We start from the raw sequence: 441,565 nt of genomic DNA, 5'->3' as shown, positions 1-441,565 counted from the left end.
AGCTGGTCCATCATCTTGCGGAACAGGTCGCGGTCTTCAGCGATATCGATGGAATCGATGCTGGTACCGAGAATCTTCACGCCTTCGTCGCTGAGAGCGCGGGCGATGTTCAGCGGAGTAATCTTTTGGACGTTCCCCGCGCTCCGCACGGGTCGGGCTATATTTTATGGGTTGTCCGGTTCACTCCGCAACCACCGTGATCATATATAGCAAACTAATTATCATATTGCAGACAAAATAAAATTTTTTTTCGTATCTCATTTATACAAAATGTCCACTCGTCTAATTTGAGTATTTCTTTATACAAAAAGACCAGCTTTTTTCAAGCCGGCCTTTTTTCATTTGGATGCATAATTTAACGTACAAATCCCAGTCTGCCTTCCCCGCTCTGCAGATATTGATTCATATAATCCTTTGCAATCTTGCAGGCCTCGGGCAGAGGCTTACCTAGAGCCACATTGGCAAGAATGGCAGAACTCAAGACACAGCCGGTGCCGTGCTTTCCACAGCCAGGCAAGCGGGGACTTGCAAACTTGTATTCGGCACCATCCATAATCAAGGTATCTACGGAATCAGCGCCTTCTGCATGTCCGCCCTTCAGAAGAACGGCACAGTCCTTCCCCATCTGAATTATGCCCTTTTCGTGAGCGGCCTCCAGACCAAGAAACTTGTATTCAACGGCATTGGGCGTCACAAGGTCAATCATCTTCATGACCGGCAAGAATTCTGCGGCATCACGCATAAAATGGAATCCAGCGCTGGCGCTAGCAATGGGATCCCACACAATAAAGGCGTCCGGCGACTTTTCACGAACAAACTCCACAATACGTTTCAGAATCTTGGCCTTTTCTACCAAACCTATTTTCACGTACTTAAAAGTATGCTTTCGGAAGAGCGTTTCCAACTGGGCTTCGATTCGTTCCCAGATAACCCAACCAGGCGCCACAAACTCATCTTCATTCTGTTCGGTCAGAGCCGTGCAGACAGCCTGGCCATACACCCCAAAATGAGCCATGGTCTTAATGTCAGAAATAAAACCCGCACCGGCGCTACCGTCAAAACCGGCAATGGTCAAAGCATAAATCATATCGTTATTTTCAGCCATGAAATCCTCGAAAAGCATTCCTAACGACAAGTAAGATAAATAAAAAAAAGCCTAACAGGCCATATTTTTAAAAAGGAGAAGAAATAAAAAATATTTATGCAGACAAGAATTTCATATTGTGTAAAGAAATGAATTATAAATCAGTCTGCCGCTAGAAATAAACTGCAATCAAGGCAGCCGTCGTCACACAGATCAGCACAACCGCAGGCACAATAGGCTTGCGCATGCTCTTGGCCCCAAGGAAGAATACCAGGCCACCCTTAGTCAACGTGTTGGCGAGACTGGCAAAGAGGAACGCCAGCACCAGTTCCCGTACAGGCAATCCAGACTTCAAATGCATATCGATTACGGAGAATGCCACCGCATCCATCTCGGCGGCACCGCCAAGGAAACTGCAGGCCAAAAGAGCACCGGCCCCCAGATAGACTCGGGCGGCATTAGCCACAAACATCACCGCGGTAAATACAACGCCAAACTTAATAGCCGGCAAAAGTTTGAAGGGATTAGAAAATCCAGCGGAATGTTCCTGGCGCTTACGGCTGGTACGCAGTTTCAGGAACAGCGCATAAGCCAAGCTGGGCACCACAGGAACCAGCAACGGCAATGCCAAGGGGCCAGCAAGGCTTCCACTCAAGGCAATGCAAATCAAATACAGACGCACATACATCACCGACCAGCTGAGAACGATTCCCAAGGTAAAGTCAGACGCATACGCTTCGTTTTCGCGACTGCGGCCTGCCAAATTCAAAGTGAGAGCCGTACTGCTGGCAATGCCCCCAAGAACTCCGGTCAGCCAGATTCCCTTACCCGGGCCCACAATCTTGATAAGCACGTAGCCTACAAAACCGATGCCAGAAATAAACACCACAAAAAGCCAGATGGTATGGGGGTTCAGAACTTGCAGTCCCGCAGGCCCATAAGCCTGATTAGGAAGGAAGGGCAACACCAGCGCAGAAATCACAGCAAACTTTACCGTGGCTAGCACATCTTCGCGGGAAAGTTTTTTCGCAAAATCATGAAGTTGCTGTTTAACCGTAAGAATCCAGAGCATCACCACCATAATGACGCAAGATTCCAACAGTTTGCCGTACCAGCACAAGGCCCCAAGCAAATACACAATTACAAGAGCCACGCTGGTGGTAATGCCCGCCGCAGGGGCAGCACCCCCTTCAGAACCTACAGACGATTCCACGTGATGGCTCAGTCCAAAAGCTATATGGGACGCCACCAGCAAAAGACCAATCACAATAAAGCCTGCGACAAAGGGTGCAGCACTTTCCATCAGGCCACACAACATGGCCACCATGGCACCGCCGAGCCCTACCAAAGTAAACGTACGAACACCCGCCGGATGACGATCCGTCGCATCGAAATAGGTATGCTCGCGCTGCAAGCCAATAATCAAGCCGATACCAATAGCAGCCACGAGTTTGTAGAATACGTTAAACTCAAGCATAATGCTAATCTATATACGGCCTTCCAAAAAAGGAAACCATGTCATATAAAAAAAAGGACTTGCCTTAAACAATCTGGGCAAATCCTTAGTCCAACTTGAAATAAGAAATCTATCGACGGATCAAATCCGACTTCATGCCGACCTTCATGGCATACATTTTCTTATCGGCAGCGGAGTACACCCCACTTGCACTCATGGGGCCGCATTCGCTGCGGTACGCCACACCGTAAGCCGCTTCCAGAGGAACTGGCAAACCGGATTTTCCCACAAGCATCTTATCCTTCATAGAGTTGATTGCAAAATCGATATCTTCCAGATGTTCTTCACGGACAATGGCAACAAATTCATCACCACCCATACGGATTGTCGCACCCACACCTTCAAAGGAGCCTCTCAAGATATTCGCAAAGACCTTGATCAGACGGTCACCCGTGCTGTGGCCATACTTGTCGTTCACATACTTCAAGCCGTTCATGTCGATGCTGACAATGGCGAAATCTCCGTCGGACCTATCCAGCACATCAAAAATCTGTTGGCACTTGGCGCGGTTATAAAGCCCGGTCAGGCTGTCGATATACACCATGGCGGCAAGCACTTCCTTTTCGGTCCTGTCGGCCACCAGTTTATACAAATAAACCAAATAGCTCAAGACCAAAAGCATCACAAAGCTCAAGGTTCCCAGGGGAATCCAGGTCACGTCCCAGCGAAAAGATTCAATAGCCAAATACTTAAAGACGTTGTATCGGATCAAGTCCGCAAAGGCCACAACACCAAAGGAAAGAACACCCCATGTCAGGAACTTTCCAGACAGGTCCGTCTTCTTGCTGTAGACCACGCCACTGAATGCCATATACAGGAAAGCAACACCCACATAAATATGGAAGGGCAACAAGGTCTGGGGGAAATGCAGAACGTTGGTAAAATGCAGAATAGAAGTAACCAGGGCATAGCAGGCGCCAAAGGCAACCAGCGTTACCAAGCCCCACCACCTCCAGGTCTTAATCTGACCACGACGCATATCCATCAGCAGGAATCCCAACGGAATCGGGGACATATACAAGCTGAAATATTCAATGGTGGTGTTAAAGGAAAAGTTAAACGAAAAGACCTGAATCAATTTTGTGTAGCAGAGAGTCCATGTTCCCAGGGATAGGGAAAGCAAACCGATCATCTGGAATCTGAAATAACCGGTACTGAAAAAACTGACTACAGCACAGATAACCACCGATAGCAGTCCGAACAGAATCAGGAAGATACCCACAAACAAGGCCAGCGCATGTGACGCAAAAAAGTCCGTATTGGCATAGCTAGATGGCAGGATATCGATGGGAGAGAAATTCGAGAAGGCTCCGTCTTCGGTAGCCTGAATGGAGATACGAATACGCTTGCCGGCAGAATTGGGACCAAGATACACATAGTGCATACCGCTTCCCACAATGCGGTTACTCTCGTAAAGTTTATCGCCATAGGCATAGATCAGTTCTTCATCTTCGAAGACCTTCACCACACTATGGTAAACCTTGAAGCGCATAACCGAGCGAGGGAACGTATTGCTGGGGAGCTTGCGCTCCAAAACAACTACTTCATCCTTATCCACCGTCTTGGGCAATATGTGTCCGGCGATTTTCGGGACATGCTTAGTTTCCCCATTTACAACAAGAGTCCAGTCATTGTCCAGGGACATGACGAGGTCAGAGACACCGCTATCCTTTGTAGCATTAAAGAAGAAAAAGGTCAGGATGATCATCGCAATGGTCACCGTGAACGAGATAATCTTGTTTACCTTCTTCGACATTTAATCCTACAAACCTATAAAACTAGCGTTCCCACACCTCGAACGTGGTCACGAAGTCGTTCTTTTCGTCGGCCGGGAAATCTTCAGAGCTAACCTTGCGCCAGCCCTCACCCCAGTCCGGGAAAAACACATCTCCATCCACATTTGCGTGAACTCTAGTTAGATATAACTTTTTTGTAAGAGGCATGGCAGCATTATATATAGCCACCCCCCCAATAATAAAGCATTCTTCCTCTCCTGCAGCCTCTGCAGCCTTAATAGCGGACTCCAAATCGCCGCAAACGACACAGCCAGGAGCAGCAAACTCAGGATTTCGAGTCAATACATAGTTCGTACGATTCGGCAGAGGTCTCCCGATATCATCGTAGTTCTTGCGACCCAGTATGATGGAATGACCTGTTGTAATCGCCTTAAAGCGTTTCAAATCAGCAGACAGATGCCAAGGCAAATGACCATCACGGCCAATCACATTGTTTTCGGAAACAGCGACAATAGCAGAAATCAACATAGGAAATAGTGGCTAGTGGTTAGTGATTAGTGGTTAGTGATTTGTAGGTAGCGTCAACTATTTGCTGACAACTGTTTACTAACCACAGACCACTGATTAAACGGCGATGGGAGCCTTAATGGTGGGCCACGGATCGTAATCAACCAGTTCGAAATCCTCAAACTTAAAGTCGAAGAGGTCCTTGATTTCGGGATTCAACTTCATGGTAGGCAGCTTGCGAGGTTCGCGGGAAAGCTGTTCCTTTACCTGTTCGAAATGGTTGGAATACAGATGAGTGTCACCCAGGGTGTGGATGAATTCGCCCGGTTCATAATCGCAAACCTGAGCCAGCATCAAAGTCAACAGAGCATAGCTGGCAATATTGAACGGAACCCCCAGGAAGGTGTCTGCGCTACGCTGATACAGCTGACAGGAAAGCTTGCGCTTGCCAGATGCGCCAACGCCACCTACATAGAACTGGAAGAGGCAGTGGCAAGGGGGCAAGGCCATCTTATCCACTTCGGAAACGTTCCAGGCACAAACCAAGTGGCGGCGAGAGTCGGGATTGTTCTTCAGACTGTTCACCAGGTTCTTGATCTGATCGATGTGTCCGCCCTCAGGTGTGGGCCAGCTGCGCCACTGATGACCATATACCGGTCCCAGGTCGCCATTTTCATCAGCCCATTCGTCCCAGATGGTCACCTTGTTATCGTGAAGATATTTGATGTTGGTGTCGCCCATCAAGAACCACAGCAGTTCGTGGATGATGGAACGAAGGTGGAGCTTCTTTGTAGTCAAACAGGGAAAGCCCTTGGACAAGTCGTAACGGCACTGACGACCAAAAACGGAACGGGTTCCAGTTCCAGTGCGATCGGAGCGGTCAACGCCGTTTTCCATAATGTCTTTCAGAAGATCGAGATATTGCTGCATAGAGGGTAACGCGGAAAGGTTAAAGGTTAAGAGAGGCGAGAGACGAGATATGAGTTGTTATAATCGCGCCGGGGGCGCCTTACTTTAACTCACTGTTCAAAACTCATTGTCCACAGCTCAATTCACTGTTCACTATTCACTGCCATTTGTTCGTTGCCGAAAAGTTCCAGTCGCTTGTAGGGCTTCGCACCTTCGACTTCCTTTTCTACCAGCAGGCGGTTCAGGGCATTCAAAATCAAGTCCTGCGTATGGCGGGGAACGGGCTTCTTGCCGAGGCGAGCCTTCTGCACCATCTTATGGTTAAGGTGTTCAGCATCCATTTCCACCAGGTCATGGTTAGAAGCTTCAATAGCAGTCAAAATTTCATCAAGCTTTGTCATAACATTAAAGATAACAAAAAAGCCCCCGGACTTTTTGTCCGAGGGCTTCATTCGCTAATATCGCGTTGTTCGATTACGGAACGTAGTTGCTATGGCAGCTCATACCGTCATCGTCCGGGCTTACGAAGACCATTTCGATACGGCGGTTGTTTTCACGGCCATCAGCAGTGCTGTTGTCGTCGACCGGGCAAGTCGGGCCCATACCAATTGCCTTGATACGATCCTTCTTCACGCCAGCCTTGGTCAGTTCCTTCATCACGGATTCTGCACGCTGCTGAGAAAGCTTGGTGTTGGTCTTTTCCTTACCAACGTTATCGGTATGACCCTGGATAACGATTTTCAGATCCTTATACTCGTCATTTTCGACAAGCTTCTTAGCGATGCTCTTCAAGATCTTCTTAGCGTTGGATTCGAGGGTAGCCTTACCGGACTTGAAGGTAACACCATCAAGCTTTTCAGGAGCCTTCTTGGGGCAGCCGTGACCATCGTCGCCAGCCACATCCGGGCAGCGGTCGATGCCGGTACATACATCCTTGAACTGATCCAGGAGCTTCTTATCGGCAACCCACTGAGAGCAGATGCCATCCTTATCGGAGTCCGGATCGTCGTCAATCGGGCAACCCTTATTCCATTCCGGACCTGCTTCATCTTCGCAGCGGTCAATACCGTGGCAAACATCCTTGAACTGTTCGAGCATACCCTGCTTCTTCACCCACGGAGAGCAGAGGCTATCCTGGTCGGGGTCCGGATTTTCAGCCGGGCAGCCCTTATTCCATTCCGGACCTGCTTCCACCGGGCACTTATCGACGCCGTGGCAGATATTTGCAAAGTCCTTCTGCATACCCTTTTCAGTTACCCAAGGTGCGCACAGAGAGTCACCATCGGCATCCGGATTGTCCATCGGGCAACCCTGAGCGAAAGCTTCACCGGCTTCAGTCGGGCACTTATCGATACCCTGGCAGATACCTTCGTACTGTTCCAGCAAGCCCTTCTCAGTTACCCAAGGATCGCAGAAGCCATCCTGGTCGGTATCCGGATTACCCAGCGGGCAACCTTCGTTGTTTGCCGGACCGAATTCGGTGGGGCACTTATCGATACCCTTACAGGTCTTTTCAATGAAGTATTCAGCCTTCAGGTTTTCATCTTCAGCAGCCTTTTCGAAGTAGTAGCCCATCTTCTTCTGAGTTACCCATTCGTCGCAAAGGCCGTCGTTATCGGAGTCCGGATCATCCCACGGGCAGCCCTTATTGGCCTTAGTACCAGCTTCGCCCGGGCACATATCGTAACCCTTACATACGTCAGCAAATTCGTTCAGAACGCCTTCGTCAGTTACCCACGGAGAGCAGAGACCGTCATTATCCGGGTCCGGCTGCTTGGTGGGGCAACCGTTGAATGCAGGAGAACCGGCCTGGTTCGGGCATTCATCGATGCCGTCGCAAACATCCTTGAACTTCTTCTGCATCTTTCTCTGAGATACCCAAGGATCGCAGACACCATCTTCATCCGGGTCCGGATTACCCAGCGGGCAACCATCTTCGCCTTCACCCGGTTCGTTGGGGCACTGGTCTACGCCTTCGCAAACTTCGGAGAATTCATCCAGGAAGCCCTTTTCGGCAACCCAGGCATCGCAAACGCCATCTTCGTCAGCATCGGGATTACCCAGCGGGCAACCCTGGTTCAGACGATGACCGTAGTCATCCGGGCACTTATCTTCATCATCCACGACGCCATCGCCATCGCGGTCCTGGGCAAGCAGGAAGCCGCTCCAGGTAAGACCACCGTAAACGGTGTATTCCGGATTCACGCGAGTAGGCATGTAGTTAACCTTGTTGCCATTTCCATCCTTGTTGGGGATAGAGACGACAACACCCTTTTCCCCACCCAGGTAGTAAGAAGCACCCATATGGAGATCCAGACCAACAGGCAGATGGAACACCAGGGCACCGGTCAACTGCTTGGAGTCAAATTTCTGATCTTCCACAGGCCAACCACCAACATTCGTGGTTATACCATCCAACTGGATATCCCAGTGATATTCCAGGAACAGGGACAGGAAGTCCAGGAAGTAAATTTCTGCGGCAGCATTCAAGTAAGGCAGAGACAGATATTCGCTATTAGTTGTATAGCGGTAGCCACCATTCAAGTGGAGCAGGAACGGATAGGCGTCAGTCTTTTCAAGATCCATGGTCACGGCAAGGCCGAAGTCCAGGGTGGTATTCTTGGTACCATACGGATAGGCAACACCAGTGTTCTTGTTTACGTATTCCGGATAGCGAACCCAAAGGCCCTGCTTCTTGGCATCAGCAGTACCAGCAGCGACACCAGCATAGACGGCCACGTCCATGGGCTGATCTTCGGGAAGAGGGAAGCGAGCCTTCAAGTCACCCTTCAGGTTACCGACATAACCCATCTTTTCCATGTCGCCGTTTTCGCCACGCTTGTACTGGTCATAGTACACAGGCAGGGTAACGCCCAAGTCAAAGTAATGCCAGATACCGATGGCAAAACCCACATTAGCGTTGATACCCGTAAAATCAGCAACAGGAAGTCCGTCTGCACCTGCAGGGAACATGTTGTTGCCAAATGTGGCATCACCCAAAAGGGTAAACACCAGCTTGGAATGTCCAAGAGACTGGGCAGACTGGGTGTTATTCACACCGACAAAGCCTTCCTTATTGATTGTCTGGGGATGACCTGCAAAGGCAGAAGCCGCCAAAGCGAGGGCAAGACCCATAGCTACTTTTTTCATAGCATCTCCTTATGAGTGGGGCGCCACCAAACACGGCACCCAGAAATTAACTAAGTAAAATATAGTTTCTTGACAAAAAAAACTTATAAAAGCATTAGCCAAAATGCGATTAAAAACACACAAAAGGGGGGGGCGCAGCCCCTTTGTGAACAAAGATTTACATACAATTCGGTGTTGCGAAAATCACATCACAAAAGCACTCTACATTTCCATACCCCGTTCAAACAGTTCCGAGTGGAGCCGACAAATGCTGGTAAACCCCTTACGTCCCACTATAATATGATCCAGAACGGGAATCTGGAGAATTTTTCCCGACGCACAGAGAATCCGCGTAATGGAAATATCTTCCTGACTGGGAGACGTCGAACCCGAAGGGTGATTGTGGGCGAAAATAACAGACACGGCACGGTCTTCGATTGCACGGGCAAAAGCTTCACGAGGATGAACCGGAGTCTGATTCACAAGCCCGGTCGTCAATTCATGAACGCGGATGACGTCGTTGGAGGAATTCAGCGTCACCAATACAAGATGTTCCTGTTCCTCATACTTCATATAGGAAAGCCTAGGCAGCAAATCTTCGGGCGAAGAAACGGAGCTCACGTTACCACTGAGGATATAGCGCCCCGACAATTCAAGGCAGGCAAGGACCTGGGATGCCTTTACACGGCCCAGCCCCTTGATCTTACGCAGACGCTGAAGCGAAGGAATCGTCGATTCAGAAGAAAGAAAATCTGCCAGATGCCTGGACAATTCAAAAACATCGCAATTCTGGCAGCCGCTACCGAGAATCAGCGCAAGCAGTTCCTCATTGCTCATAGCCGAGGGACCAAGCCGTTCAATTTTCTCGCGAGGAAGAAGCGACGAATTTTCAACAGGGACCTGATAGACCAAGGCACAATCCTTTACAGAAATCGCATTATACGGAACCATAAAACTCCTTTTTTGAAAGGTTCTCTCTTATACACGAGTTTTTCAAAAAAAGATTCGCTTACATTTTGCTTTCATTTATAATTCCGCATTCAAGGAAAGGTTTTTCAGTTCCCAAAAGGCATTCAAACCTTTTATTTTCACGGTTCCTCAGTCCAAAACGTTCATTTTCAGCGAACAAAAAACAACATGAGGCAACATTTACAGAAATAAAAACGTGTTTTTAATCAAACAAAAGACCAATTTTCCCAAATTTGCATTCAAAAACCATCATTTTTTCAAAATAATTTCATCAAACTCTTACCATTTACCCTATGTTTGACTATATTTTCGCCATATTATAAAAGTTATAAACCATCCGAAATAGGAAATTTTATGGCAAATAAAACCTTAAGCGGCGCAGAAGTGATCATCGAATGCCTCAAGCGTGAAGGCATCGACACAATCTTCGGCTATCCTGGTGGATCCGCAATTCCGATGTTTGACGCAATTCTTGATTCCAACATCAAGGTTGTCCTCACCCGTCACGAACAGGGCGCAACTCACATGGCTGATGGCTATGCTCGTCAGACCGGCAAGGTCGGCGTTGCCCTCGTTACTTCCGGCCCGGGTGCTACCAACACCTTTACAGGCATCTACACTGCCCTCATGGATTCCAGCCCCATCGTTGTGCTGGCCGCTCAGACCACCACTCCGAACCTGGGTAAGGACGCCTTCCAGGAATGCGATACCAGCGGTATGACTTTCGCTGCCGTCAAGCACTCCTACCTAGTGAAGGATCCCAACGATCTTCCCCGCATCATGAAGGAAGCTTTCCACATTGCACGTACTGGCCGTCCGGGCCCCGTGCTCATCGACCTCCCGAAGGATGTGACTGCCGGCGCTTGCACCGCACCGTTCACCGATCAGATGGACCTTCCCGGCTACAAGATTCCTACCTACGCTCCTGCAGAAACCGTAGAAAAGGCTGCTGAATTCCTGAAGAAGTCCAAGAAGCCCCTGCTCCTCGTTGGCCACGGCGCTATGATTTCTGGCGCAGCCCGTCAGGTTAAGGAACTGGCAGAAAAGCTCCAGGCTCCCGTAGCTTGCACCCTCCTCGGCCTCGGCACCTTCCCCACCGACCACGAACTTTCTCTCGGTATGCTGGGCATGCACGGTACTGTTTACGCAAACAAGGCTGTGCTTGACTGCGACCTGATTCTCTCCATCGGTTCCCGCTGGGACGACCGTATCACCGGTAAGCTTGAAGTGTTCTGTAAGGACGCCATCAAGATGCACATCGACATCGACCCCGCCGAAGAAGGCAAGGTTCTCCAGCCGGATGTGTTCATGTGCGGCGATGCCAAGATGGTTCTGGAACAGCTCCTGCCCCTCGTTTCTAAGCTGGACTCCGCAGAATGGGTCAAGACCTGCCAGACTTGGAAGAAGCGTTTCCCGCTGACCTACCCCAAGCAGGGTGGTCTCCGTATGCAGCACATCGTGCAGACCGTCAGCGACCTTACCCAGGGTAAGGCAATCGTCACGACCGACGTGGGTCAGCACCAGATGTGGGTTGCACAGTTCTTCAAGATCAACAACCCCCGCCAGCTCCACTCCAGTGGCGGCGCAGGCACCATGGGCTTCGGCCTGCCCTCTGCAATCGGTGCAGCATTCGGCAACACCACCGGCTGGCCCGTCTGCAGCTTCAGCGGCGATGGTGGCTTCCAGATGACCGAATTTGAACTTGCAACCGCAGCAATCCACAAGCTGCCCATCAAGATTTTCGTTCTCGACAACAAGTACCTGGGCATGGTGCGTCAGTGGCAGGAACTGTTCTACGACCACCGTTACTCCAGTGTCGACATGCAGGGCAACCCTGACTTCGTCAAGCTGGCAGAAGCCTACGGTATCCCGGGTCTCCGCATCAAGCGCGCTGCCGATGCAGAACGCATGATCCAGAAGGCTCTGGACTACAACGACGGTCCTATCGTTATCTGGTGCGAATGCGAAAAGGAAGACAACGTGTTCCCCATGATTCCGGCAGGTGCACCTTTGACCTCCATGATTACTGAACAGCCCAAGGCTCAGCTTGAAAAGCCCACTGGATCGACCTAATCACGGAAAGGAGATAAAAAAATGATTTCTACAGCTCATTCTATTAGCTTGTTAGTCGCAAACCGCCCGGGCGTGCTCGTTCGCATCGCTCTGGTGTTCTCCCGCCGTGGTTACAACATCGACTCCCTGGTCGTGTCCCCCACGCTGGACCCCAACTTCAGCCGCATGAACATTGTGGCTCACGGTAATCCCGAAATCTTGATGCAGATCATCAAGCAGCTGGAAAAGCTGGTTGACGTTGTGCAGGCCAAGGACCATACCAACATGAACGTGGTGGAAAAGGAACTTGCCTTGATCAAGGTTCGTTGCGCTCCGGAACAGCGTACCGAAATCCTGCAGCTCTGCGATCACTTCAAGGCTGTTACCGTTGACATGACCGAAAACTCCATGATCATCCAGATTACCGGCAACACCGATAAGATCGATGCCATGAAGAGCCTGTGCCAGAAGTTCGAAATCGTCGAATACATCCGCACCGGTAAGGTCATCATGCTCCGCGGTGAAGACAAGACTTAGTTTTATTACGCTTTGTTGACCAATTAAGAAAGCCCTCGGTTCACATTCACCGAGGGTTTTCCTTATTTCATTCTTAAGACTTTTTTAGCCAGGAGTATTTGTCAGCCAACTCAATCACGGACCTAAACAGATAACAAACTGGTGGAATCTTCAAAAGTTTGCGAAGAACGGGAATGTATTTTTTGCACTTCTGGCGAAGTTCCTCCCCCGTCATCTTCGATGCGGTAAGCGAAGCAGCAGCGTGATCCCAGCCTGCGCGAGCCCGGTCAGAATCTTCTTCTAGAATCGCCAACATCTCATCAAGATTTTGCCCAAGAGTATTGAGTATTTCTTCTTGTCTATCGGGAGATTTTCCTTTATTCATAAAGTCTCGAGCCACCTAAAGGCGTCACTTTGCCAGAACTTTTTCGATTTCAGCAATGTACAAGGTGTGCATTGTATCGTTTGCGTACCAGCGATCAAGAATGCTCTTGTCGATGAAGCTTTGTTCATCAAACTTCTGGGCGAAAAGTATCTTGCAGACCAAAACCTTCAATCATCTTGATCGGATTCTTTTGAAGTTCTTCTGCGGTAATTACATTGTAATTCATATTAAAATCCTATAACAGCTTCTGAAATTTCGTTAGCTTCGTCAGAACCATCGTCTGCGTATTCCGGGTTAAATTCTCCCCAGCCATCACTGGTGCCACAACCTACGCCTACATCAAGGCTAGCCCACTTAAAGGCTCCGAAGACTTTCTCGAAGCGTTCCATCAGTTCAGCAAAGAATTCCTCGGGCAGTTCATCTTCCACAAAAATGGATCCGTCCATGGCCATCAGGGCGCTTTCAGGCAATTCCTCAAAACGGCATTCATACTCGTCCATCATGACGTCGTCTACAGAATACCATTCGCCGCAGTCTTCACTTGGGAGCTCTGCATCAGGGAAACTTTCCATAATTTCGTCATAAACACCAGAAAGTTGGTCCGTTTCGCCTACAAAGCGCATCAAAATTCTACAACTCATATCTTCTCCAAGAAATTTTTCTGCTAATAAGACAAATATAATCGAATTGCATTGTGATAAAAATAACACTCAAAAAAAATTTAACCACTTTGAGTTGCCAAAATTTCACGGAGATTACTATCTTAACAATCAAGAACTCTTTGTTCTCCTCCTAACCCCCCAAAAAAACACCCAGCCGCAAGGTTGGGTGTTTTTGTTTTCGTTTTACTTTTTCTTAACGATGCGGAAAATACCCTGACGGTTAAATTCCGGTGAATCCTTGGGGAAGGGATTCTTGGTTTCAAGACGTAGGACATAAATACCGTCTTCTTCAAGATCCACTTCAGAACCGGATTTTGCCGGAATGCCATCACCAAACAAGGCATCTGCCACAAAAAGCAACTTGCTCTGGGCATCTTCTTCGGAAGCTGAGACACAAAGATCCGGCAAGCCAAAGCAGGCCAAGCCCAGGGTATAGAGAAGGTCTCCATTTTCTACGAAATTAATCCACGGGTCCATGGGATATTCTCCATCCCCCACTTCTTCGCGGAACCCCTCGACACTCCAGGCGGCACCGGATTGCTGCATGTAAACGCCCAGGGCGCCTGCAGAAAACATCTTGAGAATTGCCATGTTCACCTGATTCACTTCGTCAACATTCTTAGCCTCTCCCAGCAGGAACAGCAAGGATTTGTGAGCTTCGATAGCGGAAGCGGCATCGGCAGAAATATCCTGGTGTTCCCTGAAGATTCCAGCAAGTCCATCAACATGTTCCTTGCGAACCACATTAAACATGACCGTACAGCCAGGGATAATGGCAGACTTGGCATCGGCGGCCAAGGTTACATTTTCGTTGATAACCACCGGAGCGGAAGCTTCGCAGGTCATGGGAAAGGCTAATACAAACTGAGGCATAAATTCTCTTTTTATAAAGTTAGACTTTTTTATTACGGTACCAATTTTTTTATCAAACTCTTTTTCTAAAGGATTGCAGAACGGCCTGTTTCAAAAGTTCATTTTTTGGGGTATCAGGGAGCCGAACGTCATCCGAAGATTGAGAGATCATTTGCAACAAACTACGGTCGTCAAAGTTCTTTTCATCAATAGTCAACGCAGACCTGGCTTCCGCTAAATCACGGGCAAGAACAACTTGTTCGTATTGTCCGGGAGTCGGAACAAAAATGCACTTCGCCTTGAGAACGGCCATATCCATAATGGTCGAATATCCTCCACGGGAAACAACCCAATCTGCAGATTGAATGGTTTCGGCAAAGGCTTCATCTTCCAGGTGGGTAAAGAAATCCACATTCCCTTCGTTCCAGCTCTTTACACCCAGAGCGGGACGTCCCATGATAATTGCGTGGCGTCCTTCAATTTTTGAAAAAGCCTCTTTCAGCATATTTTCAAAACGGCTTCGGGCCGGTTCCACGCCAGAAACCACGGCAACAAACTTGTACTTCGGCGCAGCCTGTTCTTTTTGTCGAGTCTCCTGCCCCGCAAATCTAGACAGGGCCCCCACAAACTTTATAGGACGGGGCACAAGGGAAACGTGAGACATTCTTCCGGCAAAGCCCGGATATTCCGGCAAGTCAGGAACCCAGACTTCGTCAAAATGGCGCATGACGGCAGCATGCCACAAGATTCCCGTAGGTTCAAAAGCCGATAGCATCGGAGGGAACGCAATACGGCGCTGATGCGTCATGTAGATCGACTTCGCCTTCCTGCTGTAAAAACCAAATCGGTTATCAGAAACAAGGACGTCGAAGCCATGGGACTCCACCATTTTTTCGGCATACATCCGTTCAAAACGAATCACCTTATTTAGATGGGCTCCATTTTTCAAAAGCCACAGCCCCATGTTATAGCCATGTTTCGGATATACAATATTGTAGCTGGGAGCCAGATGCTGACGCAGGTTCGGAAAGATCCGACGCAGCAATCCCGCGTTGGACTTTACCACAGCCAGTTCGACCTTGGCGCCCTGACGCAGGAATTCACGAATAACGGGCACGCACCGAGTGGCATGCCCAAGGCCCCAATCCAAAGGAGCCACTAGGACTTTCACTTAGCCTTCTCCAGCCAGATGTTGGCCCAGTCACCGTGGTCGCAATCCTTGTTTCCGCCCATGTCGATTCCCAGCACAATCGTTTTTACGCCAGCGACGTCCACATCGATAGACTGCTTTTCTGTCGGGTACAGACGCTTGCTGCGGAACAATTCACGCCCGTCGCCTGTAATGATGAAGCTGGCACCATCACCGCAAGCACTTTCGTCATCTAGACCAATAACGGAGTGCAGCACGCTATATGATGCAGGCAGCTTGAACACGATGCTGGAATTTGCATGGGAACCGATACCGTAGCGGAAGACTTCTTCATCTAGCGTTAGACGATGATGTTCTACGGATTCATTAATCTGGGGAGAGCCCCAATCCTGAGAATAACTATCAATCTTGAGGGATGAAAGAAGCAGAACATTAGGATCTTCGATAAAGAAGTCCTTAAGCACACGCATGGTGTCGTTATCGGGCATCAGACATTCAAGGCTAGCGCGGTTCATACCGGCCCTGATTTTTGCAGAATCAAGCTGCAGCGTATCAGAATTCAGGGAGACCACGAGATCTTCCTGCAGTTCGCCGTTCAAGCTATACTGGCAGGTAATGGACTCGGGGAACATCTTGCTGACCACGAAGCTGTTGTTTTCCATTTCGGAGACAAACATATTCTGCTGGTAAGCGGACACGCCCTTCTTGGCAATGATCTTGTAAATCGCCAGAGGATAGCCAAACAGTTTAGGTTCCAGCAGGACGCGTTCATTCTTATAGTCGTTAAGGATGCCGTCAATCTGGGTCGTAGTCTTGAAGCCAACCACTCGGCTCTTGCGGTTCAATTCACCATAGCCGTCCTGGCCTCGGACCAGATAGATATTGCCATTGGAAACCTGGGACCACTTGGCGAATGTTTCAGTATCCCACCCCATGAAGGTTCGTTCGCTAAAGGCGCTGTGACCAGAAGCCAGCATCTGCCAGGGACGAGAATAGATGAAAATTGACTTTTCGGGATACGAGGCCAAAGCCGTATTCAGGTAATCTTCTTCGCCCAGCAATTTGTTCTTGTAGTAAAGCATATTGCTGCGATAGCTGTTTCCGTGATAGACCATCAGCCCCACAGACATAAGGCAAGCGATCAAGGCGACAATCTTGCCTGCGGCATCGAGACGCATTTTAGTTGCAAACTGAAGAGCATCGAAAAGGCCCAAAGCCATGATCAATGCAAACAGCGGCAAGGCGACAAGTACGTATCGCTGGTTGATGTCGATGGTAAAAGTTCCAGACACGTTAAACATGATTACGAAAATCTGGAGACAGAACGTTAGACCGAGTAGCAATCCCTTACGGTAACGCTTAAAGGCAACTGCACGAACCAGAAGCCACACCGTTGCCACCAACAGGATAATGGTAAAACTGGTATAGAAGGGGTTCATCATAATGCCGCCGAAGGAGGGGTCTTCCTTCAGGTTCAGCATGACTTCAATATTAGTCTTCAGATTGAACCACAAGTTTTCAAAGGAATGAGCGGCGTGCTCCCCACCCTGGAAATCATAACCTCGATAAGCGGCCATGGTATTTACAGAGGGCCAGCTGACAGTAATTACCGCCAGAACAAAGAGGGGCAGACGATGTACCTTTTCCAGGAAATACTTATGATAATAAAGGGCAAAGGGAATAAACGCAAAAACGGTTTCCTGACGGGTCTGGGCAAAGAAGCCCAATAAGGGAACAGTCAGCATGAAATGTTTCCAGTTCACCTTGTTGGCGGGAACAAAGGCGTACCAGGCCATAAGTACCGAGAGCAGGAAAATATAAAGCACTTCGGTAGAAGCGGAACGGGCCTGCAACAAGTATATAGGCATACCACCCAGGAATGCTGTTGCCGCCAGGGCCGTCCAGCCATTCTTAAACCATTTTGATAAAGCCAGGAAGAAGAACAGCAGGCTTAGCAAATAGAACGGATAATTGACCAACAAGGCCGTATCGCGATTCGGTTCTGCAAAGTTAAACACCAGGGAATAGACAAATCCTAGAGCCTTGCCCTTGAAGTTATTTACTTCATTCTTGCAATCCAGAACGTCGCCATTCCAGATACCTTCGTTGCAAATTCCCCCTGTATGCTGGAAATACATCTGCAGGCCCATAGACTCCCAGCTAGTTTCATCACTGAGGACCCGGTGGGTATTTCCGATGTTTCCAAACATGAAAACAGAAAAAATCAAGGTCACCAGGACAAAGCCGCACATAGGCTTTCCTGAGGGCAGGAACGACTTCAAATGCTTTGAGGTCGAAGGGATGTTTATAACGACACCGACCAACAGCAAAATGAAGGTCAACAAGATGGAATAATAACCCCAGTCAATATCCCAACGTCTAGCGAAAGGAACTGTCAGGTTGTTAAAAATCAAGAAGGCTACAACCATAACCGCAAGCGTTGCTGCAGCAATGGATGCTTCCTTCTTCCCAAGGTTAAGGGAGGCGAACCATTTTTTCATGGACCCAAATCTAGAAAAGATTGGATCTTATCTAATCACGAACTTGCGGATGACTTCGGCAATTCCGCCATGATTGTTGTCTGCTTCGGTAATGTAGTCTGCCTTGGACTTGGCAATTTCGGATCCGTTGACCATGGCAACGCCAAGACCGGCGGCCTCGATCATGGGACAGTCATTTTCTTCGTCACCGCAGGCAATCGTATCGGACAGAGGGACTTTATAGAAATCCGCCATGAATCGAACAGCGTCACCCTTGTTGGATTTCAGGTTTGAAAATTCCAGCATTTCAGGTTTGCTAAAAACGTCAAACAGGTTGCCGGCAGTGGTTTTACGCATTTCGGTTCGGAATTCTTCGAGGCTTCCGTGTCCGAAGGGGGTAATGACGTTCACCTTGATGGGAGACGGCTTTACGACCACGTTGATAGGGACTGCGGGGGCAACCGGAGCCGTTTCACTTTCTAGAGAGGCGAAGTACTCCACAACGTTGTCTACAACGAGGTAGTCCATCATCATCGTTTCGCAGTACTTTTTCAGTTGGTCCGTCTCATATTCTGAAATAACCAGGTCACCGGCATAGGTATGGGCGTGCATACCACAGGAATGGGCGGCATCCATAATGGACTTGACGGATTCTACGGGAATACGTCGGGTAAGGATCGGCTGCTCGGTGGCACAATCGTAAATAAGTCCGCCATTAAAGCTGACCAGGAAAAAGCCAGGTTTGAAGAATCCATACTTCTTGGCCAATTTTTTAGCACTTGTCAGTGGACGTCCAGTCGTAATAAGGAACTTGTTTCCCTGATCCAACATATGCTGAATGGCAGCCATATCCTCGTCAAGGATAAGCTTCTCGTCGGTCAGCAAAGTACCGTCTAGGTCAGAGAAAAGGATTTTCATACAGGCCCCTTAAAGCTGGTCCAGGAAGCTTTCGGCATCCATTTCATCCAGTTCCTTCTGGAGGGCCGCCAGGGATTCGTCGGTAATGGGAGCCTTAGGTTCCGGTTCCCTTTCTTCGGCGATAGCATTGGAAGCATCCACCATCTGACGGAGTGCATCGGCAACTCCAGCCAGGGAGCCATCACGGCTAACGGCGGCCTCTATGGCGCGACTTAACTTTTTGCGCAGGTTTGCAAATTCATCGCGATCCAGTTCGCCCACTTCCCCGTGACAGTACATCAGGGGTGTTTTGCATTGGGCACAGCAAAAGACCATCATATTAGCCTTTTCGCCCTGAAGTTCAACATCAAAAGAGGCGCCACAGTGAGGGCAATCAATATGCAATTTTTCCATAGAATACAATTTAGAAAAATAACAGAACGAACAAATGTTTTTAAATTTGACCTACCTATTTGATGTGTGTATGAGGACCCGTATTTTTTCTTTTTTTGTAAAACAGTTTTTTGTTAACTGATAACTGAATTATGCTTTGCCAGTGGCTTTATCACTTAACCAGCATTGATCTTTTCGACGGCCGTCTGTTCCGCGCAGGTGTTGCCGCCATGCTTTCCATCATCATGGTCATGGTTTTCATGCCCATTTACATCCGCAAGTTGCAGGCGCTGGATGCCACTAGCGACTTCGACAAGGACGGAAAGAGCAAATCTCCCCCCATTATGGGCGGTCTCCTTCTTGTAGTCGTGGTAGAAATTGTCTCCCTCCTCGTTTGCAAGATGAACGGCTACACCATTTCGACTCTGGCCGTGCTGGCCGCCTTCTCTGCGGTTGGCGCCATCGACGATATCGCCAAGGTACGAGCCAAACGACTGATCAAGCTGGGCAAGCTCACTGCAGCCGACTATATGGACAAGGCCGACGGCATTTCCAGTTCCCTGCGTCTGTTCCTGTATTTCCTGTTTAGTCTGGTGGTGGCAATTTTCTGCTATAAGTTCATTCCCGAACTTAAGGGCGACCTGACCATCCCCTTCTGCCCCATCAACGTTTTCCAGATTCACCTGCCCAACTGGATTTTCGTGGGCTTCATGACGTTCGTCATTGCGGCTTCCGCCAACGGAACCAACTTTACCGATGGTCTAGACAGCCTTGTTTCTGTGCCTATTCTTTCTAGCATGGTTTTTGTCGGTCTGGTGGCCTACGTCAGCGGAAACTTCATTTTCAGTAACTACCTGCACGTTCCCTACCTGCCGGGCTGCGATGAACTGTTCCCCCTGGCCATGTCCATTGCAGGCTCTCTGCTGGCTTACTTATGGTTTAACAGCCCTCCGGCAGAAATCTACATGGGCGATGCCGGTTCCGTGGGCTTCGGTGCAGCTATTGGCATTATGTTCATTCTCGTGCAGGCAGGTCTCTTCCTTCCCATCGTCTGCATCATCATCATTGCTGAAGCCTGCTCCGTGCTTCTCCAGATTACCTGGTTCAAGATTACCAAGAAGGCCTTTGGTGAAGGTCGACGCATTTTCCTTTGCGCCCCTCTGCACCATCATTTCCAGAAGAAGTGGGACGGACGTTTCCCCAGCAAGCCCCTGATGAATTCCAAGATCGTGTGGAGAATGCACTTGATCAGCATCTTCGCCTTGATTGTCAGCATGGTGATTTTCTTCGGTATTAGGTAACTTGATAATGGCAGATATTATTGAAGTTTTGAAGGCAGCCGGTCAGGACGACCTGCTGAAGCATTTGGAAACCCTGAGCGGCGATGCCCGCAAGAATCTTGAACGCGATATCGCAAGCCAGGACTGGAACGAACTGAAGGCCCTGCACGCAGAAAAATCCGCCGCTAACTTAAGCGACAATGTTTCTGCAGACCTGCAGCCTATGCCTTTCAAGATTGCAGCAGATGACTTACGCTACGACTTCTGGAAGGAAACGGGCGAAATTCTTCTGGGCAAGGGTCAAGTAGCCGCATTCCTGGTAGCCGGTGGACAAGGTTCCCGCCTTGGCTTTGAAGGTCCCAAGGGCATGTTCGACATCGGCCTCCCCAGCCACAAGAGTCTGTTCCAGCTGCAGGCAGAACGTCTGCAGAACTTGGCAGCCCAGGTAGGCCATCCCATTCCCTGGTGCATTATGACTAGCCCTCTCAACCACGAGGCCACAGTCAACTTCTTTACCGAAAATAATTTCTTTGGCATGGACCGCCAGAACATCCGTTTCTTTGAACAGGGCACCATTTGCGCCTTGACTCCCGACGGAAAGGCTGTGCTGGATGGCGAAGATCATCTGGCCCTGGTTCCCGATGGAAACGGAGGTTGCTTCCGCGCCCTGGCCCAGAGCGGTTCTTTGGCATGGCTCATTGAGCGTGGAGTTCGTTACGTGTTCCTCTACAGTGTCGACAACGCCCTCTGCCGCATTTGCGACCCTGCCTTTATTGGCGCTCTCGCCAGCGAAGGCCGCAGCATGAGTGCCTCCAAGGTCGTTCCCAAGGCCGGCCCCAACGAAAAGGTTGGCATTTTTGCCTTCCAGAACAAGAAGCCCGGCGTCGTGGAATACAGCGACCTTCCCGAAGAATATCGCGACATGAAGAACCCCGACGGAAGCTTGACTTTCGATGGCGGAAATATTGCCGTTCACCTTTTCAAGTTGGAAGGTCTTCGTAAGCTGCAGACCAGCAAGCTCCCCTGGCACACTGCCCGCAAGACCGTTTGCGGCATTGAACAGTGCTGGAAGTTTGAACAGTTCCTGTTTGACGCATTCCCCCAGCTGGGAACCATGATGCCCTTCGGTGTTATCCGCGAAGAGGAATTCAGCCCGGTTAAGAATGCCGAAGGAAACGACAGTCCCAAGACCGCTCGTATCATGATCGGTAAGCTCCACAAGGAATGGCTGAAGAAGGCTCACTGCGAAGTGAAGGCCGACAAGCTTTACGAAATCTCCCCCACCCTTAGCTATGCCGGCGAAGGACTTTCCCGCCGAGTTTTCGAACGCGAACTGGGTAAGAGCATCCTGGAGTTTGACGAAGAATAAGCCCCGCAAAAGTGAAGCTGACCTTTTACAAAACAGCCTTGAATATTTTGCTGCGAATGCCGAACTGGTTTTTCGCAGCTCTTTTTATTGTGGCATTTCCCATATACAAGGCTCTTCACCAGAAGCGGGCTTACGGGAGAACGGTCGCGCATTTGCAGAAAGCAAGAGCCTTTAGGGGTTTTACAGCAAAGTGTACCGCAGACGATGTTTTCCGGGGAATCTACTGGAACGCCATCGATTCTTACCGCGGGCTAGCACGACTTAAGCGAACCACAGACAGGATCGTCTACGAAAACGAAAACGTCATGATGGAAGCCTTGACCCGCAGTAAAAGTTCTGACGGAACGCCCCTGCCCCTTGCCGCAATCAGCATTCATCAGGGAGCCTTTGAATTATTGCATCGCAGCCTTTGCCGTTACAGCGACAACGTCCACTTGATTACGGATTCCGTCGGTGACGAAGCAACGCGACAACTTCTGAAGGAACTGCGCAGTGATGAACATCTGACAGAGTATCACCCCGACGAACTGTCCCAACTGTTGCGGAACCTATTTGCGCCGCCAGCAAAGTTGAACAAGAAAGGAAATGCCATTCTCGCCATGGTGGTGGATCAAGGGCGCCATACCAAAGGCTGTATGGAAACGCTATTCGGAATGCCAAGTACGCTCTACCTGCGACTACCCGAAAAAGTAAACCAGATGGGTGCGGGTATCGTCACCTTCCGCACCTTCACCCGCGCAGCAAGTAACTGCGAAGGGTTCCGCGAAAAAGGGTGTCGCGGCAATCAACACCGCGGCAAGAACGAAATCGTCATCCGTTTTGAAACGTACTATCCTCCGAAATTTGATCAGCGGAATAATTCCACGGATCAAATAAAAATTAGCGGTACCAGCCTAACGTCCAGTATCGCCAAAGAAATTGAAAATTGGATTTCTGAAAATCCGTCGGAATGGAGCTGGAACTACCACGGAAATTTTCGCGTGTAATTCACAGCATTCTTAATAAGTCAAGCCGAAGCCGTAAGGGAACAGGCCCTTCTTTCCGTCGCCATCGTTAATGGGAATTTGCTTGGCGTCTTTGGGCCAAGTGTGAGGCAACTTGCCCGTAGGCTTTACATCACCGAAAAGAACATCGGCAACGCCAGCACCTTCGCTACCCGGAAGCCAAGCCATCACGAAACCATCAACGGCATCGATCAACTTGGTAATAGGCAACGGACGGCCAGCCACCAGAACGAGAATCACCTTCTTGCCAGCAGCCTTCCAAGCCTTGATTTCCTTGAGGTTCACGTCGGTACTTTCAAAGTGCGTGGTGTGGGAACGTTCCGTTGTAAACAACTTATTATTAAAATCCTTTTCACGGAAATCGCCGAACCATTCAGCATAAGGGGATTCACCAATCACATAAAGAACCGTATTGGCACTGTCAGCAGATTCTACACGAGCGCCCTTAGCCACCTGATCTACGCCAGCCAAAATGGAAGTTGCACCAGGAACTTCGCCACGGGTTCCCTGCCAGCCCAAAGTCCAGGCACCACTCTGAAGACCCGTATGGTCGGCATGAGATCCGGTCACAAAAATCTTGCCATCCTTAGCCAAGGGCAGAATGCCTTCGTTCTTCAGAACAACAAGACTCTTCTGCACGGCTTCACGGGCAATGGCGCGATGTTCTGCGCTACCGATATTTTCGACAACGCCCACATACTTTGCAGGACCATTGGGATTTTCCAGGCGGCCTGCGCGAATCTTCACGCGAAGAATTCTACGGACAGCATCCTTAATACGATCTTCGGAAACCTTCTTATTCTTCACCAATTCCGTCAGAGTGCTTACGAACGATTCCGCAGAAGACGGAACCATGGCCAGGTCAATGCCTGCGTTAACGGCACGGCGAATAGCCTCTTCGCTGGAAATATTGGTAATCTTACCAGAGTAATCCCCGGCATTGCCCGGAGTAATGGAATGCTGAATGCCTTCCCAGTCAGCAACCACAAAACCGTCAAAGCCAAGTTCCGTTTTCAGCCAACCTGTAAGGCGCAGGGAATCCACATGCTGATGAACTCCGCGCACCGTATTGAAGCTGGCCATCACACTCTGGGCGCCCTGTTCTACAGCAGCAATGTAAGGCGGCAAATGGGTTTTACGAATCTGGGCGTCAGTAGCCTTAACGTCGCCGCGATCCCATCCCTTGGCCGTACCACCGTCACCAATAAAATGTTTGATGGTTCCAGTAACACGCCATTCTGCGTCAAAATGATCCCCCTGCAAACCGCGAAGGTATGCGGACCCCAGTTCAATGGCCAATTCCGGCTTTTCGCCAAAGCCTTCGTAAGTACGGCCCCAACGTTCATCCTGAGGAACGCTCAAGGCAGGAGCGAAATTGTAGTCAATGTGAGCCGCCCACATTTCTTCTGCGGTAGCCTGGCCAATACGGCGAACCAGGGCAGAATCTCGAGTAGCGCCAAGACCAATGTTATGGGGGAACACCGTGCCATTAATAAGGTCAGCGGCACCATGAACGCAATCCTTTCCATAAGTCACGGGAATCTTCTGAGCCCAGGCATTCTTGTAGAATTCAGCAGCGTAAGCGCCACCGCCCTGAAGAGCAGAACCGCAAATGCTATTACCACAATTTACATGAGGAACCAAGGCCTGAGTCATCTGGGCAATCATGTCATCGATGGTCATGCCAGACATCAAAGAGTCAATCTGGTCTTCGATGGGATCGCGCTTCAAAATAATCTTGGCCGGGTTCTTGGGATCGACGACAGCGGCCACAGACAAAGTTTCCGGCAAGAAACCGGTCTTGCGGACAATCAAAACCTGAGGATCGGCAACCTTGTCCTTGATAGTGAACTTACCCTTAGCATTGGAAAGGGTGCGGGCATCGGGTAAAAGATTGGGCAAGGTCTTAATGCTAACCACAGCATCCTTAATGGGAGCTCCCGATTCATCAAATACAGAACCTTGAACAGCAGCGTTGGCTGCTGTGCTCAAAAACAAGGTAATAGCAGCAGAAAGGAGACGATTTTTCTTCATATCCTAAATTTAAGCAAAATCAGGTCTAAATTCACTAAAAATACACCAAATCAAGTGTACAATTGAAAACAAGTGAATCGACGCTCCATTTTTTTGGGTATATTGTATAAAAAGGTGTAATTATGGGATGTTTGAAGAATTGGTTATTTGGCGGATTAGTGTTCGCTCTTTGCGGCACGTCCTTTGCAGACATTGTCTATCAGGGAAAGCGAGTTCAAGCTTGGCCCGACGAGGCAATCACAAAGTTTGACAACTCGCGAGGCGCCTGGAAAAATTCAGGGACGACAAGCGTGATGTTTGCTCCACCAATGGAAAAAAGCCACTACTCCTCCCCCAAGGGGAAAATCTACGGCCTCACCCTATTGGTGGACTTTTCAGACCAAACCGCCCCTGTCACCAAGGAAGAGATTTCTGACTGGCTGAACAAGGAAGGTTTCAACCGCGATGGTTGTAACGGTTCCGTCCGCGATTACTATCTGGATGTCTCCAATGGCCAACTGGATTTTACCAACGAAGTCTTCGGCTGGTATCGAGCAAAGTATCCCAAGTCTTATTACGAAGAACTGGAAGGATATTCCGGTTCCGATGTTTTGGTCAAGGAAATATTCGAGTACTTCGATTCCCAAGTGGATTACTCCCGCTACGACAACGACAAAGACGGCATTACCGAAGCCATCAATATCGTGTACGCTGGTCCCGGTCTAACATGGGGACAGGGACTTTGGCCTCACGCCGGCTGGTCCAACGAAATTCGCGACGGCGTCCGCCTGCAAAAGCACCAGATGACCGACATGCCGGGCAAATTTTCCATCTATGTTTTCATTCATGAAAATGGACACATGGTCTTTGGCTGGCCCGACCTTTACTGGTACGGTGACTACTGCACCATGGGCAACCGCGCAAACGACTGGAATCCGGTTGCAATCAACGATTTCTACCGCGCAGACCAAGGCTGGATTCCCTTTGTAGATGTAACCGCAGAAGATCTCGGCAAGATTTCTACAACTGCAGGGGAACAGTGTTACCGCTTCAAGAACCCCGCCCGCCCCGACAAGGAAGGCTTAGTCTGGTCCTACGTTAAAAACGATGGACGAAACAAATCGCTGACAGGCAGCGGCATTCTGATGCAGCACTACGACTTTTCCATCTCTGGGAATTCTGCCGCAGATAAACTGGGGCTGCGAATTGTACACGCAGATTCCAAGGGCAACAGCAGCGATCCCGAAAACGACCAGTGGCCCTCTCCCGGCAGCAGAACCAGCGCATTCTTTAATGCTACAAATTCCTACAGTGCATTTTCAGATGCGCTCTACCCGGCAATCCGCTGGTACAGCGGTGCAGAAACTGGGCTGAAATTTACAGATGTCAGTGTCAGCGGAAACAGCCTCAGTTTCTGCCTCGGTGGCGATTGCACCGATTACAATGCAGAACCTTTCGTAGAAACCGAAATTACCCTCGCCACCGAATTGCCCATCAGCGACAGCTACGCCCCCGTGACCGTCGATTTGCAGGGAGCAAAGGTCGCCGAAGCACTCGGTATCGCACAAAACGAAATTGCAACCAAGGCTAGTTTCTACGCCGTTGAACCCAATGGTTACCTGAACAGCGAAACCACCGGCGAAGGCACCGGCCACTGGTTTGATACCAAGGGCGCCGTTGCCAAGTGGAATACGAACGGCCCCAGTATCGTATTCTCCAACGTAAATCTCAACACCATGACTACCAAGGTTGGACACATGCCTAACCTGGTAAAGCCGGGTGACACCTTCACCATCAAGCAAGCCTTAGTCTACAAAAACAAGCAGGTGACATTCACAATTACCATAAAAATTCCCGTCGAAGAAACCGGCAGCGATTCTGGCGAAAATTCTGGCAAGGATTCTACAGTTGTTTCAGACTCCAGCACCACAGCCATCGCCCAGCTTCGCCACAATTCTCTGGATTTGTCCGATGCCACAATCCAGTACTTTGACATGAACGGAAACGCCCTAAAGGCGTCCCCCAAGCAGGCCGGCGTCTACCTAATGCGCGTAACAAAAAACGGAAAGGCACTGCGCCAATCCGTCATTCGAATCCGTTAATCCACCAATTCAAAGAACATTAAAAAAGGGCCGCACCAGCGACCCTTTTCAAGTTCGTAACGACAGTGCCGGCTACTTCTTGATGGCCGCCAGGAAGTCCTTTAGGCGCTGGTCCTTGGGATTGTCAAAGATTTCAGCAGGAGTGCCGTCTTCCTTGATAATTCCGTCAGCAAAGAACAGCACGCGATTAGCCACTTCACGGGCAAAGCCCATTTCGTGAGTCACCACCAGCATGGTCATGCCGGACTGAGCCAAGTCCTTCATAATCTTCAGAACTTCGCCCACCATTTCCGGGTCCAAGGCGCTGGTGGGTTCATCAAATAAAATGGCTTCGGGATTCATGGCGGCGGCGCGGGCAATAGCCACACGCTGCTGCTGGCCACCAGAAAGCTGAGCGGGATAATGATCCCCACGGTCTGCCAAGCCTACACGTTCCAACAATTCCTTGGCAAGTTTTTCCCCTTCAGCCTTAGTCACACGACCAAGCTTTACAGGAGCAAACATGATGTTTTCCAAGGCAGTCATATTCTTGAACAGGTTGAACTGCTGGAACACCATGCCTACACGGGCGCGGATAGTGGGCTTAGAAACCTTCTTGTCAAGAATGCTCTTGCCGTCCAGCAGAATATCGCCACTAGTAGGCTTTTCCAGCAAATTCAGTTGACGCAGGAAAGTGGACTTACCGCAACCGGAAGGTCCGATAATGGCCACCACGTCACCCTTATGAAATTCAACATTGATATTCTTCAGGATCTGCTTTTCGCCGTAGGACTTACAAAGATCCTTCACTTCGATCATTACTTGCTTTTCACTCATTGTCGCACCTCCTTAACGTTCGTTCTTCTTCAGTCTCTGTTCAAGACGGGAGACGCAAGCGGAAAGGCCTGCCACGATGATGAAGTAAACGATAGCCACAGAAATCAACGGGAACATGGCTTCGTAAGTCAAACTACGGATAATGTCGCCGCCGCGGGTTAAGTCAGTCAAACCGATGTAGCCGCAAATAGAAGTTTCCTTGATGAGGGAAATAAATTCGTTAGTCAAAGCCGGCAGAGAATTCTTGAATGCCTGGGGATAAACCACATGGATCATCACAGTTCTAAACTTTAGACCAAGACTGCGGCCAGCTTCAATCTGCCCCGGATCCACAGCCTTAATGCCACCGCGGATAATTTCAGAAACGTAGGCACCGGAGTTAATACCGAAAGCGATAATCGCCACCAGCAGCTTATTCACGTTCACAGAAGCAAACACGATGTAGTAGATAATCAACAGTTGGACCATCATAGGCGTACCGCGAATCACGGCCAGGTAAGCCTTGCAAATCCAGTTGCCAATCTTGCACTTGCCGTTAAACTCGTGGTTCACGCGGACCATGGCCACAATGAAACCAATCAAAATACCGAGAAGTGCTGCACAGAAAGAAATCACCAAAGTATTGCGGAGACCTTCGCCAATATACTTCCAGCGGTTATCCTTGATGAAGTTCTTGTGGAACTTTTCGCCAAAACTTTCCTGGGAGGCTTCCACTTCGCCAGTACGGACCAGAATCACCACCTTGTTGTCCACCAGCTTATCGGTGAAGTTAATGGACTTCTTACGTTCTTCCGTAACGGTAAAACCAGAAAGACCAATGTCTGCCTTGCCAGAACTTACTGCATTAATGACCGCATCAAATTCAATGTCCTGGATTTCCAGCACGCGGCCCATCTTATCGGCCAGGTAGTAAGCCAACTCGATTTCAAGACCGACGATGAATTCACCTTCATGATATTCATAAGGCGGGAACTGGGCGTTGGTAGCCAGCACCAGAGGTTTTCCTTCCTTCACCTTCTGGGCATAATGGTAAGAACCGGTGCCGCCAATATATGTAGCCATCAAGGAATCAAAAATGCCGTTTTCATGCATTTCCTTCAAAGCCAGATTGAAGGTATCCAGCAAGCCCTCATTACCCTTGGCAATAACACCTGCGTAAGTTTCCTCAACGAAAGCTTCATCCAAAACACGGAGAGTGGGATTCTGCTTCACAAAGAAAATAGCCGGCTGATCATCCAGAAGAACAGCATCAATCTTGCCCTGCTTCAAAGCCTGAACAGCATCGGCCAACTTGGTGAAACGTTCCACATCGATCTTGGCAGTATCGCCACCATATTCAGAAGCATAAATATCGGCGGTGTTACCAATCTGCACACCCACCTTCTTATGACCAAGATCGCTAACTGCAAAAACCTTATTGTCAAGTTCGCTAGCCTTAACATCGCTGCGAACCATGACGACCACCTTATTATCCACCAGCTTGTCGGTAAAGTTAATGGACTTCTTGCGTTCCTCAGTAACAGTGAAACCAGACAAGCCAAGGTCAGCCTTGCCAGAACTTACCGCATTGATTACAGCATCAAATTCAATGTCCTGGATTTCCAGCACGCGACCCATCTTATCGGCCAGGTAATAAGCCAACTCGATTTCAAGACCGACGATGAATTCACCTTCGTGATATTCGTAAGGCGGGAACTGGGCATTGGTAGCCAGCACCAGAGGTTTTCCTTCCTTCACCTTCTGGGTGTAATGGTAAGAACCGGTACCGCCGATATAAGTAGCCATCAAGGAATCGAAAATGCCATTCTCGTGCATTTCCTTCAGCACCAGGTTGAAGGTATCCAAGAGACCTTCGTTACCCTTGGCAATAACGCCAGCGTAAGTTTCCTCGACAAAAGTCTCTTCCAGAACGCGGAGAGTGGGATTCTGCTTCACAAAGAAAATTGCCGGCTGGTCATCCAGAAGAACAGCGTCAATCTTGCCCTGCTTTAGAGCCTGAACAGCATCGGCCAACTTGGTGAAACGTTCCACATCGATCTTGGCAGTATCGCCACCATATTCAGAAGCATAAATATCGGCGGTGTTACCAATCTGCACACCCACCTTCTTGTGGGCCAAGTCAGAAACCTTGTGCACGCGGTTTGCCAAGGCATCATCACCACCAGCCGAGCAGCCCATAAAAGCCACAGAAGAAATGGCCAAGGCAAGGGCCACCACCATCTTAAAAGCGTTACGAACCATAATCCGATTCCTATGAAAAAATAACGCCTCAAATATAAGTAATAAGAACAGTCTTCTTTATTTATTTGATGGACGTATAATTTAAAAACGCTAACTAGAATAAAAACATCCAAAAACATTTGGGAAAAAAACGTTTGTTTTCTACATTTGGTGCCGCTAAAAAGAAGGGACGCACTTATGGATCTGAACGAAGATGAAAAGTTTCAGCTAGAATGGATCATGAACCACCGCATGGAAGACAAGGACAAGGCTCGCCAGCAGGCAGAAGAAGCTGAGCTTGCCTCTCGCCCCCAGACCCGCGGCCCCCGCGGCAAGAAAATGCGCCGCAGCCCCTCCAGCAGGGATCTTCCCGTCCCCGAAGACGAAATCGACCTCCACGGAATGACCTCCGACGAAGCAGCAGCAGCCGTAGAGCGCCGCATCGATGACCTGCTCATTGCCGGTCTCAGCGTCCTCCGAGTCATCCACGGCGGCGGAAACCCCGAATACGGCAACGTCAAGCATATTATCGACCGCAAGGCCCGTTCCGAATGGAGCAACCGCATTACCCTCTACAAGGTAGAACCCGACAACGCCGGTTCCAGCATCATAAAACTAGGCAAACCCACCCCAAAACTCAACTCAAAAGGCAAGCCCAGGGCAAAAAAATGATTTTTTTACCCTAAACCCCTTTAAAAAGTTCCTGACACATTCTATATTTGGTCTCACCAAAACGGAATATAGCTCAGTCTGGTAGAGCGCTTGCTTCGGGAGCAAGAGGTCGTGAGTTCGAATCTCGCTATTCCGACTAGAACGAAGAAGACCACTCAAAGAGTGGTCTTTTTTCGTTTTATACCGCAGGATAGCGAGATGCAGGAGGACTCACGAAGTGAGTTCGACTGCAAGCGAACCGAGTGTCGCAAAAACGAACTTGCTCGTTTTTATGACCGAGGTGAAGCGTCAGAGGCTACGAAGTAGCCTCATCTCGCGCCGTTCAGTTAGCAGTCCACCCCTACTTCACGCATCTCACCGAAAATCCGAATTCCTTGGGTTTGCTCATATACCCAAAGGCCATGCTCTTGCTGGTCAGATACCACACACGGGCACTCCCCGGAGCAATCCCTTCCAGCTTATCGTCGCTGCTCCAGAAAAAGGCAAACTTCATCATATTGCCATAAGTCTCATCGTCAAAACGATTCCCCGCCGGCATGGCACTAAACTTTAGAGTATCGTTCCCATTGGTATCGCCATTCCAGCCGTAATCCGTCTTTAGCAGGTAGCCTGCGTTAAAGTCGGCACCGGCCGCAGTCCACAAGCTTTCAAAATCTTCATGAGTTGGCAGACGGAAGCCTGCGGGGCAGGCCTTCTGAGCAGCCTCCCAAGTATACAAGCGTCCATAAGCCATGCACTGATCTTCTTCATCCTTGTAGCAGAAACTGCCCTCGGTCTTAAAATTCAGGTTGTCGGCCATCCATACGCGGTTATCCACCGTAATGGTGCGGTAGCTCTGCTTATCCCGCTTATCCTTGATTTCATTTTTCTTTGCCTTTGGAGCGGCAAAAGATGTTCCCACAAGCATAAGGCAAATCACGCCTACGACAAATCCACGAAATTTCATACTGAACCTTAAAAAATTAGACTTTCAAGTCCCTCAAATTTACCTAATAAAACAGCACCTGGCTTCCGGCGCTTCCTTATTTCCAAAACGTCTTTCAGGATTGGGGCAATGCTGTTCCGAGCCGTCGGTCAAAACCCACAATTCTTCTGCAAAGGGGCAAGTTCCCGCCTCAAGAGAATATCCGCGGGCGTTCTCGCCAGAGGTCAAGGCAAATACACTACCCTCGTTTCTCAGCGAACTCCCGCACATTCTGCAGCAATTTAAAATGTATTCCCGCAGTTCGCCTACACTCCGGTCCAGCTCAAATTCACGCCGCAACCGAACATCGGCCTCACTCAGGAAAACCACCATATTCCACTTGATCCGTTCAACGCCAATAACGGTCGCCCAGGCAATCAATTCGGGAATCATCATCAGATTTTTTCGATGTAACGTCACCTGAATCGAAACGGAGGCCGCCTTAGGCAAGCCCTGCCGAATTTTCAACAGACGTTCCACATTCCGCTTCCAGCCATCAAAGCATTCCGAAGCAAGACTGCTAACCTTGATATCGCTGCAACCCTGCAGCAAGCGGATCATGTTGGCGTTTTCATTCCACATTCCAGGAAAGGTCCCGTTTGTGGTCAAGTTCATGGGCACCCCCAGGGAACCGCACAATTCCAGCAGGTCCTCAAAGCGGGAATAAAGCAAGGGCTCGCCCATGGTGCTGGGAATTACTTCTCGTAAAATCCGTTTGCCGTTTTCATCCTGCGTCAACCCATATTTTTCAATGGCCGCCTTGGCCACGTCAAAAGGCATCTCCCCGGTAATTCCAGAAATTTCACCGAAGGTCGCCCTCCGCTGATACAGGAAACACAGGGGGCAGCGCAAATTGCAGACGTCCGGATTAGTCAGCAGGGTTATGCGACGAACGGCAACCAAGGCTGAATCCTAGCGGTTTTCCCTAAGGTACTTGATAGCAGCCATTGCAGCGCGAGCGCCTTCGCCCACAGCCACAGAAACCTGCAAGATGCCGCCGGTGCAATCGCCAGCCGCATAAAGCCCAGGAATCGTGGTCTGCAGATCTTCGTCCAGCACAAGCTTGCCCTGGTCAAAAGCGGCGCCAGCCTTCAAAGCCAGATCCGTCGCATTGGCACTTCCCAGCGCAACGAACAAGCCGTCAAATTCAGCGGTGGAGTCATCGTCAAAAACGACACCCTTAAAGGAACCTTCTCCAGTTAGACCTTTCAATTTGCGGTCAACCACCTTCACATTTTCAGGGAAGTTTGCCGTCAGGGGAACCCCATTGGTCAGAAGGGTCACGGAATTCACCACGTTCAAAAGTTCCATGGTTTCGTGCAGGGCATACTCGCCGCTTCCCATGACAGCCACGTTTTTCTGTCTGTAGAAAAAGGCATCGCACACTGCGCAATAGCTTACGCCATGGCCTTCCATTTCGGCCATTCCCGGCAGGGGCTGTTTCTTGCGGGCAGCGCCTGTGGCCATGATACAGACCTTTCCGCGATACTCGCCGTTCAAGCCCGTGGCCACAAATTCGGAACCGTTGAACATCAGGTCGGTCACTTCATCTTCGGCAATTTTGGCACCCAGATCCAGCGCCTGTTTTTTACCAACCTGGAGCAATTCTTCACCGGTCAGAGGTTTCTCCAAACCGTAATAATTTTGTATCAAATGAGCCTTTCCAAGGGCCCCACTATCCTTACCCACCAGTTGAACATCCAGACCTGCACGCAGGGCATACAGGGAAGCGGACACACCAGCCGGGCCATAACCCAAAATCAATACATCAGACATAATACCTCTCATTTTTCTATCCATAATTTATTTATTTTGAAATAAAGTTTTTGTTTTACTTCAGTAGGATAGGACGATGGAACGTAATAAACCTAGAGACATGTTTGTAGAGGCAGGCTACGGCCCAAACTTTGCAAGGCAGCTTATACAGAATGCCTATAGCAAGCTCTTTGAAGGCGATCCCATTGACGAACGAATCTGCTTCGACGCTTCCGACGACATGAGTTACATCATCGACATCGGACACGACGATATCCGCTCCGAAGGTATGGGTTACGGCATGTTCATTGCCGCACTCACCGGTCACGAAAAACAGTTCGACAAACTGTGGAACTTCACCAAACGTTACGTCCGAAACAACAGCGGTCCCCACGTCGGTTATTTCTCATGGCAGCTGTCCACCATGAACTTCGGCATGATCGACCCCGGTTCCTCCCCCAGCGCTGAACAGTATTTCGCCATTTCACTTTTGATCGCCGCCGAAAAATTCGGACGCCCCGACCTTAAGGATGAAGCCGTCGACTTGATCAACTGGCTCATTCACAAACCCCATTGCGAAAACGTGGGCCCCATCATCGACCCGAACCAGAAGATGATTCGCTTCTCTCCGGTAGACGGAAACGACTTTACCAATCCCAGCTACCACGCCCCCGCTTTCTACCAGGCTTTTGCCGAGGCCTCTGGCGACGACACCTGGCTGACCATCGCTGAAAACAGCCGACAGTTCCTCAAGAAGGCCGCCCACTTTGAAACAGGCCTCTATGCAGACTACACCGAATACGACGGAACACCGGTATCCAAGCCCTGGCATACCGAAGCCAACTGCTACAGCGGCGACGCCTGGCGTGCGGCGTTGAATTTGAGCTTAGACTATGCGCTGTTCAATGGCGATCCAAGCGAAAAGGACATTTGCGAACGCCAGCTGTTCTACTTCGAAAGCAGGAGACCTTACCTGTCCGACTACGCAGTCGACGGCGGAGACTACCCTCGTCGCGGTCGCCCTGCCACCCCAGGTCTAATTGCCATGAATGCGGCCGCCACTCAAGTTCTCAATTCCGGCGATTCCCTGATCAAGCCCTTTGTAAAAGACTTGGCAGCCCTGTCCGTCCCCTTTAGATTTTGGCGTTACTACGACGGCATGCTCTACATGATTGGCCTGTTGGCCACCGCCGGAAAAATTTCATTTTAAGAAAGAGAAAAATCGAGACAAGTAAAAATCAAACAAAAAAAAGGGAGTTAGAATGAACATCAAGAGAATCGCTTGCGTTGCAATCGCTTCGGCACTCTTTTCCATTGGCCTTACAGCATGTGGTGACGACATCCGCGTAGAGAAATATCCTAGCGGTAAGGTTCGCACCGAAACCACCTACGTCAACGACAAAAAGCAGGGACCAGAAAGAGAATTCTACGAGAACGGCAACCTCAAGCGCGAAGTCAGTTACGTCAACGACCGCAAGCAGGGCATTTCAAAGGAATACTACGACGACGGCTCCCTGCAGGCCGAATACAACTACGAAGACGGCTATATCGATGGTATGGTTGTACGTTACCACAAGAACGGAAACGTATCGTCCAAGGCCGAATACAAACAAAATAAGCAAGTTGCATTCGGGGAATACTTTAACGAAAAAGGCGAACCTCTCACAAGCGGAAGCTATAAGGACCCTCGTGATGGTTACGCCTACGAATGGATTCGCATCGGTTCTCAGCTCTGGGTTGCCGAAAACATGAACTACGCAACAGCCAGCGGTTCCGTCTGCGCCCAGTGCAATCATTGGGGCCGCCTCTACAATTTCGAAAACGCCAAGAAGGCATGCCTTGATGGCTTCCACCTCCCCACCAAGGAAGAATGGAACATCCTGTTGACCTACGCCGGCACCGGCAGCAAGGTTGGCACCGCCCTTAAGGCTGGCTACGGCTGGGATCCGCTGAAGGGTACCGGCATCTACGGCAACGGCAAGGACGAGCTGGGATTCGGCGCCAAGGCTGGTGGCGGACATTTCGCCAAGAGCGACGTTCCCATGAAGGATCGCAAGTTCGAAGGAGCCGGTCAAAAGGCTTACTTCTGGGTTTCTAACGGCGAAGTGGTGGTTCTCTTCCACGACAAGGATACCGCCAAGTTCGAAAAGTTCAACCCCGAACACGGCGCAAGCCTCCGTTGCATCAAGGATTAAACCTAACGAAATTCCTGAAACGATTTTTACTCCTGGATTTATCCAGGAGTTTTTTTGACACTAAAATGTCAATTTGAAAATTTAGATTTTGAAAGAACGTTACAAGGAGGATCGTCTTTATGGAAATTGCAGCAATCATCATCGGCTTAATCATCGGTGTATTCCTGGGAATAACCATCGGGATCTTGATTTCAAAAAGTAAGCAGGCGGTCCTGCAAACCAAATTGGAAGCAGCCCATCAGCTGAGAATGCAATCCCTTCAAGATCAGCAGATCCGATTCGACGAAACCATCGCCAAAGTCCAGGAACAGCTTAAATCCACCACCAACGAAATGCTGAAACAGCGCCAAAAGGAATTCTCAGAATCTAGCGGCCAAAGCATAGAACAGATCGTCTCCCCCCTCAAGGAATCCATCAAAAAGATGGAGCAGGCCATGAATAATTCCGCCAGGGAACAGTTTCAGCTGGGAGGAATTCTAAAGAATCAAATCGAGAACGCCATAAAAATGAGCGAATCTGCAAAGGCAAGCGCCGAAGAACTGAGCCGGGTTTTCAAGCACGATTCCAAGATTCAGGGCGACTGGGGCGAAACCGTCCTCAGCAATCTTCTGGATGGACAGGGTGCCCATTACGACACACAGGAAACCCTCCGCGACGCCCAGGGTAATCTCATCAAGACTGAAGATGGCCGCAGTTTACGCCCCGATGTCATCCTCCATCTCGATCACAAGCGAGACGTCATTATCGACTCCAAGGTTTCCATGACCGCCTTCATGAATTACGTCAACGCAGAAACCGATGATGAGCGCAACGCAGCCCTTACAGCCCACATCGCAAGCCTCAAGAAACATGTAGACGAATTGGCCAAGAAGGATTATTCCTCCTACGTCAAACCGCCCAAGGTAAAAATGGACTATGTCATCATGTTTGTCCCTCATTCCGCAGCCCTGTGGACCGCATTGAACGCCTCCCCCACCCTCTGGAGCGAAGCCATGGCCAAGCGGGTCTACATCGTTGACGAACAGACTCTCTACGCCGCCCTCCGTATCATTGACCTGACCTGGACTCAAATCGCCCAGGCTCAGAATCACGAAAAGGTCTACGAACTAGCCAACGAAATGATCGATCGCGTAGGTCAGTTCATGAAAAAATACCAAGCCCTGGGAAGCGCATTGGCTAATGCACAAAAGGCATTTGATGATGGCGAAAAGAAGCTGGCTCCAACAGGTCAGAGCGTTCTTACCACATGCGGAAAACTCATCAAGCTAGGGGCAAAGCAAAGCGAAAAGAACCCCATCCCGGAGCTGGTAGACATAGAAGACGCCCTAACAGAAATCCAATAAAAAAAAGAAACCCTCGATCAAATTGTCGAAGGTTTCTTTTTGCAATTAGAAATTACGCGATGTATTCCTGCATGTAATTTCTGTAGCCGGAGGTTTTATCCCTCTGACGAACGACAGAAATTTCTCTGAGTGTACGCGCTGTGTTCCTGCGTGTAATTTCTGTAGCCGGAGGTTTTATCCCTCTGACGAACGACAGAAATTACGTTGTATATTCAGCGTTGATCTTCACATAGTCATAGCTCAAGTCGCAAGTAAATGCGCTGGCGCTTGCATGACCAATGTTCAGTACCAAAGTCACCTTGTATTCGCGCTGACGGACAACAGCGTGGAGTGCATCCTGCTTTTCCTTAGACAGAATCACCGGACGGCAACCATCCAGAACCTGGACGTCACCGAAGAACAGGTCGGTATGTTCTGCAATCATGTTGCAGCCGCTGGAACCAGCAGAGCTCAGGATACGGCCCCAGTTGGGGTCTTCACCGAACATGGCGCACTTGGCCAGGTTGCTGGTACCGATGAAACGAGCCATCTTCAAAGCTTCTTCGTGAGATTCAGCCTTTTCGATGCAAAGTTCAATAAGCTTGGTCGCACCTTCACCGTCGCGGACAATGTCCTTTGCCAGGGACTTCATCACCAGCATCAGAGCGGCGCGGAATTCACCCTGTTCAGAAAGGGAAAGATCTTCGTACTTGAGACCGCTCATGCCGTTTGCCAGCATAATGCAAGTATCGTTGGTGCTGGTATCGCCGTCAACGGTAATGGCGTTGAAGGAGTCTGCAATGTTTGCACGGAATTCAGCAAAGAAATCAATGGGCAGAGCCAAGTCAGTGGTAATGAAAGCCAGCATGGTAGCCATGTTGGGGTGAATCATGCCACTACCCTTGCAAGCACCGCCGATAGTCACCACACCCTTTTCGGTCTGGATTTCAACGGCATGGGACTTCAGAGCAAGGTCGGTAGTCAAAATAGCACGGCCAAATTCTTCGGAAGCATCAGCATGAAGACCTTCAACCAGGCGAGGAATACCGGCTTCAATCTTATCCATGGGCATCAGGTGACCAATGACACCAGTACTGCAGACAAGAACGCTCTTGGGAGTGAGCTTCAGAGCTTCTTCGGTAAGGGTAGCCATGCGTTCTGCATCAGCCAGACCCTGTTCACCAGTACAGGCGTTGGCGTTACCGCTGTTCACGATAACAGCAGTAGCAAAGTGAGCATGTTCCAGTGCAGCCTTATCGTACTGAACCGGAGCGGCCTTCACCTTATTGGTTGTGAAAACTGCAAAGCAACGGGCAGCCTTTTCGCTCTTGAGCAGGGCCATATCCGCATTGCCGCTAGCCTTGATGCCAGCGCAAATACCAGAAGCGGTAAAGCCCTTGGGGGAGCAGACGCCGCCTTTTTCCAACACAGTGTACATAGTGTCTCCTATTGTTTTTACGCGCTAAATATACAACAAAAAAAGCGACTAAACTAGACCTTTCCTAGCATTGCCCCCTAAAAAAATTCTAATTTAAGGCCATGGCAAAAACACCCTGTACTCAAGAAACATACGACAAGCTGGTTGAACGTTACAATTTCCTTAAAAAGACGGAACGTCCCCGCGTTGTCGACGAAATGGAAGAAGCCCGCAAGCAGGGCGACCTGAGCGAAAACGCAGAATATCACGCCGCCAAGGAAATGCTGGCACATATCGATTCTGAACTTCCCAGACTGGAACAGCAGATTGCTGATTCCATCATCATCGAATTTGACGCGAACTCCGACACCGTCCGTTTTGGCGCCACCGTTACCGCAAAGAACCTGGCAACCAAGAAGGAAGTCGCCTACCAGCTGGTAAGCCCCGAAGGCGTCGACCCCATGAACGGCAAGATCAGCTTCAAGAGCCCCATGGGTTCCGCATTCATGGGCAAGAAGAAGGGCGACATCGTCGAAGTCGTTACCCCCAAGGGTAAGAACCGTTTCGAAATAGTCGACTTCAAGTAAGCGCTATGATTGTAGCCCTCATTGGCAAAGACCAGTTTTCCAAGGACCAGCAGGTAGAACAATTCCTGCAGGAAGCCCTTGGCGAAAACAAGGATGACCCGCTGTCTAAGCAGGTCGTGTTCGCTACCGATACCAACATATCCTCTGTAGCAAACGTCATCATGGAATGCTGCGGTACGGTGTCTATGTTCGCACCGGAACAGGCCGTCGTTGTCCGCAACGCCGAAGCCATGAAAGCCGATGACACAAAGACTTTGGCCCGCTGGCTGAAAGACGCTCCCGAGTGCAAGCTGTTGCTTGACTTTGGCGAACTCAAGGCCAGCACAGAACTTTACAAGGTTCTTGCCAAGGTGGGCAAAGTCGAAAAGTACGAAGAACCCAAGCAGTACAATATGCAGAAGTGGATCGCTACAATGGTTCCGGCCCACTTCAAGAAGCCTATTGAACCCGCTGCAAGCCAGTATCTGGCCGACGCCCTTGGCACCAACACCAAGCTAGTTAGCGAAGAACTGGAAAAGGTTCTGCTGTACCAACCGGATTGCACCAAGATCACATACGATCTCGTAAAACTGCTAATCATGCCCCAACGAGAAATTCCGCCCTATGAGTTGCAGAATTTCTTTGGAATGCGAGACGCCAACGGTTACACTAAAAAGCTCCACGAAATCCTCTACGGCGGAGGCGATGCCATCCAGGTCGTCAACTCCCTTTACAAGCATGCCGTGGACCTTCTAAACTTCATGTCCCTTACCGCAAAAGGCATGAGCCAGGCAGAAGCAGCCCAGGCCATCGGCAAGAACGAATACGTTTTCGTAAAGCAGGGGAACGCCGCTGCCTGCTGCACCCGATGGGGCAAGGCCAACCTCTGCAGAGCCATCCGCAGACTGGCAGACCTGAGCTACGAATTCAAGAGTTCCAGCTGGACCGTTATCAGCCAGGAACTGGCCTTGGCCGCCCTGGTCGTCCGTTAAGCTACACTCAGTTTAACGTCCTAATTCCGCAATAATTTCCCACATTTTTTAAGCAAAAAGGCTCCGCAAAAGCGGAGCCTCTGTCATACTGTTTTACAAGGCGTTATTCCCAGTCATCTTCATCTGCAGGAGCCGGAGCTTCAGGAGCAGAAGCCGGTTCGTCCATCAGAGATTCTTCGACCGGTTCATCCACAACAGTTTCTACCGGAGAGGGCTGAGGAGCGCTCTGCTGAGCTGCGGGAGCGGCCTGCGGCTGGGCAGGAGCTTCAGCAGGCTGAGCCTGAGGAGCGGGCTGAGCCACCGGCTGTGCTACGGGAGCGGGCTGGGCGGCCGGCTGTGCAGCAGGAGCTGCCTGAGGAGCCTGAGACAGATCCACATTGCCAATGTAGTTGCGAATGATTCTCGGAGTAACGAAGATTACCAGGTCCTTCTTCACGACGGACTTACGAGAATACTTGAAGAGGTTACCCAGCAGCGGAATATCCTTCAGGAACGGAATACCACGTTCAGATTCCTGAGTTTCGTTACGGGTCAAACCACCGATTACCACAGTTTCACCGTCAGCCACAACGACCTTGGTTTCAGCTTCCTGGGTACTAATCACAACTTCACCCTTGGAGTCATAATCGTAGGAGTTGTTTTCGGGATGGAGGTCAAGCAAAATGCGGTTGTCGCCAGAAACGTGAGGAGTAACAGTCAGCTTGATACCAGTTTCCACCATCTGGGTAGAAGATTCACCGCTGTTATCGATAACGCGGATAGAAACCTTATCACCCATGAAGACCTTAGCTTCGGTATTATCCAAGGTAGAAACCTGGGGGCTAGCGAGAACTTCGGTAGAAGCGTCACCCATAAGGTTGCTGATTGCAATCTGGAGGTTATTATCCAAGAGGCTAGCAGTAATAGCACCGGAACCAGAACCCACAGCCGGAGAAGAACCGTTGGGGAAAGACTGGATAACGGCACTGGTACGAGAAGCACCGGCAGCACTACCAGTTGCAGCGGCAGCGGTACCCGGAGTAAGAGCGGTATTACCCATGGTAGCAGTCCAGTCCACACCAAGTTCGCGGGCCTTTTCGCTGTTCACCACGACCAGCTTAGCGGTAATCATGATCTGCAGGGTTTCAACATCAAGTTCTTCCAGAGCCTTTTCCATCTGATCAATCTTGGTATCGGTATCGTAGACGATAATGGAATTGGTACGTTCGACCGTGGTAATACGGCCACGGTTAGACTTCATGCTTTCAAGCACCTTGACCAGTTCGTCAGCCTTGGCATGATGAACCTGGAAGTTCTTTCGGACCAGAGGAGCATTCTGTTCAGCCTGAGCTTCTTCATCGGCAATCTTCTTCTGTTTTGCCTGATAGGTAGCCAAGCGCTGAATGGTAATGTACTTATCCTGAATGACCCAGGTCAGATCATTCATGCTGCAGATAATGTCCAAAGTTTCCTGCCAAGTCTTCTTGGTGACGCGAAGGCTTGTCTTACCCTTTACATCGGGAGCCAGCAAAATGTCCACACCGGCAATAACGGAAACAGAACGGAATATGGCTTCATAGTCCATGTTCACGAAATTGAAATCATACAATTTCTTGTTCGGAGCAACAGAACCTTCGGCAGGGGCACTCCAAGATGTTGCGATACCGGCAACAAGAAGAAGAACAGTCAGAATTTTTGTCAACTTTTTCATTACTATTTACCCCCAAACTTATCGGGAAGGCCCATGGAGTAGCGACGGCTCACCCCGAATTCCTGAATCAGGAAGAGAACGTCAGTTTGTGTAATTTTCAAGACTTTACCATTAAGGATCTTATCGCCTTCCTTAATAGTGTAGGAAATAGCAGGATTCTTAGTTTCAACAAGAATTGCCATCGGAACGTCAGATTCCCAAATAATACCAACCAGTTCAACCTGGTCAATATTGATACCTTCTTCTACAAGGCCCTTAATTTCGACGAAGGGATCTCGACGACCAAAGGAGCTATAGGTAACGCGATCTTCATACAGACCATCAAGCTGGCTACCAGGAACAGTACCGGGATTTTCACCATCACTGCCACGATCCTTATCGACCTGCTTAAGACGCTCCATCTGTACAGCAGACAGTTCATCAAAGAAACTTACTGCACGGCGGTTCACATAACCGATACGATTACCGAACTGCACCTTGCGATACAGACCAGTCATATCCAGGCTAACCAGGCGGTCACCAAAAATGAGACGCTGAAGAACCTGAGCATTTTCGTTAGGTGCAGCGTAGAATTCAATTTCATCGGCAACAACGATCAATTCGCGAACGACAGGACGAAGGTGGAATGTCTGGGAACCAGAAACAATCTTCTTGCTATCCTTTTCCAGCTTCTTCACGAAAGTTTCAAAGTTAGGCTTTTCTTCGTTGGCCTTCATCCAGTCACGAATGAAGATACCTGTGGGCTGAGCAGACCAGAAGATAAATCCATCCTTCTTGACAGCAGTTTCAGCAGCCTGAAGAATCAAGGCGCCATCCTGCACCAATACCACCGGGTTCACACCAGTCTGCAACTGAATCTTGATGCCATTAGCACCCCAGGTAACGGACTTCACCAGAGAACCGGCACCAATCTTGAACACAGGGGATTTCTGAGGACCAGGCAGTCCAACGGTAATGGCGAAAGCCTTGTCCGGATTAGAAACGTTCTTGATATTGATCGGAGTTTCGGTAACCAGACGGAACTGTTCCATACCCGAACCAATCAAGACGGTCATTTCCTTGATGCCAGGGAGAAGGGCAGATATTGCACCGCCTTCCTTAATAGCCTTGTCCAGCAGTTTCTGCTGTTCGGCAACAAGCTTTTCCTGTTCCTTGGCAGCCTTTTCGGCAGCCTTCTTGTCAAGGAGAGCCTGCTTTTCGGCAGCCTTCTTTTCTTCGGCAAGACGCTTCTTTTCTTCAAGGGCGGCCTTAGCAGCAGCCTTCTTATCCAAGGCGGCCTGCTTTTCAGCAGCCTTTCTTTCGGCAAGAGTCATCTTCTCGTTAGCCTTCTTCTCGTCAGCCAAGCGCCTCTTTTCTTCAAGGGCAGCCTTTTCTGCAGCTTTCTTGTCAAGAGCGGCCTGCTTGTCTGCAGCCTTCTTACGTTCAGCAAAAAGCTTAGACAGAACCCAGGACTTACCGCCCTTATTCTTGAACTTAACCAGGAAGCTGGACTTGTCCAGAGAAATATCGTTCTTGTCAGAAGAAATGGAATTACCAACAGAAAGTTCAATTTTCAAGAAATTGGTTCCGCGGAAATTCTCTCTGTATACACGCATGGCCTTCACGAACTTGGAATCGGCATCCACATCGTAGGTACCTTCACCAAGGGCAAAGCTCGTTTCAGAAAAACCAAAAGTCAGTTTCTTACCGGCGGCATCATACTTCTGATAAAACGTCGGCAGATTCTTGTCGGATGCAAAGGCAAATACCATCTGGCAGCCCTTACCATCGCAAGCAAAACGAACATCCTTAATCTGCGCAGCATAACTAGCCGCAGCGGCTACTAGGAACAAAACAAGGAATTTCAGCTTCATCATCTTCCCACCTTCTTGGATGTATAAGTGGTCAGGTTAAAAGACACGGACATGGTAATAGGAGTCCAGCCATGGGATTCAGCCTTTTGGATTTCCGCAGCAATTCCAGAATAGCGATTCAATCTCAGGTTAGTGATTGTCGTAGGATAGTTGAAGTTTGCAATTTCCGCAAACAGGTATCCCAACATATGATAACCCGAGTTGACAGCGATGGAATAACGGTTCTCGATATAATGTTCTCGTTCAGAACGGCCTTCCGGATTAAACTTCTGAATCTGGACGCCAGAACTGCGGAGCACAGAATACAGATCCTGCAGTCGGAGAGGGACCTTTTCCTCTTCGGGGAACATTTCCTTCAGCTTTTCAAAATCCTTTTCTGCCTGGACAAGCATCATTTCCAATTCCTGGACACGATGCCTCTTGGCATTGATTTTGTCTAGTTCGGACTGGGCTGTGTTCAATTCGCTTTCAAGGTTACTACGATCCTTGACAAACGGATTCCACACGTAGTCATAGACATAATACCCGGCCAAAAGCAAAATTGCAATAATCGCAATGGCGTATATGTTCTTTTTATCTTTAAAATCAATATTACCCATACTAGCCCTCCCCTGCGCCAAGGTTTCTATTCAAGACAACCTTGATAGTAAAGTTATAGGCTTCTTCACCATCTACCTTAGTGGTAGAAATAGTCACCAGGGAAACATTCTGGACACTGACCTGCTTTTCCAACTTTACCATGTATTCGGCAACTTCAGAAAAGTCATAAGTCATACCCTTCATTTCGAGGTCATATTCACCCATCTGACCAATACTGGTCACCCACATGTTGGGCGGCAAGACAGAGGAGATGTTCTCGAAAAGAACGATCCAGCGTTTTTTGCTAACCTGAATAGACTTCAGTGCGTTGATTTTCGTGTTGACGACACCCTGCTTTTGTTCAAGATCGCTGATCTTTGTAAGCAACGGACGTTCACGTTCAACTTCGCTCTTGACTCTAGCAACTTCACTCTGCAAGGCAGTTATCGTTTCGGTAGTAAACGTGTAAAGCATGCCAATACACACAAATGCTGCGATCAGGAGCAACGTCGGCCAGATAACACGTCGGTCGGTCAGCCAAGTGAAATCTTTCTGCTTCTTGCGATATTCCGGAGGAAGCAAGTTAATAGAAATGGCCAAGGCATTTCTTGTGGGTTCTTTTTTCTTAGACGCCATTAGAACTTCCTCATAGCCAAGCCCAACGCAGGAGCATAGATGTTAGACAACGCAACCGAAATACCGTTCGCTCCAAAAATCTTGGCATCGCATTCAGCCTGTCGGAAAGGATTAACGGTATCGGTTTCTACACCAGAACGTTCAGCAACAAATTCTTTAAGGCCCGGAATAGCGGCACCGCCGCCACCCAGTAATATTTTATTCAAAGACTTAGAATCTTCAGAAGAAGAGAAGTAACGAATACCGATCTCGATCTGGGCCATCAGGTCTTCGTAGGCAAGTTTCAGGGCAGCTTCCACTTCGGCTTCAGAGAATCCATCCACAATAGCCAGATCGCCCTTGTCAAAGATTTCGTGGCACTTTTCAGCATCGATATCCAGGTTCATGCAAGTCTTGCTGATCACCATGTCCAGCGAACCGCCGGCCATGGAACGCATTGAATGGAACTTGCCATCCTGGAAGAATGCCACACTCATTTTCTTTTCGCCGATATTGAAGATTGCCACGGTAGACTCGGCATCGGCAGGATTCATCGTAACGGTATAGGCATTCAGGAGGCCGAAAATATCCACATCCATAGCGGAAAGCTTTACGCCCTTTCGAATAAAGAACTTTGCCCAGGAGTCCAGAAGTCCGCTCTTGGCAGCAACGACGTTCGCCTTGACATCTTCATTTTCACGGGAATAGACTTCGTAGTCAATCACGTTATCCTGATCATCGAAGGGCGGACGGGACTGTGCAGTCTGAAGAATAATGGCGGCTTCATTACCGTTCTTGGGAACCTTGGCAGACAAATGGTCAACCAGCACGCCACCGGCACCGGCACCGCAATTCACAGAAACGACAACATCACAGGAATCGTCGATAGGATGACGCAGCAAAAGCTTGTTCAAGGCTTCGCCAACGCCCTTCGCGCCAGAATTCGATTCATTCTTTTCGGCGGATTCGGCATTTTCTTCTGCCGCGACAATTTCGCCATTGACGATAGCACCATCCGGCACCCGTTCTAGGTCGGCATCCACCACAATCTTGCCACCGCGAGAATTGTGCAAGACTTTGACCAGTTTGATGCTGTAATGGCCAACATCAATCCCGACAGTCTCGCGCTCACCGCGAATTTTTGCAATCAGTCCTAAAGCCAAAATAAACTCCGATTGGAAACAATACCTTGTAAATTCTACCTTTATAAGTGGTAAATGTCAAGCAGCTTTTCAGCTAACTCATTGAAAATTAAGTAGTTACGCACTCTTTTCTGCATTCTCCGACTCTTTTTTCAACTTATTTACCTCAAACAGATACTGGAGAACCCTCTCCTGGGTCCAACCAAAAGCACCTGTAAAGGAAGCCGTTAAACAGTTATATTCCGGATAATCCTTGTTCCGACGTCCCAAATTACGTCTTATCTCCACATCCACAATTTCTTCGCCAAAGCTAGGCAGGTCAAACCTTAGACGCACCTGCTGGCCCGAAAAACAGTCAGAAGGAAGGCCCAACATAATACCACCAGCAGACAAATCCAAGAGCATTCCACCACAAGCAGTACCGTCAAGGAAAGTCGCCTCAACAGGAATCTCAACCGGTTCACGAGCCCAACGACGAAGCTGTTTCTTATCGAGCACAGACGAGTGAGGTAGAATCAATCGCCCGGGAATACAGGAGCGCACCACCAGGTTGGTCGAGTAAACGGCATCATCGGGCCTAGTCCAACGGACCAGGACTTCTCTTTCAACAAAGTATTCCGCAGGGCCGCAACTACCATCGTAAGAAATAGCCCAATCTCGTTCATTCCTTGCAACAATCATGGAATGCTTGAACACCGACCCTTCTTCAAGATAAAGATCGATGCGGTCGCCAACATTAAACTGTCTTGTAGAACAAACTTGCGTCAATGAATTCGACGCCGTAAAATCCATTTTTTTTCGAATGCTTTCTACGGCGGCTACAGTTTCATCGCGAACGGTAAACACATCACGAAAGTCATAGAAATTCGTTACCGCAGCTTCAAAAAGTCCAGACGAATTAAGAACCGCATCCTTATTTTCAAAGGATGAAGCTCTAACCAGTTTCTCTAAAGTCCGGCGCTCCTTGTCTGTGAGTCCAAAGGCTTTCACCTTTTCATCGAACTCATTCGCCCCGAAAATTTCTTCGTTTTCTCGGCGATAATTGATGCGATGGATTTCCAACAGCACCAACAAGATAAGCACCAGGACTACGACAAACGCAATCCAGACTAATTGAATCGGTAAAATCATTCAGTCCACACACCACCGATGTAGGAGCCGATGATAGTCGCAGGAACTTCCTTGCCAAGGAGCGGCGTGTTGCAGACATGGCCAGCAATTTCAGAAGCCTTCACCACGTGAGACTTTTCGGAAAGTACAACCAAGTTCACACGCTTTGCGTCCGGTTCTACGCCAGCAATCTTTGCCGGAGCGGTAGAAAGAAGTTCAATAGTCTTAGCTTCTCCAAGACGGGCCACCAGTTCCTTCCAGATGGCGGGCAGGGCCACTTCCAGAGAAACGGCGCCAGGCAGGGAATCTTCGAAGTTCACATCCTTATCCTGATGGAGGATCGGAGTGTGATTCATGCTGATGGCGTTAACGGTACCGTCGGCAAGACCAGCCCACAGGGCTTCGCGGTCTGTGGCGGCGCGGAACGGCGGCAGCACATGGTAAGCAGAATCCAGAGTAGTCAGGATGGAATCGTCAAACATCAGATGATAGATGTTCACGTCGCAGGTTACGTCGATGCCCTTCTTACGAGCGTCGCGGATCAGGTCCAGAGTTTCGCCGCAAGTCACCTGCTTGAAGTGAACGGGAACCTGCAGGAAGCGGGCCAGTTCCAGAACGGTGTAAGCGGAAATGGTTTCTGCAATACGGGGAATGCCCTTCATGCCAAGCATGTCGGAGTAAGCCCCTTCGTGAACGCAACCGCTCTTGCGCAAAGTCTTGTCCATGGGCTGGAAGAAGAAACGCTTGCCGGTCATCTTGCCGTATTCCATGGCGAGACGCATAAAGCGGGTAGACGGAATGCTTGCGTTACCATCGCCGAAGCCAGCCACGCCACATACATCCAGTTCTTCGGAACCTTCAGCCAGTTCCATCATTTCAGCCAAATGATCGCTGCCGAATTCAACGCTATAGGCGCCAAGAACAGCAAACTTCAGGTCCTTGCCTGCCAGACGGTTTTCAAGAGCGGCCAGCTTTTCGCTGTCATCCACCGGGTTGGCAGCACTTTCATAGAGGGCTCCGTAGAAGCCTCCCTTACGCATAGCATTGATACCATCCTTGATGGTATAGACGTCATCGCGGAGCGGTTCCTGGAAATCCACACCCAGAGCAAACAGGGCGGGAATGGCAAGAGCGCCTTCGCAATCCACAACAGCGGCAGGTTCACTTGCGTTATCGAAATAATTCTTGTCGGCAAGATAGCCATCGGCAATGGCCACCTTATCGTTCATCACGAACTGCTTGCCGTCCCACATGCGGACGTTCTTCAAAACAACATTATTCATAACATTAGGCTTGTTCATTTGCGCGACCTCCAGCCAACAGGAAGAGTACGGCCATACGGACAGCAACGCCGTTGGTCACCTGATCAAGAATTACGGAATGTTCACCATCGGCGATGTCGGAATCCAGTTCCACGCCACGATTGATGGGACCCGGATGCATAATGATCACCTTGTCCTTACAGCAGGCAAGAACTTCTTCCGTGATACCGAAGAAGTTGCGGTATTCACGCATGCTGGGGAGAAGAGCGTCATCCATACGTTCCTTCTGGAGACGCAGGGCGATAACAGCATCGGCATCCTGAACAGCCTTCTTTACGTCAGTTTCCCAGCTGACGGAGCCAGCCAGTTCGGGATACTGGAGAAGTTCAGTATTGCGGGGAACCAGAGTGGAAGGGCCGCAAAGGGTGACATGGGCACCCATGGTGGTCATACCCCAAATGTTGGAACGGGCCACACGGCTATGGCGGATATCACCGATAATCGCCACCTTCTTGCCTTCAAGTGTACCCAGCTTTTCTTCGATGGTCAACATGTCCAGCAAGCCCTGTGTGGGATGTTCGTGGGCGCCATCGCCAGCATTCACGACAATTGCATTGCTATGGTCTGCCAGGAACTTGGGAACGCCAGTACCCTTATGACGGACAACCACGATATCGATCTTCATGGATTCGATATTGCGGAGGGTGTCCACCAGAGTTTCACCCTTCTTCACACTGGAGCTTGCAGTAGTGAAGTTCACAGTGTCAGCGGACAGACGCTTTTCGGCCAACTCAAAACTGGTGCGGGTACGGGTGCTGTTTTCGAAGAACAGGTTCACCACGGTAAGACCGCGAAGGCTGGGCACCTTCTTGACGGGGCGTTCCAGAATTTCACGGAACTGTTTTGCATTATCCAAAATGGTGCGAATGTCCTGCTTGGACACGCCCTGGAGCCCGAACAAATGCTTGATTTGCAAAGCGCTCACTTTAAGCCTCCACTTCTACGAGAGTAACAGAATTTTCTTGGTCAATAGGTTCAATCTTTACGCGGACTTCCTGATTCTGGGCGGTTTCCACAGCCAGGCCCACGCAATCCGGAGCAATGGGAAGTTCACGGTGGCCGCGGTCCACCAGCACACAGAGACGAATTGCAGCAGGACGACCCAGGTCCAGAATAGCACGCATGGCAGCCAAGGTAGACCTGCCAGTATAAAGAACATCGTCTACCAGGATAACGGTCTTGCCTTCCACGGAGGCAGGCATTTCGGTAACGCGCATTTCGGTGGAAACGTGGTTGCGGAAATGGAAGTCATCACGGTAGAAAGTAGCGTCCAGGCTACCGAATGCGACAGGGCTACCAAACTTGGCATCCAGACGGGCCTTCAGCTTCTTGGCCAGGGGAATGCCACGACTAGCCATACCGAGAATCACCAGATTGTCGGCGGCAGGATGGATCTTTGCGATCTTTGCAGCCATCTCGTCCAGGGCAAATTCCATGGCCTGGGCAGACAGCAGTTCACGAATAATCTTGCAGTTGTCTTTCATAATATTAGTAAACAGTGGTTAGTAGACAGTGGTCAGTTTTTCGCGGTTCTGTAATGACATTCTTACCAGCCACTAAACACTAACCACTAATCACTTTTTTCATGAAATTAGCATTTTCAGATTTTTTTGGCGGATTTTATATTAGAAAAGGCGGTTAAATTGGCACCTAATAATGTATATTGCGTAAAAAACAAACCTCTCGAGCCTCAAACCAGGGGCTTCGAACCTAATCAATAGGAGATATTCCATGGCTTTTAATCAGCTGGACAAGCCCCAGGCAGGCGAAACCATCGCCATTATGACCACCAACCACGGCGTGATGAAGCTGCGTCTTTTCGAAGAACGTGTCGGCGAATGCGCTACCAACTTCATTGAACTGGCCAAGCAGGGCAAGTACGATGGCGCTCCGTTCCATCGTATCATCTCTGGCTTCATGATCCAGGGCGGCGACTTCACCAACCGTAACGGTACCGGTGGCCACGCTGCAGGCGGTCCGGGCACCACCATCGGCGACAAGTACGATCCGTGCCTCACCCACATGCGCGGCGCTCTCAGCTGGGCAAAGACCATGATGCCCCACTCCATCGGTTCCCAGTTCTTCATCGTCCACGGCGAAGATGTCCACTTCCTGGACCACCCGGCAAACGGCGGCCCCGCTGAAGGTTACTCCGTCTTCGGCCAGCTCTACGAAGGCTTCGAAGTCCTGGATGAAATCGCAGGCGTAAAGACCGACCGTCGCGACGCACCGTATGAAGACGTGATTATCGAATCCGTGAAGATCGAGAAAGCGTAAAGCGGAAAGGATAAAGGTTAAAGGACGCAGGGTAATACCTGCGTTTTTTTTGCATTCACTTATGTTTTCTCATAATTCGTAATTCATAATTGCAAAAAAAATCAATTTTTTTTGCATTCCCCCTTGACAACTTCAAAATAATTTTCAATATTTGGCGTACCTGAATGGGGTTATAGCTCAGTTGGTAGAGCGCCTGCATGGCATGCAGGAGGTCAGGAGTTCGAATCTCCTTAGCTCCACTAAAAAAGACTCGCAGAAATGCGGGTCTTTTTCTTTTATACCACATTCGATGTTTACCGGGAGAAACGGATTTTCCACCATCCCTCCCCTACGCCTGTTGCAGTCATTGTAGCAAATTTGTATCTTTCCTGTCACTATGAATAAGGTTAGGTTAACGACAAACAATTTTCTGAGAGGAGCCCTGGTCCTTGCGGCCGCGCTACTCCCCATCCACGCATTCGCCGAAGAATGCAACGAAGAAACCATGGACGCCTTCGCCTACGAAGATTGCGTCAAGGAGCAGCAGGGAATCTCCGTCAATAACGAAGATTTCAGCAGCACCGCCGCCCTGAAGGCCGAAAAGGAAGAAAGGGAAGCCGCCGCCAACAAGGTCGAACCTAAATACAATCCTTTTGGACGGGACGCCTACTTGACTTCAAGTTTCGGTGAAAATCGCGGAACCCGTTACCATGCCGGTCTGGATTACTCCACCCAGATGGAAGAAGGCTGGCCCATCTACGCCCCCGAAGACGGCGTGGTCAAGGAACTGAAGGTCTCCCCCTTCGGCTACGGCAAGGCCATGTACTTCCAGGGTCGTAGCGGCAAGACCTGGGTATTCGCCCACCAGAGCAGCTTCGGCGTGTTGGACGACCTGGTATCCAAGCAGCAGTACGCCACAAAGAAGAATGATGTAACCGTCAGACCGGGAACCGCATACAAGAAGGGCGACGTCCTGACCTATTCCGGAAGCACCGGCATCGGCAACCCCCATCTTCATATCGAAACCCGCCTGGACAACGACCGCGTCATCAACCCGGCACTGTCCAACATCGAATTTTCGGACACCATCGCCCCCCAGATTTTCGGCGCCGCCGTCTGGCAGGACAATGAATTGGCATTCACCGCCCCCGAAGCCATCGAAAAGGGCTGCATTGTCACCCCGGTCAAGAACGAATTCAATTTAAATCTGGCGGTAAAGATCGCCGACTACAGCCGCACTCCCAAAGAAAATCCCATGTCAGTCCGCCGCATCACCATGTGGCGTTACGACGAAAAGATTTTCGACGAACGTCTGGATACCTTGCGTTTCAGCCGCATGACCAATATCCGCAATCAGCTCCTCTGGACAGAAGAGGCGGACACCGCAGGCGACTGGCATTACATCAACGCAAAGATTGCCCCCCTTTCCACCTACACCATGGAAATCGAGGACTTTGCAGGAAACGTCACCAAGAAGAAATTCAGCTTCCGTTCCAAGTGCAAGGACAATCGAGATTTGCAGTTGACAAAGACCCAGACAACTCCGTTGTTCACAGCCATTGCCCGCCCCATGATCGATTTCTTTAACTGCAAGAACGGCATGCAGTTCTCCGCCATCGGAAAGGACGGTGTCATCGCAGAAGACCTGTGCAAAGTCTTTGAACACAAGCCTATCGCATTGGCCAAGGTGGTAGACACCTACCCCAACATGACAACCATCCACTATTCCGCAAGCGCTTCTCAGTCTGGCGATGGCAAGGCTGTTGACGAAGACATCCAGCTGTTCACCTACAAGAAATACCAGACCAGCATCAACTGGAATACCAAGCTGGGCAACGTAGCAATCAGCCAGAAGATTTCCGGCATTCCCGTTGCAGGCGATACCGCCATCCGCGTCTTGGCAGTCACCCGCAACCACACCGACAGCCTGGACTTCATCGAATTCCACCCCAAGGGATTGCAGCTGAAGAACTGGAACGTCTGTATCGAAAACCCCGACAATTCCGCTCCGCTCTACTGGCTGGGCGAAACCAGCCGCAACTGGTTCATTTTCAGCAAGCAGAACAAGGGCAAGAAGCGCTGCGCCAGCGCCAACGAACTTCGCGACATTGCCAACATCGACAATCCCGACGCACCCACTCTGGGCTTCCCCTACTGGGCCGACATGATCATCAGCGGCACCCGCCAGACAGCCCTCAGGATTCCCCTGATGTATAAGTACGACGGCATTGAATCCGGCAACGATATCACCGTCAAGGCAGGTAACAGGTGGATCGCAGTCGAATATGATTCCGAACCTCGCGAAATCGTCCTGGAAAGCGAAAAGCTCCCCGACGCCGGCGAAGACATCACCATCCAGATCAAGGATGAAGCCGGTCACAAGGCCAGCTACACCATCACGATTCCCGGAATGTAACGTAGCGACCATCGCAAAGTTAAACCTATAAAAGACCTCTCCGGAGGTCTTTTTTGCATTGTAAAGCCCTACAACGTTTTTCATTAGTGCAATCATTTTTCCATTGGCAAACCACCCACCAACAGCATATATTTTCCGTACACGTTTAGGGAATTATAAAGGAGCCTAAAAGAATATCAAGGGAATCTCTTCTATCGTCGCACTGGCTGCAACTTTCGGACTTGTAGCTTGTGGCGATTCATCCACCTCATCCTCTGCAGAAGAACCAGAAGTTTCAAGTTCCAGCGTCGAACCTGCGGAAGACCCGAACCAGCCCACTTCCTCTGCAGACGCAACCGACCCGGCATCTTCTGCTGCAGAAGCAGATACTCCGGCATCTTCCGCCACTCAGGCCGAAGAAAACCCGAGCGAAAACAACAAGGACGAAGGCAATAAGGGCGACAACCCCATTGGGGACTTTGACCCAAGCACTCTCGACTCCCTCTTCAACAACATCGATACCACGGGCTGGGGCGACTTCGCAAACCAGTTCGAAAACATGCCGGAATGCACCGCCGCCAATGAAGGCGAAACCACCTCCACGACCATGATGGGCATGGAAATAACATACATCTGCAAGGACGGCCAATGGGGCATCGATAACTCCTGCACCGAGGGCGCAACCCAGGAAATGATGGGATTTTCGATGGTCTGCAAGGACGGCGAATGGCAACAAGGCGATAACTCCTGCACCGAAGATGGCGCCACCAAGGAAGTGGACACCGGCCTGGGCATGAGCTTCACCTACGTCTGCAAGGATGGCGAATGGACCATGGACTTGAGCGGCTGGGGATTCGGCGGTGACGGCGACAACAGCGGCTTTAACTGGGGCGAAGGCTCCTGGGGCGGATTCGGTGGCGATGACGCAGAAATCACCCCGGTTGTGGATCCCGCAGAATAAAAAAGTCTGACATTAAAGAAAAGGCCTCGTTTTTTGAACGAGGTCTTTTTTTTGCGGGAAATTATCGCTAGATCCTTCGATGCCTTACGGCATCTCAGGACGACACCTAAAGGCGACCTTTAGGTGGGAGCGAGGCCGTTCGCGGTTTATTTAGCAGCAGCAGTCAGCAGCTTTGTAATTGCTGCTACATACTCTGCCGGGTTAGGCAGCGGGCTACCTTCAGCCAAGAGAGCCTGACCGTAGAGAGCCTTGGGCCAATCACCCAGATCGGAACCAGCTTCAGCCTTAGCCTTCAGCATTTCGCAGATGGGGTGCGTCGGGTTGATTTCCAGGATACGCTTGGACTTAGGCACGTTGGCCTGGCCCATGGCCTTCATCATGCGTTCCATCTGGGCGCTCATGGCATCGTCGCTGGTGACGAGGCAGCAGGGGCTGTCCTTCAGACGGCTAGACACACGGACTTCCTTGATGTCTTCGTCCAGAACCTTCTGGAGGTTTTCGCAGAGGCCCTTGAAAATACCCTTGTTGGCTTCTTCAGCCTTCTTTTCGTCTTCAGTTTTTTCGAAGTCCACATCACCGCGGGAAACGTCGTGGAACTTCTTGTCGCCGAATTCCATCAGAGAAGACATCATGAATTCATCAATGCCATCGCTCATGAGAAGCACTTCGTAGCCCTTGGCCTTGAAAGCCTCCAGCATGGGGTTAGACTTCACGGCGTTCTTGTCGCCAATGAGGTAGTAGATTTCCTTCTGGCCTTCCGGCATGCGGTCCACATATTCCTGGAGGCTAACAAGCTTGCCTTCTTCGGTCTTGGTGCTTTCAAAGCGGAGCAGCTTCTTCAGTTCATCAAGATGTTCCCAGTTCATGTAGAAGCCTTCCTTCAGCACCATGCCCAGTTCCTTCCACCAGGCAGTGTACTTATCGGCTTCCTTGTCGGCCATGTTCTGCAGAGCGTCAAGAACCTTCTTGATCACATGCTTACGGATGTTGGTGACAATCTTGTTGGACTGCAAAATTTCGCGGCTCACGTTCAGCGGCAAGTCCTCGGATTCCACCACGCCGCGGACAAAGCGGAGCCAAGGCGGCAAGAGGTCCTTGCAGTCGTCCATGATGAACGTCTTCTTCACATAGAGCTTCAGACCATGGAGAGCATCGTTCTGCCAAATGTTGTAGGGAGCCTTAGACGGAATGTACACCAAGCTCCAGAATTCCAGGGAACCTTCGGCGTGGCTGTGGCTCCAGCAAGCGGGTTCGCCACCATCGTGACCGATGACCTTGTAGAATTCCTTGTATTCTTCTTCCTTCACTTCCTTTTCGGACTGACGCCAGAGAGCAGTCTTGTCATTAAGACGTTCTTCTTCCTTGACTTCAATTTCGCCCTTGTCGTTCTTGGTTGCTTCCGGGTGGAAGTAAATACCGTAGTTCACAAAGCCGCTGTACTTCTTGACGATGTCCTTGATCTTCCATTCGCTGGTGAAGTCTTCAGCGTCTTCGTCGTCCTTCAGGTACAAGGTAATCTTGGTACCCACTTCGTTACGGGGGCATTCGGAAATTTCAAATTCGCCGGTACCTTCGGAGCTCCACAGGTAACCCTGAGTTTCGCCAGCCTTGAGGGTCAGCACTTCAACCTTCTTGGCCACCATGAAGATGGAGTAGAAGCCCACACCGAACTGACCGATGAGATCCACGCTGGACTTATCGGAATCCTTCAGGTTCTTGATGAAGTTCTTGGTGCCGGAACGGGCGATGGTGCCCAGGCAGTTGATCAAGTCTTCCTTGTTCATGCCGATACCGTTATCGGTAATGGTCAGCTTCTTCTGCTCCTTGTTTACATCAATATCGATGCGGAGCTGGGTACCATTGGGCAAAAGGCTTGCATCGGAGAGGGACAGGAAGCGGCGCTTGTCCAGTGCGTCTGCAGCGTTGGAAACCAGTTCACGAAGGAAGATTTCCTTGTTGCTGTAAAGGGAATTGATCATCAAGTTCAGCATGTCGCGAACTTCAGTTTGGAACTCCATTTTTTCAGTTGCCATTTTTATCTCCTAGTAGGTCGCACTTCGTGCTTTCAGCACGCTTCGCTTTCAGGTGTGAGGTCGTTCCCCCTACGGGGTCACTTTGAGGAGTGAAGCCGGGAAAACAACCTTCTGTTCATTTTTATACAATTTTACAGCAGTTTGCATTTCATTTTGAAACAAAACTGCCGTTTTTCTTTGTTTTCGCAGGTACAATTGCAAGAACCGTGCCAAGATTAGCAGAAAGCGGAAAGGAGAAAGGATAAAGAAAAAAGGCCGCCGATGAAGCGGTCCTTTTCGCGATTCCCCGCACTTGCGAGGGCCTTGCAGCAAACTACTTAATAAAAATCAATCCCAAGATACCGGCAGCCCACAGGTAGTAGCTGAAGTAGTGGAACTTACCCTTCTGTACAAAAGCCATGAGCCACTTCAGGGCGATAATGCCGAAGATGAAGGCAACAATCATGCCCACCAGAAGTTCCGGAGTAAAGCCGCTGGCATCGGCGCAGGCCAAGGCCTTTTCGGGCTTTTCGATAGCATAGCGTGCTACGGTTTCGGGATCCTGGCACTTCACCCACTTGATCACATCCAGGAGGGCTGCGCCACCCACGGCGGGGATGCTCATGAGGAAGCTGAACTCGCCGGCATACTTGCGGTTGACACCCAGGAAAATCATGCCGCTGATGGTAGAACCGCTACGGCTGATACCCGGGATGCAGGCGATTCCCTGAACCACGCCGGTCACCAGAGCGCGCCACCAGTTCATCTGGACTCCTTCGCATTCCGGATGCTTACTGCCGGTCTTACCCCACTGGGAAACGAACAGCAAGGTAGCTGTCACCAGCAAGGCGCAGCAAACGGCGCGGGGATTTTCAAACAGGCTTTCCAGAGGCTTCTTGAAACCGATGCCGATAATGGCTGTGGGAATGGAGGCCAGCACGATGTAGCCCACTTCCTTCAACTGAGTCTTGTCGCGGCGGATGCAACCTACGATCATGTCCACAATCTTCTTGCGGAACACAACGAAAATGGAAAGGAGAGTTCCTGCGTGAAGCATGATGTCAAAGAACATGCCCGCTTCTTCCATGCCCAGCAATTCCTTGCCGAGAACCAGGTGACCCGAACTAGAGATAGGGAGAAATTCTGCGAGGCCCTGCAACAGACCTAAAATGATAGATTCAATCATGGACGGAAATATAGTTTTTATTATCTTAGAGCCATGGCCGCAAAAAAATTTCTTCTGTGCTTTCACGATTTTAGCGTCTGGAACTACCAGACCGTCATGCCGATTCTAGAAGACTTAAAGGAATTCGTCGGCGCCCCATTCAGCGTACTGGTCATTCCCGACACCGAAAACGCAGAAGAGCCCGCAACCGCAGGCTTCAAGGCAGCACTCGCCCAACTAAAAGACGAAGGCTTCGAGCTTGCCCTCCACGGCTTTAAGCATAAGGCCGAATTCAGCCAGGGCAGAAGCTACGCCGGTCTTGCCGCCATGTCCATGACCAACCGCGAGGCGGAATTTGCCGGTCTGAGCGAATTTGAATCCAGCAGACTTCTGCAACAAGGCCTCGCCGCATGGAACAATCTATTTGAAACCGCGTCGGGCACCCCGACCAAACCGATCGCTTTCGTGCCGCCCACCTGGTGGAGCAACAAGTACCTACACCTGCAGGTCCGCGGCGAAGGCATGCTCTACGAAGACCGATTCTCCTTGACCAACAAGAAGGGCAAGCGCTACGCCTCCCCCGTGGCAAGCTTTGCAGGCATCCCCGACTTTGCCGTAAACCCCATGTTCAACCTAGGCGAATTTTTCACAAAGATTCCCGCCGGAATTTTGCGAATTGCGTTGCACCCCACAGACTTCCCAACTCACCAAGCCCGTATAAAGCACTTGATCCGAGCCGCTCTAGGAAATGGACGGGTTTTAACGCGATACGAGAACCTCTAATTTTTTATTAAAAAATATAACGTAAAGAAGGTGGCTTGCAAAGCCACCTTTTTCTTCTGCCTAAACCCAAATTGGGCACTTCTTGGACACTTCTTGGACACTTTAGAAACGAAAAAAGCCCTGCAACCTAGACGGTTACAGGGCTCAAAGTCAGATTAGACTACTTGCACTCTACGAGTGCAGTAATCTGCACCTCGGTCATGCGAACACAAGTGCTCGCGCGACGCTCGGTTTACGATTACTTGACGTCGAAGTAACTATCAAGTAAACGCCAGTCACTCGTAGACACACTTTTTGCCAAATTTCGTTTTTTTCGCCACTTTTTAACGGACCACGATGTTATATTAGAGACAGGATTACACCTCGTGGTCACGTTTTGGTCACGCACAAACATAGGGGACACACATGCAAAACGGCGATAGAATCACACTATCTGCCCGTCCATTAAGGACTGGCGGCAAGTCTCTGTACCTTGATTACCGAGTAGACGGAAAACGCATAAGAGAGAACCTTCAGATTTTCTTGGTCCCCGAAAAAACCGCGGCAGACAAGGTCAAAAACCAAGAAGCCTGGCGACTGGGAAAGGCCCTTCGAGACAAGCGAGAATCCGAATTGAACATGGCGGAAGCAGGGATCAAACTTCCTCCCCGTCCTCAAAGAACATTATTCGCCGATTACTTCCCCAAAGTATTAAAAGAATACAAGAATCCACGCACCAAGTTCAATATGCAGGACTGTGCACGAAAGGTTATCGCCTATCGTCCAAACGTTCTCGTCGCGGGAATTGACAGAGAATTCATGCAGGGTTTCATCAATCATCTCCACGAAGAATTAGGACTACAGCAGAATTCTATTGCCATAGCCAGTTCTCAACTAAAAACCTACGTACATAAAGCCGTTTTAGAAGGAATCATCCCCCAAATGCCCGATTTTTCGGGTCTTTCACCCAGATTTCTTACAACGATGCTGGATTACCTCTCCCTAGAGCAGCTAAAAGCGCTAATAGACACCCCCTGCTCCGTACCGAGAATAAAGAACGCCTTCCTGTTCTCCTGCTTCACAGGGATCAGATTTTCGGACATCAAACGCCTATGTCCGGAAATGATTGAAGACAACCAAGTTGTCTTACGACAATACAAGACCAGTATCCCCGTCCGCGTCCCAATAAGCAAAAACGCAAAGAAATACCTCCCCAAAACCCCAGAGAAAAATAACCTCTATTTCCCACTAGGATCCAACAATTCGGTAAATGAAGTCCTAAAACGCTGGAGTCAAAAGGCATTGGGAAAAGACATTACCTTCCACCTAGGACGTCATACATTCGCAACCCTAGCCCTAAGCCACGGAGCGGATTTATTCACGGTCAGTAAAATTCTAGGACACACCGATGTCAAAACAACCCAGGTTTACGTCAAAGTTCTTGACGAGGGTAAGAAAAAAGCCGTGGAAAGTATTCCTGAACTTTAATTAGGAATACACCTCGTTTCACAAACGAAAAAAAAGCCTCCCCTTAAAGGAGGCCTTTTCTTCGACTTTTCATTGTCCGCTAACGCCAATTTACGGACAATGAAGGCAAAATCACCCCTTTAAAGTCAAGAGCACTTCAAAAGACTCCAATTTACCAAACAACTTCTCCAAACCATATGATTCAGCCTTGATCCACTTGAAAATATTGTCGTTACGGCTCCAGCGACATCCACAGCTTCTACAGGCCAGCATAAAGTTCTGTGGCGTGGGATGGTCACTTAGCACGGCTTTCTGTCCACAGCAAGGGCATTGCTGTGCGACGGCAATCAGCTCGTTTGCGTTCTGTAGCACCTTGATTTCCTCGTCGCGTGCCTTACGGAAGGTCGGGAGGTCGTTCTTCTTGATTCTATCTGAATGCTCTTTCTGATTGACTGCGGTTTCGAACCTGGATACATCATACTGGTTGAAGAGATTGTCTCCGATGACAAATTCCTTGATGAATCGGTTTTGCGGTATCTTTACAGGATAGCCTGCAATAAACATAGGCCACGCCCACTGAAGCAGTATCCGCTGAATCAGTAGCTTGGAAAAAACGGACTGCGGGGATATGGCGAGCAACGAGAATGTACCCCATTGCGGTAGTTGGCTACCGAACATCGATGAAAGCTTTGCGAGGCTATCGTCGTTCCCATCCAGGTAGGGAGTTTCCTGAGGATATACAAGGATGGAGATAGTGTTATCTTCGCCGTGGACACAGTCCAGTCCGGATACGTAGGCGTCGCTTGGCTTGGATGTTGCGAACGCGAACCGTAGTCTCTTTCCTCCGCACTCCAGTTCAATTCCAATTTCACTTGTAGTCACCGTTGGCTTTAGTAGGCACCAAAATGACTGACGTTCGCTCGCGAAATCGTCTATGCAGCGTTTGACGTATCTGATTTCATTAGCCAGCAAGAGACGCTGTTCTTCAAGTTTCTCCTGCTTAGATCGCTCCTTGGAACAGTAGTTGACTATTTCCTTCTGAATCTTGGGCAGGTACAGATAGTGCTGGTTATTCATCAAGATGTTTGTCATGATGAATCGGTTGATGTCCACCTCGACGTTTGAAATTCTTTTCAGGTTTCCGAACAGCTGCGAGTTCCAGAAGGAGCCTATGGATTGTTGCAGGCGCTTAAGAAATTCAATGGTCTTGCTTAGCAGCTCCCTGTTCTCATCGACTTGGTCACTGCTATAGTTGACCAGAAGCCGGTCGACCTCGTTCTGCATCGCATCGTGATCGACTGAATTGACGATCTCGTAGTACCGCTGGATCTCTCCATAGGCATCGTCAACGCCTCTCAGCTCCCTTAGGCGCTGGTTTATCAAGGTGTTCAGCGTCCTGCAGAGAGTGTACAGCAGACGGTTCTCGTAGGTTTCCCACTTGTCCTCGCGAACGAGGGATAACAGCTGCTGCGGATGTACACCGACAAAGGATTTATTTCTCCAGTCTTCGGAATGGCTTGCGAGATACTCCAATGCCCTTGGAGCAAACTTCTTCACCCTGCTGGTGGGTTGCTTGATTTCGTCCTCTTTCAGGTCCAGAATCGGCCTTGAGACAATTTCCTTCATATGTACGAGGGGATCCTTGCGGGAGACCTTGTCTGGATCGCCTTGTAGATACTTCTCGAGTTTGTTTCTGTCAAGTTTCTCCGGATCGTCACACAGGGAGAAGAAACTCTCTTCGTCGTTGGCTAGGAGATAAAACGCACTCTGGATTTCCTGCGCGATAGGGGACGAATCCTTTATTTCGGATTCGCCGTAATGGAACAGAAGGTCCTCCCTGTGGACCGGATCTACCATCTTTGAGTAGATTCCCCCACAGTCGGGACTTTCCAGGTTCGTTTCCCTTTGCAAGAAGACGTCAAACATTATGCGCCTCGTTCCTTGGCGGCGATGTCTTGTTCAAGCAACTTTATGGTCTGAGAGTTTGGCGTCAGGCCAATCCCGGTGAGGATTTCGTCGCGGAGGGTCTCCAGCGATTCCTTCTGGACTCCGAACAGGCCAGTAATCTTGCCTCTACGGATAATCTTGGTGGCAATGAGGTGGTCAAGGGCGAGTTCCTTTGTTCCACCGGCGGCACAGACAACTGGAACAAAGTTGCCGATTTGGCGTTCAAGTCGATTACCAAAGGATACGTCGAATTCCTTCTTCAAGACATCCTTGAGCGAGTCAAGTTTGGTCTTTACCCAGTCAGCCTTGCTCTTGCCGTCAGTACTGTTCTGTGCGTTGTCGAAAGCCTCTCTCAGGTCCGATGCAGCCCAGTGAGCGGCACCCTTTCCGACGCGGGTGTAGTTCGGCTTCTGTGTATTCTTGTCCATCACCATCACGTGGGCGCGGTCGTAAGTTTTGTCCGCAAATTCCATGGTCGTTTCGTCGTGGTTTGCGGTACCGATAAACCAAACGTTCGGCGGGACGACAATGCGTTCCTTGTTGAGGAAGAGAGGCCAGCGGTTCTTGTCTTCCATGATCTCGTTCGGAATGCCGGACAGCAAGTCGACCTCAAAACTGTCGCTCACTGAATTGGCCTGTTCCATTGCCGAAATGAAATCGGCAAAGTATTGTTCCGGGTGGGACAGGTTCATTTCATCAAGGATGAGGAAGAATAGACGATTCTTGAAGGCCGGCGTGGAGGCTGCGTACAGCCCCTTCGAGAACGGTTTCTCGTAGAATTTCTTTTCGAACGCATTATAGTAACCAAGTAGATCCTGGTTGTCGCGCCAGCCAGCCTGCACCGGAACGATGCAGCTGCATCTTTCCTGTCCCTTGAACGGCTGCGAACCGTCAAGATTGTCACCGACTATGGAGGAAAATGCCTGGGCAAGCTTAGTCTTGCCAGTGCCGCTGATACCCTGAAGCAGGATTAATCGGCTCATTGCGAGGCCACCGACAAACAACTGCAAGGTCTGCGGAGTATAGAAGAGGTTCGGCGTGTATTGGCTCAGCTGATAGCCGAGCGCATTGACGAATGTCTTCAGGTTTCCGTCAGCTTGCGAGAATCCATTGTACGGTGTCGAACAGCGAGCGTCGATGCCGCGGAACTCGGCGAAGATATCCTTGTTGTTATCCTTGGAGGTCAGTTCGTCCAGCTTGTTTTGCAGCTGGTTCTGAGCCTCAGCCAAAGCCTTGTTGTGAGTTTCGAGGGTCTTGTTCAGAGCCTTGAGACCATCGACATCGAAAACCTTCTTTCGCAACTGGAGAAGTTTTGCGTCAAGTTCGTTCTTCTCTACGGTCAAGGCTTCACATTCGTCCTTGTACTGCCGGACCTGCTCTTCGAGAGTCTGCTGGAACTCCGCACTGCCGACGTTCTGGACTTCCAGATTCAGCCTTGTCACCTCGGCTTTCAAACCCGAAATAATCTTGTTAATTTCCGAGGCTGAATGTCCACCGAGTTCTGCACGAATGTCGCTGAACTGGGAAATCTGCTCCTGCAAGGCAGCATTTCTTTTGTCTAGTCGGTCGTACTGTTTCTTGTAATCCGCTTCGTAGCTGCTCAGTATTCGGTCGTATTCCGCCCTCAGGTCAGCAACAGCATCTTCGTGTTCTTTAACAAGTCTGTCTTCGGTTTCCTTGAGTGCAGCCTTCTTGGCTTCGTAGGCGCCTAGTTCCAGACGGCATTGCTCCTGGTCCTTGACAAGTTGGTCGTGATCGGCATTGTACTGGTCACGTTTGGTTTTCAGGTCATCCCTGATAGCCTGGAGTTTTTCGTTGAGCTTATCCGCGGCATCCTGTTTCCAGATTGCTTCCTTGGCGATGAAACCGGCATCAGCCTCGGCTTCGCGCTTGGCGACATCAGCCTCTCTGGTATCGATGTTGCGTTCCCTGTCGCAGATGGATTCATCCCTTGCGTTCAAGCTGTTTTCGCGGTCTTGCAGGGATGTTTCACGATTGGATATGGACGTTTCACGATCGGACAAGGAAGACTCGCGGGTATCCAACGATTCCTTTCTTTCTTCCAGCTTGAATTCTTTGTCGTCCAAAGTACCCGAACGTTTGTCAAGTTCGGCATTCCTAGACTCAACAGAGCCTTTGGCCTGCTTGTATGCGGCGATGGCGTCCTTTAGATCGGCAAAAAGCTGGTTAAGGGTATTCTTATCGTCTTCCGGCAAGAACTCCTTTGTAGCATCCAAGGCTGTGGCATTTGCCAGGATTTCCTCGATTCTCGGCTGGTTCTCGGATTCGATATCCTTGGGTGCGGAGCCGACTACATCTTCAGCCTTCTTGGCGAAGATATCGTTTAACGAAGATACAGATATCGGCGGAGGAGGAAGCTTACCTTTCTTGCCATCTTTCTTCTTTTTGTTAGACATTAGTATACCTCGTTAATAATTTCAAGTTGCTTTTCCACGATACCGAAAAACTCGTCGTAGCTATATGGTAGTCTCTGCCTGTTGGCATGGTAATGCTGGTACGTATTTCTTATCTGAGCCATATCCAAGATAAACATCAAGGTTTCATTGAATACACCTTTGCTGGCCAGCTGGGTTATGAACCATGCGTCATTCTGGTTTGCATAGAAATAAGCCAATAGATGACGAAGTACCAGAGACTTTAGCGAAGCTGTATCAACTTCGACATCACGCCAAACTGATTTCGGCGTCAATAAACGCAGGGTATCAGCATCAAGGGACAGGTTCTTGCGTAATAAACCATTCTCCAATGCATTTTTGGGCCATAAACGTTTATTGGAAACGTCGTCCAGCAAAAGTCCAACGCCATCTGAAACAGGAATAACATCCCTTCCTCTCAGTATGCATTCATACAGTGACTGAAATCTAGATAGCAGAAGGTCGTCAATACGGTCTTCGTCCTTTGCATTTTCATCAACCTTGTCCTTCAGCGTCAGCAATCGGCATACCTCGTTGACCACGTCATCGGTCAAGTTCGGATACTTACTGCTAATCACGTCCACCAGTTCAAGAGGTATTTCGATTTCCTTCAAGCCGAGAGAAACGGCTATGCCTTCGTTATTTTCCATACACATCTTCAGTTCCCTAGTAAGGAAATCCATCGATATGCTTGTCGTTGGTTCAAGGAGATCGACGCATTCAAAGCCCTCGTCTTCGGCAAAGGTGTTCACCTTCACCAGCAGATAGTCTACGGAGCTTTCTTCCACGGACCGTCTCGTCACGGAAACAATCCTTTCTGGCTGTTCGATATATTCTGACTTGATTCCGTCATAGTCCGATATGGCAAGTTCGCTGTCGTTGTATTCGTATTCGTCCCACATCGTGTCGATGTCGTCCGCCGTGACGTCGGGAAGCTGGATATTTTCTGGAAAAATCATGTAGGGACTGATTGTGCTGGGCTTACCTTTTGTCCCGCCACAGATCTTCGGACGGCCCTTCTCGTTGATGTCGTAGTCAAGAGCAGTCAATGCGTTTCGATGAACCGGATGCGGAATCAGATGCCCCGTCACCATGGATTGCAGCACCGTCACCCTGGACCTTACAATTTCGACGACATCGGATGTCGCGTTTCCCTTCAAGTGCAACTTGTCTACGGTTTGTGACACGACCTTTTTCAGATCGTGATCCAGGATATGGCGGATAAGTCCCTCGTCCAGATTGGTAAGGTCGTGAAGTTCCTTGATTGATTTATCACCGACGGATAGGATCTTTACGATCAATTCGGAAAAGTAGTTCTTGGGGATTGCAGCCTTTTCAACCACGATGTCCCAGGCGATTACCGGAAGGGCGACGTAATGTCCCTTTGGCAGATAGTCAGAATTACAGAATAAGGCACCTATATTCATACTAGACCTCCGAATCCGCAAGGTCAATGAATGCGTTCAAGGCGGGTACATTCTCCTTCGCCTCGCCTGAGCTGAACATATTGCGGCTGCCGACAACTACAAGGAGTTTCTTCTGGCGGGAGAAAGCCACGTTGAGTCGGTTGTCCATGGTAAGGAAGCCGAATCCGGAGTGGCTGTTGTTCCTGACCACCGAGAAGAAGACTATGTCGAACTGCTTTCCCTGGAAAGCGTCGATTGAGCCGATTTCCAGTTGGTGACGGGCCACAGCATCGCTCAGCACGGGCGTTTCCTGGACCATCTTCTCGATGAGTCTTACCTGGGCGCTATAGGAGGCGATTACACCAATGGTTTCATTCGTCTCCTGAACGATTTCCTTCAGGCGCTCCACGATTCGTGAAGCCTCTGCTTCGTTCTGCTTGCTCTTTCGTCCGGATTCCTTTCCGTCCACATCCTCCCATATTGCACACTTGCTTTCGCCATTAAGCTTCTTGTAGCGGGATACGAAATGTTCGCAGTCAAGAGGATTCTTGCTGGTCAGGATTTCCTGCCCCTCTCCATAGAAATACTTGCTGACGAAATCGCCAAGCTTCTTGGGCATACGGTACTGCACATTCAACGTCACGGTTCGTTCGATGCCATCGTTTCTCTCGTTCTTGAGATAGTTCCAAAGAGATTCGAACAGAGACTGCTCCATGGACAGTTTCAGCTCTGCCAACTTTTCGGTCTCGCCTTCCATCTGTTCCAGGATGTTCTGCTCAACAAGTTGAGGGAGCTGTCTGTGGTCGCCGACCAGAATGACCTTCTTTCGGGCCAATGTCATGGGGATGAACAGGTCCAGGGGATTTGCACGAGCCGCTTCGTCTACAATCACGTAGTCAAAGCCGAAATTTTCGTTGCCTAGCATATTGATGAATGCGTCGCTCTTGGACTGCTGAGTCGTTGCCGCGAAGGTAACTGCATACTTCATCATTGCGTTACGGATGGACTTAAATTCTACGGATTCACGGTACTCCTTGAGTACCTGCATCATATGGATGTCGCTGTGTTTGACTCGTTCCTCGATGTTCGGGATCAATGTCTTGTCGATATAGTTCTGAAGCATCCGGAGTAGGGTCTTGTCCAATGACCCGATCGCCTCCGGGTTCACCTGGTTCACGCACTCGTTCCTTAGGTCGTGTAGCCATGTGTAGTCGGCCTGACTCGGTTCCGAGTCGGCAAAAGTCTTCAGTCGGTCGTATTCACGTTCCAGTGCAGGACAGACGATGGCGTCTCTTCGTAGATCATAGTACCGTAGTAGACGGGATATGTTGACCTTGCCGTCGTCCTGAAAGCTGGTGGGGGAAATGCGGATGCCCATGAGAAGTGAGTACAGGGTTTCGTCCTTCTTGCTGTCCGAGAATCTCCGTTTCCACTCCTGCAGGTTCTGGACCTCGTCCTGAGCCAGGAAATTTTCGTTCTCAGCAAGTTCCAGGACTTCCGAGAGAAGGGATCGGATCTCGTAGGCGGATTCGGCGTCTTTTGCACAACGCAGACTCCGCATCAGCTTTTCGTACTCCGCATATTCAGCATCGGCCTGGAGGGAGTCTATCTGCTTGTCGACGGCAGCGGCAGTCTCTGTCTGCCAGGCCTTCAGACCTTCAAAGACCTGTTCCCTGTCCTTCTTGGCGCCATAGAATCGAAATACCGGCAACCCCCAGATTTTGCTTCCGGAGGCGACATTGTCTACAGCCACATGCTGGAAGCTTGTCAGAAGAATGCTGGGTACAGACTTAGAATGCCTCGGATCGGCTGTCAGGAGGACGTTTTGGAGCGCACGGATGACACTCGTCTTGCCGGTGCCAGGAGGCCCCTGGACCAATGCGATATCCGGAGACGTAAGGCAAACCTTTAGTGCGCGGAGCTGGGCGTCATTTGGCTTGTTGTCGCCGAAAGCTTTGCGCAAACTCAATTCGCTTGGGATTCTGTTCTTGGGCAGCTGGGAGTCAAATGTGGGTACCGTGGTCTTGTTGAGCAAGTCCGTAATGGCTGGAATAGGTATGTTTCTGGACTTGATTGCGTCCAAAGCATCCTTTCTTCTCTTGGACTGGACTGCCCACGGTTTGAAATCAATCCTGATTTCGACGTCAGTAAGCCTTTCGTGCGGGAGCCTGTCCTCCCATTCCCAGGAAATAGTTCTCTGTTCGCTATTGAAGACAACATTCTTTACCTGCAACGGGTCCTTGACGGATGGGGAACTGACAGAGATTGAGTAGTCTTCCTTCAGTGCCTCATACACACCCTTGAAATTCTCGATGCTCTCGGAACTATTCTGGATATTGGCGCAGGTCTTTCCATCCTTCTTGAAAAAGCTATCTACGCGGAGTATGCCGGAGATTTCCTGTTGGCTCTTGAGGATGCCCTCGTCGGCGTCGTTGTAGCGCTGCCACAGGTTGATGATGGAATTCGGGTCGGAAGAACTCAAGGCCAGTTGAGCCTTGAATATCGGATTTGCCTCGACAGCGTTCTTTTCATCGACGAAGCGGATCTTTGCACAGCCTCGCTGTACGTTCATCGCTTTCTGCGGTGATTTCAGCAGACGTTCGACTACTAGATAGTCCGTCTGTCCGATCCTTTTTTCCACGACTTCAGCAAGCCAGTTTCTTCCCAACCAATAACCATCCTGGGAACCGTTTCCACCGACTACACGGAAGAACATGGATTCTTCATTGCCCAGATCGAATAGGAATTCAGTCTTCAACCAAGAAACCATCGTGTTAACGCTGGTGACCGGCAGGTTCTTGGGCAACCTCTCCATCAGTGAATCGGTCACTACGACATCCTGGACGATTTCGTCCGCACCCATGATGGTTTCACCGCCAAAAGTCCAGTTGATCAGCTCGACCTTGGTCTTTCCATTGACCGACTCGGCTGATTCGACGATGTAAAGCGAATCTGCATTGAAAGTCTCGTTTGTCGATTCCGGCCACAGAGCTATGTCCCGTGCACGGATATTGACAAAGGCGCCACTTGACGTGTATTCCAAGATGTCGAACTTTTTTAGCTGGATCGAATCTCCGTCAAAGACGATGTCAGTGTAGCAGGATTCGTTCGCGCAGGAACAGGCTATGTTGTAGAGTTCGCTGTTAACCATTGAGGCCTCCGCAGGTGAACCTTAGAACTCCCCGAGCCTTATTGCCTTCGCAGAAGGCGTACTCAGCAAACTGAAGGAAGTTGTCTTCCTTGTTTAGGACGGAAAGACCGATTGGGGTGTTGGGACGTAGAACGACCTTCTTTCCCGCACCAATGGCTTTGATTGACCATTCAACCGTAATGTCCTCGTCGCCAAGCTGCTTGATATAGACTTTCTTCGAATTGGCGTCCAGCCTCACTTCCAGTTGAAGCATCCTGTATTCGGAAATGGAAATTTCGACTTTCACGGGCGAGTCGACCGCAATAATTGGGGCGTCATACTGGCTGCAGGATAAGTCGTGTCGAATCATCTTGCGACAAACGACGAATGGCTCGATGGATTTCTCGTCGCAAAATGGACACTTGTCAACTCCCTTGTATTTCAGGTAAACAGAGCCGCAGGTCTTGTTGGCGCACTTTACAAACCGATACTCCCAGTTCTGGAACTCGGCGATCCACTCCTGGAGTACGGGGCGCGAACTCAGTGACGAGTCATTGCCAAATGCCTTCTGGAACAACTGCTGCAAGGCCGGGGATTCCATCACATCCTTGGGCAGAGCATGTGCGGCGGCATTGTTCTGGTCTTCGTCGATGAAGGGTAGTTCTCCTGCTTCGGCCTTACGCTCCAGCTGAGATAGTTCCATCGTCCCTGCGTCCATGACCATCTTGCCCTGGAAAGGCATTGCCTGTCGAAGGGTGTAGAAAGCAAGGACAGCATAGCTCCAGGAATCGGTAATGGAACTGTTCCTTGCCATTCCCTTGAGTATTTCCGGAGCGCCGTATCCTGGGTAATAGATGAACCCATCATAGTCCGCGGCAACCATCAGGTTGTCGCAGTCGATCAGCTGAACCTCGGTATATGCAGGGTCCTTCGAGATGAAGACGTTATTGGGATTCAGGTCGCCGTATACATAGCCGATAGAGTGGATGCCGTCCAGTATTTCGGCAATCTTTCGAAGGATGACGTACATCCGCTGGATACCACCCATTCGGCTTATATATGCCGTGGGGTCTTCGCCATTCTTGCGGAAGAGGGAATGGAGCGAAACCATGTCCTCCATCATTTCCATTACGTATCCATAGACGATGAATCCATCCTTGACTACGGGGGTGATTTCACTGAGGGGTTTTGCCAGATACTGCGGAAGGTCGCGACGACCCCTTAACGAACCATAGCGCCTATACTTTGCCTTGATGACGTCATCGGCACCTTCCTTGGCGATGCTGAGTTTGACAAGAAGGTTCTTTCTTTGCGTCGTGTAGACCGCACCCTGGCCACCTTCGCCAATGCATTCGACAAGCTTGAAGACTTCCGAGTTTTCAGTCCCTACTTGTGTGAGCAGCATCTTGTCCAGAATATCCTTCATCGAAATCATAATCTACCTATACTCAATGGCTACAATGGTCTTGTCGTCTAAGTGGTGTGGGGTCGGCCAGTTAATCAGTTCCTTGGTAAGTTCGTTCTCTCCACTGGACCGGGATTTTCCGAAAAATAGGTCGAACGTGGATACGAATTTCCCTTCTGCCTGTGGCAATATGTCCTCGCTTATCCCGTCGGTCATTATCAGCAACCTGTCTCCCGGAGAGGACAGGTCTACCTTGCTCTTTCTCCAGTACGGCTGAAGATTGCAATCTCCCATAGCGACAGTTTCGTTCCCGTAGCCACTCTTTCCCTCGGTGAACTTGCTGATTTCACCGTCGTGGCAAACTAGGGTCATTCCATCTCCCAGTTGCGCAGTCCACCCCTTGCCCTTGGGGTTCAGGATGGCAAGTTGGCAGGTGCAGCCACAGGTATCTACGCCTAGGCTTCTCACGCGGATCAGCCAGCGAGACTGTAGCAGTCTCAGGAGGTCGTCAATCTTGTTAGGTCTGTACTTGCTCCACTCAAGAAAGCATTCCGGAAACAACCCGCAGAGTATCTTCGCACCATAGTCACTATGTGAATGGGAACCAAGACCGTCACATACCATCACAAGCAGAAACTTGCCTACAAAACCGACAAAGGCGCAGTCCTGATTGGGCTTGTCATCCTTGACATGCCCCGGACCACGCACGGATGCGGTTAGGAGTTTCCACCGAAACTTGGCTAGAAGCTTGGAAAGCAACGACTAATCCTCGAAAAGTCCACCGTCGTCATCGGCCAGGATTTTCACGACCTCCCCGGCAGCAATTTCGCCCGGTCTGGCGGATTGGCTGGACTTGATGGCGGACATAGTCACGCACTTGAAGAACTTGCGAATTCCGTCGACTCCGGTTGCCTTGAATACCGGGATTTCCTTGTTGTCTACGAACTTTTCCAGCATAGAGTCGTCCGCATCGGCGCCAATGGACAACGCAAGACGGGTTGCCTTCTTGCCGCGTTCGCCGGAAAGAAGCTGCTTAAGCGGATTTTCCCATTCATCGTTGGGCATGCCGTCGGAGGCAAGTACAAGGAACGGGCGATATGCACGGGAAGGATATGATTCCCTGTGTTCAAGCATGTCGACGAGCTTAGTGAGGGCAAGGCCAAGGGGGGTGTTGCCGCTGGCCTGCATACCATTGATTGCGTCCAGCAAAGGTGCGCTGTCGGCAATTTCGCTTGCGGACTTGGGTTCAATGACCATTGTTGCCTTGTTATTGCCGAAAGACACCACTGAAACATAGATTTCAGCTTCCAGGCTGGAGGATGAAGCACCCTTGAATGACTTGATCATGTCAACAAGTGCATGCTTGAGCGAGTCGAGCTTTCCATCATCGGCCATACTGCCGCTATTATCAGCCAGAATAATGACCGGTAACGGACGAGCCTGGGTGCAAACAATACTATCAAATGCGCTCATATAATCTCCTTGTTTTATACTTAATATAACACATATTGTAAAAAAAACGCGACCGAGGTTGTATCATATATATATATATCGAGATAAAAGGAAAAATTGTCAAAAAAAATATATTGCAACCACTCCTTTTTTTGAACCTCAAAAAAAGACTATGGAATAAAAAAAGGAGCCTACCATGGCAAAGAAAAAGCCCTACATAAGGCAAAAAAAAGAAAGATACAGACGAGATTGAGCTTCTTTCAAATCGAAACATAATCGGAGCGATTTTTTTTGATTACGAGCATCGCAAACAGCGCCATCAAGATTCCGGTTACCAATGCCAGCGTAACACTTCATGTATTTTCCTTTTTGAAAGAAATCTTTATCCCAAAGCCCTTTCAATACGCGCTTCGCTCTCACTTCGAGCCCTTTCTAGACTATGAACGTAAATAAGAGTCGTATTGATATTGCTATGGCGAAGCAGCTGCTGAGTTTCCTCTAAAGAGCCACCATTAAGCAAATTGAGTGTCGCCGCAGTATGACGAAGGCTGTGGGCAGTCAGACGCGGACTATCCAAGCCAGCGCGGAGCAACGCAGTCTTTTCAATTCTGCTAACACTTCTTGTTGTCAGGCGTCCTCCATGATTACGATTTGCGCCACTAGAAAACAATGGTGACTCGGGAGCAACATGTCCTCGAGCAGCAAGATAGTCTCTAATAGCCTCCTCCGCTTTAGGCGTCACTTTCACAAATACGGATTTTTCCACTTTACCCTTGCCTTGAACATACAAAGCTAAATCGTCGCCCACCGTACGAAGATCTTCGACATTAGCCCTAGCAACTTCTATTGTTCTTAACCCCGTTGTTAAGGACAATCGGATTATCGCATAATCTCGTTTCTGTTCAACCGTTTCACGAGGCATGATTTCAAGAAGTCTGCGAGCTTGATTCGAGGTTAGATAATCCTTTTTAAACGAATGATCCAACTTACACCCTTTGACTCTCTGGGTGATATTCTTGTAAATACCTTCCTGATCCAACCACTGAAAAAACACCTTGACCGCAGTCAAATACAAACGCATCGTAGAAGGTTTCTTTCCCTCATCTTTCATCTTGTTTCTATAAGCCACAACATCACTTCTTGAAGGGGCTTTTATACCACAATCGGAAAGATACGCAAGAAATTGTTTAATTGCCTTTCTATATGTATCAGAACTTTTTGGAGCTATTTCCTGAAAAGCCAAGAACCTTTCATAAAGCAAACTAAAGTCAAGGCCTTGATAATCTACTACCGCACCACCTTGCGGCATGTTCACGTTATTGACGAGGCTAACGATAGGTTCCATAAGCCCCTCCCCTATGTCTAAATGAGTCTGCACACCACTTTCAACAAGAACAATCCTTGGTGTTCATCATAAATATATCTGGGAAATCGCACAAACTCAAGTGTTTTGAAAAACTTAAGAAAAACGACAGTATTGCTATTCGTCCTTAAACCACATTGTTTCTGCACAGCACTCGCTTAACGCTTCTTGCCAATCTTCAAAACGAACTAGTTTGAGCCAATGGCGCCTATCTGGTTCAAATCGATCACAACAGCAAGCCTGTGTGGAATCGCACCTAGAATGCGTGGCGAAACAATATATAGGTTGATTGCTGTTTTGACTTCTGTACTTATTATCTGTCATGTGCCTACACAGAAAACAACTTTTCACAGATGCTCCACCAGCGAAATAACCCACTGAGGCCTTATACAACATCGCATTGAAGATATTTGGATCGTCCCATTCCACGAACTCAACCTTTCTTTTGAACTCGTCTACATTTACCAATATGTAACTCAAGATTCCTGACTTTACCTGCTTAAAGAGTTCATACACCTGCGGGAGATGATTTTCCTTATACGCTTGAATACCTTCATCTTCACGTTGGACAATAAGAATGTATTCACAGTCTTCACATGCTCTGCAAGTTCTACTTGATGTAAAGTTGAAATACTTAACTCGGTCAAAATCACCTTTTAAAACATCGTCAACAAGGTATTGTGCCGCTTGAACGCCTTCAGGATACTGATTTCGTTCATTGAATTTAAATACCATATCAATCTTTAAGCGCTTTCGACCATTAGTCAAAACAAGCCCATTCGTTTCATCGACGTAAGGTAACGCCTCTGTCAAATCAATATTTTTATGAGCTTCATAGCAGGAGCAACCGGGTTGTTTAAGAAAAGGACACTCCTTGTCCGGGCATATATGCTTTATTGTGTACGGCAGCAATAGTTCGGTATTACTTTTGACGCTTCTCTGGTGCTCATCACGAAAGGCGATCCTAGCCTTTTCAACTTTTTCTGTACATGTAGGGGGAACAACTACCGGTTCCGATGGGGCATTGTAGAACTCTATTTGCGGATTATCCACATCCGCCATAGCCTCATCCGAAATAACATTTAAGTCTTCGTCAGATTGGAGCGAGAATTCAATTATAGGAACTCCGTAATTGATTTTCTCTTCCGAGCAAGGATGAGTTACAAAAATTTCTATAAACAGGGTTTCGCCAGCTTCATTTGTCAAGCGAATATCGGGTTTATAGATTTCATCCCATTCTTCCTCGACTGCCTGAGAATACCTGGGATAGAGTTCATACATTTCCACAACGGAATTACGGCAAGGTTCCGTCTGCCCATAGGGACAATCTGAAACATCACACACACTAGGGCGCCTAAATGCAACGGCCATGCGTGTTCCGTTTGCCTTATGCAGTTGGTACAGTTCCAGAAACTTGCGTTTTCCAAGCTTATGGAGATAAGTTTCTTGATTACATTGGCGTTCAGCATCGGAATTTTGATGAGCAAAATAATGCTCACGTACCTTCCCTAGCCCTGCTCGCATCGAACAACCACATCCAACACAGAAGAAATTGGTATTCTTTCGGATATCCGGAGTAACGTCCTCTATGTCATAGAGGACACCTTTATCATTCCTTGCATATCTATACTGCGCCATGCTAGTAAAGATATATTAGGCCCAATGTCAATAGATGACAATTTCATTTTTTCGTCAAAAAGAAAATTTGAAATTCTGTTGATAAGCAGACAAGGCTAAATCAGTAATTTCAGCCAACTTTTTCAAACACCCTCCAAGCAACAAGTGCTCATTCTCCAAAAGGGCTTTTCTACGACGTTTCACCTTCTTGCAGAAATTCAACAACCCCGATATATCCAAAGCATCCTTTTCCAAGTCATCTATGTCAGCATACGTTGTAAACGAATCATAGTCATCAAAATACTGTAGGGTCAACGCGGTTTCAAGAAAATCAATCCATGCATCCATCAAATCTTTTTTATCCAAAGTTCTAAAAGAACCATACATAAGTTGATTCAAGAAAAAGAACTTTTTCATCACTTCATTGGCTTCCTTCTCTCGATAATCTTGCTCTACCAAGGCCTCAAACTTGTTTTGACCATTATCGGTACATAAATCATTTTCCTCAGGGACATCTATATTAACCTTTTCAACCAAGCCCCAATCAGTTCCACGAAGTCTTTTTTCGATATACTTTTGTAACCACACATAATGGATTTTCTGATCCAAGTGAGTCACATAAACAAGAAACATCGGTATATTGAACAAATTGGCATATCCCAGTGTAGCCGTTTTAAACGAATAAAATTTACACAATCCATTCTTGGGTGAAAATTTTTTTTCAGCACCCTTTACTTGAAGTAGAACATACTGACCTTTAGGCCTTTGTTTTCCAGCATTTAGCGGATCGTTTTCAAACAGTTCTAAAGTCAAATCAATTCCATAATCACGTTCTTCTAAATTTCGGACAATCCATTTATCAGGAATTTTCGAAATTATTAGACGAAGAGCCTTCGTATCACTAATATGTTGAGCAGTTCTCTGCGGAAGCATTATTATTCTCCTTGCGCCAACCCTTTCAAGCGCATTTTCGTTGTACAGCCAAGAAACTATATCGTTTGCACGATATAGTTAGGTAAATTCGTGTAAACTTTTCGATTACAGTCTACTCCACCCCGAGAGCCTTGAATACGGCGTCCTCGGCCGTGCTATAGAAGATGAGATTGAAGCAGCCGACAAGTTCCGGTGGAACCGTTCCTAAATCGGCGGCAGAGGTGATTGGCAGCAGAACCTTCTTGGCACCACTATCCAAGCATACCTGGAGGGCATTTGCAAGGTTTTCCACCTTCATCAGGGTGCCGCTCATGCTAATTTCACCCAGCACAGCCATAGTGCCGATGGTCGGCTTGTCCAATGCAATGGAGCACAAGGCAATCAACGAAGGCAGAGCCAGCGTGGATGTCATTCCAATACCCTGAAGGTCCTGATAGTTGATGATATAATCCTTGGAGGTCGTGCTAATCGAGCCACTAATACGGTTGCCATTTGCCTTCAAGAAGTTAAACGCAGCACTAGAGGATTCCTTGGCATCGCGCTCGCTACCGAGACCCGTACGTTCAAACTTGCCATTGCCCGGAAGCATTTGACTCTCTAGGCGGAATACGCCCAGCATGCCCGATTTTCCTAGGCTAACCGTGTAAACCTGACCGGGATTGCAAACTCCATCGGGAATCAACTTTCCACCACCCTGCTCGGGCACGGACACATAATGTTCCTCAAAGGACTCATTATCGATGTAGGAGAAATTTACGTCATAGAATTCCATGCCACCCAGCTTCTTCAGCTGTTCCTTGACGCGGCGACGCATTTCCAAGGCGAATTTAAGGATTTCCTCTAGCTGTTCCTTGGAGAACTCTCCATCAGGGTAAATCAGTTTCAACAAGCCACCAACAGTTCTACGGACCGCAATGGTATCACGCTGGTTAAGGTTCTTGCCAAGATGGAAATAACGGTCCAAGGCATCCCCATACTGCTCTTTACGCAACTCGCGGACGAATGCGGCCAAATAGTCGGTAATGAAGCCGTAGTCCCCAGTGAAGTGTTCCGGACGGAACTTAGGGATTTCCCAACCAGGTACATAACAATGGATTCTATCCAAGAAAGCCGTATCAGTCCCCATTTCAGGCGGGAACGGATCAAACAGGCTGGATGTCTTAAGAAGAACGTCCACGCTTTGGTTGATATTGCCAACGAATACCATAGAAGCACTGGCGGCCTTCTCTTCCTTGCCACGGGCAAAAGAACCTGAAGCCATGTAGTCCTTCATGATCTGAACACCATCCTTGTCCTTGAAGTTGATTCCTGCAACTTCGTCAAAGGCGACACAGTCCCAAAGGCCAACAAGTCCCACGGTTTTACGACCCATATTGTAGAAGAGGTTTGCAACAGTGGTTTGACCACCAGACACAAGGATACTATTCGGTGAAATTTCCTTGTAAATATGGCTCTTACCGGTGCTTCTAGGGCCTAGTTCGCAAAGGTTATAGTTGTTCTCCACTAAAGGCAGCATACGAGCCATCAGGAGCCACTTTTCGCGATCCGTGAGGGAATCAGGCTCCATACCCGTGGAACGGAGCATAACATCGATCCATTCTTCCTTGGAGAACGCCTTACGCCCAGCCTTCAATTCGTCAATGTCGATTCGAGGCATCTGTATCGGAGTCACTTTGCGGATTCGGATAGGGGTCACCCCCTTTTCCTCTTCAACGAACTCATAGTCAAGCTGAACAATGCACCAAATTCCACCACAGAGCAGTCGGTCGTACTTTTCAGGATACTCGTCGGGAACAACAATCCCCTCCGCAGTGCTGAAGCCCAAGTTCGAAAACTCGGCAAAGTAGCAGTCATTTTTCGTATTGAGCGTAACCGAGAGTTTGTCAATTACAGTATAGGTTCCCTTGGTGCGAAGACGCGACTTAATTTTTTCCGCTTCATCAGGGCGCACGAAGTTATCAGCAAGGATTTTCTTAACCTGCTGAACCCCCTGTTCAATGATAGTCTCGTCATCGGAGCTACAATACTGACCTAGAAGGAACTCAAGGACATATACCGGAACGTTCGCCCCTTCCTTAATCTTCTTCGTAAGGTCCTTACGGACAATCTTACCCGCAAAGTTTTCACGGAGCTTCACCTTAATAGTTTCACGAACGTCACTCATACCATTACCTAATTAAGCAAAGAAGTTAAAGTCGTCTGTAGCAAAGGGTATATCGATTTGGAAGTTAATTCTGTTAACTTCTAGTCCCTTATCGTCTGCAATGACCAAATAATAATCATCCGTATTATTGTACTTGGCCTGTTTCAGTTTGAAATTGACCTTAAAGGGCTTAAGTTTTTCATCCTCGGTCTTCTTGTCTGCAACAATCTTCTGTTCCTCGCAAATTTTATTGCCAGCAGAATCCACGAAATAGACCTTATATTCAGCCTTTTCTCGATTGTCACATACCAGATTTTCCTGGAAGAAATCCAGCGTAAAGATCAAGTTGCTTACCTTGCGGCCAGTAGAAAGCAAATTGATTGACACAGGCTTAGTTTCGTACTTAGAACGATTATTCACCAGTTCCTTGTTTCCTCCACGCAAGAAATAGCATTCTACCACCGGAACAACCATTTCTTGGAGGCTGACGCCGCCATGTACAAAATTGCCGTCATTACCGCGCATCTTTATGCGGGTATTTTCACGAGGAGCAAAAGCCTCCATATCGTCATTATAGAGGAACTTGACCGGCATCAGATAATCCGGAGTCGCCCCTTTCTGCATAATGGCATAACGGCGTCCATATTCAACGTCCATGGAATTGTCGGAGGTTTTATCCACCTTTTCATCTTCAGAAAGTGCGCTACGGGTATATAGGAAGCCATGGTCCGCAGTAACAATGACACTAGGTGCAGTGAACATGTTGAAAATACGCTTCATCAAGTCCACAATTTCTTTAACGGCAACATCGCAGGCTACGGATATATCACCCTTATGACCTGCCTCGTCGATTGTATCGTGGTATACATACACAACTTCCATACCTTCCACAATCTGACGCAGGTCCGAACGGTTCATAGCTTTAAAGTCGTCAGCCTTCATGGCAACACTCTTGGCATTACCATTCTTTAGAACAGCATCTCTGTTGCCAGCGTCCGTAGACATTCCATCTGCAAGAACAGCCAAATGTTCAGTCTTATCAGAGCCCTTAACCTCTACAGTCAAATTGCTATGAGGAAGCAAAGCTGCCATACCGAACTTGGTAATGGTCGGGAAAACAGCCTGCATGTTGCTCATTTTCACCTTGCAGAGCGATTCCCTCTTTAACTGTTCTTCCAAGGATGTTGCAACACCATAACGTAGGGCGTCAGAGATAATTACAATGACTCGGCTCTTCGCTGAGGCCACATATCGATTATAGAAGTCGCACTGACGATCAATCCCGTCAATATACCCCAACTTGCCCAATTCCTCGGCAGCGGAATTGGTCCAGTTGGCACCTAATTCGCCCAAGAACCAATTCTTGTAAAGGTTCTCAACCTGATCCGCAACCTTCTTAAACAAATCGTCAAGATCGGCATTATAGGAATACTCCGCAAAATTCTTAAGGAAATTGCGGTAATAGGTATCCATCTTGTAATACTCTGTGGTATAGGCTTCCCAAATCTTCTTAGGCTCCACAATATGGAAGCCCGCAGCAGCATGAGCCTTATAGAACGCCTGCATATTGGACACCTGCAGCAAGCCCTCGTACATAGGGCGCCAGGAATCGTACCATACGCAGGTACGGCGTTTTTCAACGGCACGTCTGATAAGTTCTATATCCACGTTCTGGTCAGCCACGTCCACCATGATCTTGCCGAGAATAACCTCATCAATGCAGGGCAGACATTCTGTTCCCAGAATATCGTCAACATCCAGCTTTCGAAGGATATTGGTCAAGTCAGTAACCTTTTCGACCCGATCCGCAATTTCCTTCAACGATTCAATATCATCAGAATGCATCCATTCCGATACGATTTCATAGCAGGGCTGCTGATGCGGCTCGGATACATAGTTCTCCAAACCAGCCAAATTGTCTGGATCAATGGACTGGCTTGCAGCGGTAAGCAGGATATGGCAAGCAAGATGTTCCAGGTTCAAGTCCGTCTCGCTATAGCCTAGGTTAGCTATAACTCTCGCAAAGTCGTCATCAACCCCATATTTGGAGAACTCTGCAATAACATCGTTCTCGCCCACATTCAAACCGGCCATGAGAACCTTGCGAATGACATACTTTGCATTTGCAGAACGCATATTGCCAATAGCCGCCATTACAGCAAGGATTATCTTACTGGGGGAACCTAGGTCAAAACAATATCTTGTAATGCGGTCTCGGCGTTCCTTAGAACCAAAGAACTTTCGGTAACGCTTGACAATTTCACGTAAGGTCGGATTGTCTGCGATATGGAGTTCCTCCATCCATATCGACACCATATCGGCACGGAATTCTTCGCCATAAAGTTCGATATCCAGAAGCCAGTTATCGTCCGGATTGTCGTACGCAATCGGATTATAGAGCAGGATATTGCTATCCGGATCATCTACGGACAGGAGTTTTCTTACGGCAAAGTTGTTGTTGCCGGTCAGCTTGACCACCTTGGCGTTATCCAAGGAGAGCTCATCGACAGCGTCCTTGAATTCCCCATCGGCATCGTTCCACACGATAATACGACGGCGGTAGAACGTCGGCAGGGGCTGTGCAAACCTTTTATTCAACTCTAATACAATCTGCTCTATATCCATTTAAGACTCACGCATTAACTTGGGACATAACTTGGGACAATTTCTCGTAATCTTTCGTATTTTCTCGTAATTTTTCGTAATCTCTCGTAATTTTTACGAGGCAAAAACGCCTTTTTTGAGCAAAATTCAACAATTCTAGATAAAAAGTATCAAAAAAGCTCGTAAAAGTCTCATCTTTTTCTCGTAAAATTAACTTGGGACACGACTTGGGACAAGGCCTACTCGACTTGCTCAAAATGGGCCAAGAGCTCATAAGCCGAGTCCGTCAACTTATACTGCTGATTGCGGCTATTGGGCTTATCTGGGATCGTCATTTCAATCAAGCGGAGCGTCAACAGAGGCGTCAACATCTTATTCCTGAAACGGCTCCTATTGCTCTCATGGGCAGCATGCATAAGACTTACGATAGGCATAGCCCCTTCCATGGAGAAAACCAGTTCCGCCATACCAGCAATATCTTCAGAGGAAACCTTTCCTAGAATTTCAAGTTCAGTTTGACTAAACACCGGGATATATTTAGGTTCTTCACCACCACCAAAGTTACGGATGATAAGCAGATTATTAACCTGGAGCATGTACCCCTTTAAGCACTTCAACAGGCGCTCACGACTAAAGCCCTTACTTCTCAAATAAGCCTTGTAGAACTCCGGATGACACGGAATATCAATCAAGAAATAAGTTCTTTCATCATCAGTGTCTATGGCAGCCTTTCCAGAGCCATTCAACGCCAAACCGCGTTGGATAGTGGGAATACCCGTAGCACGACCTTCAGTCAGTTCCAATTCCTTTAAGAACTCACCCAATCTGCGATTTCGGTACCTACGAGACCTCAAAACCTTAGCTTCCTTGATAGCCTCCCTGGAGATAGACCGATCAGGTCCGGAATGACTCAAAATGCTAATCTTATCGGGTTCAATTGTTATTTCAACAGGCTCACGGTCCTTATAGTCTCTATGGAACAGGGCGTTAACCACAGCTTCTTCAAGAGCCTGATAAGGATAATTGAAATACCTTAAAGAGAGTTCACTATCCTTTTGCTTGACCACCGCCTCCTTGACCACATTGGTCTTAAGGTAGGTTAAGGTATCGGCAATCATCTTCGTGACCGGTCCCTCAATAGGCGACAGTTCAATGATATTATCTGGATTCTGTTCACGACCATCCGGGAAAATGACAATCTCAACCCTAGACACGGGGAAGAATTGCTGAGGATTTTCGCAAAACATCATTGCGGCAACATTCTTAATGGCCCTGTTTTCCACAGGTCCATCAAAAAGGTTCATTTGCTCTAAGATAGACTGCATATCCGACGGTTGAGATGCAGAAACCAACTTGCTGCCGACTTTGCGCAAGTAGTCATAAACAAGCACAGGAGAAATGTCCGTGAGCTTAACGGACGGGTTTCCTCGTTCATCGAAAGGAACGCGACTTGCCATATCGCGCAGTTCATCAAGAACCTCCCCCTTAGCCTCAATGGAGCTGGTTCCCGAGCGAACATAAAAGGCCTTTGGGCAGTTCTTACTAACGGTTACATGCGTCGGTATCTCGTACGGTCGATTCGCACCCGCTGGAGCCCATATTACAAAGACATTCTTCCCATCCACCTCTTCTACAGATGTTCGAGGAAGATAATAAGGATCAAACTTGTTATTGAAACCCGTCATGCTTTTTTGGATTTCATCCAATTCATCCAGCTGCACCCCTAATACAGGGCGTTCAGCAACGCCATTAACCTCTTTAACACCAACAAGGATATAGCCTCCTCCTAGGTTGTCAAGATCATTGGCAAAGGCACAGATGGAATGGTAAATCGCATCGGGATTCCAGCCTTCCTTGAATTCCACTCGGTTACTTTCCACCTTCTGTTTGCTCAGCAGGTTTTCTATGTCTATCATTAGTGCCATATACAACTCTACTTAATCTTTGCAAGAACGTCTTTGAATTTTTCGTAGTTGACCTTAACTCCATCGTCCAAATCGATGGAGATCATTTGGTCGGCCAGGTGATGGATTTTTTCTTCATAGGTATGAACCTCTTCCTTCTGTGCCATGAGCTTGGCAAGTTGCTTTTTAAGGCGAACCTGTTCACTGGAAGAAATAACCTCGTTCAGACGGGAGTTGATACCGTCAATAGCGGTATCATAGCGGCTCTGCTGCTCGTGAACATAATCGGTACGGATTCGTGCAATGGTATCGGATTGATAGCGGTGCATATAGATGAGGCACTTGAAGCCATTCTTTTTGCCGCTATCGAAAAGCCAGTAGATGGGGCGTTTACCAGAACCGGTTACCTGATAGGTATTGCAGTGATCCTTGAAGAAATCATTGAGGAAGTAACTGCGAATAATGTCGCGAGGCGTACCCTTGCCACCAAGAGCGTCAGCGATAAACTTTAGGTTATCCTCTAGTTGGTCTGCGCCATACGCAACTTTAATGAACTCAACAAAACGACCGACAATATCATCAGAGAAGTATTCATCGTCGCAAATAGGAATGATGTTATCGGGATCAGCCTCAAAGGATTTATACTCAGCGAGATTCCATTCACCACCAGCATAAATCAAGCCTTCCCTATCCAAGCTGTAGCGACCAAACATGCAGCCAACAGCATAGCTGATGAGGCTCTTGATGTCTCGTTCAAGATCAGCCTTACGAATAGTGACGTCCCTGTCTTCCACGTCTGGCGTCAACTCATCCCGAAGGCCATAGATGTCAATGAAGATGCGATTCAGCTCTTCTTCATTGGATTTGAGAGTATTAAAACGAGACTCACATTTTCGTTCCCAGCGTTCATAATTCCACAGGATAGAACCCAGCTTTGTCAAGCGGTCTTCCGCAAACTGAGACATAGCGTTTTCTGCCAGCTCATCGCGAGATGGAACCAAAGGGTGTTTATGAAAATCCCACGAAGTTTCGAAAGAATCCCAATCAGAACGGGAAAGCAAAACATTTTCTTCAACAAAACTATTTACATTGTCTTCTTCTGCAAATTTCACAGGCATCTTAGCAACAACGCCATTACTAAAATTGATTGTAGGATTTATTATGCGCAACAAATAATCAGCAACTTTTGAACATAAACATCCAAGTAACCAATTCAAATTGTTTTCTGCAAACATTGTTGAACCAGCAACATCAAATAAACAGCCTTGGTCAGACAACCGTGCTCCAAAATTTCCCGTGCTAATCCACGTCCATGTCAAACCTGTTCTAAAAGAATAATCAAGATTTCTCAAAGCAGAGCGCAATTTTCCTGATTTGTCGGTAAAATGCTTCAACGCATAACCATCATTATCCCAATCAATGACAAAATTATTGTTACCATACCATTTTCGGAAATCCCCGCCCTTTTGGTACGGGAACCATCGGCACCCAGAACCAACGGCATTTTGCGTATTTTTACAACCAAACCCTATTCTGTGATTGCCAACCTCAAACCACAACCTTAAAAATCTGTTATTATCAGCGGTTGCTATTCCCTGCTTTGGTTCAGCGACACTAATCATCTGCGGGAATGAAGAAAATGCGGTTAAAGTGCCTTCACCAACCCAAAAAGCAATCGGAGTTCCAGGAATTTCCTCATACCGAGACTGCTTCTGCAAAAAAAGATTTGTACGAGACAAAAATTGAGCAACCTTTTCTTCCCTATTATGGGTTAACAAGCGAAAATATTGACCAACATAATTCACCATCGATTGCTTTTCCAACACAAAAGATGCCGTCTGGACAATATCATTACCTATTTCATCAAAAGCCTTTATTCCTAAATGAAGCAGACTTTTTATCGTATGAGCCTCAACTAGCTTAGTACGTAAACGTTCATAACTACTCAAAAACATCCACGACTGCATAGTTATCATCGCTAAAAGGCCATTTGATTTAAGTAAATCAAATCCTTTTTCTATAAATACAGCGAATAAATCAGCTTTGCTATCAGGATACAAAGATTTAATGTATTCAGAAAGCACTGCAGCCATCCCATTCGCACCCATATATGGCGGGTTTGTTACAACAACATCATACTTCTGAGCCATTACTTCAGCAACTTGCACAAACGGCAAAAGAAGCGCAATCACAGGCAACTGATAGATGCTAGACTCATTCCTGATTTCTTCTATACGAGAATAAATTGCGTCAAAATCAACTTGATGTACATTTAAGATGGAGCCATATTCCTTCGCATCTTTCAAATCATTCACCAAAGAAGAAATCGACCTCTTTAGGGATTCATTCGTACCAACAAAATAATCAAGCATCGATCGATCAAGATCGTTGCTCTCCATTATGGAATAGACACGAGGCTGTACACCGCGGCTAAAGAAACGACTATCATACTGACGGGCCTTCATCATCACGGCAAAGTAAGCAAGCTGCGCAGCACGATCATCTATATCTAAGCCAAACAAGTTGTTCTTCACAATAAGCGATGCCGCATCTTTAGGATCATACCCATATGCCTGATAAATTTGCACCAGAACTTCGAACATATACACAACGATATGTCCACTACCCTCGCAAGGGTCAATGCAACGCAAATCCTGTGGTTTCAATTTCGCATATTCTGCTCGAATAGCAGCAAGCTGTTCCTTAACGGAATCTTCTTGTTCGGCTTCATCCAAATAGTATTTCCACTTAGGTTTCAAGACCTCTGCATGTTGAGGATGGCCTTCAAGCCAAAGGCGACCAAGGCTATTCTCCACCATATAGCGAACAATCCAATCGGGCGTAAACAGCTGTGTCGCAGCAGGTATCTTTTCCTTGGTAATCTTGATATTCTTTTCGAGGTCCTTAAATACCTGATCTTTGGGTTCCGTATTGTAATACTGATATAGCCAGCCAATAATCTGTACGGCATCCTTCCAATCCTCTTCAGGAATGTCTGTAACCAGCCTACCCACAGCACTGTTGGGTTCTAGCAAGTAATCGGGGAACAGCAATTCCGTATAATCAGCAATACGCTGAAACATTCCAGGAAGAACTTTATTCAACGCATTGCATTGGGTAATCACCAGGTACTTGAAGAGTTCTCCATCATTATCTTCATTCTTGAAGGCATAAACCTTGCTCTGGTCAAGACCATCTATTTCCAAGTTAATGGCTTCCGCCATAATCTGCGGTTTGAAATCACCTTTGTCATCACTGAATACGCGAACATGGCTAGGCAGGTAATCGTTTACCTCCATAAAGCGAAGGGCGCAGAAGCGATTGAACCAAGTATAGGCAACTTCTTCCATCACCTGCTCATAACCTTCTTTACGGATTTTCGCAATCAATGCGGCACGCTGCAGCTTCTCAGACTCGGAAAGCACCTTGCCATTCACGGTAGGAACATTAGCTGCTGAATCACTATCGGCATCAATGCCATACTGCAAAGCCTTCTGACTCACTCGAGAGATGAGTTCTCTGCGAGCCCACACAGCATAATTCTTGATTGCGTTCTTATCCATAGCTATACCAAATCCGTTACTTGTTCAATGCAGAAATATCAAAGCCAGTAGCCTTAAGTTGGTCAATCAAAGCCTGCTGTTCCGCAGTCACAGAAAGCTGCGCAACAGCACCTCCAGCGGCATAGTCCTTACGCCAACCATCAAGGATTGAGACTACACTTTCGGCTACAGCAACATCACGTTCAATGATGGAGTCAAGGCCCCAAACCTCCAAGGACTCATTTTCACCAATAGCTTTGGTTACAGCCACTTTGGATTCCTTGTACAAGTCCTTTTTCTTGGTGAAGTAGTTGTTACCGGCCTCAATGTTCAACTTCTTTTCGAAGGGGACCTTATTTCCAAGGTGTTCGATTTTTTCCTTAACTTCCTCGTCAGGATTATTCGGGAAATAGCCTTTCTGCCACTTCTGCGGCAAAATGTGTTCAATTTCCCATTTGGAAGGCAGAAGAGTATCCTGCTCATCATAGGCAAGAAGCTTCAGCAACATACGCACAGCATTGCTATGGGGCGTCTTAGACTGTTTACGAAGATCATCATTAGAGAATACGTTGAAGTCAAACGTCGGCTTATCACTGGATATGATTGCAGTATTAAGCTTCAAAATACCCGTCTTAACCGAGTTAATGGTATGGGTTTCCAAATACTTCGGCAACAGTTCTACAATCATCTTGCGGATAAACAACAAGAACTTCGCTGCAAAGTCATCGCTACCACGGTATTTGAGGTAGTAGGTCACCACTGGATACTTCCAAAATTCATTGGGGTAAGAAGACAGAACGTCCAAGGCTTTGAGCACGCCCATATCGGAACTCCAAGCTTCACCCTCAACGACAGCCTGAGAATTGACCACTTGGAACAAGCCCAATACGGCCTTGAGGTTACTCATCAAGTCTTGCTTATGGAGCCTATCCTTCTTTTCCTCGAGATAATATCTACGAACACCCGGCGTGGTCGTGTCTACATCAGACTCCAACGCACGTAAATAGAACATATAGTAGTAGAACAAGCGCTGAATACTCTCGCCAGCCTCTTCGGCATCCTTGGAAAGTTCCTTCCAAGACTTGATAAAGGCCTCCTTCTTTTCCGCATCAGGCAAGCGATTGTAAATCTGAGCCTTGAAGATATCAGCATCAGACAGAGGACGGCCTCGGTCATTCAACGTCGTAAATATGGTGAGAGCAGTCTCCTGAGTATCAGCCGTTATAGGCATCACGATGACCTGATTCAGCAAAGCGTAGATGAAGTCATATACCTGAAGAGCATCATCCTTAGAGGCCTTTTCATACAGTTCTACAAACTGATTGTAATTCTTGGAATACTTGTCCGTTGCGCCTTCGGGTGCGACACCAGTCCGCAGAATCGTATGGAGGGACTCTCGATCCTTGTCGCTGATAACCTTGGATTCCAGCAAAATAGCACTGAAGTCTATCTTGCCATTCAACTTGTTCTTCAGCCAAAGTGTCGGCTCAATTTCGTTCCTAAAGTTGGCCGCATTTTCGTCAGAAGAAGCCTGCAACTTGGTGTAGATAGCACGAAGCAGTAACGTGAGGGAGGTTATGCGCTGCTGACCATCAATAATTTCCTGCTTGCCATCCTTGATGTATGACACCACACAACCAAGGAAATAGGTTGCTTCACGGGTCGATCCACCACGAGTCTTGGCAAAGTTCCATACGTCGTTAAACAAGGTATCCACTTCATCAGAGGTCCAGTCATAAGGGCGCTGGTAATCAGGTATAAGGAACTGCTTTTCCTTACCCGTTTCAAGGAAGGCCTTTACACACTGTTTGTTAACGTTAATTGATGTATCTGACATAACTCCTCCTTAATTCAGTTCAATACCGTCGTTACCCTTCAGCAAGTTCAACATCTGCTTACGGATTTCTTCTACGTAAGCATTCACCTCAGACTCTGTTTCCAAATGTTTCGGGCGGAACACCTGCATGCGAGACACCTTCACATACTTCTTGGGCGCAGACTTCGGCTGTTCTGGGGAACAGGGAACATCCGGAGCGGGAATAGGTTCTGCGGTCTGCCTAAGAGCATCCTCGATACGCAGGCAAAAACCATCCACCTTACTTGATATTTGAGGAAGGAGGGCGTCCAGAAGAGCCAAATTAGCCAACTTATCCGCGTATTCCTTCTTAGCTTCCAGGAAGTTATAGGCTTCGTTTACCAAATAGGCAACCTTGCCACTTTCCTCGGCGCCAGCAGCCTGCTTCACAAGTTCCCTACTTTGAGCTATAGAATTTATCACAGCACTACGCTTGGCCTTCAACATCTCGCTATGTAGAGTCTTAAGCCTGGAAATCAATTCGTTAAGTTCGGGAATACGGCCATAGCAGTAAGGTTCCCCTGCAGGGATTTCAATAATGCTATTGAGTTCTTCCAGTGCTCTACGGGCCTCGTTATTTTCATTGATGTATTCCTGGTCATTCTTAAGGTCCTGAGCCAACTTGACCGCAGAATCGAATAGAGAATACTGGGTTGTCAAGAAATTGCTGACCCGCTCCATTCGCTCGCGGCTATCAAGAAGTTCGTCCTGTTTTTCAAGGAGACGGTCTACCAGGGCAATGTTATCGGACTTCTGGGATGTAATGTTCTCCATCAGTTCAATAGCCTTGCAAACAATTCCAAAATCCGGATAGGAACGACCGGTGTAACGAGCCTTGTACTGAGCGTAATTGTTGCGTTGGAGATCCAGGTTATCAAGAATGAACTTTACAAGACCATCTTCATCGGTGGGGACAGACATTGCATGCAGGTATTCACGAAGGAAGCTAACTGCATTTTTCATCTTCATCGAGGACACCGATAGACGCTTGCTAACAATCGTCTTGCCGGTTTCGCTTTTGCGACGGAGCATATCAAGCATTTTGGCGTCATTAGGCTGTACAGTATTCCCAGCATACTTGATGGTAACCTTCTGCTTGTAAATCAAGTAGGCAACAATGCCGGCAATATCAATTTCGCGCCAGCCGTAGGGTTTCTCACCATAACGACGATGCAGGTCAGCCATGGACGTAGTAGCCTTCATACGGTCCTGCATGTCAAGGTATTCCTCAACCTTGGTCATTGCCTCCACATTGGGTTCAGTACCGTCAAAGGAAGGAGCTTCCCCGTTTAGAATCGATACAATATCCAAATCAGATTCGTAATTACGGGTTACCATGCCGAGATTCTTGTAGATGTGGGCAACAAGGACTTCCAGGGCCTGGTTCAGCCTCTTGCGAGCGTCCCCAGAACAATCAATCTTATTACCGTCAACATAGTAGACAGCACCCTCAATGGCCTTTGTGAGGAGTTCCTGGGCGTTTGCCTCAAGAGATCCAGCGTTGTCTATCTGACCGCGAATAATATCCTGCACCAGCTTGGAGGACTGGGCTACATTACGCTGCTTCACGTACTTGCGAATTTTCATAGCACGTTCAAGCTGTTCGTAATACTTGACGTCAGGCAAAACAACAATGGCTCGGCCAACGGAGTTGTTCATCAAGATGGCATCGCGCTTATCCGCAGGATCCGTGGCAGCAGTCAAAATTTGCAAAATCATGCCACCCGAGCCACCAGAAATAGTCTGATTATCGACTATGCGGTCAAAGTCAAAATCGTACTTGCCATTTCCGTAACGGAACTTCCTGATATCGTAAATCTGGTCAAAAATAATCGAGCCAATTTTAGAAACCACATCGGAAGTATCGACTACAGTGTCATTTTCAATGGCACGCTGAATTTCCTGCTCTTCATTGGTAAGGAAGTTGTATATCTCACCATTGCGGCCAATGTAATTCTGAGAAAGAAGCCTATCCAAGCTGTGCTGGATTTCTTCTCGCTTGCTAATCTTATCCAACTGGATATTGTCGGCCATAAGGACAATGATATTATCCAGATTAGCCTTAATATCATCTACGTATCGAATCAAGTAGAGCAATTTGAGGACATCAACATCCTGAATCTCAATACCGTTTCCATTTTCAGCAGCTTCCCTACAGCGTTCGATTACTCGGCGAATATCGCTGTTGAGGAAGGAGCAAACCGTGTCATAAAACAGATAGAAGGGCGCCAGGGCAAACTCATTCTTCTCCTGGATCTTCACAGCAGCTTCCTGGAAGCCCGAAAGCATGGAACGTTCACCACCAGCCAAATGAGTGCCGGAGTTTCCATGCTTACGAATTTCGCCAAAGACCTTCTGCAAAAGACGGAACTGATAAGGGACAAAGGGGAAGTTGCGGGTAAAGTCCTCCGCACCAACATACCCCTTGATATCAAGTACGCAGTCCTTAAAAGTAAACAGGTTTCGAAGAACGGAGTCATTTGTCTCATAGACCTGGCGAAGAGCATCTGCTGCTTCGTCCTTCTTCTTTAGAATACGTTCCTGGATAACTTCGTCAGCAGCACTAGAGGACAGAGACAAACGTGTCTTGAAACGAGCCTGAATTCGGGAGAATTCGTTCACTCGGGCCTTGATAATCTCGTCAATAGCTTCCTGACCGGTACAAACCACCCAGACCTTGCCTTGGCACTTACTACCAATTTCTTCAACCACAGACTGAAGATTCAAGAGAAGATCCGTATCGGCACCCACATACTGACCGACTTCATCCACCATGAATAGAAGACGATAGTCCTTGGGCTTCTTGGATACGAACTTGCTTATCTCACTTACCAACTGCTTGATGGAGGTCTCCACATTTGCCTCGCCATCAATCCACTTGTAAGCATCCTCCTCGGTCATGTCAAGAACCTGGGACATAGCAGTTGCCACCGCCGCAGGGGAAAAGTCCAGCGCAGTAGCACGGAGGTCAAACCAATCCCTATTTGTCGCCGCACGGAAGGCGTCATGGAAAGCCTGGGTTTTGCCCTCAGATTCAAGATGCTGTTCCAGTCGGGCAACCTTGAGATCTTCCCCATAGAAGCCCCGGAAGTTGTAAAACACCTTGGCAAAGACCTTGAGGACGGCGGTTTTATCCTTTGACGCGAAGCCTTCAATGTCAATGTTAAAGAGAATTGTATCCGTAGGTGCCTTGGTTGACTTATCTACGTTCATGAAGGAGCCTGCATCGGCCCACTTTTCACGGAACACCTCTACAGCCTTTGTACCTCCAAATTCGCAATTTGCCAAAATGAAGGAAAGCATCTTGAGGAAATGAGATTTACCAGATCCAAAGAAGCCGGAAATCCATACGCCGACATCGTCTGTCGGCGAGTCAAAGGCATCTGCGTAGGCGCTAAAGAAATCCGAAAAGTGCCTGCGGAGCTCGCGGGTCACGACGTATTCGCTCATTTCCTGGGCAAGAACGGAATCGGTAGTTTCGCCCACCTTGACAACACCACCAATTTTGCGGTTAATGTCATCACGGAACATACTTCTAATGATCATAGCCATCGTGACCTACCTTAGATAATGTTAAAAGCTCGGTAATAGGAGTTAGGAATCAGCTTGTCAAACAACTTCAAGCTTCGACCGTCGAACTTACCCGGATACATAACGACCACCGGGATATCGGAAAATTCAGGCTGGATAGCCTCCAGCAGGGAATGCATGCGCATGTACGGGTAAACCTCCCCTACACCAGTCAAAAGCAACACATCACCCAGTTTATGATCCGGGTACTGCATTTTGGCCACAAAGGACTTATTGTTGGCAGCACGCTGCAACACTTTCAGCATGTGCTCGCGTCCACGCTTAATTTCAACATCAGGGGCTCCCGCCGTAATTGCAAAGTCATCGCAAATAGAAAGGAAAATCCTGTACAGGTTGCATTCTTTCAGATTGCATTTAGAAGCCAAGGATGCGTCAGACAAAGCCTGAGATACAAAATGGCGGACGACCATTTCATCTTTCGGGTCATAGCAGAATATGTTGATATTAACCTCATTGGCGAGGCCATGGCCCTGTAGAAAGTCCGCATTTTGGAATTTCTTACGAAGTTTATCCAGTCGTTCAGTGATATCACCTTTCATTGCAAACCTACACAAAGCAGTTAAAAGCGGATAAATATGTCATGTCACCGGCAGCACGTATAACATTCTCTACGGACGGGTAAATTGTCACAGGCTCGATGCTTGAGGCTTTTAATCCGGACAAATAGCCAGTTTCCATCAACGTCCTCACCAGAACGCGACGAACTTCCCTCGTGGTAGACTCGCTCCATTCAGCAACCGACTCGTTCTGCTCCCTTAATCGGGTCAAGAAATTGTGAGCCTCACTAGGCCCCCAGGACAGGTCCATCGTGCGGAACTTCTCTCCAACCACCGTGACCATAAAGTCCAAAACCAACCGATATTGCCGCATCAAAGCATACAGACAAGCCTGTTTAGCCTCATCCACAAGACCAGAGGCGATAATCGGGACCAGTGCCGCATCAGGCAAGAATCCTATACGAGCTAGGCAAGCCTTCGCCATACGCTGTGAGGAGCGTTCCGTCGGATACTGGAACAGGTTCTGCTTAGCAATCGTTTCAACAATGCTGGATCGGTCCATTCCAGTCTCCAAAAGGCGACTCACTGTACGCATTTCGTAGAACAGGAAAGGCTCTCTAGTCAAAGAGGATTTATACAGAACTTCAGGCATCAACAAAAACCTCCCCTAGAGCGAGGGGAACATGCCACAAAAGGGCTTACCACAGTGGTAGCCCCGGCACAATTCGCAGGTGCGACAAACAGCGTACTAAACATCAATGTACCATAAGCAATATAACTAAAAAGATTTCCATGCAAGTCTCGTCTTTTTTGATATCAACAGATGCTCGACGTTTTGTCAAATAAAAGCATAGCAAAAGGCGTTCGAGAGCCACGATACGCACGAGGCAACGACCTAGCCCACACAAGAGTAGGGCCCCCGAGAGTCGAGGTAAGCTAGTTCTCGGAGAACTCCTTGTAGCGTTTGTAGAGCAAGTGGCACTTCAGCATACTCGTGCAAGTTTCAGTGGAGCCATCAAACGCCTTCGCCTGACGGTCGCAGGGGCCACCGTTTTCCTTGGCAAAGGGGCAACGATTAGAGTCAGAAATGAAGTGGCCGACCATAGCCTCAAAGGCTTCGGCAGGCTTCATAGATGCGTAATCGGGCTCAGGCTCGGGCTCGGCGTCATCGCATTCCTTTTCGTACTCCCAATCCTCTTCGACATCGCTCTTGGGGATATCGAAGTCCCCGAGCCACTTGCCGACAGTCTCGGCCTTGAAGCGATCGATTTCGTCCCAGTCGCTGCGAACGATGTAAATCAGGTATCGGAACTCCTGATAGAACTCGTGGTCGGTCTCCTCAAAGAACTCCTCGTAGGAACACCCGAGTCCGTCAACGTATCCGTTTGCATTCAGTTCCTCGAAGAAGGCTTCGTCAATCGGGTCCTCGAAATGCTTGTCGTAAGTGCTGGCTGAGGTCTTGTACATATTCGGGATGCCGTCGCACTCTGCAAGGGAAAGGAACAAGGCTCCCCCAGCCTCCGACTGCAACTCCACCTCGGCAACGACCACGCTGGGGCCAGGTCCACAAGGACCTACACCACCATCGACGACACCACACTTCACATCCTTAATCAGATATCTAGCCATTGTAACCTCCATTTGGTTTCCTACGAATATATATCGTACCCGATGCCAAAAGTTGTCAATCAACAAAAAGTTATTCTTCCGCCCATCCGTACTGTTCTTCGCGCAAGTAGCCAAAGGACCTGACGAGCCTCACCACTCGGGAGGCCATCTCCACCACGGCAGCACCATCCTCCGACTCGGGAAGCATATAGCCCTTGCAAGTCTTGGACAAGAACTTTATCTCATAGGTGGCCCCATCAAGGATATCCCAGCACTCGGCCTGAGCAGGCAACGCCATAACCTCGGTTCTATGCACCAAGAGATAGGCCTTGACCTTCTGCCCCATCTCTCGGCACGTACCCAAAAGGCGGTAGGCAGGAAACCCAAAGGAAATCCTAGGCTCGGGTGAAGAGCTCGTGACCTCGTAGAGTCTACCATCTGTATAGAGCAGAACGCCCGAGTTACTCCCGAAGTAGCCGCCATCATTACGAGACTCGTAGATAGTCCGACCTCGGGGTTTCTCGTAGACAAGGGACTCATCGTAGGTAACCTCGTATGTTCTAGCGACCATCGCCTTTTCGTTCACCGAGACCTCGGGGTACTCGGAGATATAACGAGCAAGGAAAGCCTGAAACGTATAGGGGTCCCACTTGGAGATGTAGGCACACACGAATGAGAGGAACTCGCGGGGAGTCCCGAGGTCGCTCTTGCAGGCGTGTAGTTCAGCCATCCACACACGAGCCTTGTACTCGTCACGGAACGGACATTCGTCCTCTCCGTGGTAATGCAAGCAGAACTGTGTATCGACAACGTTGTTATCCATAATCACCTCCGAGTATTCTACGAGTCGTAGGTATAATATACTTCGGGAGTCGTATCCCGAAGTCGCTTAACGAGCGACATTTGCTGCAACTTTCCAAAGTATCAGCAACGCGAAAGCCCCGGGAACTTCCGTGGGGAACGCGTAAGTCCGGGAACGGGAAACGCTCCCGATGCACGGACCCGTAATCCCGCGGGGAACGCGGAGTACTCCAATCCCCGGAACAAAGGCTTCATCGTAAGAAACGCTCCGCGTGAACGCGGAACCAAGAGCCTCCGTTTACAAAGCAGGTCCAGGATAACTCAGTCCCGAAAGCGTTCACACACGAATCTCCCTTAAAGACGAAAAAGGGTTATGGCTCCGGCCCGCCGCGCCCCGGCATATATTCCGATTTATACGCCTTTCTATGCACTCAAAACAACCAATACAAGCCGTGATCCCTTATAACACAAGGGCTCATAAGCGGCACCCCTCCTCCTTGCGTTCTAAAGTCAGATTGCAATTTCCTAGAAAAAAGCCCTTTTCATGCAGATTTTAGCGGATACTAATAACGAGAAGAATAGCCTATTCTCGCAGAAAATCGGATTATTTCGCCAAATTTGCAATCTGGCAAATCTCATATTCTAGGATCGTGAAGCGGAACGTGAAACGGAACGCGAAGCGCGGGAACGGAACACGCCCGGAAAATCACGAGGCACGTAGCTCACGGAAAGCAACTACCATTTTTCCTTCATTTCATTAGGCCTTATAGAACCTTCGTCATCCGGCTCTTTTCCTTGAAGGATTTCTTCAACAAATGCCATCGATAAAACCAAATTCCGCAACGGGAACAAATCACGAATACTGTATAAGCGTTCTCCATTTTCGGAGATTTTGTATTCTAGCAATCCCTCGTTACAGCAATCATCTAAGAACAGCGAAGTAACAGAAGGAATTACACCTTGTGCCTCAACAGCATTCACGAACCCTCCTTCTGGATCTTCGTTCCTCAACAGAGATTTTGCTGACACAATGTTTTCCTTAAGGAGCATCCTTGTCCGTTCTTTTTCGACACCAGACAAAGGCGTCTTATTGAATAGCAATCGATTAACGGACAACTCTATTTGTTGCAAATAGGCTCCTAGCCCACGCACATTTTCAGACTCTCTTTGAAACATTCCGCAAGTCCACTCGTATACAATCTGCGGATTTAACACATTGAGGCGATTAAAAAATTCCCCTCCCGTTTTATAGTCAGAGCCAACATACACAGCTTTCTTGAAGGACGCCATTAATTTTTTAACGTAACCGCAAGCACGATTTTCAGTCTGTTTGTACACAGTCAACTGGGAGGAAATAAATCTTCTGTAGGCTCGTTTGGCGTCAACGGCATCCTTTTCCTCATTGTTAAATAGTCGTAAAGCTTTCTTTCTTGCCTCTGTGAGTGCATTCTTATTTAGCCGTCCATTGAAAACAGACTTACTACCGACAACTCTAAGTGTCTCTATTCCGTTACCTAAAGAATAAGGGGCAACAACGATATTCTCTAAAAAGAAGTCGTGATAGTTTACTATTGGGAGATTTGTGGACTCCTTTTCATAGACAATCAGCCCCAAAATTTTTAGCAGGTGAAAAAGATATTCGTGAGGTTCTTTTCCAATCACAAACCCTTCGCGATCTACACCAAAAAAATCAAACAGGAGACAATTTTCATAAACGGAGGATACAGCCTCGAAACGGGGCAACTTAAAACGCCGGACATATTCAAAACGTCTTCCTGGATTGAGTTCAAGGAACAGGGTCAAATCCTTGGCATCATAAAAGCCAAGTTCGATCACTTTGAAAGACAATCCCTGCATACAACCCTCAAAAAAGTTTAAACATTTTGGGAAAATACCCCCGGGGGCATTTCCTAAATAAATATACCCGTTTTTTTTCAAAACTGTCTTTTTTAATTCAAAATCATCTTTTCTACGTAAAAAGCAATGTTTTTTGCTACAAACAGCTCTTTTTCAAAGCTGTTTTTTCCGTCTCCAAAACAAGGTACATTTGTTTCCATCGAGTTAATTCAACGGGAAAACGAGATGCAATTCACCTCAAAAGACTTTGATGCCTCCTTCTGGAAGGAACTGCAAAAGATTGTTCTTCAAGTTTTGCAGGATCACCTAAACAAGAAGGATTCACCCGAAGTCCTTGATGTCGAGGGAGCGGCTCTGTACACAAAGCTTTCAAAACGTACTCTGTATCGAATGGCTTCGAGCCACGAAATTGCCTCCGTCAAACTGAGAAACCGACTCGCATTCAAGAAGGATGATCTGGATCAGTACATAAACTCAGTCAGACGAAAGTCAGACTACGAATTGTACCAATCCAGTTAGCCCTCATTTCAAACACCCACAAAAAACAACCTGCCAACAAAGCAGGGGTTTCTAGCCATACACCATAAAAAAGAGACTTTTATGTCATCTGATATCCAACATGACTATTTCATTTGCGACAAAGGAATCTGGATGCAAATCGATTTTTTTCTTAACACAAATAATAATTTCATTCTTTCGTTTACAGTCACCCCCGATAAAAGTGCCCGCATAACTGCAGAAATTATAGCCGAATTTAGCATTAGGAAATACAAAATTGAATCGCTTCTGCCATACGCAATCCCACAGGCAGAGCCCACAAAACGCTGTGTTTTTGTAGTTGTATTTGAAAATTTCAATGATGCGCTTAAATACATGTTCCGTCTATATGCAGATAACGGGGAATTCAAAAACAAACGTTTCTGTTTCATTTTCATCTACAGTTCCATCAATTCCTCTAATGTAGGCCCCTGGTTAAATTATAAATATAGCGGTGCCAGATTCTGCTCCGACATGCTATTCTTTAGTATTGAAGAAATCAGGACACAAGAGCGTCTTCAAAAAAGACTTGATGACCTGCCTCCATATACGAGCATCAATCTCCTCAACAAAAACGGGTCAAAAGTTCTTTCAAAAGAAATAATCTCTGAAAACGTTATAGAGACCGGCTTTTTTTTTTGAGAATATCATATAGCACAAGGCCAATATTTATCCTCTCGCGACTACACTCAAATGCCGAAGACTTCCCGAAAATTGAAAAAAATGAAGAAAGCAAAAACGGAACCACCGCTGGGTTTTCTTGTTATTCGAAAAAATGGGAAGAATTCGGCATTCAACGTTCACAAAATACCAAACTACGAAACGCTCAAAACCCTATTTAAGACACCTCTTGTAGGAGACAAGGAAAAAGCGCCCCTATTCCAAATTGGATTCTGCCAATGCAACAAGTGGAAGAGCCAAGATAAGGATACCATGACCGCCATAACCTTCGTCATTATCGACTACGACGACGGCGTAAAAATTCAAACCGTTAGGAACTTCTTTAAGAATTACGACTACTTCCTTTTCACCACTTTCAAGCACTCCTTTACCAATCCTAGATTAAGAGTGGTTCTAAGGCTAGACGCCCCAATTCCGGCCGTCCAGCGCACTCGCGCATTTGAGAAAAACGCAGAATCAACATTCACAATTGAAGGAATTAAGCCAGACTGTTCTTGCTTCCGAAATCATCAATTCCAATACATGCCCGTGGTCAAGGACAAGTATGGGTTAAAACTATTCAAATTCATAGACAACCCCACTGGGATACCATACCCTACAGCACACCTCCTGAACGATGTAGTTCCCGCAGTCCCACCAATAAACATTCACGAGCTCGAAAAGGAAACCTTCCAAACCCAAAGCAGCATTGCATGTGAGCTGATAACAGTCGCAGAAAAAGAAATAAAGGTTGCAGAAAATAGGATCCTAAATAACATCTCCGCCTTCCGGGGTCAACCTGTTGAAGACGAAATTCTCAAAAATTTCAAAGCCTATACATCCAAAAAGATTAGCTTGACCTTTGATAAGTGGCTATCCGAGCCCTTCGCAAATAAATTCGACGCCATTATTAAGTTAGGTCCCCTTGTACTCCGCCATATCCACGAGAAAAAGGACTACAGGTACGCCAACTACTACTGGCAGGAAAAATATCATGAGCCCCTAGAAGGAAAATGGCGAAAAAAACTTGATGACTGGCTTAACCTTCTCGCCGCAAAAAAGAGACTTCAATGAGTAACCTAACAATCGTAGCGATCCTTATCGAACGTCCTACACCATATCAAGACAAGTACGCCCAAAGGCAATACATCGACTGGGAACAACGTGCTCGTAAAGTCTATGCTCTCGCATGGAACGGAAAGACAACCGAGCGCTTTTCCATGGGCTTCCAATATGTGTCCGACGAGGGGAATATCCTGATAAAGGTATCCTGCGCCAACAAGAGCTCTATGTTCTTTAAGCTGTATCGTGCGGCCTACGGTTTCCGTGAAACTATTCACCTCTACCGAAGCGTAGTGCACGGCATTTCTTCAATTCACGATCTTATGTTTCCCCTTCTAGGAAAATCCTTCACTCGAAGAGCTCCCCCAGGGAAACCACAAAAGGGGCAAGAAAAAACTAAAGCAAACTCATTTGACTACTATAAGTCCCCCAAAGCCACTAAACCACCTGCCTGTATTGACTTCACCCTCTATGGTTATGAGTTTGCATATCTTGCCCCAGGCATTGTTCTAGTAAACCTCTATGAAGACCAAATTGGCTCATGGAGTCAGCAAACGTAATGAAACAAATCAAGAGCGCCCGCATAGGTAGCGGGTGCTCTTTCGTTACACAATCAGCTTGCGGTAACCACTATCGCTACAAAAATCAAATTCAACCAAAAGCAACATTTAAGAGACTGCGGCGCGCAAATGGCAACAATAAGCCACACGGCCCCCATATTCAGGGATAATTCACGTACAATATCCCCCCTTACTAAAATATACAAACGTCAACAAAAAAAGCGACCAGACAGCCAAGTCCGGTCACGTTTTGGTCACACAGAGAGTACTAAAAAATCCCTGCAACCTAGACGGTTACAGGGTTCAAAGCGATTAGCTATTACTTCACCTCGAAGTAGTAGGTCTGCAGAGTCTTGCCGTCCTGAGACAGCTGGATGATCTGCTTGCCTGCGGGCAGGTTGCCCTTGACTTCGAACAAGTTTTCAGCCTTGTATTCAACAGTCAGAGCAGTGCTCTTGGACTTGTCAACAAAGAGACCGTTCTTTTCGTCGGCGCCAAAACCCTTACAGTCAGCGTGGTCAGCAATCTTGCCTTCAACAGCGGCGAAAGCAGTAGCAACCAGCGGAGAGGTAACGGAGCTTGCGTTCACATAGTAAACGTCAAGTGCGCTGCCCATGGCCAACGGAGCGGGAAGGTTAGAAACCTTAACAGCCTTAGCCGGCTTCTTCTTCTTGTCCTTCTTGCCAGGAACCTTGCCAGCATCGGTATCGATGGGCATGGTCAGACGATAACCAGCAACAGATTCGTTACAGGTGGTAGAGTAGATCACCCACTGGTTTTCAATCTTTTCGGGACCTTCGGTGGTACCAGTCTTGTACAGACCCGGCTTAACCTGATCGCTGTATTCATACAGGGTCACGGAAATGTTCGGGTTTTCGTCGGCGGTAGCAATGCGCTGCTGGCCGAGGATGTACTTAGAACGACGAGCCTTGATCAGGTAGCTGCCAACGGGAACCTTTTCAAACTTGAACTTACCTTCCTTCAGTTCACCCTTGTACGGATACTTGGGATTCTGGGTACCGTAGATGGTAGAGTCCATCCAAACGGTGGGCATTTCGATAGCCTTGCCAGTAAACGGATCAAGGACAACACCTTCGATGGTGCCAGTCTTTTCGCAACCGGTCATTGCCATGGCAATGAGAGCAGCGGCGCAAATTGTGAGTTGCTTCTTCATAACAATCCTAGTTGAGTTTATTGATAAATCTTATGGTGCTGCAAAATTAAAAAAGCCTCCCTTTGTTTGGAAGGGAGGCAGCGGAACAAGTCCAATTATTCAGCGTCAGCTGCCGGGCGTTCTGCCTTGCGAGTCTTGCGCTTTGCACCAGTGATGTTGCCGGCGAAACGCTTGTTGAAGCGATCGATACGGCCAGCGGTATCCACGCGATGCTGCTTACCAGTCCAGAACGGATGGGTATCTGCAGTAATTTCGAGAGAGATCACACTGTACTCTACACCATCGATAGTCTTCTTTTCGGCGGAAGACTTCGTGGAGCGGGTGATATATTCTTTACCCGTATTCGCATCGACGAACACGACCGGTTGATAGTTAGGGTGGATACCTTCTTTCATTGTATAACTTCCTGTGAAGTAGTTGTTTAGAGAACCTAAATTTAGATGTTTTTCGCCATTTTGGCAAGGGAAATTAGTATTTTTGAACCCATGAAACGATTTTTTACAGGTATTTTGCTGGCTGGATCCGCCTTTTTCGTAACCGCAAACATGGTTGCCTGCGGAAATGACACCCCCATCGCCAAAATCATCGTCATTAACCAGAAGATGCCCCTAGTGGAGTGGCCTGACAGCACATACATCGCTAACCTGGAAGAAATCCTGTCACAGGAGCCGGTCAAACAGAAAAAAGAGGCCGAAGCCAACATTTCCATGAACACTTTCAAGGCTCCCGTGTTCCAGTTGCCAGGTTCAGTCACCGGCAAGAAGGAACCCAAAAAGGGTTTCGCAAACCAGGTTGCCAAGAATTCCGCCAAGAAGAACAACAACGTCTTCGCCAATAGCCAGAGCGCCGGCGCCGAGAACTTCGCCAACAAGTTCAGCGAAGCCCTCTCCAAGTTGCAGTCCGACCCGTCTAACTCCAGCCTTTACAAGACCGTTACCGCAGCCGACGGCGACGATTTGTTCAAGCTTCTCAAGAAGACCTATGGTGCCGGAGTCCAGAACCTCCCCCGCTTCTACGTACTTTCGGCCCTGCAGTCAGTAAACGCAGGCGTCGCATTGGAACACCTGAACGCAGGCGACAAAGTCAGAGTCCCGAAGATTTAGAGGGCGGAGCCTGCGGCTCCTTTCAGCGGTGAGTTTTCAGTTGTGTGCTATGAGTTTTTATAGTCGCGCCGGAGGCGCCTGGCTTATTAATTCGTAGAAGGCTTGCGGGCGAATGCCGCAAGCCTTCTTTGCTTTAATCTTTTAGTTCTTTGCTCTCTTACAGCACGCCCTTGGAACTGGGGACGCCTTTCACGTTGCGAGAGGGAGCCACAGCCATAGCCACGGAACGGGCAAATGCCTTGAAGATGCTTTCGAGGCAATGGTGGTTGTCGTTACCATAGAACAGTTCCACATGCAGATTCATACGAGCATTTTCGGCAAGACTCTTGAAGAAATGTTCGAACATGCTAGCTTCGATACCACCGGCGGTAGGACCAGGGAGCTTCACATTCCACACGAAACCGATGCGGTTGCTAAAGTCAATGCAAACGCGGCTCAATGCTTCGTCCATGGGAACAAAGTAAAAACCATAGCGTTCAATACCCTTCTTGTCGCCCAGGCATTCAACCAGAGCCTGACCAAGAACAATGGCGATATCTTCCATGCTGTGGTGCATGTCCACTTCGACGTCACCCTTGCAGGTCAAATCCAGGTGGAAACCACCATGGCACTGGAACAGATTCAGCATGTGATCCAGGAAGCCATTACCGGAACTAATCTTGCCGTGGGTGCAATCGTCCAGGTTCAAAGTCAAGGTGATGTCAGTTTCGTTAGTCTTTCTAGAAATAGAGGAAGTACGCATAGGAATCCTTTACTTTACGATTCTGCCACCAAACACGCGGAAACGGGTCACGCGGCCAAACTTCATTTCGGGCAGGGCCGTTTCAACGCCATTCAGATACATCTTGGCAATAGCCTTGGGATCGCCAATGGTAACGCACAAGGTATCAGTAGTATTGTAGACCATCTTGACACCGGCGCGGGAAATGTTGGCTTCCTTCAGGAAGGCGTTATCGCTTTCACGACGCTTGAGGCCAACCCAGGAAAGGGATTCACCGGAACCCACCAGCAGGAAGTTGGTCTTCTTGGTCTTGGGGGCCTTAGCTTCTTCTGCAGCGGTCTCTTCAACCTTAGCCGAATCAGTCTTGGAATCAGAAGAGATAAAGATGGTTGCAGAGGCGGGCAGGTCAGACTTCTTTACAGCTTCGTCAACAACAGCCTGACTTACAACATTTGTCTTTTCGGTAGAATCAACAGCAGCGGAATCCTTCTGCAGGGAATCAGCGGGAATCACCTCGGCACCATCAGGAATTTCCTGAGAATCGGTGGTGTCTTCAACCACGACTGCAGTAGCCGGTGCCGGAGAAGAAGCCTGCTCGGCAAGAGCTTCCAAATCAAGGAAACGAGAGGCGACTAGGAATGCCAGTACGAGCAAGAGAATAGCGATAGGCACGGCCTTACTCTTTTTCCTGGTTTCCGCTTCAGTCACCGGAGCAATTCTCTTTCCGTCAGAAACATCGGCAAAATCATTGCTCAGCTTGGCACCGCTTTCGGCAGCATAGCTAGACAAAACCTGGGCGGAATCCAAATTCAACTTAACGCTAATGGAATTCAAATAACCGCGTACATAGGCAGCCACCGGGAAAGCCTTCCAGTCACCGGCTTCAATAGACTTCACATAAGACACAGCCACCTTGGTAGCTGCAGAAAGTTCTTCAACAGACATGCCGCGAGATTCACGAACTCGCGCAATATATTCGCCCAGACGTTCTTCAGGTCTCTTTTCTTCAACGTTCATAGACTTCTCTACACCTCAACCTTCAAATCACTCAACATCTGCAAGGTCCGCGCCACAGGCAGACCCACAACGTTGTAATAACATCCGTTAATACCTTGTATAAGTCGGGCGCCTGCAGTCTGAATACCATAAGCACCAGCCTTATCCATAGGGTCTCTAGAATTTACATATTCTTGAAGCTCTTGTAATGTGTTGTTTCTAAAAACAACCTCTGTTTCCTCTTCAGATGCCGCAAGAAGTTTTCCATCACGAGCGATAGCCACCCCGGTAATCACCTTATGGCCACGACCGTTCAACTTTGACAACATATCAAGAGCATCCGCCTCGCTCTTCGGCTTTCCAAGAGGAACCCCATCAAGGAACACCAAAGTATCAAAGCCAAGCACCACCGCCCCCCTTTCCATACGGGAAACCGCAAGGGCCTTGATGGTCGCATTTTCCCTGGGGAATTCCAGAGGATCGGTAGACTTGGGATTTTCATCTTCGTTGGAAACCACCACACGAAAATCTACACCGATCAGCTTCAGAATTTCAGAACGGCGGGGAGAACCGCTACCTAGCACAATCTGACTTTTCATATAAACTTACCAAACAGTTATTTTGACGTTTCCGTACTACCGGCATTCAGCTTCAGGTCAGGCAAATCACGCACATAAATGGAGAAGCTCCATCCAGCCGCAGGTCCCGTGGGAGTCCAGCTAAAGTCAAGTTGCCAGCAATGCAGTACACGGTTAAAGGTAAAGCTATGGGTCACAAAGCGGCCTTCGTTATAGTTGTAACGGGTGCTATAAGTCATTTCCCAGTTACGCGTCGGCTGAAGGCTTGCGCTAATGCCTGTAGAATGGGTCACCTGATCCTGGAACAAATCCCTAGAGACTCGGCTACTGCTAAAGGAATAACTGTAATCGAGGCCAAAAGTCCATTTCAGCATTTCATACTTTTCCATCTGCGACGGAAGACCACCGTTGAATTCACCACTCCAGCTAAAATGCTTGGAGAAGTCATAACCCCAGTAAGTCAACTCAGGCACCTGGACCTTATTAGGTTCCTCGGTATACTTGTGATAGAAACTGTGACGGGTATTGATGGTAAACAGGTAATCCGGCAGAATCTGGAAGCCAAAGCTAGACGTAATATCCGAGAAGTTCAGGGAATCTGCGGCAAAGTTGTAGGACACGTTATGGCGAGTCGTCAAGAGACGACGGGTACCATACTGATCTTCAACAGCCTTGGCGGTATCGCCCTTTGAAGTATCGGGCTTGTAGCCAGCCACCTTCAAGTACTTAATGTCAAAGTCATTATTCAGGCCAAAGCCAACCGTTTTCTGCTTAGTCTGATAGGGAGTCTGCCCCAGCAACGGATGAGGAGCGAACTTCTTGACCGTATCGATTTCAGGAGCGTAAGTGTAAGAAACGCTGGGAGAAAGCACATGACGCACACCGGTAAACCGCCCAATTTCGGGAACCCAGATACCATAGAGTTTCGTATCGGCAGTAATGCTGTAATTGTGATTGTAGGCGAACTGACCGTAGTCATCGTGTTCGGGATCCAACAGATAACGCTTGCGGTACTTCAGGGAATCTTCGGGATTGATCCAGCCCGTACCCGTCCAATAACCCGTGAAGGTGGCGCGAGGCGTCAGGTTGATTACGTCGAAAAGATGACCGGAATAGTCTAAAGAATAAGTTCCCGTGTAACCCACATACTGAGCCGTCGTATCCGTCTCGTTGATGGTATCCTGGGCCCTGCGGGTGTAGTAGTTAAAGCGGTTGTTAAAGCTATAGTTAAACTTTTCCAGGTACGACTGGATAGATCCATCTTCGGCAGCGATTTCGTCTTCGTCGACTTCGAACTCGAAAAGCTGGCCGCTCATGCGGTACTGCACGTCAGGAATCTGACGTTCCATAAGGTCCGTCACCAAGTTGTGCTGTTGGCTAGCCTTTACCGTCAAGCTCTTGTTGGTTCCGAATTTTCCGGAGTAAGTCAACTGGGCGTTGGCCTGCTGGTTCAAGATTGTTTCGGCATCCAGGGCGTTATCCTTACGGACACTCTGGCTACTGACGAAGGAGCCGGAACCGCTCAAGGTGTGCTTGCCATCGGGCGTCAAGTTCTGATTATGACTGAAGCGGATATCGTAGCCGCTATTTCCAAAGTCAAACTCTTCCAGGTAAGACGTATAGGAGATGTTTCCATCCAGCACATAACGCTTCCTGTATCGGACTTCCCCGGTCAAGGTTGAACGTTCAAATCTTGCTTCTTCACCTTCAATAATATCGCCCTTCACCGTGGCATCCCAGTAGTCGTTGGGCGCGTAGTAGAAACCCAGGTTACTCATGTAGTAGCCCTGCTTCTGGTCGCCACCGAACTTAGGAGTCAGAATACCGGATTTACGGCCACTCTTCAGGGGAGCCACAATCATTGGGAGTACGGCCACAGGCACGTCGGCAATGTTCAGCACCACCGGTCGGGCAGTAATGGTTTCCTTGGGTTTCACCACCATTCGACGTCCATAGAAATAGAAGTGCTGGTGCGTGGAATCGTTACAGGTACTAAAGTCGCCACGGGCAATCTGAATTCGCTGGTCGGGCAAACGTCTCACTTCCATGCCGTTCAGCTGCTGGTTATCCTGGTATGTCGTAGCGTAATAGATTTCACCGATGCGGCTCTTCATGTTGTACTTCAACCGCATACCCGACAAGGAGGGATTCTTGGTCTCCCTCAGCACCGGATCGCCGCTGGCCATAAGCACCGCATTTTCCTGGTCGAACATGATGGTGTCTGCATCCAGGGTGGCCGTCCTATACTTCAACTGGGCGCTGTTGTTCAAGTTGAACGTTGCCGTTTCCACATTATATTCCAGGTCCACGGCTCGATACTCAATGGTATCCGTCCCTGTGGTATCATTCATCCAATCCACTTCTGTGGTGTCTTCTTCCACCTGTTCCCGCTCCTCCAGTTCAAAGCGGGTCAACTCCTGACCGAACACGGCAGGAGCCAAGGCTGTCAAAAACAACAAAACAGCCCACAGAATTGCACTAAAGTGCCTATGGGTTCTAGATAAAATCACTTCGGCGGGGAAATTTAGAATAATGGAAAAAAAGAAGTTTTTTACGATATGAAAAAAGCCTGCGAATTACCGCAGACTTTTATTGTTAATTTGTATAAAAGCAGATTGTCTAAGCAGAAATTACTTCAGCACGGCATTCTTACCGCTTACAGAACCATTCAGTTCGATGGTCACCATGTAACGGCCAGCCGGGGTAGCTTCGCCATTCCACTTCACGGTGTTGAAGCCCTTCACCACGTTTTCCTGGAGGCGGGCCACTTCGGCACCATCGGCATTCATGATGGTAATGTTGGCAGTACCTTCAGACTTAACATTGAAGCTGATTGCAGAGCGGGTAAAGCCCTTCAAGGCAGCAGAGCCAACCTTGCCGGTAGAAGCCTTGACCTTGGGAGCAAATTCGTTTGCCTTTTCTACATAGATGCCGTTCAGGTTGGTGGCGTTTACCTTTTCGCCGGAACCGATGGCATTACCATGCTTCAGCACGGCCACCAGCTGCTTGTCGGACTGACTTGCGCTGGCGTAGGTTTCCAATTCGGCAGCTTCGAATTCAGTCTTGTTGCCATACCAGGCTTCTACGTTCTTGGAGTCCAGATCCTTAACGGTAATCTGGGCACGGCGGATGGTAGCGGTATAGGTTTCGCCTTCGCTGATATAGGTGATTTCAAGAGGCTTGTTCACCTGACCGCGGAGCTGTTCCTTAGAAAATTCAATGTCCTGACCCTTCAGGCTGACACCGTCTACAGCAGTAATCACATCACCGGCCTGGAGCTTGGTTTCGGCAGCGGGGGTTCCCGGAATCACTTCGGCAACCTTAACACCATCGCGGAGCTGATAAATGGTAACGCCAATACCACCGAAAGATTCACTTTCGGCGAAAGCGGAAGAGGCTGCCATACCGAATGCGGCAGCAAACAAAGAAGCCTTGATAACACTCTTCATAAAATTCTCCTTGATTAAACTTTCTCTACAGATATATATAAAAAACTACTTGGATGGTCAACAGCACCTAGGGCTATTCCATCATCATCCCCTCTTCTTCTTCGCCATCATCGTAATCATCCATGGTCTTTTCGCCAGGAACGATCACCAGACCCAGGGTAACAGGTTCCCCCTTGGAGTTTAGGTAAGCTTCCAGGTACAGCGAACTGGATAGACGGAGCAGTCGCAGGTCCAGCATTTTGCCACCCTTATGGATGCTCTTGGGATTCAGGTCAAAGAAAAGGAAGGTGTCGTTGATATATTCGAAGCGGTCTTTCTCGTAGTTGATGGACCATTCCGTGTCGCCATCGTTTTCCTGACGGTAAACACACTTGTCATGGTCGATGTCGCATTCAAAGCTGGCGCTTTCCTGATACTTCTTGTTCCATTCACGGCTAAAAGAACAGGACTGCACACGGCCGGCGCCGTTGCGTTGCTTGTTCAGCTGGTCGTTAATGACAACATAATCCATCTTGAAGTTCTTTACCTGTTCATACACATTGCGAAGAATGATGTAGGCGTCGATATCCTTGGGGCACTTGCCAGAAATGTTCACATCTTCGTGGGCCTTCAGCAAGGTCTGCTGCATATCGATATCGATGGCATCGGGAATCTCGCTTTCCTTGATTTTATCCAGCACCTTCTTGGGCGGAATCACCACCACCTTGTCGCCCTTCTTGACGGCATAGCCCAGCTGGTCGCGAACGTAGTCAAGGCACTGCTGCACGTGGATATGAACCGTATTGGAACCGCCAGACACAAAGTCCACGCCAATGCTCACATTCCATTCGCCGGCGGAACTGCCGGAGTTCTTGTCCAGGTTACAGAAAGGTTCTTCGCGGATACCGTCAATGTAGATCACACGGGCGTTCAGCTTGGTCACCAGGGAGGCTTCCTTATCCATCATACCGCCCAGGCTCCAGAAGTTAGGATTCAGGCGGAGCACTTCGGCAAAAGCCTTGTCGCCATCCAGGGCCGGCAACAGGGAATCGTTGCGGGCATTCTTCTCTTGCAGCAATTCGGAATACTCGGTCTTGACGGTCATGTTGCTGAAGCCGTTACGAGAAGCAGGTTCCGGAAAGGCCACCGCAGCCGCAATGAACAGCGAACAATGAGCCACCAACAGAGCAAAAAACAGACTTGACTTTTTCATTTAGAACTCCTTAAGCCCTACGCAATTTCTTTACGGCAAAGTGAAGCGCATAAACAAGGACGCCACAGGCAATGATTGTCGGCCCCACCACAAAGTTCAACTGGCAGGCCAACATAAGCCCGGTCACCACAAGGACCAGCGAAAACACCACCGACATGACCATCATCTGGGCCAGGTTCTTGGCGTAGCATTCCGCAATGTAGGCGGGAATGGTCAGCAGGGCAATCACAAGAATCATGCCCACAGCCTGCACCGCAATAACCACAGTCAAGGCAATCAGCGCAATCAGGGCCATATAGTAAGTCAGCACAGGCAATCCCTGCACCCGGGCAAATTCAGGATCGTAGGAGATGGCCAGGAACTTCCGGAAGTTGACCACCACGGCCACAAGAATCACCACAAGGAGTGCCACCATCCAATACAGCAGTTCCAAAGGTACCGTCAGAAGACTACCGAACAGAAAACTCATCATTTCGCCACTGTAACCGGGAGTCAAGTCCGTGAGGATCACGCCCAGGGCCATACCGCCAGCCCAGATGACGCCAATAAAGGTATCGGAGTTCTTTCGGTCTCGCCAGGTGAGAATGCCCATGAGCATGGCACAGGCCACCGCAAAACCCAGGGAGCCCAGCATAGGAGAGAATCCAAGTAGAGCCGCCAGACCCACGCCGCCAAAAGAGGCATGAGCCACGCCCCCAGCCAAGGAAGTCAGGCGGTTCACCACCACAAAAGTTCCCATGACGCCGCAAGCCACAGCCACCAGGACTGCCGCCACCAAGGCGTTCTGCATAAACTCCATCGACAAAAGTTCAAGCATATTACTTCATTCTCTTTGCCAATTCCGGCAAGATACTTGTCAAATGCAAAAGGGAGGGAATATAGAAGTTCACCCAGCTAGGCACGTCGGGAACAGGGTTCACCAGAATGGTGGTCCAGCCGCGACGATGGGCAGGTTCCAGATTGCGGACAGAATCGTCCAGCAGTACAATCTGGGAAGGATCCGCCGGAGTGCCGTTGGCAAAGAACATCTCGGGGACCTTCTTGGCCAACCAGCGTTCCGCCTTTTCGTAGGCGCTGTCGTGGGGCTTTCCAATCCAGTCCATCTGCTTCAGGTCGAAAACATCCTCGAAGCACTGACGCACACCCATATGTTCCATGCCCGCTTCGCTCCAGTCCCTGCGGCCATTGGTAAACACGAAACGGTGTCCGGCAAGCCCCATAATCAGGTTCGCCTTTGCCGGAGAATGCTTGGGGTAAGTCAGATATTCCGGTTCATGAATGAAATCGAAAAAGGTTTCCGGATCCACACCGTGCATAGCCTGGAGGCCCGCCAATGTGGTACCAAAACGCTTCAGGTAATCCTTACGGATCTGGTGAGCCGTTTCAAAGTCAGTACCGGTTGCCTTCTGCACCATCAACGAAATGCGATGGTCCAGGGAATCGATGACATTATGTTCATCGGCACCATAAATGGTAAGGTCATAGTCAAATAGCCAAATCATAACACACTCTTAGTAACCCATGGCCAAGCCGCCAATCTGGCGTGCCAAGTAGGTTGCATAATTATCGGTCATTCCGCTGACAAAATCCAGCACCTGGTGGTAAGCTTCGGCGGCCGTTACGCTCTGGCCGATTTTCGCCTGGCCGATCAGACGTACAATTCGGTCTGCGCGGTAGGAATTCTTACCGTTCTTGCGGAAGTCATAAACACCATTGATGAAGGCGTCCAATACGGTACTCAGGGTGGTATAGCTACCCACTTCCAGTTCCGTCTTGCGGCGGTCGGGATAAATTCGTTCTACGCCCAGGCGCTTGGCAATCTTGATGCCGTCCATCACCTCGGACTTAGACAGGTCCGTCAGATGTTTTACCGGTTCGCCATTCATGATTTCTTCGTAATGCTTTACGAAAGTCACAGCCACATCATCAATCAGATTCTGGATGGCCAGGCCGCGGATACTGCTGAGGAAGTCACGGAAGTTCTGGCCGTTTTCCTGATATTCGCGGTCAATATCTACGTCCGGTCCACACAGGTAGCTGAACATTCCCCTGACGTCACCGAAAGTCAAAATGCCAAGTTCAATGGCGTCTTCCACGTCCAAAATACTGTAGCAGATATCGTCGGCCGCTTCCATCAGGTAAACCAGCGGATGACGGATCCACTTGCCCGTTTCCAGTTCCGGGAGGCCCAAGGTGTAGGCCGTCATGCGGTAAAGATCCGCCTCGGTAGAGAAAAGGCTGGTGGGAGTTCCAAACTTGGCCAACTGGGGATACTTGATCATGGCTCCAATAGTCGCATAAGTCAGGCGCATACCACCATCAAGGAAGTGGTATTCCAGCTTGCTCAAAATGCGGTGGCCCTGGGCATTACCGTCGAAGTTTTCGAAGTCGGCGATTTCGTCGGGTTTCAAATCCTGCATGGCCGGGGAATGGCGGTTCTTGCGGAACCATTCGCGAATGGCGGCTTCACCGGCGTGACCAAAGGGAGGGTTGCCAATATCGTGGGCAAGACAAGCTGACTGTACAATGGTACCGAACTGGTATTCGTTAATGTACTTGGGCAGGTACTTCTTGATCAGGTGATAAACTGTAATGGCCAGGCTACGGCCAACGCTACTGACTTCGATACTGTGGGTCAGTCGGCTGTGAACATGGTCATTTACAGAAAAAGGATGCACCTGGGTCTTGCGGCCCAACCGCCTAAATGCCGTAGAAAAAACAATGCGGTCATAATCGCGGTGAAAATCAGAACGGTTCGGGTCCTGATCAGCAGGGTGCCCATAACGCGTAGCAGAAAGCAAAGTATCCCATTGTAGCATGGAATACAATTTAGAAAATTACGAAGTACGGATTATGATGTACGAGAGTAAATTAGTCGGCTACGCCGAGATTTTCCATTTCGTAATTCGTAATTCATAAATCATAATTTTAAAGTTCCCCGGTTGCGACTATTCAGGAAAAAAATCACACCGAAATCAACGAGAATAAAGGTCAAGAGCCACATTACGGTTCCGCTTTGGAAGCCATAACTATGAAGCCCAACACCCAGCAAGTTAATGCCAAACCAGCAAAGGAATGTGATAATCACATTAAAGCTATTCAACAGAGCGAAGGTCCGTTCGCCAACAAGGCGACCGCCACGAAGATGCAAGGTCAGCATGGCCCACAGGCAAACAAAAAGGGCTCCGCATTCCTTAGGGTCAAAACCCCAAAAACGCCCCCAGGCATAATCCGCCCACACGCCACCAAGCAAGGTTCCCAAAATGGAGAATCCTGCACCGAAAACCAAGGTACCGAAAAGCAGTTTGGAAATGTTCTGGATTTTTTCTGTAGCCTCAGGATATCGAGTCTGGCGGAACAGCGCCACATGGGCTACAACGCCAGAAAGAATCATTCCCGCAAAGCCCAATGCAATGGTAAAAACGTGAAGGGTTAGGAACACACCGGAATTCAAAACAGCAGGAATGGGCTGGAACAAATCGCCCGGTTCCAAGATAAACTTAGCGAAGAACAGCAGAACCGCAGCCATCAAGGTCACGGGAATAATTAGGGAGAACGTTCGCTTTTTGCAAAAAATGAACGCACCAAATTCAAAGGCTTCCAAAAGCAAGGCCACCAACAGCACGATTTCATACAAACTAGAAAGAGGCGGACGGTTGGTTATGTAAAGACGCAAAGCAAAAGCAATGGCGAGAGTCGCAGCTACAGCAGCAGCCGCAGAATTCGCCGCAATATCAAGGGCGCGCTTTTTGAAAAGGGAATTGACTGCAGCCAAGACACAACCGATGAAAGCTAGGATGAACGCGATCAAGGCAAAGTTGGCGTGGTTGTAGAAAACTTCCGCCTTAAAGGTTTTCATTTGTTCGGGAGTTGCCTCGGCTTTCTTAAAGTCGCCACGCTGGATGGCTTCAAAAAGTTGCACGTTGGCAAGCAAACGCTTCATTTCCAATGTGGCAGGATGATCATCATTGCGGCTTGCATAAATTTCCAGTTGAGAACGGGAGGCATTCAAATCATTGTAGCTGACATAACGTTTATTTTCAGGCAGATGAAGCGCCTGCAACACATCGCTGCGAAGAACCTTAAAAAGTTCTTTTTCTTCAGAGGCACGCACATAAATAAGTCCAACCATATAAACCGCATCTTCATCATCGCAGTCATCCTCTACGCAGTACTTAAAAGTAACCTTGCCATAAAGATCGTTGACAATCCCGCGAGCAAAGGAGTCAAAGGGGCGCACAACCCCATTGACCATTACAGGGTCTTCAGGATTCCAAGGCAGTTTTTCCGCAATAGAATCTGGAATAGCAGGAGGAAAAAGGGTTGTTGCATTTGCAGAAGGCGTAAAAAACAGGCCTGCAAAAACCAAGGCAATCACACTTATAAAGTTCTTTTTATTTGCAGCAGACCCAGCCCGCACCTTAACAGCATAATGAAACGCCGCACTGAGCAAGAACAAAATCATGAACACGTACGGCACAAATTTGAAGGGATCATAGGTAGCGGTATAAAGATCCACCTTCATGCCGAACATATCCACCTGGCCCTTGTAGAACGTAAAATAGGGATAGCCCTCCCCTACCCCCACCGCACTTGTATTCAGGCTATCGTCAACAGTGTAGAATGTAATGGGCTTTGAGGATTCAGCAGCGCGAAAACCATTGTATTCCTGGCGGAACTCAGAACCCACAAGGCTACCCACCAAAAGAACCAGCAGGGCAATGTGCATCCCATAAAGCCCTAGGTTACGCCAACCTGAGGGAACAAGCCTGCCCGAGTCCACCCGAGAGAAAATCCGCGGCATGCGGTACATCATGGAGGCAATCAGGTGCAACGCACTCACAACGGCCAGCGACTTAAACGCAGGCAGCGGCACCACCCCAAGCACCCACAGGAAATAACTTCCAAAGAATCGGTCCGCCGCAATGGCAGCCCCCTCGTTCCCAGCAGCAGCCTGCCCTAAAGTCCCCCAGAAAGTCAGCAACAAAAAAGCCACCAGCAAAACGCAGGTTACCTTCAGGGAGGCAAATTTCCTTAAAGCGGCGGAGATGCGGGTCATCGTCCGACCCACACGAATTTAGATTCGTCCAGCTTCTGTTCCCCGTCGAAGCGGTAGCAGGCCAGCCGACCATTTCCAAGGTGCCCCGCGATACTAAAGTCCAGGCAGCAAACGTTGTGACGAATCAGGCGGGGTTCACCCGTCAGCCAATAATGTCCAAAGAATACAGGGCGTTCGTCCTCCCCATAAAAGCCGCGAGAACGAATTTCCGGTTTTACGTCACAACCCTCGGGCATGGTCACACCCGGCTGTAAACTCAATTCTTGCAAAGAGGCCTTAGCAGGGTCCACCCACCAACGCAAGCGGGTCCTGTAACGCTTAACATTTTCACCATCAAAGAAGAACTGACGGTTAGGCAGTTCCATTTCCGGTCCCTTCAACAGCATATCGATAGGCCAGAAAAGGGAATCCCCATATTCATTGTCTTCATCATTGGCACGGAAAATCAATTCGTCAAAATTTCCGTCGGCAAAGCAATGGATGCCCGCAGCCTTCAGCAGCTCAACAGCCCGCGGATGAAAACTGGCGTGCTGAGCCCTGAAACTTTCCGTTTCCAGGTAGAAGGGCAAGGTCTTGGCGAATTCCTTCATCTCCTTGAATTCATCCTTGCGCCCCACAAAATCCGTCACCGTCCTGGAATGAACCGCCACCTTGTTGAAGGTATGCTCACGAAGATAATTCTGCCCCACCTTTTTCAGGTAGCGGGGCCCTTCGTTCTTCTGCCAAAAACTGAGCATGTTGAATTCATGGTTCCCCATAAGGGCAATGGCAGAACCCGCATCCCGCATGGCCCGCACCAAATTCAGCGTGGAACGCACATTTGGGCCGCGATCCACATAATCCCCAAGGAACACCACCATACGTTCATTGCCCGGGTAACGGAACGCACCCGCAGACTCCACATAGCCCAGCTTTTTCAGCAAGGCCTTCAGACACTCACAATGCCCGTGGATATCACCAATGAAATCGAAGGAATTCTTACAAGTCACAAGACAAATATAAGAGTTTTGAGAAAAGAGCCAGCGGGATTTCCCGTCTGGCTCCTTGTTTTGAATGTCGGATTATATTTTAGTCCTTGACGCAATCGGGCATGGTTTCACCCTCGTCACAACGTTAACAAAGATTAAGGATTTCATCACACCCTTAAACAACTTTGTCTACGATTCCGAGGGAAATCTCATCGAGGACCGTTCCAAGTCCCTGAAATCTCCTATGATTGGATCTATGGACTACTTCGGCGCCCGTTATCTCGACCCCATGCTCGGATTGTAGACCAGCGAGAGAAGAACGTTTTGACAATTGCTTTGAAACATACCCGGTGTTTCCCCCTTTTGATGTGCTATTGCACAGATATATTCCCATGTAAAAGTTCTGCAAATTCACTATTGCACTTATGCATTGCCATGTTTTCATGGGTTGAGCCCACTATTGCACTGATACATACCCATGTGTTCATGGCTAGAAAGCAGATACGAGTTATCAGATACCAGATATGAGTTATCATAATCGCGCCGGAGTCGCCTAACTTTATAATTCGTAGTTCATATCTCATAATTCATATCTAAGTCCCTGGATTCTTCGACTCCGTGCTTCGCACTCCGCTCAGAATGACGCCACACTCTTCACCATTCACTGTCCACTATTCACTAATTCCCCTCTCTTTTCTAAATTTGCGTTCATGTTTCACCCTATCCGACATTTCATTACCATCACAAGGCACAGGAACGAAGTGATTCGCCTCTGCTTCAAGGCGGGTATCGGTTTCCAGGGGCTTTTCCACGATCTTTCCAAGTACAGCCCCACGGAATTCATTCCCGGTTGCAAATATTATACCGGAAAGGAATCGCCTAACAATGGAGAGCGTCGGGATACAGGTTACAGCCTGGCCTGGATGCATCACAAGGGCAGAAACAAGCATCATTTTGAATTCTGGTACGACTACGAAATGGCAACGAAGAAAATCGTGCCCATGCCGATGCCCGACCGTTACATCAAGGAAATGTTCTGCGACCGCGTGGCCGCCTCCAAGACCTACGGCGGCAAGGATTACGACCGCACCGCACCCCTGATGTACTTGACCAAGAGTACTGCCCGCGAAAAGATGGAAGAGAACACCTACAAGAAACTTCTGTACCTCTTGACCATGCTTGCGGAAAAGGGCGAAAAAGAAACACTGGCTTTTATTAGAAAAAACAGAGTACTCCCTACGGATTAACGAATCCATCAAGAGGAAAACATGAAAGAAAAAATCGCAAAAATCGCCTTTGTCGCATTAATTCTTGCAGCCTGCTGCCCCTGCGTAGCATCCTGGATGGCCCTCATGGCAGGTATCGTCTACGCCTTTGTTTTTGGCGGTCCAGCCTTCCCCAAGTTCGCCAAGAAGACCCAGAAGTATCTGCTTCAGGGTTGCGTGGTTGGCCTGGGCTTCGGCATGAACCTGCAGGCGGCTCTCGCCAGCGGTAAGGACGGCATGATGTTCACCATCATCTCTGTGGCCACCGTCATGGTTCTGGGTTTTGTCGTAGGCAAGATCATCAAGGTGGATTCCAAGACTTCTTACCTGGTCAGCAGCGGTACAGCTATTTGCGGTGGTTCCGCCATCGCGGCAGTCGCTCCCGTTGTAGACGCCGACGACAAGCAGATGAGCATGTCCCTGGGCACCATCTTCGTGCTGAACGCCTTGGCTCTCCTCATCTTCCCTCCCCTGGGCCACTTCTTCGGTCTCGATAACCAGCAGTTCGGCGAATGGGCTGCCATCGCCATCCACGACACCAGTTCCGTGGTGGGTGCAGCAGCAGCCTACAGCGACGAATCCCTGCAGGTGGCCGCCATGGTCAAGTGCACCCGCGCTCTCTGGATTTTGCCCCTGGCTCTTGTTACCATGCTGTTCTTCCGCAAGAACGCCGGCAAGGGCAAGCTGAATGTGGTCCCCTGGTTCATCTTCCTGTTCGCCATCGCCATGGTCATTAACACCTACCTGTTCCCGGCCATCGGCGTTCCTGCAGCAGTCGGCACCACCATCGTCGCCATCGCCAAGCGTGGCTTTGCCGTTACTTTGTTCCTTATTGGTACAGGCCTCTCCAAGGCTGCTCTCCAGAAGTGCGGTCCCAAGCCCTTTATCCAGGGCGTGATCCTGTGGCTCGCCATCGGCATCGGAAGCCTTCTGGTAATCAAGGGATTCTAATTTTCAGAAACCATTCCTCTTGATTTTAAAGAGAGTTTAGATGGGTAAAGCGAAAATTTTTCTTAAAATAATTTAAAACAAAGGGTCGCGCCATTATTGGTGCGACCTTTTACGCTTTTTAAGAATTTATATTACAGGGCTTTTATCTCTTCGGGGGTAAGGCCTGTTTGTTTGGCGATAACTTCTAATGAAATTCCCGCATCACGAAAGCCCTTGGCAAGTTCCTTGCAGGCCTCGGCACGGCCCTCCTCACGACCCTCTTCACGACCCTCTTCACGTTCGTCTTCAAGCATGTCTTTAAACGTCATGTAGTCGCTCCTTGTCTTAGGGTCCTTGTGGTAGAAATCCACCTTGTCGCTGATGGCTTTCGTTGCTGCAGATGAGGCTTCGTCGGTTGCGAAATACTTGAGGTAGTCGCGAACGGATTCATCGGTTACAGCGCCGTACCTGCTAAAATTACAAAAATATTTGTAGGTGAGATCGCCCAAAGTCAAGCTAGGATCGTTCTTCTCACGATTTTCGAATTCGTAGATGGGACGTTCCTGTCCGAAGATGTCCGTAGGGCACAGAAAAATAATGTATTGTTCCTTGAGTTCCTTGTACTTGTGAGTGTTTCCCATGGTTTCAGTATCGCTAATTCCCTGGTAGTATCGAGCTCTCAACGGCAATTCCTTGGTATCGACCATCTGCATCTCCAGATCGAAAGTGCGACCAATTCCATTGCACTCCTCCTTGACCAAAACGTCGAAGCGGATGTATTTCTTGTTCGGGTCGGCCTGCTGGTGGGCCTCGCCGACGACACTTACGCGTTCGATCTCAATTTTCAGAAGAGCCTTTAGGAAAGGCTTTGCAATCGCCTCGTCGCTGAAAACTTTCACAAACATGAAATTGTCGCGAATGGTGAGTTCTTCTAGAGGCTTGTATTTCTTCTTTTTGCAGTCCATTTTTCCTCCACGTTAAAAGTTCTGCATACTATTAACACGCAGGAAAATTCCTGATGACTCAGTTTTTTGTAGAAAAATTTTGTTTACCTGAATTATCTGAAGAATGCAATTTCCTATGATTGGAGAGTCATGATTTATGAATTAAACGCATGATGCTCTTGGGAGAAGTCTTTAGTGAAAAATTCAAAGAGACGAAGACAAAGTTTTCCAAGTTGGGTATATCCGTCGGATTTACTTTTTTAGCGCCACCAGGTCCGTCTTTTCGTAACGGTTATGTCCGATTAAAGACTTCTTGTATTTCCAGCAACAGACGGCATCTTCCAGGGAACGGCCCTTGTTGTCGGCAAAGAAGTCGCGGATGTAGGCGTTGTATTCCTGCAGGTTTCCTACAGGAGACTTGTGATCTTTCTTTTCTTTCAGGATGCGTTCGTAGGCGCAGATGGCTTCCTGGTAGGTGCGGCCCGCATTGGACTTCAGCCAGTTCTGGAACTGCACGTTGAAAGAGAATGCCTTGCCAATATGCATCTTGAAAAAGGCGCGATGCTTTTCGGAGCAGACAAAATCGTCTTCGATAAAAGTCTGCAGGCCGATGGTTTCCACCGCAGGCTTTGCGGTGCGCACACGATTCTGCGCCGACATTCTTTCTTGAGCTATTCTAAGTTCCATTTGTTTTTACCACCTAACACTCCCCCACCTCATCTAGGAAGGGGGCGCCAAATATACTATATTTTGTAGAAGTCGGCTGTGAAATATCACAGTTGCAACAAATAAAACTGAACGGAAAGGCTTTTTTATGGATCTCGGAAGATATAACCGTGCCCGCGTAGAAGAAATTACCCCCCAGGGCTACTACCTGGAACTGGAAAGCGGCGACCGCGTGCTGCTCCCCGGCAACCGCGAAAAATTCACTCTTGAAGAAGGCGAAATCCTGGACGTGTTCGTGTACACCGACAGTGAAGACCGCCCCATCGCCACTTTGGAAAAGCCCTACGCCCAGGTAGGTGAATTCGCCGTGCTTGACGTCAAGGACGTAAACCGTTTCGGCGCCTTCCTGGACTGGGGTCTGAACAAGGACCTGTTCCTCCCCTTCAAGCAGCAGCTGGGCGAACTGCAGCGTGGCGACCGTTGCGTGGTGTTCATTCTTGTTGACGACAAGAGTAACCGAATCGTGGCCACCGAAAAAATCAAGAGCTTCCTGGATCCGGACACCAGCGAACTTCATGTGGGTCAGCGCGTCCAGCTGGCCGCCTACGAAGTCACCAAGGACCACGTAGACTTCCTGGTGGATTACCGCTACACCGGCCGCCTCATGCTCACTCCCGGCATGGAACGTATCTACATCGGCGACACCATGCCCGGCTTTATCCAGCGCTTTACCGCCGACGGAAAGATCACCTTGAACCTTTCCCCCATCGGCTACAAGGGCCTTATGAAGAGCGACAGCCCGGCAGCCATCCTCCGCAAGCTTGAAGAAGCGGGCGGCAGCCTCCCCTACGGCGACCACACCGACCCCGAAGTGATCCGCCAGGAATTCGGCATGTCCAAGAAGACTTTCAAGAAGCTTCTGGGCACCCTCTTCCGCGATGGCAAGATTTACATCAGCGAAGACGGAATCAGCCTGGTTTAAAAAGCAGTCTATAAAACAGCTTATAAAAAGACGAAGGACTTCCCATAAGGAAGTCCTTTTTTAATGGTTAGACGTTCTGACCCGAAGTCAAAAATAATTCTTGGAAATTATTCTTCCGAAAGAACCACCAGTTCGATACGGCGGTTGGCCTTGCGACCTGCTTCGGTGGAGTTGTCGGCCTTGGGCTGGCTGGAACCATAACCGTTAGCCTTGAGGCGACCTTCGGAAATACCCTTGCTCACCATGTAATCCTTGACGCTGTAGGCGCGTTCCTGGCTCAGGCGATCGTTCAGTTCGTCGCTGCCTTCGGAACTGGTATGGCCCTGGATTTCCACGAGGGCCTTGGGGTTGCGCTTCAGGCCTGCAATGGCTGCGTCCAGAGTCTTGAGAGATGTGGGCACCAGTTCGGCACTGCCAGCCTTGAAGGTGACGCCAGTCAGTTCGGCACGGGTATCGTCGAAGGTAACGGTGATGCCGCCGGAGCTTGCGGTCTTGGAAACATAAGGGGTATTACCGCATTCGAAGGGGCCGGTCAAACTTTCACAAAGGATGGTGTAAGTTTCTTCGCGGGGAATGTGGAAGCTGGCTTCGCCATACTGGTCAGTGGTAATGACAAGCTTGTTCTTGGGATTGTTCTGACCGACGAAAGTCAGCTTCTTGTGAGACTGGGGAACATCGTCGTAATTGGTGTAGGTCACGTTCAAGACAGCGTGAGTCTTGTTGGGAACAAGGTCCCTGGCAAAAGCGGCACCAAAGCCAACCAGAACGGACATCGCAAGAGCAAAAAACTTCCTATTCATAGCACATCCCTTTAAATGTATGCAATTCCATTTTGCGACCCAAATTTAATTAATTCTTGAGGCAAGAACTAGGCTTGAACCCTTGCAAATGTTATTGTAAAAGCTAATTTTACCATCGAAAATTTTTCGCCTTATTATAGGAGTTCTTATGAAGTTCAACAAGATCGCAGCAGCCCTCGTCATGAGCCTTGCCGCAAGCACCGCAGCATTCGCCGCCGACGCCACCGACAACATGAGTCTCAAGGGCAACGTCCAGACCCAGGTCACCAAGTCCATCGCCGACGAAGACAACAACTTCAGCTCCGGCTGGATCCGCGCCAACATCGGCGGCCAGTACAAGAGCGAAAGCCTTGACGGTTTGATCATGCTCCGCATCTTCGCTCCGGAATTCGGCAACAAGCTCTCCAACGGCGAAAAGGCCTCCAACTACGACAAGATCCTGGCAGACCTCTACTGGGTAAACTATAAGTGGGCTCCCACCGCCAACGACAACGTCAACCTGAAGATCGGTCGCTGGAAGACTGACTGGTCTCAGTCCACCAACTTCGGTACCTATATCGACAAGGACCTGACCAAGCGCGGCCTCTGGATGCGCGATTACAGCCACAACGCTGTTGAACTGGGCTGGAAGCACGGCCTGAACCAGTTGAACGCCATGGTCGCCACCAAGAACGGCACCGCCAACCAGGGCTACATTCGTGTCGAAGACGACATGAAGTTCACCTTCCCCCTTGAAATGAAGGTCGCTTACCGTTCTAACCTCATCGACGTGGTCCAGAACACCGCCGCCATCACCCACCGTGTTGCAGCATACGCCAGCTACACCTTCGCACCCAACCTCCGCCTCTACGGTGAATACGCCTGCCTCTACACCGAAGACCAGGACATCAATACCGCCGTCGAAAACTACATCGCTCCGGAATCCAAGTACTTCACCCAGGGTGACTACGTCCAGCCCTTCTACGCCGGCGTTGAAATTCCCACCTTCGGCATCCTCAGCAACCTGATGTTCGAAATGGAATACATCAAGGACCGCGAAGAAAAGATCCACTTCGCCAAGGACAACAAGATGGATGACCTGGCATGGACCGTGGCTCTCGTGAAGAACATCGGCAAGTCCAAGCTCCAGTTCAGCGTCTACAGCGAAGACGAAGTGAGCGACGTGGGCCTGGCATTCCGCCTGACCAGCACCATCAAGTAATTACAAGCCGAGAGTCGCGGGCAACCCGTGAATCGAAGCAGGCCGTGAATCGCGGCGAAAAGGAGTCGGTACCCCGGCTCTTTTTTTGTTTCAGAATTAAACAGCCTTTTGTTTCAAAAGTGAACATTTACTCCATATATAAGGGCTGCAGCCCCCATTTACGGCATTGGCACAAAAATTGCTAAATTTGGGCGAAACAAAAAAAGGCCCCCAAGGCCAACAGTTTAAACAATAGGGTTTCCCGAACGTGGAGCCCGCAACAAAGGACAGAAAAATGATCAAGCCTTTAGCAGATCGCATCGTTGTAAAGCCGGCTGAAGCCGAACAGAAGACCTCCTCCGGCCTCTTCATCCCGGATAACGCCAAGGAAAAGCCCATGCAGGGTAAGGTCGTGGCAGTAGGCCCGGGCCGCAAGACTGAAAACGGCGAAACCGTTGCTATGGAAGTCAAGGTTGGCGACGTGGTTATCTACGGCAAGTACAGCGGCACCGAAATCTCCGTCGAAGGCGAAAACTACCTGATCATCAAGGAATCCGACATCTTCGCAACTCTTTAATAGAAGCGAGGTCGCTTCGCTCTGAGGTATGAGGGCGCATTCCTGCGGAATGCTTTGAGGTTAAAAGGCTATAAGCCGCAATCATAAACCTCCAGGCGCGAAGCGCCGACCTCAAGCCCCAAAGTGCCGCAGGCACGACCCCATCCCAAGAATTTTAAATAAGGAAAAAGAAAAATGGCAAAACAGTTGAAGTTTGATGTGGCTGCCCGTGAATCCCTCATGAACGGCGTCGATAAGCTGGCAAACGCAGTTAAGGTTACTCTCGGCCCCAAGGGTCGTAACGTCATGATCGCCAAGGCATTTGGCGCACCCAACGTCACCAAGGACGGCGTTTCCGTCGCTAAGGAAGTTGAACTGGAAGACGCTTACGAAAACCTGGGCGCACAGATGGCCAAGGAAGTAGCAAACAAGACTTCTGACACCGCTGGCGACGGCACCACCACCGCAACCGTTCTCGCTCAGGCAATCACTCGCGAAGGCCTCAAGAACGTTGCCGCAGGCGCAAACCCCATGGACATCAAGCGCGGTATGGACGCTGCAGTTGACGCTGTCATCGAAGAAATCGGCAAGATGGCTGTGAAGATCAACGGCAAGGAACACATCGCTCAGGTTGCTACCATTTCCGCTAACAACGATCCGGAAATCGGCGACCTCCTGGCCAACGCTATGGAAAAGGTCGGTAACGACGGCGTTATCACCATCGAAGAATCCAAGACTGCAGAAACCATCCTCGACGTCGTCGAAGGTATGCAGTTCGATCGCGGTTACCTGTCTCCCTACTTCGTCACCAACACTGACAGCATGGAAGCAGCCCTCGAAGCTCCTTACATCCTCCTTTACGACAAGAAGATCTCCACCATGAAGGACCTCCTCCCCATGCTGGAATTCGTCGCAAAGCAGGGCAAGCCTCTCCTCATCATCGCTGAAGATGTTGACGGCGAAGCTCTCGCAACTCTCGTTGTGAACAAGATGCGCGGCACCCTGAAGGTGGCAGCCGTTAAGGCTCCGGGCTTCGGCGACCGTCGTAAGGCAATGCTGGAAGACATCGCTATCCTCACCGGCGGTATGCTGGTTTCCGAAGACACCGGCGCTAAGCTGGAAGACGCTCCGGTTACCGTCCTCGGTCAGGCAAAGTCCATCGTTATCACCAAGGACAACACAACAATCGTCGAAGGTGCTGGCGACGCCGCTTCCATCAAGGGCCGTATCGCCCAGATCAAGAAGCAGATCGAAGCTACCACTAGCGACTATGACCGCGAAAAGCTCCAGGAACGTCTCGCTAAGCTCGCTGGCGGCGTTGCAGTGATCAAGGTCGGTGCTGCTACCGAAGTTGAAATGAAGGAAAAGAAGGACCGCGTTGACGATGCTATGCACGCTACCCGCGCAGCCGTCGAAGAAGGTATCGTTCCGGGTGGTGGCGTTGCTCTCATCCGCGCAGCCAAGGCTGTCGAAGCCCTCAAGCTCACCAACGACGACCAGAAGACTGGTGCCGCTATCATCAAGCGCGCTATCGAAGAACCTCTCCGTCAGATCGTCGCAAACGCTGGTGGCGAAGGCTCCGTCGTTGTGAACAAGGTTAAGGAAGGTAAGGACGGCTTCGGCTACAACGCCAAGACCGATACTTACGAAGACCTGATCAAGGCTGGCGTTATCGACCCGGCTAAGGTTACCCGTACCGCTCTCAAGAACGCATCCTCCATCGCTTCCATGATCCTGACCACCGACTGCGTGATTACCGAAAAGAAGGAAGCCAAGCCGGCAGCACCCGCTATGGATCCTTCCATGGGCATGGGCGGCATGATGTAATAAAGCCTTCTCGCGGGGTCTCCCCCGCGATCTAGGATTTTTTCCCCTTTACGAACAAAGGGCTGCGGTTTAAAACCGCAGCCCTTTTTCTGTATGCTTTGTTCTTTCTGACTACTTCTTCTTAAGCCATGCCTGGCAAAGGAACATGGAGAATACCACGCTGGTAATCAGGAAAATGAAGATGCCTAGGCAAGCCAGGTCACCGATGCCCTTCAGGCCGCGATGGGTGGTAAAGAGGAAGCCCACGAAGCCGGCGATAGTGGTCATGGAGCTGGCCATCACGTTACGGCCGGTGTTGTCCATAAGCTGGCGGAGGGTCATGTTCTTGTCGGACATCCAAGAGGTAATGAAGTGGATGGTAGCGTCGATGCCGATACCCAGGGTCATGGGAATGACGATCACATTATAAATGCTGATCTTGCCGAAATCCAGGAAGTGGGTCAAGGCGCCAAGTACGCCCAGAGTCAGCAAGGTGCCCATGCCGAAGGAAATGCAGCCGCTAATGAAGAGCTTGGGCTTGCGGAAGGACACGGCCAAGGTTCCGAAGATCACCAGGATGATGGCCAGGGCCAGGCGGAAGCTGTCCTGCTTCACGGATTCAATCACGTCAGAGAGAATGAACTGGGAAGAGAAGGTGCGCAGGTCTTCGCCGTCGAAGTTCCAGTGGCCATAACGTTCCTGGAAGCGGTGCAGGGCGTGGGCATCCCAGCTGGGGAAGTCACCGTAGATAAAGCCGATCTTGCCATAGGAGCCATCCTTTTCGCGGAGGAGGTCCAGAGTCCAGCTAGGAACGTCTTCGGGAGTGAAGGATTCCTCGACCTTGGCCAGCTGACGGAGAGAAGCGATGTTTGCGGAATCCTCGCCTTCGGCGCGGTCAAAGACACGGGCTTCTGCCAGGTCGCGAATTTCCTCGATGATTTCGAGGCGGGCCTTCTGGGAATCCATAGGCGGCACAAAGCTCTTCAAGGTCAGGAAGCTACCCAGGGTAGAATCCTTTTCCACATGGAGTCGGACCATCAAGGTATCGTACAGCATATCAAGCTGTTCGGGCTTGGAACCCATGACGGCGGCCGGAGTGGATGTCACGGCACGGTTGGTGGCACGGGTCACCTTGGTAGAAATCTTGTTCTTGGAAGTCTTTACCGTGGTAGAAACGCGGCGCAGGTTGCGCATGTTGTGTTCGAAGTCCACATCCTGGGCAAAGTACAGGGAGATGCCACCAAGAATGAAGCCGATAATGGCCGCATACTTAAAGAAGTTAAAGACTTGCTTGTCGCTCCAGGACTTGGGAAGCAGACTGTTATTAGGTGCAGCGGGAATACCGCCCATGCATCTGATAAATACAGGCAGCACCAGCAAGGAGGTCAGCATACTGAACAGCACACCGCAAGAAGCCACCACGCCGAATTCATAGAAGCCGCGGAAGTGTGCAGCAAGCAAGGTCAGGAAGGCTGCGATGGTGGTGAAACTTGCCAGAATGAAAGGCTTCATCATTTTCTGCTGGGCCATTTCCAGCACTTCTTCCAAAGAGGCGTTCTTGCTCAGCAGCTTTTGTGCCGTACCCAAAATATGGATGGAGTAGTCAATACCGATACCCAAGATAATGGAAGCCACAAAAACGGTAAAGGGGTTCATCTTACCGTACAGCAGGGCGGTAAATGCCAGGGTAGGAATGCAGGCGTACAGCACAGAGGCAGTCACCAGCACAGGGCCCTTCACGCTGCGGAAGAACACCATGGTCAAGATGAAGATCAGGACAAGGCTAATGCCGAAGGAGAAGATACTGTCGTTAGCCACTTCATCCACTTCCTTCAGACCTTCGTAAGTACCTTCAACAGTAAAACGGGTAGGCACGGGGTAAGTCTTGGAACCGAAGTAGCTCAACAGGGAATCGGTGCTTGCCAGAATATGGGTCACGAATTCATAGTCGGTAGAAGGCTTGATCAGTTTGGCGTTCACCACACCGTTAAAGAGGATCTTGCCATCATAGTCTTCCGGAGGAGGAGTGCCGATCAGGCGAGTTTTCAGATGAGCCGGCAAGAAAGCCTTGGGATTCCATTCTTCGCCAGACTTTGCCTGCTGTAAGGTATCATCCTTGGCCTTCTTCTTGAAGAAGGAATCAAAGGCGCTAACCGCTTCTTCGGGGAGGCCCAGTTCCTGCGGGAGGTTGGCGTCAAACCAGACACGTTCTTTCTTTTCGGCAGAGGCAGAACTGTCGGACAGACCATCCATCAGGTCAACCACCAGAGGACCATTCTTGCGGCCGATTTCCAGCTGCAGATCTTCAAGATTGTCGCGGATGCGTTCCAGATGCTTCGAAGGCAGGTAAAGCAGGGCGTTATCCTTGAAGAACTGGTTGTCGTTATCGACCTGAGTCGAGACGAAATCGCCAGTCCAGTTCTTGTGGATGTATGCACTGATAGAATCCTGCAGGGCGGCAACGAGTTCGACGTCTTCGCTCTGGATGGCAATCATGAAACGGTCCGTACTACCGAAACGGCTGAAGGATTCCTGCAGAGCCTTGACGCTAGGCGTATCTTCCGGCAGCAAGTGGGACAAGTCCGCATCCAGCTTAAGACCAGGCTTAAACAGGATGGGAATGGCACAGAGTACCGCCAACACTAGGTAGAAGGCCAGAGCCTTGAACTTGTTTCTGCAAATCAGCGGGATATACCAGCCAGAAAATTTTTCAGTAAACGATTTCTTATTCATTTTACCATCCATCAGAAGACCTCCTATCCTCTTCTTTTCAAACACTTTTCCTAGAACATCTTGCGGGCTTTCTTAGCCCCACCGGCGGACGTGGCCGGGCTGCTTACCGCACCCTTGTTACTAAAGAGGGTGGCATCGTCAGCAGACTTGGTCTTCACTTCGAAGTGGTTACCGTCGCAAGTTTCAGTAGGAGCATAACCAGCGGTATACAGGCAGACGGTCTTTTCGGAGCAGAACTCACCGGCAGCCTTACCCGTGTGGTTGCAAACGCCCTTGCTTACAACGCCGGAGGGAACCGGGAAGGGCTTGCGGGGCAGATCCTTATGCAGTTCCTTCATCACGGCAATCCAGACAGGCAGGGCATCTTCAGTACCGGTATGACCTGCACCCAGGGAACCCGGATTATCGGAGCCAACCCAGACACCCATGGTGTACTGCTTCGTGAAACCGATATACCAGCAGTCCGTGTAATCGTTTGTGGTACCCGTCTTACCACCACTGGGATGGGTAAAGCCGTTGGCATACACACGGGCGGCAGTACCGCGAATGTTCACGTCCTTCAGAATGTCCACCATCAGGTAGGCAGAAGCCGGGCGCAGCACTTCGTGTTCCACCTTGGAGTTACGTTCGATCACTTCGCCGTTGCGGTCCACGATAGATTCGATCATGTAAGGTTCAATACGGTTACCGCCATTGGGGAACACTGTATAGGCAGACGTCATTTCCATCAGGGTTGCACCCACGGAACCCAGAGCCAAGCTAGGCACAGCCATCAACGGAGCGCGAACGATACCGAACTTGCGGGCGTAGTTCACCACATTGTTCAGGCCGTACTTCATACCCGTCAAAATAGCAGGCAGGTTCTTGGAACGGTACAGGGCGCGGCGGAGCGTCATCATACCTTCGAAGTCATGTTCGAAGTTGGCCGGACGCCACACCTTGTTGGGGTTCTTGTCATCCGGGTCGGGAATGCTCACAGGCTGGTCGTTCACGGAGTCGCAGGGGCTTGCACCGTTATCCATTGCGGTGGAATAGACGATGGGCTTGAAAGAGGACCCGGGCTGACGCAAGGACTGTACGGCACGATTCCAGCGGGAGGCGTTCCAGTCGCTACCACCCACCATGGCACGGATTGCGCCCGTCTCGTTTTCGATAAGGATGGCGGCCACTTCGGCATGATGATAGCGGATACTATCCGGATAACGGCGCTTGGTCAAGTCGGCAGCGGTATCGGCAGCCAGATAATTCTTCTTGAAATCGGCATAAATGCTGTCGAAGTGTGCCACCACGCTATCTTCGGGCATATCATACTTCTTGGTCAAGAGCAGACGGCGTGTGGTGCGGTACTTGACGCGGCGGCGAACCTTTTCCACCTGCACGCGGGCAACGCTATCGGCATAAGCCTGGATGGCCGGGTCGATGGTACTATTAATAGTCACACCATCGGCATAGAGGGAGTTTTCGCCATACTTCTTTTCCATGTACTTACGGATTTCTTCGTAGAAGTACAGGCCGGCATCGTTATTCACTTCCTTCTTGGCCAGGGTGATCGGAGTTTCGATATACTTATGATAATCATCATTATTGATGTAGCCGGCATCGCGCATGGCATAGAGCACCGTGTTGCGGCGTTCCAGTGAAGCCTTGGGATGACGGTCGGGGCGGTAAGCTTCCGGACGCTGGAGCATACCGGCAAGAACAGCATATTCAGGAATGGTCAGACTGTCCAGGGGGCGACCGAAGTAGAACTTGCCTGCAGCCTGGAAACCATAGTTACCGCCAGACAGGTAAACTTCATTCATGTAGAATTCAAGAATTTCCTTCTTGGTATAGGTCTGTTCGATGCGGATGGCGGTCATCATTTCCTTGATCTTACGGGAAATGGTTCGTTCCGGCGTCAGGAACAGGAGCTTGGTCAGCTGCTGGGTCAAGGTAGAGGCACCGCGGAGCTTCTTGCCCGAGGTCGCACTTTCCAGAATGGCAGACGGAATCGCCCACACGTTCATACCCCAGTGATCATAGAAGGCACGGTCTTCGGTAGCCATCACCGCATGGATCGCATCTTCCGGAATCGAGTCGAAGGGAGTCCATTCGCGACGTTCCACGAAATACTCGTGGGCAATTTCGCCGTTCATGTCGTTAATCTTCGTGACCAGCTTGGGATTGATCTGCTCCAGCTGAGAAAGGGAGGGCAGCTCCGGCGCAAAGTGGTTGTACACCGCCACAACCGTCACAAAAGCGATAATCACCGGCAAAGCCAGGATTCCGAGCCAAATCAGCACCTTTTTATCGGTGAACCAGCCCTTCAAAATCTGAAGGACATTCATTAGGACAGCTTTAACTTTATTCATTATAATATATAAGGTTAAAAATTTGGGGACAAAGATAGCTAATACGAGAACATCATACCTTTAAGGAACATGAAAAGAGGGGTCTAAAGCCCCCCCATAAAAACTTTTTTCAAAAAAAATCATTTTTTTTAGGAATTACCCTTGACAAATATCGTGAATAATCTATCTTTGTGCGCGTTGAAAGACGAGAGTCAAACAACAAAACAAAAACGCGGATGTAGCCCAACTGGATAGAGCGTTTGGCTACGAACCAAAAGGCTCCAGGTTCGAGTCCTGGCACCCGCAGAAAAAAGCAGTAAGAGAGATCTTACTGTTTTTTTCGTTTTACACCTCCCCAGACATTTTGTTTCAAAAACTTTTCAAACTGTCCTTCATTTTGCAAACAGTTGTTTGCACGGCGCGTTTAATTTTATTCTAAATTTACATACAAGGTTAAAAACAGGAACACATTATTACCCATACCACGCCGTGGAGGAAAAATGATCTACAAGCAAATCATCTTATCGAAAGTCATCCAGCACATTTTTCTCGCCAAACGTCAAAAAACAGGGCTAACCCAGCTGGGACTCGCCCTCAAATCCCATATTACCCGCCAGTTCATCTCCCAAGTCGAAAGCGGCAAGAGAGCCCCCTCTATTTTCACCATGAGCGTCCTAGCCACGGCCTGCAAAATGACCCTGACCGAACTATTCCAGGAAGTGGACAAACTGTACAATTTTTACGAAATGGAAGACAATTGCAGGGCTTCGGAACCGGCCAAGATCGCAGCTTCGCCAAACCGTTGCAACGACTACATCGAAAACATCAGACACAAGTCACAGCCGTAATCTACGACCCTTAACAAAAAGGCTATTTTTTACTATCTTTGCGACCTATGGAATGGCCGCGCAACATAAAAACACTTACCACAGACGAACTGAAAGCTTGGCTTAGGGACGTCGACGAAAAGCCTTTTAGAGCAGACCAGATTCAGAAATGGCTGTTCTGCCAGCAGGTCCGTTCCTACGACGAAATGGTGAATATTTCACCCGCACTTCGCGAAAAGTTGGCAAACCAGTTTGAGCTGCGCTCCCTCAAGGAAGACCAGCACATGGTTTCCGTAGACGGAACCGTCAAATGGTTGTTCGAAACCCATGACGGATATCACATCGAAACCGTGATGATCCCCGCCAACGGTCGTTTTTCTGTTTGCGTTTCTACCCAGGTGGGCTGCGCCATGAACTGCGCATTCTGCCGCACCGCCAAGATGGGCTTCTTCCGTAATCTCGAAGCCGGCGAAATCCTCGAAGAAATCCTGAACGTCAACTGGTACCTGAAAGACAACAACATCTTCAACGAAGAAGGTCAGATCGCCCAGGTCACCAACATCATCTTCATGGGCATGGGCGAACCCCTGAACAACCTGGAAAACGTACACCGAGTCTGCTGCACTCTGCACAACCAGAAGCTGTTCAACATGGGCTCCAAGCGCATGACCGTCAGCACCAGCGGCGTCGTCCCCCGCATCAAGGAACTGGTGGACCGCAACACGCCCTGCTGCCTGGCCATCAGCCTGAACAGCACCAATAACGAATACCGCTCTTCCGTCATGCCGGTAAATGACCTCTGGCCCATCGAAAAACTTTTGGAAGCGGTAGACGAATATATCCGTAGAACCGATAATTATGTGACGTTCGAATTCGTTCTGATCCAGAACATCACCTGTACGCCCAAGGCCGCCAAGGAACTGATCCGCATTTGCGCTCCCCGACGCGTCAAGGTGAACGCCATCATCTTAAACGATGGCGACGACCCGAACCTGCACGCCCCTACCCCCGAAGAAGTGGACACCTTCCTCGCCGCGGTCCGAGCAGCCCAGGTCCAGATCACCATCCGTACCGCCCGTGGCCGCGACATTCTGGCCGCCTGCGGACAGCTGGCCTACAAGAAGAACAAGGACAACCAGGAAGCATTTGAAAGAGGCCACAGCCTCCCCGACGCAAAGCCCAGGCAGGACTGACAAGGTTCGGCACAGGGCTCCAGGACGGAATCAAATTTGGAATTAGGATAAGTAATTAGCAAGAGAAACAAACAGGAAGGTAAATAATGTTGACACAAAACCTCCCGGAATTTTGGGATAATCTTTACGCAGAAGGCAAGGACTATTGGAACACCAAGAAGGCTACCCCTGCCCTGCTGGAATTTTTCAAGAACCCCTCCTGCCCCGCTACCGGCTCCGTGCTGGTTCCTGGCGCAGGCTTTGGTTACGACGCCGAAGCATGGGCCATGCGCGGCCATGACGTTCTGGCAGTAGATTTCGCAGCAACCGCAGTCGATGAACTGGACCACTTGAGCCGCAAGCACAAGAACCTCCGTTCCCTGGACCTGGACTTGTTCACCCTTTCTCCCAAGGATCAGAAGCGTGGCGGCCAGCAGTTCGATATCGTGTACGATTACGGTACCTTCACTGCAATCCATCCGGGTCGTCGCGACGAATTCTTCGAAGTCTGCTACAAGATGCTGAAGGACGACGGAGTGCTGATTTCCCTCATGTACCCGCTGATGAACGGCAAGACCCTGCAGGGTCCTCCGCACTGCACCAGCGAAGGCGAACTGATGGCTCGTCTCGGCGGCGTTTTCGATGTGGTTGAACGCATCCCGGCCGTAAACAGCCTCCCCGACCGTGCAGGTAAGGAAGAATTCTGGATTCTCAAGAAGTGCCTGTAGTAGCATAAAGGTTATAGGCGAAAGGATAAAGGAGCGCGGTCATCCCGCGCCTTTTTTTTTCGCCGTAAACAGCCTACCGCCTTTAAACTTTAAACTTTATCCTTTAACCTTTTTTCTATCTTTTTCGCTGTAAATTTTTCACACTTTTAACGAGGTTATTATGGCTCAAGATTTATGCCCCTGTGGTTCCGGTAAAGAATATTGCGAATGCTGCGAACCGGTCATCAAGCAGACTGCTCTCGCCGCTTCTCCCGAAGCACTGATGCGTTCTCGCTACACCGCTTACGCCAAGCACGAAATCGCATGGCTCAAGGAATCCCTGGAAGCTACTCAGCGTTCCGATTTCGACGAAGCTAGCGTCGAAGCATGGAGCAAGGAATCCGAATGGCTGGGCATCGAAATCAAGCAGACCAAGACCGAAGAAGAAAAGAACATCGGCTGGGTCGAATTCGTAGCTCGCTTCAAGCAGGGCAACATCACCCGTAACCACCACGAACTGGGCGAATTCCACAAGGTTGGTGGCGCATGGTTCTTCTATGACGGCCGTGCAGTCAAGCAGGAAACCGTGAAGAAGACCGGTCCGGATGTCGGCCGTAACGATCCGTGCCCCTGCGGTTCTGGCAAGAAGTACAAGAAGTGCTGCGGCGCTGGTAAGTAACGACGGTATGAGGACGCACCTGCGGTGCTCTGAGGCATGAGGGCGGGCCAAAGGCCCTTTGAGCTAAGGAATAGCGGCTTCGCTGCGACAATTTAACTTACCTCTAGCGAGCACAGCGAGCGACCTCAAAGCGACATCGTCGCGACCTCATCCCTGATTTCCTAAGGAATAAAAGCAATGTTCAAGATTTTTGTTGATGGCGAAGCTGGTACCACCGGTCTTCAGATTTATGATCGACTCGCAAAGCGTAACGATATCGAAGTTCTGCGCATTTCCCAGGAACTGCGTAAGGATACCGCCGAACGCCAGCGCTTGATCAATGAATCCGACGTGACTTTCCTGTGCCTGCCCGATGCAGCCGCCGTGGAAAGTGCAGCGCTCTGCACCAATCCGAACACCGTAATCATCGACGCTTCCACGGCTCACCGTGTGAACCCGGACTGGACTTACGGCATGCCCGAACTTTCTGCAGAACAGCGCAAGGCCATCAGCACAGCAAAGCGCATTGCTAACCCCGGTTGCCACGCCACAGGCTTTATCCTTGGCGTACACCCGCTGGTCGCAAGCGGCATTCTCCCCAAGTCCACAAACTTGGCAGCCTACAGCATCACCGGCTATTCCGGTGGCGGCAAGAAGCTCATCGCCGAATACGAAGACGAAAGCGCTCTTGGCCACAAGGCAGGAGAATCCCTCCCCATCATGGCTCCGGCACCTTACGCCCTGGCCCTTTCTCACAAGCACATTCCCGAAATGAAGAAGTACTGCGAACTGGAAAACACGCCCTTCTTCAATCCGGTGCTTGGCCCCTACTACAAGGGCATGGCCGTAACCGTAGCCCTCTTTGCAAACCAGCTTAGCAAGAAGGTTGGACCTCAGGACCTGACCGACATCCTCAAGGAACACTACGCAGGCTCCAACTTCGTAACCGTCATGCCTTACGAAGCAACCCCTGCAGAGACTCCGGCACTGATCAACGGCCGTCTGAACCCCACCATCTGCAACAACACAAATAATGCTTGCATCCAGGTTTTCGGTAACGAAACCGTCATGCAGGTTACAACAATCATCGACAATCTGGGCAAGGGCGCCAGCGGTGCCGCCATCCAGAACATGAACATCGCTCTCGGTCTCGACGAAACGTTAGGACTCTAACCCTGCGGCGAAGCCGCCTAACTCAAACTCAAAGGAGCGAAGCGACGAGCTCATACCTCGGACCTCGAAACCTGTTATGTTTTTAGACGAAAAATCAATCGAAGTGCGCTCCGGCAAGGGCGGTGACGGCATCTGCAGTTTCCACCGTGAAAAGTTTGTACCTCTGGGCGGCCCCGATGGCGGAGATGGCGGCCGTGGCGGTCACGTTATCCTCCAAGTCAACGAACAGTATTCCACCCTGCTGGACATGGGTAACGCACGTCTGTACAAGGCACGCCCCGGTCAAGCCGGCGGCGCCAAGCGCTGCACCGGCAGATCTGCAGAAGACCTCATCGTAGACGTACCCAAGGGAACTATCGTCAAGGATGCCGAAGGTCGAATTCTTGCAGACCTTACCGAAGACGGCCAGCGCTGGATTGCTGCCCGTGGCGGCAAGGGCGGCATGGGCAACCAGCACTTCGCCACCCCTTCTAACCAGGCACCTCGCAAATGCACTCCGGGCGAAGCAGGCGAAAAGCGCGAACTGTTCCTGGAACTGAAGCTCATGGCAGACGTCGGTCTGGTTGGCTTCCCCAACGCAGGCAAGTCCAGTCTGGTGAACAAGATTTCCAGCGGACGTCCCAAGGTGGGCGACTATCCCTTTACCACTCTGGAACCGGTGCTTGGCATCGTGCAGATGAACGGACATAGCTTTGTGGTGGCCGACATTCCGGGTCTCCTGGAAGGCGCCAGCGAAGGCAAGGGTCTGGGTCACCAGTTCCTGAAGCACATCGAACGCACCCACACTCTTTTGTTCGTAATTGACGGTTTTGCAGAAAACGCCTACGAACAGTTCACGGTTCTGAAGGGAGAACTGGCGGCATTCCACCCGAAGCTAGCCAAGAAGCCCTACGTAATCGCCCTGAACAAAAGTGACCTGGGCATCGAAGAGGCCATCAAACAGTTTGCGGAACATAAGGAAAAGGTTATCATCACCTCTGCCTTTACCGGTGAAGGTTGCATGGAACTCCGTGACGCCCTGGATCAGGCAGTCCCCCACGTCCAAAAGAAAAAGGTGGGCTGGGAAACCAGGAAGGTAGAAGCACCTGTCAAGAAGGCCGCCGCAAAGACTGCTGCCAAGGCAGAACGCAAGGCAGCATCCAAGACCGCAGCCAAGCCCGCATCCAAGACCACAAAGGCTCCTGCCAAGAAGGCTCCCGCAAAGAAGCCTGCCGCAAAAAAGTCCAAGTAAGGTAAAAGTCCATGGCAAAAAAGGAACAGTCAACACCCGTCATCCAGAATAGAAAGGCAAACCACCTTTACTTCGTGGACGAAACCTTCGAGGTGGGCATCATGCTCATCGGTTCCGAAGTCAAGTCCATTCGCGACGGCAAGTGTACCATTGGCGAAGCCTGGATTGACATTGACGAAAAGAAGAACGAGCTCTGGCTGGTAGGTGCCCGCATCGACGAGTACCTATTCGCCAACCGCTTCAACCACATTCCTGCAAGACGCCGCAAGCTCCTGGCCCATGGCCACGAAATCGAAAAGATGCGCAAGGCCAAGGAACAGAAGGGCTGCACCCTGATTCCTCTGAAGTTGTACTTCAAGAATCGTCGCGCCAAGCTGGAAATGGGCATCTGCCGCGGTAAGGACCAGCACGACAAACGTCAGACCATTATGGAACGCGACGCCAAGATGGAAATGGATCGCGCAGCAAAGGCACACAAGTAATGAACAAGGTTTTGTGGGTACTGCTTTTCTGCCTAGCAACCGCCTCTGCGGTGTGGGCCGGTAAAACGGACGTAGAGAATTTCGCCCAAAGTAAGGGCGCCTCTTTCCATTGGTATCCCGTTCAAAAAACGTTCACCCTAGAAAGAAACAAGGACACGGTCAAGTTCGCCATCGGCCTCCCCTACGCAAGTCTCCACGGCAAGACAATCAACCTTGCAGCAGCTCCAGTTCTTTCTGCAGGCCGCATCCAAATTGATTCCGTCGACGCAGCAAAATTTTTTGAGGCAGAACAAACCGCAAAAAGTTCCGCCCAACAGGCAGCCGTTTCATCAAGCAGTGTAAAGGCAGCCCCCGCAGCAACAAATACAACAACCACAGCCCAAGCACCCGCCCCCGCAAAAAATGAAACCGCAGGCACCCGCGAAGTCAAGACCATCGTTATCGACCCGGGCCACGGCGGCAAGGACTCAGGCGCCATCGGTTCCAAGTCTCAAGAAAAAGACATTGTCCTTACCGTAGGCAAGCTCCTCAAGAAGGAATTGGAAAAGGAAGGCTTTATCGTCAAGATGACCCGCGACAAGGATTACTTTGTCGAACTGGGCCAGCGGGCCAATCTAGCAAACCAATGGGATGGCGACCTCTTCATCAGCCTCCACTGCAACGCCGTTGACGCCACTCCCGAACGCAAGAAGATTATCAAGGGCTACCACGTCTACGTACTCCGCGCTCCCGAAAGCGAAGAAGACAAGGCCATCGCCCGCCGCGAAAACAAGGTGGCCACCCTCTACGGCGAAAAGAACGCCAAGGAAGAACTCTCCCCCATCGAATGGTTTAAGCTGGAAGCCCGCCTCGAAAAGTACAAGCAGAACAGCTACATGTTCACCGAAGAAATGTTAAAGGCCATGGACGGCGGCAAGATCCGTCGCCAGGCAGGTGGCGTAGGCGGTGCAGGCTTCATGGTCCTGGTGGGTGCATTAATGCCCGCAGTCCTTTACGAAATCGGCTTCATCAGCAACCTTGAAGACGAAGCCTACATGATGAGCGACGCCGGCCAGAAGGATATCGCAGAACGCATTTCCAAGGCAGTCACCAGCTACAAGGAAGCCGTTCACAACTACCGCGAAACCCTGGGCAGGTAAAGGTTAAAGGTTAAAGTATAAAGAGAGGTGACTCCGGTGGAGTCGCCTTTTTGACAAGTCCGCGGCACCTATTTTTTACGTCGTATGAGTAAAAAGTCCTCGGTCTAAACCGAGGACTTCTCAAATTCGCGAAGTTCGCTTTATAGGTTACAGAGGATTACTCAGCGTCCATGTCAGCTTCGTCGATTTCAGCGTTGTGGTAAACGTCCTGAACGTCGTCGTGATCTTCGAACTTGTCGATGAGCTTGAGCAGCTTCACAGCGTCGTCGTGGCCCAGCTTGACGGGGTCGTTAGCGACGTAGGTGATTTCAGCGCTCATCATTTCGATGCCAGCACCTTCAAGAGCGCGGGTAACGGCGTCGAATGCTTCCGGAGAGGTGGAAACTTCGTGGATGCCGTCTTCAGTGCTCATGTCGTCTGCACCAGCTTCCAGAACCAGGTCCATAACCTGATCTTCGCTGTACTTTTCTGCATCGATAACAATCATACCCTTGTAGGTAAATGCCCAAGTAACGGAACCGGTTTCGCCCATGGCGCCGCCGTTCTTGTTGAAGATGTTACGGATTTCAGCAACGGTACGAACCTTGTTGTCGGTCATGCACTGCACCATGATGGCAATGCCTGCAGGACCGCGACCTTCGTACAGCGGTTCGGTAACGTCTGCACCACCGTTAGCGCCAGTACCCTTGGCAATAGCACTTTCGATGTTCTTGGTGGGCAAGCTCTGAGACTTGGACTTGATGATAGCAGCACGGAGACGCGGGTTTGCATCCGGGTTGCCGCCGCCAAGCTTAGCAGCGATAGAAATTTCCTTAATCAACTTGTTCCATGCCTTAGCACGGGCAACGTCAGTCTTAGCTTTCTTACGTTTGGTGGTGGCCCATTTGGAGTGACCGGACATAAATTACCTCATATAGGTTGCAAAAGTTTCGGGTCAAAAAATAATTTTTTTTTGGACGTCTGTCCTTAAATTCCGCAAGTTTTATATAAAAAATCAAGAAAAAAGCCGCCACCCTTCTCTACGAAAGGCAGCGGCATTTATAAGTTTCGAACTACAAAGAAGATTATTTCTTCTTACGCATAGCGCACTGGCGCTTTTCCTTGACGCTCAGGCTCGGATCATCGCAGCCATCACCAGAAGAAACCTTCTTGTGCTTATTCTTCTTGACAGGAGCCTCATCCTTTACAGCCTTGCCCTTCTTGGCCGGCTTCGTAACGGGAGCTTCTTCAGCTTCTACACGACGCTTGCGGGTAGAAATGGTTCCATCGTCATCAGAAAGTTTGCGGTTTCCGTTCTTCTTCTGAAGAGCTTGCAACTTCTTCTTGTCCATAGGATCAGCGGAAGCCTTGGTAATGGCGCGGTCATACTTACCGCCCCACACGTTACCAATCAAGGAACCGGATTCCAGAGCATCCTTCAGAATGCCCTTAGCCCATTCATCGTTGGCCGGAGGCAACAGCTTGAACTTCAGGTTACGAATACGGGTAGGTTCTTCTTCATAATAAAGCATCATGTCAAAGAAACCAACCTGATATTCCTGACCGTCGGTACCAGCAGCCGTAGAGGGAACGTATGCGAGAACCGCATAAAGTTCACCGTCAAAGAGACCGGTAATCAAGACGTCGCCGTCTCCACCCGGAGCCTGGACTTCACCCGTAGCCTGGAAGGCCCACGGAGCGACATCCACCGTCAACTGGAACTTGTGGAAACCCTTTTCAACCTTCTTCAGTTTAAGCAGCGCCCCAGAGAAAGCCTGGAATTCAGGCTTCAGGTTCTGAGCAGAGCAAACAACTGCAAAGGCCAGAAAGAGAAATGCAAGTAACTTCTTCATAATTCTAATCCTCTTTTAATTCGGGTTAGAAACCCAATCCACTAATCAAGACTTAGTTCTTGTAGAACAGAGCCTTGGCTGCTTCGAACATGGGATCCTTTTCATCCGGGTTGCGGCATTCGGTATAGATACGAACCTTGGGTTCGGTACCGGACGGGCGAACCAGCATCCAGGAATCGTCTTCGAAAATGATCTTCACGCCGTCGAGAGTGAGCAACTGCTTAACGGTCTTTTCGGTGTTGCCCACCATGACCTTAGCACCGACCTGTGCGGCTTCGGCAACAGCGTTCACCTTGGCGATGAGCGGAGCACCGACCAGGGACTTGTCCACTTCGAAACCAGCGCGGCTGGGGTAGAAGCGGCCATATTCAGCATAGAGGGCATCCAGGTATTCACCCAGGTTCTTGCCGGTGGTAGCCATGATTTCGAGAGCGATGAGAAGGCCGAACTGAGCATCCTTTTCCAGGGTGTTGTTGAGGCCGGAAATACCATCAGATTCTTCGAAGGCGACCAGAGCCTTATCCTTGGCATTGCGAGACAACCAGGGGCGGAAGTTCTTGAAGCCCACCGGAGTTTCCATAACGGGAACGCCCAGCTTTTCAGCAATGATGTTCACGAAGTTAGAAGTAGCAACAGACTTTGCAACCACGCCCTGTTCCTTGCGCCAGGTAGCCATGTAGTGGAAAGCGATTGCGCCGAACTGGTTCATGTCGATTTCGCGAGAACCATCGTAGAAGCGGATACGGTCACCATCCGGGTCAAAGATTGCGCCCAGGCGGAAGAAGGACTTGCTTTCGTCCAGAGCCTTGCGGACCATTTCCAGGTTCTTGGAAGACGGTTCCGGAGCAACACCGCCGAACAGGCTGTCGTCTTCGTTACGGATGGTAACGAGGCACTGGGGATTGTCCAGGAGAGCGGCCGGACGACGACGGGTAGAACCGTGAACGTGGTCGCAGACCAAAGTCAGACGATCCTTCTTGATGAAGTCCTTGATACGGTCAAACTTGATGGTGCCCTGCTTGATCAGGAATTCCTTGTAGATCTTCAGGGAGTCGATGATTTCCCAGTCAACCTTGGAGACCGGTTCGAACTTCCAGGTGCTCATCATTTCGTTAGAGAGCTTGGTAATCACGTTGGTGATTTCCGGACCTGCAGGACCGCCGTCTGCGGGGTTGAACTTGATGCCGTTGTAGTGGCTGGGGTTGTGGCTAGGAGTCATGTTGATGGAGCAGGCAGCACCCAGCATTTCGATTGCAGCGGAGAATTCCGGAGTCGGCATTTCGTTGCCGTAGTAAACCTTCACACCGGCCTTGGCGAACTGGTCAGCCACAGCTTCGCAGAATTCGTGACCCAGGAGACGGTTGTCGTGGCCAACCACAACGCCGCGCTTCTGAAGTTCAGCGAAGTCCTTGACGCCAAGAGCTTCGAACATGGCAGCATCAGCTTCCTTGTAGAGGCGGACGATAGCTGCGCCTACGACCTGCAGATTACGGAGAGTGAATTCAGAACCGATTTCGCCACGCCAGCCGGAAGTGCCGAAGCTAACCTTTGCCGGTTCCTGAGAGGTGAGAGCCACCTGCTTGACCTGTTCTACCAGAGCCATGTCGGTAGCGGGGTTAAATTCGGGGGACTGGATCTTCTTCCAAATCTGAGTAATGTTTTCCATAGTGGTTCCTATTTTAAAGTTTTCGGGCATTAATTTACAAAAATTTTGTTACAAACGATACCCCTCCCCACCAAAAAGGGGCTTATCTCGCCCCTGTATATTTTAATGTTATTTTTTGACATAAAAAGAACAGCATACGGTAAAAAGAAAGGTAAAAATCCAGGTCATTACGTCCTTAAAGGCACCAAATCCCCCGTTTACACCGATTTTCGCGAAAAATAATGGGGGTAAAGCGACATTTGCAAGGTCCAAATCTTCATTTTATAGCTATTTTTAAGGCATGCAAATTACAAAAGCTTCTCAACTTACTGGTGTTTTTCCCGCATTGTTCACTCCGCTGATGAACGATGATCCTAAGAACCTTAACAACTCCATCGACTACAAGAAGATGGAAAAGATGATTGACGACCTCATTGCCTCTGGCGTTTCCGGTATTCTCCCGGTTGGCACCACTGGTCAGAGCGCCACCGTCACTCACAAGCAGCATCTGGACATCATCAAGTTCACTCTGGACTACGTAGGCGGCCGCGTTCCCGTTATCGCAGGCGCAGGCTCCAACTGCACTCGTGAATCTGTGGAAATGATTCAGGAAATCCTGAAGATTGCTGAAGTTCCCATGCTCTGCGTGACCGGTTACTACAACAACCCGTCCCAGGAAGGCATCGAAAAGCATTTCAAGACCTTGAGCGAAGAAACTGGCGCCAAGATCATCATCTATAACGTTCCGGGCCGTACCGCTAGCTACGTCCACCCCGACACCCTCATCGCCCTTTCCGAAGACAAGAACATCATCGGTCTCAAGCAGGCAGTTGACTTCCGTATCGGCGAAAAGTTCCACGAAGACACCAAGCGCGTCATCAACGAAACCAAGAACAACGACTTCGCCGTTCTCTCTGGCGAAGACGGATTCTTCATCGATATGCTTGAAATGGGTGGCCAGGGCCTGATTACCGCTACCGGTAACATTCCCGAAGCTGCAAAGATTTTCTCTGACCTTTACAAGGCATACGCTGCTGGCGATGCCTCCAAGGCCAAGGACCTGCAGAGCGCAGCCCGCGACTACGTGGAAGCAACCTTCTGCCGCAAGAACCCCATTCCTCTGGGAACCATGTTCAACAGCCCGTTGTTCCAGCCCATGACCAGCGTCAAGGACACCGCCCGCGGCGAAGAAGCCGTAGAACGCATCATGAAGCTCATCAACGAAAAGGCAGAAAGCCTCAAGAAGTATCACGTTTAATAGGTTTGAGGGCGCACCTTCGGTGCTTTCAGGTTTGAGGACGGTCCTTCGGACCTTTGAGTTAAAGTAAGGCGGCAAAGCCGCGATCATTTGACTCATACCTCAAGCGAGCACTGCGAGCGACCTCGAACCTCATACCTCACAAGGAGAATATCATGGCTAAGAATCAGAAAGTTCAGAAGTCCATTAGCGACGAAGTCTGCGCTTACATCAGCAAGCAGAAGCTCCTCCCCATCCCCGTTCAGACCCTGAACGAAGAAGTGGAAGCAACCCGCTACTTTGGTGGCGACCTGAAGGAATTCATCGAAGCCGCAAAGTCCCTGGGCGCAAAGAGCATCTTTGTCGAAACCCTGTACCTTGAAGAAGACGAATTCTTCTATGACAGCGGTATGGATGACGAAGAATATCTGGAAACCTACGGCGCCGACTGCAATTGCGGTTGCCAGTGCGGTTGCTGCTGCGAAGACAAGGCCGAAAAGAAGGCAGACAAGAAGTCCAAGAAGGCAGCTAAGGTTGAAGAAGAGGAAGAAGATGGCGTATGGCTGGAACCGGAAGACCTGGACGGCCTGGACCTGTCCCTCCTGAAGCCGGAAATCGCTTCTTACATGGACCGCGTTGGCGAAAGTTGCGGCGTCCGTCTCACCGTTCCCGGTGTTGACCACCTGGAAGTGGAAATCTTCGCAGACTGGTACGACGAATTCGCCGAACTGGTAGACGAAGCTTCCGAAATCATCGAAGACGATCCCGTTGGCGCTCTGGAAGAAATGCAGGCCGCATTCGACGAAGCTGAAGCTGCAGCCGAAGCCGAAGAAAAGGCAGCACTCGAAGCCGAAAAGGCCAAGGGCACCAAGAAGATTGCAGCTCACCCCCCGAAAAAGGCTAAGTAATATCAGACTAACGAAGCTTTAAAGAACGACCGGTTTATGCCGGCCGTTTTTTATATTGGTTATCATGAAATCCGTAAGCACAATCTTGTTTATTCTCCTACTCGCATTAAATTCGTTTGCGGCCACCCCTATTGTAACGCATGAATCTAGAATTGTGCAATCCATTCCTACTAATATAGAGAATTACGTCCACGACACAAATTACGACGGTGATTATTCCGATCACAGCCCTTTTTTGAGATTTATGGGTTACCTTTATTCTGTCGCAGGAATACTTGGCGGAATTATGGTGATTGGTGTTGACGTAGGTTTAAACAGTGGTAGTGCAACAGGCATCGGAGCTGGAGCAGGTCTAATCGCCCTTGGTACCACAGGAATTGTTTTACTTTCATGGTAACTAAAAAGTCTCGGATTACTCCGGGACTTTTTTAATTGAAATCTGTGCGACGATAAGCCGAAGCTTTAAAGCGAAGGATTACCTTGCTTAGGTATGATACAACTTGCTAGTCTGATAATTCGGTTCAGAGGTCAAGTTCACACCCAGGCGGCGGAACACGCCTACATCAACCTGAGAGAGGATGACGCTGGCATGGACTTCGCAGTGGCGGAGTTCCGGAAGCTTTTCCAGAGCGATCTTTGCGTTGTAATCCGTGAGGGCGCAGACAGAGAGAGCCACCAACACTTCGTCCATGTGGAGACGGGGATTGGTGTGGCCCAGTTGCTTGGTCTTCAGGCTCTGAATAGGTTCAATGACCATGGGAGAAAGCAGACGGACTTCATCAGGAATACCAGCCAGGTGCTTGAGGGCATCCAGAAGCATGGCAGAGGACGCACCCAGCAAGGAAGAAGTCTTTGCGGCAATCACAGCGCCATCCTGAAGTTCAATAGCAACGGCGGGGCCGTTAGTTTCTGCGGCACGCTTGAGAGCGGCAGCCACCACCGGACGGTCGGCGGTGCTAATGTGAGCCTGTTCCATGACCAGCTGCTGCTTGTAAACCTGATCCTGATCAGCGTTGCCCTTACGGACATCGCAGAGGGTGTTGTAGTAGCGGCGGATGATTTCCTGCTTGGCGGCTTCGCTAACAGCGTCATCATCGATGATGCAGTTACCAGCCATGTTCACGCCCATGTCAGTGGGGCTCTTGTACGGAGATTCACCAAGGATGCGAGTGAACAGAGCGTTCAGAACCGGGAACACTTCAACATCACGGTTATAGTTGATGGTGGTCTTGCCGTAAGCTTCCAGATGGAACGGGTCAATCATGTTCACATCGTTCAAGTCTGCGGTAGCAGCTTCGTAAGCCAAGTTCACCGGGTGCTTCAGAGGAATGTTCCAGATGGGGAACGTTTCGAACTTTGCGTAACCGGCCTTGACGCCGCGGGTATTTTCGTGATAAATCTGGGAGAGGCAAACAGCCATCTTTCCACTTCCCGGACCCGGGGCGGTCACCACCACAAGTTCGCGGGTTGTTTCAACAAACTGGTTCTTGCCGTAGCCGTCATCGCTCACTACCAGAGGAATGTTGTTGGGGTAACCAGCGATGGGATAATGGCGGTAAACCTTCAGACCTAGACCTTCCAACTTCTTCTGGTAAGCCAGGGCGCTAGGCTGGTCCTGCCAGCGAGTCAGCACCACGCTGCTCACATAGAGACCGTAACCGCGGAAGGCGTCGATCAGACGGAGAACGTCCTGATCGTAGGTAATGCCGAGGTCGCCACGGACCTTATTCTTTTCGATATCGTTGGCATTGACGGCGATAATAACTTCGGCCTTGTCCTTCAGCTTTTCGAGCATGCGGATCTTGGAATCTGGGGCGAAGCCAGGCAGTACACGGCTTGCGTGGTGGTCATCAAAGAGCTTTCCGCCAAATTCAAGGTAAAGCTTTCCACCGAACTTTGCAATACGTTCGGCAATCTTCTCGGACTGCGTTCTCAAGTACGCGTCGTTATCAAATCCAACTTTGAACATATATGCTCCACATGCATAAAATTTATCGGGTCAAAAATAAAAAATTGGAGCCGTCTCCCCTAGGGTTGTAATCTAAAAAAAAGACGCAATTCACAAGGAATTGCGCCTTTAAGGTCAGACATTTTACATAGAATGAAATAATTATTTCTTATTCCCCACGGTCATCAATCCACCACCATGGTGGCAGATCCATAGGCCTTGACAGGGCGACCATTTTCATCAAATTCCGTGGTATAACGGACATGGAACGGGATCCTCTTTTCGGTCAACGGAATGATGCCTTCCACACTAGCGAGGCCAGCGTCAATCTTTCGATGCCATTCACGGTACATATCCGCAAAATCCGCAGGGAAAAATCCATTTTCAATAACAGGCTCCGGATAATTACGAACCAAGGGAGGCAAGCCAAGGTCACGCTGACAGCGGAAACAGGGGCGCATTTCCTTGGTAGCCACAGAGTACTCCCAGAAATAAATATTAGCCTGTTCACTGGCGGCCTTAAAGCGACGCTCTGCAGCCTGCATCTGGAGCAGCATATTCTTTTCGACTGTAATGTTTCTTATCGTCACAAAGAAGAGACGGCTAACCTTGCTCACGCCAATCAACTGAATGCAGCTACGCACGCAAAGCCGTTCAAAGCCGCAGCAGGCCGAGCGCACATTTCTCCAGGTTTCACATTCCTGTTCCTCTCTCTTTTCTGCCGCCTTTTCCAGACACTCCATATAGATCTTCATGTTAGAAGCATCCATCGTCTTGACCGGATTCGAGTTCACCAAGTCTTTTTCAGACAAGTTCATACCCATTTCGCGAAGGAACTTAGGATTCACCCGGAGAACTTCCAGAGAATCGCCACGCTGTTCAAGAATAGCGGCGGCTCCCACAAAGTTGCTGAAAATCAAGGTTTCAAGAGAATCAGGATCCCAGAATTTACCCGCATCCAGGACACTGTTCAAATTCATCTGCGGTACAATGGAGCCCACAGAATTGCCATTCAAAAGTTTCTCATATTCAGAGATAGGAACAGGCTTGGAGTACAGAAAACCTTGTACGTAATCGCAACCGACACTCTTCAAGAAATCGGCCTGTTCAACGGTTTCAACACCTTCGGCAATTACAGGAAGCTGCAGCCACTTGGCCATACGCACAATGGAGCTCAGGATCGTTCCGCCGCGTTCGTTACCGATACTTCCCGCAATAAATTTCAGGTCCAACTTGAGAACGTCAAAATCAATATCCTTCAGCACATTCAGCGAAGAATACCCACTGCCAAAATCATCCATTTCGACAGTGTATCCCAGTCGATGCAATTTATCGATGGTATCAATGATAATCTGGGAGCCCGAAATTGCAGCCGTTTCTGTCAATTCCACATGAATGAGCTTTGTAGGAACATCATACTTGCAACGGAGGGCTTCCATTCTCTGGATGTAATCCTCCCGCAAGATATCATTTCGGGACATGTTCACCGAAATGCGAACTAAAGGCAAATTAGAATCTATGCTATGGCGAAGAAATCTGCAGACCCGTTCAAAGACATAGAGATCAATCTCGGGAATACGTCCCTGCTCTTCAAGAACAGGAATAAAATCAGCAGGAGAAATAAAACCGAACTTAGGAGACGCCCAACGAACGAGCGCTTCCGCACCAATCAGCATCCCAGTAGAATGGTTATACTGCGGCTGAAAATAAACTTGAAACTCCTCGCCGGCTATAGCCGAGTCCAGATTCTCCAAAATTTCTTTTGAACTGATCATAGCACTTAACCCAAAAAATTCCCTATGGTCTAAACTACAATAATCCCACCTAAAAAAAAATAGTGCACAAGGACTTTCTAAAGGTTCTTTATATTCCAATCAGGAATATACGTAACCAAAACGAAACAAAAAATCCCGCTAGGCAAAACCTAACGGGACATAAAATCGTTAACAAACGAATGTTGGTATTACACCACGCGGGTCATACCACTCATTCTGGCTCTCAGCCAAGCCCCGATTTCTTCAACCGGGTGCTTGCGGATGCTTGCATTGACCTTGATGAGTTCTTCGTTATCAACAGCGGTGGACTTGCCTTCGCCGAAGATAGCGCCGATATCTTCCTTAGTGACTTCCTTAGCCATGAAGTCCTTCAGCAGAGGCACGCACTTGTTAGCGAACAGGTAGCAGCCGTATTCTGCGGTGTCGGAGATAACGCGGTTCATTTCGAACAGCTTCTTACGAGCGATGAGGTTTGCAATGAGCGGAGTTTCGTGGAGAGATTCGTAGTATGCGCTCATGGGCTTGATGCCGACGGAGCACATGGTTTCGAATGCCAGTTCCACACCGGCCTTGATCATAGCGACCATGAGGACGCCGCGGTCGAAGTATTCCTGTTCGGAGATAGCCTTGTCGGTAGCTGCAACCTTTTCGAATTCCAGTTCGCCAGTAGCTGCACGCCATGCCAGGAGGTCCTTGTCACCAGCTTCCCAGTCGATCATCATGGTAGAGGAGAACTTACCGGAGATGATGTTGTCCTGGTGTTCCTGATAGAGGCCGCGCATGATGACCTTCATCTTTTCGGAGAGTTCGTTTGCACGAACCTTAGCCGGGTTGGAGAGACGGTCCATCATGTTGGTGATGCCACCGTGCTTCAGGGCTTCGGAAATGGTTTCCCAACCGTACTGGAGGAGCTTGGTTGCGTATGCCGGTTCAACACCGAATTCCTTGACCATCTTGTCGTAGCAGAGGATGGTACCGGTCTGGAGCATACCGCAGAGGATGGTCTGTTCGCCCATGAGGTCAGACTTCACTTCGGCGACGAAAGAGCTTTCGAGAACGCCCGGACGGTCAGCGTGGAGACCAGCGGCGTAAGCCTTAGCATAGTCCCAACCCTTACCTTCGGGGTCGTTTTCGGGGTGGACAGCGATCAAGCAGGGCATACCGAAACCGCGAACGTATTCAGAACGGACTTCGGAACCCGGACCCTTGGGAGCCACCATGATAACGGTGATGTCTTCACGGATCTGCTGGCCTTCTTCAACGATGTTGAAGCCATGGCTGTAGGAGAGAGCTGCGCCCTTCTTCATGAGCTTCATGACAGCGGGGATCACGTTGTGGTGCTGCTTATCCGGTGTGAGGTTGCAAACCAGGTCAGCAGTGGGGATCATTTCTTCGTAGGTACCGACGGCGAAACCGTTTTCGGTAGCGTTCTTCCAGGACTGACGCTTTTCAGCGATTGCTTCCGGACGGAGGGTGTAGGAAACATCGAGACCGCTATCACGCAGGTCGAGACCCTGATGGAGACCCTGAGCGCCGCAACCGACGAACACGATCTTCTTGCCCTTGAGGGCTTCTACACCGCGAGAAAATTCAGAAGAATCCATGAAACGGCAGTGACCGATTTCTTCCAGCTGACGACGCAGAGGAATGGAATTGAAGTAATTGATACCCATGATTATTTAACCTCTTTTGAGTAGTATTTAAAGTTTTTACGGGGGTAAATATAATAAAAGGCGAGTGATACGGCAAAATGCATTACGTTTTTTGGGCGTTCCAAGCCGATTCCTCTACTTTATTTTTTAAAATCTGCGTTCCCGGCCCGCATTCCCCATATTTTTTCCTATAAATGGGTGAAAGCAAAAAAGGACTGCATACAATATGGAAAACAAAGAGGAAATTCGGGAAATCAAGGTCCACGGAATCTATAGGCACTTCAAAAATCGTTTTTACATCGTAGAAGGGGTGGCCAAGCATTCCGAAACTCAGGAAGATTACGTCATTTACCGCAAACTTTACGGCGACAACGCCATGTGGATCCGCGAAAAGTCCATGTTTTTAAGCGAAGTGGACCACGAAAAATACCCGGAAGTCAAGCAGAAATACCGTTTCGAGTTGGTCGACCTCTCTGAAAAATCATTTTAACTTCAACAAACTTGCTTTTCTACAAATTATTAGATAGTTTTGGGAGTCAAGAGGACAAAAGATTATGGGAAAAACTTTACTTTGTATCGCAGTATTGGGATTAGCTCTTCTTTGCGGATGTAGCGAATCCAGTTCTTCAGCATCTGCCACTGGAACGCAAACTTGCGGTAGTGGCAAGGCTTCTGTCACCATGACCTGCGACTTCGACCTTTGCGAACAGTACGACGCCTACCGCAAGGAAGCCAACAACTCCTTGCTAATGCAGACAAGTCCGGACCTGTTCGCCGGCCGATTCATGGAACGAATGACCGCAGCCGGTTGCACCAACTAGGCTTTTCTAATTCTTATCCAGCACATGGCGCCGCCACTTGCCGCTCTTCCAGCGCAAGTAGAACAGGACTGGCGCCGTGCTATACACGCACACCACGATAATCCACGCATAATGGGGCGGCACTTTTATGATATAGGCCGCTACGTATAGGGCTATGGTGTTAAACCAGTTCATAACGGCACAGGCGCACATGACCCACACCGTGTCTCCAGCGCCGCGCAGGGCACCACAGTAAACTACCAGCAGTACTTCCACGAAGATATACAATGTTGCAAAACGCAGCATAAAGATCCCCATGGGACGGGCAGATTCGAATATGGCTATAGCCTCTGCAGAGGCGGTCACGTCGGGCCTAAACACGTCGGCCAGAACGCCTGGCAAGAATATCAAAAGGACAGCAATCAGCAGGGAATACCCCCACCCCACCTTTAGACCTGAATACGTAGAGCGGGAGGCCGCGGCAGCACTTTTTGCACCAACATAACGTCCGACCAAACTGGTAGACGCTACTTCCAGACCCATCAATGGCACATAGGCCACCATATCCCAGTTAAACATGATGGAGGCCGCAGTGGCCGCTTCGGCACCAAGGCCGTGGAACAGCAAAATCATCAGCTGGAACGCCGCCATATTCAGGAACATTTCTACGCCTGATGGCATGCCTCGTTTAAGCAGTTCCTTCACCTGAGCCAGATTAAATTTTAGGTTCGACCTTGTTCCGTAAAGCGAATGGTACCGCTTGCCAAAATAGACCACAAACAACATCACCGTCGAGACGATATTACCAATGACTGTACCATAGGCCGCTCCCGCCACACCTAGACGCGGACACGGGCCCACACCGAAAATCAGGAAATAGTTACAGACAATATTTACCAGCATACCCGCAAAGGCAGCCTTCATGATAATCTTCGTCTCACCGATTCCGCTAAAGAAACAAGGAGCCGCATTTCGAACCAGAGAAACAATTCCGCCAATCATCAAAATATTAAAGTACAGTTTCTGATAAGCCAGCTGGTCCGCCGCCAATCCCTGCTGTTCAAAAATCAGATGCCCCAGGGGGATCATCAAATAGAGAAAGGGCACGCAGGCAAGGGATAAATACACGGCCTGCATGAACACGCTGGCGCATTCCTGCTTCTTTCCGGCACCAAAACGCTGGGCAACCATTGCCGTCGTATAGCTGATCATACCCGTGAAAAAAGTGATCAGGACAAGATTCATGCCGCCCGCACCAAGGCTGGCGTTCATTTCGGCAGGACCCAACCGACTCAAGAAAAGACGGTCTACAAAGGTCATCAAGGTATCAAAGGACATGGAAAGCAGCATGGGCAACGCCACCACCAGCACATCCTTGATGTCGCCGTTCTTTCTGAACTTGATCTTTGGAGTTTTTTCGATATGTCCGGTAAATTCATCAATCATGAGACCGTCTCAAAGCAGGTGCACAATTTAGCAATAAACTTTTGAACCAACCATATTTTTTCTAAAAAATCAGATTTTACCCTCCCCCTCTCTCGTAATTCGTAACTCGTAATTCATCTCATAATTCATAACTCATAATTCATAATTACTATATTTGCCCCCACTATGTTTTCACAGTTGACTGATTCTCTAGAAAATACCCTCAAGAACCTGCGTGGCCAGGGCAAGCTTACCGAAGAAAACGTTGCGGAATCCCTTCGCGAAGTCCGCCGCGCCTTCCTGGAAGCCGACGTAAACTTTAACGTAACCCGCGACTTCGTGAAGGCCGTCAAGGAAAAGGCCCTCGGCAGCGAAGTGCTTACCTCCGTGACCCCGGGTCAGCAGATTGTGAAAATAATCCACGACGAACTTGTTGCCGTCATGGGTGGCGAAACTAAGGAAATCAACCTTTCCGCCCCCGCTCCCGTGGGCATCATGATGGTGGGCCTTCAGGGTTCCGGTAAGACCACCTTCGCAGGAAAGATCGCCCTGTGGATGCGAACCAAGAAGAAGCGTAAGCCTCTCCTGGTGGCAGCCGACGTATACCGCCCCGCCGCTATCAAGCAGCTGCAGGTGCTGGGCAAGTCCATCGGCATTCCCGTTTACGACGAAGGCCAGGGCAATCCCGTAGAAATTATCAAGCATGGTTACCAGTACGCCAAGGACAACGGCTTTGACCTGGTAATCTACGATACCGCAGGCCGTCTGCAGATCGACGAAGAACTGATGCAGGAACTGGAACAGGCCCAGGAAGCCGTCCACCCCGACGAAGTGCTCTTCGTTGCCGACGCCATGATCGGTCAGGAAGCCGTAAATGTCGCCGAAACCTTCTGGCAGCGACTGAAGTTCACCGGCGTCTGCCTTTCCAAGATGGATGGCGACACCCGCGGCGGTGCAGCCCTGTCCATCAAGAAGATGACCGGCGTACCTATCTGCTTTATCGGTGTCGGCGAAAAGCTCCCCGAAATCGAACTGTTCCATCCGGACCGTATGGCAAGCCGTATCCTCGGCATGGGCGACGTGGTCTCTCTCGTGGAAAAGGCACAGCAGGTCATCGACGAAAAGGACGCCAAGGACCTCAAGAAGAAGATCCTGAACAACACCTTCGACCTGAATGACTTCTTGAACCAGCTCCGCACCATCAAGAAGCTGGGCCGCCTCAAGGACATCCTGGGCATGATCCCCGGCCTGAACAAGCTGCCCATCGACCAGATTGACGAAAAGGAACTTGTCTACGTAGAAGCCGTCCTCAGTTCCATGACCCCCAAGGAACGCAAGAACCCCAGCATCCTCAACGGCAGCCGCAAGGACCGCGTGGCAAAGGGTTCCGGCACCGAAATCGGTCGCGTGAACGCCGTGCTCAAGCAGTACGAGACCATGAAGGAAATGTTCAAGAAGGTTGGCGAATTCGCCAAGAGACAGAACGGCGGCGCCCAGATCGGCTCCAACTACACTCCCCCCAAGGATAAGAACAAGAAGAAAAAAAAGCACTAAGGTGAGAGAAGCGAAAATGAGGTAACTCATTTTCATTTCCGAGCCGACGTTTTTGGGTCCGAAGGACCAAAAAACACTAATCTTTTTCTTTTAAAGTCTGACTATGTGAAAAGGAAGTCGCCTAGGGCGACTTCCTTTCTTCTCAACCACCAAACTTGGCTAAAGGCGAGTCTAATTAAACAAGGAAGATGTAGGAGCAGAAGCCCACTACGACCAATGCTCCCCAAATGGTTTCAACAATAGGAGCATACATCTTTACAGTTTTCTTTTCCATATCCAAAACCTCGTTTTAAAGTTTACCGCGGCACCACCCGCTTACACTTATAATTTACCCACTGGTGTGAGAATTTTCACACAGACAAATCCATGTCTTGTTGATAAAAAATCAACGAGTACTAACCGTTGGAATATTACACCGGGTAATATTACGCAATGGAAAATTCCAGCCTGGAACAATGGTTTTCGTCAGAAAAGCAAGGTCAAACCATAAAAAACATGCTGAAAACGCACAGAAAAACGTCTGAAAAGAATTCCTGCGGCTAGTCCGACAGCAAGGCGTTTTTCCCACACAAAAACCCAATTTTTGAGCGAATTTCGCCAATTACCAGCTTAAACGCCTCAAAATCATCTCCATCCAATAAATACTTTGTATGCAAAGAACGGATTTTTTTTCGTTGCCGTCCTTTACACACAAAAGCAATGTTACTATATTTGGCCAAAACAATTGAACAACCCCGTTTCGGCAGGTTCATCCCCGAGACAATATTTAAAGAGGTTAAAATGGCAACCGCTATCCGTCTTTCTCGCTTTGGTAAGCGTCACAACCCGATCTACCGCGTAGTCGTTATCGACAGCCGTAAGGCACGCGACGATAGCTTTATCGAACAGGTCGGTTTCTACAACCCCAACACCAAGACCCCCGAAATCAAGTTCGATCAGGAAAAGGCTCTCAAGTGGCTCTCCACTGGCGCTCAGCCCTCTGACACTGTTCGTAACCTGATGAAGCAGGCTGGTATCATGGAACTCTTCCACGAAATGAAGGCTGGCCGTTCCATCGAAGGTAAGGTTGCTGCTCCCAAGGCTGTTAAGGAAAAGAAGGCAAAGCTCGGTCCTAAGGCTCTCGCCAAGATCGAAGCTGAAAAGGCTGCCAAGGCTGCTGCCGAAGCTGAAGCCGCTGCCGCTGCTGAAGCACCCGCAGAAGCACCTGCAGAAGCTTAATTCAAGCATTTTGAAAGGGTCTCGTGCAGTGAACCTGCGCGAGGCTTTTTTAAACGGAATCGAAAGGTTCCAGCCCCTTTGCAATCACCTTCCATAAACAGTATCCGCTTTTTAGTTTACTGTAGTCAGATTCCCACCCACGTCTTTAATGTCTGAATCCGAAGCACAAGAAGAGTTCATCACCGTCTGCCAGCTCATGCGCACACATGGCGTAAAGGGCTATATCAAGGCGATGCCTCTGACTCACGACCTTACCCGTCACGAGAAGCTCAAGGATGTGATGCTAAAAAAGACCAATAGCGAACTGGTTAAACTGACGGTGGAAGATTCCAAGCTGGCAAACAACTTGTGGTTGCTGAAATTCAAGGGGTACGACACCCCCGAATCCATTACCCACTTTGTCAATGGCGACTTGATGATTCCTGAATCCGAGCGCATTCCCGCCCCCGAGGGCGAATATTACATTGACGACCTGGAAGGATTCCGTGTCAAACTGGAAGATGGCAGAGAAGTTGGCGAGGTCATTGAGGTTCAAGAACTCCCCACCGTCTATGCCTTTCAGATCAAGTTTGATCTGGAGTACCAGAAAGAGTTTTCCGCTCAACCCATTCTAGCCCCCTGGGTCGACGACTGTGTTGTAGAAGTCGACGAAGAGGACGAGAGCATTACCTGCGACGCAGACTACCTCAAGAGCATGTGTCCGGGGGAAAAATAGTCCAGTTATGAAAATTGACTGCATCACCATTTTTCCGGAAATGTTCACCCCCATGAAAACTTCTATCATGGGCAGGGCTCAGAATAAGGGGCTTATGGAATTCAATACAGTCTACCTGCGAGACTTCGCAATCAACGATTATGGTCAGGTAGACGACGTCCCCTACGGTGGCGAACCGGGCATGGTCATCCGACCGGAACCCCTGGCAAACGCAATCCGCAGTACAGGCGTCAAGGAAGACGGCGGCAAGGTCATTTACTTGACTGCAGACGGCGTTCCCTTTAACCACAAGATGGCCCAGGAACTTTCGAAAGAAAAGCACCTGGTCCTGATCTGCGGACACTACAAGGGAATCGACGACCGCATCCGCCAGTCCGAAGTGGATCTTGAAATTTCCATAGGCGACTTCGTTGTCAGTGGTGGTGAATTGCCCGCCATGCTGGTAACAGACGCAGTTGTCCGCCTGATTGACGGCGCACTGGGTAACAGAGAATCCGGAGACACCGATTCTTTCGCCCAGGGAGTCCTCGGCTGGCCGGTTTACACGCGTCCAGAAGTTTTTGAAGGGAAAAGAGTTCCAGATGTGCTTCTCTCGGGCCATCACAAGAACATAGCGGCTTGGAGGCGTCAAGAATCGTTAAAAAGAACGGAAGAAAGGCGCCCAGACATCTTTAAAAATCTCGAAAGAGATACTAAATTTGGCATCAAATAATTAACGAGGTACATTATGTCCCTGAATATCGAAGCAATCCAGAATGAAAACGTGAAGACCGACCTCCCGGCATTCCGCTCTGGCGACACCGTCACCGTGAACGTCAAGGTTATTGAAGGCACCAAGGAACGTATCCAGCCGTTCAAGGGCGTCATCATCCAGGTCAAGAACTCTGGTATCTCCAAGACCATTACCGTCCGCAAGATGTCCAACGGTGTTGCCGTTGAACGTATCTTCCCGGTCAACTCTCCCCGTATCGCTTCCATCCTTCTGGATCGCCCGGGTAAGGTTCGCCAGGCTCGCATTTACTACATGCGCGACCTCCGCGGTAAGGCTGCTCGTATCGACGAACGCCAGTAATCGCAAGGCGTATTTAAGGCGCGTATAGGCGGTTTTCTCCATGAATTCCAAGAAATCAGGAGATTCCCGACAGCAAATCATCCCGCCCACCCGTTTAAACGTGGAGGCGGGATTTGTTGTATATACTCCCAACGGACCCAATCAAGTTAGCGTTGCCGCAGGCTCTTCTGACGTAAACCCTAAAAAGGAACCCGAAAGGAGCATCGTCATCCTCAATGACGGGGAACTTATCGCAAGAGAGAAGGACAGCCCAGAAGACATCGTATTTACAATGCATCCAGGTGACCTCGTTGGCGTGGCCGCCCTTTTGGAGCGTGAACCGTTCAAATACGAAATCGCCGCCACCCAAAAGTCCGACATCACTCTAGTGAACGAAGAGTGTATGGAATCAGAACTAAAACGCCTTCCCCTATGGCTCCTTGCCGTAATCAAAAGTCTGTCAAGCAAGACTCGACGCCTTAAGCAGGCCGCCCAGCAGCCCCGCGTCGAAAACTCAATAAAGAGTCTCGCCCTATTCCTAAGCAAGAAAAAATCAAAAAGTTCCAACGGTCCTATTTTACACAACGTTGCAGAACTGATTCAGGAATTTTGCTGGATTACAAAATTAGACTTTACCACGGTCCAGCTAGACTTTAAGAGTCTCTTCCGTCGCCACCTCATTGAAATTTCCAAAAAAGAGGGAGTCGTCGTCTGCAAGATTATAGACGCCGAACTTTTGAGGATATTCGTAGACTTCCAGGAAGTAAGTGACGCAGGTCAGCCATTTGAGCCCTATAAACTGACTCTGTACCAGAAAAAGATGCTGGTTCTTCTTTCGGCCATGTCCGAAGACACCCTTATGGACAGCCCCGGCTGGCTTGCGTTCATCAGAAAGCACGACACCAACGCCGACGTTTCGGAATGGATCCGTCTGCAGAAGTTAGGCTGGTTCAAGCCTGCAGGCAATCAACAGTATAGCATCAATTTAGGGACGATTAAATACTACCTGAAGGCCCTGCGATACGAAACCAATGTTCGAGGAGTTCTATAATGATTCTGAACGCTGGCGAATATCTATGCACCGAAGGCGACAAGAACAATACCCTCTTCATTGTCAAGAGCGGCGAATTGGAAGGATCGTCTTCTAAAAAGCCCAAGATCCGGCTATACGGACCGGGTTCTATCATTGGCGAATTCAGCCTGTTGGAAGGAGCCGCAGCCAAGGAAACCCTCAAGGCAAAAACACAGTGTGAACTGCAGGTCATCAACCCTGCGGGACTGCAGGACGCCCTGGCCAAGGAACCCAGCTGGCTTATGTCCATCATCACCTTCCTGGCCAGCAGAACCCACATCGCCAAGAACAACCTTATAAAGAGCAATAAGGTAAAAGCTCTCCCCGCATTACTTTATCTACTAAGCTCCCGAGGTACTGTCACACCGGTGCAGGAAATCTGCGAAGAAGTCCACCAGCTTTTCAATATCGATGACGACGAAACAATGGGACTACTGCAGACTCTGCAGAGCATAGATGTCCTCAAGGTCTTAGGCGACGAAATTCGTATTGAGAGCCCTCGCGTCATTTCTCTGCTGTATAAGACCATCTGCTACCGAGCCATCCATAAGAAGGTTTCGCCTAGCATCCTATCCATGACCGAACAGATGGTTCTTACCGCAGTTACCAAGACGGTCCAGGAAAGCAGAGACCCGCTGAAAAACGGAACATTCACCGTACAGACCGAAACACTGATGTCTATCGCCAAGAAGTCACTTCATCTGACCTTGACCTTGCGGACCATACAGCCCTTGATTCAACGCGGTCTTCTCATTCCCTCTGCACAGGTAGCCTCCCCGAATTCCGATGACCCCCTGGAAAGCATCCAGTCCTTTAGAGGGGACTTCGAAAAGGTTCTGGATTTACTGGAACTCAACCGCATTTTCCCCATGCTAGACAAACATCTAGTTTCTTAGTTTACTATCTTTTCAATGAATAATTCAACCATCAAGGAAAGGTTTCAAAAATGAAAATTTCTGCTCTTCTCGTTACCCTCGCTTCCGTTGCCGCATTCGCACAAGACGCCGCTGCAGAACAGCAGCAGGGTGGTCTCGCCAGTTTCCTCCCCCTGATTCTTCTCTTCGTCGTAATGTGGCTGTTCTTCATCCGCCCCAAGAATAAGGAAATGAAGCAGATGGAAGCCATGCGCAAGGCTCTGAAGAAGGGTGACAAGGTTATGACCACTGCAGGTATCATCGGCGTCGTCACCAACATCGACGAAACCTCTACCACTGTTACCGTACGTACCGGTTCCACCACCCTTATCGACTTCGAAAAGGCTGCAATCATGCGCGTTCTGAACGCCGAAGCCAAGCCTGTCGAAAAGACCGAAGAAAAGAAGTAATCTATGGCATTGCTCTCTATTAGAACTTATGGCGATCCGGTGCTTCGCAAGAAGTGCACCCCCATCACCGAAATCACTCCGGAGCTGCGCCAGTTGGCAAAAGACATGCTGGAAACCATGTACAAGGCTCCCGGCTGTGGTCTTGCCGCACCGCAGGTCGGTCTGAACATCCGACTGGTGGTTATCGACACGTCCATTCCCGACGAAGAGGAACCCAACCCCTACATCATGTTCAACCCGGAATGGGAAGCCGAACCTGACGCAGAAATGGTGGACTATGACGAAGGTTGCCTCTCCGTTCCCGACATCTTCTGCAATGTGGTTCGCCCCAACAAGGTGTGTGTCCGCTTCTTCGACATCAATGGAGAAGCCCAGGAAATCCATAACTGCGACGGCCTTTTCGGACGCTGCATCCAGCACGAAGTGGATCACCTGAGTGGCGACCTGTTCGTAGACAAGATTTCTACAGCAGACCGCACCATGACCCAGTCCAAGCTGAAGAAGATGGCCAAGGACACCCAGGCAAAGCTCAAGGGCAAGCATTAAATAACAGAGGGTTTGTTGGCCAGACTGTTGACATCCCTCTGGTTTGCAGCCAGCCTGCTAAGTTCCGTTTATGCGGAACCGCAGGCTGTTTCTGTATCCGACGGTTTCGATCTGCCAGGAGATGTAGAAGAAACCGAAGTCATACGCTTTGTTCCCATCGAAGCCTCCAACACTGCGGAAGCCCAATTTTCTAGTTCAAGCCTCGCTGCCAACTCGGCAGGTAGTTCCGCAGCAAATTCTATCGCCAGCTCAGCCAACATGGTGGCCAGTTCAGCCAATGCCGTCAGCAGTTCCGCCAGCGTAGCAACAAGTTCCCCATTCGTCCCAATTTCCGCAATTTCCACCGAAGGAACAGATCCCCTTCAGGAGACCGCGGTAAAATTCGAAGAGCGCAAGGTTCCCCAGGATTTAGACCGCCCTCTCCGAGTCGGGGTGCTTATTGGAGCCAAGGAAGCCTACCTAAAATACGCCGACGAAATTATCAAAATTACCGCCAGCGGGAAAAGCATAAAACTTTCCAGCAAGGGCCAGTCCATGGAAATGGAATCCCGTGAATTCGGCAACGAAGACGGATCCTGCATCGCCTTTGCAGCAGATACCAAAAGTCTTCAGCGGGCATGCTATCCGGGTACAGTCCTTTTCAGGGCAAGCAACGGCAAGGTAGATGCTATCAACTCCGTAGACGTAGAAGATTACCTACGCGGCGTCATTCCCTACGAAATCGGCAAACTTGACAGCGGTCGCATCGAAGCCCTGAAGGCCCAAGCTGTCGCAGCCCGCACATACGCCTACAAGCATTACAATAGCCGCGAAGCCCAAGGGTTTGACGTCTATGCCGACACCAAGGACCAAGTCTATAAAGGACTAGAAGGCGCCACCCCCCTTACAGACGCCGCCGTCAAGGCCACCGCAGGCGTTACCATGATGTACAACGGAGAATTCATAATCGCCTATTACCATTCCACCTGCGGCGGAACCACAGAAACCCTAGCCACCTGGAATCGTCCAAACCTCCCCTACCTCCAGAGCAAGCCAGACCGTCGTAACGATGGCACCCCCTTCTGCAACGAATCCAGCTACATGAAATGGGAACGCCGTTTTGCAGACAAAGAAATCGCCGACCTAATCAAGCGCAATTTAACCGAATCAAAAGCCAAGCTATCCTCCGTCGCAACCAAAGATTTCAAGAAAGTCAAGGAAATCACGGTCAAGAACAAACTAAAAAGCGGTCGTATTCAGACCTTGGTTGTAAAAACCGACAAGGGCGACATCGAAGTTCTTACCGACAGAACCCGCTGGCTCTTTAAAAAGAACAACTCCATCCTCCCTTCATCATTCTTTACCATCAAGCAAAGCGGCAAGGAATGGATCCTCACAGGTACCGGCTTCGGCCACGGAGTCGGCATGTGTCAGATGGGAGTCCGCGCCCGTGCTCAGGCAGGACAATCCTACCAGGAAATCCTCACCCACTACTACCCGGGAATCACCCTTGAAAAATTCGACCGATAAACCAACCCTTTCCGTCATTAGCCAGGGATGTGCTGCAAATTTTGGAGAGGGCGAAAAAATCGCTCGACTTTTTGACAACGAATTTAACGTCACCTTTGGCCTCCCCAAAGAAGGCCTAGAACCAGCCGCATTTATCCTGAACGTATGCACGGTCAAGGGGAATTCAACGGCACTAAAATTACTGCGCGAGGCAAAAGCCATTGCACCCCAGGCAACTTTCTTTGTAACAGGCTGCGCCCCTAGGGATCTGCAGGAAGAGGTTCGCAAACTTTTTGAGGACGTCAGATTTACAAGCCTCAACAAATTAAGCAAAGAAAGAACATCCCAAGAAACACTTATCCTCAAGCCGGGAACCGTTCTTCGCGAATCCCCTCTCGTAGGTATCGTCAACATCGAAGAAGGCTGCCTAGACGCATGTGCCTACTGTTCCACCCGCCTAGTCAAAGGGCGACTGCGTAGCTTTTCTGCAGAATCTATCGTAGAGCAGGTACAGCGACTCGTTTCTGACGGTTGCATCGAAATACAGCTTACAGGCCAGGATTGCGGTTGCTACGGATTTGATTTTGCAGGGAACTCCCGCGCAGAATTTCCCGCCCAAAACCTGGCTGAACTGGTTCAGCAGATACTCGTCAAAGTTCCAGGCGATTACCGCATCCGCCTAGGCATGGGCAACCCGCGGCACATCAAAAGCTACCTGGAACCGCTCATGGAATGCTTCCAGGACGACCGTGTCTACAAATTCATCCACCTTCCCGTCCAGAGCGGATCCGAGCACGTTCTGCAGTTGATGAACCGCAAACATACCGCCAAGGATTACCTGGAGCTGGCAAACGAGTTCAACAAGCGATTCAGCTTGTTCACCCTCAGCACAGACCTTATTGTCGGCTTTCCCGGCGAATCGGACCAGGACTTCAAGGACACCTTAAACATCCTCCAGGAAACACACCCTACGGTCTGCAACATAACCCGCTTCGTCAGCCGCCCAGGTACGGTAGCAAGCCGTCTAGAGCCAATCGTGCCCGACACCGTTAAACACAGTCGATCTGCAGAACTGGCCGCCGCATTCCAGGCTATCGCTACAGAAAATAACGCCCGCTGGATTGGTCAGACAGAGCGTGTGACCGTAGAAAAAGCAGGCTATCGCCAAGGCACCATCATCGCCCGCAACGACGCCTACCGCCCAGTTGCTCTGAGCGAAGGTCTTCAACCAATAAAAACTGGCACCCGCCTACAAGTCAAAATAACGGCCGCCGAACCATTCGCCCTCATTGGTTCTATAGTTTAATTCCAACATTTTTGCATGTCTGCCAGAAGGCTTTTACGGAACTACCGGCTACGCCGGTAGTTTTCTCTATACAAAAAGCCTCGGCATTGAGCCGAGGCTTTTTAAACTTTGCTAACCGCTATTACTTATTCTTATGACGGCGGTAACCGAAACGATAAGTATCAGAGGTACGCTTGTAAGTGTTGGTCTTGATCTGACCAGCTTCGTCAGCATCGCCGCCCTTCACGCAGTACTTGTAGTCTTCCTGAATGAAGGTAACCTGGTAGATGTACGGGCCAGTTGCAATCATACGGCCGCTCTGAGAAACAGGATACATCTTGATAGTCATCCAGCCCAAGCCAGTAGAACCGTACAGCGGATATTCCTCGCCGCAGGCGCCAAGCTTAGCAGTTTCGCCACCCAGAGCCTTATGAATTTCGTCAGCACTCATACGCTTCTGGTACTGGCTAACAAAATGGCCCATATGGTCGAACACGCGAACGTTAAGGCGGAACGGACCAGAAACCGGATAAGAAATACTTGTGCAGCTTTCAACACCAGATTCATCGCTGAAGCACATAGAAGATGCGCTTGCCTTACCACCGACGTAAGCCACAGAACCGGCACCAACAGTACCATTAGCACCAGCCTTAGAGAAGGAGCTCTTATCTTCGTTGGACAGCACCAGCGGGTTACCATTACCAGCAGAAGTGGGGATAGAGGTAATGATCAAGTCAGCGGTAAAGTCAGCAGGCAATTCACCACTGTTGTTCTTGGCAACTTCGGTCAATACAGCAGCCTGCTTATCAAATTCAGGACGGTCAATATTCTTGTCAAGAACGAAGGTTTCGACGTTGGGGTTACCCACGAACTGAGTAACAGACCAATCGCTAGGAGTATCCGGGAAACCAATCACCTTCTTTCCAGAAGAAGACTTGATATCGAAACCAGCGGCGTCCATCTTCTTGGTCCAGGAAATCATCTGATTCCAAGCATCAAGACCCACAGTAGACACATAAGCAGCCTTCAGTTCTTCGTCGTTGGCAATTTCGTTTTCAGGATCGCGGAAATTGAATGCAATCTTGTCGTTACCGGAAATGCCAGAAGTCATAACATTACCATCAGCATCGACCAAGATACCTTCCATATCGTACTGAATACCAGAAGAACCAAGGTTAATACCATCAGAAATAGAGGTAATGTAGTAGCCATAAACCTTAGTAGAAGAAGCACCGGTAGAATCATAGACCGTTCTCATCACCAGCAAGACCGGAGCGGTGCCTGTTGCGGCAGCGTTTCTGATGTTAATCAAGGAGGATTCATCCAGAGTAGTATTCAGGGTCACGCTGACAGTCTGCTTACCAGTACTGTCGGTAGTCACCACAGACTTACTTACAGAGGGCTGACCATAGCGAGACGGAGCGAGTTCAGAAAGAGAACTGCGGATACGGAGGTTAGAACCATCGGTCTGACGGTCAGCATAGAAGAAGTGGATATGATGCCAGGAGCCATCCTTCCAGGTACCATCAGCATCAAGCTTGATAGAGCAGGAGTCAGCCTGTTCCAGAGGATCGCCCGGCCAGCAACCATGAGCAAAGCCACCTAAACCGGCGACACCAAACTTCTGACCAGAAAGGTAGTCCATGTCAGCCTTACCAGCTGCAGCCAAGTGAGTACCACCCAGGTCAACCACCAGAACGCCGTCCACGTAAATCCACATGTCATCGTCACCAGTGAATTCGAACACTTCACCAGCACCCTTCTTGTACTTAAATGCGGCGTAACCCATCATGGTAAAGCCATAGTTGCGCAGGTGACGCAGGCCAATTTCAGAAGTGGCAGCAGCCTGATATGCGGCAGCACCAACCTTGGGACCACCATTACGCTTCCAGGCATTGCAAAGTTCTGCAGTATTCGAACCCTTAAAGTCGGTCTGGTCCTTTGCATATCGATATTCATAAGGCGGGCAGAAAATGGAAAGAGACTGTGCGCCGTACTGATTCGGATACTGGGGTTTGGGTCCCAGCCAGGTAAATTCGCCATCATCAGAAATGGAATCCAGCGGGAAGTAACCACCATTGTTCCAGTTCTTATCGATTTCAAAGTACTTCGGATCACTAGGATCCTGATCCAGGATCAAGGTGGTATTGGTACGCAGGTTGACATTATCTACATCCGCATACCACTGGCTGAAATACTGGTTATCACACCCTTCACGCTTAGCGGAAATTATGGGAGAATACATGTCCAGACCGCCGTTAGGATCGTTGGGATCCTGAACGAACTGCAGGTTTCGTTCAACAAGGCCCGGAGTCACGTACACAATCTGTGACCAGGAGTGACCCTTACAGACCTTACCTGCGGTACACTCCTTTTTGCTGTCGGCCATATTGGCGGCCCAAGTCGAAGAAGCGTCGGAGCACAATTCAGACACAAGACCACGCATAGTCTTTAGGCTAAGGGGATTCAGCTTAGCATCGTAAGAGCAATCCTTGAATTCACCGTACCAGGCATAACCCTGGTTTGTAACTCTAGAAATAGCGGTAATATAGTCGGGAACCGTAGAAACGGCACCGGACTTGGTCATCACGGAACCATCGGCGTTAGCCTTGGGATAGCCTTCGGTACCTACGGGGAGACCGTAATCAGGAGTCTGGGTATTACCGCAACCATATTTACCATAGTTAGATCGACGACCAGTCCACGTCGGATCCGTGCTGTATGTAGCCAACCAGGAACTCGGCTTAGCATCATCCTTGCCAGAAAAGATGCTGTAATAAGCTTCTTCCTGGAAGTTTTCAAAGTCGGGATGACCCACGTCAAAGTCGCGGACAACAATATCCAGTTCTCTCTGGTTATCTTCAACAACCGCAAAGGACGAAACCACCCCAGCGAGTCCAAACATCATCGCGGTAAGAGATATCCGTTTAAAACGATCCAATTTCATATAGTCCAATCTCCACCTGTGCACAGGTTATGAATATTCAACGCTAAATATACACCATTTTAGACTATATATTAAAAACGAAAATTGAAAAATATCTGTAAAAAAGCAATAAGGAACGTTCAAAGCCATAAAAACACACCTTTTTTCGCCCACAGCAGGAACTTTCGTTTCAAAAAAGGCATTTTCCCCCTTCATTTTTCTAAAATAGCACCCATTATGTCATTTACCATTATTTTACCCATCATAACCGCACTAATTCTATTGAGAATTTTTTGGCTTCGCGTCAAGGCAGCTAACGCACATAACGAAAATTTCAAAAAGTTGCCTTCTAAAGATCAGCTAGCCGTGCTAAAGGAATGCCTCCTGAACAATCCGTCAGAATCAAATCTGCGTAATCTTGGGAATTTTCTGAAAAAAAACGGTCTAGACCAAGATGTGGAGTCTTACCGTCCCTTCCTAAAAAAGCAGCTGGAATTACGAAATAAGGCAAACGCCCTGGAAGAAGACAACCAACTGTTCGAGCAAGAAGCGGACTGGCTAGACCAGATAACGCCCCCGGAATTCAGCGAAGCCGACCAAGAACGGCAGAACGGCAACAAGGAAGCACACATCTGCCTTTGGCTAGAAGGAATCAACCGGCTCTATTCCGACAAGGCAATCCAGGAACGCCTATCAAGCCTCATCCCCCACTACCCTAAGGCGGAACTCCTGGCAAGGCAGTACACTGAATTAGCCGAATTGAGAGACAACAGCGCCGCAGATGACGCCTCCCTAGAAAAGATCCGCAAGGCTAAGGACGCCTGGATTCAGGAATTATTAAATTACGAACCGTAAAAAATTTGCACCATATAAGAAGAAGGCTCGCCGAAGCGAGCCTTCTTCTTATATCTATCGGATTCTCTAAATATTAGAACCAGCGCCAGGTCAGACCGAAGAGCACCATGTTCTTAACCTGAGCATCTTCATCCTGATCCAGGTCGTAAGCCATATCGAAGCCAACCTGCAGTTCGATCAGCGGGGCAATCAGAACAGTCAGCAAGTTTTCCCAACGACCGTCAATTGCGTTGACACCTTCAAAGTTGGTGAATGCCCACAGACGGCTCTTGAAGCTAACCACATCAGAAAAGCCGTACTTGAATTCAGTAACGGATTCCAGACCCGGTTCATCCTTCACGGTCTTAAGATGGTCGCGTTCGCCACGAGCAATCTTTTCGGCACCGTGTTCATCAGCGTAGCCGTAGCCGTTAGAAATGGTCATGCGGTTTGCAAAACCGAGACGCTGGCTAAACATATCATTGGGGATATAGGCAAGACCGGCAACCTGAGTTTCGTAAGCAGGGTCCATAAAGCTGGAGACAGCCTTCTTGACTTCGTTACCATCTTCATCTTCGCTATAGGTGTAGCCGGCAATCATCTGAGTTTCAAAACGGTTTCCGACGTAGGGCTTCAGCACTTCGGTCATGTTGAAGTCAAGCATGGATTCCCAGAAAAGACGGTCAGAGGACTTACGACGGCCCTGGCCATCGGTCCAAGTCTGTCCGAGATCGATATCCACCAGGTTACGCCAGTTGGCAACCTTCCACTTACCCTGCACGTCTGCATCAAAGGTCACCAACCAAGTGTAGTTGGAAGTACCATCCTGCTGCCAGTTGTGGAAGTTGTAATAGTTATACTTGACACCGGCAACAACATCAGCAGTCCAGTTTTCGGGCAGAGCGCCTTCGAACATGCCACCTTCTGCCATAGCAGGAGCAGCCAAAGCACATGCTGCAACGCAAGACATAAAGAAATTCTTCAACTTCATATGTTTTCCTTTTTTTTGAGCCTGGCATACGCCGCGGCGGTTAAGTTAACGAAAAGATAGAACTTTTATTTTTATTATAAACCCCATTTTTTTATATCAACGCCCTCATTTGTGCAAATAATCACGAGGTTTACTATAATTGTCAGTATGAATCTCCTCCCCAAAATGATAATACCTTTCGGATTAACCCTTTTGGGGGCGGTTCATTCAGGCGCTGCCGAAGCACCCAAACAGCCCTCCGATATAAAAATCGAAGTTGGGATCGGCACACGGAACCAGGCTCCATTGGTACTGGTCGCAGGCCTTGACTTCAGAAGCCTTGCCTTTAGAGTGCAGGGCATGGGCATGCATTACGGCGAAAATGATTTTTGGGCCAGCATCAGGGGAAGCCTCCTCTGGACTTGTTTTAGCGAACTCCCCTTCAAATTCGATGTCGGCATTGGCGCAGGCTACGAATACGCCGAAGCCCCCAACAAGATGCACCAGGCCATAAACAACGCCAACAAGAAAAAGTACGCGTACCCGTTCAACTACAAGGAAGAACTGGACATTTCCATGGAAATGTGGGTCCACATGTACGGTCTATATACACAAATCAGCGTGCCGTTTTACCAGTTCAAGGATCACGACGCCCCAAATGTACTGTGGGGCGTAGGCTTTACCTACACCCTTTAAATATAGACGAAGCCTCAAAAGGACAACGCAAACTTTTTGGAAATAAAAAAAGAGACTCCCAAAGGGAATCTCTCTTTTTTTCGTTGAGTTACCAGGATTCGAACCTAGACAAACAGAGTCAGAATCTGTTGTGCTACCGTTACACCATAACTCATCGTCGGTGAGCCAAAGTTAACTAATAAAATTAACCTTGGCAAGGGGTTTTATTCATTTTTTTCAGAAAAAATGCTGAGATTGATTGGACTATAGGTCATCCACTGTACCTGTTGGACACTTCCCTCGGGCAAAGACACCGCATTCTGGGTCACATAGTACATCATGGGGACCTCCATCTCACGCAATTTTGCCACGACCTTGGGGTCGCCGGAATAGAGAATCACATCCTGTACGCCCATAGGCAGATCCACTAGAGAAGCCTCATCGTAGCAAGTGACGTCGCGAACAAAATGGGATGTACCCTTAATACCCACAACAACGCTATTCAGCATGCAGTCACTAGACTGGGTCGTATCTTCGCGGTCAACAACCAGGGCAACACCATAAGACAGTCCCGACGGCTTGCTCAACGTGTCTACACCGACATCCAGCGTGTCCTTCAGATTCTTGACTTCACCAGCCATCACATAGCGGGACACGCCAACCTGGACCGGGAAGCCATCCATCATCAATCGATATTCAACTCTGAAGGAATCTTCGGGAACGGATTCCGGAACAGGCAACCACCAGCGGCCAAGGCTATCCGTCTTCGCATTTACAACAAATTCAACAGAATCACCTTCGACAAAGTCAAAGCCGTACAGATCCGTAATCAGCATGACTTCCACACTGTCACAAGGCTTGCCGCTCTTGCAAATAACGGTACCGCTAATACGGGATACGACCTTAGCGACTTCTTCCTCTTCCTTGATCAGGGAATCCACGTCAGACTTAATGCTCCAGATGAACGGTCCCTGTGTAACGGTATCTCCGGCAGCAACAGAGTCCTTCAGTTCCCAGCGGCGATAAATCAGGCTGTCCGCGACACCGGAATCCTGCAGCTTGGCAACAATCTCCGGGTCCCAGGGGAAGAACGACATCCAGCCAGTACCAGCGGGAATCATCAAGCTGAACGAATCGCCAGCAAATACGCTCTGGAAGAAGGGCGTTCCTGTCAGGCTAACAATAAAGTGGGAGCCAACCTTCACTGCAGAATCGGCTTCTTCATAAAGGAGAACGCCGTTAAACAAGGCGGCCTTTTCTAGCCTGATGGAATCGTAATCGTCAGACTTCGAAGTCGTATACGGCAGGTAGAAAATTTCAGATGCCAAGGAATCAAAAACAGCCAACTGGAAGGTGTCAGCCATTGCAACGGCAAAGGCGAACCGACCTGCAGAGTCCGTCACAGTATCCCTAGACTCGGGGATTTCATAAGAATCTGCCTCAGAGCTTGCCAACCTGGCCATCCTGACAGTAGCGTTCACGGCAACAGAGCCATCGGCACGATGGACCACGCCGGCCACTTCAGCTTCAGTTGTAGCAATGGTATTGCCCGTATCAGTCACAGTTCCTGCAGTACTGGAGTCACTGGAACAGGCACTCACGAAAGCGAGCCCGGCGACGCAAAACGCCACCAGCATCAAACAATTCAAAAAGCGAGTCCTCATGCATCCTCCTCATCAGGTTCCGGAGGCAAGGCAACCTTTTCCTTACTCAGCGGAAAGAACTGAATATTCATCTGGGCAATCATAGTCTCGCCTTCGTCGGAACGGACAATGTCGACAACTTCCTTGCGGAACAAGTCAATCTTGCTGATAATACGTTCCAGACCTTCGGCAGACACGCTCATTGTCATGCAAGATACATTTCTACGTTCGGTGCTGTAGTGATCCAGGGCATCTTTACCCAAATCAATCATCTGTTTCTGGAACTGATGAACGAACAGCGGAGCGATTTCGGACCCACTGAAGATGGCCTTGTTCACAGAACGATAGCAACCGGTAATATCCAATTCGATCAACTGCAGGTTCAACAGGAGCTGAATAGCCTGTTTTGCCTGCGGGAGCGTGATCTTCGGGTTCAGGAACAGCGCCAGTTCCTGAATATTCTTCTCGCCAATATTCAGCACGGAAAGGGCTTCGCGAACAGCCACATAATACCACTTGCTGTAGTATTCCTGCTGGTTCTTGGTCAAAGACTTGATGGCACTGGGCAACAGAGCAGACATCTGCTCGAAGATAGCCTGCTTGGATGCCGGAGTAGTAGCATGAGTAAAATCAACCATCAAGGTAAAATAGCGGCCTTCCTTCTCGTTCAGTCCCAGCGCCGCAATAAACTTCGGCAGCATCTGGGGCGTAAGAGACTTACGGCCACGAATCAGGTCTAGATAGAATCCAGAAGACGAATACCCCGCCTTCTTGGCAAAAGACCTATAGGAAAAATACCGCTGGACAGACTTCCGGTAGTCATAATAGTCCTGCAGGTACTTCCTGTAATTGTAATATGCATAAACGTTCATCAGCAGGAAATATAATTTTTTCGGACATTTTTGGGAACACCTTCTTTGTAAAAAGCACCCCCTTGACGATGTAAAAAAAGCCGCTTTACTACTAGTATCAGCCTAGAGAACACCTAGAGAACACTTTCGTGAACACCATGCATTTTTCCTATACCCACCTTAAAAAAATTAGCCTATATTTAGGGAACACCCAATCCCATCCCTCGGACTTCCGCTTCACTCCAAGCGGAAGTCCTTTTTTCTTTATAATTTTCCTTGTAAGATTCCATACGGGAACAGTCCACGTCCGTATACAGAACTTTATAAGTTACTTTTATTATTTCATCCTTATTTTTCTATCTTTGTATACATGAATTCGTTCAATCCATCATCTATAAAGGGCTTTTTCCTTAGAATATTACGACTTTTAGGTGCTCTCGCCCTCATTTACTGCAGCATGGTATTCTACCTTGCACTTACAGAACGCCAAATCGCATTTCCGCGGGCAATTACCCACAAAGAAGCCAACGCAGCGATTCAGGGCAAGGCAAAACAGATTTCCTGCACGCTGGAAGACGGCAACATTTTAAGCGGTTGGCAGCTCGGTTCGGATAACAAGTCCATTCTGCTCTATTTCCCCGACACAGATGAAGATGGGGCCCAATTTCTCGCCGAAGCGGGAGAAAATGCACAAAGCACGCTAGTCACATTCAATTATAGAGGCAGCGGAAACAACAAGGGAACCCCCTCCTCAGAGAATTTTCTAGATGACGCCAGGCAAATCACCGCTTGCGCAAGCCAAATTACCGGCAGGGCGCCTGAAATAGTCGCCGGAAGGGGAATCGGAGCTATTTTAGCCGCAGAACAACTTAAATACACAAAAAAAAGCAGTTTATTTTTAATTGACCCCATCAGCAGCATTGCCGACAAGATCAACGAAAAATACAGACTTCTTTATCCCAAATTTTTGATACGGACAAAAGTCGACATGCCCGACTTGAACGAAATAGCTATTCCAGAACAGGTTATTCTCATTCAGGATAGACAAAATAGGCAAGAAAGCAACTTGATTTTCGAAAAAGAACACCCCAATTTCAAAAAAATCAAGGCTCAAGGCAGTCCCTTAAGTAATAAATTAAACCAAGCCTTACAACATCTTACTGCCCAAACAAGGTAAAAAAAAGGCGTTTTTCCCCAGTTATCTATGTGATTTACCTTACATAATGTAGCCTTCACAACAAGCATTATTGTTTTTTTTCTTATAATCATTGCATTTAAGGTTTAAAAATTGTTAATTTACAAGCAAAACAACAAATAAAAGAGGTGTAATAATGGACGGAATTATTGTTAAAATGGACATTCGTGGCTTCATCCGCTTCCCGGCAGAAGCTATTCGAACCATGAAACTCGACAAAATGGCCAAGCAGACAACTGGTCCCCGTGGCGAAACAATCGATGTTGGCCCCTATGCAGATATCGAAGTTGACCCGGTAGGCAAGCGCGTGGCTATCACTCCCGTTAAGGAAGCAAAGGCTACTTCTTTCCGCTTCATTCTGGGTGTCAACGGTTCCAAGTCCAAGTTCCTGTATTTCAAGGGTGCCCTTAACGCCATCGGCGAAAAGATCGTAACTGGCCCCTACATCCTGGAAAAGGAAGGCAACAAGTACATCTTCACCAGCAAGAACGCCTCCTCCAAGAAGAAGGGCGAATGGAAGCTTATCGCATGCCGTAACTCTGTTGCAAACAAGACCATGCTCTCCATCGACTCCCGTGGAACCATCATTTTCGACCGCAACTCCAAGAATGCAGTCAACACGGCCGTAAACAAGACCATGGTTGCAGAATACGACAAGACCAAGAAGGTGTTCTCCCTGACTTTCAGCAAGGACAAGGGATTCATCAACGTTCGTACTATCGCTAGCCACGCAAACGCCTCCTTCATGGGAACTCTTTCTTCTCATGGAATCGCTCTCCCGAGACAGAGCTACCGCACCGAATGCAAGATCGAAGGCAAGGTCCTGTCCTTCAGCGTTGCCTCCCTGGTCGCAGAACAGAGAGCGGCAGCAAAGGCTAACAAGAAGTAAGCCTTAAGCGAGGGGATCGTCATGATAGATGTTCTTAAGGCATTTTATACCGTACACTATAACTTTGGAGCCATTTGCGTGCTCCTCGCGCTTCTTTGCATCTTTTTTCTCACGAAAAAGAACTTTAGAGGCGCACTTATAGCCCTCGCGGTTATTATCGCACTGAATGTTTTCATTTTCAAGAGGACCGACGGAAACGCCTGGACCATAACTATAGAGCTTCCCGAAGAAACCAACAGTTATGGATTTTCCAGCAAGCCCGATCCGATTGTGATGACTTTTTCAGCGCTCAAGAATTGGACTATCACCGACGCCAAGGGCGAAGTTCACCATTGGTGCTGGGTAGACGCTTACTGGGATAGCTTTGCTAGCATGGATCTCGTCGCCAAGATTTGGGGTTCAAACTCTAGCAAGAAGATGATGCATTCCACAGAGAGTCGCGCAGACGCCTTCAACGGGAACTAAGCCCCTACAAAAAATCCTTTAAAACTAACTCACCTGCTTCCATCTGGACGTAGGTGAGTTTTTTCATCCAGTCCCCGGCAGAAGCGACAACACCATTCTTAACAGGCCATACTCCCGCTATATGGTGATGCCCCAGAACGCAGTAGTCACAGCAGTTCTTTTTCATAGCGCCGCCGGCCCATTCCAGATACTCGTCCATATTGATGACTCTTGTTTCGCCAGCCTTGCGGCTACTACTGCCAACAAATCGAGCGAGACTCATCCCCCAATCCGGATGGATCAACTTAAAAAGTTTGCGGTTTAGCGGAAAATCAAGGATTTTTCGCATGACGCGATAACCCTTATCAGACTTGGCAACGCCATCGCCATGGCAACAGAGGACCCTTTTCCCCTGAACCTCAAGAATAACCTGCTTATGGACTTGAACGCCCAGCGTTTTGGGGAAGAAATCCTCATAGGCAAAATCATGATTTCCCTGAAGAAGATGAACTTCCACACCGGATTTCACCAATTCCCGAAGAGAAAAATACAGTTCAAAATGGTTTCGGCAAACGTAATCTCTATACTCAAACCAGAATTCAAACAGGTCGCCCGCAATGACCAAGTGAGAAATTTTACCGCGTAGCTGATTTAAAAACTGCACAAGTTTCTCTTCGCGATTAGCAACACAGAACGGAGTGTTCACACCCAGATGGGCATCAGATATAAAGACTACTGGTAAATCCATATCCGCAATTTAATAAAACAATAGGAACTCCCATACTTTTGTATCTTTACAAATGATGTTTTACACGAGAAGCAAAAGAAAAATCAGCGTTTTGATCGCTACGATACTGTTGGCCTTTTTATCGGGCTGTTCCGTAAATCTGCAACAAGGAAATCTAGAGAACATTCCCTTAACTCAGGAAAAGTTCAGTTTCTTTGGAAATATTCCCTTCGTTTATGGCGGAGACAGCCTGGAATTAAGCCAAGATTTGCTACGTGCTTACACGGCAGCGGCAACGCCAGAGGATTATCCAAGAAATTCGTGCCGAGGCAACGCCGAAATCATCGCATCAGTCAAGCAGGAATCGGCCCCGAGTTCATGGACTTTGGGAGCCGTGATTATCCCCTTTTGGCCAATCCTCCCTGTAGATGAAACCTTAAGCTTTACCCTCCGCGCCCGCATTTTCTGCAATGGCACTCTGGTCAAGCACGTTGAATTTTCGGAACAGGAACAGATCAAGGCCACCGTATACGGCCGCATGCGAAGCGACCTGATTAACAACGCCGCCAAGGAAATGCACCGCAAATTAATTCAGAGGCTCCGCTTCGAGTTACAGGGTTCCCGTCAAGCAGATTTAAATTCCGTACTCAGCTACAACACCTCATTATAAAGATTTTTACCATGGCTCATACACTATACATTGTCGCGACTCCCATCGGCAACATGGAAGACATCACCTATCGAGCAGTCCGTATTCTCAAGGAAGTTCCTCTGGTTCTGGCAGAAGATACCCGTCACAGCCGAATCCTGTTCGATGCCTACGGCATCAACACGACCATGGAACCTTATCACGATTTCAACAAGGAAAAGGTCACGCCCAAGTACGTTGAATTTCTAAAAAACGAGGGCGACATTGCGCTGATAAGCGACGCAGGAACCCCAGGCGTAGCCGACCCGGCATTTAACCTAGTTAGAGAATGTGTCCGTGAAGGAATCGACGTTCGAGCCATCCCCGGCCCCTGCGCCATGATTACCGCCCTGATCAGTAGCGGTATGCCTACCGACCATTTTGCATTCCAGTATTTCTCCCCTAAGAAGAGCGCCCAGCGCATCCACTTACTAGAAAAACTGAAGGATGAGGAAGCGACCCAGATTTTTTACGCCAGCCCCCACAACATCGACAAGTTCGTCGAAGAAATCAAGCTCGTATTCGGAGACATCAAGATCGCCCTCATGCGAGAATTGACCAAGAAGTTCGAGGAACATCTTATTGGGACGCCGACAGAAATTTCTGCCCACTTTAAAAGTCATCCGCCCAAAGGCGAATTCGTATTAGTTTTCAACCCTCAGGACAAGAGCGGTCTTTAACGAGTTTTTTCATGGAAAAGGTCAAACGATATATTTGCGAATTGCCGAAAGCCTACAAGATTTACGCTGCGGTAACCTTCATTGCTGAAATCATTATTTTTGCAGCAAGGGCTGACGAACCTGGACTCTACACCCAGAACATCCAGTGTATTCCCTTTATATTGGCACTTCCGTTTCTTTTTGTCAAAACAATCCGAAAGAACTTTACTCGTTGGATTTACACGTACAGCGTCCTATCCTTTTTAAATCTGGCCATAGACTACAATACTGCCAACTATAATGGAGCCGGCCATGCTGGTATCGTCCAGATCGCCATGACGTTCTGCCCAGTCGGCCTGTTCTGGCTAGTCAATTTTTTCCGCTGGAACATACGCAGAATCAAGGAACAGGATTCACGAACCGCCTTGATGCTATGTACTTTCTCCTGGGGACTTTATGCGTTCGCCTACCCACCCATGCCCCTTGGCCCGGCAGCGTTATTGCAGCTAGTTCCCTGGTTTATAGTCCTTAACCGTTACGGAAGGCAACAGGCCCTGTTCGCCACATTCTGGTCAGCCATCCTATACAATACAATCAACTACTACTGGATTTACAATGTAATGCATGTAGAAACAGCTCCGTCGGGATTGATATTGTTCGGACTGTTCCTACTCATCGCCTACTTCAGCATATACAACGTTCTTGCCGCGTACGTCTACACTCTAGCAGCAAAGGCCTCCATCAAAGGCCATCGTTTACTGCTCCCCCTTTTCCCCGTATTTTACGCAGGTCTTGAAATGACTCGTACCCGAGGGGATTTCAGTTTTCCATGGAGCCACCTAGGTTACACCTTCGGAAACCATCTGGAACTTCTGCAAATGCTCCCTTGGGTCGGCATCTTTGGTTACACGATCATGGTCGTTGCCTCCAACCAGGCCGTCGCCCATGCCTTGGCCAACTGCAAAAATCTCAAAAAGGCACTTCCCATTTTCTCGGTTCCCGCAGTCATTTTCATACTGCTTCTAATTCAGGGTTCAATTGTTCTTTCTTCAAAGGAAGCCCAACCTTTCAACAACGCTGATTCCCCCGAAAATCCATCAATTGCCCTGGTCCAGCCCAGTATCGCCCAAGGTGCCAAATGGAGCAAGGACCGTTTTGACTCCATCGTCAACAAGACAATCGGCATGGTAAACGACAGCGTGCGTGCGGGAGCAAACCTTATCGTCCTCGCAGAGACCGCCATTCCCGACCACATCAGAAGGCAGCCCGCAGTCATCCGACTCCTCAACAAGACGGCCACACTGAAAAACGCACAACTGATGACCGGAGCCCTAGATTATAAAAGAAACCCTCCTGGCAGCATTCGCAAGTTTGACATTTATAACGCCTCTTTCCTGTTCAGACCCGGCGAATCGGGATACAGCCGATATATCAAGAAGCATTTGGTACCTTTCAGCGAAAGAATCCCCTTTGACGATATATTCCCCATTTTGAATTATGTGGACCTGGGCGAAGGTGATTTTGTTCCTGGCAAGGAAACCCCCGTATACGGACCTTACGACTGGACTCCATACATTTGCTATGACGCCATTTTTGGTGATTTAATTCGAGAAGCCATCCGCAGCGGTTCCCGCCTTATGGTGAACATCACCAATGACGGTTGGTTCGGCAGAAGTACGGCCCCCTACCAGCACTTGAACCTGGTTCGCTACCGCGCCATAGAAAATGGAATGCCCGTAGCAAGATTGGCCAACAGCGGTGTTTCTGTATTCATCGACCAATATGGGCACTTCGATCTAAACACTAAACTTTTCACCGATGCCGTCATACAGAGAAAGGTACCTCTTAAAACAAGAGATACCTTATATAGCCACATCGGCGATCATGTAGAAACAGGCCTTTTAATATTCTTCCTGGCGTACTTGATTATCGCCCTGACATTAAACTGCCGTTGCTTTCGTAAAATTAAAGCATAAGCATCGGAGGCCAATGGCCGGCCTTGGGGCGTTCCTTAAATTCAGCATTGGGCAAGAATTCTTTCAAACCCAACGTCAAACTAGGTAAGACGGCCTGGTTCATACGTCCAAACAGGACCTTTGTTTCTCCGTTATCTTCAATTTTTGAATCAATTTTATTTCGCACAAGATAATTCAAGCCATCACCAAGTGCGTTTTTATCCATTTTCAAGGCGGCACTGAACCATTCATCCTGCCATTCGCCAAACTCATTTTCCAGGAACTCCATAAAAGCATTCAAGGTCGGTTCAGCAGCATTTCGAACCTGCCTGGCCATAAAAGTCAAAGTTTGATCGGTCCAGTTGCTTTCTTCATCACAAAAATCTGCATAAGGCGACAAAAGAATCCACTTCTGACCGCAAGGCTTATTCTTGGCATCCTTAAGCAAAGCCAAGGCGCCAAGCCCCCAAGCGACAACAGTTGTCGCCTCGGAAAGACCCTTTAGGCCATACATTCCGTCTAAACAGGAAACCATGTCTCCATACGAGACAAAGACGTGTTCAGCCTCCGGATTTGCACTGATAAGATCATCCTCCCACAGACTCAAATCCGAAGCCCAGTCGGGAAGCCAAAACCATTTTTCCATTATAGCATCCTCATGCAACGTCTTTATTAAACCATTAAACCTGTTTTAAATATATAGTGTTTTTAGGGAATGGTATACTTGTCATTAAAAAAACGCATTGTTCATTAAAAAAAGTTTACTTCCACTTTGACATATGCCAAATGATTGGGTAATTTTATTCATATGAACTTTGTAAATTACGCAATTGGATTTCTGGTACTTTTTGCATCGATTGCCGCAGCAGATAACGGCACGGTTTCTACACGTAAGAACGCAAATTCCGCATATAAGGAATTAGACGGCTCCTCAACCGCCAAGAAAAGCGGTGGAGAAATCAAGCATACAGATCGCTATTCCCAATATGAGGGAAAATACGCTCCCAAGGATCAACCCCAGAGTCAGCCCCAGGTCATAACATCCATTCCCGAAGATTTTCCACATCCGGTCATTATGGTCATTCCCGCCTTAAATTCTAAGGGGCTAAGCGGTCTTCAAGTTGTAACAAACAATCCCCTTGCCAGGGCGGCCATGGACGGAATTAACGAATACTTGACTCAACGTCGGTATGAAGTCAAGTATCTAGAAGGAAATGAAGCGCTAGATAAAGTCATCCAGGTACAGAACAGTCTGGCCAGTTCCGATGAGGATTTGGCCTACTTGGCCAGTCTCGTGCTCAATGCCGATGTCTACATCAAGTTTTCAGGCTCTGTAGACCGCCGTGGTATTGTTACCGTAGAATTGAACGCCTACGAGTCTTCAACGGCTAGACTTCTAGGAACCCAGAACTCCACAATCGACAGCCACGGCAGAATGGAGAAAATTGACCAGCAGGCAAATTTGAAAACTGCCGCGAAAAAAGCCATGCCCGGACTGGAATCCAAAATTTACGCCTACTGGGCCGATGACCTTCGAGAAGGCAATAAATACAAGGTCATCATGAACATCCGCGGCGATTACGACGACAGCCAAATTGAGGATGTTGAAGAGGACATTGTCCAGAACGTGAAAACCAAGTTCAAAAAGGCAAAAGTCAACACCATGACTGCCAAAACCATCGACATGGTTGTCTACAGCGACTCTGACGACGTAAACGACGTCTATAGCCAAATTCGCAAAGCCGTAAAATCAACCGCCTCCACAAAGAAGATCAACATCACCAAGAAGCTGATCATAATGGATGTTCTATGAAGACTCTTAAAATGGTAGCGCTGTGTACTATGCTTGTCGCCTACGCCCAGGCAGGCAAGATTATTACCTATACAGCCACTTCGCAGGAATCCCAGGAAGAGGCAAACAATGCCGCCATCGCAGGCGTTGCAAAGCAAATTTCTGCACAAGTCAAAGTCAATCAGACTTTAAACAAGGAAGAAATTACATCTGGAAAAGAGAGTTCCTTCAGCGAAAGTTTTCTCTCTAACAGCAAGGTTTCCAGCGACATCCAGGTTAAGGGAGTCGTTGTAAAAAAGGAACCTGCCGCCAAAGGTTTCAAGGCTACGGCGACACTGGACCTTGATGAATTCACCGCAGACATTCAATTCAAGATGAAATCTATCCAGTTAGACGTTACAAAACTGGAAGAAACGGCAAGGGACGCACTAAACAAGGGAAGGTTCGATAGTGCAATCGAGGCCATCGAAAAAGCAAAACCCCTTCCTGCGCAATACAATGTCCTGGTCAATGAACTGGGCAAGGTATACCCCATAAACGAAAGTCATCGTTTAAAGCATGACCTCCAGGGAATAAAATCAGACATCGTCCGTGAACTTTCCAAATTAAAATTTGAAGGTCCTAGTCAACCGCTACAACTGTCAAAACCTGAAATTTCGCCCCTTGAAGTAACGGTATCTAACGAAAAAGAATTCATCGAAGGTTTCACGCTCGTCGCAAAACAGGGGCGAACAGTTCTAGATGAAAGACGAACTCAAAAGGACGGAACCGCAAGATTCAACATAAAAAACATTGACATCGACAAAGGTCCCTTTGTCATTGTAATCGAGCCAAACCTGCCTGAAGATTACCTCACCGCATCTGGCTTACGCAAGAAAATTGAAATCGATTTCAAGGTTTCCCAGACCCGCTGCAACATAAATGTTCAATGTAAGGAAGACGCAACGATTTGCAGTGCCCTTGAAAAAGGGTTGGCAAAAAAATCAATTTTTATTGATTCCGATGCAAAATCACCCATTCTAAAATTAAACATTTCAACAAGTGCAGGAAAACCCATAGAATATGTTCCGGGAAAGTTCACAACACCTTATGACGTGAATCTGTCCCTAAAGGGAGACAATATTACTTTCCTTACATCGGGCCATGAAAACGGCAAACGAGAAATGGATGCCACTATTGCTGTCATAAAGAAGATCAACTTTACGCCGTTAAAGAAACAATTAGACGATTATTGTAAATAAGATAAAAAACACATTTAAACGCAAAAATACACCCTACATTTTTGAAAAAAAAAGTTCATGGTCTAACATCAGTCCATGAACTTTCTATTTTCAAACCAATGAGAAAGAAGAGTTCCGTTTCATCAATAGCAATGTGGGCGATACTTTTATGTATAGCCCTGGCCTCAACTGCTTTTGCGGGGATCGGCTTAAAAAACGGCAGCGATAAAGAACTGCCAGCCCGTCCTGTAAACAGCTATGTCTACGACGAAAATCGTTTAATGAGCGCACAGGAAGTGCAACAGTTCAATCTGATTGCAGAAGAATTATACAGGAAGGCCGGTGTAGGGTTAGCGGCCGCCCTTATGAACGACATTGGGAACAACGACTACAGGGACTTCGCAGTCCGTACGGCGCAGAACTGGGGCGTCGGTGGAAAATCCAATGAAGGAATTTTGATTTTCGTCGCCCAGAAGCAACGTCGACGTAGCGTGGAAGTCGGTTATGGAGCCGAAGGATACCTGCCTGACGCCCTTGCAGAAAGGTTGCAACAGGCAACACTAGTTCCTGCATTTAGGCAACAAAAATACGGAACGGGAATTTTAGCTCTAGCCTGGGAAATTGCACAAGTCATCGCAAAAGAAAAGAACATCCAGCTAAATATCGGCGAAAACCCAGTTCCCGAAGAAAGCGGAGTTCCTGCACGCATGGTGCTGTTCATCATGTTTGTCGCCTTTATGCTGATGATGGCCAAGTTTAGTGGAAGCCGCGGAAATGGTTGCCTCTGGTTTATGCTGGGCAATGCCATCGGTAACGCTAGCCGAAACAGCGGAAGCCGCGGTGGCTTTGGCGGAGGATTCGGCGGTCGAGGAGGCTTTGGTGGCGGCTTCGGCGGAGGAGGCTTTGGTGGCGGCGGTTCCGGCGGAAGCTGGTAATAATTTAGCGCGGCACAGGCAAAACGCCCCATATGATTTTTGCAATCCATAAATGGATATAACTTGAATTTTTAGATAGGCATTTGATATATGAAAAAGAACTTGAGCGTCATCGAACTACAGAATTCCGACTGGCCCCGCCTTCTGCAGGAAACTTTAGGCGACAACCTGATTTCGGCTTTCGCCCACGGCGACTGTCTGATGGAAGGTTTCAATTCCATGGAATCCCCCTGGACTATCAGCTTCATTCTGAGGGACAACTCCAGCGAAAAGATCGCCCCCCTGCAGAACCTGCTGAAAAAGGCCAAGAAAGAAAATATTGAATTCCGCTATTACTTCACCCTAAAGGAAATCCAGTCTTCAGAAGACGTCTTCCCGTTGGAATTTCTGCACATCGCCCATCGCAACGCAGTCATTGCCGGTGCAGCTCCCCTCCCCAATTACGAGCCCAACATGGAATGTCTGCGTCTGGAATGCGAACGCGAGTTGCGCGGTTTGCTAGTCCATCTGCGCAGGGCCTTTACCTACCTCAAGGAAGATCGCAACCCCCTGGGATTCTTCGTACGGGCAAGTTCCACCATGCTTCCTACCATGTACGGAGTATACTACCTGAACCACAGGGAATATCCCGAAAATCACCAGCAGATCTTTAACGACTACCCAGCCTTGCAGACTCCCATCAGCAGCAAAAACGAAAAACTGTTCCTGGACAGCGTGAATAGCTATATTAGTACCGTCACAGAAATAGTCAACCTCGTCGACACCATGGAGGTGGTATGAAAAAGGTAATTATCGGCACTCTCGTTTCCGTCATCTTGCTTGCAGCAATCATTGTTGGCAAGTCCGTTAGCGTCTATAACAATATTATCGCCTTGGACGAAGGCGTAAAGGCCCAGTGGGCTCAAGTCGAGAACACCTACCAGCGCCGTTTTGACCTGGTTCCCAATCTTGTGGCTACCGTGCAGGGTGAAGCCGACTTTGAAAAGAGCACCCTGACTGCCGTTGTGGATGCCCGCAGCCATATGGGCGGCGTCGTTAAAGTTGACGAAAACGTCCTGAACGACGAAGTGGCCATGAAGCGCTTTCAGGAAACCCAGGCTACCCTGGGCGGCGCCCTGCAGCGTTTGATGGCTGTCAGCGAAAACTATCCGAACTTGAAGAGCAACACCAGTTTCCAGGAACTGCGCGTGCAGCTTGAAGGTGCAGAAAACCGCATTGCCGTGGAACGTAAGCGTTACAACGAAGTGGTCATGCAGTACAACACCACCATCCGCATGTTCCCCAACAGTCTGATTGCCGGATTTGCAGGAGCCAGCCCCAAAGTGCAGTTCTCTGCAGACGCAGGCGCAAGCACCGCTCCTACAGTAAAGTTCGACACCAAGTAATTCGAGTTTTGCCCAATGAAATGTACCCGAATTTTAGGCACAACCCATCACGGCAGCTATAAGAAAGTCATCGACGTCCTCTTTACCAAGGAAGAACTGTCGATGCGAATGAATCGCAAGACCGCCAGGGACGGAGTAGAAATCGAAATTGAAGTTTATGAAGACCTGCAGGAAGGTGATATCATTGCCGAAAACGACTCCTACGCCTATGCGGTAAAGCTATACGTGCCTAAATTACCCAAAGAAAATCTGAATCCTGAAATAAGAGTCAAAAATTACCTCTAGCACAAAAACTCCCGCGGATTAAATCCATGAAGAGGCCTTTTTTGTAAATTGAGGTACAGGAGTTGTTTATGGAAAAGTCTTTTCAGAAAAACATTTTAGTCAAATGGTTCCTGGCAATAACCTTTGCACTCATGACCTTCTCGGGAAGCGCCGAGGCGGCAGACTATTCCGCAGAGGAATTGGATACATTGGTCGCAACCATCGCACTTTATCCAGATCCGCTGTTGGCCCACGTTTTAACGGCATCAACCCACAATGACGAAATTCCATCGGCAAGCCTCTGGGCAAACGCCCACAAGGGTTTCAAAGGTGAAGCACTCACGGCGGAAATGCAGCGCGCTGGCCTTGATTACGACGCCAGTGTTCTAGCCCTGATTCCCTTCCCGACGATTCTTGCCACCATGGCAAAATACTCCACCTGGACATCTCAGCTGGGCAGAGCCGTAAAGAATCAGAATGGCGAAGTTATGTTTGCAGTCCAGCGTATGCGCCACGCTGCTTATGACCACGGGAATCTGAACTCTGACCAATACATAAAAGTCGAACGGGATGTATACATAACAATTGAACCGGTGAAAAAGGAATACATTTATGTTCCTGTCTATAACCCCTCTGTAGTGTATTATGTTCACACAGACCGTTATGTACCGATGCACTATGGCCATGTGGTCTGGACTGGATACTGGTATAACGATTGGGTTTGGGGCGACACCTGGTTCGAATGGCATAGCCACACCATCCGTCACCATCCGCGTCCACCTAGACCGCGCCACCATTACAATGCACAGCCCCCAAGGCATGGCGGACATTCCTACGCACCGGCCCCATCCCAGCCCCAGAGCCATCATCGCCTTCCTGTTAGGGAAACTAGTCCCAAGCCTTCAACAAAACCGCAGCCTGCAAAGCAGGAACAACAAAGACCTACATACACGAAAACAGAAAATGTACATCCTCAGGAAGAATATAGACCTGTCAGCAATCCGCAGAACTTGACAAGAAACAAGAAGACGAATTCTTCCCAGAGTTCAACCTATAACGACGACCGTAAATATGACGATCGCCGCAACGGAGATGATCGTTCACGAGAATCAAACAGCCAAGGTAATGGCGGTTTCCGCAGAAGCATTCGTCGTTAGATTTTCCTTTTTCCCAATTATCACTTGGTAACCAGATGTCACTATACAACAGCATTCTTGAAACTATCGGTAATACCCCCCTTGTCCGCATAAACAAACTGAATAAGGGTGATGCCGAAGTCTACGTCAAACTTGAAATGTTCAACCCCCTGGGCAGCGCCAAGGACCGTGTGGCTCTAGAAATGATTGAAGCCGCAGAAAGGGAAGGCAAACTGAAACCCGGCGCTCTGATTATCGAACCCACCAGTGGAAACACCGGCGTAGGCCTCGCCTATGTTGGAGCCGTAAAGGGTTACAAGGTTGTGCTGACCATGCCCGACTCCATGAGCATGGAACGACGCATGCTGCTGAAATCCCTGGGAGCAGAAGTTGTGCTTACCGAAGGTGCCAGGGGAATGGCCGGCTGTATCGAAAAGGCAAACGAAATTGCGGCAGCAAATCCTGGGAGCTTTATTCCCCAGCAGTTTGAAAACCCCGCCAATCCCGACGCCCATTACAAGACCACCGGTCCCGAAATCTGGAGAGATACCGAAGGCAAGGTGGATGTATTTATCGCTACGGCAGGCACAGGCGGAACTGTCAGCGGAACCGCAAAGTACCTCAAGGAAAAGAATCCCAACCTGCATGTAATCGCTATCGAGCCCGACGACTCCCCTATGATTTCCAAGGGCGTTGCTGGCCCCCATAAGATCCAGGGTATCGGGGCAAACTTCATCCCCAAGATTTATGACCCCAAGGTGGTGGACGAAGTCTACCTGACCAGCACCGAAAAGGCTGGCAAGGCCGCCCGCGATGCAGCGGCAGAAGAGGGAATTTTTGTGGGTATTTCTTCCGGTGCAGCCCTGGAATGCGCCCTTACCGTGGCAAAGCGTCCTGAGTTCAAGGGCAAACGCATTGTGGCCCTGCTCCCTGATACCGGCGAACGCTACCTCAGCACCTGGCTGTGGACAGAAAAGTAAAGGGATTTTTCTACATTTTTCCCGTAAAATTATGGCAAAAACCTAAAAGGTTAGAAAATGGACATTCCTGAATCTTCGAATTTTATTCAAGACATTATCGTCAACGACTTGCAGACCGGTAAGCGCAACAAGGTGCTGACCCGTTTCCCGCCGGAACCTAACGGCTACATTCACATTGGCCATGCCAAGTCTATCTGCCTGAACTTCGGCACCGCCCAGAAGTTTGGCGGTTTCACCAACCTCCGCTTCGACGATACCAACCCCACTAAGGAAGATGTGGAATATGTGGATTCTATCCGCGAAGACGTGAAGTGGCTCGGTTTCCAGTGGAAGGAAGAATTCTTTGCTTCTGACTACTACGACCAGATTTACGCCTTTGCAGAAAAGATGATCGAAATGGGCAAGGCTTACGTTGAAGACCTGACCCGCGACGAAATGCAGGAATACCGTGGTAACGATGCTGGTAAGCCCTCTAAGCCCAGCCCCTACCGCGATCGTAGCGTTGAAGAAAACATGAAGCTGTTCCGCGAAATGCGTGACGGCAAGTATGCCGATGGCGAAAAGTGCCTCCGTGCAAAAGTTGATTTGGCTAGCCCCAACATGAACATGCGCGACCCGGTGATTTACCGTACCAAGCACTGCACTCACCACCGCACTGGCGACAAGTGGTGCATCTACCCCATGTACGACTTCGCTCACCCCATTAGCGACTGGATCGAAGGCATTACTCATTCTATCTGTACTTTGGAATTTGAAGCCCATCGCCCGCTGTACGATTGGTTCCTCATTGAACTGGGTCTGGAAAACCGCCCCCAGCAGATTGAATTCTCCCGCCTGAACTTGACCTACACCATGATGAGTAAGCGTAAGCTCTTGGAACTGGTGGAAACCAAGGCAGTCCTTGGCTGGAACGACCCCCGTATGCCCACGGTCTGCGGCTTCCGTCGTCGTGGTTTTACTCCCAGCTCCATCCGCGAATTCTGCAGCCGCATTGGAGTGTCCAAGGCTGAATCCATGGTGGACGTGAACCTGCTTTACTTCTGCATCCGTGAAGAACTGAACCAGAGCGCCAAGCGTGCCATGGCAGTCATCGACCCGGTGAAGGTTGTCATCGACAACTGGGAAGACGGCAAGGTGGAAATGGTTGAAGTTGAAAACAACCCCAACGATCCGAACGCAGGCACCCGCATGGTTCCGTTCTCCAAGGAACTTTACATCGAAGCCGAAGACTTCATGGAAGAACCTCCCAAGAAGTATTTCCGCTTGAAGCCGGAAGGCGAAGTTCGCTTGAAGGGCGCCTACTTCGTAACTTGCAAGAGCGTCGAAAAGGACGCAGACGGCAAGGTGACCGTCATTCACTGCGAATACGATCCTGCCTCCAAGGGTGGCGAATCTCCTGACGGTCGTAAGGTGAAGGGCACCATCCACTGGGTGAGCGCCGCTCATGCTGTAGATGCAGAAGTCCGTCTCATCGACAACCTGTTCACTCTTGAAGATCCGTCTGATGTTCCCGAAGGCGAAGATTGGCACAACTACCTGAATCCTGAATCCATGGTCATCAAGCAGGCTAAGCTGGAACCCAGCCTGGCCGACGCCAAGATGGAAGACCGCTTCCAGTTCCTGCGTCTCGGCTACTTCTGCCTGGATTCCGACGATTCCAAGCCGGGTAAGTTGGTATTCAACCGCACCGTTGGCCTGAAGGACAGTTTCAATCCTGCAAAGTAATTTGCGGAACGATTCTACGTTCTTGAAAAAAAATATAAGAGAAATCCATCGGCTTTTTCGCCGATGGACTTTTTTTTGTTGGAAGAAAAATCCGTACAAATTATCTGGAAAGCATCTTCCCGTTAAGGATAGCGATCCAATGCTTATTCTGAGCCTTGGCAGGAACCTTCATGGATGTAGAGCCCACCTGAATTCTAGTCTTGTAAAGAATAGCTCCGTTCAAATCCATAATGGCGAATGTGCCGCCAATATCTGTTTGAATTTCCAGGTTTGATCCGTTTACGACAAAGAAATTCGTGGGAGACAACCGGCTGTAATCCACAGCCAACGTCTGCGAAGATACAGTATCCTTCTTATCTTCGATGGTGGGAATATGAATCACCGGTTCCGTCACAATGGGATTGGCGGGTTCGGTGAAACCGAGCTGTTCATCCATCCAGGCCATACGTTCCTTCATCTTCTTGCGAAGGTGCTCCACTTCACCGTCCCAAGTGTCAGCGTTGTAACCACCCATGGCCATTCCCATGCCTCCGCCAGATTGATTGCAGTACTTCATAGGCTGAGGATCATTATCGTTCTGACCGCTAGACTTTCCTAAATTCGGCCAACGTTCAAAGTTACGGTCGGCAGCATTTTTCAAGTAGACCTTCATGGAATCCAGATAGGCATCCATAGTCTTGGTATGCCATACGCCACTACGCAATTCGGCCCAGCGTTTTTTCAATTCGCTTTGGTAACTCTGATTTTTCCACATGCTGGTAAGCCAACGAGGAGCCTTCAGGGAACTTCCTCCGAAGCCACCCCACATGCCGCCACCGCCATTTCCGTCGGCAATTTGCTTACTGCTGTTTTCGATTTGCCAGCCCGTGGTTCCCGAACTTCCGAAACCACCCATGCCACCGAAACCACCCATGCCACCGAAGCCGCCCCACATACCGCCGCCATTGTTCTGGCCTTCGGGAGAGGTACCGTTGCTCATCGCCAAGTTGAAGTCCCAGGGAGGACCTAAAGTGACCTTGCCGCCCTTGCTATCCTTATCTTTATGCAAGAAGAAGCTACACCAGTAGGAGTCGGCATTGTTCGTAACTTCTTGATGAAGGACGTAATCGACAGCGGACCCTACATCCACGTAGTTCTCGTAGCCAGAGCCACTCTTTCCGTCCTTGAAAAGACCTTCAAGATCGTTCAGGTACTTCTTCAGGTAATTTTCCTGCTGCTCCTGGATATTGTCTTTTTTAGGATAGTGGAGAATGACATTCAAACCGTCTGAAGTACTGAAACCTTCGTTATTGACATCACCGCTGCCTGCGCCGCCGGTGTTAGTGCCGGTCTTGTCGAATGCCCAGATGTAACCACCGGTCAATTCATCACCTTCAATATCTTCTTCCTTGAGTTTGGCCACATCCACACGGTACTTACCACGCTTGATTTTTTCAATTAGCACATACACACCGCGGTAAACACCATTGATATACAAGTCAAAATGCATGGTACGGGGGCTATAGCGGCCGGCCTGCCTAAAAAGCCAATGGGCCAGGGAGTTACGCATCATGCTCTTGTCCACGTAGGGACCATGGAACACCCAGTCGTCTGCTGCGGGGAGACCTAACATGCTTACATCGATTTCTCCACCAATGGAATCACGAACTTCAACACTATAACCCGGCTTTGGGAACAGGGCGGAAGATTGCCCTCTCACCTTAATTCCGATATCATAGAGTTTTCCCTTGGCGCTATCAGCTACAGAATTTGTAGCAGCATCCAAAACCCTCATAGTGGCAGGAATTTTTTCGGAAACGTTCTTGTCCAGACATTTTTGCTTTGTATCCACAAAGATAATGGGCAAGTCGTAGGTCTGGGCTATAGCCGCATTAGCAACGACCAAGCCAAACATACCTGCAAGAATTCGATTCTTGAAGTCCTTTTTCATTTTATTCTCCCAATAACAACATTCCTACCCTAAATTTAAAGTTTGTACAAAAAAAAGATTAATCGAATTTCGTTTTCGCGTTGTAAGGAGAAACAACGGCATTTTTGGAAAAGGAAACCGTACTTCAGCCATTTTTCATGGAAAAATACCCTATAATGTCTAACCAATCACTTTCTGTAAATTTCTAGTAAAAAAATAAGCTACATTAACTTTGAGTATTTTTTTGAGTTTGAGGCTGCCCTATGGAAAGCGCAAGAAAAATAATTAATCAGTTTTTGAAAGGTAAATTCAGCGGAAACGAACTAAAGGCCGAACTGTATAAGGCCGGTGTTGCCGCCATGGAAGAAGAATGGACCTTTATGGACGCCAGCTTCCAATTGGGTGGCAAAGCTCGCGATGAAGGCATGGATGGCGACGAAGTCGAACAGACGCTCCGTCGAGCATTCTCTGCAGAAAAACGTTCCTCTGAACGCCCCGCAGAAGCGGCACCCGCAGCAGCTCCGGTAGCACAGGCCCCTGCAGTGGAAGGTGGAGCAGCACCGGCCACTCCCCAGACTGTAGCCATGCCCATAATCTCCCCCCTTTCGGCGGGAATGATTTCCATGGAACAGATGCTCGCCATGGGTCTGGACACCCAGTCTCTTGAACTTCTGCAAAACTTCAAGATTGACCCCGAAGCCCTTTCCATTCCCTGGCCTGCAGCCGACTGGCGAAAAGACTTGGCCAAGTTGCTGGAATCTACTTTCGAACAAGATGAAACCATCGAGTTCAAGATTTCCAACACCTCCAACAGTACCGAAGAACTGGTGTCCAACATCGTTGGCCAGGATGACGCCATTAAGAAAATAATGAAGAGCCTGGACAGTCCTGAAGGCGCTCTTCTGTGCATCAATGCCGTTAAGGGTGGAGAAGATGCCTCCGATGAATCTTGGCATTACCGTTATGTCGTCGTCGACAACCCCAAGATGAGTCTTGCCAAGCAGTTGGCTTACTACAAGGCCTTGAACCTGCCTTGTGCCGCCTTGGTCAACACAGGCGCCAACTCCGTGCAGGCCTGGATCAAGATTTTTGCAAATGACGAAGAAGAATATAACGAACGCGTAGACTTCCTCTTCAAGACCTTGGATTCCCAGGGCTTTAAAGTAGATTCGTCCAACCGAAATCCCCATATGATGGTCCGCATGCCGGGCGTACTTCGTGGCGGTAAGCAGCAGTACCTTATCGGACTGGAACAGGGCGCCAAGAACTTTAAGGAATGGCGTGAATGGGTGGAATATTCTCTGGATGGCAAGCCGCTGATTGAGCTGGCTAGCGACAGTGAAGAAGCGCCGAAAAAAGACCAGACCATCGTGGAAAACATGCTCCGCGCAGGCGAATTCTTCCTCTTTACGGCACCTCCCAAGAGCGGCAAGTCTCTTGCATTGATGGACCTTGGTCTGTCCATTTGCTACGGGGAAGACTGGTTCGGTAATACCACCACATCCAGTGACGTTCTCTTCATTAATTTCGAACTTACTAAATCGGTGTTCCTCAACCGCCTTCACCTGTTGGGATCTAAGCGTGACCTGAATGCCAGCACCCCGAAGTTCGGTTTCCTGAATCTTCGCGGAACTGCACTTTCTCCGATTGAAACAGCACAGCTGATTGCCAAGAGAATCCAGGGGGCCAAGAAACTGGAAAACCACGATTACCGCGTTGTCGTGATCGACCCGATTTCTTCTGTGTTGCACAATCCCAAGTCTACCCGACTGAGCGGCTCTCCCCATCAGATATTGATGCAGATGATCGATACAATCATTGCACTTACCGGATGCGCCGTTGTATCCAGCTGCAACATTGACGAATTCCCATACCTGGAAGCCCGTGCAGACTCTGTCATGAAGCTGACCCCGGTTGAAGGTAGCCTCAACTTGTACCAGATTAACGGAAACTTCAGAGAATTCCCCAAGATGGTCGCTCGCGAATGCTCCTGGATTTATCCGCGATTCCTGGTATAAGCTCATACTTTATAGAAAAGATTTAACAAAAAGATATTGACATGTACAAGCCGCAAAGAAAGCCCTTTAAGACAAATGAAAGACGCGAAACCGTAAGACGTCCTGCCGCGCCTCTTGCCAACAAACGTGTTGCTGCCAAGGCCACGGTTGACGAAGAAGTAAAACCGGCAAAACCCGTCGAACGAGTCATTCCAACTTTCGAAGATCTTAAGCGTCAACTCGCCGCCTGGGCAGAAACCGAAAAAATTCCTGGAAAAATCCAAGCCTGGTATACTGCGGAAACTCCTGCAGAAAATTGCGACTGGCGCATTGTAAAAATCATCAAGGGCGCAAGCGAAAAACTCGTTATTGAAGCTCCCGTCAAGGACATGGAACGTCCTGAAGTCGTTACACGAGTTAATGAACAGCTGAAAAAGGACCACCTCCGTATTTTCGGCAAGGCCCTCCGTCAAATTTGCTTTAGGGCTACAGGAGACGGCCAGTTCGCCCTCTTGGTCCAGGTCAATCTCAGAGGTAGAAATTCCGCACACGGCTACAAGACATTTGTAGACTTCCTGGAACGTTCCTGCCCGGAAATTATCAGTTGTCACCACGTCCAGTGCACTCCGGATTACATGTTCGATCCCACCGGAACCACCCCCATGAAAGTTGAAGCCAAGAGCGCCTTCGGCAGCGACTTCATTTCTATTGGCGGAACCGGCATCTATATGCATGTGCTCGACTGGGCTCCCAAGGCAAGGAATGCATGGATCGGCCTTCCCATGCGAATCGAGAGTGCCATTCACCCGAACCAGGACGACTGTTTCTTTGAATTCTACTCGGGTTGTTCCTTTGTCAGTGCCTCCCTGGCAAACCGATTCAAGAAGGTGGCCTCGCTGGACTGCCGCGAATACGCCATGCAGTCTTCACGTTTGAATGGTCGAAACGTCCCCGACGAAAACATGCGATTCTATCGCGGTCATGTGGATGCGGATTTTTTCACCAAGTTCTTTAACAAGGAAGAAAACGAAGGTCGTTGGACGTTCTATTTCAACCTGCCCGGAGACGAGTCCCTGGCCTCCAATGTGGAACAGATGGCAGCCCAGTCCAGGCCGGAACGAATTCTTCTGCAAACATCTAACCTGGAAGTGGCAACCAAGGAAATCAAGCATTTCCGTCGTGAAGGTTATATGCTTCGCAAGAGCATCCCGCTGTACCTTGAACCGGGAAGCGGTAAATTCGAGATACTGTTCCTGTTTGTGCCCGACAGAGCCGGAATTCTTGGACAGAACCCGGCACAAAAGGCAAAATCTCGTAATGTTCAGCGTCCTCAGGAACGTGTAAACCGCCAAAATAGCGCAGAAAGGCCGCATTTTGCCCAAAGTGCACCCACGTTCAAACAGAGAAAAGGTTAAATTTCAATAAAAAGCTATTTCAGCCTGCAGGGTTTTATATGCGTTTTTCAAATATGCGTCTTTTGAAGTATCTAACAATCGGCTTGGGATTTTCAGCCCTTGTTGCATCCGCCTATATCGTCAAGGAAGGCGACACCCTGTGGGACTTGAGTGACGAATTCCTGAAGGATCCCTTTGCATGGCCCGATCTCTGGGAAAACAACCGCCACATCCAGGACCCGCACTGGATTTACCCGGGTGACTCCATTTACCTCGGCGACAGCACCCGCGAAGAAGCGGTTCTCCACATTGACCCTGCAATGAAAAAGTATCCCTGCGACGCTGCAGTGGCCGACTCCAACCTGCCGAAAGGAATTACTTCTGCAGGCTGCGATGACGGTGACGAAAGAAACGCAGACTTCGAAAGCATGTTAGGCGATCTTCGTAGCAAGAACAAGAAGGAAAAGAAGCAGAAACCTACAGATTCCTACTACTACAAGCAGCGCCCCGAACCCAAGCTGTTCAATGGATACTACCAGATTCTGGCACCCGAGATCTACACCCTGGACTCCCTTAAGAAGGACAGCGCCTTCTTCTCTATCCGTTCTGGAGAAAAGAAAGAACCTCTGATCCACCTTCCCGAAAGCGAAGTTGTCGTAGGAATCGGTAAAAAGACCAATAGCAATCTCAAGAAGGGAGACCTCATTGAAATTGTCGATGCCAAGGCTATTGACGTTCCCGCATCCAAGGGAAGAAGTTTTGACAAGTTCGCCTTGTTGAGACTGTCAGGCATTGCAAGAATAACCGCTATCGGCGACACCTTGTCTCGTGCCCAGATTGTACAAAGTTTCCGCGAAATCAAAATCAACCAGTCTAAAGCACGTCTGAAGCAGCCTCTTGCACCCATTAACGTAACAGGTTATACGGCAGAAAAGACAGCCCAGATGGATTCCCTTGCCATTATTCGTTATTCCATGGACCCCATGCTGATTATCGGAGCTTATTCTTACGTTCTGATTGATGGTGGTTTCGCAAAGGGATACAATACCGGCGATGCTGTGGCAATCTGGGAAGAAGACAAGTCTGATGCAAGCATGCCTCCTCGCCTTCTCGGTAGAGGCGTCATCGCTCGCGCAGCAGAAAACGAGTCCTCGGTGCTGATTCGCGAAATTTATTCCAACAATCGCCGCGTCGAAATGGGACATAAGGTTTCTGTTACCCATAGGGCAAACGTAATCAAGTGATTCGTCCGCTATTGTCCATCTCCCTTATTGCAATTGCCTTGCTGCTCCTGCTAATGGCAGGAAGCTTGGTCGTGTTGCAGTTCCCGGGATTGTCAGTATACCTTCCGCTATAAAAGAAGCTTATGCAGGTTTCCCGCAATAATCTGCTATTTATCCTCTTATTTGTCGGAGGCATCATTCTACCCACCGCCATCCTGGCGGTGCTCAGTTTTCGTAATATTCAAAACGAAATCTTTCTGGCGCAAAAGAATTTCAACGAAAACAGGACTGCATTTCAGAATGACGTTGAAGAAAGCGTTCTAAAAGAGCAACACAAGGTCTTTCTAGAAACAAAGAACGCATCACTTTTTCTCTATGAACAGCCCCAGCGACTTCTAGACTTTGGTCATGCGTCCGAATTCAAGTCTGTCGACGGAATTGAAGCCATATTCCTTTTCAATCAAGGTGCGCTGATCTATCCCGACATTTCGTCAAGGCACTTTTTCAAGTCCACAAATTTCTCAAACAAGGTCGCCACCTTAAAAGAGAAAAAGTTGTTCAGCGAAGAATTCTCCGGACTTACAGAAGAAAACAGCCGAAAGAACTACATCAAGAAGCGTTCAAAATCGCTTAGGCCCAGCCTCTATTTGTTCGACCCCTCCGAACAGACCCAGGATTTATTGGGTTTGATCCGACTGTACTACAAAGAAAAAAAATATGACGACGCCTTAAAGCTAGTGGAGTTTCTGGAACAAAATCCCCACCAGCAGGGCTACCTTCACGCCGACCTTACATGGTCGGTCCGACTGTTGCACTTCGAGATTCTTGTCAAACAGAAAAAGCATCAGGAAGCCCAGGACTACTGCCTTGCCGTGCTGGCAGAATTCTTTGAAGGGTCCAGTCTAGAAAATATTGCATCATCCAGATTTTTCTTTGAATCCGCCTTTACACAGATTCTGTCATTTGAAAAACTTCCCCAGGACAAGCGCGAAGCCTTCTGGAATTTACGTGAAAATTTCAACAGGCAACTTGGATACATGGACATCCTCTACAAGCACAAGGACCAGTTCCAGGACATCCTAGAGAATACCCCCGCAAGTAAGGACGGCATATCGTTCAAATCCAATGAAGATATCATTCTCTTCAAGATGTCATACCCCTACCTTTCTGGGGACCAGGTCGTCATTGCCAAAATTGACAAGGAATCCTACAAAGACAGAATCCTCGGCAAACTCAAAAGCGTAGCTCAAAGCTGGAAGAACATCCCCTTCTCCGTTATTGACAAAAACGATCTTGTCCTTCTGGGAACCGCCCTCGACAGCACAACGATAATCAACCAAGTACACCTGGAAGACGCGCTCGGTCTTGAGTTGATCCTTTACGAGAAAGACATGCAGGATATTCGAAAGGAAACCCGCCATCGGATGTTCCTAATGTATGGTTTGATGCTATTCGCCCTGATTACGGTAATATTCGGATCTTTCTTCATGTTTAAGTTCATTACACAGGAACGAAAACTCCTGTCCATGAAAGCAAACTTTCTCTCCAGCGTTTCTCACGAACTGAAAACACCGCTGACCTCCATCAAGATGTTTGCCGAAATGATGGCCAGGGGACGAGTTCAAAAAGTGGAAAAGGTACAAGAATACTCAAACCTTATTGGTAAGGAAGCGACCCGACTAGAAAACCTCATTGGGGCTATTCTCAACTACACCCGCATGGAACATGGAACCGGAGCATTCAAATGGGAACGGTTAGACTTTTCTATTTGCGCCAGAAAAGTCTTTGACGCCGTTGAAGACATCGGAGTCGAGAAGGGACTTACGTTCCACACCATATTCGACCCTAACGTATTCGTCATGGGCGACTACACCGCATTATATAGTCTCGCACAAAACTTGATCGAAAACGCAATCAAATATACGAACGCTCCCGGAGACATCACAATAAAAACCTACACAGAAGATTCATGGTCCGTTTTTTCTGTAGCAGATACTGGTGTCGGCATCGCTAGTTCAGAACAAAAAAATATATTTAATGATTTCTATAGAGTTGGTGACGAAATGACTCGCAGTACCAAAGGCTCTGGCCTAGGTCTTGCCATTGTAAAAAGAGTGGCAGAAACTCATCGGGCCACAATTTCTCTCGTCAGCAAACCAGGGAAAGGATCCACATTCACCATAAAATTTAAAAGGGCGGAGTAAGAATGGCACAAAATTTTAAAATTCTCATTGTTGAGGATGAAGAGATTATCCGATTTGGTTTGCAAGACAACTTCGAAATGGAAAATTACGAAGTAGAAACAGCCTGTGATGGAGAAGAGGCCATCGAAAAGACTGATTCATTCCAGCCGCAGTTGGTTCTGCTTGATTTGATGATTCCCAAGAAAAGCGGCTTTGAAGTATGCCGCTATATCCGCAACAAGCATCCGGAATGCTATATCATCATGCTCACGGCAAAAACCGAAGAAGCCAGCAAAGTTGCAGGCCTGGAAATGGGCGCAGATGACTACGTGACCAAGCCGTTTTCTATTCTGGAATTGCTGGCTAGAGTCAAGGCTTTCCGACGTCGAATCGAACCCCAGGCCGGTAACGGAAATGTGGTGCCGGACGTTCTTGAATTTGCAGACTTGAAAGTGGATATCAAGAAATTCTCGGCCGTCAAGAAGGGCGTACCCCTGGACCTTACAACCAGGGAATACCAGATTATCAAATATTTCTGGATGCACCGTGGTGAAGTTGTTGAACGAGAAGACCTACTCAAGGACATCTGGGGTTATACAGATGAGAACATGCCATCTACAAGAACGATCGACAACCATATTGGAAACCTGCGTAAGAAAATCGAAGACGACATGACAGACCCCAGAATCATAATTTCTGTTCGAGGAGCAGGCTACAAGTTCGATGTTGAATAGATTCAAACAATTTGCCGGTTCCGCACTCATCCTGCAGCTTATGGTCATACTGACCTTAAGTGTCTTTTCTCATGCAAGTAAAATGGAAAGCTTGATACAAGAAGCCGTTTACATGTTTGAAATGAAAGGGGACGTGACGGAAGCTATCCGCATATTGGAAAATGTAGCCGCAGAAGGTGATCAGGAAGATCAGGAATCCGCCTACTTCTATTTGGGAAAAATCCAGGAATTGTCCGGAAACAATTCCTCGTCGAACTTCTATTACAAGCAAAGTCTATCAAGAACCAACGAAACAACTAAATCTTATTGGCTAGCCGAACGTGATGCGGCCACCAGCAAACAGATTGAAAGTTTCCTACTCACCCCAATCAACTTAAGAACCCGCATCAAGAGGTTTTTTGGAGAGGGGCCAACTTACTGTCTATTCCAGGACGAAACGGTTGGCAGAATAGACAACGGGAAGATAATCCCTATTCCGACAACACTGCCCGGCGCCTCTCAGATACTATTTATTACCGGCAAGGGTATTTGGTATCAATCCGCAGATGGAGACAGCCTGCATTTTCAGAAATTCCACGCAAGCGTGCCTCAAGTCAGCTACGGCATAGCCAAGGCAACAGACTACCTGTTCCTTGACAATCACGCCATCATTCAAACCAATACGCAACTGTACATTATCAATAAAAAAGGTATTGTTGCCAACATCGCTGAAAAATACTCAAACTGCACTATTGAAGGCTTCTACAAACCGACAAACGATTTCATACTCAACTGCGCCGACAATGCGCTTCATTTTGTGTCTTCCGAAACCGGAAATGAAAACATCAGCATAGCCCAATTTGACGTTATTAAGCAGACTATCATCAGTAGGGACTTGCTATTCCTCGTTTCAAACGGAAACCTTTATTGTTACGTACCCAAAAAAGGAAACAATCCCATTTGGAAAACCTCCATTAACAACGTGGAGTCCATGTTCAGCTTTGAACGCAACATTGTCGTACTGGAAGCTTCAGGCAAGGTTTCCCTTTTTGACCAATTAAGCGGCTTCACCCGGGCGTCAATCCGTAGTGACGCAACCAAGATTTATCCCCTCGCCAAGGGAACCTTAGGATTATTCAGCGAAGAAGGTACAATTACAGCCGTAGACACTTTGTTGTACCCTCTTTGGAATTTTAGCTTCACCACCCCGATTGACGCACCCCCCGTCCATACTGAAGACGGAATCTTCCTTTACTTTGGCGAACGAAAACTGTACCCCATTCAACCCCGTTACTACGGTAAGAAAATTCTTCGTTCCGAAGTATTCGCAAACAAGGCCATCGGCCTTTACGAAAGGGGCATGTGGGATTCCCTGGCCCCCGTGCTAGACACTCTATTCAGCCTGGAACCCGGCAACGCAGAAGGTTGGTTCCTAAAAGCCCTCTACCTCGAAAACAAGAAGAGCAGCAATAAGGAAAAGCAAAAAGCCTGGTCAGAAGCAGTACGACTTTCGGCCAGCAATCCTCGCGCTACAAACCTTATTCTGAGCCAGTACGGGAAATCCATTGGAGCAAAACACATCAACCTGCTTCCGATTTCACCGAAAACCCGCTACCCCCAACTTTTCGGCAACAAGAAGGACCTATTTACGATAGATCCTGCAGCCGATAGACTATTCTGCATCAACACCGAAAACGGGGAGCTGAAGTGGTCTAAGAAAATCAGCCATCTTGAAAATACACCTGTCATCGCAAGCGATGATAGGAACCTAGTGGTTGCCTCCGGCTATACAGTCAACTTTTTCGAGTTCAGTAAGGAGTCTGTACCCACAAACATCCAGCTTCCCGGGAAAGCCTTCGAAGCCAAGATTCTCGACCAGGCAACATACATTACTACATGGAACGGATTTATTCTCAAGGCAATGAAACCCGACAATAAGCTGGCCTGGTCAAGAAAGATTTATTCCACCCCCTTCTTTGCCGTTAAGGATCACAATTACCTATACACCTGCAATCTGGAAGGCGAGTTCAACGCGTTGGATGACGCATCGGGGCAAATCATCAGTGGATTCTCCAGACGGATCCAGGGACCTGTTTCCCATATGGTCACCGCCGATTCAATAATGGCAATAGCCTCTAGCAACAATAAGCTGATCCTTTTCAACCCCCATCAAGGAGAAAAACAGCCTGTCCAAATTTTGGTGGAAGCCCCTATCGTTTCGCTACAATCGATAAGACATAATGATGAAAGCAAACTGATTATAGGTTTGTCAGACCAGACTCTAATGCTTTATTCCAAGGAGGGCGCACCCATATGGAAATACAAGGGTGAAAACTCCATTTTCACGACCCCATTTGTCAAAGATGGAGAAATATGGATCGACCAGGGAAATGAAATTGTTTCTATTTCGTTAAATGACGGGAAATTCATCCGAAAATTCAATACCCCCGGAGGTGCAGGAACCCCGTTTGTCATGAATCAAACCCTGTTCAGCGCCTCCCCGAAACGCATATTATACGGTTTTTCTCTGTAAATTTTTTAGAAACATCCTCTAAATAGCCCAAATTTTAGGACTTGTAAACAAAATTTGATAACTTTTTCATAAAAAACTCACTAAATTTCTAACGAATATTTCTTATGGGCATTGGAAGATGAGCAAACTTTTAAAAACTAGCGTTTTCTCTGCATTCGCAAAAACGATCATGGCAATCGCCGCGGTCGGTTTGGTGGCCTGCAATGAAGACAAGAATGAAGTCGTAGAAACAGAATCCTCAGAATACCCCCGCAGCGAAACGCTCTATATCGGCGGCTTTGACTGGGCCCCCCCGTCCACCTTCAATCCGCTGGATTACGACCCCAACTTCCCGATTGACGGAAACTGCAGACTTTCCTACGAGGCCCTTCTAGCCTATAACCAGCTTAGCGGCGAACTGGAAGCCATGCTTGCCGACAGCTATAAGAGCAGCGAAAATTCCATTTCTGTTCACCTGGACCCCAGGGCCAAGTGGAGCGACGGTACACCGGTTACAGTCGATGACGTGCTCTTCACGTTCCGCATCGACTCCCTGCTGCCCACTCCTAGACACGGCAACTGGAACTTCCTGAGCAAGATTACCGCAGACGATAAGAACAATGTGACCTTCCACTTCGGCAAGAACAAGAACCCGCTCATCATCTTGAACGCCATTGCGGAAACCTCCATTCTTCCCAAGTCCGTATTCGAACCTCTGATCAACTCGGCTAAATCCGGCAAGGATTATGATATGGCCAAGATTACCGAGTTCAAGAATGATGATCAACCTGTTGTTTCCGGACCGTACAATCTGAAGGCCTACTCTCCCGACCAGATTGTCCTGGAACGTAATGACAACTATTGGGGCAACGCCAAGTATAACAACCAGAAGCCCACGCCTCGCTATATCATACATTCCCTCTACAACGGCAACAATCATTTCAACAGCGCCATGACCAAGGGCAACCTGGACATCTCGTCTGTGTTCCTGCCGCGCATTTGGGATAAGGCCCGCGATAGCATCCGTGCCTGGAGCAGAAACGAACCGTATCACCAGCCCGGGTCCATCACTACCCTCCTTATCCAGCAGCAAAGCGCTCCGTTTAACGACGTTGCACTTCGCCGTGCCATGATGCACGCCATCAACTTTGAAAAGATCAAGTCCAGGGCAGTTTCCAACTATACCCCCGCCGTTCAGCCCGGTTTCATCCTGCCTTTCGGCACCGAATCTAAGTATTTCTTCAAGGAAGACGCCGACAAGTACGGTTACTACTACGATATCGAAAAAGCCAAGGCCATTCTCGCAGAAGCTGGTTACAGCTGGGACGACTCCGGCAAGTTACTGGACAAGAGCGGTCAGCCCCTTAGAAACTTCACTATCGAATGCCCCCAAGGCTGGACCGACTGGGAAGACGTCATCAAGGTTTCCGTGGAATCCCTCAAGGAACTGGGTCTGTCTGCAGAAGAAAAGTTTGTGGACTACAGCACTTGGGACAAGGACCTCCGTCTCGGAACCTTCGACCTGGCCATGAAGACCCAGACAGCAGAAATGTCCGCAGCTTCCCCCTGGAACCGATTCGACCAGATTATGGGTAGCGTTTCTTACAAGCCTGTGGGAGAAGAAGCCTTCGCCAACCAGGGTCGTTACAAGAATGCCGATGCAGACAAGTTAATCAGCGCTATTCCTGCAATGACCGACGAAAAGGAACTGACCGAGGCATACAGAGAATTGAACAAAATCTTTATGGAGACCATTCCCGCCCTGCCGGTTATGTACCGCCCGACCCAGTACTACCAATTCTCCACAAAGCACTGGACCAACTTCCCCAGCGAAGAAAACCCCTACGCTCCGCCCCAGATTCTGGTGATTGCAGCAGGCGTCAAGGCTCTTTGGGGAATCAAGCCCGCCAAATAAGGCGTCAAATACGATTTTTTTCAGAAAACGTTCCCTCGGGAACGTTTTTTTTCGTAAAATGGATAAAAAATAAGCTATTTTTCAGCCAGCACTTTTATAGTGGAGGATATAATGGGAAAGACTCGTTTCATTTTGCCTAACGCATTCACCAGTATGAATTTTTTGCTGGGAGTATTCGCTGTTTGTTGGGCAACGGGTGCATTCAGTTCCTTTACCACAGCAGACCCTATCCGTATGGGTGGCTATTTTATCGTTCTTTGCGTTCTGCTGGATAAGCTGGACGGTTTTGCCGCACGTCTGGTTAACGCCAGCTCCGAGTTCGGCGCTCAGTTCGACAGCCTTGCAGACCTTATCGCTTTCGGCGTCGCCCCGGCATTCACCGTGTTCTTTGCCTATAAGAACTGCGCTCCGGAATGGTTCCAGACCAACGCCGTGCTTTTGATTGTGACTTTCTCTATTTACGTATTGTGCGCCGCTATGCGTCTGGCCAAGTACAACGCTTGCGACTCCGACACGTTCCACCACCACTTCTCTGGCCTTCCCTCCACTTTCGCAGGTGCTGTTAACGCCATCCTGGTGGTCTACCTGAAGTCTAAGGGCGTTTTTGCAGATCCCAACGGCGCTTTCATCTTCGTGCCGATCCTGGTTATGCTCGTTACCGGTCTTCTGATGGTGAGCCCCCTGTTCCTCCCCAAGCTGCAGCCCCGCAAGAGCGTCGCTCTCAACTTGTTCCAGGCAGTTCTGATTGTACTCACCTACATTAGCGGTTTCTTGTTCGTTTCTGAAAAGATTCCGTTCATTACCGAATACCTGTTGCTCTTGATGAGCCTCTACATGATTATCGGTTTTGCTCTTGGCCTTGTGCAGCGCAAGAAGATTATTGCAGAAGCAGAAGCACAGAAGTAATTCTTATAAAAGGTTTAATGCGAAAACTGCGAGTCCATGACTCGCAGTTTTTTTTCAATCTAACTTTTAATATTTGCTTTCCAAAAATTCGGCAAGGGACGTTCCAAACCGGTCAAAAAGTCCCTCCAGGGACATTCTAGGCAACTCCAGCGTAACGCATTGTTTCGGGCCGCCAGACGCCATATTTTCTTTGCACCAGGTTCCTAGGCTGCCGGGAGTGGGATAGCCAATATCGGGCATCCAGGGAAGGTTAAAAACGTTGCACAGACCTTCAACCAGAGAAGTGCGCTCAGGTGCATCGACGCAGCCAATGGGCGCATGCATCGAAAGGATTTCTTCCGGTTTCAGCTTTTCTAGCAGATCCAGCAAGCCAAGGACTTCAGGTTCTACGGGAAATCCATCCGCACTGCAAGAACGTAAAAGCGTATCTCGGGGAGCCTCCAGCACGGAACGGGAATAGACATAGCCTTCCGGCTTTACGGATACGGGAAAGTTTCGATTCAGGTCCACGCCGTTATAATTCCCTCGGGTGCCCAAGGTCATGCCATCGGGATTGGCACAGAGGACAAAGGCGGCGCGTTCCAGGGGCGCACTTATCAAGCGCAAAACACGACTGAGCAAAAAAGTCGTTTCAGGTTCTTCACCGTGAATTCCCGCAATGACAAGCAGTTCGCATTTGCCTTTGCAAGGGACATATCGAAGATCCGTCCCCAGAACTGATTTGCCGTAGGTTTCCAGCGGTAGCCTGAAAAAACCGCGAGTCCGTTCATCCAGATTCATAGCACTACACAAAATAGGGGTAGATATATTCTTGCGCCAGCTTATCCAGATTATCTAAAAGAGCGGACTTGCAGGCGATTTCTGTCTTCTCGTAGATTTGCTTGAGGCGGTCTAGGGAGAAATTTTCAAGGTAGCGTCTGGATGTGGGCAAATGGGCGATATGCCACATTTCGGGCTGAATCTTGCCGCGGCCGGGAACGAAAACCCGCTGGAAGCCGGCGGATTCCTCGGAGTCCATCAATTCCGTCAGACGTTTATGGAAGGGGGCGAACATCCCGTTACATTCTGCAGGAGTCAGCTCCACTTCATAACCTGGCGGGCAGGCGTTACCATCGACAACGTCCAGGTCGGTGCCTAGGTGATGGCGGCTGGCGCCCGGCAGGGCGGACCAGGTCAAGATGGCATACATCAGCTGTTCTTCATCCTGGGGGCGTTCCATGGGGATTCCGTTGGCGTCTAACAGCTTTAATTCGCCAGAGGCCTTGCGGTTCCAAATGCTGAGCTGACGTTCAAAGGGGCGGTATGCGGATTCCAACCGGAGTAAAAAGCCTTCCTTCGCCAGAGTTTCTTTTAATTTATTGTAAGCGGGAAGGACGTTCTTATCCATCATGTATCCTTCCATTTCTATAAAGTCAGACGAACCGGCCTCACGTAATCCATAACAAATTAAATTTTCATTTTTACAACTCATTGGATCGTGCCTCCCATTTTCTCAATCAGGTCCATCCACTGTTTGGTAGTCGCCTTTTTCTTTCGGCTGGTCAGGGATTTCTTCTTGCCGCCGGCACTCAGGATCGCCGTAGACATGGGGCTCGGATTGGCGTGGGTCCAGGCAATGGCCAGGGCATCGGACGCATCCAGGGGAAGGTCACTTCCAGAGATTCCCAGGCGGGCAAAAATCATGTTTGCGACCTGTTCCTTTGCGGCACTTCCATCTCCGGTAACGGCCTGTTTAACCACCTTGGGCGGGTATTCACTGTAGGAAAGTCCACGCTTGCGGCAGGCCACCAAAATTGCGCCACGGATGTGGCCGAGGACAAGGGCACTGCGGGCATTTTTCGCAAAGAATACGCCTTCCATGCTCAACGCATCGGGGCGATATTTGTCTAGAAGAACTTCCAGTTTAGAGACAATATGCAAAAGGCGGTCTTCTAGTTCGTGGTCTGCAGGCGCATGAAGCACTCCATATTCCAGAACTTTCAAGTTTTTGCCGTCTGAATCTAAAAAAGCATAGCCGGTAGTGATAGAACCGGGGTCAATCCCAAGGATAATCATGTCTTGAAAGTTAAAAAAATCTAGATTGTCTTTCTAGAAAGTAAGAGGTATACAATGCTTATCGATCAAGAACGCATGGGTATGATTATGCGGGCGAAAACTCATCCCCGCCAGCTAGGAATTCCCCTGTCTCGTTGGGGCAGGAACCTTATCGCCTGTTGCCCCTTCCATTCTCCGGAAGAGACATCCCTGTTCTTTTACGATGCCTTGGGTTATTGGCGTTATCGTTGCCTGCAATGCGGTAGCGAAGGAGACCTTGTTGAATTTGTAATGCGCAGCCGCTTTAACGGTTTGGATGAGCAGGCCGCCAGAACTGAAGCGCTAGACTTTTTAGGTACGTTGGAACAGGAGCACGAAACCCAGCCTGATGAACACCCATGGATCAAGGAAATCGGTGGCGAGAAATCCAAGGTTCTGGAAAATTTCGTTCGATACTGTCACTGGGCCGCTTGCAAGAGTCCCTCTTCTGCAGAATTTTTAGCTTCCCGCGGCTGGAGTATCGGACAGGCCCAGCTCTATGGTATCGGTTACTATAGTGGCGACCCGGAACCGTTCATCAGCTACTGTATGCTCTCCGGTATCGAAAGACACCAGATTAGTTTCTACCTGGACAATCTGGAAGCCTACCACGAACCCCGCATCACGATTCCGGCCCGCAACTCCAAGGGTCTGATCCATTCTGTTTATGGCCGTCTGATTGATGATGCAGAGGCTACTCACCCGTATGTGTCCTACGCCTCGGGTCCCAGCGACATTCCTTTCAACATCCAGTCGGAAATTTCTAAGCCCGTCATTGTCGAAGGATTCTTTGACGCGCTGACTGCAGACTTGGCCGGCATTCCGGGCGTCGTGTCCACCATGTACCAGGAACTGAGCCTAAGCCACCTCTATAAGTTGAAGGCTTGTGGTGCGGATGCCGTTACGGTTATCCTCCGTCGTGAGCAAGACCGTCGCGAACAGGAATTCCGAATTCAAAAGTATCTGAAGATGGCCGAAGAACTGAATTTGAAGTTCAAGTCCATCGTCCTTCCTGCAGGCGAAACTGTAGACCAGGTGGTACGCAAGAACGGTGCCGACCAGCTCATCTCTCTTGTGGACCAGACTGAAGAAGATACGGTCCATACCCACCGTCGTTCCATGCTCCTGCAGGACATCAAGGAAAACTTTGATACTGCCATGGGTTGCCCGCCGGAAGTCTCCGTCGGCTACACGCTGAATACCTTCCCCAAGCTGACGAGAGAAATCGACGGTATCCAGTCCGGTTGCTTCTACGTTTCTTCTAAGCCCTTCGGTTTGAAGACCACCCTGCTTTCCAGCATCGGTCTAGACCTGCTCCAGAGCAACCCCAACTTGAAGTTGATTTATATCGCCCTGGAAACGCCCCGCCGCCAGATTTTTGACCGCATGGTGGCCATGATGATTGGCGAATCAGTCCTTACCGTTCGTAAGCAAAACGAAGACGAAGCTATTAACCAGAAGATTCTGGAAGCCACACGAGACTTGATGGGATTCGTCCGCAACAACCGTCTGGAAATCTGGGAAGACCAGCCTACCCTCGACAACATCGAGTTGGCAGACATCCTTAAGGACGAAGTAAAGGAACACCCGAACCTGGTAGTCATCATCGACGGCATCGATCACCTGAAGGTTTCTACCCATATGGACCTGTCGGATATTTACCAGAGACGTTCCTCCGTCATTCTGGACCTGTACAAGACATTGGACATTCCCATGTTCCTTGGCGGCGAGCTGATCGATTCCGATGGCGAACTGGTTGGCCCTCGCGCATACCTCCGCGATTCCGATGCGACCTACTGGCTGGAAGAGAAGGGTGCAGACATGGTACTGAGTGTGGATTCCAAGCGTCTCGGTAACAACAAGCTATATCAGGGCAACCTGCACATAGACCCTCTTTCTAACCGTATGGAAGAGGAACCGTGTTTACTGTAGTCGACTTCAACAACTTTTGGAGTCCCTCGGGAGGCGGCGTTCGTCGTTACCATCTGCAGAAGATGGAATTCTACAAGCAGCAGAAAGATGTTCTTCTGGTGTTTGTGATGCCCGATGGGAAAACGTATACAGAACAGGTTAGCGACAGTCTGATTATCGAACATGTGGAAGCCTATAGATTCCCAGGCAACTGGGAATACCGCTTCATGTGGAGACAGAGCCAGATTCAGCCCGTACTCAAGAAGTACATGCCCCAGGTCATCGAAGTTGGCAGCCCCTACATACTGCCCACCGTCGTTCGCCACGCCGCAAAAAAGATTTGCCCCAAGGCAGCCCTTCTCAGTTTCTGGCATGCGGACTTCCCCGTTACCTATGTGGGCCGCCCCGTCGCAAATAAACTGGGCAAGGCTTTAGGTTCCGTTGCAGAAAAGATTGCCTTCTGGTACGCCCGCCGCGAATTCACACGCTTTGACGCAGTAGAAGTTTCTTGCAAGGAAGTAATGGAACGACTGGAACGAAACCATCTGCCGCACCCCTACTGGGTTCCTCTTGGTTGCGACATCCGGATGTTCTCTCCCGAGAAGCATGACGCTACGTTAGCTGCCGATTTTAAAGGCGGCAATTCCGATCGTCTGACCATATTCTTCCCACACCGTTTTTGCGAAGAAAAGGGAATCGAACTTTTACTTGGTGCCTATGACGAATTGACCGCAGAACTTGGTGTGGAACCGGAATTGATCCTCGCAGGAACAGGGCCCTACTTGCCGCAGGTGCAGGAAGCGATCAAGACCCACCCCCATATCCGTTACGTGGGATTTATCAAGTCTATCGACGAAATGGCCCGCCATTATGCAAGCGTTGATTTAGGCCTAGCCCTTTCTGGCTGGGAAACCTTCGGTCTCTCGATTCTTGAAAGTATGGCCAGCGGGAACGCCCAGATTGGAGCCGCTACAGGAGCCGCTTGCGAGCACGTAAAGGAATCCGGAGCGGGAATCATTCTTGAAGAAAGAACGCCTCACGCGCTGGCCCAGGCGATTATCAAACTTTACAAGTCTGACCTGACAGACAAGAAACTCAAGGCCCGTCAGTACGCAGAAAAATTCAGTTGGAACGATTGCTTTAAACGTCAGTTGGACCTGTATAAAGAAATTTCAACAAATAAGAACAACTAAAAAAAGGAAATAACATGATCAGACATATCGTTTGGTGGAAGTTGAAGGCCGAAGCTGAAGGTGCAACCGCTAAGGAAAACGGCGAAAAGCTTGTTGCCGCCTTCCACGCCCTTGAAGGTAAGATTCCCGGTCTCGTCAGCATCGAATCCGGTTTGAACTTCAACAAGAGCGAACTGGGCAACGGCGACATTGAATACGATATCGCACTGGATACCACCTTCCGCACCAAGGAAGCTCTGGACTTCTACCAGGGTCATCCGGATCACCAGGCTATCGTAGGCTTTGTGAAGAAGGTTGTTGTAGAACGCCGCGCTGTCGATTTCGAATATTAATTCATAAAAAATGGCAATTATCATTTCTTTACTGAATAAGATAAAGAGCCATATCCAGAGTCACAGGAATCTCGTATTCCTGTCTCTGGCTTTTTGGGTGGCTCACATCATTCTACGCGTTTTACTTCTGTTTAGAAGTAACCCCTACGGATTCCCTTTTGTTAGCAAGCCTGACTGGTACATTTTCCATGCCGTTTGTCTGGACTTTATCTGGATTTCCAAAGCCCTTGTCATATTCCTTGTTATTGCAGGAATCCTAAAGGCGATCAAGCCTCAAAAGAATTTTTCAAACGTTCTGCTAGTTATCTACGCAGTTTTTCAGTACCTGCTTTTTGACCTGACATTATTTGATAACGAAGTTCAACGATTCCTTGGATGCCACCTGACTTTCGGCATCGCAAATACCTACAAGGACACATCTTCGCTGGTCATGCTCTGGGACTATGTCGCCAACGACTATTCCATTCCCTTTTTGCAATTCATTCTCCCCTTCGCCATCATCCCATTCATTTTTGTCATCTACAAAATACTAGGCCGTAAGGCAGAACAAAAGGTAAAGGGCATTTCCATCGGAATGGTGATATTCTTTATTATGTCCTCCCTGTTCATCAATGTCATATGGACAGGAAACGCCCGCATGACAAAACTTCGCCCCGTTGTAACCTTGATTTATAACGAAATCGTTTCGGACCATCATCAAGGTTTGACGTACAATGACATCAAGGCCTACAGCAGGTTCTATCAAAATTTATGGACACAGGTAGAAGGCGATTCCCTCTGGAATTTCACAAATGACGAAAAGGGCAATCCCCTTTACCGCACCCCTTCTAACGAACTTCTACAAAGTGAAAAGTTGCAATCCCAGCGAGCCCAAAAGCCAAACTTCATCTTGGTCTTTATGGAATCTCACCGTGGTTGGAATACCGGTTTCCTGAACCAGGGAAAAACATCCCCTACCCCCTATTACGATTCCCTGGCACAGCACTCCCGCATTTGGGAAAGAATGCACACCAGCGGGCTTCCCACGACAGGTGGCGTACTGACAACCCACATCGGCATTCCCCACCATTCAACGCTAGCACAGGCAACAGATCTGGCACACATCACCTTGCCTAGCTTCGCCTCGACCCTGACGGATTCCGGATACGCAACCCATTATTTCTCGGCAGCCGACCCGGCCTGGGATAATCTGGGCGTATGGATGTCTAAGTGGTACACAGCACAGCATTACGACAGAAACCGCGAAGACGACTCCACCTTCTTTGATCACGCCACGGAATACGTTCTGGACACACTTTCAAAACAAGGGAAGCCCTTCCTGGCCACATTGATGACTCGATCCAACCACTACCCCTTCAATTTTGCAGCGGGTATGACGGATGAACAAAAGCAGCTGCCTCTAACCGAGCGCATCAACGTCACCATGAACTACGCCGACCGTCAGCTGTCCCATTTTATGCGTGCCGTAGAAAAGCAACCCTGGTTCGACAACACCTATGTCATCATCATGGCAGACCATGGATTCCCCCTAGGCGAAAACGGAGTTTCTACAATGAATGGCGGAGCCTATTCTAACGCCACCTGGATTCCGTTCCTCATTTACGGCAAGGGCATCGAACCGGCAAGAGACACGGCAACGACAGCACAAATGGATATTGCCCCCACCATTCTTGAATTGGCAGGTATTGCAACGCCAAATATTTTCATGGGACACAACTTGCTTCGCGGTTACGGCGACGGACTTTCTCTTGGAGCCTACGCAGGAGTCGCTGCAGTCGGTTACGAAAATCGCAGACTTATCGAAAAACTGCCCCTGGGCACCGGTGACGTACAGGGCCTTTTTGCAGAAGGCGATACCCATCAAGAAAAGAACCTGGCCGATTCCGAAGCGCAGACGACTTCGAGACTGAAAGCCATGCTGGACTCCCTGATTACAATTTCTGACTACTCTCTGGAACATGGAATTTAACTTGAAAAAACTGAATCCCTTTGTCATTATAACAGCCATAGCTCTTGTAATCCAGAGCTACATGCTGGTGCTTTTCTATAGCCTACCCGACCCGCTGGGACTCTCCCTTTCGGAAATGTTTTCGGGTCGCACCATTTGGCAGATTTGCATGGCATTTGGCGCCGTTCTCGTAATGTCATCCATTTTCACCTTCCTGAAGAAACCCCGGGCAATGGTGATCTTTTACGTGTTCTATTTCTTCATAGCCATTGCCGACTACGAGGTTTTCAGATTTTCACACCAGCGACTTTCCTATTCCTTTATACGTACTTATTTTCACCTGTCCAACATCGTTGACGAAACTACAATCACAACCTTGGGTGGCGACCTAAAAGGAACCATCCTGTGGGTAGGTCTGTTATTATTGATTGTGCTGGGCGGTACCGCATACTGTATATACGAAACATTAAAAAGAAAGAAATCCAAGAAGCAGGGAACGCTAGTCGAATACAGTTTTACAAAAAAACTTCCTATCAGTTTCCTTACATCAGGTCTGATTCTTTCGATTATACCGCTCATCTTGTTCCTGACTGGGGCTCGCGGCGAATACACGATTCCCGTCATCAATACAAAGGTGGACATCCGCTTTACCTTAGGCAAGCATACATTAACAGCACCAATCCTTCACATTGCCGCCGTGGAAACCTTTGAATTTGTCCGCGACAACTACAGCATTACAGACGAACTCATCGATAACCTGGATTCCTTTTTGCCGGCAGATTTCAGCAAGTCACGTCAAGATGCAGAATTCCCCGGCTATAGAAAGACGCCAGCCCACGCCTACAAGGCCCAGCACCCCTACAACATCGTTTTCATATTCGGCGAATCCTTCAAGGGCCGCATCATCAACCAGATGTTAGAAGGGGATACAACACTCGCCCCAAGCCTCTGGGATCTCGCCAATCGCGGTAGTTTCTGGTTCAAGAACGCCTTTAGCGGCGGCTACCCAACCGTTCGCGGAACTATGGCAACCTATCTGGGATTCCCCTCCCACCCCAACCGCGACTTGCCCAGTTTCTACGCTTCAAACCATTTTACCGGATTCCCGGAACTGCTGGAAAACTACACCCGATACTACGTCACCGTATCGAACCCTGTTTTTGACCACACGCTACCCTTTGTAGAAAAATTCTTCGGCGACAACTGGAGACTCCCCGAAGACACGAAAATCCCAGGAACAACAGACAGCCTCGGCGTAGACAAGGCCATTGAAGTTCTAGACAGCCTTCCTACAGATTCCCGTTGGCTGCTGACATTCAATACCATCGCCACCCACATCCCCTTCTTTGGCTACCCGGATGAATTCGCCCCGAAGCCTGACGATGCCATGGAGCGTTACCGCAACGCCTTGCGATACACCGACCAGCAATTGGGACGTTTCTTTGAAAAGCTTGCAACTCGTGAGGATTACGAAAACACCGTCGTAATCATTCTTGGTGACCACGACACACCGGTGGACTCCATTGACTACGCTGTTCCCCAGCCTCTGGGCGTTGCCACCACGCGAATTTTCATGGGAATTTTCTCTGCCGACACAAACTTAGTACAGGGTCTGAACGTTCGCGAAGACGTAGCCTCGCAACATGACGTAGGCCCCACCATTATGGACTTGGCCCAAGTTCGCAAGCCCAACCACTACTGGGGTTACGATTTGCTGGCCCAGGAACGCCCCGCAAATCAACCGTCTATGTTCTTCTCCCAGAACTCCTACTATCTGGGATTCCGGGACCATGTGATTATGGGCGGCCTGGATAACGAAGAAGTTTATCGCGGCGAAAAGGAACACTTTGCACAAACCACCGACAAAAACGATTTGGCCTGGAAAACAAAAGCTGTGGGAGCCAGCAAGGTTTTACGTTCTCTGCTGCGCAACGATACGATGCAGCCCAAGGAATAAAGCATACAGAAAATAAAACGTAAAGGGAGCGCCCTAGGGCGCTCCTTTTTTATGTTCTTTTTTACCGTATGCGGTTTACGTTTCTGACTTCAAAATCCAGGAAACAGCCTTTTGCAAATCATCTTTCTGACGTTTGCTCACCTCGGCATAACGCTTCAGGGCACGCTCCGCATAAAGGCTGTAAATGGATCCGTCCAAAAGTTGGATCATGCGGTTTTTCATTTCGCTCACAGAATAAGGATCGAAATAGAGAGCCGCATTGTCGCAAATTTCGGGAATGGACGTAGAACCGCTGGCTGCCACAGGCACGCCGTAACGCATAGACTGCATGGGAGGATAGCCAAAGCCTTCGTTCAAACTGGGGAATATAAAGGCGTAGGCATTCTTGTGTAAAAATTCCAGTTCCTTGGATTCCACGTAACCCAGGAGTACCAGGCGATCCTTGTGCCTGACATTTTTCAGATAGACTTTAGGATTGGTTGCTCCAGTAATGACAAGCTTGAAATCAAAAGCTTCCCCTTGCGATTCCATCATGGAAACCAGCTGGTCGAAAGCCTTTACGGAACGCAAGTTATTCTTTTCCCAGCGGGCACCACTAGTAAGCAAGAAATACTTCTTGGGCAAAACATTCGGCGGCAGGAATCCTTCCGGTTCGTATTCGGTCATGGGGCTGTAGAATACGGGAATTTCCTTATGGAGCAGTTCCGGGAAGAAGGACTTGATAGACGCACGGCTGTGTTCGCTGACGGTTATGGTATCGACACCGCCTTCGGCGATGCATTTAGCTAGGGCCTGATATTTAGGCTTATAGTAGTACTTTTTCCACCATTCACGGTAGCGGAAAAGGGCCTCTACCTTCTGGGACAACTTCTTGGCAAAGGCGACACCCTGACATTCGTAAGGCATTTCCAATGCACGAACGCCGTGCCAGGTAAACACAAAACGTTTAACATTCACCTGCCACTTCGGACTCAGAGAATAGAGCGGAGTGTAAAAATCAGTAATGTTATTTTCGTCGATAATCTGCTGAGGAGAGCTGACGCTCAGATCATAAAGCGGAACGCCATTAGATTCGCAGGCGGCAAGGATATCGGGAGACAGGTATTTACGGCTGTCATAAATACAGCTGAATTTCGCACCTCGATTCACCATGGCCCAGAAAATCACTTCGCCATAGGAGCCCCCGCCATGAAACTTGGCGCTGTGAATGGGCTGAACCGCTTCCAGATTGAAAAGCAGACTCATAGGATCTTACCAATCAAGGAAAGCAACGGCAAGACAAAAGGCATCTTCTTGTACACAAAACCCAAAGACTTGGCAAATGCGTAGGAACGGATAATATCGGCGCCCAATTTACCGGCATGCTTTGTCTGATAGAGGAAAGCATCCTTGGCATGGGCAATGACGTCATCGTAATATTCGTTGATGGTAATGCTCTTGTCGGCATTGACCTTCACGGGAATATTCTTCAGGTCGGTGTAGAAGTTCTTGCGCAGGATCTTGGGCAGGAACAGGTCCATGCTATCGGGAACCTTACGGCCACAGGTGTTGATAATGCGAGATCCGAAAAAGTGGAACACCTTTCCTGTGGGAATGTAATCGCGGGCATAAGCCATCTGGCAGTTCCATTCACCCGGCATTTTCTTGGTGACATAATTGAACTTGAAGTTGGCTTCGGCCAGAGAGGCCATGTCATAGGGGAAGTTCTTGGTCAGGCAATACAGCCACAGTTCATGCCACTTTTCAAAGAAGGCTCGAGCCTCGGGCGTATCGCTGGCAAACATGACGCCACCGTTGAAAATCTCATCGTTCAGAATCGGAGAGAATCCCAGCATCTTGGCATTGTTCAGAATCTTCTTGCGATTAATGGCCTTATGCAAATTGGTGTGGAAGTCAAGCACCGCATAAATTCCGCCGCGCCATTCATCAGGAATGGAAAGGTCGCCCACAATGGCGATGTCAGAATCCATATAGAGGAAATCGCCATCCACCACGTTACGCATCACCGTCTTCAGATAACGGGAACGCATCATGGGAGTAAATTTTTCATCGATTTCCAGAGCCACCAGTTCGTCTACAGCCTCTTTCAGGGCGGCTCGGGGGCCAACGAGAGTCGCTGCAGTTCTGTCGTCAGTCAGAAGCGTAACAAATGCTCCCGGGTTGTGAACACGCAAAGATGCAATGGCCACCAAAGTCTGTTCGCAGAAGAAATCCTTCTCGGAACTGGTCAAAACAAAAAGATACTTTGTCATAGACTTAATACTTGATCAGGCTCTTAGATTCGTAATCATTCAGGGTTTCTTCGAGAGACTTATTCTTTTTACCGATCTTGCAAATAATAATCGGCAAACGTCTAAAGAATCGCACGATACGATGAGTGAAAGGTCTCCAGCTACCACTGGTTACATGAATCGCATACGGTTTAAAATTCGTTTCATCGCAGCTGGGCAAGAAGACCTTGCTGGGCAAAATCATCATGTTATTTTCAAGCTGCTGCAACTTATCCTTGTACACAAAACCGAAATCTTGCGCCGTATGGGCATACACATAAGGTGCAATATTTTCGATGTTCAGCTTTCCGTTAGGCAAGATGAACTTTTCTCGTTCATAGTAAGCCATGGCCTTCTTCAAGAAGGGATGATTGGCCTCGGCACCAAAAATGGCAGCCTGCAAGGCAAGTCCCGGAAGGGGAATCTTGTTGGGATCCTTTTTCGTGCCATCTTCGTTCAGCATCTTCCAAGACTTATTTCTCTTAAAATGAGACGTAAATTCAATATTGGTAAAGTAGCCGTTACTTAAAAATTCATCAAAGCTCTGGTAGACAAAAACGTCACTATCCAGATACACGCCACCTTCTGTATAAACCGCATAAAGTCGAATGTAGTCACTTGCGAAAGCCCACTTAGACATGCTAACCGCTTCGCGAACAAAAGGAACCGTATCAATAATCTTTTGGCAACGAGCCATATCCCAATGGATGATTTCATAATCGGGACAACGGCGCTTCCAGCTATCAAGGCAAAGTTTTGCAAGAGGAGGCAGCGGATCGTTAGAAAGCCAAATGTAATGTATCTTTTTCGGAATCATATCAACAATATACCTAATTCACGAGGTGGACTAAGATTTCTTTTTCTTACGAGACCCCATTTCGCCAGCAAGCCCCTGTTTAAAGAAGGTCAACACAATCAAAAGAATGATGCCTACATAAATGGCGGCCTTTATCCAAAGGGAAGGAGCCCAGACCGTATTCAAGACAACGTAAGAAATAATCAGGAGCAGGATCCAGGCAATCTGAATCAACAGGTTCAGCCTAAAGGGCCAATATCCCATTTTGCGCAGGTACAGACACATCCAGACATTCTGCAGAATTTGATAGGCCATAGAAGAAATGGCGGCGCCAGCAATGCCAAAAATGGGAATACACATACGGTTCATGATCGTGGCAAACACCAGGGAAACCATATTCATGAAGAGCATAAAACGGCTCTTGCCCAAGGCGTTGATTACAGATCCGGTAAGGCCAAAGAAACCATTTATCAAGTTACCGATAATCAGGATGCCAAGTACGGCAACCGGGTTTTCGTCGGTCACAAAAGACTTTCCCGCAATCATCATGGTCTGCTCGGGGAACAGCACAATGAAAAAGCCAATGGTCAACTGGATCAAGGTCACCATGGAAACGCAATAGGAAAACACCGGCTTTAAGTCCGTGTCAAGGCGTTCCTTGGACATTCCCGCGACCACAGGTTGCAAAATAGGATCGTAACTACTGCGAACTGTCTTGAGGCCGTTAGAAATGGTAACCATCACCGCATAGACACCGGCGGCTTCAGGTCCAATCAAGGCCAGCACCATCCACAAGTCCATGCGCAAAAGGAAGGAAGCGACAATTTCTGTAACACCCAGGGGAATAGAAAACTTCAGAAGTTCCGACGGAATCTTATCCTTGATAAACCAGCGGATCTGGGTAAACTGTCTATTGATCAGGAAGATGTAGGTTATAACGCCAAACAGGTTAGAAACAAAGAATCCCAAGGGCAGGGCCAGCTTATCCTGGAATCCGGTAAAATGCAAAGCCAGGGCAATAACAGGAGCGAGAGTCGTTACAGCAAACTCATTGATAAAAATCTTGTATTGCGGACGACGGTTCCCTTCGGATGAAGCAGCAAACAAAAGCAAGGACGTGTAGGGAATGATAGAAAGAACATAAAGCGAGATTTCTGCCGACGAAAGCATGGCCAGGCCCGTGGTAATCCGCTGCAGGTCAAAGGCGGCACCACCCCACATGACCACAGAAATCACCAAGGCGAAGAAAAGCGTACGCCACAAGGATTCAATAATACCCTCATGCTCCGGACGACCGCAAACCTTGTTTTGCGGAATGTATCGCAGCATGCCTTTATCAAGGCCAATCACCGCAACACGACTAAGGCTCAAGATCAAAAGCTGAGTAGAAACATATATTCCGAATATTTCCTTACCAAAAACTCGTGCCACCACAATCGTGAGGACTGGAGCGGCAACCTTCAAGGCGGAACCGGCAAAGGTAAAAAGGGTACTTTTACGTAAAAATTTTTGATCAGTCTGTACAGAATTCATTTCGGAGGTACAAGATAGCTTTTTGAAGAGAAATTCCCAACGGAGCCAAAAAATTTACTACATTACGGGTCATGGTACAATTCAGTCAGACTTCGTGGCAAGAATACTCTCTCGCAAACCTGCTAGAGACACTTAGTTGCGCCCCTATGAAAGTGGCTGTAGGTACCACTCCTGTCATCTACTATACCCTTCCCGAGACTCTGGAAAAGGGTGATGTGGTCAAGTACACTATGATGGTGGGATTCAAGAAAATCACTTGGACCGGCCTCATCAGTGCCTTCAGCGACAACAAGTTAACGATTCGCCTGGGCAACGGTCCCTTCCGTGGTTTTACGGCAAAGCATGAGTTTGTCGCAGACGGAAGTCTGACCCGCTGTTTCGACAGTTTTGAATTCCAGGGTTTTATCGGCGGTCCCGAAGAAGTTTTTTCAGGTCTGATAAACAAGGCTAACCTTGTATATGCTGTTGCTAGCCGCAAGGAAGCCATCAGCATCAAGGCAGCCATCGTCGCCAAGAAGCAGACCCAGAGTTTCAGCGCACTAAATCAATCCTCTACCGCCGGTTAATACCGAAGATCGGGGTTCCCATGTACAAATCCCTTGAGCAGGCTCTGCTGGACTTAGAAAAGGCCGGCATGTTGAAGCGCATCCACCAGGAAGTGGACCCTAATCTAGAAATGGCAGAAATTGCCCGCCAGGTTTTTGAAAACAATGGTCCCGCCCTTCTTTTTGAGAAGGTCAAGGGAAGCCCTTTTAGAGCGGCCTGCAATATTTTCGGGACCCAGGAAAGATTGGACTTCCTATTCCGCAAAACCATAAAGGGAACCCAGACGGCAGTCCAGTTCAAATCTAACCCCGTCCAGTTCTTCAAGAACCCCAATCCGGTCAAATTGCTGAGAGCGGCCTGCACAGGCATTAATGCCCTCCCCCGCCGCAGCGGATCCATCAAGGATTTTGAAGAATGTACCCTGGCGGACCTTCCGCAAATCAAGAGCTGGCCTTTAGATGGCGGCGCCTTCATTACGTTACCGCAGGTAGCGACCCGCCCTAGCGAAAACGCAAGCGTCATGACCACCAATGTCGGCATGTACCGAATCCAGATTTCCGGAAACGAGTACGTTCCCAACGAAGAATGCGGCCTTCACTATCAAATCAAGCGCGACATCGCCAGACACCACCGGAATGCCATTGAAGAAAATCGCCCCCTTAAAGTCAGCATCTTTATAGGCGGCACTCCGGCGCAAACTGTAGCCGCAGTCATGCCCATGCCCGAAAACCTTTCTGAGCTGGTTTTTGCAGGGATGCTGGGAGGTAGACGTTTCCGGTATTTCATTCACGATGGTTACTTGATTTCTTCTGATGCCGACTTCTGCATTCTTGGCGAAATGGAACCGGAGCTGAAACCCGAGGGACCTTTCGGCGACCATATCGGATACTATTCCGACAAACATGATTTCCCCTGTCTTAAGGTAAAAAAAGTCCTTTGCAAGAAGAACGCCATCTACCCCTTTACCGTCGTAGGCAGGCCCCCCAAGGAAGACACTCTTTTCGGCAGCTTTATCCATCAGATAACAAAGCCTATGGTTCCCGCATCGATTCCGGGGCTTCACGCCATTCACGCTGTAGATGACGCCGGAGTTCATCCCCTTTGCCTAGCATTGGCCAGCGAACGATTCGTGCCCTACGCCAAGGAGCGGGAACCCATGGAGCTGCTGAAAACCGCCAACGCCATTTTAGGGTTCAACCAGGCAAGTCTCAGCAAATACCTTTTAATCGCCGCCAAGGAAGACAACGCCAACCTGAACGTCAACGATGTACCCGCCTTCTTTGCCCATGTGCTGGAGCGCCTGGATTTCAGCAGAGATCTGCATTTCCAGACCGCCACCACAATCGACACATTGGACTATACAGGAGGACGTTTAAACCACGGTTCCAAATTGATTATGGCTGCCGCCGGAGAAAAGCGTAGGAATCTTCGCCATGATATGCAGGACATAGAATTTCTGCAGTTACCGGATGCATTTACCAATTCACAAGGAAAGACGTCAAGAAATCTTATCAAGATGCCCATGGCAGGAGTTCTTATCATTCAAGCGCCTGCGTTTGACGAAAATGAAAGAGAAGCCATTTTCATGCAACTGGAATCCGCCCTGGACAAATGGGAGTTTAGAGAGAATTATCCCTGGATTTCAATTGTCGACCAGGTATCCGAAATCGACAACGAACGTCTGGATGGAAGCAAGCTACCCGACTTCTTGTGGTTAACGTTCACCCGTTCAGACCCGGCCCGTGATATATTCGGCCTACAAAGTTTCATACAAAATAAACATTGGGGTTGCCATGCGCCGATAATCGTAGACGCCCGAGTAAAACCTCATCACCAAAAAAGTCTGACGATTCCCAACGAAATAAAAAAACGTGCAGCTGAAATTCTTAAGCAGGAACTCTAACATGATTGCTAGATACATCGCAACACTTCTGTTTATTGCAATGGTGCTTTGTACATCTGCATATTCTCGTAGTGTCTGCGGAACAGAATTGATGATCAAAAATCGTCATGGTCAAAGCCTTGCAAAACCGTCTGTTCAATCAACATCAATTTCACTCTGCAACAGCGAAGACCTCTACGACAGCGTCTATACAAGAACGACAGACCACTTCCAGATTTTCTACACCCTTTCTGGCCCCCACAAAACAACAGCCGCCTTTGTAGATTACTTGGCGAGTTATGTGGAAGAAGCACGAAAATTTCACACCGAAAAAATGGGGATGCAACCCCCTCAAGGTATTTCAGAAACGCATCATTACCAGAAACCCGTAAAAGAGGGGCTCTATCCCGTTGAAATTTTGGACATTTCTCTTGTGAGAAATTCACATTCCGTTTTCGGGCAAATCTGTAATGAATGCTATGGAGCAACATATTCTCCCGAAGAAAATAACGAGAGCGAATTGATGATTGAAAACGATTTCCGTCATCAGCCTTCCCTCCAGGTTGCTTACGACACCATTTCAAAAGACAATCAAAGTTGCGTCTACCCCCGTCCCACCGTCGAGTTCGAAAACAAGGCTCACGGTTACTCCTATGCCGAACATTGGAAAGAAGGCATCCGGGTTACCGTCATTCATGAACTGTACCACGCCATACAACTCGGGTATCACCCTTTCACAAAGGAAACCTTTTGGTTCGAAGCATCAGCATCGGGAATCGAAGAAATCGCCAACCCCGATATCGATGATTACTTCAGCTACCTTTCCTCCATGTCAACCAAGGTAGGAACGCCACTTAACCAAATGGGCCAACCCTACGGCGCAGGCATTCTACTGATTTACCTCTATAATTTCGTCGACAAGAAAATTGACAAGGCCATATGGGAAAACTACAAGAAAAATCCCAACAAGCTTTTCCCCGAACAGCTCAAAGCGGTGATTGATCAAAAGAAACTTTCTGTAGATTCCTTGTTTCAGGACTTTGCGACAAGACTTTCTTTTGCAGGGAACCGCAGTACATTCATAGACTCCACGGAACTCATTTGCAAGGATGAACCCAGGTGGCCAGAATTCTCATACATCCAGTTAAAAACCAACGGCGACAACAAATCGGTAAAGCCCGCGATCAACGACCTAGCCTATAAATTTTACAGCAATGGCTCCCCCATTTTAGAAGATTTTCTGGGGCAGGTTTCTGCAGTCGCTTACCAGGGAAAGTCCGCTCAAATTGAGAATTTTAAGACAACCAACGATGCAGATCTATTCTACGCCCAAGCCTCGGCAAATTCAAGCATCGATTCTATCGCGTGGATCTTTAGCAATTTCAATAGTCAAGAGTACCTCCCCACCGTCCTCAAGGATTCTACCCTGCGAGCCTATCCTGTTCCCTGGCGAGAAGGTTATCTGTGCTTTACCCCGCTCCCCCACGACAAGCACTTCATAGAAATCCGCAATCGTCGCGGAAACCTGATTTCCCGAGAAAAATATGAAGGTTCAACACTCTGCCTCGAGGAATCCCGAGTGAGAGAGTCGATGGCTCCAGGAGTTTACCGCTTTAGAGTCGGAAACAGCGGGAAAACAAAGGATTTTATTATAATCTATTAATTAAAGCCAGCTAAAGATGCAGTCATCCTTTTCCAACTTGGGAAGGATAGACGAAGGCGCCAGCTTATCAGAATTCTTGAGCACAGCCTTGCAGGCTTCTGCAAACAGGGCATGCCCATTGTTGTAATGTTCATCAAGACGGCGGCGGGCATAGCCTTCCGCAGAATGATTGTGGATCATGAAAGCCCAGTCAGAAGACTGGAACAGCATCAGTTCACGTTCCATCTGCTTGATATAACGGCTCATCAATTTGCCGTTCTTCTTACCAAGGGCACCCATTCGTTCCTGAATAGATTTCAAATGCTGAATCATGGCGCGAAGACGATAGGACTGCGGATAATACTGATCCGTTTCGCCGTTAATCCATACGGAACCAAAGCCTCCTTCACCCCAGCTAGAAAAAGCCGGTTCATGAACTTCGGGATCTGCAGACGAAGTCATCACCTGATCAGCACCAGCAAACTCAATCACATTAGACGAGGCGGCACGTTCCAGCATCGCTTCAAGGAACAAGGGACCTTCAAACCACCAATGGCCAAAAAGTTCAGCATCGTAGGGGCAAAGCATGCAAGCCTTATTTCCTTCCATGTTCACCAGCAACTCAGAAATTGTGGCTTCGCGATTAACTACGAAAAGGTGGGCGTGATCGCGAGCCAGACACATGGCATTCCAAGGCCTATAAAGTTCCTTGTTTTCGGAACCCGTAATTCGATTGTACTTAAAACCGGAATCAATGGGTGTTTCACCGGCAAAGAAATAATCCCCGAGATAATCCTTCGGACGTTCCTGAGCGATATCCTTAAAAAATTCGCGGTATTCAGGATGCCCCGGATAACCAGTTCGGCGACTCCACACTTCCATGGAGCTCTTCTGCTCGCGGCCCATACAATACAGGCCCTGAGTGGTTTTAAGCGGAGTAAAAACGCCATACTTAGGAGGCGGAGAAGCAAGCAGGGCACCGTGAGTTTCCAGGAAGAAATAGCGGATACCGAATTCAGCCAGGTACTTATCCAGTCCCGGGAAATAACCACATTCCGGAAGCCATACACCCTGCGGCTTACGGCCAAAGGCCCTTTCAAAACATCTAACAGAAACATCTAACTGTAGACGAATCGATTCAGGATCGCTCTGGTATGCCGGCAGGAACGGATGCGTTCCTACGCAGGTCAGCAAATTCAGTTTGCCCGCATTTTCCAGTTCAAGAAATTCACCCAGCAAGTTACGGTTAATACGGCGTTCCCACGTATCAATCAAAGTTTTCTGACGTTCCATATAGAACTTCGACAACGATTCCTGGGGTTTACCTTCGTTAAGGCGAACTTCTTTCTGAATGAGTTCCAACTGCTTGTTGAGATGTTCCGAAAACTTATCTATGAGACGTTCATTGGAAAGCATCTCGATCAGCGGTGCCGAAACACTCAAGTTCAAAGTCCCGGGAACCCCCTTTTCCAGAAGACGACGCATAGCCTGAACCAATGGCAGATACGTTTCTGCCATAGCTTCAAAAAGCCAGTTTTCTTCAAAAAAACGATCGTATTCAGGATGATGCACGTAGGGCAAATGAGCGTGCATCAAGAAGAGGATTTTACCAGGAGCAGACATAGACAAGTACGAGTTATAAGTTATGAATTACGAGATCTTATAAGGCGGCTAAACCACCGTTACAAATCTCATAATTCGTACTTCTTAATTCATAATTAAGCCGCAGGCTTACTCCGTGCGCTTTACAACGATAGGAACGATTGTAGTGGGGAAATCGCCATCCTTATCGGTAGCAAAGACAGGAATAACCTTGGTCACATCGGGCAGGTCTTCTTCAAAGCTGAAGGTTCCATCCGGATTCAGGGGGAAGTCTTCGCCGCGAACCTGGAGATGGGCGTCGGGACGAGTGCCACCGTAAACGATGAGACGAGTCTTTACCCACAGGAAGAAATCCTTACCGTAGCTAACGGAATCCTTAGGAGCGGCAATGGAAAGAGAACCGTTGCTCTGGAGGGCAGCACTGGAAAGTGCGCCAGAGAACATGGATTCAGAGGAGCTACCAAAGTTTTCGCTCAAGGACTTGAGCCAGGATTCAGCAGTCTGGCTAGAGAAGCCGGAACTCATGAAGTTGCCCAGAGTATTGCCGCCCAGGGAAGCCTTGGCAAAAGCATCATCAGAAGCGGGAGCTGCTGCAGACTTGTCGAAAGTCATGACCGGAGCAGATTCCACGATAGGCATAAAGTTGTTGCCCTGAACAGCGCCAAGAACGGCGACGCAGGACTTGTTGGACGGATTTTCCACGTACCAGCTGCGAGCATCAGCAGGAACTTCGATATCGCGGAACTTGCGCTTCTTGCTACGCTGGACAGTCAGGTCGGAAGCAATGTCGAACAAACGGAGGACCAGCTTTCTCTTGCCCTTCTTGGCCTGCTTGATACGGTTTTCGGAAACTTCCCAGAAGGCATGCATCCAGTTAGGATCCTTCTGCATGAGAACCAGGTATTCAGCGTCAAAGGACTGAGCCATGGAAGCAACGTCAGCAGACTTTTCAGAAGCGTTTTCAACTTCTGCAGAAGCGGCCTTGGCCTTTACACTTTCTGCGGCAGCCTTAGTTGCCTTAGCAGTCTTTGCAGTGGCCTTAGTAGTCTTTGCAGCGGTCTTGGCGGTTGCAGCCTTGGTAGTCTTGGTAGCCTTTTCAGTCTTTTCAGTCTTTTCTGCCTTAACGGAAGCCTTAACAGCCTTCACCTTAGTTGCAGCAGCCTTTGCCACCTTGGAAACCTTTGCCACGACCTTTTCAGCCTTGGCTTCAGCTTCCTTCAGGGTATCGACGGTAGCCTTGGAGGCAGCCTTTTCCCCTGCAGCCTTCTTGGTCGTACGAGTTTTCTTAACTACTTCAGCAGTCTTTTCAGCAACGCTCTTCACAGCGCTCTTGATCTTAGACTTTACTTCTGTTTCTTTCTTAATTGCCATTTTCGGCCTCCTTCATAAACACTTCTATCTGCGAGTCTGACCCCAGTTTCCAATACCGGTCAATCCAATTCGAATGGCAAAGAACGTTTCGTCCCATTCGTTATTGGAGTCAGCAAATCGCATGCCACCCTGGAACGCCAAATCTAAAGTCGTTCCCTTGCGGCCCAGGGGGAAACCTGCTCCCAGAGAGCCCCCTGCTTCATAAACATCCTTAATGTACCAGCTCTTGTACCATGCACCTACACGATAATTGATACGTGTCCAATACGGGTCATAGAACAAGGGACTTCCATCACACTGATAACCTACCGATGCCATAAAATCACTCTGGGTATCGGTAACCTTAGTCATGTCCCAACCGCCAGCAAGATTTTCAATTTCGCTATCCCAGGCGCGCCACTGCAGGTCGAACATGACATTGTGGCGCTTGTTCAGACGGTAGTTGATACCCGTGGCAAACATAGCCGGCACGTCAATTTCGCGAGTATAATGGGTGGTTGCCAAAGTGTCGTTTTCATTGAATCTGAAATCATATTCCAATGCATTCGACAAAGTGTAACCGGTCGTATAAGAGAAGAAATAGGATGCGACACGACCACGATACTGCAATGCCATCGTGTAATAGGCCGGATGATCCTTAAGTTCCCAGGAGCCTTCGACATAGTCAGTCAGGGTATAACCACGAGCACCCCAGACATCCTTCTTTTCGAGGTCACCTGTATCGGTGTTCAAGGTTAGACTGCGAGAGTTGCTACCCATAACAAAGTGAGCGGATCCACCAAGAGAAATAGATCTCAGGAAAGGCAGTCTAAGAGCATAAGTGGGAACCAGCTCATACACGCTACCCTTGTACTCGATCTTCGCGGTGTTTTTATCATCATCCGTATATTCTTCATTCATCGTGGCGGCATAGTGCTGCCACAAAGAAAGGCCCATTGCGCCAAAGCCTCCCATGGGGAAAGACAAATTGAACGAGGGCATAGAAAGATTTCTGCCGATGTAGCTGGCACCGTCGTTACTTGCGGCATCCATTTCCAGGAGGAAGTTCAAGTTGAAGACAACCTTGGTATCGAAAGCAAGGCGGGCCGGGTTCACCACAGAAAGGCCTTCGGCGTCACCCGTTTTGGCATTGCCGGCAAAACCACGACCAGCAGCGGAGGCTGTTCCTCCCATAACCTGTTCTTCGCCCAGGGCATCCATACCGATCATGGAACCAAAGGACAGTCCTGTCAAAACGCAAAGTGTACTAATAAGCTTTTTCATTATTCATCCCCCCGCTTAGTAGCCAACCAAAGTTTCAGCGTTGCAGGACTCTTCATAGAAGTTCCAAAATCGTAGCGGGCGTAATCCATGTAAGGCAGATACCTGAAGGAAGTATCCTTTGTAGTCTTGTTGTAGTAATCCAGGTAAGTGGGATCCTTTTCCTGCAGGAACGGATAACCCATACGAATCATCATCTTGAGCGTTCTGCCATCGCTGGCCTTATTGATGAAATCACGAACGCCATAGGAAATCTGCAAGGTCAAGGAATCCCCTTCGTGGAAAATCAAGTTCTGGTGACCACGGTCCTTGATGGTTGCAGAATCCAGACGGTATTCTTCCATTCGACGAACCTGGCCGTCTGCACTATCCACATAGGAGCCAACCACAACCTGAATAGGAAGTCCTAGTTCACTGCTCCCCTTGGAGTCATCACGGGCGAACGTCATACGGGCAAGAATAACAGCTTGACGGACGTCGTTGCTGTCCCCCGTCACAAACGGGAACTCGTCACCATAAAATTCAGACAGTGCCTTGAGAATTTCTGTAGAGGGGTATTCCACCACCAACGAGTCAAAAACACCGCCATGCAGCACAAGGGCATCCTCATCTTCCAGGTTAGAAATCAGAGAAGCCATTCGGAAGGGATAGAAATCCTTGTATGCAGAATCAGACAAGGTCCTTATACGCCAAATCGGAGCATGCTTAGAGGAGCTTGCACCGTAGAAACGATAGATTCTGGAAGCTTCCGGTGCAGAAAGACGGAGCTGCAAGCGGCAGGCAGGGCCGACCTTCTTCAGACGTTCCACAAGGGCAATCGGCAGGTCGATCTTCAACACGGTATCCTTCTTGCCCAAAGAAATGGAATAAGTCGTGTCGACGGTAGTATCGGCATTCCAGCTGGCCAGGTTTTCGTACCATACGGAAGCAGAGACTCCACCGATGCTGTCCACAAACTTTTCAGAAGAACCCTTGTGCAGAATCCAGCTGACATCAAGGTTCAATTTTTCCTTCAGCGGCAGGGAATCCTTCGGGAAATTCTTGTTGTTGTAGAATTCAAGCAAGGGATACAGCGCAATAAAGGAAGCTGCAGAATCCGACTTATACAAATCAGCAAAGAATTCCTTGTTGTGGAAAGCGAAATCAAAAACCAGATCATGAACCAGGTTAGACTGTTTTCCCAGAACGCCATAAGTATTGGCTGAATGGGCAGAAGTATCCAAAAAAGTTTCGAAAGCCACCGGGGACAGGCCATCAACGCTCAAAGTCTTGACCTTATAGGAAGAAGGCATTCCGTGGTCAGACAACCAGCTATTCAACCCATTATCGTCAGATTCAAAAAGGCAGGACGTCAAGACAAGGGCAAGAACACCCAACAATCCGCTAACAAAAATGCTTTTTCTCTTTTTCACTCGGAACTCCGAATACAATCTATATAACATCGGTTATTAAAACTTCGTGACCAAATATAGCAAGTTTAGGGTAAGCAAATAAGAACATCTAACGATACAAGGCACCCATAAAGGGGCTACATCCTGTACGCAGCACCAAATATTTGTTAAATTTGCATACGTTAAAATTTAGAGGAAATTATGACTCAGTTCAACGCTCATTTTAGAAACATCAACGGCGACGATACCTACCCGGTAACCGACGTTATTTACCGTTCCAAAGTCGACAACAGCCTGCTGGAAGTGGAACACGACCGCAAGGCCCTGGCAGAACGCAGCCCCGAAGAATGGAAGAAGCTGTTTGCCGAACGCCGCATGAGCTTTGAACCGGCCGACCAGAGTGGTATCTGGAGCAAGCGCGAAATGGTTCTCCCCGATATGCCGGTGGAAGACATCGTCACCATGCGCGAAGGTTGGAGCCCGCTGTTCGACGCCGCTCCCATCGCCAAGGAACTGGGCATCAAGAGCCTGAAGGTCAAGCTTTGCGGCAACTCCCACACCGGTTCCTTCAAGGACCTGGGCATGACCGTTCTGGTAAGCCAGGTGAACCACATCATCAAGAAGAACATTCACCCGATTGACGCCGTCGCTTGCGCTTCTACCGGTGATACTTCTGCAGCCCTTTCCGCTTACTGCGCCAAGGCAGGCATTCCCTCTATCGTGTTCCTGCCCGCAGGCAAGACTAGCGTCGCCCAGCTGATCCAGCCCATCTCTAACGGTAGCATCGTTCTCGCCTTGGACACCGACTTCGACGGTTGCATGAAGATCGTTCAGGAAGTCACCAAGGACAATCGCATTTACCTCGCCAACTCCATGAACAGCCTCCGCGTGGAAGGTCAGAAGACCATCTCTCCGGAAATCTGCCAGGAACTTGGTTGGAAGGTTCCCGACACCGTGATTATTCCGGGCGGCAACCTGGGTAACGTTTCCGCTCTCGCCAAGGGTTTCGAAGACTGCAAGGCTATGGGCCTCATCGACCGCATTCCTCGCATCATCGTGGCTCAGGCAGAAAACGCCAATCCGTTCTACCAGGCATACGAACGCGGCTTCGACCAGCTGGTTCCCATGCAGGCTAAGAAGACTCTCGCTTCCGCAATCCAGATCGGTAACCCGGTCAGCTACCCCAAGGCAGTCCGCGCAATCCAGAGTACTAACGGCATGGTCGTTAGCGTTAACGAAGAAGAATTGGCAAACGCAGCACACCGCGGCGACCGCATCGGTCTCTACTGCTGCCCGCACACCGGTGTTGCTCTCGGTGCCCTGGAAAAACTCTGCGCTGCAGGCAAGATCGACAAGGACGAAGACGTTGTTGTCATCAGCACCGCTCACGGCCTGAAATTCACCGAATTCAAGGTGGGCTACCACGAACAGAAGCTGGAAGGCATCTGCAGCAAGTACGCAAACCCCATCTTCAAGGCTCCCGCCGAAATCGGCCCCGTCATGGATATCCTGAAGAAAGAGATGGCTGCAAGAAAACGTTAGTTTTCGGGAGCCATTGGCGCGGTCGAAGGTCGCGCAAATGCTTTTAAGAAAGCGCTAATTTTTCGCGGACCGGTTCCGCGCAACACAATAAAATTGAAGAAGCCTCGGAGAAAATCCGGGGCTTTTCTATCTAAAGACGTTGCAAAAAGACCGCACTATAGATGAATCAAAATGCCACCATTAAATTCATTCCACCACCAGCATGAGCAAAGTCTATGGTAGGAACAATACTGACACTAACTGCATTAGGATTTCCGGCAGCCCTACGACGCTTGTAGGCATTTTCAGATTTCAAATACTCATCAAGTTGTCTAGCATGAGCACGATGTTCATTCAAGTAATAGATATTATACCCTAAAATCGGGCCACCAACAAGCAACAGCGGAACAGAAGCAACCAAAGATACCAAAAACATTCTGGCCATAGCGGGCTTCGGGAATTTCGTTCAAAACCAGCTGACGATAAATTTCCGTACTATCAATGCTCCAGTCCATTGGCGAGAGTTCCAACAACTGTTCATCCGTCAAAGTGTCTTTTGCGGAGGGATAAACAGACGGTCCATTCTTCCCAACCGCATTCTGCTCATGAGCAAAAACCAACGAAACAAAAAGAAAAGCGAACAAAAAAACTCGCATAATGATCCTCCTATACGCACCCAAAATACATTCATTTCCAGAAAAACACAAAAACGAGTGCAATGTTAAAAAATTTCCCAATATACGTACCAGCCGAGTGTCGCGGGAGGTCGCTTGCGGACTCACCGAGGCGAAGAACAAGCTTGTTTTGGAGGGGTTCGGCCATTTGGGCCCTTAGTCTTGTTAAAGACTAACCCGCAAGGCGAGCGAAGCGAAAATGAGCTTGCTCATTTTCATTTCCGAGCCGAGGGTTAGCTTTTTTGATGGGGCTACAAGCCCCATCAAAAAAGAAAGGGCTCCCTAACGGGAACCCTTTCCTAAGAAGGAGAAAATATGAGCGGAATCCGGAACCTTGAACTTACCAGGAGGGGAGCAATGATAGAGTTGTTTGAGGATTTACCCTTCTCCCGTTCACGATTCTAAATATACCATTCTTTATGCAGTAGAGAACTACCAATTATCTTACTTTTAATTACATAAAATTATTAAGAATAAGCATATTTTTTCAGTCATCTTTACTGCAATAAAAAATAAGCCGTTTCCAACAAACTAGTCGTACACGGCTTATTTTAAGAATCGTTTACGCTACAGGATTATTCTTCGCGGAAAATAATCTTGCACTTCGGAACAAAGCGGAAACCGCCGCGGCGATGACGTTCAATTTCGAAGAACTTCTTAACGCCTTCAGTCGGCTTATCCGGATCATCAGAACCGTTAATGTGAGCAATCACGCGGTTCAGACGGCTTTCAAAGTTGGGGCGCAGCGGATCCATGCAGATTGCCGGATCTCGCTTGAATTCACGGTTTTCGTATTCTTCACGACCGGTAGCAGTATATTCGCGAAGCAAGTTGCGGAGGATTCGAGCAGGAACGTTACGCATCAAGTGCTTGCTGTTCACAGAAATGGAATCATCGCTCTTGTAGTAGATAATGGTCACGGAGTCGTTCATGGCTTCCAGGAGCTGTTCCTGAGCGCGCTGGATGGGCTGCCAGGAATCAAATTCCTGCTTAACAACAGCGCTCATCAGCTTGTTGAAAGGCTCCGGTGCAACAACGTTTGCCTTATAGTCAAGGAAGACCACACTTGCCGGACAGCCGTAGTAGCAGTCCTTGTGGATCAGTACAGCACCAGTCTTTTCGTCCACCACGTCTTCGATAGCCTTGATACAAGCCATCTTAGTTTCGGCTTCGACTTCCCATTCCAGTCCGTACTCGGACAGGCAGTCGCCAAAGGTCATGTACTTACCGACCTTGATACCAGAAACGTAGATAAAGCCATCATCGCGCATTTCTGCGGTGGCACGGTTTTCAAGAGCTTCAATGAAGGAGGTCTGTGCAGCCTTGAACTCAATGTGTTCGTAAGCCGGAGTGTTCAGGAGGATGGGGCCAATCTGGACGAGGCCGATAAACCAGCGCATGGGGTTGGTCACCAGAACACCCGGAGAGTCAAAGCGGAAGGAGAAGTATTCCTTGCGGTTGCCATCAACGAGTTCACGACGCAGGAACTTTGATTCGTTCAAAAGCGGATAACGCTTGGGAATGATGTCGAGGCAGAGCTGACGGACATCTTCGGTAGCGTAGAACTGGGAAACGTACGGGAGGTAGGAACGGAGCACGCTACGAGCCGGAACAGCTTCGAAGGCGGCGCAGCGGTCGATGATGCGCTGAACGAAGGTATCCGGATTTTCACCACGTTCGTACAGCCAGCTCACCACATTGTTCATAACCAGGCGATGTGCACTTTCATCTACGAAGGAATCTTCAAAGTAGATGTCATTAAGCATCTTCACGTTAAAGCGAGAGTCCCGCTTAACGAGCGTAAGAATATCCTTCACAGGATAGGAAATCAACAGTTCGATATGAGTAAACTGCAAAAATAGATTTGAAAGCACTTTTAACCTCACTCCAGTGGTTTCTTTCGACTAGATGCACAAAATTCCAGTTGGTTCCACTAAATTAGCAAAAAAAACAAGATTCATCACACAAATGGCTATATTTTGGGCATGAAAACCGCCGAAATCCACTTTTTGCCAGACGAAATCATCAATAAAATCGCTGCAGGTGAAGTTATTGAGCGTCCGGCATCCGCTGTAAAGGAACTCATCGAGAACGCAATTGATGCGGGAGCCACCCGTATTCAAGTCACTATCGAAGAAGGCGGAAAGAAAAAAATCCAGGTTTCGGACAACGGGAAGGGCATGAGCAGCGCCGACCTGGACATCTGCTACCTGAGGCATACTACATCTAAACTAAACAATGCCGACGATCTTTTTCATCTAAGAACAAACGGTTTCCGAGGCGAAGCCGTGGCTTCAATCGCCGCCATTTCTAAGCTGACAATCACCAGCGCCACAGACGATGGCGAAAGCGGACGTCTCATTCTTAAAGGAGGCGAACTGGTAGAAAAACAGGATATTCAGGCAAGTCGCGGAACAACCTTCCTGGTAGAAGATCTTTTTTACAACACTCCAGTCCGTCGAACGTTCCTGAGTAGCGAAACTTCAGAAAGCACTCGAATTTTTGACGTCATCCTTAAGACAGCGATCGCCCACCCGGAGATCCGCTTCGATTATAAGGTTGGAGGCAAATCCGTATTTACAGGCGTCCCCGGAGAGCTCCGAAGCAGAATCGCCGAAGCCATCGGTTCTAAAATTGCAAAGGCGCTGCTCCCCGTGGACTACACCGAAGCAGGCATCCACGTCACAGGCTTTGTCTCCCCCACGACCGAAACAAACGGCAAGCGCAACAACCAGTATTTGTTCATCCGCAACCGCCCCATCGAAAGCAAGATGGTCAGCAAGGCGGTTACCCAGTCCTACGAGCCTTACGGTGCCCAGTGCAAACCTGTATCGGTACTCTTCCTGGACATGCCCGACATGGAGTTCGACGTAAACGTTCACCCGGCCAAGCGAGAAGTCCGCTTTGCCAACGGGAACCTAGTCTTTCTGGTCGTCCTCCACGCCATCCGCGAAACGTTCAAGCAGGACATGGAAGCAAATTCCCCGTTTATCGACTTGAGCGATGAAATGAGTTCGCCCGCCCCCGCAGCGTCTTCGTTTGCGGAGACTGCGGCACCGACCAGTTCCTTTGCCCCTCCCTTACAGTTTGCGGCACCTGTCAGCGAACCCACACCCCCTACAAGTTTCAAGGATCCTGGCCCTAAGCAGCCTTACACGCCCTCTTACACGCCCCCTTCGTTCAGCAAGTCCTGGATTTCTCCTAAGCCGGTAAAGCAACAGCGCGAAGACGACTTGAACCAGGACTTGTTCAGCACCCCCGAAGCAGGAAAGGTCATCTCCCTGGAAACAGAGAAGAAGGCCGAGGTCAAGGCTCCTCCCGTCTGGAATCCCCCTGCCTTTTTCCAGATCGCCAACACCTACATTGCCGGCGAAGACGTCAACGGTTTGCTCATCATCGACCAGCATGCCGCCCATTCCCGCATCCTGTACGAACAGGCTCTGGAGACTTTGCGAAACGGTTCCGCCCTGGACAGCCAGGAACTTCTGTTCCCGGAACATCTGGAACTCAGCAAGATCGAGGCCCAGGTTCTCAGTTCTGTCGAAAGCCAGTTCCAGCAGTTGGGCTTTTACATCGAACACTTTGGCGGAGACACTTACCAGATCCGTTCTATCCCCAGCGCATTGCCGCTGTCACGAGCCATCAAGGCGGTACGAGACTTTCTGGACAGCATCGACGGCAACAGCGAAGGCGACATGGTAAAGGTGCAAGACATTATCGCCAAGGCCTGGGCAAAGACCAACGCCTACCAGGCAGGAGACAAGTTGAAACCAGAAGAAATGGCCACATTGATGGGCCAGCTCATGACCACCGACGAACCGTTGAAATCCCCCTACGGAACGCCGACCCTGATGCGTTTGACATTAGAAGAACTGAGCAAGAAATTCAGACATTAACTGTTCTGACGACAGTCCTTCAGACAAATTATTCCGCAATTCTGATTCCAGTTTTGCGGATTTTTTTTCGCGTAATGACATGGCCGACTTTAAGGCTTCGGCGGCCTGTTCGTAAGACGAATCATTCCAACGGTACTTTATAAATTCAGCAGTACTCGCTTGCGATAAAACAATATTAGGGAGAGAAAAATAGGACGTCCTGACAAGACGTTTCCCTAGGGCATAGGTCAATGCATCCGGCTTGGTACAGACGACCAGGGGAACCCCGGACAAGGCAAGTTCCAAGGTAGCCGTTCCCGGAGCAGAAATCGCCCCCTGGGAATTTCTATAGAAAGCACACCGTTCCTGGGGCAGAGAGGGAGCCTCGACCACCTGAATCCAGGAGGGAACCTTTCCGTGGAAATAACGGTTTAGGCAGTCTTGAATAAGGGCCACCAAACTTTTTCGGGCCGCGACGAAAGCAAAATTTTGATCCTGGAACTTCGATGCAATCTTCAGGAAAACAGGAATATTGCGCAGAGTCTGCCCCTTACGGCTACCCGGCATCAGCAGGATTTTTTCGTGAAGATTTTTTTGTTCGGAAGAGTTCGTCACTTCTTCATGGGTGGATTCTGCAAAAGGGTGTCGCAAACGAGAAACGGAGCATCCTTCCATCTCATAAGGGGCTTTCTCAAATTCAAAAAACACAGCCAGTCGTGTCTGAGGAACAACCGCCAACTGCTTGGCACGTTTCGCCTTCCAGGCCCACACCTGGGGCGGCGCCACATAAAGGCTTGGTTTTCCGAGACGCCCCGCCAGCTGGACTAGCTTCATGTTGAACCCGGGATAGTCAATGGCCACCAGCCCCTTGCAGGCAGGATTAGCCAACACCGTTTCCAGAGTCTTATAGTCTCGACGAAGTTTCAGATACTTAGGAAGCACATCGCCAAAACCGGATACCGGCAAATCCTCATATTCCACAAGAGCGCGCAGACCCGCCCCTTGCATGCGGGGGCCACCTGAGCCCAAGGCATCAAACTGATGCGCCCCTTTTTTGAAAAAGGCAGAGACTAGGCTTTCACCAATGCAGTCTCCAGAATCTTCACCCGCACAAAAGAGGATGTACGGTTTACCTTCTTGCATTGCTAGAAACCCACACCTTGATAGCGCCGAGTTCTTTACGAAGTTTTCCAAGAAGTTCCGGAGAATAAACCACCTTGCTCTTTTTAAGAGCAAGCACATGCACGTTGCCAGATTCAGATTCCACATGACAAATCAGGTCACAACCCCGTTCTCCTTCTTCTACGAAGGGGGCGTTACGTTCCATCAAGTCCTGCAGTTTCTCGGCAAATTCTTCATCCACCATGTTCGAGAGAATGGCCATATGGATGTATTTCACCATATCGAAGCGGACACGATCCAACTGAATGACTTCCTGCACAACAAGCTGGAGGCCATCAGACATTCGTTGCGGTTCCAGGGAGCCTTTCATCAGAACGCGGTCATCGATGGTCACGGTATCGCGGAACTGTTCCCACATATCCTTCTTGAAGAAGACATCCAGGTCTCCGTGGAAATCCTGAATGGTGCCAACACCAATGGTATCGCCCTTCTTCGTTTCGATGGACTTCAACTTGATGACCACACCGCCAACGGCCACGGCGGCATCACCCACATGATGGCTCAGCTCATCTTCAGCCAGGGAACAGGTGCTAAAGCCCTGAAGTTCCGGACGGAATTCATCCAGCGGGTGGCCCGACAGGAACAAGCCCAGAATATCCCGTTCCTTGTTGAGCATTTCCATGGCGGTCCATTCTTCCGCTTCTTCAAGAACTTCGGCGGAACTATCCATAGCCGGTTCGCCACCGCCCATATCGAACAGGGAAATCTGACCGCGGTCACGGTCTTCCTGCTTTTTCGCAGCCACGTCCATAGCTTTGTCTACAGAGGCCATCAAGGCGGCGCGGCTTCCAGGGAAATCGTCCAACGCACCAGCCATCACAAGGCTTTCAATCAGGCGTTTGTTCATGGGCGGGCGTTTTTCTTTCTGGGAAGCCTGATATTCTACAACGCGTTTGCAGAAACTGAACAGATCGGTATACTTGCCGCCACGTTCACGTTCTGCAACGATGTCTTCCACAACAGCGGAACCCACATTGCGGATACCTGCAAGGCCAAATAAAATTTGACCTTTTTCATTAGCGATAAATTCACCCACAGAAGCGTTGATATTAGGCGAAACCACTTCAATATCCAGGCGTTTACATTCCAAAATGATGGTCACGATATCTTCGGTCTTACCCATCTTGGAAGTCATGGATGCGGCCATGTATTCGGGGCCGTAATGGGTCTTCAGGTAAGCGGTCTGATAGGCAACGTAAGCGTAGGCAGCAGCATGGCTCTTGTTAAAGGCGTATCCGCAGAAGGGAAGCACGGCGTTCCAGACCTTCTGAATCATGGCCTTGTCGTAGCCCTTGTTAACGCACTTTTCGAAGAATTCCGGTTCAAGTTTAGCCATCTTCTCGGGCATCTTCTTGGCCATGATACGGCGGATATTGTCAGCGCCACCCAGCGTGTAGCCACCCAGAATCTGGGCAAGCTTCATCACCTGTTCCTGATACACGATAACGCCGTAAGTTTCACCCAGAACTTCTTCCAAGTCCGGATGGTAACAGTCGATTTCTTCGTTACCCAGCTTACGGGCAATAAAGTGGGGAATCTGATCGATAGGGCCCGGACGATACAGGGCGTTCATAGCGATCAAGTCACCGATACGGTTGGGCTTCAGTTCACGGAGGTATTTCTGCATACCCGGAGATTCGAACTGGAACACCGTAGTGGTCATACCCTTACTCAAAAGGTCGAAGGTCGCCTTGTCATCCAGAGGGATATGGCTCATGTCCACTTCAATCTGGCGATTCTGCTTGACCATTCGGACCGTATCCTGAATGATGGACAAGTTGATCAGACCAAGGAAGTCCATTTTCAGAAGGCCGATGTCTTCTGCGTAATGCTTATCGTACATCACCACCGGAGTATCTTCGGGGGCGGCGCGATAAAGGGGAGCCAAGTTATAAATGGGGGTCGGCGTAATCACAACGCCGCAAGCGTGAACGCCTGTCTGACGGGGCAAATCTTCCAACATCAGAGCCGTATCCCAAAGGGTCTGATACATGGCGCGGGACTTGATCAGAGCCTGCAGCGGTTCCGGGCTATAATCATCTTCCAGGTTGTTACCCTTCTTGTCCTTACCGGTCCAGGCTTGCTTCAAACTGAAGTTCAAAGTACGCTGGGGGAACAGTTTCGTAACCGCCTTGGCATCGGCAGGAGCAATTCCAAGAACACGGGCCACGTCCGTAATTACCGCCTTGGACTTCAGCATACCGTAAGTAATAATCTGGCCCACGCATTCCTTGCCGTACTTCTGGGTCACGTAATCAATCACGCGGCCACGGTCACGGTCGGCAAAGTCCGTATCGATATCGGGCATGGACACACGTTCCGGATTCAGGAATCGTTCAAAGAGCAAGTCAAACTTTAGAGGGTCAATGTCCGTAATACCGATGATGTAGGTAACAAGAGAACCTGCAGCAGAACCACGACCCGGGCCCACGGGAATACCGTTGTTACGGGCCCAGTTAATGAAGTCCCACACAATGAGCAGGTAGCCAGCCACGTTCATGTTTCGGATACAGTTCAGCTCCTTGTACATACGGGCGCCCACGTCCGTCGTATGTTCGGGGAACTTGAAATTTTCTTCGGGGAAGCGCCACTTCAAGAAGCCATTACAAAGATGGATGATATAAATGTCAGAGTCAGAGCCCGGCTTACACCAGCGATGAACAGCCTTGTCCCAAGCCTTGTTATCATCTTCGTTAAAGAATTCGGGAGCCGACAGACGATCAATTTCAGCCTTGTCATCATCAGTTAGAGCGTCAGGTTCGATTCCCTTTTCGGCACAATACTGTTCCTGGACTTTTTTCTTCTTGTCCTTGATGACGCCCTTCAATTCGCGTTCACGAACTACGGGATATTCCGCATCGTATTCGGCTTTCATGATGGCCTTGATGTTCTGATATTCTTCACCTTCCAGGAAGTCCTTGGGAATGGCAAATCGAGGCCAGAATTCATCACCGATACCGGTCTTGACGGTATAGTTACAACGTTCTGCAATCTTTACGGTATTTTCGATGGCACCGGGAATATGGCCAAACTTGGCCACCATTTCTTCTTCGGTCTGATAGTAGAATCCATCGGTAGGGAATCTCTTGTCACCGGCATCATTCAAAGTCGTCTTTGTAGAAATGCAACGAAGGATTTTATGAGCCTGGGCATCTTCCTTGTTGATGTAGTGGACATCACCTACGGCCACAACCTCACGGCCTAATTCATTTGCCAGCTGAACCGTAAAATCGTTTACCAATTTTTGTTGAGGAACACCGTTATCGCACACCCCGAAATACAGATGGTCGTGATCGAAAATCTTATCGAGACTTTCCATGTATTCGCGGGCAACGGAATTACGACCTGCGGCAACACTTTGACCGTACTTACTGAAAAAGTCACCTGCGATGGCAATGATACCTTCCTTGAACTCTTCCACCGTCTCTAGGGGAACAGAAGGAATTTCAGCCCAGCGGTCACCATCTTCGTAACGGTAACTGACGATACGGAGCAGGTTATAATACCCTTTTTCATTTTCAACCAGAAGGGTCAGGCGTTCATATGTCAGGTTATCCTTGCTGGTTGCGCTGGGGGTATCAATATAGACATGGCATCCGTACAGAGTTTTCAGAGGAGGCTGGCCGTCACCCTTGCGTTTTTTGTTAAGCCCCTGTCCACGAGTCTGGAATTCCAGAATACCAAACATGGCACCATGGTCGGTAAGGGCGATAGCCGGTGCGTTATCTTTTGCTGCGGCAGCAAGAATATCATCAAGACGGGCAGATGCCTGAAGAACAGAAAATTCGGAATGGGTCTGAAGATGTACAAAAGCCATAGCCGCAATATAAAAAAAGCAGCCTCCCCTTTCGCGAAGGAATTCGCCGAATATTACTATCTTTAAAACTATGAAAAGAGCATTGATTACAGGTATTACTGGCCAGGATGGCTCCTATTTGGCGGAGTTTCTTTTGGAGAAAGGCTACGAAGTCTTCGGTTTAGTCCGTCGCAAGAGCAAACTGGACTTTAACAACGCCGAGCACCTCCAGGGTAAGGTAACGTTTATCTTCGGTGATATGACCGATTCCGCCTCCCTGCTGAGAGCCATGGAAATCGCCAAGCCCGACGAAATCTACAATCTGGCAGCACAGTCCTTCGTGACTACATCCTGGGAAACGCCCCTCTCTACCGCAGACATCAATGCCATCGGTGTTACAAAGCTTCTGGAAGCGGTACGTCTGTGCAAGCCCGACACCCGCGTGTACCAGGCAAGCACCAGCGAAATGTTCGGAAAGGTCCAGGCCATTCCGCAAAACGAAGAAACGCCGTTCTACCCCCGCAGCCCTTATGGCGTATCCAAGCTGTACGGACACTGGATTATCAAGAACTACCGCGAAAGCTACGGAATGTTCGCCTGCTCCGGCATTCTCTTCAACCACGAATCCGAACGCCGCGGAGCCGAATTCGTAACCCGTAAGATTACCATCGCCGTTGCCAAGATCAAGGCAGGCCTTCAGGATTGCGTCGAATTGGGCAATATGGACGCCAGCCGCGACTGGGGTCATTCCGCAGACTATGTACGCGCCATGTGGCTTATGCTCCAGCAGCCCACTGCAGACGACTTCGTCGTTTCTTCGGGCGTAACTCATACGGTTCGCGAATTTGTGACTATGGCCTTCAAGGCTGCCGGTATGGAATTGACCTGGCACGGACAGGGCGTCGACGAATTCGCCACCCGCAAAGACAACGGCAAGGTCGTGGTCAAGGTCAACCCTCAGTTCTTCCGCCCCGCAGAAGTAGACCTTCTCATCGGCGATTCCAGCAAGGCCCGCAAGGTTCTCGGTTGGAAACCCGAAATCAGCTACGAAGACCTGGTTTCCCGCATGGTCGCAAGCGACATCAAGCTTTTGGCCGAAGGTAAAATTTAATGGGCAGGGCTCTCATTGTCGGAGCAGCAGGTTTCGTGGGCAAATACCTGACCCGCGAACTGGAAGAAGCCGGGCACACTGTTTTTCCAACGGACATGCCCGAAATCAACCTTCTTGACAAGGCCAGCCTAGAAGCTGCCATCCGCAAGAGCAATCCCGACTACATCGTAAACTTGGCCGCCATCAGTTCTGTTGGTGCCTCCTGGAAAAATCCGACCTTGACAATGGACGTCAATGTTAAAGGTACGCTGTACTTGTTGGAAGCAATCCAGGAACTGGCCCCCCACGCCAAGACCCTCCTGATCGGAAGCGCCGAGGAATACGCCCAACAGGAATCCCCCCTCAAGGAAAGCGATTCCCTGCAGGCATCAAACCCCTATGGAATTTCCAAGATTGCCCAGGAAAATTTTGCAGACCTTTTTCGCAAGAAATACGGAATGCAGATTATCTGTACCCGTTCCTTTAACCACACTGGCGTAGGACAGGTAGAAGCCTTCGCCATTCCTAGCTTCGTCGGACAGGCTGCCCGCATCGAAAAAAGCGGCCGGGAAGGAACCATCAAGGTGGGCAACCTAAGCGCCTACAGAGATTTTTCCGATGTCCGCGACGTGGTTCGAACCTACCGTCTGCTTCTTGAAAACAAGAACGAATTCCACACCTATAACGTGGGGTCCGGAAAGGCCCATAAGGTCGAGGACTTGCTACAGACCATCGTGAGTTTTGCAACGGTCAAGATCAACGTAGAACAGGATCCCGAAAGGATGCGCCCCGTCGACATGCCCTACCAATGTGCGGATAACAGCCGCATTGTAAACGCAGGCTACTGGCGCGGCACTCCCATCCAAGAAACTTTGAAGTGGATGTTTGACAATGAAAGAAATGCCTAAAATCGCAATTGACGCACGCATGGTCAGCCGTTCCGGCATTGGCACCTGCATTCAGCATTGGCTGAAGGACGTCGGCTACAAAATCGCTCTGGGCGACCCCAAGGAACTTGCAGAATATCCTGAAGTTCCAAAGCACATCCCTTTCATCAGCGGCATTTACGGGTACAAGGAACAGTTGAAGTTCCCCTATTGCAAACTTCGCCGTGAAAAGCCAGACGTCCTGCACATTCCCCATTGCAATGTGCCCCTGTTCTACCGCGGCAAAATGATGGTCACCATTCACGATTTGACCCACCTGGTCTATCCAGAATTCCTGCCCTCAAAAATTGTCCACCTCTACTTTAAATTTATTTTCTGGTTTGTCTGCAAGCGCGCCAACCGTATCATTGTCGATTCCGAAAGCACAAAGAACGACCTGGTCCGTTTCTACAACGCAGACACAAGCAAGATTACTAAGGTTCTTCTGGCAGCCGGTAAGGAATTCATCCGCAAGCCCAAGGAAGACGTGGAATACCTTTACGAAAAGTTCAACATTCCCCGCGACAAGAAGATTCTCCTGTATGTAGGCAACCTTCTTCCTCACAAGAATTTGAACGGACTCCTTGACGGTTTCGCCCAGATGAAGGGCAAGGAAGATTGCCGTCTCGTTCTCGTAGGCAAGGCCTTTGCCGGGCGCACCAACGCCACCAAGGAATCTGACTTGGGAATCGCTGACCTGACAATTCACGCAGGCATGGTAAGCCAGGACGACCTGGTAAATCTGTACAACCTGGCAGACCTTTTTGTGCTCCCCTCCCTGTATGAAGGTTTCGGCCTTCCCGTTCTGGAGGCATTCGCCTGCGGTACTCCGGTCGCCTGTTCCAACACATCTTCGCTGCCTGAAGTTGGCGGTGACGTGGCCACCTATTTTGACCCCAAGGATCCTTCCAGCGTAGCACAGGCTCTCGAAAAATCCATTGACTCCAAGGGAATGTTTGACGACAAGATTGATGCCTGGGTGAGCCAGTTTACCTGGGAAAAGAGCGCCAGGGAACTTGCAGAAATTGCCGCAGAAGTCGCAGGGAAATAATCCATGCAGAGCCAATCCAACCTAAAGAAAAAACTGCTGAACCTGCTGAAGGTCGTTGTAAGTGTGGGCGGCCTTGGCTTTATCTTTTACAAGGTTCCCTTCGCAAAGGTCTGCAGCCATTGGACGGAACAGGCTCTCCCCTGGATTGGACTTATCCTGATCTGCACCGTTTTTAGCATGGCAATCCAAGCCAACCGATGGCGTTGTCTGCTTCTTGACGAAGGCAAGAAAGTCCCCTTCAGAATTTTTTACGGTTACATCGCCCTGGGCTATTTCTTCAACAACTTGCTTCCCAGCGGATTTGGCGGGGATGCCGTAAAGACAATCGCCTTCGGCAAGCGTTTCGGCAACACGGCAAATTCCGTCGCCGCCGTCGTCATATCGAGAGTGATGGGGCTTTTGGCCATGTTCCTCTGCTTCTTCGCCATGTTCCCCTTTGTCATTACCAGACTGCAAATTCCCGCCATTTACACGGGAGCGGTTTGCGGAGTGGCCCTCCTCAGCATCCTGATCATTACGGCCGGGCTATTTTCAGACAAAATAAAGATTCCCGACACACTAGGCCAGAAGATTCCATTCCTCCTGAAACTGCAAAACGCCTTCAGCATTTACCGCGGTTACAAGAAAGCCTTCATCCTTTCGGGTGTGGATTCCATCTGGCTGCAGATTTCTTCGATTCTAATCCACTACGCCTACTTCCAGGCCGTAGGCTCCCCTGTTGACTTGGCCACCATAACCATATTCATGACCATCACCATAACGGTTTCCATGTTGCCCATTTCCATCAATGGGATAGGACTTCGCGAAAGTGTGAACGTCAGCCTGTTTACAGGTCTGCTGGGAATTCCCGCAGACATCGTCCTGGCCGCGGCCCTGATCGGCTACATCCCCATGATTTTCCAGGCCGTGCAGGGGGCTGTAGCATTTGCAGTCCTCAAAGGGAACAAATAATCGCGCCGGAGGCGCCTGGTTTTATAACTCGTAATTCATAACAAAGCAAAAAAGTCCTGGTATTTCACCAGGACTTTTTGCTTAAGCTTTAGGGTGGAAGTTAGTTCCAGTTTTCGGCCTTCAGGTCACGGCCCCAAATTTCGTCGAAAACTTCCTTCACGGTCTTGCCACCAAAGAGCAAGTCGTAAACAGCATTCACGATAGGCATTTCGACGCCAAGCTTGTCGGCCAGAGCCTTGGTGCTACGGCAAGTGGGGACGCCTTCGGCAATCATCTTCATGCCGCCGAGAACCTGATCAATAGTTTCTCCCTTACCGATGTGTTCACCCACATAACGGTTACGGCTATGCTGAGAAAGGCAAGTCACAATCAAGTCACCCATACCGGCAAGGCCAGCGAAGGTTTCGGGATTGGCACCCATGGCACGACCCAGGCGGCACATTTCTGCCTGACCGCGAGTGAGGAGGGCTGCACGAGTATTGTCGCCAGCGCCAACACCATAAAGCACACCAGAAGCGATGGCAATCACGTTCTTCACGGAACCGCAAAGTTCCACACCGATAATATCGGTAGAGGTGTACACGCGGAGGTAGGAGCAGCTCATAGCCTTCTGCACCAGCTTTGCAGACTCTTCGCTAGTAGAAGCGGCAACGATTGCAGTCAGCACATGGCGGCTAACTTCTTCGGCGTGAGACGGACCGCTAAAGGCAACCATCTTGTCGTCGGTGAGCCAAGGAACATTTTCAAGAAGGACTTCGCTCATGAGCTGATTGGTACCTTCGAGAATACCCTTGGTAGCGCAAACCACCACCGGTTCCTTACCCTTTTCAGGGGTCCACTGACCAAGATTCTTGGCAACACCGCCCATGAACTGGGAAGGCACCACGATCATCACCATTTCTGCGCCTTCGAGGGCGGCATTCATGTCGGTGGTATACTTAAAGTCAGCGGGGAAAATTACACCGGGAAGCTTATCCTTGTACTGATGTTCAGTAGAAAGCAGATCGACTTCAGCCTGGGAATTGGTCCAAAAAGTAATGTCGTTCTTATTTTCGTAAATCACCTGGCCCAGGGTAAGACCCCAGCCGCCGGTACCCAAAACTGTAACTTTCATAATAAAAACCTCGTTTACAAAACAATCTACAAAATTAACGTTTATTGTTTGGGAGTCTTGCGCTTGCTACCAAAACCGTTTTCGGTACCATTCATCAAACGTTTGATGTTGGACTTATGCTTTACAATCACAAAGACAGCAACAATCACGGCAAGAATCATCTGACCGAGATTGATGGATTCCAGATAATGTTCGGGAACCAGGTAGCCGTACACAGACAGAAGACCCAGAACGGCGCAGCCGCCAATGCTCCCCACAGACACATACTTTGTAGAGAAGGTCAGGATAATCCAGGTGGCAAAACCGATAAGCACGGTAATGGGGCTAATGGCAAGGAACACACCCAGTGCAGCCAGAACACCCTTACCGCCGCGGAAACCGGCAAAACAAGTGAAGCTATGGCCAAGAATCACCAGAAGACCAGCAACCAGGGGAACCCAGCTAGACCAGTCGGCACCACCGGCTTCAACCTGGGCCTTGCACATGAGAGCGGCAATGAAAGGTCCAAAGAAACCCTTCAGCAAGTCCATGAACACAACCGGCAGGGCGGGCTTCCAGCCCAAGACGCGGAATGTATTTGTAAGGCCGGCATTCTTCGATCCGTATTCGCGGATATCGAAGTCCTTACCTTTCGCGATTTTTGCGATCCATATGGCGCTGGGTATCGACCCCAGCAAGTACGCTATTGGAAGACTCAGTAAACTGTTCAAGTTCTTCATCCTTTCTAAGGGTTAATTTCATATCGAAGTTCAAACGGAGAGGAGCGCCTTGCAGCTGGAATTCCTCAAAGAACTTCTTCATCAGGTAGCGCTTGTAAGACTCGGCCACCAAATCAGGGGTGCGGGTCTCGATAGCGATTACAGGGGGTTCCACCATGATCTGGCAGGCACGGGTCAGCTGAACCGTACGGGCGTTCTGGCTAGGCACCGGATTTTCTTCGATGAACTTAGCGAAAGCCTGGGCAACATTGTCGCGGCCAAGAACTCGGCGGCAGTTGGCATACACGGTCTGGATAGCCTGAATGACGCGGTTGATGCGCTGGCCTTCCTTGGCACTGATAGAGAGAATGGGAACGTATTCCAGCATGGGTTCGCGTTCCATCATTTCCTTAACCATGTGGTCAAAGGACTTTTCGGTCTTGTTGGGGAGAATGTCCCACTTGTTCAGCAACAGGACCAGGCCCTTGCCAGCCTTGCGAATTTCGGTGATGATGCGGAAATCCTGAATTTCGAGACCGCGGGTGCAGTCCACCATCAGCACAGACACGTCGGAACGGCGAATGCTTTCCAGAGTGCGCATGTTACTGAAGATTTCCACTTCGTCGTCGACCTTGGCCTTCTTGCGGAGGCCAGCGGTGTCGGTAACAACAAACTTCTTGCCATCTACAACAAAGTCGCAGTCAATGGAATCGCGGGTGGTACCCGGAATATCGCTGACCACGGCACGTTCTTCGTTCAGCAGGCGGTTGAGCAAGGTGCTCTTGCCGGCGTTGGGTCGACCGAGAATGGCAAACTTGATGGGGCGTTCTTCACGACGTTCACCGCGAACCGGAGTCGGAAGCACAGCGATGATTTCATCGAGAAGGGAAAGGCAGGCGTAACCGGTCAGGGCACTGATAGTGCGGGGCTGACCAAAACCCAGCTTCAGGAATTCATAGCTTTCCTGACGGTCGCCACCGTTTTCGCTCTTGTTGGCCACAAGAATCACCTTCTTGTCCAGCTTGCGGATCAGGCGTGCGAACTGCTGGTCCAGCTTGGTAATGCCCACACGGACATCCACCATGAACAGCACCAAGTCGGATTCATTGACTGCATTAAAAATCTGGGTGCGGACGCTATCGGCCAGCACATCGATGGTGTCGTCGGGCAGGAATCCGCCAGTATCCACCACGGTAAATTCATGACCCTTGAAACGGGCATTCTGGTAATGACGGTCGCGGGTGACGCCATCACGGTCACTAACCACGGCGGCACGACGGCCGAGAATGCGGTTAAACAGGGAGGACTTGCCTACGTTGGGGCGTCCAATAATACATACGATAGGTAACTTCATTATGGGGGAAAATATAGAATATTTATGCGCCTGTCTTAAGGTACTACAATGCCAATATGGCCTTCACCACCCCCACATCCGCAGGAAGCCAATCCAGACCATGAAGCTCCTGGGGCCCCAACCAACGAGACGCTTGGTGTTCTAATAAAGTAACACTTCCATTCACAATGGAACAGAAATAGCAATGCATGGTCAAGTGAAATTTAGGGTAATCATATTCCACCGTGGTAATGAACTGCCCCACCTCCACATCAACGGCCAGTTCCTCTTTTAGCTCTCGGGCCAAGGCCTGCTCAGGAGTTTCGCCAGGTTCCATTTTTCCACCCGGGAATTCCCACCCGCCCTTTTGATCGCCGTAGCCACGCTGGGTTGCAAAGAACTTTTTCGTCCCGGCGGATTCGTCGCAAATAACACCGGCCACAACTTCTATTGTTTTCATGAGAAAAATGTAATAAAGGTCAATCCTTTACGCAACGGACATTGGAGACATCGCCTTCACGTAGAACTGAGCCAAAGTGAAGAGACGTTCGTTGAGAAGCAAAAACCGCTCGCCAAACGTGATTGGGAACGTCATTTGTTCGAATCGAAGAATCCAATGTTGACGTCAAAAAGTACGCATACAAGCCATCATCCCTTCTCTTGGCGAGAGATGGTTGCATATTAAAACCGCAATCATCATACCCATTAGCAGAGTCTCCAGGGTTCAAAGGAATCCAGCCAGACACACTTTTCAAATGCAAGGCGGCATTCCCTGATCCATCAACACTTTTCCCAAGAATCTGCCATTCATCCATAGATGGCAAATGCCAGCCAAGTGGGCAGCTTGCACTGTCATACAGGTAAAAACGCCCCACAGTATTACAGCCATCCTCTTCAAAGTAGCATACGCTCCATGCCTCAGTCTTGTAATTCAGATTCTCGGCCATCCACACCTGGTCTCCGATGGTCGTGTACTTGTAAACGCGGCCGTCGCGTTCGTCGGTGAAAGTGCCGCGGTTCGGCATGCCATAGGCGTTCGTGCCGATGTCGGGGCACACCTTCTCGGCGCTCCATGCCTCGTCGGAGTCAGTGAGGCAAGAAGAGAAAAACAGTGCCAGCAAGGCGAACAAAAGCGAAGCCATTACCTTTTTCATAAGAGTTTCCTTTTTTCAGTTTCCTAGAATTCAAACAACTTATCCGGAAACTTGGCGGAGCTGCGGAGCGCGAGGATTTTCGTTACCACCTTCGTCTCGATACCCGAAACCATCACGGAGACCACCATGGATTTCAGGTTATTCTCGGAATCGTAGGCGAACGTCGTATGCACGGACTTTTCTGCATCATCGTTTTCAAGCTTTTCGATGCGTTTTTTCTGGGAATTGTAGTAAAGCGCACCCTCGGCACCCTCGATCTTGTATAAGTTTTCGGACACTCTCACCGGGGATTTCCATTCGCCGGCGTCGAGGGGGTTGAAGTTCGTGTACTTCTGGGCCTCCAAAGCCTCTCCGTTGTACGGCAAAATCTGGAACTTATTCGTGTTCAAGTCAATGACCTTCATACGAGAGCCGTTTACGATGCTGCGCTGGTTCATGAACGACGTCTTCATCTCGGTGTAGGTCTTGGAACGGCCCTTCTGAACCATGTAAATGGAAACCACCTGCCTGCCGGCGTGTTCACCGTGGTGCGGATGCTCATTTCCACAGAATCCTGCGAGAGGGCGCGGGACTTAAGGTCGGCACGCACCTGGTCAAGGGTAAGAGCGAAGGAGGAAACGGAAAAAAGAAGGATGGATAGCAAAAATTTTGGCATGATCAATCCTTGAGGCAACGGATGGAGATAAAATTATGCGATGTAAAAGCCATATTCCCAAATTCCATAATCATATTCCACGCATAAAGTTCGTTTTTAGCCGTCGTTGTTGCAAATGCAGATGTAATTGAAAATCGCTGCATTGCGCCATTCATAAAAAGGTATCCATTAAGTGGCACCGAATAGCCACAAGAATTATCTGGCCTTTTATACCATTTTTTCGTTTCCGAATCAAGTCTATCATAGGATTCTTCTTCTAAAAGTCTCAACTCATCATTTTGAACAGATTCCATCAAAACTTCCCATTCTGCTTTGGACGGCACACGCCACCCCTGCGGACATATCGTATCCAACAGAACCCTGTCCAAGAACCCCTCCTTTTCCCCATTTTCATAAAGGTTATAATACCTCCCAAATCGTTCGCAGAATTCGTCGGCGATGCATTCGTTTGTTGTGCAGGTGGTGTTCATGCGTTGGCCGATTTCGGCGAGCTTGGATGTATCTTCAACACATACTGTATCACCAATATCATCAAACTGAAAACGCTGTTTCCAATAACACGTCTTTTTGCCATAACACATGCTGTACGGATAAGGCAGTTCGTACTTTAAATTTTCGGCCATCCACACCTGGTCTCCGATGGTCGTGTACTTGTAAACGCGGCCGTCGCGTTCGTCGGTGAAAGTGCCGCGGTTCGGCATGCCGTAGGCGTTCGTGCCGATGTCGGGGCACACCTTCTCGGCGCTCCAGCTTTCACCCTCGTCGTCGAATATGCAAGAGGTAAGGGAAAAGGCCGCAAGCAAAATTGAGAATAGACAAACCAACTTAAGTTTCATCTCGATCCATCTTTTTTTATTTGAAAATCTGCCAGTTGAGAATCACGTTGCCGTTGCGCAGCACCAGGTAGCCGCCCTGCTTGAGTTTGTCGGCAGGGATCACCACCATGTGGGTGCCCTCGCCCCACTTGCCTTCGAACAGTTTCGCCTGCGGGGCGCCGACTGCATTCTCAATTTCAAGGGTGTAGTAGCCCTCGGCGTCGATTTCCACATAGACTACGTCGCCCACGCGGGTCACGCGGCTCTCCGAAACATTTTTCACTACCACGCTGTCCGCAAATCGGGGCTGCGGAACGCCGCCGTAGAGCAGGTTCCCGTTCCTGTCGAGCACCACTATGGAGTCGGCCACGGCAAAATCCCTGCCCAGGCCATGGTGCGACGGGTCGTCATTTGCATTGAATCCGTCACCCCAGTCGGAGTTGTGCAAAGCGAACTTCGCGCCATTGCCGAACGCATTGCGTTCACCCGGATTCAAGACAACATTTTTATACATAAACGAAATGTAGTAAAGGTCGCCGCCGGCCGCAACATGGGATGCCTTCGCGAAGGTGGTATCGTAGTATTCCGGGTCGGCCACGTCGCCCTGGGCATCGCGATAGTAATACAGGACTTCGAAACCATCGACAGCGACGGTGCCGTCATTTTCGACAACTACCTGCACCTCGTTCCTCCTGTTCAGCTCCCAAGACAAATCTTTGGCAAGAACACGCACCGAGGGCTTAGGCCGTTCGGCGGTTTTTCCGTCGTCATGGCAGCTCCAGTCGTTCAGCAGCCCGCCATCTTCGTCAAGGAGCGCCACCCCCTTCGCCAGCACATACCCACTCTCGGCCCCCTGCTCGTACGAAGGGTCGTCCAGGATGTTCCAGGGCTGATAATAGTCGGCACGGTGCAGGCCAAGCTGGAGCTCCCCCTTGCAATCTACGAGGAACTGAGCGCCTTCAAGCTTTACATGCTCGACATCGGACTCCTGGGAGCCATGGTAAATACCGAAGCGTCACAGGTTCTTATCGACGACAGTGTATTTACGGAATACAAGGGCGGCGTAACGGAGCAGTTTATTTATCAGCAAATCAAGTGCGAACTAAACACTCCGACATACTACCACACAACCGATGATTCCAGACTTGAGGTGGACTTTATCGTTCAATACAAAGGGAAAATGCTTCCTATCGAAGTGAAGGCCGGCAGAAATGTTCGCGCCAACTCATTGAGCATGCTCCTCGCAAAAACTCCAGACATGCGAGCCGTACGTTTTTCCATGTTGCCATACAAACAGCAAAGCCAACTGACAAACATTCCCTTATACGCAGCTCCGATTATGGAGTAAAAAAGAAAGCCCCAAGGAAAAAGATCCCTGGGGCGTTTATTTTAAGGTTTTACTTCGCTAGGCCTAGGCTTGGCGGCCCATCTTCAGTGGGTGCCTAGTTAGAGTCCCGGAGACAACGAACAGAGAATCCATTATCCACGCTACATCCCTCAATATTTGGCTCCGCGACATCAACAAACAGATTCAAACGATAGGCTTCGCCGCCATCAGCCGTAGAAGACCAAAAGTTGGCGTTGTTGCCAAGGTTGTTGAACTTCTTGTTGTTGCTGTTGTAGTTGCCAGCAGGGAGAGCGGAACCACAAGCCGTTTGAACGCAGTCGCTATTAAGAGGTTGCAGAAGGTTGCAATCGCCGAACAAATCCAGTTGACCTTGCAAGATTCCACCGCCGTTTTTCTACTCGCCCTCACACAAAACGTGTTTTAGGCAAGCGGACTGCTGGACTCTGAAACGGGACACTCCGGCAAACCTTGATTTACCGGATTCCGCCCTAAAAGGTTTTGAAGTTTGACTATAGCCTGATTTACAAAAATCCACTGCTTCTCGGTGACCTGCTTTAAATCCAGAAGCAAACGCAGCCGGATTTGCAACGTAACCAAAAATCGTTCAAGGCGAACGTATTCAAATGCAATTTTTGACTGGACGACACATTGCAAGTCGGCCAGAACAGATACACATTCCTCCCGCAATTTATCTCCCAGACCGAACTTAAAATTTCGATGAAACTTGCTAGTTAAACGACAAAGGTACAATGTGAGGTCATAGAACTCACGGTAGATGACAAAGAGCTTTTTCAAGGGAACGACTGTTTCCACAGTTGAAGAAAGCTTTGAAACATTCGTGGAGGCATTGCCTACAGACTGAACAATACCGGTTTTCCAGGCATCGTACGATTCTAATTCTGGCAAGCCACTGATTTCTATATGCCGATCATCGGAAATAATTTTCCACTCGTAGCCGGCATCCTGAGCCTCGGCCCTCAAACCATCAAGAACAGAATCAGGGAAGCCGAGATACACGACATCGGCACCGATTTTCTTCACGAACTTATGGTGAACCTTGTACTCACGGAGAAATTTTACAAAACGGAATGCGGACCTTTCGTACGCCTGGAAAAACTTACGATCACGAATCAAGTGAATGCTTGATTCGTTGTCGCTTTCCACGGTGTAAATTTCGTCTATAAGCAATATTTATAACCAAACAAAAAATTTCTCCCCGAAGAACTTTCGCAGCTGCGCTGCGTTGTTCTTCGGGGAGTTTCAAGGCTTTGCTTCGCTAAGCCTTGGCTAGGCTTCCCACCTTCGGTGGAAGCCTAGTTAGAGTCCTGGAGACAACGCACCGAGTAGCCGCCGAGCTTCTCGCTGCGGTCGTAGACGCCCGCGTGGCGGTCATTGATGTTCAGGAAGTTGGCGTAGGCGCTGTTGAATCTGTGCTCCGTAGAAGACCAAAAGCTGGCGTAGTCGCCAAGGTTGATGAACCGCTTGAGGCTGCTGCTGTAGTCGCCAGCAGGGAGAGCGGAAAAACCGAACTCATCAGCTCCGTTTTCCCAACTAGCAGCACGCAAATTTTCACGTCGTTCCTTACTTGAAGATCCAACATTACTCAAAAGAGTCTCAAATTCCTCCGTACTGGGCAAGTGCCAGCCGGTTGGACAAGCAGCCTTTGCGTCCTCCCAAGCGTACAGGCGACCATATTTTTTGCAATTGGAGAGTTTATTGTCATAACACATGCTGCCGCTGGTCTTATAGTTCAAGTTTTCTGCCATCCATACTTGGTCGCCGATTTTCACGGTCTTGTATGTTTTGCCATCGCGGGAATCCTTCATGGTTCCCGCCATAGAAAATGTAGCTAACAAGACTACGGTCACAAGAATTTTTCCCATAATCATTTCTTTTTTCATTTTTTCTCCGTTTAGATTTAAGGACTTTTGCCATTTCCTTAATACAGTTTAACTTCGCAAATGAGTTCTTCTACGTTCACAAATTCACCGAACAATTTGCTACATACATTTTTGAAAGCGGCACCTCTAAAGGTCATTTCAATCTTTCGGTTACTTTCAAAACCAGCAACGAACATTTTGACTAGTGGAGATTCTTGATCTAGAACGAATTTCGTTTTTGAATCAAGCATAAGAGCTGATGTTTTGTCACCTTTCACAAAGTAATTCAAACAACGTTCATTATTTTTCTCAGTGATTCTATGCAAATAATTTTCACAGCCCAGAATTTCAAATTCAAACTGCATCCCCATAGAAATAGATTTCACAACACATACAATGCCAAACCGCATTTGCGAAAGCATTAAAGAACAAAGCCTTTTCACTTCCTCTGGGGTTACATTGAAATTAGACTTGTCCAAGTTACAGTCATCCATTTCTTGTATTTTTTCAAGCCAATATTCTACAATGCTGCAATCTCCAAATTCCATTGCACACTCGCTCTCCTTTCCGTAATCAGAGAGTCTTTTTCCAACTTCTTTTTCATAAGTGCTCAATCGAATCTTTGCACTGTTTTCACTTTTTTCCTTCCACTTATCATAGGAAGAATCCGATGTTTTATAGTAATGATACAGGACAAACCATGTCGCACCCATACTACTAAGTTTATCTCCTCCAACAAAATTGAAGGAATGTTTTTCTTTGGTTATTGTCATGACATTCACCTTTTATTTTTCCAATCTCGTTCCTTTCCACATATCCGCATTCCAGCTCTGCGGATAGAGAATTTCCTTCAATTCATTTTCGGTTGCGTCACCCCAGACCTGAGGGATTCCACCGCAGTACGCACGAACATTCTCGGCACCGAAAATGGATATTACACTTTCTATAGCCTTAGCCCCATACGCATCGGCTTCCTTTTCGTAACGATGGGCATCTGCATAACATTTCAGTTCTTCGCCATACATCCATCGTTTTTCACCTTTATACCCCACAACCACGCTACAATACGCCTTTTCTTCGGAGTTTATTCGGCAACGAATGGCCTCTGTAAAAGTCTGTATCCACACAACATCATCTACAGGCAAGGAGTACCCCAGCAGAACCACATGCCGGCATTTTTCAAGGCCCACGCGAACTTCGCGCTGGACTTCTTCAAGGAACGATGTCGGCGTTCCCTTGATCATGGTCTGCATAATCATGGGCGAATTACTGGCAAAAGTCTTTGCCCCACAGGAAACACACTCTAGGGCATCCGATTGCAATGATTCGTTACGCCAGCGTTTTTCGTTTTCTGTGCGGTTAAAATTATCGTTTTCAAACAGAGGCACAGGCAAAGGTGGGTTCAAATGTTTTGAGCCATAGCCCCACTCGTCGCCAAGGTAATACATCATACGCCCGCAGGCGGGGCATTCACGCCAGTTGGAACTGCCGTGGGCAAAAAAGAACTTGCCTATACGCCCAACAGGTGACCCGGAAGCCTTGCATTCATTCTGCCTAAAGGCAACCACTTCGTCGTAGGAATAGGAGAACTTTTCGGACTTTCGATCTTCTGGTTTACTTGAAATTTTTCGGCTCTTGGTCTGGAATCCAAAATCCAGCCACTGCTCCACCTTTTGAGCCGTCTTCAAATACTTATCAAAGTGGTTCACTTCGCGGTTCGCATTGAACAGGAGCCACATGAAAACGGTTTCGAAATTGAAGGAGACAAAAGAGGTACTGAACTGGTAAAATTCGCGGCTTGTCAGGTCCGGGTATTTTTCGGCAAAAGCAAAACTTTCCTTTTGCATCAGGCGAGCGAATGTTTCTGCAAACTTTTTGTAGCTAGAAAACATCTCAGCCTTTTCGCCTTCTGCAAGATTTTTCCAAGATTTTGCGAAAAGGATTACCGTAAAACAGATAACGCAGGCGTACGCCCCCTTAAGCCTGCTGTAGTCTATGACAATTTCATCCTTATCGCCGATCGCCGCACGAACCTTGATGCCCTGCTTGGCGTTCATCTTTTTATCGAGCAGGGTATAGACATCACGAATCAGGTTGTCGTTTCCTTCGTCACAAGGGCAAATGGAAATGATCTGCTTAAGGGCCAGCCAGTCGTATGAATGGCGAAGTTCCAGAATCCTTTTTTTCAGGATTTCGTCTGGTGGAGTTACACCTGCGGAACCATAGGCCCTGCGCGCTGCGGCTAGCTCACCATTTGTAATTTCTAGCCAGCAATCTTCGTCTGTTTTGTCGTCCCCAAGCAGAATAAGAAAATCTTCAAGGCGATTCAGGTCGTTTTGCGCAAAATCATTCGTGAAATTCGCCAGGCTCTTACGACCACCGAATTTTGATAATTCTCGAAAAAATTTTGTTTGTTCACTGGTTTGGGGCATGCCAAGCAAGGCCGAAGCTCCGGCACCAATAAAAACGAGGGTCTCCGACCATGTAGAAGGCTGGCTCATAAGGCTAGATGAGGGTGATGGAGATTATCTTGGCTTCTATTTTTTCACAACCAGAAGTACCTGCAGTAGATTTAGACTTTGAGGGAGGTTCTTCAAATTTCAGGCGTACTTTTGTGTTTGATATTTTTGCTTGAATGAGCGATTGCGCAATTCCGTAACAAATGGTCGTCTTAAAATTCAAATCGTTCTTCACATTCAATAAAACAGTCTGTTTGCCACTCTCAATTTTTCCATCATCACAAGATTCATTTTTTTCCAGCATTTTTTCAGGGCAAAACACATTATACTCGTCGCTACCCTGTTTTAACAGATAGCCTTCCGTTCCCTTTACCTTAAGGGACGATACACAACCATTCACAGCCAAACCAACTTCTTGAATAACACATTCAATTTGATAAGCCATACAAACCTCATCTTTTTATTTACTTACACCTAAATGTAAACAAAAAAAAACAATGTCAAGTATTTTTGCCAAAAACGGCAAAAAACTTGAAAATTTTGGTAATCTTTCACGGAGAAATGCGGTTCTCCGCTTCATTTTGACACTTTGTGACAAGAATTTGTGTGTACATTTGATTGCGGCGAAATTCGCGCAGATTTCAAACCGATTTCTGATTTTTAGATAAGCAAAACTGATGCACAAAGCCGTCGCTTTTCAGCATGTAGCGACAGGAGGAACGATGAGTACACATGTAATGCACTTGACACTTTGTATCCGATTAGATACATTTGGGAGGGTAAGATGTTTTCAATAGAGAAAACTGAAACTTTCTCTAAATGGTACGCGAACCTTAAGGACAATCAGGCAAAGCAGAGAATATTCTCTCGATTATTGAGAGTTGAACTAGGAAATCTTGGTGATGTCAAAAACATTGGCGACGGGATATCCGAAATGCGATTCGATGTTGGACCTGGATATAGGCTCTACTACGCCATACGGGGACAGGTTGTAATCATTCTCCTATGTGGTGGAGACAAATCAACACAACGGCGAGACATTGAAAAGGCAAAGGAAATGTGGAGGACGATTCAAAATGAAAACAAGTAAGCTGGATTTATCAGAGCTTTTGGATAACGAGGAGGTTATCGCGGGAGTCATCAGCGACGCATTGCAGTCAAACGACAGCACCGTTTTGTTGAGGACCATTGGATACGTAGCCAAAGCTCGCGGCATCGCACAAATTGCAAAAGCAACAGGCCTCGGCAGAGAAAGTCTTTACAAGGCGCTGAATGAAGATGCTCACCCCCGTTTTGACACCATTTTACGCGTATTGAACGCACTAAATGTTCAAATGATCGCGGTTCCTAAAGTTCCTACAAAGAGAAAGGTTACCCGCAAACTTGCCGTGGCCGAAAAGAAAGCCGCTTACAAAGCTTAGGCAAATGTTTCGCCGAACTTAAACCATTTTTTGATAAATAAAACCGTAGCACAAAACCGTCGCTTTTCAGCATGTAGCGACAGGAGGCTAAATGACCAAAATACCGCTCGCAGATAGTACCATTATGGTACTTTTATATCTATATTTTCATTGTAACAGATTCTTCTGCTTTTGAGGAGGCATTCTGAATGGAACACCTCGGCAAAGCACACTATGACAACCGACGCTGACACAACTCTTTGGCAAGATGTATATCATTCAGTCGACACAAAAGCAGATGGTTCTTGCGTAAAGTTGTACATCAAAATTCAAATAACAAAAAATGGAAACGGAGTTGTCATTTCGTTCAAGGAGCTATAAATGATTATCAAAGAATGTCCCATTTGCAGCGCAAAAGTGAACCGAAAAAAAGTAAAAGAAACCTACACCTACAAGGGTAAATCCATCACAGTAAACAACCTTCCAATTTTCCATTGTACCGGATGTGGAGAGGAATTCATTGACGAGGAACGCGTCGGTCCCATCAACAAAAAGCTAGATGCTCTCTACAGGGAAGCGGAGGGCTTATTGCAGCCCCAGGAAATCGTAGAAATTCGCAAGAAGTTCGGTTACTCCCAGGAAGAATTTGCAGAAATCGTAGGTGGCGGACCGAAGGCCTTTGCCAAGTATGAAAAAGGAACCGTAACACAGAGCCGCTCCATGGACAACCTGCTTCGCATCCTGCGGGATTCCACAGACGCCATGGCCATTCTAACAAGTCAAAAAGCCCTCTGCGCCTGCGAAGCCCAAAGTACTTATCAGGCAAAAAAAGACAAGAGTTCGTCCTGTTCAAAAACATCTCGTTCGTGAAGTTCACTGTTTTTTTCTAAATTTGCCCGCATTAAGAAATTATTTGTGGAAGTAATAAATCATGGAAACACGTTATAATTCTTCAGAAGTTGAAGCCCGCTGGCATGAGACCTGGGCTGAAAAAAATAGCTTTGCACCTAGCGGTAAGGGCGAACCGTTCTCTGTCGTCATTCCGCCTCCTAACGTAACCGGCGCCCTGCACCTGGGCCACGCCTTGAACGACACCCTTCAGGATATTTTGGTACGCTACCGCCGTAAGACCGGTCGCGACACCCTGTGGATTCCGGGTACGGACCACGCCGGTATCGCAACCCAGGCTGTTGTGGAAAAACGCCTGTTCCAGGACGAACACAAGACCCGTCACGACATCGGCCGCGACGCCTTGGTGGAACGCATCTGGAAGTGGAAGGAAGAATATGAAGCTCGCATCACCAAGCAGCTGAAGAGCCTTGGCGTGAGCTGCGACTGGAGCCGTCAGCGCTTCACCTTGGACCCCATCTGCGCCAAGGCTGTTCGCCACGCCTTCTTCAACCTGTTCAAGAAGGGTTTGATCTACCGCGGTAAGCGTCTGGTGAACTGGGACACCAAGCTCCAGACTGCCGTTGCCGACGACGAAATCTATTACGAACATGTGAAGGGTCACTTCTGGACCTTCAAGTATCCTCTGGCCGATGGTTCGGGTTTCATTCCCGTTTCCACCACCCGTCCGGAAACCATCATGGGCGATACCGCTCTTGCCGTGCACCCCAGCGACGAACGCTATGCACAGTTCATCGGCAAGACTCTGAAGGTTCCTTTCGTTGACCGTGAAATTCCGGTGATCGCAGACGCAATTCTCGTGGACAAGGACTTTGGTACCGGTTCCGTGAAGGTGACCCCGGCTCACGACCCCAACGACTATGCTACCGGTCTCCGTCATAAGCTCCCCATGATCAACATCATGAACGACGACGGAACCTTGAACGAAAACGCTGGCAAGTTCCAGGGCCTTAAGGGCCAGGCAGCTCGTGAAGCTGTGGTTGCAGGTCTCGAAGAACTCGGCCTCCTCATCAAGGTGGAAGACCACGAAATGGACGTGGGCCACTCTGACCGTTCCAAGACTGTTATTGAACCGTACCTCAGCGACCAGTGGTTCGTGAAGATGGACGTTCTTGCAGAAAACGCAATGAACGCTGTGAAGTCAGGCGAAATCAAGATTATTCCGGAACGCTACGCCAACAAGTACTTGGATTGGCTTGGCGAAAAGCGCGACTGGTGCATCAGCCGTCAGCTCTGGTGGGGCCACCGCATTCCTATCTGGCACACCGACGCTACCGAAGAAGAACTGAAGGCCGTATTTGGCAACCGCGAAGACATCTTCTTCTACAAGGCTGAAAATGGTGGCTACCTGGTCTGCTCTCAGGAAGAAAACCTGGCAGAAGACGCAGTTCCGGGCCACGTTCTCAAGCAGGAAGACGACGTTCTGGACACCTGGTTCTCCAGTGGTCTCTGGCCCCACTCTACCATGGGTTGGCCGGAAAACACCGACACTCTTAAGAAGTACTACCCCACTTCCGTGCTGGTGACCAGCCGCGACATCATCACCCTCTGGGTGGCTCGCATGGTGCTGTTCAGCCAGGAAAACATGGGTACGATCCCGTTCCACACCGTTTACATCCACCCGAAGATCCTGGACGGCAATGGCATGACCATGAGTAAGTCCAAGGGTAACGGCGTGGACCCCATGGACATCGAAAAGAAGTACGGCACTGACGCGCTCCGCTTCGTGATGGCCAGCCTCTGCACCGACAACCAGGACGTTCGTCTGCCGGTGAAGAAGGAAAAGCAGGAAGACGGTACCGAAATCAACACTTCCGAAAAGTTCGAAATCGGTCGTAACTTCTCTAACAAGATTTGGAACGCTTGCCGCTTCCTCTACCCGCAGCTGGAACAGGCTGGAGCCCTTGCCGCCGAACTTCCCATGGACAAGAATTTGTTCGCACTGGAAGACAAGTGGATCCTTTCTCGCCTGCAGACCACCATCAAGGATGCCACCCGCATGCTGGAAGAATACCACTTCGCAGAACTTGCCGGCTTCCTCTACCGCTTCGTGTGGGATGACGTTTGCAGCCAGTACCTGGAAATCAAGAAGGCTGTGATCAACAGCGAAACCCTCACCGCCGAAAAGAAGAATGCTATGGCCATTCTCAGCTACGTGCTGAAGAACGTCCTTGACCTTCTCCACCCGGTAATGCCCTTCATCACTGAAGAACTGAACAGCATCCTGTTCCAGGGCTCCGAAATGGTGATCAGCCGCCCCTGGCCCACCGCTGATGAATCTCTCATCAACAAGGACATTGAAGCCGCCTTCGACCAGGCCTTCGCCGTTGTGGAAGCCGTTCGTGGTGTCCGAGGCCGCTACAGCGTTTCTCCCGCTACCAAGCTGAAGGCTGTTGTTTCTGTGGACGACGCAGCAACCGAAGCTTCCGTGAATGCATGCCTCGCCATCATCACCGAACTGGGCGGCATTGAAAGCATTACCGTTGGCGTTAAGGCTGAAAAGCCCAAGTTCAGCGCCAGCGCCGTTGTGCCCGGTGGCGAACTCTTCATCCCGCTGGAAGGCATCCTTGACCCGGCTGCAGAAATCGCACGCCTCGAAAAGGAAATCGAAAAGGCCAAGAGCTTTGCCGCATCTATCGAACGCAAACTTTCCAATGAGAAGTTTGTTAGCGGTGCCCCGGAAGCCGTGGTCAACGCCGAACGCGTGAAGCTCGCAACCCAGCAAGATATCATTGCCAAAAACGAGAAGGCTCTAGCTGAGTTGAAGTAAGAATGACAAGTACGTAAGCCGAGTGTCGCGGACAAATTCATTTGTCCATGACCGAGGCTAGTACTTGGTACATGAGCGTAGCGAATGTACAAACTGCTCTGCAGGACTTGCGATAATTTTCTAGACAAAAACCTTAAGGGTCAAGAAAGCTACTTAAGGTATAATCCATTTGATAAAAGAAGAGTCCTATAAACAGGACTCTTCTTTTATTCACAAAAAAACAGTTGAATTCTCAGCAATCAAAAGCATTTCCTTTGCCAAGATTGCATTGTTCGCATTTCGTCTCCAAATTATCGGCAATGGTTTCTCCCCCCTTCGACCACGGAATTATATGGTCTACATGTAATTTTACCCCCAATTCTGTTACAGGACTTCGACCACAAGTTTTACAAGTAAAACCATCTCTCATCAATATCTGAAAACGTAATCTATCAGAAATATTTCTTTTCGTTTTATGAACAACTTCTTCATTTTCTTTTGAAAGTTTCTTAACTTTGCAGTTAGATTCGTTATCTTTAGATTTATTTTCAATTCCGCTAGACACATATTCCACAAATTGCTTCAAAGCACTTCGAAAACTGCCAAACCTTTTTTCATATGTGCCGACAGAATATTCTGAAAGAGGTTTTCTCATTTCACAATATTTCGGTTGTCGTCCTAAACTAGTCCAAACCTTCTCTAAATTCGAAAATAATTTTTCTTCTGAAATGTTCAAACAACTCCGACTAGCATCTAAATTACACACTTCCATAACTTTAAACCAGGAACCAAATCTTCTTTGTAGCGTACTTGGATGGAACGTTCCATACAGCTCATATTCTGCTATCGTTACTGTATTTTTTTCTAGTTGTATGGCAACTTTCTTTACATCGGCAATAAGGTCTTCATCCGGCGTATTTCTTTTATAATCGCTTAAAACAAACAGATTTTCTATATCATCAGTAAACGGCATAAGAACGTTCCACTTTTAGATTGCACTTATATTTAAAATAAAAAAAAATGCGTTAGGGATAGTGACCCCTTGGGGCGGAGACTTGCGATGCAAGGCTCCGTTTTAGGAGGTTGGCGATAAGCGAAGCGCAGACGGCAGCCCCTAAAATATAGCCCGGCCTTGCGTAGGCAAGGGAACGCCCATAAAAACAAAATTCTTCGTGTGGGATGACGTTTGCAGCCAGTACCTTGACAAATGCACAAGCCGAGTGTCGCGGACAAATATATTTGTCCATGACCGAGGCTAGCATTTGGCGCTTGCGCAAATCAAGAAGGCTGTGATCAACCGTGAAACTTTGGACGCCGAAAAGAAGAACGCTATGGCAATCCTCAGCTACGTGCTGAAGAATGTTCTTGACCTTCTCCACCCGGTAATGCCCTTCATCACTGAAGAACTGAACAGCATCCTGTTCCAGGGTTCCGAAATGGTGATCAGCCGCCCCTGGCCCACCGCTGATGAATCTCTCATCAACAAGGACATCGAAGTTGCCTTCGACCAGGCATTCGCCGTGGTGGAAGCCGTTCGCGGTGTCCGTGGCCGTTACAGCGTTTCTCCGGCAACCAAGCTGAAGGCCGTTGTTTCTGTGGACGACGCAGCAACCGAAGCTTCCGTGAATGCATGCCTCGCCATCATCACCGAACTTGGTGGCATCGAAAGCATTACCGTTGGAGTGAAGGCCGCAAAGCCCAAGTTCAGCGCCAGCGCCGTTGTGCCCGGTGGCGAACTCTTCATCCCGCTGGAAGGCATCCTTGACCCGGCTGCAGAAATCGCACGCCTCGAAAAGGAAATCGAAAAGGCCAAGAGCTTTGCCGCATCTATCGAACGCAAACTTTCCAATGAGAAGTTTGTTAGCGGTGCCCCGGAAGCCGTGGTCAACGCCGAACGCGTGAAGCTCGCAACCCAGCAAGATATCATCGCTAAGAACCAGAAAGCTCTTGAAGAGCTGAAGTAATTCAACGCGGTCTTTAATGCGAAAAAGAGGAAGTTCCCAAGGAACTTCCTCTTTTTTATTTCAGGTTTGCGGTTTTAATTTCCGACTTAACCCATTTTATTTTTTGTCAGATTTTTTTGCAGCCTTTGCTGCAGGTTCCGCCGTTTTTACAGCAGTGGGTTCTGCAGTTTTCACAGCCGTTTCTGCTGGCTTTGCAGCCACAGGCTTTTCTTTCAGCAGCAGGCCTGCAACGCTGTGATCGCGGACGAAGGTCTTCTGGGCGGCTTCCTGCACAGAGGCGGCGCTAACCTTGTTCAGTTCGTCGGCCCAGGTGAGGTACATGCGATAGTCGCCGAACATTTCATACCAGGCCAGATTGGTTGCCACGTTTTCCATGTCGGTAAGGCTACGGACCAGGCCAGCGTAGGCACGGTTCTTCACCTTCTGGAATTCACGTTCGCTAACCGTTTCAGTCTTCAGTTTTTCCAGTTCTTCCCAAACGATAGCTTCCACCTTGGCGGGGTCGGCATCGGGGCGCATGTTCACGGTGACGCTGAATTCAGACACATACTTGTTGGGGCTGTTGCTTGCGCCAGCATTCACCGCCAGCTTTTCCTGTTCCACCAGACGCTTGTAAAGTTTGCCGCTGCGACCATTCAGCACGCCCTCGGCAATATCCAGAGGGTAAAGAATCGGGTCGCCCACTTCGGGAGTCTTGAACACCAGAGTAAACAAGTTGGGAGCATCGGGGCGCTTTACCGTCAGGCGCTTTTCGCCAGCCTGTTCCGGATCGCGGATGGTCAAAGGCGGAAAAGCTTCGCCGGCAGGAATATCCGCAAAATACTTCTTCACCATTTCCATGGTAGAGGTGGTATCCAGGTCGCCAGCCAACACCAAGATGGCATTGCGGGGCTTGTAATACTTGCGGTAATGTTCGTCGGCCATTTCGCGGGTCAGGTTGGCAATATCACTGGGCCAGCCAATGGTAGGCACGCGATAGGGGAAGGCCTCGTAAATCAGGGAATTCAGACTTTCGTAGTAGCGGCCCGTGGGCTTGTCGTCGTAACGCATGCGGCGTTCTTCGCGGACCACATCACGTTCGGAATAGAATTCACGGAGCACCGCATTCTGCATACGGTCGGCTTCCAGCCACATGAACAGTTCGATCTTGTTCTTGGGCAAGGTCACAATGTAAGCCGTCATCAAGTCCGTGGTAAAGGCGTTCAGCCCAGTACCGCCGGCGGCCTGGTAAGCGCCCCACAATTCATCCTTCACAAAAATCTTGCGGTGTTCGTTCACAATGGAATCGTGCTCCGCAGTCAACTTGCGGACCGTGGCCGTATCACCTGCATTCTTTGCCGGACGAATCAAGGCCTGCAGACTATCCTGCAGTTCCATAAAGCGGACATCGGCGATGCTATCCGTAATGCCTACCTTTTTGGTTCCCTTGAACAGTTCATGTTCCAGCAGGTGAGCCAGGCCAGACTTTCCCGGAACCTCGTGGACAGAACCCGTCACATAGAACAGGCGGCAGCTCACCGTAGGAGCCTGCTTATTGGGGTGCAAAAGAACCGTCAGACCGTTAGGCAAAACTTCCTTATGCACGGCAAGATTCACTTCGGCAAAAGCACTGGACACGCAGCAAGCCAAGGCTGCGCACACGGCAAAATTCTTGAACGAAAACTTCATACCCCGAAGATAGCATTTTTGATTGAATACGCCAAAGAGATACCCCCTAATCTTCCATATACAAATCAATAGTTACATCCGGAGTCATGGCGTACCAACGATTTTCATGAACAGACGCATAAACCATCTTTCCCGCATCCATCAAATTGGCCACCACAACATTATTTTTCCGGGGAACATAACCAAGCTTATTCCCTTGAGAATCCTTGACCATGATAGCATACTCAGCATGCCATTCTTTGAAGCAAAAATCAATTCCGAGGATTATATCGACTTACTGAAATCCCGAAAAAGTTAAGATGTTTCTTTAAATTTCAGGCATTTCCAGCAGCTGTTCCATATCGGCGGCACTGATTTCAAAGTCCAGGGCGCCGTTTTCGCGGATGCGTTCGGCGTGGGTAGACTTGGGAAGCGTCACCAGGTTCAACTGCAGGCAGAAACGGTTTGCCAGCTGGGGCACAGACACGCCATACTTCTTGGCCATCTCGCACACCGCAGGAACGTTCATCAGGCGGCCCGTCGCATTGGGCGAATAAGCCTCCACGCGGATTCCGTTGTAGCGGCAATACTCGATCAGTTCCAGAGGCACATGGCCAATGTGAACGCGAATCTGGTTCACCACCGGCTGGACCTTGCAGTTATCCTGGATGTTCTTGATATCGTCAATGCTGAAGTTAGAAACACCGAGGCAGCGGATTTTGCCCACGTCGTAGGCGGCTTCCATGGCGCGCCACACTTCCAGATTCTCGGCATTGTAAGAAGGCGCATTCGGGTCCTTCATTTCGATCCAGGGTTTGGGCCAATGGATCAGCATCATGTCGATATGGGGCGTAGCCAAACGTTCATAGCTTTCTTGAATAGACTGTTCCGCCCCCTTGTAGCTCTTGACTTCGGCGGGCACCTTTGTGGTCAAGAAAATACTTTCGCGGTGGATTCCCGTCTTTTCGAGGGCAGCCTTCAATCCGGCGCCAACCCCAGCCTCGTTACCATAAACAACGGCGGTATCGATATGCTTATAACCTGCATCGATGGCGGCCACAACAGCGTCGGCTGCAACATCGTTCGGGGTTTGCCAAGTGCCAAGGGCAACTTTCGGAATACGGGCACCATTGCTCAGTTTGAAAACTTCATCTAAAACCATGCACGACTCCTTTGAAGGCAAGTTTTCTAGAGAAATCTATACCATTTCGGGGCAATATGCAATTTGCACAGAAAAATTTTTTACTTGAAGGCCTTCTTGGGGTCGAAGGGGTCTACGTGGACCATGGCATCCACCACATTTTCGCCCGCTTCCAGGATTCGGCGCTCCACTTCTTCGGAAAGATCATGGGCAGCCAGGAGGGTCATATCGGCAGGAACCACAATATGCAGGTCCACATGAAGGTCACTACCCACAAAGCGGGTCCTGAAACCATGGATACTAATGACGCCGGGAGTTTCAAGGGCTAACGTTTTTAATTTCGTCGCCGTTTCCTCAGGGGCACCAATATCTGCCACCTGGTGAATTCCAGGCCAGGCAATTTCGTAGCCCGAATGCAGAATAAAGCAAGCCACAATCAGAGCGCCCACGGAATCCGCAAACCAAAGTTCCGGGAACAGGATGCCGATCCCCACCGCAATCAACACGGGAATAGAACTGTAGGCATCGCTGCGATGGTGCCAGGCGTTGGCTTCGAGAGCCTGACTGCGGATGTTCTTGCCCGCCTTGCGCGTATAACGGAACAAGCCCTCTTTAATGGCAATGGAGAGTGCCGCCATAACAGCAGCAATCCATTCCGGATGAGACGCGCCCTCTTCTCCCAACCGCAGGGTCTGAATGGCATCGTACCCAAGCCCCAAGCCAACAGCGCAAACCGCCACACCGATCCCCACAGAAATCAGGGTCTCGAAACGGCGGTGGCCATAAGGGTGGTTAGCATCCGGCGGACAGTTCCACAACTTGGAACCCGCAATAACGGCAATATCCGTCAAAAAGTCAGACGCACTATGAATAGCATCGGCAATCAAGGCCTGAGAACCACCGATAAAACCGGCGAAGAACTTGCCCACAGACAGAGCCACGTTCCAACCCAGGCCAACCCAGGTCACATGGCGCACTTCGGCGCTGTCATCTTGCTTAACGATGCGAGTCATACCCCTAATTTAGCAACCTGTTCAAAAAAAGACTAGGACTAAGGGGAAAGGAAGGACATAAACTGCGGGGTAGATATGAGTGAACAGTGGATAGTGGGGTGTCGTCCTGAACATTCGCAAACTGTCATTCTGAACATTCACAAACAGTCATTCTGAACTTGTTTCAGAATCTCATAAACGCGCGAGACCTTGAGCAGTTTAGTTATGAGTGATGAGTAGTGAGTAGTGAGCTAAAAGTAAGGCGCCTTTGGCGCGACTATAAAAACTCATAGCTCACAACTGAAAACTCACCGCTGGTAAGGGCGCCTCCGGCACGATTATGAAAACTCATATCCGATATCTAGATCCTTCGCTTCGCTCTAGATGACACTTCATATCTTGTATCTCGTATCTGCTTTCTAGCCATAAATACCAGGGTATACGTGTACGCAATAGCGGGTTCAACCCATGAATACATGGCAATGCATAAGTGCAATAGTGAATTTGCAGAACTTTTACACGGGTTTGCATCTGTGCAATTGCGCATCAAAAGGAGGAAACACCGGGCATGTTTCAAATTAGTTCCTCAGAGGACAATTAAGCGTCTCCCGCCAGCGTCTTTCTTTGCAACGAATCCCCTTGCTAGCGCATCTAAATAGCTGTAAAAAGTCTAATACTTTCTAAATTTTCTCCGTAAAGTATGATGAAGCTATTGAAATTCTTAATTGTAATCGCCATTTTGGCGGGCGTTGGCTATGGAGTCAAGACGTTTGTGTTTGACAAGGGGGCCGAAGCGAAGATTGCCACCTTGGTCACTTCGGAAGTTACCCTGGCCACCATTTCTACCACTATTTCTGCAACAGGTTCCCTGGAACCCGTAGACCAGGTGGAAGTGGGCACCCAGGTTTCTGGCGATATCAGCAAGCTTTTCGTGGATTTCAATTCCAAGGTCAAAAAGGGACAGGTCATTGCGGAGCTGGACAAGTCCAAGTTACAGGCCACCTTGAACCAGGCCGAAATCGCCTACAAGTCAGCCGAAAACGATTTTAACTACAAGACAAAAACTTTTGAACGTACCAAGAAGTTGGCCGAAAGCAACAGCGCCAGCGCCGTGGAACTGGAATCTGCCGAGTACAGCGTAAATGCCGCCAAGTTCACCATGGAACAGCGCAAGAACGAAGTGGCCCAGGCCCGCCTGAATCTCAGTTACGCCACCATCAAGAGCCCCATTAGCGGCGTAGTTTTGAAGCGCGCCGTAGACGTGGGCCAGACCGTGGCCGCCTCCATGAGCACCCCCACCCTGTTCATTATCGCAAAGGACTTGAGCCAAATGAAGGTTATGGCCGACGTAGACGAAGCGGATATCGGACAGGTAAAAGCCGGCCAGCGTGTTGAATTTACAGTGGACGCATTCCAGGACGACAAGTTCAGCGGCAAGGTTCAGGAAGTACGCCTGAACCCCACCACCACAAGCAACGTGGTGACTTACACCGTGGTCATTACCGCCGACAATCCGGATCAGAAATTGCTGCCGGGCATGACCGCCACCTGTACCATCGTAACGAAGGAAGTTCAGGACGCCATTTCCATTCCGGCAAAGGCATTGAAGTTTACACCCAACGAAAGCACTCCCATGGCGGACTTCAAGGATATGCCACGCCCGCCTATGCCTCCCGAAGGTTTCGGCCCGCCGCCAGGATTCAAGGAAGGCGAAATGCCCCCGCCGCCCCCGGGAATGGATGGTCCTCCTCCTGGCGGTCCTGGTGCTGGCGGCCCTCCCCCGGGAATGGGTCCCGGCGGTCCTGGCGGATTCGGCAAGGGTGGCTTTGGCGGAAAGCGTAAGCCCGGCAAGCAGAAAGGCAGAAACATGGTCTGGGTCAGCGTCAACGGGAAGGCTGCCCCCCGCCCCATCAAGATTGGCATTAGCGACGGCGTGAACGTGGAAATCCTGAAGGGTCTAAGCGTTGGTGACGTCGTGATTACCGGCCAGAAAATCGAGACCGAAGTCAAGGCCGAAAAGGAAAAGGCAAGCAGCCCCTTTATGCCTGGCCCTCCGGGAAAACGCAAGAAGAAATAATCCCACGCAGACCAGGATCTGCGCGGCAAGAGAGAGAGAGAAAGTCTTCGCTACGGCGGAGACTTTTTTATTATTCGGGAACATTATTCCCGAAGGAAACGCAAACGAGAACAATCACCCCGTTTTTTCTTAATGTCAGTTTTATTTATCATCTTTTTCCAGGGGATTCTCTGCGTAATTATTCTAACTTGAGTTTGGTTTTGTAAATCAAGGTGTGTTCGGGATAAAACTCTAAAGGAGATTTTATGTTTTTGAAGCATGCCCTGGGTGGCGTTCTTGTCACCGCAATTGCAGCTTCCGCGTGGAACCTTGACGGTACCGTGGTCAACACAGACAACGAGCCTCTGGAAGGCGTTAACATCACCTGCTACAACTATGGTGGCTACACCGCAACAAGCGACGCCCAAGGAAGATTTTCCATCGGCGATGAAATAACGACTGCAATTGCAGACGCCTCTATTCAAAACAAAATTGCCGTAGCCAAAAATGGAAACGTCTTGAGCATTGCCAACCCCAGCGGTAATTCCTTCAAGGTTTCTATGATGGACGCTCTTGGCAAGATGATGATGCAGCAGGAGTTCAATTCACAGAACACCTCCATCGACATTCAGAAATTCGCTGGTCAGAAATTCATGATTCTGAAGGTGTCCAGCAATAGCGTAAACGACAACTACATCGTAAGTCGCGGTGCCTTGATGAAGGCTGGCGACCCTCTGCCCTACTTGGCATTCTCTCTTACCGGATACAAGATTTTCAGCTATACCATGGCCGAAGAGAAGGAAACTGGAAAAGTCTTTACCTTGGAAAAGCAGGACTTGACAGCATCCAGTTCTTCTATGACTTGGGAGCAGCCTAGCTCTTCTTCTATGACTTGGGGACCGGCAAGTTCCGCATCCCAGAGTTCCGCCTCCACAGCAAGATCCAGCTCCAGCGTCGAACTGATTGTAAATTGCGCCAGCAAGACTGCAAAGGCCGGCGATCAGACCATGAGCGTAAACGTAGATGGACAGACCCGAACCTTCATCATGCACGTTCCCAGCGCCTACAAGGGCGACAAGGCAGTCCCTCTGGTCATTGACTTCCACGGTATCGGCGGTAATGGTCGGGGACAGATGGGCGGAACCCAATTGAGGGCTCAGACTGATCCTGAAGGCGTCATCTCCCTGTACCCCGACGGAGCAAGCGCAGCCTGGAACGTAGGCCCCTGCTGCTCTACCGCAGACGACGTAAAGTTCACCCGCGAAATGATCAAGGCGGCCAGCGAATCCGCCTGCATCGACAAGAAGCGCGTGTACGCCAGCGGCTTCTCTATGGGCGGAGGCATGACCAATCATCTGGCTTGCAACTTGGCCGATGAACTGGCCGCCGTGGCACCTTCCGCAATGGACCTGAATACCGTCAACAGCGCATCCTGCAACCCGGCTCGCCCCATTCCCATTATCATGTACCGCAGCACTAGCGATGGCGTCTGCGTCTATCAGGGTGGCGACAGCGGTCGCGGCGACGGCCTGAACTTCCTCGGCGCCGAAAAGAACTTCACCTTCTGGGGCCAGAAGAATGGCTGTACCGGCAACCCCACAGAAACCCGAGACGGCAACGTCACCGTGAAGGAATACTCCAACTGCATGGACGGCGTGAAGGTTGTATTCCGCAACGATCCTAACGCAGGCCACTCCTATGCTGACGGCAAATCTGCCTGGGCATTCCTGAAGCAGTGGCAGCTGCAGTAATCAAGAATTCATCTACTCCTTCTAACAAAAAATCCCGAGTCCGTGAAAACGGAACTCGGGATTTTTTATGAAGCGACTCTCGGCTCTTAATCGTGGGACTCTTGCCCCGCGGGCTGCGAGTCTACGGCCAAAGGTTTTGTTATCCAGGCAAGTTTACTTGCCTGCGCACCAAAACTCTTTAGTCGTTCATCATATGGTTGTAGAACTTGGAGTAGTTGTCCTTGTCTTCGGTCTTGCGGACGGCGATTGCATCCTGCGGGTGACGGTTCAGCATACCAGTGATCATCTGCGGAATGATGTAGCCCCATTCGTACTTGGCCTGGAGCGGGAGGAACAGTTCCTGGTAAGCATCGAGAACCGGACGGAGATCGTACTTGGGGTTCTTCAGGAAGCCAAGGAGAAGTTCGGTGGTGCAGTTGCCAGCGCCACGGCCCATACCGGAAACGGAACCGTCCAGGAAGTCAACGTGGTTGATGATAGCCTGAATGGTGTTAGAGAAAGCCAGCTGCTGGTTGTTATGACCATGGAAGCCGAACTGCTTGTTCTTCACGATGCCACGGTAGCGAGCCATTTCCTTATCGATGTCTTCCTGGTAGAAGGCGCCGAAGCTGTCTACGAGGTACAGAACGTCAGCCTTACATTCTTCGTTCACCTGGTGCAGAGCTTCATCCAGTTCCGGACCGCGGTCACGGCTAACAGCCATGATGTTCAGAGTGGTTTCGTAACCCATCTGGTTGAAGGCGTTCACCATTTCGATACCCTTGTCGATGTTCTTCACGTAAGAAGCAACGCGGAACATCTGGTAGGGGCTTTGGTCAGCGGGCTTCACAGCGTCCATGTTCACGCGGCCCACGTCAGCCATCACGGCCATCTTCATCTTGGAATCGATGCCGTCCTTCACCTTCCACAGCAGATCGTCATCGCAGAACTTCCACGGACCGTATTCCTTGGGGTCGAACAGTTCCGGAGAGTTCTTGTAACCCATTTCCATGTAGTCGACGCCAGCGGCGGACAGGAGGGTGTAAAGACGACGGACGAATTCCAGGGAGAAGTCGTGCTTGTTGACGAGACCACCGTCGCGGATGGTGCAGTCGAGAACCTTAATGCTTTCGTAGTACATAGTAGCTTATAGGTTAAAGGTTAAAGTGTAAAAGTTAAAGGGCCTGCGGCCCGATTTCTTATGAGGGTAAAGGTAGATTAATAGGTGGGTTCGCACAAGGGGACAGCTAACCTAGAGAAGAACTTTATGCATTTTAAACGCATTTTTTGCGTTAATAACACCCTAACACCCTATTTTTGATGGTATTCAGGACATTACAAAAGCATAAAATCACCTCATTTTCAACACAATCCATAGAATCCATCAAGGTCGACAAGCCTATGACGGGCCAACCCATCTTTATTTTAACGCAACTTTTGCGTAATTATTAATCTAAAAGGTTAGCTTTGTTCTCCCGATGTCCATCCATGCCCTTTTAATCTTCTTGAACTACGGAATTAAATTTTATCTCATGAGAACAAAGATTTTTACCGTATCGACTTTAGCAGCGCTGGCCTCCATCGCCAACGCAGACAACGCCTTTTACTACAACCAGGTGGGTTATGACGTAGGTCAGCCCGTTTCCGTTATCGTGGAAAGCGACAAGAACCTGGAAGGGGTCAACTGGACTTTGTTCGGCGGCGGTTCCGATGGAACGCTGGGCGGCAGCATCAAGGGCGGAACTTTTGGCGCAGGCGTCAATCCGGATAACTGGAGCAAGAACGGCAAATACTATGTCATCGACTTGGGCGATTCCCTTAAAGCAGGCACATACTACGTCAGCGTCAACGAGGGCTCCCCTTCTACATCAGATTATTTCGTGGTTGCAGAAAACGCCCTGGCCGCCAACACCTTGAAGTCCGTGATGGATTACTTCTACAAGGATCGCGCCGACAAGGATCCTATCGTGGGCTGGGACAAGAGCGTTCCTCTGGAAGGGAGCGGCACCAAGGTGGACGTTCACGGCGGTTGGTATGACGCCAGCGGCGACGTGAGTAAGTACCTTAGCCACCTGTCTTATGCAAACTATTTGAACCCGCAGCAAATTCCGCTAACGGTGTGGGCCTTGGCATTCGCCGCAGAAAAAATGCCCGCCGCATTGAGCGCCAATCCGTCTACCGTTACCGCAGTGGATGAAGCCATCTACGGCGCAGACTTCCTAGTCCGCATGCTGAGCGAGGAAGGCTACTTCTACATGACCGTATTCGATAGCTGGGGACAAGCCGACCGTAGCGTCTGCGCCTTTAGCGGAAGCGAAGGCACAAGAAGTTCCAAGTACCAGACCGCATTCCGCGAAGGTGGCGGCATGGCGATTGCAGGCCTTGCCCGAGCCTCTATGCTGAAGAAGAACGGCGACTACACCAGCGAACAATACCTGGCCGCAGCAAAGAAGGGCTTTGAACATTTGCAGTCCAAGCAGTCTATTGGTGGAAGCTGCGCCTATTGCGACGACGGCAAGGAAAATATCATCGACGATTACACCGCGCTGTTGGCAGCAATGGAACTATATAGCGCAGGTGCTTCATCGGAAAAACATGACTACTACAACGAAGCCCTCAAACGCGCAGAACACCTGATTGACCGACTCAGTGATGAAGGATTCTTCTGGAGCGATGACGCTAAGACTCGTCCCTTCTGGCACGCCAGCGACGCAGGGCTTCCTCTAGTCGCGCTATGCCGTTTTGCAGAGTTAGCACACGAAATGGACTTGTGCCCCGGTGGCGGTTGCGCCTCCCGCGAACTTCCCGTGGTTAAAGACGCTATCAGCAAGCATCTAAACTGGCTTATCTCCGTTACAAACGAAGTGGGCAATCCCTTCGGTTACGCACGTCAAACCGCCAAGACACAAAACACCATCAAGAACACCTTCTTTATCCCCCACGATAACGAAAGTAATTACTGGTGGCAAGGCGAAGACGCTCGATTGGCCAGCCTTTCTGCCGCAGCCGTATACGCAACAAAAGTTCTAGGAGACACCCCGAACAAAAAAGAAATCAACAAGTACGCTACCGATCAGCTGGACTGGATTTTGGGAAAGAACCCTTACGGCGTGTGCATGATGTACAAGAAGGGAAAGAAGAATCCCGCCATCTATGATGGATCTTCCAATTACGACGCCACCCTCGAAGGCGGTATCGCCAACGGCATTTCCGGATTGAACACAGACGGTAGCGGAATCGTGTGGGACGACGTCAACGCCATTAACGGAAAATCTTGGGACAACTGGCGTTGGATTGAACAGTGGCTCCCCCACAGCACTTGGTACCTGATGGCACTAGCCACCCGCTATGACGAAGTGACTCGAGAAGCAACAGGCGCAAAGGACGGAATCGTTACTCAAATCGCAACAGGCTTCAACATGAGCCTGAATGGCCGAACCCTGATTGTAAACCTGCAGAATGCAAAGTCTTCTAGTATCCAGTTGACAGACTTGAAGGGCCGCAAAGTCATGAACCAGCCGGCAGTTGCAGGCCATGCCACTCTGAACCTGCAGACTCTGAAGAGCGGCGTTTATATGGTGAAGGTAGGTAATACCGTAAAGAAGATTGCCGTCAAGTAAGGTCGCTCAAGAGTACTCACTCAAAAAGGCAGTGGAAAGAGTCCTAGACAGGAGAAATCCACCGCCTTTTTATTATGTTATCCACAAAATAAGGTAAAACACATACAAAAAAAGCTCCCAAAGGAGCAATTTTCACCGCTACGGTCCAAATTCGCGTAGGATTTTTACACACAAAATAAAGAAAAGGCAGTGGAAAGAGCTTCAAACAATGGTTTTCCACCGCCTTTTTCGCGTACATCCAAGATTCAATTACCCCTTGGAAAGGGTCAAGAGCACTGCGCCGGCGAGAATTACAAATGTCGCCAGCAGAAGTTTGATGCGTTCCTTGGCAGTCTTGTATTCGCCAAAGACAATCACACCCCAGCAAAGGTTCACCAGCAAATTAAGCTGAGTCAAGGGATAGCCAACGGCATATCCCAAGGAACCGCCTGCAGCAATAGGAGCGATAGCCCAGAAGCAACCGTGCATGCCAAAAGTCCAAAGGGCACCTGTACCCACGCAAATGAGGCTGGGCACCAGCGGGAAATCAAAAGCCTTCTTACGTTTGAGCATGAGGATGCCCACCAGAATCTGGCTTCCCACAAAGATGCCGATAGAAAGGGGGCACATAAATTCCAGGTCGGAAAGCTGAAGGCCATGGGCAGTCGCTATTTTGAAAGGTATGAGGTAAGTACCGAAAACAAAACCGCCCAAAAAAGAACGCCAGTTCTTAAAAACGGAGCCTCCTGAGGAAGGCGTCAAGCGGGACAGGCCCACCAGAAAGCATACAATCGCCGGGATGGACAACGCAAAGTTGGAAGGTTCACCAAACAGCAGAACACCGGAAAGGAAGGAAGCCAGGATGCTCACTCCCATGGCACGGACACCTGCTCCAGCAAGGTCAGCCTCGGCTTGAACCGCCCAGAAGCTGAAAGCCCCGCCTGCCACCCACAAAAGACCGCAAAGCAGGCCCATGGGGTTCAAGTTGAAAGATCCTGTCACAAAGGCAATCACCAGGGAACAAATTAACGCCCCCGTGGTCATCATGGAAAGGAAGGACCAGGAAGAATAGGAAGACCATTTCTTCAGCGGCACCATGTAGGAGCCAAATATGAAAATGGCGAGCAGCGCGCCAATATAACTATTTCCCAATGCAGAACCCCGCAAAGATGGATTGTAAAACGTCTTCAGATGAGATTTCGCCGGTAATGCTCTGGAGGGCGCGGCGAACGATTTGCATTTCAAAGGCCAGCAGTTCTACTGCGGGATTGGAACGCAACTGTAGAAGCACGCGATCGATGCCGGCAAGAGCATCTTCGAGGCAGGCCTTTTCGCGTTCGCTTGTGATCCAGAGGTCTTCGGAATTTTCGCGATTCTTGAAAAGGCGGGCGTTGAGAGCGGATTTAAGTTCAGCGAGACCTGCGCCTGTTTTTGAAGATATGGCAAGTTGCCCCTGAACCGAGTTCAGAGCGACATCCCTAGAAAGGTCAGCCTTCGTTTGCAGAACAAGATCCGGATGAACATTCATGCCTACTGGATCCTTCACCCCTTCGGGGTTCAGGATGACGCTAGTTGTTCCATCAACTAACAAGATTTTCATATCCGCTTCAGCCAAAATTTGCTTACTCTTTTCCATGCTTAAGGCATCCAGAGCGTCGGCAGCCTTTTCGGCAAGGCCAGCGGTATCCACCAGACGGATTTCGCCACCATCCAGGAACAGACGGACTTCCACGAAGTCGCGGGTGGTTCCCGCAATGTCACTGACAAGAATACGGTCTTCACCTAGCAATGCATTTACCAAGCTGGACTTACCTGCATTAGGGGCTCCATACAAGACCACCAGAGGCAAGCGGCCCACTTCAGCCTTGCCGCGGAAACTATCCAGAATTCCCTGAACCGACTGGCGAATGGCCACAAAGCGGGTTTCCCAGCCAGCGTAATCCGGATCCGCCTCTTCTTCGGCGAAATCCACATCCAGTTCCATGCGGGCAGAAATATCCTTCACCTGCTCGGTGAGGGCAGAAACCTTTTTAGAAAGGGCGCCTCCCAGCAAACGGTGGGCGTTTTCCAATTCGGAACGGTTTGCGCTGTGAATCACGTCAGCCACAGACTCCGCCTGGGTCAAGTCCATCTTCCCGTTCAAAAAAGCTCGACGGGTATATTCACCCGGTTCAGCCAGGCGCACCCCCTCTACCATTCGGCAAGCCTGAAGCAGGTCACGGACAATTAGGGGATTGCCATGGGGGTAAAGTTCCAGGACATCTTCGCCAGTATAAGAATTGGGACCTTCAAAATACAAGTACAGCAGACTATCAATCACAGCCCCGGCACGGCATCCACCTTCAACAGAAGCTGGCCACTTGGCTGTACCCAGTTTTGCCATGTGGGATTTAAGCCCAGCCACGGCCTTTTCACCAAAGAGGGTCTTCACCACGGATTTCACCTGGGGGCCGCTGACACGAATGGCAGCCACGGCACTTACGCCGTTGGGGGTCATCGGGGCTACAATAGTCTGTTTTTCCATGGTGTGAAAAATAGAAATTCATTTTTCTCTGTCCAATACAACAAAATGGACCATTGACGGAATTGTGTTAACTGTGATTTACGGCAAATCATGCTTACAAAAAACTTCCACAAATTGGCAAGACTAATACATTTTTATTACTCGGCTATATTCACTATTGGAATGCTGATTTTATTATCTAGATTCCCTACATATGAGTCAGTTCAAGATTATTTCTCGCCCCCTGGGTACTGTCCAGTGTTATGTATTGCAGCGCGATGACGGTGCAGAATTCGAAATCCTTAGCGGCTACGGTGGAGGCCTTAACGCCTGGCGCGTACCCGTAAACGAAAAACACGGCGAACTGCTTGATCTATTGTTCGGTTACCGCGACGGTTCCACCATCCACCAGGTGGGCCCTGATACCAACGCCGGCTGCCGACTGACCCCCTTCCCGGGAAGAACCGGTTTTGCCAAATTCAACTGGAACGGCAACGAATACCAGCTGGAAAACAACGTTAGCTGGGCTCCCCACGCCCTTCATGGTTTCTTGCAGAACAGGGAATGGACTTTCCAGAGTTTTGAAAGCGATAACGACTGCTGCACAGCAGTATTCACTTGCGACTGGTCTGGCGCCTACGCCGGCTTCCCCTTCCCCTTCCGCGCCACCAACACCATCATCTACACAGGTGAAAAGGTGACCATCTACTCCAAGGTCGAAAACCTGGGCCAGAAGGACATGCCCTATTCCGAAGGTTGGCACCCCTACTTCAGCCTGGGCGAAAAGATTGACGAACTAACCCTCTCCATGCCTGTGACAAATCTGGCCGTGCTGGATTCCGCAGACCTCCCCACCGGCAACTTCAAGGAAGACACCCGTTTCGTCCCGTCTCGCAAGATTTCCGATGAATTCATCAATGACTGTTTCTGCCTGGGCAAGGAATTCGCCCAGACTCCCGCCGATGCAGATTTCATCAACAACGCACACGTTTTGCTGGAAAGCGAGAAGTACCTGCTGGACATCTGGCAGCGCGCCGGTATCGAACAGTATAACGCCATCCAGATGTACACTCCCCCCGACCGCATGAGCATCGCCATCGAGCCCATGACCACGGAACCGGATGCCCTGAACCATCACCGCGGTCTCATCGTGATTCCTCCGGGCGAATCCCGCACTTTTGAGTTCGGCTTCAACTTTATTGAGAAATAGCTTTTCTATTTCGCAACACACTTAAAGAAAATGGCTTTTTTCGAAAGAAAACGCCATTTTTTTCATTAAAAAGTTTGTTGTGTTCCATTCAACGTTATTACAACATAGAACATCAAAAAAAGAATTTTCTCCTCTCAGGAATATAATTTTAGTCAAGTAAATCTTTTTGTATGGAGTGTTTATGAATATCAAGAAATCCCTCTTGGCATTTGGCTTGGCTGCAACTGCAGCTATTCTGACAACAGCATGCTCAGACGATTCTAGCAGCGGTCCTGAAGAACAGACTACCGTTGTGGGAGATGATCCCGCCGCCACACCTAGCGACAGCACCGGCACACCTTCTGGCACTCCTACCGACACATCTAACACGACCATCGATACCACTGCAGTATCTGACAACGGAAACGAAGGAAACAACACTCCGATTACCAACGTGCCCGGAACCTTCAGCTACGCTCCGGTTACAGAAGGAGCTACTGCTAGCGCCCAGAAGCTTTACAACTTCCTCGCCACCAACTTCGGTTCTCGTACAGTTTCCGGTGTTCAGACCGGTGACGTCAACACAGCCACCGTCAAGGAAATGATCGACGTCAAGGCCGTATACGAAGCCGCAGGCAAATATCCCGCGCTGGTGGGTTTTGACTTCCTGTTCGCAAACGGTGTCAATGCCGGAGATGCATGGTACAAGAGTTATACAAAGATGGCTGTGGAAGCAGCAGCGGACCTTTGGAAGCAGGGCGGTATTCCGGCCTTCTCCTGGCACTGGAAGGACCCCAGCCACGCTATCGACGCCTTCTACACCAAGAAGGGTAACGCCAGCGAATTTACCACTTTTGACTACGCTGCAGGTTTTAAGGCAGGAACCACCGAATGGGACGAAACATCCGAAGCCTACCAGCAGATTGTCGCCGACATTGATGAAATTTCTGAATACTTCCTCCAGCTTCAGGAACAGGGCGTAGCTGCAATCTTCCGTCCCCTTCATGAATCCGGTGGAGCCTGGTTCTGGTGGAGCGCCACCGACAAGATGCACCAGGGCGCAGAATACGCAGCCCTCTATCGTCTCGTTTATGACCGCATGGTCAAGGTCAACGGCGTAAAGAACCTGGTATGGGTGTGGAATGCAGAAAAGACAATCTTCAGCGATGCAACGTGGGATCCGGGTAGTGCCTATTACGACGTGTTCTCCGTAGACATCTACAACAAGTCCTATGACTATCAGAGCAACGCAGCTGTATTCAGCAACATGAAGACTATTCATGGCGACAAGATCATCGCACTCTCTGAAAATGGTCCTATCCCTGACGCATCCCTGATGCACGCCGACAACGCCGTCTGGAGCTGGAACATGCCTTGGTATGAAAGCTGGGACGGCAAGTACGTCAGCAAGACCAAGAACACCGTCTGGGCAGCAAACCTGGCAGATCCTTGCGTATTCGCCCTGGAAGACATGCCCGGTTGGGACAATTACACCATCAGCAACGCTCCTGCAGCAGCATGCGTCGTCGGATACGCCCTTGCAGACCTGGATACCGCCGTTGAAAAGGCACCCCTCGTGCTTCCTGAAGACATCGCCACCAATGGATACTTGCAGGTTGTCATGACAGCAAGTTCTCCAGAAGACACCGTTCGCGGCAACGTAGTCCTCCACGGAGGTTCCGTCGTCGACCTGTCCAAGGCAACCAAGCTCACATTCAATGTTGACAATTCCAATAACGGAGACGGTCTGTGGTTCACCATCGCCTTCATGGACTCCAAGTGGAAATGGGCTCAGCCCGACGGCTGCTGGATTAACGGCGGCGCCAAGGAAGCCTGTGAAATTGATCTTGCAACAACAGCCGCAAACCAGACCGTTCTTGAAGGTGAAGAACTGACAGCCTATCTCGCAGACGTTTCCACAATCCTCCTGGAAATTTCCACCCCGGGTGTAAACGGAACGATTTTCTACGACGATGTTGTCGCAGACGACGGAACAGCTTTGAGCGATTTCAACAAACCCGCCACAGTTGAAGTCCAGGAAGGACAGTTCATGGACGCAACCATTATCGGTGGCGCACAGTAATCCCTTTTTCTACAAAGGTAAAAGTTTATGCTTCGGGATAAAATTCCGAAGCATTTTTTGTTTTGATAAAAAAAAAAGAACACTTTGATTTAAACTACCAAAATAAATTATATTAACTCTGTTGTTTGGTATTTTTGCGTCTCTGAAGACGCTTGTTTGGAGTATACTTATGAACAAAATTTTAAAAAAAGCTTTAGCGCTTTCCCTGGTGGGCGGCGCCTTTTTCGCAACTTCAGCCATGGCCGCAAACGGCGATGGTTATAAAATGAGCATTTGCGCAAACGACAAGAGCAAGCTCTGCTACAACGGCAATGAAGTATTTCTCAACGGTATGAATATCGCCTGGTGGAACTTCAGCCAGGACGTTGGTAAGGACGCCAACGGCAAGCTGATGACCATCGACGAAAATGCAGTCCGTAAGGATTTGAAGGATCTTCGCGCTGCAGGCGGTAACTCCATTCGTTGGTGGCTTTTCACCAACAACACCATGGACCCAAGCTTTGATCCCACCACCCATTACGCCACAGGCATCGAAGAACAGACCATCAAGAACGTCGGTATGGTTCTGGATATCGCCGAAGAATACGGCATCGTGGTAGACCTCTGCCTTCTTTCCTTCGACATGATGAAGAAGGACTACGAAAGCACAACAAGTTGGGGCGGTCGTTTTGACTTTACCGCCAACGAATTGATTCTTAAGGAAGAAGCCGCAACACAGGCTTTCATTGACAAGGCTGTGCTTCCGCTGGTAAAGGCATACAAGAATCATCCCGCACTCCTCGCCTGGGAAGTGTTTAACGAACCGGAAGGTATGACTAGTACCGAAAACTTCGGTAACGGCTGGGGCACCGAACTGGTGGATATCAAGTATATCCAGCGCGTCATCAACATGACCGCAGACGCCATCCATAAAGAAGCCCCCAACAACCTGGTTTCTAACGGTAGCGCCCGCTTCACCATGACTAGCGACAAATGCGGCAAGAACTACTACACCGACGCCATGCTGTTGGCCGCCGGCGAAAACAAGTACCCCAAGGGAACCCTGGACTTCTACCAAGTTCACTACTATCCCGAATGGAATCCCAACAGCGCAAGTCCCTTCCACAACCCATACAGCTACTACATGCTGGACAAGCCCATGGTGGTAGGCGAGCTCCCGGGTGCTGACTGGGTGAACGTGAACACCAGTGGTGGCAACCTCAGCAGCGACCCTGCTGGATCTCGCCAGATGACCATTGCAGATGCTTACACCTACGCATTCAAGAACGGCTATTCCGGCGCCATGGGCTGGACACTCCATGAAGAAGCCGGCAACAGTTTCTACCTGAACGCCATCTGGAGCCTCGCCAATTCCGCAGAAGCACTAACCACCATCTACAAGTTAGATTCCAGCAAGGTCAAGCTCTCTGACTTTGCAGCATCCGCTAGCGGACAAAACGGCTGGATGAAAGTCACCTACGCAGGCGTTGATGCTTCCGAAGGTGCAAACCTGACTTATAACTTTGCAACCAACCTGGGAACAGCAAAGGCTATTACCTTCACCGTAAAGAACAGCTCTACCAGCGATCTTCAGTATACCATGGCATTGAAGACTAACGCCAGCGACACTCATACCGCATGGGGCTGGTACAATGCCAACAGTTACTGCGACGTAGCAGCAGGCGAAACCGCAACTTGCACCTTCCCCATCGACAAGTTCGCCTACTGGGAAGACGACTTCCCCATCACCAGCAATCTAGGCAACCTCAGCCAAGTCATTATCAAGATGACTACGGATGCCTTCAGCGGCGAAGTTCTAATCGACAATGTCGTTGTTGACGACGGCGCAATCGTCATCAACAACTTCGATACAGAATTCGACACATTCTCCCCGGAACAGGCTACCATTACCAAGGTGGAAACTTACTTTGACGGAACTCCGGCAACGACAGCAATCAAGGCTACCGCAGCAGCACCTGCTACAAAGATGTCTGTAAACGGAAACAGCATCATGTTCACTGCCGCTTCCGCGGGCCTGGTTAACGTAGATGTGTTCGGTATGAACGGCAAGCGCGTCGCCACCCTCTATCGCGGAACCCTGTCTGCAGGCACCCACGCATTCGATATGACCGACATGTCCAAGGGTCAGTACATCGTACGCGTCAAGGGCGCAGGCATCACCGCAACCCAGCCGATCATCATCAAGTAATTCATCAAGTTTGATGTGTGGGAAAACGTCGCGGGACACCGCGGCGTTTTTTTCTAAAAGAATATGTATACATGGAGTTTTGGAATGAACATGTTTAAACAAGCCCCGTTTTTTGGATTGGCCGCCCTGGTTTCGGCCAACGCCGCAGCAATTCGCCTAGAAGCCGAAGACGCCGTTCTCGCCGACGACCATAAAGTTGAAGTTGTTTCCAAGGCAGGCGTTTCTGGAGGCTCTTATGTGGCTATGAAAGAGGGCAATTTGGAATTCAAGGTGAACGTTCCTGAAACAGGTTATTACACCCTGTGGGCCAATTACATGCTCCCTACCGACGGGACTGACAAAATTCAGAACTTGACTATCAACGGAATCTCCGCAGGTCAAATTTCCTTCGGCATGAACGACGAGTTTTCCACCATCAAGGGTGCAGGAAAAATCAAGCTGAACAAGGGCGACAACACCATCGGTATTGTACATTCCTGGGGCTGGGTGAATCTGGACTACATCGAGCTTACCGAATACGAAGCGGCCCCATTCAGTCTGAGCGCAAGTCCCGTGACACCGGAACCTACCGAAAGCGCACAGAAGCTCTATAACTTCCTGCTGACAAATTTTGGAAAGCGAGTCATTAGCGGCGTCATGACGGAACGTCCCTTCGAAAATGACGGTAGGTACACGCCTCAGACTTACGAAACTCAGACTGAATTGAAGTACATCGCAGATGCCTCCGGCAAGAACGTGGTGCTGGTAGGTTTTGACTTCTTGCACGCCAGCGGCAGCGGCTCCGACGGCATGTGGCATCAGGGCTACACCCACGCCACCCTGGAAATGGCAAAGTACGTCTGGAAGCAGGGAGGCATCCCTCAATTTAACTGGCACTGGAAAGACCCCATGTGGGATGTGGAAGCCTTCTACACCGAGTCCAGCGGAAACGATCCATTCACCACATTCAGCGTCACCAAGGCTTACGACCTGACTACCAAAAAGTGGAAAACAGAATCCGACGAATACAAGGCCATTGTCCGCGATCTGGAAATGATTGCCGACAGCCTTCACACTTTACAGGAAGCCGGTGTTGCCGTATTGTGGCGCCCCCTTCACGAAGCCGCCGGTAAGTGGTTCTGGTGGGGTACCGATGGTGCCGAAGCCTGCGTCGCCCTTTATCGTTTGATGTTCGATATTTTCGTCAACAAGAAAGACCTGCATAATCTCATTTGGGTCTGGACCACCGACGAAGCCAAGGACGCCATCGATTGGTACCCTGGCGACGAATACGTAGACGTTGTGGGCCGCGATTACTATTACTATCCTCGCGAAGCAAACCACTCCAGCCTGGTGGGCAGTTTTGAAACCGTGAAGGATATTTACGGCGGCAAGAAGATTATCGCCTTAAGTGAAAATGGTTCTGTTCCCTTCCCCGACGAAATGAAGGCCGATGGAGCCAACTGGAGCTGGTTCATGCCCTGGTACGGTGACTACGCCATGGAAGGCTGGGCAAACGACAATACGGCAGAAACCTGGAAGACCGTCATGAACAACGACTTCGTAATCACCCTGGAAGATATGCCGGGTTGGGACAAGTACGAATTGGCAGACGTGTCTGAAATTGCAAGCCTTAAGGGTAAGCAAGAGACCAAAACGAACTTTAAATCTGCAGGAACAAGACTCATAATCAAGGGAAATAAAGTTCAGGTCCACAAGGTCGATCAAAACAAGGATCAACCCCAAATTTTTGACCTTACAGGAAAGAAATTTCCCAATAACTAATTCCTTGTAAAATTAGACGATCGAAGGCCGCGAAAAACGCGGCCTTTTCTGCAATCTTTATTAAAAAAAAGCATCAATTGATGCGAACTTTTCAACGATTTAAGCTTTTCGAGGCGATCTTCCATTTAAAAATTCGGTTTTCAAATATAGATTTAAGGCGGTTTAATTAAGGAGTGTTTATGGGATTACATTTTAACAGCGCTATCAAGAGCGCATTCTCTTTCGTTGCCTTCATGGGGCTCGCCACAGCAAGCTTTGCAGCAACCACCGCCACCAAGTATGAAGCCGAAGATCAGCCCGGCGTAACAGCCGCCGACATCAAGGAAGACGCCAGTTTTTCTGGTGGCAAGTATGCGGTTCCCGGTTCTGACGGAATGACGTTCTCCATCAAGGTTGACGAAACTGCCATCTATAAGGTGACCACCCAGGTTCTGATTAAACAGTACGACTGGACCACCTCCAAAATCATGGTCAATGGGGAGCAGGCTGGTTCTGAATTGACCACACCCCGCAACTGCGATTCCGCCTACGTCGTATCCGCCACTTCTAAGATGAAGGCTGGCGAGAATACGGTTACCGTCGGCAATGCCTCCATCGGCGTAGACTACATTATCGTGGAACGGGTTCCTGATCCGGAATTCAAGATTAGTGCATTGCCCGTAACTCCCGGCGCCACCGAAAGCGCCATGAAGGTCAAGACCTTCCTCCGCGACAACTTCATGAAGAAGACTATCAGCGGCATGATGATCAGCGACCAGAATTTCAACTATGATTACGGCAACATGAAGTTGCTTTCCGCCGCAGAATGCACTCCTGCAGACTCCTGTAAGTTCTTGAATGGTGAAGATACCTGGAAAGGCCAGACCGACATCGACGAATTTTACAAGCGTTCCGGCCACTATCCTGCTATCGGTGGTTTTGACATGCTCTTCGCTGCAGGCGGGCATCACGAAGAAGGATGGTTCCGGGGCTATACAGAAAACAATCTGGTCATGACCGAAGACCTGTGGAGCATGGGCGGCATCCCCACATACACCTGGCATTGGAAGGTGGGCGAAGACACCGTTTTCTACACCCAGATGCAGGGTTTCAAGAATGCAGGCTGTACCGAAGACGTTGCTGGAACCGCAGAAAACAACACCTGTTTCAACTACACCAAGGCATTCAAGACGGAATCCGTATGTACGGATATGGACTCCACCAAAAACGAATGCAAAGCAACCAAGACAGTATGCCTTGACGCCGACCCCACTTCCGAGGTATACAAGGACATCATTGCCGATGTAGATATTGTTTCCGGTTACTTCAAGCAGCTAGAAGAAAAGGGTATTGCCGTTCTTTGGCGTCCTCTCCACGAAGCAAGTGGCGGCTGGTTCTGGTGGGGCGTCGGTTCTCCGGAATGTTATGTTCAGCTGTGGCATCTTGTATTCAACCGCATGGTTAACGTAAACAAGAACAGGAACCTGATCTGGGTCTGGAACATCAATACCGATCCTAAGTTTGGTTACGACTATTCTGCCCTCAATGGAGAATGGTATCCGGGAGACGAATACGTGGATATCGTTGCCGTCGACATTTACGACCCGCTGAACAACCATTATTCTGCAGCCGATTACTGGAACAAGATTATCGATGAAGTGGGCACCAATAAGATGATCGCCCTCAGCGAAAACGGCGCCATTCCCGACATCGACAGCATCGCCGAAGACAAGTCATATTGGAGCTATTGGATGACCTGGAGTCAGACATGGAGCGGAAACTTCCTGGAAAAGACTCCCGCCGATATGTGGAAGCGCAACCTGGATGACGAACGAGTAATCGCCTTGGACAATATGCCGGGCTGGGACAATGTGGTTGCAGACACCAATAGCGCAGGCGCCATCGTCGCCCCCAGTTCCATTCGCAACACCGTACCTTTCGCAAACAACATAACGGCATCCGTTCAAGAAAAAACTTTGTCTTTGTACATTCCCCAGGCAGGCCGAGGAACGGTGGCGCTGTTCGACATGATGGGCCATCGCATTGCAACTCTTGCCCAAGGCAATCTCGTTGCCGGAAGCCATCGTTTTGACCTGAGTGCACTGGCCCATGGAAGCTATGTACTCCGCGCATCTGCCGGAAAATACAGTGTTTCCAGAGTCATCAAGCTGAAATAAAAACAATTAGCGATTCCTTTTAAGCGAACCCCAAATCAACGCAGCCTAACCGCTGCGTTTTTTCGTATCTGAAAGCCCCTACAACACGCCCACGCAGCCACGCTGCATATGGCAAATTTCTATCTTTCGCCAAAACGTTTTTGGTGTGTAATTATGTCTGAAAAACATCCTCTGTATTTTACAATCCACGGCCACTTTTATCAGCCGCCCCGTGAAAACCCCTGGACCGGAGTCATCGAAAACCAGCCCAGCGCCCGTCCGTTCCACGACTGGAATGACCGCATTGCAAGTCAGTGCTATAGCCCCAACTCCGCAAGCCGTATTCTTTCCCCCAACGGCCGCATCGTAGATATCGTCAACAACTACGATTTCATGAGCTTCAACATGGGTCCCACCCTGATGGGCTGGATCCGCACCAACACTCCCGATACCTACAAGCGCATTCAGGAAGCTGACAAGAGAAGCATTGAACGTTTGGGCCACGGTAACGCCATCGCCCAGGTGTACAACCACATCATCATGCCTCTTGCTTCCGAACAAGACAAGAAGACCCAGATTGAATGGGGTATCGAAGACTTTAAGTTCCATTTCGGACGTATGCCCGAAGCCATGTGGCTGGCAGAAACAGCCATCAACTTCAAAACGGTTGTGGCCCTCATCAAGGCCGGCATCAAGTTCACCATTCTCTCCCCCACCCAGGCAGATAGCTTCCGCAAGTTGGGCAGCGAAGAATGGCAAGGTTGCTCCAACACCGATATCGACACCACCCGCCCCTACCGCATCTACCCCCGCGACAAGGAAGGCAACCTGGTGTGCGACGGCTACCTGGATGTATTTTTCTACAACCCCTGGCTTTCTTCTGCAGTGGGTTTCGAACACCTGCTCCGTGACGCAGGCACCTTCGGCAACAAGATCAAGAGCGCCTGGGATGAAAATCGCAAAGACGCACAGTTGGTAAGCATCGGTACCGATGGCGAATCCTACGGACACCACGAACCGTTCGGCGACATGTGCGCTGCCTGGCTCTATAACCACTTTGCACCCGAGAACAACATGGTTCCCGTGAACTACGGTTGGTTCCTGGAAAAGTTCCCACCCCAGCACGAAGTCCTTCTGAAGAATTTCCATAGCGAAGGTTGCGCCTGGAGTTGCGCCCACGGCGTTGGCCGCTGGTACCGCGATTGCGGTTGCTGCACTGGCGGTGGCCCCGATTGGAACCAGAAGTGGCGCGGTCCTCTCCGCGACGCCTTCAACCACCTGAAGAAACTGGCAGACGACGTTTTTGTCCGCGAATTCGAAAAGATTTCCGACGTAAACCCCTGGGACGCACGTAACAACTACGTACAGACCTTGGTCGCTCCCGAAGACAAATCCCGCGTGGAAGCCTTCCTGAAAGCTACAGTAAAGAACCCCTCCAACGAAGCACAGTGCGCCCGCGCCATCCGCCTTCTCGAAATCCAGAAGTTCTGCCTGTTCAGCTTCACCAGCTGCGGTTGGTTCTTCAACGATATCGAAGGTCTGGAACCGGTGCAGAACATGCGTTACGCCCTCCGCGCCATGGAACTGCTGGAACCGTTCCTGCCCTACGGCCACCATATCCGTAACGAGTTCATTAGCATCCTCGCCCGCGCCACCAGTAACGAACACAAGTGGAACGGTGCCGAAGTCTTTACCCGCTATGCCGAAGAACAGGTTCCCGTGGTTGTCAAGGAAATGGCAGAACGTGCCGCCATCTTCCACCTGGACCTGGAAGACGGTTACGACAACAAGGATGCCCGCATCACTGCGACAAAGATTGCTTCCCGCCGTCGTCAGACTCTGGTCCGTGCAGAATTCAACGACAAGTTCGTCGGCGAATCCCGAGTATCCTCCGTTCTTGCCATTACCGACCAGTTGGGCCGAATCAACCTGGTGGTTGCCGATGGCGAAAACGAACAGAACGGTCTTAAGTTCGTAGAAGATCCCAATATGGGAACCGAACAGCTCCAGGAAATGTACCCCACCGCCTATGTGGTCCGCATGCGCAACCTCATGAGCGACTCCCTGAAGCGTATCAACCAGATTTCTACCCGCAAGTACCTTTCCGGTCTTACGGAATCCTTCAGCAGTTTCGCCTTGTCCCATGGTCTTTCCATCGACAGCATGGCCGACCCCGACCATACCCTGCCCGACACCATGCGCAAGATCCTGTCTCTGGAAATCAACTCCAAGATCCACCACCTCGCCCTTTCCTATATGGAAACCGACGACAAGAAGGTCTTTGACGAAATCCACGACCTGGTTGAAGAAGCTACTGCATTGAACACCCACTTCTCCTTCGGCGGTACCGGACGTATGTTCCACGCCAAGTTGGTGGAACTGATTGATGCAGTCTCCGTCAAACTGGATAAGAAGTCCGTCAGCCACATCACCGGCCTCATTACCGTGGCCGACTGGCTCCGTCTGGGCATCGACAAGACAAGCCTCGAGAACAAGGTATTCCCCTTCTTCCAGGAATACAACAAGAATCCCGAAGGCAAGCTTGCCGCCCTGAAGCCCATGTTCAGCTGGCTGAACTTTGAGGTGTAAATGTACAAGATGTCCGCAAAGCCCATGATTTCTGCACAGCAGCTCCAGACCCGCGTCAAGGAGCTGGCTACAGAAATCGGCGGATCCTTTGAATTCGACATTGTCCTTTCGGCTCTCACCGGAGCGTTCATGTTCACCACGGACCTGGTTCGCGCCATGGCCAACCCCAAGCATCAGATTAAGTTCATCAAGGCTTCTAGCTATGGTTCCGGAATGGAATCCAGCGGCAAGCTGAAGGTGAGTGGTCTGGACTTGCAGGAACTAAAGGGCAAGCGAGTACTGGTTGTGGACGACATCCTGGATACAGGCAACACCATGTTCACCTTGGTAGGCATGTTAAAGGAAGCAGGAATTACAGAGTTACGTACTTGCGTTCTTATGAATAAGGAAGAACGTCGAACTGTTGATTTCCACGCCGATTATGTCGGATTCGAGATAGCCAACGAATTCGTCGTGGGATACGGACTAGACTTTAACGAAGACTACAGAACATTGCCCGAGGTCTGGACACTGATAGAAGTTTAGTTTTGGATTAGGTGAAGAGAGAGTAATATGGCAAAAAACAAAGATTTAGATGACGTCAAGTTACACGCCACCCAAGCCTTTGAGGCGGTAGGCAGAAGCTACAACAACATTAGCCGCGGCAAGAAGTTCCTGTTGCTCCTAGTAGGATGCTTCCTGGTATTTGTCGCTGGATTCATCACTAGCAGCATTATGCACAACGTTCCTGCCAAGGGAACAATCGAAAGAGTTGCTGCCCAACCTGATCTGCCAAACAAGTGCAAGTACCGTTACGACCGCGCCATGGAATACGCCATCATGCACGAATGCGTGTTCGCCCAGGGCGCTCCCCGTAACGACAACATCCTCATCCAGCGCATAAATTACTGTACCTGCGCCCTGCAGAGCGTGCAGAAGAAGAAGCCTTACCAGAAAATGTTCGAAAACAATCTGGTTGACTTTACCTTTAAAATCCGCGAAGAAAACCTTTGCCAGGAAAACAAGGTTATTCCCACCCTCGACGACGACGAGCCCTCTAAGGATAAAAAATGAATATTGCAGACATAGAAAAATCAATTCGTGACGAAGCCGAAATTCTGGTACAGAAGGAGCCCCTCTCTGTATTGATGCTGAACGAACAAATTCTATGTCGTAACAGTTTCTGCGAAATGTTGGGTGTCACCCTTTCCTGTCAGCTGGCAGGCGAAGTCATCGACAGAGTTGAACTGGAAAAGATGTTCAGCGGGCTTTACAGCAAGTACCCCGAACTTCTGATGAGCGCCGCCAAGGACTTGCACGCCACCGTGCTCCGTGACCCCGCCTGCACCAGCTATCTGGAGCCGTTGCTGTTCTTCAAGGGTTTCCAAGGATTACAGGCATTCCGTGCCGCCCACATTTTGTGGAGCGAAGGACGCACCTTCCCCGCAAAAATGTTGCAGAGCATCATCAGCCGCAAGTTCGGCATGGACATTCATCCTGCAGCAAACATTGGATACGGAATTCTTGTTGACCACGCTACAAACATTGTCATTGGCGAAACCGCTGTCGTCGGCAACAACGTTTCCTTCCTTCATGGAGTCACCTTAGGCGGTACTGGTAACGAAATCGGCGACCGTCATCCGAAGGTTGGTAACGGTGTCATGTTGGGCGCCCATGCACAGCTTCTGGGAAACATCCATATTGGCGACGGTGCCAAGATTGGTGCGGGTGCCGTTGTGGTCAGCGACGTTCCTGCACACACAACGTACGCTGGAGTGCCTGCCGTTCAAGTTGGTCGTCCCCACGATGAAATGCCCAGCTTCAACATGGAGCAGGACTTCACCCGCGACGCATGACCAAAAAAGATCGCATCACATTCATCAACCAGAAGTTGGACGAGTTGTTTCCAAACCCGCCGATTCCCTTAAACTACCGCGATCCTTTCACCTTGTTAGTCGCGGTAGCCTTGAGTGCCCAATGTACCGACGCCCGAGTAAACCTGGTGACCGCAGAGCTCTTCAAAGTTGCCGACACTCCCGCAAAAATGGTAGCCCTCGGCGTGGATAAAATTGCGGAATACATCAAACCCTGCGGACTCTACCAGAATAAAAGCAGGAACATTTTCAAGCTGTCCCAGATTCTCGTTGAAAAATACAACGGCAAAGTCCCGCAGACCTTTGAAGAACTAGAAGCCCTCCCTGGCGTCGGCCACAAGACCGCCAGCGTCATGATGATTCACGCCTTCAAGATACCGGCCTTTCCTGTAGACACCCACATCCATCGACTGGCCGCCCGCTGGGGCTTAAGCGACGGAAGTTCCGTAGAACGTACTGAAGCAGACTTAAAGAAAATCTTTCCTCCCGAATCCTGGGAACGAAAGCATCTGCAAATAATTCTCTTCGGACGAACCTACTGCAAGGCCATGGGACACAAAGTGGATCAATGTCCCATTTGCAGCACCATCGGTTGCAAAACAAAATAAGCGAGCGTTTCCGCTCGCCTTTAAAAGTTTGCTTTATTCTTTCAGCAGTTCATCAAAATAGACGATAGTCTTTTCAAGCCCCTGACGCAAGGGAATCGTCGGTTCCCAACCCAGGGCACTCTTGGCCAGGTCAATGTTAGGTCTGCGCATCTTGGGATCGTCACCCGGCAGCGGCTGGAAGACAATCTTGCTCTTGGAACCGGTCAAGTCCAGAACTTCCCTTGCAAGTTCCAGCATGGTAAATTCACCGGGATTGCCGATATTTACCGGTCCGATAATCTTGTCCTGGCTCATCATGCGGACAAAGCCTTCAATAAGGTCGTCTACATAGCAGAAGCTACGGGTCTGGGACCCATCACCATAAATGGTAATATCATCGCCCTTCAAGGCCTGCACAATAAAGTTGCTAACGACGCGACCATCATTAGGAAGCATGCGAGGGCCGTAAGTATTGAAAATTCGAACGATGCGGATATCCACATTGTTCTGACGGTGATAATCCATAAAGAGGGTTTCGGCAACACGCTTGCCTTCGTCGTAACAGCTACGGATACCGATGGGGTTCACGTTTCCCCAATAGTCTTCTGTTTGCGGATGCACAGCAGGGTCGCCATAAACTTCGCTGGTGCTGGCCTGAAGAATGCGGGCTTTCACACGCTTGGCTAGTCCCAGCATATTGATCGCACCCATGACGCTGGTCTTGATGGTCTTTACCGGATTATACTGGTAATGCACAGGGCTGGCAGGGCATGCCAAGTTAAAAATACGATCCACTTCAAGAAGAATCGGTTCCGTTACATCGTGACGGATCAGCTCGAAGCACCTGTTGTCGCGGAGGTGGGCCACATTAGCCATTCGGCCAGTGAAATAATTATCAAGACAAATAACCTCGTGACCATCATTCAGAAGACGTTCACAGAGATGGCTACCCAAAAATCCAGCACCACCGGTAACTAAACAACGCATACACGCTCCAATATTTAATCACCGATAATATAACTTTTTTTGAAGTTTTCAAAACTTACGAGTAGAACACTTCTAACTCACAATCTGGTTTTTGCCGTGTTTCTTTCCCCAGTAGAGTTTTTCGTCTGCCTGGCGGATGTAATTCTCATATTCCGAAATACTGTCACCGGTACACACGCCGATTGTCGCAGAAATCCTGATTTCCTGATTCCGGTAAATAACGGAACTTTCGCGAAGTCTCGTAATGAAATTTTCCAGGACTCCACGGGCACTGTCCACACTCATCATGGGCAGGTAAAGCACGAATTCCTCGCCACCCCAACGGACGGCAATGGCATTCTTGGGAAGCACATCGGCCAGCAGGTGGCTCACCCGTTCCAGAACCTTGTCGCCGGCCTCGTGACCGTAAGTATCGTTAATATGCTTAAAGTCGTCCACATCCACCATGGCCACAGAAAAGGCATTCTCGTTTTCTTCCTTGCTGCGTTTCATGATGCCTTCAAAAAAGCGGCGGTTATAAAGACCGGTCAGCACGTCATGATTACTTGAATAATCCAGTTTGGCCCTGGCCTCGTTCAGCTCTACCAAATAAAGGTTGGAAACATAGAAAAGGGTAAACAAGGTAATGATAAGATTCAGACAGGAAATGAATACTTTATGTTCAAGAACAATAGGTAAGTATTCCGGGAACATGGAATATTCGAACACCGTAATTTGGCTTACGCCAATGGCCGACACCGCACCAATGAACTGGTAAATATGTTTCTTCTTGTTCCTAAAGGGCAGCAGAAAGAACACCACAGCCACCATGCCGATAATAAAGTTCACATAGCTAAAGTGACCGCCGGCCACAACTTCACTCAAGAACGAGAATATGATTATTTCGAAATAGGCAAATACAATCTGCAGGTCGCTATTCTTCTTGAACAAGGTCAGGAACAAGACATACAGACAAGAACTACCAATATTCAGCACCACCAGCGGAGTTAAGCCAATGGAATAAAAATAGATTGCGTTGAATATATGGACAAACAGACACATGACCAAAAAGATCAACGTTCTGTTCTGCGATAACGTCTTAAGGAATTTTGCCAGCACGATTTTCACCTTCTTAACTTATGTAATAATATAATAAGTTTAATTTACGATAAGCACATTTCTGCTTTTTTCCCATAAAAAAAGCCCTATTCCTCAGGATAAGGCTTTCAAAAACAGATGTTCTGGCTATTCTTCTTCGGTATCCCGTTCCACTTCTGCAACGGAATTTCCCTTGACAGCCACCAGACGGATTCCTCGCAAAGTTAGGAAAGGGTCATACTTGTCAATAAGGGTTGTCCGGCGGGCAATGGTCTTGCCCCAACCGCCCGTCGCATAGACAGGCAGGTCTTCGCAGCCCACTTCCTTCTTGATCTTACCGATCAGCACTTCCAGCTGAGCCAGGAAGCCATAAAGAAGACCAGCTCGAATAGCATCATCCGTATTGTCAGCCACCACGTTTTCGGGCCATTCGATAGTTACCGGAAGCAAGCGGGCAGCCTTTTCGGTAAGGGCATCCAGGCTAGCGTTAATACCGGGGATAATCACGCCCCCGACAAAAGCGCCATCCTTCATGACATCAAAGGTGGTTGCAGTTCCCATATCCACCACCACACCGTTTTTCAGGCCTTCTTCACGGAGCGCAATCACATTGCAGAGGCGGTCGGCACCAGCCATGGAAGGATTCTGGTAATCAATTTTCAAACCGAGGCAGTTCTTGGAATTGACAACCTGAACGTGCTTTTTCAGCAGAGAATCCAGAGCCTTGATCCAGGGGCGCTCAAGAGCGGGCACCACCGTCGAAAGACCCACATGGGTAATCTCTTCCGGATTAATCTTAGAAAAGCGGAGAAGACCTCCGATACGGTTCATCACCTCGTCGGAAGTGGTTTCCTTACGGGTTGTCAGACGCCAGTAATCCACCACCTTGGTTCCCTTGAAAATGCCAAGAACCGTGTGGGTGTTTCCTACGTCAACAACTAATGTTACAGAATCTGCCATAGTCTCTTTTATCCGGGTATGAGGAGTGAGGTCACTCACTTCGTTCGTTTTGAGGTATGAGGTACGAAATCAATTCGATACCTCTAAGCAGCTCTGCTGCGACCTCACACCTAAAAGGGCGAAGCCCGACCTCAAAGCTTAAATTCTCATGGAAATGTCCAAAGCCTTCACGCTATGAGTAAGGGCACCCACGGAGATGAAGTCCAGGCCGAGGGTAGCGATTTCCTTGGCGCGTTCCAGGGTCATGTTGCCGGAACCTTCCACCAGGCACTTGTCGCCGCTTTCCTTGATGATCTTCAAGGCTTCAGCCATGGTTTCGTTGCTCATGTTGTCCAGCATAATCACGTCAACACCCTTATTGAGCAAGGCGCGCAGCTGGTCGAAATTTTCCACTTCCATTTCCACCATAAGGTTCTGGGTGTTATTCTTCTTGACAACTGCCAGAGCTTCCAACACGCCACCGGCGGCAGCAATGTGGTTGTCCTTCACCAGCACCATGTCAAAGAGACCCATACGGTGGTTGGATCCGCCGCCAACGCGAACTGCATACTTCTGCAAGGTACGGAAACCGGGAATAGTCTTACGGGTATCCAGGACCTTGGTCTTACCACCCTTCAATGCTTCCTGGAAAGTGTGAGCCACAGTGGCCACACCGGAAAGCTGCTGGATGAAGTTCAGCAAGGTACGTTCACCGGTCAAAAGTTCGTGAGTGGTACCATCAAGTTCGGCAATCAGATCGCCCTTCTTTACCACGTCACCATCCTTCTTGTGGAGGGTCACGGTAGCATTTGCCTTCATTTCCTGGAACACCAGTTCGATAATGGGAAGACCAGCCACAACGCCATCTTCCTTAGCGATCAAACGAGCATGCTGCTTCTGGTCGGCAGGAATGGTCCACATGCTGGTCACGTCACCAGTGCGAACGTCTTCAGCCAAAGCCAGACGGATCATAGTCAAAGCATCTTCTGTGGGAAACACCGGAGTAGAATTATCACCGTACATAATCAAGGTCCTTATATAAACGTTTTGGTATGAGGTATGGGGTCGCTCATTTCATTCGCTCTGAGGTATGAGGATACTTACAACCTCTAGGGCGTAGCCCGACCTCACCCCTCAAAGTGAGCGGAGCGAACGCCCTCAAACCTACTGAGCGCCTTTTCCTGTTAAAACAACATAAACAGTACGTACAAGAATCTGGAAATCCAGCAAGAGGCTCATATTCTCGTAGTAATACATATCGTACTGCAATTTAATCTTCACGTCTTCGGTGCTGGTATCGTAATGATGGCAGACCTGAGCCCAACCAGTCAACCCCGGCTTCATCTTCAGACGGCTGATGTAGAAGGGAATCTGTTCACGGAGCTTACCGATAAACACAGCTCGTTCGGGGCGGGGGCCCACCATACTCATATCACCTTTCAGCACGCACAGAATCTGGGGAAGTTCATCGATACGGGTCTTACGCAGGAATCGTCCAATGCGGGTAATTCGCGGATCGTTCTTGGTAGCCCACTGAGCGCCAAACTTTTCGGCATCGGTACGCATGGTACGGAACTTGTACACAAAGAAAGGCTTTCCATACAAACCGATTCGTTCCTGGGAATAGAAAACCGGGCCACGATCGTCCAGCTTGATAGCGATAGCCGCAAGCAGGCAAATGGGCAACGAACAAATTCCAAGGAAGGTACCGAAGCAAATGTCCACCATACGTTTGACGCGGACCTGCCAGGGCGGCATGGTAAAAGGCAGCAGTTCCTGGAGTTCAAAGCCATATACCAGATTTGCCTTGAACTGACCATGAATCACCTGATAAAGTTCCGGAACGAGGTAGATGTGTACAGCGCATTCGCAAACCCACACAAGCACTCGCATAATTTCCTGCGGAGAGGTACTATCATGGGCGATAATGATGCCAGAAACCTTCTTACTCTTAATCAACGCGGGCAAGTCAGAATACTTACCAAGAACGGGGACACCGGCAAATTCCTTGTCCATGACCTGATAACGTTCATCGACAAAACCAATAACACGCTGACCACGCTGAGGCGTCTTGGCGAGTTCTTCGGCAATCTTGCGACCAGCCTCGGTTGCACCAAGTACCAGAATGTTATTGGCACCATAACCGAGACGCAACAGACCGCGAAGGCACTGGTAGATGATCATTCTAAAACTGACCACCAGGCAAAGTGCAAAACCACCGTATATAAAAATCCAGGGGAAGCGAGATCCATACAGATAACCGCTGTTCAAGGGTTCGTTAGACATAACCTTGCCCAGGAATTCCGCACCGAACAGGCAAAGAATCACCAGGATAATTCCAAGGACCACCGCACGCAGCACCCGCAAAATCTGATGAGTCCTAGACTGCAGAAGCCAGGAACGATAAAGTCCCGCGCAAACAAACAGAAAGAGCCACCCCACATTAAGCACAATGCCCATGTGGTAGTAATCAGCAAAAGCTCGGCTAGGATCAAACTTGTCAGCAATCCACCCACTGTGGAACTGCACCCAGAAGGCCAAGCCAAAGCAAATGGACAACGCAACAAAGTCCGACAGGACAACAAGCATACGTTCCAATGTGGTCGCTCGAATCATACACAATCCAACGGAAGAAGTAAACAAGAGGAAAGGTTCCCATCAACCCGTGACGGGAACCATCCTAAAGCGTTTAAGCCAAGAAGCGGATAACCTGGCTCTTTTCCACGATTTCAGCGAGAGCGTCGATGGCATCCACTGCCTTCTGGGCCTTGCTGTCCTGGGTGCATTCGGTAATGACAACCACAGAAACCTTACCCGGATCCTTGACGTTCTTCTGGATGATGGTTTCGATGGAAATGTTATTATCGGCCAGGATCTTGGTGATCTTAGCCAGAACGCCGCAAGCATCACGGGAAGTGAAGCGCAGGTAGTAGCGGGCGCTGGTTTCGGAAATGGGAACCAGGGTCGCAGAATTTTCAACGTTGAACCAGCCCATGGGCAGAGCCTTGCGGGAACCGCAGTCGGTGGAGCGGGCCAGGGAAACCAGGTCGGCTACAACGGCGGAGGCAGTAGGCAGGCGGCCAGCACCGGCACCAGTCTGCAAAGTTTCACCCAGATTATCGCACTGCAGGTAGACAGCGTTCAGAACGCGGTTCACACTAGACAGCTGATGTTCCATGGGAACCAGGCACGGATGGACACGGGCGTCCACGCGATCGCCTTCACGGCGGTAGATACCCAGAAGCTTCACGCAGCAGCCAAGTTCCTTGGCGATGGCGATATCCTGGGCGGTAATCTTGGAAATACCGGTCACGTGAATCTTTTCAAAGTCTACGCGGTGGCCGCTGCAGAGAGAAGCCAGGAGAGCAGTCTTGTGAGCGGAGTCGATACCTTCAATATCAAAGGTAGGATCGGCTTCAGCAAAACCGAGACGCTGAGCATCCTTAAGAACCACATCGAAGTCCAGGCCTTCTTCAGCCATACGGGACAGGATATAGTTACAAGTACCGTTAATGATGCAGCTCAGGTTTTCGACGGTAGAGCCCAGCAGGCCTTCCTGGAGGCTACGGATAATAGGAATGCCACCACCGACAGCAGCTTCAAACAGAACATGCAAACCCTTCTTTGCAGCCAGCGGGAAAATTTCGTGACCGTACTTAGCCAGCAAAGCCTTGTTAGCGGTAACCACATGCTTGCCACTTTCCAGGGCAGCCAGGATCCACCTGCGGGGCATATTGTAGCCACCAGCCAGTTCCACCAACACGTCAATGTCGTTGGAAGCGATCATTTCGTCGGCATTGGTAGAGGTCTTGTAGCCCTTAGCCTTGAAGGGAGCCACTTCTTCGTCGGACTTGGCGCAAATGCAAGCCAGTTCCATTTCGACACCGAGCTTTTCCTTGTATTCGGCAATCTTCTGTTCCAAAATCTGAATAACACCGCCACCGACGGTACCTGTACCAATAAGACCAATACGCAACATAGAGCGTCTCCATTTTAAAATTATACAGCCCAAAATTAGAAAAGTTCCGCTTTTCTTCACGAAAGCAGGCCCTTCGAACGTCCTATTTTACCGGTATAACGTCCCTATTCTGCAGCAAACCTTTATGTTCATACAAATTAATAAAATGTTTTTTGGAGTTTTTTCCTTAAAACAGCCAATTACAAACCCTTACCCCTTTTGGCTACACCGAAGTAAATTCTTCTTTTTTTATATTTGCGTCCATGGATCAGCAATCTGTAAATCCGGCAATCGGTTCTATTCTCGACGAGCAGAAATTGAAGAACATCGTGTATCCAGCACGATTGTTCAGAGCCCGTCTCAACGAGGAATTCCTTCGTGCAAACCGAACCTGCAAGCCATTCCTTTACATCAAGATTTACGCTCATCAGTACGATTTTTTTGGCTGGGGCAGCCCCAACCAGACCGTAGAAAACACATGGCGAATCAGCATACTCACCATGTTCTCCCATTTGAGGTTCATTGATGTCCTCGGCTACCTCCCCGACGGAAACGGCCTTGGTATCATCCTGTTGAACTCCGACATGTCAACCCTGGAGTCCATCCGTAAGGAAATCCTCCATAAGCTGAACGACGCCGGCCTCATCCAGTCCCTGCGAATCAAGCCCAGAAAACCCATTTTCGAAGCCCACCTCTATATGGGTTCCCAGGAAAAGAACAACCTGGAAATGCAGGCCAAGCTTGACGAGTTCAACAGCACCAACGGAAGTTTCTTCTCGTTGCAGCGCCTGAACCTGGACCATATCTGGCAGCACCCCCACCGCATCCGTTTCCGCCACATTATCAAGCGCATCGTGGATGTGGTCTGCACCAGCGCAGCCATCGTTCTCTGTTCCCCCTTGCTTCTGTTCTGCGCCGCCGCAGTCAAGATCAGCGATCCCAAGGGTCCTGTCATCTTTAAGCAGGTCCGCGTAGGCAAGAACGGCAAACTGTTTACCATGTACAAGTTCCGCAGCATGTACGCCGACGCCGAAGAACGCAAGAAGGAACTGATGAAGCTGAACGAAACCGGCGGCAAGACCTTCAAGATGAAGAACGACCCGAGAATCTACCCCTTCGGCAGAGTTCTCCGCAAGTTCAGCCTCGACGAACTGCCTCAGTTCTTCAACATCATCAAGGGAGACATGAGTATCGTCGGTCCGCGACCGCCTATTCCCTCGGAAGTGGCTGAGTACGAACCGTGGCACCGTATGCGTCTGTCCGTCACACCGGGCCTTACCTGCATCTGGCAGGTCAGCGGCCGAAGCAACATTAGCTTCGAAGGTCAGATGCGCCTGGACAACGACTACATCCGCCGCGACGGCAAGCTGGGCGACGACATCAAGCTCATCCTCAAGACATTCAAGGTCGTGTTCAAGGGCGACGGAGCCTATTAAAAAGTAGGCCTAAATGATTGGCTCCTGGAGCCTATTAAAAAGTAGGCCTAAATAATTGGCTCCTGGAGCCTATTTAGGAAAAAACGGGCCCTATAAAAAAATTTGGGACCAAGAATTTCGAAAGGACGGTCCGTTTATAACGGGCCGTTTTTTACGTTCTTACTTTTAGTTTAACGTTTTTCCATTGCAAATACAAAAAAATTATTTTTGTCTTGGTGTATAGAAAGGAAACAACATGATCAGGAAATTAGTACCCGCAGCTTTGGCTTCCGCTGTAGTTGCATCTGCCGCAACGATTACCGTAGACCCTGCCGACACCAAGCAAAAAATTCTTGGATTCGGAGCCGGTAGCGTTTACTACCAGGACTGGGTTACCGCCATGGGTAATGCTACCCAGCAAGCATTTTACGATACAGCCTTTACCGGTCTAAATCTTTCCATCCTGCGTATCGGCAACTGGAAGCAGGACAGCGAAAAGAGCCTGGCCAACGACGCCGCGATCATCAAGGCCGCAAGACAGCGCCTCGGCAACAAGCTGAAAATCGAAATGTCTTCCTGGAGCGCCCCTCCGAGCCTCAAGCCCAGCAACAGCATCAATGGTAGCGCAGGCAACGGCGACAAGAAGAACAACACCCTCAAGACTTCATCCACCGACCCCTACGGTGCCTTCGTATACGCCGACTTCGCACACTGGTGGAAAACTTCCTACCAGGCCTACGAAGCCATGGGCATCGCACCGGATTACATCTCCCTGCAGAACGAACCGGACATGAACGCCGAGTACGAAGAAACGCTTTTCGAACCGTCCGAAAAGGATGGCATCGCCGGTTACGACAAAGCACTTCAGGCAGTGAGCGACTCCCTGAACAGCCTGGCTAACCCGCCCAAGATTATCGGCCCCGAACCGCTGGGCATCGGCTTCAACAATTTCCAGAACTACATGGCCAAGCTGGACGACAGTAAGCTGGGAGGCTACGCCTACCATCTGTACCACGCCGGCGACGGTAACGACAACTCCGGACAGAACTACCTGAACCCGGAAAATTTCCGCAAGCCCATGAGTTCCATCGCCTCCCGCTGGGGTAGCGATACCAAGCCCTTGATCATGACCGAATTCTGCACCATGGAAAATGACATCCGCGAAGCAGACATGGTCGGCCTCGCCCACATCATGCAAGTCGGTTTCACCAGCGGCAAGCTCAACGCCTACATCGCCTGGGAACTGTACTGGGGCGAAAAGGGTCAGTTCATCGGCGTTTGCGCCGCCAACTGGGGCAACTGCACCAAGGACGAAATCGTTATCGCACCGGAGTACCACGCCATGCGACACTACTCCAAGTTCGTAAATCCCAACGCACGCGTCATCACCAGTACTTCCGACCAGGATGAACTCAAGGTGGTAGCCTTCCGTAGTGTAGGTTGCGATTCCATCTCCGTCATCGCCATCAACACCGCCAACTCCCCCGTAAGCCTGAACGCTCCCAGCATCAATGGCTACAACGCCATCTACGCAGTTCAGTCTGTAGAGAGCGGAGCCAAGAGCAAGGAAATCACAACTAGCGTCAGCTACAATCTTCCGGCCCGTTCCATCACCACCTTGGTCTACACCATGAGTGCTGGCGCCAATATCGGCAACTGCGAAGACGCCCCCATTGAAGAAGGCGGCAATGGCGGCAGCAACATTCCCTCCAGCATTACCATCGTAGACTTCAGCAAGGAAACCTCCGCCGGTAAGTGGAGTGGCGAATTCGAAGGCACCCTGGTCACCACCCCGCTGGACGGCGTGTCCCAGTACGTCAAGCTTCCCTTGGCAGGTTGCAATCAGGATGACTGCGGTTACCAGCACGGCGTTTACGCCCTGAGCGACATGGCCCTCGTCTACGATCCTCTCCAGGTCTGCAGCGACCTCGTCATCACCATGCGCGGCGTGGATTCCACCAACTCCGTGAACATCGGCGGCGCAGGCGGATCCGAATGGACTAGCTACCAGTACGGCAACGACGCAAGCGGTTCCGAATGGAGCGAAGTCACCATTCCTCTAACAAACGAAAAAGATGAATCCGGCGCACCCTTCGGTTCCAACAGCCTCACCTTCAACAGCAACGGATCCGGCATTTACATTGCCAAGATCGAAGCCGTCGGCTGCGGCACCACATCCATCCATTCCAACTATAAGTACGCCTTCAACGACAACCACATGCAGGCCAAGCTCTTCGACCTGAACGGCAACCTCCTCTGGACAGGCACAAAGAACCAGGCACTGAACGACAACGGCACTCTCCGCCTCGACGTCCGCCAGGGAACATACATCCTGAAGACAAGCTCCAGTTCTATTAGGGCCGTCAAAAAATAAAGTCTAACAATAAAGAAACAGAAAAGGCCGTGGATTTCATCCACGGCCTTTTTCGCATAAAAATTTAAAGGATTAACCTTCTTCCAAAGCTTCCTTGTATTCGTCGACGGTAGCGATATATTCGTCGATCATATCTTCCTTGGAATCCAGGTAAGAAAGGATCTGTTCAAGATGTTCCTTCTGGAATACAGCCTTCAGCTGACGGGAAGCGTGACCGCGGTAACCCCATTCCTTGAGGATTTCGTCGGTAACGACAAAGGAATCGTTCATGGAGACAAAGCGCATGGGACCATAAACAGCCCAGTTGTGTTCCATCTGCATGCATTCCGGTTCCTGAAGTTCCGGATTAGCCATGTAGCGCTGGATGTGGCGGGTACGAACGTCCTTGATCTTATCGATGCGCATATAACCCATGATCAGGTACTTGTTGCGCATTTCGGAATCGCTGAGACCTTCGTAGCGGGTACCGAAAAGAATGTAGCGACTCTTGGCCTTGAGGATAGCATTCACTGCCTTCACATTGTAGCAGCTCACGAGGCCATAGGTGCTGGTTTCGTAGTTCGGTTCAGAAAGGAAGCCCTTGCCATTTTCGTTGAGCTGGTCGCGCACCGGCATTTCAGACTGGTGGCTAGTTTCTACATAAAGCAAGCTGCCTGCGGCGTTACCGCGGTAGTCCTGCCAACCATCGAGATTAATCTGTGTCTTCGGCATTTTTATACAATCCGTTAATTATACTCGAAATAGATTCGACTTGGTTAGACTTCGAGAACCCCGGACTACGGCCCGAGGTCCCCCCTTTAATTAAAACTCTCACGGGCGGACCATCCTAGATGGTTCGTCGTTTTTTGTATAAGATACTAATTTTGTAAGTTAAAAGGTCAGCGATTCAGCAGAAATGTCCTGCATTCCAAAGAAAAAGGCGCCTTTTTCAAAGAATTCGGCCGTATCTGTAGTCAAAAAACTGGTTTTACCGTTTTTCGCAAGTCGTTTTTCTATTTCCGGGTGACGTTTCAGATAGTCGACAGTCTTGTCCGCCACGATACTCCCCTGAAACACCAAGTTCACCCCCGGCGGAGTAGATTCGCGGATAGCCTTTTCCAGCAGCGGATAGTGGGTACAAGCTAAAAGGATGGTGTCGATTTCAGGATCCTCACGTAAAACGGCCTCCACTTCCTTTTTAACAAAGTAACGAGCACCATCGGATTCCCGTTCGCCATACTCAACCAAGGGCACCCACATGGGGCACGCATGCTGAGTCACCTTCAGCTCCGGATAAAAATGGTTGATCTCGATGGGATAGCTTCCCGAAGAAACCGTTCCTGCCGTCGCAAAAATCCCGATATGTCCCGTCTTACTGACACGTCCAATTTCTTCTGCAGTGGGACGGATAATCCCCAGCACCCTGCGATCAGGAAATTCAATAGGAAGCACCTGCTGCTGGATACTGCGAAGGGCTCGTGCAGAAGCTGTATTGCAAGCCAGGATCACCAGGGGGCATCCACGACTAAACAGTTCACGAACCGCCTGCAACGTATAGCGGTAAATGGTTTCAAAGCTACGGGAACCATAGGGAGCGCGGGCATTATCCCCCAGATACAGGTAGTCGTACTGCGGCAACACCTTTTGCAAATCCCGCAAAATAGTTAGACCGCCAAAACCGGAATCAAAAACACCAATCATAGCAGTCCCTACCTCAATGCACTTTCCATACGATCATGAACCATAGGACACAAATCCTGCTTCGGATCAATATCGGGATTGGATTCCTTCAACGCCTTCACGTCAATAGGATCAAGAATTTTCACCGTCACCTTGCACGGTCCGGCATTCTTTCGTTTCTCCCAGACAGCGGCAGAGCCCTTGATGACCAAGGGAAGAATGAAGCCGTCATTTTCGTGGGCAAAATAGAAAGTGCCACTCTTAAAAGGACCCAAAGCTCCGTCTTTACTGCGGGTTCCTTCAGGGAAGATAAACAAGCGGGGAGCAGCTCCTCGTTCCGCGATAACACGTCGTACGGCGGCTGCGGCACCACCCTTGGAACGGTTCACCAGGGCACAGCCAATCTGCTTCATCCAAAAATGAAGGAACGGCACCTTGCCCAGAGACTCCTTGGCCACAAAACCAAATGTCCGCTGAAGGGCAAGAAAAACCATAGGGATATCCGAAAATGAGCCATGGTTTCCAACCGCAAATACGGGGCGAGTCCAATCCACTTTGCCGAGCGCAGCCTGATTTTCAATATTCAATTCCACACGGAGCATCTTCAAACAGAAAGCAGAAAAGAACTGGATACGGCCATCGACCCAAGGAGTCATATCTCCGCCATGCCGCCACTTGGCATAGGGCACACGAATCATCTGCACACACAAGTAGCCAAGAACAATCAGGACGACATAAATTCTAAAAAAAACGAGAGGCATCATCAAACCTTTAGACTTACAGGAGCTTTCCTTCGGTAAAAAACTGGAACGTTTGAACTTACACAACTGCCCCTTCCAAAATCTACGTTTGCAATATAACAAAATCAGACAGGCCTCCGCACGAGTCACCCCCACATAGTACAGACGACGCTCCTCTTCCAACTGCCTTTTCCGCTGAGACCTAGATCCCGTACACGCCCCAGGAGTCAACCCCTCGGCAAGCCCCGCATAATAGACCACCGCGTACTGCAACCCCTTTGACGCATGCACAGTTTCCACATGCACCCCGTTTTCCAGGACGGCCCCTTCCTCACCATTTTCTGCAGGCCCTCCCGCAATGGGAATGTTATAATCCCGCAGGGCCTCTTCATAATAAAGCCGCTGGCGGTTATACCTTACAAGAATGGCAAAGTTTTTCCATTCCAAGTCATAGCCCATCCGAAGTTCCTTAATGGACTGAACAACCTTCTGCATTTCCTCCACCGGATTATCGGACACCCACACTTCAGGTTTCCGATTTTCCTTGAAGATGGGATTCCCCTTGGAGCCCGAAGGATTTCCAGCACGCAGGACCTTCCGCAAATGAATGGGCTTATTCGTAAAAATCTGATTCGCCAAATGAAGTACATTGGGAACAGACCGGTAATTCCATTCCAGGCGAATCAGCGTACTCTCCCTAAAATCGTCTCGGAAGCGGTTAATATTGCCGATATCAGCCCCGCGGAAACCATAAATAGCCTGGTCATCGTCCCCCACAACAAAAAGGGATTTCCGATTTCCAAGCAGACCCTTAACCATACGGTATTGAGTCGGATTGATATCTTGATATTCATCAACAAGAATTTCAGACCAAAGACTCTGAAAATAGTCCCGAACAAAGGGAAACTCTTCGATCAGGCGAATCGCCTCAAATATCAAATCTTCAAAAACCACACGACCAGTCTGATGGACTTCCTCCCGGAGGGGTGCCAACTTCTTTTGCAGTTTTGCCGACAACCCATAAGAAAAGAGATTTTCACGAAGGACTGTTCCACTTTTTATTTTAAGTTCCATAAGCCGATGGGCAAAGTTTCTCTCTGCAGATTCTGTCGGAGAGGGAATCTTCTTAAACCCCAGCAACTCGTACGCACACACTTCCCCCGAAGAACCATCCCCATTTGCAGGAACCTTACACTTCAACATATAAAGCGCAAGAGAATGAAACGTGCAAAGGCGCACCCCCGCATTAGGGAACAAGGCCTGTACACGCTCCCGCATTTCAGCAGCCGCCTTAGCCGTAAAAGTCAGCGCTAGAATTTTTTCGGGAGCCACACCGCAAAGTATGCGGTACTGGATGCGCTTGGTCAACACGGATGTCTTTCCCGACCCCGCACCAGCCAAAATCAAAAGCTGAGCCCCAGATTCGTGATTATGCAAAACAGCGGCCCTCTGGTCAGAATTCAAGCCAGAGAGAATTTTTTCAGCCGGACTTTCGGCAGATTTCATGTCCATACAAACCCGTATGGAATGGGATGATTTACATGTAAATCACCACCGGTATATAAAAAGACCGCATAACAGAACGTCTAACCGTTCTATAAACGGACAAGTTAAGACAGCCCTAGTCGGCCTTCTCGGCAGGATCCGCATTTTTCGCAGATCCACCAAGCAAGAAAACGAAAGCCCCAAACAAGCTGAGAATCAAACTTACGAAGTAAGCCAGGAGCTGGATTACCACCGATTCCAGGTTAGGGACACCGGCTTTCGCAAACAAAGATTGAGCCAGCAATTCACGAGGGCCAAATCCGCCAATGGAAATAGGCAAGGCGCTAATAATCGCCACCAGCGGGATGTAGTAGAAATACCAGGAAATCGAAAGATCTACACCGACTGCAATTCCGCAAAAGAAATGCACAAGGATTCGCAAAGCCTGCGTCACCGCCGACAAACTGCTAATAGAAGCCCAGAGTTTCACAGAACGGAAATGCTGAAAACGTTCAAACATACGGAGCATGCGAGCATTCACCTTCTCCGGGAAAACTTTCGCCATGATCTTACAAAGCAGTCGGCCGAGCCTACGACTAAAAAGGGAGGCGAACAAAGCGCAGAATCCAAGGCATATCCAGACTGAAGGCCACATAAAGGCACGCTGTTCCGCATCATGCATAAAGAACAGAAAACCGACAGCAAGTGCAAACAACGTAATAAAGAACAATCCAAACAGACGATCAAAGAACGTCGCCGTAAGTCCAGCCCCGACAGTATCCTGCCCGCCCTGCATGCGGATATCATAAACCTTCTTGGCGTCGCCACCAACATTACCGGGCATGAAGTTGTTAAAGAACAAGCCGACATAATACAACTTCAACAGACGTCCATAAGAAAGATGGACATTCTGACGCTCAAGCAAAAGTTTCCACTGCAAGCAAGCCGTAAAGTTGGACAAACCCAGACAAAGAAGCGCCAGCACAAACGGGAGCACGCTCTTGACAGTGAACAATTCGTACAAGTCCCCGACGTTCCAATCGGGCGCCAACACTATGTTCCTATACACAAAGTAAGCAGGAACCAGCGTCACCACCAGCTTCAGGCAGAACACCATAAAGGGCTTCATACGATTATTCTTCATCGTCACCCCCAACCTGATGTTGGATCACAAGATTCTGCATCAAGTTCAAAGTCATGTCAGCCGCAATATCCCAGCGGAATTCATCGGCATAAGCAGCGGCACCGGCCTCCAGGCGAGTCCTCAAGTCATCGTTACTATACAGGCGATCCATCTCAGAAGCGCAGGCATCCGTATCACCCGCCTGAAAGAGCAGGCCCGTCTCGCCATTACGCACACTGTCACGAAGACCAGGCACATCGCAGGCAATGGTCGTCGTACCAAGCTTCGCCGCTTCCACAACCGTAAGACCCCAGCCTTCCTTATAGCTAGTCTGCAGCAAGGCCGTGGCTCCGGCAAGCAGTTCACGTTTTCTTTTAGAACTGACAAAGCCAAGAAGGTCCACCTGACTTTCAAGATTATGCTGTTGCAACCAAGCAGGAAGTTTCTTCAACAACGGGCCATCACCCGCCACCACAAGTTTCACATCCGGATGATTCTTGGCAAACTTTTCAAAAGCCTCAAGAGCCGTCCAGATTCCCTTATAGCGATGAACGCGGGACAGCCACAAGAAATAAGGCACGCCCATACCCGCAGAGGCAACGCTGCCAACGGAAGAACTATCCTCAACGCGGCAATCATCGGAACCGTTATAAATTACAGAAATACGGGACTCATCCACGCCGATCTCGTTCAGTTCGCGCTTGGTACTGGGACTCACCACCACAAAGGGTTCCTTTCGGTAGAACCACGGAATGATGGTCTCAAAGAGCCACACGCCCAAGGCAACCGGGAAGGACGCCTCATGGAAAATGGAACCACGCCACAAGTGATGCATCTGCACCAGCACAGGCTTCTTCGTCAGATAAGGTGTAAACAGGGGAAGCTTGTTCAGGTCTTCCACCACCACATCAAAATCAAATTCCCGATCCAACTTCTTTAAGTTCAGCGCCGTATTCACCTGGAACAGCAAATCGCCACCCTTGCGGATTACGGTAATTCCGTCCACTTCTTCCCGGGACTTACATCCAGGGAACGCGGTCGTAAACAGGACCACCTTGTGGCCCATCTGGGCAATTAACGAAAAAATTCGGTGTAGGTGCTTTTCGGCGCCCCCGGCAGCGGGGTGCAGTCGATCGCGATAGTTAACGACAAGTATGTTCATCAGCTAGGGCTTACGACCCAAGACTCCAATGCAAAGCTGAGTGTAATGCATAAGCGGATTGGTTTCCAGGGAATCCAGCAAGGAATCCTTGATCTTCTGGTAGGCCGTACCCTGCAAGGGATACTTAGGCAGTTCAATGCCCACCTTAAAGCCCAGTTCACGAACCATGCGATAATACAGATTGGGACGCATCCAGTCGCCATACTGGTAGACATTTTCAAAGCCGGCGTCATTCATCAGCTTCTTCAGCTGGGGCATGGTAAACTGTTTTTCCCAACCGGCAAACCACTTATCCATAGCAATCAGGATATGCTTGATAACAGTGTAAGGATGAACCGTCTGGGGCACGTCACAAAGGCAATGCCCACCATGCTTCACAATGCGGTAGTTTTCCTTAAGCAGGGGCAGCGAATCCTTGAAATGTTCAGCCAGACCCTGATGGAAAACCAGGTCAAAGGTATTATCCGGGAAGGGAGCCTTGAACGCATCGCCGCGAACCAGATGAAGATTGGTCAGGTTTTCCCTTTCACGAAGGGAATTCACAATCTTCAGGCTATTTTCGGCAAAATCCAGGACATAGACTTCGGCTCCCAGGCGGGCCAGTTCCGCGCTATCGCGACCAGTACCGGCCCCCACTTCCAGAACCTTCAGCCCTTCCAGCTTAAAATTCTTCTTAATCGTTTCAATGACCGACGGGGACGAAGGGTAAACCTTGTCCATATCGTTCTTTCTTTTCCAAAACCTGTTCCAGACAGATTGATCGGGTTCTTTAATTGACATAACGAGCTAAATATACGAATTTGTCAAAAAGAAGTGGGCCCCCGATTTACGAATGCAACAAATACGAACATCCTGCCATAAGTCATAAAATAATGACAAATTTTGTTTAAATTTCAAGACAAAACATCTAATTTTTCTAAATTTCGTTACACGTCGTGAAATAAAATGCCCTTTTCGCCCTTTATTTCGCAAAAATTTACACTATTGGCACGCAACTTGCTTTAAAAAATGCGATATTAAAGGAGTAAGGTTTAAACATGCATATTGATTCTACTGATACTACTCTAAAGCGTTACCTAGAAGATATTCGTCGCACCGCTCCCCTCTCCAGAGATGAAGAACAGATTCTTTTCCAGAAAGCAAAAGAAGGCGATAAAATCGCCCGTAAAAAGCTGATCTCTGCAAATATGCGTTTCGTTTTGAAGGTGGCAATCCAGTACCGCGGTTGCCCCATCCCCCTGCCGGACCTGGTTAGCGAAGGTGCTATGGGCCTCGTCCGCGCAATCGAATCTTTCGAACACACCCGTGGCCTTAAGTTCATTTCTTATGGCGTGTGGTGGATCAAGGCTTATATTACCCGCGCTATCAACGAACAGGGCAACCTGATTCGTCTCCCTGCAAACCAGCACCTACGTGTGCGTAAGGCATTGCACGAACAGTCCCGCGGTAAGGAAATCAACGAAGAAATCCGCGAACTTATCCAGATCGGTCAGCGCGGCGTTTCTTTCGACAGCCCCCTGAAGGCAGACTCCAAGGCAACTTACGCCGAAGTGCTCCCCGATGGCGGCGCTTCCAATCCCGAAGCAGAATCCGAAATCCAGAGCGTCGAAGCATTGGCTCGCGACCTTATGGAACAGCTGCCGGAACGCGAAGCAAAGGTTATTACCGGCATCTTCGGTATCAACCAGGAAGCTCCTCAGACCCTCCGTGAAGTGGGCGAATCCATGAACATCTCCCACGAACGCGTGCGTCAGTTGCGTGACCAGGCACTCCGCCGTATCCGCAAGTACAACAGCAAGGAATTCCTCCAGGAAAAGAAAGACGCATTTTTGGCAGCCATTAACAAGTAATGGCCGCTTAGATGCAGGGGCCCCTGCACATCCCCTATGAGGACAATTCTCACTAAGGCAACTAAGTTGCCAAGTGTTCATTAGCCCTAGACCCCTTGGCAGACGATTTTTATCGTCTGCGTTTTTTGTAGGTACTGCCGGCGATCGCTTTGACGCAGGGGGCTCCGCCCACCTCATTGAACAGAAAAGGCTCCCGCGATTTTTGCGGAAGCCTTTTCAATTTTCTAGGACAGCGGATTATTTCTTCTTGCTCTTTTTGCGGCGAACGCCCCACTTATCCTTAATCTCTTCTTCGATCTTCTTGTTTTCATAGCGGACCACCATCTTGAACTGGACGTTGTACACACCAGTTCCAACAAAGCGGCCGTTATGATCCTTGAAGTTCCAGTTCACGAAGACCTTCTTATCGGTTTCCAGGCAGTTGCCACCAAACTTGGGGCTGTTACAGGGAACCGTAATAATGGTGTCATTCACATACTGGCCCAAATGGTCGAAGAAGTTCACGATGAACGAGATGTAGACATCTTCAGGCTTCAGGGAATCCAGCACAGAAGGATCGTAGGAACCATCTACACCGACCTGAGCGCGATCCAGGAGCTGCGGCACGAAGCGTTCACCCAACTGAACCAGCTGACCCAAGGCGCCTTCCTTTTGCAGGTCTTCCTTAGTCGTCGACCCAGGCACATAGCGGAGGTTCACGGAGCTTACAGTCTGGAGAGTGTAGCTCTTATCGCCATCTTCGTCAACGACGCGATCATCATTGGCATCGAAGGTACCCATATTAGTAGCCTCAACCAAATGGTTCAGCAAGCCACCAATAATAACCGGCTGAGGATCGTCGCCAGCAACGTTGCCATAGTTATCCTTAATGGCATCCTTGGCACCCTTACGGACAATCAGGGAGTCGCCCGGCATAATGGTAGATACGCCACCATCCAGAATCAACTTGACAGAGTAGCCATCAGAGGACCATTCCATACGCATGGGATCCAGTTCGATAGTCTTTCCTCCATGAATATAGGAGAAGAAGTCTTCGCCCTTGAGGTTCTTGGTAAGAATCGGTTCAGAGAAGGTCACAATCAAGGTGTCAGCCTTGGAACCATAGCTCAGGAAGGCCTGAGAAACCACAGGAGACATCTTGTCAACCGGAGGCACGGTTTCTTCATTCACGAAGGTTTCATTAAACACGCTGTAGTACGTGTAGATGGTAGCCTCGGGCAGATCTTCGCGAATGCTGGTGACTCCAGAAGCCAGCGGAGTTGCGGCATGAACATCCCAGATGACTCGGGTAGAGTCCTTAGGATCAATACGCAATTCACCAGGCTGAGCCTGCAGCTGAATCAGCAAGCCTCTGCTGCTATACCACGGGAAGGACATGTACACAGACTCAAGATCTGCAGCCGTCAGCTTCTTGTCGAACACGGTCACAATCTGGTCCAGAACGCCGTCTCCATCGGTATCCCAGTATTCCGAGTTCTTTGCAGAGGCAAAGCGGTCCGTTACCGTCACAGGGATTTCACGATCGTATTCATCAGAAGTAATGTACGGCAAGCTGCTGAAGGTCACGTTAGGATACAGAGACACGCTATCCTTCTTGCCGCCCTTGAGATCAAAGGTCTTTGCAACCAGGATCACGATATCCTTTGTAGGCATGTACACTTTCTTAATCTGACCCACGTCGAAGCCATAACGTTCAGCTTCCTGCTTGAGCATAATCAGCATTTCAGGAGAACCAACGTCAGCCGGAATCAGATCAATACTGAACTGCAGGAACAGGGAGTCCATACCGTTAGCATTGCGGATTGCATATGCATCCTTAATCACAAAGCTACCCACTTCAACAATGGAAGATTCTCTACCATAAGTAGCACCCTTACCATCACCGTAGTAAATCAGAGCCTTTGCATCCTTCGGGAATTCGCCCACGGCCGGCAAGCCCTTGACCTTGCTTACGTCAACCAGGATTCGATCCTTGGAATCATTAAGCTTCGGATTAGCGCACTTGATAGTATCCTTACCCAGAACGATCTTCACGCTATCCAGATCATAGTTGCCGGAGAGGGAATCGTTCAGGAGAATTTCCATGTAGTCCAAGGTATTGTTGCCATCAGTATCCTTGATGTAACCGACACGAGCATCAGGAATAGGATCGTAGAAGGTGATGTTGTCGATGATAATCATTTCACCGCCACCTCTAACCTTAATGGCACCACCAGAAACCACCTTATCAGAAGTTACGTAGAAGGTCACGGAACCATCAGAGTTAACCTTGATGGTCTGAGTCTTGGTACCGCCATTTTCCTTATCGATCAAGGCGATTACAGATTCAGAAATAATTTCCAGGGAATCCACATCACCGAAGTATTCCTTCACCTTAGAAGAGTCCAGAGTAATTGCCAGAACCTGTCCAACCTTTGCGGTATTCTTTCCAGAGTTGTATTCCAGATTCAGAGAATCACCCTTGGGCTTATCATTCAGCAGGTAACTGTTACCATTAATTACCACGGAATTCTTAGTACCCGGAGTCGTGGGATTCAAGACGATTACGCTAGCCACGGCAGAGTCACCCTTGTCAAAGTCATCTGCAGAGGGATAGCTTTCGTAATCAGAACCTTCATTCTGGATGTAATCATCAGCACCATAGTAGACTCTGGAGGAGCTGGACTTTCCGTCAACATCTTCACCGGCTCCGATACTTCTGCTAGAAGAGGAATTGCTACCGGAATTACCGCCGTTGGAACCGCTGGAACCATTGTCGCCATTACCGCCATTGGAACCAGAGCTGCCATTGCCACCATTGGAACCGCTGGAGCCATTGCCGCCATTGGAGCCGGAGCTGCCATTGCCACCATTGGAACCGCTGGAGCCATTGCCGCCATTGGAGCCGGAGCTGCCATTGCCACCATTGGAACCGCTGGAACCATTGCCACCGTTAGAGCCGCTAGAGCCATTGTCGCCGTTGGAACCGCTGGAGCCATTGCCACCATTGGAGCCAGAGCTGCCATTACCATTGGAACCGCTGGAGCCATTGCCACCATTGGAACCAGAGCTGCCATTACCATTGGAACCGCTGGAGCCATTGCCACCATTGGAACCAGAGCTGCCATTACCATTGGAACCGCTGGAACCATTGCCACCGTTAGAGCCGGAACTACTATTAGAGTTAGAACTTCCGTTGGAATTGCTAGACTTGCCAGAAGTACTGGAGCCACCCTTAGAAGAGCTGCTTCCACCCAGGCTACTGCTAGATCCATTATAGGTAATCAAAGCAGAACTACTCTGATAGGTTTCTTCGGAAAGATCTTCGTCTGCGCCAGACGTACCACCAGCGCGGTCGACAATAACACCTTTAAGAGGGGCCAAATCGTCCAAAAAGTTGTCAATCCACTGCACATGGATAAGAATATTATCCTTGATCAGCTTTTGGGAATTGCCAACATAGTCCACAAAGACCATGTGGCCTGTGTTACTGGCAACAAACAAATGACCATAGCCATCGACAGTACCCTGGTCAAGGCGCCAACCGGTATAAGCACCATCCTTCGTTCTCGGGAGAGTCAAATTTTCAAGAGTTTCCTCAAAGAAATATTCACGCATATCGATGGTGGCGACCACCTTGGCCTTCAAGGCACCGTTTTCACGGTAGGGCTGAATCTGAACAATCTTGGAACCACCGAATACGAAGATGGTCTTGGAGTATTCATCATAAGTGGCACCATGAGCACCTTCCAAAGAGTCAATCAAGATCTTCGTGCCAAAGGATTTGATGACCTTTTCGCCCACCTTTCCACCATAGGTACCGATATTTCCTTCAGTTACCGTTACATAGGTTGTATCAGTGAAATACCCGAAATAGGCGCCACCCCTTCTCTCTTTAATTTTATCGGCAGTACAATTTTCGTGATTCGGTTCGCAACCACCACCCATATAGTCAGAATAGGTAAAGAACGCAGTTCCATCACCATCCCAAACTATCGTAGCAAGATTCTTATCCTTTCGGCGATTCGAAGCATTCGGTCTAAGTTCAACGTGATAACCCTTAGAAGAGAAGTTCTTCTCGGTCACATCCGTTTCGGTAGAGAACCTAAACAGAGGCCCAGGAATACCCGAACCCCACAAAATCTTCTGGGTAGGATCCATCATCAAGTGCCAAATACCAGAAGTCTCCTGAGCAGGAGTACCTGATTTCACAACACAGTTGTTTCCATTACCAGCAGTTTTGCTCACCTTATAGATGGTCTTCTGTTCCTGACCTGCAACAAGCAAATCACCATCAGGATGCTGAACAATACCGTCGGCACCATGAACACCATCATTGTAAGAACAAACCACCTTCTTATCAGAAGGTTTCATTAGCAGGTAGCCAGCACCGTTGTACTGATAGCTGATACCCTTGACACGGTCACCGACCCCATCATTCTGGTACTTTGTGTAGTACAGAGTAGCCTTGGAAGAGGGATGAGGGACAATGTCACCCACCTGCTGAATCCAAATACCGGTCGCCGGATTTTCCGGGGCGGGCATATTTGCGGCCACAGCGGAACCAGCCGCCATGAGCATAGCTGTTATGTATCTTGTAATCTTCTTCATATCACTACCCTCTGAAATCGTCCCTAGTGCTTAGTTGCGGAAACGCCCCATCTAAAGACTCTTTCAACTTTAAAATCTTCCTCTGCGCCGTACACGCGAATATTAAACTTTGCCAAATAGATACCGACGCCAACCTTACGGCCATTGTCGGAACGCATATTCCAGCGAACATACAACTTATCCGGATTTTCAAGGCAATTGCCGTCAAAGAACGGATCGTCGCAATCAATCTTGCCCGAGGCGTGTCCAACATATGCGCCAAGGTTTGTATACACATACAATTCCCACTTCAATCCGATTTTATCGATATCCACCTTGGATACACCATCAGAACCATTCTTCATAATGGTTGCAAAGCTGACATCCATCAGGACACCCAGAGAAGCCTTCTGTTCTTCGCTCAGTTCAGATTCCACATGGTCAAGAGTAAAGGGCTTTGCTCTTTCGCTCAGTTCTTCCATGCGGTTCAAGTCAGCCATAGAGGTTGTCTTCATAACCACACGAGGATCGCCCTTCACCATCACAGGAGGAGTGACTTCGGCAACGTTATTGCCCTCGAGATCCTTCAAGCCAGAAGTGAAGTTGTCAAAGCGAACAGAATCTGCAGGATTCATACGGCTAGTCAGATCAGCTCCTGCTTCCATCATAAAGGTAACGGTACGTCCACCGTTACTCCACTGAGCGTCACTCAAGTCGTAATGGACCCATTCCCCATCCACATAGAAGGCGAGGCAGTCATCGGTCAAGTTAAAGTTCTTATAATCGATGGGTTCAGAGAAGGTAACGGTAAAGCGATCCGGTTCCATTTCCTGGAAAGACTCAGGATTCAGGAAGGTCGTGGAAATAACAGGCGGCATATAGTCGTGCATTCCACAGAGTGTTTCTTCTTCGGTCTTTTCGCCGTCAATAGTAACCTTATTGATCAGCTTGGCATAGCCATATTCCTTACCCTTAGAAGAAACGGAATCAATAGAAGTCAGCATCGGCTTGATGTTGTACTTATCTGGATCCAGGGCATAACCAACCACCAGTCCATCGTCAGAAATGACCAGGTCATAGATGCTAGTCGGAACAATTTCAACAACATCACCATCCTTATCCAACCAGTAGAACTTCAATTCCAGATTCTTCAAGTCATCTTCTGTAATAGGAGTGCTGAAGCCCAGAGAAACACTATCCATACGGCCGTCACCATCTCGATCATAGAAGCCGTTATTTTCGTTGTCTGCATAAACACGGCCAGCGTTGTCAACAGGAACTTCCTTATTGTTCTTGGACGTAGGCACACCGTCAGCTGAAGTCAGGATGCCGTCGGGGCACTTATCCTTGCCGCAAACGGTTTCAATCTTGATCATGTCACCAACTTCAACCACGCCAGTCTTCACAACGAAGGTCCAGACATTGCCATCCTTCTTGACGGCATTGACATCAATGGCTTCTCCATTCAGGACCAGGCCACGACCAGAAGTCCAGGACTCATCCATGTCCTTGTTGAAACGGACAACCAGGGTGTCAGTCTTGCCATTGCCCTTGATCAGGGATGCAGACTGGATGGCGGCGCCGATGCTATCCTTCAGATCGGTCTTCAGGGTATCGCAGCGGTTGCCCAAGGTGGAACATACATAGGCCTTAACAGCACCGGTAGCGGAATCCTTCTGAAGTTTCACGCTCACATCGGGCAGGCCAAAGATATCTCCATTCTTATTTTCCTTGACATCGCCGGAATACTTCTTGAAAGATTCATCATCAGGCCAGCTGTAGTAGAAGCTGTCCACAGACACAGAATCCATATTGCCGCTGAACCAGGTAGCAATGCTATCGCCAATACCATCACCATCGGTATCATAAATGGCAGCACCGTCCAGAGAAGGCATATCCGGATTCTTGAACTGCAATTCGCCGGGGAACTTCTCATCCACAAGGAACTTGGTCTTGCCAGAGGAGTCCTTACCATCATCAAAGCCACCAAGAGTGAAGGTGGAACCATCGGTAACGGCCTTTGTTGCCACAACCAGGAAGCTGGACTTACCGTTTTCGATTTTCAGACGGACTGATCCATCACTCAAGGTCAGGTCGGAACCACTGGGGCTCAGGAACTTGAGGGATTTGCTATCGCCAAAAGCAGAGAAGAAGAAAGTCCTTTCAAGAGTGGAGTCCGTTCTGTCAGCCTGGGGGCCATAGGGAATAACAGCACGCACGTCAACTTTTACAGTATCGCCAACCTTGTAGTCCAGTTTAGACACATCGGTTATGACCTTACCATCAATGCTGTATTCCAGTTCCGGGGCATAGAAGTTATAGACAAGACTTACAATGGGATCGATATCCGATTCGGAGACTGCAGTACCCAGCTGGAAGTTCTCATAAGCGTAGTGGCCATAAATATTGACTTCGACAACAGAATCCGCACCGGAATTCACAGGAGTGAGATTTTTTATCTGAGTGGAGTCAGAAGCCTTGGTAACGGTCAGAGTGTCAGTGCTAACTTCCTTAGGGATGTAAACCAGGAAGTCCTTGTAAGGGATAGCATTCTTTCTCATGATGGCAGAATCCGGATCCACCACATAAAGCACTGCTGTTCGGGTAGACCAGATTCGGGCGTACTTGCAGCGGACGTCCGGTGTTGCCTTGGGGTCATTCTTGTTGTAGTTGACGCAGTCTACATTTTCGGCAAAGGCCGCTGTCGAGCAAATCAACAGGAGCAATAACGCCCACATAGCGGAGATATGTGACTTAAACAACTGCATCTTAAACCTCTAATCCAATTCAAAATTCAATAACAGGAGAAAAATGCATCCTTCTTTATGCAAATTCTCTTTTACAAAGATATGTTTTTTTTAAGAAAAAGCAAAAGGGGTTTACGCCTTTGTGACTTGAATCTCACGCTATTTTACAGTTTCATTTATTCCAATTCAGAATAGGAATTAGCCAAGTCCGTAACGATTTCATCCATAAAAATCCAACCTCGGCCGCAAAGCTTTAGGCGGTCATGATTTTCCATCGAAACGAACCCCTTCTTAAGCCATTTTTCGTATGAAGAGGGCGGCAGACGCACTCCAAATGAGCTAAGTCCTTGAAGATCAAGGCCTGACGACTGTCTTAATGACAGCCAGAGGAGTTCCATGAGCACATCCTCATCATTTAATTTATCAGTAGTAAGTCGGGATTCCGGTGCCCCCTCACGGACAAAATCCCTCCATCGAGGGTACATCTCCGGTGCATAGAAACGGGTGTTTCCCAAAAAACTATGGGCTCCCGGGCCAAAACCGGCATATTCTCCCCGGGACCAATAGTTCCGGTTATGGATGCTTTCGTAACCAGGGCGGGCAAAATTTGAGACTTCGTAACGTTCAAATCCTTTTCGACCAAGAAGTTCAACGCCGTTCAAGTACATTTCTTCATACAAATCTTCATCGATATTCAGCAGCCCCTTTGACACCTTTTGCCCTAACATAGACCTAGGCGAAACCGTTAGACCGTAAAAACTGATGTGATTCAAGTTAAAATCGGACAGCCGATCCACATCATTCAGGAAACTTCTAACAGTCTGACCGGGAAGATTGAACATCAAATCCCCAGAAACCTGAGCGCCGGAAGAAGTCAACAAGTCAAGAGCCTGGATACCCGCTTCCACAGAGTGGGAACGGCCTATGGTAGTCAACAAATTCCCGTCAAATGTCTGTAACCCCAGGCTAAAACGTCGAACTCCAAGTTCCAAAGCCTTCTCTACCGTATGCTTTCGGGTAGATTCCGGGTTAAATTCCATGGAAACTTCTTTTAGGGAGTCAACATCCACCCCCAAAGACCTCAAACAGCCAAAGATCTGGCTCAGGCAGTCCAACGGAAGAATCGACGGGGTTCCCCCACCAAGGTATAAGGTTTGCGCCGTCTTTAGCAATCCCGGATGGGCGGCATCAAAAAATTCAACCTCACGGCAAAGTAGATCCGTATACTCCTGATAGAGCTTCGGAAACGCAGGCATCACGTGAAAATCGCAATAATCGCAAATTTTCGCACAAAAAGGGATGTGAATATACAGTCCAAACATTTTTTTTACAACAGAATCTACTACTTTTAGAGAAACATTCACTGAAATTTAGATTATATAAGGTATATGGAGAATAACGAAAAGAAGAATTGGAAAAAGAAAATGAGGAAGCGCCTTCCCCTCATTCTCTTTTTGACGCTTTCTACCGTCATTTTCTTCTTGGCATCAACCCTTCTGCTGGACGACTCCTACAAAGACATCGTCATCATTGCCATGATCTGGGCCCTGCCGTTATTCATTCATTGACCGGGATACTCCTATGGCAATGACACGCATGACACAGCGTAAATTCAAGGCGATCTGTTTCTACATCCTGTCGTGGATTGTAGTTTCTATGGGTGCGACGGCCTTGTCTACCTACGGAAACATCGACGGCATGGACCCCACCAGATTGCTATTCATGTTGCAGTTGTCCCTGTTCACAGGTCTGTCCCACGGCATCTACGACGTGGTGATTCTTCAGGACGAAATGGACAGCCGCCCCGTGGCCACGTCCTTGTTAATCCGTTCCTGGTTTTTCTTGTCTAGCATTTGCGTCAACTTGATGCTCTGCATTCTAATCTGGTACATCGACAGCCGCGAAGGTCTTGTTAACGAGAATGCACTGCGCCAGGTACAGGCCGCATTTAAGGAACACGGTAACCAGGTTCTGATTGTCGGCTTGTTCCTCCTGGGCCACTTGATTACATTCGTCCGTTCTGTCCACAAAAAATTCGGATCTAGAGTCTTCATCAACACGGTCCTAGGCAAATACCAGGATCCAGTGGAAGAGGACCTGGTATTCATGTTCATCGACTTGAAGAATTCCACCACCATCTGTGAAGAACTGGGCAACATCAAATACAGCAACTTTATTCGAGACTACTACAAGCTTTTATCGAACTGTTGCGAAGAAAATCATGGAGAAATCTATCAGATTGCAGGCGATGGAGCCTTTATTACCTGGAAAACAAGTGCTTGTCGCAGCAGGGCAAGACCATTGAACTGCTTCTATGACTTCAAGGAATGCCTACACAACACCAAAAGACGCTTTTTGAGACGCTACGGAATTGCCCCAGACTTTAAGGCTGCGGCCCATTGCGGACAAGTGATCGCCACTGAGGTGGGAAACTTCGGAAGTGAAATGGCATACCATGGAGACGTTCTGAATACGACCGCCCGAATCCAGACGCTCTGTTCAAAGTTAGGCCAGGATTTCCTGATTTCGGAAGACCTGTTCGCCAAGCTCCCCCTCCCCTTACCTCACAATTTCATGTGTTCCAAGGCAGGTCTTTTTGAACTTCGCGGAAAGAGAAACGGTACTTTGATATTCTCCTTGCAGCTGCCGGACTCTTTTAAAATCACGGAAGAATAATTTTTCAAAAAAATTAAATAAAATCAGAAAAGACCCTTTACAAGCTAAAAAAAAATAGTTAAATATGGCACACCCCGCGGGAATAGCTCAGTTGGTAGAGCACGACCTTGCCAAGGTCGGGGTCGAGGGTCCGAGTCCCTTTTCCCGCTCGAAAATGTGAAAAGACATCCGAATGGATGTCTTTTCTTTTTTATGTCGTGATGAGGTGGAATCGGGCGCGAGACCCCTCGGGGTCGGAGGTGCAGACAATACTCAAAAAAAAATTAAAGAAAACGCCACATCCCTTTACAAACCTCAAAAAAATATCTATATATGGGTCACCCCGCGGGAATAGCTCAGTTGGTAGAGCACGACCTTGCCAAGGTCGGGGTCGAGGGTCCGAGTCCCTTTTCCCGCTCGAAAACAAAAGAACCACTCGTTGAGTGGTTCTTTTTGCCTTTTTTGCAATTTCGATTTTTGCCGATCCTACAGTTTCCATATTCGTGAAAGACGCTTCCGAAATTGAAAACTTAAGAGCCGACCTTTCTGAACTAAAGGAATGCCTTGGAGAAGAAAACGAAGCACTCAACAAGTTAATTGAGCAGGCTAACCGTATCGGCATCATGAACGACCGATGCCCAATGCTTTCTATCAACGACATTCTCGATGATAGTTGCGGCAAGTTCTATGCAGTGGAACTCCCGGAATCCGAAGCGAATTACATGGAAGTGACAGGAGAAATCCGTCTAGGATCCATGACCATGTCGAACAATTTGGAACAGCGCACCCAGCAAATTGACGCCTGTGCAGAAGCCCCGTCCGCTGCATACAAGATTAGCTCAACTAAAGAAAACTAAACTCACAGCCTTAATAAAAAAGCCCAGGATTTAATCCTGGGTTTTCTATTCAAATAAATCCGGGTGTTCCTGCATTTCGTCCAGCTGAATCTGATGAAGGACGGCACGGCCCTGAGTCAAGCTGCTCTGGACATCGATAAGGCGCTGATTCCTGGAACCACGGAACTTGAGACTAAGGCTGCGTTGGGCCAAAACGAAGGGCCCATCCACCAGGATATCCGCAAAGGTCAGCAGTTCCATGCAATCCGGACGCTGTTCCCGGTGCGCGACGATGTACTCATAAGTATAGCCGGTGAAGACGACCAGATTCAGCCCACGTTCCTTGATTTCGCGGGCCAGGGGAACCAGAGTGGCCGCCTGTTCCATAGGATCGCCACCGCTAAAGGTAACACCATCCAGCAGAGGGTTCTCTTCGATCATGGAAAGGATTTCCGCCAGGGAAATCAAATGGCCGCCATTGAAATCATGGGTCTGGGGATTGTGGCATTCCAGACAATGGTGCTTACAGCCCTGGGTAAAGATGGAAAAACGAATGCCGGGACCGTCTACAAAGGATTCCGCCTCGATGCCAGCAATTCGGAGATTCTTGCCCTCAAAACCTTCGGGCACGGGCAAGCCCAAATCTTCACGATCTTCTTCCTGATAGTCCATCTTTGCACCTTTACATCCGACGAATATTCAACAGGGAGCCTTTACAATTTACGGCTCCCTATCTCAAAGATACAAAAAAAGCCCACGGGTACCCTTACAAAACGCAAGAAATGCCGCAGGCTATTCAATTAGGCGTCGCCGCAGCAGCCGTGCTTGACACGGTCAGCGACTTCAGCGCGCTTTGCGTTGTTAAAACGATCTACGGTACCCACCAGGTAACCGGTAATGCGACGGATACGTTCGAAGCTTACGCCTTCGCCATACATGGATTTTTCTTTTTCGCTCATTTTTTTCTCCTTGACTAATTCAAGCCTAGTTCGTTTTCCTCTTATCTTGTTCCCTTCAAACCTCTTTGGCCATTATAGCCAATTCCGTGCCAAAAACCGCCCTAGCGAATTCCCAGGAATGCGGGCATGCCCGGGAACTTCTTGCGAAGTTCCTCGATCTTCTGAGGATCGATGGCGTGACCATCTGCGCGACCGCAACGGGGGCAGCAGTCATTGATGACGCCGACGTAACCGCAAACGGGGTCACGGTCAACCGGGTGGTTAATAGAGCCGTAGCCAATGCCGGACTTTGCCATAAAGCGAACGATCTTTTCGAAAGCATCCAGATTCTGGGTCGGATCGCCATCCATTTCGATGTAGCTGATATGGCCCGCATTGGTGAGGGCGTGGTACGGAGCTTCAAGTTCAATCTTCTTGAATGCGCTAATCTTGTAGTATACCGGCACATGGAAGGAGTTGGTATAGTAATCGCGGTCGGTAACGCCCGGAATAACGCCAAACTTCTTCTTGTCCATACGGAGGAAGCGGCCAGAGAGGCCTTCTGCGGGAGTAGCGAACAGGGTGATGTTCACGCCCAGACGCTTGGATTCGCTATCGCAGAATTCACGCATGTGCTGTACAATTTCGAGACCCAGGCGCTGAGAAGCCTCAGATTCGCCGTGGTGCTTTCCGGTGAGAGCCACCAGAGTTTCGGCAAGGCCGATAAAACCGATAGAAAGCGTGCCATCCTTAAGAACTTCGCGAACTTCGTCGTTCCAGCCAAGCTTATCGGAACCAATCCAGATGCCCTGACCCATGAGGAAGGGGAAGTTCTTGACGCGCTTGCGGCACTGGACTTCCATACGTTCCAGGAGCTGATCGCGGACCAGAGCCAGCATACGGTCCAGTTCCTTGTAGAACAGATCCAGGCTCTTCATCTTGATTGCGATGCGAGGAAGGTTGATGGAAGTAAAGCTCAGGTTGCCACGACCGAAGGTAATTTCGTGATCGGGGCGTGCAGAGTTACCGATAACGCGGGTACGGCACCCCATGTAAGCAATTTCAGTTTCGGGATGGCCCGGCTTGTAGTACTGCAGATTGTACGGAGCATCCTGGAAGCTGAAGTTGGGGAAAAGTCTCTTTGCGGAAACACGGCAGGCCAACTTGAACAGGTCATAGTTGGGATCACCTGGATTCATGCTGACGCCTTCCTTGACACGGAAAATCTGGATGGGGAAGATTGCGGTTTCGCCACCACCCAGACCTTCTTCAGTGGTAAGGAGCAGGTTGCGCATGACCATCTGGGCTTCGGGAGCGGTACACATACCGTAGTTGATGCTGGAGAACGGAGTCTGGGCTCCGGCACGGCTGTGCATAGAGTTCAAATTATGCACGAAAGCTTCCATAGCCTGGAAGGTAGCCTTGTCCGTTTCTTCGTAAGCCTGCTTTTCGGCAAACTTCTGGGCATGCATGGTAGTTTCAACGCCGTAGGTCTTGGAAAGTTCGTGTGTTTCGGTTTCAACGAAGCGTTCGTTGGGAACCAAAGTTGCAACCATTCCCATTTCAGCCATTTCTTCGTGAAGCTTCTTGACTACGGGGCGAACTTCTTCTTCGCTCTTGCCAGCCAGAAGCATAAGGGCCTTGACCATGTTGTTCAGGTAGGCCTTGCGATAAGTAATGCGGACGCCATCGGCCATGGCGTAATCAAAGTTAGGAACAGCCTGACCGCCATGCTGGTCGTTCTGGTTAGACTGAATGGCAATAGCAGCCAATGCGGCATAGCTACGGATATCCTTGGGTTCACGGAGGTGGCCATGACCGGTATTAAAGCCATTCTTGAAAAGCTTCAGCAGGTCGATCTGGCAGCAAGTCATGGTGAGGGCGTAGAAGTCCAGATCGTGGATATGGATATCGCCTTCGGAGTGAGCACGGCTGTGTTCCGGCTTCAGCATCATCATGGTGTAGAAATGCTTAGCAGATTCGGAACCGTACTTGAGCATGGTGCCCATGGCGGTATCGCCATCGATATTTGCGTTTTCGCGCTTGAGATCGGATTCCTTTGCAGAACTGAAAGTAATGTCGCGGAGGGTGTGCATAAGGCGAGTGTTCACTTCACGAACACGGGTACGTTCTGCACGGTATAGGATGTAGCTCTTAACGGTATCGGCATAGCCGCCTTCTGTAAGGGCCTTTTCTACAGCATCCTGGATTTCTTCAATATCGGGGGAACTCTTGCCGCTGGCTTCCAAAAGGGAAACAGCTTCGGCGGAAACCTTGAGAGCGGTGCTGTTAAGAATATCATCGTTGCCGAGGAGGCTCATCTGGCTCTGCGCGGCCTTGATCTGATCATCAAGTTCGCCGGAGGCACGGAATGCCTTAACAATGGCGTCAGCAATCTTTTCGATATTAAACGGCATTTCTCTGCCGTCGCGCTTCTTAACAGAAACAATCATCGTCATCCCTTCGGCCAGCCGACACAAAATATCGAATCTAGCCCCGCAAAAATCGTAATATTCTCTTCAATCCTATCGTGTCAATCACCGAAATCAGTCTACCAAAACCGCCTTTTTTCCTGAATACTCAAGCAAAACGCCAATTTCTTACAATAAACTTTTTATTTCGCGATTTCACTACATCTTGTGTTCAAGCACCACACCCAACCACAAGATGTGGCCTACAAGATAATAAAACATAACTCCCTTGTGGATGTTATTTCTTAAAATTTTCAAAAAATTTTCTGAGTTTTCCTCAACGGCAAGCCTATCAACAATCTGTAAACACAGCATATTTTTAACGCATCAATCGCTAACTCTTTATATCATAAGTAGTTAGACTAAAGTAGCATTTTCGTAAGTTTTCTACAAATTAAAATTAAACTTTTTCTTTACAAAAGTTTTGCTTTTTCTCAAAAATAAAGTATACTCAGGGTATAACCTTAGGGATGGTTAAGGAGATACAAAAATGAATAAAAAAATCATTGTCGCTGCAGTCGCAGCATTATCCGCCGTTTCCATGGCAGAAACCGTCAACAACGATATCTGGTTCAACGGAACAAGTCAAATCGCCAACACCACAAAAGAAAGCCTGGAACCCAATTACGAGAATCCCTCTTACTGGTATGATTACGACGACCGTGCCAACGATAAAGGCGGTTCCTACATTAAGTACCTCTACGATTCTACCGGCAATTACGGCTCTTTCATCCAGCCAATGATCGACAGTTTGGGTTACATCTTTGTAAAGTATGTACTTGTGGACCCAACTACCACAGGTCAAAATGAAGAATACCCATACAATTTCGTCGGAATGGGCTTCAACCTTGTAGGTGCAGCACAGGCCTCCCTCGACATAACCTCCGCCGAGGGTCTCTGCGCCACATACACATCAGATGATGACGTCACATTGACGATTGACGCAGACGGCACAGGCAACGCCTCCTGTTCAGCCAAGCTAACCAAAACAGCCACCCCGACTTTGGTCGATCTGGACTTCAGCAAATTCAGCCAACCCACGTGGACACCTGCAGCACAGAAGGTTTCCAGTTGTGCTGAAGCTTTTGCAAAGGCAACCGCGGTCAAATTCCAAATTGACGGACAGGCTTCCGACGCCCAGGGCGCATTGCGCATTTTCGAGGTCGGTCCCAAGGGAACTTGTAAGGGAGAAAAGGCTGTTTCCCAGAAAGAAAAGTCTGCAAACTCCTGTGACCATCACGCAGACCCAGACGCCATTTCTCAGAAGGCAGTCTCTGCAGCAAACGTAAGCCTTTCTGGCAGAATCCTTTCCTTTAGCGGAATCAAGAGCGCCTCTTACGAAATTGCAAACGTCCAGGGCCAGGTCGTAAAGAGCGGCAAGGTCGAAGCATCCATCAACTTGGCAGGCCTCAAGGCAGGAATCTACATGGTTCGTATTTCGGGCAAATCCGTAAATATGAACAAGAAGATCCTTCTGAAGTAAAAAGTCATACTTTAAAGAATAGAAAGAGGATTCCGGCAACGGGATCCTCTTTTCGTATGTCGAAACGCAGCCGCGGACACCGTAGGCGGGAAAAGGGAATGTTCGTCCGCAGTCTCCGAGGGGTCTCGCGCCCAACTCCATTCTTACGATAAAACAAAAAGAACCACTCAATGAGTGGTTCTTTTGTTTTAGAGCGGGAAAAGGGACTCGGACCCTCGACCCCGACCTTGGCAAGGTCGTGCTCTACCAACTGAGCTATTCCCGCGAGGATGGCCCATATATAGCTATTTATTTTTCACTTGTAAAGGGATATGGGCCATTTTTTCAACTTTTTTTTAAAGTTTGCTTTTTTTACCTGCGATTCAACATATTAGCCAGGAAATTTACCCCTACGGCTACCACAATGGTAGTGGTCATGCTGATCAAGGGCATCCAGGGCCAGCTAAAGATTCCGCCGAGAACTGCAGGCACACCGAAAGCGGGGATTCCCTGAACGAGTATCAGGCTACCCATACCGCAGAGGACGGCAATGATGACGCACCAGCCACGAAGTTTCTTGGGACTATCATCGCCACCGAACAGTTTATTGGCGAAAAAGGCCAGCAGGAACATGCCCAGCAGCGGTCCTGTAAAGAGGCCCGTAAAGAACACGGCGTTCTTCAAAAGGCTCCCCTGCTGGGTAGCGGCAAAGAGTGCGCCGAACACGCCCAGAACACCCCACAGCACCGTCCAAAGCTTTGCGCGCTTGAGACCGCCCAGGCCTTCATTTTCCTTCCAGCCAAAGAAATCTCTTTCAGAAGTATTGCTGAGAGAATTGATGGCGCCAGAAAGAGAGCTCATGGCGGCTGCACAGATAGCGGCAACAATCAGGCCGGTTACACCCTGGGGCAGACCATTTACGATAAAGTAAGGAAAGACGTCATTCTGTCCGAGACCTGTAGGAAGAGGAGCCGCGTGGGCCGTCTGGTAGTAAACATAAAGGGCGGCACCAACCCAGTAGAATAGGATAGAAACCACAACACCCAGCACCATGGACAGCACGCTGGAACGGTTAGCCGCCTTCACGTCCTTGCAACTGAGGTAGCGTTGTACAAACTGCTGGTCGCAACCGCGGATGGCGATTTCAAGAACGGCGTAAGCAAAGCCTGCAGAAATCAGGGTGCGGGCATTGGAGATATCCAGGCTACCGTCGAACCACTTTGTCTTGCCGGCCTCCCCTGCCATGCGGGCCATTTCGCCAAGGCCACCTACAGAATTGGAAATGATGAGAAGCACCAAGGCGCCACCGCCAAAGAAGACGATGAACTGCATCACGTCGGTCCAGATGACAGCCTTGATACCGCCGAACCAGGTGTAGAAAATGGCCACTGCCGCAGAAACGATAATCGCCACCTTCAGGTCAATGTGCAAAATTTGAGCGAGCACCAGGGACGGAGCGTACAGCAGAATTCCTGTGCGGAGCAACAAGTGCATGCAGTAGAAGATGGCCGCCAGACGACGGACCGGCCTGCTGAAACGAACTTCAAACAATTCGTAGGCGCTACTAATGCCGGAATTCTGGAATCGGGGAATGAAGACCTTCCCCACCACGAAGATACTGATGAAGGCGCCGATCTGGAACATGAGGAAAGTCATGTTGTCGCCATACACATCGGCAGGAGCCCCCAGGAATGTGGTGGCGCTGACGGAGGTGGCGATAAGGCTAATACCAACGGCAATCCAGGGCATGGATCCACCGCCAAGCATGTACTCCTTCAAGTTCTTGTTGCCGCGGGAAACCCACAGGCCGATGAAGAGGGAAAACAGCAAATAGGCGGCCAGGACCAGCCAGTCAACTAAAGTAAACATCTTCCCTCCTGAAGGGCTTTATGCTTTGGGAGCCATGGATTCTTCGTCAAGTTCGTAACGGACAACGCGGTTACGGCCGCCTTCCTTGGCGCGATACAGAGCCTGGTCGGCGTTGTTCACGGCCTTCTTCATGTCGTGGAAGTCCGGAGTGACCAGGAAGGCGCCAATGCTGACGGAAACCTTGAGGGGCTTTGTCTGATGAACGTCGATGGCCAGCTTTTCGACAGCCTTGCGGATGCGTTCAGCCTTTTCCATCATACCTTCAGCCGTGGTTTCCACCATGCCCACCACGAATTCTTCACCACCGTAACGGGCCACCACGTCGATATCCTTTCGCATTTCGGAGCTGACGGTGTCGGCGATGCTCTTGATAACCACGTCACCGATGGGATGTCCGTAGGTGTCGTTGACGCGCTTGAAGTGGTCGATGTCCATCATGAGAACGCCGATGTTGTACTTCTTGCGGTCGGCGCGAACCTTTTCGGAGCGCAGACTTTCGTGGAGCGTGCGGTGGTTGATAAGACCGGTGAGGCCGTCGCGCATGGCCAGGTCACGGCCATGCTCGAACTTTCGAGCGCGATCGTAGGCGAAGCCTGCGACGCCAGCGAAGGCCTTGAGCAGTTCCTTTTCGTGTTCGCTATACGGTCTGGAGCTGCTGCTTTCAAGGCAGATGGCCATATCTGCAGTAGCCGCATCTGTTTCGGTAGCCACTGGCATCACGAACAGCTGACGCAAATTCAAGTTACGCTTTTCGTTATCGCTAAGGCGGGGCACATATTCGTTGTAACCCGGAGTAAAGCTGCGTTCCACCGGACGGTTGCGCATCATGGCCAGCACGAAGATACCCTTGTCAGAAAGGGTAAAACGCTTCTCGGAGAACTGACTGGATTCGATACCATCGCAGTACACCACACGTCCAGCACTTTCATTCACCTTATTCATGGCAAGAATCGTCAGACGGTCGTAGGCCACGTTAGCCTTCACGTAGTTGATAATCTGCTTATAGATGTCCTTCACAGTCATGGTCTGGAAGAACTTACGCTGATAGTTGTAAAGACCAGCGTACTGCTGCAGGGCGATATGCTTCTGGGCAGAGTAGAAGCCCTTGTAATCAAGCATGGAAATCGCCTTGGCAATATAAACCAGGGCCTGGGCCGTCTTATCGGTAAATGCGTTAGGCGCAGTGGAATCCAGAACCAGGATACCGACGCGGTTGCCGCTATGGTCCAGCATAGGGACAGCCACCACAGACTTCACCGGAGGATTGTCCAGGTAGAACGACAGAACCTTGCTACTAGGCAAATCGCCTTCGAGGATGCGGCTCACACCGGATCTGAACATCTGACTCAGCAGGCTTCCACTTTCCGAAAGCCGTGTGCTGGGATTCACGGACATTTCCTTGTCGTTTACATAATTGCGAACACCCCATTCCCTGGGGTTATTCTGCTGGGTAAACACAATGGCGGTATTCACTCCGGGAACGATGACCTTCAACGCACAAAGCATGTCGGTCATGGCACGGTTAATATCAGCATTGGCACGGGCCCATACCTGGCTCACCTTGAAGGCGGCCTCAGGTTCGTTAGCCCTGTCATGATCATTGCGGAACTCGGAAATCAAATCGGGGGACACAACAGGATTAGTGTTGGTAGATCGGGGCCCGATAGAGATAATGGGAATATTGCTAGTCGGATTCTGGCTGTTAGGACCACCTGCCAGACGAGGACGATTCAACCAGGCCAGTACAAAGGCCACAATGGCAAAGGGAATCAGGAACAGGAGCATTCCACCATGGAACGCCAAGCCAAGCAGAAGACCTGCCACGATAAAAAGTATTTCGGCAACAGACATAGACACCCTATAATCGGAAGGAACGGTACAACATTACTGTCGCCACGCCACCATAGACGAAGTGGCTGATCCATGCCGCCCAGAAAGGCGACAACGCACCATTTTCTCCCATTTTCAATCCTATTCGTTCAAGAATATAATAGCTAAATACAATCAACAGACCAATGCCAAATTTCTGGGAAAGCCCCCCAGAACGGCTATAACGATGGCAAAGTGCGGCACCAATCAGGAGCACAATCAGGTTCATCCAGTGAGCAGACCGCTTAAAGTGCAGTGCGGTTTCCATGGTACGGGTATCTTCACCGGAGCGCTTCAATACCTCGATCCTCTTCTTGACCATTTTGGAATCCATTTCATCGGAAACCTGACGTTCATTAATGAGGTCTTCTGGACGGGTAGAAACTTGGTCACAGGCCTTTTCGCGAACGAACTTGTAGACTTTCACAGAGCCATCTTTCTGGAAGACGCGTCGATGTCCCCGTTCAAACTGCCAGCATCCTTCATCCTCCAGCCAACGGACCACCTTGGCATCAAAGCGTTCCTGGAGGCGACCCTCGTCGCGCAGTAAAAGGAGCACGTCTCGTCCCAGTTTGCTCTTGCCAGAATAATGTCTAAAGAACCAGCTAGCCTTCTCACTGTCGATAAAGGTAAATTCCTGTTTTTCCTTGATGCGGGGATTCTTCTTTTTCTGGGCGTTAGTTTCCATAATTTCCAGACGTTTATGGTTAGCGTCAGGAAGCCAATATTCACTCATTTCATAAGAACCCACCGACACAAGAATTCCAAAAACAAAAATGGGGAACAATGTCTTGAGCGGGCTCTGTCCAGAGCTCTGCATGGCGCTCATTTCCAGGTGGCGAGCCATATTGCCTACGGAAGCCAGGATTGAAATAAAACAGGCCACGGGAGTAATCAAATACACCATGTACGGCAAGTAGCAGACGTAATAGTCCACTGCATCCTTGGTCTCGCGGGTAGACCAGGTCTTGATGTTTCCCACAAAGTCGATAACCACGAACATGAGGACTGCACCAAGAAGCACAATAAGGAACATCTTGAAGAAGTTCCATAGCATGTACCTTGTAAACTTCACCCGAACCTCCCGAAGACTTTCTTGAAGCCCCTACCAAAGAAGCCCTTGACCGCACGAACACCCCTGAAGAACTTGGAGTCTCCCGAGAAGCGGTCACGGACCATGGCGATCGTAATGAAGATACCAAAAATTCCGATAATGATATTGGAAGCCCACATGGCCAGATAAGGACTGACGACCAGACGGTCAGCCAGATTTTCGCCACCAATAAGGCAAATCCAGTAAATCACAAAGAACGATAGACTGTAAAGGATACCTGTACCAATACCACCCTTGCGAGCCATGATTCCCAAAGGCGCCCCAATCAGAATAAAGATAAAGCAGGCCACGCCGGTACTGATTTTCTTCTGGATTTCGACCGTATATTGAGCCTCTCGTTTCAATTCCGCCTCTACACGGCCAAAAGCACGTTCCGTGGTGCGGAGGGCAGACACCTCCTGTACTCGCAGGCGCTGCAGGGACCGGCGGCGTTGGACGGAATCAATCTCGATATTACTTTCCTTGATGTCAGGGACAACGGAGTCACCTACCACATTCTTTTGGAGAGCCACCAATGTACTCAGACGTTTTTCCAGGGCGTCCTTACGGAACTCCACGTACTTCTTTCGCGCGTCATCCACCACATCCTGCATCATCTCAATGGGCATTTCGCGGTCGCTGCGATAACTGCGGTTGCGGCGTTCCAGACGGTCATCCACATTCTTCATGGCCAGATCCTGACTGAAGAATCGGATGCGGAAATAGTTTTCCGGATTATCCGGGTCTGTCATATGGTTTTCGCCACTGCGCAGGCGGAGCATAAGAGTTGCTCCATTGTCAGCGTATTCCATGGAGGCACTGTCGGCATAGACAATACGAGGCGCCCCCTTCTTTTCCATTTCAAAAATTTGAATGCCATACAGGGTACCCGTAGTGGGATCGATATGGTTTACCCAAAGCTGGACCCCCGGGAACTGGGTAATCAGTCGACCCGCATCAATAAAGGCATGGGGCTTCTTGCGGGACACAGCACTCATCAGTTCCACGGAACGGTGGTTGGCCTCGGGCAAGACCCAGTTGTTGAACACCACCATCAGCACCGACACCAGGAGCGAAACAATCAGCACCGGCCTCATCAGGGAAAGGGGAGAAATACCGGCGGCCTTGCAGGCCGTAATTTCCTGGTCTCCGGACAGTCGGCCAAAGGCCATAAGGCTCGCCACAAGAACGGCCATGGGAATAGAAAGGGAAAGCATCCAGGCCAGGTTCAGTACAAAGATTTCAACCACCGTAGAAGTGGGAAGCCCCTTGGACAAGACACTGTCTAGAATTTTGACCAAAAAATCCACTACAAATAGAAACGTAATGCCAAAAAGAGACGCCAGGAAGGGGGCGATCAGCTCTTTCAAGACATAGCGGACTAAAATCATTTTTCTGGACTGCCAATTTTTGCTAATTTACGGCGGTAAAGTTAGAATTAACCAAAGAAAAAAAATGATGCTGTTCAAAAAGATTCCCCTGTTCCTCTGCATTTTTTCTACCGCAGCACTGATCGCCGGATGTTCCTCCAGCGGTCCCAAGATGAAACACACAGAATGGTGTAAGGTTCGCTACGACAAGGCAGAAGAATTGTTCAAGGCAGGCAAGTATGGCCGTACCACAGAAAAGTTGGAAGAGATCCTCTCTACCTGCGCCGGTACCGGATTCATGGAACAGGCCCAATTCCTGTTGGCAGAAAGCTACTTCAATCAGGAAGACTGGATTGAAGCCCGTGGAGAATATGGTAGCTTTATCCTGAACTTCCCCGGCTCCCCCTTCATCGAGACCGCTGAATTCCGCAAGGCCATTTCCTCCTTCAACATGGAATTCCGTGTGGACCGCGACGAAGCCAACACCAACGTGGCCATGAGGGACTTCGAACGTTACCTTTCCAACTATCCGGAATCACCCCTCCGCGATTCCGTGAACTATTACTACCAGCTGCTTATTGACCGTCTGGCAGAAAAGGAATTCCAGAAGGGCCGCCTTTACTGGCGCATGGACAAGTACCAGGCCGCCGTCATCTACTTCAAGGAATTCCTGGAAACCTACCCCACCGCCAAGCGTCGCGAAGAAGCCTTGATTTTCCTGACCAAGTCCTATATCGAACTGGACCAGTTTGAAACCGCAAGACTTTACCTGAACATCGCCCGCAACGAACTGAAGGAAGACGACAAGGACTTCCGCAAGGACATCGAAAAGATCGAAGGTAAAATCGACAAGGCCGAAGTCGCCTTTGCCAAGCGCATGAAGAAGGATTCCGAAAGTAAGCGAATCGAAAAAGAAGAAAAGGATATGCAGAACTGATAATGAAGTTCTACCGGAATATAGCCCTGGCCATCTTGCTGATGGCAATCTCAGCCTTCGCAGACGAAGACAAGGTGGAACATGACCGTTCCAGGCTATCCCTGTTCCTGCAGCCCTCCGTATCGTTCCTCAGTTTTGACCAGCGCAAATACTTTCAGGACGCCATCGACACCATCTACTATAGTTTCCGCGAAGACGCCCAGACCGAAACCGATTCCCTGAACGTGGCCAAGCAGGATTTTCAGAAGGTGAACTTCTGTTTCCCTGTTAGCGCAGGTCTGCAGTTCCAGATTTTTAGGGACCAGTTCATTAGCGCAGGTGTCGGATTCATCTACGATAACGAATCCGTGGTGCTGACCGACCGCAAGGGCAGAACCCACAACTACAGCTACACCATCCAGGGCATGCCCCTGTTCCTGGAATACCGTCTGGGCATCCCCAAAAACCTGATGACACTTTCCGGCGAAAGCCTCTTCAGCATTTCGGTCCGTTGGTACTGGGTACTTCCCGGCACGGAAATCTACACCACCTGGGGCAAGCTAGACGCCAAGACACCCGTTACCGGTGCAGGATTCGGCGTGGGAGTCGGCTACCTGATTGCCAGCTGGAAAAATTTTAACGTGTACGGAGACATCGGCTTCAGCAGTATCTCCGTAGAATCCAACAAGACTTTCGCCGACATCGTACCTGACGGCCCCCAGGAAAAGGCTAAATGGAACATCGGCGGCTTGATGATGCAGGTACGAGTAAGCTTTGGTTTGTGGAACGAACCGGAACCCGTCGAGGAAACCGAAAACAAGGCATCCACAAAGATAGGGACGGACGTCGAAAACGAGACCGCAAACGATAAAGAAAAAGAAATAGAGCCCGCTGAAGCCACACCCGCCGAAGAGCCCGCCCCCGAGGCAAAATGAGTCTGATTCCCGGCGAGCCCCTGCAATACGCAGAAACCCACTTCAAGTTTAAACTCCCCTGGTCCCTGCTTTACAGGCCCTGGCCAGAGATTCTTGTAGACGCCCCCTTCCAGTTTGTACCGGGTTCCAGGCCCACCTTGTGGATCGTGGTCAGGGACGCCCACCGGTTCCCCGTCGTTATCGAAAACATCGAAATAGACTGCCAGCCTGCCACCGCCCAAGACGAATCCGCCCCGCGACAGCAAAACCTTCAAATCGAGGCCAACCAGCAGTTCGGATTCTACCCCGTAGACTTGGGAGACCTTGCACCTGGGACCTACAGCATCCATTGCAAGGTCGCCGTCCACAGTAAGCAAAACGGCAAGGTCAAAAAATTCTCCCGCTGGAACCACCCCCTGCTAAAGCCCGCCCCCCTAAAAATCCGGGTGCTGGCACAGGACTTGCCCAAGCCCGAGGGCTACATCGCCGGCGAAATGCATTGCCACACCCACTACTCCGCCGACCACGTAGAACATGGCGCAACCCCCGCCGTATTCCAGCAGGCAGCAAAGGCCGTGGGTCTGGATTTCGTAAGTCTAACGGACCACGCCTACGATTTCGCCTTCCTCACCGAAGACTACACCCAGGCAGCTCCCTCCCCCATGCCACGCTTCGAAGCCTTGCAGAAGGAAGTGGACCTGTGCAACAGGGCCGAGGACAAGCCCCTGATGATCGCCGGCGAAGAAGTTTCCGCAGGCAATTCCAAGGGAGAGAATGTCCACATGACCGTCCTTGGCTCCGACTGCTATTTGCCGGGCCTTGGGGACTGCGGACGAAACTGGCTCCAGAACCGCCCCACCCTGAAGATTCCCGACCTGCTGAAAATGACAGGCAGCCACTGCTTTGCGGCACACCCCTATCAGGAAATGAGCGGCCTGGAGAAGTTCATCTTCCGGCGCGGTTTCTGGCACTCGGTGGATTTGCAGACCGGCAGCACCCACCCCATCCGCGGCATCCAATTCTGGAACGGCATCCGTGACGAAGGATTCAAGCTGGGGCGAGAATGGTGGATCCAGGAACTGGGCAAGGAAAACTACCTGTTGCCCATCGGCGGAAACGATGCCCACGGCGATATGAATGATACGACCGCAGTCAGGTTACCGCTAATTGAACTAAAGAACAACAGGCATCACGTATTCGGGTACGTCAGAACCGTGGTTCGCCTAGCGCAAAAGCCTTGCGAGAATCCGACGAGCGCCGAAGAAAATATCCCCCAGGCAGACGGATGCCACAAGGAACAGCCCTTGACTCTTGACGACGTGAACGCAGCTTTCTGCGGCGACAACTGTTACATTACTGACGGACCCGCCCTCTGGTGGGAGCGCGTGACAGACCGGGGCGAATCCGCTGTAACGTTCCATGCCCGCAGCACGCCCGAGACAGGCGAAGCCTTCCGCTATGTCCGCATATACGGGCGGCGCCGTTTGTTAAACGGCAAGCTCGCTCCGAAGGAAGAGCTCCACCTGGCAAGCCAGGTGGCCGCCCGCCCCGCCACAGACATTACGGTCCCCTTCGAAGACTTTGCTTACCTCCGTGCAGAATGTCTTACTTCTTGTTACAAGTATGCGTTAACATCTGCGGCAATCCATAAAAAGAACATCTAGTCTTTCCGCAACAATTCGTAATCTTCAGGCATCAAACCTAAACCTTTGTATATTATGTCAGAGGTTTTCCAAGGAGATTCAATGTCAAGGTTCATGTCGCCACTACGCCCCAGATACTTGCGGGACTCCTCGGAAATTCACCCCCATATAAAAATCACGTCCATAACCAGCACGGCACACCCCCCAGCCAACAACACCCTGGACTCCAACGAACAACAAATCGCCAACGAAGAGCAGTCCCTCTCCGAGCAGTCCTTCCCCGAATCCAGTTGCATTGCCGAAGGCACTTTCAGACAAATTCGCGATTACAGCCTAGTCCTTCTTTCCCAGGGCGTAGAGCATCGTCTAGATCGCAGCGAGGAAGGCCCCTTCCAGATTTTCGTATTGCCGGAATTTGAAGAATTCGCCCGCGACCAGATCGCCCTGTACCAAAAGGAAAATCCGCCCAAGGAAGAGAATCTGCCACAGCCACTGAGTTTCAGCCTACAGCCTCTCTGGATTTTTATTCCGGTACTCATCGCCACCCTACTTGATTTTGCCGACGTAGTCAACTTGCATTTACCCGGCGTATCCGACGCAAGCAAAGTTCTAAAAGGACAATGGTGGAGAAGCCTTACCGCACTCACCCTCCACGGCGACGCGCGACACCTGGCCTCCAACATCCTGTGCGGATACATTGTCATGAACATGATTACCTACCGCATCCCCCTGTTGCGCCTAGCTCCCTTTTTGGCAATCTCCAGTGCCGTCGCCAACATCTGCGTTTCCATGACCGTCAAGACAAACTTCAGCGCCCTGGGATTTTCCACCTTCGTTTTCGCCGCCATCGGCTGCCTGGCCGTCATGGAGTTCCGCCTGATGCCTAGGGAATCTCACGGACTCCTGCGCCGTTTTGCACCCCTCTGTGGAGCCACTTCCCTGGCCGTATTTCTCGGTCTAGGAGAAAATGCAGACATTCTAGGACACGGCTACGGATTCATCGCAGGCCTATTCTGCGGACTGATTCCAACGAAAAAGGCGCTCCGCTGGGGAACACCGGTTACATTCGTCGATATTGTCGGTCTGGCCGTCTATTACGGTTTATTCGCCATAGCCTGGACGATGGCACTCTAGACCGTTAGATTTGAACCCTAGAGTTCATTATAATCAAATCCACCATCATCATCTGCATCTATGGCCATAATCTTATTCTTTGTGGGAGACTTTAATGCAATGGCATAGTGCGAAGTGGATCCATACTGAGCGGCAACAAATCCTGCAATGGGAGCCGCAGAAAGGCCAAGCCTAGGTGTAAAAACACCAGCACCAGCCAGCCAATTTTCTTCGCAACTCGCACACTCAAACGCGTTGGTAAAATCAAAGGTCTTGTCAGTAACAAACGTCAAAGGCGGATCCAGATCCATATGGTCAACAGGATCACCAGTAGGCTTAGAACAATCATCACCGATGTACACTTCAATCCTTCGATCGCCGGATTTCTTAAGGCACAGCGTCTCGGATCTTCTGTTAGCATCACTGGCCACACGTTCTAGGAAGGCAGCTGTGTTTAGAGCGGCATCCTTGACGCGGTTATTTTCTACGGCACCCTGAAGGCCCGCCACCCCCATAGCAGAAAGAATGCCCATGATGGCCACAACCACCAATACTTCTACAAGGGTAAAACCTTTGGCTCCAGAAACATTTCTATGTGCGGTAGGATTGCTCATACCTTACAATATAGCTCTAAATTCCCATTAAAATCAGACTTTCTTACTGGGCATGCCCATAATCACTTAGTCTAATCCAAAGTGGAAGTCAAATTGTAAGAAAAAAAGAACAATTGTAAGAATACAATATTACATTCGAATTATGACAAAAAACTTACAACAAGACTTTTGATAAGGCTTTGGGGGTTCTTATGAGAAAGCATGGTTTCACACTCGCAGAATTGATGGTAGCCATCTCCATCTCCGGCTTACTTACTGCCGTGGCGGTTCCTAAGCTTTCCAGCTCCATTTCCAAATCCAAGGCTACCGAATTGACTCCCGCCGCCGCAACCTACACCAAGCTTCAGGCCGCCTACCTGTATGAACACAAGTCCTTTGGCACCTGGAAAAAGATCGGTTACGAAGCCCCGGGCAAAAGAGGTAAGACCGACACCTTCGTCTACACCAGAGGCGAAGTCATTTCCTCGATCAAAACTGACAACATTTCCAAGGATCTGAGTGCAGGCAAGGTAAGCTGGCAGGCCGAAAACTTTGTAAGCCTGAGCGGATGCAAGGCAGGCAACCAGTGGAAACTGAAGGCTATTGCAATCAGCGACACTGAAATTGAATTCAAGCCGTATATCGAATCAAAGGAGACTTCAGCCGAATGCGCCCCCCTTTCGGGCGACTGGGCCTTTTTCCAGAGCACCATTTCTATGGACACTCCGCCCAGCGATATGGTCGTAGCAGACGCCTCCTCGAATCCGTCCTCACCGGCAAACAATACCGGCAGCAATTCCTCTAGCTCCACAAACACCGGAAACAACGGCAATAGTGGAAATAACGGAAATGAGAATACTCCGTCAAGTTCGTCTAACACTCAGACAGCCAATACCTTCTACGATGCCGATGAAAACTGGACTGAAGAAGATGACGGTTCTTGCGGTGTAATGTATACCACCGGAGGAAACAAGTGTCCGCCGAGCTGGTGCAAGCTGAACGGCAACGTCAGTTCAAACCATGGCGGCTGGAGTAAAGCCGGCCACAAGTGGAACGAATGCTACAACGCCAGACAGGACCTTATCCAGGAAGCCACAGACCAGGGACTGCTGACTTGCAAGAACAAGAACAACTGCAAGGTCAATAAGTCCGGCACGAACGTCACCATCAACGGAAACGTAATCAGCCAGAGCAGCGAAGAAATCAGCACCGAGGCCTACAACAGTTCTGAAGAACCGGCTGCCAAGGAAATCTGCTATACCAATTCTGAAGCAGAAGCCAAGGCATACTTCGGATACGTGGATGTCCTTTGTGCCGGTCAAAACACCGGCAAGGCCGGTTGCAGTCAATGGCGTCGAGCCAGCGAATGCGGTAATAACAGTTGGAAAGGCAAAGGCTATTGCTCAAGTTGGACTTAAACGCAGATTCTCTCTCTCCTTGTAAAAAAAGAACCGGAATTCTATTCCGGTTCTTTTTTCGTCATTGGATCCTTCGCGGCTTCGCCTCTCAGGATGACGGCGAAATGATTCGCCGCGCCGTCCGCTAGATTCGCCGCGCCGTCCGCTAATTAGATAGCGTCGATGACCTTGTTGAACTGTTCCACAGGGCGCATCCACTTCTTGAGGAGTTCAGCCTTGGGCAGGTAGTAACCGCCGATGTCAGCGGGCTTACCTTGTTCTGCAGCGTAAGCGGCAACGATGTCCTTTTCGCCAGCGGTAAGGGCTGCGGCTACGGGAGCGAACTTTGCAGCCAGTTCTGCATCGGCAGTCTGTGCGGCAAGGGCTTCGGCCCAGTACATAGCCAGGTAGAAGTGGGAACCGCGGTTATCCAGGTCGCCCAGCTTACGGGCCGGAGTGCGGTTGTTTTCAAGAATGCGACCGTTAGCTTCGTCCAGAGTGTCAGCCAGGACCTTAGCCTTCTTGTTGCCGGTAGTAGAGGCAATCTGTTCGAAGGAAGGAACCAGGGCGAAGTATTCACCCAGGGAGTCCCAACGCAGGTAGTTTTCAGCAAGGAACTGCTGGACCTGCTTAGGAGCGGAGCCACCTGCACCAGTTTCGAAGAGGCCACCACCAGCCATGAGCGGCACGATGGAGTACATCTTGGCGGAAGTGCCAAGTTCCAAAATCGGGAACAGGTCAGTGAGGTAGTCTCGCATGACGTTACCGGTAACGCTGATGGTATCGAGACCGGCCTTGGCGCGGGTCAGGGATTCGGTAACTGCGGACTTGGGGTCCATAATCTTGATGTCGAGACCGGAGAGGTCGTAATCCTTCAGGTAGACTTCCACCTTCTTCTGGATTTCGCGGTCGTGGGCACGCTGGGGGTCCAGCCAGAAAATAGCGGGAGTGTTGGAAACGCGGGCGCGGTTCACAGCCAGCTTGACCCAGTCCTTGATGGGAGCGTCCTTGGCCTGGCACATACGGAAGATGTCGCCGGCTTCAACGTCCTGAGAAAGGAGAACTTCACCCTTGCTGTTCACAGCACGGATAACGCCCTTGCCCTTGGCAATGAAGGTCTTATCGTGAGAGCCGTATTCTTCGGCACCCTGAGCCATGAGGCCCACGTTGGAGGTGGAGCCCATAGTAGTGGGATCGAATGCGCCGTTCTTCTTGTGGAAATCAACGGTAGCTTCGTAGATACCTGCATAGCAGCGGTCCGGAATGCAAGCCTTCACTTCCTGGAGCTTGCCTTCCTTGTTCCACATCATACCGGAGTTACGGATCATGGCCGGCATGGAGGCGTCGATAATCACGTCGCTGGGAACGTGGAGGTTGGTAATACCCTTGTCGGAATCCACCATGGCGAGAGCCGGGCCGTTGGCCAGAGCAGCATCGATTGCAGCCTTGACTTCAGCTTCCTTGGCATTGCCTTCCAGACGCTTGTAGAGGTCGCCCAGACCGTTGTTGGCGTCGATGCCCAGTTCCTTGAACAGGTCGGCATACTTGGTGAAAACGTCCTTGAAGAACACGCGAACGAAAGCGCCAAACATGACGGGGTCGGAAACCTTCATCATGGTAGCCTTCAGATGCACGGAAAAGAGCACACCCTTTGCCTTGGCATCAGCCATCTGGTCGGCAACGAACTTTTCGAGAGCAGCCATGCGGAGCACGGTAGCATCCAGGATTTCGCCAGCCAGAGTGGGCTTTGCAGCGCGGAGTTCAGTAACGGAACCATCAGCAGCCACAAATTCAATCTTGAAGGTATCGGCGTCAGCGATGGTGACAGACTTTTCGTTACCGTAGAAATCGTCAGCGGTCATGTAAGAAACATGAGTCTTGCTGTCGGCAGTCCAGGCACCCATCTTGTGGGGGTTCTTCTTGGCGTAGTTCTTAACAGCCTTGGGAGCGCGACGGTCAGAGTTACCCTGACGGAGCACCGGGTTCACTGCGGAGCCCTTCACCTTGTCGTACTTGGCGCGGATTTCCTTTTCTTCTTCGGTAGCAGGAGCATCCGGATAATCCGGCAGGTCGTAGCCGTTAGCCTTCAGTTCGGCGATAGCGGCCTTCAACTGAGGAACGGAAGCGGAAATGTTGGGGAGCTTGATGATATTGGCGCTTGCATCCAGGGAGAGCTTACCCAGGAAAGCCAGGTCGTCTTCGGCCTTGCCGAAAGCTGCCAAAATACGGCCAGCCAGAGAAATATTCTTGGTTTCCACATCGATATTGGCAGTCTTTGCGAAAGCGCTTACGATGGGCAGGAGGGACTGAGTTGCCAAAAACGGAGACTCGTCGGTAATGGTGTAATAGATCTTAGGATTCATGGTTTCCCTCGTTAAATTTTTCGACGAAAAATCTAGAAAATTTAAGGTTCTTTATAAAGTCTGAAGAATCATATTTGATAACGCAAATTTCATGCCAAAAATGAACCAAAAACAGTTAGCACGTTCCATTGATAAATTGACAAGAGAAATCTGTTTTTTCAATGAAAAAAGCCGAAAAATCGGTATAGTTTTATTTTCCTGGAAGTGTAGTCTGTAGACAATGGTTTCGCGGAGTGTAAAAGCTAACCATTACAAAAAACGTATAGATTGTAGGTTGGGGTTATACAGCCCACGCGGAATGGTTAAGCATGACGGCAGGATGGTGCTGCCACAAAGAAAAAGGATGTGTGCATGAAGAATTGGGTTTTGAAGTTTATCGGATTTGCAGGCATTGCAGCAGGCGTTACCAGCGCATTTGGCGCCACGTACGAGCCGCCGTCAACTGCCGTGAGCAAGATGAATAGCTACCGTGGCTATTCTGAATTGACCACCGCCGCCAAGGGCATGGATATTGACCAGTACGCCTATAACATGACCACCTGGCAAATCGACAACGGCGGTTTCTACAAAGCTATGGCCGACAAGTACAAGAGTGCCTACACCGGCGGTGAAAAATCCGGTTGGCGTTCTGCAACCGGCGGCGACGTGGGCACCATCGATAACGACGCTACAGTCCAGGAAATGCGCTTGTTGGCTGTACGTTACAAGGAAACCACCAACAGCAATTACAAGAACACATTCAAGTCCAGCTTTAACAAAGCCGTCAACTTCCTGCTGACTATGCAGCGCAAGAGCGGTGGTCTGCCTCAGGTTTGGCCCAAGCGCAACGACTATAGCGACCATATTACCCTGAATGACAACGCCATGATTCGCGCCATGGTGACCATGATGGACATCGCCAACGGCGTTGCTCCTTTCGATTCCGATATTATCGATGACGCCACCCGCAGCAAGATGCAAGGCGCTCTGGAAAAAGCCATCGACTACTTGCTGAAAGCCCAGATCATAAATAATGGCACGCCCACCGTCTGGTGCGCCCAGCATGACACCGCCAATTACGCCCCTCGCCCCGCCCGCGCTTACGAACTGGAAAGCAAGTCCGGCAGCGAATCTGCAGGCGTTGTATGGTTCCTGATGAACTGGCCCGACCAGACAGAAGCCATCCAGAAGTCTATTACCAGCGCCATTAACTGGTACAAGAAAACCAAGGTCACAGGACTTTACTTCAACAAGAAGCAGGGCGTTTTTGAAGAACGAGCCGGCAACGTCCTTTGGTATCGTTTCTACGAAGTGAATAATGACAACTACTTCTTCTGCGACCGCGGTGGTGCCAGCACCAAGACCCAGAACTTTATGGCAATTAGCGAAGAACGCCGCAAGGGTTACCAATGGGCCGGCGAATACGGCACCGCATTAATCAGCACCGAGAAGGCATACCTGGAAGCCATCGAAAAGATGAACGGCACCTATGTTCCGCCTCCCCCTCCCGTAGCCATGTGCGGTGACGATTCCTGCAAGACTGTTGTTGACGGTGTTAACTTCATCGACATCGATGGCGTTAAGGAAACAACCAATGCAGGTTTCGTAGGAGAAGGATACGCCAACGTTACAAACGCCATCGGAAGCTACGTGACCTACGGCGTTACCGCCACCAAGGCAGGCACATACACCCTATACATCCGCTACGCCAACGGCGGCTCCGCAGCAAGAGACTACCAACTTTCCATCGGCGACAATATTCTGGTAGAAAGCGGATCCATGGAAAGTACCAGCGCATGGACCACCTACAAGACCATTCCTATCGAAGTGGAATTGCCCGTGGGCTACAGTGAAATCAAGTTCACCAGCCTTGGCAAGGATGGCATGGCCAATATCGATGTGATCGGCTGGATGAGCGACGATCTAAAGCCCGGCATGGTACAAATTTCTGAAGAAGAACCTGACGAAGATGACGATAGCGATGAGGAGGAAGAAATGGCCATCAATAACACATTATTGCTGAACGTTAAATCTGCTTCTTACAACATCCAGATTCTCGATGTTAAGGGCAACCTTATCAAGAACTACACTAGCGAAACTCGCGACCTGAACATGCAGGGAATGAAGGCTGGAGCCTACCTGGTAAAAGTTTCCCAAAAGGGAAAGGTCCTGATGAACTCCATGGTACGAGTAAACAAGTAAAGTTGCAAGTTCACACAGGGATAAAAGATGAAAAGAAATTTCACCTTTATTATCGCGCCGTTGTGTCTGGGGCTTGCCTCTACAGCCATGGCAGTGGAAAAAAGAAAGTTTGATTTCGTTGTGGGCGTTGATGGAGACTTCAAGGCCGCCATGGCCGCAGCCAGCGCCGCCTCCCCCAGCGAATCAAAACGCTTTGTCATATTCTTCCCTGATGGTGAATACGACTTGACAAAAGTGACGGCAGACCGTCACGGAAAAACCACATTCTCCACCTCATTCGTTTCGCTGATTGGCCAGACCCGCGACAAGGCAATTATTGCCAACAAGACCGATACCGAAAGCATCGGCCACACAGCCACCTTGTACCTCTCCGGAAACAAGGGCATGTACCTGCAGGATCTGACCATCCAGAACAAGAGCACCTATTGCGGATCCTCTGCATGCCGCCAGGTGACTATCCAGCAGAATTCCGGCGACAAGAATATTTTCAAGAACGTCAAGCTGGTCAGTGGGCAGGACACCTATTATACCAACAAGGGCCGAACCTACTGGGAAGATGGTGAAATCCAGGGTACCGTAGACTTCATTTGCGGTAATGGAGACGTCTTTTTCGAAGGAACGAATCTTGTAATGACTCGCAATGGCGGGTACATTACAGCCGCACAGACCTCTACCGAATGGGGCTACGTTTTCAACAACGCAAAGATTAACGTTTCCAATGGCAGCTATAACGGCACCTTCTATCTGGGACGTTCCTGGAACCACGCCAAGGTGGCCTTCCTGAACACCACCATGTACGCCCAGCCTACAGCAGAAGGTTGGGGTGCCGACATGAATTCTGCCCCCACCGTTTTCGGTGAATACAACAGCAAGAACGGCAACGGCGGAGCCATTGACGTGAGCCGCCGCAAGACTTACTTCAACGGCGGCAAGGATGCCTCCTCTGCCAAGTCCCTGAAAACAGTTTGGTCTGCCAGTGATGCCGCAAATTACACCTTGAAAAACGTCATGGGCGGTTCCGATAATTGGGAACCCAACAAGTTGACCGTTCAAATGGCTGCCCCAAAAATTTCCCAGGAAGGAAATGAAATTGTCTGGGACGACAACGAAAACGCTCGCTGCTGGGCCATATTCGTAAACGGACAATTCAAGACTAGCGTCGCCTCCAACAGTTTTGATCTTGAGGGAGTTTCTGTAGGATCAAAAGTTACCGTTCGTGCAGCCAACTCCATGGGCGGTCTCGGCGCCACCTCCAACGAAGTTTCCGTTGTAGAAAGCAATGCCACTTACTACAAGGTCTCCCTGAATAACAGCATCGGTGGAACCATCGAAAGTTCCCTCAGCGGTAACAAGGTTGCAGAAGGCAAAAAGGCAACATTCACCGCCAAGCCCATCGAAGGTTGGACTTTTGAAGGCTGGACCGGAGCTTCCGCCACTTCTGCCAGCAACCCCCTCGAGATTACCGCCACCGGCGATATTGAACTCGGCGCCACTTTTGCAGCAAAGGGCGTAGACACATTCCAGGCCGAAAGTGGCGTTATCGAAAATGGCGTCAACGAAAGCACCAATGCAGGCTTTGCTGGTACAGGCTATGTCAACTTCGGCGCAGGCAATTCCTACGTGAACGTTCCTGTTTATGTGGAAGCTGCCGGAACCTACAAGATGGAGATGTATTACGCCAACGGAAGTTCCGCAGACCGTGATTTAATTATCAAGGCAGCAGATCCTGCCGAGGCCCAGCAGGTCACTTTCGAAAAGACCGCAGACTGGAAAACCTACCCGTCCAAGGAAATCGAAATTGAACTGCCCCGCGGAGCAAGCTACATCCAGTTTGCTGTAGTAGGAAACAATGACGGCCCGAACCTGGATCAGATTGTGCTGACGCCTCTGAAGGTAGAAACCATCACGGAAGAAGATCCAGAGGATCCTAACGGCGGCGAAACACCTGCGGATACAACCCTCGGCATAGCAAACCACCAGATGAATCTGGTTAACGGAACGTTTAACGTCCAGCTGTACAACATTCAAGGAAAGTTTATTCGCAATATGAACGTTTCCGACATTCATGAACTTTCTAAATTCGTGTCTGGTATGCCGGCTGGCAATTATCTGGTACGCATTGTAGCGCCCGGTTATAAGAAACTGCAAGTTATCCGTGTGCAGTGAGATCCTGAAACATGTTCAGGATGACGTTGGGTACGTTCAAGATGATATGGCGAACACGTTCAGGAAGACTTGGAAAAACAAGTTATGAATGACGCGACAAAACGCATCCTAGACATTACAAGACAAGACATTTTGTATATTTGCCTTGTATGTTAGGTATCGAACAGAAAAAAGGCAATGATGAGAACTTGTGCGGTCGCATGATCGCATACGCCCGCATTTTACCCAATCCCGACAACGAGACTAGCGGTTCGCCTTTTGATGACATGATCAAGAACGGCATCCTGACTCTGGAAGGAGACTTTAGACAGTCTCTGCCCACCAAGAGCCAGCGCCGCGCCCTGTCCGATGCCATGGACGAAAAGTTTGACAATATGTTGGAACGTATGGAATCCGAAGGAATCGAGATTCCCGAAAACGTTGACGTAGATAAGATGCGCGAACGCCTTCACGAACTTTCCAACATGGAAGTCATTCCCATTCCCGCAAGGATTGGAAATTTCACTAGCGAATCCGAAATTCTGGAAGAGGACGCCGACATTTACTACATCGGCGAATTCATGGGAGTAGGTCAGGCTCATTACTGCCTTACCACATTGCCCATCTATTACCAGGCAGTCTACCGCGAACAGGCCCGCCGCAAGGAAATGGATTTCCTGAACGAAGCTCTGGCCCAGATCGAGACTGGCGAATTTGTGGATACCGACGATTTGCAGAAAGACACCGAGGAACTGTTCCCTAGGGGCGTTACCCTGAATACCTTCGTCGGTGACATGGGCAAACTTCTAAACACCCGAGTGATTCCGTTCCTTCTAGCCCTGGAATCCGATGAACAATACGAAGTGCAAATCAAGCAGTTCTACCAGTTCATGAAGGGCTACCCGGTACAGGCCGACGTCAAGCTGATAGACCTGGCCATCCGCGATTTACGAGCCAGGCGCGACAACGCCATGGTCCGCAAACTGTTGGAATTGGGTTGCAAAAAAATCGTGGCTGTCTATAACGAAGACCCCCGACTTGCAGACGAAATCGGCGAACAAATTGCTAAGTTCGCCGACGATTCTAGTGATGTATAATCGCTGATTTATAACGTCTAATTTTTAATTAAACTGAATTACCTGACGGCAATGTTCTTCACAGAACTCTGGCTGCCCACGCGGACGCTGACGATGTAAAGTCCACGGTCCTTGACATTCAGGTTTACGCTGTTGGCACCGGCATTTGCGTTAAACTTAGCCGTAGCCACAACCTTACCAGAAACGCTAACCACATCTACTCGAGCCGTCTGACCCATCAGATCAGAGTTCACATCAAAGTTCACATTCAGACCCTCAGCAGAACGGATTCCGCGGATATTGCGAATGGCATTGGATGCAACCACAGGCTTATTGCCAGAAGTTACGGTTACCGTAGCCGTCTTGGAGCTGGTCTTGAGAGCCACCTTGATAGATTTACCTTCCGTCATTTCGGTAGTGCGACCATCTACAGATACAAAGACCTTCTTGCCCAGCGCTCTTACCTTTTCGACACCTTCAAGCTGAAGAGTTCCTTCATGGTTATTGGATGCACTCAGTCGAACAGTCCAGCTCATTTCATCGGATTCAGACTTGAGGCTCTTTGCCAGCAAGACATTATCCTCAACGATAGACAGGCGAACATAGCCACCCATACCGGCAGGAGGTTCTTCCATCTTCTGTTCACGAGAGGCAACACCCATAACATTCCAGGAATCAACTCTACCATAATCGTCAGACAGGACTGCCTTCAGACTCCAACCTTCTGCTTCAGCAAAGTTTGCCTTCTGCAGTGCTTTTTTAGCAGCGACCGGCTTTGCACTAAAGCGAATCGTTCTCGGAGAATTTACCTTAATCCAAGCACCTTCATAGGGGCCAAGTACCTTAACCTCGGGATCATAGTCTGTGCCTTCAGCATTTCTACGCCAGATAGCAACATCCTTCAATTCATCGCAAGAAAGATCGATTGCCTGACCATAGGGATTAGCAACCATGTTCCAACCGCTATTGATGCTATCCACTTCCCAAACAATTTCTGCACCTTCAGGAATCGGGTCATTGCCATTGATTACGATATCCTTGGTGCTCTGATACCAATAGCCGGTAACATCATTTTCATCACCCTTGAATCCGTAGGCCTGATATTGCCAGAAGTCGCCAATGGTAGCGCTTTCATCCCACCAGTACAGGTAATCGCCCTTCGTGGGGATAATCTGATGTTTCTTCAGAGCCTTCAGAGAAACCATGTTCCAGGCACCAGCACGCCAAACCAGCGGTTCGCTAGAAGAAGACACTTCAACCACCTCGATAACAGAAGAAGAAGATTCTTCCACTTCACTACTAGAAGACTCGGGTTCTACTGCACTAGAGGACTCAGGTTCGGCCACACTGCTAGAAGATTCAACGATTTCTACAGAGCTGGAACTTTCCGGTTCCTTGGAACTAGAAGATTCAGGTTCTTCAGAAGAGGAAGACTGTTCAACTTCGCTAGAAGATTCAGGTTCAGCTTCGCTGGAAGACTCAGGTTCAGCGCTGCTGGAAGATTCAACGATTTCTACAGAGCTGGAGCTTTCAGGTTCTTCAGAAGAGGAAGACTGTTCAACTTCGCTAGAAGATTCAGGTTCGGCTTCGCTGGAAGACTCGGGTTCAGCGCTGCTGGAAGATTCAACAACTTCTTCGGAGCTGGAGCTTTCAAGATCCTTAGAACTGGAACTTCCCGGTTCAAGTACAACGGGAACGTCACCTTCGGGTTCACCAATCCAATAGGGATAACCTTCGTTGGTTACACCGGTTTCATCAATAGTCCAGATCTTTTCATCCACTTTACCTAAACGGTAAGGCATATTCAATGTGGTGAGCAAGGAAGACTTCATGTCACTAGCGGCAAGAGTTCCGTTTTCGTTTTCGTCCAGGTTGTTAGAACCATTGCGAACGTTATACTGAATATCCCAGCAAAAAACTTTTTCTACACCAGAGCAGGACTTAACAGAGGCGAGCCAACTTTTCATAGTGACGCTAACGAAAGATCCAAAGGCATCGTAAGCATCACTACCCAAATGATAGTTAGACATGATAGTATGTGCTGCAGTAGAATTATTCAAGGACAGCATGCCGCCCATATAGCCAACATAGAACGGATGTTCTGTGGTAGCAGGCGTCGACACATGGATTGTTCCCTTGAGATAGGAATTCGTAATGTAAAAATCACGGTCAGGAGCACCAGTAGAAATGTAAGCCAAAAAACCACCCACATAAAGGGCATCCACATTATCAACGTTTCCAAGTACATCAATATCGCCATGAACGGCAACCCTATCCATAGACGGACTTCTGCAGTAGCCGCAAACGCCCCCCACATAACCAGTGCGCTTCATAGAGGCATCATCATCCGCATTAATAGAAATCAGAGACGTTGCGTTTTCTGCAGAAAGCTTTATACGATCAAAAACAATATGATTACCACTTTCACCCTTACGGAACTCACCTACGGCTCCACCAACATAATTTCCGTTATTTACACCGGTAACCTTGATAAAACCATAATAAGCAGAAGACTTTAACCGCAGTCCCGCATTAGATTCATCACGCATGCCCACATACCCAAAGAAGCCCCCCATATCCAGGGAATCTGCTTCAGAAAGATTCAGGGCTGCATCCATAGAAACTCTGACGGTGTTATTCGCAAAAGCTTTTTCTGTTGCTGCAAGGTAACCCACACCAGCCACGCCACCCATAGCCACATAGCCCTTATTAGAACTGCTATTTGCGTTCTTGTCTACAACTTTGATTTTTCCATCGACCTTGGTATTATAGATAGACAGATAGCCGGTAGTATCAACAGCCTTTTCATTACCACCCATACCACCAACAAGACCACCAGCGTTATAGTAGATAGCCTTAGAGGAACGGGTATCATCAACAGAAAGTTTTACGAAACTTTCAGAAATCTTCAGGGGGCGAATAATCTGATAGGAGCGGGCAATCAGACCGCCAATATATACAGAGTCAGAAATAGCGCTAGAGTTCGAAATTGAACCGTCAAAGGAAACCTTATCAAAAGAGGATTCCAGGCCATAACTAGTTTCACTGGGGAAGAAACCACCAAAGAGGCCACCCATGGCAGCGCCGCCCTTAATAGAAGATCCGGCCCCGACATTCACATTATGGAAATTTAGAACCTTGTTGCTCCTCCGGCTGTCCATGAACATCTGGCCCACAAGGCCGCCCATGGCAACAAAAGCACCCTTGGAACTATTCAGTTCTGCAGAGATATCCACATCCTTGGCAGACAGGTTCAGACCATAACCCACAAGACCGCCAACACAGGCATAATAACGACCTGACCTATTCGTACCCTTGACGGCACCAGTGTTCCTTTCCATCAGGATGGTGTTGGAAATGTCCAGCATATCTTCGCTTGTAATGCCATCAAAGTTTACCCTCTGGGCAATACCCGCAACACCACCAACAACAAGGCTAGAAACGCGGACGTTCTTCAGAGTGATGCCAGAAATATCGGAGCTATCAACATGACCAACCAAGGCTCCAACGCCATAGTAATATTTCAAGGCGTCGCTAGGAATGTCGTCAGTATCATTTGCGCTGATTTCAATATCGACGTTTTCGATCCTGATATTAGAAACAGTAGCATTGAAAAGGGTATCAAAAACACCAACATGGCCACTCATAAGAGTAGTCCTATCGGTATAGTCTATGGTCTTCTTGTAGCAAACATTCTTGAAGGTGTAGCCGTTGCCCTCAATCGAGACCTTATTGCGAATCTTGATGGGTTCATGCTGAGTAACACATTCACCGTTTTCGCCAATTTCCTGGAAATCGATATCGGACTTGAAGGTCAGCGTACCACTTCCTGCGGTCTTACCACTCCACAGAGTGGAAAGAATATCATTCAATTCATGGGAAACACTACCATTGGTAATCTGACGAGAGGTCGTACAGAGATCGCACATCTCTACAGACTGAGAAACGACGCCATTTCCAGCGCCATCGTCTGAGAAATTCAAATAAAGACCGGCATCCTGTGCAGCTGCCATGACGGTAGCCACCAGAACGGCAATCCAAGTAAAGTTTAATTTACGCATCTTCACACACCTCTTTAACAAAGATACGTTATATTTCTGCGTTTAGCAACTTTTATCAACCACCTATAAACACAATGTGACTAAGCACAAAAAAGTTGTTTTATAATGGCCTTGAAATATATTTAAACCTTACGATAATATCACAACGAGAGACTATTCAGCCCAGTGGTTGCCGTTGTAATTGCGGGCCGTATCGGCATCCATACCAATTTGACGTACAAGATCGTCTAAACTGGCAAATTTCTGCTCAGGACGAAGATAGCCCATCAGATCCAGATACATGGGTTTGCCGTAAATATCTTCGCTGAAATCCAATAAATAGGCCTCGATGGCCAGAGGCTGATTCCCCGTAGAAGGCTGAATACCAATATTCACCACAGCACGGAAAACACGTTCAGAGCCGTCCTCTTCAGGAAGTCGGGCCGTCGCCACATAGACCCCGCGCTTAGGCAGGAACTTGTACTGTTCCACCTGCAGGTTTGCCGTAGGGAACCCAATGGTATGTCCCAGGCGTTTACCGCTAACAATATGACCGGAAAGTCGATAGGGACGTCCCAGGTAGGTCTGGGCACGATCAACATCCCCCATTTCCAGAGCGGTTCGCACGGCAGAAGAACTGACGCGTTCCCCCTTGTGGAGCACGATGGAAAGCATCTGGGTAGAAAGTTCCGGGAAGGCGGCCGTAATGGATTCGTAATTGCCCTTGCCACCAGCGCCAAAGCAGTGGTCATGACCGAAGAACATGGAGCACACGTCCAGTTTTTCAATCAGCTCTGTACGAATAAACTCATCAAAGGGCAAGTGCATCAGGTCGCGGGTAAAAGGGATCACCACAAAATCCAATCCCAGGCTCTTGATAAAATCACGTTTTTCAGCAGTCGTAGTCAGCAGGAGCGGATTCCCCGGGCCGCGAAGTACGTAGTTGGAATGAGGTTCGAAACTGATAACCGTAGGGAGTAAACCGTTAGCTTCAGCCACAGCCTTAAGGGAACGGAACAAAGCCTGGTGGCCAAGATGGCAACCATCAAAATTCCCCATGGTAACAGCACGTTTCTTATTCATCTTCGGCTAGGTAGATCTTGGGCCTGATGCGGCCAGGTTCATAGTGACAGAAACTGAGGACTTCGCCTTGCATGTTGGCTACAAAGACGTTGCCTTCGGCATCCACACCTTCAATGGGAGTTTTCCAGGGCAGATAATTTCCCTGACGGATGACCGCCAGCTGCGCGTCGTCAAGACGGACCACGGGGAAATCAAGCACCTGGTCCACAGGCAGCAAGTGTTCGCGGGTCAGATCATCGCCACGGACAGCCTTATCCAAGGTAACCTCGCCAATACGATGACGTCGGATATGGGAAACGCAGCCAAAAGTTCCAAGGGCACGGGCAATATCACGGCCCAGGGCACGGATATAAGTACCCTTGGAGCATTCACAAATCAAGTCGAAAGTGGCAAAAGCCTTGCCAGAGCATCCTTCAGTGGCATCGTTGGCAACAGCACCCAGCACCTTCAGGGAGCTGATGTTAATCTTGCGGGGCTTCAGTTCGATATCTCGGCCACGTTCCATCAGGTCGCTGGCGCGGACACCGTTAATTTTTACCGCACAATACTTAGGCGGAATCTGTTCGATATCGCCGGTAAACTGGGGCAATACCGCCTCAAGATCCGCAACGGAAATCTCTTTAACCTTTAAACTTTCCGCATTTGACTCACTACTCACGGCTCGGCACTCATCGCTCATAACCACTTCGCCGTCCCATTCCAAGGTGTCAGTCTGGTAACCCAGATGGAGTCTAAAGCTGTAACACTTGTCCTTGGCCTCTACAAAAGGCAGCAGACGGGTGACGCGACCCGTAGCGGCAATAATCAGGCCGGAGGCACGTAGGTCTAACGTACCGGCATGACCAACACGCTTCGTAGAAAAGACCCTTTTCAGAGGGAAAAGGGCCTTAAAAGAAGTTTCACCAGCAATCTTGTCTAATAAGACGAAGCCAGAATTGGACAATTAGAGTTCCCCTTTCTGCTTCAAGTCGGCAAGAATGCTTTCGATATGCATGGCGTGTTCCAGGTTCTCGTCTAGCACAAAGTTCAATTCGGGAATCTTGCGAATCTTGAGGGCCTTGCCCAAAACGCCGCGGATAAAGCCAGCGGAATTGTTGAGGCCGATCAAGGAATCGCGCTTTTCCTTATCGGAACCCATGACAGATACCATGATCTTTGCATAGCTCAGGTCATCGGTGATCGTTACACGGGTAATGCTAGAAAGCGTACTGACGCGAGGATCCTTCAAGCCCTTCTGCAAGAGCTTGGAGATTTCCTCACGGAACTGTTCGCCTAATCTGTCGGTTCTACGACTCATTTATATTCCTTATGGTAATCGCTTACGCTTCGGAAGATTCAGCCTGCTTCTTGGCTTTTTCTTCGGCTTCTTCGCGGGCCACATCCTTCAAGGTACGTGCAACGGAGACTTCCTTGAAGAAGATCAAGCTATCGCCTTCACGAATATCGTCGTAACCCTTAAGACCGATACCGCATTCGAAGCCACGAGCAACGGACTTGACATCGTCCTTAAGACGCTTGAGGGACTGAACCACGGTAGTACCCAGTTCTACACCATTGCGGTATACGCGGACATGGCTTTCGCGGTCCACGGAACCATCGGTAACCATACAGCCGGCGATGAGACCGACCTTGGGAACCTTGAAGACCTGGCGAATTTCGGCTTCGCCGCTGAGTTCTTCGCGCATGGTGGGCTTGAGCAAGCCTTCCACAGCGTTGGTAATATCTTCGATACAGTCGTAAATCACGCGGTAGTTGCGGATTTCGATGCCTTCCTTCTGGGCCATTTCGCGGACAGCGAGAGACGGCATCAAGTGGAAGGAAACGATGATAGCCTGAGCGGTAGTAGCAAGCAAGATATCGGATTCCGTGATAGTACCAACACCCTTACGGATGATGTTCACGCGGACTTCCTTATTGGTAAGCTTTTCGAGGGATGCGGCAAGAGCTTCGGCAGAACCACCCACGTCAGCCTTGACGATGAGGTTGAGTTCAGAGAGCTTACCATCCTTCTTTTCGTTAAACGTATTTTCAAGAGAAACGGTCTTACGGGCGCGGAGGTCGCGTTCACGGGCGGCCATACGACGCTTGGAAGCAATTTCTCGTGCGGCCTTTTCGTCTTCCACAACGATAAGGTCATCACCAGCCTGAGGGGTACCGTCAAAGCCAAGCACCTGGCAAGGTGCAGAAGGCGGAACTTCCTTGAGCTGTTCGCCACGTTCGTTGAACATAGCACGGACACGACCAGCGTAGATACCGCAGACAAACGGGTCACCCACATGGAGAGTACCGTTCTGCACGAGGATCGTAGCCATGGAACCCTTACCCACGTCAAGCTTGGATTCAACCACAGCACCGCGAGCGTGAGCATCCGGGTTAGCCTTAAGTTCAAGAACTTCGGCTTCAAGAGCCAGAGTTTCGAGGAGCTGATCCATACCCTGACCGGTACGGGCAGAGACTTCGATACAGCTAGTAGTACCACCCCACTGTTCCACTTCTACGCCGCGTTCGGCCAGCTGGGCACGAATCTTGTCGGGGTTAGCAGTGGGAAGGTCGATCTTGGTAATGGCCACGACCATGGGAACCTTTTCGCGCTTTGCAAGTTCGATAGATTCAACAGTCTGGGGCATGACCATAGAGTCAGCAGCCACAACCAGCACGATAACGTCGGTCACCTGAGAACCGCGAGCACGCATAGCACTGAAGGCTTCGTGACCCGGGGTATCAAGGAAGGTAACCTTGCCCTGGCTGGTGGTAACTTCGTAAGCACCGATGTGCTGGGTAATGCCGCCGGATTCGCCGGAGACCACGTGAGTCTTACGGATCCAGTCGAGGAGAGAAGTCTTACCGTGGTCAACGTGACCCATCACAGTCACCACCGGATGGCGGGGCTGCAGATTTTCGGTGGATTCTTCTTCAACACCCAGTGCTTCTTCTTCGTATTCTTCCATCAGCTGGGCTTCGAAACCGAATTCGTCGGCCAGGAGCTGGATGGTTTCAAAGTCAAGGCGAGCGTTGATGGTCACCATCATGCCCATTTCCATGCACTTTGCGATAACGCGAGCAGGCATCTGTTCCATCAGGCCGGCAAGTTCGCCAACGGTGATGAAGTCAGAAGTCTTAAGAATCTTCTTTTCTTCAGAAACTTCGCCTTCGGCCTTTTCCTTACGGTAAACCTTCTTGACAGGCTTCTTGGAAAGGTCAGCCATCACGCGAGAAACGTTCTGACGTACGGCTTCCTGCTGCTGTTCCTTCTGCTGGTCGCGATCCTTACCGTTGTTTCCACGACGGTTCTTGTCGTTCTGACCATGGCGACCATTCTGCTGACCGGGCTTTCCACCCTTGCCATTCTGGTTCTGACCGCCAAAGCCACCCTGGCCACCAAAGGCCTGGTTGTTGCTTGCATTGAAGGCATCCTGCATAGAGGAGCCGGTAAAGCCGCTGGTGCGGCCAGTAAAGGAACGACCGCCATTGTTGTTATTGCGATCACCACCGGGGCCACCCTGGCCCGGACGACGGTTACCGCCATTGCGGTTGTCCTGACCGCCATTGTTGTTCAGGCGGCCAAAAGTTCCAGTGTAACCCTGGGCATTGCCGTTTCCACGGGGACCGCCGGGGCCACGATGTCCGCCGCGGTTCTGCTGAGCCATCTGGCGAGACTTTTCGATACGAGCAAGAATTGCTGCATCGGGTTTAAAGACCTGAGCCTTCATAGGAGGCTGCTTCAGTTCCATACCCGGAGTAACCATGGCGGGAGCTTCTGCAGCAGGCTTGGCAGCTGCGGGAGCGACAGGAGCCGGCTTGGCAGCGGGAGCCTCAGCCTTGGGAGCGGCAGCCGGTGCAGCAGGCTTAACAGCGGCAGGAGCCACAGGCTTAACTTCAGCCTTGGGAGCTTCGACCGGCTTGGCTTCAACCTTAGGAGCAGCGGAAGCGGCAGGAGCAGCAGGCTTAACTTCGGCCTTGGGAGCTTCGACCGGCTTGGCTTCGACCTTGGGAGCTGCGGGAGCGGCAGGGGCAGCAGGCTTAGCTGCAGCAGGTGCGGCAGGAGCCACAGGTTTAACCTCAGCCTTGGGAGCTTCGGCAACAGGGGCAGCAGCGGGCTTAGAAACCGCAGCGGCAGGAGCAGCAGCGCCCTTCTTGATGGTGACCTTGGCACCCTTAATGAGAGTTGCCTTCAGAGTACGACCACCAGCGGCGGGAGCAGCGGGCTTCTTGGCAGCGCTTGCGCTAGGAGCATGGTCAGCCGTATTCTTCTTCAAATTCTTGTTACGAGCTTCGGCCTTCTGCTTTTCAGCTTCGGCAGCGGCTTCGATCTTCTCATAGTCTGCGGCGGCAACCTTGGACATGTGAGTACGGACAGTTACGCCCGCGTCGCGAAGCAGTTTCATAACAACGTCAACCTTGACGCCGTGGGATTCAGCCCAATCTGTAGGTTTAATTTGATCTTCAATTGCCATGAATTAGCTTTCCATATTCCTTTTTTCAATTCTTTCAAGCCTACACCCCTTGTGCAGGCCCCTTTGACCTTCAGCGATCTACGCTAACTTCGATTAGCGACCCTTACGGCCTGCAGCCTGGTGCATATCGGCCATAGAGGGAGAAGTGATCTTAGCCTTGGTCTCATCGTCCTTTTCGGACCATTCCTTTTCGCCAAACACATCCAGGTTACGCTGAACGAGTTCTGCAGCCAGCTTGACGTTCTGGCCGTTCTTACCGATTGCCAGAGCCAGGTTTTCGTCGCTGATGATAACGACAGTGCGGCGAGTTTCAGGAACGTGAATCAACTTAATGACGTTTGCCGGAGCGAGAGCGCGCTGGATGAACACATCCAGATCCGGATTCCACTGAACGATGTCGATACGTTCGTTGCCCAGTTCGCGGACGATAGTCTGAACGCGAGCACCCTTCATGCCGACGCAAGCGCCAACGGGGTCGATCTTTTCGTCGCGGGAGTAAACGGCAATCTTAGCACGGAAACCCGGTTCGCGGGCGACACCCTTCATTTCGACAGTGCCTTCGTAAATTTCGGGAACTTCCTGACGGAACAGTTCCTTGAGGAAGTCACCGTTAGCGCGGGACAGGATCACCTGTGCGCCAGTCTTGGAGGATTCTTCGACGCGAGCGATAACAGCCTTGATGGAAGCGCCCTGGGTCCAGCGTTCACGCTTGATCTGTTCGCGGAACGGGATCATAGCTTCGGTCTGCTTGCCCAGCTTGACGATGATGTTGCTCTGTTCGAGACGGAGAACTTCGCCGCTGACCATGGAGCCGATACGGCTACGATAGGTGTCCATAATCTTCTGACGTTCGACGTCGCGGATCTGCTGGTTCAGGAGCTGCTTAGCAGTCTGGATAGCCTGACGGCCGAAGGTGGAAATAGGAATTTCCATTTCCAGGGAGTCACCGGGCTGAGCGTCTTCGTTGAATTCACGAGCTTCTTCAACCAGCATGTAACCCTTGTCCAGTTCTTCCACTTCGTCAGCGGTCATTTCAGGATCGTAATCCGGATAGTCGTCAACGACGGCCACGCGAAGGAACACATGAACTTCGTTGGTTTCCATATCGAAGTCCACATCGATTTTCTTCTCGATATGCAGGTACTTGCGAGCTGCAGTGACCAGGGCTTCCTTGAGAGCATTCAGGACAACGGAATCTTCCATATCCTTGGCTTCGACAACGCCCTTCAGCACTTCGAGCAAATTAACTTTCGGTTCGTTCTTCATAACATGACCTTCCTATTATATTTGTACATCTACTTTCGCTACCAGCACTTCGGACCGAGGAATGACCACATTCTCGGGATTGCCTTTTACGGTTAGCGTCAAATTTTCTTCATCCGCATCAACCAGAGTGCCAACGACAGGCTTACCTGTGCTGCGTGTTACGCGGATATTGCGACCCTTGTTGCGGGTAAAATCGGCGACCGACTTCAGGGGGCGGTCCAACCCGGGAGAAGACACTTCCAGGGTGAAAGCACCTTCAATAATCTCGGGATCCAAGTCAAAAGCGTCAGAGAGGTGGTGGCTGACAGCAGTGCAGTCATCGATAGATACGCCTTCGGGCTTGTCAATGTAAAGGCGGAGAGTCTTTCTCTTTCCGGCGCGGAACAAATCCTGTTCCACCAATGTAACGCCAGCTGCAGCGCAAGCTTCGGCGATCAGTGCATCCAACTTTAAGTTCGGGGCTGCCAAATAGACCTCTTATATAAAAATTGCCATCCGCTTACGGAAGACTCCTTGCACAGAAACTCAGTTCGAGGCGAGGCGTTTTCCACGGATAGTCTAAAACCAGCACAAATAGAGAAATTTTAAAGAGGTGTTTCAACCACCCAAGATAAAAAAAGCGGGTAAAACACCGCTAATTGTGAATGATCCAGTAAAAAAAGCTATTTTAGGGCCACTATGACGTACGTACTCCTTATTCTCGCATCCCTGATTGGCCTGGCAGCCTGCGCATTCTATCTCCGCAAGAACATCATTGTCATCAAGGAAAAGAATAAGAATGAACCCAAGGCCTACAAGCGCGGCATGAACTACGTCCTCACCGGCCTGTGGTACGGATACCTGATTATCTTCTTCGTCGGCCTCACGATCAATAACATAGTTTAAAGGTTAAAGGTTAAAGGTTAAAGGAAATTTCTTTAACCTTTCCGCTTTACGCTATACGCTAAACCTCTCGGCCCTGAGATTTCAGCCAACGTTCGTACAGGAACATGGCGATAAAGTTCTTACCGTCGATAAATTGATGGGCGGCCTCTTCGTAAGGCAGAACTTCAGTACGGATCCATTCGATTTCTTCGGTATACTGCTGGTCCTTTCCGTCCATGGCCTTCAGCTGTTCGGGAGTGACCTCGCGTTCAATGGCATACAGGCGGATACGTTCGTCCAGAAGTCCGCAACTGGCCGCAAAGCCTTCGCTCTTGCCCTTATACCAGAAGTCCATCAAGTCAATCAGTTCAGAATCGTCTGCCTTGATCTGGGCTTCTTCTTCCAGTTCAGACAGGGCCACCTTGCGGTAATCCCCAGTCCAGTCCAGAATGCCTGCAGGAATTTCAAGAGAATCCTGTTCCGAAATTGCAAAACGGGGCTGACGAACCAACAGCAGGTAAGGCTTACCTTCGCAGCGGAGCACAATCAGAACGCCCACTGCATTACCGCGCACCAGTACGATCCCGTGAACCGGACGTCCATCCGGCAAGAAAGCAGTAGCCTCCAGCTTTATAAATAAAGGTTGACGGCCCTTTCTCAGAAAATCCACAGAAGCAAAATGGACCTTGGTCACCTTGAACTTCTTTTCGGAAGCCGCAAGCCAGTCCGTATAAATTCTCGAATTAAGAACAACTTCCTTGTCAGATTCGGCAATCTCTGCCGCAAAAGAATATTCGATCATCTAAAGCCTACTTTTTTGAAGCGGCGGAATCCACGATCAGGGTATCAGGAGCAATATCGGCATTCTTCCAGACCTTAATCAGACTATCCAGTCGACCCAGGGAATCCACCACCATCTTGTTTCCAGACAAATTATACAGCATCCACTGACTCCCGGTAGAAGGTCCGCAAAACGTTTCGTCTTCCCCAGGGCTAAACAACTGTCTAATAAAACGGACTCGCTGACCCACTCCATAGTAGGCCGTGGCAAAGGCGGCGAAGGTTCCGCACTTGGGGATCTTTTCCATATAGTAAGTGCTGTAATGCCATATGGTATCAGGGCGTACCTGAAGTTCCCCAAGATCCGTGGAATCGTTTTCCCACTTGTTCTTGGTGCAGTACACGGAATCCGTATCGGCACAGGCGTAATGCACCGGCACCAAGTTAGTATCAGACAAATTCCAGCTGGTGGGATAGATTGTATCAGGCACCACGTTCTTGCACATGTCGATGCGGTAGGTACAAGTCGATTTCATGGCACGCCAATAAAATTCGCGAGGCGTCAGGGAATCCAGTACACGAATGATGGTCGGCTGCCCCAGCTTATCCTTGCCCTTGGTACGTAGCGGATAATTGTGGGCGTCGGCAAAACTGGAATCCATGTAAATAAAGAACGTATCCTTGGAAAGCGATCCGCGACGAACCAGAATGGAATCCAAAACGGAGTCAGCATCGTTCTGCACCTTGAGCATACCGACCCCGCGAACATCCTCATCGCGAACAATCTGCTTAATGAGCGTATCGGGTCTGTAGTAGGGGGCGGAACAATCCTTGTCTGTAACCAGGATGTCAATATCGGGCTTAATCCAGCCCACAGAATCAGTACGAGAAAAACCAAGATTGATAGACTTTAATGCACAATTAGAAAAAGTCCACATTTTCCCAAGTTGCAAATAAAGGGTATCCCCCACCAGATGAATCGCCTTACCGGAATCCAGGGACGCCGAAAGGAAATAGCCCTTGCCCGCAAAGACATCGTCACTGTAGGTTGCAGACAGGGGGCCATCCGTATCCTTTTCACAACCCACATAGAACCCCAGCACCCAAATGGCACACAGGGTTACAAACAACATTTTTGTCGAACGCAACCACTTCATAAACTAAAAACCCAAACTCTTCACGAAAGCACGAATATGTTCATCCTGGACGGGATGGGTTGCCTCATAAAAGTCCGTCCAACGAACAAACAGACCGTTCTGACGAACCGTCAAAAAGAAGGTTGCACTATCCTGGGGAGGAAGACTGCCCAACCGGGTTTCAAAGAATACCTCGCTCCCGACCTTGACCTCATCGTTTAGGGATCCTAGACCAGACGTCCTACTCATCACATTGTAGCCATGGTCGATATCCACGAAATAGCCCAGGGAATCCTTGCCCGTTCCCAAGACCTTACCCGAAAGCACCGGGTGAACAGGAGCCTCGCCAATACCACGGAACACGTCCATTCCCAGCAGAGATTCCTGACCTTCGAAGTCGAAGTCCTCGGTAATGGGGAGAGCAGACCACTTCAAGGGCTGACGGGGGCACACACCCGGATAACGGCAGCCGGTGGCCTTGTTAATCCAGACAAAACTGGAATCGGGTTTCATGTAACGCAAAAAAATCGACTGAGTACTATCGTCGTGAACAACCAGAGAAGCATCACTAAAATTCTTGCGGGAAGCGATCCAGTGCAATTTTGATTTGGAAGAATGGCGGAGCTGCGACACATAGCGCAGGAAGGAATTGGGCAGACGACTGACTTCAGTAGAATCGTCAATCACCCAGGAGCACTGTCCCAGGCCGCGTTCCAAATTGAAGGATGTACCGCCATAGGCCAAACATTTCTCATCCCAACTCAGCTCCGCCGGTTCACTCTCGTTGCCGATCTGGGAAAGGGTGTCGGCAATTTTCGTCACCAAGCCAGACCAGTACACAAAGAAGGCGGCCACGGCAATCAGCAGCAGTCGCAACAGAGGAAACTTGTGGGTAGAGTTTATAGGCTTTTGCTTGCCCTTGTACTCTTGAAAGTCAGCGGCCATCTTAAACTAGAGCCAACTAGAAGGTAAAGAAAGCCAGGGTACCGCCAATGGCAGCCAGCATAAGGAGAACCACAATCACCACAGTCTTTGCGGAAGACGGTTCATCATCGAAAGGAACATCGAGACCTTTCTTGGGCTTATCCTTATCGTCCTTGACAATAGCATTGAAGCTCTTGGTAAAGCGACGGTGAGGGCCAGTATGACGATCCAGGGGAGCGGTCCTGGGCACCTCAATATGAGAAATGTTGTTCTGGGAAGCCACAGGGGCGGGCTTGGCCAGCATTTCCACCGGTTCAGCATCAGCCTCGGGAACATCCTTATGCAAGGAGAAGGACATCATGTCGGCTTCGAAGGCGAAAACGCGGATTGTCTTGTCGAGACCGGCCTTCTTCAGACCATCTACAATAACCTGGTTGCTAGTAAGGACTGCAAACATACCGCCATTGGAAGCCATTTCCTGCTGGAACTGGATAAAGGCGTTGTAGGCATCGCTGTAGACGAAATCAAGGCCAGTCAAATCCACAGCAAGGAACCGCTCATCCTTCTTCTGGTCCAGGAGAGCACGAACGTCTTTCTTGAATTGTTCGGCGTCAAAAGCCCCTATAGGATTCAAGGGGGCCGAGATCAAATCAAAAATTCCAACTTCGCGATAATTCTTTAACTGAGGCATGACAGAAAATATAACCTAAAATTTAAACGCCCGTGAGCTAACTCACTAAAAAATGATACCTAGAACCCCTCTATTCGAGAATTTCGTCGTCCGTTTCTACAAAAACAGGCCTTGATTCAACGCCAGCTCTTTTTTCTGTAGGCTTTTCTGCAGACGTTTCCTCGGCAGTTTGCCCAGATACTTCCGACGATTTTTCAGTCAGTCCCGCCCCCTGAGACTCGGAAGCGACTGCAGTTCCCGCAGATTCCGCCGCCAAGGATTCAGCACTGGCAGCACCTTCCACGTCATCGGCACCATCTACAAAATCATCCGGTTCCTCGGTCAGGACCGCGCGCTTGCGAATCTGGGCTTCGGGAGTTCCGTCCTTAGGCTTCCTAGAGAACAGGTAGGGGCTGAAGCTGAAGCTGACTCGATGCACAGGAGAAAGCACCGGGTGGGATTCAAAGGCGTAGTCCACCTTAAGGAACTTGGCAATTGTAAGACCTGCACCAGCAGTTACACTCTGGAAGGTGGTAAAGCTGCTAAGACCTGCACGCAACGAAAGACCGAAGTCAAAGGTAAATTCCAGACCGCCGCGACCACCTGAGAGCCAAGCCAGAGGATCATCCCAGATACGGCCATCGCCGTCATTATCTTCGTTAAAATCCATTTCGCGAGCTTCATGATGCAGAAGTCCTGCCCCCTGCCAATAGAAGTTCAGCTTGCCATACAGGTAAGGCACGTCAATGCCATAGCTGGCAGCCAGGTAGAGTTCAGGCGCACTGTATTCGAATTCTCCGGATTCCCAGGAGGCCGCCGAAGAAGTCCATCCTTTTAAAAGTCCAGACAGAACAAAGTTGTCTACAACCCGGTAACGGAGTCCCGCGTCACCACGGAAGCCATAGCCCGTCTGGTCCAGTTCGCGGTACAGACCATGGAAACTTACACCAAGAGAAAGCCTATCCGTCAGGCGCTTACCCACAGAAACAGAAAAGACGTAGTCGGCAATAGAAAGGGTATTGTAGTCCGAACCTTCAGGCAGCGGTTCCCCATCCTTGATGTAAGGAATGTCATCTGCGCCATAGCGGGCAAAAGCCACACCCAGGCCAAGACCATTCCCTAGGGGCATGGTGGCAGAAGCGAAATCATACTTGGTATCTTCGTAGTACTCCGTATGGGAGAAACTGCCCCAGGCATAATTCATGTCGGCCAGTTGGTACGGATTGGAAAGCAGACCCAGGTAGTCGCCATCCACAGCCATAGTCGCAGAACCCAACGCCGCAGAACGAGCTCCGGGCTCCACATCCAGGGAGGCATTGGCCCCAACGACACGATCCGCAGCATAGGAATAAACCGCCCCCAATACAACCAGGAGAGCACTAACCAGACCACGGAACGAATATTTTTTTGCCATTGCCATAACTTGACACACAAGATAGATTATTTTTGTGTCGCGGACAAAGAACTTCTCACTTTAATGGGATCATTAGGACAACAAGGGCATGAACCTCTCGGATTACTTCGTCAAATTCTTGGATTATCTGGAAAACCAGCGCAAGTTCGCCAAGATGACCGTCGAAACCTACGGTCATTCCCTAGAAAAATTTCGCACGTTCCTGGACGCCAATGGTAAAAACGCAAACCTTACCCTAGAAGACTTTACAGAAATAAACGTCAAGGGGTTCGTCTGGGACATGAAACAGAAGCAGGGGCTAGCCCCCGCCAGCATCTGCGAACACCTCGCAGCCCTAAAAAGCTTCGGCAAATACTTAGTACGTTCCATGGTCCTCAAGACCAATCCTGCCGGAAATGTACCCATGCCCAAGAAGCCCAAACGCCTGGTAAATTTTCTGAGTCAGAAAGATCTAGACGAAACCAAGTTTCCTGAACTTGAAAATCCGACTTACAAACAAGTTCGCGCCCGTTTTTTATTGGAACTGATTTACGGTTCCGGCCTGCGAATTTCCGAATGTCAAAGTTTGCACTGGAACCAGATTTCAGAAACAGAGCATACGGTACGCGTCATCGGTAAGGGTAGCAAGGAACGAATCGTCCCCATCACAGAATCTCTGCTCAAATACATCGGAATGTTCAAACAAGCCGAAATTGAAAACGGGATGTCCCCTACCCCTACGGGATTTGTATTCCAGTCCAAGAACGGCGGCGCCATCCATGTGGTAATCTTACGCAAGGACATTCACGATTTGCTCCGTGACATCGGATGGGAAGGCAAGGCCAGCCCGCACGTATTGCGACACAGTTTCGCCACCCACCTTCTGGAAAACGGAGCCGAAATCATGAGCGTCAAGGAAATGCTGGGGCACGAAAGCATCAGCACAACCCAGGTTTACACCCACGTTAGCGCAGAACGCCTCCGCGAAGCCTTCAAAAAAACACACCCACGCGCGTAAGATGATGCAAGGGGGGCACTCCCCCTTGCGTAATTCAAAAATATCGGGGCATTTAATACTCAGAAATTTCTGGGTAGGCAATTTACTTTTTCACACAAAAAAAGCCCGAGCATTTGCGCGGACTTTTGTAAATCGGTGTTTTGCAAGTTTGCCTTGCGTCTTTTAGAAGAAACTTCCTTTAATGCCTACAGCAATAGTCCATTGCTGTCCAAAGTCATCCCAGTCAGGGGCGTCCCACTTTTTCATAGGGCTCTCGTCGTATTCATCCTTGGGATCGGCAGCATTGCTCTTGTCATGGAGCGGCAGGGAGAATCCGATATACACCGGGAAATCCGAGTTCGAAAATTCAATGCCGTAAGCAAAAGCCACAGACCACGCCTGATGATCCGGATCGGGACGAGGATCATAAGTTCCTGCCTTTTCAGAAGAAATCCAGGCAACGCCCAGAGGCACAGAGAAACTCATACCGAAGGACTGCACAATTCCCGGGCGACCACGATAACCATAGGCAACAGAGCCTCCAACAGAGGGCGGTGTATAGGCGCCCAGATCGTTTTCACCGTAGAACTTGAATCGATAATCAAAACGTTTTCCGCTATGATCCAGATCCTTCCAATAGGTATCGTTAAATTCATTTTCGCCGGAGAAGGGATGCATGGCAAAAGGATGAGTATAACTCAAACCATAAAGCCAGATGCCCTTGTCGGTATCACGGCTATAATCCCAGCCCAGGGTCAGACTGTATAGGCCAGAACCCTTCTGGAAACTGCTAGGCAGAATTTCCTCAGAAGCATCGGTACCGCGCTTGATGTCGTACTGCCCCGTGGGAATCGTAAGACTTGCACTTAGGGAAGCGGCACCACCACTACCAATCGTCTTGCTAAAGTCAAAGGAAACGTCACCCATACCACCCGTGGTACGGTCCGTCGGAATCTGGTTGCTACGATACTGGACTTCACCCTGATGGCTCATCCAGGGAACCGTCACACCCAACTTAGTTGACCAGGTGGGTTTAATGGAAAAGTGAGGGGACACAGTCATGCCGGAGAAGTTCTGTCCCACATTATATTTGGTAAAAACTTCCGTTTCAAGATAGCCACCAGATACTCCCTGGCCAATCCACTTGATACCATCACCGGAGCCGCCGCCAGAACCGCCAGCACCGCAACCGCCGATGGATTCCCAGGGGGTAGCAACTTCTACAGGTCCACTAAAACCAAGACCAAAGGCGGCAATTCCCGCCACCACGGCAAAAGCCATTCCGCAAATGTTTCTGTAATTCATCTTCATAGGGAACCCTTACGGAAGCTGCAAGACATAGGCACGGTTCGTTCCTGTAGTCAGGAAGTAGCCATCAGGAGAACGACCGCCAATCATGGGAACCGAAGTCAATTCGTAAATGTCATTACCCCACAAAATCTGCAAGTCTGCAGGAGCGCCTGCATTCAAGGAAACCTCGCGCATGGCTGTACGGCCTGCGGAACCATCCTGGGCAGAAACATCGGTCAAGTCATTCTTGTTCACAAACTGAGCACCCTGGGGGAACTCTGCCCAAGTCACGAAAACACGTTCTCCGTACTTGAACCAATGAGGTTGGGCGGGAGAACCCATCATACCTTCAGTCACAGGAATCTGGATAGGCTTAGAATCTTCAGACAATTCCTGCACATAGGAATTCCAACCATTCATAGAAGAATTCACTACGTTATAAACGACAAAGCGACCATCCGGAGAAATCAGGGGGCTATCCATCATCCAGCCATCCACACCAGCGGGCTTCTTCAAGGTCTTGGCCTTAGAAACTGCCTTCTTCAAATCACCAGAAGACAGATCTACAAATACGATTTCGTTGTTGCCATTGACATAGACAAGACGCACATCGTCGGTGCCAAAGAATCCCTTTATCGTAGATGCATCAGCAGTAGTATCTACCACGGCATCCGGAGAGACCCACACATGGGGCGTTGCAAATTCGCCGATATTCTTTTCGTAGAACCAGAACTTTTTCTTGTCTTGCATACGGGCGGCAAAGATGCCGTAATCTAGATTTTCGCAAGACTTGCTACCGCTCTTGTCGTAAGCGCGGAGAGCTACGATAAAGTTAGCATGGGTACTCCATTCGGGGTCCTGAAACTGGCATTCACCTGCAGCGGTATCACGCATCAAGTACCAGCGAACCGTATTGGACGTATCGGAAACCGTAAGACGGTCGTGCTGCACCACACCTGAAGTCGTATACTGGGAGTCCGGCGCACTCACGTTCAGCTTGCCACCAAAGTTCAGCCACAACATGGAACCTGGATAATTGACGGTATCCTGCGAAACAGAGGCGTTACAGATTTGCTTTCCCTCGTTAATAGGGTACAGATTTCCAATATCGGAAGTTGCCGTAGACGACTTCTTACCCGAGTCTCCGTCAAATTGTTCGGGCTCGTATACACAGGCGGTCAGGCCCATAAAGGCCGAAAATGCGGTGAGTATAAATTTCTTCATCAAGGAGAAATATATAAAACTGCCTATTTATCCTTAGACCACTCTAGTCTGGTTTTCCTTATAAAACGCAGGTATACAAGCACTAAAATCGTCCCCGTAGTGATCCAGCTCAAGGGATAGCACACCATAAGGGAGGCAAAAGTACCGAACTTGGGGAACATGGCGAACACCCAAAAAATACGCACACCGCAAATACCGAACACGCAAATTAGCGCAGGCAACATGGACTTGCCCATGCCACGCAAGGCTCCGGAGCACACATCAATAAGCACGTTGATGAATTCCAGACCAATTACGATATACACGCGGAAGGCTCCCGTTTCCACAATACTTTCGTCATTGGTAAAAATGGAAAGAATCGGGTGATAAAAAATGCTAACCAAGGCACCAAGGGTAAAAGTGGAAAGTCCCGACAGCAACAAGGTCCAGCGAACCGTCTTGCGGATACGATCCAAGTTGCGGGCGCCGTAATTCTGTCCCACGAAAGTAACGCAGGCATGGCCGAAGGAATTGAGCCAGAAATACACAATCAGCTCCGGATTCATGGCCACCGCCGAAGCCGCCACCGCCGTAGAACCCAAGGTGTTTATCGCCGACTGGATACACACATTGCTGAAGGAGAATACCGCTCCCTGCACACCCGCCGGCAACCCGATACGGATCATGCGGCCGAGCACAAAGGGAGTCACCCTAAGTTTCCAGAATTGGAATCTGAAAGGTCCCGTTTCCGTCTTCAAAAAATACAACAACGTAACAGAACTAATCACGTTGGAAATGACCGTTGCGATAGCCACCCCATCCACATCCATGTGGAGCCCCACCACGAACACAATGTTCAAAAGCAGGTTAATGGCACCGGCCACCAGAAGCACATAAAAGGGCCGTTTGGTATCCCCCTTGCTACGGAGCAACGCCGCACAGAAATTGTACAGCATGATGAAGGGCATACCCACGAAATAAATCCGGAAATACAAAACGGCATCATCGAGGATGTCTGACGGAGTAGAAATTGCCGTAAGAATCGGTCGGGCAAAGAACAACCCTATCAAGGCAAGCAGGATACCGCAAACCACGGAAACCGCCACCGCGGTGTGAACCCCTCGCGAAACAGATCGGGAGCTGCGTTCTCCAAGAGCGTTGGCCACCACCACGTTGGCCCCGATAGAGAGGCCCACGAAAAGGTTCACCATGAGGTTGATGACGAAGGTATTGGCACCCACCGCGGCAAGGGCCGCATCGCCAGCGAACTTACCCACAACTGCCACATCGGCAGAATTAAAAAGTTGCTGGAAAATGGAACTGGCAGCCAAGGGCACGGCAAACTTCAGGATCTTATCCCAAATCGAGCCCGAGAGCAAATCCATATTTTTAGCAGTAGCCATACATCACCTTTTTCGGCCCGCAAATTTAGCTTTTTAACCACCTCTCGGCATCCCCTTTTTACTAACTTTACATCGCAAAAAATTAAGCCGGAACATTCCGGCAGTTATAAACGGAGATCATCATGGGTTTTAAATGTGGTATCGTAGGTCTTCCCAACGTGGGCAAGAGCACCATCTTTAACGCAATCACCAACGCCGGCGCCGAAGCCGCCAACTACCCCTTCTGCACCATCGATCCCAACGTAGGTATGGTGAACGTTCCCGACGCACGTCTAGACGCCCTGGTAAAAGTTTATAATCCCAAGTCTATCGTTCCCGCCGTTACCGAATTCGTCGATATCGCAGGTCTCGTAAAGGGCGCCGCCCAGGGTGAAGGCCTTGGCAACCAGTTCCTGACCCACATCCGTGAATGCCAGGCTATCATGGAAGTGATTCGTTGCTTCGACGACGGCGACATCGTTCACGTCCATGGTTCCGTGGATCCGGTCCGCGATGTTGAAATCATCGAAACCGAACTGATCCTGAAGGATTTGGAATCCGTTGAAAAACGCCTGGCCACCGAAGCCAAGAACGCCCGTATGGGCGGTGCCGAAGCCAAGGCACGTCTGGCCGCTTGCGAAAAGCTCCGCGACGCCTTCCAGGAAGGTAAGGCCGCCCGCGGTCTCATCGGCGACAGCGAAGAAATGGACCAGGTCATCAAGGATCTGGCACTCCTCACAGCAAAGCCCCTGTTCTATTGTGCCAACGTGAAGGAAGACGACATCCTGACCGGCAACGCCTACGTGGACGCCCTCAAGGATTACGCCTCCAAGAACGGTCACGAAGTCATCATGATCAGCGGCAAGATCGAAGAAGAACTTTCTCAGATGGATCCCGCCGACAAGGTGGAATTCCTGAAGGATCTGGGTCTCCAGGAATCCGGTTTGGACGCCGTTGTCCGTAAGGGTTACGAAATTCTCGGCCTCCGTACCTTCCTTACCGCAGGCGAAAAGGAATGCCGTGCATGGACTTTTGAAGCTGGCTTCAAGGCTCCCCAGTGCGCAGGAGTCATCCACTCCGACTTCGAACGCGGCTTCATCCGTGCAGAAACCCTCTCCTTCGCCGACTTCGAAAAGTACGGCAGCTGGAACGCCGCCAAGGAAGCAGGCGTGCTCCGCACCGAAGGTAAGGAATACGTGGTGCAGGACGGCGACATCATGCTGTTCCGCTTCAACGTGTAGTTAGCTTAAAGCGCATAGCTGAAAGATTAAAGAAGTCTGCAGTTTCTCGACTGCGGGCTTTTTTCAATTATGAAATACGAAATATGAATTAATTGAATTCATCAATTCGTTTATAGTTAGCAGTTTCATACCAAACATCCAATATTTCATATCTAATAACTCATATCTATCTCTAGCGCCTCCGGCGCGATTATGACAACTCACATCTTGTATCTAACATCAGGCAACTTATATCTGACATCCAGCCCCTAGGCTCCATTTCTTACAAATTACTTTTGTTTTGCATAAACTAGTGATAAAAATCACATTTCATATGTATTTTTGCTATCATTGAAACAAACCTGTTTGGAGGTAGTCGGAGTGTTCATTAAAGAAGAAAAGGGTTCCACCCTTTTGTTAAAGCTATTTGCCATTCTGTTCAGCATCTTCATGGTTCTGGCCTATGTATTCCTGCACACTGTCGATGCTACGGGAAAACTAATCTTCCAGAATACTGGAGCCGTCTGCGACGCCAACGCCGTAGGTTACTGCTTCACCATGGAAATCCTATACTTCGCCATTTTAGGCGTCATTGCGGTTCTAGGATTTCTTACAGTCACTCTCACAACATTAGAATGGGCTCTACGTCGAGAATCAGACTCCTCCATTCCTGATTTCTACCGAAATTTCGTAGCGTTCCTAAACTGCATCAAGATCGCTTTGGCAGTTCTCTTCACCACCCTATTCATCAATTATTCTAAAGCCACCTGGGTCATTCCCATCGCCGTATTCGCCTCCCTCATCCTAGACGGTTTCGTTTGGAACAAGCGATGCCGTGAAGTCAACGCCAAACACCAAAGTCTGTTCCTAGACGTGATTACAGAATTCATGAACATCTTTACCACCAAGAGAAGCAGGAATGCAGAAAACATTCCCCACAGACACAGCTTCGTATTCTACGTGGTAGCCACCCTATTCATCATTTTCTGCGTACACGCCATTTCAGGAAACATCAAGCCAGACTTTGGTCAGAACGCCAGGTCCACCATAGAACAAGTTGATCAAGCCAAGGCCGACTCTACCGTCAGCGAAGTCCAGATAGAAGAAGCCAACAAGGCAAAGAAATTCGTCAAGGCCAAAATCCGGGAAAGACGCCGTAAAAAAATCGAGGCTGCCAGAATCCGTGCCCTAAGAGAAGCGGAGAAATCTCAAGAAACTCCCAGTACAGAAGACAACGACGAAGATACGAATATCGAAGTGCAAAACGACGAGGAATCAGGCAACACCGCAACCAACAGCGAAGAAGCCGATAGCTCAGAAACCCACACTCCCGTTGCAGCAAGTTCTATTCCAGCAGTAAATACTGCCGCCAACACAACTTCAGATGACGACGATGATGAGGACTGGTGGTAATCCAGCCTCATTTTTTACTTGCCCAGAACTCTTACGATTTCTCTGTAGAGTTTATCCAACTCAATGGGTTTTGAGGTAAAGCCGTTCATACCCGCATCATAGGCTTTTTTACGGTCTTCGTCAAAGACATTTGCGGTCATAGCGATAATGGGGATGCTCGCCCTGGCAGGATTCGTCATATTGCGGATACGTCGAGTCGCCTCGACGCCATCCATATGAGGCATCTGAACATCCATCAAGATAAAATCGTAATTAAAAGGCTCTAGGTTCTGAACAACAGAAACGCACTTGACTCCGTCTTCTACAAAATCAACTTCGAAGCCCATTTCATGCAACAGCTCACCGGCAATTTCACGGTTCAGTTCGTTATCTTCAGCCACAAGAATTCGCATTCCCTTTAGGCGAGATACATCAAGGTCTGCATTTTCTTTCTGCGAGCATTCAAATTTATCAATAACCTTTAGAGGTACCTTGATCGATATTTTTGTACCCTTACCTAATTGACTTTCCACGTCGATGGATCCGTTCATCAGGTCAACCAATTTCTTGGTAATGCCCATTCCCAGGCCAGTGCCCAAAATACGGTTTTCGGTAACGCTCTTTTCGCGAGAGAAACTATCAAAAATATGAGGAATAAAATCCTCGGAAATTCCAATTCCTGAATCTTCCACAATAGTTTCAAACAGGCGGATCCCTTCCTGTTCATGGGGGTAATCCCTGACAGAAATCCTGATACGGCCCCCTTCGGGAGTATACTTGACGGCATTGCTGATCACATTCAGCAGAATTCCCTGAATCTTGGTCATATCGCAAAGAACGTAAGGATGATCGGGATAAATTTCATCTGTCACCACAATCTTTTTCTTGCGATATTCTTCATCAAAGACCGCTCTAATCTGCGACGCAATGTCGAAAAGATTTGTCGGTTTTTCGTTCACGGATGTGGCTCCGCTTTCGATTCGCGCCATTTCAAGAACTTCATTAATGAGGTTCAGCAGATAGGACCCAGCGCCCTTGATCTTATTGGCATAGGATTTGATCAATTCAGGATCGTCGCTATGTTTTTCCAAGAGGTTTGCAAAACCCAGAATGGCATTCATGGGCGTTCGGATATCGTGGCTCATGTTGAAGAGGAAGGTACTCTTGGATTTGTTGGCTTGTTCTGCAACTCTCAAGGACTCTTCTAGCAAAGCCTCTTGCTTCTTTGCTTCGTCTTCACAAGCGACACCGATGACAATCACTTCAAAATTTTCGGCGTTGCCAAGTCGAACCGCCTTGAACAGGTAGAAGTGCGGTTCCCCATTCAACACCATACGATAATGATAGGAGAATGTTCCCTCCTCACGCATCACTCTTACCAGGTTGCTGAACTCGCATGTCTTAAGCATGTCTTCTCGATCTGCTTCATAGACATTGTTCTGGATGTAAGCCCCCATAATGTTTTCGTAAAGGGGAGCATTCTGTATGGTCTGCTGAACACCCACGGCCTTTTCAGAATATCGGAAGGTTCGAGCCTCACGGGTTTTGGCATTTACGGTAAAGATATTGGTAAAGTTTTCAGCCAGAACGTTGATGATTCCTACCTGCAGGTAGCTTTCCCTTCGGGTCTGGTCAATATTTTCTACAACACACAGAACCTTTTCCAGAAGTCCGTTAGCCTGCCTGGTCACCGCAATAAATCGACAACGGCACCAACCCATGGTACTGCTAAGAAACTCAAGAGCAATCTGATTGACGTCCTTCAACCTTTCATCTAAGGTTTCAATATCACTAAACAGTGACACCTCGTTCCTAGAAATCGGGTCTGTCAAAATACCCAGAACAAAGGGAAGGAGTCTTCGAATATCTTGATTACCGAATTTTTGAATAATGGCATCAATATTCGGCGTGGTCTTAACCGGTTCAAAGGTAAAGTCCAGCATGTTCAAGATATGCATCGACACGTAAGAAGACGCCGTCGCCTGCAAGACCAGCTCCAGCATTTCACGTTCGTTGTTCTGCTCTACATTATCCATAATACTAATGATACATTCAAACAATTAAAATGATCCATCAAGTCTTCAATTTCCATTATCCAATATGGCTTATTTAGCCCACAAGTCATTGATTTCTATTCAAATGTTCACTATATTTGAGGTATGACAAAGTCCATCGACATCCGCGACGCTCACGAGCATAACCTCCGACATGTAAGTCTATCCATTCCCCGCGACTCCATCGTAGTCGTCACCGGCGTTTCGGGCTCGGGAAAATCCAGCCTGGCCTTCGATACGGTGTTCCAGGAAGGGCAGCGTCGTTTCGTGGAATCCCTTTCAGCTTATGCCCGCCAGTTTATTGGACGGATGAAGCGCCCCGAAGTGGAAAGTGTCCGCGGCATTTCTCCCACCATCAGCATCGACCAGAAAACGGTGAACCGAAACCCACGTAGTACCGTGGGAACAGTGGTAGAAATCCTGGACCATTACCGCCTACTTTTTGCACGCCTTGGCGTGCCTCATTGCCCTAAGTGTGGACGCGTGATCCAGGCGCAAACGGTAGACCAGATTGTTGATAATCTCTATGCCGGGGACGAAGGAAAACAGCTGACAGTCATGGCCCCCATTGTACAGGAACGTAAGGGCGAATACCGCAAGGAGCTGGCAGAGCTTAAGGAGAAGGGCTTTGTTCGCGCCCGTGTAGACGGGGTGATTTATAGAATTGAAGAAGTGCCGCAATTGGTGCGATACGAGAAGCATACCATCGAAGCGGTGATTGACCGCCTAGTTCTAGAACGCAAGAACATGAGCCGCCTCCGCGAAGCCCTGGAAGGGGCGTTAAAGTTGACCGAAGGTAAACTGGTGAGTTTCTTGTTCGGTGCTACCGGTGCAACGGGTTCTGCAGAAGTTTCTGGTGCGAACGGCGCCGAGGAATACCGTCTGCAGGGTACGCTGCTAGCTTGCCCCAAGTGCAACATCTCCATCCCGGAACTGGAACCGCGATTCTTCAGTTTTAACGATCCCAAGGGGCAATGCCCCGCTTGCCGCGGTCTCGGAGAAAGCTGCAAGTTCGACGTAAATCTGGTAGTTCCCGACAAGACATTGTCCTTGAAGCAGGGAGCCCTAGCCTGCCAGAAGAAGGACGATGGCAATATCATCTTTAGCGATTTCGGCTGGCGCAACTTGCGAACCATCGCCAACGAAATGAAGTTTACGTTTGACACGCCTTGGAACAAGCTGAAAAAGGAACAGCAGGATGCCATTCTGTACGGCACTCCTAGCGGCAGCGAACGAGGCGTCATCAGCATCATGCAGGAACTGTGGGACATGTGGCATATTTTCCACTTCCGCAAGTTCATGGAAATTGGAGTCTGCCCCGAATGCAAGGGCACCCGCATTAACCCCATCGCCAACGCCGTAGATTTTCACGGTCATAACATTACGGAACTGACCGACTGGTCTGTAGAAAAGTCTGTAGAATTTTTCGACAATTTGAAGTTGAGCGAAAAGGAATTGCGAATCGGCAAGGAAGTGCTGAAGGAGATTCGCGGCCGTCTGAGTTTCTTGAATGCGGTGGGTCTTGGTTACCTGAACATTTCTCGCAAGGCCTCTACCTTGAGCGGTGGCGAGGCACAGCGAATTCGCCTGGCCAGTGCTGTGGGCGCCGGGCTTCAAGGTGTGCTGTACGTTCTTGACGAACCCAGTATCGGTTTGCACCCCCGCGACAACGACAAGCTGCTGGGAATGCTGGAACATTTGAGAGCCCAGGGCAACAGCCTGATTGTGGTGGAACACGACGAAGACACCATGCGTCACGCCGATTGCGTCATTGACGTGGGCCCCGGCGCCGGTGTAGAAGGCGGACGAATCATCGCCGCAGGAACCGTTGATGAACTAGAAAAGAATAAAGCTTCTCTCACAGGCGCATACCTGAGCGGACGTAAGGCAATCGAGATTCCTGCAGAACGGAAGAAAATTACCAAGGACACCCCGAAACTGAAGGTGTGCGGAGCCGCCGAGAACAACCTGAAAAACATCGATGTGGAATTTCCGCTGGACGGCGCCCTCACGGTGGTAACCGGCGTTTCGGGTTCCGGCAAGAGCACCTTGGTTAATCAGATTTTGCGTCGTGAACTGGCCCGCGTATTCTTCAACTCCGAAGAACCTGTGGGAAAGTTCGACCACATGGAAGGCCTCGAAAATATCGACAAGGTCATTGAAATCGACCAGACACCCATTGGCCGCACCCCCCGCAGCAATCCTGCCACCTACACAAAAATCTGGGACGACATCCGCGACCTTTTCGCCAGCATGGAAGAAAGCAAGATCCGCGGTTACAGCAAGAGCCGATTCAGCTTTAACGTGAAAGGCGGCCGCTGCGATGCCTGCGAAGGTGCCGGCGTAAAAGTAGTGGACATGCACATTCTGCCTTCTGTCCAGGTGACCTGCGAAGTCTGTAACGGCAAGCGTTTTAATGACGCCACCCGCGAAGTTTATTATAAGGGCAAGAATGTTTCCGAAATTCTAGACATGAGCATCAGCGAAGCCGCAGAATTTTTCAAGGACATTTCCAAAATCGCCCAGCCGCTGAATCTGCTTTGCGAAGTGGGCCTTGGTTACCTGACCTTAGGACAGCCCTCCACAACCTTGAGCGGCGGCGAAGCACAACGTATCAAGATCGCTTCTGAACTGCGCAGGCCCGGTACCGGCAAGACCCTTTATCTGTTAGACGAACCGACCACAGGTCTCCATTTCGAAGACATCCGCAAGCTCATGGAATGTCTGAACCGCTTGCGCAGCCTGGGCAACAGCGTCATCATTATCGAACACAATCTTGACGTAATCAAGTGCGCCGACTGGATTATCGACCTGGGCCCCGATGCAGGCATTCACGGCGGAAAGATTATCGCCACCGGCACACCGGAACAAATCGCCAAATGCAAGAAGTCAGAAACAGGCCGCTACCTGGCTCCGGTACTGGCAAAAAAACACGGCAAGAACGTTCCTGTCAGCCAGATGGGAGCCGTCGCCGAAAACCGCGCCATCTATAACGCAGCCGCCAAGAAGGCGGGAGTTGACGGCCCTTCCCTTGACATCGAAGTTCGAGGCGCCCGCAAGCACAACCTCAAGAACATTGACGTTACCATTCCCCGCCACAAACTGACGGTGGTAACAGGCGTTAGCGGCTCCGGAAAATCCAGCCTGGCATTCCATACTTTGTTCAACGAAGGCCAGCGCCGCTTTGTGGAAACCCTCAGCACTTACGCCCGACGATTCCTGGGCCGCCCCGACCGCGGAAGCATCGATTCCATTACAGGTCTCGCCCCCGCCATCGCCATCGACCAGAAAAGCGCCAGCAAGAGCCCTCGCAGCACCGTGGCCACCCTCACCGAAATCTACGATTACTTCCGTATTTTCTGGTCTCGCGCAGGTACGCCCCACTGCCTCCATTGCGGCAAGCCCGTGGATTCCTATGCCGCCGGCGACTTGATCCAATTGGCCTTCAGCCGCGACCTGAACAAGATGGTTACCGTCCTCGCCCCCTTCCAGGTAAAGGACATCCTGAAACTTTCAAAAATTTTGACAGAAAAGGGATACCGCAAGGTGTACATGGGCGACCAGCTGGTAGAATTGCCGCTGCCCAAGATTCCCACCCGCGAAAAACAGGTGCTGGCCATTGTGGACCAGGTTGTCGTCAAGGAAGATAACCGAGCCCGACTGGTCGAAGCCTTTGAAAGGGCTTACCGCGACGGGAACGGCATCCTGTACATGGACTGCGAAGGGGAAGAACGTCTTTCCGCCAGCGAAAAACCGGGTTGCCCTGAATGCGGCTGGTACATGGACAGCGCCCTGAATCCCAAGTTCTTCAGTTTCAACACCCACTGGGGTGCCTGCGAAACCTGCCTTGGCCTTGGTTACCTAAAAGACGGCAAGAAGGACTCCCCCAAGGAATGCCCCAGCTGCCATGGAGAACGTCTAAAGCCGGAATATCTTGCCGTACGAATCAACGGCAAGAACATCATGGACGTTCATCACATGAGTATCGCCAATGCCCGTGACTGGTTCGCCAACGTGAACTTCGACAACGACAAGAACGCCGAAGGCAAGCGCACCGTAGCAGAGCCCTTGCTCCGTGAAATCATCGGCCGCCTGGACTTCCTGAAATCTGTGGGTCTGGGATACATCGGCCTGGACCGCGCCGGCGACACCCTGAGCGGTGGCGAATCCCAGCGTATCCGCCTAGCAAGCCAGATCGGCAGCGGCCTAGAAGGTGTGCTATACGTTCTGGACGAACCCACCGTCGGTCTTCACGAAAGTGACACCGCAAAACTGCTAGACACCTTGTACCGACTCCGCGACCTGGGCAACACATTGGTGGTTGTTGAACACGACCAGAAGATGATGGAAGCCGCCGACCACATTATTGATATGGGTCCTGGCGCAGGTGACTTCGGTGGCGAAGTGGTAGCCGAAGGTTCCCCCACCTTGCTGGCCAAGCCTTACGCCCTGCAGCAATTCCCCCGCAGTGAAACCGTAAAGTTCCTAACCCACCAAACCCCCGTGGCCAACGAAGTGGCCCCCATCCGCATTACCGACTCCACGGAATTCTATACATTTAGCGGTCTCTGCCACAACAACCTCAAGAACCTTTCCGTAAAGTTCCCCAAGAGCGCCGTCAGCGTGGTCTGCGGAGTTTCCGGTTCCGGCAAGAGTTCCCTGGTCATGGACGAGATTTACCCCGCCCTCAAGAAAAAATTCCAGGCCCGCGGAAAGAAAAAGCAAACTGGGGAAGTACTTCTGGTAGACCAGAGCCCCATTTCGGGCACTCCCCGCAGTACCCCCGCCAGCTTTACCGGCGTATTCGACGATATCCGCAAACTGTTCGCCAAGCTGGAACAGTCCAAGGTCAAGGGCTTTGACTATGGCCGATTCAGCTATAACCTGGCCAGAGGCCGCTGCGAAGCCTGCGAAGGGCGAGGCGCCATCTCCGTAGAAATGCACTTCCTTTCAGACATCTGGGAACCCTGCGAAGTTTGCGGTGGCAAGCGTTACAACCAGGAAACCCTAACCGTCACTTTCAAGGGGAAGAACATCGCCGACGTCCTGGACATGCGCGTGGTCGAAGCCTGTGAATTCTTCAAGGACCAACCCAAGATTTTGCCCAAGCTGGAATGCCTCCGTGATGTGGGCTTACCCTACGTCAAGTTAGGACAGCCCGTAACCACCCTCAGCGGCGGCGAGTCACAACGCCTAAAACTGGCAGCGGAACTGGCCAAACGTCCCGCCACCGAAATGGTATACCTGTTAGACGAACCCACCACCGGCCTCCACCTAAAAGATATCCAGATTCTATGGAACCTGCTACGCAGACTTTCTGCCCGTGGCGACACGGTAATCGTCATCGAGCACCACCCCGACATTATCCGTCTGGCCGACTGGAAGGTGGAATTGGGCCCCGTAGGCGGATCTGAAGGCGGACATTTGTTGGAAATGGGCATTAATGAATAGAAATTAGAGCTCTCATTTTATGATTTTACACAAAAAAGTTATTTTTATGTAATAAAATTGCGATGTTTTAGAACATCTCTAAAAGAGCTTTGATTAGAGGAGAAAATATGAAGTTTTCACACCTGTGCGCCCGCTGTTTGCCGCTCTTGATGCTGCTCCCAGCACTCTCCATGGCAGACAGTGACCGCAACTACAAGATTGCTCCCAACCTGTTCAAGAAAGGCGTAGGAATGCATGAAGTGGCAGACATGCCCATCGTGCGTGAAGGCGGGCTCTCCATTTCTGAAACGCCGACCATTCCTCTTAAGTCCAACACCATCTACCTCCGTCAGAAAAAGGGTCCCAAGGAATACCACTGGTTCTCTGGTCAGCTGGATGTCAACAACTTTACCCGACTCCACGCTTTCAGCCTTAAGGAAAATTACCTGAAATCCTCCGAAGTCATCGGTATGCGTTTTTACGGTTCTTCCAACACCAAGGCATTCCAGGATGAATCAGACATCTACTTTGACAAGGAATACATATACTCTCCCCGCGTCCCCAAGCTGTTCTTCCGCAAGAATGACCGCTGGCAGATGCTCAAGGAAACGGACCTTCCCGGCGTAATCAATATCAGCTCTCCAATAAAGGACCTGCAGACCACATCCATCACCATCAAGATGGTGGACTCGGTACCTTCCAGAATCTACCCTGTCAAGCCGGGTATGTACGCCTTCGCCTTTAGCGCTCCGGACTACCTCCCCTATGTAGACGCCGTTTATGTTCCTAGCGGAAGTGTTGTGGAACTGAAACCGGAATTGATCGCAGTTGATACCACAGCCATCAATCCGCCCAAGACAACCGTCACCCTAGATAGCGTTGCCGCAGCCAGGACTCTGGAACAGACTGAATACCTGTACGATAAGCTCACATACGAACTGCAGCGTAACGTAGACCTGGTAGACACAAACGAATTTTCAAAGATTTACCCCACCCCCAGGCGTCCCCTGACCTTGAACATCGCCGAAGACGAACAGCCCTACCACGACTACATGGTAAGATTCAAGCAGAAGCGTCTTGAAGCTCTAGACTTATGGCGTTCCAGCAAGATGGGTCCCGCTAGACTGGTAAACAAGGCCCTCCGTCGTAAGCTGGACAGCCTGCAGGCCCTCCCTCTTCGAGGAGCCATGATCCCTTCGAAAATGGAACCGGTTTACGGAATTGACCCTGCAACAAACGAAAAGGCCGTCGTGGGCATCCGAGTTTTTCTGGGCAAGGACCATGAACGTTACGACGTTTCCTGGAACGGCTATGTAGACGGATACACTCCCGATTCTCTTTACGCCATGATCGTTGCAGGCGCCAGCGTCCGCGCCATCATCACCCTCGAAAACAACAAGCCCGTCTGGCATTACCAGGAAGGCCTGCTCAAAGGTCGCTACCAGTATCGCTACTCAAAGCTGGAACTGGAAATAGATAAGAACATCCTGCCCAGCCACGGTAGTTTTGAACTGCCGGGCTACATCTTCGATATGACCGAAGTCCAGGACTGGCTCAACCGCCCCATAGAACCTCCTCCTCAGGAAATCAGCGAGGAACGCAAGGTTGAAACCGCCAAGGCTGACGAAGGCTTCCATCTAGAAGTCAACGCCAACGCTCCCCGCATTATCAGAGACAAGATCCGTGGCTCCGTGGCACTCATTGACTCGGGGGCCTTTCGTTATTACGGCAAAGTCGTTAGCATGTCTCCTTTCGCCATCCACACCACTGAAGTGACGCAGCAGATGTTCAAGGAAGTCATGGCCAAGATCGACTCCACCCAGAGAATTGAAGACCATTCCACCTTCCTGGCCCCCCGCAAACCGGTACACAACATCAACTGGGAAGACGCCCGCAAGTTCTGCCAGGCTATTGGTGGTGACCTGCCCACTGAAGCCCAGTGGGAATTTGCAGGCCGAGCCGACAACAACGAGGGCTCCCTGTGGAATCTAGATGAAAATCCCAACGTGAACATCTATGCTGTCTATCGCGACAATTCCTACAAGAAAGGCAAGAGCAGTTTTGACTACGGTCCCCAGCCGGTCAGTTCCAAGAAGCCCAATCAATGGGGACTCTACGACATGTCCGGTAACGTGGCAGAATGGACTCTCGACAGCTACTCCATGTTCTCGTTCTGGGTTGAGGATTCTAACCCCACCGGTTCCATGATGGGCTCCAACAAGGTTTACAAGGGTGGTTCCTGGAAAGACAAGGAATCCGTTCTGAACCTGACCGAACGCGATGATGAAGACCCCCGTTACTGGTCTGACGCAATCGGTTTCCGTTGCGCATTTTCCAGAAGCATCTTCGATATGCGCGAAGTCGATGCAGCCCCCGCCGCAACCGAACCCGAAAAGACCATGAATAACGCTCTAGGCGGAGAAACCTCCTGGACACCTTTCGCAGGTAGTAAATGACAAAGTCTGAAACTCGCAACAGCAGAGAGATGAGATTCTTCAAGAAGATCACAGCCATCCCCTACCTGCTGGTGATCCTTGCCTTTCTGATGCCTATGGCTAACGTATCCTGCAATGACGACAAGGTCATCGCAGAGCCGACCCTCTATGAGCTTGCCACAGGTCTCGACCTGGAACAAGAACTGAAAGAACCGGCTCTTGGCACCCTGAAGAAAATGCAGGCCGGTAATCCCAAGGCTATGGACAAGTTCAAGGAGACCATACCCGAGTTTCCAAAGTTACCTACCATGCCAGTACTTTACGCCTTATTAGTCGGAGCGGTCCTGGCAGCAGCGTTCGCCTTGATTACCCCGCTAGGCTCCATCACAATCGGCATGCTTACCATGGTCGCCTCGTGGGCCTTTGTCGCCCAGCTAAGTAAACTAAACGCAGCCATGGGCATTCCCCTACTTAAGGTAGAACCGGGAATCGGCCTTCATGCAGCATCAGCCCTGATTCTTATCGGAACGGCAATGAATCTAGCCTCGATCATCAGACCGATTGTCGAAGACTTCAAATCACGCAAGAAGAAATAATTTTATCTTGTGCAAAACCTGGGGATATAGCTCAGTTGGTAGAGCAACTGGTTCGCAATCAGTAGGTCATGGGTTCGACTCCCACTATCTCCATTAGAAATTCCATTTAACGCCAGTCTTGATTTCTGAAAGGAAACCGCTCTTGGCGTAAATGCCTTTATAGTAGATCGGCAAGTCATACCAACGGTAAAGCATTTCCATACCTAGGTAGACCGTAAGCCAACTGGGAGTCCAAGACAAGGTCGCTCCCCACACCCCACTGAACTTTTTAAGTTGTTCATAATCATCGTCTGGACCGGCAACCACAACACCATAGTACAGGTTCATTACGCCTTCCAGCGTAATTTTTGTGCGGAACTTATAGGATAATTTTGAACGCAGGGAAGGTCCAATCCACTTGCCATAAGACTTGTACATGGGAACATCAATAGATACCGTAGAAGAGGAGTCCCCCAAGTTTTCCTCGAACGACCCCCATCCATTGGGGTTTCCATTGAAGGGATTATTCCCCCAAGGATTTTCATTGTCATAAAATCCGCCATAACCGTTATAACCGCCATAGCCTCCCATATAAGACGGAGCATTCCACCCATCAGAAGATTCCCAATTATTGAATCCGCCATTAAAGGGGACCTCATTATTGAAACCGTCCATCTCATCGTAAGCAGCATTGTACGCCGCCTCGCAATCAGCCATGTAACGTTTGACGTCCACAACGGAGTCTGCCTCAAGGCGCACGCCCAGGTAGACATTTCCATTCCATCCGTACACAGAAGAACGATGCCAAGATCCATATACGGCGAAAGATAGGGGACCATCTGTATCGTAGTATCCCCAGAGAGCCGCCCCTACCCGCTGTTTTTCAAACTTAAAGAAATCCTTTTCTAACCAGGAATAAAAAGAAGGGGAAAAACTTTCATTTGGGGCCGTATTAAAATCCACGCCCATATCAAGAACAAAAGTTGGCGCCACCAACACATATTCCAAGCCAAGAGTCAGTTTCCAGTCGCTGGTATCCAGAGCGGGCATATCCTCATTATCAAAGAACCAGTCCGTCATAGCGGAAACGCCAAGGGAATGGATATAATCGCCAACCGCATAATCGGCAAAAGAGGAAAGGGTAAAGAACAGGTCACCGCCATCTTCGCTTATTTTTTCGACCCAGCCACTCTCTGTGTAATGAAGACCGTAAAAACCAAGGTCTCCCAAAAAACGGAACGACAAAGAAGAACTTCTGTCAGAAACAAGTACTTCCGACGAATCAGTAAAGTCCAGCGCCAGTTTATACTGATTTATAATTTCCTGGATTTCTTCGGTATAGGGACCAGGTATAAGTACGGCCTCTTCAAAGGCTGTCAAGGCTTCGGTTAGATTACCAGCCTCCTCAGCCTGCATGGCACGGTAATATGCCGCCTGCTGAGTCTCGGCCCAAAGCGCAGACACAAGCAATAGAACAACTACCGCCAGCGAACGCATTAATAGCGGTGGCGATCCCCCTCAAAACCGGGACCGCGATTTTCTCGCTGAGGATAACCGTACTGAGACTCAGGACGCTCATAAAAAGGGTTGCGCTCGCGAGATTGATTTTTTGGGAATTCCCCCTCAAAGTGAGCATTTTCGTCCCGCTTTTTCACCGTGTTCTGACGGAAATTTTGTTTTTCCATTGAAGAACGACCTCGCAAATCAGAGAGAATCTGTTCACGGGCCTTACGTCTTTCGGCACGCATCTTCTGCCAGTCTTCACTTTCCTTCGCACCCAAATCTGGCGTTTCTTTCGAAATTTCAGCTCTTTCGGCGGGGGTCGGGACAGAAGACATCGGACGCATCGAAGACTCGGCACCGAAACTCAGCGCCGCAGCCATCATCAGTATCGAAATGAAAGTGTTCTTATTCATCATCTTACTTTCGCAATATCCGTGCCAACTATCCGTTTAGGCAAAACCCTTTCATAGGTCTGCCAAAATATAACAACTAGTTCTTGAAGTCTTCCTTATGCATTCCCAGACGTTCCATAATTTCGCGCAACACCTTGCGGTCAATTCCCAAAATGGATGCGGCCAGGGTAAGGTTTGCGTTACTATCCCGCAGGGCCCTGCCAATAACTTCACGATCCACCGCCTCGCGGGCCTCCTTCAGAGATCTGGGGGAATCCTTGACTTGAGCCTGCATGTCGTCCAATCCCAGGTCCTTAGGCTGCACCACGCCATGAACAGCCTGCACCAAGGCCTTCTGAATCTTGTTTTCCAGTTCGCGGACATTGCCCGGCCAGTAATAACTGAGCATGGCCTTTTCTGCATTACGGCTCAGACGGAACTTACCGCGGCCATATTCCGCACCATATCGGGTCAGAAATTCCTGTGCCAGCAGAACCACATCCTGTTCGCGATCACGCAAGGCGGGCATCACCACAGGCATCACCTGGATTCTAAAATACAAGTCTTCCCTAAAGCGCTTTTCCTTGACGGCTGTTTCCAGGTCTACGTGGGTCGCACTGATCACGCGGACATTTACAGGAATTTCGCGATTGTCACCTACACGGGTAATATGCTTTTCCTGCAGAACGCGTAAAAGTTTAACCTGCATGTTCATAGGCAACTCGCCAATCTCATCCAGGAAAATCGTGCCGCCGTCAGCCTCTTCGAAGAAACCCTTGCGAGTTTCAATAGCTCCGGTAAAGGAACCCTTGGCATGTCCAAACAGCAAAGATTCCATCAAGTGCTCCGGAATGGCGCCGCAGTTCACTGCAATAAAGGGCTTGTCGCTGCGGGGGCTATGCTTATGGATATAGCGGGCAATGACCTCCTTCCCCGTACCCGTTTCGCCACGGACAATCACGGGCAACGGCAAAGTGGCCAATTTATCGGCCAGGGCAATCAGGTCCGACATGACCTTGCTGGAGTACACCACCCCGTCCTTGTGAACAACATTCTTCAAGACATCCAGCGATTCCTTATCGCGGAGCCTGTCAAACATGGCAAAGGCAAACTTTTCGCACACCGCCACAAAGGAGTCAAAAAGTTGACTGTCGTCTTCCGTAAAAGGTTCCTCGCGGGCAGCACGCTGCAAGTACAGATATCCCGCCTCGGATTCAGGCGTGCGGAACGGCGACACCATAATGCTGGTCAGCTGATTCTGCACAATGGACTTGGAAAGGTCAGCGTTTTCGTCATCCAGCTGGTTCCACACCACGGCCCGCTTTTCGGCCTTGGCCAGCCTTACGGCAGAAATAGAAATAGCCACCGATTCCGGGTTGCTCAGGTGGAGCGGCTTTTCGCCACCAATATCCAGCACAGCGGCATCGGCATGAAGGACCCCGCGGGCCACTTCAAGAATTTTCGGGAAAAGACTCTCGGGCTGCTCCTCATCTAAAAGAGTCTTCACCACATCCAACATTTTTTCCGTGGCAAGCATCGATTCAGATTTCATGAGCACCTCTATAAGCTATGGATTAACTTCCGAAGCAGGCAGATCCTTCAGTTCCAGATTCCTGGAATTTTCAAGAACCATGGAAGCCACATCATCGATATCTGGATTCCGGTCCCCCAAAACAAGGACAGCCACTACAATCAATAATATAAGTCCTAAGCCGCACAAAACCGATAGTTTCACTGGGAATTTTTTTCCCACTCCCTGGGCAACATGATAGGGAAATGGGCAAAAATCCGAGGGTTCCGAAAAGGCCGGAACATTTTGTAGCATTTTTTCAACTCGTCCGGCAAGATTCTGCTTGTTCTTTAGGATCGCAATTTCACCACCGCATACCTTATAAAGGGCAATCTCAAGGACTTCGTCCAGTTCGTCAAAATCCTCAAAGCGTTCCTCCGGACTATTCCGCAAAAGTCCCGTCCAGATCGGTTCGAGAGCCGCCAGTTCTCCAGGAGAAAAAATCCCGGTTTCATAAAGTTTTTCGGTAGGTTTCAACTCAACAAATGGATCGAGACTGTCCAACTTTCCTGTCGTCTTCAAGACAACATCCGTCTCAACCAAGTCCCTTCCGCAGATCCAGTGGTACAGCAGCAAGCCAAGACTATACATGTCGGATCGGGCATCTGAGGTTCGACCGCGGAACCGTTCGGGCGCCGCATAGGCATACGCCCCAAGACCCACCAGCCCAAAGTCAATAAGGACAGTATCTCCAGTTGCAGTCAAAAGAACGTTAGACGGACTCAGGTCTCCATGATGGGAGCCTTTTTCGCTTAACGCAGACAAGGTTTTTGCCACCTGCCGCAGGGCCACTAGCGCCTCCGCCACAGGAATTACATCAAACTCCGCCGATGCCACCCCATCAATAAATTCATAGAGAACATAGGGCGTACCCTCCCGCTCTCCAAACTCCAGAATCCGGTAAAGACCGTCCACAGGACTGTTTGCAATCGAAGAAATCACGCTCCCGTCAAAGCGGGCATGGGACTTGTACCATTTCAGCACAAGGTTGCCGCGGCCCTCCACCGAAAGCCCATAGACGCAGGCCTCCCCGCCCTCATGAAGCAAGAAGCACCTGGTCGCCGAATCCAACAGGGACTTTTTAGGGAACCTCACCTCGGTCATAGTTCCCCAGACAAGACCATGGCCTTCAGAGAGTCTTCAGCCACCCGGGTCCAGCGCAGCAAATCCTCATGATTGGGAGCCTTCTCCAGCCCCATAGACCAGATATCCCAGGCCGATTCCACATCGCCCTCTTCCCAGTAGACATTGCCCAGGTTCACATAGGCCGAAATAAAATCCGGGTCGTGTGTCACGATATGGATAAAAATCTTCTTGGCCTGTTCCAAATCGTTCCCCCGTCCCCGATGGGAAAGTATCAGCCCCTTCAGATTGTAGCTGAAGTAGTTGACGCTATCCAGCTGAATCGACTGGTCCAACAACGGAAGCACATTGGCCCCCTCGTTTTGGGCCAAGGTCGCACGGGCCAGGTAAAAAAGGCAGGTCGAATAGTTAGCGTTAATCCGTCCGCTGCTATCCACTCTAGAAAGGATCTTGAATTCACGGGCGGCTCGACTCCACAGGTCAAAAGACGGAAGCCGCAGACGTTCCCCATCTTCAGCTGTAGTATAATAAGATAGAGCCAGGCCATAACGGGCATCCCGATTAGCCGGATCTTCGTCAAGAGCCTTCGAAAAATTGGAAATGGCCCGTTCAAAGTCGCCGATACGCAGGGCCGCATTGCCGCGGGCGACATAATCGTCCACGCAGGCCGCCAGATACAAAGCGACCATGGCAAGAACTGCAGACACCCAACCTGCATTTTTATGAACACGCCCTAACATTATAGCTCTAAGATAATAAAAGCAAAGCCCCCCGCCATGGCGGGAGGCCTTTTAAGCTCGTTATAACTAAGAATTACTTAGCGATATCGTACTGAGCAACCAAGTTGCCTTCTGCAGCGAGAGCGCGGACAACGTTTTCATCGCGCTGGAGCATGAGGTTAGCCTTTTCACCCTTAGCGGTGGTGATTTCAACAGACATGGTGCCGTCTGCGTTCTTCACAGCTGCAATTTCGTTGCCCTGAGCATCCTTTTCATAGTAGTTGTCGTCAGCAGCGAGGGGGTTGGAGCCAGTCCAGAATTCAACAGTGTTAAGAACGAGACCGTCAACCAGGCCGAGAGCGATACCGTAAACCGGGATAACCATCAGGAAGAAGTGGACGATGGAGTTGATCCACTTGTCACCGAGGGTGCCGTTCCACTGGTGAATCTTGTTGAAGCAAGCATTCTTGCCATAGCAACCGGTAAGAACGATCATGCCTGCGCAGAGAAGGGTAATGAGACCTTTTTTCATTGTATACTCCTTAGTAAAGAAATTGTCGGTTAGGTTCGACATAAGAAAATATAGGTAAAAAAATAAGATTTTCGTCATCAGTCCGGTATTTTTTTTTCACCTTGATTTGGCTCACGGAGAGGACCTCGAAGAACCGGCGAAAAAATCCATTTTTATGCACAAAACGCCCATCTTATTATAAAAATAATATACTTTTAACATTGCGGGTGGTACACACACCCCCCCCGTTTTTGAGTGTTTGTCAAGGAGTTGGAATGTTCAATTATCTCAAAAAAACCGTTACAGCCACGATCATGGCAATGGTAACATCTACCGCAGTCTGGGCCGCTAATCAGCCCCTTACCGTGTGGATCATGCCGAACGGAGCCACCCCTCAGGAAAAACTTGAGCAACGACTTGAACAGTTCACCAAGAAAACCGGTATTCCCACAAAAGTTCAGGTCCTAGACTGGGGAGAAGCCTGGAACCGCATTTCACAGGCTCTGGCAACCGGTCAGGATGCCCCCGACGTACTTCAGTTGGGCACCACCTGGATTCCCTATTTTGCCTCCCGCAACGAAATCAAGCCCCTAAACGACTGGATTAACGAAGTAGACCCTAGCCGTTTCGTTTCTGTTAGCTGGAATACCACCCATATAGACGGTGATACCACCATCTATTCCGTGCCCTGGTTTATCGATATTCGCCCCATTCTCGCCAACAAGCGCATCCTCAAGGAGCACAACATTTCCAAGAACGACTTAGCCACTTACGATGGCTTTGTCAAGGCAATCCGTGAAGTCAATGCCGCCAAGGAAGTGCAGGACGACGGCTCCACCATCCGCGGCTACGCCTTCCCGGGCAAGAGCGACTGGAACATCCCCCACAACTTCGCCCCCTGGATCTGGAGCAACGGCGGATCGTTCATCGAAAAAGACAATAACGGCAAGTGGCACGCCAATATTCTCTCAAAGGAAACTCTCCACGGCATTTCCCTCTATCTGAACTTCATCTTGGACAGCCTGGTCCAAACCGAAGCCCTTCAGGCCAACACAGCCCAAATCGCCCAGCAGTTCAACAATAGCGAATTGGCCTTTATCATCAGCACTTCCGAAATCGTGATGCAGACCCGAATCCACGGCACCCAAGGCGGTCTATCCAACGCCCGCATCGGCACAGATAGCGTCATGGTGGTTCCTATCCCCAGAGGTTCCGCTGGTTCTGTCAGCTTCATCGGCGGAAGCAACCTGGCCATTCCCGCCAAAAACGAACGTAAAGAGGCAAAGGCCCTGCTAAAGTTCCTGGTCGAAGACGAAAATCAGGACGCCTATACCAAGCAGATTGGCTTCCTGCCCACTTCCAAGAAAGTGCTTGAAAAGTGGTCCGAAGACGAAGACTACCGCGAACTGATAAACGCACTCGCAACCGGCAAAACTTACGTCGCCATCCCTGAATGGGGCGATCTGGAACAGTTATTTGTCGCCATGTTCAGTTCCGTCTGGGAACAGGTTGAAATTCCTTCCCTGTACTCCGAAGAAAAGCTGTACGATGTTTTCAAGCAGTACACCATTGAAATCGACAGAAAGCTTAACTACCCGTCCAACAATATCATGACCCAGGCCGAGTTCATGAATTTGTGGGGAAAACTGAACAAGAAAAAAGAAGATCAGTCCGCCACCGCAACCGCGGACACAAACACTGCAGAAAACAACATCGTCAACGACAATCTTAAAAAGGCACCCCTGGTATTTATCGTTATGATAGCCCTTGGTTTCGCCTTTAATTTCCGTAGAAAAACAAAGAGATAACTGAACTTATGAACGAGTCCCTGGCAACAAGGTTTTCCAGAAGTATCATCTTCAAGGTGATCCTGGTCCTGCTAGTTTCCATGACCATTGTGGTCACGGGAAGTACGTTCTTCATGAACGACAAACAGAACGACCTGATGCTAGAGTGGAACTTCAACAATAACGAAGCCCAGCTAGCCCAGATCATGAACACAGCCACAACCGAAATGCGACAGTTCGGTGACAGGCTTTCGCTCTTGACCAAGACGTCCGAATTGCAGGGCATGGAACCGACAACAGCGGCAAGCTTCCTTAAAAGCTACAGCGTTTCGTCCCTGTTTATCTCAGGAGAAACAGTTACCGTTTACGACCGCGAAGACAAGTTCGTATGCGACAACGCCATGGTCAGTTCCCCCACGGAATCCCCCTACCCCATTGAATTTTCCAGAATAACCCCCCACCGCCCCTACATTACCCCCTGGTTTAGAACGTCACAAGACGCCCCTCCCCAGAGGATCTTTGCAATCGGTATCGTCAACCGCGCTGCCGGTGACGGTAGCCTGGTAGCCACCTTCTCTCTGCGCCGCATCTGGAAGCACCTGGTAGAGTATAAGGTCGGCAAGAATGGTTTCGTTATGGCAGTCAATAGCCTAGGCGAAATCCTCTACCATCCGGACTTGAAACAATGGCTCACGGGAACCCACAAGATTGCAGAATTGGGACTAAATATTGACCCCAAAAATTTTGACACGAAGAGTGCAGAATACCACACCCTGGCCGATGGAGTCACTTATCTGACCAACTTCAGATATGATTCTGCCTACGACTTCGCCCTATTCTCCTTCCAGCCCAAGAGCGAAATTGACAACATGGTAACATCGTCTTCCGTGGGCAACTGGGTCATCCTGGTAGCTTCCATGTTCATCATTTTCTTCCTGGCCGCCTGGATGTTTGCCAAGATGGGCCTGCCTCTGAACAATCTGACCTACCATATCTACGAAATCGTCGAAGGCAAGGAAATGGAGCAGATTCATGTGGGTAACCGCAATGACGAAATCGGCATGCTGTCCAAAGCCTTTAACGTCATGATTTCAACAATCCAGCGACAAATCCGCGAATTGGAAGCCCATCGTAAGAGCTTGGAACAGGAAGTTTCCGAACGAACCAAGGAATTGAAAATCGCCAACAAGAAACTGGACCTGATTTCAAGAACAGACGAACTGACCGGACTCCCCAACCGCCGTGACATGAATGAGACTATAGCCAATGAAATCGAAAGGACCCTGCGCAGTCGAAAGCCATTCTGTTTCATCTTCGTGGACATTGACCATTTCAAGGTAATTAACGACACCTACGGCCACGCTTGCGGTGACGTCATCCTAAAATCCGTATCGCAGACTATCCGCGGACTATTACGCAAGTACGACGTCTTTGCCCGCTATGGTGGCGAAGAATTCCTGACCCTCCTGCCCGAAACAGATCTGGAAGGGGCAACCGCCGTTGCAGAACGCTTCCGCCGTCAAATCGAGATGATGACAGTCCATTACGCCGACTACACCATCAACATTACCATCACCCTGGGCGTCTCCCAGTTTGACCACCGTCTCGGAGCCGACCGTAGCATCCAGCTGGCCGATAAGGCTCTGTACCAGGGCAAGGAATCCGGCAGAAACAAGGTTGTGGTATGGCAACCCGAATGGACCACCGAGTCAGACTACGAAGCGGCAGCCATCGAAATGAATGAAATTTCAAAGAATGGCGTCCCGACCGTAGTTACCGATTTTGGGGAACGCGCTGCGGGAAATGGTCTGAACTTCACAGACGAAGATATTAATAAAGCTTAATAGTCCCGCAAACTTTATAGAAGACCTTGGCAAAAGCCAAGGCCTTTTTCATTTGAACGTTGATTAGAACTTTTCTAAACGCCCATAATCGCACTAGGCACAAAAAAAGAAAAACCACAACTTTCGTTGTGGTTTTTCTATCGGGATGACTGAATTCGAATCAGCGACCTCTTGAACCCCATTCAAGCGCTCTACCAGGCTGAGCTACATCCCGAGGTCTCAATTAAGAGTGAACCAAAGGTAGTTAATATTTGAAAATTTGCAAGGCAATACGCCGAAAAAAGTTCAAATTTTTACTTCCAGAAGCCAACAACCAGCACTTCGGGGGTGGCCTTGGGGTATTTTTTGCTCTTAAAGCCCACAAATTTGCGGATACTCTGCTGCTTTTGTTCCCAACCTTCACGACTCAGACCCTTGGTAGTCAAGGTAATCTTGAGAGCGGGAATCTTACCGCCTTCGGTGACCTTGCCGTTTTCGTCCACCTTAACCTTCACGTTCTTGGTCTTGATGGAGAAATCCTTGGCGGCTTCATCTGAAAGGGTCAGATCCGGGCGAGCCTTCTTGTCGGTCTCCCACACGTAGAAGGACCATTCACGCTTCTCGCCGGCGGTATAGTAACCAGCGTCAAACATCTTTTCGCTAAAGAAGAAAGGAGCCTTAACGGTACCTTCCATAGCGGCGGTATAGGGTTTGCCATCGGTGCCCACCAGCACGACGGTGGGGCTAATAGGGCCTTCCATTTCAGAGAAGTCCATGTCGAATTCTACAACCACCGGTCCCTTATTGGCAATGGATGCCGGGAACTTGAAATTGGAGCAGCCATTCCCCTGGCACATTACATTTTCTAGTTTGATTTCCTTGCCGGAGACATTAGCCCCCTTCAAGACAAAATGCTTGACGTCGCCCTGGTTCACTTCACCGATAGGGTAAACGGCCGGGGTAAAGACAACGGGATCAATAGCAAATGCAGCGGTTGCAAGGGCCGAAGCAAAAATGGATGCGCCGATAATTGCGCGGGTATTAAAAAATTTCTTCATGGCATGAATATACAAACTTTTTACGTCTTGGTGTAAATAACCACAAAGCTTTTGTCTTTTACAATATCCTTGACCTGGTGATTCTCAAAATCCACCTGTTGACGGATGAAACGGCAGCAAACCTTTCCCACAAAATCTCGGGGATTTCCGAACTGGAAGGCTATATAATCTATGAATTTAGACATAAACCAAGCAGCTTTTGATGGATGCAAAAATAGTTTTTTATTTTTGATAGCTGATATGAATCCGAATCCAAACAATATTCATCCCATCGCCGGATACGATAAAGAAATCTACGTAAAACCCTCCATCAAAAATCCAAACATCATCGTTGGGGATTTTACTTATATAGCTGATTCTGAATTCGAAAGTCATGTCACCCATTTTTACCCCTGGAGCAAAGATAAGCTGATTATCGGAAAATTCTGCCAGATTGCAGCGGGTGTTGAGTTTGTCATGAACGACGCCAATCATCAAATGAACTCCGTGTCCACATTCCCCTTCTACACTCTTGAAGGGTGGGACATGGCTCCGCCAAAGCCAGAGGACATGCCCTTCAAGGGGAATACAGTCATCGGCAACGACGTTTGGATTGGTCAGAATGCGACAATCCTCCCGGGAACACAAATTGGGGATGGCGCAATCATCGGAGCTTGCAGTGTTGTTTCAGGAATCGTAGACCCCTACACCATTGTCGCAGGGAACCCAGCAAAAACCATCCGCAAACGTTTTGACGACGAACTCATCAACCTGATGCTAGAATGGAAATGGTGGGACAAATCCATTGAAGAAATCAATAGTTTGATACCCATTCTTACCAACAACAATCTCGGAATCGTCAAAGAAAAAATCAAAGAGCTTTTGAAATGACTAACAGCGAAGAACTGAAAGAATTATTGGCCCGCAAGGAACTGTTCATTTTCGACTTGGACGGCACCATGTTCAATTCATTGGGGGACTTGGCTCCCGCGGTGAATTACGCTTTGAAGCAGTTCGGCATTCAGGAAATTTCAATGGAAAATGTTCGCAGTTGCATCGGCAACGGATCCAGGAATTTGATTCGCAGGTCTGTAGCGTCGGGCATTATGTTCGGTGCGGGCAAAACCGCCGGCGAACCCATTGCAGGTAAGAGCAGCGCCGAACATTTGGACGTTCGCGACAAGGAAGCGGTAAATGCGATTTTAGAAGGCGCAGGTTTTGACGAAGCTAAAATCGATGAAGTGCTGAAAGTTTACTCCGATTATTACTGGGATCACTGCACCATCGACACGGAACCCTACGAAGGTGTGCTTGAATTTATAGACTGGATTTGTAGCAGCGAAAGTCGCGGCGAAGGTAAGAAAATCGCCGCCATGCTAACCAACAAGCCTGTGGCACCTGCAAAGAAAATCCTGGAAAAGTTTGGATTGATTGGGAACGGGGATTCCGTGCAGGGGGACGCCGCGGACAAAATTGTCACTTACCTCTGCGGAGACACCACACCGGAACGCAAGCCCGGCCCCGGCGGCATTTACGCGATTTTGGAGAAGTTGGGCGTCGCCCCGGAAAAGGCGGTCATGATCGGCGACGACACCCCGGATGTGACGGCCGCCAAGAACGCAGGCATTGACAGCATCATCTGCCTGGAAGGTTTCGGTCGCCCCGAAAATTTATTGCCCTTAGAGCCCCGCTATACCATTAGGCACATCAAGGACTTGCTGAAGCTGGTATAATAGGACGCTCAGCCCTATTTATCCGACGATTCCGAAAATTCAAACGGAACGGTCACAGAGGTGATTCCGTCGGATTTTTCAAATTTCCAACGACTTACAGCCATCTTTATTTCTGCGTCAAAATCGTCATAACCAGTGGTTGATGATTTTACGACAGCATTGGTTATCGAGCCGTCAGGAGCAATGGTCAGCTGCAACACCAAGCGGCCTTCAAATCCAGGCTTCTTTTTTAAGAACTTATTGTAGATATGGCGAAGACCTTGTGTTCGTGGACATACAATTTTAGATAGTTGCTCACCAGAAAGAGATCCCTCAAATTTAAGATCCCGTTCAGTCAATTTCTTCACTAGCCCTTTCGCTTTTGATTCGCCAATCGGTGTATGACAACCATAAAGACAATCCCCAACAACAGGCATCGTTCCGTAGAGAACAGTAGTTCCCTGGACAACAATACTTTCTTGTTTTGGAAGATACTTGGAATCCTTGATTTCTTTTTTCAGCAAGGAGCTAGAAGAAATGTCCCTTGCAGGCTCCTCCTTTACAGATTCTCTCTTCTCAGCATTGTCGCAACCTGCCCACAGGGCGGCTGCAGTCATAAGGGCAAAACGGCCTAAGCATTTGTAGAAGAAACGGGCCATGTCCATAATATAAGAAAGCTCGGACGACGAGAGCCGCGGTCTACCGCAAAAAGGTTTTTACAAGGGCTTCCACTTCCTTACGATCCAGCGGGATGCCATCGCATTCCATGGTCAGAATCAGATTCTTGCCAGGGATAAAATCGTTCTTGCTGTAGGTGCGCAATTTCATCACCGTTTTCATCGAGTAGTCCGAATCATCCATACGTCCTAAATGCTCCCACAAAAACTCCTGACGAGTCCGGAGATTCACGCAGGTGAAATCGGGATAGACCGGAATCAGCTTGCCGCCCGCGGCCTTCATTTGCTGAGGGAGCTCGTACTTGTAAGGAATGTTGTTTTTCGCCAGGATGTCTGCAATAATCATCTCAGACTTGGAGCGGACTCGTTCCCCGCGACTGGTGAGAAATTCAGGCTCCCCTTCACGAAATGATTTGCACTTGTATGATTGGGCAAGCCAGCGGGCCGCATAATCCTCATCGGATAGCGTTACCGGAGAGATATAACTGCGACGCAATTCTCCGCGGGATCCGAATAATTCCCGCACCATAGAAGGATTATACTTCTTTATGAAATTATCTATCAGTTTTAGCTGATATTGCAGTTCCGCTAAAACCGTCTGATCGTATTCCTTCTGAATAAGCGCCTTGATGAATTTTTGCTCCGAAACGGGAATGTACTTACCGGCAGGTTTTGCTGAACTTGTCACATGATAGCAGTGAATGTTCCCGCCACGACGAATCAGTTTGATTCGCCCCGCTGGCGCCTTACTTAAAGAGCGCATCTTTTCTTCTATAATAAAGAGCAGTTCTTCTGCACGTTTCTGGACTGACGCCAGAATTGTATCTGGCGGTAAAAGTTCCAAAGTCTTCATAAATACCTTTGGTTATGGGCCATATACAAAATAGTGCGCACTCACGCACAGAACGAATTTACAAAAATCGCCTTGTAAAAACAGCTTTTTCACGGTTGCAAAATGAGTTTTCGATGATTTTTGGACTCCAAATAGTCAGTTAGTAGGCAAATGGAGCCCATAAAATTACTTTGTCTATAGTAGATTTTGTGTTATGGGTATTTATATAGACTCCAAATAAACAATATTGGTCATATCGGAGTCCAATGTCCGGCCTACAGTTTACTCAACCGCCCCATTTTCAACTAATTTATTCAAAATCATGGACTCCAAATCACCACTTTCCCTCCCAATGGAGCCCATTTTTCGGGAAAACACCTCATCCTCCGCAGAAAAGTCCCTCGCAAGCACCCCGCGCAGCAGCCCACACACTGAATTTTTCTATCTTACCCGCCGTTAAAACCATAAGCAGACTGCAATCCTCATGAAGAAATATTACTTGGCCACTTACGGCTGCCAGATGAACGAATATGACTCGGCCCTCATTGCCCAGAAACTGGACATGGAAGGCTGTATGGAAACCGGCGACATTACCGAAGCCGATTTCATCATCGTCAACACCTGCTCCGTACGCGAAAAGGCAGAAGACACCGCATTCGCCAACATCAGCAAGTACCGCAAGCTGAAGAAAGCTAACCCGGACTTGAAGGTGGTGGTTTGCGGTTGCATGGCCAAGAACCGCGGTCCGGAAATTCTCAAGCGACTGAAGGTGGTGAACTACGTCGTAGGTCCGGACCAGTACAAGAATATTCCCGAGTTGCTGCTGGCAGGCCCCGATAGCCCGCTGCACAAGACTCACCACCGCATGTTCCTGGATGAAGACATCACCCAGAACTACGTCGGCGATTACGCCAAGGTGAAGCACGATTTTAGCACCTTCGTTACCATCCAGCGTGGATGCAACAAGCGCTGCAGTTACTGCATCGTTCCCTACCTCCGCGGCCCCGAAAAGTACCGCGACATGAACGACGTTCTGACGGAAGTCCAGAAGGCAGCGGACAAGGGCATTACCGAAGTGATGCTGCTGGGCCAGACGGTGAACGCCTACAAAAACGGCGACCACAATTTCGCAGACCTGCTTACCCGCGTGTCCGAGATTGGCGGCATTGAACGAATCCGCTTTACCAGCCCCCATCCTCGCCACTACACCAACGAACTCATCGATGTTCTGCTGAACAACCCCAAGGTTTGCCATTACGCCCACATTCCTATCCAGAGCGGCAGCGACGCCATGCTGAAGAAGATGCGTCGCCAGCACAACATGGAACAGTACATGAGCGTTATCGAGCAACTCCGCAGCAAGGACCCGCTGTACGGTATTTCCACCGACGTGATTTGCGGTTTCGTTGGCGAAACCGACGAAGACTTCGAAGACACCATGAAGGCATTTGAAGCCTGCCAGTTCGACAGCGCCTACATGTTTATCTACAGCCCCCGCAAGGGAACTGAATCCTACAAGGAAACGGAAACTCTGACCGCCGAAGAAAAATTGGCACGTCACACCCGCCTGGTAGCCTTGCAGAATGAGATTACCGCCAAGCGTAACCAGCTCATGATCGGCCGCACCGAAACCCTCCTTGTGGAAGGCAGTTCCAGCCGCGACGAAAATGAACTTATGGGCAAGACCGACAACTTCAAGAAGGTCATCTTCAAGCCCACCCGCATCGTGAAGCCCGGCGACTACGTGAAGGTGAAAATTGACGACATGAAGGGCTGGACCCTTCGCGGCACTTTGTTGGACGATTAAGATTTTATTGGACTAAAAAAGGCATCAGGATGAATTACATTAGCAAGCATTTAACCCTAGCAGCAATTCTTTTATCCGCAATTAGCGTTAGCGCACAGGACGCAGCAACAGCCCTGGCAAACGCACAGAAGTCCTATGTTTCCGGCAACTGGAAAGAAGCGGCAAGCGCCTACGAAAAGGCATGCCCCATGCAGCCCAAGGAAAAGCAGGCAGAATGCCTTTTGTGGAACATCCTCGCCCTTTCTCAAACCGGCGACGCAGCCTCTTTCAAGAAGGCAGGCAAGCGCCTTGATAGTCTGGTCCAGAAGGTTAGCCCCCAGGAATCCCTGTACGCGGACCTGATGATGACCAGCGCCCAGTTCCGCCTTTACCTGGGCAAGTACGAGTTGGCCGCCCAGGACCTGATCCACGCCATCGAGACATCCAAGCCCCACCACAACGTGGTACTCCAGAAGGTTTGTACCGCAGTAAAGGCAAAGAGCAGCAACGAAGACTTGAAGGAACGTTGCGAACTGCTGAAGAATCCAGATTCCCTGGCCGCCATGCAGAAGGCAAAGACTGAAGCCGCCGAAGCTCCCGCACAGGCACAACCCGCCACAACAGCACCTGCCGTTCCAGCACAGGCTGCAGCACCTGCCCCGACGCAAGCCACCGCCCCTGTACAAGCTGCGGCTCCTGCACAGCCGACCACCCAGCCTGCGGCGCAACCCGCTCCGGCAACTCAGACTGCAGAAGTAAAACCCGCGGCAGAAAGTCCGAAGCCTGCAGAAGCTCCTAAACCCGCAGTGGAAGCAACCAAGCCCGCAGCACCTGTTGCCGCCCAGCCGGCACCTGCAGTTCAAGCAAGCGCTCCGGCTGTAGCCCCCGCAACAACTCCAGCACCCGCTGCAGCCCCGGCAGCCGACAAGCCTTCCGAAGAATACTGGATCCTCCAGTTGGGCGCCTACAGCGTAAAGGCCTATGCGGACTTGATGGTGAACAACCTGAAAAAGCAGAAAATTGCCTGCACTATCGTGGAGCAGCCCCGCGGCGAAAAGATCCTGTACCTGGTGCATACAGGTCACTTTGCGACAAAGGAAGCGGCCATTGACTTCGCCGCAGACAAACTGGTAAAGCAGAAAATCGAGTACCAGCCCCTTTTGAGAAAATAATTTTACATAAAATCGCGGTTTTTTAGCTTTTCTGCCTCCCAAAAAAAGAAAAGTGTTCTATATTTGTTGTACCCCTAGCCGGGGTGGTGAAATTGGTAGACGCGCCGGACTCAAAATCCGGTACTCGCGAGAGTGTGAGGGTTCGATTCCCTCCCCCGGCATTAAATTCGAGTGAATGGGCTAAGAAAGGATTGGAAAATGTCAAAATTGTGTAAAATTGCAAGTATGCTGCTTCTCTGCGGAGGACTTGTTTTTGCACAGTCCGACGACGAAGAATCCTACTCTTATGGCTCCGATGACACCGAAGAAGTCGGTGAAGCAACCGCATCCAGCGATGAATGGGCTGGTTTTAATTACGAAGAAATTGGTCTCACCCAGTGGGAATTCCAGCAGGCTAAGAAAGAAGGCCTGTCTCGCGATAAGCTGACCCACCTGGTTGAAACTGGCGTTCGCCCCTCTGAATACCTCCAGAAGCCGTGGGAAAAGCTGGGCGTTTCCGAAGAAGAATGGCTGAACCAGCGTACTGGTGGCATGGAAGATGCAGATATCGACCGTTCCTACCGCAATCACTCTGGCGATCAGCAGTATGCTTACCTCTCCCTCCTGCTCCCGTCCCTGTACCAGTGGAAGACCGATCAGTCCATGAAGGCAATCTGGATGGACGCTCTCGAAGTAGTTGGCATTGGTGTTACCGTTTATCTTGCAGCTGATGGCGCTTCTGACTGGTGGTATGGCTTGCTGGCTGTCGCCGGCGCACACATCTGGTCTTTCGCAGACGCATTCTTCAGCACTCAATGGGAAAACAATCCCGACGCAAACCGTTTCAGCTATGGAATCCTCCCCACTCCGGATCAGGGTGTTGTAGGTTTCTTCGGCGTAAAGTTCTAAGCGCTTAAAATGCAGCTAGAATTACTCAAAAGCAAAATTCATCGCGCAACAGTTACCGATGCCAACCTCAATTACGAAGGTTCCATCACTATTGCCCGCGACTTGATGGATGCTGCAGGAATCCTCCCTTTCGAAAAAGTCGGCGTTCTTGACGTGAACAACGGTTCCCGTCTGGATACTTATGTCATTGAAGGCCCCGCCCAGTCTGGCGTGATTTGCCTGAACGGCGCCGCCGCCCGACTGGTTCAGCCAGGCGACCTGGTGATTATCGTCGCCTACGCCACCATGAGCCCTGAAGAAGCAAAGAGCTGGACTCCCACCGTGGTTCACGTGAACGAAAAGAACGAAATCGTCCAGAAGTAATTTCTTTCTTTTTACCATATGACTGTGAGCACTCGCCTTGGCGGGTGCTCTTCTGCTTATATAAAAGCCAAGCCTCCCCTCCAAGCTTTTCTATATTCTGGATGTGGATATCCTAACCGCCATTGTCGCGAGCCAGCTCGCCTTATCGTCCGCAGCAAGTTCGCCGGTGGAGGTTTCCAGGGATACCATCGTGGACACCGTCTATGTGGAAGAATTGCCCGTGGAGGCCTCACGAAGCGGCATCCCCTGGAATCGGGAACGTTTCGACCGTGACCGTCTGCTCCGCCATTCCTCGCTGGATCCGGCCCTGTCTGTGGGCTACAGCTACTCCGTCAGCTTCGTGGGCGGCAGTTTCGGCAGTTTCGCCCAGCAGACCTACATGGCCCACCTGGCATACGAATTCACCCCGGATCTGCACCTTTACGCCGACCTTGGCCTTTGGATGCCGCTATACAGCAATTTGCGTTTCGGGATGCCCATCGCCAAGGAAGATTTGCGTCAGGGAAAGGTGGATTTCATCCTTCCCGACGTGGCCCTGGAGTATAAACCCAGCGAAAATACCCGCGTCCGCCTGATGCTGGTAAACGAAAACGATGCAGTTAAGGCTTATGGGCCTCACAGATACTACGACGGTCCCTGCTCCCCCTGGAGAAATTCTATTTTTTGTCACTGATGCGATTATCACTGGCAAGAATACCTTTTTGTCTCATTGCGTGTTTGGCAATTTTCGGGTGCAAGGAAGAAGTTGAAGCCCCGAAAGTTCAGGAAGTCCGCTCTTACAAGGGCGACGTAGAAGTCCTGAACAGCTGTGGTATGCAGGGTGCTGCTGCCTCCATGAGAAATTACCTGAGACAGAATGGTTTTGACGTGGTCAGTTCCCGCAATGACCGGTTGCAGAATTACGACGAGACGATCATCGTGCTGCGAAATCCGGAATGGGAAGGCGCGCAGGCATTGGCCAGGGCGCTCAAGACCGACAACGTGCTGGTTGTGGCAAGTAAGCGAGCCGTGGTAGACGCAGCGGTATATATCGGAAAAGACTTTAAACAAATCATCGAACCCGAAGAGGGAAATACAAAATGACAACAAGAAATGACCTGCCGGAATCCATCCAGCTGGGAGCAAGCATTCTTTTTGAACTGCGCGCCCAGAACGTGCAACTTATCGACCTTCGCGGCATCAAGGACGTAACCGACTTTTTCCTGGTTGCTACTTGCGAAAGCGAAGCCCAGATGCAGGCTATCCTCAATGAACTCCACAAGGAATTCAAGGCCAACAAGCTTTCATCCCTTGGTGTGGAATACAAGGAAGGTGTTCGTTGGGCCGTATTCGACGCAGGCCTGGACCTGATGGTACACCTGTTCGAAGAAGAAAAGCGCGCCGAAATTTCTTTGGACCGTCTGTATGCCGACGGCAAGATTGAAGAACTGAATGAAGCCGACTTCGTTCGCGAAGCCACCAAGAAGTCTGGAGACGACAATGAACTCGTTTGAGCAAGAAATTGCAAACGCCCTGGCAGCCACCGGCGCATTCGAAGCCGACGCCGCCCTAAAGCTTATCTCTGTGCCGCCTGATACCACCCACGGCAACTTCACCCTTCCCTGCTTCTCGCTGGCAAAGACCATGCGCAAGGCTCCGAAGATTATCGCCGAAGAATTGGCTGGTCAGGTAAAGCTGCCCGCCGGCCTTTCCAAGGTGGAAGCCGTGAACGGTTACCTGAACTTCTTTATCGACCGCAACTTCCTGGCAAAGTCCACTCTCGAAGCTATCGCCGAAAAGGGTCTCGCCTACGGCCACCAGGAATCCAACGGCAAGGTCGTGTGCATTGACTTCAGCTCCCCCAACATCGGTAAGGAACTGGCTTTCCACCACCTCCGTTCCACCATGATCGGTAACTCCCTGAGCCGTATTTACAAGGCCGCCGGTTACAAGGTCGAACGAATCAACCACCTGGGCGACTGGGGTACCGCATTCGGCAAGCTGATCGTGATGTACCTCCGCGAAAATCGTCCCACCGACCAGGCCACCCTGGATTCCCTGACAGTCAAGGAATTGAACATCCTTTATGCAGCCTTCTCCAAGGCATGCAAGGAAGAGCCGGGTCTCGAAGACGAAGCACGCGCCGCATTTACCAAGCTGGAACAGGGCGATGAATTCTACCGCACCCTGTGGTCTGCCTTTAAGGCCGCAACCCTGAAGGAACTGATGCGCATCTACGACATGATGGGCGTCGGCTTTGACCATTACACTGGCGAATCCTTCTTCGAAGACAAGATTCCCGCGATCCTCGACGAACTCCGCGAAAAGAACCTGATGATCAAGAGCCAGGATCTGGACGTGGTGATGCTGGACGAATTCGACCTGAATCCCTGCCTGATCCGCAAGAGCGACGGTTCTACCTTGTACGCAACCCGCGACTTGGCCGCAGCAGACTACCGCATGAAGGAATACAACTTCGACAAGTGCCTCTATGTGGTCGACCTGGGCCAGGCCCTGCACTTCAAGCAGGTATTCCATGTTCTTAAGAAGATGGGCCGCGAATGGTACACCAATATGTACCACATTCCCTTTGGCGTGATCCTCCAGTTGGTGGACGGCAAGTGGGAAAAGGGTAAGACTCGTACAGGTACCGCAAGCCTTTTGCGTGACGTCATTGAAGCCGCACAGAAGAAGATTCTTGAATTCATCGACGCCAAGAATCCGGAACTGGAAAACAAGGAACTGATTGCCCGCCAGATCGGTATTTCCGCACTGACCTTCAACGACCTGAAGAACAGCCGCGTGAAGGACGTCCGTTTTGATTGGGATGCCGTCATGAGCTTTGAAGGCGACACTGGTCCTTATGTCCAGAACGCACACGTCCGTCTCTGCAGCATCATGCGCAAGGCCGGCTACACCGTTCCCGTTTCCGACGTGAACTACGACCAGCTGGCAGACGATGCCGCCTATAGCTTGATCAACCTTCTTTCCAAGAAGGCCGACAAGATTCTCGGCGCTGTCGCCGCTGACGAACCCAGCGTTCTCGCCCAGTATGCATTGGAAATCGCAGAAGCCGCACACAAGTTCATCCACGAAGACCGAGTTCTCGGCAGCGCCGAAGAAAAGTCCCGTCTGTTCCTGGTGCAGTCCACCCAGATCGTCCTGGAAAACGTCCTGGACCTCCTGGGCCTCTTCCCGATTCGCTCCATGTAATACAGAAGCCGCAGCCAAAACCTGCGGCACCTTCAACAAAAAAGAACCGCGATCAAAACCGCGGTTCTTTTTTTATTCGCAACAACGGCTCATCGCTCGTTGTTCAAAACTCAATACTAGTTTCCGTTGATGCAGCGGACAGAGTAGGCGTTGGTCTTGCTGGGAACCAGCTGACGGACCATCTGGTCACTCATGCGGCCCATAGCCCAAATCCAGATGGTTTCGTTACGACCATTCTGAGCAGACCAGAAACCGGCGTATTCACCCATGTCTTCGTAACGAACGGTAGACTTACCAATCATCTTACGGTAACCGGAAGAGAATACGGAGAAGCCATATTCATCGGTACCGCCACCGCCCTGCCAGCCAGTGGTAGCTTTCATCTTCTTGGCAAAAGCTTCGCACTTGTCAACACCATCATAGCAGTGGGTAAGGCCAGTAATCATGTCCTGCCATTCGCGGTCACGGGGCAGATGCCAGCCCTCGGGGCAAGCCTTACGAGCGCCTTCCAGATCGTAGAGGCGGCCACCACGCATGCAGTAGGATTCCTTATCTTCGTAGCACCAGGAATGACCATCTACGTTGAAGTTCACGTTCTGGGCAAACCATTCACGGCCTTCCACCTTAATGGTACGATAAACCTGACCATCGCGGGGGTCGGTAAACATACCAGAAACTTCGCGGAGGGAAGCACGCTTTTCCTGTTCGGCCAGGCGGAATTCAGCCACCTTTTCGCGGCGGTACTTTTCGCGGCCTTCCAGTTCCTTCTTCCAGGCTTCCTGGGCAGCTTCGTTGGTAAACTTGATGCGAAGATCGGACACGGCAAACAGCTCATTGCCGCAAGCCAGATCCACACCGGCAATATTGATAATCTGTTCTACTTCAGACTTTTCCTTACCTTTGCCAGTTACAAAAGTACGAGGCTTGTTGAAATAGGAAATCCAGGCTTCCTTGGTTTCGCCGCAGACTTCATAGAAATTTTCTTTTTCAATTTTATCTGCAACGACAGTCAGATTACCGGCTACAGAGAATGCGAACGGACCTTCTTCAACCTTGAAGGACACCGGCTGCACAGCCTTGTAATGGGTGTACTTGCCAAAGCGGATATCGCCTTCGATTTTTGCAGAAGTGTAATCACCTTCGTTTTCTGCGTTGTAAATAGCGTCCCAAGTCTTGGGAGGAATTGCAAAAGAGCAGACTGCAGCCATGCCAAATGCCATAAAGACAGCGCTCTTGATCATGCGATTGAAATTCATTGTTCCTTCTTTTCCAAAAGAGATTTGTGATATAATTATAGCATTTTTCGGTACACTTTCAAACCATCTTTTTATAAACTAAAATCAACAAGGACCCAAAATAAACAACGGCCTAAAAGGGCCTGTTTTTTGTAAACAAAACAATAAAGTCAACAGGGATTTTTTAACTTTTTATCCATGGCTATCACACGTTACATTTTACAAATTCATTGCCCTGACCAAAAGGGCCTTATTGCCGGCACCACGCAAGTTCTTGCCAAGGCCGGTGCAAACATCATCGATCTCCAGCAGCATACCGCCAAGGACATCGAAACGTTCTTCCTCCGTGCAGTTTTCGAAGCAGATTCAGAAAATATTGAAGAAGTCCGCAAGCATCTGGAAACCTTGGAAGGTCACCTCCAGCTGAACTGGAAACTTTTCGACACCACCAAGGTGGAACGCGTCGCTATTTTCGTTTCCAAGACAGACCACTGCCTTTACGACCTGCTCCTGAAGCACCGCGACGGTGATCTCCCCTGCGAATTCAGCTGTATCGTAGGCAACCACACTGACTTGGCAGCTGTAGGCGGCTCCTTCGGCGTGCCTTTCTACTATGTTCCGTCTAATCCCGACAAGAACATTCCGGAAAACCGTTTCCGCGAAATTATCGAAGAAACCAAGACCGACACCGTGGTGCTCGCCCGCTACATGCAGATTCTTTCTGCCGCCTTTACCGAAGAATTCAAGTACCGCATCATCAACATCCACCACGGCTTCCTGCCCGCATTCAAGGGTGCCAAGCCCTACCATCAGGCATGGAACAAGGGTGTGAAGATTATCGGTGCCACCGCCCACTTCGCAACCGAAGACCTGGACCAGGGCCCCATTATCGCCCAGGACATCCAGCGCGTGCCCGAAACCGCCAGCATCAATGAACTGGTGGAACTGGGTAAGGATATCGAAAAGCGCACCCTGTCCCAGGCCCTGAAGCTCTGGCTGGAACATCGCGTATTCGTTTATAACGGCCGTACCTTTATTCTCTAAGGAGGAATTATGTCCGAAGAACAGAACAATCAGGAAGTTGAAAATCAGGAAGCCGAAATCCAGGCCGCAACTGCTCCCGTGGAACCGGTTGCCGAACCTGTTGCAGAACCGACTTACGACCCCTCCATGACACAACCTCAGGTCATCGTCCAGAGGGAACGCGGATTTTCCCACTATGTGGGTTTCGCCCTGTTGTGCGTCCTGTGCATCCTCTTCTACTTCGCACCGGGCATCGCCCTCACCTATGTCATCAACATGATTCCCGGCGTAAGCCTGGGCGCCATGGCCGCATGGGTTTTCAGCGCCGTGCTGAGCGTTGTAGTCTGGTTGATCTTCAAGCTTAAGATTAAGGGTTTCAAGAAATCCTTCTACGTTTATATCGGAGTCTGCGTGCTGGTGGTAGCCATCCTGATTGCCGCAGAAATCCTGACCGAACAGACTGGCGTCTTTGCAAATATCGCCGCCATGCTGACCGGGGCAAACGCATAGAACCCAAATTTTGTATATCCATAAAAAACAGCGAGTTTTAAAATGACAAAGACTGATGCATTCGTCCATTTTCTGGTAGAATCCGGCGCCCTCAAGTTCGGCGACTTCGTAACCAAGAGCGGCCGTAACACCCCGTATTTCATCAACACCGGAGAATTCCGTACCGGCGCATCCCTTTCCAAGCTGGCAGAATTCTACGCCGCCGCTTTCGTCGAACATTTTGACGGCAAGGCAACCAACCTCTATGGTCCCGCCTACAAGGGCATCCCCCTGTGCGCAGCTACCGCCATGAAGCTTTCCGACGTGTACGCCAAGAACCTGACCTTCACCTACAATCGTAAGGAAGTGAAGGACCACGGTGAAGGCGGCTCCTTGGTAGGCTACAAGTATGCTGAAAAGACCAACGTAGTCATTATCGAAGATGTGATTACCGCTGGTACTTCCGTGAACGAAACCCTCCAGATCCTCAAGAACATCGAAAACGCAAATGTGATCGGTCTTCTGATTTCCGTGGACCGCAAGGAAAAGTTGGACAACGGCAAGTCTGCCCTGCAGACCGTTCAGGAAGAATACGGAATTGAAGCTCACTCCATCGTGAACATCAACGACATCATCGCCTTCCTGGAAAAGGAAGAAAACCGCAAGGCCATCAACGCTCCGGAAGGCATCCTGGAAAAGGTTTACGCCTACCGTGAACAGTGGGGCGCTGTTTAGGATAAAGGTTAAAGAATGAAGGTTAAAGGAGAAAGATTTTCTTTACACTTTAACCTTTACGCTAATATCGCTATGAGAAATGTTCTTGTTCTGATGATAGCTATTTTGGTTTGCACTCTTGTTGGGTGCAGCCAAAGTTATCATTGGACCAAGTCTCATCCCGCATACCATAAGGCCCCCTACGGGGAACTGGCCGTTGCCGGCGTACAGGACGCATTTGTCCTGACACGCACCAGCTGGTTTGCCAAGCGACTTGACTTTGGAGACAGCACCCAGATCAAGTCAACGGAATTCTGCGCCCAGATTATGCTGGACGAACTTCGCGGCGGATATAGCAAGCTGAATGTCCTTTCGGAAAAAGTCCTCGCCGGCTTCCCCGAAGAAAGTCAGAAACTGGACGACCGCATTTTCATGAAGGGCAAACTTCCTGAACAGGGAGTCGTCGTCAAGGACAGCGCAGGCAAAGTGCCGCCCGAGATTTTACTGATTCATGAAGTTATCGTCGGAACCGACCTGAAGCGGGAAGACTACTTTGATTACGCCCTGATCCACAATGAAAGTCAGGAAAAATCCGTAGTCCAGAATATCAGCGCCATCGTATCCTACACTTTATGGGACAATCTGAAGCAACGTCCGCTGTTTAGCGCCGTCGATGAAATTCAGCATCCCATTGTCAAGTTCAGTTTGCAGGACCTGGAGCTTCTTGTTCGAGCCTCCGTGCGACAGATTCGCAGCAACCTTTATACGGGAGTGAATAAATGAAGTCCTTCCGTTCTTTAATCGGTTTGCTGTTATTCGTCTTCATAACCATCGCCAATGCAGGCAACGTCTACTTCGATTCCAGGTGGACCCTCTGGCAGAATGCAGACATTCTTATCTGGAACATCGATAAGGAACTTCCCATCGACCCCAAGGAGTTCTGCCTTTCCCTCCGCAGAACCAACATGGGCATCGGCGAACCCAAATGCCGTACCCTAGGCGAATGGGAACGAGACTCTATCGCGGTCCGTTACGGAAGCTGGCTCAGCGCCAACATCGAGCCGGGTCTAACGTCGGGCCACCTCAAGGCACGACACCCTTCCATGAGTGCAAAGATTCAGTCTGTCGAAGACAAGATCGTCATGTTCATTTCGGACAAGGGTAGCGAGCTCCTGATTGCCATTTTTGACGAGACCTCTTCTGAACCAAGATCTGCGGGAACAGTACCAAAGAAAGCCGACAAGATCGCCCTTGGCGACGACATTGCAGGCACCTTTTTCGACCGCAATACAACCCGCAGGCTCAGCAAGGAAGAACGGGCCAAGAAGCTAACCGAACCCGATGACTTCTACAAGGAAGTTCCCGATTTCAGAGCATGGGCCGGTATTTCAGCCGGTTACGCCCAGGCCCAAATTCCCTTTACTCCGGACAGCTGGTACAACAGCCACACAAGAAGTCGCATTCACAATTACCGCACCACCAAGGATTCCGTTTCTCTGTGGAATTTCATTGACGACTCCACACCATTATTTACTTTGTACGCAGGCGGAACTTGGTACGGCTTTATCGGCGGCGAAATATTCTATCGTTATTCCAAACACGCCGCAAAAACAGATGATAGGGATACCATATATAACGAGTTGGACCACTGGGACTTTACGCAACACGAAGTCGGTCTAAACGTCATGTTTTCTAAATCCTTCGATCCTTTCAAATGGCTCGACATTCACAGTTTTGCCTTCCTGGGTTTCCAATACAGTTTCTACTCCGAAGATATCGCGGTCAAGAATACGGTCAGCAAGCCTTCTAGATCTTACGAATCCCGAGTCAAGTTTGAAGACGCCTATAAGGGAGCCCTACTAGGTTTTGGTGGGCAATTCGTATTCCTCGACCATTATGGATTTAGTGTCCGTACAGGAATTTCTAGCCGCGGACGCGATGTCTACACAGCCCCCTCTCCCGAGGCTGCGGCGGAGCCCACAACAGTTGGCGCATCCACTGTAGACTGGTTCATCAGCTTCGGTATTGAATACCACTGGAACAAAATTTTCTAACTTTGCGCTCATTATGAGCGAAGAAGTAAAAGAAGAAAACGTTTCCAAGGAAACAAAAGTCAACCCGTTTTTGACTCCGATTAATATTATTGAGCCCGAGCACAAGCTCCCCGACTATACTTTTGACATGCTGCCGGCCGAACAGAAGGCCATTCTCGCAAGCCACGGCTGGACCGACCTGATGCCCGTCCAGCGTAAGACCATGCCCTATATGCTGGCCGCCCGCGATATGCTGGTGCAGTCCAAGACAGGTTCCGGCAAGACCGGCGCATACGTGCTGCCCCTTTTGCAGGTCATCGTTCGTGACCACCTGTTTCCCCAGGCATTGATTCTGGTGCCCACCCGCGAATTGGCAATTCAGGTGCAGGACGAAGTTCAGAAACTTTCTGCAGGGACAGGCATCAAGTCTGTGGCCATCTTCGGTGGCGTTTCTTACGAACCCCAGCTGAAGGCTCTTAAGGAAGGCGTGCATATTATCGTAGCCACACCGGGCCGTCTGATGGACCATGTGCAGCGCGGTAACGTAGACTTTTTGGACATCCGCGACTTGGTTCTGGACGAAGCCGACGAAATGCTTTCCATGGGTTTCTACCCCGACATGCAGAAGATCCGCAAGTATCTTCCCAAGCAGTTGGCCTGTACCATGTTCAGTGCCACCATTCCCCAGACCGTCAAGAGCCTGGCCCGCGAATTCCAGCGACCCTCCGCAGAGTTCCTTTCTCTGTCTTATGACAAGGTTATCGCAAACAATCTTGAACACCGCTGGTATTCCTGCGACGTAATGGATAAGGATTCCATGACCATCAAGGTTCTGGAATATGAGAACCCCGAAAGTTGCATGATTTTCTGCAACAAGAAATGCGACGTCAGCTATCTGGAACAGGTTCTTTCCGGTTACGGTTTTAACGTTGGCGCATTGTCTGGCGACGTTAGCCAGTCTCTCCGCGAAAAGACCCTAAACGCCTTCCGCGAAAAGAAATTGCGCATCTTGATTTGTACAGACGTTGCCGCCCGCGGTATTGACGTGGACCACGTCACCCACGTTATCGTTTACGACCACCCGGACGATCATGAAGTTTACGTGCATCGCAGCGGACGTACCGCCCGTGCAGGCCGTAGCGGTGTCTGCATTTCCCTGATTACCCCGGTGGAAGAAATTGAAATCAAGAAGACTGCAGCAGACTTCGGTATCAATTTCATCAAGCAGGAACCTCTGACCAACGAAGCCATCGCCAAGAAGGTTGGCGAACGCACCCTCAAGCAACTGCAAGAGGTTAGCAAGCACTTCGGTGGACAGAAGGCCAAGGAACGCATCAGCCACTTCATCCCCCTGGCCAGGGAACTGGCTAACGGAACCCAGGATCAGCAGATGCTCCTAGCCTACCTGCTGGACCGGTATGTTTGGAAAAAATAGGTCTTGGGCTATGAGGTATGAGGTCGGCTCCTAAAGGAGCCTCTGAGGTATATCCAAAAACTCTACCACATAGTTCCTTAAAATCTCACCTCAAAGCGAGCAACGCGAGCGACCTCATACCTCAAAGCGCGAAGCGCGAGCTCACACCTCAAAATGGCTAAGATTAAAGTAAAGAACGCAAGAGAAATTGAACTGATCCGCGACGCAGGCGCTCTGGCAGCAGAAACCCTGATTCGCGCAGGCGAAATGTGCAAGCCCGGTGTCTGCACCCTGGAAATCGATGAATTCATCGGTGATTACACCCGTCAGCACAAGGGCATTTCCGCCTGTAAGGGTTACCACGGTTACCCCCGCTATGCCTGCATCAGTATCAATGAAGTTATCTGCCACGGCATCCCCGACGCCAAGACCATCCTTAAGGAAGGCGACATCGTAAACATCGACATCACCACCATCCTCCAAGGTTATCACGGCGACACTTCCGCCATGTTTACCGTAGGCAAGGTCAGCAAGCTAGCACAGGAACTGGTGGACACCGCCAAGTTCGCCATGGAAGAAGGCATCCGCGTTGCAGGCGAACAGGGTGCCCGCTGGAACGACATCGGTTACGCCATCAATGACATTGCCGACGAACACGGTTTCAGCGTGGTTCAAGACTACTGCGGTCATGGTATCGGCCGTGGTTTCCACGAAGAGCCCCTGGTGTTCCACTTCCGCAACAACGAACTGACCAGTTTCATTGAACCCGGCAACGTGTTCACCGTCGAGCCCATGCTGAATGCAGGCAAGCCCGGCACCAAGACTCTGTCTGACGGTTGGACTGCAGTGACCCGCGATGGCACCCTCAGCGCCCAGTGGGAACACACCGTGGTCAAGACCAAGGACGGCATCGAAATTCTGACCCTCCCCCGCTAATCGAAAAGGTGTGAGGCGCGAGGTATGAGGACGGAGCCTTCGGCTCCTTTCAGCTAGATAATCGCGACAAAGGCGCCTAACTTTAGCTCACAGCTCATTACTCATCGCTCACAACTATTCACTGTTCACTATTCACTCTTCACAACAATGTCTCTGCTCAGTAATCTCCGCGACAAAGCTGTGGTAGCCTTCGTCAAGAATCACGAACTAGTCAAGAAGTTCGGTGATGTCCAGTCCGTGTCTATAGATTCAGACAAAGGAACTGCAGACGTTTCCGTGTTGCTCCATGGAGAAATCTTCCCAATCAAGTTCCGCGGTTACTATTACTTTGATGATACCGATAAAGGTACCGACATCGTGATCCGCAAGATTACCAGCGAACGACAGTGGATTGATGAAGCCCTGGAATACTGGCTGGGCGATAAGACTCTGCGCTATACACTTCCTGGATTAGCCGGAGGCCTGGCCAAGGTATTGTTCTAGTCCATCAATAAATAGATCCGAAAACGAGACATTCAAAAAAATCTCCGCCCCAGTGAGGCGGAGATTTTTCAGTTTAAGCCATTATTTCTTTTTTGCGGTTTTTGGTTTCGCAGCAGTCGATTTCTTTGCTGTTGCCTTTTTCGCTGTCACCTTCTTTTCTGCAGGTTTCTTGGCAGCAGGCCTCGCACCTTTTTCCCATTCTTCAAGGAAAATCGGCTTTTCTAAGGCCCCGAATATAATCCCAAGGAATTTCATCCCCTTAACATCGGGACAATTACTAAAGCTTTTCTCAATATCAAGATCTGCCAAAAGGAGCATCGCCCCACTCTAGGAACCAGTCGTATTCGCTCCGGCACCAGTCAAAAACCTTTTCTGCCATGGCATTGTCGGGTGAACCATCTTCCTTTTTGAAAGTCAGTTTATAGGTTGCATCATGTCTACAAGGGTCCTATCAATCATTCTTTTAGATATATCGTACAAAACGAAAATTCTTAAAGGGAACTCTCACAAACGTGAGAATCATCACTTCACGAGCAATCTTTCCACTTCGCTGTCAAACCGCCAATAGATTACTTTCCAGAATTCCGATAATCGTAGAACGAAACGAAAACCTCCGCAAAATAAGACACTGATGTTTGCGCATTTCATGAACGATCCTCAAATTCTATTGTATATTTCAAGGGCACTCACATTTTTTTTGCACCAGAAGGATTCAAGAGGACTCTATGGAAATAAACGACAAGACCGCCGACATGCTTAAGGATAAATTTTCCAAGCTTCTTTTCGAACTGATTACCGAGATTCCCGAATCCCTCTATGTCGAAACAGCCGACCCCGGCGAAAAAGTGAAGAAACTGACCCAGCAGGCAGCCATCAAGGCAGCAGCCGTCAGTGCCACACTTTCTATCCCCGCTGGCTTTACCGGAGTCCTGACCTCCATCCCCGACATTGCCTCCGTCTGGCGTATACAGGCCCAGCTGGTCTCCGACATTGCCGCTACTTATGGCAAGGTAGCCCTCCTCAGCCGCGAAGCCATGGTCTGGTGCCTCTTCCGCCACAGCGCCGCCTCCCTCCTCCGCGACCTGGCAGTCCGCACCGGCAGTCGCATTATCGTGCAAAAGCTTTCCCTCAGCGCTCTGGAAAAGATCCTCCAGAAAATCGGTCTGAAAGTTTCTACCAAGATGCTTGGTCGAGTGGCCCTCCGAGCCATCCCAGCCATCGGCGCCATCGGCAACGGAGCCTACACCTTCTACGACACCAACGAGGTGGGAAAAACGGCTGCTGCCTACTTCAAGGCCCTTTCGGACCAGGATCCGGAAGTTCAGGATGCAGAACCTGCCGAGCCCCAAGATTAATATATAGGCTTAGCAGGTCGGTCCCGCAAACCTATAAAAAACCTTTTATTTTTAAAAATTTCAAGAAATCCGGGTCAAAAAGGCCTGGATTTCGCTGTTTAATGGCCCCAAAAATACCCCGCCCTTGACCCCACCCCCTTTTTTTTCTATCTTTGCGCGCAACTCAAATAACATCAACTCCATTTGTGGAATAAAAAATGAAAAACATTGCAACTCACAGAAACATTGGTATTTCTGCCCACATCGACTCCGGTAAGACCACTCTTACCGAACGTATCCTCTACTACACCAAGCGTATTCACGCTATCCACGAAGTTCGTGGTAAGGACGGCGTCGGTGCCACGATGGACTCCATGGAACTCGAACGCGAACGCGGCATTACCATTCAGTCTGCTGCTACCTTCGCAAGCTGGACTCACACCAAGTCTGGCGAAGCTGACACCATCAACATCATCGATACCCCGGGGCACGTGGACTTCACTATCGAAGTTGAACGTTCTCTCCGTGTGCTTGACGGTGCTATCCTCGTTCTTACCGGCGTGGAAGGCGTTCAGTCTCAGTCTATTACCGTTGACCGCCAGATGCGCCGCTATCATGTGCCCCGCGTTGTGTTTGTCAACAAGTGCGACCGTTCCGGTGCAAATCCGCTCCGCGTTGCAGTTATGCTCAAGGAAAAGCTGAACCACAAGCCCTGCGTTATGCAGATTCCTATCGGTCTCGAAGACCAACTGAAGGGTGTGGTCGACCTGGTTGAAATGAAGGCCTACTACTTCGAAGGCGCCAACGGCGACGACATGATCGAAAAGGAAATTCCGGCTGAACTGGTTGACCAGGCTCAGGAATACCGTGAAAAGCTCGTTGACTGCTGCGCAGACTACAACGACGAAATCATGGAAAAGGCTATGGAAGGCATGTATGGCGTTGATGAAATCGACAAGGATCTCATCAAGAAGACCATCCGCGAAGCTACCATTTCTCTCGAAATCACTCCGGTGTTCATGGGTTCCGCTCACAAGAACATTGGTATCCAGAAGCTCCTCGACGGTGTTGTGGACTACCTCCCGAACCCGACCGAAGTTGAAAACAAGGCTCTGGACATCGACAACAACGAAGCAGAAGTTGTCCTGAAGTCCGAAGATGCTGAACCGCTGGTTTGCTACGCATTCAAGCTGGTCAACGACCGCTATGGTCAGCTGACCTACATCCGCGTTTACCAGGGTACCATCAAGAAGGGCGACATGATCACCAACATGGCAACCACCAAGAAGGTTTCCGTTGGCCGTCTCGTTCGTATGCACGCTGATGAAATGGTGGATATCACCGAAGCTGGTGCAGGCGACATCGTTGCTCTGTTCGGTATTGACTGCGCATCCGGTACTACCTTTACCGATGGCAAGAACCACTACAACATGACCTCCATGCACGTTCCTAACCCGGTTATCGAACTGGTGATCGAAGCTAAGAACCGTGACGACCTGGACAACATGTCTAAGGCCCTGAACCGCTTCACCAAGGAAGACCCCACCTTCCAGGTTGAAGTTAACAAGGAATCTGGCGAAACCATCATCAAGGGTATGGGCGAACTTCATCTTGACGTTTACATCGAACGTATGCGTCGTGAATACAAGGTTGACGTCCAGACTGGTGCTCCGCAGGTTGCATACCGCGAAACCATCACTCGTTCTTCCAAGTTCGACTACACTCATAAGAAGCAGACCGGTGGTAGCGGTCAGTACGCTAAGGTTGTCGGCGAAATGCGTCCGATGGCTGTCGAAGGCGACTCCGAAAAGGTTTACAACTTCGTTAACTCCGTCGTTGGCGGCCGTATTCCTAAGGAATACATCCCGTCCTGCGATAAGGGTTTCCAGAGCTGCATGGAAGCAGGTTCCTTGATCGGCTTCCCGGTTGTGGGTATCGAAATGGACGTTCAGGATGGTGCATTCCACCCGGTTGACTCCTCTGATATGGCCTTCCAGGTTGCTGCTCGTATGGCTTTCCGCGAAGCTTTCGCTAAGGCCGGCGCTCAGATCCTCGAACCGATCATGAAGGTTGAAATCCAGACCCCGACCGAATTCCAGGGTTCCGTTGTTGGTAACGTTTCTCAGCGTCGTGGTACCATCGCTGGTACTAACGAAGAACTGGGCATGACCACCATCACCGCTGAAGTTCCGCTGTCCGAAATGTTCGGCTACGCAACTGACCTGCGTTCTATGACCCAGGGTAAGGCAGAATTCACCATGGAATTCTGCAAGTACTCTCCGGTTCCCAAGAACATCCAGGAAGAACTCATCAAGAAGTACGGCGACAAGGCTGGCGCACGCGCTTAACGAGACCGTTCGGGCCCATTCAGAATGCAAGTTCCGGCAGGCCCTCACTCTCGCTAAAAAGACCTCGGTTAATACCGAGGTCTTTTTGCTCACAGGGAGACCGTTCGGGCCCATTCAGAATGCAAGTTCTGGCAGGCCCTCACTCTCGCTAAAAAAGACCTCGGTTAATACCGAGGTCTTTTTTTGCTCACGGCCCCAAACGTTTAATTGAGTTCAACTCAGAATTAGAAGAAGTCCCGCGGGAAACCGCGGGACTTTTTCACATGTACACAACACAAGGAAGGGTGTTTTACCGACACCCTCCCATAAATACACAAGAGCCCCGCGGGACAAGCCCGCGGGACTCAGTGGAATTAGAAGAGAACAAGTGTGCTTCCTATCTATTCCTACCCGTATGGTTCGATCCGGCATCCCTTCTCTAGAACCAGAAATAGATTGGAAGCACGATAATAATATACCTCGCAAAACGGTTAGCGGAAACTTTTTCTGCTAAACCCCTATTCCCAAAAAGAACGTTCCAATTTGTATTAAATCGGCGGCCTAGGGCAGCACCTTTGTGGCCTTCTTGGCAGCGCGCCAGAATTCCTGCAGACGTTCAGGAGTTTCCTCCTTCATTTCCTTGCCTTCGTCGCGAGCCATCTGTTCCACGATACGGAAGCGCTTTTCGAACTTGGTGTTGGCCCGTTCCAGTGCCAGGGCCGCATTGAAGCCGCAATGGCGGGCCACGTTCACCAGGCTGAACAAGATATCGCCGAACTCATCTTCCATGCGGTCGATGTTGTTGCATTCCGCAGAGGAGGCTTGCATTTCGGCACGGAATTCGCTAAATTCCTCCACAGCTTTGTTGAATACAGGTTCTGCCTCGACCCAATCAAATCCGACCTTGGCGGCACGCCGCTGGATTTCCTGGGCACGGGCCAGCGTGGGCATGCTCTTGCTTACTTTATCCATAGCGGACTTGCCGACCATGTCCTGATTGTTCTTTTCCGCAGCCTTGATGCGTTCCCATCTACGGGTCACCTCGGAGGCATCATCCACCTTGGCATCGCCAAACACATGAGGATGACGTCGGACCATTTTTTCGCAGATTCCCTGCACAACGTCGTCGATACAGAAATCGCCATTGTCCTTCGCGACCTGTGAATGGAATACCACCTGGAAGAGCACATCTCCCAGTTCCTCGGCCATGTGAACCTTGTCGTTGGCCTGGGCTGCGTCGATATATTCGTGGGATTCTTCCACCAAGTAGGGGAGCAGGGACTGGTGCGTCTGCTTACGGTCCCAGGGGCAGCCATTTTCCGAGCGGAGGGTGGCCATGATATTCACAAGATCTTGAAAGGAATACTTCATATGGGTAAAAATAGAAAAGCCGAAGAGTACGTCAGCCAGGAATTAGAACCGAAACTGTTTCCGCTACTGCTGGGCGAATCGTCTTTGAGGCCAAAGCGTCTATTCTACAAGGGCGCACTGCCAGAAAAAGACTCCATTGGAATTGCCATGGTAGGCACCCGACGTCCAGGCAGTTCCGCCCCAGAACTTTGCCGCAGGCTGGTACATTCCCTGAAAGGCACCAAGGCGGTCATCGTCTCGGGGCTCGCTCAAGGCATCGACAGCTACTGCCACGAAGCCGCCCTGGAGGCGGGCCTCCCCACCATCGCCGTCATCGCCCAGGGAATCGACGCAAGAATCCCCGGAGAACGCGCCGACCTGGCCCGCCGCATCCTGGAATCCGGAGGCGCTATCCTTAGCGAGTACGCCGGCGACCAGGCCTCCCTGAAGGGCATGTTTCCGGCCCGTAACCGCATCATCAGCGGTCTTAGCCGCGCTACGGTACTGGTACAGAGCAAGAGCAAGGGCGGGGCCCTGATCACGGCGGATTACTGCCTTGGAGAGGGCAAGTTGCTATTAGCCGTGCCGGGAGATTTTGACAGCGAAGTGGCCTGCGGCCCCAATCTTTATTTGGACTGCGGGAAGGCAAAGCCAATTTTTTTACCGGAAAGTCTGAGAGTGCAGGCAGGAATTCCCTTGACCGCCCATAGCCAGGAAGCTCCCTCTTTGCAGAATCTCGCCCACACCGGCTGCCAGCTTTCCCAGGAGGCCACCATGATTTTTACAAAGTTCAACGGATTCCGCAAGACTTTTTCAGAAATTCAAGCGGATTGTAACTTTAAGACTGGCAACATTTTAGCTATATTAACGGAACTTGAGATTGCAGGATTGGTCCAGACGAAGGACAATATGCAGTTCTACTTTAATGGGAGCCTTTAGTTTTGAGCTTGAAGAAGCACTTAGTCATTCTCGCACTGTTTATCTTCGCCATCATCGTAGTGGCCCAGATGATGTTCGGAAAGAACAGCATCAGACAGCAGCGTAGAATCAACCGCGAGATCGCCAGCTACCAGCATCAGATTGATTCGCTGCAGATGGTGATCGACAAGCGCAAAGTGCAGATTCAGCAACTGAAGACCGACTCCCTCTACAAGGAAGGGCTTCTCCGCACACGCTATGGCATGAGCCGCAAGGGTGAAGTCGTCTTCCAGCTAGTTGAATAATTTTAAGCCATCTTACTTGCGTCAGTAGAGCTGACGTGCTCCACCTTCCCGGCGAAGTAGCTGTAGGCCGCAGGCACCACAAAGAGGGTCATGAAGGTCGCAAAGGTGAGACCGCCCGCAATGGCAATACCCATTGCGATACGGCTAGGCGTGCCCGTGAGGATCAGGGGCACTGCGCCCAATACCGTAGAAAGGCTCGTCATAAGGATTGGGCGGAAGCGGCGGGTCGCCGCCTGCCTAGCCGCCTCAAGCTTTGTACATCCGGTAGCCGCCGCAATCTGATTTGCAAATTCCACAATCAGGATGCCGTTCTTGGTCACAAGGGCAATCAACAGAATCAAGGCAATCTCACTGAAGATATTCAAGGTCTGACCTGTCAGGTAGAGGCAAGCCAACGCACCGGCCAAAGCCAGGGGCACCGTAAAGAAAATCACCAGGGGAGCGCGGAAACTTTCAAACTGACCCGCCAGCACCAGGAACACCAGCGCCAGAGCCAGCAAGAACACGATATACAATCCCGAAGAACTTTCCTCGAATTCCTTGGAAGCACCGCTAAGGGTCGTGCTCACGTTGGGGTATTCCTTCAGTACATCCTTAGCGATTCTGCGCATTTCTTCAACGCCATCGCCGATGGTCATCCCGGGAACAAGCCCTGCCTGAATGGTCGCAGAACTGAATCGGTTGTAACGGGGCAACGACGGAGATGCAGAACGTTCCTTATAAGTGATGAAGTTATCCAGGCTAACGGCCTCCCCCTTGCGGTTCTTCACCGTCAACAGAGAAAGATTCTGGGGAGAACTGCGGTACTGATAACCCACGGCACCAATCACGTCGTACTGGCGGCCTTCACGATAATATTCACCATAGCTCTTTTCGCTGATAGAAAGCTGAACGGCCTGGGCTATATCATTTACGGATACCCCTTCCTCGTCAGCCTTGTCTCGCAGGATTTCAATATGTAATTCAGGCTTGGTAAATTTCAGGTTGGTGTTCACCACGCTGAATATGGGGCTCTTGCTAGCCGCTTCCATGAACTTGGGAACCAAGGTACGCAAAGTTTCGATGGACCCCGCCTGCAACACGAACTGCACCGGCAGACCACCTCGCTGGGTACTGATACTCTGAGGTTCAAACACCATCACGCGCAAGTCCGGGTATTCGTTACCCAGAATCTGGATGGCATGGGCAATTTCGCTCTGGGGGCGACGAGCCGTCTTGTCGTCATTCAAGGACAAACGAATTCTGGAGTTACCGGCATTCCAAGCGCCAGCCTGCACTTCCTTATACTCACCGCTATCCAGAATGGTCATGACCTCATCCACAAACGCATCGGCCATGCGCTTGGTACGGGTAAGGGTCACACCTTCGGGCATATTCACGTTCACCATGACAGAGCCCGAATCTTCTGTGGGAGCCATTTCAGAGCTCATGTTGTTGAAGCAGAAATAAGCCGCAAACAGGAGCCCGGCTACCACCGGGAACAACAAGAAACGCAATCTAAGGAAGCCACCCAGAAGCACGGCATAAATTTTATTCAGACCTTCAAAGAACGGTTCCGTTATCTTGTAGAACGATCCCTTCTTCTGATGACGCAAGAACTTCGAACAAAGCATGGGAGAAAGTGTCAAGGCGCAAGTGGTAGAAAGGAAGACCGTCCCGATCATCACCGCCACAAATTCGCGGAATAGAAGACCCGTGGTACCGCCCAGGGCAAGCACCGGAATGAACACAGCCATCAAGACCACAGACGTTGCAATCACGGCAAAGAAGATTTCATTTGTTCCCGCCACGGCAGCCTGCTTAGGTGTCATGCCCTTTTCAATCTTATCGTAAATGTTTTCCACAATCACGATAGCATCATCCACCACAAGGCCAATGGCAAGCACCATGGCCAGAAGCGTCAGAACGTTAATGCTAAAGCCGCAAAGGTACAGCACAAAGAAACTTCCAATCACAGCCACCGGCACCACCACCATGGGGATAATTGTCGTACGGCCTTCACGCAGGAATGCAAAGATAATGGCAATCACCAGAAGGAACGCCACAAAGATGGTCTCCACCACTTCCTTGATGGAAGCGCGGATATTAATGGAAGTGTCGCGACCATAAAGCATCTCGACACCCTCAGGCAATTCCCGGCGGAGTTCTTCCACACGCTTGTAGAATTCGTCAGCGATGTTCACATGGTTACTGCCAGGCTGAGCCACCAGAGCGCAGGTCACCGTGTTCTTGCCGTTACGTCTAAATCCCTTACGGGTATCCAGCGGTTCGTAATGGATGTTAGCAACGTCGGACACGCGAATTACAGTGCCATCGGCCGCAGTTTTTACCGCAATGTTTGCAAAAGCTTCCGGGTCAGAAATTCGGCCCAGAGTACGAATAGAAAGGGTTGTTTCGGAACCTTCGATAGAGCCTGCGGGAAGTTCCAGGTTGCCCTTGGAAAGGGCGGCACTCATTTCGCTTCCGGTAACGCCCATGGCCTGCATACGGATGGGGTCAATCCACAGACGCACTGTAGGCTGCTTTTCACCCCAGATAACCACTTCGGAAACACCGTTAATGGTCTGCAGACGTTCCTTCACATGATTGCGTGCGATTTCAGAAACGTCCATGGCGTCCAGCTTATCGCTGACCAAGCTGATCATCAAGATGGGGTCGGAATCGGAGTCGCTCTTGTTCACCGTCGGTTCGTCCACATCGTCAGGCAATTTACGGCGGACACGGCTTACGCGGTCACGGATATCGTTGGCGGCATCCTCCAGATCCATGCCCGTTTCAAACTCCACACTGATATAAGAAAAGCCATCGGAGCTGGTAGAGGTCAGGGCCTTAATACCCGGGGCACTGTTAATGGATGATTCCAGGACTTCGGTAACTTCGGCTTCCACCACGGCAGCGTTTGCGCCAGGATAAGAAGTTCTAACCTGAATAATGGGATAGTCTACGTTCGGGTATTCACGAATACCCAACTCACTCATACCGAAGGCGCCAAGCAAGATGATGACCAAGGCCATCACCGTCATTAGGACAGGTCTACGAACAGATAGATTTGCAACACTCATTTTTCTTTCGTCTCTCGTCTAATCCACTTCGTAATCGGTGTTGTTACGGATTTCTCGGATACGAACAGAACTTCCCTGACGGATGCTAATCAAGCCCGAAGTAATAACGGTATCGCCTTCATTCAGCCCAGAAATTACATCAACTGCAATGGGAGTGCGAAGGCCCGTCTCCACACGGCGCATAGAAGCCTTGCCATCCTGCACCACAAAGATATAGGCGCCATCCTTGTCCAGCGTAAGAGCTTCGGCGGGAACGGGAATTGTCTGGGTTCGGCCAGACTGCAATTCAACGCTAACCTTGGCATAACCGCCAGCAATCAATTCGCCCTTGGAATTATCCACGGTCACCATAATCTGGCGGGTACGGCTGCTTTCCGAAATCGTGGCGTCAAGGGCTGTCACCTTCCCCACTTTCTGGATGGCCCGTTCTTCGTCAATCAAGGTAATGGGATTGCCCACCTTCAAGGTAGTCGCATATCGTTGCGGCAAGGCGAACTTGGCCTTCAATTTCGTCACTTCACTTAAAGTCGCAATGGAAGTGCCCGTGGTCACCCAGGCGCCCACAGAAACATTCACAAAACCGAGTTTACCGCTAAAGGGGGCACGGACTTCAGTCTTTGCAATCTGAGCCTTTATCAATTCGACGCTGGCCTCGGCAGACTTGAGGGAGGCTTCAGCAGCTTCCATATCCGTCGTCGTCGCGGCGTTCTTTTCGACCAAACCCTTGGTACGTTCCATTTTCTGCTGAGCCAGATGCAGACTGGATTCAGCCTGCTTCAACTGTGCCTTCAATTCGGAATCATCAATCTTGGCAAGGAGCGAACCCTTCTGTACAGAAGCGCCATCCTTTGCATAAAGATTCACCAGACGACCGTTGGCGGCAGCGGACAACTCCACACGGTTCAAAGCTTCCAAGGTAGCCATTGTCTGGAAAGATCCACTGGGCTTGTGGAATTCTGCAATATAACCTTCAACGGCGAAAGTCTTGTTGCCACGACCACCAGGGCCACCGGGCCCCTTACCACCGGGCGCACCACTCTTGGCCGCAGCCTTGGAATCAGGAGCCTTGAAAGCAGGCACCTTTGCACCAGGAGCTTCATCGCTACACCCCACTAACAACAACGAAATGAACGTCGCAATTAGAATCGCAAACTTTATGGGGAATGCCTTTAAAAAATTAGAAGTACCTGCATGCATTTGTTCAATCCTATAATGTTGTTTAGGTGCTCCGCGGTCTCAAACAGCTGCCTAAATCCGCCTAAAATTTAACGTTCATCAACAAGCCGCTTCCATCTTCATAGAACTCGGGAACAAACTCAATCCGTTCCGAGAAGGCCTTAGAAGAAGTACGTCGATAAACACGGATCGTGTTCAGCATAGAAACCACACGATTCAAGACCAACGCACCAACACTAGCCTGGAAAACGATGCGGCTCACACGATAATGGCGCAAGCGACTTTTATATTCATCAATGTGTTCCGAAGTTTCGGGATTGTCGGAGCTACCCCAGTCCCACTGGATTTCAGCCGACAGGTCTTCATCGATTTTCTTGCCAGCACGAATCATGGCCTGATTGTAATCTTCATCCATATCAGGTGAAGAGTTCTGACCGTCAACACCGCCACGGCTACGATAATCGCCCACGGTATTCAGCATATCGACGTTCTTGCTGGAAGTATTAAGCCCTGCGTGACGAACCGCATATCCGTGAGCGGATGTCACATAGCGTTCACCAATAAAATAGGATCCAATGGCAGTCACCCACAGGGCAACGTCGGTCCACACGAAAGGCCGCACAAATTCCTGCTCGCCCAGGTACAGTTCGCCCATACCCGGAAGGAGTGCCGAAGCACCCATGGCTTTCCACCAGCTCTTGTCGCTATTCTTAGAAACATTGTCATCAACAGAGATGACCACCTGCGAAAAAGCGACCGCGGCGGCAAGAAGTAGAACTTGAAGGACCTTTCCAAAAGTCTTCATTAGAATCCCCAGCTAGCCATTACATTTACGCCAACAGATTCACCAAGAACTACACCACCGTCAAAGTGGAGACGGTCATACCAGGAAAGATCTTCCTGATACAGAGCCTTGTTATGAGCGTGGGCCGTAAAGGCTGCATCAACGGCAGACACAATGTGGTTCAGGATGATGCCGCCAAAGAACCAGGCCTGCATATCGGCATAGTCGTTAGCCTTGTTGCGCATGCTGCGGTAGGTGTCCTGATTGGAGGATGTACCTAGGGCCACAACTTCGGAACCGTTAGTTTCAAGATCAAGGCTTGCAGCAACAGCTTCATCCTTCACGTCGTCCCAGCCCAGCACGTAAGAGCCATCGGACACATGCTGGTACACAGCAGATTCATCGTAGAAGCCGTTCTTCTTGCGATCATCACCCAGCGACTTAGGATTATTGACAAAACGATTTCTATAGTCAGTATCCTTGTAGTAGACGTAAGAATCGTTGTAGCAACCTTCCCTATTCGCATCACCAAAAATGGCTTCGCAGAAGGACTCACGAGAACCGAGGTAACGGGAACGGAATTCAGCCCCATTCTCAGAAACATCCTTATACAGTTTACGCATCTTCGTTTCGTAGGTACCAATGGAGAAATGGTCGTTGGCAAAGTTCTTGTATCTGTTTACCTGTCGATCATACTTGTACACGGAATAGTAATACCAGCTACCCCAGAGAGCGGCTTCGAGAGCTAGATAAACACCACCGCGGACCTTGGTAAAGGTGGATCCGCCCACATACAGCTGACCGGCGCCCGGCACCACCAGAGACATGAACATGGCCTTGCGGGGGCTCTTGTACTTACCCTTCATATCGTCGAGGCCATTCACCTTGGAAACCTTGACGGGGCCAAGAATGTCGCGACGGCTCATGGAGCTGGAAGAGGGAATTGCTGTAGAACTGGCGCTGGCTGCCTGAATAGAATCGTTATAAGCCTGGATGCTATCGTTCCTAGCCTTTTCGACAGCGGCAATGCTATCGGCAGTCATTTGAGCAAGAGCGATAGAATCGCTGATATACTGCAGGGAATCACTGATGCGCTGCATTTCGCGGGCGTAAAGTTCGTTGCGGTCTACACCTTCGTAGGGGTCCTGCGAGGCAGCGGAGGAATCGGACGCAGCCCTAGCCTTTTCAGCTTCGGCAGCGGCACCTTCTGCCGTTGAGCGCATGATGTTAGCCGCCTTTTCTGCAGCAGCTCTTTTTGCAGCCTGTTCAGCAGCCAATTCTTCTTCGGTCTTTACGGGAGCGGCTGCAGCAGCCTGGGCAGCAGCGGCGCTATCAGCGGCGGCCTTCTCTGCAGCCTTCTCGGCGGCGGCCTTTTCTTCGGCAGCTTTCTTATCCGCCTCGGCCTTCTTGGCAGCCTCTACAGAATCAGCGGCGGCCTTATCGGCCACAGCGGCTTCTTCCTCAAATTCAGCAAATAAATCACGGGGCTGTGCAAAAGATTGAACAGCCAACAAACTGGCCGCACAGGCCATAACCTTAACAAAAGACATCAACGAAATCTTGCGCATGCCCCAAAAATAGAAAACTCACCCACCATAAACCAAACCTCAGGCGGCCGCAACGGCCTATAAATACGTTTTTCCGCAAAAATTCAGAAAAAAGGCAGTGGAAAAGCCGAAAACAGCCGCCCCGCCACCGCCTTTTCGTTAGTTTGCCTACAATAAAACACCTTTTTAGGGGGAGAGTGTTCATAACAAATCGCAAAATCAGGCTTTTACGGAGGCCAAAAGCCAAAAAAGTACTTCCAAAACCGTCTAATTTTCATACAACATAATAAAAAGGCGGTGTAAAACCCTCTTTTTCAAATATTTCCACCGCCTTTTCCAACCAACTATTTTCCAACAAAAAAAACGCCCCCCCCCGATTAGGAGGGGAGCGGTCCAAAAGATCTAGTCTTTAGGGATTGGCTTAAGCCTGTGGACACTTCGCGTCCGGCAGCTAATTAAGCCTGTTCCTTAACGACCCAAACCTTAACCTGAGCTTCGACGTCACCGAAGACCTTGATGGTCACGGTGTAGACACCCAGCTGCTTGATGGGTTCAGCCAGTTCGACCTGAGCACGGGTCACCTTGACACCCTGCTTGGTGATTGCGTCAGCGATGTCAGATGCGGATACAGAACCGTACAGACGTTCGCCTTCAACAACGCGGCGTTCCATGTTCACAGAAATCTGAGAGAGCTTTGCAGCTACGTCGCCTGCAGCAGCCAATTCCTTCTGGAATGCAGCTTCAACAGCAGCGCGGTTGTTTTCGATTTCAGCGATAGCTTCCTTGGTAGCGCGAACAGCGAGCTTGCGGGGGAAGAGGTAGTTATTTGCATAACCATTCTTAACCTTCACAACGTCGAGCATCTTACCGAGGTGAGGTACGTTAGCCTTAAGAATAATTTCCATAGTCTAGTTCCTCCTTATTAGCGCATGCTGTCAGAGACAAACGGAAGGATAGCCATCTGACGAGCACGCTTGATAGCTTCGTTCAGCATACGCTGATACTTAGCAGAGGTGCCAGAAATACGGCGAGGAATAATCTTACCGCGTTCAGAGATGAAGCGACGGAGAGTCTTTTCATCCTTGTAGTCAATGAACTGAACGTTGTTTTCGGTGAACCAGCAAGTCTTCTTGCGACGAATACGGGTTGCCTGCTTCTTATCTTCAAAAGCCATTATTCAGCCTCCCCTTCTTCTGCGTCAACCGGAACGATTTCTTCGGTAGACTGAGCCATGTCTGCATTGTAAACGATTTCGGACATCGGATAATCAGCGAGGGTCATCCAACGGAGAACGTTTTCATTGAGCTTGAGAGCAGCTTCCATAGCGGCAACAGTTGCAACTTCTGCCTTGTAGTAGAAGATAACATAGAAGCCGTGCTGGCGCTTGTTGATAGAATAAGCGAGCTTACGCTTGCCCCAATCATCGCGACGAACAATTTCGCCACCCTTAGTGATTGCAGCGGCGATGGTCTCGATTTCAGCCTTGATGGCGTCGTCGGAGATCATAGCGTCGATGATCACCATAGTTTCATACTGTCTCATAATGAGATCCCTTTGGTCTTTCGCCCAGGTTACCAACATTGGCCCCGGGAGGGTTCCGATAAAAATCGGTGGCTCAAATATAGAAAATCAAACCGTTTTGTCAAACTGGAAGGGGCAGTCCAAGGGTTAAATGCCCAACTGGATGCCCACAAGACCGTAATTCGCCCAATCCTTTACACCATTATTGAAGTATCGCTGGGCGCCAAATTCCACCATAATCCAGGTAGAAAGCAGATTTTTCTTGGCCCAACCCCAAACTTCGCGCAAATTGAAGGCCACACCGGGCACCAAGGAGAGTTCCATAACCTTCGAGAAATTGTATTCGAAAAGAACACTTCCAGTCACACCCCAGAGGCGAGTCAGATTCAAACCAAAACCAGCACCCACGCCCACAGAAAAACCATCCAGCGACAGCATCCGTTCACAAGCTTCCTTGTCTTTCACAAAGGTCGTGTCTTCAACGAGAATTGTATCCGTGGTAACGCCAACAACCCAATCCGGCATATCATCGGTAAAATCGCCAACGACCTCCGTAGAATACTTTCCGCGGCTATTGATCTGGTCACGCAATTCAGAAATGCTTGTATTTTCAAAGGCCAACACCGATTCCAGGTAAATATCCAATTTCTGCCAGGCCTTATGGAACCTGAGGTTCGTACGGTAGCGCTGGTACATGACCATCACATCGCTATCCAGGTCGCCCCCAAAGAAACGGACATCGATACCGCCACTAATCCAATCGGCATAAAAGTATTCCAGCTGCCCTTGCCAAATACCCATGCAATCACAATCTTCCGTAGGATTGTAAATTCCACCACCAAGACCAATAGACAGGCCCTTGCCAGTATAGGCAGTCTGACGTGGAAGAGGAACATTTTTCATATTGCGGGCGGCAACCGCAGCGGAATCCAGACAATCTTCAGAGTCCTCTTCGGAGCAATCTTCCGATTCTTCACAATCTTCGCCCTCGCAGTCATCGTCATCATCTTCGCAGTCATCGCCTTCGCAAGATTCTGCACCTTCCGCTTCAGCCGCCATGACCGAATCCGCATTAAACGATCCCGTGGCAGCTCCCATCAGCACCATTCCCAAGGGACTTATCGAGCCATCTGCAGTCACCCCAAAAGAACCATTTGCGGATACTGCAAACGCATTCAGTACTAAAAAAAGGATGACGGACAGGACTGATTTCATATCGTGGATAATTATAATAAAAAGTATAACACAAAAGCCCTCGGCGTATTGCCGGGGGCTGTTGTAAAAATGCTTCTAAGGACTACTGTGAGCCGGAGTCGCCGACTAGTAAGTACCCAGCAAGGAGCGGACCTTGTCCATCATAGCCTTGGACTTGACGCGGGCCTTATACGACTCCGCAATTGGCCTTCGTCCCATAAGAACCTATGACGCCAATTGCTTCGCGCTCCCACGGCTTGTTAATACAAGCCGTTCCCGCTTGACTAATACGTTCCGAGAAGGCCTCGCACGCGATCCATCATAACTTTAGACTTCGCCCTGGCCTTTTCCTTACCGTAGGCGAGAATCTTGTCGATTTCTTCGGTGTGGGCCAGAAGGTCGAAGTACTTTTCGCGAGCGGCGCCCAGATGTTCTTCGAGGACGTTCTGCAGTTCCTGCTTGGCGTGGCCCCAGCCCAGGCCACCTGCGCGGTAGCGGGCAGCCAGCGCGTCGCACTGTTCCGGAGTTGCGAAAAGCTTGTACAGCTTGAACACGTTGCAGGTATCCGGATCCTTGGGTTCTTCAATACCCTGGGAGTTGGTCACGATCTTGCCCAGGCGCTTCTTGAGAGCCTTGGAATCCAGGAAGATGTCGATGTAGTTGTCGTAGGACTTACTCATCTTACGGCCATCCAGACCCGGGATCACGCCGGTGGATTCCTGGAAAACCGGTTCAGGAACAGTGAACACATCCTGGCCAAAGTGCTTGTTGAACTTGATGGCGATATCGCGGGCAAATTCTACATGCTGCTTCTGGTCCTTGCCAACGGGAACGATGTCTGCATTGAACATCAAAATGTCGGCATCCATGAGGCAGGGGTAGCAGTAAAGACCCATGTTCACGTTTGCGTCAACATCTTCGCCGGCGGCTTCATTCTTTGCCACCTTGTCCTTATAGGCGTGGGCGCGGTTCATGAAGCCCTTGGGGGTAAAGCAGCTGAGAGCCCAGCTGAGTTCAAAGATTTCGGGAATGTCACTCTGCTTATAGAACAAAGTCTCTTCCGGGTTCAGGCCAAGAGCCAGCCAAGTGGCGGCCACCTTGTAGATGTTGTCGCGCATTTCGGCGCCGTTCTGCACGGTGGTCAGAGCGTGATAGTCCGCAATGAAGTAGACTGCATCGTAAGTCTTAGTAAGTTCGAGAGCCGGGCGGATTGCGCCCACATAGTTGCCGAGGTGCGGAGTGCCAGTCGGCTTGATACCGGTAAGAGAAATCTTTTTCATAGGCGCAAATTTAGAAACATTTTCGTAATGACAAATACATTTATTACATTTTCTACCCAAATGATGCAAGACGAAAAGTACATATTGGTGGATAGCGAGGAGACACTAGCCAACCTTCTATTGGACCTGGAGAATTATGACATGGCCGCGGTGGACACCGAGGCTGACTCCATGTATCACTACACAGCACGCCTTTGCCTTATTCAAATCACCATTGGCGACCACCATTATATCGTAGACCCCCTCTGCGGCCTGGATCTGGCCCCCCTGTTCAAGGCACGCGCCATGCAGACCCTGATTTTCCATGGGGCCGACTACGACCTGCGACTGCTCTGGCAGACTTACCAGTTTAGCCCCACCCACATCTTCGACACCATGCTTGCCGCAAAGATCCTGGGCGAACCCCATTTAGGCCTGGCCGACCTGGTCCGCGAATATTTTGGCGACGAACTGAAAAAAGAAAACCAGCGTGCCGACTGGACCACTCGTCCCCTGCCCCTGGAAATGTGCGAATACGCCATCCACGACACCTTTTACCTTCATGAACTTTGCGCCATCCTGGTAGAAAAACTGCAGGCCGCCGGACGCATGAGCTGGCTCACCGAACAGTGTGACGCCCTTATCGAGCATTCCCGTAATCCGGCCCCGCCCAAAAAGGATCCCTGGCGCATTACCGGCAGCAGCGTCTTTAGCCCCTGCGCCCTGAACATCCTGAAGTACCTTTGGGAATGGCGCGAAAAACAGGCCGAAGAAATGGACCGCCCTCCCTACAAGGTGATGCCCGGCGACCTGATGCTAGCCATCGTACGCCACGCCGTCGACACCTACCCCCAGGTACTGCTGGACCACCTGCCCCGCCTCCCCCGCAACTTCAGGGACGAACGCCTGGATTCCTTCGTCAACATGATGGAAACCGCCATGGCCACCCCCGAAAGCGACTGGCCCGAACGCCTCCCCAAGGCACCGCCCCCGCCCGTAGTCCCCAATTCCGACCTGCTCTCGGTACTCAAGACCTGGCGCGACGAAAAGGCAGCCACCCTGAACCTGGACCCCTCCATGCTGGGCAACAGGGCGCAACTCATCTGGCTGGCCGCCCCCGGAACCATGCCCTGGGAAGAACGTTACGAAGAAGCCCACCTCATGAACTGGCAGAAGAAAATCTGGAACGAGATCCTCCAGGAAAACCTTCCCAAGGCCAAGCGCGTAGGCGATCCCGACTAACTCAACAGCGGGCACAGCGCCTGCAAAAAAATTATGGAAGCAGCACTCCTCATACTCCTCTTCATCGTGGTCCTGGGCGCCCGCGGGTTCTTTGACCCGGCCAAAAGAAAGCGCCCCGGCGAAGAGCTGATCAACAACCCCTGGGAAGAAATCCACGCCATACCTGGCTACAAGGAATCCCGTAAAGTTGCAGCCTTCTACCCCCTGAAAGGTGAACCCAACATCACTCCCGTCCTGGAACAGCTGGTCCGCGAAAACCGTCTGCTCCTGCCCCGAGTGACCGGCGAGACCACCATGGAGTTCTACCCCATCGACAATCTGAAAAAGGACCTGGCCCCCGGACGTTTCGGCATCATGGAACCCCGAGCAGACATTCCGCCTTACACCGGCCCCTTCACCGTATTCCTGGTCCCCGGCACAAAGTTTAACGTAACAGGCCAGCGCCAAGGACACGGCAAGGGCTACTACGACCGCTTTTTAGCAAAACACCCCGACGCCTACAAGGCAGGCATCGCCACCCCGAAACAAATCCAGGTGGAGCCTCTGGAACAAAAGGAAACCGACATCCGTATGAACCAGGTAATTGTGTGCAGAGCGAAAGAATAATGGGTTCGCAAAAAGGGAACGCATACTTTTAAACAAGAAGAAAGGAAACAACCATGGCATTTGATAGAGACAACAAAAATTTTGGTGACCGCCGTGAATTCAACGATCGTCGCGAAACAAGCGAACGCCGAGGCTTCGGCCGCGCTCCCCGTCAGAACTACCGCGTCCGCGAAGACAACGAGTTCCGCCCCGCACGCCCCCAGGGCGATGGCCCCCGCGACTTTACTCAAGGTTTCCGCAACAATGACCGTCGCGACTTCAATGACCGCCGCGATTTTAAGCCCCGCTTTGAAGAACGTCCCCAGGACACAGCCCGCGCCTATGAAGACGGCGTGATCCCCGCAGTAGGCGACGCCGACGCCGCCCCCCAGGTCGCCGTAGGTGGCGTCAAGGAAGTCACCGAACTCCTGACCAAGAGCCCCATGCAGGTTCACCGCGTGCTCTTTATGCACAAGTCCGGCAACCCCAAGCTCTATGAACTGCAGAAGCTGGCCAAGCGCGTACACGTACACGTACAGCAGGTGGACTCCAAGATCCTGAACAGCTACGCCACCCCCAACCACGGCGTGGTCGCCCTCATGAACGAAAAGGAACTGCTGGTCTGGGAAGACGTCCGTGAGGAATTCTTCAAGGCCATCGATAACGGCGAACGCAAGCTCATCGCTGTGGCAACCAACATCGAAGACCCCCGCAACCTGGGCGCTTGCATCCGTAGCTCCCTCGCCTTGGGCGTCGACATTTTGCTGCTCCCCGCCAAGGGCATGTGCGGCATTACTCCCAGTGTAGCCCGCACCTCCGCAGGCGCTCTTGAAAAAATGCGCATCTGCCGCCCCAACAACCTGGAAGCTGCCGTTGGCGAACTGAAGCAGGCCGGTTACCAGATTCTCGGTCTGGATGCCGACACCGAAACCAACCTGGCTGACTTCCAGTTCAGCGATCAGGCCGTTATTGCAGTCGGTGGCGAAGACGTGGGCCTCCCGCCCTTCATCAAGAAGCAGTGCGACTCCATCCTTCGCATCCCCATGATGCCCGAAGCCCATTCCTACAACGCCTCCGTGGCACTGTCCCTAGGATTGTACGAGTACGCCCGTCTGCGAATTAAATAAAAGGCTACAGGTGTTACTAACCAAGCCGCTTAAAAAGGGAATTTTGGTTAGTAAAAAACGCCTAATTTAATACAAATTAACAAGTAATATACTAACCAATCAAGCTCCATTAGCCAAATTGGTTAGTAATTCGACTGTAAAACGGGATTTTTGAGGCAAATATTACTAACCAAATTCCACAAACAGGATTATTTGGTTAGTAGCGCCCCCAAAAAATGCGGATTACAGTCAAAAGCAAAGGCGTCCACGAAAGGACGCCTTTTTCAGCTACTTCAAAGTCATGCGGCCAATACGTTGTAAGTTACCACTCTGAACGCGAACGATGTAAGTTCCACTTGCAAGCCCCTCCAGGTTCTGCGAGCCCCGAACATCATTAGCGGAAAATACCGGACGTCCCTGCAAATCCATCACGTCCACACGAGCAGACGCTACACCTACAAGATTCAAGGTGCGGCCACTCATCACGACCTTCAATTCGCCCCTAGCAGAAACACCACGGATCGCAGCCGGACGTTCGGAACCATCAGGGCAGCCCACGGCCTCGATCTTCGCAATGTACATGGCGGAAGTGTTGCTGCTGTTGAAAGTCAACTGCGTGGGCCTAACGGCGGCATCACCGGCCATAGCATCGCGAACAGCCTGCAGGTCCACCGTCATACCACTCCAGACCTTGGCGCTCAAGGGCCGTCCATTCTGCAAAGTCATCTTCGGGTCGTTGACTCCAATATTCACGTAAGCAGTACTACCCGTAGGCCCATAGGCGGTAAATACAAGAGCCTCACACTTCGACAGGAAATTGGAGTCCACCACATCCTGAGGCAACGTGTAAATCGCATGCTGGTAGCCGCAATAATCCGCATTCTGGTCGCAACCCGCCAACGGAACATTCATGTAGCCCGTCTTGCCAGCCAGCGGTTCTGATTCAAACTTTCCATTGCCATTCTTAACATCGCCAGACCACTCTCCACGAGATTCAGCACCGGCCTGGCTGTAATCCACAATCACGTAGGAACCGTTTCCAAAAGGCGAAGCATCCTCCCAAACCAAGGGGACAATATCCTTAACCTTAGAAACCTTGTCTGCACTATGAGCCTTCAAACTAGCAACCAAACTATCGTAAGCAGGCTTCTTTGCAAAACTGGAATCGAAAACCAGACCATTATACTTATACAAATCAGCAAGCCAACTATACTTATCAGAAAATCCCCAGATAACAAAAGCCTCCATGTTGGGAGCCTCCAGGAACACATCCATGAACTGACGGTACAAACTTCCCTGGGCCTCAAAATCCGCCTTGGCAACATCCTTCTTATCGAAGCCAATATCCAATTCCGTAATCTGCAAAGTCAAGCCCTCCGCTTCAAGAGCCTGAGCCAAGGCCTTTACGTTAGGAGGCGTCGTCACATGGTAATCAGAAATATGAGTCTGTGTCCCAAGACCCGTAATGTAAATGCCCGCAGCCTTCAGGCGCTTTGCCACGGAATCCACAGCGAACTTACCCTTCGCCCCTGCAGCCAACCCCCACTCCAGGGAATAATCGTTATAATAAAGCTTTGCGTCCGGGTCCGCCTTATGGGCCCACACAAAGGCAGAGTCAATAAACTCGCGACCAATATATTTGTACCAAACAGAAGTCGCGCCATCACGCCAAGCAGCAGGAGTACCATCAGCAATGGCTTCGTTCACCACGTCCCACTCGCGGACCTTGCCCTTGTAATGTCCCACCACATTTTCGATATGGTTCTTCAGCACGGCAAGCAAAGTGTCCTTGGCAGATCCACCCGCAGTAGCCACACTCGCAGCCAGATCAGGCACCCACTGAGGAACCTGACTATGCCAGGCCAGCGCATGACCACGAACCTGCATGCCATTCTTTGCGGCGTACGCCATCAGCTTGTCGCCGTTCTTGAAGTTAAAGGAATTACGAGACGGTTCCGTGGCGTCAAACTTCATTTCGTTTTCGGCAACCACGATATTGAACTGCGACTTATGAGTATTCTCATAAACCTCGGCATCGTCCCCAAGACCATAGCTAAACCAATTGGAATTCAGAATAGAACCCACCATGCGGCCACGAGCCTCCGCCAACTGACGAAGAGTACTATCCGCTTCCGCAGCCACCGCGCAGGACACTCCTGCCACAAAAAGAAAAATGCCAAATTTCATATCTAATCCTAAAACCAAGTGTAGACCCATTTACACGCGTCTACACAAAAACATAATAATTTTTTATTTTATCCGCACCATGTTAAAAAATACATTCCTTTTTATTTTTGCAATTCTTGTTTCTGGCATTTTCGCCGAAGATCTTACTTCATCTTTTGTCCCAAGGGAACATCGCGGTTTCTACAATAGCGTAGGCTTTGGCATTGGCTACAACAAAATCAGCGCCAAAAGTACATGGGAAGATCTGGACAACACCAGAATTGATAAAAAAGATATCGAATCATTTGATTTTTGGGGAATCACAACCCCTTCATTCGACTTTAAGTTCGGTACAGCCATTGCAAACCTGATTGCCTTTCATACAACATTCAATTTCGCGATCTATTCAGGCGTTATGGACTACGAAGAGGTTAACTACGATAGAGAGATCGCCCAAAACGAGAACGGCAATCCGCTCTATGACAAACAAGGGGATAAGGTTTACGCGGAAGATTGGAGAGCTTACGATTCCGAAGGATTTTCGGGCGATGCAGTAAATTTAAGAACCTTCGTTGGCTTCGGCACGACAATCTACCCGTTCCGAAATCCAAATTCAGCCATGAACGGTTTCTTTATCGGCGGATCTTTTGGTTACGTTATTTATGCATGTTTTGTAGCGGACGACTACTCCGCAGGAAACATCGCCTCCTTTGGAAGAAGCTTTATCGCAGAAATTGGCAAGGAATGGTGGGTAAGCAACCACTTGTCCATAGGTATTGGATTTTCATACAACCATTCTTCAACAAATTTTGATGAAGCTAAAGGTACAGAAACAGTGTACACCCTTTCGTTCCGCTTGACAAGAGGCTAAGAGACGAATATGAAAAATTTTCATAGTCACTTCGTCCAGATGGTTCTTGCCGGAATGCTTGCAGCGACCACAGTCTTTGCACAGGAATCCGAAGAAAATCCCGCAGAAACAGTCGAAGAAACCGTTACCCCCCAAAAGCCGGTAAAACTTTATCGACCGCCAAGGGAGCATCGTGGATTCTACTTTAACGCAAGCCTTGGCGCAACCTATGTAGGTTTTAATTACAAGCAATCCGATTACCAATACAAACATCATTATGACTATAACAACAACGACGATTCATATTCGTACGAAAGAGTAGTAGAGGAAGTTTATGAATTCAACGATTTCGCCATACCGACTCTCGGCTTGAGATTCGGTAGATCCTTTGGGAACCTCGTGGCGCTGTTCTTTGAACTAGACTTTGCCATGCTGATAGGCGAAGGCAAGTATAGTGAAACTTCTTACGAACATAACTTCGATAATCAATATTCGGTCTTAGGATCTTCGCCACAAAACCTTAAAGAAAAAAACAGCAAGGATGACGATGCCTATGGCTTTTATAGTTTTGTAGGAGTAGGATTTACATTCTACCCCTTTAGAAATCCCCATTCCGTAATGAACGGCGCCTTCTTTAGCATCGCAAATGGGTTTGCATTCTTCGGTGAAGACATAAACCACAACAAAGAGAACCTCCATCAAACATTCGAAATGCTCGACTACGAAATGCAAGTAGAAATCGGCAAGGACTGGTGGATCTCTGACACATGGTCCGTCGGATTGAGCATCGGCTATTTGTATACGTTTGGCGCCAGTGATGATAGTGAAAACACCTTTGACTCGAACGTAATCAGCTTCATGTTCAGGGTAACCAGAGGCTAACACCAATTTAACGTGAAAAATCGATTCCGGCCCACCGGGATCGATTTTTTATTGGCTGAGTTTTTAAAGCTTGTTGAATTTTTATGCGGGTATATTTTCCCACTTCTGGGACTTTGCGGAAATAGCCGCAGCCTCCATCATGGCAAGGCCTTCCAAAGAAGTTTTGATATCGCAAACGTACTTACAGGCAAAAGACCCCGTTTTAAAATACTGCCCTAGGCAATCACCAATATCGCGATAGTAGTTCGCAAAAGCTTCAATAAAGCCTGCCGGATGACCCGCCTTAAAACGATTGTAGCGAGGCTGATTCGCAACCTTCACATTACCCGTACGATCCCGCAAAAAAACATTGCCATGCAAGTCACACGTTTTCATAGTCTCCGGCTCAAGCTGGAACCACTCCGCGCTCCCCTTGCTTCCGTAAACTCGAATGCGCAAACCATTACGATTTCCAAGCGCCGTCTTGCTAAACCAAATTTGAGCACGAACATTATTGGTGTACTGAACGAGGGCACCCACATTATCCACAACAGAGAACAAACCAAAAGTTGCCTGGTCAGCAACAATGCGAGTAGGACGTTCCCCCGTTAGGAAATACACCATGTTGTGAAGATGACTTCCCAAGTCCAATGAAATCTTTGGAATCACGGTATCCACCAAACGCCAAGCCTGAGGTTTGGGCGGTTCATCGTTAGCACCCAGACGCATAAAACCTTCCTGAGGCATTTCCACCTGAACCTGCTGGATTGCCCCCAATTTGCCATCTTCAATAAGTTGTTTCAATTCACGAACCATAGGATAGCCCGTGTAATTGTAAGTTGTACAGAAAAATCCCTTTGTTTCGGCAACAGCAGCCGCAATTCGCTCACCCTCAGCAACACTTGTTGCTAAGGATTTTTCACAAATCACAGGGAAACCAGCTTTAAGAGCGGCTATCACGATTTCTTCGTGGGCATCCGTGGGAGCCAAAACAACCACAGCATCCAATTTGCCTTTTTCAGCAACAAGTAACTGTTTGTAATCACCATAAGTTCGCTCAGGAGCAACGCCCCAGGCATCGGCAGTAGCTACATTTACATCGTCATGTGTACTGAACGCACCTGCCACTAGCTTAAAGCATCCATCCATCTGGCTTGCCGCCTTGTGAACTTCGCCAATCGCCGAATTAATTCCACCACCAATAAATGCAATGTTATACGGATTTTTCTGCATATTTTTCAATATAATCTTTTTAAAAGAGATAGAAACGACTACTTGAATCGAATCTTGATGTACTCCGTCATCTTACCCGTCTTTTCGATCATTTCTTCCACGGAGTCAAACTGCATAAACACAATTCCAGCCTTGTAATGCATCGGATCCGAAACGACCTCACCATCCTTATACCACAGGAATTTTTCAACAATATTTTTTCGAACTTCTGGAGCAAACTCAACACCCGTAACAACACCAGTACGATCTGTCATAACACAATGACGAAGGAAAGGCCGAGTTTGAGCTATGGAAGAAAGTTCGCGGCTCATCCCCGATAGGCAAAAGCCCCTCGAAAAGATATTTAAATCTCCGGGGATGACATTAGAAGCGTCCGTTACGTCATCCTGAGCATCGCGAAGAATCCAAGAAACATCCATTCCGCACTCAGCAGCGATAATCACCTTCGGATAATTTACACCCGTGGCGTACTTCACAAACTTGATGTACAAATCTCCAGGAGGCCTACGGCAAATTTCAATAATATACGGAGTTCCATCGGATTTCTCGATATACTGAATATGCAAAATACCATCCACCAACTTTAAATCCGCGGCGATACGTTCGCTGTATTCCACCAGCAAATCAAGACCTCGGCGGCTTGTTGTACTTGGAGTATTTGCACCACTGACCATGTACTTGTTCAAATAGTACTGCTCGTTATCTGCAAAGTAGAACACCACCTTGCCCCCCACCAAAAAGGCACTGAAACCGTGGTTTGATCCAATCACAAACTCTTCTACAACAAGATGGTCCTCACGAGTACGAGAAACGGCATCCTCATAGGCGGCAATCGCTTCCGCAGCATTATTCACCCGATGAATGCCCTTACCTCCCGTAAGGTCTACCGGCTTTACAATCAGCGGAAACTGAAGGGGGCAGAAATTCTTTTGAGCAAATCCAGCAAGCTCGCAACATGAAGAACCGGAACCAAGTCCGATTACAGACTTGAATTCATCTAGGCTTCGAACCACACGAGCTCTAGGCGTGGGAATTTGCAAACGTTCCGCCAAGGCGCGGTACTTATCCTTGTGATGAATCTGCAAGCTAGTTTCAAAACTATCGTGGCCAGACAAGCCCAACTTTTCGCAAACATAAACTGTGCTGAGCAAGGCGAAATCATTGCATCCAGAGCAGACGGCACTAACGCCTTCGGATCGAGCCAAATCAAGCATAGCCTCCTTGTCACTAAAGTCTGCAAAAACATTTTTATCGGCGTAAGGGTGACCAAGGCCTTCGCGGGCATTACCAGTGGTAATAACAAAGTAGCCCAGTTCCTGAGCTGCCTGTATCAGCGGAATTTCCGCATGGCCACCACCTAAAAGCAATAAACGTTTTTTTTCAATCATTGTCATTCCGAGCGTAGTCGAAGAATTTATTTAAAAAAGTTCTCGACCTTATCACAGACAAAGTTCAGATCGTCTCGTTTCAATCCATAGAACATAGGCAAACGCAGCAAGCGATTACTTTCTGCCGTAGTAAAACGATCGTCGCCACAGAACTCTCCATAGCGTTTACCTGCAGGAGCATTATGTAAAGGCACATAATGGAACACCGCCAGAATTTCATTCTTTACCAGGTGCGCAATCATCTTGGTTCGCCCATCCAGATCCGGCATCTTGATGTAGAACATATGTGCGTTATGCTTGCAATGTTCGGGAACCTGCGGCAATTGAATCAAGCCCCGTTCTTCCAACACAGACAAACGTTCCCTATAGGCATTCCAACTCGCCATGCGGTTATCATAGATATCCTGAGCTCGTTCCAATTCAGCATACAAATAAGCGGCATTCAATTCACTAGGCAAGTAGCTAGATCCCAGTTCCACCCAGGTGTATTTATCAACTTCACCACGATGGAACTGGCAACGATTGGTTCCCTTTTCACGAATGATTTCCGCATGGTCCGCAAATTTGGGATCACGAATGAGAAGAGCGCCACCTTCACCCATGCTGTAGTTCTTGGTTTCATGATAACTATAGCAACCAAAATCACCAAGGGATCCAAGAGAGCGTCCCTTATAAGTAGCCATCATTCCCTGGGCAGCATCTTCCACTACAAACAAATTATAGCGTTTCGCAATTTCGTTGATTGCATCCATTTCACAGGCCACACCAGCGTAATGAACAGGAACGATTGCACGAGTTTTGGACGTGATGGCGGCCTCCACCAGATTTTCATCTAGGTTCATGGTGTCAGGACGGATGTCCACAAACACGCATTTGGCACCACGCATAGCAAAAGCGTCAGCCGTAGACACGAACGTAAAGGACGGCATGATTACTTCATCGCCTGGCTTGATATCACAAAGCAACGCGGCCATTTCCAATGCGTGAGTACAGCTGGTAGTCAACAGGGCTTTTGCCGTTCCCGTTTGTTCCTTCAGCCAGGCATGGCACTTCTGATTAAACTGACCATCCCCACAAATACGGCCGCTCTCAACAGCCGCACGGACATAATCTATCTCAGGACCAACAAAAGGAGGCTTGTTAAAAGGAATCCGCATACACACCTCAATTCAAAACAACGAAGGGAATCCAGCGCTTATAAAAACGTTCCTGGAAAGCCAAGGGCGACAAAATAGGTTCATGGTCACCCTGAACAACAAAACGAACCTCGGGATACTTTCGTGCAAGGTCAGCAACAAGTTTTAATGTTCTATAAAGTTGGGTATAATAAACTGATTGTATAGAATCTGCCGATCCTGAGTAGGGATTGTCAAAACCAGGCAGAGGGAATCGAGTATCACTTGTCGTTAAAGTGATAAAACGTTTTGCAACCGAGCGATTTTTCATAGCCACGGAGTCAACAGTAGTTTCAGCCAGCAAGCTATCCATCTTCGCAACCATCACGGAATCTGCCGCATAAAATTCACGACTGCCTAGGGATTTATTTCCCCACAACAAATCATCAAACCCAACATTGCGGATATACTTGTAGCGGTACTGTTCCAAGCTATCACCACCGAACAGGAACGCAGTCTTGTAACCCAGGCCCTTGTAGACATTGGGCAGGAAAGTTGTATCCTTTCGATGATTCATTGTGTCGCGAGTTATAACGTAAATCAAATCTTCTCTTTCAGCAGTCCGGGTTCGACTATACATGCGGCTATGGACCCCCACCTTCATTGTTCCAGCCGTCAAAACGGAGTCCCTCACAGTTTCGGCAAAACCAGCGTCCCTAAAAATTTGAAGTTCCTTTTCAAAAGCGTCGTTATCCAACGGGATTCCCCAACTTTCCACTAACACAATTACATTGCTACGAGTGGAGTCCACAAAATTGTGAGTTACCGAAGCAGAATCCACCACACCATACCTGGAAACAAATTCATCCGGCAAAAACTTTCGCTCTACAGGCACAGGAGCCATGCGATCCAAATACTCAATTACAGGAAACTGCGCCAAGGGTTGCGCCGCATAATAATTAAGAGCAGCTAAATGCGTCGCCAAAGACACAAATAGAATCAAATTGATAGTGGTAAATTTAAAGGGGGGAACCTTCCACATCATGGCTACAGCCAAGCCACAGGTCGCAAAAGGAACAACTGCTCGCCAGCCCATATCCCAGCCCTTCATGGCAAGCAAGTTGCCCAGATCCATAAAGGCAACAACAAGCATCGCGACAATAATGACAACCAAAGTTGCAATGGTTACAACATTACGGCGAGCCAAACCAGATGCAGTCGAAGCTCCAATCCAGGATTTCACCCATGCGAATAAAAGCAACAACGCAAATTCACTATACCCAAAGATTCCACGCACAATATTCTGCCCCTTCTCAAAAGTCATCAAGAAAGGCACTATGGTGATCAGGGCACTGCCGATCAAAGGGTAAAGCAAACGCATCATACGGGATAAATGTAAATTAAAATCAACCAGAAAAACTTTTTCTTTTTATATTCCATCGTATGAGCGAGCAAAATACCGCCAAAAAGATTTCTTTCGTGATTCCCTGCTATCGTAGCCAGGGAACCATCGAGACTGTTGTCAACGAAATTCGCGAAACAGTCTCTGCACACAACAAGGCAAGCGAGTTTGCCGATGTATTCGATTACGAAATTGTCCTCGTCAATGACTGCAGCCCCGACAACGTCTGGGAAGTCATCAAGCGCCTTGCTGCAGCAGACCCCAAAATCAAGGGCATTTGCCTCGCCAAGAATTTCGGGCAGCATTGCGCCCTCATGGCAGGCTACGGCGCCGCCACAGGAGACTACGTAGTAAGCCTGGATGATGACGGTCAAACCCCCGCCAACGAAACCTTCAAGCTCGTTGACAAACTTGAAGAAGGCTTCGATGTGGTCTATGGCTATTATGCCCACAAAAAGGAACATCTGTTCCGTCGCTTCGGCAGCTGGACCAACAAGAAAATGGCTGAAGCAATCATCGGCCAGCCCAAAACTTTACAGACCACCAGTTTCTTCATTATGAAGAAGTTCATCGTGGATGAAATCGTACGCTACCCCCACCCCTTCGCCTACATCAGCGGTCTGGTTTTCCGCGCCACCAAAAATCTAGGCAACGTCCAGGTCGAGCATCGCAATCGACTAGAAGGAGAATCCGGCTACACCATCAGCGGTCTTATCCGTCTGTGGATTAACGGCTTTACCGCCTTTAGCGTCAAGCCACTCCGTGCAGCCACCCTCGTCGGCATTATCTGCGCTATCGTGGGTCTTGCGGCCGGTGGCTGCGTCGTGTACGAGAAATTCATGCGTCCCGAAATTCCCGTAGGCTACACCAGCATACTTGCCACCATGCTCTTTATCGGAGGCATGATCATGCTACTATTGGGACTTATCGGTGAATACGTAGGCCGCATCTACATCAGCATCAATCAAAGCCCGCAGTACGTCATTAGAGAGAAGGTATGATTCGACGCAACCTAGCCATTGCGCTTTGCATTAACCTTTTCTTCCTGGCCCTATGCCTCATCTTTGGCGACCTCAAATACGGCGCCATCGACGATTACTTTATGGCAGCAGTTTTGACCGGCGCCCACGGCACCGATTACAACCCTCACCTGCTCTTTGTAAACGCCCTTTACGGCTACGCCCTGATACCCCTCTACAAGCTGTTCCCTACCATCGGTTGGTATTACATTGGCGAGATGTCCAGCATTTTCCTATGTCTCACCACCATCAGTTACACCATCATCAAGAAAATGGGGCTGCAGTGGGGATCCATCATTGCGGCACTCTTTGTGGCCATGTTCGCCAGCGACTTCTACCTGGTAGTCCAATTCACCCAATGCGCCAGCCTACTCAGCGCCACAGGCATGCTTGTATTCGCTATCGCCGTCTGCGAAGGCCGTCGACTCCCCTTTGCCTATGCACTGTTCCTTCTTCTCTGGGGTAGCGTCATGCGCTGGCAAGCATTCCTCATGGGCATGCCCTTCTTCTGCATCGGTCTTCTGTTCCTTATCAAAAAGTGCTGGGCAAATAAAATTCCCGTAATCACCACCCTGGCCTTGATGTTCGGCATATCTTACGGGTTACACCATTGGGACCGAAATCTTTATAACACCCCTGAATATAAACCCTATATGGAAATCCAGGGACCGAGAGCGGCTCTTGGAGACGGTTCGAATTACAATCAGAATGCAGTTTATGAAGATCTTGACGAAATGGGAAAGTCCGGCAAGGATTATCACATGCTCACAAGCTGGACTTTCTATGACACGGAAGCCTTCGCCAAAGACAGCATGCAAGCAATTGTCAATATCATCGGCAATTACACAAGAAAAAATCACCACAATGAAATTCCTGCCCAGCTCCTAAAATCCCTTGGACACAGTTTACAAACGCCCCTGTTCTGGACCTGGTTTATTGCATGTCTCATCATATTAGGCACAAATAGAAAACAGTTCCCATATCTGTGGGCAAGCATTGCAGCAATCTTTTATCTAATGACCGTGCTTTTAGCACAAAATCGTCTTGTATATCGAGTGGAAGGAGGTTTCTGGCTTTATGCATCAATGCTGGCGATTCCCCTATGGAACCAAATCTCTCAAGAAAAGCTGAATAGAATTATTAACAAAAAAAACGTAACATTAATTCTATTCTTAATAGCCTTTGCAAATATCTATGCATACGCCACCGAAGGCAATACCGTTCGAGATCCCAGCAATGGCAGGTCACGAACCCTAACTATAGAAGACTCCACTGATTACAAGCAAGTCTTTGACTACATTGACAGCAACCAAGACAAAATGTTCCTGCTGAGCATGAATGCCTACATGCGTTTTAGCCATCATAAGATGCCACCTTATAAAGCCGAGCCCATAGGTAGTTACCACAACACAATCAGTTTAGGCTATTGGACCCCTTACTTACCGGAAATTACCAAAACCCTAGCAAATTACGGCATTACAAATCCAATGAGGCAAGTGACGGATAGCAATGTCATCGTCATCAATGATGATAAGCTGGGCGATTTTTTGATGCGCCACTATTACGGAGAAAACAATCTAGAAAACGCCACAAGCGATACAATTATAGTCGACACTCTCCGTTCCATTGGCGAAATGAACTTTTTCAAGTACAGGCTGGTACACAAATGAGTGAAATAAATACCGAAAATTGGACTACCGAAATTAGGCCAAAATCCAGCCTACTAAGCATTGACTTCAAGGAACTTTGGCAGTACCGCGACCTTTATAGAATGTTTGTGAAGAGAGACATTGTCACATGGTACAAGCAGACCATTCTTGGTCCCCTCTGGTTCTTTATTCAGCCCATTATGACCACCATCATGTTTATGGTTGTCTTTGGCGGAATCGCAAAGATCAGTACCGACGGATTACCTCAGCCCCTGTTCTACCTGGCGGGAATCTGCCTGTGGCAGTACTTTGCGGAATGTCTGAACCAAACAAGCAAAACCTTCATTGACAATGCCAACGTTTTTGGCAAAGTATATTTCCCCCGACTGGTAGTACCCATGGCAACAGTCACCAGCAACCTGGTGAGGCTATCCATTCAAATGGGGCTATTCTTGATTGTGTATGCCTACTACTTGATTTTCACCAACGCACCGGTACATACAAACTTGTACGCGCTACTCACCCCCGTGTTGATTATGATTCTTGCAGGGCTCGGCCTTGGCTTTGGAATCCTTTTCAGCAGCCTTACCACAAAGTACCGCGACCTTGTATTTTTGCTCAGCTTTATTGTGCAACTCTGGATGTACGCCACCCCGGTAATCTACCCACTAAGCACAATCACCGACCCGCGTCTAAAAACACTCATGCAGGCCAACCCGCTTTCTAGCATCTTGGAAACTTTCAAGTTCGGATGGCTTGGCGTAGGCGAATTCAGCTGGCAAGCATTAGGTTACAGCGCAGGATTTATGATTGTCCTGTTGGCATTGGGCATTATCGTGTTCAATAGAATCCAGAAGACCTTTATGGATACGGTGTAAGGCCAAGAAAGCCTAGCAATCACTTGTTATATCTCTTTCTTGCACGATTTTTTCGATTTCATCAATCGTTTCTGTGCAGCCGTCAAGACATTCATCTTCACGGATTGAAGCAAAACCAAGAAGAACTTTCTTTCTCAAATCCGAATACAAATTCAGAATCACGGACTGTCTTAATTTCAGTTGTTCCGCCAGGAGAACGAGATCTACCTTTCTGATTTTATCAATCTCATAATGGCTTCCAATTTTCATGGAAACCTTTCTTGTTAGAGTCGGGTACAGAAGCGTACAGACGGCATCGTAAATCGGAGATAGTTTCAAGACATCGTCATCATAGAGTAAAGAATAATTTTTCCCGTGAGCGTCGCAGTTGCCAATAACGAGATTAAACAGGACATACTGAATAAAAGCCCGAGCGTCCAAAAGTGGAACTGATGTTCTTTTACTAATCAGCTGAAAAATATCCGCAATGCCCGGACCACCATCGTTCTGATATTTTCGATCGCTAAGAATTCCCAACGCCTGGCACATATCCTCTTGATGTAAACGAACAACAGAATCACCTCTTTTGATTCTATCATAGCGCTCCACCATCATGAACGTTTCATCCTGAATTTTCTTCAAAGCCACATCAGGCACGCTTAGGCCAGAATATTTTGCAAGCTTCATGCACACATATTCATTTACTGCAAACGACGACAATTCTCCCTTGCCAGTTGGTTTGATGATATGCGTTAATGGAGCACCATTCTTTGGAAAATGAAATTTTCCGTCAAAATATGCCAGAGGCAGTTTTTCCTGGGCGCCAGCCAAAGAAAGTCTCAGCTCTTCATTAGCCTTCAGCAAAGGCCTCGTTTCTGCGTTTTTTATATATCCAAGTAAAATATCTTCAGACAGTTCCTCGTAATTGTCAGAATCCAGTCTATAAATCAACGTCTGATTGGGTTCGGCATCTTCTGGCAATACCGAAATCATACCGGCACATTCACCCCCAAGTTCCTGCAGCAACTTAAGCGTACTCGATTCAGAAACATGAAGATATTCTGAAATTCGACGTTTAACGTCACCTTCTGGGAGAACTCCTGAGAAAAACGGCAGACATTCCTTTTGTGAAAACTCACCGGACCTTAATGGAAGTGACATCGAAAGAGAATTTCCATTTTGCCTAACATAGGAATCTTCGTAAGCAAACACAATCCCTTTATCGGGAGTAGAAAACAAACTACCAGCAAGCTTATTTGCAAAATAAACCTTTAACTTCATCGATCATTTTCCCTTTCCACAACATGAAGATTTAAACCAAGCATTTGCAAAACATGCAATACTTTATCAAGCTGTAGCGTTTCCTTGCCATTTTCCAGTTCCGAGAAGAAACGAACTCCGACACCACAAAAGGCAGCGCATTCCGCTTGCGTCAGTTTTAACTGATTTCTTCTTTTTTTCACAGAAATCGAAATATCATTTACCTGTTGCACCTTCATACCGCCAAATACAACTTTCCCGTACGGGAAAAATCAACATCAAACAGCAAGAATTGCGGCAAACTATTCCCGTACGGGAATAATTTTTGACATTTAGACAATTTTCAAATCCTTTCTTAGCTAACATTCTATAACAAAAAATTGCTACTTACGACATTTTTTTTGTTATACCAAGCATATGATTATAAATCGCGATTTCTATCTAAATCAGCTTATTGAAACTATTTCAAGGTCGATTTTTGGTCTCAAGTTTGACAATTTTTTCATTCGGCAAAAATAGGGCTTTGAGATCCCAAAAATGCACCTCGTTCCAGATTTGATGTTGAAAAAATCAACATCAATCTTTTGGCTAAATTAGCTATTAAACAAAGCCTCCATCAACTCCCTATATACTTCTGGATTTTCAATTTCCATAATCGTAGTGATTTTGCCACCGGCATCTTTGCTAGAAGCTCCACAATGGAACATCTTCTCCTTTTCTGTTCCGTAATCCAGCACAATGTAGCGGTCATGGAAAATGCCGCCAGCAGATCGCAGCTCTATGGCAACGTCGGGCCTAGTGGCATTGAAGTCCGCAAGCATGGAATCCGTCAACACGCAGCCACTTCGTTGGTCGCTAAAAATTGTAACCTTCAAGTTCTGCGCGACACCTCGTAACAAGTCCAGCGTTTTTACACCAACATAGTCATCAAATACGAAAATCAACTTCTGTGCCATGCCATAAATCTGCGTGTAGGCGACATCCGCCTCCAGCTTTTGCCCGTTCAGAATCAAGTGGTGCTTGTAAGTAGACGGGTCGTGGAAAAACTCCATGACCTTGCCCAAGGATTCCTGAGTTTCATTCTTAAAAAAATTAAAATCGGAGCGAATTTCGGCAATATCCTTTGAATTTTGGACAGTCAAAGCAGCGATTTGGACACAATTAGAACAACCGAGTAACTGCTGGTTCTCTGAGGCTATGTAGTCCTTCATGTCTTTGAAAAGACGAACGATGGCAATACTTTGCTTAGTTGCCAATTCGCCTTTGAGAACGGTCATAAGCATGTAAATGCCTTGCTCTGTAAAGGCATAAGGTCGATAAGTTCGTCCCCCTTTTATTCCCTTTGCTTGCATCGAGGTCAAAAAATTTGACCTCGATAATGCATCTACTTCTTTTTCGGACACCTGAAATCTAAAATCCTCTGGGAATTTTTCAGCATTATTCTTAACTTGCTGATTAAAAGCCTTGACCGAATACCCATAAATTTCCGCCAGATCGGCGTCAAGCATCACCTTTACACCGCGAATGGTATAAACCTTGTTCTTCAGGAGATTTTCATCAATAAGGACTATTTCTTTCGTTTTCTCGGCAACATTGGCCGGAACAGCACTGTTCCCCGCAACAAGGACTTCTTTCTTCTTCATAACATATCCTTTCCGTTTTACAGGCGTGAACAAAAACGGATTTACTTTGGTTAGACTGCACAAATATACACTAGTTTTAGAAATTTGACAAGACACCTGCAATAAATTTTTCCACGTTCCCCAAAATCCCCATTCCCGTCACCCCCGACCAGACTTGGGCTCCATATTTTTTACTACATTCCCACACATGTCATCCGCAATCGAATTCGAGAATATCAGCAAGCAGTACCGCCTGGGCTTGGTAAGCACGGGCACGCTCAGCCACGACCTCAATCGATTCTGGCAGACCAAGATCCTGCGCCGCGAAGACCCCTACCTTAAAGTGGGCGAAACCAATGACCGCGCAAGCAAAGGTTCCAGCGACTACGTGTGGGCCCTGAAGGACATCAACTTCAAGGTGGAACAAGGCGACGTCGTGGGCATCATCGGCCGCAACGGCGCTGGCAAAAGCACGCTCCTCAAGCTGCTCTCCCGCGTGACCGCACCCACCACGGGCATCATCCGCGCCAAGGGCCGCATCGCAAGCCTGCTTGAAGTGGGCACCGGCTTCCACCCCGAAATGACCGGCCGCGAGAACATCTACATGAACGGCGCCATCATGGGCATGACCCGCGCCGAAATCTCCCGCAAGCTGGACGAGATCGTAGACTTCAGCGGCTGCGAACGCTACCTCGACACCCCCGTCAAGCGCTACTCCAGCGGCATGACCGTCCGCCTGGGCTTCGCCATCGCCGCCCACCTGGAACCCGAAATTCTCGTGGTGGACGAAGTGCTTGCCGTAGGCGACGCCGAATTCCAGAAGAAAGCCATCGGCAAGATGCAGGACGTCAGCAAAGGCGAAGGCCGAACCGTGCTGTTTGTGAGCCATAATATGGGGGCTGTTAGGAATTTGTGCAAGACGGGGATTGTGCTGAACCAAGGACAAGTTGCTTTTACAGGAAGCGCGGAAGAAGCCGTAGATTTTTACACCAATAGTAACATAATTAACCAACATGTATCACATGCTGTTATTGACCGAAAAAAAATTAAGTCTAATAACACACTTGAATTAGAGTATCTTGATATTGAAATGCTGAATGACGTGGACAACATGTCCAATGAAGAACCAATAAAATTAAAGCTACATTTTAGAAGAAACAATAAAAGCATACGTAAATGTCAATTTGGCATGGCGATAAACAATGCTAGCGGTGAAGAGATTGGCGTAAATTTTTCGGAAGAAGTAAATCTGCCTAGTGATGGCTCCGAATTTATAGCACTTATTGATTTTCACAATCATCAGTTAGCGAAAGGCGAATACAGCATGGTATTTAGCCTTTGTCAAAATGATAAAATCGCGGGAGAGCGAACCTTTGATGTTGTTTATAACATCATCTCATTTGAAGTAAATTTCGTTGATGAAGCTCACCAAAAGCCATTCCTATCTTGGCCCAAAAAATGCAGTTTAGCATACACTCCTAGCAAAGTTTTTTTACAGGTTCCTTAAAACATGATCCACAGTATTCGAAAAAAGCTTCAACGCAATCGCTTTATCATCAAAGTTTATTCCATTTTTCCTTGGAACAAGATAATTCCCACATTCAAACAATTTTTGTTTGATTTGAAAATGAAAAAAAATGGTTTTATCTTTAGACACAACAATTTAAAGCCAGCCTTTTATCTTCCCTACTATAAAAAAGATTACATTCAAAAAAAAATTATTTCTGAAAAAAATTATTACGAATTCTCATACCTAAAGGACATTATTTTCAATCCAGAAAATGGACCCCTGATATCCAAAATTTCCCAAAAATGCATTCTTGATATCGGAGCTAACATCGGTAACCACACTCTGTTTTTTCTTTTAGAATGCAACGCTTCAAAAGTCATTTGCTTTGAGCCGATCAAAGACACGTTCAGAATTCTCAAAAAAAATATCGAAATTAACAATTTGACATCCAAAACAGAATTGAATAATTTTGCACTAGGTGCAAAAACTGATGTAGCCTCTATTTCCTATTACTCAAAAGAAAATATCGGATCAACATCTCTAAAAAGCGATTCTTGTGGTAATATTAATATAAGCTCATTAGATGATTTACATATTCAAGATGAAATTGCCTTCATAAAAATCGATGTGGAGGGATTCGAGTTAGAAGTTGTAAAAGGCATGAGAAATACTCTTGTCAAAAACCACCCATCCTTAATGATTGAAATTCGGCATACACTCTTTAAAGATGTCAATTGTATCTTAGAAGAAAATGGATATAAGTACAAGATAATTGAAACTAATGATTTAATGGCTAATTATTTGTACACAAGGTAGCGCATGCACAAAATTTATATTTGGATAAAAGAGCTGCTCAACTATGTAATCCACCCAACCCAAAATTACGAAAAATTAAAGAAATCAATCCATGATGTTGAGTTAAATCTTAACTACGCACTAGTTAGGCAACGATACGAACTTCTTGCTTTCCACTCAAATGAAAATGGAACAACTCCAAACAAGTATGGAAATGAAGAAATAGTCATTTCCTTAACATCATACGGAAAGCGTGTACAATCTGTTTTTTTGACTATAGAGAGTCTGTTTCAACAGACATTAAAAGCAAATCATGTTGTACTTTATCTTTCTAAAAAGGAATTTTCATTAGAGACGATTCCAGAAATAATAAAAAAACAACAAAAAAGAGGTCTTTCAGTTCGTTTTGTAGAAGATAAGCGTAGCTATACGAAACTAGTTTATGCCCTCAAAGATTATCCTGAAGCATCAATCATAAACGTTGATGACGATTTTATTTATCCCATAGACCACATTGAAAAAATCATTAATGAACACCAAAAGAATCCGAACAATATAATTTGCGGCCAAGTAAAGGAGATGAAATTCAACAAAAAAGAAAAAAAATTCACATCCTACACATCATGGCAAGTTCCTAGACACAATCATCCAACATCATCTCCTTTATATCTTCAATATGGAGCATTTGGCTGCCTATACCCCCCCCACAGCCTTCACGAAGATGTATTCGATGAGACCGTTTATCTAAAACTAGCACCTACTGCAGATGATTTATGGTTCAAAATCATGGCTATCAAGAAAGGCACTCAAGTTGAAGTTATTACCAAAGACTGGTCTGAATGCGGCCTAACCGGACAAATTCATAATTTTGATTCCGTCTTATGGAGAATAGAATACGTGCAAGACAATGCACTCGGGATTACAAATGTTGCGAACGGACAAAATGATGTTCAATTGCACAATCTTTGCTTACATTACGATTTATACGAATATTTTGCATCAATCTAATTCTTGCGGTAAAGGGATATGATTCCATGAACATTCTAAGATACATAAACGCCCTCATCCATCCTTTTGATACCATAGCAAGTATCATTGATTCAAAGAATTCCGAGCTGCAAAAAAACATCAGCAATATCTTTGAATACACGGCTTACGATTTAACAAAACAAAGCTTAAGTTCGAAAGAAAATGGTATTTCCACAGAAAAAATTTGCGATAACGAGGTTATCGTCTCTCTGACTAGCTACGGAAAACGGATTCACGATGTCTATCTCGCAATTGAATCAATAATGCAAGGTAGCGTAAAGCCAAATAAAATCATACTCTGGCTTGATGAGGAAACCTTAAAAAAAGAAAAATTACCGGTTTCTTTACAAAATCAGCAAAATCGTGGACTTGAAATAGAATTTTGCAAGGATATAAAATCTTACACAAAATTGATCTACGCTTTAAAAAAATATCCTAACGCCAATATAATCACAATTGACGACGACATTATTTACAAATACGACCTTGTAGAAAACCTAATTAGGTCCCACTTAAAGGATACCAAATGTATCTGCGCAAATAGGATTCACCAAATCAAAAAATTAAATAACGGAAAATTAGACAGTTACCTTAACTGGAAATGGAATCTAGGAAACGATACAACGATTTCTTCATTGAATTTTTTCACCGGCGTTGGTGGAGTTTTATACCCGCCAAACTCTTTGCACAAAGAAGTCTTCAACGAAGATGTTTTCTTATCAATTTGCCCCACAGCAGATGATGTATGGTTCAACGCCATGGCTAGACTCCAAGGAACCCCAATATGCAAAGCCTTCACCCACAGTAACATCGGTGAAGACTATTTAGACAAGTTATCCCCATTGGAAGCGGGACTTGGTCACAACAACAACAATCCTCAAAATTGTCTTAACGATATTCAAATTAAAGCCGTTTTCGAAAAATATTCTATTTACAAGTTACTGTAAAAAAAAGAAAAAATCATAACTATGCTGCAAAATTTAAGTTCTTTGTTCCCGTATATAATTAGTCCAATTATAGCAGCCATCACAAGTATCATCGTTTTCAAATTACAAACGCAACGTCAAAGAAATGAACAACGGCAAAACAAAGCTCGGAAAATCTATTCAGATTTTTTAGATGATTTTATTGATGGACATATAGAAGGCATATTAGATAACGAAGATCCATCTAAATGTCAACAAAAGAAAAAGTTACTTCAACTTCGGACGAAATTGTTCCTTTACGGAAATAAAAGTGTACTAAAAGCCTGGGTTTCTTTTGTAAAAAGCGTTGATAAATCAGCTAGTGATAATGGCGAAGATTGGTACGAAGAAGAATGCCGATACATCACGCAATTATTAATTGCGATGAAAGCCGATGTTTCCGGCGAAAAATGTTTACCAAAAGACGAAATTGATCAGTATTTTAACCCAATGAAAAGGCTATAAATCCAATATGTTCAGCATCAATTGTCTTGAAATTACGGCAACAAAAAAACAATGGAAAAAAAACAAATCCATTTATAAGAATCTACTATCTGAAAATGATTTTGCTTTTCTAAAAACCGAAAACACCCCAGTCAACAAAAGATTTCTTTTTAACGATTTCTACAAAGAAGAAAATGGTTGTTTAGTCCCAAACACAAATCGTTTTTTACCAGAGGCGATTTCTAATCGCTAACGCATAATGTTGAACTTTTTCAAAAGATACTCATTTGGTGTTAGGTAGTCAAGCCTTTTTCTTGGTCTATTGTTCA

Annotated in this window: 367 protein-coding genes and 10 tRNA genes; 179 read left to right on the top strand and 198 right to left on the bottom strand. The window is 49.4% G+C overall.

Going from position 1 to position 441,565, the window contains the following annotated elements:
* Positions 1 to 355: 355 nt before the first annotated feature.
* The 8 genes from BUB73_RS01880 to radC all read right to left on the bottom strand — a co-directional run bounded on the left by BUB73_RS01880 (position 356) and on the right by radC (position 9,832).
* On the bottom strand, positions 356 to 1,105 hold the full coding sequence (locus BUB73_RS01880) for a hydroxymethylpyrimidine/phosphomethylpyrimidine kinase (RefSeq protein WP_249269464.1): 750 nt from the start codon (positions 1,103 to 1,105) through the stop codon (positions 356 to 358).
* A gap of 151 nt (positions 1,106 to 1,256) precedes the next feature.
* Entirely contained in the window at positions 1,257 to 2,561 is a 1,305-nt protein-coding gene (locus tag BUB73_RS01875) for an MgtC/SapB family protein (protein ID WP_073156430.1), read from the bottom strand.
* 109 nt (positions 2,562 to 2,670) lie between these two features.
* Complete coding sequence (locus BUB73_RS01870) at positions 2,671 to 4,356, bottom strand: GGDEF domain-containing protein (RefSeq protein WP_073283133.1); 1,686 nt, start codon at positions 4,354 to 4,356, stop codon at positions 2,671 to 2,673.
* A gap of 22 nt (positions 4,357 to 4,378) precedes the next feature.
* Entirely contained in the window at positions 4,379 to 4,864 is a 486-nt protein-coding gene (locus BUB73_RS01865; protein WP_073283130.1) for a dihydrofolate reductase, read from the bottom strand.
* 96 nt (positions 4,865 to 4,960) lie between these two features.
* Positions 4,961 to 5,773, bottom strand: a complete 813-nt coding sequence (locus tag BUB73_RS01860) for a thymidylate synthase (RefSeq protein ID WP_073156421.1) — start codon at positions 5,771 to 5,773, stop codon at positions 4,961 to 4,963.
* Positions 5,774 to 5,895: 122 nt separating this feature from the next.
* A complete protein-coding gene (locus BUB73_RS01855; RefSeq protein WP_073156782.1) occupies positions 5,896 to 6,153 on the bottom strand; it encodes a hypothetical protein in 258 nt (85 codons plus the stop codon).
* 73 nt (positions 6,154 to 6,226) lie between these two features.
* Positions 6,227 to 8,902, bottom strand: coding sequence for an OmpA family protein (locus tag BUB73_RS01850; RefSeq protein ID WP_083539602.1), 2,676 nt, complete (start codon positions 8,900 to 8,902; stop codon positions 6,227 to 6,229).
* Positions 8,903 to 9,103: 201 nt separating this feature from the next.
* Positions 9,104 to 9,832 carry a RadC family protein gene (radC, locus tag BUB73_RS01845; protein WP_083539601.1) on the bottom strand — a complete coding sequence of 243 codons (729 nt, stop codon included), beginning with the start codon at positions 9,830 to 9,832 and terminating at the stop codon, positions 9,104 to 9,106.
* A gap of 372 nt (positions 9,833 to 10,204) precedes the next feature.
* On the opposite strand from radC, the gene ilvB reads away from it, so the two are divergent.
* On the top strand, positions 10,205 to 11,923 hold the full coding sequence (gene ilvB / locus BUB73_RS01840) for a biosynthetic-type acetolactate synthase large subunit (protein ID WP_073283125.1): 1,719 nt from the start codon (positions 10,205 to 10,207) through the stop codon (positions 11,921 to 11,923).
* 21 nt (positions 11,924 to 11,944) lie between these two features.
* Entirely contained in the window at positions 11,945 to 12,439 is a 495-nt protein-coding gene (ilvN, locus tag BUB73_RS01835; RefSeq protein WP_073156413.1) for an acetolactate synthase small subunit, read from the top strand.
* Between the two features lie 73 nt (positions 12,440 to 12,512).
* Here the strand turns inward: ilvN and BUB73_RS01830 are convergent, their stop codons facing one another.
* From BUB73_RS01830 to BUB73_RS01800, 8 genes are all read right to left on the bottom strand, one after another.
* A complete protein-coding gene (locus tag BUB73_RS01830; protein ID WP_073156410.1) occupies positions 12,513 to 12,803 on the bottom strand; it encodes a hypothetical protein in 291 nt (96 codons plus the stop codon).
* A gap of 24 nt (positions 12,804 to 12,827) precedes the next feature.
* A complete protein-coding gene (locus BUB73_RS17135) occupies positions 12,828 to 12,965 on the bottom strand; it encodes a hypothetical protein (protein WP_170932352.1) in 138 nt (45 codons plus the stop codon).
* A 65-nt stretch (positions 12,966 to 13,030) separates the two neighbouring features.
* The gene (locus tag BUB73_RS01825) at positions 13,031 to 13,444 is read right to left on the bottom strand and encodes a hypothetical protein (RefSeq protein WP_073156407.1); all 414 of its coding nucleotides are present in this window, start codon (positions 13,442 to 13,444) and stop codon (positions 13,031 to 13,033) included.
* Positions 13,445 to 13,648: 204 nt separating this feature from the next.
* Positions 13,649 to 14,338, bottom strand: a complete 690-nt coding sequence (locus BUB73_RS01820; protein ID WP_073233966.1) for a hypothetical protein — start codon at positions 14,336 to 14,338, stop codon at positions 13,649 to 13,651.
* Between the two features lie 52 nt (positions 14,339 to 14,390).
* Positions 14,391 to 15,488 carry a glycosyltransferase gene (locus tag BUB73_RS01815; RefSeq protein WP_073283122.1) on the bottom strand — a complete coding sequence of 366 codons (1,098 nt, stop codon included), beginning with the start codon at positions 15,486 to 15,488 and terminating at the stop codon, positions 14,391 to 14,393.
* The gene (locus tag BUB73_RS01810; protein WP_073283119.1) at positions 15,485 to 17,968 is read right to left on the bottom strand and encodes an NPCBM/NEW2 domain-containing protein; all 2,484 of its coding nucleotides are present in this window, start codon (positions 17,966 to 17,968) and stop codon (positions 15,485 to 15,487) included. Before BUB73_RS01810 ends, BUB73_RS01815 begins: the two co-directional genes overlap by 4 nt.
* A 27-nt stretch (positions 17,969 to 17,995) precedes the next feature.
* Positions 17,996 to 18,865 carry a Cof-type HAD-IIB family hydrolase gene (locus BUB73_RS01805; protein WP_073283116.1) on the bottom strand — a complete coding sequence of 290 codons (870 nt, stop codon included), beginning with the start codon at positions 18,863 to 18,865 and terminating at the stop codon, positions 17,996 to 17,998.
* Between the two features lie 9 nt (positions 18,866 to 18,874).
* A complete protein-coding gene (locus BUB73_RS01800; protein ID WP_073233972.1) occupies positions 18,875 to 19,258 on the bottom strand; it encodes a hypothetical protein in 384 nt (127 codons plus the stop codon).
* 131 nt (positions 19,259 to 19,389) lie between these two features.
* Here BUB73_RS01800 and BUB73_RS01795 point away from each other — a divergent pair, with 131 nt between their 5' ends.
* Genes BUB73_RS01795 through BUB73_RS01785 form a run of 4 tightly spaced genes read left to right on the top strand, consistent with a single transcriptional unit; the run spans position 19,390 to position 22,872 of the window.
* Complete coding sequence (locus tag BUB73_RS01795; protein ID WP_073156392.1) at positions 19,390 to 20,538, top strand: MraY family glycosyltransferase; 1,149 nt, start codon at positions 19,390 to 19,392, stop codon at positions 20,536 to 20,538.
* A gap of 7 nt (positions 20,539 to 20,545) precedes the next feature.
* Positions 20,546 to 21,886, top strand: a complete 1,341-nt coding sequence (locus BUB73_RS01790; protein ID WP_073283113.1) for a UTP--glucose-1-phosphate uridylyltransferase — start codon at positions 20,546 to 20,548, stop codon at positions 21,884 to 21,886.
* A complete protein-coding gene (locus tag BUB73_RS17620; protein ID WP_249269463.1) occupies positions 21,873 to 22,061 on the top strand; it encodes a hypothetical protein in 189 nt (62 codons plus the stop codon). Before BUB73_RS01790 ends, BUB73_RS17620 begins: the two co-directional genes overlap by 14 nt.
* A complete protein-coding gene (locus BUB73_RS01785) occupies positions 22,039 to 22,872 on the top strand; it encodes a lauroyl acyltransferase (protein ID WP_249269462.1) in 834 nt (277 codons plus the stop codon). The genes BUB73_RS17620 and BUB73_RS01785 overlap by 23 nt, the downstream gene beginning before the upstream one ends.
* A gap of 12 nt (positions 22,873 to 22,884) precedes the next feature.
* Here the strand turns inward: BUB73_RS01785 and BUB73_RS01780 are convergent, their stop codons facing one another.
* Complete coding sequence (locus BUB73_RS01780; RefSeq protein ID WP_073283110.1) at positions 22,885 to 24,924, bottom strand: glycoside hydrolase family 3 N-terminal domain-containing protein; 2,040 nt, start codon at positions 24,922 to 24,924, stop codon at positions 22,885 to 22,887.
* A gap of 131 nt (positions 24,925 to 25,055) precedes the next feature.
* Here BUB73_RS01780 and BUB73_RS01775 point away from each other — a divergent pair, with 131 nt between their 5' ends.
* Positions 25,056 to 27,005, top strand: coding sequence for a M6 family metalloprotease domain-containing protein (locus BUB73_RS01775; protein ID WP_249269461.1), 1,950 nt, complete (start codon positions 25,056 to 25,058; stop codon positions 27,003 to 27,005).
* A gap of 72 nt (positions 27,006 to 27,077) precedes the next feature.
* Here BUB73_RS01775 and BUB73_RS01770 read toward each other — a convergent pair whose 3' ends face one another.
* Complete coding sequence (locus tag BUB73_RS01770) at positions 27,078 to 27,821, bottom strand: amino acid ABC transporter ATP-binding protein (RefSeq protein ID WP_073156380.1); 744 nt, start codon at positions 27,819 to 27,821, stop codon at positions 27,078 to 27,080.
* Positions 27,822 to 27,833: 12 nt separating this feature from the next.
* Positions 27,834 to 30,062 carry an ABC transporter permease subunit gene (locus BUB73_RS16535; protein WP_083539599.1) on the bottom strand — a complete coding sequence of 743 codons (2,229 nt, stop codon included), beginning with the start codon at positions 30,060 to 30,062 and terminating at the stop codon, positions 27,834 to 27,836.
* A gap of 177 nt (positions 30,063 to 30,239) precedes the next feature.
* Here BUB73_RS16535 and BUB73_RS01755 point away from each other — a divergent pair, with 177 nt between their 5' ends.
* Both BUB73_RS01755 and BUB73_RS01750 read left to right on the top strand, forming a co-directional pair.
* The gene (locus BUB73_RS01755) at positions 30,240 to 30,713 is read left to right on the top strand and encodes a Smr/MutS family protein (RefSeq protein WP_073283104.1); all 474 of its coding nucleotides are present in this window, start codon (positions 30,240 to 30,242) and stop codon (positions 30,711 to 30,713) included.
* Between the two features lie 62 nt (positions 30,714 to 30,775).
* Positions 30,776 to 30,849 (top strand) — tRNA-Pro (locus BUB73_RS01750).
* A 204-nt stretch (positions 30,850 to 31,053) separates the two neighbouring features.
* On the opposite strand, the gene BUB73_RS01745 is transcribed toward BUB73_RS01750, so the two are convergent.
* From BUB73_RS01745 to BUB73_RS01735, 3 genes are read right to left on the bottom strand one after another with little or no spacing between them, the layout of a single operon-like run.
* Positions 31,054 to 31,659, bottom strand: coding sequence for a fibrobacter succinogenes major paralogous domain-containing protein (locus BUB73_RS01745; protein ID WP_073156375.1), 606 nt, complete (start codon positions 31,657 to 31,659; stop codon positions 31,054 to 31,056).
* 39 nt (positions 31,660 to 31,698) lie between these two features.
* On the bottom strand, positions 31,699 to 32,580 hold the full coding sequence (locus tag BUB73_RS01740) for a radical SAM protein (RefSeq protein WP_139259079.1): 882 nt from the start codon (positions 32,578 to 32,580) through the stop codon (positions 31,699 to 31,701).
* A gap of 9 nt (positions 32,581 to 32,589) precedes the next feature.
* The gene (locus tag BUB73_RS01735) at positions 32,590 to 33,453 is read right to left on the bottom strand and encodes an NAD(P)/FAD-dependent oxidoreductase (RefSeq protein ID WP_073156369.1); all 864 of its coding nucleotides are present in this window, start codon (positions 33,451 to 33,453) and stop codon (positions 32,590 to 32,592) included.
* A 76-nt stretch (positions 33,454 to 33,529) separates the two neighbouring features.
* Here BUB73_RS01735 and BUB73_RS01730 point away from each other — a divergent pair, with 76 nt between their 5' ends.
* The 3 genes from BUB73_RS01730 to BUB73_RS01720 all read left to right on the top strand — a co-directional run bounded on the left by BUB73_RS01730 (position 33,530) and on the right by BUB73_RS01720 (position 36,970).
* Complete coding sequence (locus BUB73_RS01730; RefSeq protein ID WP_073156367.1) at positions 33,530 to 34,642, top strand: glycosyl hydrolase family 8; 1,113 nt, start codon at positions 33,530 to 33,532, stop codon at positions 34,640 to 34,642.
* 52 nt (positions 34,643 to 34,694) lie between these two features.
* Positions 34,695 to 35,627 carry an FISUMP domain-containing protein gene (locus tag BUB73_RS01725; protein ID WP_249269328.1) on the top strand — a complete coding sequence of 311 codons (933 nt, stop codon included), beginning with the start codon at positions 34,695 to 34,697 and terminating at the stop codon, positions 35,625 to 35,627.
* A 119-nt stretch (positions 35,628 to 35,746) separates the two neighbouring features.
* Positions 35,747 to 36,970, top strand: a complete 1,224-nt coding sequence (locus BUB73_RS01720) for a DNA recombination protein RmuC (RefSeq protein ID WP_073156366.1) — start codon at positions 35,747 to 35,749, stop codon at positions 36,968 to 36,970.
* A 199-nt stretch (positions 36,971 to 37,169) separates the two neighbouring features.
* Here the strand turns inward: BUB73_RS01720 and argJ are convergent, their stop codons facing one another.
* Entirely contained in the window at positions 37,170 to 38,387 is a 1,218-nt protein-coding gene (argJ, locus tag BUB73_RS01715) for a bifunctional glutamate N-acetyltransferase/amino-acid acetyltransferase ArgJ (RefSeq protein WP_073283099.1), read from the bottom strand.
* Between the two features lie 101 nt (positions 38,388 to 38,488).
* On the opposite strand from argJ, the gene greA reads away from it, so the two are divergent.
* Together greA and holA are read left to right on the top strand one after the other, a co-directional pair.
* Positions 38,489 to 38,953, top strand: a complete 465-nt coding sequence (gene greA / locus BUB73_RS01710) for a transcription elongation factor GreA (protein ID WP_073156362.1) — start codon at positions 38,489 to 38,491, stop codon at positions 38,951 to 38,953.
* A gap of 5 nt (positions 38,954 to 38,958) precedes the next feature.
* Entirely contained in the window at positions 38,959 to 39,924 is a 966-nt protein-coding gene (gene holA, locus BUB73_RS01705) for a DNA polymerase III subunit delta (RefSeq protein ID WP_073283096.1), read from the top strand.
* Between the two features lie 103 nt (positions 39,925 to 40,027).
* Here holA and BUB73_RS01700 read toward each other — a convergent pair whose 3' ends face one another.
* The 9 genes from BUB73_RS01700 to pyrR all read right to left on the bottom strand — a co-directional run bounded on the left by BUB73_RS01700 (position 40,028) and on the right by pyrR (position 49,719).
* On the bottom strand, positions 40,028 to 41,614 hold the full coding sequence (locus BUB73_RS01700) for a secretin N-terminal domain-containing protein (RefSeq protein ID WP_254793642.1): 1,587 nt from the start codon (positions 41,612 to 41,614) through the stop codon (positions 40,028 to 40,030).
* 2 nt (positions 41,615 to 41,616) lie between these two features.
* A complete protein-coding gene (locus tag BUB73_RS01695) occupies positions 41,617 to 43,470 on the bottom strand; it encodes a hypothetical protein (protein WP_254794989.1) in 1,854 nt (617 codons plus the stop codon).
* A complete protein-coding gene (locus BUB73_RS01690; RefSeq protein ID WP_073156357.1) occupies positions 43,467 to 44,066 on the bottom strand; it encodes a type IV pilus inner membrane component PilO in 600 nt (199 codons plus the stop codon). The genes BUB73_RS01695 and BUB73_RS01690 overlap by 4 nt, the downstream gene beginning before the upstream one ends.
* Position 44,067: 1 nt before the next feature.
* Positions 44,068 to 44,682 (bottom strand): PilN domain-containing protein, encoded by a 615-nt coding sequence (locus tag BUB73_RS01685; protein ID WP_073156354.1) that lies wholly within the window; start codon positions 44,680 to 44,682, stop codon positions 44,068 to 44,070.
* Entirely contained in the window at positions 44,682 to 45,824 is a 1,143-nt protein-coding gene (gene pilM / locus BUB73_RS01680; RefSeq protein WP_073283094.1) for a pilus assembly protein PilM, read from the bottom strand. Before pilM ends, BUB73_RS01685 begins: the two co-directional genes overlap by 1 nt.
* Before the next feature lie 96 nt (positions 45,825 to 45,920).
* Positions 45,921 to 46,934, bottom strand: a complete 1,014-nt coding sequence (locus BUB73_RS01675; protein WP_073156349.1) for a PilZ domain-containing protein — start codon at positions 46,932 to 46,934, stop codon at positions 45,921 to 45,923.
* A complete protein-coding gene (locus BUB73_RS01670; RefSeq protein ID WP_073283091.1) occupies positions 46,931 to 48,214 on the bottom strand; it encodes an amidohydrolase family protein in 1,284 nt (427 codons plus the stop codon). Before BUB73_RS01670 ends, BUB73_RS01675 begins: the two co-directional genes overlap by 4 nt.
* Positions 48,201 to 49,160 (bottom strand): aspartate carbamoyltransferase catalytic subunit, encoded by a 960-nt coding sequence (locus BUB73_RS01665; protein WP_073156343.1) that lies wholly within the window; start codon positions 49,158 to 49,160, stop codon positions 48,201 to 48,203. Before BUB73_RS01665 ends, BUB73_RS01670 begins: the two co-directional genes overlap by 14 nt.
* Before the next feature lies 1 nt (position 49,161).
* Positions 49,162 to 49,719 (bottom strand): bifunctional pyr operon transcriptional regulator/uracil phosphoribosyltransferase PyrR, encoded by a 558-nt coding sequence (gene pyrR, locus BUB73_RS01660; protein ID WP_073156341.1) that lies wholly within the window; start codon positions 49,717 to 49,719, stop codon positions 49,162 to 49,164.
* 247 nt (positions 49,720 to 49,966) lie between these two features.
* On the opposite strand from pyrR, the gene BUB73_RS01655 reads away from it, so the two are divergent.
* The 3 genes from BUB73_RS01655 to BUB73_RS01645 all read left to right on the top strand — a co-directional run bounded on the left by BUB73_RS01655 (position 49,967) and on the right by BUB73_RS01645 (position 52,907).
* Complete coding sequence (locus tag BUB73_RS01655; RefSeq protein ID WP_073156333.1) at positions 49,967 to 50,512, top strand: peptidylprolyl isomerase; 546 nt, start codon at positions 49,967 to 49,969, stop codon at positions 50,510 to 50,512.
* Between the two features lie 166 nt (positions 50,513 to 50,678).
* Positions 50,679 to 50,751: transfer RNA gene (locus BUB73_RS01650), tRNA-Ala, on the top strand.
* A 137-nt stretch (positions 50,752 to 50,888) separates the two neighbouring features.
* Positions 50,889 to 52,907 carry a M23 family metallopeptidase gene (locus BUB73_RS01645; protein WP_073283088.1) on the top strand — a complete coding sequence of 673 codons (2,019 nt, stop codon included), beginning with the start codon at positions 50,889 to 50,891 and terminating at the stop codon, positions 52,905 to 52,907.
* Positions 52,908 to 53,072: 165 nt separating this feature from the next.
* On the opposite strand, the gene BUB73_RS01640 is transcribed toward BUB73_RS01645, so the two are convergent.
* Positions 53,073 to 53,294, bottom strand: coding sequence for a hypothetical protein (locus BUB73_RS01640; RefSeq protein ID WP_139259078.1), 222 nt, complete (start codon positions 53,292 to 53,294; stop codon positions 53,073 to 53,075).
* A 151-nt stretch (positions 53,295 to 53,445) separates the two neighbouring features.
* Here BUB73_RS01640 and BUB73_RS01635 point away from each other — a divergent pair, with 151 nt between their 5' ends.
* The gene (locus tag BUB73_RS01635) at positions 53,446 to 53,847 is read left to right on the top strand and encodes a hypothetical protein (RefSeq protein WP_073283082.1); all 402 of its coding nucleotides are present in this window, start codon (positions 53,446 to 53,448) and stop codon (positions 53,845 to 53,847) included.
* Positions 53,848 to 53,993: 146 nt separating this feature from the next.
* Here the strand turns inward: BUB73_RS01635 and htpG are convergent, their stop codons facing one another.
* A complete protein-coding gene (gene htpG / locus BUB73_RS01630) occupies positions 53,994 to 55,880 on the bottom strand; it encodes a molecular chaperone HtpG (RefSeq protein WP_073283079.1) in 1,887 nt (628 codons plus the stop codon).
* Between the two features lie 313 nt (positions 55,881 to 56,193).
* Positions 56,194 to 57,045: an undecaprenyl-diphosphate phosphatase gene (locus BUB73_RS01625; protein WP_073156321.1), complete on the bottom strand. Its 852-nt coding sequence runs from the start codon at positions 57,043 to 57,045 to the stop codon at positions 56,194 to 56,196.
* 33 nt (positions 57,046 to 57,078) lie between these two features.
* On the opposite strand from BUB73_RS01625, the gene BUB73_RS01620 reads away from it, so the two are divergent.
* Positions 57,079 to 57,807, top strand: a complete 729-nt coding sequence (locus BUB73_RS01620; protein WP_073156318.1) for a DUF2334 domain-containing protein — start codon at positions 57,079 to 57,081, stop codon at positions 57,805 to 57,807.
* Positions 57,808 to 58,212: 405 nt separating this feature from the next.
* The gene (locus BUB73_RS01615) at positions 58,213 to 59,274 is read left to right on the top strand and encodes a site-specific integrase (RefSeq protein WP_073283076.1); all 1,062 of its coding nucleotides are present in this window, start codon (positions 58,213 to 58,215) and stop codon (positions 59,272 to 59,274) included.
* A gap of 111 nt (positions 59,275 to 59,385) precedes the next feature.
* On the opposite strand, the gene BUB73_RS01610 is transcribed toward BUB73_RS01615, so the two are convergent.
* From BUB73_RS01610 to BUB73_RS01510, 21 genes are all read right to left on the bottom strand, one after another.
* The gene (locus BUB73_RS01610) at positions 59,386 to 61,179 is read right to left on the bottom strand and encodes a hypothetical protein (protein WP_073283073.1); all 1,794 of its coding nucleotides are present in this window, start codon (positions 61,177 to 61,179) and stop codon (positions 59,386 to 59,388) included.
* Complete coding sequence (locus BUB73_RS01605) at positions 61,179 to 63,617, bottom strand: hypothetical protein (protein WP_073283071.1); 2,439 nt, start codon at positions 63,615 to 63,617, stop codon at positions 61,179 to 61,181. The genes BUB73_RS01610 and BUB73_RS01605 overlap by 1 nt, the downstream gene beginning before the upstream one ends.
* Positions 63,617 to 65,062: a hypothetical protein gene (locus BUB73_RS01600; protein WP_073283068.1), complete on the bottom strand. Its 1,446-nt coding sequence runs from the start codon at positions 65,060 to 65,062 to the stop codon at positions 63,617 to 63,619. Before BUB73_RS01600 ends, BUB73_RS01605 begins: the two co-directional genes overlap by 1 nt.
* A gap of 1 nt (position 65,063) precedes the next feature.
* Positions 65,064 to 68,192, bottom strand: coding sequence for a DEAD/DEAH box helicase (locus BUB73_RS01595; protein ID WP_073283064.1), 3,129 nt, complete (start codon positions 68,190 to 68,192; stop codon positions 65,064 to 65,066).
* Positions 68,185 to 69,606, bottom strand: coding sequence for a serine/threonine protein kinase (locus BUB73_RS01590; RefSeq protein ID WP_073283061.1), 1,422 nt, complete (start codon positions 69,604 to 69,606; stop codon positions 68,185 to 68,187). The genes BUB73_RS01595 and BUB73_RS01590 overlap by 8 nt, the downstream gene beginning before the upstream one ends.
* 3 nt (positions 69,607 to 69,609) lie before the next feature.
* The gene (locus BUB73_RS01585) at positions 69,610 to 70,335 is read right to left on the bottom strand and encodes a PP2C family serine/threonine-protein phosphatase (protein WP_073156297.1); all 726 of its coding nucleotides are present in this window, start codon (positions 70,333 to 70,335) and stop codon (positions 69,610 to 69,612) included.
* 3 nt (positions 70,336 to 70,338) lie between these two features.
* Positions 70,339 to 71,049 (bottom strand): vWA domain-containing protein, encoded by a 711-nt coding sequence (locus BUB73_RS01580; RefSeq protein ID WP_073283058.1) that lies wholly within the window; start codon positions 71,047 to 71,049, stop codon positions 70,339 to 70,341.
* 361 nt (positions 71,050 to 71,410) lie between these two features.
* Positions 71,411 to 72,373, bottom strand: a complete 963-nt coding sequence (locus BUB73_RS01575; protein WP_212668350.1) for a tyrosine-type recombinase/integrase — start codon at positions 72,371 to 72,373, stop codon at positions 71,411 to 71,413.
* Between the two features lie 135 nt (positions 72,374 to 72,508).
* A complete protein-coding gene (locus BUB73_RS01570) occupies positions 72,509 to 74,029 on the bottom strand; it encodes a competence protein CoiA family protein (protein ID WP_139258157.1) in 1,521 nt (506 codons plus the stop codon).
* A 54-nt stretch (positions 74,030 to 74,083) separates the two neighbouring features.
* Positions 74,084 to 74,941, bottom strand: a complete 858-nt coding sequence (locus BUB73_RS01565) for a DUF4365 domain-containing protein (protein WP_073283055.1) — start codon at positions 74,939 to 74,941, stop codon at positions 74,084 to 74,086.
* Between the two features lie 112 nt (positions 74,942 to 75,053).
* Positions 75,054 to 77,105 (bottom strand): protease Lon-related BREX system protein BrxL, encoded by a 2,052-nt coding sequence (brxL, locus tag BUB73_RS01560; protein WP_073156282.1) that lies wholly within the window; start codon positions 77,103 to 77,105, stop codon positions 75,054 to 75,056.
* Positions 77,106 to 77,117: 12 nt separating this feature from the next.
* On the bottom strand, positions 77,118 to 79,709 hold the full coding sequence (gene pglZ, locus BUB73_RS01555) for a BREX-1 system phosphatase PglZ type A (protein ID WP_073156280.1): 2,592 nt from the start codon (positions 79,707 to 79,709) through the stop codon (positions 77,118 to 77,120).
* Positions 79,710 to 79,927: 218 nt separating this feature from the next.
* Positions 79,928 to 81,613, bottom strand: coding sequence for an AlbA family DNA-binding domain-containing protein (locus tag BUB73_RS01550; protein ID WP_073156277.1), 1,686 nt, complete (start codon positions 81,611 to 81,613; stop codon positions 79,928 to 79,930).
* A gap of 8 nt (positions 81,614 to 81,621) precedes the next feature.
* Positions 81,622 to 85,155, bottom strand: a complete 3,534-nt coding sequence (gene pglX, locus BUB73_RS01545; RefSeq protein WP_073283049.1) for a BREX-1 system adenine-specific DNA-methyltransferase PglX — start codon at positions 85,153 to 85,155, stop codon at positions 81,622 to 81,624.
* Between the two features lie 16 nt (positions 85,156 to 85,171).
* The gene (locus BUB73_RS01540) at positions 85,172 to 86,971 is read right to left on the bottom strand and encodes a DUF262 domain-containing protein (protein ID WP_073283046.1); all 1,800 of its coding nucleotides are present in this window, start codon (positions 86,969 to 86,971) and stop codon (positions 85,172 to 85,174) included.
* A 9-nt stretch (positions 86,972 to 86,980) separates the two neighbouring features.
* The gene (brxC, locus tag BUB73_RS01535; protein WP_073283173.1) at positions 86,981 to 90,535 is read right to left on the bottom strand and encodes a BREX system P-loop protein BrxC; all 3,555 of its coding nucleotides are present in this window, start codon (positions 90,533 to 90,535) and stop codon (positions 86,981 to 86,983) included.
* 17 nt (positions 90,536 to 90,552) lie between these two features.
* Positions 90,553 to 91,119 (bottom strand): DUF1788 domain-containing protein, encoded by a 567-nt coding sequence (locus BUB73_RS01530; protein WP_073283170.1) that lies wholly within the window; start codon positions 91,117 to 91,119, stop codon positions 90,553 to 90,555.
* Positions 91,120 to 91,126: 7 nt separating this feature from the next.
* Positions 91,127 to 91,729, bottom strand: coding sequence for a DUF1819 family protein (locus BUB73_RS01525; RefSeq protein ID WP_073156266.1), 603 nt, complete (start codon positions 91,727 to 91,729; stop codon positions 91,127 to 91,129).
* Between the two features lie 284 nt (positions 91,730 to 92,013).
* Positions 92,014 to 92,706 (bottom strand): hypothetical protein, encoded by a 693-nt coding sequence (locus BUB73_RS01520; RefSeq protein WP_073283043.1) that lies wholly within the window; start codon positions 92,704 to 92,706, stop codon positions 92,014 to 92,016.
* Positions 92,707 to 92,776: 70 nt separating this feature from the next.
* Positions 92,777 to 93,508 (bottom strand): hypothetical protein, encoded by a 732-nt coding sequence (locus BUB73_RS01515; protein WP_073283040.1) that lies wholly within the window; start codon positions 93,506 to 93,508, stop codon positions 92,777 to 92,779.
* Positions 93,509 to 94,221: 713 nt separating this feature from the next.
* The gene (locus BUB73_RS01510) at positions 94,222 to 95,343 is read right to left on the bottom strand and encodes a hypothetical protein (RefSeq protein WP_139259077.1); all 1,122 of its coding nucleotides are present in this window, start codon (positions 95,341 to 95,343) and stop codon (positions 94,222 to 94,224) included.
* 225 nt (positions 95,344 to 95,568) lie between these two features.
* Between BUB73_RS01510 and BUB73_RS01505 the strand changes: the two genes are divergently transcribed.
* From BUB73_RS01505 to BUB73_RS01490, 4 genes are all read left to right on the top strand, one after another.
* On the top strand, positions 95,569 to 95,862 hold the full coding sequence (locus BUB73_RS01505; RefSeq protein WP_170932279.1) for a helix-turn-helix domain-containing protein: 294 nt from the start codon (positions 95,569 to 95,571) through the stop codon (positions 95,860 to 95,862).
* A gap of 81 nt (positions 95,863 to 95,943) precedes the next feature.
* Positions 95,944 to 96,522: a hypothetical protein gene (locus BUB73_RS01500; protein WP_073283035.1), complete on the top strand. Its 579-nt coding sequence runs from the start codon at positions 95,944 to 95,946 to the stop codon at positions 96,520 to 96,522.
* Between the two features lie 81 nt (positions 96,523 to 96,603).
* Entirely contained in the window at positions 96,604 to 97,614 is a 1,011-nt protein-coding gene (locus BUB73_RS01495) for a hypothetical protein (protein ID WP_073283033.1), read from the top strand.
* Positions 97,611 to 98,162, top strand: coding sequence for a hypothetical protein (locus tag BUB73_RS01490; RefSeq protein ID WP_073156247.1), 552 nt, complete (start codon positions 97,611 to 97,613; stop codon positions 98,160 to 98,162). Before BUB73_RS01495 ends, BUB73_RS01490 begins: the two co-directional genes overlap by 4 nt.
* A gap of 319 nt (positions 98,163 to 98,481) precedes the next feature.
* Here BUB73_RS01490 and BUB73_RS01485 read toward each other — a convergent pair whose 3' ends face one another.
* A complete protein-coding gene (locus tag BUB73_RS01485; RefSeq protein ID WP_073156244.1) occupies positions 98,482 to 99,336 on the bottom strand; it encodes a hypothetical protein in 855 nt (284 codons plus the stop codon).
* Between the two features lie 95 nt (positions 99,337 to 99,431).
* Positions 99,432 to 99,731: a type B 50S ribosomal protein L31 gene (locus BUB73_RS01480; protein ID WP_073156242.1), complete on the bottom strand. Its 300-nt coding sequence runs from the start codon at positions 99,729 to 99,731 to the stop codon at positions 99,432 to 99,434.
* Positions 99,732 to 99,821: 90 nt separating this feature from the next.
* Between BUB73_RS01480 and BUB73_RS01475 the strand changes: the two genes are divergently transcribed.
* The gene (locus BUB73_RS01475; RefSeq protein ID WP_249269325.1) at positions 99,822 to 100,439 is read left to right on the top strand and encodes a hypothetical protein; all 618 of its coding nucleotides are present in this window, start codon (positions 99,822 to 99,824) and stop codon (positions 100,437 to 100,439) included.
* 157 nt (positions 100,440 to 100,596) lie between these two features.
* Here the strand turns inward: BUB73_RS01475 and hisB are convergent, their stop codons facing one another.
* The 11 genes from hisB to BUB73_RS01420 all read right to left on the bottom strand — a co-directional run bounded on the left by hisB (position 100,597) and on the right by BUB73_RS01420 (position 113,423).
* Positions 100,597 to 101,181: an imidazoleglycerol-phosphate dehydratase HisB gene (hisB, locus tag BUB73_RS01470; protein ID WP_073156236.1), complete on the bottom strand. Its 585-nt coding sequence runs from the start codon at positions 101,179 to 101,181 to the stop codon at positions 100,597 to 100,599.
* Between the two features lie 9 nt (positions 101,182 to 101,190).
* Positions 101,191 to 102,177 (bottom strand): helix-turn-helix domain-containing protein, encoded by a 987-nt coding sequence (locus BUB73_RS01465; protein WP_073156234.1) that lies wholly within the window; start codon positions 102,175 to 102,177, stop codon positions 101,191 to 101,193.
* Positions 102,178 to 102,185: 8 nt separating this feature from the next.
* Entirely contained in the window at positions 102,186 to 102,755 is a 570-nt protein-coding gene (locus BUB73_RS01460; RefSeq protein ID WP_073283031.1) for a Maf family protein, read from the bottom strand.
* A 17-nt stretch (positions 102,756 to 102,772) separates the two neighbouring features.
* A complete protein-coding gene (locus BUB73_RS01455) occupies positions 102,773 to 105,193 on the bottom strand; it encodes a putative LPS assembly protein LptD (protein ID WP_254794846.1) in 2,421 nt (806 codons plus the stop codon).
* 171 nt (positions 105,194 to 105,364) lie between these two features.
* Positions 105,365 to 106,183 carry a S41 family peptidase gene (locus BUB73_RS01450; RefSeq protein WP_073156227.1) on the bottom strand — a complete coding sequence of 273 codons (819 nt, stop codon included), beginning with the start codon at positions 106,181 to 106,183 and terminating at the stop codon, positions 105,365 to 105,367.
* A 73-nt stretch (positions 106,184 to 106,256) separates the two neighbouring features.
* Positions 106,257 to 107,375 carry a hypothetical protein gene (locus BUB73_RS01445; protein WP_073156224.1) on the bottom strand — a complete coding sequence of 373 codons (1,119 nt, stop codon included), beginning with the start codon at positions 107,373 to 107,375 and terminating at the stop codon, positions 106,257 to 106,259.
* A 10-nt stretch (positions 107,376 to 107,385) separates the two neighbouring features.
* Entirely contained in the window at positions 107,386 to 108,192 is an 807-nt protein-coding gene (locus tag BUB73_RS01440) for a metal ABC transporter permease (RefSeq protein WP_073283029.1), read from the bottom strand.
* A gap of 1 nt (position 108,193) precedes the next feature.
* Entirely contained in the window at positions 108,194 to 108,877 is a 684-nt protein-coding gene (locus BUB73_RS01435) for an HAD family hydrolase (protein WP_073234026.1), read from the bottom strand.
* A gap of 9 nt (positions 108,878 to 108,886) precedes the next feature.
* Complete coding sequence (locus tag BUB73_RS01430) at positions 108,887 to 110,176, bottom strand: deoxyguanosinetriphosphate triphosphohydrolase (RefSeq protein WP_254794988.1); 1,290 nt, start codon at positions 110,174 to 110,176, stop codon at positions 108,887 to 108,889.
* Between the two features lie 119 nt (positions 110,177 to 110,295).
* A complete protein-coding gene (locus BUB73_RS01425; RefSeq protein ID WP_073283023.1) occupies positions 110,296 to 112,434 on the bottom strand; it encodes a cytochrome c biogenesis protein in 2,139 nt (712 codons plus the stop codon).
* Positions 112,431 to 113,423, bottom strand: coding sequence for a metallophosphoesterase (locus BUB73_RS01420; protein WP_073156210.1), 993 nt, complete (start codon positions 113,421 to 113,423; stop codon positions 112,431 to 112,433). Before BUB73_RS01420 ends, BUB73_RS01425 begins: the two co-directional genes overlap by 4 nt.
* Before the next feature lie 64 nt (positions 113,424 to 113,487).
* Between BUB73_RS01420 and BUB73_RS01415 the strand changes: the two genes are divergently transcribed.
* The 3 genes from BUB73_RS01415 to BUB73_RS01405 all read left to right on the top strand — a co-directional run bounded on the left by BUB73_RS01415 (position 113,488) and on the right by BUB73_RS01405 (position 115,618).
* The gene (locus BUB73_RS01415) at positions 113,488 to 113,706 is read left to right on the top strand and encodes a hypothetical protein (RefSeq protein WP_073283020.1); all 219 of its coding nucleotides are present in this window, start codon (positions 113,488 to 113,490) and stop codon (positions 113,704 to 113,706) included.
* 406 nt (positions 113,707 to 114,112) lie between these two features.
* Entirely contained in the window at positions 114,113 to 114,649 is a 537-nt protein-coding gene (locus BUB73_RS01410) for a DUF5662 family protein (protein WP_073156207.1), read from the top strand.
* 21 nt (positions 114,650 to 114,670) lie between these two features.
* Positions 114,671 to 115,618 (top strand): YeiH family protein, encoded by a 948-nt coding sequence (locus tag BUB73_RS01405; RefSeq protein WP_083539596.1) that lies wholly within the window; start codon positions 114,671 to 114,673, stop codon positions 115,616 to 115,618.
* A 131-nt stretch (positions 115,619 to 115,749) separates the two neighbouring features.
* Here the strand turns inward: BUB73_RS01405 and BUB73_RS01400 are convergent, their stop codons facing one another.
* Both BUB73_RS01400 and BUB73_RS01395 read right to left on the bottom strand, forming a co-directional pair.
* Complete coding sequence (locus BUB73_RS01400; RefSeq protein WP_073156202.1) at positions 115,750 to 116,562, bottom strand: Rpn family recombination-promoting nuclease/putative transposase; 813 nt, start codon at positions 116,560 to 116,562, stop codon at positions 115,750 to 115,752.
* A gap of 231 nt (positions 116,563 to 116,793) precedes the next feature.
* Positions 116,794 to 117,228, bottom strand: coding sequence for a DUF6434 domain-containing protein (locus tag BUB73_RS01395; RefSeq protein ID WP_175547626.1), 435 nt, complete (start codon positions 117,226 to 117,228; stop codon positions 116,794 to 116,796).
* Between the two features lie 127 nt (positions 117,229 to 117,355).
* On the opposite strand from BUB73_RS01395, the gene BUB73_RS01390 reads away from it, so the two are divergent.
* Positions 117,356 to 118,189, top strand: coding sequence for a CvfB family protein (locus BUB73_RS01390; RefSeq protein WP_073156200.1), 834 nt, complete (start codon positions 117,356 to 117,358; stop codon positions 118,187 to 118,189).
* Positions 118,190 to 118,296: 107 nt separating this feature from the next.
* On the opposite strand, the gene BUB73_RS01385 is transcribed toward BUB73_RS01390, so the two are convergent.
* A complete protein-coding gene (locus BUB73_RS01385; protein WP_073234036.1) occupies positions 118,297 to 118,989 on the bottom strand; it encodes an OmpA family protein in 693 nt (230 codons plus the stop codon).
* Between the two features lie 148 nt (positions 118,990 to 119,137).
* On the opposite strand from BUB73_RS01385, the gene BUB73_RS01380 reads away from it, so the two are divergent.
* From BUB73_RS01380 to groL, 3 genes are all read left to right on the top strand, one after another.
* A complete protein-coding gene (locus BUB73_RS01380; protein ID WP_073156196.1) occupies positions 119,138 to 120,190 on the top strand; it encodes a hypothetical protein in 1,053 nt (350 codons plus the stop codon).
* 274 nt (positions 120,191 to 120,464) lie between these two features.
* Positions 120,465 to 120,746, top strand: coding sequence for a co-chaperone GroES (groES, locus tag BUB73_RS01375; protein WP_073156194.1), 282 nt, complete (start codon positions 120,465 to 120,467; stop codon positions 120,744 to 120,746).
* A 174-nt stretch (positions 120,747 to 120,920) separates the two neighbouring features.
* Complete coding sequence (gene groL / locus BUB73_RS01370) at positions 120,921 to 122,552, top strand: chaperonin GroEL (protein ID WP_073156191.1); 1,632 nt, start codon at positions 120,921 to 120,923, stop codon at positions 122,550 to 122,552.
* Between the two features lie 111 nt (positions 122,553 to 122,663).
* Here groL and BUB73_RS01365 read toward each other — a convergent pair whose 3' ends face one another.
* Positions 122,664 to 125,264, bottom strand: a complete 2,601-nt coding sequence (locus BUB73_RS01365; RefSeq protein WP_073156751.1) for an efflux RND transporter permease subunit — start codon at positions 125,262 to 125,264, stop codon at positions 122,664 to 122,666.
* A gap of 50 nt (positions 125,265 to 125,314) precedes the next feature.
* A complete protein-coding gene (locus BUB73_RS01360) occupies positions 125,315 to 127,591 on the bottom strand; it encodes a penicillin-binding protein 1A (RefSeq protein ID WP_254794987.1) in 2,277 nt (758 codons plus the stop codon).
* Between the two features lie 235 nt (positions 127,592 to 127,826).
* Between BUB73_RS01360 and BUB73_RS01355 the strand changes: the two genes are divergently transcribed.
* The 9 genes from BUB73_RS01355 to BUB73_RS01315 all read left to right on the top strand — a co-directional run bounded on the left by BUB73_RS01355 (position 127,827) and on the right by BUB73_RS01315 (position 134,983).
* Positions 127,827 to 127,900 (top strand) — tRNA-Arg (locus BUB73_RS01355).
* 194 nt (positions 127,901 to 128,094) lie between these two features.
* Positions 128,095 to 128,442, top strand: coding sequence for a helix-turn-helix domain-containing protein (locus tag BUB73_RS01350; RefSeq protein WP_073156186.1), 348 nt, complete (start codon positions 128,095 to 128,097; stop codon positions 128,440 to 128,442).
* Between the two features lie 47 nt (positions 128,443 to 128,489).
* Entirely contained in the window at positions 128,490 to 129,614 is a 1,125-nt protein-coding gene (rlmN, locus tag BUB73_RS01345) for a dual-specificity RNA methyltransferase RlmN (RefSeq protein WP_073156184.1), read from the top strand.
* Between the two features lie 86 nt (positions 129,615 to 129,700).
* On the top strand, positions 129,701 to 130,321 hold the full coding sequence (locus BUB73_RS01340; RefSeq protein WP_073156181.1) for a methyltransferase: 621 nt from the start codon (positions 129,701 to 129,703) through the stop codon (positions 130,319 to 130,321).
* Between the two features lie 160 nt (positions 130,322 to 130,481).
* The gene (locus tag BUB73_RS01335) at positions 130,482 to 130,979 is read left to right on the top strand and encodes a YchJ family protein (protein ID WP_073156175.1); all 498 of its coding nucleotides are present in this window, start codon (positions 130,482 to 130,484) and stop codon (positions 130,977 to 130,979) included.
* Positions 130,980 to 131,156: 177 nt separating this feature from the next.
* The gene (gene argC, locus BUB73_RS01330) at positions 131,157 to 132,131 is read left to right on the top strand and encodes an N-acetyl-gamma-glutamyl-phosphate reductase (protein WP_073234051.1); all 975 of its coding nucleotides are present in this window, start codon (positions 131,157 to 131,159) and stop codon (positions 132,129 to 132,131) included.
* A gap of 76 nt (positions 132,132 to 132,207) precedes the next feature.
* A complete protein-coding gene (gene obgE, locus BUB73_RS01325; protein ID WP_083538056.1) occupies positions 132,208 to 133,362 on the top strand; it encodes a GTPase ObgE in 1,155 nt (384 codons plus the stop codon).
* An 11-nt stretch (positions 133,363 to 133,373) separates the two neighbouring features.
* Positions 133,374 to 133,844 carry an SsrA-binding protein SmpB gene (gene smpB, locus BUB73_RS01320; protein WP_073156171.1) on the top strand — a complete coding sequence of 157 codons (471 nt, stop codon included), beginning with the start codon at positions 133,374 to 133,376 and terminating at the stop codon, positions 133,842 to 133,844.
* A complete protein-coding gene (locus BUB73_RS01315) occupies positions 133,844 to 134,983 on the top strand; it encodes an N-acetylmuramoyl-L-alanine amidase (protein WP_083539595.1) in 1,140 nt (379 codons plus the stop codon). The genes smpB and BUB73_RS01315 overlap by 1 nt, the downstream gene beginning before the upstream one ends.
* 157 nt (positions 134,984 to 135,140) lie before the next feature.
* Here the strand turns inward: BUB73_RS01315 and BUB73_RS01310 are convergent, their stop codons facing one another.
* The 3 genes from BUB73_RS01310 to BUB73_RS01300 form a co-directional block, all read right to left on the bottom strand.
* Entirely contained in the window at positions 135,141 to 135,884 is a 744-nt protein-coding gene (locus BUB73_RS01310; protein ID WP_073156169.1) for a YebC/PmpR family DNA-binding transcriptional regulator, read from the bottom strand.
* Positions 135,885 to 136,047: 163 nt separating this feature from the next.
* Positions 136,048 to 136,815: a hypothetical protein gene (locus tag BUB73_RS01305; RefSeq protein WP_073156166.1), complete on the bottom strand. Its 768-nt coding sequence runs from the start codon at positions 136,813 to 136,815 to the stop codon at positions 136,048 to 136,050.
* Positions 136,816 to 136,867: 52 nt separating this feature from the next.
* Entirely contained in the window at positions 136,868 to 138,481 is a 1,614-nt protein-coding gene (locus BUB73_RS01300; RefSeq protein WP_073156164.1) for a phosphohexomutase domain-containing protein, read from the bottom strand.
* Positions 138,482 to 138,761: 280 nt separating this feature from the next.
* Here BUB73_RS01300 and dapA point away from each other — a divergent pair, with 280 nt between their 5' ends.
* From dapA to BUB73_RS01285, 3 genes are all read left to right on the top strand, one after another.
* Positions 138,762 to 139,718 carry a 4-hydroxy-tetrahydrodipicolinate synthase gene (gene dapA / locus BUB73_RS01295; RefSeq protein WP_073283017.1) on the top strand — a complete coding sequence of 319 codons (957 nt, stop codon included), beginning with the start codon at positions 138,762 to 138,764 and terminating at the stop codon, positions 139,716 to 139,718.
* A gap of 155 nt (positions 139,719 to 139,873) precedes the next feature.
* A complete protein-coding gene (locus BUB73_RS01290) occupies positions 139,874 to 140,605 on the top strand; it encodes a hypothetical protein (protein ID WP_073156158.1) in 732 nt (243 codons plus the stop codon).
* A gap of 64 nt (positions 140,606 to 140,669) precedes the next feature.
* A complete protein-coding gene (locus BUB73_RS01285; RefSeq protein WP_139259076.1) occupies positions 140,670 to 141,002 on the top strand; it encodes a hypothetical protein in 333 nt (110 codons plus the stop codon).
* 87 nt (positions 141,003 to 141,089) lie between these two features.
* On the opposite strand, the gene BUB73_RS01280 is transcribed toward BUB73_RS01285, so the two are convergent.
* From BUB73_RS01280 to ilvC, 3 genes are all read right to left on the bottom strand, one after another.
* Entirely contained in the window at positions 141,090 to 142,574 is a 1,485-nt protein-coding gene (locus BUB73_RS01280; protein WP_073156152.1) for a DUF1846 domain-containing protein, read from the bottom strand.
* 164 nt (positions 142,575 to 142,738) lie between these two features.
* Entirely contained in the window at positions 142,739 to 144,328 is a 1,590-nt protein-coding gene (locus BUB73_RS01275) for an EAL domain-containing protein (RefSeq protein ID WP_073283015.1), read from the bottom strand.
* A gap of 188 nt (positions 144,329 to 144,516) precedes the next feature.
* The gene (ilvC, locus tag BUB73_RS01270) at positions 144,517 to 146,001 is read right to left on the bottom strand and encodes a ketol-acid reductoisomerase (protein ID WP_073156147.1); all 1,485 of its coding nucleotides are present in this window, start codon (positions 145,999 to 146,001) and stop codon (positions 144,517 to 144,519) included.
* 205 nt (positions 146,002 to 146,206) lie between these two features.
* Here ilvC and BUB73_RS01265 point away from each other — a divergent pair, with 205 nt between their 5' ends.
* Entirely contained in the window at positions 146,207 to 146,470 is a 264-nt protein-coding gene (locus BUB73_RS01265; protein ID WP_073156144.1) for a DUF1653 domain-containing protein, read from the top strand.
* A 64-nt stretch (positions 146,471 to 146,534) separates the two neighbouring features.
* Positions 146,535 to 146,801, top strand: coding sequence for a hypothetical protein (locus tag BUB73_RS16770; protein WP_139258154.1), 267 nt, complete (start codon positions 146,535 to 146,537; stop codon positions 146,799 to 146,801).
* A gap of 6 nt (positions 146,802 to 146,807) precedes the next feature.
* Here BUB73_RS16770 and BUB73_RS01260 read toward each other — a convergent pair whose 3' ends face one another.
* The gene (locus BUB73_RS01260) at positions 146,808 to 148,226 is read right to left on the bottom strand and encodes an MATE family efflux transporter (RefSeq protein WP_073283012.1); all 1,419 of its coding nucleotides are present in this window, start codon (positions 148,224 to 148,226) and stop codon (positions 146,808 to 146,810) included.
* Between the two features lie 165 nt (positions 148,227 to 148,391).
* Between BUB73_RS01260 and ffh the strand changes: the two genes are divergently transcribed.
* From ffh to BUB73_RS01205, 11 genes are all read left to right on the top strand, one after another.
* On the top strand, positions 148,392 to 149,759 hold the full coding sequence (gene ffh, locus BUB73_RS01255; protein ID WP_073156136.1) for a signal recognition particle protein: 1,368 nt from the start codon (positions 148,392 to 148,394) through the stop codon (positions 149,757 to 149,759).
* A gap of 780 nt (positions 149,760 to 150,539) precedes the next feature.
* Positions 150,540 to 150,977: a 30S ribosomal protein S16 gene (gene rpsP / locus BUB73_RS17865; RefSeq protein ID WP_073156133.1), complete on the top strand. Its 438-nt coding sequence runs from the start codon at positions 150,540 to 150,542 to the stop codon at positions 150,975 to 150,977.
* A 148-nt stretch (positions 150,978 to 151,125) separates the two neighbouring features.
* Positions 151,126 to 151,692: a ribosome maturation factor RimM gene (rimM, locus tag BUB73_RS01245; RefSeq protein ID WP_073156130.1), complete on the top strand. Its 567-nt coding sequence runs from the start codon at positions 151,126 to 151,128 to the stop codon at positions 151,690 to 151,692.
* A 7-nt stretch (positions 151,693 to 151,699) separates the two neighbouring features.
* Positions 151,700 to 152,404: a tRNA (guanosine(37)-N1)-methyltransferase TrmD gene (gene trmD / locus BUB73_RS01240; protein WP_073156127.1), complete on the top strand. Its 705-nt coding sequence runs from the start codon at positions 151,700 to 151,702 to the stop codon at positions 152,402 to 152,404.
* Positions 152,405 to 152,419: 15 nt separating this feature from the next.
* A complete protein-coding gene (gene rplS, locus BUB73_RS01235) occupies positions 152,420 to 152,764 on the top strand; it encodes a 50S ribosomal protein L19 (RefSeq protein ID WP_073156125.1) in 345 nt (114 codons plus the stop codon).
* A 40-nt stretch (positions 152,765 to 152,804) separates the two neighbouring features.
* Positions 152,805 to 153,794 carry a cyclic nucleotide-binding domain-containing protein gene (locus BUB73_RS01230; protein ID WP_073283009.1) on the top strand — a complete coding sequence of 330 codons (990 nt, stop codon included), beginning with the start codon at positions 152,805 to 152,807 and terminating at the stop codon, positions 153,792 to 153,794.
* Positions 153,794 to 154,711 carry a cyclic nucleotide-binding domain-containing protein gene (locus tag BUB73_RS01225; RefSeq protein ID WP_073283006.1) on the top strand — a complete coding sequence of 306 codons (918 nt, stop codon included), beginning with the start codon at positions 153,794 to 153,796 and terminating at the stop codon, positions 154,709 to 154,711. The genes BUB73_RS01230 and BUB73_RS01225 overlap by 1 nt, the downstream gene beginning before the upstream one ends.
* Before the next feature lie 50 nt (positions 154,712 to 154,761).
* Positions 154,762 to 155,139, top strand: coding sequence for a preprotein translocase subunit YajC (yajC, locus tag BUB73_RS01220; RefSeq protein ID WP_073283003.1), 378 nt, complete (start codon positions 154,762 to 154,764; stop codon positions 155,137 to 155,139).
* Between the two features lie 3 nt (positions 155,140 to 155,142).
* Positions 155,143 to 155,685, top strand: a complete 543-nt coding sequence (gene def / locus BUB73_RS01215) for a peptide deformylase (RefSeq protein WP_073283000.1) — start codon at positions 155,143 to 155,145, stop codon at positions 155,683 to 155,685.
* Between the two features lie 15 nt (positions 155,686 to 155,700).
* Positions 155,701 to 157,194: a SpoIID/LytB domain-containing protein gene (locus tag BUB73_RS01210; protein ID WP_254794986.1), complete on the top strand. Its 1,494-nt coding sequence runs from the start codon at positions 155,701 to 155,703 to the stop codon at positions 157,192 to 157,194.
* Positions 157,175 to 158,479: a MiaB/RimO family radical SAM methylthiotransferase gene (locus tag BUB73_RS01205; protein ID WP_073282998.1), complete on the top strand. Its 1,305-nt coding sequence runs from the start codon at positions 157,175 to 157,177 to the stop codon at positions 158,477 to 158,479. Before BUB73_RS01210 ends, BUB73_RS01205 begins: the two co-directional genes overlap by 20 nt.
* Positions 158,480 to 158,600: 121 nt before the next feature.
* On the opposite strand, the gene BUB73_RS01200 is transcribed toward BUB73_RS01205, so the two are convergent.
* Entirely contained in the window at positions 158,601 to 161,405 is a 2,805-nt protein-coding gene (locus BUB73_RS01200) for a fibro-slime domain-containing protein (RefSeq protein WP_083539594.1), read from the bottom strand.
* A 261-nt stretch (positions 161,406 to 161,666) separates the two neighbouring features.
* On the opposite strand from BUB73_RS01200, the gene BUB73_RS01195 reads away from it, so the two are divergent.
* Positions 161,667 to 162,239 (top strand): hypothetical protein, encoded by a 573-nt coding sequence (locus BUB73_RS01195; protein WP_101478802.1) that lies wholly within the window; start codon positions 161,667 to 161,669, stop codon positions 162,237 to 162,239.
* Positions 162,240 to 162,312: 73 nt separating this feature from the next.
* On the opposite strand, the gene BUB73_RS01190 is transcribed toward BUB73_RS01195, so the two are convergent.
* Complete coding sequence (locus BUB73_RS01190) at positions 162,313 to 163,209, bottom strand: DUF3078 domain-containing protein (protein WP_073156104.1); 897 nt, start codon at positions 163,207 to 163,209, stop codon at positions 162,313 to 162,315.
* Between the two features lie 165 nt (positions 163,210 to 163,374).
* Here BUB73_RS01190 and BUB73_RS16765 point away from each other — a divergent pair, with 165 nt between their 5' ends.
* Complete coding sequence (locus BUB73_RS16765; RefSeq protein WP_073283162.1) at positions 163,375 to 163,884, top strand: hypothetical protein; 510 nt, start codon at positions 163,375 to 163,377, stop codon at positions 163,882 to 163,884.
* Between the two features lie 83 nt (positions 163,885 to 163,967).
* Here BUB73_RS16765 and BUB73_RS01180 read toward each other — a convergent pair.
* The 3 genes from BUB73_RS01180 to BUB73_RS01170 form a co-directional block, all read right to left on the bottom strand.
* Positions 163,968 to 164,038: transfer RNA gene (locus tag BUB73_RS01180), tRNA-Gln, on the bottom strand.
* Positions 164,039 to 164,087: 49 nt separating this feature from the next.
* Complete coding sequence (locus BUB73_RS01175; RefSeq protein WP_073156101.1) at positions 164,088 to 165,527, bottom strand: hypothetical protein; 1,440 nt, start codon at positions 165,525 to 165,527, stop codon at positions 164,088 to 164,090.
* The gene (locus BUB73_RS01170; protein ID WP_073156099.1) at positions 165,524 to 166,378 is read right to left on the bottom strand and encodes a TIGR02147 family protein; all 855 of its coding nucleotides are present in this window, start codon (positions 166,376 to 166,378) and stop codon (positions 165,524 to 165,526) included. The genes BUB73_RS01175 and BUB73_RS01170 overlap by 4 nt, the downstream gene beginning before the upstream one ends.
* A 349-nt stretch (positions 166,379 to 166,727) precedes the next feature.
* Between BUB73_RS01170 and BUB73_RS01165 the strand changes: the two genes are divergently transcribed.
* The 3 genes from BUB73_RS01165 to BUB73_RS01155 all read left to right on the top strand — a co-directional run bounded on the left by BUB73_RS01165 (position 166,728) and on the right by BUB73_RS01155 (position 168,906).
* The gene (locus tag BUB73_RS01165; RefSeq protein ID WP_139259073.1) at positions 166,728 to 167,534 is read left to right on the top strand and encodes an alpha/beta hydrolase family protein; all 807 of its coding nucleotides are present in this window, start codon (positions 166,728 to 166,730) and stop codon (positions 167,532 to 167,534) included.
* A 154-nt stretch (positions 167,535 to 167,688) separates the two neighbouring features.
* On the top strand, positions 167,689 to 168,441 hold the full coding sequence (locus BUB73_RS01160) for a hypothetical protein (RefSeq protein ID WP_073156093.1): 753 nt from the start codon (positions 167,689 to 167,691) through the stop codon (positions 168,439 to 168,441).
* Positions 168,442 to 168,462: 21 nt separating this feature from the next.
* A complete protein-coding gene (locus BUB73_RS01155; protein WP_073156090.1) occupies positions 168,463 to 168,906 on the top strand; it encodes a hypothetical protein in 444 nt (147 codons plus the stop codon).
* Between the two features lie 4 nt (positions 168,907 to 168,910).
* Here BUB73_RS01155 and BUB73_RS01150 read toward each other — a convergent pair whose 3' ends face one another.
* Positions 168,911 to 169,633 (bottom strand): UDP-2,3-diacylglucosamine diphosphatase, encoded by a 723-nt coding sequence (locus BUB73_RS01150; protein WP_073156088.1) that lies wholly within the window; start codon positions 169,631 to 169,633, stop codon positions 168,911 to 168,913.
* Between the two features lie 91 nt (positions 169,634 to 169,724).
* On the opposite strand from BUB73_RS01150, the gene BUB73_RS01145 reads away from it, so the two are divergent.
* Genes BUB73_RS01145 through lnt form a run of 3 tightly spaced genes read left to right on the top strand, consistent with a single transcriptional unit; the run spans position 169,725 to position 172,935 of the window.
* A complete protein-coding gene (locus tag BUB73_RS01145; protein ID WP_249269320.1) occupies positions 169,725 to 170,282 on the top strand; it encodes a hypothetical protein in 558 nt (185 codons plus the stop codon).
* An 11-nt stretch (positions 170,283 to 170,293) separates the two neighbouring features.
* A complete protein-coding gene (rsmI, locus tag BUB73_RS01140; RefSeq protein WP_073156085.1) occupies positions 170,294 to 170,980 on the top strand; it encodes a 16S rRNA (cytidine(1402)-2'-O)-methyltransferase in 687 nt (228 codons plus the stop codon).
* 11 nt (positions 170,981 to 170,991) lie between these two features.
* Positions 170,992 to 172,935 (top strand): apolipoprotein N-acyltransferase, encoded by a 1,944-nt coding sequence (lnt, locus tag BUB73_RS01135; RefSeq protein ID WP_083539592.1) that lies wholly within the window; start codon positions 170,992 to 170,994, stop codon positions 172,933 to 172,935.
* Here the strand turns inward: lnt and BUB73_RS01130 are convergent.
* On the bottom strand, positions 172,925 to 173,560 hold the full coding sequence (locus BUB73_RS01130; protein WP_249269319.1) for an alpha/beta hydrolase: 636 nt from the start codon (positions 173,558 to 173,560) through the stop codon (positions 172,925 to 172,927). The two genes, lnt and BUB73_RS01130, sit on opposite strands and share 11 nt — an antisense overlap.
* A 162-nt stretch (positions 173,561 to 173,722) precedes the next feature.
* Here BUB73_RS01130 and BUB73_RS01125 point away from each other — a divergent pair, with 162 nt between their 5' ends.
* The 9 genes from BUB73_RS01125 to BUB73_RS01085 all read left to right on the top strand — a co-directional run bounded on the left by BUB73_RS01125 (position 173,723) and on the right by BUB73_RS01085 (position 182,351).
* A complete protein-coding gene (locus BUB73_RS01125) occupies positions 173,723 to 174,727 on the top strand; it encodes a hypothetical protein (RefSeq protein WP_139259072.1) in 1,005 nt (334 codons plus the stop codon).
* On the top strand, positions 174,724 to 175,947 hold the full coding sequence (locus BUB73_RS01120) for a hypothetical protein (RefSeq protein WP_073282992.1): 1,224 nt from the start codon (positions 174,724 to 174,726) through the stop codon (positions 175,945 to 175,947). Before BUB73_RS01125 ends, BUB73_RS01120 begins: the two co-directional genes overlap by 4 nt.
* Positions 175,948 to 176,045: 98 nt before the next feature.
* On the top strand, positions 176,046 to 176,861 hold the full coding sequence (locus BUB73_RS01115) for a TPM domain-containing protein (RefSeq protein WP_073283160.1): 816 nt from the start codon (positions 176,046 to 176,048) through the stop codon (positions 176,859 to 176,861).
* A gap of 90 nt (positions 176,862 to 176,951) precedes the next feature.
* Positions 176,952 to 177,641, top strand: a complete 690-nt coding sequence (locus tag BUB73_RS01110) for a hypothetical protein (protein ID WP_073156077.1) — start codon at positions 176,952 to 176,954, stop codon at positions 177,639 to 177,641.
* A complete protein-coding gene (locus BUB73_RS01105; RefSeq protein ID WP_073234093.1) occupies positions 177,638 to 178,246 on the top strand; it encodes a LemA family protein in 609 nt (202 codons plus the stop codon). The genes BUB73_RS01110 and BUB73_RS01105 overlap by 4 nt, the downstream gene beginning before the upstream one ends.
* A 15-nt stretch (positions 178,247 to 178,261) precedes the next feature.
* Complete coding sequence (locus BUB73_RS01100; RefSeq protein ID WP_073156072.1) at positions 178,262 to 178,531, top strand: hypothetical protein; 270 nt, start codon at positions 178,262 to 178,264, stop codon at positions 178,529 to 178,531.
* Between the two features lie 68 nt (positions 178,532 to 178,599).
* Positions 178,600 to 179,667 (top strand): DUF3300 domain-containing protein, encoded by a 1,068-nt coding sequence (locus tag BUB73_RS01095; RefSeq protein ID WP_073282989.1) that lies wholly within the window; start codon positions 178,600 to 178,602, stop codon positions 179,665 to 179,667.
* 35 nt (positions 179,668 to 179,702) lie between these two features.
* On the top strand, positions 179,703 to 180,626 hold the full coding sequence (gene cysK, locus BUB73_RS01090; protein ID WP_073282986.1) for a cysteine synthase A: 924 nt from the start codon (positions 179,703 to 179,705) through the stop codon (positions 180,624 to 180,626).
* A 57-nt stretch (positions 180,627 to 180,683) separates the two neighbouring features.
* Positions 180,684 to 182,351 carry a glutamine--tRNA ligase/YqeY domain fusion protein gene (locus BUB73_RS01085; RefSeq protein ID WP_073234095.1) on the top strand — a complete coding sequence of 556 codons (1,668 nt, stop codon included), beginning with the start codon at positions 180,684 to 180,686 and terminating at the stop codon, positions 182,349 to 182,351.
* Between the two features lie 100 nt (positions 182,352 to 182,451).
* On the opposite strand, the gene BUB73_RS01080 is transcribed toward BUB73_RS01085, so the two are convergent.
* Positions 182,452 to 184,281 (bottom strand): CotH kinase family protein, encoded by a 1,830-nt coding sequence (locus tag BUB73_RS01080; protein ID WP_083538071.1) that lies wholly within the window; start codon positions 184,279 to 184,281, stop codon positions 182,452 to 182,454.
* 275 nt (positions 184,282 to 184,556) lie between these two features.
* On the opposite strand from BUB73_RS01080, the gene BUB73_RS01075 reads away from it, so the two are divergent.
* From BUB73_RS01075 to BUB73_RS01040, 8 genes are all read left to right on the top strand, one after another.
* Positions 184,557 to 186,278, top strand: a complete 1,722-nt coding sequence (locus BUB73_RS01075; RefSeq protein WP_249505583.1) for an AAA family ATPase — start codon at positions 184,557 to 184,559, stop codon at positions 186,276 to 186,278.
* Positions 186,279 to 186,319: 41 nt separating this feature from the next.
* Complete coding sequence (locus BUB73_RS01070) at positions 186,320 to 187,672, top strand: hypothetical protein (protein WP_073156059.1); 1,353 nt, start codon at positions 186,320 to 186,322, stop codon at positions 187,670 to 187,672.
* A 38-nt stretch (positions 187,673 to 187,710) separates the two neighbouring features.
* On the top strand, positions 187,711 to 188,895 hold the full coding sequence (locus BUB73_RS01065; protein WP_249505582.1) for a LysM peptidoglycan-binding domain-containing protein: 1,185 nt from the start codon (positions 187,711 to 187,713) through the stop codon (positions 188,893 to 188,895).
* 122 nt (positions 188,896 to 189,017) lie between these two features.
* Positions 189,018 to 191,078: a sensor histidine kinase gene (locus BUB73_RS01060; RefSeq protein WP_073156056.1), complete on the top strand. Its 2,061-nt coding sequence runs from the start codon at positions 189,018 to 189,020 to the stop codon at positions 191,076 to 191,078.
* Positions 191,079 to 191,080: 2 nt separating this feature from the next.
* Positions 191,081 to 191,791 (top strand): response regulator transcription factor, encoded by a 711-nt coding sequence (locus BUB73_RS01055; RefSeq protein ID WP_073156053.1) that lies wholly within the window; start codon positions 191,081 to 191,083, stop codon positions 191,789 to 191,791.
* On the top strand, positions 191,781 to 194,303 hold the full coding sequence (locus BUB73_RS01050; protein ID WP_073282983.1) for a PQQ-binding-like beta-propeller repeat protein: 2,523 nt from the start codon (positions 191,781 to 191,783) through the stop codon (positions 194,301 to 194,303). Before BUB73_RS01055 ends, BUB73_RS01050 begins: the two co-directional genes overlap by 11 nt.
* Positions 194,304 to 194,421: 118 nt before the next feature.
* On the top strand, positions 194,422 to 196,197 hold the full coding sequence (locus BUB73_RS01045; protein WP_073156048.1) for an ABC transporter substrate-binding protein: 1,776 nt from the start codon (positions 194,422 to 194,424) through the stop codon (positions 196,195 to 196,197).
* 111 nt (positions 196,198 to 196,308) lie between these two features.
* On the top strand, positions 196,309 to 197,103 hold the full coding sequence (locus tag BUB73_RS01040) for a CDP-alcohol phosphatidyltransferase family protein (protein WP_073156045.1): 795 nt from the start codon (positions 196,309 to 196,311) through the stop codon (positions 197,101 to 197,103).
* 66 nt (positions 197,104 to 197,169) lie between these two features.
* On the opposite strand, the gene mpaA is transcribed toward BUB73_RS01040, so the two are convergent.
* Genes mpaA through ruvC form a run of 3 tightly spaced genes read right to left on the bottom strand, consistent with a single transcriptional unit; the run spans position 197,170 to position 199,158 of the window.
* Positions 197,170 to 197,883, bottom strand: coding sequence for a murein tripeptide amidase MpaA (mpaA, locus tag BUB73_RS01035; protein ID WP_073282980.1), 714 nt, complete (start codon positions 197,881 to 197,883; stop codon positions 197,170 to 197,172).
* 4 nt (positions 197,884 to 197,887) lie between these two features.
* The gene (locus tag BUB73_RS01030; RefSeq protein WP_073282977.1) at positions 197,888 to 198,574 is read right to left on the bottom strand and encodes a M15 family metallopeptidase; all 687 of its coding nucleotides are present in this window, start codon (positions 198,572 to 198,574) and stop codon (positions 197,888 to 197,890) included.
* Positions 198,571 to 199,158, bottom strand: a complete 588-nt coding sequence (ruvC, locus tag BUB73_RS01025; RefSeq protein WP_073156036.1) for a crossover junction endodeoxyribonuclease RuvC — start codon at positions 199,156 to 199,158, stop codon at positions 198,571 to 198,573. The genes BUB73_RS01030 and ruvC overlap by 4 nt, the downstream gene beginning before the upstream one ends.
* 54 nt (positions 199,159 to 199,212) lie before the next feature.
* On the opposite strand from ruvC, the gene BUB73_RS01020 reads away from it, so the two are divergent.
* From BUB73_RS01020 to BUB73_RS01000, 5 genes are read left to right on the top strand one after another with little or no spacing between them, the layout of a single operon-like run.
* The gene (locus BUB73_RS01020) at positions 199,213 to 201,108 is read left to right on the top strand and encodes a CHC2 zinc finger domain-containing protein (protein ID WP_073156034.1); all 1,896 of its coding nucleotides are present in this window, start codon (positions 199,213 to 199,215) and stop codon (positions 201,106 to 201,108) included.
* Positions 201,096 to 202,280: a glycosyltransferase gene (locus BUB73_RS01015; protein WP_073282975.1), complete on the top strand. Its 1,185-nt coding sequence runs from the start codon at positions 201,096 to 201,098 to the stop codon at positions 202,278 to 202,280. The genes BUB73_RS01020 and BUB73_RS01015 overlap by 13 nt, the downstream gene beginning before the upstream one ends.
* Before the next feature lie 14 nt (positions 202,281 to 202,294).
* Positions 202,295 to 202,612, top strand: coding sequence for a Dabb family protein (locus BUB73_RS01010; protein WP_073156029.1), 318 nt, complete (start codon positions 202,295 to 202,297; stop codon positions 202,610 to 202,612).
* A 10-nt stretch (positions 202,613 to 202,622) separates the two neighbouring features.
* Positions 202,623 to 204,581: an LTA synthase family protein gene (locus tag BUB73_RS01005; protein ID WP_073234102.1), complete on the top strand. Its 1,959-nt coding sequence runs from the start codon at positions 202,623 to 202,625 to the stop codon at positions 204,579 to 204,581.
* Entirely contained in the window at positions 204,571 to 206,517 is a 1,947-nt protein-coding gene (locus tag BUB73_RS01000; RefSeq protein WP_249269315.1) for an LTA synthase family protein, read from the top strand. Before BUB73_RS01005 ends, BUB73_RS01000 begins: the two co-directional genes overlap by 11 nt.
* A 75-nt stretch (positions 206,518 to 206,592) precedes the next feature.
* Here BUB73_RS01000 and BUB73_RS00995 read toward each other — a convergent pair whose 3' ends face one another.
* The 4 genes from BUB73_RS00995 to BUB73_RS00980 are packed head-to-tail and all read right to left on the bottom strand — an operon-like array spanning position 206,593 to position 211,116.
* Positions 206,593 to 207,762 carry a glycosyltransferase gene (locus BUB73_RS00995; RefSeq protein WP_073282972.1) on the bottom strand — a complete coding sequence of 390 codons (1,170 nt, stop codon included), beginning with the start codon at positions 207,760 to 207,762 and terminating at the stop codon, positions 206,593 to 206,595.
* The gene (locus BUB73_RS00990; RefSeq protein ID WP_073234104.1) at positions 207,759 to 208,769 is read right to left on the bottom strand and encodes a glycosyltransferase family protein; all 1,011 of its coding nucleotides are present in this window, start codon (positions 208,767 to 208,769) and stop codon (positions 207,759 to 207,761) included. Before BUB73_RS00990 ends, BUB73_RS00995 begins: the two co-directional genes overlap by 4 nt.
* A gap of 4 nt (positions 208,770 to 208,773) precedes the next feature.
* Positions 208,774 to 209,604, bottom strand: a complete 831-nt coding sequence (locus BUB73_RS00985; protein ID WP_073156019.1) for a glycosyltransferase family 32 protein — start codon at positions 209,602 to 209,604, stop codon at positions 208,774 to 208,776.
* Between the two features lie 30 nt (positions 209,605 to 209,634).
* On the bottom strand, positions 209,635 to 211,116 hold the full coding sequence (locus BUB73_RS00980) for an oligosaccharide flippase family protein (protein WP_073282969.1): 1,482 nt from the start codon (positions 211,114 to 211,116) through the stop codon (positions 209,635 to 209,637).
* Between the two features lie 146 nt (positions 211,117 to 211,262).
* Here BUB73_RS00980 and BUB73_RS00975 point away from each other — a divergent pair, with 146 nt between their 5' ends.
* Genes BUB73_RS00975 through BUB73_RS00965 form a run of 3 tightly spaced genes read left to right on the top strand, consistent with a single transcriptional unit; the run spans position 211,263 to position 215,207 of the window.
* Positions 211,263 to 211,682, top strand: a complete 420-nt coding sequence (locus BUB73_RS00975; RefSeq protein WP_073156014.1) for an SRPBCC family protein — start codon at positions 211,263 to 211,265, stop codon at positions 211,680 to 211,682.
* 20 nt (positions 211,683 to 211,702) lie between these two features.
* The gene (locus tag BUB73_RS00970) at positions 211,703 to 213,565 is read left to right on the top strand and encodes a UbiD family decarboxylase (protein ID WP_073282966.1); all 1,863 of its coding nucleotides are present in this window, start codon (positions 211,703 to 211,705) and stop codon (positions 213,563 to 213,565) included.
* Between the two features lies 1 nt (position 213,566).
* Positions 213,567 to 215,207: a hypothetical protein gene (locus BUB73_RS00965; RefSeq protein ID WP_073282963.1), complete on the top strand. Its 1,641-nt coding sequence runs from the start codon at positions 213,567 to 213,569 to the stop codon at positions 215,205 to 215,207.
* Here BUB73_RS00965 and BUB73_RS00960 read toward each other — a convergent pair whose 3' ends face one another.
* The 4 genes from BUB73_RS00960 to BUB73_RS00945 all read right to left on the bottom strand — a co-directional run bounded on the left by BUB73_RS00960 (position 215,208) and on the right by BUB73_RS00945 (position 220,831).
* The gene (locus BUB73_RS00960) at positions 215,208 to 216,809 is read right to left on the bottom strand and encodes a glycoside hydrolase family 57 protein (RefSeq protein ID WP_073283157.1); all 1,602 of its coding nucleotides are present in this window, start codon (positions 216,807 to 216,809) and stop codon (positions 215,208 to 215,210) included.
* Between the two features lie 108 nt (positions 216,810 to 216,917).
* Positions 216,918 to 218,159: a DUF4912 domain-containing protein gene (locus BUB73_RS00955; protein WP_073234113.1), complete on the bottom strand. Its 1,242-nt coding sequence runs from the start codon at positions 218,157 to 218,159 to the stop codon at positions 216,918 to 216,920.
* A gap of 24 nt (positions 218,160 to 218,183) precedes the next feature.
* Positions 218,184 to 219,422: a porin family protein gene (locus BUB73_RS00950; protein WP_073282961.1), complete on the bottom strand. Its 1,239-nt coding sequence runs from the start codon at positions 219,420 to 219,422 to the stop codon at positions 218,184 to 218,186.
* Complete coding sequence (locus BUB73_RS00945) at positions 219,422 to 220,831, bottom strand: hypothetical protein (protein WP_073156001.1); 1,410 nt, start codon at positions 220,829 to 220,831, stop codon at positions 219,422 to 219,424. The genes BUB73_RS00950 and BUB73_RS00945 overlap by 1 nt, the downstream gene beginning before the upstream one ends.
* A gap of 180 nt (positions 220,832 to 221,011) precedes the next feature.
* On the opposite strand from BUB73_RS00945, the gene thrC reads away from it, so the two are divergent.
* The gene (gene thrC / locus BUB73_RS00940; protein WP_073282958.1) at positions 221,012 to 222,352 is read left to right on the top strand and encodes a threonine synthase; all 1,341 of its coding nucleotides are present in this window, start codon (positions 221,012 to 221,014) and stop codon (positions 222,350 to 222,352) included.
* A 166-nt stretch (positions 222,353 to 222,518) separates the two neighbouring features.
* On the opposite strand, the gene BUB73_RS17130 is transcribed toward thrC, so the two are convergent.
* Positions 222,519 to 222,776, bottom strand: a complete 258-nt coding sequence (locus BUB73_RS17130) for a hypothetical protein (protein WP_139258150.1) — start codon at positions 222,774 to 222,776, stop codon at positions 222,519 to 222,521.
* 804 nt (positions 222,777 to 223,580) lie between these two features.
* Positions 223,581 to 224,879: a hypothetical protein gene (locus BUB73_RS00930; protein ID WP_073282953.1), complete on the bottom strand. Its 1,299-nt coding sequence runs from the start codon at positions 224,877 to 224,879 to the stop codon at positions 223,581 to 223,583.
* 111 nt (positions 224,880 to 224,990) lie between these two features.
* Between BUB73_RS00930 and mutL the strand changes: the two genes are divergently transcribed.
* The gene (gene mutL / locus BUB73_RS00925; protein ID WP_073155991.1) at positions 224,991 to 226,901 is read left to right on the top strand and encodes a DNA mismatch repair endonuclease MutL; all 1,911 of its coding nucleotides are present in this window, start codon (positions 224,991 to 224,993) and stop codon (positions 226,899 to 226,901) included.
* Here mutL and BUB73_RS00920 read toward each other — a convergent pair.
* The gene (locus tag BUB73_RS00920; RefSeq protein ID WP_073282950.1) at positions 226,869 to 228,023 is read right to left on the bottom strand and encodes a lipid-A-disaccharide synthase; all 1,155 of its coding nucleotides are present in this window, start codon (positions 228,021 to 228,023) and stop codon (positions 226,869 to 226,871) included. The two genes, mutL and BUB73_RS00920, sit on opposite strands and share 33 nt — an antisense overlap.
* On the bottom strand, positions 228,010 to 231,879 hold the full coding sequence (dnaE, locus tag BUB73_RS00915) for a DNA polymerase III subunit alpha (protein WP_073234126.1): 3,870 nt from the start codon (positions 231,877 to 231,879) through the stop codon (positions 228,010 to 228,012). The genes BUB73_RS00920 and dnaE overlap by 14 nt, the downstream gene beginning before the upstream one ends.
* A gap of 70 nt (positions 231,880 to 231,949) precedes the next feature.
* Between dnaE and gmd the strand changes: the two genes are divergently transcribed.
* Genes gmd through BUB73_RS00895 form a run of 4 tightly spaced genes read left to right on the top strand, consistent with a single transcriptional unit; the run spans position 231,950 to position 235,876 of the window.
* Positions 231,950 to 232,969, top strand: a complete 1,020-nt coding sequence (gene gmd, locus BUB73_RS00910) for a GDP-mannose 4,6-dehydratase (protein WP_073155982.1) — start codon at positions 231,950 to 231,952, stop codon at positions 232,967 to 232,969.
* On the top strand, positions 232,969 to 233,856 hold the full coding sequence (locus tag BUB73_RS00905) for a GDP-mannose 4,6-dehydratase (protein WP_073282947.1): 888 nt from the start codon (positions 232,969 to 232,971) through the stop codon (positions 233,854 to 233,856). The genes gmd and BUB73_RS00905 overlap by 1 nt, the downstream gene beginning before the upstream one ends.
* Positions 233,840 to 234,925 (top strand): glycosyltransferase family 4 protein, encoded by a 1,086-nt coding sequence (locus tag BUB73_RS00900; RefSeq protein ID WP_073155976.1) that lies wholly within the window; start codon positions 233,840 to 233,842, stop codon positions 234,923 to 234,925. Before BUB73_RS00905 ends, BUB73_RS00900 begins: the two co-directional genes overlap by 17 nt.
* Before the next feature lie 3 nt (positions 234,926 to 234,928).
* On the top strand, positions 234,929 to 235,876 hold the full coding sequence (locus BUB73_RS00895) for a lysylphosphatidylglycerol synthase transmembrane domain-containing protein (RefSeq protein WP_073155973.1): 948 nt from the start codon (positions 234,929 to 234,931) through the stop codon (positions 235,874 to 235,876).
* A 100-nt stretch (positions 235,877 to 235,976) separates the two neighbouring features.
* Here BUB73_RS00895 and BUB73_RS00890 read toward each other — a convergent pair whose 3' ends face one another.
* The 8 genes from BUB73_RS00890 to BUB73_RS17520 all read right to left on the bottom strand — a co-directional run bounded on the left by BUB73_RS00890 (position 235,977) and on the right by BUB73_RS17520 (position 242,480).
* Entirely contained in the window at positions 235,977 to 236,990 is a 1,014-nt protein-coding gene (locus tag BUB73_RS00890; RefSeq protein WP_073155970.1) for an NAD(P)H-dependent glycerol-3-phosphate dehydrogenase, read from the bottom strand.
* Between the two features lie 41 nt (positions 236,991 to 237,031).
* Complete coding sequence (gene plsY / locus BUB73_RS00885; protein ID WP_158535408.1) at positions 237,032 to 237,667, bottom strand: glycerol-3-phosphate 1-O-acyltransferase PlsY; 636 nt, start codon at positions 237,665 to 237,667, stop codon at positions 237,032 to 237,034.
* Positions 237,615 to 239,042, bottom strand: a complete 1,428-nt coding sequence (gene der, locus BUB73_RS00880) for a ribosome biogenesis GTPase Der (RefSeq protein ID WP_073282944.1) — start codon at positions 239,040 to 239,042, stop codon at positions 237,615 to 237,617. The genes plsY and der overlap by 53 nt, the downstream gene beginning before the upstream one ends.
* A gap of 43 nt (positions 239,043 to 239,085) precedes the next feature.
* Positions 239,086 to 239,481, bottom strand: coding sequence for a (deoxy)nucleoside triphosphate pyrophosphohydrolase (locus BUB73_RS00875; protein ID WP_073282942.1), 396 nt, complete (start codon positions 239,479 to 239,481; stop codon positions 239,086 to 239,088).
* 19 nt (positions 239,482 to 239,500) lie between these two features.
* Positions 239,501 to 240,175, bottom strand: a complete 675-nt coding sequence (locus BUB73_RS00870; protein ID WP_073282939.1) for an FISUMP domain-containing protein — start codon at positions 240,173 to 240,175, stop codon at positions 239,501 to 239,503.
* A gap of 23 nt (positions 240,176 to 240,198) precedes the next feature.
* Positions 240,199 to 240,678, bottom strand: a complete 480-nt coding sequence (locus tag BUB73_RS00865; protein WP_073282936.1) for a hypothetical protein — start codon at positions 240,676 to 240,678, stop codon at positions 240,199 to 240,201.
* A 154-nt stretch (positions 240,679 to 240,832) separates the two neighbouring features.
* Positions 240,833 to 241,666 carry an FISUMP domain-containing protein gene (locus tag BUB73_RS00860; protein ID WP_073282933.1) on the bottom strand — a complete coding sequence of 278 codons (834 nt, stop codon included), beginning with the start codon at positions 241,664 to 241,666 and terminating at the stop codon, positions 240,833 to 240,835.
* A 16-nt stretch (positions 241,667 to 241,682) separates the two neighbouring features.
* Positions 241,683 to 242,480 (bottom strand): hypothetical protein, encoded by a 798-nt coding sequence (locus tag BUB73_RS17520; RefSeq protein ID WP_217650907.1) that lies wholly within the window; start codon positions 242,478 to 242,480, stop codon positions 241,683 to 241,685.
* Positions 242,481 to 242,552: 72 nt separating this feature from the next.
* On the opposite strand from BUB73_RS17520, the gene BUB73_RS17515 reads away from it, so the two are divergent.
* Positions 242,553 to 242,993 (top strand): DUF4143 domain-containing protein, encoded by a 441-nt coding sequence (locus BUB73_RS17515; protein WP_217650906.1) that lies wholly within the window; start codon positions 242,553 to 242,555, stop codon positions 242,991 to 242,993.
* 94 nt (positions 242,994 to 243,087) lie between these two features.
* Here the strand turns inward: BUB73_RS17515 and BUB73_RS00845 are convergent, their stop codons facing one another.
* From BUB73_RS00845 to BUB73_RS00820, 6 genes are all read right to left on the bottom strand, one after another.
* Entirely contained in the window at positions 243,088 to 243,369 is a 282-nt protein-coding gene (locus BUB73_RS00845; protein ID WP_158535409.1) for a fibrobacter succinogenes major paralogous domain-containing protein, read from the bottom strand.
* A 44-nt stretch (positions 243,370 to 243,413) separates the two neighbouring features.
* Positions 243,414 to 244,181: a four helix bundle protein gene (locus BUB73_RS00840; RefSeq protein ID WP_073282922.1), complete on the bottom strand. Its 768-nt coding sequence runs from the start codon at positions 244,179 to 244,181 to the stop codon at positions 243,414 to 243,416.
* A gap of 125 nt (positions 244,182 to 244,306) precedes the next feature.
* On the bottom strand, positions 244,307 to 244,894 hold the full coding sequence (locus BUB73_RS00835) for a fibrobacter succinogenes major paralogous domain-containing protein (RefSeq protein WP_083539587.1): 588 nt from the start codon (positions 244,892 to 244,894) through the stop codon (positions 244,307 to 244,309).
* A 38-nt stretch (positions 244,895 to 244,932) separates the two neighbouring features.
* Positions 244,933 to 245,646 (bottom strand): hypothetical protein, encoded by a 714-nt coding sequence (locus tag BUB73_RS00830; protein WP_073282919.1) that lies wholly within the window; start codon positions 245,644 to 245,646, stop codon positions 244,933 to 244,935.
* A gap of 12 nt (positions 245,647 to 245,658) precedes the next feature.
* A complete protein-coding gene (locus tag BUB73_RS00825) occupies positions 245,659 to 247,374 on the bottom strand; it encodes a hypothetical protein (protein ID WP_073282916.1) in 1,716 nt (571 codons plus the stop codon).
* Between the two features lie 4 nt (positions 247,375 to 247,378).
* The gene (locus BUB73_RS00820; protein WP_073282914.1) at positions 247,379 to 247,777 is read right to left on the bottom strand and encodes a hypothetical protein; all 399 of its coding nucleotides are present in this window, start codon (positions 247,775 to 247,777) and stop codon (positions 247,379 to 247,381) included.
* 339 nt (positions 247,778 to 248,116) lie between these two features.
* Here BUB73_RS00820 and BUB73_RS00815 point away from each other — a divergent pair, with 339 nt between their 5' ends.
* From BUB73_RS00815 to BUB73_RS00795, 5 genes are all read left to right on the top strand, one after another.
* Complete coding sequence (locus BUB73_RS00815; RefSeq protein WP_073283151.1) at positions 248,117 to 248,422, top strand: type II toxin-antitoxin system RelE/ParE family toxin; 306 nt, start codon at positions 248,117 to 248,119, stop codon at positions 248,420 to 248,422.
* Positions 248,409 to 248,753: an addiction module antidote protein gene (locus tag BUB73_RS00810; RefSeq protein WP_073234160.1), complete on the top strand. Its 345-nt coding sequence runs from the start codon at positions 248,409 to 248,411 to the stop codon at positions 248,751 to 248,753. Before BUB73_RS00815 ends, BUB73_RS00810 begins: the two co-directional genes overlap by 14 nt.
* 213 nt (positions 248,754 to 248,966) lie before the next feature.
* A complete protein-coding gene (locus tag BUB73_RS17910; protein WP_083538078.1) occupies positions 248,967 to 249,113 on the top strand; it encodes a type II toxin-antitoxin system MqsR family toxin in 147 nt (48 codons plus the stop codon).
* Positions 249,114 to 249,602: a type II toxin-antitoxin system MqsA family antitoxin gene (locus tag BUB73_RS00800; protein WP_073282911.1), complete on the top strand. Its 489-nt coding sequence runs from the start codon at positions 249,114 to 249,116 to the stop codon at positions 249,600 to 249,602.
* Between the two features lie 61 nt (positions 249,603 to 249,663).
* Complete coding sequence (locus BUB73_RS00795; RefSeq protein ID WP_073282908.1) at positions 249,664 to 252,411, top strand: valine--tRNA ligase; 2,748 nt, start codon at positions 249,664 to 249,666, stop codon at positions 252,409 to 252,411.
* A 232-nt stretch (positions 252,412 to 252,643) separates the two neighbouring features.
* Here BUB73_RS00795 and BUB73_RS00790 read toward each other — a convergent pair whose 3' ends face one another.
* A complete protein-coding gene (locus BUB73_RS00790; protein ID WP_083539586.1) occupies positions 252,644 to 253,363 on the bottom strand; it encodes a homing endonuclease associated repeat-containing protein in 720 nt (239 codons plus the stop codon).
* 289 nt (positions 253,364 to 253,652) lie between these two features.
* On the opposite strand from BUB73_RS00790, the gene BUB73_RS00785 reads away from it, so the two are divergent.
* The gene (locus BUB73_RS00785) at positions 253,653 to 254,354 is read left to right on the top strand and encodes a class I tRNA ligase family protein (protein WP_073282905.1); all 702 of its coding nucleotides are present in this window, start codon (positions 253,653 to 253,655) and stop codon (positions 254,352 to 254,354) included.
* A 96-nt stretch (positions 254,355 to 254,450) separates the two neighbouring features.
* Here BUB73_RS00785 and BUB73_RS00780 read toward each other — a convergent pair whose 3' ends face one another.
* The 4 genes from BUB73_RS00780 to BUB73_RS00765 form a co-directional block, all read right to left on the bottom strand.
* On the bottom strand, positions 254,451 to 256,022 hold the full coding sequence (locus tag BUB73_RS00780) for a M16 family metallopeptidase (protein WP_083538080.1): 1,572 nt from the start codon (positions 256,020 to 256,022) through the stop codon (positions 254,451 to 254,453).
* A 46-nt stretch (positions 256,023 to 256,068) separates the two neighbouring features.
* Entirely contained in the window at positions 256,069 to 256,278 is a 210-nt protein-coding gene (locus tag BUB73_RS16760; protein ID WP_256374930.1) for an HIRAN domain-containing protein, read from the bottom strand.
* A gap of 51 nt (positions 256,279 to 256,329) precedes the next feature.
* Positions 256,330 to 257,163: an aldo/keto reductase gene (locus BUB73_RS00770; RefSeq protein ID WP_073155947.1), complete on the bottom strand. Its 834-nt coding sequence runs from the start codon at positions 257,161 to 257,163 to the stop codon at positions 256,330 to 256,332.
* Between the two features lie 80 nt (positions 257,164 to 257,243).
* Entirely contained in the window at positions 257,244 to 258,155 is a 912-nt protein-coding gene (locus BUB73_RS00765) for a cation diffusion facilitator family transporter (RefSeq protein ID WP_073155945.1), read from the bottom strand.
* A 682-nt stretch (positions 258,156 to 258,837) separates the two neighbouring features.
* Between BUB73_RS00765 and BUB73_RS00760 the strand changes: the two genes are divergently transcribed.
* Together BUB73_RS00760 and BUB73_RS00755 are read left to right on the top strand one after the other, a co-directional pair.
* Entirely contained in the window at positions 258,838 to 260,211 is a 1,374-nt protein-coding gene (locus BUB73_RS00760) for an efflux RND transporter periplasmic adaptor subunit (protein ID WP_254794991.1), read from the top strand.
* 245 nt (positions 260,212 to 260,456) lie between these two features.
* Positions 260,457 to 261,941, top strand: coding sequence for a PHB depolymerase family esterase (locus tag BUB73_RS00755; protein ID WP_073282899.1), 1,485 nt, complete (start codon positions 260,457 to 260,459; stop codon positions 261,939 to 261,941).
* 178 nt (positions 261,942 to 262,119) lie between these two features.
* Here the strand turns inward: BUB73_RS00755 and BUB73_RS00750 are convergent, their stop codons facing one another.
* Complete coding sequence (locus tag BUB73_RS00750; RefSeq protein WP_073155937.1) at positions 262,120 to 263,061, bottom strand: aldolase catalytic domain-containing protein; 942 nt, start codon at positions 263,059 to 263,061, stop codon at positions 262,120 to 262,122.
* A 391-nt stretch (positions 263,062 to 263,452) separates the two neighbouring features.
* Here BUB73_RS00750 and BUB73_RS00745 point away from each other — a divergent pair, with 391 nt between their 5' ends.
* Positions 263,453 to 265,540 carry a glycoside hydrolase family 9 protein gene (locus tag BUB73_RS00745; RefSeq protein WP_249269437.1) on the top strand — a complete coding sequence of 696 codons (2,088 nt, stop codon included), beginning with the start codon at positions 263,453 to 263,455 and terminating at the stop codon, positions 265,538 to 265,540.
* A 249-nt stretch (positions 265,541 to 265,789) separates the two neighbouring features.
* On the opposite strand, the gene BUB73_RS00740 is transcribed toward BUB73_RS00745, so the two are convergent.
* Together BUB73_RS00740 and mnmE are read right to left on the bottom strand one after the other, a co-directional pair.
* Positions 265,790 to 266,671 carry a GRP family sugar transporter gene (locus BUB73_RS00740; protein WP_073233690.1) on the bottom strand — a complete coding sequence of 294 codons (882 nt, stop codon included), beginning with the start codon at positions 266,669 to 266,671 and terminating at the stop codon, positions 265,790 to 265,792.
* Positions 266,661 to 268,043, bottom strand: coding sequence for a tRNA uridine-5-carboxymethylaminomethyl(34) synthesis GTPase MnmE (gene mnmE, locus BUB73_RS00735; protein ID WP_073282896.1), 1,383 nt, complete (start codon positions 268,041 to 268,043; stop codon positions 266,661 to 266,663). Before mnmE ends, BUB73_RS00740 begins: the two co-directional genes overlap by 11 nt.
* Before the next feature lie 193 nt (positions 268,044 to 268,236).
* Between mnmE and BUB73_RS00730 the strand changes: the two genes are divergently transcribed.
* The 10 genes from BUB73_RS00730 (at position 268,237) to nth (ending at position 282,431) form a co-directional block, all read left to right on the top strand.
* On the top strand, positions 268,237 to 269,232 hold the full coding sequence (locus tag BUB73_RS00730) for an aldose 1-epimerase (RefSeq protein ID WP_073233686.1): 996 nt from the start codon (positions 268,237 to 268,239) through the stop codon (positions 269,230 to 269,232).
* Positions 269,233 to 269,413: 181 nt separating this feature from the next.
* Positions 269,414 to 271,294, top strand: a complete 1,881-nt coding sequence (locus BUB73_RS00725) for a glycosyl hydrolase (protein WP_073282893.1) — start codon at positions 269,414 to 269,416, stop codon at positions 271,292 to 271,294.
* 169 nt (positions 271,295 to 271,463) lie between these two features.
* A complete protein-coding gene (locus BUB73_RS00720) occupies positions 271,464 to 273,482 on the top strand; it encodes a T9SS type A sorting domain-containing protein (protein WP_073282890.1) in 2,019 nt (672 codons plus the stop codon).
* A gap of 84 nt (positions 273,483 to 273,566) precedes the next feature.
* Positions 273,567 to 275,246: a glycosyl hydrolase gene (locus tag BUB73_RS00715; protein WP_249269436.1), complete on the top strand. Its 1,680-nt coding sequence runs from the start codon at positions 273,567 to 273,569 to the stop codon at positions 275,244 to 275,246.
* 179 nt (positions 275,247 to 275,425) lie between these two features.
* Positions 275,426 to 277,402, top strand: a complete 1,977-nt coding sequence (locus BUB73_RS00710) for a glycosyl hydrolase (RefSeq protein ID WP_073282887.1) — start codon at positions 275,426 to 275,428, stop codon at positions 277,400 to 277,402.
* A 153-nt stretch (positions 277,403 to 277,555) separates the two neighbouring features.
* Entirely contained in the window at positions 277,556 to 279,970 is a 2,415-nt protein-coding gene (locus BUB73_RS00705) for a DUF3536 domain-containing protein (protein ID WP_073282884.1), read from the top strand.
* On the top strand, positions 279,971 to 280,495 hold the full coding sequence (gene hpt, locus BUB73_RS00700) for a hypoxanthine phosphoribosyltransferase (RefSeq protein ID WP_073233676.1): 525 nt from the start codon (positions 279,971 to 279,973) through the stop codon (positions 280,493 to 280,495).
* 27 nt (positions 280,496 to 280,522) lie between these two features.
* Positions 280,523 to 281,023 (top strand): hypothetical protein, encoded by a 501-nt coding sequence (locus tag BUB73_RS00695; protein ID WP_073155911.1) that lies wholly within the window; start codon positions 280,523 to 280,525, stop codon positions 281,021 to 281,023.
* Positions 281,020 to 281,805, top strand: coding sequence for a serine O-acetyltransferase (cysE, locus tag BUB73_RS00690; RefSeq protein ID WP_073155908.1), 786 nt, complete (start codon positions 281,020 to 281,022; stop codon positions 281,803 to 281,805). Before BUB73_RS00695 ends, cysE begins: the two co-directional genes overlap by 4 nt.
* On the top strand, positions 281,802 to 282,431 hold the full coding sequence (gene nth, locus BUB73_RS00685) for an endonuclease III (RefSeq protein WP_073155905.1): 630 nt from the start codon (positions 281,802 to 281,804) through the stop codon (positions 282,429 to 282,431). Before cysE ends, nth begins: the two co-directional genes overlap by 4 nt.
* A 33-nt stretch (positions 282,432 to 282,464) precedes the next feature.
* On the opposite strand, the gene BUB73_RS00680 is transcribed toward nth, so the two are convergent.
* The 6 genes from BUB73_RS00680 to BUB73_RS00655 form a co-directional block, all read right to left on the bottom strand.
* Entirely contained in the window at positions 282,465 to 283,397 is a 933-nt protein-coding gene (locus BUB73_RS00680) for a UDP-glucuronic acid decarboxylase family protein (RefSeq protein ID WP_073155902.1), read from the bottom strand.
* 72 nt (positions 283,398 to 283,469) lie between these two features.
* Positions 283,470 to 284,495, bottom strand: coding sequence for a GGDEF domain-containing protein (locus BUB73_RS00675; protein ID WP_175552180.1), 1,026 nt, complete (start codon positions 284,493 to 284,495; stop codon positions 283,470 to 283,472).
* A 126-nt stretch (positions 284,496 to 284,621) separates the two neighbouring features.
* On the bottom strand, positions 284,622 to 285,434 hold the full coding sequence (locus BUB73_RS00670) for a type III pantothenate kinase (protein ID WP_073233670.1): 813 nt from the start codon (positions 285,432 to 285,434) through the stop codon (positions 284,622 to 284,624).
* Between the two features lie 138 nt (positions 285,435 to 285,572).
* Positions 285,573 to 286,436, bottom strand: coding sequence for a carboxylating nicotinate-nucleotide diphosphorylase (gene nadC, locus BUB73_RS00665; RefSeq protein WP_073155893.1), 864 nt, complete (start codon positions 286,434 to 286,436; stop codon positions 285,573 to 285,575).
* Positions 286,437 to 286,577: 141 nt separating this feature from the next.
* On the bottom strand, positions 286,578 to 288,029 hold the full coding sequence (locus BUB73_RS00660; protein WP_073155890.1) for a sugar transferase: 1,452 nt from the start codon (positions 288,027 to 288,029) through the stop codon (positions 286,578 to 286,580).
* Positions 288,030 to 288,102: 73 nt separating this feature from the next.
* Entirely contained in the window at positions 288,103 to 289,392 is a 1,290-nt protein-coding gene (locus BUB73_RS00655; protein WP_073282878.1) for a homoserine dehydrogenase, read from the bottom strand.
* A 242-nt stretch (positions 289,393 to 289,634) separates the two neighbouring features.
* Between BUB73_RS00655 and BUB73_RS00650 the strand changes: the two genes are divergently transcribed.
* A complete protein-coding gene (locus BUB73_RS00650) occupies positions 289,635 to 290,807 on the top strand; it encodes a sugar transferase (RefSeq protein WP_073282875.1) in 1,173 nt (390 codons plus the stop codon).
* A gap of 235 nt (positions 290,808 to 291,042) precedes the next feature.
* Entirely contained in the window at positions 291,043 to 293,160 is a 2,118-nt protein-coding gene (locus BUB73_RS00645) for a glycoside hydrolase (protein WP_073282872.1), read from the top strand.
* A 72-nt stretch (positions 293,161 to 293,232) separates the two neighbouring features.
* Here the strand turns inward: BUB73_RS00645 and BUB73_RS00640 are convergent, their stop codons facing one another.
* The 6 genes from BUB73_RS00640 to BUB73_RS00615 form a co-directional block, all read right to left on the bottom strand.
* On the bottom strand, positions 293,233 to 293,871 hold the full coding sequence (locus BUB73_RS00640) for a hypothetical protein (protein WP_073155879.1): 639 nt from the start codon (positions 293,869 to 293,871) through the stop codon (positions 293,233 to 293,235).
* Between the two features lie 159 nt (positions 293,872 to 294,030).
* Complete coding sequence (gene murI, locus BUB73_RS00635) at positions 294,031 to 294,840, bottom strand: glutamate racemase (protein WP_073282869.1); 810 nt, start codon at positions 294,838 to 294,840, stop codon at positions 294,031 to 294,033.
* An 8-nt stretch (positions 294,841 to 294,848) separates the two neighbouring features.
* On the bottom strand, positions 294,849 to 297,071 hold the full coding sequence (locus tag BUB73_RS00630) for a UvrD-helicase domain-containing protein (RefSeq protein ID WP_254794984.1): 2,223 nt from the start codon (positions 297,069 to 297,071) through the stop codon (positions 294,849 to 294,851).
* 109 nt (positions 297,072 to 297,180) lie between these two features.
* Entirely contained in the window at positions 297,181 to 298,188 is a 1,008-nt protein-coding gene (locus BUB73_RS00625; protein ID WP_073282867.1) for a lysylphosphatidylglycerol synthase transmembrane domain-containing protein, read from the bottom strand.
* Positions 298,178 to 299,329, bottom strand: coding sequence for a glycosyltransferase family 4 protein (locus BUB73_RS00620; protein WP_073155871.1), 1,152 nt, complete (start codon positions 299,327 to 299,329; stop codon positions 298,178 to 298,180). Before BUB73_RS00620 ends, BUB73_RS00625 begins: the two co-directional genes overlap by 11 nt.
* 3 nt (positions 299,330 to 299,332) lie before the next feature.
* On the bottom strand, positions 299,333 to 300,049 hold the full coding sequence (locus BUB73_RS00615; RefSeq protein ID WP_254794841.1) for a class I SAM-dependent methyltransferase: 717 nt from the start codon (positions 300,047 to 300,049) through the stop codon (positions 299,333 to 299,335).
* A gap of 317 nt (positions 300,050 to 300,366) precedes the next feature.
* Here BUB73_RS00615 and BUB73_RS00610 point away from each other — a divergent pair, with 317 nt between their 5' ends.
* Positions 300,367 to 301,179, top strand: a complete 813-nt coding sequence (locus BUB73_RS00610) for a sigma-70 family RNA polymerase sigma factor (RefSeq protein WP_073155865.1) — start codon at positions 300,367 to 300,369, stop codon at positions 301,177 to 301,179.
* 237 nt (positions 301,180 to 301,416) lie between these two features.
* Here the strand turns inward: BUB73_RS00610 and BUB73_RS00605 are convergent, their stop codons facing one another.
* The 3 genes from BUB73_RS00605 to hemW all read right to left on the bottom strand — a co-directional run bounded on the left by BUB73_RS00605 (position 301,417) and on the right by hemW (position 309,817).
* Positions 301,417 to 305,769 carry a hypothetical protein gene (locus BUB73_RS00605; RefSeq protein WP_139259069.1) on the bottom strand — a complete coding sequence of 1,451 codons (4,353 nt, stop codon included), beginning with the start codon at positions 305,767 to 305,769 and terminating at the stop codon, positions 301,417 to 301,419.
* A 23-nt stretch (positions 305,770 to 305,792) separates the two neighbouring features.
* On the bottom strand, positions 305,793 to 308,516 hold the full coding sequence (locus BUB73_RS00600; protein WP_139259068.1) for a hypothetical protein: 2,724 nt from the start codon (positions 308,514 to 308,516) through the stop codon (positions 305,793 to 305,795).
* Between the two features lie 155 nt (positions 308,517 to 308,671).
* Positions 308,672 to 309,817, bottom strand: a complete 1,146-nt coding sequence (gene hemW / locus BUB73_RS00595; protein WP_073233649.1) for a radical SAM family heme chaperone HemW — start codon at positions 309,815 to 309,817, stop codon at positions 308,672 to 308,674.
* 102 nt (positions 309,818 to 309,919) lie between these two features.
* On the opposite strand from hemW, the gene BUB73_RS17125 reads away from it, so the two are divergent.
* The 5 genes from BUB73_RS17125 (at position 309,920) to BUB73_RS00570 (ending at position 312,007) form a co-directional block, all read left to right on the top strand.
* The gene (locus BUB73_RS17125) at positions 309,920 to 310,063 is read left to right on the top strand and encodes a hypothetical protein (protein ID WP_158535411.1); all 144 of its coding nucleotides are present in this window, start codon (positions 309,920 to 309,922) and stop codon (positions 310,061 to 310,063) included.
* Positions 310,064 to 310,076: 13 nt separating this feature from the next.
* On the top strand, positions 310,077 to 311,171 hold the full coding sequence (locus BUB73_RS00585) for an adenylate/guanylate cyclase domain-containing protein (protein WP_073155852.1): 1,095 nt from the start codon (positions 310,077 to 310,079) through the stop codon (positions 311,169 to 311,171).
* 76 nt (positions 311,172 to 311,247) lie between these two features.
* Positions 311,248 to 311,320 (top strand) — tRNA-Gly (locus BUB73_RS00580).
* A 175-nt stretch (positions 311,321 to 311,495) separates the two neighbouring features.
* Positions 311,496 to 311,568, top strand: a tRNA-Gly gene (locus BUB73_RS00575).
* 85 nt (positions 311,569 to 311,653) lie between these two features.
* The gene (locus BUB73_RS00570; RefSeq protein WP_139259067.1) at positions 311,654 to 312,007 is read left to right on the top strand and encodes a hypothetical protein; all 354 of its coding nucleotides are present in this window, start codon (positions 311,654 to 311,656) and stop codon (positions 312,005 to 312,007) included.
* A 45-nt stretch (positions 312,008 to 312,052) separates the two neighbouring features.
* On the opposite strand, the gene nrdG is transcribed toward BUB73_RS00570, so the two are convergent.
* The 3 genes from nrdG to BUB73_RS00555 form a co-directional block, all read right to left on the bottom strand.
* The gene (nrdG, locus tag BUB73_RS00565) at positions 312,053 to 312,658 is read right to left on the bottom strand and encodes an anaerobic ribonucleoside-triphosphate reductase activating protein (RefSeq protein ID WP_083539584.1); all 606 of its coding nucleotides are present in this window, start codon (positions 312,656 to 312,658) and stop codon (positions 312,053 to 312,055) included.
* A gap of 128 nt (positions 312,659 to 312,786) precedes the next feature.
* Positions 312,787 to 312,945 (bottom strand): anaerobic ribonucleoside-triphosphate reductase, encoded by a 159-nt coding sequence (gene nrdD, locus BUB73_RS00560; RefSeq protein WP_073155847.1) that lies wholly within the window; start codon positions 312,943 to 312,945, stop codon positions 312,787 to 312,789.
* Between the two features lie 101 nt (positions 312,946 to 313,046).
* Positions 313,047 to 315,377: an anaerobic ribonucleoside triphosphate reductase gene (locus BUB73_RS00555; protein WP_073282858.1), complete on the bottom strand. Its 2,331-nt coding sequence runs from the start codon at positions 315,375 to 315,377 to the stop codon at positions 313,047 to 313,049.
* 508 nt (positions 315,378 to 315,885) lie between these two features.
* Between BUB73_RS00555 and BUB73_RS00550 the strand changes: the two genes are divergently transcribed.
* Entirely contained in the window at positions 315,886 to 316,878 is a 993-nt protein-coding gene (locus BUB73_RS00550) for a T9SS type A sorting domain-containing protein (protein WP_073282855.1), read from the top strand.
* 192 nt (positions 316,879 to 317,070) lie between these two features.
* Here the strand turns inward: BUB73_RS00550 and BUB73_RS00545 are convergent.
* The 5 genes from BUB73_RS00545 to BUB73_RS00525 form a co-directional block, all read right to left on the bottom strand.
* Positions 317,071 to 317,143 (bottom strand) — tRNA-Gly (locus tag BUB73_RS00545).
* 86 nt (positions 317,144 to 317,229) lie between these two features.
* Positions 317,230 to 318,726 carry a sodium:solute symporter gene (locus BUB73_RS00540; protein WP_073282852.1) on the bottom strand — a complete coding sequence of 499 codons (1,497 nt, stop codon included), beginning with the start codon at positions 318,724 to 318,726 and terminating at the stop codon, positions 317,230 to 317,232.
* An 18-nt stretch (positions 318,727 to 318,744) separates the two neighbouring features.
* Positions 318,745 to 320,577, bottom strand: a complete 1,833-nt coding sequence (locus BUB73_RS00535; RefSeq protein WP_073155836.1) for a diguanylate cyclase — start codon at positions 320,575 to 320,577, stop codon at positions 318,745 to 318,747.
* A 7-nt stretch (positions 320,578 to 320,584) separates the two neighbouring features.
* Positions 320,585 to 321,670: an LptF/LptG family permease gene (locus tag BUB73_RS00530; RefSeq protein ID WP_073155833.1), complete on the bottom strand. Its 1,086-nt coding sequence runs from the start codon at positions 321,668 to 321,670 to the stop codon at positions 320,585 to 320,587.
* On the bottom strand, positions 321,667 to 323,079 hold the full coding sequence (locus BUB73_RS00525; protein ID WP_073155830.1) for an LptF/LptG family permease: 1,413 nt from the start codon (positions 323,077 to 323,079) through the stop codon (positions 321,667 to 321,669). The genes BUB73_RS00530 and BUB73_RS00525 overlap by 4 nt, the downstream gene beginning before the upstream one ends.
* 64 nt (positions 323,080 to 323,143) lie before the next feature.
* Here BUB73_RS00525 and BUB73_RS00520 point away from each other — a divergent pair, with 64 nt between their 5' ends.
* From BUB73_RS00520 to BUB73_RS00505, 4 genes are all read left to right on the top strand, one after another.
* The gene (locus BUB73_RS00520; protein ID WP_073233637.1) at positions 323,144 to 323,995 is read left to right on the top strand and encodes an outer membrane protein assembly factor BamD; all 852 of its coding nucleotides are present in this window, start codon (positions 323,144 to 323,146) and stop codon (positions 323,993 to 323,995) included.
* A 2-nt stretch (positions 323,996 to 323,997) separates the two neighbouring features.
* Positions 323,998 to 324,909: a hypothetical protein gene (locus BUB73_RS00515; protein ID WP_073155825.1), complete on the top strand. Its 912-nt coding sequence runs from the start codon at positions 323,998 to 324,000 to the stop codon at positions 324,907 to 324,909.
* Positions 324,906 to 326,552 (top strand): PHP domain-containing protein, encoded by a 1,647-nt coding sequence (locus BUB73_RS00510; protein ID WP_073282849.1) that lies wholly within the window; start codon positions 324,906 to 324,908, stop codon positions 326,550 to 326,552. Before BUB73_RS00515 ends, BUB73_RS00510 begins: the two co-directional genes overlap by 4 nt.
* 81 nt (positions 326,553 to 326,633) lie before the next feature.
* Positions 326,634 to 327,665: a rhomboid family intramembrane serine protease gene (locus BUB73_RS00505; protein WP_073155820.1), complete on the top strand. Its 1,032-nt coding sequence runs from the start codon at positions 326,634 to 326,636 to the stop codon at positions 327,663 to 327,665.
* 17 nt (positions 327,666 to 327,682) lie between these two features.
* Here BUB73_RS00505 and BUB73_RS00500 read toward each other — a convergent pair whose 3' ends face one another.
* Complete coding sequence (locus tag BUB73_RS00500; RefSeq protein WP_073282846.1) at positions 327,683 to 328,258, bottom strand: pilus assembly FimT family protein; 576 nt, start codon at positions 328,256 to 328,258, stop codon at positions 327,683 to 327,685.
* Positions 328,259 to 328,449: 191 nt separating this feature from the next.
* Here BUB73_RS00500 and BUB73_RS00495 point away from each other — a divergent pair, with 191 nt between their 5' ends.
* Complete coding sequence (locus tag BUB73_RS00495) at positions 328,450 to 329,655, top strand: type II secretion system protein (protein WP_073282844.1); 1,206 nt, start codon at positions 328,450 to 328,452, stop codon at positions 329,653 to 329,655.
* A 149-nt stretch (positions 329,656 to 329,804) separates the two neighbouring features.
* Here the strand turns inward: BUB73_RS00495 and BUB73_RS00490 are convergent, their stop codons facing one another.
* On the bottom strand, positions 329,805 to 331,997 hold the full coding sequence (locus BUB73_RS00490; RefSeq protein WP_073233627.1) for an NADP-dependent isocitrate dehydrogenase: 2,193 nt from the start codon (positions 331,995 to 331,997) through the stop codon (positions 329,805 to 329,807).
* A gap of 351 nt (positions 331,998 to 332,348) precedes the next feature.
* Here BUB73_RS00490 and pelA point away from each other — a divergent pair, with 351 nt between their 5' ends.
* From pelA to BUB73_RS00475, 3 genes are all read left to right on the top strand, one after another.
* Complete coding sequence (gene pelA, locus BUB73_RS00485; RefSeq protein WP_083537978.1) at positions 332,349 to 334,178, top strand: pectate lyase; 1,830 nt, start codon at positions 332,349 to 332,351, stop codon at positions 334,176 to 334,178.
* Between the two features lie 27 nt (positions 334,179 to 334,205).
* Positions 334,206 to 336,344 carry a pectinesterase family protein gene (locus BUB73_RS00480; RefSeq protein WP_073282841.1) on the top strand — a complete coding sequence of 713 codons (2,139 nt, stop codon included), beginning with the start codon at positions 334,206 to 334,208 and terminating at the stop codon, positions 336,342 to 336,344.
* Positions 336,345 to 336,493: 149 nt separating this feature from the next.
* Complete coding sequence (locus BUB73_RS00475; protein WP_073233623.1) at positions 336,494 to 337,420, top strand: hypothetical protein; 927 nt, start codon at positions 336,494 to 336,496, stop codon at positions 337,418 to 337,420.
* Between the two features lie 38 nt (positions 337,421 to 337,458).
* On the opposite strand, the gene BUB73_RS00470 is transcribed toward BUB73_RS00475, so the two are convergent.
* The 7 genes from BUB73_RS00470 to rimP all read right to left on the bottom strand — a co-directional run bounded on the left by BUB73_RS00470 (position 337,459) and on the right by rimP (position 348,710).
* Positions 337,459 to 341,460: a T9SS type A sorting domain-containing protein gene (locus BUB73_RS00470; RefSeq protein WP_073282838.1), complete on the bottom strand. Its 4,002-nt coding sequence runs from the start codon at positions 341,458 to 341,460 to the stop codon at positions 337,459 to 337,461.
* A gap of 153 nt (positions 341,461 to 341,613) precedes the next feature.
* Entirely contained in the window at positions 341,614 to 342,522 is a 909-nt protein-coding gene (gene ribF / locus BUB73_RS00465; RefSeq protein WP_073155801.1) for a riboflavin biosynthesis protein RibF, read from the bottom strand.
* Positions 342,515 to 343,465 carry a tRNA pseudouridine(55) synthase TruB gene (gene truB, locus BUB73_RS00460; protein ID WP_073282835.1) on the bottom strand — a complete coding sequence of 317 codons (951 nt, stop codon included), beginning with the start codon at positions 343,463 to 343,465 and terminating at the stop codon, positions 342,515 to 342,517. The genes ribF and truB overlap by 8 nt, the downstream gene beginning before the upstream one ends.
* Positions 343,466 to 343,819, bottom strand: a complete 354-nt coding sequence (gene rbfA, locus BUB73_RS00455; RefSeq protein WP_073155795.1) for a 30S ribosome-binding factor RbfA — start codon at positions 343,817 to 343,819, stop codon at positions 343,466 to 343,468.
* A gap of 22 nt (positions 343,820 to 343,841) precedes the next feature.
* The gene (gene infB / locus BUB73_RS00450) at positions 343,842 to 346,976 is read right to left on the bottom strand and encodes a translation initiation factor IF-2 (protein ID WP_073282832.1); all 3,135 of its coding nucleotides are present in this window, start codon (positions 346,974 to 346,976) and stop codon (positions 343,842 to 343,844) included.
* 93 nt (positions 346,977 to 347,069) lie between these two features.
* Positions 347,070 to 348,242, bottom strand: a complete 1,173-nt coding sequence (gene nusA, locus BUB73_RS00445) for a transcription termination factor NusA (protein ID WP_073155790.1) — start codon at positions 348,240 to 348,242, stop codon at positions 347,070 to 347,072.
* Between the two features lie 15 nt (positions 348,243 to 348,257).
* Positions 348,258 to 348,710 carry a ribosome maturation factor RimP gene (gene rimP, locus BUB73_RS00440; protein WP_073155788.1) on the bottom strand — a complete coding sequence of 151 codons (453 nt, stop codon included), beginning with the start codon at positions 348,708 to 348,710 and terminating at the stop codon, positions 348,258 to 348,260.
* A 210-nt stretch (positions 348,711 to 348,920) separates the two neighbouring features.
* Here rimP and BUB73_RS00435 point away from each other — a divergent pair, with 210 nt between their 5' ends.
* Complete coding sequence (locus BUB73_RS00435) at positions 348,921 to 349,127, top strand: hypothetical protein (protein ID WP_073155785.1); 207 nt, start codon at positions 348,921 to 348,923, stop codon at positions 349,125 to 349,127.
* A gap of 58 nt (positions 349,128 to 349,185) precedes the next feature.
* Here the strand turns inward: BUB73_RS00435 and BUB73_RS00430 are convergent, their stop codons facing one another.
* From BUB73_RS00430 to BUB73_RS00410, 5 genes are all read right to left on the bottom strand, one after another.
* Positions 349,186 to 349,908: an NUDIX domain-containing protein gene (locus tag BUB73_RS00430; protein WP_073282829.1), complete on the bottom strand. Its 723-nt coding sequence runs from the start codon at positions 349,906 to 349,908 to the stop codon at positions 349,186 to 349,188.
* A gap of 7 nt (positions 349,909 to 349,915) precedes the next feature.
* The gene (locus tag BUB73_RS00425; RefSeq protein ID WP_139258145.1) at positions 349,916 to 351,043 is read right to left on the bottom strand and encodes a hypothetical protein; all 1,128 of its coding nucleotides are present in this window, start codon (positions 351,041 to 351,043) and stop codon (positions 349,916 to 349,918) included.
* A 3-nt stretch (positions 351,044 to 351,046) separates the two neighbouring features.
* Positions 351,047 to 351,967 (bottom strand): M23 family metallopeptidase, encoded by a 921-nt coding sequence (locus tag BUB73_RS00420; protein WP_073155777.1) that lies wholly within the window; start codon positions 351,965 to 351,967, stop codon positions 351,047 to 351,049.
* A 16-nt stretch (positions 351,968 to 351,983) separates the two neighbouring features.
* Positions 351,984 to 352,637 (bottom strand): STAS domain-containing protein, encoded by a 654-nt coding sequence (locus BUB73_RS00415; protein WP_073155774.1) that lies wholly within the window; start codon positions 352,635 to 352,637, stop codon positions 351,984 to 351,986.
* 70 nt (positions 352,638 to 352,707) lie between these two features.
* Positions 352,708 to 354,036 (bottom strand): PorV/PorQ family protein, encoded by a 1,329-nt coding sequence (locus BUB73_RS00410; RefSeq protein WP_073282826.1) that lies wholly within the window; start codon positions 354,034 to 354,036, stop codon positions 352,708 to 352,710.
* An 82-nt stretch (positions 354,037 to 354,118) separates the two neighbouring features.
* On the opposite strand from BUB73_RS00410, the gene BUB73_RS00405 reads away from it, so the two are divergent.
* Positions 354,119 to 355,027 (top strand): tyrosine-type recombinase/integrase, encoded by a 909-nt coding sequence (locus BUB73_RS00405; protein ID WP_073155769.1) that lies wholly within the window; start codon positions 354,119 to 354,121, stop codon positions 355,025 to 355,027.
* A gap of 162 nt (positions 355,028 to 355,189) precedes the next feature.
* Here BUB73_RS00405 and BUB73_RS00400 read toward each other — a convergent pair whose 3' ends face one another.
* Genes BUB73_RS00400 through BUB73_RS00390 form a run of 3 tightly spaced genes read right to left on the bottom strand, consistent with a single transcriptional unit; the run spans position 355,190 to position 358,902 of the window.
* Positions 355,190 to 356,317 (bottom strand): hypothetical protein, encoded by a 1,128-nt coding sequence (locus BUB73_RS00400; protein WP_073155766.1) that lies wholly within the window; start codon positions 356,315 to 356,317, stop codon positions 355,190 to 355,192.
* A gap of 9 nt (positions 356,318 to 356,326) precedes the next feature.
* Complete coding sequence (locus BUB73_RS00395; RefSeq protein WP_073282823.1) at positions 356,327 to 357,520, bottom strand: hypothetical protein; 1,194 nt, start codon at positions 357,518 to 357,520, stop codon at positions 356,327 to 356,329.
* A gap of 23 nt (positions 357,521 to 357,543) precedes the next feature.
* Entirely contained in the window at positions 357,544 to 358,902 is a 1,359-nt protein-coding gene (locus BUB73_RS00390; protein ID WP_073155760.1) for an MATE family efflux transporter, read from the bottom strand.
* A 122-nt stretch (positions 358,903 to 359,024) separates the two neighbouring features.
* Here BUB73_RS00390 and ychF point away from each other — a divergent pair, with 122 nt between their 5' ends.
* A complete protein-coding gene (gene ychF, locus BUB73_RS00385) occupies positions 359,025 to 360,122 on the top strand; it encodes a redox-regulated ATPase YchF (RefSeq protein WP_073155757.1) in 1,098 nt (365 codons plus the stop codon).
* A 360-nt stretch (positions 360,123 to 360,482) separates the two neighbouring features.
* Positions 360,483 to 361,514, top strand: coding sequence for a hypothetical protein (locus tag BUB73_RS00380; protein WP_073282820.1), 1,032 nt, complete (start codon positions 360,483 to 360,485; stop codon positions 361,512 to 361,514).
* A gap of 14 nt (positions 361,515 to 361,528) precedes the next feature.
* Here BUB73_RS00380 and BUB73_RS00375 read toward each other — a convergent pair whose 3' ends face one another.
* Positions 361,529 to 363,529 carry a response regulator gene (locus tag BUB73_RS00375; RefSeq protein ID WP_112131734.1) on the bottom strand — a complete coding sequence of 667 codons (2,001 nt, stop codon included), beginning with the start codon at positions 363,527 to 363,529 and terminating at the stop codon, positions 361,529 to 361,531.
* A 123-nt stretch (positions 363,530 to 363,652) separates the two neighbouring features.
* Between BUB73_RS00375 and uvrA the strand changes: the two genes are divergently transcribed.
* The 4 genes from uvrA to BUB73_RS00355 all read left to right on the top strand — a co-directional run bounded on the left by uvrA (position 363,653) and on the right by BUB73_RS00355 (position 372,101).
* On the top strand, positions 363,653 to 368,998 hold the full coding sequence (uvrA, locus tag BUB73_RS00370; RefSeq protein WP_073282814.1) for an excinuclease ABC subunit UvrA: 5,346 nt from the start codon (positions 363,653 to 363,655) through the stop codon (positions 368,996 to 368,998).
* Positions 368,999 to 369,105: 107 nt separating this feature from the next.
* Positions 369,106 to 371,433, top strand: a complete 2,328-nt coding sequence (locus tag BUB73_RS00365; RefSeq protein WP_073282811.1) for a formylglycine-generating enzyme family protein — start codon at positions 369,106 to 369,108, stop codon at positions 371,431 to 371,433.
* On the top strand, positions 371,430 to 372,008 hold the full coding sequence (locus BUB73_RS00360; protein WP_073155744.1) for a hypothetical protein: 579 nt from the start codon (positions 371,430 to 371,432) through the stop codon (positions 372,006 to 372,008). The genes BUB73_RS00365 and BUB73_RS00360 overlap by 4 nt, the downstream gene beginning before the upstream one ends.
* Positions 372,009 to 372,028: 20 nt before the next feature.
* Positions 372,029 to 372,101, top strand: a tRNA-Ala gene (locus BUB73_RS00355).
* Here BUB73_RS00355 and BUB73_RS00350 read toward each other — a convergent pair.
* The 6 genes from BUB73_RS00350 to BUB73_RS00325 form a co-directional block, all read right to left on the bottom strand.
* The gene (locus tag BUB73_RS00350; protein ID WP_073282808.1) at positions 372,102 to 373,484 is read right to left on the bottom strand and encodes a hypothetical protein; all 1,383 of its coding nucleotides are present in this window, start codon (positions 373,482 to 373,484) and stop codon (positions 372,102 to 372,104) included.
* Positions 373,484 to 373,906: a hypothetical protein gene (locus BUB73_RS00345; RefSeq protein ID WP_073282805.1), complete on the bottom strand. Its 423-nt coding sequence runs from the start codon at positions 373,904 to 373,906 to the stop codon at positions 373,484 to 373,486. The genes BUB73_RS00350 and BUB73_RS00345 overlap by 1 nt, the downstream gene beginning before the upstream one ends.
* Positions 373,907 to 373,979: 73 nt before the next feature.
* On the bottom strand, positions 373,980 to 375,434 hold the full coding sequence (locus BUB73_RS00340; protein WP_073282802.1) for a sigma-54 interaction domain-containing protein: 1,455 nt from the start codon (positions 375,432 to 375,434) through the stop codon (positions 373,980 to 373,982).
* A gap of 15 nt (positions 375,435 to 375,449) precedes the next feature.
* Complete coding sequence (locus tag BUB73_RS00335) at positions 375,450 to 376,556, bottom strand: serine/threonine protein kinase (RefSeq protein ID WP_083539583.1); 1,107 nt, start codon at positions 376,554 to 376,556, stop codon at positions 375,450 to 375,452.
* On the bottom strand, positions 376,553 to 377,275 hold the full coding sequence (locus BUB73_RS00330) for a tetratricopeptide repeat protein (protein ID WP_073155731.1): 723 nt from the start codon (positions 377,273 to 377,275) through the stop codon (positions 376,553 to 376,555). The genes BUB73_RS00335 and BUB73_RS00330 overlap by 4 nt, the downstream gene beginning before the upstream one ends.
* A gap of 73 nt (positions 377,276 to 377,348) precedes the next feature.
* Positions 377,349 to 377,786, bottom strand: coding sequence for a DUF3332 family protein (locus tag BUB73_RS00325; protein WP_073283138.1), 438 nt, complete (start codon positions 377,784 to 377,786; stop codon positions 377,349 to 377,351).
* A 254-nt stretch (positions 377,787 to 378,040) separates the two neighbouring features.
* Between BUB73_RS00325 and BUB73_RS00320 the strand changes: the two genes are divergently transcribed.
* Both BUB73_RS00320 and BUB73_RS00315 read left to right on the top strand, forming a co-directional pair.
* Entirely contained in the window at positions 378,041 to 379,573 is a 1,533-nt protein-coding gene (locus BUB73_RS00320; RefSeq protein ID WP_073282800.1) for an extracellular solute-binding protein, read from the top strand.
* 8 nt (positions 379,574 to 379,581) lie between these two features.
* Positions 379,582 to 381,396 carry a sensor domain-containing diguanylate cyclase gene (locus tag BUB73_RS00315; protein ID WP_073155723.1) on the top strand — a complete coding sequence of 605 codons (1,815 nt, stop codon included), beginning with the start codon at positions 379,582 to 379,584 and terminating at the stop codon, positions 381,394 to 381,396.
* 140 nt (positions 381,397 to 381,536) lie between these two features.
* Here the strand turns inward: BUB73_RS00315 and BUB73_RS00310 are convergent.
* The 3 genes from BUB73_RS00310 to BUB73_RS17120 form a co-directional block, all read right to left on the bottom strand.
* A tRNA-Pro gene (locus BUB73_RS00310) sits at positions 381,537 to 381,610 on the bottom strand.
* A 79-nt stretch (positions 381,611 to 381,689) separates the two neighbouring features.
* The gene (locus tag BUB73_RS00305) at positions 381,690 to 382,433 is read right to left on the bottom strand and encodes a hypothetical protein (protein WP_073282796.1); all 744 of its coding nucleotides are present in this window, start codon (positions 382,431 to 382,433) and stop codon (positions 381,690 to 381,692) included.
* A gap of 20 nt (positions 382,434 to 382,453) precedes the next feature.
* The gene (locus BUB73_RS17120) at positions 382,454 to 382,618 is read right to left on the bottom strand and encodes a hypothetical protein (RefSeq protein ID WP_170932299.1); all 165 of its coding nucleotides are present in this window, start codon (positions 382,616 to 382,618) and stop codon (positions 382,454 to 382,456) included.
* A gap of 55 nt (positions 382,619 to 382,673) precedes the next feature.
* On the opposite strand from BUB73_RS17120, the gene BUB73_RS00300 reads away from it, so the two are divergent.
* Positions 382,674 to 383,303, top strand: coding sequence for a CatB-related O-acetyltransferase (locus tag BUB73_RS00300; RefSeq protein WP_073282793.1), 630 nt, complete (start codon positions 382,674 to 382,676; stop codon positions 383,301 to 383,303).
* On the top strand, positions 383,300 to 384,145 hold the full coding sequence (locus BUB73_RS00295; RefSeq protein WP_073282790.1) for an HAD family hydrolase: 846 nt from the start codon (positions 383,300 to 383,302) through the stop codon (positions 384,143 to 384,145). The genes BUB73_RS00300 and BUB73_RS00295 overlap by 4 nt, the downstream gene beginning before the upstream one ends.
* Positions 384,146 to 384,159: 14 nt before the next feature.
* Here the strand turns inward: BUB73_RS00295 and BUB73_RS00290 are convergent, their stop codons facing one another.
* Complete coding sequence (locus BUB73_RS00290) at positions 384,160 to 384,789, bottom strand: AgmX/PglI C-terminal domain-containing protein (RefSeq protein ID WP_073282787.1); 630 nt, start codon at positions 384,787 to 384,789, stop codon at positions 384,160 to 384,162.
* Between the two features lie 34 nt (positions 384,790 to 384,823).
* Entirely contained in the window at positions 384,824 to 385,654 is an 831-nt protein-coding gene (locus BUB73_RS00285; protein WP_073282784.1) for a hypothetical protein, read from the bottom strand.
* Between the two features lie 463 nt (positions 385,655 to 386,117).
* On the opposite strand from BUB73_RS00285, the gene miaB reads away from it, so the two are divergent.
* The 9 genes from miaB to argS all read left to right on the top strand — a co-directional run bounded on the left by miaB (position 386,118) and on the right by argS (position 393,034).
* Positions 386,118 to 387,440: a tRNA (N6-isopentenyl adenosine(37)-C2)-methylthiotransferase MiaB gene (gene miaB / locus BUB73_RS00280; RefSeq protein ID WP_073282781.1), complete on the top strand. Its 1,323-nt coding sequence runs from the start codon at positions 386,118 to 386,120 to the stop codon at positions 387,438 to 387,440.
* 29 nt (positions 387,441 to 387,469) lie between these two features.
* Positions 387,470 to 388,591, top strand: coding sequence for an SPOR domain-containing protein (locus BUB73_RS00275; protein WP_073282778.1), 1,122 nt, complete (start codon positions 387,470 to 387,472; stop codon positions 388,589 to 388,591).
* A 77-nt stretch (positions 388,592 to 388,668) separates the two neighbouring features.
* Positions 388,669 to 388,752, top strand: a tRNA-Leu gene (locus BUB73_RS00270).
* A 37-nt stretch (positions 388,753 to 388,789) separates the two neighbouring features.
* Positions 388,790 to 389,479, top strand: coding sequence for a hypothetical protein (locus BUB73_RS00265; protein WP_073155702.1), 690 nt, complete (start codon positions 388,790 to 388,792; stop codon positions 389,477 to 389,479).
* A gap of 9 nt (positions 389,480 to 389,488) precedes the next feature.
* Positions 389,489 to 389,842 carry an aspartate 1-decarboxylase gene (gene panD / locus BUB73_RS00260; protein WP_073282776.1) on the top strand — a complete coding sequence of 118 codons (354 nt, stop codon included), beginning with the start codon at positions 389,489 to 389,491 and terminating at the stop codon, positions 389,840 to 389,842.
* Positions 389,843 to 389,945: 103 nt separating this feature from the next.
* Positions 389,946 to 390,515 (top strand): hypothetical protein, encoded by a 570-nt coding sequence (locus tag BUB73_RS00255; RefSeq protein ID WP_249269359.1) that lies wholly within the window; start codon positions 389,946 to 389,948, stop codon positions 390,513 to 390,515.
* A gap of 44 nt (positions 390,516 to 390,559) precedes the next feature.
* On the top strand, positions 390,560 to 390,925 hold the full coding sequence (locus BUB73_RS00250; RefSeq protein ID WP_073155694.1) for a LytR C-terminal domain-containing protein: 366 nt from the start codon (positions 390,560 to 390,562) through the stop codon (positions 390,923 to 390,925).
* Complete coding sequence (gene rsfS, locus BUB73_RS00245; protein ID WP_073155691.1) at positions 390,922 to 391,335, top strand: ribosome silencing factor; 414 nt, start codon at positions 390,922 to 390,924, stop codon at positions 391,333 to 391,335. The genes BUB73_RS00250 and rsfS overlap by 4 nt, the downstream gene beginning before the upstream one ends.
* On the top strand, positions 391,322 to 393,034 hold the full coding sequence (gene argS / locus BUB73_RS00240) for an arginine--tRNA ligase (RefSeq protein ID WP_073155688.1): 1,713 nt from the start codon (positions 391,322 to 391,324) through the stop codon (positions 393,032 to 393,034). Before rsfS ends, argS begins: the two co-directional genes overlap by 14 nt.
* A 116-nt stretch (positions 393,035 to 393,150) precedes the next feature.
* On the opposite strand, the gene BUB73_RS00235 is transcribed toward argS, so the two are convergent.
* Entirely contained in the window at positions 393,151 to 394,290 is a 1,140-nt protein-coding gene (locus BUB73_RS00235; RefSeq protein WP_073155685.1) for a fibrobacter succinogenes major paralogous domain-containing protein, read from the bottom strand.
* 177 nt (positions 394,291 to 394,467) lie between these two features.
* Here BUB73_RS00235 and purU point away from each other — a divergent pair, with 177 nt between their 5' ends.
* The 8 genes from purU to BUB73_RS00195 all read left to right on the top strand — a co-directional run bounded on the left by purU (position 394,468) and on the right by BUB73_RS00195 (position 401,361).
* On the top strand, positions 394,468 to 395,313 hold the full coding sequence (gene purU / locus BUB73_RS00230; RefSeq protein WP_073155683.1) for a formyltetrahydrofolate deformylase: 846 nt from the start codon (positions 394,468 to 394,470) through the stop codon (positions 395,311 to 395,313).
* Positions 395,314 to 395,322: 9 nt separating this feature from the next.
* Positions 395,323 to 395,802 carry a hypothetical protein gene (locus tag BUB73_RS00225; protein WP_073155680.1) on the top strand — a complete coding sequence of 160 codons (480 nt, stop codon included), beginning with the start codon at positions 395,323 to 395,325 and terminating at the stop codon, positions 395,800 to 395,802.
* A 42-nt stretch (positions 395,803 to 395,844) separates the two neighbouring features.
* Positions 395,845 to 396,516 (top strand): orotate phosphoribosyltransferase, encoded by a 672-nt coding sequence (pyrE, locus tag BUB73_RS00220; RefSeq protein WP_073155678.1) that lies wholly within the window; start codon positions 395,845 to 395,847, stop codon positions 396,514 to 396,516.
* A 93-nt stretch (positions 396,517 to 396,609) separates the two neighbouring features.
* Positions 396,610 to 397,278: a hypothetical protein gene (locus BUB73_RS00215; protein WP_254794983.1), complete on the top strand. Its 669-nt coding sequence runs from the start codon at positions 396,610 to 396,612 to the stop codon at positions 397,276 to 397,278.
* Positions 397,275 to 398,549 carry a hypothetical protein gene (locus BUB73_RS00210; RefSeq protein ID WP_073282770.1) on the top strand — a complete coding sequence of 425 codons (1,275 nt, stop codon included), beginning with the start codon at positions 397,275 to 397,277 and terminating at the stop codon, positions 398,547 to 398,549. Before BUB73_RS00215 ends, BUB73_RS00210 begins: the two co-directional genes overlap by 4 nt.
* A 13-nt stretch (positions 398,550 to 398,562) precedes the next feature.
* Entirely contained in the window at positions 398,563 to 399,963 is a 1,401-nt protein-coding gene (locus BUB73_RS00205; RefSeq protein WP_073282767.1) for a DEAD/DEAH box helicase, read from the top strand.
* Between the two features lie 153 nt (positions 399,964 to 400,116).
* On the top strand, positions 400,117 to 400,878 hold the full coding sequence (map, locus tag BUB73_RS00200) for a type I methionyl aminopeptidase (protein WP_073155667.1): 762 nt from the start codon (positions 400,117 to 400,119) through the stop codon (positions 400,876 to 400,878).
* A gap of 147 nt (positions 400,879 to 401,025) precedes the next feature.
* Positions 401,026 to 401,361: a hypothetical protein gene (locus BUB73_RS00195; RefSeq protein WP_073155664.1), complete on the top strand. Its 336-nt coding sequence runs from the start codon at positions 401,026 to 401,028 to the stop codon at positions 401,359 to 401,361.
* Between the two features lie 81 nt (positions 401,362 to 401,442).
* Here the strand turns inward: BUB73_RS00195 and BUB73_RS17115 are convergent, their stop codons facing one another.
* Positions 401,443 to 401,670 carry a hypothetical protein gene (locus BUB73_RS17115; protein ID WP_175552179.1) on the bottom strand — a complete coding sequence of 76 codons (228 nt, stop codon included), beginning with the start codon at positions 401,668 to 401,670 and terminating at the stop codon, positions 401,443 to 401,445.
* 416 nt (positions 401,671 to 402,086) lie between these two features.
* Here BUB73_RS17115 and BUB73_RS00185 point away from each other — a divergent pair, with 416 nt between their 5' ends.
* Positions 402,087 to 402,716: an EcsC family protein gene (locus BUB73_RS00185; RefSeq protein WP_073155659.1), complete on the top strand. Its 630-nt coding sequence runs from the start codon at positions 402,087 to 402,089 to the stop codon at positions 402,714 to 402,716.
* A gap of 197 nt (positions 402,717 to 402,913) precedes the next feature.
* On the top strand, positions 402,914 to 405,043 hold the full coding sequence (fusA, locus tag BUB73_RS00180; protein ID WP_073155656.1) for an elongation factor G: 2,130 nt from the start codon (positions 402,914 to 402,916) through the stop codon (positions 405,041 to 405,043).
* 540 nt (positions 405,044 to 405,583) lie between these two features.
* Here fusA and mazG read toward each other — a convergent pair.
* Positions 405,584 to 406,393: a nucleoside triphosphate pyrophosphohydrolase gene (gene mazG / locus BUB73_RS00175; protein WP_073155653.1), complete on the bottom strand. Its 810-nt coding sequence runs from the start codon at positions 406,391 to 406,393 to the stop codon at positions 405,584 to 405,586.
* On the opposite strand from mazG, the gene BUB73_RS00170 reads away from it, so the two are divergent.
* The gene (locus BUB73_RS00170; protein WP_073282761.1) at positions 406,394 to 407,311 is read left to right on the top strand and encodes a DNA-processing protein DprA; all 918 of its coding nucleotides are present in this window, start codon (positions 406,394 to 406,396) and stop codon (positions 407,309 to 407,311) included.
* A gap of 8 nt (positions 407,312 to 407,319) precedes the next feature.
* Positions 407,320 to 407,595 (top strand): FtsB family cell division protein, encoded by a 276-nt coding sequence (locus BUB73_RS00165; RefSeq protein ID WP_073156709.1) that lies wholly within the window; start codon positions 407,320 to 407,322, stop codon positions 407,593 to 407,595.
* 2 nt (positions 407,596 to 407,597) lie between these two features.
* Here the strand turns inward: BUB73_RS00165 and BUB73_RS00160 are convergent, their stop codons facing one another.
* From BUB73_RS00160 to trpS, 9 genes are all read right to left on the bottom strand, one after another.
* On the bottom strand, positions 407,598 to 410,657 hold the full coding sequence (locus tag BUB73_RS00160; RefSeq protein WP_073155647.1) for an efflux RND transporter permease subunit: 3,060 nt from the start codon (positions 410,655 to 410,657) through the stop codon (positions 407,598 to 407,600).
* Between the two features lie 18 nt (positions 410,658 to 410,675).
* Positions 410,676 to 411,854 carry an efflux RND transporter periplasmic adaptor subunit gene (locus BUB73_RS00155; protein ID WP_073155644.1) on the bottom strand — a complete coding sequence of 393 codons (1,179 nt, stop codon included), beginning with the start codon at positions 411,852 to 411,854 and terminating at the stop codon, positions 410,676 to 410,678.
* A 61-nt stretch (positions 411,855 to 411,915) separates the two neighbouring features.
* The gene (locus BUB73_RS00150) at positions 411,916 to 412,638 is read right to left on the bottom strand and encodes a hypothetical protein (protein WP_073155641.1); all 723 of its coding nucleotides are present in this window, start codon (positions 412,636 to 412,638) and stop codon (positions 411,916 to 411,918) included.
* On the bottom strand, positions 412,638 to 414,167 hold the full coding sequence (locus BUB73_RS00145) for a hypothetical protein (protein ID WP_088658793.1): 1,530 nt from the start codon (positions 414,165 to 414,167) through the stop codon (positions 412,638 to 412,640). Before BUB73_RS00145 ends, BUB73_RS00150 begins: the two co-directional genes overlap by 1 nt.
* A 452-nt stretch (positions 414,168 to 414,619) precedes the next feature.
* Positions 414,620 to 415,069: a 50S ribosomal protein L9 gene (gene rplI, locus BUB73_RS00140; protein WP_073155635.1), complete on the bottom strand. Its 450-nt coding sequence runs from the start codon at positions 415,067 to 415,069 to the stop codon at positions 414,620 to 414,622.
* 17 nt (positions 415,070 to 415,086) lie between these two features.
* Positions 415,087 to 415,338 carry a 30S ribosomal protein S18 gene (rpsR, locus tag BUB73_RS00135; protein WP_073155632.1) on the bottom strand — a complete coding sequence of 84 codons (252 nt, stop codon included), beginning with the start codon at positions 415,336 to 415,338 and terminating at the stop codon, positions 415,087 to 415,089.
* Positions 415,338 to 415,706 (bottom strand): 30S ribosomal protein S6, encoded by a 369-nt coding sequence (rpsF, locus tag BUB73_RS00130; RefSeq protein WP_073155629.1) that lies wholly within the window; start codon positions 415,704 to 415,706, stop codon positions 415,338 to 415,340. Before rpsF ends, rpsR begins: the two co-directional genes overlap by 1 nt.
* 126 nt (positions 415,707 to 415,832) lie before the next feature.
* A complete protein-coding gene (locus BUB73_RS00125; RefSeq protein WP_139258140.1) occupies positions 415,833 to 416,900 on the bottom strand; it encodes a hypothetical protein in 1,068 nt (355 codons plus the stop codon).
* 263 nt (positions 416,901 to 417,163) lie between these two features.
* Positions 417,164 to 418,159 (bottom strand): tryptophan--tRNA ligase, encoded by a 996-nt coding sequence (gene trpS, locus BUB73_RS00115; protein WP_073282755.1) that lies wholly within the window; start codon positions 418,157 to 418,159, stop codon positions 417,164 to 417,166.
* 27 nt (positions 418,160 to 418,186) lie between these two features.
* Here trpS and BUB73_RS00110 point away from each other — a divergent pair, with 27 nt between their 5' ends.
* The 3 genes from BUB73_RS00110 to BUB73_RS00100 are packed head-to-tail and all read left to right on the top strand — an operon-like array spanning position 418,187 to position 421,092.
* Positions 418,187 to 419,380 carry a ribonuclease D gene (locus tag BUB73_RS00110; RefSeq protein ID WP_254794839.1) on the top strand — a complete coding sequence of 398 codons (1,194 nt, stop codon included), beginning with the start codon at positions 418,187 to 418,189 and terminating at the stop codon, positions 419,378 to 419,380.
* Positions 419,381 to 419,413: 33 nt separating this feature from the next.
* Positions 419,414 to 419,986, top strand: coding sequence for a 5-formyltetrahydrofolate cyclo-ligase (locus tag BUB73_RS00105; protein ID WP_073282752.1), 573 nt, complete (start codon positions 419,414 to 419,416; stop codon positions 419,984 to 419,986).
* A gap of 53 nt (positions 419,987 to 420,039) precedes the next feature.
* On the top strand, positions 420,040 to 421,092 hold the full coding sequence (locus BUB73_RS00100; protein WP_083539582.1) for a TrmH family RNA methyltransferase: 1,053 nt from the start codon (positions 420,040 to 420,042) through the stop codon (positions 421,090 to 421,092).
* 267 nt (positions 421,093 to 421,359) lie between these two features.
* Here the strand turns inward: BUB73_RS00100 and BUB73_RS00095 are convergent, their stop codons facing one another.
* Positions 421,360 to 423,258 carry an endo-1,4-beta-xylanase gene (locus BUB73_RS00095; RefSeq protein ID WP_073282749.1) on the bottom strand — a complete coding sequence of 633 codons (1,899 nt, stop codon included), beginning with the start codon at positions 423,256 to 423,258 and terminating at the stop codon, positions 421,360 to 421,362.
* 79 nt (positions 423,259 to 423,337) lie between these two features.
* Here BUB73_RS00095 and BUB73_RS00090 point away from each other — a divergent pair, with 79 nt between their 5' ends.
* Both BUB73_RS00090 and BUB73_RS00085 read left to right on the top strand, forming a co-directional pair.
* Complete coding sequence (locus tag BUB73_RS00090; protein ID WP_073282746.1) at positions 423,338 to 424,108, top strand: hypothetical protein; 771 nt, start codon at positions 423,338 to 423,340, stop codon at positions 424,106 to 424,108.
* A gap of 9 nt (positions 424,109 to 424,117) precedes the next feature.
* Positions 424,118 to 424,969, top strand: coding sequence for a hypothetical protein (locus BUB73_RS00085; RefSeq protein ID WP_073282744.1), 852 nt, complete (start codon positions 424,118 to 424,120; stop codon positions 424,967 to 424,969).
* 81 nt (positions 424,970 to 425,050) lie between these two features.
* Here BUB73_RS00085 and BUB73_RS00080 read toward each other — a convergent pair whose 3' ends face one another.
* From BUB73_RS00080 to BUB73_RS00065, 4 genes are read right to left on the bottom strand one after another with little or no spacing between them, the layout of a single operon-like run.
* Positions 425,051 to 426,181 carry a Gfo/Idh/MocA family protein gene (locus tag BUB73_RS00080; RefSeq protein ID WP_083539581.1) on the bottom strand — a complete coding sequence of 377 codons (1,131 nt, stop codon included), beginning with the start codon at positions 426,179 to 426,181 and terminating at the stop codon, positions 425,051 to 425,053.
* A gap of 38 nt (positions 426,182 to 426,219) precedes the next feature.
* On the bottom strand, positions 426,220 to 427,569 hold the full coding sequence (locus tag BUB73_RS00075; protein ID WP_249269357.1) for an ATP-grasp domain-containing protein: 1,350 nt from the start codon (positions 427,567 to 427,569) through the stop codon (positions 426,220 to 426,222).
* A 26-nt stretch (positions 427,570 to 427,595) separates the two neighbouring features.
* Positions 427,596 to 428,726 carry a dTDP-4-amino-4,6-dideoxygalactose transaminase gene (rffA, locus tag BUB73_RS00070; protein WP_170932298.1) on the bottom strand — a complete coding sequence of 377 codons (1,131 nt, stop codon included), beginning with the start codon at positions 428,724 to 428,726 and terminating at the stop codon, positions 427,596 to 427,598.
* A 7-nt stretch (positions 428,727 to 428,733) separates the two neighbouring features.
* Positions 428,734 to 430,065, bottom strand: coding sequence for an alkaline phosphatase family protein (locus BUB73_RS00065; protein ID WP_254794990.1), 1,332 nt, complete (start codon positions 430,063 to 430,065; stop codon positions 428,734 to 428,736).
* A gap of 62 nt (positions 430,066 to 430,127) precedes the next feature.
* Here BUB73_RS00065 and BUB73_RS00060 point away from each other — a divergent pair, with 62 nt between their 5' ends.
* Genes BUB73_RS00060 through BUB73_RS00050 form a run of 3 tightly spaced genes read left to right on the top strand, consistent with a single transcriptional unit; the run spans position 430,128 to position 433,632 of the window.
* A complete protein-coding gene (locus BUB73_RS00060; protein ID WP_073282733.1) occupies positions 430,128 to 431,087 on the top strand; it encodes a glycosyltransferase family 2 protein in 960 nt (319 codons plus the stop codon).
* Positions 431,084 to 432,775 carry a hypothetical protein gene (locus BUB73_RS00055; protein WP_073282730.1) on the top strand — a complete coding sequence of 564 codons (1,692 nt, stop codon included), beginning with the start codon at positions 431,084 to 431,086 and terminating at the stop codon, positions 432,773 to 432,775. The genes BUB73_RS00060 and BUB73_RS00055 overlap by 4 nt, the downstream gene beginning before the upstream one ends.
* Positions 432,772 to 433,632 carry an ABC transporter permease gene (locus tag BUB73_RS00050; protein ID WP_073282727.1) on the top strand — a complete coding sequence of 287 codons (861 nt, stop codon included), beginning with the start codon at positions 432,772 to 432,774 and terminating at the stop codon, positions 433,630 to 433,632. The genes BUB73_RS00055 and BUB73_RS00050 overlap by 4 nt, the downstream gene beginning before the upstream one ends.
* A gap of 12 nt (positions 433,633 to 433,644) precedes the next feature.
* Here BUB73_RS00050 and BUB73_RS00045 read toward each other — a convergent pair whose 3' ends face one another.
* From BUB73_RS00045 to BUB73_RS00035, 3 genes are all read right to left on the bottom strand, one after another.
* The gene (locus tag BUB73_RS00045; protein ID WP_073282724.1) at positions 433,645 to 434,892 is read right to left on the bottom strand and encodes a type II toxin-antitoxin system HipA family toxin; all 1,248 of its coding nucleotides are present in this window, start codon (positions 434,890 to 434,892) and stop codon (positions 433,645 to 433,647) included.
* Entirely contained in the window at positions 434,889 to 435,110 is a 222-nt protein-coding gene (locus BUB73_RS00040) for a type II toxin-antitoxin system Y4mF family antitoxin (protein WP_073233560.1), read from the bottom strand. Before BUB73_RS00040 ends, BUB73_RS00045 begins: the two co-directional genes overlap by 4 nt.
* A 354-nt stretch (positions 435,111 to 435,464) precedes the next feature.
* Positions 435,465 to 436,514: an ORF6N domain-containing protein gene (locus tag BUB73_RS00035; protein WP_073282721.1), complete on the bottom strand. Its 1,050-nt coding sequence runs from the start codon at positions 436,512 to 436,514 to the stop codon at positions 435,465 to 435,467.
* Between the two features lie 187 nt (positions 436,515 to 436,701).
* On the opposite strand from BUB73_RS00035, the gene BUB73_RS00030 reads away from it, so the two are divergent.
* The 5 genes from BUB73_RS00030 to BUB73_RS00010 all read left to right on the top strand — a co-directional run bounded on the left by BUB73_RS00030 (position 436,702) and on the right by BUB73_RS00010 (position 441,257).
* Positions 436,702 to 438,000 (top strand): ABC transporter ATP-binding protein, encoded by a 1,299-nt coding sequence (locus BUB73_RS00030; RefSeq protein WP_073282718.1) that lies wholly within the window; start codon positions 436,702 to 436,704, stop codon positions 437,998 to 438,000.
* Positions 438,001 to 438,120: 120 nt separating this feature from the next.
* Entirely contained in the window at positions 438,121 to 438,819 is a 699-nt protein-coding gene (locus BUB73_RS16520; protein WP_170932297.1) for an FkbM family methyltransferase, read from the top strand.
* Between the two features lie 3 nt (positions 438,820 to 438,822).
* Entirely contained in the window at positions 438,823 to 439,806 is a 984-nt protein-coding gene (locus BUB73_RS00020; RefSeq protein WP_073282715.1) for a glycosyltransferase, read from the top strand.
* A 26-nt stretch (positions 439,807 to 439,832) separates the two neighbouring features.
* Positions 439,833 to 440,774 carry a hypothetical protein gene (locus BUB73_RS00015; protein ID WP_073282712.1) on the top strand — a complete coding sequence of 314 codons (942 nt, stop codon included), beginning with the start codon at positions 439,833 to 439,835 and terminating at the stop codon, positions 440,772 to 440,774.
* 21 nt (positions 440,775 to 440,795) lie between these two features.
* Entirely contained in the window at positions 440,796 to 441,257 is a 462-nt protein-coding gene (locus BUB73_RS00010) for a hypothetical protein (protein WP_073282709.1), read from the top strand.
* Positions 441,258 to 441,565 lie beyond the last annotated feature (308 nt).

Origin of the sequence: Fibrobacter sp. UWH6 (assembly GCF_900142465.1) — a bacterium.
GTDB lineage: Bacteria > Fibrobacterota > Fibrobacteria > Fibrobacterales > Fibrobacteraceae > Fibrobacter.
Note: the sequence above shows the minus strand (reverse complement) of the source record. Positions and strands in the feature narration are given on the sequence as shown.

Excerpts from the sequence above, each read along its gene's own strand:
- BUB73_RS01880 (WP_249269464.1), bottom strand. The coding sequence starts at position 1,105 with ATGGCTGAAAATAACGATATGATTTATGCTTTGACCATTGCCGGTTTT.
- BUB73_RS01875 (WP_073156430.1), bottom strand. The coding sequence starts at position 2,561 with ATGCTTGAGTTTAACGTATTCTACAAACTCGTGGCTGCTATTGGTATC.
- BUB73_RS01870 (WP_073283133.1), bottom strand. The coding sequence starts at position 4,356 with ATGTCGAAGAAGGTAAACAAGATTATCTCGTTCACGGTGACCATTGCG.
- BUB73_RS01865 (WP_073283130.1), bottom strand. The coding sequence starts at position 4,864 with ATGTTGATTTCTGCTATTGTCGCTGTTTCCGAAAACAATGTGATTGGC.
- BUB73_RS01860 (WP_073156421.1), bottom strand. The coding sequence starts at position 5,773 with ATGCAGCAATATCTCGATCTTCTGAAAGACATTATGGAAAACGGCGTT.
- BUB73_RS01855 (WP_073156782.1), bottom strand. The coding sequence starts at position 6,153 with ATGACAAAGCTTGATGAAATTTTGACTGCTATTGAAGCTTCTAACCAT.
- BUB73_RS01850 (WP_083539602.1), bottom strand. The coding sequence starts at position 8,902 with ATGAAAAAAGTAGCTATGGGTCTTGCCCTCGCTTTGGCGGCTTCTGCC.
- radC (WP_083539601.1), bottom strand. The coding sequence starts at position 9,832 with ATGGTTCCGTATAATGCGATTTCTGTAAAGGATTGTGCCTTGGTCTAT.
- ilvB (WP_073283125.1), top strand. The coding sequence starts at position 10,205 with ATGGCAAATAAAACCTTAAGCGGCGCAGAAGTGATCATCGAATGCCTC.
- ilvN (WP_073156413.1), top strand. The coding sequence starts at position 11,945 with ATGATTTCTACAGCTCATTCTATTAGCTTGTTAGTCGCAAACCGCCCG.
- BUB73_RS01830 (WP_073156410.1), bottom strand. The coding sequence starts at position 12,803 with ATGAATAAAGGAAAATCTCCCGATAGACAAGAAGAAATACTCAATACT.
- BUB73_RS01825 (WP_073156407.1), bottom strand. The coding sequence starts at position 13,444 with ATGAGTTGTAGAATTTTGATGCGCTTTGTAGGCGAAACGGACCAACTT.
- BUB73_RS01820 (WP_073233966.1), bottom strand. The coding sequence starts at position 14,338 with ATGCCTCAGTTTGTATTAGCCTTTCCCATGACCTGCGAAGCTTCCGCT.
- BUB73_RS01810 (WP_073283119.1), bottom strand. The coding sequence starts at position 17,968 with ATGAAAAAATGGTTCGCCTCCCTTAACCTTGGGAAGAAGGAAGCATCC.
- BUB73_RS01805 (WP_073283116.1), bottom strand. The coding sequence starts at position 18,865 with ATGAAAATCCTTTTCTCTGACCTAGACGGTACTTTGCTGACCGACGAG.
- BUB73_RS01800 (WP_073233972.1), bottom strand. The coding sequence starts at position 19,258 with ATGGAAAAATTGCATATTGATTGCCCTCACTGTGGCGCCTCTTTTGAT.
- BUB73_RS01795 (WP_073156392.1), top strand. The coding sequence starts at position 19,390 with ATGCTTTGCCAGTGGCTTTATCACTTAACCAGCATTGATCTTTTCGAC.
- BUB73_RS01790 (WP_073283113.1), top strand. The coding sequence starts at position 20,546 with ATGGCAGATATTATTGAAGTTTTGAAGGCAGCCGGTCAGGACGACCTG.
- BUB73_RS01780 (WP_073283110.1), bottom strand. The coding sequence starts at position 24,924 with ATGAAGAAAAATCGTCTCCTTTCTGCTGCTATTACCTTGTTTTTGAGC.
- BUB73_RS01770 (WP_073156380.1), bottom strand. The coding sequence starts at position 27,821 with ATGAGTGAAAAGCAAGTAATGATCGAAGTGAAGGATCTTTGTAAGTCC.
- BUB73_RS16535 (WP_083539599.1), bottom strand. The coding sequence starts at position 30,062 with ATGGTTCGTAACGCTTTTAAGATGGTGGTGGCCCTTGCCTTGGCCATT.
- BUB73_RS01755 (WP_073283104.1), top strand. The coding sequence starts at position 30,240 with ATGGATCTGAACGAAGATGAAAAGTTTCAGCTAGAATGGATCATGAAC.
- BUB73_RS01745 (WP_073156375.1), bottom strand. The coding sequence starts at position 31,659 with ATGAAATTTCGTGGATTTGTCGTAGGCGTGATTTGCCTTATGCTTGTG.
- BUB73_RS01735 (WP_073156369.1), bottom strand. The coding sequence starts at position 33,453 with ATGTCTGATGTATTGATTTTGGGTTATGGCCCGGCTGGTGTGTCCGCT.
- BUB73_RS01730 (WP_073156367.1), top strand. The coding sequence starts at position 33,530 with ATGGAACGTAATAAACCTAGAGACATGTTTGTAGAGGCAGGCTACGGC.
- BUB73_RS01725 (WP_249269328.1), top strand. The coding sequence starts at position 34,695 with ATGAACATCAAGAGAATCGCTTGCGTTGCAATCGCTTCGGCACTCTTT.
- BUB73_RS01720 (WP_073156366.1), top strand. The coding sequence starts at position 35,747 with ATGGAAATTGCAGCAATCATCATCGGCTTAATCATCGGTGTATTCCTG.
- argJ (WP_073283099.1), bottom strand. The coding sequence starts at position 38,387 with ATGTACACTGTGTTGGAAAAAGGCGGCGTCTGCTCCCCCAAGGGCTTT.
- greA (WP_073156362.1), top strand. The coding sequence starts at position 38,489 with ATGGCAAAAACACCCTGTACTCAAGAAACATACGACAAGCTGGTTGAA.
- holA (WP_073283096.1), top strand. The coding sequence starts at position 38,959 with ATGATTGTAGCCCTCATTGGCAAAGACCAGTTTTCCAAGGACCAGCAG.
- BUB73_RS01700 (WP_254793642.1), bottom strand. The coding sequence starts at position 41,614 with ATGAAAAAGTTGACAAAAATTCTGACTGTTCTTCTTCTTGTTGCCGGT.
- BUB73_RS01695 (WP_254794989.1), bottom strand. The coding sequence starts at position 43,470 with ATGATGAAGCTGAAATTCCTTGTTTTGTTCCTAGTAGCCGCTGCGGCT.
- BUB73_RS01690 (WP_073156357.1), bottom strand. The coding sequence starts at position 44,066 with ATGGGTAATATTGATTTTAAAGATAAAAAGAACATATACGCCATTGCG.
- BUB73_RS01685 (WP_073156354.1), bottom strand. The coding sequence starts at position 44,682 with ATGGCGTCTAAGAAAAAAGAACCCACAAGAAATGCCTTGGCCATTTCT.
- BUB73_RS01675 (WP_073156349.1), bottom strand. The coding sequence starts at position 46,934 with ATGATTTTACCGATTCAATTAGTCTGGATTGCGTTTGTCGTAGTCCTG.
- BUB73_RS01670 (WP_073283091.1), bottom strand. The coding sequence starts at position 48,214 with ATGAACAAGCCTAATGTTATGAATAATGTTGTTTTGAAGAACGTCCGC.
- pyrR (WP_073156341.1), bottom strand. The coding sequence starts at position 49,719 with ATGAAAGACAACTGCAAGATTATTCGTGAACTGCTGTCTGCCCAGGCC.
- BUB73_RS01655 (WP_073156333.1), top strand. The coding sequence starts at position 49,967 with ATGGCTTTTAATCAGCTGGACAAGCCCCAGGCAGGCGAAACCATCGCC.
- BUB73_RS01645 (WP_073283088.1), top strand. The coding sequence starts at position 50,889 with ATGAATAAGGTTAGGTTAACGACAAACAATTTTCTGAGAGGAGCCCTG.
- BUB73_RS01635 (WP_073283082.1), top strand. The coding sequence starts at position 53,446 with ATGCCGGAATGCACCGCCGCCAATGAAGGCGAAACCACCTCCACGACC.
- htpG (WP_073283079.1), bottom strand. The coding sequence starts at position 55,880 with ATGGCAACTGAAAAAATGGAGTTCCAAACTGAAGTTCGCGACATGCTG.
- BUB73_RS01625 (WP_073156321.1), bottom strand. The coding sequence starts at position 57,045 with ATGATTGAATCTATCATTTTAGGTCTGTTGCAGGGCCTCGCAGAATTT.
- BUB73_RS01620 (WP_073156318.1), top strand. The coding sequence starts at position 57,079 with ATGGCCGCAAAAAAATTTCTTCTGTGCTTTCACGATTTTAGCGTCTGG.
- BUB73_RS01615 (WP_073283076.1), top strand. The coding sequence starts at position 58,213 with ATGCAAAACGGCGATAGAATCACACTATCTGCCCGTCCATTAAGGACT.
- BUB73_RS01610 (WP_073283073.1), bottom strand. The coding sequence starts at position 61,179 with ATGTTTGACGTCTTCTTGCAAAGGGAAACGAACCTGGAAAGTCCCGAC.
- BUB73_RS01605 (WP_073283071.1), bottom strand. The coding sequence starts at position 63,617 with ATGTCTAACAAAAAGAAGAAAGATGGCAAGAAAGGTAAGCTTCCTCCT.
- BUB73_RS01600 (WP_073283068.1), bottom strand. The coding sequence starts at position 65,062 with ATGAATATAGGTGCCTTATTCTGTAATTCTGACTATCTGCCAAAGGGA.
- BUB73_RS01595 (WP_073283064.1), bottom strand. The coding sequence starts at position 68,192 with ATGGTTAACAGCGAACTCTACAACATAGCCTGTTCCTGCGCGAACGAA.
- BUB73_RS01590 (WP_073283061.1), bottom strand. The coding sequence starts at position 69,606 with ATGATTTCGATGAAGGATATTCTGGACAAGATGCTGCTCACACAAGTA.
- BUB73_RS01580 (WP_073283058.1), bottom strand. The coding sequence starts at position 71,049 with ATGAGCGCATTTGATAGTATTGTTTGCACCCAGGCTCGTCCGTTACCG.
- BUB73_RS01575 (WP_212668350.1), bottom strand. The coding sequence starts at position 72,373 with ATGGAACCTATCGTTAGCCTCGTCAATAACGTGAACATGCCGCAAGGT.
- BUB73_RS01570 (WP_139258157.1), bottom strand. The coding sequence starts at position 74,029 with ATGGCGCAGTATAGATATGCAAGGAATGATAAAGGTGTCCTCTATGAC.
- BUB73_RS01565 (WP_073283055.1), bottom strand. The coding sequence starts at position 74,941 with ATGCTTCCGCAGAGAACTGCTCAACATATTAGTGATACGAAGGCTCTT.
- brxL (WP_073156282.1), bottom strand. The coding sequence starts at position 77,105 with ATGAGTGACGTTCGTGAAACTATTAAGGTGAAGCTCCGTGAAAACTTT.
- pglZ (WP_073156280.1), bottom strand. The coding sequence starts at position 79,709 with ATGGATATAGAGCAGATTGTATTAGAGTTGAATAAAAGGTTTGCACAG.
- BUB73_RS01550 (WP_073156277.1), bottom strand. The coding sequence starts at position 81,613 with ATGGCACTAATGATAGACATAGAAAACCTGCTGAGCAAACAGAAGGTG.
- pglX (WP_073283049.1), bottom strand. The coding sequence starts at position 85,155 with ATGGATAAGAACGCAATCAAGAATTATGCTGTGTGGGCTCGCAGAGAA.
- BUB73_RS01540 (WP_073283046.1), bottom strand. The coding sequence starts at position 86,971 with ATGTCAGATACATCAATTAACGTTAACAAACAGTGTGTAAAGGCCTTC.
- brxC (WP_073283173.1), bottom strand. The coding sequence starts at position 90,535 with ATGATCATTAGAAGTATGTTCCGTGATGACATTAACCGCAAAATTGGT.
- BUB73_RS01530 (WP_073283170.1), bottom strand. The coding sequence starts at position 91,119 with ATGAAAGGTGATATCACTGAACGACTGGATAAACTTCGTAAGAAATTC.
- BUB73_RS01525 (WP_073156266.1), bottom strand. The coding sequence starts at position 91,729 with ATGCCTGAAGTTCTGTATAAATCCTCTTTGACTAGAGAGCCTTTCCTG.
- BUB73_RS01520 (WP_073283043.1), bottom strand. The coding sequence starts at position 92,706 with ATGGCTAGATATCTGATTAAGGATGTGAAGTGTGGTGTCGTCGATGGT.
- BUB73_RS01515 (WP_073283040.1), bottom strand. The coding sequence starts at position 93,508 with ATGGATAACAACGTTGTCGATACACAGTTCTGCTTGCATTACCACGGA.
- BUB73_RS01510 (WP_139259077.1), bottom strand. The coding sequence starts at position 95,343 with ATGCAGGGATTGTCTTTCAAAGTGATCGAACTTGGCTTTTATGATGCC.
- BUB73_RS01505 (WP_170932279.1), top strand. The coding sequence starts at position 95,569 with ATGCAATTCACCTCAAAAGACTTTGATGCCTCCTTCTGGAAGGAACTG.
- BUB73_RS01500 (WP_073283035.1), top strand. The coding sequence starts at position 95,944 with ATGTCATCTGATATCCAACATGACTATTTCATTTGCGACAAAGGAATC.
- BUB73_RS01495 (WP_073283033.1), top strand. The coding sequence starts at position 96,604 with ATGAAGAAAGCAAAAACGGAACCACCGCTGGGTTTTCTTGTTATTCGA.
- BUB73_RS01490 (WP_073156247.1), top strand. The coding sequence starts at position 97,611 with ATGAGTAACCTAACAATCGTAGCGATCCTTATCGAACGTCCTACACCA.
- BUB73_RS01485 (WP_073156244.1), bottom strand. The coding sequence starts at position 99,336 with ATGAAGAAGCAACTCACAATTTGCGCCGCTGCTCTCATTGCCATGGCA.
- BUB73_RS01480 (WP_073156242.1), bottom strand. The coding sequence starts at position 99,731 with ATGAAAGAAGGTATCCACCCTAACTATCAACCGGTCGTGTTCGTCGAT.
- BUB73_RS01475 (WP_249269325.1), top strand. The coding sequence starts at position 99,822 with ATGAAACGATTTTTTACAGGTATTTTGCTGGCTGGATCCGCCTTTTTC.
- hisB (WP_073156236.1), bottom strand. The coding sequence starts at position 101,181 with ATGCGTACTTCCTCTATTTCTAGAAAGACTAACGAAACTGACATCACC.
- BUB73_RS01465 (WP_073156234.1), bottom strand. The coding sequence starts at position 102,177 with ATGAACGTTGAAGAAAAGAGACCTGAAGAACGTCTGGGCGAATATATT.
- BUB73_RS01460 (WP_073283031.1), bottom strand. The coding sequence starts at position 102,755 with ATGAAAAGTCAGATTGTGCTAGGTAGCGGTTCTCCCCGCCGTTCTGAA.
- BUB73_RS01450 (WP_073156227.1), bottom strand. The coding sequence starts at position 106,183 with ATGAAGAGTGTTATCAAGGCTTCTTTGTTTGCTGCCGCATTCGGTATG.
- BUB73_RS01445 (WP_073156224.1), bottom strand. The coding sequence starts at position 107,375 with ATGAAAAAGTCAAGTCTGTTTTTTGCTCTGTTGGTGGCTCATTGTTCG.
- BUB73_RS01440 (WP_073283029.1), bottom strand. The coding sequence starts at position 108,192 with ATGCTTGAACTTTTGTCGATGGAGTTTATGCAGAACGCCTTGGTGGCG.
- BUB73_RS01435 (WP_073234026.1), bottom strand. The coding sequence starts at position 108,877 with ATGATTTGGCTATTTGACTATGACCTTACCATTTATGGTGCCGATGAA.
- BUB73_RS01425 (WP_073283023.1), bottom strand. The coding sequence starts at position 112,434 with ATGACCCGCATCTCCGCCGCTTTAAGGAAATTTGCCTCCCTGAAGGTA.
- BUB73_RS01415 (WP_073283020.1), top strand. The coding sequence starts at position 113,488 with ATGTCGGATTATATTTTAGTCCTTGACGCAATCGGGCATGGTTTCACC.
- BUB73_RS01410 (WP_073156207.1), top strand. The coding sequence starts at position 114,113 with ATGTTTCACCCTATCCGACATTTCATTACCATCACAAGGCACAGGAAC.
- BUB73_RS01405 (WP_083539596.1), top strand. The coding sequence starts at position 114,671 with ATGAAAGAAAAAATCGCAAAAATCGCCTTTGTCGCATTAATTCTTGCA.
- BUB73_RS01400 (WP_073156202.1), bottom strand. The coding sequence starts at position 116,562 with ATGGACTGCAAAAAGAAGAAATACAAGCCTCTAGAAGAACTCACCATT.
- BUB73_RS01395 (WP_175547626.1), bottom strand. The coding sequence starts at position 117,228 with ATGGAACTTAGAATAGCTCAAGAAAGAATGTCGGCGCAGAATCGTGTG.
- BUB73_RS01390 (WP_073156200.1), top strand. The coding sequence starts at position 117,356 with ATGGATCTCGGAAGATATAACCGTGCCCGCGTAGAAGAAATTACCCCC.
- BUB73_RS01385 (WP_073234036.1), bottom strand. The coding sequence starts at position 118,989 with ATGAATAGGAAGTTTTTTGCTCTTGCGATGTCCGTTCTGGTTGGCTTT.
- BUB73_RS01380 (WP_073156196.1), top strand. The coding sequence starts at position 119,138 with ATGAAGTTCAACAAGATCGCAGCAGCCCTCGTCATGAGCCTTGCCGCA.
- groES (WP_073156194.1), top strand. The coding sequence starts at position 120,465 with ATGATCAAGCCTTTAGCAGATCGCATCGTTGTAAAGCCGGCTGAAGCC.
- groL (WP_073156191.1), top strand. The coding sequence starts at position 120,921 with ATGGCAAAACAGTTGAAGTTTGATGTGGCTGCCCGTGAATCCCTCATG.
- BUB73_RS01365 (WP_073156751.1), bottom strand. The coding sequence starts at position 125,264 with ATGAATAAGAAATCGTTTACTGAAAAATTTTCTGGCTGGTATATCCCG.
- BUB73_RS01360 (WP_254794987.1), bottom strand. The coding sequence starts at position 127,591 with ATGAATGTCCTTCAGATTTTGAAGGGCTGGTTCACCGATAAAAAGGTG.
- BUB73_RS01350 (WP_073156186.1), top strand. The coding sequence starts at position 128,095 with ATGATCTACAAGCAAATCATCTTATCGAAAGTCATCCAGCACATTTTT.
- rlmN (WP_073156184.1), top strand. The coding sequence starts at position 128,490 with ATGGAATGGCCGCGCAACATAAAAACACTTACCACAGACGAACTGAAA.
- BUB73_RS01340 (WP_073156181.1), top strand. The coding sequence starts at position 129,701 with ATGTTGACACAAAACCTCCCGGAATTTTGGGATAATCTTTACGCAGAA.
- BUB73_RS01335 (WP_073156175.1), top strand. The coding sequence starts at position 130,482 with ATGGCTCAAGATTTATGCCCCTGTGGTTCCGGTAAAGAATATTGCGAA.
- argC (WP_073234051.1), top strand. The coding sequence starts at position 131,157 with ATGTTCAAGATTTTTGTTGATGGCGAAGCTGGTACCACCGGTCTTCAG.
- obgE (WP_083538056.1), top strand. The coding sequence starts at position 132,208 with ATGTTTTTAGACGAAAAATCAATCGAAGTGCGCTCCGGCAAGGGCGGT.
- smpB (WP_073156171.1), top strand. The coding sequence starts at position 133,374 with ATGGCAAAAAAGGAACAGTCAACACCCGTCATCCAGAATAGAAAGGCA.
- BUB73_RS01315 (WP_083539595.1), top strand. The coding sequence starts at position 133,844 with ATGAACAAGGTTTTGTGGGTACTGCTTTTCTGCCTAGCAACCGCCTCT.
- BUB73_RS01310 (WP_073156169.1), bottom strand. The coding sequence starts at position 135,884 with ATGTCCGGTCACTCCAAATGGGCCACCACCAAACGTAAGAAAGCTAAG.
- BUB73_RS01305 (WP_073156166.1), bottom strand. The coding sequence starts at position 136,815 with ATGAAGAAGTTACTTGCATTTCTCTTTCTGGCCTTTGCAGTTGTTTGC.
- BUB73_RS01300 (WP_073156164.1), bottom strand. The coding sequence starts at position 138,481 with ATGGAAAACATTACTCAGATTTGGAAGAAGATCCAGTCCCCCGAATTT.
- dapA (WP_073283017.1), top strand. The coding sequence starts at position 138,762 with ATGCAAATTACAAAAGCTTCTCAACTTACTGGTGTTTTTCCCGCATTG.
- BUB73_RS01290 (WP_073156158.1), top strand. The coding sequence starts at position 139,874 with ATGGCTAAGAATCAGAAAGTTCAGAAGTCCATTAGCGACGAAGTCTGC.
- BUB73_RS01285 (WP_139259076.1), top strand. The coding sequence starts at position 140,670 with ATGAAATCCGTAAGCACAATCTTGTTTATTCTCCTACTCGCATTAAAT.
- BUB73_RS01280 (WP_073156152.1), bottom strand. The coding sequence starts at position 142,574 with ATGTTCAAAGTTGGATTTGATAACGACGCGTACTTGAGAACGCAGTCC.
- BUB73_RS01275 (WP_073283015.1), bottom strand. The coding sequence starts at position 144,328 with ATGATCAGTTCAAAAGAAATTTTGGAGAATCTGGACTCGGCTATAGCC.
- ilvC (WP_073156147.1), bottom strand. The coding sequence starts at position 146,001 with ATGGGTATCAATTACTTCAATTCCATTCCTCTGCGTCGTCAGCTGGAA.
- BUB73_RS01265 (WP_073156144.1), top strand. The coding sequence starts at position 146,207 with ATGGAAAACAAAGAGGAAATTCGGGAAATCAAGGTCCACGGAATCTAT.
- BUB73_RS16770 (WP_139258154.1), top strand. The coding sequence starts at position 146,535 with ATGGGAAAAACTTTACTTTGTATCGCAGTATTGGGATTAGCTCTTCTT.
- BUB73_RS01260 (WP_073283012.1), bottom strand. The coding sequence starts at position 148,226 with ATGATTGATGAATTTACCGGACATATCGAAAAAACTCCAAAGATCAAG.
- ffh (WP_073156136.1), top strand. The coding sequence starts at position 148,392 with ATGTTTTCACAGTTGACTGATTCTCTAGAAAATACCCTCAAGAACCTG.
- rpsP (WP_073156133.1), top strand. The coding sequence starts at position 150,540 with ATGGCAACCGCTATCCGTCTTTCTCGCTTTGGTAAGCGTCACAACCCG.
- rimM (WP_073156130.1), top strand. The coding sequence starts at position 151,126 with ATGTCTGAATCCGAAGCACAAGAAGAGTTCATCACCGTCTGCCAGCTC.
- trmD (WP_073156127.1), top strand. The coding sequence starts at position 151,700 with ATGAAAATTGACTGCATCACCATTTTTCCGGAAATGTTCACCCCCATG.
- rplS (WP_073156125.1), top strand. The coding sequence starts at position 152,420 with ATGTCCCTGAATATCGAAGCAATCCAGAATGAAAACGTGAAGACCGAC.
- BUB73_RS01230 (WP_073283009.1), top strand. The coding sequence starts at position 152,805 with ATGAATTCCAAGAAATCAGGAGATTCCCGACAGCAAATCATCCCGCCC.
- BUB73_RS01225 (WP_073283006.1), top strand. The coding sequence starts at position 153,794 with ATGATTCTGAACGCTGGCGAATATCTATGCACCGAAGGCGACAAGAAC.
- yajC (WP_073283003.1), top strand. The coding sequence starts at position 154,762 with ATGAAAATTTCTGCTCTTCTCGTTACCCTCGCTTCCGTTGCCGCATTC.
- def (WP_073283000.1), top strand. The coding sequence starts at position 155,143 with ATGGCATTGCTCTCTATTAGAACTTATGGCGATCCGGTGCTTCGCAAG.
- BUB73_RS01200 (WP_083539594.1), bottom strand. The coding sequence starts at position 161,405 with ATGAAATTGGATCGTTTTAAACGGATATCTCTTACCGCGATGATGTTT.
- BUB73_RS01190 (WP_073156104.1), bottom strand. The coding sequence starts at position 163,209 with ATGAAGTTGAAGAATTTCTTTATGTCTTGCGTTGCAGCATGTGCTTTG.
- BUB73_RS16765 (WP_073283162.1), top strand. The coding sequence starts at position 163,375 with ATGATAATACCTTTCGGATTAACCCTTTTGGGGGCGGTTCATTCAGGC.
- BUB73_RS01175 (WP_073156101.1), bottom strand. The coding sequence starts at position 165,527 with ATGAGGACTCGCTTTTTGAATTGTTTGATGCTGGTGGCGTTTTGCGTC.
- BUB73_RS01170 (WP_073156099.1), bottom strand. The coding sequence starts at position 166,378 with ATGAACGTTTATGCATATTACAATTACAGGAAGTACCTGCAGGACTAT.
- BUB73_RS01165 (WP_139259073.1), top strand. The coding sequence starts at position 166,728 with ATGAATTCGTTCAATCCATCATCTATAAAGGGCTTTTTCCTTAGAATA.
- BUB73_RS01160 (WP_073156093.1), top strand. The coding sequence starts at position 167,689 with ATGGACGGAATTATTGTTAAAATGGACATTCGTGGCTTCATCCGCTTC.
- BUB73_RS01155 (WP_073156090.1), top strand. The coding sequence starts at position 168,463 with ATGATAGATGTTCTTAAGGCATTTTATACCGTACACTATAACTTTGGA.
- BUB73_RS01150 (WP_073156088.1), bottom strand. The coding sequence starts at position 169,633 with ATGGATTTACCAGTAGTCTTTATATCTGATGCCCATCTGGGTGTGAAC.
- rsmI (WP_073156085.1), top strand. The coding sequence starts at position 170,294 with ATGGCTCATACACTATACATTGTCGCGACTCCCATCGGCAACATGGAA.
- lnt (WP_083539592.1), top strand. The coding sequence starts at position 170,992 with ATGGAAAAGGTCAAACGATATATTTGCGAATTGCCGAAAGCCTACAAG.
- BUB73_RS01130 (WP_249269319.1), bottom strand. The coding sequence starts at position 173,560 with ATGGAAAAATGGTTTTGGCTTCCCGACTGGGCTTCGGATTTGAGTCTG.
- BUB73_RS01125 (WP_139259072.1), top strand. The coding sequence starts at position 173,723 with ATGAACTTTGTAAATTACGCAATTGGATTTCTGGTACTTTTTGCATCG.
- BUB73_RS01120 (WP_073282992.1), top strand. The coding sequence starts at position 174,724 with ATGAAGACTCTTAAAATGGTAGCGCTGTGTACTATGCTTGTCGCCTAC.
- BUB73_RS01115 (WP_073283160.1), top strand. The coding sequence starts at position 176,046 with ATGAGAAAGAAGAGTTCCGTTTCATCAATAGCAATGTGGGCGATACTT.
- BUB73_RS01110 (WP_073156077.1), top strand. The coding sequence starts at position 176,952 with ATGAAAAAGAACTTGAGCGTCATCGAACTACAGAATTCCGACTGGCCC.
- BUB73_RS01105 (WP_073234093.1), top strand. The coding sequence starts at position 177,638 with ATGAAAAAGGTAATTATCGGCACTCTCGTTTCCGTCATCTTGCTTGCA.
- BUB73_RS01100 (WP_073156072.1), top strand. The coding sequence starts at position 178,262 with ATGAAATGTACCCGAATTTTAGGCACAACCCATCACGGCAGCTATAAG.
- BUB73_RS01095 (WP_073282989.1), top strand. The coding sequence starts at position 178,600 with ATGGAAAAGTCTTTTCAGAAAAACATTTTAGTCAAATGGTTCCTGGCA.
- cysK (WP_073282986.1), top strand. The coding sequence starts at position 179,703 with ATGTCACTATACAACAGCATTCTTGAAACTATCGGTAATACCCCCCTT.
- BUB73_RS01085 (WP_073234095.1), top strand. The coding sequence starts at position 180,684 with ATGGACATTCCTGAATCTTCGAATTTTATTCAAGACATTATCGTCAAC.
- BUB73_RS01080 (WP_083538071.1), bottom strand. The coding sequence starts at position 184,281 with ATGAAAAAGGACTTCAAGAATCGAATTCTTGCAGGTATGTTTGGCTTG.
- BUB73_RS01070 (WP_073156059.1), top strand. The coding sequence starts at position 186,320 with ATGTACAAGCCGCAAAGAAAGCCCTTTAAGACAAATGAAAGACGCGAA.
- BUB73_RS01065 (WP_249505582.1), top strand. The coding sequence starts at position 187,711 with ATGCGTTTTTCAAATATGCGTCTTTTGAAGTATCTAACAATCGGCTTG.
- BUB73_RS01060 (WP_073156056.1), top strand. The coding sequence starts at position 189,018 with ATGCAGGTTTCCCGCAATAATCTGCTATTTATCCTCTTATTTGTCGGA.
- BUB73_RS01055 (WP_073156053.1), top strand. The coding sequence starts at position 191,081 with ATGGCACAAAATTTTAAAATTCTCATTGTTGAGGATGAAGAGATTATC.
- BUB73_RS01050 (WP_073282983.1), top strand. The coding sequence starts at position 191,781 with ATGTTGAATAGATTCAAACAATTTGCCGGTTCCGCACTCATCCTGCAG.
- BUB73_RS01045 (WP_073156048.1), top strand. The coding sequence starts at position 194,422 with ATGAGCAAACTTTTAAAAACTAGCGTTTTCTCTGCATTCGCAAAAACG.
- BUB73_RS01040 (WP_073156045.1), top strand. The coding sequence starts at position 196,309 with ATGGGAAAGACTCGTTTCATTTTGCCTAACGCATTCACCAGTATGAAT.
- mpaA (WP_073282980.1), bottom strand. The coding sequence starts at position 197,883 with ATGAATCTGGATGAACGGACTCGCGGTTTTTTCAGGCTACCGCTGGAA.
- BUB73_RS01030 (WP_073282977.1), bottom strand. The coding sequence starts at position 198,574 with ATGAGTTGTAAAAATGAAAATTTAATTTGTTATGGATTACGTGAGGCC.
- ruvC (WP_073156036.1), bottom strand. The coding sequence starts at position 199,158 with ATGATTATCCTTGGGATTGACCCCGGTTCTATCACTACCGGCTATGCT.
- BUB73_RS01020 (WP_073156034.1), top strand. The coding sequence starts at position 199,213 with ATGCTTATCGATCAAGAACGCATGGGTATGATTATGCGGGCGAAAACT.
- BUB73_RS01010 (WP_073156029.1), top strand. The coding sequence starts at position 202,295 with ATGATCAGACATATCGTTTGGTGGAAGTTGAAGGCCGAAGCTGAAGGT.
- BUB73_RS01005 (WP_073234102.1), top strand. The coding sequence starts at position 202,623 with ATGGCAATTATCATTTCTTTACTGAATAAGATAAAGAGCCATATCCAG.
- BUB73_RS01000 (WP_249269315.1), top strand. The coding sequence starts at position 204,571 with ATGGAATTTAACTTGAAAAAACTGAATCCCTTTGTCATTATAACAGCC.
- BUB73_RS00995 (WP_073282972.1), bottom strand. The coding sequence starts at position 207,762 with ATGAGTCTGCTTTTCAATCTGGAAGCGGTTCAGCCCATTCACAGCGCC.
- BUB73_RS00990 (WP_073234104.1), bottom strand. The coding sequence starts at position 208,769 with ATGACAAAGTATCTTTTTGTTTTGACCAGTTCCGAGAAGGATTTCTTC.
- BUB73_RS00985 (WP_073156019.1), bottom strand. The coding sequence starts at position 209,604 with ATGATTCCGAAAAAGATACATTACATTTGGCTTTCTAACGATCCGCTG.
- BUB73_RS00980 (WP_073282969.1), bottom strand. The coding sequence starts at position 211,116 with ATGAATTCTGTACAGACTGATCAAAAATTTTTACGTAAAAGTACCCTT.
- BUB73_RS00975 (WP_073156014.1), top strand. The coding sequence starts at position 211,263 with ATGAAAGTGGCTGTAGGTACCACTCCTGTCATCTACTATACCCTTCCC.
- BUB73_RS00970 (WP_073282966.1), top strand. The coding sequence starts at position 211,703 with ATGTACAAATCCCTTGAGCAGGCTCTGCTGGACTTAGAAAAGGCCGGC.
- BUB73_RS00965 (WP_073282963.1), top strand. The coding sequence starts at position 213,567 with ATGATTGCTAGATACATCGCAACACTTCTGTTTATTGCAATGGTGCTT.
- BUB73_RS00960 (WP_073283157.1), bottom strand. The coding sequence starts at position 216,809 with ATGTCTGCTCCTGGTAAAATCCTCTTCTTGATGCACGCTCATTTGCCC.
- BUB73_RS00955 (WP_073234113.1), bottom strand. The coding sequence starts at position 218,159 with ATGGCAATTAAGAAAGAAACAGAAGTAAAGTCTAAGATCAAGAGCGCT.
- BUB73_RS00950 (WP_073282961.1), bottom strand. The coding sequence starts at position 219,422 with ATGAAAAAGCTTATTAGTACACTTTGCGTTTTGACAGGACTGTCCTTT.
- thrC (WP_073282958.1), top strand. The coding sequence starts at position 221,012 with ATGACTCAGTTCAACGCTCATTTTAGAAACATCAACGGCGACGATACC.
- BUB73_RS17130 (WP_139258150.1), bottom strand. The coding sequence starts at position 222,776 with ATGGCCAGAATGTTTTTGGTATCTTTGGTTGCTTCTGTTCCGCTGTTG.
- mutL (WP_073155991.1), top strand. The coding sequence starts at position 224,991 with ATGAAAACCGCCGAAATCCACTTTTTGCCAGACGAAATCATCAATAAA.
- BUB73_RS00920 (WP_073282950.1), bottom strand. The coding sequence starts at position 228,023 with ATGCAAGAAGGTAAACCGTACATCCTCTTTTGTGCGGGTGAAGATTCT.
- dnaE (WP_073234126.1), bottom strand. The coding sequence starts at position 231,879 with ATGGCTTTTGTACATCTTCAGACCCATTCCGAATTTTCTGTTCTTCAG.
- gmd (WP_073155982.1), top strand. The coding sequence starts at position 231,950 with ATGAAAAGAGCATTGATTACAGGTATTACTGGCCAGGATGGCTCCTAT.
- BUB73_RS00905 (WP_073282947.1), top strand. The coding sequence starts at position 232,969 with ATGGGCAGGGCTCTCATTGTCGGAGCAGCAGGTTTCGTGGGCAAATAC.
- BUB73_RS00900 (WP_073155976.1), top strand. The coding sequence starts at position 233,840 with ATGAAAGAAATGCCTAAAATCGCAATTGACGCACGCATGGTCAGCCGT.
- BUB73_RS00895 (WP_073155973.1), top strand. The coding sequence starts at position 234,929 with ATGCAGAGCCAATCCAACCTAAAGAAAAAACTGCTGAACCTGCTGAAG.
- BUB73_RS00890 (WP_073155970.1), bottom strand. The coding sequence starts at position 236,990 with ATGAAAGTTACAGTTTTGGGTACCGGCGGCTGGGGTCTTACCCTGGGC.
- der (WP_073282944.1), bottom strand. The coding sequence starts at position 239,042 with ATGAAGTTACCTATCGTATGTATTATTGGACGCCCCAACGTAGGCAAG.
- BUB73_RS00875 (WP_073282942.1), bottom strand. The coding sequence starts at position 239,481 with ATGAAAACAATAGAAGTTGTGGCCGGTGTTATTTGCGACGAATCCGCC.
- BUB73_RS00870 (WP_073282939.1), bottom strand. The coding sequence starts at position 240,175 with ATGAAAAAGGTAATGGCTTCGCTTTTGTTCGCCTTGCTGGCACTGTTT.
- BUB73_RS00860 (WP_073282933.1), bottom strand. The coding sequence starts at position 241,666 with ATGAAACTTAAGTTGGTTTGTCTATTCTCAATTTTGCTTGCGGCCTTT.
- BUB73_RS00835 (WP_083539587.1), bottom strand. The coding sequence starts at position 244,894 with ATGAAAAAAGAAATGATTATGGGAAAAATTCTTGTGACCGTAGTCTTG.
- BUB73_RS00830 (WP_073282919.1), bottom strand. The coding sequence starts at position 245,646 with ATGACAATAACCAAAGAAAAACATTCCTTCAATTTTGTTGGAGGAGAT.
- BUB73_RS00825 (WP_073282916.1), bottom strand. The coding sequence starts at position 247,374 with ATGAGCCAGCCTTCTACATGGTCGGAGACCCTCGTTTTTATTGGTGCC.
- BUB73_RS00820 (WP_073282914.1), bottom strand. The coding sequence starts at position 247,777 with ATGGCTTATCAAATTGAATGTGTTATTCAAGAAGTTGGTTTGGCTGTG.
- BUB73_RS00815 (WP_073283151.1), top strand. The coding sequence starts at position 248,117 with ATGTTTTCAATAGAGAAAACTGAAACTTTCTCTAAATGGTACGCGAAC.
- BUB73_RS00810 (WP_073234160.1), top strand. The coding sequence starts at position 248,409 with ATGAAAACAAGTAAGCTGGATTTATCAGAGCTTTTGGATAACGAGGAG.
- BUB73_RS17910 (WP_083538078.1), top strand. The coding sequence starts at position 248,967 with ATGACAACCGACGCTGACACAACTCTTTGGCAAGATGTATATCATTCA.
- BUB73_RS00800 (WP_073282911.1), top strand. The coding sequence starts at position 249,114 with ATGATTATCAAAGAATGTCCCATTTGCAGCGCAAAAGTGAACCGAAAA.
- BUB73_RS00795 (WP_073282908.1), top strand. The coding sequence starts at position 249,664 with ATGGAAACACGTTATAATTCTTCAGAAGTTGAAGCCCGCTGGCATGAG.
- BUB73_RS00790 (WP_083539586.1), bottom strand. The coding sequence starts at position 253,363 with ATGCCGTTTACTGATGATATAGAAAATCTGTTTGTTTTAAGCGATTAT.
- BUB73_RS00780 (WP_083538080.1), bottom strand. The coding sequence starts at position 256,022 with ATGAAGTTTTCGTTCAAGAATTTTGCCGTGTGCGCAGCCTTGGCTTGC.
- BUB73_RS00770 (WP_073155947.1), bottom strand. The coding sequence starts at position 257,163 with ATGGTTTTAGATGAAGTTTTCAAACTGAGCAATGGTGCCCGTATTCCG.
- BUB73_RS00765 (WP_073155945.1), bottom strand. The coding sequence starts at position 258,155 with ATGACTCGCATCGTTAAGCAAGATGACAGCGCCGAAGTGCGCCATGTG.
- BUB73_RS00760 (WP_254794991.1), top strand. The coding sequence starts at position 258,838 with ATGAAGCTATTGAAATTCTTAATTGTAATCGCCATTTTGGCGGGCGTT.
- BUB73_RS00755 (WP_073282899.1), top strand. The coding sequence starts at position 260,457 with ATGTTTTTGAAGCATGCCCTGGGTGGCGTTCTTGTCACCGCAATTGCA.
- BUB73_RS00750 (WP_073155937.1), bottom strand. The coding sequence starts at position 263,061 with ATGTACTACGAAAGCATTAAGGTTCTCGACTGCACCATCCGCGACGGT.
- BUB73_RS00745 (WP_249269437.1), top strand. The coding sequence starts at position 263,453 with ATGAGAACAAAGATTTTTACCGTATCGACTTTAGCAGCGCTGGCCTCC.
- mnmE (WP_073282896.1), bottom strand. The coding sequence starts at position 268,043 with ATGGAAAAACAGACTATTGTAGCCCCGATGACCCCCAACGGCGTAAGT.
- BUB73_RS00730 (WP_073233686.1), top strand. The coding sequence starts at position 268,237 with ATGAGTCAGTTCAAGATTATTTCTCGCCCCCTGGGTACTGTCCAGTGT.
- BUB73_RS00725 (WP_073282893.1), top strand. The coding sequence starts at position 269,414 with ATGAATATCAAGAAATCCCTCTTGGCATTTGGCTTGGCTGCAACTGCA.
- BUB73_RS00720 (WP_073282890.1), top strand. The coding sequence starts at position 271,464 with ATGAACAAAATTTTAAAAAAAGCTTTAGCGCTTTCCCTGGTGGGCGGC.
- BUB73_RS00715 (WP_249269436.1), top strand. The coding sequence starts at position 273,567 with ATGAACATGTTTAAACAAGCCCCGTTTTTTGGATTGGCCGCCCTGGTT.
- BUB73_RS00710 (WP_073282887.1), top strand. The coding sequence starts at position 275,426 with ATGGGATTACATTTTAACAGCGCTATCAAGAGCGCATTCTCTTTCGTT.
- BUB73_RS00705 (WP_073282884.1), top strand. The coding sequence starts at position 277,556 with ATGTCTGAAAAACATCCTCTGTATTTTACAATCCACGGCCACTTTTAT.
- hpt (WP_073233676.1), top strand. The coding sequence starts at position 279,971 with ATGTACAAGATGTCCGCAAAGCCCATGATTTCTGCACAGCAGCTCCAG.
- BUB73_RS00695 (WP_073155911.1), top strand. The coding sequence starts at position 280,523 with ATGGCAAAAAACAAAGATTTAGATGACGTCAAGTTACACGCCACCCAA.
- cysE (WP_073155908.1), top strand. The coding sequence starts at position 281,020 with ATGAATATTGCAGACATAGAAAAATCAATTCGTGACGAAGCCGAAATT.
- nth (WP_073155905.1), top strand. The coding sequence starts at position 281,802 with ATGACCAAAAAAGATCGCATCACATTCATCAACCAGAAGTTGGACGAG.
- BUB73_RS00680 (WP_073155902.1), bottom strand. The coding sequence starts at position 283,397 with ATGCGTTGTTTAGTTACCGGTGGTGCTGGATTTTTGGGTAGCCATCTC.
- BUB73_RS00670 (WP_073233670.1), bottom strand. The coding sequence starts at position 285,434 with ATGGCAGATTCTGTAACATTAGTTGTTGACGTAGGAAACACCCACACG.
- nadC (WP_073155893.1), bottom strand. The coding sequence starts at position 286,436 with ATGTACGGTGATAATTCTACTCCGGTGTTTCCCACAGAAGATGCTTTG.
- BUB73_RS00660 (WP_073155890.1), bottom strand. The coding sequence starts at position 288,029 with ATGATTCGAGCGACCACATTGGAACGTATGCTTGTTGTCCTGTCGGAC.
- BUB73_RS00655 (WP_073282878.1), bottom strand. The coding sequence starts at position 289,392 with ATGTTGCGTATTGGTCTTATTGGTACAGGTACCGTCGGTGGCGGTGTT.
- BUB73_RS00650 (WP_073282875.1), top strand. The coding sequence starts at position 289,635 with ATGGATCAGCAATCTGTAAATCCGGCAATCGGTTCTATTCTCGACGAG.
- BUB73_RS00645 (WP_073282872.1), top strand. The coding sequence starts at position 291,043 with ATGATCAGGAAATTAGTACCCGCAGCTTTGGCTTCCGCTGTAGTTGCA.
- BUB73_RS00640 (WP_073155879.1), bottom strand. The coding sequence starts at position 293,871 with ATGCCGAAGACACAGATTAATCTCGATGGTTGGCAGGACTACCGCGGT.
- murI (WP_073282869.1), bottom strand. The coding sequence starts at position 294,840 with ATGATTGGTGTTTTTGATTCCGGTTTTGGCGGTCTAACTATTTTGCGG.
- BUB73_RS00630 (WP_254794984.1), bottom strand. The coding sequence starts at position 297,071 with ATGGACATGAAATCTGCCGAAAGTCCGGCTGAAAAAATTCTCTCTGGC.
- BUB73_RS00625 (WP_073282867.1), bottom strand. The coding sequence starts at position 298,188 with ATGAAGAATAATCGTATGAAGCCCTTTATGGTGTTCTGCCTGAAGCTG.
- BUB73_RS00620 (WP_073155871.1), bottom strand. The coding sequence starts at position 299,329 with ATGAACATACTTGTCGTTAACTATCGCGATCGACTGCACCCCGCTGCC.
- BUB73_RS00615 (WP_254794841.1), bottom strand. The coding sequence starts at position 300,049 with ATGGACAAGGTTTACCCTTCGTCCCCGTCGGTCATTGAAACGATTAAG.
- BUB73_RS00610 (WP_073155865.1), top strand. The coding sequence starts at position 300,367 with ATGCATATTGATTCTACTGATACTACTCTAAAGCGTTACCTAGAAGAT.
- BUB73_RS00605 (WP_139259069.1), bottom strand. The coding sequence starts at position 305,769 with ATGAAGAAGATTACAAGATACATAACAGCTATGCTCATGGCGGCTGGT.
- BUB73_RS00600 (WP_139259068.1), bottom strand. The coding sequence starts at position 308,516 with ATGCAGTTGTTTAAGTCACATATCTCCGCTATGTGGGCGTTATTGCTC.
- hemW (WP_073233649.1), bottom strand. The coding sequence starts at position 309,817 with ATGTTTGGACTGTATATTCACATCCCTTTTTGTGCGAAAATTTGCGAT.
- BUB73_RS17125 (WP_158535411.1), top strand. The coding sequence starts at position 309,920 with ATGAGGAAGCGCCTTCCCCTCATTCTCTTTTTGACGCTTTCTACCGTC.
- BUB73_RS00585 (WP_073155852.1), top strand. The coding sequence starts at position 310,077 with ATGGCAATGACACGCATGACACAGCGTAAATTCAAGGCGATCTGTTTC.
- nrdG (WP_083539584.1), bottom strand. The coding sequence starts at position 312,658 with ATGGACTATCAGGAAGAAGATCGTGAAGATTTGGGCTTGCCCGTGCCC.
- nrdD (WP_073155847.1), bottom strand. The coding sequence starts at position 312,945 with ATGAGCGAAAAAGAAAAATCCATGTATGGCGAAGGCGTAAGCTTCGAA.
- BUB73_RS00555 (WP_073282858.1), bottom strand. The coding sequence starts at position 315,377 with ATGATTGTTTCTGTTAAGAAGCGCGACGGCAGAGAAATGCCGTTTAAT.
- BUB73_RS00550 (WP_073282855.1), top strand. The coding sequence starts at position 315,886 with ATGAATAAAAAAATCATTGTCGCTGCAGTCGCAGCATTATCCGCCGTT.
- BUB73_RS00540 (WP_073282852.1), bottom strand. The coding sequence starts at position 318,726 with ATGTTTACTTTAGTTGACTGGCTGGTCCTGGCCGCCTATTTGCTGTTT.
- BUB73_RS00535 (WP_073155836.1), bottom strand. The coding sequence starts at position 320,577 with ATGTCTGTTGCCGAAATACTTTTTATCGTGGCAGGTCTTCTGCTTGGC.
- BUB73_RS00525 (WP_073155830.1), bottom strand. The coding sequence starts at position 323,079 with ATGATTTTAGTCCGCTATGTCTTGAAAGAGCTGATCGCCCCCTTCCTG.
- BUB73_RS00520 (WP_073233637.1), top strand. The coding sequence starts at position 323,144 with ATGATGCTGTTCAAAAAGATTCCCCTGTTCCTCTGCATTTTTTCTACC.
- BUB73_RS00515 (WP_073155825.1), top strand. The coding sequence starts at position 323,998 with ATGAAGTTCTACCGGAATATAGCCCTGGCCATCTTGCTGATGGCAATC.
- BUB73_RS00510 (WP_073282849.1), top strand. The coding sequence starts at position 324,906 with ATGAGTCTGATTCCCGGCGAGCCCCTGCAATACGCAGAAACCCACTTC.
- BUB73_RS00505 (WP_073155820.1), top strand. The coding sequence starts at position 326,634 with ATGTCAAGGTTCATGTCGCCACTACGCCCCAGATACTTGCGGGACTCC.
- BUB73_RS00500 (WP_073282846.1), bottom strand. The coding sequence starts at position 328,258 with ATGAGCAATCCTACCGCACATAGAAATGTTTCTGGAGCCAAAGGTTTT.
- BUB73_RS00495 (WP_073282844.1), top strand. The coding sequence starts at position 328,450 with ATGAGAAAGCATGGTTTCACACTCGCAGAATTGATGGTAGCCATCTCC.
- BUB73_RS00490 (WP_073233627.1), bottom strand. The coding sequence starts at position 331,997 with ATGAATCCTAAGATCTATTACACCATTACCGACGAGTCTCCGTTTTTG.
- pelA (WP_083537978.1), top strand. The coding sequence starts at position 332,349 with ATGAAGAATTGGGTTTTGAAGTTTATCGGATTTGCAGGCATTGCAGCA.
- BUB73_RS00480 (WP_073282841.1), top strand. The coding sequence starts at position 334,206 with ATGAAAAGAAATTTCACCTTTATTATCGCGCCGTTGTGTCTGGGGCTT.
- BUB73_RS00475 (WP_073233623.1), top strand. The coding sequence starts at position 336,494 with ATGTTAGGTATCGAACAGAAAAAAGGCAATGATGAGAACTTGTGCGGT.
- BUB73_RS00470 (WP_073282838.1), bottom strand. The coding sequence starts at position 341,460 with ATGCGTAAATTAAACTTTACTTGGATTGCCGTTCTGGTGGCTACCGTC.
- ribF (WP_073155801.1), bottom strand. The coding sequence starts at position 342,522 with ATGAATAAGAAACGTGCTGTTACCATGGGGAATTTTGATGGTTGCCAT.
- rbfA (WP_073155795.1), bottom strand. The coding sequence starts at position 343,819 with ATGAGTCGTAGAACCGACAGATTAGGCGAACAGTTCCGTGAGGAAATC.
- infB (WP_073282832.1), bottom strand. The coding sequence starts at position 346,976 with ATGGCAATTGAAGATCAAATTAAACCTACAGATTGGGCTGAATCCCAC.
- nusA (WP_073155790.1), bottom strand. The coding sequence starts at position 348,242 with ATGAAGAACGAACCGAAAGTTAATTTGCTCGAAGTGCTGAAGGGCGTT.
- BUB73_RS00435 (WP_073155785.1), top strand. The coding sequence starts at position 348,921 with ATGACGTACGTACTCCTTATTCTCGCATCCCTGATTGGCCTGGCAGCC.
- BUB73_RS00430 (WP_073282829.1), bottom strand. The coding sequence starts at position 349,908 with ATGATCGAATATTCTTTTGCGGCAGAGATTGCCGAATCTGACAAGGAA.
- BUB73_RS00425 (WP_139258145.1), bottom strand. The coding sequence starts at position 351,043 with ATGAAGTGGTTGCGTTCGACAAAAATGTTGTTTGTAACCCTGTGTGCC.
- BUB73_RS00420 (WP_073155777.1), bottom strand. The coding sequence starts at position 351,967 with ATGGCCGCTGACTTTCAAGAGTACAAGGGCAAGCAAAAGCCTATAAAC.
- BUB73_RS00415 (WP_073155774.1), bottom strand. The coding sequence starts at position 352,637 with ATGCCTCAGTTAAAGAATTATCGCGAAGTTGGAATTTTTGATTTGATC.
- BUB73_RS00410 (WP_073282826.1), bottom strand. The coding sequence starts at position 354,036 with ATGGCAATGGCAAAAAAATATTCGTTCCGTGGTCTGGTTAGTGCTCTC.
- BUB73_RS00405 (WP_073155769.1), top strand. The coding sequence starts at position 354,119 with ATGAACCTCTCGGATTACTTCGTCAAATTCTTGGATTATCTGGAAAAC.
- BUB73_RS00400 (WP_073155766.1), bottom strand. The coding sequence starts at position 356,317 with ATGAAGATGAATTACAGAAACATTTGCGGAATGGCTTTTGCCGTGGTG.
- BUB73_RS00395 (WP_073282823.1), bottom strand. The coding sequence starts at position 357,520 with ATGAAGAAATTTATACTCACCGCATTTTCGGCCTTTATGGGCCTGACC.
- BUB73_RS00390 (WP_073155760.1), bottom strand. The coding sequence starts at position 358,902 with ATGGCTACTGCTAAAAATATGGATTTGCTCTCGGGCTCGATTTGGGAT.
- ychF (WP_073155757.1), top strand. The coding sequence starts at position 359,025 with ATGGGTTTTAAATGTGGTATCGTAGGTCTTCCCAACGTGGGCAAGAGC.
- BUB73_RS00375 (WP_112131734.1), bottom strand. The coding sequence starts at position 363,529 with ATGGATAATGTAGAGCAGAACAACGAACGTGAAATGCTGGAGCTGGTC.
- uvrA (WP_073282814.1), top strand. The coding sequence starts at position 363,653 with ATGACAAAGTCCATCGACATCCGCGACGCTCACGAGCATAACCTCCGA.
- BUB73_RS00365 (WP_073282811.1), top strand. The coding sequence starts at position 369,106 with ATGAAGTTTTCACACCTGTGCGCCCGCTGTTTGCCGCTCTTGATGCTG.
- BUB73_RS00360 (WP_073155744.1), top strand. The coding sequence starts at position 371,430 with ATGACAAAGTCTGAAACTCGCAACAGCAGAGAGATGAGATTCTTCAAG.
- BUB73_RS00350 (WP_073282808.1), bottom strand. The coding sequence starts at position 373,484 with ATGCGTTCGCTGGCGGTAGTTGTTCTATTGCTTGTGTCTGCGCTTTGG.
- BUB73_RS00345 (WP_073282805.1), bottom strand. The coding sequence starts at position 373,906 with ATGATGAATAAGAACACTTTCATTTCGATACTGATGATGGCTGCGGCG.
- BUB73_RS00340 (WP_073282802.1), bottom strand. The coding sequence starts at position 375,434 with ATGAAATCTGAATCGATGCTTGCCACGGAAAAAATGTTGGATGTGGTG.
- BUB73_RS00335 (WP_083539583.1), bottom strand. The coding sequence starts at position 376,556 with ATGACCGAGGTGAGGTTCCCTAAAAAGTCCCTGTTGGATTCGGCGACC.
- BUB73_RS00330 (WP_073155731.1), bottom strand. The coding sequence starts at position 377,275 with ATGTTAGGGCGTGTTCATAAAAATGCAGGTTGGGTGTCTGCAGTTCTT.
- BUB73_RS00325 (WP_073283138.1), bottom strand. The coding sequence starts at position 377,786 with ATGAAAAAAGGTCTCATTACCCTTCTCTGCGCAGGCATGATCGTTCTT.
- BUB73_RS00320 (WP_073282800.1), top strand. The coding sequence starts at position 378,041 with ATGTTCAATTATCTCAAAAAAACCGTTACAGCCACGATCATGGCAATG.
- BUB73_RS00315 (WP_073155723.1), top strand. The coding sequence starts at position 379,582 with ATGAACGAGTCCCTGGCAACAAGGTTTTCCAGAAGTATCATCTTCAAG.
- BUB73_RS00305 (WP_073282796.1), bottom strand. The coding sequence starts at position 382,433 with ATGAAGAAATTTTTTAATACCCGCGCAATTATCGGCGCATCCATTTTT.
- BUB73_RS17120 (WP_170932299.1), bottom strand. The coding sequence starts at position 382,618 with ATGTCTAAATTCATAGATTATATAGCCTTCCAGTTCGGAAATCCCCGA.
- BUB73_RS00300 (WP_073282793.1), top strand. The coding sequence starts at position 382,674 with ATGAATCCGAATCCAAACAATATTCATCCCATCGCCGGATACGATAAA.
- BUB73_RS00295 (WP_073282790.1), top strand. The coding sequence starts at position 383,300 with ATGACTAACAGCGAAGAACTGAAAGAATTATTGGCCCGCAAGGAACTG.
- BUB73_RS00290 (WP_073282787.1), bottom strand. The coding sequence starts at position 384,789 with ATGGACATGGCCCGTTTCTTCTACAAATGCTTAGGCCGTTTTGCCCTT.
- BUB73_RS00285 (WP_073282784.1), bottom strand. The coding sequence starts at position 385,654 with ATGAAGACTTTGGAACTTTTACCGCCAGATACAATTCTGGCGTCAGTC.
- miaB (WP_073282781.1), top strand. The coding sequence starts at position 386,118 with ATGAAGAAATATTACTTGGCCACTTACGGCTGCCAGATGAACGAATAT.
- BUB73_RS00275 (WP_073282778.1), top strand. The coding sequence starts at position 387,470 with ATGAATTACATTAGCAAGCATTTAACCCTAGCAGCAATTCTTTTATCC.
- BUB73_RS00265 (WP_073155702.1), top strand. The coding sequence starts at position 388,790 with ATGTCAAAATTGTGTAAAATTGCAAGTATGCTGCTTCTCTGCGGAGGA.
- panD (WP_073282776.1), top strand. The coding sequence starts at position 389,489 with ATGCAGCTAGAATTACTCAAAAGCAAAATTCATCGCGCAACAGTTACC.
- rsfS (WP_073155691.1), top strand. The coding sequence starts at position 390,922 with ATGACAACAAGAAATGACCTGCCGGAATCCATCCAGCTGGGAGCAAGC.
- argS (WP_073155688.1), top strand. The coding sequence starts at position 391,322 with ATGAACTCGTTTGAGCAAGAAATTGCAAACGCCCTGGCAGCCACCGGC.
- BUB73_RS00235 (WP_073155685.1), bottom strand. The coding sequence starts at position 394,290 with ATGAATTTCAATCGCATGATCAAGAGCGCTGTCTTTATGGCATTTGGC.
- purU (WP_073155683.1), top strand. The coding sequence starts at position 394,468 with ATGGCTATCACACGTTACATTTTACAAATTCATTGCCCTGACCAAAAG.
- BUB73_RS00225 (WP_073155680.1), top strand. The coding sequence starts at position 395,323 with ATGTCCGAAGAACAGAACAATCAGGAAGTTGAAAATCAGGAAGCCGAA.
- pyrE (WP_073155678.1), top strand. The coding sequence starts at position 395,845 with ATGACAAAGACTGATGCATTCGTCCATTTTCTGGTAGAATCCGGCGCC.
- BUB73_RS00215 (WP_254794983.1), top strand. The coding sequence starts at position 396,610 with ATGATAGCTATTTTGGTTTGCACTCTTGTTGGGTGCAGCCAAAGTTAT.
- BUB73_RS00210 (WP_073282770.1), top strand. The coding sequence starts at position 397,275 with ATGAAGTCCTTCCGTTCTTTAATCGGTTTGCTGTTATTCGTCTTCATA.
- BUB73_RS00205 (WP_073282767.1), top strand. The coding sequence starts at position 398,563 with ATGAGCGAAGAAGTAAAAGAAGAAAACGTTTCCAAGGAAACAAAAGTC.
- map (WP_073155667.1), top strand. The coding sequence starts at position 400,117 with ATGGCTAAGATTAAAGTAAAGAACGCAAGAGAAATTGAACTGATCCGC.
- BUB73_RS00195 (WP_073155664.1), top strand. The coding sequence starts at position 401,026 with ATGTCTCTGCTCAGTAATCTCCGCGACAAAGCTGTGGTAGCCTTCGTC.
- BUB73_RS00185 (WP_073155659.1), top strand. The coding sequence starts at position 402,087 with ATGGAAATAAACGACAAGACCGCCGACATGCTTAAGGATAAATTTTCC.
- fusA (WP_073155656.1), top strand. The coding sequence starts at position 402,914 with ATGAAAAACATTGCAACTCACAGAAACATTGGTATTTCTGCCCACATC.
- mazG (WP_073155653.1), bottom strand. The coding sequence starts at position 406,393 with ATGAAGTATTCCTTTCAAGATCTTGTGAATATCATGGCCACCCTCCGC.
- BUB73_RS00170 (WP_073282761.1), top strand. The coding sequence starts at position 406,394 with ATGGGTAAAAATAGAAAAGCCGAAGAGTACGTCAGCCAGGAATTAGAA.
- BUB73_RS00160 (WP_073155647.1), bottom strand. The coding sequence starts at position 410,657 with ATGAGTGTTGCAAATCTATCTGTTCGTAGACCTGTCCTAATGACGGTG.
- BUB73_RS00155 (WP_073155644.1), bottom strand. The coding sequence starts at position 411,854 with ATGCATGCAGGTACTTCTAATTTTTTAAAGGCATTCCCCATAAAGTTT.
- BUB73_RS00150 (WP_073155641.1), bottom strand. The coding sequence starts at position 412,638 with ATGAAGACTTTTGGAAAGGTCCTTCAAGTTCTACTTCTTGCCGCCGCG.
- BUB73_RS00145 (WP_088658793.1), bottom strand. The coding sequence starts at position 414,167 with ATGTCTTTTGTTAAGGTTATGGCCTGTGCGGCCAGTTTGTTGGCTGTT.
- rplI (WP_073155635.1), bottom strand. The coding sequence starts at position 415,069 with ATGGAAATTATTCTTAAGGCTAACGTACCTCACCTCGGTAAGATGCTC.
- rpsR (WP_073155632.1), bottom strand. The coding sequence starts at position 415,338 with ATGGCTTTTGAAGATAAGAAGCAGGCAACCCGTATTCGTCGCAAGAAG.
- rpsF (WP_073155629.1), bottom strand. The coding sequence starts at position 415,706 with ATGAGACAGTATGAAACTATGGTGATCATCGACGCTATGATCTCCGAC.
- BUB73_RS00125 (WP_139258140.1), bottom strand. The coding sequence starts at position 416,900 with ATGAAATCAGTCCTGTCCGTCATCCTTTTTTTAGTACTGAATGCGTTT.
- trpS (WP_073282755.1), bottom strand. The coding sequence starts at position 418,159 with ATGAAAAAGATTTCTCTTACCGGTATCAAGCCGACTGGCACTCCGCAC.
- BUB73_RS00110 (WP_254794839.1), top strand. The coding sequence starts at position 418,187 with ATGACAAATACATTTATTACATTTTCTACCCAAATGATGCAAGACGAA.
- BUB73_RS00105 (WP_073282752.1), top strand. The coding sequence starts at position 419,414 with ATGGAAGCAGCACTCCTCATACTCCTCTTCATCGTGGTCCTGGGCGCC.
- BUB73_RS00100 (WP_083539582.1), top strand. The coding sequence starts at position 420,040 with ATGGCATTTGATAGAGACAACAAAAATTTTGGTGACCGCCGTGAATTC.
- BUB73_RS00095 (WP_073282749.1), bottom strand. The coding sequence starts at position 423,258 with ATGAAATTTGGCATTTTTCTTTTTGTGGCAGGAGTGTCCTGCGCGGTG.
- BUB73_RS00090 (WP_073282746.1), top strand. The coding sequence starts at position 423,338 with ATGTTAAAAAATACATTCCTTTTTATTTTTGCAATTCTTGTTTCTGGC.
- BUB73_RS00085 (WP_073282744.1), top strand. The coding sequence starts at position 424,118 with ATGAAAAATTTTCATAGTCACTTCGTCCAGATGGTTCTTGCCGGAATG.
- BUB73_RS00080 (WP_083539581.1), bottom strand. The coding sequence starts at position 426,181 with ATGCAGAAAAATCCGTATAACATTGCATTTATTGGTGGTGGAATTAAT.
- BUB73_RS00075 (WP_249269357.1), bottom strand. The coding sequence starts at position 427,569 with ATGATTGAAAAAAAACGTTTATTGCTTTTAGGTGGTGGCCATGCGGAA.
- rffA (WP_170932298.1), bottom strand. The coding sequence starts at position 428,726 with ATGCGGATTCCTTTTAACAAGCCTCCTTTTGTTGGTCCTGAGATAGAT.
- BUB73_RS00065 (WP_254794990.1), bottom strand. The coding sequence starts at position 430,065 with ATGCGTTTGCTTTACCCTTTGATCGGCAGTGCCCTGATCACCATAGTG.
- BUB73_RS00060 (WP_073282733.1), top strand. The coding sequence starts at position 430,128 with ATGAGCGAGCAAAATACCGCCAAAAAGATTTCTTTCGTGATTCCCTGC.
- BUB73_RS00055 (WP_073282730.1), top strand. The coding sequence starts at position 431,084 with ATGATTCGACGCAACCTAGCCATTGCGCTTTGCATTAACCTTTTCTTC.
- BUB73_RS00050 (WP_073282727.1), top strand. The coding sequence starts at position 432,772 with ATGAGTGAAATAAATACCGAAAATTGGACTACCGAAATTAGGCCAAAA.
- BUB73_RS00045 (WP_073282724.1), bottom strand. The coding sequence starts at position 434,892 with ATGAAGTTAAAGGTTTATTTTGCAAATAAGCTTGCTGGTAGTTTGTTT.
- BUB73_RS00040 (WP_073233560.1), bottom strand. The coding sequence starts at position 435,110 with ATGAAGGTGCAACAGGTAAATGATATTTCGATTTCTGTGAAAAAAAGA.
- BUB73_RS00035 (WP_073282721.1), bottom strand. The coding sequence starts at position 436,514 with ATGAAGAAGAAAGAAGTCCTTGTTGCGGGGAACAGTGCTGTTCCGGCC.
- BUB73_RS00030 (WP_073282718.1), top strand. The coding sequence starts at position 436,702 with ATGTCATCCGCAATCGAATTCGAGAATATCAGCAAGCAGTACCGCCTG.
- BUB73_RS16520 (WP_170932297.1), top strand. The coding sequence starts at position 438,121 with ATGAAAAAAAATGGTTTTATCTTTAGACACAACAATTTAAAGCCAGCC.
- BUB73_RS00020 (WP_073282715.1), top strand. The coding sequence starts at position 438,823 with ATGCACAAAATTTATATTTGGATAAAAGAGCTGCTCAACTATGTAATC.
- BUB73_RS00015 (WP_073282712.1), top strand. The coding sequence starts at position 439,833 with ATGAACATTCTAAGATACATAAACGCCCTCATCCATCCTTTTGATACC.
- BUB73_RS00010 (WP_073282709.1), top strand. The coding sequence starts at position 440,796 with ATGCTGCAAAATTTAAGTTCTTTGTTCCCGTATATAATTAGTCCAATT.